Below are 461373 nucleotides of genomic sequence, written 5' to 3'. Positions count from 1 at the left end.
GGAAATCGTGTTCTGGTTGATGGGATCGCTGGCTGATCGCAGTATGAACCATGTCTGGCTGGCGGCACCGCCGATCCTGATCGGGCTGGCGATGCTGGTTCGCACAGGCCGGGCGCTCGAAGCCCTGACCCTGGGCGAAGACACCGCCCGCAGCCTGGGCTTCGACATCACCCGCACCCGGCTGGCGGCGATCATCGGCACCGCGCTGGCGGTGGGGCCCGGGGTCGCCGTCGCCGGTGCGGTCGGCTTCGTGGGGCTGATCGTGCCGCATCTGATGCGGCCGCTGGTCAACCACCGGCCGGCGGCCCTGGTCTGGGTGTCCGGCCCGGCCGGTGCCGCCTTCACGCTCGCAGCCGACATCCTGCTGCGCCTGCTGCCGACCCGGCCCGAGCTGAAGCTGGGTGTGGTGATGGCGCTGATCGGTGCCCCGTTCCTCGCCTCCCTGATCCTGTCCGTTGCCCGAAAGGATCCCCGATGACCGCCACCGCCATGGCAGAGCGTCCGGTTCTGGAGGCCGTGAGCATCACCGTTGCCGGGCCGGCGCGCCCCATCCTGGATGCGGTCGGCCTGCAATTCGCGCCCGGCCGGCTGGTCGGGCTGATCGGGCCCAATGGCGCCGGCAAGACCACCCTGCTCCGCCTGCTGGCGGGGTTGTCGCGGCCCGATCGCGGCATGGTGCGTCTGGGCGGGTGCCCGATCCACGACCTGCCCGCCATGCGGCGCGCGCGCTGCCTGTCCTATCTGGCGCAGGGCGGTCAGGCACATTGGCCGCTGGGCGCCGACGCGGTCGTCGCTCTTGGACGCCTGCCCCATGGCGACGGCACGACGCCGGCCGACAGGGCGGCAATCGCCCGCGCCATGGCCCTGACCGGCACCACAGGCTTCGCCGGCCGCCGCATCGACCGGCTGTCGGGCGGTGAAACCGTGCGTGTGCTGCTGGCGCGCGCGCTGGCGGTCGAGGCGCCGGTGCTGCTGGTCGACGAGCCGGTGGCGGCGCTGGACCCCGCCCACCAGCTCGATGTCATGACTGTGCTGGCCGATCAGGCGCGCCAGGGTGCCGTGGTTATCGCGGTGCTGCACGATCTGTCGCTGGCGGCGCGGTTCTGCGACCGGCTGGTGCTGCTGACGCAAGGCCGGGTCCTGGCCGATGGCGACGCAACCGAGGTGCTGGCTGCGCGCCATCTGGCCACCGCCTATGGCATTCATGCCTGGCGTGGCGAGGCATGCGGCCGGCCGCTGATCATTCCCTGGGCACGGATCGGCCGCGCCGACGATGCCGCATCCATCCCCCCATCACACCAACCCGATGATGACGAGGTGGCACCATGCCCGCGAGCTTCCGCGCCACAGACCGCCGCACGATACAAGACGACGACACCCGTCGGCTCATCGCCGACCTGATCGCCGATCCGGCCCAGGGCTGGAGCACCGGCAGTTTCGGGGCCATCGCCGAGTTCATCCGTGATGCCGACGAAGCAATCATGGGCACCGCAGACGTTCCCGCGCGGCTGGCCATGGCCACGGCGCGGGGCGCGCTGGCGGTGGACACTGGAACGGCGTGCCGGCCGCTCGCCTATCACACGCCATCCGCCGACGGCATCGGCTGGTCGTCGGCCATCGCCTTCTGCCAGCCGGCGACGGCCGCAACCTGCGCCGCGCACAGCGTGGTGACCGAGCTGGGGCCGGATGACCACGCGGTGCGCGATCAGGACCGGCCGGCGATCCTGTTCGATCTGGGCCTCGCCATCCCCCATGTCGATGCCTGTATCCGGCTGTCCGATCCGGCCGCGATCGCGGTTCTGCGCGGTCTGGCCGGCCGGCCGCTGCTTGGCCCCGATCCGGGACCGCGCCGCGCCGCCGCCGCCACCGGCGGCCATCGCGTCTTCATGACCAGATTGTCACGAATCGAGGTTTATCAGCCAGTTCCGACAGCTGGTCAAACCTCGCCCGAAGGCCCGCACACCCATCTTCTGCCCAAACTGCTGGCGGCCGGGCTGGCGCATTCGGCGCCCACCCCGATTGCCGAGGGCGAGGTTGCCGGACTGACAATGCACGCGGCCAACCCGCTGCGGGACATGACGGGCCGCCCGCGCCCCTTCGACCTTGCCGCACATCTGTCATTCGCAGCCCTGTTCGCCCGCCATGGCGACCCGCGCGCCGCCATGATCATGCAGCGGGTGTTCGATGCGGTGGATAGCGGCCTGCCGCCACGCCACGGCGCCGCGCTGACCGCCGGCTGTGAAGACCTTGATGGCCGATGGATCAGGGCGGCGGTGAAGGTGGCCTTGCGGCAGGCCCGCCAGATGGGTATCGGCGACCCGGCACTGATCGCCGACTGGCAGCATGTCCACGATCCGGCCGGCGGCGATGCGGCCAGATGACAGGTGCCGAGCTGCGGCAGATCAGTCTTGTTTCGAGCCGGTCGCTGCGGCCCTGGCGGCGGCACGGCGCTCGCGCTCGATCCGCCGCCATTTGGCGACGTTGCGATTGTGCTCGGCCAGTGTGGTCGCGAACACATGCCCGCCAGTGCCGTCGGCCACGAAATACAGCGCATCGGTCTCGGCCGGCTGGGCCACGGCCATCAGGCTGGCGCGGCCCGGGAGCGCGATCGGCGTTGCCGGCAGACCGTCAATCTCATAGGTGTTCCAGTCATGGGCGGTGCCAAGATCGCTGCGGGTGATGCCACGGGTGATCCGGCCGGTGCCGTCGCTCAGGCCATAGATCACGGTGGGGTCCGATTGCAGGCGCATGCCGCGCTTCAACCGGTTGATGAACACCCCGGCGACCAGCGGCCGCTCATCGGCCACCCCGGTCTCGCGCTCGACCACCGAGGCCAGGATCAGCATCTCCTCGGGCGATGACAACGGCAGATCCGGCCGGCGCGCGGCCCATGCCTCGTCGAGCGCCCGGTCCATCGCGGCCTTCATGCGCTCGATGACACCCGCGCGGCTATCACCACGGGTGAAGGTATAGGTCTCGGGCATCAGACCGCCCTCTGCCAGGCTGTCCAGCGGCGGCATCTCGCCCGACAGCCGGTCATCCTCGGCAACCATGGTCCAGGCGCTGCGCAGGGTAATCCCCTCGGCCACGGTCAGGCGATGCAGCACAACCCGGCCCTCGACCAGCATATCGATGATGTCGGACGGGCTCTGGCCGGGCTCGATACGGTACTCACCCGCTTTCAGACCGGCCTGAACATCCATCAGCGTCACCGCGGCCCGGAACGCCAGCGGCTGGTCGATCGCGCCGGCATCGGCCAGGCGCCGGGCGATGCCGATCACACCGGTGCCACGCGGCAGCATGACGGTGCGGGTCTCGGTCAATGCCGCGGGCGTCTCCAGCCACACGGAGCCCCACCAGACCAAAGCCCCCGCCCCCGCGACGACCAGGGTCATCACGGAAACGAGGGCGATGGCAATATACTTCAGGATGCGCACGGCAGCCCCTGCGTCAGACGATCCGAAAGACGTCGGACCGACGGGCGGTCATTCCGGTCGCGCGAAGACGACCGAGGCATTGGTGCCGCCAAAGCCGAACGAGTTCGACAGGGCATAGCGCACCGGCCGCTCCTTCGCCTGATGCGGCACCAGATCGATATCGCAGCCGTCATCAGGGTCATCGAGGTTCAGCGTCGGCGGGACGACACTGTCGCGGATGGCGAGGATCGAGAAGATCGCCTCCACCGCGCCGGCAGCACCCAGAAGATGACCGATCGACGATTTGGTCGACGACATCGACAGCTTGTAGGCGGCATCGCCGAACAGCCGCTTCACCGCCGCCAGTTCGATCACGTCACCGCGCGGCGTGGAGGTGCCATGGGCGTTGATGTAGTCGACCTGATCCGGCGTGATGCCGGCACGCTTCAGTGCCGCCTGCATGGCCCTGAAGCCGCCATTGCCGTCTTCCGACGGGGCCGTGATGTGATAGGCGTCGCCCGACATGCCATAGCCGATGACCTCGGCATAGATATGCGCGCCGCGGGCCTTGGCGTGCTCAAGCTCTTCAAGCACGACCACGCCGGCACCCTCGCCCATGACAAAGCCGTCACGGCCCTTGTCCCAGGGTCGGGAACCACGCTCAGGCGTGTCGTTATAGCCAGAGGACAGCGCCTTGGCGGCCGCGAAGCCGGCAATGCCCATCCGGCAGACCGCTGCTTCCGAGCCGCCTGCGATCATCACGTCGGCATCGTCCCACATGATCAGCCGGGCCGCATCGCCGATGGCATGCGCGCCGGTCGAGCAGGCGGTGACGACGGCGTGATTGGGGCCGCGGAAGCCGTATTTGATCGACACCTGGCCCGAGGCCAGATTGATCAGCGCCGAGGGAATGAAGAACGGCGACACGCGGCGCGGGCCGCGCTGCTCCATCGCGATCGCGCCCTCGGCGATCGTCGGCAGACCGCCGATGCCGGAACCGATCATCACCCCGGTCCGGTCAAGATCCTCTTCCGCCTCAGGCTTCCAGCCCGCATCGCGGATCGCCTCGTCGGCGGCGCCCAGGGCATAATGGATGAACTCGTCCATCTTCTTCACGTCCTTGACCGGAATATAGTCTTCCGGACGGAAGGCATCCTCGCCGGCGCCCTTGGGCACCATGGCGGCGATGCGGACGGTGAGGTCGGACACATCGAAGCTGTCGATGCTGCGGATTCCGGACTTGCTGGCGAGCAGACGCTCCCAGCTCGTCTTCACCCCGACCGCGAGCGGAGTGACAAGACCCAGCCCGGTGACGACGACACGTCTCATCTCGGTCAGCGCGTCCTTTCTGCCTGAATGGGCCGCGTGCCGGCGGCCCGAACGGGGCCGCCACAACGGCAGAAGCGGGCGTTGTCGCCCATCCGTCAGCGATCGGATCGGCGGACGACGCCCGTTTCGCGGCGGAACCCATGGCCGCACGACAGATGTCGGTGCGGCGACGGGCCCTTCGATCAGCTCACCCGCGCCGTAGCGGGTGCGGCCGCACCGGCGGCTGGCGCCGGCACGTCGCCCGGAGCGTCAGGGCTGAACAATCAGCCCTGCTGCTCCTGGATGAACGTGATGGCGTTCTGGACGGTCAGGATCTTCTCCGCGGCGTCATCCGGGATCTCGATCCCGAACTCTTCCTCGAAGGCCATCACGAGTTCGACGGTATCAAGGCTGTCGGCACCGAGGTCGTCGATGAAGCTGGCCGTCTCGGTGACCTTGTCTTCGTCGACACCGAGATGTTCGACCACGATCTTCTTCACGCGCTCAGCAATGTCGCTCATCAGTCGTCGTCCCTCAAGCTCACGGGCAAGTGGCGTTCGTTCGGGCGTTGCGCCGTACTGCCGATTGGTCGTGCAGGGCAGCCCCGTCGAAATCGAGAAGGGCTGTAGCACACTTTCCGGACCTTTGTCAGCAGCACTTCCGCATGCCACGGCAAAGATCGCGGGGCTCGTCCGGTTCGCGTCCCCGGCCCGGCGGTCAGATCATGACCATGCCGCCGTTGACGTGGAGCGTCTGACCGGTCACATAGGCCGCCTCGGTGCTCGCCAGATAGACGATGGCCGCGGCGACATCTTCCGGTGAGCCAAGACGGCCCACTGGTACCTTTTCGAGCAGACCGGTCTTCTGCTCGTCGGTGAGCACGTCGGTCATCGGCGTCGCGATGTATCCGGGTGCCACACAATTCGCTGTGATCCCGCGGGAGGACACCTCCTGCGCGATCGCCTTGATCATGGCGGTGAGCCCCCCCTTGGACGCGGCATAATTCGCCTGCCCGGGATTGCCCATATGCCCGACCACCGAGGTGACGGCGATGATGCGGCCATAGCGACGCTTCATCATGCCCTTCATCACCGCCCGGGTCAGGCGGAAACCCGCCTTCAGATTGACGTCGATCACCTGATCGAAATCGGCGTCCTTCATCCGCATCAGCAGCGTGTCGCGGGTGAGGCCGGCATTGCTGACCAGAATGTCGAGCCCGCCCATGGCCGCCTCGGCCTCTTTGACCAGGGTCTCGGCGGCGCCGTCGACGGCGAGATCGGCCGGCACCACATGAACCCGTTCCCCCAGCTCCGCCGCCAGCGCCTCCAGCGCATCCGCGCGCCGGCCATGCAGTGCCACGATGGCACCCTGGGCGTGGAGCGCGCGGGCGATGGCGGCACCGATACCGCCGGTGGCGCCGGTCACGAGCGCGGTACGCTGCGTCAGATCGAACATGGGATCGGTCAACCTCGGTATTCAGAGAGCCAGGATCAATTCAGAGAGCCGGGATCGGGCCGGCAGCCGGTCGGCAACCCAAAAGCCCGACCGGACAACCCGGACAGGTGGCACGGCTCAGAGCGATGTCAGGAACGCCTCGATCTCGGCTGGGGTTCCGACCGACCGGGCCGCGACCGCGCGGTCGATCCGCTTGGTCAGCCCCGACAGCACCTTGCCGGCGCCCAGTTCGACGGTTTCTTCCACACCGGCCGACTTCATGAACAGGACGCTTTCACGCCAGCGCACGACGCCGGTCACCTGATCGACCAGCAGACCACGGATCCGGTCGGGATCCGAGACCGGCTCGGCCAGAACGTTGGCGATCAGCGGCAGGCGGGGTGCATCGATCTCGACCTGAGCCAGCGCGTCGGCCATGCGGTCGGCGGCCGGCTTCATCAGCGGGCAATGGAACGGCGCGCTCACCTCCAGCGGAATGGTGCGCTTGCCGCGGGCCTTGCCGATCTCGACCGCACGGTCGATGGCCGATTTATGGCCCGACAGCACCACCTGCCCCGGTGCGTTGTCGTTGGCGACCACGCAGACTTCGCCGGAGGCCGAGGCCTCATCGGCGATGGCGCGGGCCTCGTCCGGGTCGACGCCCATCAGCGCCAGCATGGCCCCCACGCCGACCGGAACCGCCAGCTGCATCGCCTGTCCGCGGATCTTCAGCAACCGGGCCGTGTCGCCGATGTCGAGGGCACCGGCCGCGCACAGCGCCGAATACTCGCCCAGCGAATGACCGGCCACGAAGGCCGCCTGTGCGGCGATGTCCAGGCCACCCTGCTGTTCCAGCACCCGGACCACGGCCATCGAACAGGCCATGATCGCCGGCTGGGCGTTTTCGGTCAGGACCAGCGTTTCCGCCGGTCCATCGAACATCAGGCGCGTCAGCGGCTGCTTCAGCGCCTCATCGACTTCTTCGAACACCTCTCGCGCAGCCGCGAAGGCCACCGCAAGATCCTGTCCCATGCCCACCTTCTGCGAGCCCTGCCCTGGAAAGACGAACGCACGTGCCATGGAGCCTCGCTTCAGTCTTGGCTTGACGACCCGATCGCCGCGCCGCAGGTCTGCAATCCCGGGCCGGTCGTGGGCCAAGTCATGACCGCGACCGCGACCGATTGTCAAGAACCGCATCGCGTGGCCATGCGGCCCGACGATCGGCCCAGGCCGGCAAACCCGCCGTTTCCATGATTTTTTTCCAGGACACGGCATTGAGCCCGCGGCACAGTTTATCCGAACCCGGCTGCGTTTCCAGAGATTAATTCAACCCGAAGTATATGGCCCGACCGGTCCCCCGTCGATCTTGCCGCAACAGGCCGCGCCGCCGCCCGGGCCGGCGCCGGCGCGGCTATCCGCCATGTCCGGTTCGCCGGGCGCCGATTGGCCTTGCGCGCCCCCGGACTTGGCGTATAGTGCGCAACCTCCGCGCCGGGCCGTCTGAAAGCCGGTGCGCGGAGGGTTTGTCATGTCCGGATGCCGGATGGCTGCGGATGCCCATGACGACCAGCTCCTTGCCGGCACCGGGTGGTGTCGGCTGAGCCCGTACCGCCCGAAGACACCCCCGGCGCCCGGCCACAAGCCGGCGAGCGGGATGGCAGGGCGGCGGGCAGGAAAAAGCCGTAAGGAGTCTTTAACAATGCCCTTCTACGAGACGACGATCATCGTCCGTCAGGACGCGTCGACCCAGCAGGTCGAGAAGCTGGGCGAGGATATCAAGAAGATCCTCGAAGAGAACGAAGGCCGCCTGACCAAGCAGGAGAACTGGGGCCTTCGCCAGCTCGCCTACCGGGTCAAGAAGTACCGCAAGGCGCATTACCTCTACCTGAACATGGAAGCATCGCCGACTGCGCTGACGCAGATCGAGTACATGCTCCGCTATCAGGAAGACGTGCTGCGTTATCTGACCGTCCGCGTCGACAGCCTCTCCGACGAGCCGTCGGCGATGATGCAGAGCCGCGGTCGTGGCGAACGTGGTGACCGCGGCGATCGTGGTGACCGCGGCGAGCGTCGCGGTGGCGACCGTTTCGGTGACCGCGGCGATCGCGGTGATCGTGGCGACCGCTTCGAGCGTCGCGAGCGCCCCGAGCGCGTCGAGCGCTGATCCCAAGGTCCAGTCTTGCGAGGATAGATCGTCATGGCTTCCAACAAGTCACAGAGCGCCGTCACGATTCCGGCGGCACAGGGCCAGCGTCGCCCCTTCTTCCGTCGGAAGAAGACCTGCCCGTTCTCCGGCGCCAACGCGCCGGTGATCGACTACAAGGACGTGAAGCTGCTCAGCCGCTACATCTCGGAGCGGGGCAAGATCGTGCCGAGCCGGATCACGGCCGTGTCCGCGAAGAAGCAGCGTGAGCTTGCCCGCGCCATCAAGCGCGCCCGCATTCTCGCCCTCCTGCCCTTCGTGTTGCAGTAACCCCGACGACGCCGTCCGTTAGAGGATGGCGATCGGTGGGATCAGCAGACCCGGGCCCCTGATCTTCCAGGCCCGGACACAGAAACACGACCTTGTCACCGATGCCGAGCCAGTCGTCTGGCCAGCGGTGGCGGGAACGGAGTGCCCCCAGGCCCCATGCGTATCTCGCGCGACATCACCATCACCCTTGCAGCCGGCGCCCTCAGCGGCGTTGGCAGCCTGCTGGTCGTGACCGGTGCGCTCGGCGTGATCGCGGCATATCTGGCGCCGGCTCCGCTTTTCGCCGCGGCGTTCCGCTTCGGTCTCGCCAACGGCCTGCTGTCGGCGGTTGCCGGCACGATCGCCGGTGCATTGACCGCGGCGGCGCTCGCCGGACCCGAACAGGTGCTCTATGGCATCGGATATGCGGTGGCAACCGCGCTTCCCGTGCTGGTGATCGCCCGGTTCGCCCTGCTCTCGCGCCCCGATGGCGCGGGCGGCACGGAATGGTATCCGGGCGGGCGGCTGATGACGGTGGCGATCACGCTGGCGGCCATTCTGGTGGCCGGCGGCTGGTTGTTCACCCTGGGCGCCGAAGGCGGCCTGCGCGGCGAAGTCGCGCGGACGCTGGAACCGCTGATCGCGCTGATGGCGGCTGATGCCGCAACAGCCGACGCGGCGGCACTGGCCGAAGGGTTGGCGGGGCGTTTCGTCGCCTTCGCCGCGTGTTTCTGGGTGGTGCAGATGGTGTTGTCGGGACTGCTCGGCCGTTTTGCGGCTGAGCGGCTTCTGGGCGGCGCCATGCGGCCGCTTCCGTCGATCTCGACCTTCGATCCGCCAGAGGTGGTTCGCTGGGTTCTGATGGCGGGACTTGCCCTCACCCTCGTCGTCGGTGGCGACGGCGATCTCGGCCTTCTGGCCGGGGTGGCCGCCGTCCTGGCGTCGATGCCGTATCTGGTTCTCGGTCTGGGCGTGGCGCACGGGCTTGCCCGGCGCACACGCGGCGGCGGGTTCATTCTCGCCGCGGTCTACATGCTGGCGCTGATGCTGCGCTGGCCGATCCTGCTGATCGTCATTCTCGGCTTCGTCGAACGTTGGGCCGGGCTGCGCCGCCGCTCCGGCGCCGCCTGACACCGCCTTAGGAGTACATCCGATGGAAGTGATCCTGCTTGAGCGCATCCAGAACCTGGGCCAGATTGGCGACCGCGTTAAGGTCCGCCCCGGTTATGCGCGCAACTTCCTCCTGCCGCAGCGCAAGGCCTTGCGCGCGACCAAGGAGAATCTCGGCTATTTCGAGACCCAGCGTAAGGCGCTCGTCGCGCTGAACGACACCCGCCGGTCCGAAGCCGAAATCCTTGCCGAAAAGCTGCTCGGCCAGGTGCTGCCCGTCGTCCGCCAGGCGGCCGACAACGGTCAGCTCTATGGTTCGGTCACCGCCCGCGACGTGTCGCTGGCGGTCGAGAGCTTCGGCCTCGAGGTCAGCGGCCGTCAGGTCCAGCTGCGCGAGCCGATCAAGACGCTGGGCACCCAGACCGTCTCGATCTCGCTGCATCCCGACGTGGTCGTCGATGTCACCATCTGCGTCGTGCGCAGCATGGACGACTTCGCCAACCAGCAGCGCCGCGCGACCGAGACCGAAGACCAGCTCGACGCCGCCTATGAGGTGGCCGAGGGCTCGGCCTATGAAGACGACGACGACACCGCCTATGAAGGCGATGCCGGGGATCTGGCGGTGGAGGAAGAGGAGGTCTGAGGACCGCCCTTCCGTCATCGGACTGTCCATGACATGCGGCCGCGTTTCGGAGACATCCGGGACGCGGCCGTTGTCATTTTTGCACAACGCAACAAACCACGGCGTCTGCGGTTGTGCGGAAACATGCCCCGGACAACCGGCTCCCGACCTGTTGCATGAATTCAACACTGGACGACAGACGGCGGCCGGCGTTTGACGCGCCGCTTTCCAGGGGCATAAGATTGGAACGTATCTAAACAACGCCGGCCCGGACCGGCGACGACGTCGGACCTCCTCCCCCCGCGTCGGCTGCATCATGCGGCGCGTTGGTGCCGCATGATGCGACCTCGATGAAGGCCCGGATCATCGCTGTTGTCCGGTCGCGGCTCCTGCTGGAGGCGATTGACCGTGATTCCTGGTTTGTCCTTCCTCGGCGGATTGATCCGGTCGGGTACGCTGGTCGTCAACGACGACCAGGGCCGCAGCCACCGCTTCGGCGACGGCGCGGAACCGCGTGTCCGGCTCCAGATCCACGACGCGGCTTTCCTGCGCCGGCTTCCGGTCAATCCGTCGATGGCCCTGGGAGAGGGCTATATGAACGGACAGTTCGACATCATCGAAGGAGACGTCCGTGCGCTGCTCGATCTAGGTGTGAAGAATTACGCCCGCAGCACCAGCCACAGCCACCGGTGGCCCATCTGGACGCTGAAGCTGCTGAATTTCTTCTACCAGCATAACCCGCGCAACCGGGCGCGCCGCAATGTCGCCCATCACTACGACCTGTCCGACGAACTCTACCGGCTGTTCCTGGATACCGACCGCCAGTACTCCTGCGCCTATTTCCAGAACCCCAACGACGATATCGACACCGCCCAATTGCAGAAGAAGCGTCATCTCGCCGCCAAGCTGCTGCTGGAACCGGGTCAACGGGTTCTCGACATCGGCTGCGGCTGGGGTGGACTTGGCCTGTATCTGTCGGGGCATGCCGATGTCGATGTGGTTGGCGTGACCCTGTCGGAAGAACAGCACAAGGTCGCAAGATCGCGCGCCGAACAGGCCGGCCTGGCGGCGAAAGCCGATTTCCGGCTCACCGATTATCGCGACCTCAACGACCGCTTCGACCGCATCGTCTCGGTCGGCATGTTCGAACATGTCGGCTTGAAACACTATGACGAATACTTCCGTAAGGTCTTCGACCTGCTAACCGATGACGGGGTGGCCCTCGTCCACACCATCGGACGCACCGATGGCCCTGGAACCACCAATGCCTGGATCCGGAAATACATCTTCCCCGGCGGTTATGTTCCGGCGCTTTCCGAAATGATGCCGGCGATCGAGCGCGCCGGGCTGGTCGTGACCGATATCGAGATCCTGCGGCTGCACTATGCCGAGACCCTGCGCCACTGGTATCAGCGGTTCATGGTGGAACGCGACAAGGTCAAAGCCCTCTACGACGAACGCTTCTGCAGGATGTGGGAGTTCTATCTGGCCGGCTGCGAGGCATCCTTCCGTCATTGGGGCCAGGCGGTGTTCCAGGTTCAACTGGCCCGCCGGCAGGACGCTGTGCCGCTGACCCGCGATTACATCACCGATATCGAACGGGAATGGGCCGCGCGCGAACGGCGACGGGAGATGCATGTGGCCTGACGGGGATGCGGCGGCGGCCCCTGTCGTCGGCGTGTTGCCCCTTTAATCCCTGCCACGGGCAGTGCATGATCGCCTCCGTCGGGGCGGCGCCGGGGCGCGCCATCCCGACGGAGCCTTCCTCATCCTGCACGAATTCCCGAGGCCCATGACCGATACCGATCTCGACGCCGCCGGCCTGCCCGCCCCTGCCGGTTCTGACGATGGTCGCGGCCAGACCGCCGGCGGCATGCTGCCGGCTGTCGGCACCGCGTTGCCGGCACGTCACCGCCCCAACAATGCCGAGGTCGAGCAGGCGCTGCTGGGCGCGCTGCTGATCAACAATGAAGCCACCCACAGGGTCAGCAGCTTCCTGAGGCCGGAGCATTTCCACGAACCGGTCCATCAGCGGATCTATGGCCAGATCCTGCGGTTCATGGAACGTGGCCAGATCGCCAACCCCGCGACCCTCAAACCGCTCTTCGACAGCGACCCGGCCCTGAACGCGGTCGGCGGTGCGTCTTATCTGGCCCGTCTGGTGGGTTCCGCGATCTCGATCATCAATGTCGAGGACTACGCCAAGATCATCCACGACTTCGCCCTGCGCCGGGCGTTGATCGACATCGGCGAGGATGTGGTCAACGAAGCCTATGACGGGCAGGCCGAGCGCCGGGCGATCGAACAGATCGAACATGCCGAGCACCGCCTGTACACCCTGGCCGAACAGGGCGAGATCGAGGGCGGATTCGTGTCGTTCGATCGCGCGCTGGGCGTGGCGCTCGACCAGATCGAAGCGGCCTATAAGCGCGACGGCAATCTGGTGGGTGTCGCCACCGACCTGATCGACCTCGACAACCTGATGGGCGGGTTGCAGCCATCGGATCTGCTGATCCTGGCGGGACGCCCGTCGATGGGCAAGACCGCGCTTGCCACCACCATCGCCTTCAACGCCGCCCGCGCCTATCGCGCCGAGCCCGACACCGCCGGGCGCGCCAAGGGCGTGGACGGCGCCGTGGTCGGATTCTTCTCGCTGGAAATGTCGTCGGAACAGCTTGCGGCCCGCCTGCTGGCCGGCGCCGCCGGCGTGCCGTCCGACCGGCTGCGCCGCGGCACCATGAGCGCCGAGGACTTCGAACGGGTGGTGATGGCGGCCCGCGATCTGTCGCGGATCCCGCTGTTTATCGACGACACCCCGGCAATCACCGTGCCCGCCATGCGGGCCCGCGCCCGGCGGCTGAAGCGCCAGCACGGGCTGTCGATGATCGTGGTCGATTATCTTCAGCTCATGCGGGCGGTGCGTGCCACCGACAATCGCGTGCAGGAGGTGTCCGAGATCACCCAGGGCCTGAAGGCGGTGGCCAAGGAACTGAACGTGCCGGTGATCGCGCTGTCGCAGTTGTCGCGCGCCGTGGAACAGCGCGAGGACAAGCGCCCCCAGCTATCGGATCTGCGTGAAAGCGGATCGATCGAACAGGACGCCGACGTGGTGATGTTCGTGTTCCGAGAAGAATACTATCTGGCCCGTGCCGAGCCCAAACAGCGTCCGGACGAGAAGCCCGACAAGTTCGCCGAGCGCTACAGCCACTGGCAGAGCCGGTTCGAGATATCGCGCAGTGTCGCCGAAGTGATCGTGGCCAAGCAACGCCATGGACCGATCGGCACGGTGCGCCTGCATTTCGACCTCAACACCACCCGCTTCGGCAATCTGGATCGCGACCATGCGGCGCTGCTTGCCGCCAACGCCCCGGAGGAATGACCCGACGGTGTCCAGCTCTCCTTCCAGTTCCGCGGGCCCTTCCCGTTCCGTACCGCCAGCCATGCCGTCGGCGCCGCCCCCCGCCTGGATCGAGGTCGATCTGGACGCGGTTGCCGCCAATCATGCGCTGCTGACCGGATTGATGCGGCAGCACAATCCGGCAGCCGTCGTCGGCGGGGTGATCAAGGCCGACGGTTATGGGCTGGGCGCCGCCGGATTGGCGCCGGCGCTGGCGGCAGCCGGGGCGCCGGCGCTGTTCGTGGCCCATCTGGCGGAAGGGGCTGCGGTGCGCCACGCGCTGACCGCCGCCGGCCATATCACGCCGGTTTATATCCTGAACGGCATCACCGCCGGCGAGGTGGCGGATGCCCTGGCCTTCGATCTCCGGCCGGTGCTGAACAGCTCCGCCGACCTCGCCTGCTGGACCAGACAGAGCGCGGCGGCGGGCCGACCGCTGCCGGCGGCGCTGCACATCGACACCGGCATGAACCGGCTGGGCTTCGACGAGCACGACCTGACCCGGCTGATCGATGATCCGTCGGTGCTCGACGGTGTCGACATCCGGCTGACCATGAGCCATCTCGCCTGCGCCGACCAGCCGGATCACCCCCTGAACCGGGCGCAGCGCGACCGGTTCAGGGCGGCGGCGGCGATTGTCGGCCGGGGGCGGCTCAGCCTCGCCAATTCCAGCGGCCTGTTTCTGGGGCCGGGCTGGGGCTTCGATCTTGGCCGCCCCGGACTGGCGCTTTACGGCGCCAATCCCGTGCCGGGGCGGCCGAACCCGATGCGACCGGTGGTCACACTGAAGGCGCGGCTGTTGCAGGTGCGAACCGTCGACAGCTTCGAGAGTGTCGGCTATGGTGCGGCAGCCCGCGCGCGGCCAGGCATGCGGGTGGCGACACTCGCTGCCGGCTATGCGGATGGCTGGCCGTGGTCGACCGGCGGCCGTGGCCATGTGGTCATCGCCGGCCACGCGGCGCCGATTGTCGGCCGGGTGTCGATGGACCTGTTGACTGTGGATGTGACCGCCCTGCCCGATACCCTTGCCCATGCCGGCGCGGTCGCCGAGCTGATCGGCGCCCATCGCGACATCGATCAACTGGCGGACGAGGCCGGTACGATCAGCTATGACGTGCTGACCCGCCTGGGCCGCCGCTATGCCCGGCGGCTGACCGGATCTGCTGCCGGCATGTCCGCCGATGCGGCCGCACCACTGACGGAGGTTGACCGCACCCCATGAACCCGCTCGCCGCCATCGGCCGGGCTCTGCTCGGCCTGTTCGAGACAGTGGGCCGCGTCGCGCTGTTCATCCTGACGGTGCTGCGCCATGTCGTGACGCCACCCTTCCATCTGCGCGTCCTGGGGCGCCAGATGATGGAGATCGGCTATTACAGCCTGCCGGTGGTGGGCATGACCGCCCTGTTCAGCGGCATGGTGCTGGCGCTGCAATCCTATACCGGCTTCGCGCGGTTCTCGGCCGAAAGCGCGGTCGCCGGTGTTGTTGTGCTGTCGATCACCCGGGAACTCGGGCCGGTGCTGGCCGGGCTGATGGTCGCCGGCCGGGTTGGTGCCGCCATCGCCGCCGAGATCGGCACCATGCGGGTGACCGAGCAGATCGACGCGCTGAGCACGCTGCGCACCAACCCGTACAAGTATCTGATCGCGCCCCGGGTTCTGGCCGCGACCCTGATGCTGCCGGTGCTGGTGCTGATCGCCGATATCATCGGCGTGATGGGCGGCTGGCTGGTCGGGGTCTACAAGCTGGGCTTCATCTCCACCACCTATCTGGTCACCACGTTCAATTTCGTCGAGCCGATGGACGTGATCTCCGGGCTGGTGAAGGCGGCGGTGTTCGGTTTTCTGATCGCGACCATGGGCTGCTATCACGGCTTCAACAGCCGCGGCGGCGCACAAGGGGTCGGCAGCGCCACCACCAATGCGGTGGTGTCGAGTTCGATCCTGCTGCTGATCTTCAACTACATCATCACCGAGCTGTTCTTTGCCCGCTGAGCCTGCCGCTTGGCCCACCACGGAGCTTGACGTGACATGACCGACGGCGGCATCCCTTCCGACATGGCTGTCCAGACCCCCAAGATCGCGATGAACGACGTCCATAAGTCGTTCGGACCCAAGCACGTGCTGCGCGGCATCGATCTCACCGTCGATGCCGGCTCGTCGCTGGTGGTGATCGGCGGGTCGGGCACCGGGAAATCGGTGCTGATCAAGTCGATCCTGGGCATCGTGCACCCGGACAAGGGCTCGATCCGGGTCGATGGCCGCGAGACCCAGGGGATGTCGGCCCGCGACCGCGAGGACGTGATGGCCGGCATGGGCATGCTGTTTCAGGGCGGCGCCCTGTTCGACAGTCTGCCGGTCTGGGAGAATGTCGCCTTCGGCCTGATCCAGGGCAAGCGCATGGCCCGCCGCAAGGCGCGCGAAATCGCGGTTGAAAAGCTGGCGCTGGTGGGGCTTGGCGCCGATGTCGCGGCCCTGGCGCCGTCGGAATTGTCGGGCGGCATGCAGAAGCGTGTCGGTCTGGCACGGGCGATCGCAACCGATCCCGACATCCTGTTCTTCGACGAACCGACCACCGGCCTCGATCCGATCATGGCCGACGTGATCAACGATCTGATCCGCGATCAGGTGCAACGGCTGGGTGCCACCGCGATCACCATCACCCACGACATGGCCAGCGCCCGCAAGATCGCCGACCATGTGGCGATGATCCATCAGGGCCGGATCATCTGGACCGGCGCGGTCGAGAGGATCGACCACAGCGACAACCCCTATGTCGACCAGTTCATCCACGGCCGCGCCGACGGACCGATCCAGATGGAAATCCGGCGTCCCTGACGCGACCTGTTCCGGAGACCGGACCACCCATGGCGAAAGCCACCAGCCACTATGTCTGTCAGGCTTGTGGCGCCACCGCATCCAAATGGGCGGGGCGCTGCGAGACCTGCGGCGAATGGAACACCATGGTCGAGGAAGCCCTGCCCCAGCCGGTGGCCGGCGGCCGCGGCTCGGCCCTGGCGTCGGCGCGGCGCGGGCTGAATTTCGTCACCCTGGACGGGCCGGTCGAGGTGGTGGCGCGGCGGACCTGCGGCATCGGCGAACTCGATCGCGTGCTGGGCGGCGGGCTGGTGCCGGGTGCCGCGATCCTGATCAGCGGCGATCCGGGCATCGGCAAATCGACCCTGCTGATCCAGGCACTGGCGGCACTGGCCGGCCATGGGGTCGATGCCTATTACGTGTCGGGTGAGGAATCGGTCGATCAGGTGAGGCTGCGTGCCCACCGCCTGGGGCTCGACGGCAGTTCGGTGCGGCTTGCGGCCGATACCAGCGTCCGCGACATCATCGCCACGCTTGAGAAACTGCCGACGGACCGGCCGGCGGTGGCGGTGATCGACAGTATCCAGACCATGCGTCATGACGGGCTGGACGGGGCGCCGGGCACCGTGTCGCAGGTCCGCGCCTGTGGACAGGAGCTGATCCAACTGGCCAAGCGCCGCGGCATCGCCATGATCATCGTCGGCCACGTCACCAAAGAGGGTCAGATCGCCGGTCCGCGCCTGCTGGAACACATGGTCGACACGGTGCTGCATTTCGAAGGCGAGCGCGGCCATGCCTATCGCATCCTGCGCGCGGTCAAGAACCGCTTCGGCGCCACCGACGAGATCGGCGTGTTCTCCATGACCGATCTGGGGCTGGTCGAGGTGGAGAACCCCTCGGCGATTTTTCTGGGCGACCGCGACGAAAAGGTATCGGGCAGCGCCGTGTTCGCCGGTCTGGAAGGCACCCGGCCGGTGCTGGTGGAAATTCAGGCCCTGGTGGCGGCATCGGCGCTGGGCACGCCGCGCCGGACGGTGGTCGGGCTCGACAGCGGCCGGCTGTCGATGATCCTGGCGGTGCTGGACGCGCGCTGCGGGCTGTCGCTGGGATCGAACGACGTCTACTTGAACGTCGCCGGCGGGTTGCGCATCCTTGAACCCGCAGCCGATCTGGCGATTGCCGCCGCCCTGCTGTCGTCGCTGACCGACCGGGCGCTGCCCAAGGAGACGGTGGTGCTGGGCGAGGTCGGGCTGTCGGGCGAGGTCCGGGCCGTGTCACAGATGGAAGCACGGCTGAAAGAGGCGGCAAAGCTTGGCTTCACCCGCGCCTTCGTGCCTGCCAGCGGCACCGGCCGGCAGATGCCGGTCGATATCCGCCCGTTGAAACGACTGGCAGAGCTGGTTGAACTGTTCGTGGGCGTGAACGGCGAATATGCTCCGAAACCTGCAGACGCAGCCGCCCGCGACGGCGGCGGACGGGCTGACCCGAAATCCGGCGATGGCGCCCGCGCCCGCCGCGGGCAGCCGCGCGGAACGATCGAATGACGGTATGGTTTCACGACTGGCGCCATGCCGCCACTGTTGAAGGAAGACCCGGATGTCTCTGACGCTTGCCGACGTGGTGGTTCTTGCCATCGTGGCACTTTCGACCCTGGTGGCGCTGATCCGCGGCTTCGTGCGCGAGGCTTTGTCGATCCTTGCCTGGGCGGGCGCCGCCCTGATCACCGCCTATCTGTTCGATCCGCTGCGGCCGCTGGCCGATGACATGATCGCCAGCGAAACCGCCGGCGACATTGCCACGATCGCCGTCATCTTCCTGGTGTCGCTGCTGATCCTGTCGGTCATCACCCGCGCCATCGGCGATATCGTCTCTGGCAGCCCCTTCACCTTTCTCGACCGCATCCTGGGCGCCGGCTTCGGCATCGCGCGCGGCCTGGGCGTCATGGCGGTCGTCTATATGGGCCTGCTGTGGGTCTGGGGGCCGAATGGCGAGCCGGACTGGGTGCGCCGGTCCGAGACCCGGCCGATGGTGGTCGGCGCCGCCCAGGTCATCCAGAGCGTCGTGCCGGAGCGGATGCGCAACCAGTTCCTGGAGCGCGCCGATCAGGCCGCCAACGCCACGGCCGGCGCCGCGGCCGACGCGGCACGGGGCACATTGGGCGGTGCGATGCCCGGCATGTCCCGCGACAACGCCGCCCAGGCACCGGCCGCGGGCGGGCGTCCGTCGGGCAATGCCGCAGGCGCAACCCCCTCCGGCGGTGAAATCGGTTACGGGGATGGGGCGAGGCATGATATGAACCGGCTTCTCGATGCGATCGAACCCGGACCGGCGGCGCCGTCCGGTGGTGACCAGACCTCTGGTGCGGGTGCCAATTGATCGTGATCGGGCGACGGAGCGACCGCGGCATCACGACGGTCGTCGAAAGCGGTGCGAGGCGATGATCATTACCCATCCCTTCCAACCCCAGCCCGCCGGCCGGGACCAGTTCCTAGAAGACGACGACCATCTGCGCGAAGAGTGCGGAATCTTCGGTATCCATGGCCATCAGGAAGCGGCACGTCACGTGGCGCTCGGGCTGCATGCGCTTCAGCATCGCGGCCAGGAAGCCTGTGGCATCGTCACCTATGACGGCGACCAGTTCCATCCGCATCGCGCGGTCGGCCTGGTTGGCGACGCCTTTGCCGACGAGCGCCTGATGGTGCAGATGATCGGCAATATGGGCATCGGCCATGTCCGTTACGCAACCACCGGCGGTGCCGGCCTGCGTAACATCCAGCCGCTCTATGCCGACTTCGCCTTCGGCGGCCTGGCGATCGCGCATAACGGCAATCTGACCAACGCCCTGACCCTGCGCAGCCAGTTGGTCAATCGCGGCTGCATCTTCCAGTCCACCTCCGACAGCGAAGTGATCGTGCATCTGATCGCGATCAGCCTGTACACGGACGTGGTCGACAAGATCATCGACGCGCTCCGGCAGGTGCATGGAGCCTATTCGATCGTGGCATTGACCCGCGACACGCTGATCGGCATGCGCGATCCGTGGGGCGTGCGGCCGCTGGTGATCGGCAAGCTGGACGGCGCGATGATGCTGGCGTCCGAGACCTGCGCCCTCGACATCATCGGTGCCGAGTTCGTGCGTGACGTCGAGCCGGGCGAAATCGTGGTGATCGACTATGACGGCCTGCGCTCGATCAAGCCGTTCCCCAAGGTCTCCAGCCGGTTCTGCATCTTCGAGCACATCTATTTCGCCCGCCCCGACAGCGTGCTCGAAAATGTCAGCGTCTATGAGGCGCGCAAGCGCATCGGTCGCGAACTGGCACGCGAAAGCCTGGTCGATGCCGATGTGATCGTGCCGGTGCCCGACAGCGGCGTGCCGGCGGCGCTGGGCTTCTCGGAAGAGAGCGGCATCCCCTTCGACTATGGCATCATCCGCAACCACTATGTCGGCCGGACCTTCATCGAGCCCACCGACCAGATCCGGCATCTGGGCGTGAAGCTGAAGCACAACGCCAATGTGCCGATGATCAAGGGTCGACGGGTGATCCTGGTCGATGACAGCATCGTGCGCGGCACCACCTCGACCAAGATCGTCAACATGGTGCGCGAGGCCGGCGCGACCGAGGTGCATATGCGCATCGCATCGCCGCCCACCACCAATCCATGCTTCTATGGCGTCGATACCCCCAGCCGCGAAAAGCTGCTGGCCGCCCGGATGAGCATCGACGAGATGGCGCGGTTCATGAATGCCGACAGCCTGGCCTTCATCTCGATGGACGGCCTGTATCGCGCGATGGGCGAGCCCGGCCGCAACGCCGCACAGCCGCAATATTGCGACGCCTGCTTCACCGGCGACTATGCCCTGCCGCTGACCGACGGCCAGACCGAGGGCGGCGACGCCAAGTTCCGTCTGCGCAGCGACTTCGCCTGATCCCGCTCGCAATCTGCCCCTGCCCGCAAGCCAGAAGGCCGGACCCAAAGCCATGACCGACACGCCAGATGCCCCCGCCCCATCCGAACCCGTGGACGGCGACCGCCCTCTGGACGGCAAGATCGCCCTGATCACCGGCGCCTCGCGGGGGCTTGGGGCTGCGGTTGCCGAGCGCTATGCCAGGGCGGGGGCCCATGTCATCCTTCTGGCCCGCACCGTCGGCGGGCTGGAGGAGACCGACGACCGGGTCAAGGCGGTCGGTGGCACAGCCACCCTGGTTCCGGCCGATCTGACCGAGCTGGACAAGCTCGACAGTCTTGGCAAGCAGATCTATGAGCGGTTCGGCCGGCTCGACATCCTGGTCGGCAATGCCGGACTGCTCGGCAACATCGCGCCCATGTCGCAGCAGCGGCCCAAGGAGTGGGACCGGGTGATGACGGTCAATGTCTCGGCCAATCAGCGCCTGATCCGCAATTGCGAGCCGTTGTTGAAGCTGTCGCCGGCCGGACGCGCGATTTTCGTCACCTCGCGCGCCGCCCGCAAGATCCGCGGCTATTGGGGGGCCTACGCCACCTCGAAGGCGGCGTTGGAAGCCATGGTCAAGACCTGGGCCATGGAGATCGAGAATTCCCGCATCCGTGCCAATCTGATCGACCCGGGGGCGTTGCGCACCCGCATGCGAGGTCAGGCCTATCCCGGCGAGGACAAGGCGATGCAGACCCCGCCCGAGGCGATCGCCGAGCTGTTCCTGGATCTGGCCTCCCCCGGGCTGACCGCCAATGGCGAGATCTTCGTGGCCCAGCCGGCACCGCAGGCACAGGCTGGCGGCGACCATGGCGGCCATCAGCATGGTCCGGGCTGCGGGCATGTTCATTGATCGGACGACGATGATCGGCCGGCACTGACCGGCAGGCAGCCGATGATTGCACCGGCTGCCGCGGGGTCGACCGGACCGAGCAGAATACCGAGGCCTCAGGCTGCGCATCAACGCGGCCTGGGGCCTTTTCTGCATGGCCGGCGCGCTCAGGCACGGTCATCGCCTGCGGCGCGCTCAGGCACGGTCATCGCCTGCGGCGCGCTCAGGCACGGTCATCGCCTGCGGCGCGCTCAGGCTCGATCCGGGTTGATCGGTATGTCGTCGATGATCACTTTCAGCAGGCTTTCGGCCAGATGGACATGGCCATCGGGGGCCCGATGGGGGCTGTCGACGCTATCCGCCTTCACGACACCGCCGCGGGCACCGTCGCCATCGAGCACACCACGGGTCAGCGCCAGCCCGATCAGCAGTGCCAGCACCAGCCGCCCCTTCTCCCGCGCGTGGCTGCCGCCGATCCGCTCGACGAGATGGTAGAGCAGATCGGATTCCAGTCGTGCCCGGATCAGCGGTGCCGCCATACGGCTGTTGATCGAACAGATCAGCATACGGCACACTCTGTAGCAGGCTGCGATATCCTGTGCATCCATGCCATCGTCGGCAGACGGCATCGTTTCGTCGGATGGATGGCGATGAAGTGCGAAGCGGCCGAGCACTTCCGCCAGACGTTCCCGCGGGACGTCACGAAGCAGCGCATCGAATGCCGCTTCCTCAAGGCAGACAGAAAACAGCCGCTCCTTCGAGCCGAAATAGCGAATGACCAATGACACGTTGACCTCCGCTACCCGCGCGATTTCGCGAAGGCCAACGACATCATAGCTGTTCTCTGCGAATGCGGTGCGCGCTGCATCCAGAATCGCCGCTTTTGTGACCTCGCTGTTACGGGGCCTTTTGTCGTTTTCGCTCATTATTCCTTCACAGAAATCAATCTAAAGTTATGCAAACACCTGTTGACATGCCCTGTCATGGACATCTAAGGTTTCGGTCGGCGGGCAGTGCTGCCGTGAACCGACTTCGACCGTTGCGTTCCAGCAGGATTCGACCGTTCTCCTCCCCAATCGCGTTCCGACGGCGGCACATGCCGGGCGAGACGGCCCGTTTCTCGCACGTGCATGTGGCGTTGCGAACGTGTGTGCAACGGATACAGACGGTGATGCCGGAACAGGACGTGCAGCATCGCGACACCACAGGCAATGAACGCCCGTCCAGGCTGAACACGCGTGAGATCCTTGAACTGGTGGCAATGCTGATGGCGGCCGCGAGTGCCGATGATAAATTTGTCGAGAGTCGGCTTGGCTCCCTTCACGAGGAGATAGTGAACACGATCATGTCTCTGGCTCCGGTCACGCCGCAGAGAATGGCCAGCTTCCGGTTTCTGGACATCGAACAGGCCCATGAAACCGTCACGATTCTGGTCCGCCCGAACGATCGCAACCGCATCTGAAGGCGCGTCCGGACACAACCATGGCGCAAACACATGCTGATACATGACCGCACCCGGAGGGGTATGGCCATGGTCTGTGCCATGTTATGTGAAATTGCCGTGATCTGCGCGTATAGACCGAGGTCCCGATTCCGGCATTCCGCGAGACTTGAGCCTGAATCGCGAACTTACATTGAAAATGCTCGTAATAGTGGTCGCCGCAGCCGCTCGTGGCGCAGTTGTGGCGACGGGTCGGTTTGTGGTCAGAAAAGCAAGGTGATGTCACCCGAAGGCGCGGGGGTGTGGCCCAAAGGCGCAGGTCCGCGGATCAGGCCGGCGGTGTCACGGCCATACGGACAGGTGGTCAGGCGGCGACCAGCGCTGCAAACCGGTCCAGATCGATATTGCCGCCCGACAGAATCACGCCGACGCGCTTGCCGGCCACATCGAGCTGACCGGAAAAGGCACCAGCCGCAGCCAGACAGCCGGTCGGCTCGACGACCAGCTTCATCCGGCCGGCAAAGAAGCGCATCGCCGCCACCAGCGCGTCATCAGGCACGGTGATAACCTCGTCGACCAGCGCCTGAATGATCGGGAAGGTCAGATGGCCCGGCGCCGTGGTCTGGGCACCATCGGCAATCGTGCGGGGCGGATCGATCCGGACGATGTGCCCGGCGGACAAGCTGCGACGGACATCGTCGCCGGCCTCGGGTTCGACGCCGATCACCCGGCAGGCAGGATTAAGCGCCTTGGCGGCCACGGCCGCGCCTGAAATCAGCCCGCCGCCGCCGACGCAGACGAACAGCATGTCAAGGGCGCCGCCATCGGGCAGTGCGGCAACATCCTGGATCAGTTCCAATGTGGCGGTGCCCTGCCCGGCCATCACATCCGGATGATCAAATGGCGGGATCAAAACCAGTCCGCGGCGTGTGGCTATGTCGCGGCCGATCGCTTCGCGATCTTGCGTATAGCGGTCATAGGCAACGATCTCGCCGCCATAGCCGCGGGTCGCCTCACGCTTGATCGCCGGCGCATCCGACGGCATGACGATCACGGTCTCAAGGCCGAGCAGACGGCCGGCCAGCGCCACCGCCTGGGCATGATTGCCCGACGAGAAGGCAACCACGCCCGGCGGCACAGCATCCGCGTCCTTCAGCCGCGCCAGCGCGTTATAGGCGCCGCGGAACTTGAAGGCGCCCATCCGTTGCAGGTTCTCGGGCTTGAAGTACAGTCGCGCACCCGTCATGGCATCGGCCGTGGCCGATGTCAGGACCGGTGTGTGGTGCGCAACACCATGCAGCCGCACCGCGGCCGCGCGGACATCGTCAAGACCGATCGCCAGCCCGGACATGGATCACCACTTTTTCTTGCGGTTCGCGAACGGGTTCTCGCTGGTCCGCAGCACCACACGCACCGGCACGCCCGGCAGATCGAATTCGTCCCGCAAGCCGTTGACCACATAGCGGACATAGCTGTCCGGCAGTTCCTTGGGCTGGCTGACGAACACGGCGAATGCCGGCGGCCGGGTCTTGATCTGGGTGGCATAGCGCAGCCGCAGCCGCCGGCCATGAGCCATCGGCGGCGGATAGTTCTCGGTCATCCGCTCCAGCCAGCGGTTCAGCTTGCCGGTCGATACCCGCCGGTTCCAGATCCGGTAGATGTCGAAGCAGGCATCGACCAGCTTATCGGTGTTATGGCCGGCCAGCGCCGAGATGGTCACCACCGGCACGCCCTTGACCTGCGGCATCACATGGCTCATCCGCCGGCGCAGTTCGGTCATGAATTCATCGGCATTGGTGACGGTGTCCCACTTGTTCACCGCCACGACCAGGGCGCGGCCTTCGTCGACCACCAGACGGGCGATGGTCATATCCTGCTTCTCAAGCCCGCGCTCGGCATCGATCATCATGATCACGACATGGGCGAAGCGGATCGCGCGCAGGGTCTCGTCGACCGACATCTTCTCGACCCGGTCGTCGATCCGGGCCTTGCGGCGCATGCCGGCGGTATCGATCAACCGGATGCGCCGGCCGGCATGCAGCCAGTCGACGGCGATGGCATCGCGGGTGATGCCGGCCTCCGGCCCGGTCAGCACCCGGTCCTCGCCCAGCAGATGGTTCATCAGGGTCGACTTGCCGGCATTGGGGCGACCGACGATCGCGATCTGAAGCGCCTTCTGGTTGCCGATTTCAGCCATGGCGCGCTCTTCGGCGGCGGCCAGGGTCTCATCATCGGCATCCTCGTCGACATCGATATCCGATCCGTCGTCGTCGAAGGCATCCAGACCCACCTCACGCGGGCCTTCGGCGGCAAGTTCCGCCGCCTCGCCCACGGCACCGGCGACCGCCGCGGCACGCCGGCGGGCCGCACGGGCCTCGGCTTCAGCGGCAGCGGCATCCTCCAGCGCCTCGGCATGGGCGGCGCCATGGCTCGACAGCACGTCGTACAGATCGCTGGTGTGGTCGCCATGGGCGGCAGACAGGGGCAGTGGCTCGCCCAGCCCAAGCGCCCAGGCTTCCGCGAGGCCGCTATCGCCGGCCCGGCCCTCGCACTTGTTCACCACCACCACAACCGGGGTCTCCACCCGGCGCAGCAGATCGGCGAAATATTCGTCGGTGGGCGTTACACCGGCGCGACCGTCGATCATGAACAGCACCAGATCGGCGTCGTCGATCGCGGTGCGGGTCTGCGCCTGCATGCGCGCATTCAGGTCTGACGGGTTCCCGATTTCCTCAAGACCCGCCGTATCGACCACGTTGAAGCGCAGATTGCCGAGGCGGGCATCACCGATGCGCCGGTCGCGGGTGACACCCGGCATGTCGTCGACGATGGCGATGCGTCGCCCGACCAGACGATTGAACAGGGTCGACTTGCCGACATTCGGCCGGCCGACCAGCGCCACGGTCAGCATGGACGCGACCTCCGGTATGGACGTATCAGGTGATCACGACGCACAGGCCCTGAGGTCTGCGGCATCGCAGGTGAAGCTTCAAGCGGCCGCGACCCCGCAGGCGCGGGGCCTGCGGGGTCCGGACAGCATCAATGAACGCCAAAACGTCCCACGTCAAGCGCCGAGCTGGGGCGTCGGCACCCGGGCCGGCGCAGCTTCCGCTCAGCGATAGGCGACCAGCGTGGCGTCGTCGCGCAAGACATACAGCATGCCGCCGGCCACCACCGGCGAAATCATCACCGGTCCACCGACGTCGATCTCGCCGGTGCGGGCACCATCGGCAGGATCCAGAGACATCAGTTGGCCCGAGGTCGACACCAGATGCAACCGGCCGCCAGCCATCACCGGTCCGGTCCAGCGGATCGGATCTTCGCGGTCTTCCGGATCCTCGAAAGCCGGAAGGTCCGACACCCAGCGCACCCGGCCATCGGCGCGACGCAGCGCCACCACCCGTGTGCCATCCACAACCGCATAGATCGTGGTGTCGGCAACCCACGGGGTCTGGTTCACCTTGAAGGGCTGTTCCCAGATCCGCAGACCGCTGCGGGCATCGAAGGCCGCCAGCCGACCGCCGACCGTACCGGCGATGACCATCTCCCGGTCGATGATCGGATCCGACAGAATGTCGGTGAGCGCGCTCAACGACGACCCGGCCGCCGTGAAGCCGGCCAGGGTTTCGGCCCAGCCGACCCGGCCGCTGTCGCCGCGCAGCGCCACCAGATCGCCGCTGGAATAAGCGGCGACGACCAGATTGCCCAGCACGCCGGGGGCCGCCCCGCCCAGCACCATCTGGGTCGCGGGCACACCGCCATGGCGCCACAATTCGCGGCCGTCCTCGGCATTGAAGGCGATCAACTGGTTGTCGAAGGTCTGTGCGTACAGCCGGCCATCACCGGCTGCCGGCGGCGCGCGGAATGGCGTGCGCAGGCTGGTGCGCCACAGCTCCACCCCGTCCGACGGTTGAAGCGCCACGATATCGCCGAAGCCCGTGGCCGCGAACAGCTTGCCGCCCGACAGAACCACGCCGCCACCATAGGCGCCTTCCAGCAGATCGTCATCCGGCGCCAGTTCAACGGTCCACAGCCGGTTGCCGGTCGCGGCATCGATGGCCGTGATCTCACTATCGGCATCCAGCGTGAAGATCCGGCCATCGGCCATCACCGGCTGCGCCATCAGGCGTTTGGCGCCGCCCGAGCCCTCGCCCGCATCGCCGCGCCAGGCTTCGACCGGCGTGGCCGGGCCGATGAGGGCATGCATGGCATGGTTGCCATAGCCGCCGGTCTGCGGCCATTCGCCATTCTGATAGGCCGGCGGCAGGCTGACCGGCTCGGCCGCGACCGCCGGATCGACGCGGATCTCCGCCCGTTCGGGCATCACCGCAATCCGCTCGCCACCCAGCTTGGGCGTCTCGTCCGATCCCCACCAGCTACCGCAACCGCCAAGCAGCAGCGCGGCCAAGATGGCGATGCCGGCCGACCGCGCCGGCCTGTGGCCGCTCACGCTCGACCGCAGCGGAATCAGCTGCGCGGTGGTCATTTCGCAGGCTCCTGATCGGCAGCGGCGGGCTCGTCCGGGGTGGCGGGCTGGTCTTCCGGGGCGGCAGGCTGGGCGGCCGTATCGGGGCCGAGCGGCACACCCAGCACACGGGCATAGGATGCGGCCCGGTTGCGCAGATCCTGTGATGCCGCCTGATCATCGGCCAGACGCGCATAGATTTCGCCGGCACGGGCAGTATCCCCGGCCTTGAAGGCCGCCAGCGCCACCAGTTCCTCGGCCAGCGGCCGCCAGGCGTCGTCACCGTCGATCAGCGCCGAGACCCGGGCCCGGATCTGGTCGGGCGATTCGCTGTCGATGGCGAGCGTGGCGGCCTTCAGGGTCGCCACGGCCTTCACTGCGGGGTCCAGATCGCCACGGGCCGATGCGGCCTCGAATTCGGCCTGTGCTGCAGCGCGATCACCAGCCAGAAGCCGAGCTTCGGCGGCACGCATCAGCGCCAGGCCGGCATAGCCGCTCTCGGCCTCGCTGGCCAGCGCCTCGAAGGCGCCGGCGGCCTGCTCATGACGGCCGGCAGCCGACAGGGCATCGGCGGCGGCGAAGCTTTCAGCCTGTGCATTGCGCCGGCTTTCCTGCCACGCCGTCCAGCCAACATCGGCTGCCACCGCCACAACCACCAGCACGGCGGCGCCGATCACGAACGGGCCGAACCGCTTCCACAGCTTCAAGGCCTTCTCGCGACGCAGATCCTCGTCGATCTCGCGGATGAACTGTTCCGACACGCGCCCCGAACCTCCTTGGCAGCCTATCTGATGGCTATCAGCCGGGCGTTACCATAGTCGTTCATCCAGCGCATGGCAAATGGCCCTGAGCGGCTGCGTCACCCATCCCCCTTCTCGCTGCCGGGAATGAAGCGTTCCAGCACCCGGACCAGGGTGACGATGACCACGCCGAAGCCCACGCCCACCGTCACCAGCACCATCTGCCCGGCCCCGGCGGCAATGCCGATCGCGGCCGCGAGCCAGATATTGGCCGCCGACGTCAGGTTATGGACCGCGGTCTTCGACACCACGATGGCGCCTGCCGCCACGAAACCGATCGCCTGGGCCAGCCCCTGGATCACGCGCAGCGGGTCGACATCGGCCCGGCCGTCGGTGCGCATGTCGTTGTACAGCATCAGCGCCGAGACCGTGATCAGGGCTGAACTCATCGCCACCAGCGCATGGGTGCGGATGCCCGCCGACACGCCACGCAATTCGCGGTCCAGGCCCAGAAGCAGGCCGGCGCCGGTCGCGACGCCCAGGCGGATCACAATCTCCATGGTCTCCATGAGGCGGTTACTCCCCGGTCTTGCGATCGGACGCCCGGGCCATGCGGGCATGTTCCCAGCCGATCATCAGCACGCTGGCGAAAACGATCGCAAAACCCACCAGATGGATGACGCGGAACGGCTCTCCCAGCAGCACATAGGACAGGATCAGCGCCGATGCCGGCATCAGCCCCATGAAACCGGCCGCCACCGCCCCCGGCGCCCGGGCCACGCCCGCATACCAGAGCCGGCTGCCAAGCGCGAGCGTGCCGGCCCCGTACCACAGCACGGCCAGCCACGCGCCGGTCGAGACGTCGCCCGGCCGGAAGTCCGGCCATTGCCACACAGCCAGTGCCACGAAGGCCGGCAGCGAGATCAGCGCCGCCAGGGCCGCGACCAGCACCGGGTCGACCCGGCTGGAGGCGCGTTTGCCCAGCAGGGTATAGGCGGCTTCGCAGCACACCGCCGCGAAGATCAGGCCGGCGCCCAGCCATTGACCACCAGCGCCCGACTGGCCACCAGCGCCCGACGCTGCGCCACCCGCACCACTGTCGCCGGCGCCGCCGCCATCGGCCGATCCCAGTTGCAGCACCAGCACGCCGGCCACCGCCAATGCGATGCCGCCAAGAATGCGCCAGCCGGCGCGTTCGCGCAGAAACAGGATCGATGCAACGGCCGTGACGGCGGGCGTGGTGCTCATCACCACCGCGCCGACCACGCCTGAGACGATTTTCATGCCATAGAGCATGAAGGCGGTGAAACCGAACATGCCGAACAGCGCGATCAGGCCGATCAGAACCCAGCTCCGCCGGTCGATGGACGCGATGTCTTGCCGATGGCGCCACACCGCCGGCATCAGCACCAGCGCCCCGATCGCCACCCTCAGCGCGCCGCCCACGAAGACCGGCATCGCGCCGGTGACGATCTTCGAGACCGGCGTCGCCGAGCCGAACAGCGTCATGCCCAAAGCGAGCTTCGCCAGGGTCGCGGCTTCGGCCCGCCCGGCATGGCCGGGCGCTTCGTGGTCGGGCCGCTCGTGATCTGGCATCGGCCTGACGCCCGCCATGGCCGGACCCTCCGTGATTGATGATCGCTCGACGGATCAACAGGCCGGCGGGCCGGTGGTTCCATGCTTTGTCATGATGCCGTTATGTCAGGCCGGTGCCAGGAAATCGGCCAGCACGGCGTTGAAAACCGACGGCGCCTCGATGAACGGGAAATGCGCACCGCCGTCATGTTCTTCGAACACGACCAGCGTGGCATTGGGGAGCTGGGTGCAGATCCATTCCTGCGACCGGACGCCGACATGGCTGACCCGGCCGGCGATCACCAGCACCGGCCGGTCGATGCGGGGAAACAGGTCGCGCCAGTCGATCGAGCAATGATCGACGAACAGCGACGCGATGCTGCGGGCATCCGGCCGGCAGTTTTCGTCCAGCAGAAAGCGGCGCAGATCCGAGGCGATGCCCTCGGTGATCATGCCGTCGAGAAAGGCTTCACGAGCGATGTGGCTTTCAGGTCCGGCAAGCTGGGCGGCAATGGTGACCATGGTCGCCGCATCGAACAGGGCGCCGGCATCGGTCATATCATCATCGGTCATATCGGGCTGGCGCATCACCGATGCCGGCTCATCCACAAAGATGCAGCGGTCGATCGCGGCGGTGCCGTGGATGTCGATATAGGCCCACAGCACCGATGCGCCCATCGACCAGCCCAGCATCGTCGCCCGGTCGATCCGCTCCTGCGCCATCAGTTCGGCGATATCGGCGGCGAAGCGATAGATGCGATGACCATGCGCCGCATCCGGCGACGTGCCATGCCCCCGGAAATCCGGCGCGATCACCCGCCGGGTCCGGCTGAATTCGGCGATCTGGTGACGGAACATGGCGGCAGACTGCGACCAGCCATGCAGAAGAATCAGAACCTCGCCGGCACCGTCGTCGACATAGCTGATCCGGGCGCCGTCTGATGTCAGCAGCGTCTTGTTCATGAAGGCTTCCCCCCTTTTGTCGCCAACAAGGCGCCCGTTAATCCTACGGGCGCCTTGTGTCGGCAGACAAGCGGGGCAGGCCGGCGGTGCGGGCCTTTATCGCGCGGCGTCGCCGTCGATGCCTTCGCCCTCGATGTCCTCGCCCTCGATGTCCTCGCCGCCGATATCGTCGTCGTCGATGTCATCGTCGCCATCGAGGTCGATCCCGGTGTCGAAGTCGTCGGCATCGTCGCGGCGACGACGCGGCGGCTCGGTGCCCTCAGGATCGGCGATACGTTCAAAGGCAACGGCGAAGAAGCCGTCGGTGCCATGTGCGGCAGGGTCCAGCGCCATTTCGGGACCGGTGAGATGAAGCCCGGCCGCCAGATCGGCCGGCAGGATCTCGCGCGCGTCGAGCTGGCGGAATTCCGTGGCGTGGCTGTCGAGGAAGCGGGCGAGCTGGGCCTCGTTCTCTTCGGGCAGCAGCGAACAGGTGGCATAGACCAGCCGGCCGCCGGTCTTCACCAGCCGGGCGGCGCTGTCCAGGATGCGGGCCTGAAGGTCGACCAGTTCGGTGATGGTCTGCTCGGTCAGCTTCCACTTCGCATCGGGCGAGCGGCGCCAGGTGCCGGAACCGGTGCAGGGGGCATCGACCAGCACCCGGTCGAATTTCAGCTTGTGGCGGCGCACCCAGGCATCGCGCTCATGCTTCAGCGTGCGACGCTCGATGTTATGGGCACCGGCCCGACGCATGCGGTCGGACATCCGCTCAAGCCGGGCCTCCGACACGTCGAGCGCCATGATCCGGCCCTTATTGGCCATGGTGGCGGCCATGGCCAGCGTCTTGCCGCCGGCGCCGGCGCAGAAATCCGCCACCTGATCGCCGGGCTTGGCATCGACCAGCAGCGCCACCAGCTGCGAGCCCTCATCCTGCACTTCCGCGAGCCCGTTGCTGAAGGCGCGGGTATGGAAGATCGGCATCCGCCGTTCCAGCCGCAGGCCCATGGGCGAGAATGGCGTGGGTTCGGCGATCACGCCTTCCTTGGCCAGCATGGTGCGCACGGTCTCGCGGTCGACCTTCAGCAGATTGGCGCGCAGGTCAACCGGCGCCGGCGCGTTCATCGCCTCGCCCACCACATCCAGCCGGTCGCCGAACCGCGCGATCAGCCGGTCCAGCGCCATACCGGGCAGATTGAGGCGCACGGCACGGGGCTGGATATCGGATTCCAGGGCCTGACCATGCAGCGCCTGCACCGCCATCCGCTCGATATCCGACAGCCGCGAGGGGCCATGGGTCGAGCCGTCGAACAGCTCGGGCATCTCGTTGCCGGTGCGATGGTCGATCAGCATCAGGCAGACGATGACCAGGCTGCGCGGCTTCGCCGGCAGGCCGGCGCGCGACGCCCACCATTCCAGGCGCTGCTTCTCGCGCAGGCAGGCATAGACCGCCTCGACGATCCAGCCGCGATCCTTCGAGCCGACATAGCGGCGGCCACGCAGCCAATGGGCGATCACCTGATCGGCCGGGCGGGTTTCACGCAGGATCACGTCCAGAAGCTCGATCGCGGCATCGACGCGGGCAGCGGGTGTCATGGGCGGTCAGGCTCCTGAACGGGTCCGACAGGCGGACAGATAGGATGGGGGGCAGAGGAATAACATGGCGACAGCCGGTTCGGTAACAAGTCAGGGCGGGCGCCCGGCCAGGCACCCGCCCCGTCAGTCCGGATCAGGCCGCGTGAACGCGTCGTCAGGCCTGACGATAATTCGGCGCCTCACGGGTGACGGTCACGTCGTGGACATGGCTTTCGCGCAAGCCGGCGCCGCTGATCCGCACGAATTCGGCGCGGTCCTGAAGGTCGGCGATGGTGCGGCCACCGGTATAGCCCATGGCCGCGCGCAGGCCGCCGACCAGTTGATGGACCACGCCGGCCACCGGGCCCTTGTAGGGCACCATGCCTTCAACACCTTCCGGCACCAGCTTCAGCGTGTCCTTGATTTCCTGCTGGAAATAGCGATCGGCCGAACCGCGGGCCATGGCGCCAACCGAGCCCATGCCGCGATACGACTTGTAGGACCGGCCCTGATACAGCACCACCTCGCCCGGTGCCTCGTCGGTGCCGGCGAGCAGCGAGCCCATCATCGCGGCATTGGCGCCGGCGGCCAGCGCCTTGGCCAGATCGCCCGAAAACTTGATACCGCCATCTGCGATCAGCGGCACGCCATGCTTCCGCGCCACCGCCGCGCAATCCATGATCGCGGTCAACTGCGGCACGCCCACACCGGCCACAACGCGGGTGGTGCAGATCGAGCCCGGGCCGATGCCGACCTTCACCGCATCGGCACCGGCGGCGATCAGCGCTTCCGCGGCCGCACCGGTCGCGATATTGCCCGCCACCACGTCGAAGCTGCCCGGCATCTGGCGCACGCGGCGGACCGCATCGACCACGCCACGGCTGTGGCCATGGGCGGTGTCGACCACCAGCAGATCGACGCCGGCGGCAATCAGCGCCTCGGCACGCGCGGCACCGTCGGCGCCGACACCGATCGCGGCACCGACCCGCAGCCGGCCCTGATCATCCTTGCAGGCATTCGGAAAGGCCTGCGCCTTCTCGATATCCTTCACCGTCATCAGACCGACGCAGCGGTACTGGTCGTCGACGACGATCAGCTTCTCGATCCGATACCGGTGCAGCAGGCGCTTTGCCTCTTCGCGGCTGACGCCCTCGGTCACCGTGATCAGGTTCTCGCGGGTCATCAATTCGTGGATCGGCTGGCGCGGGTCGGTCGCGAAGCGGACATCGCGGTTGGTGAGGATACCAACCAGCTTGCCCGACGCCTCGGTGACCGGAATGCCGCTGATCTTGTGGCGGATCATCAGCTCATGGGCGTCGGCCAGGCGCGCATCCGGCCGGATGGTCACCGGGTTGACGACGATGCCGGCCTCGAACTTCTTCACCTTGGCCACTTCGCCGGCCTGGGCGTCGATGTCGAGGTTCTTGTGCACCACGCCAAGCCCGCCAAGCTGCGCCATGGCGATGGCGAGGCCGCTTTCCGTCACCGTGTCCATGGCGGCGGAGACCAGGGGAATGCCGAGTTCGATGTTGCGGGTGAGCCGGGTCGTGGTCTGCACCTGGGCGGGCAGGACATCCGACTCGCCGGGCACGAGCAGGACATCGTCGAAGGTCAGGGCTTCGCGGATCGTCATCGGTCTGGGCCTCACGTTCTCGGGCCTTGGACGCCGGGCCGGTACCTGGAGTGGCAACCGGCCTGACGGGTACGCGGAAAACCCGGACCGAAGAGGATCGGGCCGAGTGCGGCGGGTGAACAGCGCGTACCGTGTATGGGCGCGCAATATACACCGATGCGCCCGCGCATGAAGCCGGTTTCTGCGGGCATGAACGCAGGGCCGCCCCTCGCCGGCTGCATGCGGGCCAGGGCGACGCCCGGATGCCGCCCGCCGGCCATGGGGTCAGTCGGTCGCGTCGGGTCTCATGCGGTGTTCTTCACCGCTCTGCACGCGCGCCCGCTCGGCGGCAGCAGCTTCGGTCCGGAAGCCCTGAGCGACGACATACATTTCAGAACTTTCCGCCCGGCTGGATGGCGGCTTCATATGGCGCACGGTGCGGAACAGGCGCTGCATGCGCTTCACAAGCTCGCCTTCCGCACCGCCACGGAACACCTTGGCGACGAAGGCGCCATCCTCGCTCAACACTTCGGTCGCGAAATCGAGGCCGATTTCCAGAAGATGCATGATCCGCAGATGGTCGACCTGCTGATGGCCGCTGGTCGGTGGGGCCATGTCGGAGAGCACGACATCGGCGGGCCCACCCAGCGCCTGCTTCAGCACATCCGGCGCCGTGGGATCGAGGAAATCGAGTTCGATCAGCGTCGCATGCTCGATCGGCTCGACCGGCAGGATATCGATGCCGACCACGCGGCCACCGCCGGCACGCCCGGCGCGGGTGCGGTCGACGGCGATCTGCGTCCAGCCACCGGGGGCGGCGCCCAGATCGACCACCCGCTGGCCGGGGCGCAGCAGGCCGTATTTCTCGTCGAGCTGAATGATCTTGAACGCGGCGCGGGACCGGTAGCCCTCGCGCTTCGCCGCCGCCACGTAAGGGTCGTTCAACTGCCGTTCCAGCCAGCGCGCCGATGAGGCGGTGCGTTTGCTGTTGGTCCGCACCCGCTGCTTGACGATGCGCTGGCCCGCGATCGGGTCGCCACCGCGCCCGCCGCCCCGGCCGGCACCACCGCCCGCACCGCTGCGGCCACCGCGTCCGCTCTTGCCCGTGGTCATCGCGTCATCTCTCCAATTCCGGCGGTCACGTCCGCCGACCGCCGCCGCCACGCCGGTCGGGCCTGCGACGGCTGGACCGGTGAGCCGCGATCATCTCGTACAACATGCCTTCGCGCAGGCCGCGATCGGCGACGGTCAATCCGGTGACCGGAAAGGCATCGCACACCCCTTCCATGATCGCCGCCCCCGGCACCACCAGATCGGCCCGCGACCGCCCGACACAAGGATGGCGCCCACGATCGGCCAGATCCATGGCCCGCAGGCGTTCCGCCGTCTCGCGGATGCCGGCCACCGTCACCTGCCGGCCATCGACCCGGCCACGATCATAGCTCGCCAGATCGAAATGCACCCCGGCCAGCGTGGTCAGGGTGCCGCTGGTGCCGACCAGTTGCACGGCGCCCGCCGCGATATGGTCGTCAACCGCCACCCGCGCCGCCAGATCGACCAACCGCCCCGACACCTCGGCCCGCATCGCACGATAGGTCGCGGGCGGCACATCGCCGCCACCGAAGCGGTCGGCCATGGTCACCACGCCCAGCGGCAGCGACACCCAGTCGATCCGGCGCAGGCCATCGGCCAGACTGTCATCGGGCTCGATCACGGTCAGTTCGGTCGACCCGCCGCCGATATCGACCACGATCACCCGCCGTGCCTGCCGGTCGATCAGCGGCGCGCAACCGATCACCGCCAGCCGGGCCTCCTCGTCCGCCGGGATGATCTCAAGCTCCAGCCCGGCTTCGCTGGCAACGCGGGCGCGGAAGACGTCGGCATTGCCGGCGCGACGGCAGGCCTCGGTCGCCACCAGCCGCACGCCGGCCAGCGGCCAGCGGCGCAGCTTGGCGCCGCAGACCTTCAGCGCCCGCACGGTGCGGTCGATGGCTGTATCCAGCAGCATGCCGCTTGCCTCGACACCTTCCCCCAGGCGGGTGATGCGCGAAAAGCTGTCGAGCACGACGAAATCGTCGCCGGATGGCCGGGCGATCAGCAGGCGGCAGTTGTTGGTGCCAAGATCCAGCGCCGCGAAGGGCGGCGACGGGTTGTGATGGGGCACGGGAACCTGTGCCACCGGTGGAACCGGCGAGGTCACCGGCGCCGGTATCGCCGCGGCGGGCCGTGCCGGCACCGATGCATGCGGGCGCGCCACAGCCGCCGGCACAGCGGCTGCGCTGTCCGGATCGACGGGCGCGCCGGCGCCGGGCAGCGCCGATGACGGCCGGCTCTGGTCGGCAGCCGTCACCGCGGCTGCGGCAGCACCTGCCGGCTTTCGGCGGCCGCGACGCGCTCGCCGCCGCCGCCGCGAGCGCGTCGCGGCACGGTCCTCTGGATCTTGCGTCACTGGTCATCCCGTCCGCGGGCACCGGAAACCTCCCGCACCCACGCCGTTCAACTGAAAACTCATCACCGTCACCCCGAATGGGGAGACTGTCTCAAGTCTGGTTCTAACGCCTTTCCCCCGGCTTTGAAAGCGTTGCGGCGGCGATTGTCCCGAACGGCCACGGCGCCAGCCGGACCTGCCGGCCCATCGGTGGGGGGCACCGTGGAACGGCCCCACCATCGCCGTCGCGGCCCCGATTGTGGGGCGTCGTGAAAATGCCGAAAGGCGCCTTGACATCCCCAAACAGTCTTATTAGTTTCCGCCACACGACGCCGGGCACTGAACATTGCCCGGCGCCACCGCAACACCGGGCACGGCCGCAACACTCGGCATAACCAGTGTTTCGATGGCGCAGTCCTGATGGGGGATCGTCTAGCGGTAGGACTACGGACTCTGACTCCGTCAACCTAGGTTCGAATCCTAGTCCCCCAGCCAGTTCGTGAAAGGCCCGGCTCTTCGGAACCGGGCCTTTTGCATGTCAGGCGATGTTTGCGGCCGCTGGGCTTATTTTGTCGCCCAGTCCTCTATCCGTAGCCCCTCGACGCGCGCGAACTCGCGGGTGTTGTTCGTCACCAGCACGCATTCTAAGGCCAGCGCATGGCCCGCAATCATAATGTCATTGCCGCCAATGGGCGCGCCCTTCGCGGCAAGGTTCTGCTTGACGAGCGTGGCGTGTTCCGCAGCCGCCGCGTCCCATGGCAGGATAGCGGAGAGACGGGCAACGAAAGCTTCAACCAGCCGCGCATGGCGAGGCGACGCGTTGCGGCCGACCGTGCCGAGCAACATTTCATAGTAGGTGATGACCGAAATGACGATCTGATGCTGGCTTGCTGCCACCTCTTGCAAACGTTCAAGAACCGAGACCCGACGCTCGCGCATGATGAACGAGCAGATATTGGTGTCGAGCATATAGATGGCAGACATCAATGCTCTCCATTGTCATCAAGAGAGAAACGCCCCTCTTCGATGAGGTCGGGCCGCTCGCTGAGGAAATCCGCATCCACAGACGGTTCCTGGGCGAGCGAAAGCCAGTCCGGCCGGACTGGACGCAGCAGGATCGTGTCGCCCTCTCGTTCGATGGTCAGCTCCGTCACCCCTTGGAACTCAAGATCCTTGGGCAAGCGGATTGCCTGGTTGCGGTTGTTGCGAAAGATGGACACGGTCCGGGCCATGGGGCGCCTCCATAGTGAAGAGATTATAATAACATATGCTAGGCATATGTCTATTTCCATCTTGACGCCCGTAACATGTTCAAGCGCCTCTGCTTCTCCGTGAGCACCTTCATTTTCGCCGGATGCGCGATGCGCAAAGCTCTAAAAGCGCCCAGGACATCCCGCCAGTTCATGAAAGGCCCGGTTCTTCGGCACCGGGCCTTTTGCATGTCGGCCGGCATTTGCGGCATCATGAATGCCGTCGGCAGCAGGCCGGCCGCGCTTCGCCAAGGTATTCGCAGATGATCTCACTCCGTCCGCCGCGCAATACCTGGTCCCGGATCGATCCCGCGGGGTGGCTGGTCGGTCCTGCCCCTCAGGCACCTGCCGATGATGCGAGGCCAGGCTTCCGTCTGATCTGCTGCGCCCATGCGGGCGGCAGCACCGCCGCCTTCCGCCCCTGGCAGGTGGTGGTGGGCGATACCACGGCACTGGCGGTGCTGCAGATGCCGGGCCGGGATCAGCGAGCGACCGAGGCGCCGACGGTCTCGATCGCGGCGGTTGCCGATGCCGTGGCGTCGGTCCTGACCGATCCCGATGCCGGCGGGCCTGATGCCGGCGGGGCGACGCCGCCCGTCGTGCTCTATGGCCACAGCATGGGCACCCTGGTGGCGCTGGAGGTGGCGCACCGGCTGGTGGCGGCGGGGCAACCGCCGCTGCTTCTGGTTCTGGGCGCACGGGTGCCGCCGCATCTGTCCACCCCCGCCGCGCGCATGCTGGATCTGGACGACGACGCGTTCTTCGACGGCCTCGACCGCGCCTATGGCGGCACGCCGGTGGCGGTGCGCAACGACCCGTCGATGCGCCGGCACTATATCCGGATCATGCGTGGCGATTTCCGCCTGAGCGCCGATTATATCGCAGGCTTTGCCGCCACCGGCGCCGGACGCCCGCCCCTGCCCTGCCCGCTGCTCGCGTTCTCAGGCGATACCGACCGCGCGGCGCCGGCCGCCGCCATGGCGGAATGGCGTGGCTACGGCACCGCCGGCTTCAATCAGGTCACCCTGCCCGGCGGCCACTTTTTCGCGATCGAGCGGCCACGCCCGGTGGTCAGCCGGATCATCGCCGCCGCCACGCGGCTGATCGGCTGACAGCCCGGTTTCATCGTCAAGCCCGGATGTCGCGGTCAAGCCCGGATGTCCGTCAAGCCTGGATGTCCGTCAAGCGCTGGCGCGCTGCTCGGCCGCCGCCTGCGTCGCCGCCCATTTGGCGCGCTCCTCGGCGACCAGTTCCTTCTTCGACAGCTTGCCGACCGGCGTCTTGGGCAGGTCGTCGCGATATTCCACCGCCGCCGGCAACTCATGGCGGCCGATCTTGTCGGTCAGGAAGTCCCTCAGCGCATCGAGCGAGAGTTCGTCGGCGCCGTCCTTCAGCTTGATGAAGGCCTTGGCCGCCTGGCCGCGATAGCTGTCGGGCACGCCGATCACGATCACCTCGGCAACCGACGGATGCTCGTAGATCGCCTCCTCGATCACGCGGGGATAGACGTTGAACCCGCCCGACAGGATCATGTCCTTCTTGCGGTCGACCAGGAACAGATAGCCCTTCTCGTCCATATAGCCGACATCGCCGGTGTGGAACCGGCCGCCGGCAAAGGCGTCCTCGGTCGCCTCTGGCCGCTTCCAATAGCCCTTCATCACATTCGGGCCACGGATGCACAACTCGCCGGTCTCGCCCGGCGGCAACAGCTTCAGCGGGTCGTTGAGATCGACGATTTCGAGGATCAGCCCGGGCAGCGGCAGACCGCAGGATCCACGCGGCGCGCGATATCCTTCGATCATCGGGCTGCCGGTGCCGGCGGGCGAGGTCTCGGTCATACCCCAGCCTTCCAGCACCGGGATGCCGGTCGCGCGCTCGAACGCCTCCCGCACCTCGACCGGCAGCGGCGCGCCGCCAGATGCACAACTGCGCAGACAGGACAGATCGGCGTCCTTGAACTGCGGCAGACCCATCAGGGCGGTGTACATGGTGGGCACGCCGGGGAAGATCGTCACCTTGCGGTCGACCAGATCCTTCAGCACGGTTGCCGCGTCGAAGCGCGGATGCAGCACCACATGCCAGCCGCAATCGACCGAGCGCAGGAAGCAGGGCGACAGCGCATAGATGTGGAACAGCGGCAGGACCAGCAACATGGTTTCGTCGCCGACCTTCAGGATCGGCTCGTCGCCCATCATGGTCCAGGCGTTCTGCATCTCGGTGGAGATGACCAGATTGCTGTGGGTCAGCATCGCCGCCTTCGGCACACCGGTGGTGCCGCCGGTATATTGCAGCACCGCGACCTCGTTCACCGGGTCGGCGACATCGACCGGGGTGATCGGATCGGCGCAGGCCAGCAGATCCTGAAGCTCGTGGATATGAGGATCGTCACCGCCCGGCCAAGGCAGCGGGCCCTCACCCGGCAGGGCATCGGCCCGGCGCGCCATGACAAGATCGGCGACATCGGTCTCGGCCAGCAGCTTCAGCGCCGTGTCGGCGAAGGGCGGCAGGGCCAGCGTCACCAGCACCGACACCTCGCCATCCTCGATCTTGTGACGCAGTTCGCGCGCGGCATCGAGCGGGCTCATATTCACCACCCGCGCGCCCAGCTTCAAGGCACCGAAGAACATGATCGGGTAGACCGGCGTGTTGGGCAGATACAGGCCGACCTGCCGGCCGGGGCCCACCCCCAGCCGCCGGAGTCCGGCGGCGGCACGATCCGACAGCCGATCGATATCGTCATAGGTGAAGGTGGCATCGCCGAACGACACCAGCGGCTGCGGGCCGTATTTCGCCACCGCGCCGGCCAGCAGACCGGTCACCGAGCGCGGCTTCAGCGGCAGCCGCCAGGTCACGCCCGGCGGATAGGACCCGGCCCAATAGGGCTCGGCATCATGTTCGACGGTCGTGTTGGCGCTGATGGCCTCACGCGGGCTGGATGACTGCGGCATACGGCATTTCCTCAAACGCGGGAATGCCCCCGGCCCTGCCCTCTGCCGGCACGGCCCGCAGCCTCCCGCATGACCGGCACGGCATCGTTCCAGTGATCATCACAGACCAGGGCCGCGCAAAGCCGCCCTTGCCTGCCGTGGATCACCGTCGGCCGTCGCCATTGTTCGTGCAAAACAGTGTTACCGTCCGATGCCGCACGCGCAATGGTCTTTTGATACAGCACCGTTTCGTGGAATATGAAACCGACGTCTCTACCGCAAATGCGAAGAGAAACGTCGCAGTGCACCAGAAACAATCGGCATCGACCAGAAACACCCTGCACTGAAAAGACGCCCGGCCCGTCGCCATCAGACAATGAGAGGATCTTGTGACCGACCGCCATTCAACCGTTCTGCTGGTGGTGGACGTGCAGGAGACGTTTGCCCCGCCCGCCAGCCTTGTCGCCTGTCTGACCGGCCTTGCCCGGCGCTATCCGTCCGTGGCGACCCTGGAACTGCATGACGAGGACAAGGTGCCGTTCGCGGCCCAGATCGGCTGGACGCCACGGCGCGCGGATCGCTGTCTGGTGCCGGTGAACCAGGTGTTCGTGAAGCATGGCTATCTGCCGCCGGAGGCGCTGATCAGCCATCTTCAGGCGCTGGCGCCGGCGCGGGTTCTGGTCGGCGGCATCCAGGCCGATACCTGCGTGATGGCGGCCGGCTTCCGCCTGTTCGATGCCGGCCTCCACCCCACCCTGCTCGGCTTCGCCATCCAGGGGTCCTCGGTCGACCGCGACGCCGCCATCGCCCGGCGGCTGTGGGCGCATCATTTCCATGCGGTCATCGACGACCCCGCCGATCTGCCCTGACAGCCGCGCCCCGCCCGGTCATGGCCGCGGGCGGCGAATGCCATGACGGTGAAGCTTTTCATACAGCGTGCTCTTGGCAATGCCGAGCCGCCGCGCCGCCCGGGTCAGATTCCAGCCCGACCGGGTCACCGCCGTCAGAATCGCCGCGGCTTCGGTCTGATCCAGACGACAGACGGCTTCAGCGGGATTGGCCGATGACAACACAGCGCCGCCACGCGCATCCGCGCCGCCATTCAGCGCCCGGATCGCCGGCGGCAGATCGGCCAGGTCGATCCGGTCGCCCAGGGTGAGGATCGTCGCCTGCTCGATCACATTGCGCAATTCCCGCACATTGCCCGGCCAGTCGTGACGGGTCAGCATATCGAGCGCCTCATCGGATGGCTGGCGGCGGACCAGACCATGACGATGCGCGGCGGCGGCCGCGAAATGGCAGGCAAGCCGGGCGATGTCGGCGCCGCGCGCGCCAAGCGGCGGCAGATCGATGCTGGTAACCGCGATCCTGAAATAGAGATCGCCCCGGAACCGGCCGGCGGTGACGTCGGCTGCGAGATCGCGATGGGTGGCCGCAACCAGCCGCACCCGCACCGGCCGCTCGCGCACCTCGCCCACCCGCACGACGCTTGCCTGTTCCAGAACCCGCAGCAGATGGGCCTGGAGTTCCAGCGGCATCTCGCCGATTTCATCCAGAAACAGCGTGCCGCCATCGGCCGCCTCGAACTTGCCGGGCATGCCGCCACGGCGGGCACCGGTGAAGGCGCCCTCGCCATAGCCGAACAGTTCGGACGCCAGCAGATCGCGGGCCAATGCCCCGCAATTGACCGCGATGAACGGCCCGCGCGCCGCCGGGCTCGCCCCATGGATCGCACGGGCGAAAACCTCCTTGCCGGTGCCGGTCGGCCCGGTCAGCAGCACCGGAACGTCGACCCCCGCCAGCCGGCGCGCGGTGGCTTTGGCTTTCAGAAGCGGCGGGCTGTCGCCGATGACACCGGCAAAGGGATCGGTATCGGCAGCACCCCCCTCCCGGGTGCCGGCCGCCCCGCCGGCCGCGCCGATCTCGCGCTTGCGCAGGGTGCCGTCCAGATGCGGCCGTCCCTGCGGCACCACGCAGATCGACCCGATCCGCCGCACGCCGTCGAAGACCGGCTCCACCCGCTCGGCGCGCAGCCAGTCCGGCAGCCGGTTGCCGGCCTGATCGGTGAGCACGGGCGCCCGGTTGCCGGCGCCGTCTGAACGATCCTTCAACAGCAGCCGCGCCCGATCGCCGATCCGCACCGGCCGGCCGCGATGATCGAAGACGACGATGCTGTCCATCGGCCAGCGGCTGTCGCCGAGCACCGCTTCGATCAGCCGCGCCCGGATATCGAGTTCACGCCGGGCCAGCCGGCTTTCGATCTGGCCGGCAGCGGTGACCGCGAGCGCCAGGCAATGGGCGTTGTGCGACCCCGACAGCCCCGAGATATCGAGTACGCCCAGCGGGCTGCGGTCGACCGGATCGTGAATGACGGCGGCGGAACAGGTCCATTGCTTGATGCCGGCGCAGAAATGTTCCACCGCATGGATCTGCACCGGCGCGCCCAGCGCCAGTGCCGTGCCGATCGCATTGGTGCCGCTTGCGGCCTCCGTCCAGTCGGCGCCGGGCATCAGCCGGATCACCTCGCCATGGTCACGGGTCCGGGTGTCGCCCTGCACGTCGAGCACCACGCCCTGCGGATCGCCCAGCACCATCATCGTGCCGGTTTCGGCCAGAAAGGCGCGGGCATCGCCCATCACCGGCGCGGCCGCCCGGCGCAGATCCTCGGCCCGGTCGCGCAGCATGCCCAGCCGGTCGTCGCTGCACACCATCGGCGCCTCGCGCCCGGCCGGATCGACCCCGGTTTCGAGGCAGCGTCGCCAACTGCTGCCGATCACATCACGCACGGCGACCAGCGCCGGGTCGTGGCCGGTCACCAGCCCTTCCCAGGCCTCGAACACGGCGGGTAACGGCGGCGCCCCCCCGGGGGGTTGTGCCTCCCCTTGCATGTGACGTCCTCCCCAACACGGCTTTTTATCGTTGGATCAGCAGTTTGCACCACAAGCCGGCGACACGTCCACCCACCATGGCGGCGCCGTTCGGGCGCGCCTGGCCCCACCTCCGGTCGGATGCGTCCGGAATTCGGACGGTCGACCGACATCCGGACGTGACCCTCCGTCCGGTGCGGCTGCAATGCTGCATCGCAATCATTTTCAAAAAGCCAATGGGGGCAACCTGTTCCGTTCATTGCGACGCGTTGGCACGGCGCTTGCCATTCCTGTCGTGTCGGCCGCTGAAAAAAATGGCCGGAGAACCAGAACACCCTAAGGGAGGCAACATGGAACAGGCAGGCGTTCCCGTGCAGGTCATGGGCATCGATGCCGGCGGCACGATGACCGACACGTTCTTCGTGCGTGCCGACGGCCGTTTCGTCGTCGGCAAGGCGCAGAGCAATCCTGACAATGAGGCGCAGGCGGTGATGGAAAGCTCCGCCGATGCGCTGGAGCAATGGAACCGCAGTGTGGGCGCGGTCTATGACGAGCTTGTCACCTGCGTCTATTCCGGCACGGCGATGTTGAACCGGGTGGTTCAGCGCAAGGGGCTGGATGTCGGCCTGATCGTCAATCGCGGGCTGGAAGATCATCACCGCATGGGCCGGGCGATCCAGAGCTATCTGGGCTATGGCTTCGAAGACCGCATTCATCTGAACACCCACCGCTATGATCAGCCGCTGGTGCCGGCATCCCGCACCCGCGGTGTCACCGAGCGCTGCGACAGCCAGGGCCAGATCGTCATTCCGCTGCGGGAAGACGAGGTCAGGGTCGCCGCCCGCGAGCTGATCGAGGCCGGCGCGCGGGCGATCGTGATCAGCCTGCTGCATTCCTACAAGAACGGCGCCCCGGAACGGCGCGTCCGCGACATCTGCCTTGAGGTGGTGGCAGAGCTTGGCGCCGACATCCCGGTCTTCGCGTCCGTCGATTACTACCCTGTGCGCAAAGAGAGCCACCGCACCAACACCACCATCCTTGAGGCTTATGCCGCCGAGCCGTCGCGCCGGACCCTGACCCGGATCAGCGACAGCATGCGCGAGGTCGGCGGGCGCTTCGATCTTCGGGTGATGGCGAGCCATGGCGGCACGATCAGCTGGAAGGCCAAGGAACTGGCCCGCACGCTGGTATCGGGGCCGATCGGCGGCGTGATCGGGTCGCGCTTCCTGGGCCAGATGCTGGGCTATGACAACATCGCCTGTTCCGATATCGGTGGCACCAGTTTCGATATGGCCCTGATCACCAAGGGCAATTTCGCGATCGCGTCCGACCCCGACATGGCGCGGCTTGTGCTGTCGCTGCCCCTGGTCGCGATGGACAGCGTCGGCGCCGGCGCCGGCAGCTTCGTCCGTCTCGACCCCCATACCGGTGCCATCAAGCTCGGTCCCGACAGCGCCGGCTATCGCGTCGGCGTGTGCTGGGCCGAGAGCGGCATCGACACGGTCAGCGTCTCGGACTGCCATGTGGTGCTGGGTTATCTCAACCCCGACAACTTCCTGGGCGGGGCGGTGAAGCTGGATGTCGAACGGGCCCGCAAGGCGATCGCCGACCAGATCGCGGGGCCCCTGGGCCTGAGCGTCGAGGCGGCGGCCGCCGGCGTGATCGAACTGCTCGACCTGTCGCTGCGCGACCATCTGCGGGCGACGATCAGCGCCAAAGGCTACAGCCCCGGCGACTTCGTCTGCTTCTCGTATGGTGGCGCCGGGCCGGTGCATACCTATGGCTACACGCAAGGGCTTGGCTTCCGCGACGTGATCGTGCCGGCCTGGGCGGCCGGTTTCTCGGCCTTCGGCTGCGCCACCGCCGATTTCGAATACCGCTATGACAAGAGCGTCGATGTGGCGATCCCGGCCGATGCCGGCGACGACGCCAAGGCACGCGCCTGTGCGACGCTTCAGCAGGCCTGGCTGGAATTGTCGGACCGGGTGATCGAGGAATTCGCCATCAACGGCTTCAAGCCCGAAGACGTGCTGCTGAGCCCCGGCTATCGCATGCAGTATCTGGGGCAGTTGAACGATCTGGAGATCATCAGCCCGATCACCACCGCCCAGACCCCGGCCGACTGGGACAAGCTGGTCGACGCCTTCGATGAAACCTATGCCCGGGTCTATGCCAGTGCCGCCCGCTCGCCTGAGCTGGGCTTCAGCGTCACCGGCGCGATCATGCGCGGCAGCGTCGCCACCACCAAGCCGGTGCTGCCGGAAGAAGCCGATGCCGGCCCGGTCCCGCCCGAGACCGCACGCCTGGGCACCCGGCGCTTCTATCGCAACGGCGCCTGGGAAGATGCGGTGATCTGGCGGATGGAAGATCTGAAGGCGGGCAATCGCATCGACGGCCCGGCGATCGTGGAAAGCCCGGCCACGACCTTCGTGCTGCCGCGCGGCTTCGCCACCCGTCTCGACAGCCACCGGCTGTTCCATCTGATCGAGACCGGCGCCGACTGACCATTCGGCATCTCTTCCCTTTCATTCAAAGACATCAAAGGAATACCCGAGATGAACGTGATGTCATCCGAACGGCGTGAGGGCCTGGTCCGCGGCGGGCTGACGCTGAAGGAAAACCGGGCGCGGATCCTGGATCTGACGGCAAAGACCGGCTATTACGCCGGCCTCGAGACCCTCGCCCTGAAGCAGAGCGACCCGATCGGCTATGAGAAGATGTTCTCGAAGCTGCGCGGCGGTCTGGTTCATGCCCGCGAAACCGCCAAGAAGATCGCCGCCTCGCCGATCGTGGAACAGGAGGGCGAGCTGTGCTTCACCCTCTATAACGCCGCCGGCGACTGCGTGCTGACCTCGACCGGCATCATCATCCATGTCGGCACCATGGGTGCCGCGATCAAATACATGATCGAAAACGGTTGGGAGTCCAATCCCGGCATCTCGCCCGGTGACATGTTCACCAACAACGACTGCTCGATCGGCAATGTCCACCCCTGCGATATCGCCACCATCGTGCCGATCTTCTGGCAGGACAAGCTGGTCGGCTGGGTGGGTGGCGTCACCCATGTGATCGATACCGGCTCGGTCGGCCCCGGCTCGATGTCGACCGGCCAGATCCAGCGTTTCGGCGACGGCTATCAGGTCACCTGCCGCAAGACCGGCATCAATGACGTGCCGCTGCGCGACTGGCTGCATGAAAGCCAGCGCTCGGTCCGCACCACCAAATACTGGATCCTGGACGAACGCACCCGCATCGCCGGCTGCCACATGATCCGCGATCTGGTCGAAGAGGTTCTGGCCGAACAGGGGGTCGACCACTGGGAGAGCTTTGCCTACGAAGTCATTGAGGAAGGCCGCCGTGGCCTGCAAAGCCGGGTCAAGGCGATGACCATTCCCGGCACCTATCGCAAGGTCGCCTTCGTCGACGTGCCCTATGCCCACGAAGATATCGGCTGCCCCTCGGCCTTCGCCAAGATCGACAGCATCATGCATGCGCCGGTCGAGATGACGATCAATGCCGATGCCACCTGGAGGCTCGATTTCGAGGGCGCCAGCCGCTGGGGCTGGCACACCTACAACGCCAATCAGGTCGCCTTCACCAGCGGCATCTGGGTGATGATGACCCAGACCCTGGTGCCGACCGAGCGGATCAATGACGGCGCCTATTACGGCACCAGGTTCCGGCTGCCCAAGGGCACCTGGATGAACCCCGACGACCGGCGCACGGGGCATGCCTATGCCTGGCATTTCCTGGTGTCGAGCTGGAGCGCGCTGTGGCGCGGCGTCTCCACCGCCTATTACGGTCGCGGCTATCTGGAAGAGGTCAATGCCGGCAACGGCAACACCTCGAACTGGCTGCAGGGCGGCGGCATCAATCAGGACGGCGAGGTGCACGCGGTCAACAGCTTCGAGACCGCCGCCACCGGCACCGGCGCCTCGGCGATCAAGGACGGGCTCGACCACGCCGCCGCGATCTGGAACCCCGAAGGCGACATGGGCGACATGGAGATCTGGGAGCTGGCGGAGCCCCTGATCTATCTGGGTCGCAACGTGAAGGCCAATTCCGGCGGCTATGGCCAGTATCGCGGCGGCTGCGGCTTCGAGACCCTGCGCATGGTCTGGAAGGCCGAGGACTGGACCATGTATTTCATGGGCAATGGCTACATGGTCAGCGACTGGGGCCTGATGGGCGGCTATCCATCGGCGACCGGCTATCGCTTCGAAGCCCATGACACCGGCCTTGCCCGCCGGATCGCCAATGGCGAGCCCCTGCCCTTCGGCGCCGATGCCGACCCCGACAATCCGGATTACGAGAACCGGATCGATGCCGGCGCGCGGGTGAAGCGCGACCATCAGGCGATGACCACCGAGGCGGTGTTCGAGAACCACGACCTGTATCTGAACTATATCCGCGGCGGCCCCGGCTTCGGTGACCCGCTGGACCGCGACCCGGCCTCGATCGAGAAAGACCTGAACGAACGCGCCCTGCTGCCGCGCTATGCGACCTCGGTGCATGGCGCCGTGGCCATGAAGGTGGGCAACGGCCGCTGGGAAGTCGATGCCGCGGCCACGGCCGAGCGCCGCGCCCAGATGCGCCGTGACCGCATCGCCCGCAGCCGCCCGACCCGGGACTGGATGGCCGATGAACGCCGCCGGATCCTGGACAAGCAGGCCTCGCTGCCGGTGCGGCACATGTTTGCCACCAGCTTCGGGTTGTCGGACAAGTTCCTGAATGATTTCCGCCGGTTCTGGGATCTTCCCGACGATTGGACGATCGTCGAGAGCGAGCTTGGCATCCCGTCCTTCGGGTCGAAGCATCGCATGGATCTGTCGGCCCTGCCCGATGTGACGACCATCCGGCTGGTCGAGGAATGAGCGGCGCCGCACCCCTCATTCCCCTGTTCTGACACATGATCTTGTGAGGATGTCGCAATGTCGAACTACACCAAGAAGCAGGTCGCGGATCTGGTCGACGGACGGCTGGACTGGGATGTCGTCCACCGCATGCTGTCGAGCCCCAAGGACGCCGACCGGTTCGTGAAATTCATCGCCGTGCTTCAGGAGCGCGCCGCATGGCCCGACCGCATCCTGCTGCCGCTGGGCCCGCATCTGTTCATCGTTCAGGATCAGGACAAGGCCTGGAAGATCAAATGCGGCTGCGGTCATGTGTTCTGCGATCATGACCGCAACTGGAAGCTCGAAGCCCTGGTCCATGTCCGCGAAACCGTCGAGGCGATGAACGAGGTCTATCCGAAGCTGATGGCCCCGGACCCGTCCTGGCAGGTCTATCGCGAATATTGCTGCCCCAGTTGCGGCGTGCTGCTCGACGTCGAAGCACCGACGCCGTGGTATCCCGTCCTGCATGATTTCGAGCCGGACATCCCCACCTTCTACAAAGATTGGCTGGGGCTGGACGTGCCGGAACGCGCCGGGGCATAGGCGCCGGTCGCCCGGAACGCCATGACGGCAGATCAGCCTGGCGGCGGTCGGATCAATCCGGCCGCCGCCATCGTCGTTGTCGGCATCCGTCAGCCCGGCCGGTTGACCATCCAGATGCCGCCGGCAACCAGCACCATGGCCAGCGCAAAGGCGGGGGTGAGCGTATCGCCCAGGATCAGGGCGGCCGCGGCCACGCCGAACAGCGGGGTGAGGAAGCTGAAGGCCGAGAGCCTGGATGCCGGATAGCGCGAGATCAGCACGAACCAACCCAGATAGGACAGGCTGGCCACGATCACGATCTGGAAGCCCATCGACAACACAACCGTGGTGGTCAGCGGAATTGCCAGATCCGCGCCATGAGCCAGCGCCAGCAGCGGCAGGGCCACGGCCGACACCGCCAGTTGATAGAGCAAGGTCACCAGCGGCGCGGTCCGCGACAGCGTGCTGGCCTTGATCAGCAGCGTCGTCGCCCCCCAGGCGATGGCGGCACCGACCATCAGCAGGTCGCCGAGCAGCGAGCCGCCGCCTGCGAACAGCCCGTCGGCGAAGGCCGCGATGATGCCGGCAAAGGCCGAGATCAGCCCCAGCACCTGCCAGCGGCCCAGCCTTTCGCCCGGCAGCATCAGATGGCCGCCGATCGCGACCACGAAGGGGGCTACATACAAGAAGATGATGGCGCGCGAAGCTGTGGTCAGCGACACGCCGGTATAGAGCAGCGCGAATTCCAGCGCGAACAGCAGCCCGGCGCCGATGCCCGGCAGAACCGTGCCGGTGGGCACGAAACCGCGCCGCCGGCCCAGCCCCAGCACCACCACGCCCACGATGAGCGTGGCGCCGACCGAGCGCAGAGCCGCCTGGGACAAGGGTGCGGCACCATCGGCGACCGCCAGCTTCACGATCGCCTGTTGCAGGCCCCAGCAGGCGCACAGCACCACCATCATCGCCGCGGCGCCAGCATCCAGCCGGCCGCGCGGCGCCGGGCGCAAGGCGCCCTCGCTCGTGCTTGCCATTGGGTCGGGGGTCTCCTTCAGGCATTTCCTCAGGGTGGCGATTTCGTGCCGCAACACCCTTGTTCTATTGGTCATACGCGGTTTTCAACCCAGCGGCAAGGCGACCGACCCATGCATGCAGGACATGATTGACAGGCATGAATGGAGGGGCTTAAGCTTATTTGGAAACATGGTTTCCCAATAGGAAACATCTTGATGAAATCACTGACCTCCGCGCTGGCGATCTATGGCAGCTTTGCCACCACCCGCCAGCCGCTCGGCATCTCGGACATCTGCGAGCGCACCGGCCTTGCGAAAAGCCAGGTGTCGAAGGTGCTCAGCACCTTTCGCGACCAGGGCTTTCTTGAGCAGGATCCCGTCACCCGCAAATACCGGGTCGGGCCGATGAGCTTTCTGGTCGGCGTCGCCTATGCCCAGACCCATGGCCTGACCCGTCAGGCGCTGCCGATCATGCGCGAGATCGCCGACCGGTCGGGCCATTCGGCCGTGCTGACGGTGCGCGAGGCCGACACCGTGTTCCATCTGATGGCGGTCGAAGGGCAGTTCTTCGTCGACAGCCGCTGGCGGGTGGGCATGTCGGTGCCGTTCCACGCCACCGCCGCCGGCAAGATCCTGACCGCCTATGACGAACCGGAGGTGCTGGCACGGATGATCGCGGTGCACGGCCTGCCCCAGATCACGCCCAAGACCATCACCGACCCTGATGCCCTGGCCCTTCACCTTCGGGCCGTCCGTGCATGCGGCAGCGCCGTCACCGCCGGCGAGAGCGCGCCGGGGCTGGTGGCGCTGGCGGTGCCGGTGTTCGGCGAGACCGAGCAGATCCGGGCGGCGCTCAGCTTCATCATGCCGCAGCAGAGCTATGACCCGGCGGCGGCCGACATCCATGTGGCCGAGCTGCACAGCGCCGCCCGCAGCCTGTCGTTCCGTCTGGGCGCCGAAACCTATCCCTTCGGCGGCGCGCCGGCCGAATTCCGCCGCGCCGAGAGCGCCTGACATCGGTCGGCATGACCGACTGATCGACGGCCCCGAACCGGTCGGCCGACGCATGGGAGTGTGCGGCCGGTCGTCACCACCATCCGTCGGCCGCCATAGCAGCCGGCATCGCCGCGCACCCTGCCGGTGCCACGCCCCCGCAGGCACGGCCACCGCGCAAGACGCAGCCCATCAAGATAAAGAGATGTGAGGCTTCATGACCCGGACCTTCAATCGCCACCTGCTTGGCGCCGCCGCCGTCGCGGCCCTGGCCCTGACCGCGACCCCGATCCTGACCGCCGGCACGGCGCGTGCCGCCGATGAGGGTACCAAACCCAAATCGCTGACCATCCTGGCCGGTCCGACCGGCAGCTCGTTCTTCGCCACCGCCGCCGGTGTCGCCGCCATTCTGGGCGACGAGGGTGTGCGCGCCAATGCCGAGATGGGCGGCGGCACCTCGAACGTCGTCGGCGTGTCGCGTGGCATGGGCGAGCTGGGCCTGACCATGAGCATCGTGCCCAGCGTCGCCAAGGCCGGCAAGCCGCCCTTCCAGGAACCGATCGACAATGTCCGTGGCATCGCGTCGTTCACCTCGATGCTGGCGCATGTCGCGGTCGCCCGCGATGCCGGCGTCGGCTCGCTGGCCGAGCTGAAGGGCAAGCGCTTCGCGTCCCAGCCCGTGGGCCAGGCGACGGCGCTGATCTTCGACGATATGCTGGCCGCCAGCGACATCGATCCGGCCGGGATCGATCTGGTGCGCGGCGGGCTCAGCTTCCAGACCGACCAGATCAAGGACCGCCACGCGGTCGGCATGATCTCGGTCGCCAACTATCCCGCGAGCTTCTTCACCGAGCTTGCCAATTCGTCGGACATCACCTTCCTGACCATCGATGACGCGCTGGCCGAGAAGCTCCAGAGCCTCAACCCCGGCTATGTCCGCACCGAAATTCCCGCCGGCACCTATCCCGGCCAGGATGCGGCCGTGCCGACCGTCGGCACCTCGATGATGATGATCGCGTCCGAGGACATGTCCGACGACGAGGCCTATTGGCTGACCCGCACCCTGATCCAGAAGTTCAAGCGTCTTCAGGGTGCCCATGCCTCGCTGGCCCGGCTGGAGCCGGCCGACATGGCGCGCATGCCCGGCATCACCATTCATCCGGGCGCGCTGCGCGCCTATGAAGAGGCCGGCGTCGCCGCGAAGTGATCTAGCGGGCGACGGACCCGGTGCCCGATGAGGGCATCGGGTCCGCTTCCGCCCGATTTTTCAGATCATTGCGCGCGTTTCCCGATACGGAAGAAGACCTCAGGATGACCACCGCCAACGACACCGGCGGAGGGCCCGCCGCGCGCGGCGGCCTTCGGCCTGTGCTGCGCCACATGGCCCATGCCGTGGCGATCGGCATGTCACTGTTCCACATCTGGGCGGGTGTGTTCGGCGAGCCGCCGGCGCTCGCCTATCGCCCGGTCCATCTGCTGCTGGCCTTCGCGGTCATGCTGCTGCTCGCGGCCTCGATGCGCGCGCCTGAGGCCGGCGTCCGGCGCTGGCTGGGCCTGGGCTGGGATCTGCTGATGCTGCTGGCGATCATCGCCGCCACGCTGTTCCTGGTGATGGACAATGTCCGCATCTCGGAGCGGATGGAATACATGACCCGGCTGCTGACCAGCGAACGCGTGCTGGGCGCATTGCTGATCCTGGCGGTTCTGGATGCCGTGCGGCGCAGCATCGGCTGGCCGATGGTGGTGATTACCGCGGTGTTCCTGATCTATACCCAGGTGGGCGACCTGCTGCCCTATCCGTTCTGGCATCGCGGCTATTCGATCGACCGGGTGATCGAGCAGATGTATCTGACGGTCGACGGGATCTGGACCGTGCCGCTGGCGGTGACCGCCAGCTATATCTTCCTGTTCGTCCTGTTCGGTGCCCTGCTGGTCGCCTCGGGCGCCGGCGAGTTCTTCACCCAGCTCGCCCGCGCCCTGACCGGCCGGATCGTCGGCGGGCCGGCCAAGACCGCCGTGGTCTCGTCGGCCTTCTTCTCGATGCTGTCGGGCAGTTCCACCGCCAATGTCGTCACCACCGGCAGCTTCACCATCCCGGCCATGAAACGTGGCGGGTTCAGCGGCCCCTTCGCCGGCGGCGTGGAGGCCGTCGCCTCGACCGGCGGCCAGATCATGCCGCCGATCATGGGGGCCGCCGCCTTCATCATGATGGAAACCCTGGGTGTTCCCTATGGCGACATCATGATGGCGGCGATCCTGCCGGCGCTGTTCTATTTCGCCTCGGTCTTCATCATGGTCGACCTGGAAGCCCGGCGTCTGAACCTGCGCCCGGCGGCCGACGAGGAAATTCCCCGCGCCTGGCCGGTACTGAAGGCACAGGGCTATCTGCTGGTCCCGGTGATCTTCATGGTCTGGGCACTGGTCGCGGGCTATACCCCGGCCCGCGCGGGTGTCTGGGCGATCGGCATGCTGGCCGCGATGATCATTGTCTTCGACCGCCGCAAGGGCGTGCGCGGCCTGCTCGCCATCTTCGCCGATGCGCTGATCACGGCGCCCAAGCTGATCGCGCCGATCACCGCCGCCTGTGCGGTCGGCGGCATCATCGTCGGCGTGGTGTCGATGACCGGGCTGGGCTATCGCATGGCCACGATCATCATCGAGACATCGCATGGCATTCTGCCGCTGGCACTGGCGCTGACCATGGTGGTGGCGGTGATCATGGGCATGGGCATGCCGACCAGCGCCGTCTATATCGTGCTGGCGGTGATCCTGGCCCCGGCCTTCGTCGATTTCGGCGTGGTGCCGATCGCGGTGCACATGTTCATCTTCTATTATGCCGTGATTTCGAACATCACACCGCCGCTCGCCGTCGCCTCGTTCGCCGCCGCCGCCGTCGGCAATGCCGATCCGTGGCGCACCAGCATGAACGCGGTGCGCCTGGGCCTGCCGGTCTTCGCCATCCCCTATGTCTTCATCTATCACCCCGAATTTCTGGCGCAGGGCAGCCTTCCCGACATCGCCTATGTCTGCGTGCTGATGGCGCTGTCGGTGGTGGCGATCGCGATTGCCTCGATCGGCTGGTTCCGCGTGCCATTATCGGGGCGGACCCGCGCCGCCGCGTTGCTGTTCGCCGCGATCCTGCTGCCATCGGAGCACTTCGACCGCGTCATTCAGCTTGCGATCGTCGCCGCGACCTTCGGGCTGTTCTGGCTGCTGCTGACCATCGACATCCGCCGGAACGGCCCCCTCGCCGCCCCGGCCGCGACCCCCGACAGGAGAAAGACCCCATCGTGACCGCGATCACCGACCATCTTGCCCGGCTGGCCCCCGCCAGCCGCGACAAGGGCCGCCTGCCCGTCGGCAACACGGCCTCCGGCGCCGAGATTTCGCTGCCCTATCTGCTGGCCCGTGGCCGCCATGACGGCCCCGTGCTGTGGGTGACGGCCACCGTTCATGGCGACGAGGTCAACGGCACGCTGGCGGCGCTGGAATTCATCCGCACGCTGGACCTCGACCGGATGCGCGGTGCCTGTATCGTCATCCCCACCGCCAATCCGCTGGCCTTCGATGCCCGCACCAAGACGGCACCACAGGACGGGCTGGACATCGACCAGCAATTCCCCGGCGCGGCTCAAGGATTGACCACGCAGCGGGTCGCGGCCCGGCTGTTCGACGATGTCGCCCGCATTGGCGACTGCCTGATCAGCCTGCACACCCTGACCGCGCATTTCGAAGCCCTGCCTTATGGCGTCTACAAGCTGCATCCGGACGCGCCCGTGGCCGAAGACCTGCTGCTGCGGCATCTGTCGTTCTATGACCCCAGCGTCGTCTGCCTGATGCCGACGGTGAAGGCGGCGGGCGAACTGCCCGGCAATATCAGCGGCGCCATCGACTATCAGTTCCAGGCCCTGGGCAAGCCGGCCTTCATGGTGGAGCTTGGCGCCGGCAGCCGGATCGAATGGCCCTATGTCCATCAGGGCGTCATCGGCCTGCGACGGAGCGCCATCGAGCTTGGCATGTTCGACGGCACCGGCGACGACGCCGACGGCTGGTCGCGACCGGCGCCCGGCGGGCGGATCCGCAAGGTGCTGAAGCGCCGTCACATCACCGCCGACCGGGGCGGTCTGTTCCGCGCCGCCTGCACGCCCGGCGATATTCTGCCCGCCGGACAGGCATTGGGGGTGATCACCGACATTTTCGGCGATATCGTCGACACCGTGACCTTCGCCGAGCCGGTGCTGGTGATCGCCGCCCGCCGTGACCCGGTGGTCGCGACCGGCGATCGGATCGGCTTCGTCGCCACCGCCTGGGAGGAACGGCAGCTACCGGGCGCGTGAACCGGTCTGCCATGTCCGGCCCCCGCCGCCCCTCGTCTGCCCTGGCCTTGAGTGAGATGCCCGCTTCCATGTCCGATATCCGCCGCGTTCCGCATGCCGCCCATTGGGGCTCGTTCACCGCCATCGTCCGCGATGGCCGGCTGGTCGAGGCGATCCCGCGTGAGGGTGACCCCTATCCCTCGCCGATGGTCGCCACCACCCCGGATGCCGTGAACCATCGCATCCGGGTGGCCCGGCCGGCCGTGCGGCGCGGCTGGCTGGAGGGCGGCACCGATCGCGGCCGCGACCGGCGCGGCGCCGATGATTTCGTGGCCGTGCCATGGGACGAGGCGCTGGACATGGTGGCGGGCGAAGTGGCGCGCGTGCGTCGCGACCATGGCGGCGAGGCGATCTTCGGCGGCTCTTATGGCTGGTCGAGCGCCGGCCGCTTCCATCACGCCAAATCGCAGTTGCACCGGTTCCTGAACGCCGGCGGCGGCTTCACTGATCAGGTTCAGAATTACAGCTATGCCGCTGCGATCACGATTCTTCCCCATATCCTGGGAACGATCGAGGCGGTCCAGGGGCCGGTGTCGTCGCTGGACGGGCTGGCCGCACATTGCCGGCTGATGGTGTGCTTCGGCGGCCTGCCCAGGATCAATCTTCAGATCGAGGCCGGCGGCAATGGCGTGCACACCGGCGCACTCTGGCTGGAGCGGATGCGCGAGGCCGGCATCCGCATCGTCTGCATCACGCCGTCAAAGGCCGATGTGCCGCCCGGCGCCGAATGGCAGACCATCCGGCCCAACACCGATACCGCGGTCATGCTGGCCATGGCCGGGGTTCTGCTGGATCAGGGGCTGGCGGATCAGGATTTCCTGAACCGCTGCACCGTCGGCGCCGAGCGTGTCTTCGCCTATCTGCGCGGCGACGAGGACGGCACGCCCAAGACCCCTGAATGGGCCGAGGCCATTTCGGGCGTGCCGGCGGCGACCATCCGCGCGCTGGCGCTGGCGCTGAAGGCCGAGCGGTCGTTCGTCAACGTCTCGTGGTCGTTGCAGCGGGCCGATCGCGGCGAGCAGGCGCTGTGGGCGGCGATCGCGCTGGCCTGCATGGCCGGCCATGTCGGCCTGCCCGGCGGCGGCTTTGCGCTGGGACTGGCGTCGCTGGGCAATATGGGCGCGCCGCGCCAGCCGATGGCCTCGCCACGCATCGGCCTGGGCCGCAACCAGACCGGGCGGTATATCCCGGTGGCGCGGATCAGCGACATGATGCTCAACCCCGGCGGCGCCTATCGCTATAACGGCCAGGACATGACCTATCCCGATATCCGGATGGTCTATTGGTGCGGCGGCAATCCCTTCCATCACCATCAGGATCTGAACCGGCTGGTCACCGCCTTCCGGCGCCCGGAAACCGTGGTCGTGCATGAACAGTTCTGGACCGCGACCGCCCGTCATGCCGACATCGTGCTGCCGGCGACCACGACGCTGGAGCGCAACGACATCGGCGCCAGCGGCCGCGACCGATTTATCCTGGCCATGCACAAGGCGATCGAGCCGCTGGGCGAGGCCCGCAACGACTATGACATCTTCTCAGGCCTCGCCCGACGTCTGGGCATCGAGGACGCCTTCACCGAAGGCCGCGACGAGATGACCTGGCTGCGGGCGCTGTATGCCGAGGCCGCGACGGCCAACGCGGCGCGCGGCATCGATTTCCCTGATTTCGACAGCTTCTGGCAATCGGGCATGGTCGAAGTGCCCGAGCCTGAGACGCCCTATACCATGTTCGCCGATCTGCGCGCCGACCCGGCCGCCCATCCGCTGCACACCCCGTCGGGCCTGATCGAACTGCATTCCGAGCGTGTGGCGTCGTTCGGCGATGCCCATTGCCCCGGCCATCCGGTCTGGATCGCGCCCGATGAATGGCTGGGCGCCGATCTGGCCGGGCGCTATCCGCTGCACCTGATCAGCCATCAGCCGGCCACCCGCCTGCATGGCCAGCTCGATCCGGCGGGGTTGAGCACCGGTGCCAAGATCCAGGGTCGCGAGCCGGTGGTCATCCATCCCGACGATGCCGCACGCCGGGGCATCGGCGACGGCATGATCGTGCGGGTGTTCAACGATCGCGGCGCCACGCTCGCCGGTGCCGTGGTTTCGGCGGATGTCATGCCGGGCGTGGTCCGGCTGGCGACCGGTGCCTGGTATGACCCGGTCGACCCGTCCACCCCCGGCAGCCTGGACAAGCATGGCAATCCGAACGTGCTGACCGCCGACCGGCCGACATCCGCGGTCTCGCAGGCGCCGAGTGCCCATTCGACCCTGGTCGAGATCGAGGTCTTCGACGGCACGCCGCCGGCGGTGACCGCATTCGAACCGCCGGTCATGACCCCTCGCCGCCAGGAGGCCGCATCGTGAAGCGCAGCACACGCCTGATCCATCTGGGGCGGCCCCCAAGAACCGGCCACGGGCCGCGCACCGTCAACCACCCGGTGGTGCGCGCCTCGACCGTGCTGTTCGACAGCACCGCCCAGATGGCCGATGCCCGCCGCCGCCGCGACACCGAGCGGCTGTTCACCTATGGCGTGCGCGGCACCCCCACGGCCTTCGCGCTGGAAGACGTGATCGCCGATCTGGAAGGCGGCTTCGGCGCCAAGCTGTATCCGTCCGGACAAGCAGCGGTCGCCGGCGCGATGCTCGCCTTTCTGAAGCCCGGCGACCATGTGCTGGTGACCGACAGCGTCTACCAGCCGGTGCGGCGGCTGTTTGCCCGCCATCTGGAAGCGCGCGGCATCCAGGTGGATTACTACCGCCCCGACGGGTCGGACATCCTCGATCTGATCCGGCCGGAAACCCGGCTGATCCACGCCGAAAGCCCCGGTTCCTTCACCATGGAGATGCAGGATATCCGGGCGCTGGCCGATATCGCCCATGACGCCGGCGCGCTGCTGTCGGTCGACAACACCTGGGCCAGTGGCTGGGCGTTCCAACCGCTGGCTCATGGCGCCGATCTCTCGATCCTGGCCGCGACCAAATATGTCTGCGGCCATTCCGATGTGATGATGGGCACGGTCACCACCACCGAGGCCCATTACCAGACGCTGCACGATAGCTGGCTGACCCTGGGCACCGTGGTCTCAGCCGATGACTGCGCGCTGGCGCTGCGCGGCGTGCGGACCCTTCCGATCCGCTTCGATGCCCATGGCCGCCACGCAATGGCGGTGGCGAACCATCTGGCGGCACGGCCTGAGATTGCGGCCGTGCTGTATCCGCCGCGCGAAGGCGATGCCGGACATGCGCTGTTCACCCGCGATTTCACCGCCGCCGCCGGGTTGATGACGGTCGCCTTCCAGGCCGATATCCCTCGGGCGCGGGTGGAGGCAATGGTCGACGCGCTGGAGCTGTTCGGCATCGGCGCATCCTGGGGCGGATTCGAAAGTCTGGCGCTGATCTGCGACCTGTCGAACCGCAGGGCCGATGCCGATATCCGCCCCGGCATCCATTTGCGGCTGCATATCGGCCTGGAAGACCCGGATGACCTGATCGCTGATCTGGATGCCGCGATGCTAGCCCTTGGCGGCTGAACCCGACACGCGTGGATCGCGGGCGGCCGCCAGCAGCGCCCGGGTATAGGGGGCGGTGGCATGGCCGGCATGGATGTCGTCGCGGGTGAGCGTTTCCACCGCCTGCCCGCGATGCATCACCAGCGCCCGCGAACACAGATGCGCCACCACCGCCAGATCATGGCCCACCATCAGCACGGTCAGGCCACGGGCCGTCCGCAGGCCGTCGAGCAGGTTCAGCACCTCGGCCTGCACCGATACATCCAGCGCCGAGGTCGGTTCGTCGAGCAGCAGCACCCGTGGTTCCAGGATCAGCGCGCGGGCGATCGCCACCCGCTGGCGCTGCCCGCCCGACAATTGGTGCGGAAAGCGGAAACGCAGCGCCGCATCCAGCCCGACATCGGCCAGGGCTCCCAGAATCCGCGGCTCGGTATCGCCGATGCCGTGGATCGCCAGCGGCTCGGCCAGGATGCGATCGACGGTGTGGCGGGGATGCAGCGCGGTCGATGGATCCTGAAACACCATCTGCATCAGTCGCGCCCGCGCCCGCCGGGCGACGAGCCCGCGCGCGGCACCACCGCCATCCGCCACCACCACCGGCCGATCGTTCAGCAGCACCCGCCCCGCAGCGGGTGCCACCAGCCCGGCCACCGCCCGGAGCAGGGTCGACTTGCCGGAACCGCTTTCCCCGACCACGCCCACCGCGTCGCCCTCGCCCACCGTCAGCGACACATCGTCCACCGCGGCGAGGCCGCTGAAACGGACAGTCAGCGACTGAATGGCGATCATGACCCGCGCCCTTCGGACGAGGTCGCCTGCGGCCCGTCCCGCCAGCGCGGATCGCGCACCAGCACCGGCAATGGCGCCACGCGCGCATCCAGCCGCGGCCGGCAGCCGATCAACCCACGGGTATAGGGATGGCGGGCATGGCCAAGCCCGTCCGCCGGCAGTGTCTCCATGATCCGGCCGCCATACATCACCGCCACCCGGTCGGTGAAAGCCGCGACCAGATCCAGATCATGAGAGATCAGCACCAGCCCCATGGCCCGGTCGCGAACCAGCCCGTCGATCAGCGCCAGAATCTCGCCGCGCACCGACACATCCAGCGCCGAGGTCGGCTCGTCGGCGATCAGCAGTTCCGGTTCACCAGCCAGCATCATCGCGATCATCACCCGCTGCGCCATACCGCCCGACATCTGATGCGGATACAGATCATGCACCCGTGCCGGGCCGTCGATCCGCACCCGGTCGAGCAGATCCAGTGCCGCGGCCCTGGCGGCCCGGCCGCGCAGGCCGCGATGCAGGCGCAGGCCCTCGGCGATCTGGGCACCGGCGGTCATGACCGGGTCCAGCGCCGCCTTCGGATCCTGCAACACCATGGCGATGCGCCGGCCGCGCAGGCGCCGCATCGCGTGGCCGGCCAGAAGATCGATGCCGTCGAAAGCGAGACGGGTGGCCCGGACCCGTGCCTGATGCGGCAGCAAGCCCATCACCGCGCGCATCGAGATCGATTTGCCCGACCCGCTCTCTCCCACGATCGCCAGCCTTTCCCCCGCCGCCATCGACAGGCTGATGCCGCGCACCGCCTCAACCATGCCGTCGGGACCGGGAAAGGCCACCGACAGATCCTGAATGTCGAGCCAGTCCGGCCGGCCGGCCCGATCCACGCCATCACCGCCGATCATGAGCCGCTCCCCGTGCGGCCGCGCGGGTCCAGCACGTCGCGCAAGCCGTCGCCCAGCAGGTTGAACCCCATGCTGACGATGAAGATGGCAACGCCCGGCAGGGTCGCCACCCACCATTGATCGATGATGTAATCGCGCCCCGTCGCCACCATCGCTCCCCATTCCGGCGCCGGCGCCTGCACGCCCAGCCCCAGAAAACCAAGCCCCGCGAAGATCAGGATCACGCCCGCCATATCCAGGGTCAGCCGCACGATCACCGACGACAGGCAGAGCGGCGCCACATGCGATGCCAGAATCCGCAGATCGGAGGCCCCCGCCAGCCGCGCCGCCTGCACGAAATCGCGCCCCCGCACCAGCCGGGCCTCGGCTCGCGCCAGCCGCGCATAAGGTGGCCAGCCGGTGACCGCGATCGCCGCGATCGCGTTCTCGATCCCCGGTCCCAGAACCGCCGCCAGGGCCAGGGCCAGCACCAGCCGCGGAAAGGCCATGACGATATCGGTCAGCCCCATCAGCACGGTATCGATCCAGCCACCGAAATAGCCGGCGGCAATGCCGATCGCCAGCCCCACCGGCCCGACCAGAACCGCCACCGACAGCACCACGGCCAAGGTGAGCCTGGCGCCGTGCACGACCCGCGCGAAGATGTCGCGGCCAAGATGGTCGGTGCCCAGCCAGTGCATGGCATCGGGCGGCAGCAGCCGGGCGGTCAGATCCTGCGCCAGAGGATCGGTGGTTGCGATCACCGGCGCGGCCGCCGCCATCACCAGCAGCAGTGCCACGATCAATGCGCCGACAACCGTGGCCGGATTGCCGAGCGCGCGCGCCAGCAGGCCGAGCATGGCCAGACGGCGCGCTTCGGCCCGGCTGCGCGGGGTGCGGGCGGCATGGCGGGCCATACGGCCGACAGGCGACAGACGCCGGCGGGCTGCGACGTGATCAGGCATCATTGCGCGGCCTCGTTGCGCAACCGCGCATCCAGCCGGCGGTGGATCAGGTCGGCCGCCCGGTTCATCAGCACGAAGGCCACACCCACCACCAGAGTGCCGCCCAGCACCGCGTTCATATCGGCGGCGAACAGCGCCTGGGTGATGTACAGCCCGATACCGGGCCATGCGAAGACGGTTTCGGTCAGCACAGCACCTTCCAGAAGATGGGCAAAGGTCAGCGCCACCACGGTGACCAGCGGCACCAGGATATTGCGGAAGGCATGCCCCCACAGGATCAGCGCCTCGGGCACACCCTTGGCGCGGGCCGCCAGAATGTAATCCTGCCCAAGCTGTTCGATCATCAGAGACCGGGTCATCCGCGCCACATAGGCCATTGAAAAATAACCCAGGATCGCCGCCGGCAGGATCAGGTGACGAAAGCCGTCGAGCATTGCCGCCGGCTCGCCCGCAAGCAGGGTATCGATCAGCACGAAGCCGGTGACCTCGGGGATCGTATAGGCCCAGACCACGTCCAGCCGGCCGGGGCCGGCCACCCAGCCAAGCCGGGCATAGAACACCAGCAACCCTACCAGCCCCAGCCAGAACACCGGCACCGAATAGCCGACCAGCGCCACCGCCCGCACCAGATGATCGGCCAGCCGTCCGGCGCGGGCGGCAGCGATCACCCCCAGGGGCACGCCAAGCCCGACGCCGATGATCGTGCCGGCCATGGCCAGTTCCACCGTTGCCGGAAACACCCGCGCCACATCCTCGGCAACCGTCAATCCGGTCATCGTCGACCGGCCCAGATCGCCGTTCAGCACGTTCCACAGATAGAGCAGCAATTGTTCATAAAGCGGCAGATCGAGGCCAAGCGCCACGCGCGCCGCCTGATAAGCCGCGGGGCCGGCGCGGTCACCCGCCACCACCAGCGCCGGATCGATCGGCACCACCCGGCCGATCAGGAAGGTCACCACCACCAGCCCCAGCAGGGTGACCGCCAGACCGACCACCAGACCGGTCGCGGCCTTGAACGACGACCGGCCGGCAACAGGCGGTCCTGCCCTCACTTGGTGACCTGCCAGTAGATATAGGTGTCGAAGGCCGGGCCCGAAATCCAGCCGGTCACCGGCTTGCGCATGGCGGTGGGCTCGGTCTGCTGGAACATCACGATCACCGGCCCCTCCTCGCGCAGCCGCTGCTGGATATCCTGATACAGCGCCACCCGGGCCTCGGTGTCGCGCTCGCCGACCGCGGCTTCCGCAAGCCCGCCGATCTCGTCATTCTTCCAGGCGTTGCGCCATGCGATGGTCTTGGCCGTGCCGCCCTCGCTGTTGTCGGGATTGCGGGCGAAATAATCGACCGTGGAATTCGGGTCGCCATAATCGGGCGACCAGTACATCAGCAGGGCTTCATGCGCCCGTGCCCGGTATTTGGTCAGCACCTGACGGGTATCGGCGGTCACCAGCGTGACCCGGATGCCGATCTCGGCGAAATTGGCCTGCAGCGCCTGGGCAATGTCGCGATAGGGGGCCACGCCTGACACGTCGAGCTTCAGATCGAAGCCATCGGCATAGCCGGCCTCCGCCATCAGCGCCCGGGCCTTGTCGACATCGCGCGCATAGGGCCGGTCGGTCAGGGCGCCAAAGCTGCCGGCCCCCAGGATCGCCTGATGCGGCCGGTACAGCCCGTCGAGCAGGGTGGAGGCGATGCCGTCATAATCGATCGCCCAGCGCATCGCCGCACGCACCTTCGGGTCGGTCAGCGCCTCGACCTTCTGGTTCAGGGCCAGATAATAGATCGTGGCCTTGGGCTCGGTTTCGACCTTCAGGTCAAGATTGCCGGCAATACCCTTCAACTGCTCGGTGCCAAGCCGGCGGGCGATATCGACATCGCCTTTCTCCAGCAGCAGCCGCTGCGCGGTCGGCTCGGGCACATGGCGGATGATCACCCGCTTGAGTTTGGGTGCGCCGGCATAGAAATCCGGGTTGGCCTCCAGCACCACCGCTTCCTTGGGCCGCCACGTCACCAGCCGATAAGCGCCGCTGCCGGCACTGTTGGTCTTCAGCCAGCCATTGCCGAAATCGCCGTCGGTCTCGTGTGCCTGCGCCTCGACGTGATCCACCACAGCGCCGATGCTCGATGACAGGCTGTTGAGCACGAAACTTGGCGCGAAGACCTCGCCCATGGTCAACTCCAGCGTCGCATCGTCGCGCGCCACCACCATCTGGTCGACCGTCTCGGGCGTCCAGCCCAGCCGGGTCAGGATGAAGGATGGCGCCTTGTTCAGCTTCACCACCCGCTGCAATGAGAACGCGGCATCATGGGCGGTCAGTGGCCGGCCGCTCTGGAAGGTGATGCCGGGGCGCATGGTGAAGGTGAAGGTCCGCCCGTCGTCGGATATTTCCCAGCGCTCGGCAGCCCCGCCCTGGATCTTCGTGAAGTCCTGCGGGTCCGGCACGGTCAGGCGCAGATAGACGTTGTTGAGGATTTCGCCGGTCGCCAGTTCGAAGCTCTCGGCCGGATCGAAGGTCGCGATATCGTCGATGTAATGGGCCATCACCAGCGTGTCGGGCGGCGTCGCCGCCCGCGCCGGCGCCATGCCCGGCACCGCCAGGACCGTCACGACCGGCACCGCCAGGCCCATCACGACCGGCAGGGCCAGCGCCGCAGCGAACTGGCGCAGGCGCGACCAGACGCCGTCTCGCCCCGACACGCGGCTGGCGAGGCGCGTGCGGTCGGCAGTCATGAGATCGGTCACTGCTTCTGAACTCCCGACACAATCAAAATCCGTCGCCTGCATCATGAAGCATCGATGCCGTCTGCGCCAAGCCCGCGCACGACAGACCGGTCAACCGACCGCCGTCTCCTCGGCCGTGCCCGGCCCGTCATCGTCGGCGCCGGCCAGATTCCGGGCCACCACGATCGGCAGGCACAGCCGCACCGTGGTACCGAATCCATAGGTGCTGTCGATGTCGATGGTGCCGCCCTGAAGTTCTGTCAGGGCTTTGGCAACGGTCAAGCCCAGCCCGGCGCCCTCGAACCGTCGCGACAGCCCGTCATCGGCCTGAAAAAACGGCTCCGCGACGTGGGCCAGACTTTCCGGCGGAATGCCGATGCCGGTATCGCTGATGGTCAGGGCGGCGATGCCGTCGGGCCGGACCTCGACCAGAGCCACCACCTCTCCATCCGCTTCGGTGAACTTGATGGCGTTGTCGAATACATGGTCGAGCACCCGGGTGCAGCAGCGCGGATCGGCCAGCACATGAACCGGACCGTTGTCGACATGCTCCAGTCGGACACCAGCCCTGCGCGCCTTCTCGGCCGCGGTGCGCACCGCCAGACGCAGCATGCCCTGCGCCTCCACCCGGCGCAGTTCCACCACCTCCTCGCCGCCATCGATCCGGCCAAGGCCGATGATCGCGTCGACCATGGTGATCAGCCGTCGACCGGCGCGGCCGATCTCGTCGACATAGCCGTCATAGGCGGCGGCACCCAGCGGGCCGTGCATCCGGGCGCCGATCAGGTCGGCATAGCCCAGGATCGCCGCAAGCGGCGTGCGCAGCTCGTGGCTCATCATCGAAATGAAACGGGATTTCGCCCGGCTGGCGCTGTCGGCGATGTCCCGGGCCTCGGCCATGGCGGCCTGGACGGCGCTGCGCTCCTCGACGTCATGAAAGCTGATCACCAATCCGCCGACCGCACGATCATGGCGAAGATCGCGCACCAGCACGTCGCAGGCGCGCGCGCCCCGCCCGGCCAGGTCGATGCGGATCTCGTCCGTGGCCGAGGCGCAGGCGCCGCCGGCCACCAATGCCACCAGCCCGGCCAGCCGGACGCCGTCATCAGACGCCGCCAGATCGGCGATGTTGCGGCCGAGCGCGGCTTTTGCCAATTCATGAGGGCCCGCCGCCTCAAGCACCGTGGCTCCGTCATTCGTGACCACGATCAGGTCGGTGGCGTTCTCCAGCAGCGCGGCCATCCGCTGCTGGCCCAGCCGCAACGCCTCTGCCTCGCGGGCGGCGGAGATGGCGAAGCGCTTGTCCACCGCCGCCGAGGCGACGACGATCACCACGACCAGGATCGCACCCAGGGCCACGAACACCGCCATGACCTCGGGCCGGACCGCATGATAATTCGCCTCAAGAAACAGCAGCTTGCCAAGTGCTATGGTCGGCTGCGGCTCGAAGCGCGCCGCGGCCATGCCGACGTAATGCATGCCGGCAATCGCGACCGTCATCACCAGCGAGGCCGCAAGCTTGACGAACAGGCCGGTCCTGCGGCGCGCGATACCAAGGGCCGCAGTGGCGGCCACGAATGCGACAAGCAGGCTGAGCCCGAACATATAGGGTTCATAGAGCAGGCGTGCCGGCATCCGCATCGCCGCCATGCCCAGGTAATGCATGCCGGCCACGCCTGATGCCGTCAGCAGCCCGGCGCCGGGAAGCGTCAATGGCCCGATCTTCTCGCGACTGACCAGCACCAGCCCGACCGTGGTCAGGGCCACCGCCAGCAGCAGTGACAGCACGGTCAGGGTCAGATCATAGCTGACCGGAAACGGCAGTTCATGGGCCAGCATGCCGATGAAATGCATCGACCAGATGCCACCGCCCAGGACGACGCCGCCGGCGACGATCCACAGCATCCGCATCCGCCCGCGTGCCTCGCCGATCCGCGCCGCCGTCTGAAGCGCCGCACAGGAAGCCAGGAACGCGATCATCAGCGACAAGGCGACCAGCCATGGCTGCAGGCTGCCTGATACGAAATGGTCATGGGCCGCTTCGGTGAATTCGAACATCTGCGTCCAGACCCTCTGCGGCCGCCGTGCACTGATACCATCGGCCGGCAAGGCTCCCGATTCATGGGTTCCCGACCGCCGTCTCCCCACACACCATCGTCCGGACGTCCCCAGCCGACGATCGGTGCAGCCGCGTGTTGGCCAGCTATTGCCGCCGGCCTGCGCTGAAACAGCGCGGCCGATGACGTTTCATGGCATTCTGCCTGCTGAGAATAAAGGAATCATGGACAAGCGACATGACCAAAACCGAAAATCCCGACCGCATGACCGCCGCTATCGCCGCCGCAGCCGCACCCGTCGGCCAAGCGATGGCCGGCCGGCGCAGCACCCGCGCGTTCCGGCCCGATCCGGTGGCGCGCGAGACGATCGAGCAGATCCTGGCCCTGGCCGCGCGCGCGCCCAGCGGGTCGAACATTCAGCCGTGGAAAGTGCACGTTCTGGCCGGCGAGGCCCGCGCCCGCGCGGTCGCGGCCATGACCGCCGATCATGCGGCCGGTAGCCCGCGCGCCGGTTGGGGCTATACCTATTACCCGGTGAAGTGGCGCGCGCCCTATCAGGAGCGACGGCGGGCGCTGGGCTGGTCGCTCTATGGCCTGCTCGGTATCGGACGCGGCGATGTCGACCGCATGCAGGCGCAGGAACGGCGCAACTACGCCTTTTTCGACGCGCCGGTGGGGCTGCTGATCACCATTGATCGCGACATGGAACAGGGATCCTGGGTGGATGTCGGCATCTTCGTGGGCCAGGTGCTGATCGCCGCCGAGGCGATGGGGCTTCAGACCTGCCCGCAGGCCGCACTCGCCACCTATGACGACGTGCTGCGCGAGGTGGCGGGGCTGGACCCGGGCGAGCAGATCGTCTGCGGCATCGCCATCGGCCATGCCGACCCCTGCGACGTCACCGCCCGGCTTGAAACCCCGCGCGAACCGGTGGAAGGCTTCGCGCGGTTTCTGGGCTTTCCCGACTGACCATGCGACAGCCGACCTGCCGGAACCAGCAAGCGGTCGGAACCAGCAAGCGGTCGGGCCGGTGCCCCGCCGCTTGCTGGTCCCGTCCGGCAAAAGCCGGGTTGCGGTCAGGCCCGGTCCCATTCCGGCGCGAAGGACGGATTGATCATCCGGCCATTGCCGCGCAGGGCATCGATGCGGGCGCGATCCGCATCGCTGAGCGTGATGTCGAGCGCCGCCAGATTGGCACGGATATGGGCCTCGCTACCGGCCTTGGGGATGGCGCTGACCATAGGCTGATCGATCAGCCAGCGCAGCACGATCTGGGCCGGGCTCGCGCCATGCGCGTCAGCGATCTCGCGGATCACCGGATCGTCGGCAACCTTGCCACGGGCGAGCGGGCTGTAGGCGGTGACCATCATGCCATGGGCCCGGGCATAGTCGATCACAGGCGTCTGGTTCAGATAGGGATGGTACTCCACCTGATCGGCCGCGACGTCGACGCCCAGTTCCTCGACCACGCGACGCATCAACGCGACCGGGAAGTTGCTGAGCCCGATCAGACGGGCGCGACCGGCGGCCTTCACCGCCTCCAGCGCCCGCATGGTCTGAGCCAGATCGACCTTGGGATTGGGCCAGTGGATCAGCAGCAGGTCGACCTGATCGACCGCGAGCTTCTTGAGCGACTCGTCCACCGACGCCTCAAGGGTGCCGGCGGCAAGACGCTCATACCAGACCTTGGTGGTCAGGAAGACCTCGCTGCGGTCGACGGGCGACTCGGCCAGCGCCTCGCCAACCTCGGCCTCGTTATCATAGATCTGCGCGGTATCGATGTGGCGATAGCCCAGTTCCAGTGCCGTGCGCACGGCACGGACACAGGCGCGGCCGGTGATCTGCCAGGTGCCGAAGCCCAGCGCCGGCACGCGGGCACCCTTGACGTCGATGATGGTCTGCTGAGGCATGGATCTCTCCAGGTATGTCAGGTCGGTCGCCGCGGCGATCGGCAGGGCCGCGGCTGGATATCATGATGCGTGGCGGCGGGCCGCCATGGCTGCGGCCGGTCAGTCGAGGGCGACACCCAGCCGGGCAGCAACGAAGTCCAGCCGGTCCTGGCCCCAGAACAGCTCGTCGCCCACGACATAGGTCGGTGCGCCGAAGACGCCAGCGGCCAGCGCCTCGCGGCCGAAGGCGTCGCGGGTGCGGATATGCTCTTCCGCCGCCGCTTCGGCCCGGGCGGGAAGCCCGCTGTCGAAGCCGTTGCGGCGGGTGATATCCACCAGCGTCTCAGGATCGGTGATGTCGCGATCCTCGGCCCAGACCGCGGTCAGCACACCACCGATCAGGCCGGCAGGATTGCCGCCCTCGGCGATGGCCTGCAACACCATCCGCGCGGCCCGGCTCTCATCGGCGGGAAAGAAGCGGGGTTCGAGGTTCAGCGGCACGCCCAGACGGTCGGGCCAGCGCCGCAATTCCATCATGCGATAGGCCTGACGCTGGACCGAGCGCTGCTTCAGCGGCAGACCGCCGGTTTCAGGAAAGATACGGCCCAGATCGACCGGCTTCCAGGCGATCTGCGCCCCGGCCCGGTCGGCGATCGCGACCAGCCGGTCATGGCCGAGATAGGTCCAGGGCGAGATCAGCGACAGATAGTAATCGACGCGCAGCGACATGGCTCGAACGGTTCCCGACGAACGGCCGCGGCGCATCCCCGGGGATGGAGGCGCGCACCGGCCGGATACATGGCAATGCCGCCCGCCAGGGATGTCCCCGCGCGGGCGGCATCGGGTGCGCGCCTACGGTATACCGATCAGACCGGACGGACAACGTAACCGATGCGGGGGAAGTGCACGGCGACCTCGCCCACCTCCGGATCCTCGCGGCGGATGCTGATCCGCCGCCGGCTTGCGGCCATCACCTCGCCCTCGACCGGATCCCTGCCGAAATCGTCAGGGGTGACGGTGACCCGCGTGCCCGGCGCCGGCGCGTTCTCGTCCGGCTCGCCCATCGGATCGGCGGCGATCGGCGATGCCTCACGCGCGATGGCCAGCGCCTGTTCGGCCATCATATCCTCACGCGTGCCATGGCGGAACTCGCGCACCCGGCCGGTCCATGCCTGGGCATTCAGATATTCGGCCATCACACCACCGACCTTGCGGCCGTTGTTCTCAAGGAACCAGATCGGGTGATAGGCGGCGAAATCAGCCAGGCTCGGCTCGTCGCCGAACAGATACAGCGATCCCTGGCCAAGCGCATCGTCCAGCACCGCCAGCGCGTTGTGCAATTGTTCCTTGAACAGCGGAATCGCCGCCTTCATCTTGGCCACATCGCCGCGTGGCGCGCCGTTCATCCGCGCGCGGTCGTCGATCAACTCCTGCGGCATCTTCTCGGCGTTCCAGGCCATGGCATAGCGCACGGCCGGCCAGAACAGCATCCGTTCCGCCCACAGCGCATAGGCGACCAGCCCGCCCCAGCCACCGGACGCGGTACCGTTTTCAGGGAACAGGGTCGGCGACGGGTGCCGCCGCTCCAGTTCTTCGGCGATCAGATTGGTGTCGATATAGATGTCGGCGCCGATCTGCATCACCGGCGTGCGCCGATAGCCGCCGGTCAGCGGCGTCAACTGTGGCTTCGGCGCCCAGACCGGCTGGATCACCGACTGCCAGGTCAAGCCCTTGAAGCCCATCATCAGACGGGCCTTTTCGGCGAAGGGCGAATTATCATAGTGGTGGAGGATGATCTGCGTCATCGCTCTCTCCTGTCTGCGCGGCGATGCCGTCCGCCGCCGTGGTTCGGACCACTGGTGTCGCTCTGAAGGCGATATCCTGCGGAATTTTTATACCATGGGTTATTATCGCACGTCAGCACGCCACCCTCGGTGACAGGTCAGATATCCAGCGGCGGCAACGCGATCGGGCAGACCCGCTCATAGCCGCGGGCGGCGCGCAACACCAGGGCATCGGCGCCCACCGGCCCCACGATCTGCAGACCCACCGGCAATCCGTCGCGATCGAAGCCGCAGGGAATGGACGCGGCCGGCTGGCCGGTCAGGTTGAACGGATAGCTGAACGGGGTCCAGTCGTTCCATTCCGTGGAACCGGCCTGACCGGGCTGGTTCTGGCCTGTGGTGAAGGCGGTGACCGGCAGGGACGGCGTCAGGATCAGGTCATAGCGCTGGTGAAGCTCGGCCATCACCCGCGCCAGCGCCGCCCGCTTGAATTCGGCGGTGCCGAGGTCGATGGCGCTGAACCCCTGGCCGATCGCGATCGCCGCCCCCAGCGAGCGGTCGAAATGCCGGCGCTGATCCTCGCTCATACCAGCGGCCATCACCGCAGCGCCCGTCGTCCACAGGATCTGGAACATCCGGCGTGCGTCCGGCAGTGCCAGATCGATCTGCTCGATCACCGCACCCTCGGCCCTGAACACCGCCACTGCGGCCGCCACGGCCGCGGCCACGTCCTCATCCACCGGTTCGTCATTGATCGTCGGCGCATAGCCGATCCGCAGACCTTTGAGCCCGGCATTCAGATGGGTGGCGAAGTCCTGCGCCGGATAAGGCTGCGCGTACCAGTCGCGCCAGTCCGGCCGCGCGATCGCGTTCAGCATCAGTGCCGCGTCGGTGACCGTGCGGGTCATCGGCCCGACATGCGCCAGGCGGGCAAAAGGACTGGGCGGCCAGGATGGCACCCGCCCGAAACTGGGCTTCAAGCCGAAGATGCCGGTAAAGCTTGCCGGAATCCGGATCGACCCGCCGCCATCGGTGCCAAGGTTCAGCGCGGCGATGCCGGCTGCGGCCGCCACCGCCGCCCCGCCCGACGATCCGCCGGGCGTTACCTCCGGATACCATGGATTGCGGGTGATGCCGGCAAGCGGGCTTTCCGTCACGCCCTTATGGCCGAATTCCGGTGTGGTGGTCTTGGCGATGAAGACGGCGCCCGCCTCGCGCAGCCGCGCCACCGGCGGCGAGTCTTCGTCCCAGGGCTGATCCGGATCGATCGCCCGGCTGCCACGCAGGGTGGGCCAGCCGGCCGACAGCAGAAGATCCTTGATCGTCGCCGGCACGCCGTCCAGCGGCCCCAGCGCCGCCTGCCGCATCCAGCGCGCCTCGGACTGGCGGGCGGCGGCAAGGGTGGTTTCGTCGTCGATGAACGCGCAGGGGTTCAATGTCGGCTGAACCGCCCGCGCCCGGTCCAGACAGGCCTGTGCCACCTCCACCGGCGACAGGGCGCGGGCGGCATAAGCGGCGGCAAGGGTTGCCACATCGGCGGTACACAGATCGATCGGCGGGGTGCTGCTGCCAGCGGGATGCGTCATGGCGGAGACCTCTCCTGGTCGATGATCGACGGCCATGGCCGTCAGGGGGCGCGCGGATCGGGCGGGCCCGGCTCCGGGCCCGATGGTATGACATCGCCATCGGCATCCGCCGTGGCGGGTGTCGCAACCGATGCCGCATCGGGGGCAAGACCGGCTGCGCCGCGCCCCCAGTCGACAGCGGCGATATCGGCGGCGATCCGCCCGGCCAGCGCCCCGCTGGCGCCATCGCGCCTGGCGGCCGCCGGCAGCACGCGACCGCCACCGGCAATGCGGCGCACGGCTTCCGCAACCATGGCGAACAGTCCGACCAGATCGCCGCCATCATCCAGCACGCCGGCGGCGCCGGCCGACAGCAACTGAGCCACCGCCGCCGGGGTCGCGGCATCGCCATAGGCCAGCACGATCAGCAGCCGGCGCGGCGGCAGGCCGGCTGCAAGCCCGCAGAGCCGCTCCAGAGCATCGACCAGCGGCTGTTGAAGCACCAGCGCGACGACCGCATCGGGCACCGCGTCCATCCGGCGGCCGATATCCGCCGCGTCATCCGACACGTCGTCGACCGGCTCGATACCGGCCGAGGCAAGGCCGCTGCGCCAGGTCGCCAGACCCAGCGCGTCGTCACCGGTGCGGACCAGCAGCACCGCGGGCTTGGTGGGGCGCAACGCAGAGGTCATGAGCTGGACACGGCACCCAGACCCCGGGCAAGCTTGTGCGCCAGAGCGTCGATGGCGGTCCGCGCGTCGGCAAACCACGCGGTCATGTGCAGGAAGCCGTGGAACATGCTCTCGGCACAGACATGGCTGGCCGCCACGCCGGCCGCGTTGAGCGCCGCGGCATAAGCCTCGCCTTCACGCTGCAGCGGGTCGAATCGGGCGGTCAGGATATGGGCGGGCGGCAGGCCGGTCAGATCACCATGGGCCGGTGACAGGCGCGGGTCTTCAAGCGACACGCTCTCGGGCACATAGCAGCTGCGGAACCAGCGCAACAGCCGCTCGGTCAGGAACAGCCCCTCTGCCGACCGCTTGTCGCGCGTCTGGCCGGTGCCGAGATCGGTGGCCGGATAGATCAGCAACTGAAACGCCGGCCGGATGTCGTCGCGGCGCAGTTGCAAGGTCGCCGCCGCCGCGAGATTGCCGCCGGCGCTGTCGCCCCCGATCGCGATCCGCGCCGGATCGAGCCCCAGCGTGCCGGCACGCGCGACCAGATCGCGGAAGGCCGCGACGGTATCGTCCAGCCCGGCCGGAAACGGATGCTCCGGCGCCAGACGATAGTCGAGCGACACCACCACCACACCCGATGTGATGGCCAGACGCCGGCAGATATCGTCGTGGGTTTCAAGGTCGCCCAGCACCCAGCCGCCGCCATGCATGAACAGCAGGGCCGGCAAGGCGCCCTCGCCGGCCGCATCGGACCGGTAGATCCGGCCCGGCCGGTCGTCGGCCCCCCCCGCCAGCACCATCGACTTCACGGCAACGCCGGTTTGCACCGGCCCCCGGAAGCGCAGCATCGTATCGCGAAACAACGCCCTGGCTTCACCCAGCGCCATCTCGTCGTAAGGCGGCGGCGGGCTGGCCCGCAGCATGTCGATGAACAATTGCGCCTGGGGATGCAGTCCGTCGAAGGTGAACACTGCCTGGCGCGCTCCATGGTGTGGGGTGGGCCCCGGCAAAGTCGCGAGGCATCCGGTCCGGCATCCGCACAGGCCGCATGGATACATGACCCGGGAATGATCCGGCGATGTCGCCCCCGGCGTCAAGCCGTCTGTGTCAACGTCACATCCGCCATCATGCCCGCCGCCGTTCCACAACTCATGGTTATGAATGTCAATGGTTGTGCAATGCTGGCGCGCCACCGATCCGCCGGGGGTTCACACGCCTTCGAACAAGGGCGGCCGCTTGTCGGAAAAGGCGCGGCGGCCTTCGGCATAATCGGCGCTGGCGAAGCAATCGGATACGGCCTGATCGGCAAGCTCGACCGTTGGCGCGCCATTACCGCCGATCAGGTGTTCAAGCGACAGCTTGGCCGCCTTGATGGTCAGCGGCGCCAGGCCGGCGATCGCCGCCGCCCTCTCGGCAACCACATCGGCCAGTGCCACATGCGGCACCACATCGGACACCAACCCCCATGACAATGCCTCCGGAGCGGTCAGCCGCCGGGCGGTGAGCACCATCTCACGCGCGCGGGCAAGCCCCACCGCCGTGCCAAGCCTTGCCAGCGCGTCCCGGCCATAGCCGACCCCCAGCCGCGCCGCCGGAATGGCGAACACCGCCGCCTCATCCGCGATCCGGATATCGCAGGCCAACGCCAGATTGAGCCCGCCACCGACACAGGCACCATGGATCATCGCGATCACCGGCAGGCGGTGACGGGCCAACCGCCCGAGCACGGCACCGGTGGCCTGAGCATAGGCCGCCACCGCCTGCGGATCGGCCCGTTCCTGATCGAAGCGCGAGATATCGGCGCCCGAGGCAAAGGCGCGATGGCCCTCACCACGAACGACCAGCACCCGGACCGACGGTTCCGCCGCAAGTTCGTCGAGCGCCGCCGCCATGGCATGCCACATATGCAGACCGATGGCGTTGCGCCGTTCCGGGTTGTCGATGGTGAGCGTGGCGATGGCGCCGGCGGTGTCAACGCGGATACGGCCAGCATCGGGCATGGGAGACATGATCCGGGCTTTCGTACAAGAGGAACGGCATCTGCCAGATGGTCGATCTGATCAGATCACACCGCGATCGCGCAAGCCGGCGATGTCCGCGGCGGAGAGGCCAAGTGTCGCAAGCACCCGCTGGGTATCGGCCCCCAGCGCCGGCGGCGGGCCGGCGATGCCGCCGGGCGTGGCCGCGAGTGTCACCGGCAGTCGCAGCAACGCCGCCTCGCCGTCCCCCGCATCGGCGCCCGCATTGCCACCATCCGCCTCGGGCAGATCCACCGGCACCGCCAGCTTCAGATGACGGACCTGTTCATCGGCGAAAACCTGTTCCATGTCGTTGATCGGCCCTGCCGGCACACCCGCGTCGTTCAGCATGGCGATCCATTCGGCGGCGGGCCGGGTTTGGAAGCACTCGGCGATGATCGCGTTCAGCCGGTCGCGATTGGCCGACCGCGCGGCGGCACCGGTGAAATCGGGATCACCCAGCAAACCGTCGAGCCCGACGGTCTGACAGAACCGGCGCCAGATCACCTCGCCCGCGACCGCCAGATTGATCGGACGGTCGGCGGTGGGAAACACGCCGGTCGGAATCGCGGTGGGGTGGTTGTTGCCCGCCTGCCCCGGCACCTCGCCCTCGACCAGATAGCGGGCGGCCTGGAAATCCATCATGAACACCTGCGCTTCCAGCAGCGAGGTGTGCAGCCACTGGCCCTCGCCTGTGGCGCGCGCGTGGATCACGGCGGCCAGGATGCCCAGCGCGCAGAACATGCCCGCCGTCAGATCGGCTATGGGAATACCGGCGCGCACCGGCCCCTGACCGGGCAGGCCGGTCACCGACATGATGCCGCCCATGCCCTGGGCGATCTGGTCGAAGCCCGGCCGTCCGGCATAGGGGCCGTCCTGGCCGAAGCCGGAGATCGACGCCATCACCAGGGCCGGATTGGCCGGCCTCAGATCATCCCAGGCGATGCCGAGACGCTGCTTCACATCGGGGCGGAAGTTTTCGACCACGACATCGGCCCCGGCGACCATCCGCTGGAACAATGCCAGACCTTCGGGGGCCTTGAGATCGAGCGTGATTGAACGCTTGCCCCGATTGAGATTGGCGAAGTCGCTGCCGGTGCGACCAAGCATGCCATCGCCGCCCGACGCGGTCGCGGGTGGCTCGACACGGATGACCTCGGCGCCCCAGTCGGCGAGCAGACGGGTGGCGGCGGGGCCGGAACGGACACGGGTCAGGTCGAGCACCCGGAGGCCGGCAAGCGGCCCCCGGGGAATTGACGACCCTGACGCGGTCCCGGCGGATTGCGGGTCACGAGGCTCCGGCATAGCGCTTCCACAGCTCCATCAACTTGGCGCCGTCCTCGCCATTGTCGTCGACAAAGCCCTGATAGATCGGCTTCACCATCTCGTCGACCTTCGCGCGGTCCTCTGCCGACAGGGGCACGCTCACCTTCGCCTGCTTCTTGATCTCGGCATAGAGCTTGTCCTGCTCCGCCTTGAAGTTCTCGGTCGACCAGGCAATGGTCTCGGTCACGGCCTGCTCGATCGCCTTCTGCTGATCGGCGTCGAGCGATTGCCATTTGCGGCCGTTCATGATCAGCAGATAGGGCGACCGCACGAGATTGGCGTCAAGATGGGTCGGCGCGACGCTGGCGAGATTGTTGTTCACGTAGGATGACCAGGTGGTGGCGATGCCGTCGACCGTGCCGGTCTGCAATGCCAGGAACTGCTCGGCCGCGCTCATGAACACGACCGAACCGCCAAGCGCGCGCAGGGCCTCGTCGGACAGGCCGCCCGCGCCACGCAGCTTGCGGCCGTTCAGATCGCCGATATCGTTGACCGGCTCACGCAGGAAGATGCCGACATCGCCCGAGCTGTTGATCACGCCCAGCATGCGGACATTGAAGCGGCCGAGCGATCGGTCGATGACGTCACGCACGGCGGGATCGGCCGCGAACTTCGCCTGCGCCTCATCGGTATAGCCAGCCGGCGGGAACGGCAGGGTGAAGATGTTCAGAAGCTTGGCCTGGCCGGTGACATAGCCCGCATAGATCGAATACATGTCGACCGTGCCCTGCGCCGTCGCCTGAAGACCCTCTCGGCCTTTCACCAGGCTTTCGGCAGGAAACACCTCGACATCGATGCTGTCCGACAGCGCCTCGACCCGGTCGGCGAAGTGCTGCGCGGTGCGGCCGCGGAAGTCTTCGGTCGCGAAATAATGGCCGAGCCGGATGGTCACATCGGCCGCATTGGCGGCACCGGCGGCGGCGAGCGTGAGCGCCGCGGCGGCGGCACCGCCGAGGATGCGGGCGCGCAGGCCCGGCAGACGCTTGTGCATGGACGGGGACATGGTGGGGTTACCTCCCATTGAGCGTTTCTTCTAGCGGATGAAGTCGGTCACCAGTTCGGGCGCGACGCACAGGATGACGATGACCAGAACCAGCAGGGCCATGAACGGCACGGTGCCGCGCACTACCTGCCCGATGCTGGTTCCAGGCAGGCAGGACTTCGCGACATAGAGGCACAGGCCCACCGGCGGCGTGATCACGGCGAAGGACATGTTGACGATCAGCACCATCGCGAACCAGATCGGATCGAAGCCCAGTTGAACGATGGTCGGATACACGATCGGCATGGTGATCAGGATGATCGAGGTCACCTCAAGGAACATGCCCAGAATGAAATAGGCCAGCATCAGCAGGGCGAAGACCGCCCAGCGCGACAGGCCCATATGCAGCACCCATTCGCTGACCGATTGCGGCACCCGGAGAAGGCCCAGCAGATAGCCGAACAGCATGGCGCCGATCAGCACGAACATGACCATGCATGAGGTGCGCGTGGCATTGACAAGCGCGGTGCGGAAGCTGGGCCAGGTGAGCTTGCCCGAGAGCAGCGCAAGCAGCAGCGCGCCGATCACGCCCACCGCCGCCGCCTCGGTCGGCGTGGCGATGCCGGCATAGATGCTGCCGATCACGGCCACGATCAGCAGCAGGGTCGGCCCCGCCAGCTTCACTGAGGCCAGCCGCTCACCCCAGGTGAAGCTGGGCCGCGTGGCGCCGGGCTGGATGCCATGACCAAGGCTGACGGCCACACCGATATACAGACAGAACAGGGCGATGATCAGCAGCCCCGGCACCAGCCCGGCCAGAAACAGGTCGGCGATCGGGGTTTCGGTGACCACGCCATACAGGATCAGCGGCAGACTGGGCGGAATGATCATGCCGAGCGCGCTGGACGCGGCAACCGTGCCGGTCGACATCTCGCGGGTATAGCCGCGCCGGACCATTTCCGGGATCGCCACGCCGCCGATAACCGCCGCCACGCCGACACCGGTGCCACTGACCGCGCCAAAGGCGGCGCAGGCGAAAACCGCGGTCATCGCCAGCCCGCCGGGCAGGCGGCTGAGCCAGCGTTCAATCGCCAGGAACAGGTCGCGGCCGATACCGGTGAAGCTGATGATCTCGCTCATCAGAATGAACAGCGGCACCGCCGTCAGCACGAACTCGGCCGTGGCGCCCCAACTGATATTGGCCAGCGCCGACAGCGATCCGACATCACCAAAGGCCAGCAGCCCGGCCAGGGTCGCGCCCGACAACGCGAAGCCGATCGGCACCGCGAACAGCACGAACCCGAACAGCAGGATAAGGGCAACGATACCACCGGTCATCGGCCGCCCTCCCCAGGACGGCCATGCGGCTCGCCACCGGTCAGTTTGACCAGGGCCTCAAGCATGCCAGCCAGCGCCGACAGGCTCAGCACCAGCGCGCCCAGCGGGATCGCCGCCTGCGGCATCCAGAGCGGGGTGGCCAGGATGGTCGGCGACTCCCAGCCGAAATCCCAGCTATCATAGGCCATCAGGGCGCCGGTCCACACCAGGGCGATACCGACCAGGAAGGCAACCAGATTGCCGAACAGCGCCAACGCGGCGCGCCCAAGCGGGCCGGCCATTTCCTCAAGCATCTCCATACGGACATGGGCGCCCTGGCGCAGCACCCAGCCGCCGGCCAGGAAGGTCGCCGCCACCAGCAGGTAACCACTGACCTCGTTCACCCAGGTGGTCGGGCGGCCGACGGCATAGCGCGCCACCACCTCGTAGAACACGAACACGGCCAGACACATGACCAGCACTGCCGACAAGGCGAAGGCAGCACGGGCCAGGCGGTCGGCGCCGCCCAGGATCGCTTGCATGGATTCCTCCCGAGGATCGCCGCCGATTTCTCCGGCTGGCTTTGGCATGCATTGGAGTGTAGGCGGCAGCTCTCAAAGTGTATATACTTTTCTGAAATCAGGATGCATTGCAGCGCAAACAGGATACTATTGCGCCGCAATCCCGCCCGAAGGCCCACGGATCGGGCCAGGGGTGGGCGCGGGATCGTTCACGCCGACGATCGGCGCGCTATCCTTCACGCTGTTTCATCAGGCAACCACCCCGTCAACGGCAGCCCATGACCGATCAGCAGACCCATCGACGCCCGACCATCGCCGAACAGGTTCAGAAGCGTCTGGCCGATGACATCCTGTCGGGCGGCCTGCCGCCCGGATCGGTGATCGAGGAGACGACGCTGGCCGAGCGCTATGGCGTTTCACGCACGCCGGTGCGGGAAGCCGTGCGCCGGCTGGCCGAAAGCGGGCTGATCGACACCCGCCCCCGTCAACGGGCCGTGGTCGCGCGGCTGACCATGTCGTCGGTGCTCGAAATGTTCGAGGTGATGGCGGAACTGGAGGGACTGTGCGCCCGGCTGGCCGCGCGCCGGATCACGCCGGAGGGCCGCATGGCCCTGCAGGCCGCCTGTGCCGCTGCCCATACCCACGCCATGAACCGCGATATCGACGCCTATTACGTGGTGAACGAGCAATTTCACGAACTGATCTATCAGGCTGCCCACAACCAGTATCTGGAACAGGAAACCCGACGGCTGCGCGACCGGCTGCGACCCTATCGGCTGCATCAGGGCCGCAGCCCGGGTCGCATGGCCGGGTCCGACGGCGAGCATGCCGGGGTGATGGCCGCGATCCTGCGTGGCGATGCCGATGACGCCGCCGGCCTGATGCGTGCCCATGTGGTGATCCAGGGCGACGTGCTCCGCGACTTCATCCTGCGGCCGCCGCCGGGGCTGGCCGATGCCGGCTGACCCGGCGGCGCGCGCCGTCGCCACCACCCTTCCAAGTCCACCTCCCCTCTAGAAAGCACCCGACCGATGACCGATCAGACGCCCGCCGCCGAAACCCCGGGGGTCACCCTCTCCCTTGACCGCGGCGTCGCCGTGCTGGAAATCCGCAACCCGGCCAAGCGCAATGCCGTCAGCTATGGCATGTGGGTGGCGATGGCCGATCATCTGAGCGGGCTTGCGACGATGGCACCGGGCGAACTGCATGCCGTGGTGGTGCGCGGCCACGGCGAACGCGCCTTCGTGTCCGGCGCCGATCTCAGCGAATTCAATGCCGCCCGCACCGGATCGGATGGCCCCAAGCGCTATGACACCGCCGTCGAGGCCGCCTCGGTGGCGCTGGAGGCGTTGCCGGTGCCGACCATCGCCATGATCCATGGTGCCTGCATCGGCGCCGGTTTCGGGGTCGCCATGGCCTGTGACCTGCGCTATGCCGACGACCGCGCGGTGTTCGCGGTGCCGGCCGCGCGCCTCGGCATCGGCTATCACGCAACCGGCGTGCGCCGGATCGTCGATGCGATCGGGGCCGCCGCCGCCCGCGAACTGCTGATGACCGCCAAACGCTATGACGCCACCGAGGCCAAGGCGCTGGGCATGGTGAACGCCGTCCTGCCCTCCGACGGGTTGCAGGCGCATATCGATGGCCTTCTCGACACGCTGCGCGGCAATGCGCCGCTCAGCATCCGTGCCTCGAAGCAGACGGTGCGGGCCGCGATCCGCCCCGAGGACACAGCGGTCGCCACCGCCGCCCAGATCGCGATCGCCGCATGCAATGACAGCCGGGACTATGCCGAGGGCGTTCTCGCGCTCGGCGAGCGCCGCCCCCCGGTCTTCACCGGCAATTAAGCACGCACCGGCGTTTAACCGGCGGCGCTCCGGCGCCGCCGGTCCACAGAAGGAAGTGACCCCAGACAATGATCCCCGCCGCACCCGCAGATACCGCCGCCAACAGCCTGCACGCGATCATCCAGGCAGCGCTCGCCCGCAATCCCGACACCATCGTGATCGACTGGCATGGTGGCCCGGTGACGGCGGCGGCGCTGCGGGCCCGCGCGGCCGGGTTCGCAGCGGCGTTGGTGTCGCTGGGGGTAGCGCCGGGTGACCGGGTGGCGGCGCGGGTGGAAAAGAGCCCCGACGCGATCGCGCTGTTCCTGGGCACGCTGATGGCGGGCGCCGTGTTTCTGCCGCTGAACACAGCCTATACCGTGACCGAACTGGCCTGGCTGCTGGGCGATGCCGAACCGGCGGTGTTCATCACCGATCCTGCCGCCATCGAAAGCTGTCGTCCGGCCGTGCCGGCAGGGGTGGCGATGGCCTCGCTCGGCAGCGACGGATCGGGCGATCTGGCGGCACGAGCGTCGCAGGCATCCGCCCCGGCCCCGGTGGCCTGCGGGCCGGATGCGCCGGCAGCGATCCTCTATACCTCGGGCACCACCGGCCGTCCCAAGGGTGCAGTGCTCAGCCACCGCAACCTCACGGCCAATATTCAGGCACTGTGCCGGGCCTGGGCGATCACCGACCGGGATGTGCTGCTGCACGCCCTGCCGCTGTTTCATGCCCATGGCCTGTTCGTGGCCGCCGGCACCCTGCTGGTGGCTGGCGGCCGGATGATCCTGTTGCCGAAATTCGACGCGGCCATGGCCCGCGCCCACCTGCCCGAGGCCACCCTGTTCATGGGTGTGCCCACCTTCTATGCCCGGCTTCTGGACCTGCCGGGCTTCGGGGCCGATGACTGCCGGCACCTGCGGCTGGCCGTCGCGGGGTCGGCGCCGCTGGGCCCGGACCTGTTCCGCCGTTTCCACGCCGCCACCGGTCATGCCGTGCTGGAACGCTATGGCGCCACCGAAATGAGCATCGCGGTTGCCAATCCGCTCGATGGCGAGCGCCGTCCCGGCAGCATCGGCTATCCCCTGCCCGGCTGCGAGGCGCGCGTGGTCGCCCCCGACGACACGCCGCTCCCGGCCGGCACAGCCGGCGAGCTTCAGATCCGGGGGCCGAACGTGTTCACCGGCTATTGGCGCCGGCCGGACGCCACCACCGCCGCCTTCACGCCCGACGGCTTCTTCCGCACCGGTGATCTCGCCGTCGCCGAGGTCGATGGCCGGCTCGCCATTGTCGGCCGGTCGAAGGATCTGATCATTACCGGCGGCTATAACGTCTATCCACGTGAGGTGGAGATCGTGCTCGACGACCTGGACGGCGTCGGTGAAAGCGCGGTGATCGGCCTGCCGCATCCGGATTTCGGCGAGGCGGTCACCGCCGTGATCGAGGCCTCGGCCGGCGGCGCCGCCCCGGCCGAGGCCGAGGTGATCGGCCACCTGCGGTCGGAACTTGCCGCCTATAAGTGCCCGAAGCGGGTGATCGTGGTCGACCGGCTGCCGCGCAACACCATGGGCAAGGTCGAGAAGGCCCGGCTGCGTGTCGCCTATGCGGCCCTCTACGGGTGACGCCCGCCCGATTGCCGCCTGTCTGGGCGATGGCGATCTTTTCGCATCCGCAAAAAAAGTGACATGCACCGCATCCGGCCGGGCATTTCCCGTGTAACATCATTGGGACATGCCGTGGTGGCTTGGCGTTCGGGCCGCAAACCGACTAAGTTGGCGGCCTGAGGCCACAGCCGCCCACCAGCCGGGAGATCCGCATGCCGCCGACAGGCGCCGCGCCACCGCGCGCCACCGATAACCGCCGTGTCAGGGGCGCCGGTGCCGCCGATACCGATGCGCCCCAGGCCTCCTGGCGGGACGGCGATGGCGGACGGCTGCTCGTGGTGAGCGGCGCGTGGACCACCGCACGATTGAGCACGATCGAACGGCTGCGCCGTGGCAGGGAACCGGCGGCGACCGCGATCGACATCGGCGGCGTGACCGCGCTCGACGCCAATGGCGGGCTGATGCTGCTGGCGCTGGCCGGCGTGGACCAGACACCGGCCGACGGCCAGGGCGGCGACATCGCCGTTCATGGCGGCGACGATCGCAGGCGCGACCTGCTGCAGACCCTGATGACGGCGGCCGCGGCCGAATGCGGCCGCAAACCGCGGTCCGGCGGGTTTCTGGGCATGGTGGAAACCACCGGCCGGGCCACGATCAACGCGCTGAAGGAAGCGCGCGATCTGGTCGGCTTCATCGGCCTGGTCACCATCGCGATCGGTCGCACGATCCTTCAGCCACGACGGCTGCGCATGACCGCACTGGTCAGCCATATTGAACGCACCGGACTTGATGCCATGCCGATCGTGGGCCTGCTGGGCTTCCTGATCGGCGTGGTGCTGGCCTATCAGGGCGCCGATCAGCTCCGTCAGTTCGGCGCCGAGATCTTCACGGTCAATCTGGTCGGCGTCGGCGTGCTGCGCGAAATGGGTATCCTGCTGACCGCGATCATCGTCGCCGGCCGGTCGGGCAGCGCCTTCACCGCCGAGATCGGCGCCATGACCATCAACGAGGAAGTCGACGCGATCCGCACGCTCGGCCTCGATCCGGTGGACATGCTGGTGGTGCCGCGCATGCTGGCGCTGATGATCACCCTGCCGCTGCTGACCTTCTTCGCCAACATGATGGGCCTGACCGGTGGTGCTGTCATGGCGCTGCTGACCCTCGACATCTCGATCGACCAGTATATCCGTCAGCTTGAAAGCGCCGTGACCATCACGACCTTCCTGGTCGGCATGGTCAAGGCGCCGGTCTTCGCCGCCATGATCGCGATGATCGGCTGCTTCCAGGGCCTCAGGGTCGGCCGGTCGGCCGCCGCCGTCGGCCGCTCCACCACCACATCGGTGGTCGAGGGCGTGTTCGTGGTGATCCTGCTGGACGCGCTGTTCTCGGTCCTGTTCTCGATTCTGGGGGTGTGACGCCATGGTCGACGCCACAACCAAGCCGGCGGGCGAGCCGATCGTCGAGGTCGAGGGCCTGGTCACCCGCTTCGGCACCACCACCATCCATGACGGATTGAACTTCACCGTCGATCGCGGTGAGATCATGGGCGTGGTCGGCGGGTCCGGGTCGGGCAAATCGGTGCTGCTGCGGATTATCCTGGGGCTGATCCACCCGGCGGCCGGCCGCATCCGGCTGCTGGGCGAAGAGATCACCGGATCGGACGAGGCCGCGCGCAGCCGCCGCCAGCGGCGGATCGGCATGCTGTTCCAGGACGGCGCCCTGTTCAGCCAGTTGACCGTGGCCGAAAACGTGGCCATGCCGCTGATCGAACATGCCCGGGTCAGCACGCAGACAGCGCGCCAGTTGGCGATCGACAAGCTGGTGCTGGTGGGGCTGAAGCCGGCCGATGGCGACAAGCTGCCGTCGGAACTGTCCGGCGGCATGCGTAAGCGTGCGGGCCTCGCCCGCGCGCTCGCACTCGATCCGGAACTGCTGCTGCTGGACGAGCCCACCGCCGGGCTGGATCCGATATCGGCCGAAGGCTTCGACCAGTTGATCCTGGACCTGAACCATGCCCTGGGTGTGACCGTGATGCTGGTCACCCATGATCTGGACACGCTGCATGCGATCTGCGACCGGGTGGCGGCCCTGGTCGACAAGCAGATCCGTATCGCGCCGATCGCCGAGCTTGCACGCGACCCGCATCCATGGCTGCAATCCTATTTCGGCGGGCCGCGCGGCCGTGCCGCGTTGCGCGCGTCAGACGACGCCGCGATGCGGGACGCCCCGATGCCGGCCCGTTGACGACCAGGAAGAATCGATGGAAACCCGAGCCAATCATCTGATCGTCGGCAGCTTCGTGCTGGCCCTGCTCATCGGGCTGGTGGGCTTCGTGCTGTGGCTGGCCGGCAGCGGCAATGATCGCGCCGTCACCCGCTATGACATCTTCTTCGCCCAGGCCATCACCGGCCTCAGAACCGGCGACCCGGTCAGCTATCGCGGCATCCCGGTGGGCCAGATCAGCGAGATCCGGATCGCACCGGGAGATGCCGACCGGATTCTGGTGACCGCGGATATCGACCGGGGCACGCCGATCAGCCCGAACACGGTGGCGACGCTGGCCTTGCGCGGCATCACCGGCGGCGCCTATGTGCTGCTGGATACCGACGAGTCCGGCGCGCTCGCATCGACCTCCGTCACGGGCGAGAGCCCGGAGGGGCACCCTGTGATCCCGTCAAAGGCCTCGCGGATCGACCAGATCATTGCCGGTGCGCCCGATCTGATCACCCGCGCGATCACCCTGCTGGATCAGGCGAATGAGGTGTTCGGGCCGGAAAACCGGGCGATGATTTCGGCGACGCTGTCGGATCTGAAGACGGTCAGCGGCGCGATCGCGAAGAATCCCGAACGGCTCGACCAGATCATGGCCGATGCCCAGGCGACCATGGCGGAGGCGCGCGCCGCGGCGGAGCGCTTCGATGGCATGATGACCAGCCTGCAAGGCACGGCCGGCAATCTGGATACCGAATTGAAGGCGACGCTGACCGAACTGCGCAGCGCCGTCGGTGCCATCGACAAGGGCTCGGCCGCGCTGATGGACGAATTGCGCGGCACCAACCGCAACCTGAACAGCCTGATCGACGAGAACCGCACGCCGATCAACGACTTCACGTCGAACGGCCTGTATGAACTGACCTCGCTGCTGGCCGAGGCCCGCAGCCTGGTCACCACCTTGAACAGCCTTGCCGTCCAGATCGAGCGCGATCCGCAGCGCTTCCTGCTCGGCGGCCAGCAACAGGGATATCAGCCCGGTGAATGATGCCTCGCCGATGCCCGGCCACGCCACCACGCCCGCGCCGTCCGACGACATGGCCCGCATGATCAGCCGCCGTGGCGCCCTGCGCCTGGGCCTGCTTGCAACCGGCGGGCTGCTGCTTGCCGCCTGCTCGCCCGAGAAGCTGTTTCTGGGTGATCCGCCACAGCTCTATCGGCTGAGCGCGCCTGAAAACATCGCCGGCATCCCCACGACCGGGCGGCCCTGGCAATTGTCGGTCGAACGGCCGACCGCCTCGGCCGCGCTCGATACCTCACGCGTGGTTCTGCAGCGCGGGCGCTCGGAAATCGCCTATTTCGCCCGCGCGAACTGGACCGACCGCACCACCGGCATGATGCAGTCGCTGATGGTCGATGCCTTCCTGAACGCGCGCTCGCACGTCTCGGTGGCCCCGGCCTCGATCGGGCTCAGGCCCGATCTGACGCTTCAATCGGAACTGCTGAACTTCCAGGCACAATATCCCGACGGCGGCGGCGGCGCGCCGACCATCCGGATGGAGGTCAACGCCCGGCTGGTGACCATGCCCGAACGGCGGATCGTGGCCCAGCGACGCTTCGACGTCACCCAGCCGGCCGCGGCCGATGGCACCGACGAGGTCATCGCCGCCTTCGATGCGGCGTCGGACCGGTTCCTGCAGGATCTGGTGCTGTGGGCGATCGATACGGGGACCTCGGCCCTGCCAGCCGGCTGACCAGGGCGGGTCCGATGGAACGAAGGGCGGAGACAGGATGAGCGGCGTGATACCGGCGATCGGTCCCGCCCTGGCCGCCCTGTTTGGTGGTTGGGGGCTTGCCCGCTATGCCATCGCCGCCGCTCATGCCCGCGAGCGCGGCCGACCCGGCCCTGTCCGCAGCGCCGTCGACCGGCTGCATCTCCGCGTCACCCGCAGCCGGCAGGCCGCGATCGCCGCGGCCGATGCCGCCGCCTGGGCAGATGAGGCCGCACCCCCGGCCACGCCGCCCTTCCCGCCCGACCGGAGCGCCTGGGCCGCCGGCGCGCTCGCCAGCCTGGCGGTGATCGTGGGTGCGGCACTGGATCTGCCGGCACCACCGGCACAGGTGGCTGTGCTGGCGGCAGGTGCCGCCGCGCTTGCCGTGGCCGATCTGGCCTATGGCCGCCTGCCCGACGTAATCACCTTCGGCCTGCTGATCCTGGGCCTGCTCGCCTCTCCCGACGATGCCGCACTGGGTGAACGGGCGCTGGCGGCTGCGGCCGGTGGTGGCGGCATGTGGCTGGTGGCGATGGTCTATCGTGTCGGCCGGGGCCGCGACGGCATCGGCATGGGCGATGTAAAGCTGGCGGCGGCCGGTGGCGCTTGGCTTGGGGCGGCTCTGCCCTGGGGATTGGCATTGGGGGCGATGCTGACCGTGGCCCTGGCGGGGCTTCTGGCCCGGCGGATCAGCAGCGATCAGCGCCTGCCCTTCGGCCCCGGCCTCGCCGCCGGCATGGTCATTCTGTTTCTGGCGGCCCCGGCACTGGGTTGACCGGTCTGCAGGGATCAGGCAACCGTCTGGGAAGCAACCAGACCACAGACATCCTCCAGCCGGTCGATGACAAGGTCGGCCGCCGCCGCGACCATCGGGTCGATGCGGGCGCCGCCCTGCACCACCACGGCCAGCCCCGCACCACCGGCGCGGGCCAGCGCCACATCATGCAGGCTGTCCCCCACCACCGCCACCCGGTCGGGCGTGATCGCCAGACGGGCTACGAAGGCGGTCAGCATCCCCGGGCCGGGCTTGGCGCCATGGCCACTGTCATAGCCGGCGATAAAGTCCAGATGCGCCGCCAGATCGAACTGATCGACCAGGGCATGGGCGCCGGCGGCACTGTCATTGGTGGCGATGCCAAGGCGGAGACCCTGCGCCCGCAGCCGCGAAAACAGCGCCGCCAGGTCGCAGACCGGCTGTGCGGTAGCACTGCCCAGGCTCACGAACATCCGGTCGATGTCACGCGCCAGACGCTGAACGTCCGGCTGGCCGGGCAGCAATGGCGACCATTGCCGCGCCAGACTGCGGCTGTCGCCCATGGCCAGCACGGAACCGGGAGCGACGATATCGGTTGCCGGATCGTGGCCGCCGGCGGCCAGCAACCGCCCGGCCAACCGCCGGTCACCGCGGGCAAGCCGGTCGGCGACGGCGCGGTTCAGCGGCACCCAGCTCGCATCGTAATCGATCAGCGTCCCGTCCTTGTCGAACAGGATCGCCTCGATCCCGGCTCGTACCGCGCCATCGCTCATGCCCTGTCGTCCTCGTCCCGTGACCCCTTGCCGGAGGGTGCCCGACACCGGGCGCGGGATCAAGCCCGTCTCGCCGCCGACGCCGTCTGACGGAGCGCGGCGCGGATCTGCCCTGCGACTGATGATCTTGCTGCCGGTGGTGCGGGCGATCACACTCTCCACCCTGCCAGAGCGTGCATCCCGCCCCACCGATCCGGACCCCTCCCATGGCCATCCACCGCCTTCAGCCGCTTCGCCGGGCACTCGCAGCACCTGCCTATCGCCATTACACCATCGGCAACGCCACCTCGCTGATCGGCATGTGGGTGCAGCGGCTGGCCATCGGCTGGCTGGCGTGGCAGATCACCGGATCGGGCACCTGGCTGGGGCTGCTCGCTCTGTGCGAGTTGATCCCGACCGTGCTGCTCAGCCCGGCCGTGGGCGTGCTGGCCGATCGCGTGGATCGTCGGCGGCTGATCATCGCAACCCAGAGCCTGCTGCTGGTTCAATCCCTGACGGCCTTCGCCCTGGTGGTGACCGGATTGATCACGATCGGCTGGCTGCTGGCCCTGGCCCTGGTGCTGGGAACCGTCACCGCCTTCGGTCAGCCCGCCCGGCTGGCCCTGGTGCCGGAACTGGTGCCCCGGCCGGATGTGCCGGCCGCTGTGGCGCTGAATGCCAGCCTGTTCAATCTGGCCCGCTTCGCCGGGCCGGCGATCGCGGCACCGCTGCTGGCGACGGGCGACGGTTCCGCCGCATTCGCCGCCTATCCGCTGACCCTGATCCTGTTTCTGGTTCAACTGGTGCGGTTGAAGATCCCGCCCGTCGAGCCTGAACCCGATGCGATATCCGCCGCGACCGGCCGGGACGGCACCGCCGGCGGCACGGCCACCGTCAGGCCAGGCTTTATCGCCGCCTTCCGTGACGGCATCCGCTATGCCGCCCGCCATCCGGGGCTGGGGCCGCTGCTGGCCCTGTTGTGTTTCGCCTGCCTGGGTGCCCGCGCCCTGCCTGAATTGCTGCCGGCCCTGGCCGATGGCCATTTCGGTGCCGGCGCCGCCGGCTATGCGGCCTTTACCGCCGCCGTCGGTATCGGCGCGCTGACCGCGGGCTTATGGATGGCGACCGGTGCCGGCGAACGGCGGCTGGTGCGGATCGCGGCCGTGGCCACCCTGCTTGGCGCCGCCGGCACCGCGATCGCCGCCACCGCGCCGTCGGAACCGGTGGCGATCGCAGGCCTCGGCCTGCTCGGCTTCGCGATCACCGCCAATGGCGTGTCGATCCAGACCCTGATCCAGTTGCATGCCCGCCCCGACCGCCGGGGCCGGGTGATCGGCCTGTATCTGGTGATCATCCGGGGCGTGCCCGCATTGGGCGCCCTGGCCATGGGGGCGGCGGCAGATCTGGTCGGGATCACCTGGCCGCTGCTCATCGGCGCGGCGATCGCGGCCGCGGGCGCGGCCTTTGCCTGGACGCGGCTGCCGCGGATCGAAGCCGGGCTGGCGCGCGGGCCGGAGCGATGACCCCGGCCCCGGTGCACCCGATGGTCAGTGCGCGAACAGCACCGGCAGCGGCGAGCGGTGCAGCAGATCGTTGGTGACTCCGCCGAAGATCATCTGGCGGAAGCGGCTCTGGGTATAGGCGCCCTTGACGATCAGATCGGCCCCCATGACGCGGGCTTCGCCGATGATCACCTCGGCGACGCTGCGCTCGCCTTCGTCCAGCGTCTTCGCCCCGGCCGGCACGCCGTTGCGGGCCAGATGGCGGGCAAGATCCTCAGCACCAGGGCCCGGCACCATGCCACCGCGTACCGCCAGCACCAGCACCTCGTCGGCGGTGGTCAGCCAGGGCATGGCCATCGCCACGCATTGCGCGGTTTCGGTGCTGCCGTTCCAGGCAACCAGAACTTTGCGGCCCAGCTCGCTCTGCGGCGCCTGTGGCGTCACCAGCACCGGCCGGCCGCCATCGAACAGCACCGCCTCGGCGGTCACCCGCCACAGATCACGTGCCGGATCATCCGGCCGGGCAACCACGGTCAGGTCGAACAGCCGGGCCTGATGGCCAACCACTTCAGCCTCCTGGCCCGAGACCTCGCGCCATGATGCGGTGGGGCGCCCCAGTGCGGCGCCGGCCGCATCGATATCGGCCCGCTCTATCCCCAGGCGGGCGACGGTTGCGTCGTAAACCTTGCGCACCCGCTCGGCCATCGACTGCCAGCGATTGCCCATCTCGACCAGATAGTCCGAGGGTATGACCAGCCCGTCACCGGCCAGGATCTGCGGATCGTGGCGGATCAGCAGCGCCTCGATATGGCTCTTGAAGTGCTGTGCGACGGCGTAAGCCGTCTCCAGTGCCACGGCATCGCCGTCATCGCCGTGCATGGGCACCAGAATCGTCTTCATGGGGCCGGGCTCCTTGTCGCCAAGTCTTGGGTGCCGCGCCTGTGCGGTCGTGGCAGCATGTCGCCCTGTTGCGGGCATCGGGGGCCGTTCATGCCTTCGTACCTTCGGGCATGTTCCAGTGCCGAAGTGTACCGCCGCCCGGGCGGCCACGCCACGGCCCAGGCGCTTTATGTGAGCGCCGATCGCAGTTGATGGCCGGGCCGTCAAAAATATGCCACGGAACCAGACTATTGTTCCGCCAACCGCGATGGCATTCCCTCTGGCCACAAGACCGCAACCCATGGTCATGTGCGCCGTGCTTTACCATCGGGTCGATGACATGCAATGCTGCGCGACGCGGCTTGTGGCGCAGGTGACGAGCACGAACACGCCACGATCCCGATCGTGCCCCAGCGCGGGCTCCGGCCCGCTGTGGACTGATAATCACCCGCCCCCAGGCGGCGACGTGGCCGGCGATCGACCGGCACGTCCCCGGCGGCGGACGCCCGGCCGGTTGCGGCGGGGTTCGAGTGTGTTCAAGAGGAGCCGATACCGATGACCCGTAAGGTCGACGCCAAGACCGTCGCCGCCGGCACCGCCGCCGCGGCCCGTGCCTTCACCCGCCGCAGTCTGCTGAAGGCCTCGGCGATGGGCGGTGCCGCACTCGCCGTTGCCGGCCCCGCCATCCTGAACCCCGCCCGCGCGGCCGGTGGCGAGGTCCGGGTCTTCGCCTGGGCCGGCTATCTCACCGACGACATGTTGGCGGCGTTCCAGAACGCCACCGGCATCAAGGCGGTGCGCACCGAATATGGCACCAACGACGAATTGCTGAACCAGCTCCGCGCCAGCCAGGGCGGCGGCTTCGACATCATCTGGCCGACGGTCGACCGGGTGCCGAATTATGTCGAGTTCGAACTGGTCCAGCCGATCGACGAGAGCAAGGTCGCCTTCGACCGCCTGCTGCCCGCGACGATTTCGGGGTCCGCCGGCATGGGCGGCGTGATCGACGGCAAGCGCTATATCGTGCCGATCGACTGGGGCACCGAGGCCCTGACCTTCCACAAGGAACAGGCACCGCTGGTTTACGGCAAGGCGAGCTTCGGCGATCTGTGGCGGCCGGAACATGCCGGCAAGGTCACCGTCCGCGGCCACTCGGCCCTGGCCGGCCTTGGTCTGTATCTGGAAGGCGAAGGCAAGCTGCCGGCCCCTTACGCCGACAGCTTCAAGGACGAAGCGACGATGACGAAGAATTACGACGTCATCATCGCCGAGGCGATCCGCCACAAGAAGAATATCGGCCAGTTCTGGACCAACGAAAATGAAGCTCAGGGCGCTTTCCGCGCCAATGGCTGCGTGATCGGCCAGACCTGGGATTCCACCTCGCTGGCCCTGTCGAAGGAAGGCCTGCCCTTCGGCTATATCGCGCCGAAGGAAGGCGCGCTGGCCTGGATGGAAGGCGTGTGCATCACCTCGAAGGCGCCCAATCTCGACAACGCCTATGCCTTCATCAACTGGTCGCTGACGCCTGAAGCCGGCGCGATGCTTGCCAACCACATGGGCTACAACTCGACCGTCAAGGGTGCCGATGGGCTGCTGAACGCCCAGAACAAGGCGTTCTTCGCCGCCGCCTATCCGGAAGACGCCCTCGACAAGCTGTGGTGGTGGCCGGTGCAGGAAAGCTGGTTCGTGGCCAAGCGCACCGCCTATCAGGATCAGTTGCTGTCAGCCTGACCACGCGACGAACGATGATCCGGTGATGGCGGAGGATATGCGCCGCCATCACCGGCATGCCCGACGGACGACATTCATCCTGCAAGGTGACCCCAACTCATGAGCCACGGCGTCGCGCTCGATCACGTGACCATGCGCTTCGGTGCCGGCCCCGCCGCCGTCGACGATGTCGATCTTGGCATCGAGGCCGGCAGTTTCTTTTCCATCCTGGGGCCGTCGGGTTGTGGCAAGACCACCCTGCTGCGCATGATCGGCGGCTTCCTGGAGCCGAGCCGGGGCCGGATCGTGATCGGCGGACAGGACATGGCCGGCAAGCGCCCGGAACAGCGCCCGACGGCGATGATCTTCCAGAATCTGGCATTGTTCCCGCTGATGACGGTGGCCGAAAATATCGGGTTCGGGCTGGAGGTGCGCGGCATCAAGGCCGCAGACCGACGCAAGCGCGTCGCCCGGCTGCTGGACGTGATCGCCCTGCCCGGCATCGCTGACAAGAAGGTCACTGATCTGTCGGGCGGACAGCGCCAGCGTGTGGCCATCGCCCGCGCTCTGGCGGTGGAGCCGCAGGTTCTGCTGCTCGACGAACCGCTGTCGGCGCTGGACCTGAAACTGCGCCAGCATATGCGCGCCGAATTGCGCAGCCTTCAGAAGCGCACCGGCGTCACCTTCATCTACATCACCCATGATCAGGGCGAAGCCCTTGCGATGTCGGACAAGGTGGCGGTGATGAGTGCCGGCCGCGTCCAGCAGGTGGCAGCGCCGGCCGAGCTTTACGACCGCCCCCGAACCGCCTTCGTCGCCGGATTCGTCGGCGAGGCAAACCGCATTTCCGGCCGGATCATGACCTGCGACGCCGGCGAGGCGACGGTCGAAACCGGTTTCGGGCCGCTGGCCGGAGTGGCACCGCTGCCGCTGCCGGCCGGCACCCGTGCCAGCCTGTTCGTGCGCCCGGAACGCATGCGCCTGACCGCCGCCGAGGGCCTGGGTGCTATCGGCGCCATCCCGGTGATGGTCGAGGATCTGCGTTTCGAAGGGCCGTTCCTGCATCTGGTCACCCGCCCGATCGAAGCCGGTACCGCGGCAGGCATCACATCCGAGATCGTCGCCCAGTTGGTGAATGACGGCAATCTGCCACCTTTGGCCCGTGGCGTGCGCATCGGCCTGGCCTTCGGCCCGGCAGACGCGGTGGTGCTGGCCGATGAATGAGATGATCCGCCGGCGCGGCCCGGCCCTCGCCATCGCCATTCTGGGCATCAGCGCCGTCTGGGTGCTGATCCTGGTGGTGCTGCCGCAGATCTGGATGCTGGATTATTCGCTGCGCCCCAACCTGCCGCCATCGAAGGTCGGCGGCCCGGAGGATGTCCGCAATCTGACGAACTATGCATCGCTGTTCGGCAACAGCCTGCATTTCGCGATCTTCATCAAGACCATCTGGGCCAGCGCCCTGGTGACGCTGCTCACCCTGATCGCCTGCTATCCGATCGCCTATTATCTGGCGCAGGTGGCCAGCCGGCGGCGGGCGGCAACCGTGATGCTGGTGCTGATCATCCCGTTCTGGATCAACGAGGTGCTGCGCACCTTCGCCTGGTACATCATCCTGGCGCTGAACGGGCCATTGAACGGCCTGCTGCTGAGCCTGGGCATCATCGATCAGCCGGTGCGCTGGATCGACGGCAACGGCGCGGTTCTGGTCGGCATGGTCTATGCCTATGTGCTGTTCATGGTGTTTCCGATCTATAACGCGATCGAAAGCCTCGATCGGGCGCAGATCGATGCCGCGCGCGACCTGGGCGCCGGCTGGCCGCGGATCCATCGCCGCGTGGTCATTCCCCATGCCAAGCCCGGTATCGCAACCGGTTGCATCATGACCTTCATGCTGGCGGCCGGGTCGTATGCCGTGCCCGCCCTGCTGGGTTCGCCCGGCAGCCGCTGGTTCACCCAGATCATCTATGACTGGTTCTTCGAAGGCGGCAACTGGCACATGGGGGCGGCCTATGCCTTCGTGCTGCTGCTGATCTGCATGGGCTTCATCATGGTGATGATGCGGCTGTTCAAGGTGGGCGTCGGGGATATCGCGCGATGAGCACGACGACGAGCGCGTCCGGCGGCGACCGCCTGGGCCGGGCGATGATGCGGCTCTATCTGGGCCTGTTCCTGTTCTATCTGTTTCTGCCGCTGGTAGTGATGGGTGCCGCCACCTTCAACGACAGCCGGCTGCCGACCGTGACGCCCTGGACCGGCACCACCCTGAAATGGTTCGAGGCGCTGTACCACGACAGCCAGATGTGGGACGGGCTGGTGACCAGCCTGCTGGCAGGGGCCGGCGTGGTGGTGGTGGCGGTGCCGGTGGGCACGGCCGCCGCCCTGCTGCTCGACGGCCTGCGCGGCCGATCACGCAGCTTCGCCTTCGCGCTGATGGTCTCACCGCTGCTGACACCCGGCGTGATCATCGGCATCTCGACCCTGGTGTTCTGGCGCCAGTTGGCGGTGGGCGGCGGGCTGTTCCTGATCATCATTGCCCAATCCACCTATATCGCGGCCTATGTGATGCTGATGGTGCAGGCCCGGCTGCAACGCTTCGATCGTGGGCTGGAAGATGCCGCCCGCGACCTTGGCGCCAGCCCGTGGATGTCATTCCGGCGCATCACCCTGCCCTTCCTGGCGCCGACCATGGTGGCCGGCGCCTTCATCGCCTTCCTGCAGAGCTTCGAGAATTACAACACCACATTGTTCGTGCGCGGCTTCGACACGCCGCTGACCGTGTATATCGCAAGCAAGGTCCGCACCGGCGTGACCCCGGCGGTCAACGCCCTGGGGCTGATCCTGATCGCGCTGACCATCATCGGCGCGGCGGTCTATGAATTGCTGCGCCGGCGGGCGGCGCGCAGGATTCCGCCGGTGAGCTGACGCGGCACGGCCGAGATCACCCCGAAGATCACCGCCGCCGTCACCACCACCGCCGGCCCCGATGGCAGATCCCAGACCATCGAGGCGCCAAGGCCCAGGGTGACGGCGACCGCGCCCAGACCCGCGGCGGCGGCGGCCATCGCCTCGGGCGTGGCGGCAAGCCGGCGGGCGGCGGCGGCGGGAATGACCAGCAGCGAGGTCACCAGCAGCACGCCCACGATCTTCATCGCCAGCGCGATCACCAGCGCGATCAACCCCATGAAGGCCAGTTGCACGACCAGCACCGGCACGCCTTCCACCCGCGCCAGATCCTCGTCGACCGTGATCGCCAGCAGGCGGCGCCACAGCAGGGCCAGTGCCGCCAGCACACCGGCACCGCCCAGCCAGATCGACCACAGATCGCCGGTGTCGATCGCCAGGATGTCGCCGAACAGATAGGCCATCATGTCGACCCGCGGATTGCCCGCCAGCGCCATCGCCACCAGCCCCAGCGACAGCGCCGAATGCGCCAGAATGCCGAGCAGCGTGTCTTCCGCCAGCGGCTGGCGGCGCTTCAGCACCACCAGCAGGATGGCCACGGACAGGCAGGCCACGACGATGCCGGGGCCATAGCCCAAACCGGTGACGGTGCCGAGCGTGATGCCGAGCAGCGCCGAATGCGCCAGCGTGTCGCCGAAATAGGCCATGCGCCGCCAGACGACGAAACAGCCAAGCGGCCCCATCACCAGGGCCAGACCGATGCCGCCGGCAAGCGCCCGGAGCAGGAAAGCGTCGAAAATCATCGGATGCCGGTCATGAATGAGGATGGGTCGAGCCGGTCTGCCGGCAACCGGCGGTGCAGTCGTCGGCGGCGCCGGCCCCATGGATATGGACGTGGTCGTGAACATGGTCATGGGCGTGGTGATACGGCGCCAGCGCTTCGGCGCCCATCGGCCCGAACAGCGCCAGGAATGCCGGGTCGCGGCTGACATCGTCGGGATGGCCCGAACAGCAGACATGGCCGTTCAGGCACAGCACGTGATCGGTCGCCGACATCACCAGATGCAGATCATGGCTGACCAGCAGGATGCCGCAGCCGCGCCGGTCGCGGATCGTGCGCAAGGTGCGATAGAAGGCGATCTGGCCGGGCATGTCCAGATGGGCGGCGGCTTCGTCCAGCACCAGAAGATCGGGCGCCTGCAACAAGGCCCTGGCCAGCATCACCCGCTTGGCCTCGCCGCCCGACAGGCTGTGGAAGGACCGGTTCTCAAGCCCTTCGGCCCCCGCCTCGGCCAGCGCCTGGGCAATCTCGGCGGCCGTGGCCCGGCGGCCACGGATATCGGCCAGGGTCATGAAGCGGCGCGCGGTGAGCGGCAGGGTGCGGTCCACCGCCAGTGATTGCGGCACATAACCGATCCGCAGGCCCGGCCGCCGCCGCACCGTGCCCTCGTCGGGCGCGATCAGCCCCAGGGCCACTTTGACCAGGGTCGATTTGCCCGCGCCATTGGGGCCGATCAGACTGATGATCCGCCCCGGCGCGATGGCGAGATCGACGCCATCCAGCAGGCGGCGGCCGTCGCGCGCGATCACCAACCGGCGAATATCGACCAGCAGCGCCGGATCGACACCGTCTGCAACCGCTGCCACAGGACGATGGGCGGCCGCGGTCATGCCACACCTGCCTTCATATCCGCCGGCGTGGCGCAGCCGGCGCAGAGCCCGTGCAGTTCCACCATCTGTCGCTGGACAATGAAGCCGGCTTCCGCTGCCACGGCTGCCAGCCGGTCGGCGCTGTCGCGATCGTTCAGTTCCGCCACGCGGCCACACCGGTCGCAGATCAGGAACTGGCCGCTATGCACCCGCCCGGCCAGCCCGCAGCCGACAAAGGCATTCATCGACTCGATGCGGTGCACCAACCCCTGCTCCAGCAGGAAATCCAGCGCCCGATAAACCGTCGGCGGTGCCGCACCGCTGCGTTCGTCCTTCAGCCGGTCGAGCACGTCATAGGCGCGCACCGGTTCATGCCCCTGCAACACCAGTTCCAGAACCCGGCGGCGCAGATCGGTCAGCCGCGCGCCATTGGCGGCGCAGACCCGTTCCGCCAGATCCAGTGCCGTGGCGACACAGGCCCGGTGATCGTGGTCATTTCCGGGAAAGGCGTCGCCGTGCCGGCCGGGGTGATGGGGGGCCGGGTCATGATCGTGGGTCGTGGGGGTATCTGCCATCTTGCGCTACGCTATAACATTCCGTAATCTGTGGCCGTGAACTGTTATGTTATATCGATGCCGGGGGCATTGCCAGCCCTGTGGCCGATCTGGAGTGCATGTTGACCATGGCGAAGCGCAACCCGGTGCGCAGCACCGCAGCGGCCCTGTTGTTCTGCGGCACAGCATTGACGGGCATGGCACTGACGGGAGCTGGCGCGGCTGCTGCCGACGCACCCGTCGTCGTTGCCACCATCAAGCCGCTTCACGCCCTGGTCACAGGCGTGATGGCGGGTGTGGGGGAGCCCCGGCTGCTGGTGCAGGGCGCCGCCAGCCCGCATGATTTCGCGTTGAAGCCCTCGGATGCACGGGTTCTGGACCGCGCCTCGCTGGTGTTCTGGGCCGGCCCCGGTGTCGAGAGTTTCATGCCCAGGGTGATCGACACCCTGGCCAAAGATGCCCGGACGATCGCCATGGTCGATGCCCCGGGCGTGAAGACGCTGCCAGTGCGGGAAGGCGGCGTGTGGGAGCCGCATGAGCATGACCATGAAGGCCATGAGGGCGAGGATCACGAGCATGACGACCATGACCATGACGCTCATGCCGACGCACATGATGACCATGACGATCATGACCATGACGGGCATGACCATGACGGGCATGACGAGCACGAAGACGGCATGATCGACGGTCATGCATGGCTGTCGCCGGCCAATGCCCGCGCCATGGTCACCCGCATCGCCGCCGTGCTGGCCGAGGCGGACCCGGCACATGCCGACACCTATCGCCGCAACGCCACCGCCTATGATGCCCGGCTGGAGGCTCTTGATGCGCGGCTGGCGCAGCAACTGGCCGCGGTGAAGGACAAGCCCTATATTGTCTTCCACGATGCCTATCAGTATTTCGAATCCGCCTATGGTCTGGCGGGCGCCGGGTCGGTGACGCTGAACCCCGAGCAGCCGCCCGGCGCCCGACGGATTTCCGAACTGCGCGCGCGCATCACAGAGGGCGGCGTGGTCTGCGTGTTCGCCGAGCCGCAATTCGATCCACGGCTGGTGAAAACCCTGACCGAAGGCACCGCGGCCCGCAGTGCCGTGCTCGATCCGATCGGCACCGACATCACGGCCGGCGCCGACGCCTACCCTGCGTTGATGGAGCGGCTGGCCACGTCGCTCAGCGGGTGCCTGTCCGGCGCCGGCTGACCGGCTTTCTCATCCCTGCTCCGCCTGAGCAGTACCTCAAAGCCCCGGCGCCGGCGATGGCACCGGGGCTTTCTTTGTGGGACGGGTGCCCGAGACGGGCCGCAGCCATTGATGCCGGCGCGGATGTGGCCACCTGTAGCGCGGCGCGGTCGTTCCGGCGGCGCCGAACAAGGGGACATCGCCGGCCATGACCACCCGCATCACCCAGAGCACGGTGACCTTTCTTCATCCGGCGACCATTCCCGGCCTCGATCATCCACTGCCAGCCGGTGCCTACCGGATTGAGATTGAAGAAGAACTGGTCCCGTCGCTGTCATTTCCGGTCTATCGCCGGATATCGGCCCTGCTCGATCTGCCGTCGCGCCCCGGCCTCAGCCAGATGATCACCATCGACCCGCAGGAACTGGATGCCGCCATCGCGCGCGATCAGGCGCGATCACCCGCCGCAGAAAGCTGACGCGGCATCCCCTGGACCAGCCGGATCCCGTCACCCGGCCGCTTTGGCATCGCGATCGGGTTCAGCCTCTCGGCACGTCACCATCCGGCCCCGATCTTCATCCCACAGATTATAGCGCAGGCTGCGCATCGCGGCCCGGAACGACATCGGCGGAACCGCCGAAAGCGCCGCGATCCGGGCATGACAGGCCTCCAGCCGGTAATTCGGCACCCGCGGGTTCAGGTGATGGACGTGGTGAAAGCCGATATTGCCGGTGAACCACTGCAGAACCCGTGGCAGATCCAGCCAGGTCGAACTGCGCAGGGCGGCGGTGCCATGGCTCCACGCGGCATTGCGCGCCCAGATGACCGTCTCGCCGCGATGCTGAACCGCGAACAGCCAGACGCCGATGATCGCCGCCAGCGCCATCACCGGCAATTGCACCGCAACCGTCGCCCCCCACCCGACCGTCAGGCCAAGCGTGATCAGGATCGCCGCGACCCCGAGCGTCGTGGCGTGCACCATCCGCCGCTCGGCGCGCCAGGCAGGCGGCATGTCGAAGGGCAGACGATAGAGCAGGATGAAGATCAGCGGCGGCAGCAGCAGATTGGCCACCAGCGGATGCCGGGTCACCCGATACCAGCGCCGGGCGCGGGGTGACAGCGCCTGATATTCACCCACCGTCAGGCAGGACGAATAGATGTCGGCGCCGCTCTGGCGCCGGTCGAGATCGTTCCAGATGCCATGATGTCCGGCATGCTGGCGCCGCCACGACAGATAGGGTGTCAGGGTCAGCAGGCTGCAGGCGATGCCGCAGATGTCGTTCGCGATACGGTTGCGGAAAAAGGATTGATGGCCGCAATCATGCTGAATGATGAAGATGCGCACCAGGAACCCGGCGGCCAGGGGTGCCAGCAGCAGGCTCAGCCAGTATGACAGGTCAAGCAACAGATACATGGCGGCACAACTGGCAAAAAATCCGCCGAAGGACGTCGCGATCTGAAACAGGCTTCGCCCCGGAAGCGGCCCCTGAAAGCCGGCCACAATTCGGCGCAACTCGACGAATGAGGTGGCGTGTCCGGTCCCGGACATGCTGACGGTCATGGATGAGCCTCCTTGAACGGGCCTTTCAGTCTACCCGATCAACCGCTCAACCCCTGACACCAAAGAATGTTCCGGGACATCGATGACGGCGCACCACTGTCGTCGATGTCCCGGCATCATATCAGACGCCGCATCCCGCCTGTCTCAGCTGTGATGGCTGTTCTCCTCGGCGACCGTCTGCGTCACCTCGGCGCGCGGCACCCGGAACCACAGCGCATAGATCGCCGGCAGCGCCAGCAGCGTCAGCGCGGTCGCGACCAGCAGGCCGCCCATGATAGTCAGCGCCAGCGGCCCCCAGAACACGCTGCTCGACAGTGGAATCATGCCCAGAATGGCGGCGGCGGCCGTCAGCACCACGGGCCGCGCGCGCCGCACCGTGGCGTCGACGATGGCACGCGACCGGGCATGGCCGGCGCGGACATCGGTTTCGATCTGGTCGATCAGGATGACCGTGTTGCGCATGATCATGCCGGCCAGCGCGATCAGGCCCAGCAAGGCCACGAAGCCGAACGGCGCATTCATCACCAGCAGCGCGCCGACCGCCCCGATCAGGCCCAGCGGTGCCGTCAGGATCACCAGGAACAGCCGCGAGAACGACTGCACCTGCACCATCAGGATGGTGAGCATCACGATCAGCATCACCGGCATGACCGCGGCGATCGCCTTGTTGGCCTTGGCGCTTTCCTCGATCGCGCCGCCGGTGTCGATCCGATAGCCTTCCGGCAGCGATGCCTTCAGATCGGCCAGGGCCGGCAGCAGTTCATTGGTGACATCCGGCGGCTGCACGCCGTCGATCACGTCGCCGCGCACGGTCAGCACGATCTCGCGGTTGCGGCGCCACAGGATCGGTTCCTCGAACACATAGTCGATGCGCACCACCTGATCCAGCGGCACGGCCACGCCATTGCGGCTGGCGATGGTCAAGGCCGGCAGCCGGTCGAGGTCGAGCCGTTCATCGGGCACCGCGCGGGCCACCACGTCGATCAGGTCGTTACCCTCGCGGTACTGGGTGATGGTGCGGCCGTCGAGCAGGGTACGCAGGGTTTCCGAGATATCGGACGGCGTCATCCCCAGCGCCCGTGCCCGGTCCTGATCCACCTGCAGACGCAGGCTCTTCTGCTGTTCGTTCCAGTTCAGATGCGGATCGACCACCTTGTCGTTCTGCAACATGATGTCACGGACCTGATAGGCATAATCGCGTACCTTCAGCGGGTCGTCGCCGACCACGCGGAACTGGACCGGAAAGCCCACCGGCGGGCCGAACACGAACCGGTCGACACGTGCCCGCGCCTCTGGAACGGCCCCCGCTTCCAATGCCGTGTCCAGCCGCGCTTTCACCCGTTCACGCGCCTCGGTGTCGCGGGTCAGGATCACGATCTGGGCGAAGGCGGTGTTGGGCAGCACCGGGTTCAGCCCCAGCCAGAAGCGCGGCGAGCCCTGACCGACATAGGTGGTGTAATACTGGATATCGTCGTCACCGACCAGAAGCTGTTCGGCGGTCCGGGCGGCGGCATCGGTGACGCCGATGGCCGTGCCTTCCGGCATCCGCAGTTCCAGGAACAGCTCCGGACGGGTCGAGGTGGGGAAGAACTGCTGCGGCACCTTGCTGGTGCCGAAGACGGCGCCGGCGAACAGCGCCGCCGTGATCAGGATCACCAGGATGCGATGTCCCACGCACCATGCGATCATCCGGCGCAGGATGCGATAGACCCGGGTTTCGTACACGGCATCAGGGTTGTGATGCTTCTTCTTTGAGTAATCCGGCAGCAGTTTGAAGCCCAGATAGGGTGTGAAGATCACCGCCACGAACCACGATGCGATCAGCGCGATACCGACCACCCAGAAGATCGCGCCGGCATATTCGCCCGAGCTGGACTTGGCGAAACCGACGGGCAGAAAGCCTGCCGCGGTCACCAGGGTGCCGGTCAGCATCGGAAAGGCGGTGGATGTCCAGGCGAAGGTGGCGGCGCGCGCCCGGCTCCAGCCCTGCTCCATCTTCACCACCATCATTTCGATGGCGATGATGGCGTCGTCGACCAGCAGGCCCAGGGCGATGATCAGCGCGCCCAACGAAATGCGGTGCAGGTCCATGCCGATCGCGAACATCACCAGGAACACGATCGCGAGCACCAGCGGCACCGACAGCGCCACCACGATGCCGGTGCGCAGCCCCAGCGACAGGAAGCTCACCGCCAGCACGATCGCCAGCGCCTCCAGGAACACCTTCACGAATTCGGCGACCGAGTCTTCCACCACATGCGGCTGGTCGGCGATCTGCTCGACATCGATGCCCACCGGCAGCTCGGCGCGGATGGCGGCCATCGCGGCGGTCAGGTTCTCGCCCAGGGTCAGGATGTTGGCGCCATCCTCCATGGCGACGCCGACGCCCAGCGCCGGCTTGCCGCCCTGGCGAACCAGAAAGTCGCTCGGATCCTCGAAACCGCGCCGGACATCGGCCACATCGCCCAGCCTGAAAACCCGCCCATTGGCTTCGACCGGTGTGGCGGCGATCCGCTCCACGGCATCGAAGGCGCCGGTGACCCTGAGATGGATGCGGTCGGCGGTGGTATCGACCGATCCCGCAGGCGACACCGCATTCTGCCGACCGACGCTGTCGAAGATCGCCTCGGGCGTGATGCCCAGCGTCGCAAGCCGGGTGTGGCTGAATTCCACCCAGATCCGCTGATCCTGCACGCCGATGACATCGACCTTGGTAACGTCGGGCACCTTCAGCAGCCGCGAGCGCATATGCTCGGCCACTTTCTCAAGCGCTGCCGGATCCAGCCCGTCGGCGGTGATCATGTACAGCGCCGAATACACGTCGCCATATTCGTCGTTGTAGAACGGCCCCAGCACGCCGGAGGGCAGGCGGTTGCCGATATCGCCGACCTTCTTGCGGACCTGATACCACAGATCCTTGACGTCACCCGGTGGGGTGCTGTCGGACAGGGTCACCTGGATGAAGCTGGCGCCGGGCTGGGAATAGGTATCCAGCCGTTCCAGATGCGGCAGTTCCTGAAGCTTCTTCTCGATCTCGTCGGCGACCTGAGACTGCATCTCCAGCGTGGTGGCACCGGGCCAGCGCGCCGAGACCACCATGGTCTTGATGGTGAAGGACGGGTCTTCCGCGCGCCCCAACTGGGTATAGGACCACAAACCCCCGATGCCCAGGATCAGGATCAGGAACAGCACAAGAGCGCGATGATTGATCGCCCAGGCCGACAGGTTGAACCCGCCACCGTCGCGCGGTGATCCCTCGCCGGAGCGCTCTGGCGTCTCGCCGGTCTCCGGGCGCGAGCCGCCCGGTGTCTCTTCGGTCATCATGGCCTCGGATGGTGTCGCGGGCCGGAACGCCGCGGAATCTGTCTGGGAGCGGCCCGCCGCTTGGCGCCGGCCGGCATCGGGCTGATGCAGGGGCGGTCAGCCGCCGTCGAGGACGCGGACGGCCACGCCTTCGCGCAGCTGATGCACGCCCAGCGTCACCACCCGCTCGCCCGCATCGAGGCCGCTCTGCACCATGGCGACATCCTCGGTGAACCCCTTCAATGCGACCGGCCGCCGGTCGAGGGTCGAGGTGGCCGGATCGACCACGAACACCGCCGGGCCCTGGCCGTTGTTCATCACCGCCGCCAGCGGCAGGCGCGCCACCGGGCCCTCGCCCGGCAGCGCCAGGGTGACGGTCGCGGTCATGCCCAGCGCCGGTGCGGCATCGTCATCGGACAGAATTTCGAACCGCGCGGCATAGGTGCGGGTCGCCGGATCGGCCTGCGGCGCCAACTCGCGCAGTGTCGCCGCATAGCGATGATCGCCTTCGGCCCACAGGCTGACGGTCGCCTCGGCACGGCGCGCTTCGGCAAGCCAGGCTTCCGGCAGAGCGACCAGGGCCTCACGCGGGCCATCGCGGGCGATGGTCACCACGGTCTGGCCGGTGGCGACCACCTGCCCCGGCTCGGCGCCCACCGAGACCACCACGCCATCGGCATCGGCCTGAAGATCGCCATAATCCAGTTGGTTGCGGGCCAGATCGAGCGACCGGCGCGCCTGTTCCACCCGGCTGGCGGCAGCGTCGAGCGCCGATTTCTTGCGCTCATATTCCGCAACCGGCGCGAAGCCGCGACTGCGCAGGCTGGCATAGCGGGCTTCGTCGGATTTCGCCTGGGCATAGCTCGACCGCGCCGCCGACAGCTCGGCCTCGGCACTGGCGACCTGAAGGCCCAGATCGGTATGGTCGAGCTTTGCCACCACCTGACCGGCCGTGACCCGGTCGCCGACGTCGACCGGCCGCTCAACCAGCTTGCCGCCCACCCGGAAGCCCAGCGCGCTTTCGGTCCGCGCCCGCACCACCCCCACGAAATCGCGGGTCTCGGCGGCGTTGGTATAGGCGACCGTCGCCACCCGCACCGGCCGTTCGGGCGGCGGGGCATCGGCACGGGTCGGCTCCTTGCAGCCGCCAAGGGCCAGAGCCGCGGCCAGCAGCGTCGCGGCCATTGCCGGACGCCGGATATGCAATGCCAGGCGGATGGTCGGGTGACTGGAGGGGCGGAAGCGCGTCATGATCGTCTCGGGCTCCTTGGCTGCCGGAACCGGTCCGGCGGGCCATCAGGCGTTTTGCGGATGCGGGGACGTCGAGGGGGGCGAGAACGCCCCGACGCCGGCCCGAAAACCGGCAAACATGTAGCGCAGCATGCGCCGCGCCTCGGTATCGAGGTCGTCATCCAGACCATCGGCGATCATCACCGGATGGCAGAAGCGGTTGCCGGCATTCATCAGCGCGGTTGCGGCATCATCGGCGTCCAGACCGGGAAACTCGCCGTTCGCGGCGCCGTCGGCCAGAATGCGCGCCATGATGGCCCGGATGTCTTCCTTATGCGCCATGATCGCATCCCAGTTCTCGCGGATGCCGACCAGAACCACGTCGTGTATGCGCTGTTCCCTCAGCACGATCCGGCGGTGATAGCCCAGAATGTCGAGCACCATGGCCTCGATCCGCACCGATGCCGGCTCGGGCCGGCCGGCGATCGCATCGCATCGCTCGCGCACCTCGTCGAGAAAGCGGCAGCAGATGTTCTGAACGATCGCGCTCTTCGACGGGAAGAAGCGATAGACATTGGCCGGCGACATGCCGAGTTCCGATGCGATATCGGCGACTGTGGTCTTGGCATAACCGAGCCGGCGGAACAGCTCTTCCGCGACATCGGCGATGCGGGCCCGGGTTTCGTCGTGATCCGTGCGAAGGGACATTGGGGGTACTGCCTCGTGATCGTCATGCCCCAGCCTTGTGAGGCGGGATAAAGACTGATCCCTGACGAAAGAGATAAATCGTCAGTCATCAGGCGTCAATGGCGGGGCACAAAAATGCCGCGCCGGCCCGTCGGGCGATGACGGACCTAACCCTTTGTGGCGCAAAAAGCTCCACATATGCGGGGGTCGGTAGAGGACAAGGTGGATCGGTAGAGATAAGGACAGGCAGGGCTCGCGCCGGCCGATACTTCAGGCACGTTCGCGCGATGCTTCAGGCGCGTTCGCGCGCCGCACCTGGTGCCATGGGCTCGTGAAGCCGCTGCGGCGCGCCCAGCTTGCCGGCACCCAGCATGTCGAGCACCCGGCCCCGGGCGATCTTGCCGCTGGTCGCCAGCGGCCAGTCGCCGATCCGCCACAACAGGCGCGGCTGCTTGTGCCGGGCCAGCCGGCCGTCGAGTGCTGCGCGCAGGACATGGAGATCGGCCGCGGCCTCACCCTCGCCCCGCAACACCACCGCCACCTGCTGGCCCCAATGCGGGTCCGGATCGCCGAACACCAACGCCTCGGCGATGCCGGGCACCGACAGCACCGCCGCCTCCACTTCACCCGGATAGACGTTCAGGCCACCGCTGATGATCATGCCGCCGGCGCGGCCCAGAATGTACAACCGGCCCTGATCGTCCAGCCGGCCCAGATCGCCGACCGTATACCATCCGCCGTCGAGCGCCAGGAAACCGCTGCCATCCTCGCCACCCAGTATATAGCCGGACGACACCATGCGGCTGCGCACATCGATCCGGCCGACCTCGCCCGCCGACAGCGGCCGGCCATCGGGGTCGACGATGCGCAAGGACACACCATGAAAGGCCCGACCGACCGATTCCGGCGGATCGCCCCGGCTGCTGCGCGCCAGGGTGACGAAGCTGAGTTCCGACGCGCCGTAATATTCCTGGATCTCGGCCCGTGGCAGCGCCGCGCGCAGGATCGCGGCCATGGCCGGCGGCAGCTTGGCGCCGGCCGACACGATGGCCCGGACACTGGAAATCCGGCTGCCGGCCGCCTCAAGCCCCTGGGCCAGCGTGTCGAACATGGTGGGCACCCCCACCATCACATCGGCTCGCTCCGCCGACGCGACCTCGGCGGCGCGCACCGCATCGAAACGCTGCATCAGCACCGCCGTCGCCCCCGCGGCCAGCGCCTCCATGGTGGCATAGAGCGACAGGCCATGGACCAGCGGCCCCAGCGCCAGCACCCGTTCACCCGGCATCACGCCGAATTCGGCGATGCTGTTGCGGAAGCTTTCGGCCCAGGACGCATGATCGCGGATAAAGGCCTTGGGTGCCGACGAGGTGCCGGAGGTGGTGGCGATCAGGAACGGGGTCGATGGATCGATACGCGCCGGCCCGTCCCCGGGGCCCAGCCGTGCCGTCGCCCGGTCGCGCCAGCGCCGATAGGCGCAGTCGGCGCCACCGGTGACGACCAGAACACCGCCGGCTGCGGCACCGGCATCATGGCTCCCCGACCAGGGGGCCACCGCAGGATCGTGGATCAACAGATCCGGACGCAGAGTGTCGAGCAGGCCCTGCCCCTGTTCCGGCGTCAGCTTGGGATCGATGACCAGCACCACCGCGCCGGCCATCACCGTGCCGATGAAGGCTTCGACGAATTCCAGCCGGTTGTCCAGAATCAGCGCCACGACCTTCAGCGGTCGCAGACGCGCCGGCCGGATGGCCCGGGCCGCCGCACCGGGTGGCGGCAGCGCCGCAACCGCCTGCGCGATCGCAAGCCCCCGGGTGCGCAGCCGCGCATAGTCGATGCGGGCCGCCCCCAGCACCACGGCCTCGGCCGAGGGTCTCAGGCGCGCCTGCGCCAGAAAGCCGGCGAACATGGTGTTCATCGCCGGGTCATCATGCGCCGGCACATCCGGCATCGGTCCGTCACCGGGCATCGACGGGCACTCCGCTTGGGTCAGCTCAGCCACCTGACAGCAGCACCTTGCCCTGGCGGTCACGACGCGCGGCCGCGACAAGCGCCGCCTGCCAGTCATCCAGGCCAAACGCCTCGGCGACCGACAGGGTCAGCCGGCGGCGCGCCAGGGCATCGAAGGTCCAGGCGAAGCCCTCGGACCAGCGGTCCACCGTTACCTGATCCTGCCAGTGACGCAACCAGAACGGTCTTACTGTTACCCCGCCCGCCACCTGTCCGGCAAGGGCTGCCGGAAGTGGCAGGCCCGAAAGCAGACCATAGACACGAAATGCCCCGCCCGGCGAGACAGACAACGCCACCGCCGTGCCGATCATGCCGCCGACCGCGTCGAGCCCGGCATCGATCGCGCCCCCCGCGGCCCGGCGGATGCGCGCAGCCAGATCCGCCGCAGTATCGTCTGGCGCAACCACAACGACAGCGGCGGCGCCAGACGTCAGAAGGCCGGCCGTGCGCTGCGGCGCCGTCGTCACGGCCACCACCGACCAGCCATGATCGGCCGCCAGGGCCAGGACCACCGCCGTGAACGCCGATCCGGCCGCATCGATCGCGATCACCGCACCTCGTGGCAAAGCCAGATCATCGACCAGCAGCGCCCAGGCCGTCAGCGGATTGATATAGGCCTGTGCGGCGGCCTCATCGTCGATCGACGCCGGAACCGGAACGCAGTATCGCGCCGGCGCCACCACGAAACTGGCCCAGGTGCCGCCACCGCGCAGTGGCAGAACGCGGTCTCCCACGGCGAGACCACAGCCGGCAGGCGCCTGATCGACCAGCCCGATGCCCTCATATCCCGCAATGCGCGGCGGCATCACCCGATGGGCATAGGCGCCGGTGATCGGGATCAGGTCCGACGGGTTGACCGGCCGGCACGACATGCGGATCACCGCGGCATCCGCGTCGACAGCGCCCGCAACCGGCATCGCCTGCGGCTCCAGCGCCAGAACCGATGCCGGGTCGCCGAACTGGCGGAAGACCAGCGCCCGGCCGGTTGACCGGCCGGTCATGCGCCGCCGGATGCGGGGCCCGCGTCCTGCGGCAGCAGGGCCGGGGCCAGCTTGTCGCGCAGGCTGGCCGGCAGTTCGGCGCTGCGGCCGGTGGCACGGTCGACGGCCACCCAGACGATCTCGCCGCGCGCGCGGGGCGCATCCTCGCCCTCGCCATGAACCTCAAGCGCGAAGGACAGCGATGACCGGCCCATGCGGGCAATACCCACCCCCACCTCAACCCGCTGGCGGAAGCGCACAGGGGCCAGAAACTCGACACCTGCGCGCCGCACGAAATAGACCGGCGCCGCGGCATCCGCCGTCCCCGTCCCATTCCCGGCACCGTCGACCGACAGGATCTCGTCGCAGCCGCGCGCGATCAGAAAGCCGGTCACGGCGGTGTCGAAGAAATCCAGATAGCGGCCGTTGAAGACATGGCCATGCATGTCGACCTCGGAAAACCGGATCTCGAAGGGGTGAAAATAGCTGTAATGCGCGCGGGCCATGTATCGGAACCTCGGGCTCGTGTGCCGGGCGGCGAGATTAACCCAGGGTAAAGCCGCCGTCCACGGCCAGCACCGCGCCGGTCATGAAGCTGGAGGCATCCGATGCCAGCAGCAGCAGTGCGCCGTCCAGCTCCGATGCGGCACCAAGGCGCCGCTGGGCCACCTTGCGCAGCAGCCGCTTGCCGCCCTCGGTCTCGAAGAAATCGGCATTGATGTCGGTCTCGATATAGCCCGGCGCGATGGCGTTGACCCGCACGCCCGATTTGGCGAGTTCCAGCCCCATGGCCTTGGTCATGTGGATCATGCCGGCCTTCGACGCGCAATACGGCACCAGATTGCCGATCACCGACAGGCCGAGCACGGATGCGATGTTGACGATGCTGCCGCCAGTGCCGGCCGCCATCCGCTTCGCAGCCGCCTGCGCCACCAGGAAGGCGCCCTTCAGATTGGTGTCGACGGTGCGGTCCCAATCATCCTCGGTCAGTTGCAGCACCGGTTTCGACACCGCGACGCCGGCATTGTTGACCAGCACGTCCAGCCGGCCGCCCAGCTTCTGCGTCGCCTCTTCGACGGCCGCATCGATCGCGGCCGATCCGGCGGTGACATCCAGCGCCACCGACGCGGCCTCGCCGCCGGCCGCGGTGATTTCGGCTTCCAGCGCCGCCAGCTTCTCGACCTGACGGGCGGCAAGCACCAAGCGCGCGCCATGGGCCGCCAGCGTGCGGGCGAAGCTGGCGCCAAGGCCCTGGCTGGCACCGGTGATCAGGATGGCACGGCCGGTGATATCGAACGGATTGGTGGTCGTGGTGGTGGTCATGGGTGTGGTCTTGTCCCTGGAGTGACAGATGAGAAGTGGCAGACGAGCCCGTCCTGGCGCGTCAGCCGCGGGTGCGGATCAGCGCATGCCCGACATCGGCGACCAGCCGGGCCTTGCGGCCGCGTTCCAGCGCATAGGGCGACGACGCATTGCCCTGCAGCGCGCGGGCATAGACGCCCTGAAGAATGCCGACCGACCGGAACAGCGCGAAGGCGACATGAAAGGTCCAGTCGTTGATCGCCGGCCGGCCGGTCAGCCGGGCATAGAGATCCAGCAGCTCCGCCTCGTCCGGCAGACCAAGCGCCGCCGTATCGACGCCGACATAGCCGCCGAATTCCGAGGCCGGCATGTAATGATGCATCAGGTGATAGCCCAGATCGGCCAGCGGCTCGCCCAGCGTCGACAACTCCCAGTCGAGCACGGCGCGGATGGCCGATCCGTCCTCGGCGGCGATGCAGTTCTCCAGCCGGAAATCGCCATGCACCAGGGTGGTGCGTTCAGGGTCTTTCGGCATATTGGCCGGCAGCCACGCGATCAGCGCCTCCATGCCCTCGATCCGATCGGTCTCGGCGGCACGATACTGCCGCGTCCAGACCGCGATCTGGCGTTCATAAAAGCCGCCGGGCCGGCCGTAATCTCCCAGCCCGACGGCCTTCACATTCACGCTGTGCAGGGCGGCCAGGGTCTCGATCAGCCGGATCATCACCATGCGGCGCTGCCCGGGCGACAGCGCCGGCAGCATCAGATCGCCGAAGGTCGCGCCCTGAACATGCCCCATCAGATAGAACGGCGTGCCGACGATGCCCGGATCCGCGCAGTAATGCACGGCCGCGGGCACCGGCACAGGGGTATCGGCCAGCGCCGACAGCACCCGGAATTCACGGTCGATCTGGTGTGCCTTGGGCAGCAGGGTGCCCGGCGGCTGCTTGCGCAGCACATAAGACCCGCCATCGGTATCGATCCGGAAGGTCGGGTTCGACTGGCCGTTGGTGAACCGGTGCAGGCGGATCGGGCCACGGAAGCCGGGCACCGCCCGTTCCAGATACACGGTCAGGCGATCCAGCACCTCTGTCCGGGCCAGATCGAAGGGTTCGGCGGTCATCGACGGATATTCCTCCGCTGGGCGGCCGCCTCGGCCCGCCCGACGAACGCCTGGGTGCCCTGCCGGAACCCGGGTGCCCAGCCGGAAGATGCGCGGCGGCTCTATCGTTCAGACGTTCGTTCAAAACGCCCGTCCGCGCATAGTGCCCGAGCGGAAAGCCGACGTCGACCAATCAAGAAGCCGGCACCGCCCCACCGATCGTGTCGACGACATCGCGGAGCAACCGGTCGAGCACCGGGCCGATCGCGGGATCGCCATAGGCGCCCCCCGTGGTCACGACGGCGAGGTCCAGGTCGGGCACCAGAAACAGCCTCTGCCCGCCATTGCCGATCGCGGCCACCACCGGCAACGCCCTGCCCTGCCACGTGACCTGCTGCCGCCACCATTGATAGCCATAATCCAGCCGCACCCCCACCTCGATGCGGGGCGTGATCATCTCGTCGATCCAGGCGGATGGGATGATGGAACGCCCCTGCCAGCGCCCATGATCCAGCATCATCAGGCCGATCTTCATCAGATCACGCGGCCGCAGGCGCAGCCCGGCGGCGGCCAGTGGCATGCCATGCAGGTTCTCGACCCAGGCCCAATCCACAATACCGAGCGGCCGGAACAACGTCTCGTCCACCAGATCGGTGAGGGATCGCCCAGTCGCCCGGGTCATGATCTCGGCCAGCACGGCGGTGGCGCCGCCGCTATAGACAAAACGGGCGCCGGGCGCTGCCACCACCTCATGGGCAAAGACGGTCCTGAACGCGGATGCACTCCAGATCAGTGCCGTCTCGTCATTATGCGCGGCCCGACGCACCGGCGACGGCTCGTCCCAGTCGAGCCCGGTCGACATGGTCAGCAGGTCGCGGAGGCGGATCGCCCGGCGGCCGGGGTCGGCGAAGTCCGGCTCATCCGGAAAGGATGCAACCCCCCTTGCCGACGGGTCTGGCACCTCGCCGCGGGCAAGCAGGCTGCCATAAACCAATGCCACCACGCTCTTGCTGATCGACCGCATGTCGTGGCGATCGGTGGGGCCGAAATCGGCGCAGGATGACCAGAGATCATAGAGCGAGCGGTCGTCGCCCCGACGGTACAGCTCGGCGATCAGGCGCCCTCCGCGGGCGACCAGAACCGCGTGCACCGCCGCCGGGCCATCTTGGATGGCATCGAGAACCCGGCACAATCCGTCAGTCTGCCCGAAGGCGCCTGCCTCCCCGAGAGCACCTGCCTCCCCGAGAGCAACCGGCAGCCCGTCGGCCATCTGCGCCGGAGGATGACACGCCGCGCCGTCCTGCGCCGGCATGGCCGCATGTCCGGCACCTGCCGGGGATACCAGCCAGACAACCATGCCAACGGCGATCCGCCACATCGTCCCCTCCCCCTGCCGCAAGACCTTCCGCTATGATAGAGGCCGGTACTGACGGCCGGATACTCGGGTTCAGACGAGGGGCAGGCAGGGATGACCAGACGATCGCGACCCGCCGTGGAGGTCCGGAAATCACCCCGTCAGTCGCGCGCCGTCGATCTGGTGGAGGCGATTCTCGAAGCCGCAACTCGGATCATTCGCGAAGACGGGCTCGCGGGGTTGACCACCAATCGCGTCGCCGAATTGGCCGGGGTCGGGATCGGCTCGCTTTATGAGTACTTCCCCGGCAAGGAGGCAATCGTGGTGGCGCTGGCACGGCGGCGTCTGGCAGCCGACACCGCCCATGTCGCGGCCGTGATCGAGGCAGCGCTCGCCGACCGCACGACATCGCCGGTCCGGCCGGTGGTGCGGGCGTTGATCGCGCTGCACCGGCAGGATCCCGCGCTGCGCCGGGTGGTGATGGGGCTGCATGTCGCGTCGGGTCTGGCCGGTGAACACACAGGCCCGGCCGCGGAGATCGACCGGCAACTGGCCGCACGACCCGACCCGCGCCTCGGCGGCGGCCTCACCTCCATCGCCGGTTTCACCCTGACCCGGGCGGTGCTGGGCGCGGTCCGCGCGGCCTTTCTGGAACGGCCGGAGCTGCTGTCGGACCCGGCGTTTGAGGACGAGCTGGTCCGACTGGCCGCGGCATGTCTCGACCGCCCGGCCGGTTGAGCCGGCAGGCCCGGTCAGGCCGCCGCCGCCTCGGTCCACGCCATGCAATGGTCGAGGAAATCGTCATAGTCCTCGAATTTCTTGGGCAGCGTCAGCCCGCCATCGGCATAGACCCGGCCGATGCCGTCGATCATCTCCGCCTCGCGGGCAAGCGCGCCGCGCACCTTCACCAGTGCCTGGTCGATTGCCGGCGCGTCGACCGTCGAGAGCCTGGGCAACCGGTCGGCGAAGCCGGTCATTTCGTCTTCCGACAGGAACAGTCGCGCCACATAGGGAAACAGGCTGGTCGCCGGATGCGACCAATGACGTTCGCACAGCACCTCGGACAGGGTGTAGATGCCATCCACCGCCTTGCGGCTGAGCGGCGCCCAGCGCTCCGCCCAGCTATTGCAGGCGGCGCATTTCGGCCGGCCCTGCTTCATCACCATCGCCGATGCGTCAAGCTCGGTGCGGCACCGCCGGCACCACCAGCTTTGCGTATACTGGAACGGGATGTTGATGAACAGATCCCAATCCGCTTCCGGCATCACCTCGATGCCCTCAGGCGGGCTGTGGATCAGCGGCGCGCGCCGCGCCAGTTGAAACCGGGTCGGCTTCACCGTCAGCACATCGCGCCCGCGGTCGGTGAGAAAGCGGAACAGCGGCAGCACATGGTGGATCGGCTCGCCTGGATAGCCGACGATGAAGAAGACATGGTTCCAGATACCCGCCGCCGTGGTGTTGGCCAGGCTGCGGGCATAGTCGTCGGGCGTGTTGCCCTTCTTCATCGCCTTGATGGTCGCGGGGGCGATGCTCTCCAGCCCGAATTGCAGGAACCGGCCGCCAGCCTCGCGCACCTGAACGCAGGTGTCGGCATCCAGATAGGCGCGCTCGAACCGGGCATAGGCCTCCCAGTGAATATCGCTCAGGCCCCGCGCCGCCAGATGCTCGCCCAGTTCCAGCATTTCCGATACCCGGAACCATTCATCGGTGAAGCTGAACGTGCGGCGCCCGGTCTCGCCATGCCAGACCGCCAGATCCTCGGCAACCTGAGCCATCGGGCGCAGGCGCTTGCGGAACTTCACTTTCACCTGCCCGTCGGCCTGGCGTTCATGAACGACGGTGTCATAGCCTTCATTGATATCGCAGAAACTGCAGATGCCGGAATAATAGCAGCCGCGATAGATGTTCAGCGCCGTCACCGGCTCGGGCGTCCAGGGCCGATAGGCCTCAGGGTCGGGACGCGGCAGTTGGTCGAGTTGAACCGGCACCGAAGGCGGCCCCGATACCGGCCGCGCGCCATCGAAGCGGATCACCTGCGGCACCGGCCGGTTCGCAACCCGCCCATGCACCAGTTCCTCCAGCAGGGCCGCCAGCGGCTGTTCACCCTCATGATGGATGAAGCTGTCGACCACGGTATAGAAGGCAGCCGTCAGGGGATCGTCCGCTTCCAGCGTCGTCTTCAATCGCGCGATCAGATTGCCGCCGATGGTGATGTGGGTATCGGGCAGCGCCTCGCGCAGCATCGATGCCAGAACCATCGACGGGATCAACTGATGGTGATCGTTGACCGACAATCCCACCAGGCGCGGCTTCAGGGCCGCGATCGCCGGTACCTCAATGTCCCGGTAATAGTCGTGAAACAGGTGGTTCTCGCGATCGGCGACCGCCGCCATCACCGCCTCGCGGCGCCGGGCATCGTAAGCCGAGATGTATTTCAAGGTGTTGCGGAAGATCAGGAAAGTGTCCGGCACCGCGGCGTCGATGATCGTGGACGCCTCCTCGATCAGGCGCTTCGCCGCCAGATAGGGCTCAAGCGCATGATGCGCCGCCTCGTCGCGCATGGTCGCCAGGGCCGGGCCGATACCGGCCAGAATATGGTCGGGCGCGCCAGCCGCCGCCAGTGCCTCGGGGCGCAAGACATGCTCGATGGCCGGAATGTTGGCATCACGCTGCGCCACCACCCATCCCTTCGCCTTCAGCCACGCCGTCAGATGCGACAGGCCGGGGGCGACGAACCAGGGGTAATAGGATGGCGGAAAGACCAGGACGGCATCGGTCATCGGGCACGCTCCCCATCCGCAAAGGGGGGAGGCGCGCGCCCCGCGCTCGGGCATGTCCGGCAGCGCCAGAACAGCACATGGCCGCAGTTCTGGCGCATCGTCATCGGTCTTATGGGGCGCGCAGGAAAATTGGTGCCGGAGGCAGGACTTGAACCTGCAAGAACGCGAACGTCCTGTCAGACAATCGGCAAGCCGAAAATCCGGTGTCTACCAGTTTCACCACTCCGGCAGATACAGAGCCGGGACATCTGATCTTCAGACCATCATGGCCAATGCCCCGGTATCACTAGAAGAATGGTATTTTGACTCGACGGCATCGATCAACTGAAAATTGATTGCCTGGCGAGAAAAATGTCATATCCGCTCACAGGCTCACCAGCCCCACCACGGCGCCGGTCATGCATGTGGCAATTGTGCCCGAGACCAGGCTGAGCGGCGCCAGACGTGCAAACTGACCTGTTCCCCTCATTGTATTCGCTCAGAGGTGGAGTCCGATCTTTTGGTGATGCCCGAAGCGCCTGAATGACCTGGCGGCGGCCTCTGCCAGGGTGGCGCCGTCGAGGGCGGTGTAGGGTCGCACGTGGTTATAATCGTCGCGCCAAATGGCCAGGACAGCCCGGGCGTGGTTCACCGAGGTGAACAACGTCTCGTTGAGGCACTCATCCCTGAGCTTGCCATTGAAGTTCTCCACGAAAGCGTTCTGGGTTGGCTTGCCCGGGTCAATGTAGTGCCACTGCATGCAATGGTTCCGGCACCAGCGCAGGATGGCGGCGCTGGTGAACGCGGTACCGTTATCCGACACCAGCGTGCCCGGTCTGCCACGTTGGATGATCAGGGCGTCCAGCTCGCGTGCCACCCGGGCGCCGGACAGCGAGGTGTCGGCGACCAGTGCCAGACATTCGCGGCTGAGGTCATCGACCACGGTGAGGATACGGAATCGTCGGCCATCGGTAAGGGTATCTGAGACAAGATCCAGCGACCAACGCTGATCGGGACCAGACAGGATCGCCATCGGCGCCCATGTCCCCAGTGCCCGCTGACGGCCGGTCCGACGCCGGACCGCCAGTTTCTCCTCGCGGTACAGCCGCGGCAGCTTCTTGCGATTCATCACCATGCCCTCGCGGGCCAGTTGGATGCCCAGCCGCCGGAAGCCGAACCGGCGACGCTCGGCCGCCAGTTCACGCAACCGCACCCGGACCGGTGTATCGTCAGGGCGGCGCGAGCCATACCGAACGACGACACGCCGACAATCAGGCACGCCCGGCGCTCGCTCAGCCCGAACAATGCCCGGGCATGGGCGACGGCACGTTGCCTGGCGGTGGGCGTTATCATTTTTTTTGAGGGCAGTTCCTTCAGCACGGCGTTGTCGAGCGTCGCATCCGCCAGCAACGTCTCCAGCCGGACGTTCTCCTGCTCCAAGGCCCTTAGACGCCTGGCCTCCGACACCTCCAATCCGCCATATCTGGCTTTCCACTTGTAGGAGGTCGCGCTCGAAATCCCATGACGGCGGCACACATCTGCCGCCGACCCGCCGGCCTCCTGCTCCTTCAGGATGCCGATGATCTGCTCTTCGTTGAACCGGCTGCGTTTCATGTCGGTCCGTCTCCTTCCTGAGACGGTTTCTACCGCAAACTGGGTGCAGTCGCGGAGAACAGGTCAAAACCAGCAGCCAGCCGACGACCATCTGCTCCTGCCTACGGATGCGGCACTGTCAGTGGGAATACCCTCTCTGTACAAATAACGCCAACAACCGAGGCGACACTACCTTAAGATGAAAATTCACCCGACAAAATTCGCCCGAACGATCTAGCGCATATTGTGTCAGTATATCTATTCGCTGGCGCGTTGCATGGTCCGAACTCCCCATGGAGTTTCAAATGTGATGTCTGTAATGGATATTGATCTGCGCGATCCCGCCGCTCCGCCAACTCCCCGCAATATCTGAGGCTTCATCATGGCTAGCACGCTGATATCGGAAGACGGCCGCTTCGTCATCCATAACGATGGCACGACATTGACGTCCCACAATTTAGATTCTGATACAATATCCATTCATGATAATGCCGCCTTTGATGGCATGGAATTTGTTTCAGTGTCAAAGTTCGGCGACGTGTTTTTTGCTAACGATTCGATTTTATATAAATACGATATCTCAGATGAGACTATTTCAAGTATAGTAGATTTATCAGTGACATCTCCGACGCTTCTGAGCGCTCAGGATCTGAGCGTGTCATCTGACGGCAATTTCATTTCAATTCCACTAGATTTACGGTCAGTGGAAGGCTATTCTGGTGATGTTTACATCGGCTATCGTGATATACTGATTCTAGATATTGAGACAGGCACGACGAGCCATGTCCCGACCAATCCATATCTAACAGAAAGAACAGGCTTCACCGACATCAAGTTTATTGATGGTAGTGACAGATTAAGCATCATCAGCCACACATTGCATAGTTATGATCATCAAGACTCTGTCACCCATTATGTCGGATTCATAGACACTATCGGGAAGAAAAGATACGAGGGCCTGCTTTATATTGAGATACAGGAAAATGTGGACAATGCTGCATTTTCAACCGACTCTTCAATTTTTGTTACCTCAGGTCAATTTGGAAACAAGATCCAGCTATATGCCGTAAATCTGGATGACGACAACAGAGCACATTATAGGTTTATCATCGCCGATTCGGGCCCTCAGAGTCTCGAAAAGATTATCGATACATCTCCCGATGGGCAGCGCCTTCTGGTGAGACATCACTACGAACCTGATGGTGCATCGTCCCCGGAAATACGGTTCGCAATCATCGACGTTGAAAACGGGGCGATCTATCGCTTCAGCCCGGACCAGGATGCCGTTCTGGCTCAGGACGGCACGTCGATGGAGCTCGGGAGTGGTGCGAAAGAGGTTGTCGTCCTCCCCGCAAACGCGACCGATGCCGTCATTTTTGAAGCGACGGATGCAGTACTCGCTACCACCGGTGTCACACTCACCGGCTCGGACGACGCTGACTTCATGGTGGGGGGAGAGGGCGACGACGTCTTGCTCGCTGGCCAGAGGAATGACGTTCTGCGCGGGGGAAAGGGCGCCGACGTGCTCGATGGTGGTGACGGTGTCGACACGGCTGACTATGCGGCAGCGCCATCTTCCATCGCCGTCAACCTCGCAACCGGGCAAGGCCTGCGCGGCGAAGCTCTGGGAGATACGCTGACCTCGATTGAGGTTGTTGTCGGCTCCGCTGATGGCGACTGGTTTGGTGCCGGTGCCGGCGCACACCATATCAATGGAGGCACCGGCACGGATCTCGTCTCCTTTGCCGAAGCCCCAACTGCTGTCATCGTCGATCTTGCCACCGGCATTGGCTCATCCGGTTGGGCCGACGGCGATACGTTCACGTCCATAGAAAGCGTATCTGGCAGCAACGATGCCTCAACCGGCGACGTCCTTCGAGGTAACGGCGCGGCCAACCGTCTCTACGGCAATGATGGCAACGACGAGCTTAACGGCCAGGCTGGTAACGACCAGTTGTTCGGTGGCAACGGCGACGATCTTCTTCTCGGTGGTCAGGGTGTTGACATCCTGAACGGCGGAGATGGCAATGACACCGCGTCTTTTGCCGCGGCATCGGCATCGGTCGCCGTCGACCTTGCAACCGGCAGAGGGGAACGTGGCGAAGCGCTGGACGACATCCTGGTGTCGATCGAGAACGTCATCGGTACCAATTTCAACGACTGGCTCGGCGCCAACGCCGATGCCAACCAGTTCGACGGTCGCGCTGGTAGCGATCTCGTCTCCTATGCCTATACGACAGGCAGAGTTGTCCTCGACCTTGGCGCGGGTACCGGCACAGGCGGCTGGGCAGCCGGCGATGTCTTCGTCTCCATCGAGAACATCTCTGGCTCAAACGATACGACCAACGGCGACTCCATTCGGGGTAGCACGGCAGCGAACCGCCTCTATGGCAACGACGGCGACGATACCCTCTTCGGCCTGGGCGAAAACGACCAGCTCTTCGGCGGCAACGGCGCAGACCACCTGCGTGGCGGAGATGGCAACGATGTCGTGACGGGCGGGGCTGGCAGCGACCTCCTCTATGGCGGACGCGGCGCCGACCGCTTCGTCTATCTCTCGATCGTCGACAGCCCTCGCGGCATGGTCGCCCAGGGCGATAACCTCGAAGACACCATCGCCGATTTTACCCTGGGTCAGGATCTGATCGACTTCAGCGCTATTCAGCCATCATCCGGGCCGCACCTCACCTATCTGGGTGGTGGCGCTTTCGATGGAACCGCGGGCGCTGTGCGTGTCATTTCAACCGCAACCGGTGCAACCATCCTCCTCGATATCGACGGAGACAAAGGCTCAGACCTTCGCCTCAACATCGACTTCACAGCTCCGGGGGCCCTCTCCGCGTCGGATTTCCTGCTATAACAGTTGAGGCGACACCTGCAGGCGATCATCACATCACGAGCCCGACCACAGCGCCGGTCATGCATGTGGCGATCGTGCCAGAAACGAGGCTGAGCGGCGCCAGACGCACGATGTCTGCGCGCCGTTCCGGCACCATCGCGATCATGCCGCCGATCATGATGCCCAGGCTGCCGATATTGGCGAAGCTCGACAGGGCATAGGTCAGGATCAGCCGCGATCTGGGGCTGAAGGCCGAGGGGTCGGCGGCAAAATTCAGGAACGCGACCAGTTCGTTGACCACCACCTTGGTGCCAAGCAGGGGGGCCGCGGCCAGCGCCTCGGTCCAGCTCATGCCCATGGCCCAGGCGATGGGCGCCATGATCCAGCCCAGCATGCGTTCCAGGGTCAGCGGCGCGCCGCCGATATCGCCGCCCAGGCCCAGCACCATATTGGCGAGCGCCGCCAGCGCGATGCCGGCGATCAGCATCGCCACCACGTTGATCAGAAGATTAACCCCGTTCAGCACCCCCACCACCGCGGCCTCCAGGCTGCTCGACGCCTCGGAAGGCGGCGCATCCACGTCCTCCGCAAGAACACCGTCCGGTGTCGCGACAGGCATGGCCGGCATCATCACCATCGCCACCACCAGCGCGGCCGGGGCAGAAATCAGCGATGCGGTCAGCAACTGACCGATCGGGTCGTCGATCACGCCGGTCAGAAACACCGCATAGAGCACCATCATATTGCCGGCCAATGTCGACAGCCCCGCCGTCATCACCATGAACAGTTCGGGGTTGGTCAGACGGGCCAGATAGGGGCGCACGAACAGCGGTGCTTCCACCATGCCCACGAAGACATTGGCGGCCGTCGACACGCCCACCGCGCCGCCGACGCCGAAGCTGCGCCGCAGCAGCCGGGCAAACAGCCGCACGAACAGCGGGATCACCCGCCAGTGATACAGCAACCCGGCAATCGCCCCGATCACCAGAATCAGCGGCAGGCCCTGGAAGGCCAGGACGAAGCTGTTGGCCGGCGTGACCGCATCGAAGGGCGGCGCACCACCGCCCAGATAGCCGAACACCACCGATGTGCCGGCGCGGGTGGCGGCTTCCAGCGCCGACACCCCCCGATTGGCCCAGACGAAGGCCAGTTGCACCGGTGGCAGTTTCAACAGCACCAGCGCGATGACCACCTGCACCACCAGCCCGATGCCCACCGCCCGCCAGGGCACGCCACGTGGCATCCGGCCGATGATCCAGGCCAGCGCCACCAGCAGCAGCAGCCCAAGCCCGCTCTGTGCGACGCCCGCCAGGGCGCCACCGGTCATTCCGTCCATCATCAGCCCCGCCCCTTGGCCCCGTCCGTCGATGCCGCCCGCCGCCTCAACCCCGGCGGGAAATGCTCCCCGGCACCGATATTAGGCCGCCGAACCGGTCGTGACCAGACAAGGGGTCGCGTCATGCGGAGGTGGCCGTCGCCGTCGACGCATTGGCATCGATCCGGTCCAGCGACCGGCCGATCAGCAGATCGTGGTCGCGCTTGACCAGATCGCGGAGGTACTCGGCGACCATGCGCACCCGCACGATGTCGCGCAGATCGGCATGGGTCACCAGCCAGAAGCTGCGGGTGATGCTGCTCTCCTTCGGGATCACCGGCACCAGCCCCGGTGCCGTCGCCGCCACGAAACAGGGCAGGATGCACAAGCCCAGTCCGTCGACGGCGGCATCGCGCTGCACGATCAGGCTGGTGGAGCGCATCACCACCTGCGGTGTGCGCACCAGCTTGTCGAGATAGCGCAGTTCCGGCGCGAAGATCAGATCGTCGACATAGCCGATGAAATCATGGGTCTCCAGATCCTTCAGGCTGCGCGGCGTGCCCATGCGTTCCAGATAGGCGGGGGACGCATAAAGGCACAGCCGGTAATCGGTCAGCTTGCGTGCCACCAGCCGGCCCGAGGTCGGACGCGCCAGCCCGATCGCCAGATCGGCTTCCCGCTTCGACAGGCTGAGATAGCGCGGCGCCGCGACCAGATCGATCTGGATGCCCGGATGGGCCGCAAAGAAACGATGCAGCCGCGCGCCCAGAAACGCCGACGCGAAGCCTTCGGGCGCCCCCAGCCTGACCGTGCCCGACAGATGCAGATCCTGGCCGGCGATGCTCTCCTGAATGGCGAAGGCGGTCGTCTCCATCGCCTCGGCATATTCCACAAGCTGGGCACCGGCGGGGGTGAGGCTGTATCCGGCCGGCGTGCGGTCGAACAGCTTGGTGTTCATCCGCTCTTCCAGGGCCTGGATGCGCCGGCTGACGGTGGTATGATCAACCGCGAGGTGTCGTGCCGCGGTGACCAGACGCCCGCGTCGGCTGACTTCCAGGAAGAAACGCAGGTCGTTCCAGTCGAACATCGGGGCCTCGCGGAGTGTGTGCATCCGCGCAGACAGCCTCTGCGCGTTTTGGGCTGGTCGTGCAGTTTTACATCGTTATCGTAGCGTCACCAAGCTGTCCGGCGGGTCGTGACGCACGACCCGCCTGCTGCACATGATACCAAGGCACAAGACAAGGGCGGTGCGGACGCGCCGCCGCCTGATCTGGCGGCAGGGTGGCGCGGTCCTACACCCTCGCAAAAAGTTGGGGAAACGCGGGATGGTCAAGCAGATCCATCACTTTATCGGCGGCAAGATCGTCGAAGGCACCAGCGGCAATTTCGGCGACGTGTACAACCCGTCGACCGGCGAGCTGTCGGCAAAGGTGGCGCTGGCCACCAAGGCGGAAGTGGAAGCGGGCATCGCCGATGCCGCTGCCGCCTTCCCCGGCTGGTCGAACACCTCGGCCATGGCACGCGCCAAGGTGATGTTCAAGTTCAAGCAGCTCGTCGAAGAGAACATGGACAGCCTTGCCGAGCTGCTGTCGAGCGAGCATGGCAAGACCTTCACCGATGCCAAGGGCGACGTGACCCGCGGTCTCGACGTGGTCGATTTCTCCTGCGGCATTCCGCATCTGCTGAAGGGTGAGTATTCCGAGAATGTCGCGCGCGGCATCGACGTCTACTCGATGCGTCAGGCCCTGGGCGTCTGCGCCGGCATCACGCCGTTCAACTTCCCGGCCATGGTGCCGATGTGGATGTTCGCGGTCTCCATCGCCTGCGGCAACACCTTCGTTCTGAAGCCGTCTGAGAAGGATCCCTCGGTCCCGATGCGTCTGGCCGAGCTGATGATGGAAGCCGGCGCGCCGGCCGGCGTGCTGAACGTCGTCAACGGCGGCAAGGACGCGGTCGACACGCTTCTGACCGATCCGCGCGTGCCGGCGATCAGCTTCGTGGGCTCGACCCCGATCGCGAAATACGTCTATGCGACCGGTGCCGCGCATGGCAAGCGCGTCCAGGCCATGGGCGGCGCCAAGAACCACATGATCATCATGCCGGATGCCGATCTCGATCAGGCCGCCGACGCGCTGATGGGTGCGGGCTTCGGCTCGGCCGGCGAGCGTTGCATGGCGATCTCGGTGGCGGTGCCGGTTGGTGAGGACACCGCCGAGGCCCTGCGCGAGCGCCTGATCCCCCGGGTTCAGAACCTGAAGTTCGGCCCCTCGATGGCCGACGGCGATTTCGGGCCGCTGGTGACCGCCGACCATCTGCGTAAGGTGCGCGGCTATGTCGATCTGGGCACCCAGGAAGGCGCCGAGCTGATCGTGGACGGCCGCGAGGTCAACATCCAGGGTTACGAGAACGGCTACTACATGGGTGGCTGCCTGTTCGACCGCGTGACCCCGGACATGCGGATCTACAAGGAAGAGATCTTCGGCCCGGTGCTCAGCATCGTGCGTGCGAAGACCTATGACGAGGCCGTGGCCCTGCCGACCGAGCATGAATTCGGCAATGGCGTGTCGATCTATACCCGCGATGGCGACACCGCGCGCGAATTTGCCCGCAACGTCCAGGTCGGCATGGTTGGCGTGAACGTGCCGATCCCGGTGCCGGTGGCCTTCCACACCTTCGGTGGCTGGAAGAACTCGGCCTTCGGCGACACCAACCAGCATGGCCCCGAAGGCGTGCGCTTCTACACCAAGGTCAAGACCATGACCAGCCGCTGGCCGACGGGTATCCGTTCGGGCGCCGACTTCCACATCCCGACCATGGGCTGATCCACCGGCTCTTCGCGTCGATTGAACCGTCACGTCCCCCGCCCGCCGATCTCAGCCGACCGGCGGGCGGGGTGCGGACGCATACGGTGCTGGAGGTGGCCCCATGGATTTTTCCCTGACCGAAGACCAGCGCGCGTTCCAGGACATGGCACGCGGCTTCGCAACCGACCGTCTGGCGCCGGGCGCGCCGGAATGGGATGCAAAGAAGATCTTCCCCGAGGCCGAACTGCGTGAAGCGGCGGCCCTGGGTTTCGGCGGCATCTATGTCAGCGACGATGTCGGCGGATCGGGCCTGTCCAGGCTCGATGCGGCGATCATCTTCGAAGAACTGGCCGCCGGCTGCACCTCGACCGCGGCCTATATCTCCATCCACAACATGGCGTCGTGGATGATCGACCGCTTCGGGTCGGACGAACAGCGCAACCGCTTCCTGCCCAGGCTGTGCTCGATGGAGCATTTCGCCAGCTACTGCCTGACCGAACCGGGCGCCGGATCGGATGCGGCGGCGCTGCGCACCCGTGCCACGCGCGACGGTGATCACTATGTGCTGAACGGGTCCAAAGCCTTCATTTCCGGCGGCGGCCGCTCCGACATCTATGTCGTGATGGTCCGCACCGGCCAGGACGGTCCCAAGGGCATCTCGACCCTGGTGATCGAGAAGGACACCCCCGGTCTGTCGTTCGGCGCCAACGAACGCAAGCTGGGCTGGAACAGCCAGCCGACCGCGGCGGTGATCTTTGAAGACTGCCGGGTGCCGGTCGCCAACCGTCTTGGCGAAGAAGGCGACGGCTTCAAGATCGCGATGATGGGCCTGGATGGCGGGCGGATCAATATCGGCGCCTGCTCGATCGGCGCCGCGCGGGCCTCGCTTGAGATCTCGCGTGACTACGTCATCGGCCGTCAGCAGTTCGGCAAGGCGCTGGCCGAGTTCCAGGCCACCCAGTTCCGGCTCGCCGACATGATGACCGAACTGGATGCCGCCCGGCTGATGATTCGCCGCGCTGCATGGGCGCTGGACAATCAGCATCCTGAGAAGACCGCGATCTGTGCCAGCGCCAAGCGCTTCGCCACCGATGCCGGCTTCCGGATCTGCAACGAGGCGCTGCAACTCCATGGCGGCTATGGCTATCTGATGGATTACCCGATCGAGCGCTATCTGCGCGACGCCCGGGTCCACCAGATCCTGGAAGGCACCAACGAGATCATGCGGGTGATCATCGCCCGCCGCCTGCTTCAAGGCATGGCGGTCGACTGAGCCCCCGTCACAAAAACTGAGCCCCCATCACAAAGACTGACCGTCCGTCACAAAGACAGAAGACTTCAGGGAGACGTTTCGAAGATGGCGACCATCGGTTTCATCGGCCTCGGCAATATGGGCGGGCCCATGGCCCTCAACCTGCTCAAGGCCGGCCATGCCCTCAAGGGCTTCGATCTTTCCGACGAGGCGGTGCAGCGCATCGTCGATGCCGGCGGCAGCAAGGCCGCCAGCGCCAACGAGGCCGCGACCGATGTCGACGTGGTGGTGTCGATGCTGCCCGCCGGCCGGCACGTCAAGGGTGTCTATCTGGGCGATGACGGCATCCTCGCCGCCTCGCGCCCGGGCACGCTGTTCATCGACTGCTCGACCATCGACGTCGACAGCGCGCGTGAGGTGATCGCCGCCGCCGAGGCCGCCGGCCGGCCGATGGTCGATGCGCCGGTCTCGGGCGGTGTCGGTGGTGCCGCCGCCGGCACGCTTACCTTCATGGTCGGTGGCACGGCCGATGCCTTCGCCAAGGCCCAGCCCTTCCTTGAGAAGATGGGCAAGAAGATCGTCCATGCCGGCGGTGCCGGCAATGGTCAGGCGGCGAAGATCTGCAACAACATGCTGCTCGGCATTTCGATGATCGGTGTCTGCGAGGCCTTTGCCCTGGCCGAGAAGCTGGGCGTCGAGCATCAGACCCTGTTCGACATCTCGTCGACCGCCTCGGGCCAGTGCTGGTCGCTGACCACCTATTGCCCGGTGCCGGGCCCGGTGCCGACCTCGCCGGCCAATAACGACTACAAGCCGGGCTTCGCGGTCGACATGATGCTGAAGGATCTGAAGCTGGCGCAAGATGCCGCCGGCTCGTCGGGCGCCGCCACGCCGCTGGGCGCCGCCGCGGCAGCGCTTTATCAGCAATATGCCGATGCCGGTCAGGGCGGCGCCGACTTCTCAGGCATCGTGCGCATGCTGCGCGAGATGGCCGGCAAGGCCTGATCCCGCCTTTCCGCCATCATACGCCTGACAGATGACCACCCTGCGGCCTTCTCCTGACGGAGCGGGCCGCATTTTTTTCACAGCTCGATCAGGGCGCATCATCATACAACTCAGCCTGCGGCGCCATCGTCGTCCATGGCGGTATCCGCATCACCCAGTCCTGATCCTGTCCGGAGTTCCTGCCGTGGCCGCGCCCGCCGACATCACCATCCTGCTCGACATGGATGGCACGCTGATCGATTCCCATGACGCCGTGGTGCGCTGCACGCACATGACCCTGCGCGAGATGGGTTACGAGCCAGACCTGTCGGAAGACCTGGGCTGGACGATCGGCCCGCCACTGACCGACACCATGGCCCTGTTGATGTCCCGCCATGGCGATGACCGCGTGGCCGAAGCGGTGGCGGTCTTCCAGCGCCATCACGACGAGGTCGTGCTGAAGGACAGCCCGCTCTTCCCCGGCATCCCCGAAGTGCTGGCACAATTCGGCCGCGAGGGGCGCCGTCTGGTGCTGACCACGTCGAAGGCCCTGCCCGCCGCCCGCCATATCCTGAAGCGCCACGGCCTGATGCCGCTGTTCACCGGCACCTATGGCGCCAATGCCGACGACAGCGGTGGCGAGAAGCCCGAGGTAATCGGTCGCGCCCTTCGCGGCGAACATATCGATCCCGCCCGCGCGATCATGGTCGGCGACCGCCGCTATGACATTTCCGGCGCCCACGCCCACAACATCCGCGCCCTCGGTGTGTTGTGGGGCTATGGTGGCCGCGACGAACTGGAGATGGCCGGCGCCGATGGCCTTGTCGCCGATCCGACAGACCTGCCCGATGCGATCGACCGGATGGCCCACGCGTTGTGACGTCACTGTCTGGTGCCGCATTGCCGCATTGCCGCATTGCCGCATTATGGCTGCCGGGCAAGACATCAGCAGGCCGTCAATAAAACGCCGATGTAAACAGTGAAAGATCGGCAAGTCGAGCAATCGATCGCGCCAGGACCGGCATTGCTGTAACTTGACCGGCGATGCCGCCCCATGAAGGCGGCCCGACGATAACGACAACCGGAGGACGCTCCCCTATGACCCCCAATCTGGTCATCACCGCGATCATCACCGCCGAGCCCGGCCATGCCGACACCGTGCGCGAGGCGCTCGCCGCCTGCACCGGCCCCAGCCGGGCGGAAGATGGCTGCCACCGCTATGACCTGCATGTCGATGTCACCAACGATCATCGTTTCGTGATGCTGGAGGAATGGACCGACGAGGCGGCCACCATCGCCCACGGCAAGTCCGACCACTTCCGCACCCTCGGCCGGACGCTGAAGGGGATCGCGCAGTTCGAGGTGATCCGCCTGAAGCAGATCGGCTGATCCGGATCGGTGCCGGGCGGACCGGCCACGGTCCTGCCCGGGACCGGCCCTGCCCCCGATGCCCCAGATCCCCCCGGTGCCCCTGATCCCCCCGGTGCCCGCGGTCCCCGCGGTCAGAGCGGGATCATATGATTGTCGAAGGCCAGGGCATGGCGTGCGCGCAGCGTCATCTTAAGCCCACCTTCCGCCACCGGATCGGGCAGCAGGGCCAGCACCCGGCCGCGACCATCGGTGGCCAGGAAGCCGTCGCTGTCGGGATCGGCCGCCAGGCCGCAGACATCGGCCGCCACCAGACTGGCGCGGAATCCGCCGGTCTCAACCTCGAACACCTGGATGCGGCCACCGACCGGTGAGGTCATCGCCACCAGATCGCCGGCGCGGTTGAAGGCGGTGCTGCCGGCATAATTGCGCATCGCGGCATGCGCGGGCTCCGGGGCCGTCAGCAATCGTGGCGCCGTGCCGGCCTTGTGCAGCATCATCAGTGGCGGGCGCTCATGAGCGTCGCCCTGCCACTGCATCACCGCCGCCGCCAGCCCGTCGGGGCGGGTCGACAGATGTCGGATGCTGTTGAGCCTCAGTGCCGGCTCATTCTGCACGGCATCGACGATCCGGCCGTCATCGACCGCGATCCGAACCAGATTGGGCTGCATGGTGCCGGGGTTCAGCACCTCGCGTCCGGTGTCGGGATGGGTGGCATTGCCGCCATTGGCGACCAGCAGGGTGGCACCACCGCTCTCCAGGCGGATCTCGTGCGGCCCGACACCGCCCGAGGCGATCTCGTCGATCCGCTTGTAGCCGTCCGCCACGTCCCAGATGCCGATACGTCCGGCTGTCGCCTCGTACTCGTTCTCGGGCGTGAACAGCAGCCGGCCATCGTTCGAGAACGCGCCATGGCCATAGAAGACCCGGCCCTTGGGCGGTGTCAGCCGCAAGCCCTCACTGCCGGTCGCGCAATCGACGACCAGCGCCTCACGCCCCGGCCGGCGCGCCACCGCCACCGCTTCAGACCGCAGCGGATGAACCACGCCGCCATGACCACGGGCCGGCAGAGGCAGCGTGAAGCGGATGCCGCCATCCCGCATCAGGCCGACCAACGCATAGTCGCCGCTGTCGTGGCGTGCCGCGATCAGAAAATCCGGCGCGCCCGGCGCCGGGCCGGCCGAAGATGCCCACAGGGTTCGCGGACGGGCCATCGCGACGCCGGCCATAGCCGCGCCGAGCCCCCCCAACACCCGCCGCCGGGTAACACTCGTCTCGCCATCGCTCATTGTCCGGCCCTCTCCATCCATCGCCATCAGTCGCCGTCGAACGAGTTGAAGCCCACCCGCACACCCAGCGCCGGCGCGAGACGCGACACCGCGAGGCCACGGGCATCGGCGAGGGCCGATTTCAGCGCGGCAATACCAGCGATATCGGCCGGCCCCGCCGCGATGGCGGCGTCGGCCGCGCGCGCCGCCTCGGCAAGCGATGCCGCCATCGCCGCCTGCGCCATCTGGTCGATGGCGGCCGGCGCGAACACGATCCGCTCGAAATCGATCAGACCGCCAATGCCGGCGCGGATGTTTTCAAGCGATGCCCCTGCCCGCTCATGGGCGGCGCGGGGCGATGTCGATGCCTGATCGGCGGCCACAGCCCCCAGCCGCAACTCCTCCAGTTCCTGAAGCGCGCCGTGAAAGGCGTTGAACAGCGCGAAGGTCGCCTCATCCGGGGTGAAATAGGTCATGTTTTCTTCCGCCCCGGCGGTCATCAGCAGGAAGGCGGCACCGCCCTCCTCGTCCCATCCGGCCCGCGCCGCCGCGGCTTCGCGGGCAAGGTTGCGTGCCATCGCCCGGATCAGCCGATGGCGATACCCGGCACCATCCGTACCGGCGGCCGGCACCGCGTCACGCGGGCGCAGCAGCCGTTCCATGGCAACCAGGTTCTGCGCACCCGCCGACGCGCCGGCGAACGCATCGGGATCGTCGACGATCGGGTTGCGGGCCCGGACCAGCGCGCTGATCGCCCGATAGGCGATGCCGCTGCGTTCCGGCCAGAACTCCAGCCGGAAGCGTCGGCCTTCGGCTTCCAGGGGGCCGAAGCGGAAGAACCAGACGCGCATCCAGGCGTCATAGGCGGCATCATAGAGCGGCAGCAAGGTCTCCGGCGACTGATCATCCTCGGCGGCGGCGGCCAGACGGGCGGCAGCCGTCTCGAAACCGTCGAATTCGGGCCGGATATAGCCGTCGAGCGCGCGCGCGGCCAAAGCCTTGTGGTCAACCGCCTGGGCGGCGGCGGTCTCCGCCGTCTGCTCTGCTGCCGTGGATGTCGCGGCACCGGCAGGCGCCGTCATGGCGATGGTCAGGCTGGCCAGAACGGCCAGCGGCACGAGACGACGATGGTTCAGGCAACGCATCACAGCGACTCCAGAAAACGAATCAAGGCGTCCCGATCGGGCTTGGGCATGGTCATCACGGCCTGCTTCTGGGCTTCAGCCTCGCCGCCATGCCAGAGCACGGCTTCAAGCAGGCTGCGGGCCCGACCGTCATGCAGGAAATGCGCGGGTTCGTCCACCGTCGCGGTGAGGCCGATGCCCCACAGCGGCGCCGTGCGCCACTCGAAGCCGGTGGCCGCCCCCTCCGGCCGGTCATCGGCCAGCCCCGGCCCCATATCGTGCAGCAACAGGTCGGAATAGGGCCAGATCAGTTGAAAGCTCTGCTCCGGGCGGTCGGTCAGGCGCGCGGTGACGAATTTTGGCGTATGGCAGGCGATGCAGCCGGTATCATTGAACACCTGCTTGCCACGCAGCACCTGCGGATCATCGACGTCACGCCGTGCCGGCACCGCCAGATTGCGGGAATAGAACGTCACCAGATCCAGGCCCGGCCCGTCGATCTCGAACCCGTCCCTGTCATCGGCATCCGCGCCGTCCGGGGCATCGCGGCAGGCCATCTGCGCCTCGGTGCATTCGCCGTAACCGGCCGGGTGCAGATCGTTGGATATCCCCATATCACCGGCAAAGGCGTCGGCGGATTGCTGGCGGATGGTGGGTGTGCCCGCCTTCCAGCCGAAGCGGCCCAGCATGACCCGCTGGAATTCCGGACTGAAGGCGAAGTTGGGCCGGCCGGAAATGCCATCGGCATCGGCATCGTCGGGATCGGCATTGGCCAGGATATCGCGCGCCGGCACGGCTTCCAGCAGCCCAAGCCCGATCATCGGCGGCGCCACCCGTGGCGATAGCATCACCTCAGGGTCGAGCGGCCCATAGCCCGGATCGCCGATGCTGTATGTGGGCACACGCAGGCTGGCCGTCTCGCCATCCGATAAGGTGACCGGCATCTCGCGATAGCTGATCTCCATCCGCCCCTCGGACGGCACGCCCTGGACCGCCAGATCCTGAAGCTGACCGCCATAGCTGGGCTCGGGCACCACGGTCAGCAGATGGGCGGCGATCGCGGCCTTCAGTTCATCGGTTCGTGGCGGCACCGACAGGCGCAGGAAGATCGAGACGCGATCGTCATCCTCTCCGGCCGGCGGATGGCCGCGTCCGTCCTTGATATGGCAGCTCTGGCAGGATCGGGCATTGAACAGCGGCCCCAGCCCGTCGGATGCCCTGGTCGATGATGGCGACGACACCCAGATCTTGCGGAACAGGCCGTTGCCGACCTTGAAGTCCAACTCGCTCTCGAACGGCATATTGGCCGAGGATTGCGAGAAGATGTCGCGATTGACCTGCTTCATCGTGGTCGCGGCACCACCGGGCCGGACCTCGTATTCCTCAGCCCGGGTGAAATCGGTGGTGGGCCGGATGACGGCGGCGATCCGCGCCCGCTCGGCCTTGGTGCGCGGCACCGCCCAAAGATGCGGATCAGGCTGTTCTGCAACCTCGGCAGGGATATCGACCGTTGCGATCGGCGGCGGTGATGATGCGGCCTGCTGCACTCCCAGCACCGCAATCATTCCCGCCGCATAGCCGGCCGACCTGATCCATCTGCCCCTGGTCGTCGCGATCGTCACGCCTGGTGCTCCAAATGCATGACGGTCGGCCGGACGCCACGTCCCCGGCTGACGCCGGGGCCCGTGATATCCAGACCGACCGTGAAGATGCGCCGGCGGCTTGCATGCCGCCGACTTTATGGGTGTAGGCTTTCCAAAGCTCCGCCGCGCGCGCGTGGGCTTACTTGAACACGGCGTTCGGATCGTCGAGGCTGTCGGAGCCCTCGATCGCCACCGGCTCCAGCTTCAGCGCGGTCACCGCGCGCTCGATGGCGCGGGTCTGCTGCACCAGACCATCGATGGCGGTATTGATCAGCGCCGCCCCGGCCTCGTTGCCCGGTGCCAGAAGCTGGTCGTAATGAGTGCCGGCCTCGGCGGTGGCCTTGATCGCGCCAAGCGAGGCCAGCGTCACCGCCATCCGCGCCTTGACGTCAGCATCAACCTTGGGGTCGGCCTCGGCGACCAGGCCCGACAGCGACGGCCCGTCGACCGCCGAGCCGTCGATGCGGACATAGCGGCCGCTATAGACGTTCCACATGCCCACGGCATCGTAATAATGCGAGTTGTGGGTGTTGTCCGAGAAGCAGTCATGCTCCTCTTCCGGGTCGTTGAGCAGCAGGCCCAGCTTGATGCGCTCGCCAGCCAGTTCGCCATAGGACAGGCTGCCAAGGCCGGTGAGCATGGTGCTCAGCCCGGCATCGGGCGTGGTGTCGGACAGCGCCTTGCGCGCCTCGCCACCATCCTGCCACTGCGCCGCCATCCAGGCCAGATCGTCGACCAGCAGATCGGTCGCGGCCTTCAGATAGGCGGCCCGGCGGTCGCAATTACCGCCGGTGCAGTTGGCGGTGTCGTAATCGGTCCAGGGCCGGTTGCCGGCGCCGGCGCCCGTGCCGTTCAGATCCTGGCCCCAGAGCAGGAACTCGATCGCGTGATAGCCGGTCGCGACATTGGCCTCGACGCCTTCCGCCTCTTGCAGCGACTCGATCAGCGCGGGCGTGATGGTGGTGGCATCAATGGTCTTGCCGGCCACGGTCAGGCTCTTGTTGGCGATGACGTTCAATGCCGCCGCCGCATTGCCCTCGGCGCCGACATACGAGCTGTCGACATAGTCGATCAGGCCTTCGTCGAGCGGCCAGGCATTCACCCGGCCCTCCCAGTCGTCGACGATGGCATTGCCGAACCGGAAGGCCTCGGTCTGCTTATAGGGGACATTGGCGGCGATCCAGGCGGCACGGGCTGCTGCCATGGTCTCGGGCCCCGGCTTGGCGATCAGCGCCTCAACGGCGGCCTGCAGGGTCTTCGCGGCCGTCAGGCTGTCGCCATAGGCGGCCTGGGCGATGTTGGCGTAATTGGTGACCACCGCACGCTTCTGGTCGTCGGTGGCGGCCAGCGCCGATGCCGATGCCAGCAGCGCACCACCCAGAACCAGGCACCCGATCCTACCCGTCTTCATCGCCATGTCGTCTCCTCCGCCCTGAGGTCATCTGCGCCCTGAGATCATCTTCGCAAGTGCGAATGACTTGCATTCCTACACCCTGAGCGGCAGGACGTCCAGCGGCGGCGGCGCGCAACCCACCATTTCACGGCGCTGTGCCGTCAAAGCGGCGGGCGGCGGTCGCGCACCGGGCTCAAGGCTTCCAGCCGCGCCCCGGCATCGAGCACAACGCGCTCAGCGAACCAGCGGCCGACGATCTGCACGCCGATCGGCAGCCCGCCTGCCGTCATCCCGAAGGGCAGTGACAGCGCCGGCAGCCCGGTCAGATTGAAGGGAACCGTCGCGCGCATCACATGGCGTGCCGATACCCGCTCGCCATCCACCAGATGATGCGTCTGGCCATGCAAAGGCGCCGGGATCGGCAGCACCGGGCACAGCAACAGGTCATGGCGGGTGAAGACATCCGCGAAGGCGTCTCTCAGCGCCTCCACCGCCCGCATTGCCGCCGCGTGATCGGCCAGCGCAACCGGCTCGCGGGTCACCACGTGCCGGATCAGCGGGTGCACGGCATCCAGGCGCCCGCCGACCACCGCACGAAAACCGGGCTCGACCTCCGGCGCATGCAGGATGGCGCTGATCGCGGTCCAGTCGGTTTCCAGGGCCGGTATCGCGACCGGCTCGACCACGCAACCCGCCGCCGCAAGCGCATCCGCCGCCGCGGCAACGGTCGCCACCATCTCAGGATCGACTGGCCCGAGCCCTTCGGCCGCCATCCATCCGATCCGCAGCGGTCGGCCATCGGCCGCATCCGCCCCGACACCGGCCGGCAGAACTGCATAACCATCCCGGCCGTCGGGGCCGGCCAGAAGATCCAGCGCCAGCGCCAGATCGCGCACGCTGCGTGCCATCGGCCCGACATGCCACCATCGGCGCAACATGTCGGGCCAATGGCCGGTGAACGGGATGCGGCCATGGGTGGCCTTCAGTGCCGCGATGCCGCACATCGCAGCCGGGCCGCGCACGGAGATCGCGACATCGCTGCCAAGACCCAGCGGCGACAGGCCGGCGGCGATCGCCGCCGCCTCGCCGCCGCTCGATCCACCAGGCGTGCGCGCCAGATCCCACGGATTGTTACTGCGGCCCGAAAGCGGATTGTCGGACTCAATTCCGTATGAGAACTCCGGCAGGTTGGTCTTGATCAGCGGGATACCGCCCGCCGCGCGAAGCCGTGCCACGGCGGTCGCATCATGCGCCGGCAGATGATCGGCGAACAGGCGCGAGCCGCGCCGGGTGGGAATGCCGGCGGTATCGATGCAGTCCTTGACCGAGAACGGCACACCGAACAGCGGGCCCGTGGCCGCACCGGCCATGACCGCCGCCTCGGCCGCCCGCGCGGCCGCACGGGCGCCGTCGGCCATCACCGTGACGGCCGCATTCAGCATCGGATCGATCCGGGCGATGCGATCGAGATGGGCATCGATCACCTCGACCGGCGACAGCGCCCGGGTCTGGATCAGGGCTGCCTGTGCGGTGGCGTCGAGATAGCAGAGTGTCGTGGCATCCATGGTCGGCGCGGCCTCGCTGGTGGTCGATCGACCGACTGTCGGCGCGGAAAGCACACGCGACAATTCGGTTCTGCGACCGCAGCCTTCAGGAAACCGCAAGGCGGGCGGCATTGCCGTCACGCCGCGCTTCCGCCCGCAGCCAGTCGCTGACGACGCGGACCGGGGCGCGGGGCACGGCGCCGGCCGGCGTCACCAGATGAAACCCACGCAACGACACAACCTTGCCCGCGATCGGCCGGACCAGCCGGCCGGCGGTGATCCAGGGCTGCACCAGCCGGTCGAGGCCGATCGCCACCCCCAGCCCCTGGGCCGCCGCCTCATACAGCATCTGCAGGCTGTCGAAGGTGCGGACCGGCGGCAATGCGTCGGCGTCGAGCCCCTGGGCCCACGCCCATTCCGGCCAGAATTCCGGCCGGTGGCCCGGGCCGAGCAGCGCCGCGCGGTACAGATCGCGCGGCTCGTTCAACCCGGCCGGATGATCCGCAAGCCATGCCGGGCTGCACACCGGCTGCAGATCAAGCGCCATCAGGGGCAGCGCGTCGGTACCCCGCCATCGGCCCTGCCCCAGCCGGATCGCCAGATCGGCATGGCCGGCCGCGAGGTCGACACAGGTGGCCGAACCGTCCAGATCGATCGCGATCTCAGGGTTGGCGGCATGGAACGCCGCCATCCGCGGCAGCAGCCAGGTGACCGCCAGCGTCGGGATCAGGCTGATCCGCACCGTCTGCCGGTCGGGGCGGCCACGGGCGGCGGCGCGGGCCGCATCGGTCGCACGGTGCAACGCCATCACCGTCGGCGCCAGATCCGCCGCATAGGCCGCACCCAGCGCCGTCGGCTCGACCCCACGCGGCAACCGCACCAGCAGGGGGCTGCCGATATGCGCCTCCAGAACGCCGATCCGCCGGCTGAGCGCCGGCAGCGACAGGCCCAGCTCGTCGGCCGCCGCCGTCAGGCTGCGCCGCCGTGCCGCGACCACGAAGGCTTCTATCGACCGGAACGGGGGAAGCTGCGTCATCACTGGGGCATCCGGGCTGTCGTTTCTTCGACACTGGACCTCAGTCTGTCGAATGCCAACCATGACGGAAAGCCCTAAGCTCACAGGCGACCAGTACACAACGCCCATGCAAGGACCACCCCATGCCCCTGAAGAGAACCGTGAAAGACCTGGTGATGGAAGCCAGCGCCCGCATCCGCACCATCCCGATGGATGACGCGGAAACCCTGCTCGACGATCCCGAAACCCTGTTCGTCGACATCCGCGACGTGCGCGAACTGGACCGCGAAGGCATGATCCCGGGTGCCTATCATGCGCCGCGCGGCATGCTGGAATTCTGGGTCGATCCTGAAAGCCCCTATCACAAGCCGGTCTTCGCCTCGGGCAAAAGCTTCGTGCTGTATTGCGGCGGGGCGTGGCGATCCGCACTGGCGACGGCGGCCCTGCAGGATATGGGGCTTGAGCCCGTGGCCCATATGGAGGGCGGGTTCGTGGCCTGGAAGGCCGCCGGCAAGCCGGTGGTTCCACGGCCGACCAAGGACTGAGGTCTCAACCCGGCGACCGTCCGGTCGGCTCAACTGCCGCGCGGCTTGGCGCGGTGGGTGGCCACCGCGCCGGTCGGATCGTCCGGCCAGGGATGTTTGGGATAGCGGCCGCGCAGCTCGCCCCGCACCTGGGCATAGCTGCCGGTCCAGAATCCGGCGAGGTCGGCCGTCACCTGCACCGGCCGGCCGGCCGGCGACAGCAGATGGACCAGCAGCGCCACCCGGCCATCGGCGACGCGCGGCCCTTCGGCGGCACCGAACATTTCCTGCAGCTTCACCGCCAGCACCGGCGGGTCGGTCGCATAATCGACGGCATGCGACCGCCCGGACGGCACGGCCACCCGTTCCGGTGCCGCCTGATCCAGCCGGCTGCGCTGGCGCCAGTCCAGCAGACGCAGCAGTGCTGCCCTGACATCGATCCGGGCCAGATCGTCAAGCCGGCGAACCCGCCCCAGATCGGGGCCGAGCCAGTCTTCCAATGTCGCCGTCAGCCCGGCATCCGACACATCCGGCCAGCCCGCATCGGGACCGTCGATACGGGCCAGGAAGGCGATGCGATGGCGAAGCGACAAGGCCGCGTCGCGCCAGTCCAGCCGATCGAGGCCGAGCGACCGCACGCCTTCGGCAATCGCACGGCCATGATCTTCGGGCGCCAGCTTCGACAGCGGCTTTGTCCCGATCAGCAACTGACCCAGCCGGCGTTCGCGCAGCGCCACCAGCCCGCCCGATTTCAGATCGAATTCCACCCGGTCGACCGTGCGGATATCGGCCCTGAAACTGGCCTCGATCTCGTCGAGCGTGATGCGGGCCGCCAGGAAGGCGCGGGCATCGCCACCCTGGCCGCTGCCACCGGTGGTGGCCACCGCAAGCCAGGGTTCCGCCGCCAGCGGGTCGAGCGGATCGAGCGCCACGCCGCCACCGCCCATCAGCCGGTACACCGCGTCCCGGCCGCGCGCCTGGGCCAACCGCTCAGGATAGGCCAGCGCCACCAGTTGGCCGAGAGACGGGCGCGGGTCACGGCCGTCGCGCCGCGCCGCCGGCAGGCGCCGTTCCAGCGATCGCGCGCCCTCGCGCACCCGGGCCAGCGTGCCACGGTCGATGACGGCGCCATCGCCGCCGCGCAAGGGGTCGCGGCCTTCCGCCACCAGGATCATCCGCCGGGCGAGGTCGATATCGGTTCGCGCGTTCCTGAACAGGTCGCGTTCCGACAGGATCTGGGCCAGAGCGGCCGCATCCCGTGCCGCGCCGCGCCGCGCGCCCTCGATCGCCAGATGGGCGAGGCGTGGATGCATCCCAAGCCCGGCCATCGCGCGGCCATGGGCGGTCACCCGGCCTTCGGCGTCGAGGGCACCCAGCCGTCGCAGCAGGTCACGGGCCTGCGCCCAGGCGGCCGCGGGCGGATGATCGGCAAAGGCCAGGGCGGTGGTCTGCTCCACGCCCCAGACCGCCAGTTCCAGTGCCAGCGGCGCCGGGTCGTCGACGGTGATCTGCGGCGCGGCGAAAGCGGCCAGCGCCCGGGTCTCGGCCTCGGGCCACAGCCTGAGACAGATCCCCTCGCCGACACGCCCGGCACGGCCGCGGCGCTGTTCGGCCTCGGCGCGCGACACCCGCAGCGTCTCAAGCCGGCTCATGCCGCTTGCCGGGTCGAAGCGCGGCCGCCGGGTGTAGCCACCATCGATCACCACCCGCACGCCGTCGATGGTCAGGCTGGTCTCGGCGATCGCGGTCGCCAGCACCACCTTGCGCCGGCCGGGCACCGACGGGCGGATCGCCAGATCCTGGGCCTCGGCGGTCAGCTCGCCGGCAAGCGGCATGATATCGACCAAAGGGCCACCCGCGCCGGCCAGCAGCTCGGCCGTGCGCGCGATCTCCCCCGTGCCGGGCAGAAACGCCAGAATGTCGCCGGTCTCGGCCGCCAGCATGCGGCGGACCGCGCCGGCCATGGCGGCGGCAAGCTCGCGCGGCTCGGGTCGGCGGTCGTCGTTCAGCACCACCACCGGAAACATCCGGCCATCGGCGCGCAGCCGGGTTGCGTCCCCGATCAGCGCCGCGACCCGGCCGGCATCGAGCGTCGCCGACATGGCGATGATCCGCAGATCCGGCCGCAGCGCCTGTTTGACCTCGATCGCCAGCGCCAGCCCCAGATCGCCATCCAGGCTGCGTTCATGGATCTCGTCGAAGATCACCGCGGCCACACCGTCGAGTTCGGGATCGCTCTGGATACGGCGGGTGAAGATGCCCTCGGTCACCACCTCGATCCGGGTGGCGGCGCTCACCCGGGCATCCAGACGCACCCGATAGCCCACGGTCTGGCCCAGCGGTTCACCCAGCATCGCAGCCATGCGGGCAGCCGAGGCCCGCGCGGCCAGCCGTCGGGGTTCCAGCATCAGAATGCGGCCATTGGCGGCCCAAGGGGCATCCAGCAGCATCAGCGGCACGGCCGTGGTCTTGCCGGCGCCGGGCGGGGCCTCGATGACGAGGTCGCGGCCCGCCGCGAGTTCCGACCGGATGGCGGGCGCAAGCCCGGCCACCGGCAATGCCGCGATCGCATGGGCGATCCGCGCCGGCAGGGGCAGGTCGGTATCAGGCGCCGTCACTGTATGGTCAGTCTTCCAGGAAGAAATCGATGGTGCTCACCACCCGCACCGTCTTGGTGATCTGGCGGCTTTCGGGCATGTTCGGAATGTCGGTCGCCGGCAGGATCTGGAACAGTCCCTGCGAGGCATTGCGGATCGCGCCCACCCGACTGCCACTGTCGGTGGCGAACTGGGCGGCACCATCACGCGCGTTGGCGGTCGCCTCGGCGATCATCTCGGGTTTCAGATCGTTCAGCCTGGTGAAGACGTAAGACGGGCCGCTGCCGAAGGCGCCCATCTCGTTCGACAACACCACCCCCGCCTCGACCAGCGTCCCCACCTTCTGCGACGCGGCTTCCACCTTGTCGACCTCGGTGGTGCGCACGGCCACTGTCTGCGCCACGATATAGCGCACCTCGACCGGGCCGGAGCGATAAAGCTGCGCATTCTGATCGGTGACGTCCAGGCTCAACATCTCGATGTTCCCGGCCGGCAGGCCGGCATCGGTGAAAAAGCTGGTGACCGTTTCGGTTGCGCCGCGCAGTTCACGCAGAACCTCGGTCAGGTCATTGCCCGACGCCACATAGCGCAGCGACCACACCGCCAGATCGGCCTTCACCTCGCGCTCGGACAGGCCCTTGACCGAGACGGTGCGGTTACCCAGCCGCGCTTCGACCACGCCCTGGCCCACCAGCCAGCCACCGGCAGCGATGCCGACCGCGATCACGGCGGCACCGGCCAGGCCAAGAATGTCCATACGCATGTGGCAGATCTCCTCACCACGTGGGAACCAGACGGGCCACGGCCGGGTTTGAACCTGTGCGGCTGCCGTCGTTACGTCTGACGCGGAGCCTGCGCCGGGCACCGGTCGCCGTCAAGCGCCGCTGCGACATGCGGACGACACAGGGTGTCGTCCGAGGTAACCGCTGTGGCCGTAACCACCTCTATCTTTCATGCCAGGACATCATAGCGACACAACTTGAGACATGTCGCAATATTCACTGGCGAAATGCCTCATGATTATGCCACAGCCTTTTCTATTCACAATCATAACGAAAGAACTTAAGTCTTAGGGGAAGGCAAGAGAGCTTGCCGGATCGCTGAACACAGGAGACCCCCCATGCTGAAGTCCATGCGCAGCACCACCTCGGCTCTCGCGATCATTCTTGGCCTTGGCGCCGTTCCGCTTGCCGCAGGCAGCGCACTGGCCCAGGCGACCACCCCCGGTGCCGGCACCACCACCGAAGCGCCGGCGGGCGGTTCGACCGGCACGATGAACGAGGCTCCGGCCGCCGGCACCGCCGCACCCTCGGCCACCACGCCGCCCGCGGATACCGAGGACAGCGCCGAGGCGCCGCCGGAGCCGCAGCCGGCCAATACCCTGCTGTCGAGCGATACGGTCGTCCGCACTCCGGATGGCGACGAGGTGGCGACGCTGGAAGGACTGGTCTTCAGTCCGGATGGCAAGATCACCCACGCGATCCTGGGATATGGCGGTGTTCTGGGCTTCGGCACCAAGGAAGTGATGGTGTCGTGGGATCAACTGACCGCGGAGCCGGGTGACCAGGTTCTTGTCGCCTCGATGACGCCGGAGCAGCTTGAGCAGATGCCGGCCTTCAAATCGGCCGAAGCGGTCAAGAGCGACGCCGATGCCGGTGCCGCACAGCCGATGACCACCACCGCCCCGGCCCCCGCCGGCTGATACCCCGTCTCCAGCCTGAACGACCCGCGTTTCCCTGGAATACCCACTCTCTATCCCTGAGACCTGCTCTCTCCCTGAGACTTGGGCCCTGAAGGCCTGGCGTCGCATCCCGATGGTGCGACGCCATTTTTTTGGCCGCTGCCGATGCTGCGTTCCACCGGCCGATGGATGGCCCCTTGTCGGCGGTGGATGCGGTGTCTATGGTGCGCGGCGACGGTTTCGCGCCCAGGTTCTGTCTGTGCGCGGATGAAGAGGGAATGCGGTGCGGCAGGGCCAGCCCCTGCCAATGCCGCGGCTGTACCCGCAACTGTAGGCGGAGAGCACCACCCGATCATGCCACTGGTAACCATGGGTTGCCGGGAAGGCCGGGCGGTGCATGGACCCGCAAGCCAGGAGACCTGCCGTCAGCCACCCGTGTATCGAGGCAACCACCGGACGGGTCTGACCGGTGGAGCGGCGGCATCTTTTCTCTGCAAAGAGCCGCCAGCCGCGTCGATGCGCTTTGGCCATCGTCATTGCGGGACCGCTCGATGCACACCTCCCGGCGCTATCGCCGTATCAATATCCCTACCCGCCCATCGACCGCAGCCCGACTCGTCGCCGGTGGCGCGCTTGTCATTCTTCAGGGCCAGCTTGCCATCGCACCGGCCCGGGCCGACGAGGCGTTGTCGCCGCTGGTGGTCAGCGCCACCCGGACGGCCGTGGATCCGGATCGCATCGGCAGCGCCGTGACCGTCATCGAGGGCGACAGCTTGCGGCAGGCCGGCACGGTGTTCGTGGTCGATGCCCTGCGCCGGGCGCCGGGGGTGAGCTTCAGCCGCACCGGCGGCCCCGGCTCCGCCACCAATCTCAGGCTGCGCGGCACCGATGACAGCCAGACCAAGATCCTGATCGACGGTGTGGAAGTGAACGACCCCGCCAGCGCCAGTGGCGGGTTCGATCTGGGCCGGCTGCTCGCCGACGATGTCGACCGTATCGAGGTGCTGCGCGGCCCGCAAAGTGCGCTTTATGGCGCGGATGCCATTGGTGGCGTGGTCAATATCATCACCCGCCGCGGCCTGAGGGATGGCGGGCACGGGGTGGAGGGCGATGCCTCGGTCGAGGCCGGCGCCTATCGCAGCCAGCGGGTCAGCGCCGCCCTGCGCGCGGCTGGCGCCGGCTGGGACGCGGCGATATCCGCGGTCGATTTCCGGACCGAGGGTTTTTCGCGGCTGGAAGGCGGCCGCGAGGATGACGGCTTCACCGGCACCCAGATCGGCCTGTCCGGGGGCGTGACGCTCAGCGACATGCTGGCGCTGGAAGCCACGGGCACGGCGGCGCGGACCAGCGCCGATTTCGATCCGTCGAGCAATCCCGAAGCGCCGGGCACCAATGATGCCCTGAGCTATAGCGGACGGCTGACGGCGATCGCCACTCTGGCCGACGGTCGGGTGGAGAACCGGACGACGCTGTCGGGCGCGCGGCTCGATCGGGAGTCGAACAACCCCCTGTCGCGTTTTCAGGCCCGTACCGAATTCGATGGCGTGCGCCAGGGCATCGAGACCCAGACCGATATTATGGTCGACGATCACGACGACATCCTGACGCTCGGCCTTGGCACCGAGACCGAGCGCGCCACCATCCGCGACGCCCGCGCATTGGGCGATCCGGTCACCACCACGCTGAAGGCCGATGCCACGACCACCGCGATCTTCGGCCAGTATCAGGCCGGCTTATGGGATCAGGTGTATCTGACCGCCGGCCTCAGGCGCGACGATCACGACGCCTTCGGCGCCAGCACCACCTGGCGGTTCACCGGCGCCTGGGTGATTCCAGGCACCGGCATCACCCTGCGAGGCAGCCTGGGCACCGGCACCAAGGCACCGTCGCTGTACCAGCTTTATCACCCGACCTATGGCGACGCCTCGCTGGATGTCGAGAAGAGCTGCGGCTATGACCTTGGCATCGAACAGAGTTTCCTGGAGGAACGTCTGACCCTGGGCGCCACCTGGTTCCGCAACGACATCCGCAACATGCTGAGCTTCGACAGCGCCGCCAGCCGTTATCGCAACACCGCCCGCGCCCGCACCGAAGGCGTCGAGCTGTCGGCCAGGGCCACACCGGCCGACCTGCTGTCGCTTCAGGCCGCCTATACCTATCTGGAGACGACCGATCTCGATACCGGCGGGCCGCTGCCGCGCCGGCCACGCCACAGCCTGTTCGCCGCCGCCGATCTCTATCCATGGGATGGCAGCCGGATCGGGGCCGAGGTGACCCATGTCGGCGCACAGCAGAATTCCGCCAGCCGGCCCACCAAGATCCGTCGCTATACGGTGCTGGGGCTGAATGGCGACCAGCGGTTGACCGACAGCCTCACGGCCTTCGCGCGGCTCGACAATGTCTTCGACGTCGACTATCAGGAAGTGGATGGCTATGCCACCCCTGGTCGCAGCGTCTATCTGGGCCTGCGGGCCACGTTCTGAGACCGCCGATCAGGAGAGCTGCAATCATGACCACCGCGCGCTGCCTGATGGTGATGGGCACCGGGTCCGATGTCGGCAAATCGCTGCTGGTTGCGGGCCTTGCCCGCATCGCCCGCCGGCGCGGGCTGACGGTGCGGCCGTTCAAGCCACAGAACATGTCCAACAATGCCGCCGTCACCGCCGATGGCGGGGAAATCGGCCGGGCGCAGGCACTTCAGGCCCGCGCCTGCGGTGCTGTGTTGAGCGTGCACATGAACCCGGTGCTGCTGAAACCGCAGACCGATATCGGCGCGCAGGTCGTGGTTCAGGGCCGGATGGCCGGCACGGCGCGCGCCGCCGAATACCGCGGCTGGCGCGACCGTCTGATGCCCAGGGTTCTGGAGAGCTTCCATATCCTGGCCGATCAGGCCGATCTGGTGCTGATCGAGGGTGCGGGATCGGTTTCGGAGGTCAATCTGCGTGCCGGCGATATCGCCAATATGGGCTTCGCCACCGCCGTGCAGGCGCCCGTGGTTCTGGCCGGCGATATCGACCGCGGCGGGGTGATCGCCCAGATGGTCGGCAGCCACATGCTGTTGCCGCCCGATGAGCGCGCGCTGATCAAAGGCTTTATCATCAACCGGTTCCGGGGCGATGTTCGCCTGTTCGATGGCGGGCTCGACGAGATCCGGCACCGCACCGGCTGGACGGCTTTCGGTGTCGTCCCCTGGCTGCCGGCGGCGGCGCGGCTGCCGGCCGAGGATGCGGTCGCCCTGGACACCCCGGGCGATCCCGGCCCCGGGGGCCTGAAGATCGCCGTGCCGATGCTGTCGCGCATCGCCAATTTCGATGATCTTGACCCGCTGAAGCTGGAGCCGCAGGTGGCCCTGACCATGGTGCCGCCCGGCCAGCCGCTGCCGGTCGCCGATCTGATCATCCTGCCGGGCAGCAAAGCGACGATCGGCGATCTGGCCTTCTTCCGCGCCCAGGGCTGGGATATCGATCTGGCCGCCCATGTCCGGCGCGGCGGACGGGTGATCGGCATCTGCGGCGGCTATCAGATGCTGGGGCGCAGCATATCCGACCCTGAGGGCATCGAGGGCGAGCCCGGCAGCGTCGCCGGGCTGGGCCTGCTCGACATCCACACCCGGCTGGGTGGCGATAAATCGCTGATCGAGGCGGCCGGCACCGACAGGATCACGGGGGCCGCGGTCCAGGGTTATGAGATGCATATCGGCGTCACCACCGGCCCCGATTGCGCGCGCCCGATGCTGGCGCTGATCGGTCAACGGGAAGGACCGGCGCGCGACGACGGCGCCGTGGGCCATGACGGACGGGTGACCGGCTGCTATCTGCACGGCCTGTTCGGCGCCGATGGCTATCGGGCCGCGCTCATCGAGGCGATGACCGGCCGAAGGCCGGCGCCGGTCGATTACCAGCACTCGGTCGAACAGGCGCTGGATGCCCTGGCCGATCACCTTGAGGCCAGCCTGGACATCGAGGCGCTGTTCGCCGCCGCCGCCCGGCCGGTGCTGCCATGACCGGGACGGCACCGGCGGGGCGGGATCATGGCGGCGGGCTGACCCGGATGATGGCCCGCTATCCGCATGCACCACGGCCCTGGATCGACCTCAGCACCGGCATCAACCGGAACCCCTACCCGATTGATATTGCCAATGATCTGGCGGATGCCTGGACCCGGCTTCCCGATGACGACCTGATCCGGCCCTGCATTGCCGCCGCCCGCCGCTTCTATGGCGCCGCATCGGATGATCACCTGTGCCTGGGCCCCGGATCGCAGGCGCTGATCCAGGCCCTGCCCTTCGCCGTGCCGCGCGGCCGGGTCGCCGTGCTGGGGCCCACCTATAACGAGCATGGCCCCGCCTGGCAGCGCTCCGGACACACGGTCTGCGTGGTCACCGACCCCGCAGACCTCACAGCCTCCGGTATCGATACCGCGCTGGTCGTGAACCCGAACAATCCCGACGGCCGGCTGCACGCGCCCGACATGTTGATGGATCTTGCCCAGGTGATGGCGCGGCGCGGCGGCCGGCTGGTGGTCGACGAGGCCTTTGGCGAGACCGCCCCTGCGGCATCGGTCGCCGCATCGGCCGGGCCGGCGCTGATCGTGCTGAGATCGTTCGGAAAATTCTTTGGTCTGGCGGGGTTGCGGCTGGGTGTTGCGATCGCCGATCCAGCCGTCGCCGCGGCCATGGCCGATCATCTGGGGCCATGGGCGGTGTCGGGCCCGGCCCTGGCCGTCGCGGCGCAGGCCTATGGCGATGCCGGCTGGGCCGCACGAACCCGAGACCGGCTGGCGTCGGATGCCCGCCGCCTCGACCGGCTGCTGGCGGGGGCCGGGCTTAAGGCCGTTGGCGGCACCGATCTGTTCCGCACCGTCGATGCCGGCAGCCGCGCCCGGGCGGCCACCATTCTGGCGCATCTGGCGGCGCGGCATGGTATCCTGATCCGCGACTGGCCGGCGGCCGTCACCATCCCTGAACAGGCCGGCTGGCTGCGCTTCGGCATCCCCGCCCATCATGTCGCCGACGCTATCGGCACGGGCGGCCTGGACGAATGGCAACGCCTCGCCGCCGCCCTCGCGGATGCGGCAATGCACACGGACGGCTGACAAGACACGCGGTTTCCGCTAACGATGATCGGCCGGAGTGCAGCGGACGAGGGGGTCGTCTGCGTCCGGTGCCCGCCCCCGGCCCGGCTCGCGCCCCGTCCGGACGGGCCGAGCTTGGCCAGGGAGAGCCCTTGAGCGATGTCGTCGCGCCTGATCGGACTGGTCGCCTTTCTTGTCACCGCCGCGATCGCCTGGGGCCTGTGGTCCTGGACGAATGCGCCGGTGGCCCTGCCCGATGTGCCGAATGCCCATGTGGCCTGCACATCCTATGCCCCGTTCCGCGGCCGCCAGACGCCCCACAATGTCGATTTCGTCGCCCCGCCCGCCCAGATCGCCGAGGATATGGCGATTCTGAAATCGGTCACCGACTGCGTGCGGCTGTATTCGGCACGCCAGGGGCTGGAAGAGGTGTCGATCCAGGCGGCCCAGTTGGGCATGAAGGTGCTTCAGGGCATCTGGATCGGTGCCGATCCTGCGAACAACCAGCTTGAGATCGATGCGGCGCTGGACGTGGTGGACCGCAACCCGGATGCGATCCGGGCCGTGATCGTGGGCAATGAGGTGCTGCTGCGGCGCGAACAGTCGCCGGAGCGTCTGCGAGAACTGATCCGCAGCGTGAAGGCGCGCACCGACAAGCCCGTCACCTATGCCGATGTCTGGGAATTCTGGCTGCAGAACCGGGAGCTGGCCGACGAGGTCGATTTCGTCACCGTCCATATCCTGCCCTACTGGGAGGACGAGCCGGTCTCGGTGGACGACTCCATGGCTCACCTGCGCCGGATCATCGCCGAGGTGAAGGAGGCCTTCCCCGGCAAGCCGATCATGATCGGCGAGACCGGCTGGCCCAGCGAGGGCCGCACCCGCGGCCCCGCATCCCCCGGTCTGGTCAATCAGGCCAGGTTCATCCGTGAATTCATTCCGCTCGCCCGCAGCATGGGGGTCGATTACAACCTGATCGAAGCCTTCGACCAGCCCTGGAAACGGGTGCAGGAAGGCACCGTCGGCGGCCATTGGGGTCTGGTGGATGAATTCCGCGACCAGAAATTCCCCCTGACCGGGCCGGTGGTCGAGATGCCGCACTGGTACTGGCTGGCGGCCGGCGGCATCTTCGTTGCCGCCATGCTGATGCTGATGGCAGGGCGCCGCCGTCCTGACCGCTCGATCGAGGAACATGTCGGTCGCGAGATCCTGGGCTGGACCGCGGCGGTCAGCGCCGCACAGCTTGCCGGGGCGACATTGCTGCTGTCGGTCGACCACCTGTCGCTGGTCAATCGGGGCCCGGTGGAATGGACCTTCGGCATCGGTCTGTGGCTGCTGTCGGCGGTGACGGCCGTGGTGCTGGCCCGGCGCTGGGCGGGGCGTGCCGAGATGCGCATTCAGCCCGCCCCGGTTCATACGGTGCTGAGCGCCCTGCGCATGCCCCATAAGGCCCGTTGGCTGGGAACAGACGACGAGGCACGCGCCTTGCGCCATGGCCTGCTGCGCGGGCTGGCGGCGGTATCCGTCGCCATCGCGATGATCGGGCTGGCGCTGGATCCGCGCTACCGCGACTTCCCGATCGCCACGTTCCTGATACCGGCGCTGGGCTGGGCCGTGGACGCCCTGATGCCCGTCGCCGGCCGGGCCCGCACCCCGCGCCTGACGCTGCCGGTCGAAGAAGCCCTGCTGGCCCTGATGGTCGGTGGCGGCGCGGTCGCGGTCGCCGTGGCCGAGGGTGCCGAGAACGGCGAAGCGCATGTCTGGGCGGTCATCGGCCTGCTGTTCGCGACCGGCCTGGCGATCGCGCCCCGACGCGGTCCGGCCGGCGAAGACTGATCCCGGCCCGGCAGCGGCGGCCATATGAGCACCCCACGCCGGAGGCGATCTTTCACCTGCTGATGAAGGATCATTGGTCCATCCGGGGCTGCGGACTGGAAAGCTGCGCGCGGTTGCGCAACACTGTCCTCATGACGTTACATGCCCGTTGGCCCGGAGTTCCAAATGACCCCATTGTCGCCCGCGGAGAGATCCCGTGAACGCGCCGTTGCCATCGCGGTTCTGGCCGATCTGGCCTTGTGCGGCCCTTTCGTGGCCGTCGCCATATGGTCGGGCTCGCTGACCATGATGGCCGATGGCGTTCGCGGCACATTGCTGATCTGTGTCGGGCTGGTGTCCTATACCACGCTGCGCAACATCAACCGCCGCCGCACGGGCAATTTCGAATACGGCACCGCCAAGCTGGAACAGGCGGTCTCGATCCTGATCGCGATGATACTGGTGATCGCCGCCTGTTTCATCCTCTACAAACTGGCAACCAAGGTGCCGGCACCGTCGGAGACCGGCACCGCTGCCTATCTGGCGACATTCTTCGTGACCTTCAATCTGTTCCTGAACACCGGGCAGCTACTGTCGTTGCGCCGGGCGGCCCGCGATGGCGCCTCGATCATCGTGCGGTCGCAATACCGGGCACGCTGGGCCAAGACCATCGGATCGGTGGTGGTGGTGGGCTGTGTGGCCATCGATCAGCTGGGCGGCGACATGATGCTGTCCTACTGGGCCGATATGGTCGGCTCCACGGCGGTTGCGATCATCATGCTGGCCACCACCTTCGGCATGCTGAAGGAAGCCATGCCCGATCTGCTCGACCGGTCGCTGGCCGAACCGATGCAGATGGAGATCAACAAGGTTCTGGCGCAGTTCTTTAACGACTACGACGATCTGGTGCGGGTGCGCAGCCGCCGGCTGGGCAACGGCGCCGAAATCGAGATCACCCTGACCTTCGAAGGCGATCGCAGCTTCGCGGCTGTCGCCGAGGTCATGAACCGGATGCGCGCGGCGCTGGCCGCGGCCCTGCCCGATGCCCAGATCGTGCTGGTCCCGCTGGCCAGCCGCCATGGCGGCAGCCAGCCGGCTCCATCCGTCGCGGCGCCCGCCTGATGATCATGGGGCATCGTCCCGACCGTCCACCGGTGGACGGTCGGCGGTTGGCGGATGCCCGAAAACGGCGCGATAGGCCCGGCTGAACGCCGTCTGACTATCAAAACCCGCAAGGGATGCGACATCGACCAGGGCATGGCGGCCACCGCGGATCAACCGTCGCGCCTCCTGCATCCGATGCATCTTTCCATAAGCATGGGGGCTGCACCCGAAGCGATCGATGAACCCCTTCGCCAACCGGTTGTGGCTGATGCCCACCCGTTGCGCCAGGGTGCGAAAGCCGGGTGGTTCCGCCAGTTCCCGGCGCAGGATATCGGCCGCGCGTTCGATCTGCATCTCGTGGCGCAGCGACGACGGCACGGCCACACCAGCGCCACGCGGCTGAGCCGCGGCGGCAAGCAGCCGGCTTCCTTCCAGCACCAGTTCCTGAAGCTTCAACACCTCATAGGCGTCACGCAACGCCCCCGATGGGAAACTGGCGCCCAGCAGCGCGTCCATGACCCCATGCACGGCAGGGGTCATGGGGGCGCTGAGCCCGAAGGGCGCCGCCTGTTCCCCCGCCACCAGCCGCTGAAGGGCCGGCGGCCGGGTTGTCGGATCGGCAAACAGCATCGACACGGCATGAGCGGGCGGGATCCAGAACCCCGCATAACGCAAGGGGCGCCCGGCGCGCCAGCGCCGTACCTGCCGGCTGCCGGCGGGAAAGATCCCGGCATAGAGATTGCCACCGCCATGCGCCTCGGGGCCATGAGCGGTGATCCGCCGCCGTCCGCCACCAGCCTGAACGAACTGCAGGCCCAGCGTATTATCCATCACCACCCGCAGGATGACGTCACTGGTCAACCGGCCGTTCAGAAACCACGCGATGATGTCGCCCGGCAGCACCACGAAACGGCCATGGCCGGTGAACGGCGCCTGCGCCATTTCCAACGCGCCGCTCTGCACAAGCTGGGTGATCGCGCTCTGCCGCCACCAGCCACCATCAGCCGCCAACGTCATCGTCGTTATGCCGGTCGAACCAGCCATGACCATGTCCCCCCTGCACCTCGTTGCATTCTGTCAGAGATCTGGGCATGACGAGGGACGATTTGCAATCGATTGCGGACAAGGCGGACAGACCGGCCACACGACCGCCCGCTAACCTGATGCCCGACCCTCGCACCACACCAATCGACAGAACACACGATCAGGGGCGGCTTCATGACCACACCAATCGGGGCACCCGCCGCGGGCACCCCCTCGGCGCCCGTCGCCACAGGCGCGGGCCTGGCCCTGCTCATGCTGGGCATCATCAATCTTTTCAACTATATGGATCGGGTTCTTTTCTCGGTTCTGCTAGAGCCGATCAAGCACGAGATGGGGTTCAGCGATGCGCGGATGGGGCTGCTCGGCGGCTTCGCCTTCGCGCTGTTCTATGCGGTGTTCGGTCTGGCCATGGGCCGGCTGGCCGACCGGTCGAACCGGGTTCGGATCATCGCCGTATCGCTGGCTCTGTGGAGCCTTGCCACCGCCGCCTGCGGGCTGGCGCGCGGCTTTCCCAGCCTGTTCGCCGCCAGAATGAGTGTCGGCATCGGTGAGGCCGGCTGTGTGCCCTCGGCCCATGCTCTGATCGGCGATCTGTTTCCACCGGAACGGCGCGCCTGGGCGGTGTCGGTGTTCACCGGCATCGGCTCGCTGGGCAGCATGATCGGTCTGGTGCTGGCAGCGGCACTGGTCGCGGATCATGGCTGGCGCCAGGTGTTCTTCTATTTCGGCATCCCGGGCCTGATCCTGGCGATCGTGGTGCCGCTGGTGATGCGCGAACCGCCGCGGGGCCGCTTCGACAGCACTTCCGCAAACGTCGCCGCGCCCGGCCTCAAGACCGCGCTCAGTCAACTGTTCGCCAACGCGGCCGTGCCGCATCTGCTCATCGCCATCCCGTTTTTCTATGTCACCGTTGGGTTGTCGACCTGGATTCCGGCCTTCTTCCAGCGCGCCCATGGGGTGACGATCGCCGAATTCGGCCGCAGCGGCGGCGTGGCGCTGGGGCTGGGCGTGCTGATCGGCACCTTCGCCGGCGGCTGGCTGGTCAACCGGCTGATGCGGCGCCACAGGGCCTGGGAGTTCCGCCTGCCCGCCCTCAGTGCCCTGGCTTCGGTGCCGCTCTTCGCCGCGACCTTCCTGATCGACGACACCAACTTCGCCTATGGCCTGTTGTTCCTGGGCTTTCTGGTCTCCGGGCTGGGTATGGGGCCGGCGATGTCGTGCATGCAGGTGGCGGCCGGCCCGCATGTCCGGGCAACTGCCGTCGCGTTGATGGTCTTTGCCACGGCAATCGTCAGCTATGGCGGCGGCCCGGCGCTTATCGGCCTGATCAGCGATCTGGCACTGGCCTATGGCCTGGCCGGCGATGCGGCGACGGCGCTGCGCATCGCCCTGATCCTGGGGCTGATCCCGCCGCTGGCGAGCGGCCTGTTCTTTCAGGCCGCCCTCGTCCGTCAACGTCGCACCACCCCAGCCCTGAGAGCCCGGCCCTGAGAGCCCGCCCCTGAGAGGATGACAGCCATGGCCCTGCCCGACGCCATCACCACCCCGCCATCCACGGCCGAGCTTCTGAACCGGATCACCGCCCTGCGGGGCGGGCTCGATACCGGCCGGTTCGATGCCATGGTGCTGACCAGTCCCGACAGCATCTACTACCTGACCAATTTCGCCAGTTTCGTCCATGAGCGTCCGTTCATCCTGGTGGTGACGGCAGCCGGCTCCCTGCACTTCGTGATCCCGAAGCTGGAGGCGCCGCATGTGCTGATCAGAAGCATCGGTGCCATCGACCCGGTGATCTATGACGAGTATCCGGCCCCGGCCGGCCGGGGTTGGGATGACCGCCTGCTATCGTTGCTGCCCGGCGCGGCGCGGCTGGCGGTGGAGCCAGACTGCCCGCTCTTCGTCGCCGAGCGCCTGCGGACAGCCGGCATGCAGGTGGCATCATCGCCACTGGTCGAGGATCTGCGCATGGTGAAATCCGCCTATGAAATCGGTCGGTTGCGCCATGCAGCCGATCTGGTTTCCGATGCTCATGCGCGCCTGCTCGCCATGGCGCGGCCAGGGCTGCCGATGATCGAGATCCACGCGACCCTGTCGCGCGCGATGACCGCCGCGGCCATCGCCGGCAATCCGCATCTCAACCTGCTGGCCTGCGACTTCGCGGCCGTGGCCCAGCCCCCCCGGCTGTCACACGACCCCCACAACTTCACCGACCTGTTCATGACCCTGGAAACGGGTGGACCGCATGTTAGCGTCATCGCCTGCCGGGCCGATGGCTATGCCGCCGAGTTGGAGCGCTGCTTCTTTCTGGGCGACGTTCCCCCGGCCGCGCAGGCGCCCTTCGCGGCGATGATGGCCGCGCGCGAGACGGCGTTCAGCCTGTTGAAGCCCGGCGCCTCAATGGCGGCCATCGACCATGCGGTGAATGCCGTGATCACCGACGCCGGCTATGGCGACCGGCGGCTGCATCGGACCGGCCATAGTTTCGGCGTCACCGGCCACGAGGCACCGTTCCTGGCGGACGGTTATGATCGCACCGTCGTGGCCGGACAGGTGTTCAGCATCGAGCCCGGCATCTATATCGACGGCATTGGCGGCTTTCGCCATTCCGACACGGTGCTGGTGACCGAGACCGGCTGCCTCTCGCTGACCCGTGCGCCTGACCAGTTGGAGGCGCTGGTCGTCGCGATCTGATCGTTTCCAATGCGTGCACTGATCGTTGCGTCAGTACCCCCTACGGAAACAGTGGCGGGGCGCCTATCTTCCGTTCTGAGCATGATGCCGGGCCGAGCGCGATACACCGGCATCACGATTTTCGGACCAGAGGAAAGGCGACCCGCCATGACCGCCACCATGCCCAACACGACCACCACCGCCATCGGTCGCCGGGTGACCAAGGTCATCGTCGGCCGTCCGGCATCGGATGGCGACGGCGTCAAGCTGACGCGGGTGATCGGCCAGCCGGCGCTCGACATGCTCGATCCGTTCCTGATGCTCGACGAATTCGGCTCCGACGACCCCGGTGCCTATATCGGCGGCTTTCCGGCCCATCCCCATCGCGGCTTCGAGACCGTGACGTACATGCTGGCCGGCCGCATGCGCCATGCCGACAATGCCGGCCATGCTGGGGTTCTGGTGCCGGGCGGCGTGCAGTGGATGTCGGCCGGCCGCGGCATCGTTCATGAGGAAATGCCCGAGCAGACCGAGGGTCTGATGCGCGGCTTTCAGTTGTGGGTGAACCTGCCCGCGTCGGAGAAGATGAAGGCGCCGGCCTATCGCGAATTCGGCCCCGACAGCATTCCGGATGTGCCGCTGCCGGATGGTGCCGGCCGGGTGAAGGTCATTGCCGGCACGGTTTTCGGCACCAGCGGCCCGGTGGCCGGGGTTGCAAGCGATCCCTTGTATCTGGATGTGGCCGTCACCGCCGGCGGCAGCGTCGACCTGCCGGTGACGGCCGGCCATGCCGCTTTCATCTATGTCTATGAAGGCGCGCTCAGCGTGGGCGCCGGGACGGAGGCCAGCCCGCTCGCCACGCGCCGGCTGGGCGTGCTGTCGGGCGATGGCGATGTCCGGCTGCGCAATGACGACGCGGCCACCGCCCGCGCCATCCTGGTCGCGGGCCGGCCGATCGGCGAGCCGGTGGCCCGCTATGGTCCGTTCGTGATGAACACCCAGGCCGAGATCATGCGGGCGATCGACGATTATCAGCGCGGCCGGTTCTAACCGGCGCCAACGGCCCGATCACGGTCGCTCAGGCCGCACCGGGCCGGCGTCGCGCCGGCACCTGCTGGGTGATGCAATGGATATTGCCGCCACCCAGCAGGATCTCGCGCCCCGGCACACCCACCACCTCCCATCCCGGACAGGCGGCGGCGATCGCATCGGCCGCCGCCTGATCGCGGGCATGGTCGAGCAGCGGCATCACGATCCGCCGCCGCCCGGCGCCATTGGCCCCGCCATTGGCCATGTAGAAATTACAGTAGGATCCGGCCATGCGGTCGCCCGCGCGGCGCGGCTGGCTGCCGGCCACGATGTCGACGCCCGCCGCCTCGTCGGCGGTGATGGTGAGCGGGCCGGGCTGATGGATGCGGTGGATGGCCAGGCGGCGGCCGCGGGCATCGCGCGCCTCGGCCAGCATCGCCTCGGCCTCTTCCGAAACCGCCCGCTGCGGGTCGGCCATGTCATCGGTCCAGGTCAGGCAGATCACGCCGGGTGCCGGCACATGCAGCAGATTGTCGACATGGCCGGTGGTTTCGTCCAGATGCACCCCGCGCGGCAGCCAGATCACCAGATCCACCCCCAGCGCCGCCTTCAGCGCCGTCTCGGTCGCATCCCGGCCCAGCGCGGCATTGCGGCCCGGCGAGAGCAGGCATTCGGCGGTGACAAAGGCTGTTCCCTCGCCATCGACATGAACGGCGCCGCCTTCCATCACGATCGGTGCCCGCCAGACAGCGGATGCCTCGATGCCGGCAATCTTGGCCGCCACCTGATCATCGCGATCCCACGGAAAATACAGTCCGTCGATCAGGCCACCCCAGGCATTGAACCGCCAGTCGACCGCCATCCGGCCGCCCCGGTCGTCGATCACAAAGCTGGGGCCGGTGTCGCGCACCCAGGCGTCATTCGTGGTCATCTCCACCACCCGAACGTGGCCGGGCAGCCGGGCGCGGGCATTGGCCCATTGCCCGGCCGAGGCCGCGACCGTCACCGGCTCCACGGCCGCGATCGCGGTCGCCACCGCCGTGAACGCCGCCTGCGCCGGCTTGGCGCCCAGCCGCCAGTTGTCGGGCCGCTCGGGCCAGATCAGCCAGCAGCCGTCATGCGGGCCGAACTCGCCCGGCATGCGGCAGCCGGCCGCGGCTGGCGAGGGCATATCCTGCGCTGTCATGGTCATCGGCCTCCGCGGGCGTGGGACGATTCAGGGTCAGTCGAAAACCGGGCCGGCGGGACGTGCCGCCCGGATATCGGCGATACGGGCCAGGCCGATCAGGGCCAGATCATCTCCCGCTGGGGCCAGATCAAGCGGAACATCAGCAAGATAGCTGGAAAACCGCCCCTTGCTTCTGAACCGTGCGGCAACGACATCGCGGTCGAACAGCCGGCCCAGACCGTGGAGCAGATCGCCGGCCAGCACCACGCCGCCACGGGCGCCCGTGGCAATGGCAAGGTCACCGGCCGCCGCCCCCACCCAGCCCGAGAACAAGGCGAAGCCCGCCTGCGCCGCGTCGTCGCCGGCCAGGGCCGCCGCCGCCAGTGCCGGCGGATCCATCGTCAACGCAGCGCCGCCGATGCCCGGCCCCGACAGATCGCGTGCGGCAGCCACGGCCGCCACCAGCCGCCCCAGCCCGTGCCCCGACACAAGATCCTCCAGTGAGACATGCGACATCACCCCGGCAACGCCCGGCAGGGCGCGCGCGGCATCGATCACCGCCCATTCGTCGGCGGTCTCTGCCGCCAGGGCGATATGGCCGCCTTCCGCCGGCACCACCTGCGGCAAGGCATGATGGCCGGGCAACAGCAGCGCGGTCCCGAAGCCGGTGCCGATGCCGATCAGCAGGCGCGGTGCCGCGGCATCGCCGGCGCCGGCGAGCAGATGTTCGAAACGGTCATCCGGCCGGTGGTCGCCGGCGCCATCCCCGGGTTCGGTCATCACGCCAAGCCCGGTCGCCTGCGCCATCAGGTCGTTGACCACCGCCACGGATGGCAGGCCCAGCCCGGCGCCCAATATGCGCGCCTCGATGGCAAGCCCGGGCCGGTTGGTCAGCACGGCGGCGCCACGCGCGCCATCGACCGGGCCGGCGACACAGATCGCCGCCGCCTGCGGCACGGTGCCCACGGCCTTCAACCAGGTGCCGCGCAGGGTGGCCGCGAGATCGGTGATATCGGCGGTGGCAGCACGGCCGATCATGGTCAGGCGCCCGCGGCGATCGCGGCGGGCAATACGCAGATTGGTGCCGCCAAGATCCGCCACCAGCACGTCGGCCGGTTCTGGCCGACGCAAGTCCCCGGCTCCATCGGCGGGGCGGACGGCCGCAGGCAGCGGGCCGGACCGGAAGCGCGGGGTCTGCGGCATGAAAGGGCGTTCCTCAGGATGATGATGCCGGAAGATCTCGATCGGGTTCATTGATAGCGTCCGGGGACGGTGCTGCAAAGTCCGGGCGTTCGGAAAGCGCCCGCCGGGCCGCGCGCGCCACCACCTCCATCACCGCCCGCACCGCCGGCATGCGCGCCATATCGGGGCGCGCCACCAGCCATACCGGCCGGTCGGGCGGTACCGGCGCCTCGGGCAGCGGCACCAGCCCGCTGCCCGGTCCGCACATGTAATCCGGCAGCACCGCAATGCCCAGACCGGCGGCCGCAGCGGCGCGCTGCACCTCGATGCTGTCGGATTTCATCCCGACCGGCATATGGCCCAGAGCCTCGGCCATCCAACGTGCCAGAGCCAGGCCTTGAAAGCCACGATCCCAGCCGATCAGCGGCACACGGCCACCGGCCCGGATCGTCTCCAGCCGGTCGGGGCGCAGATACAGGTGATAGCGGATGCGCCCCACGCGTCGCATCAGCAGGCCCTGCGCTTCGGGCCGGACCAGCCTGAGGGCCAGATCCGCCTCGTGCTTCAGCAGATCGAGCCGCAGCGCGCTGGCCAGCAGTTCCACGGTGATCTCGGGACGACGGGCCGCAAGCTCGGCCAATGCCGGTGCCACCAGATAGACCGCCAGGGTATCGGCGGTGGCCAGACGGACATGCCCCGACAATGCCGCCGCCTCGCGCTCCAGCCCCGAAAGGGCCTCGGCGACCGGGGTCAGACGGCGGGCGAGCGCGGTGCCGGCCGCGGTCGGCAGATAGCCGCCGGCGCCGCGGGCGAACAACACCACATTCATCGCCGCCTCGATCGCCGCCACCCGCCGGCCGATGGTCGCCGGGCTGCTGGCCAGCCGGATGGCGGCGCCGGACAGGGTGCCGGCCTCGAACACCGCCTGCACCACCTGCAGATCGTCCCAACTGATCCGCGCCATCATCGGCCCCCACGCTGCATCGGCCCCCACGCCGCAACCGATTTTCAAAAATGAAAAACCGATCATTCATATCTGTGGTACCAGCCCGATACCGCCGAGGGCAAGATCCGGGCGACCGGCGGCCACGAGCCTGCGGCCGCCGCCAACCGGAGATCCGCCACATGCCTGTTCAAGCCGGATTGCTGCTCACCGCCCTGCTCTGGGGCGCCACATTGATCGCCGCGCGCATCCTGGTGCCGGATACAGGCATCTATGGGCTGGGCTTCTGGCGCTTTCTGATCGCCGCCGCCGTGCTGCTGCCGCCGCTGCTGATCCACCGCCGCCTGCACATCCGATCCCTGCTCCGCGACGGCGTGCCATTGGCGCTGATGGGGGTGATCGGCGTGTTCGGGTTCTCGTGGTGCCTGTTCACCGGCCTGCCGATGACCTCGCCGGTCAACGCCGCGCTGATCATGACCCTGAACCCTGCGCTTGCGGCCTTGTTCGGCGGGCTGATGGGTGCCGGGCTGCCCGGCCGCCGACTGGTTGCCGGGCTGATGCTGGGCATGGCCGGCGTGGCATTGGTGTCGGTGCCCGACCTGGCCCATCTGGCGGCGCTGCGCGTCAACCCCGGCGACGGGCTGATCCTGGCCGGCAATGCCGGTTGGGCACTCTATGGCGTGCTGGCGCGCCTGCGCCTGAAGGCGACACCGCCCGACATCGCCACCGCCGTGACCATGAGCCTGGGCGCGTTGTGCTTCGCCATTGCGGCGCTGGTCGCGGGCCATGGCGCCGAAATCCTGCCGCCGGCGCCAGGGCTGTGGCCGCTGATCGGATTCCTGGCCATCGGCGGCACGGTCCTCACCTATGTCTGGTGGACGCGCGGCGTGATGGCGCTGGGGGCCGCGCGGGCGGCGCTGGCCTATAATCTGGTGCCGGTGGCGGCAATGGGCTTCACCTGGGTGCTGTATGGCACGGCGCCGCTGCCGGCCCAGATCGCCGGCGCGATCCTGGCAGGTGCGGGCCTCATGATCGCGACCGGATTGTTCAGCCGCGCGCGCGCATCAGCCTGAGCGACGCAAAGACGGCCGCCGGGGCCGCGGCCCCGGCATTATAGAGCGCGAAGGCGAAGATCGAGAGCACAAGCCCGGCCAGCGCCAGGTTGCGGCCCAGCGGATGCGTCACCAGCAGCGCCGCCACCGACACGATCAGAGCCAGCCCGCCGAAGATCCCCAGGTTGAACGCCTCAAGCAGCAACTGGCGTGGGCCGCACCACAAGGGGCGGCCATCGGCGAGGCAGGCCCACGTCAATGTCTCCGGTTGGACCACCTCCACCCTCAACCACAGGGCCGTCAGCACGGCTGCGGCGATGAGAAGGCCGGCAAGGGGCATAAACAGGGCCGAGGGATGTTCCCGGTACATATCTTGACACATGGCTATGCGTGATCCGCCGTTGCGTGCCTTGGCACTGAGCATATATAACTCGTAACCGACGCAGGGCTGCGTCGCCTAGAAAAAAAGAACGGTTAGACGAGGACGTGTCGGGTGTGGCGACGCCCGGTTCTCTGAGGCAAAGCTGGAAGTAAAGAAACGGTTACGACACCTTTAAAAGGGTGTGATCCGTTGGCCCGATGACCAGAAAATCGTTGGGCACAGCCTTTAAGTCCACTTGAACATCGACTGGTTGGCTCATGGCGTCCTCCATTCCGGGGTACGCCGTTTTTCTGTGGCATCACTTGGGACGCTGGATCGTGCCGAACGACATGCCTGCTGAACCGACCATGAAGACGCGTGGCAAGACGCGCGGCTGGATCGGCGCTGTTGCCGTAACGGCCGTCATTGCGCTTGGAAACGTCGCCTTCTGGGCTCTTCCGAACCAGCACGAGCGGGAACTCCCGGCGGTCACCGAACCGCTGCTCGGTGCTGCCTATTCCCCTTTTCGTCCAGAGAACGACCCCAAGGCCGGCGAGGAACCGACACTTGATCAGGTCCGCGAGGATCTGTCGCTGGTGGCCACCACGTTCCGCGAGATCCGGACCTATTCCAGCCTCGGCATTCAGGGCCAGGTGCCCGCGATCGCGCGTGAGCGCGGCCTGAAGGTGACGATGGGGTCGTGGCTCGACAAGGACGAGGCCAAGAACGACCGCGAGATCGAAAGCCTGGTTCAGGGCGCCCGCCGCAATCCAAACGTCACCCGCGTGCTTGTGGGCAACGAGTCGGTCCTGCGCGCCGACCAGACGGTCGATCAGGTCATCGCCCGGATCCGTCAGGTGAAAAGCCAGGTCCGCCAGCCGGTGTCGACCGCCGAGCCGTGGCATGTCTGGCTGGAGCATCCGGAACTTGGCCGTGCCGTCGATTTTCTGGCGATCCACATCCTGCCCTATTGGGAAGGCCTGACCGTCGATCAGTCGATCGAGCATACGGTGGCCATGCACAACCGTCTGAAGCGGATGTTCCCGGGCAAGCCGATCCTGATCGCCGAGGCCGGCTGGCCGTCGGATGGCCGCGCCTTCAATGCCGCCCAGCCGTCGCTGGCGCAGGAGGCGAAGTTCATCCGCAAGCTGAACGCCCGCGCCAAGGCCGAAGGGATCAGCTTCTATCTGATGGAAGCCTTCGATCAGCCGTGGAAGCGGTATGACGAAGGCGGCGTCGGTGCCTATTGGGGTTACTGGAACGCCGACCGGCAGCCGAAATTCGACCTGACCGGTCCGGTGGCGCCGCTGCCGGCCTGGCCGGCGATCGCGCTGGCCGCCGCCCTGATCGCCCTGCCGCTCAACCTCTATTTCCTGGGGCGTCGCCGCGACGTGTCGTGGACGGGCCGGATCGCCTTCGTGGCGCTGGTGCAGGCCTCGGCCGGACTGGTCGCCTGGGTGGGCTATCGCTTCGCGGTCCAGTATATGGACATCTCGGGCGCGGTCGCCGGCGGCGTGCTGGCGGTGATGATGGCCATGCTGGTCATCCTGCTGCTGTCGCAGACGCTGGAATTCGTCGAGGTGCTGTTCGCGCGTGGCCGCAAGCGGCCGAGCGAGCCTGTCGAGACGGCGCCGGACGGCTTCAAGCTGCCCAAGGTGTCGATCCATGTCCCGGCCTATAACGAGCCGGCCGACATGATGCGCGAAACCCTGGCCGCCCTCGCCCGTCTGGATTATCCGGATTTCGAGGTGCTGGTCATCGACAACAACACCAAGGACGAGGCCGTCTGGCGCCCGCTTGAGCGAATCTGCGAAGAGCTGGGCCCCCGGTTCCGCTTCTTCCATGTCTCGCCGCTGGCGGGCTTCAAGGCCGGCGCCCTGAATTATGCGCTGCGCAACATGGCGGATGATGCAGAAGTCGTGGCCGTCATCGACGCCGACTATGTCGTCTCGCCCGACTGGCTGCGGAAGATGACCCCGCATTTCGCCGACGAGACCGTGGGTTTCGTTCAGTCGCCGCAGGATCATCGCGACTGGCAGGATCACCCGTTCAAGGCGGCGACCAACTGGGAATATGCCGGCTTCTTCGATATCGGCATGGTTCAGCGCAACGACCACAACGCCATCGTCCAGCATGGCACCATGACCATGATCCGCCGCGCGGCGCTGGAAAGCGTCGGTGGCTGGTCGGAATGGTGCATCTGCGAGGACACCGAGCTTGGCCTGCGCCTGATGGAGAACGGCTGGAGTTCGGTCTATTCGAACCACCGCTTCGGCTGGGGTGTCACGCCCGACAGCTTCATGGCCTATAAGAAGCAGCGCTTCCGCTGGGCCTATGGCGGCATGCAGATCATGCGCGCCCATATGGGCCGGATTATCGGCCGGACGCCATCGGCGCTGAAGCCGATGCAGAAATATCACTTCCTGTCCGGCTGGGCAGGCTGGGCCGCCGATGCGATCGGGCTGATCATCGCGGTCATGTCGGTGATCTGGGGCGCACTCGCCATCGCTTTCCCGGCGATCGTGGAACTGCCGTCCTCGCTGTTTGTGGTGCCGGCGCTGGCGGGCTTCGCGATCCGCACCATCCACATCATCGGGCTCTATCAGGGTCGGGTGAACTGCTCCATCGGCAACCGTCTGGCCGCCTGCCTGGCGGGTCTCAGCCTCAGCTTCACCATCGGCACCGCCGTGCTCTATGGTCTGATCACGCGCCATCTGCCGTTCTTCCGCACGCCCAAGGCCGAAAACCAGCCGGCGCTGATGCAGGCCTTCCAGATGGCCCGCAACGAAACCATCCTCGCCGTCTCGCTGATCGGCGTGGCGATCGGTATCTCGATCGTCTATGCACCCTTCGTCGAAAGCCGGTTCTGGGTCACCCTGATGCTGCTGCAGGCTGCCAATTATGGCTCAAGCCTGGTGATGGCCCTGGTGGCCGCCCTGCCCGCCCGCAAGGCACGCAAGGCCGCCGCTGCCGCGACGATCATCCCCAATCCGGCCGACAGCACCCAGCATTCGGCCGCCTGAATCGGGCAGCCACTGCCGGCTCTCCCCGGCGGCAGCTCGAACAAGACCTCCGGCATCCCGTGATGCCGGGGGTCTTTTTTCGTCGTGCAGTTCCTGCAGCCGGCTCAGTTCAGCCGGAAGACGATCGGGATCACGAAGGACTTCCGTCCCTGCTCCAGAATCTCGGGCGGCGGCGGCGGGAATGGCGACGCGGCCTCGATCATCCGTTCGGTTTCCCGATCGAGCGCGCTGATCCCCGACGGCCTGACGATGCGCCACGACACCACCTGGCCTTCGCCATCCAGCGAGAATTCCAGCTGCACCGTGCCCTGCTGGTTGCGCAGTTGCGCGGAGCGCGGATAGCGGCGATGGCGCTCCAGCCAGCCCATGACACGCGCGTTATAAAGATCGACCAGCTTCGGATCAGCCGCACCAGCGGCACCTGCCTGCCCGCCACCCGGAAGGCCGGGTGCACCGGCAGCCCCGGCGGCGCCGGCAAGCTTGCCGGGCTGACCGGCAGCCTGCAGGCCGGTGGCGCCCTCCGCCTCATCCGGTTCCGCCGCGGCGCCGGCACGGGGGGCCGGTGCGGGCTTCGGGGCCTCGACGCGCGGTGCCGGTTTGGGCCGCACGGGCGCCGGCGGTGGCGTCGGCTTGGCGCGCGGCAACACCGCCGCCATCTGCCGCACCTCTTTCGGCGTCGGCTCGGGTTCTGGCTCCGGCTCGGGTTCCGGTTCCGGCTCGGGTTCCGGTTCCGGTTCGGGCTCAGGCTCGGGTTCCGGCTCCGGTTCGGGCTCAGGCTCGGGTTCTGGCTCCGGTTCGGGTTCTGGCTCCGGTTCGGGTTCCGGCTCCGGTTCGGGTTCTGGCTCCGGTTCGGGTTCCGGCTCCGGTTCAGGTTCGGGAACCGGTTCTGGAAGCGGCTGAGGTGCCGGCTCCGGCTCGTCGGGCGGCGGCAGTTCTTCGGGAATCGGTGGTGCTTCCGGTGCCGCGGGGGCCGCCGGCGTCACTTCCGGTGCGGTATCGGCTGCGGCATCGACGCTGCCACCGCCCTCGCCGCCCTGGCCGCCATCGCCACCGGCACCGCCAAAGCCGATCACGATTGCGACTTCGCCCGGCAGGCCGGCGGGCTCTGCCGGCTGGTTCAACAGCCACAGCGCGCCGGCACCATGCAGTGCCACGGCCGTCACCATTGCCACCGTCATAGCACCACGCCCTGGCGCGTCGGTCGGATTGCGCCGGGTCTTGTTGCGTGGATCACTCATTCCGGCACCCGCTGAACCAGAAGCACCACGCCGGGAAAGCCGGCGGCCCGTGCCGCCTCCGTGGCCGCGATCACTGTGCCGGCTGGCGCACCGGCATCGGTTTTCACCGCCAGCGGCTGCAGGGGCAGGCCGCGATCCGCAGCGCCCTGAACCGTCAGCGCCAGCCGCTCGCTCAACGCGTCGATGGTGACGGTCTCACCATCATAAGCCATGCGACCATCGGCACCGACCAGCAGCACCCGCCGGCCATCGGCCGCATCCTTGCGAGCCTCGGCGGCGATGCGGGCCGGCTGGATACGGAAGGCATCGCCCGCGGTGATGGTGCCGGCGACCATGAAGAACACAAGCAGCAGGAAGACGACATTGATCAGCGGAATCAGCGCATCGTCTGAATTCCGCGCACGGGAGGTCTGCCGCAGTCTCATCGGGCCCGCACCTCGACCGAGGCCGCACCGGCCGCACCGGCCGCTTCCAAGGCCGAGACCACCGCCTGCATCGGCGCCGCCTCGACCGGGCGGACATATACCTTCAGAGCCGGGTTGGCCGCCGCACGGGTCGACAACCGCGTGCCCAGCGCATCGGCGGCAATTGGGGCGCCGTCGAGCTGCAACTGGCCATCCGCGGCCACCGCGATGACGGCGATGTCACTGCGGCTGGCGGTCTGCGCCGGCGGCGAGGCCACAGGTTCGGGCATGACGATCTCCAGCACCCGCCAGTCGGCAAGTGAAGATGCCAGCATGAAGAACAGCAGAAGAATGAACACGACGTCGATCAACGGCGTCAGTCCGATGGCGAGCCCCGAACGACGATGCTTCCGGCTGAGGCGCATGATGTCAGGCCCCGGTCATCAGGCCGAGGGGCCGGCCGCGCGCGCGGTCCGCAATTCGGGCGCAAGGCCTCCGGCCATCGGGCGATGGCTCATGGCCATGGGTGCCACCGGCCGTGCCAGATCGCGGGCAACGAACAGCCGGGTTGCCGCATCCTCGACCACATGCGCCGTGCGATCCACCCGCCGCTCAAGCCAGGCGTGGGCGAGCACGCAGGGAATGGCCACGATCAGGCCGACGGCCGTGGTCAGCAGCGCTTCCCAGATACCGCCCGACAATTGCGACGGATCGACCGCCGAGCCTGCGGTTTCCAGGGTTTGAAACACCGTGATCATACCAAGGACGGTGCCGAGCAGGCCCAGCAGCGGCGCGATGCCGCCTACAAGTTCCAATGCGCGGAGATGGCTGCGCAGGGTCTCGACCCGCGCAAGACCGATGCGCTCCGCCTCTTCCCGCAGTGCCGCTTCGGGCACGCCCGAGACGCGGCCGTCGAGAATGGTCCGGATCACGTCGACGCCCGGATGGGTCACGCCATCGAGGGCGGCCCGGCCCTGGTCGGGGCCCTCGCGAACCGCGCGGTCGACCGCGCGGTTCAAACGACGCCCGGACCCGACGCCGGCGCGGGCGAAATGCCAGATCTTGAGCAGGATGATCGCGGCCCCGATCACCGACAGCACGCCCAGAACACCAACCACCGGCCCGCCCGCAATCAGCAGATCCAGTGTGGAGGAGCCTGTACCGCCATCGGCTTCGGTGGTGGCGACCGTGTCGCCCGGTTGCGTGAAACCGGTCAGGTCGGTGGCGCCGGCCGTCATGCCGGCCTCTGGCGAGCCGGTTCCCTGCCCCTGTGGCAAGCCCTCGGCGCCGGTCGTGGGGCCGGCGCTTGCGGGTGCCGGACCGGCGGCAGCCGGCATCGGGGCGGAAGCTGGCGACGGGGCGGAGGCTGGCGTCGGGGCGGAAGCTGGCGATGGGGCACTGGCAGGCGCGGCGGTCAGCGGCGGCGTGGTCGCGGAGGTCTGGGTTTCCGTGCTCATTCGTCAGATGTCTCCGGGACTTGATCGGCTGGACGTCGCGTCGGACGCTACACCCAAGTTTACGCGATTGCAAATCATTCGCGACGACAGCGCGCGCGCCATCTGCGGGCGCCGTGACCGCGGCCCGAAGTGGTTGAGATATAGAGTATCATGAAGATTGCGACGCATGTGCAACAAGACCGTGGCATCATGCATGATGTCACGGCAGGTTGCGGCAAAATGACGCGGTGCGGCATCGGCTCCGGCGAGTGGGGCCGAGCCGATCAGTCCACCCGGGGCCGACGCAGGCCGGGCGCGATGGCCTGGGTAATCTGGCGGGCGTCATAGGCATCGGGCTGATCCGGCTTGCGGCCGGCATAGACCAGGATTTCGAGCCAGGCGGTATAGCGGGTATCCGCCTCTGCCGACCCGGTCGACATGCCGATCCCATATCCGGCGCCGCGCCCGCTACCCCACCCCCAGCCCCAGGCCGGCGGCGGGTTATAACTGTAGCGGCGGTCCGGTTCGACATCGCGGCTGACGACGATGAAAAAGTCATGGCCGGTCTGGAGCGTGATCTCGGCCGCACGATACAGCAGATAATCTTCCACCGTCGCCCGGTCGGTGGCGGCGTTGCCGGCGAAGCTGACGCGGAAACGATTGTCTTCAAGCCGCTGATTGGCATAGCCCTCGCCATGCAGCAAAGGCTGATACGGTGTCGGCCCGCTGCATGCCGCGACCAGAGCGCCAAGGCTCGCGACCAGAAACAGTGCCGCGCGCCGACCCTGCCGCCGCGACGGCGCCACTTGCCGGAAAGTCGTCCGGAACATCATTTTTCGTCTTCCGCTGAAGGGCTGCCCGGATACGGTCCGGGCATGCGCCGGGCGGTGTCGCGCTGGGCGGCCATGCACGGGGATCCCGCACATCGGCCGCCATCTCCGCCAATGCCACTCTATATGGCCCCGATGCCGCGAGGCGCCAGTGGCAGAGATATGTCACGACCACCGGCGCCAGCCCGCCAGCCGCGCCTATACCCAATCGCGTGTATACAACGACAATGGCCGCCGGTGCAGAACACCGGCGGCCATTGTTCAGGTCGACGCTGAAGCGTCAGGGATCAGAAGTTGATCCGCAGACCCACCATCACGTTGTGCGACCCATAGGTGTCGCTGCTGCTGACCGAGCCATCGGCCGCACCGCTGGTGACTTCCACAGCCTGCGTGCCGAAATAGCGGTATTCACCAACCAGCGACATGGCAGGGCTGAGAGCATAGGAGGCGCCCAGGATGCCCTGATAGGCCAGCACGGTGTCGTCGTCGCTCATCGCACCGGGGGCACCGGCTGCCGAGAAGCTGTCATATTCGACATAGGCCGCACCGATGCCCAGACCGATATAGGGGGTCAGGCGCGACGCCGGCAGGTACAGGTCGTGATAGACGTTGACCATACCCGACCAGACGGTGGCATCGCCATCGCTGTTGGCGAGGTTGGTGCCGCCGATCGACAGGCTGTCGACATCATTCTGGCGATAGCCGATTTCGAGTTCGGTGCGGAACCCGCCCCACTGCGCGACGCGGCCGAAATCATAGCCGATCGCGCCGACGACGCCGTAGCCGGTGTCGAACTCGGCGGCGACCTTACCGCCGGCGAGGCCCGAGCTGAAGCTCGAGTCGGACTGCATGTTCACGCCACCAAGAATTGAGCCATACCAGCCGGGCTCGCCGCCGCGCAGAAGCGCGATTTCGCTGGCCACATCCTGCGCATGCGCAAAAGCAGGGAGGGCGCAGAATGCTGCGGCCACTGCGGCCACTGTCAGCTTGCGATTCATCGCTCGAGGGTCTCCTGGTAACAGGGTCGTTGTCAGCGCCAGTGCAGGTGTTCCTGGCCATGCCAGCTTCGTTCGGCGCCAGATCTCGCGTGCGCTGAGCCGAGTGTGCCGGCAGATCCGCCCGCCATAACGTCTGTCTCTCCCAGACTATGGGGGTTGACGCGGCTTTTGTCAGCCCCTTGCGTTGGGGCAGCAGCAAGACTGCCACAGTCGCGTCATTTTAACCACATACCATGTTGATACGTCAAACGGTCATCAAAGCGGAAACCACCGGCATCGATGCATGTCTGACGGATATTCCGGCGGGTTGCCTTGAGCTTCAAATCCCTGGCCTGCCGCAGGACGAGCTTGTTTCCGATCGGTAACGCCATAACGTCCAGGGCGGTTGCCGTGGCGGCCCATCGGACACGCCGACGATCCGGCAGATCAGCCGTCAAGACTGCGGGCGTCCCGTCGCCGGCGAGGGATCTGTGCCCGGCCCGCCCGCCTGATCCCGGGCCAGCAGATCGCGGATCTGTTCCAGAACCACCAGTTCCGGCGCAGGTGGTGGCGGCGCTGCGGGCGGCGGCGGCACCTGAGCGGCTTCTTCCCGCCGCTTCATCTGATTCATCTGCCGCACCATCAGGAACAGCACCCAGGCCACGATCAGGAAGCTGATCAGCCGGTTGATGAACACGCCGATGTTGATCGTTGCCGCCCCGGCCTCTTTGGCGGCGGCAAGGCTGGTGTATTCGACGTCGGTCAGGTTGATGAAGATGTCGGAAAAATCGATGCCGCCGGTGATAAATCCGATCGGCGGCATGATGATATCATTGACCAGCGACGTCACGATGCTGCCGAAAGCGGCGCCGATGATCACGCCGACGGCGAGATCGAATGCGTTGCCCTTTACGGCGAACTCTCTGAATTCATTGATGATCTTCATGATCACGATCCGTATGGGACACCTGCATGCGCCAAGTGGCACCGGTGTCTGTTGATACCTGTCCCATGATGATTAGGCCGCTGATCGGCCGCCGCGGCAAGTGCCGCGACATCGAGCCCGCCGTCGCCCATACCGGGAACGGGCTGGCACAGCCGCCAGCCGCCCCTATATCAGCCTGACCGGCGGCCGCGCGTGGCAATGCCGCAGTGCCAACCATGTTGCAGTGCGAGGCTTCATGGTATCGTTCACAACAGACAGAACCCCTGACCGGCCCCACCGGCCCCTGACCGGATCCACCGGCAGGCGTGCCATGACGATGTCGCGGAGAGCCCCGATGACCTATAGCGGATACGGCAGCGACGACGCGCCCGCCCCCGCGGCGGCGAACGGGCAGGACGAGCCGGTCGATTTCGGCTCGGCCGGCTTTCGCGCCGATCCGTGGCCGGCCTATGCCGTCGCCCGCCGGACCCGCCCGGTCTGGTGGTCTGAACGCCTGGGCCAGCTATGCGTGGTGCGGCATGCCGACGTGATGCGGGTGCTGACCGATCCGGTCTTCACGGTGGAATATCCGTTCAAACGCACCCGTCAGGCCTTTGGCGAAACCCTGCTCGATATCGATGGCGATCGCCATCTGGCGCAGCGTCGGGCCGCACAGCATCTTCTGGGGTTCGAAGGGGTGGCAGCGGCCGTCGCCGGTCTGGCCCCGGGGCTGATCGGCGCCACGCTGGCCGACCTGCCCGCAGATGAACCGGTCGATGCCATCCAGGCTCTGGCCGAGCCGATCGCACGCGGGGTGATCCGCGGGCTATTCGGTATCGATGCCGCGACCGGCGATCGTCTTGCCCATCACCTGTCGCGCGTCAGCCGCTATATAGAACAGAGTGACGGCGGCGTCGGCGGCATCGCCGATGAACGCCGCGCGCTGGAAGCCCTGATCGGGCGGCTGATCGATCAGGGGCTATCGCCACGACCGGCGGCTCTGGCGCTGAGGGTCCAGCGGATGGCGGCCGACCTGGAACGCACCCAGTTGATGCGCCTGATCCTTCTGATGATGGCCGCCGGGGTGGAAACGCCGCTGTCGGCGATCGCCAACGCGCTGGCGGTGCTGTTGCGGCACCGCCATCTGATCGACCGGCTGGCCGTGGAGCCGAGCCTTGCCGACAGCTTCGCCCTGGAGGTCATGCGGTTTCAGCCGCCCCAGCACGACACCACCCGCTTCGTGCGCGGCCAGACCGAGATCGGCGGCGTGACCGTGCCACGGGGTGCGTCGGTCCGGGTGTTCCTGGCCAGCGCCAATCGCGACGAGACCGTGTTTCCCGCAGCGGATCAGTTCGATCCCGAGCGCTTCATGCCCGGCCGGCCACCAGTGCCGGTGCTGTCGTTCGGCGCCGGTCGCCATGCCTGCCCCGGCCGACCTTTGGCCTCGGCGATTATCGCCGAAGCCCTGCGGCGTCTGGCTGAACGCTTCGCCGACATCGCGCCCGCAGATGACTGCGATCCCACCATCGCCGGTGACAGTTTCCGCCGGCCGCGGCGCCTGACACTGGTCCTTCAGCCCCGACAGGCCACCGTGCCCGGCTATATGGCCGGCGCCGCCGTCGCCTGAGGTGCCGGCGCCGCGCCGGCCCCTACTGTCAGAGGCCCTCACCGTCAGAGGCCTCAACCGTCAGAGCCAGGCAAAACCGATCTTCGGGCGCCCGGTCGCAGCATCGATCATCACCTCGGCGGTGACGTCATACACCGCGTCGATCGCGGCCGAGGTCAGCACCCGCGCCGGTGCGCCGCGATCGAGAATCCGGCCCGCCCGCATCAACACCACCTCATCGGCGACCGCGGCCGCCAGATCGGGATCGTGAAGCACGGCCGCCACCGCGAGGCCACCCTCGGCCGCGCGCCGCATCACCCGTGCCAGATCGCGCTGACGGGCGATGTCGAGCGCGGCATTGGGTTCATCGAGCAGCAATGCCCGGGTGCCGGGTTCCGCAGCACAACCCGCCGCCTGCGCCAGCGTGCGGGCCAGTTGCACCCGCCGGCGCTCGCCGCCCGACAGCCGGGTGACGACGCGCCCGGCCAGGGGCTCGATGCCGGTTTCGGTCATCGCGGCTCGGATGGCGGCATGGTCCTCGTCGGGTGTGGCGACACCGCGAAAGGGTGACCGGCCCAGCGCCACCACCTCGGCGGCGGTAAAGCCGAAGCCCAGCATATCGGCCTGGCTCATCACCGCCCGACGGCGGGCCAGCCGCTCGGCCGGTATCCGCTCCAGCGACACGTCGTCGAGCGCGACCCGCCCGCCATCGGGCCGGATGGCGCCGGTGGCGAGGCCGAGCAACGTTGATTTGCCGGCACCATTGCAGCCCAGGATCGCGACCAGATGACCGGGCCGGATGTCCAGGCTGGCCTCGTCGACCAGAACCCTGCCGCCACGACGGCAGGTGACACGGGTGAGGCTGAGCATGGGCGAAGGCTCCAGAAAACAGGACGGGCGGGAAGCGGTCAACCGCCGCCGCGGATACGCGCCCGCAGCAGGTGGATGAAATACGGCCCGCCGATCAGGGCGGTGACGATGCCGATCGGCAGTTCGGCCGGCGCCACGATCAGTCGCGCCGGCAGATCGGCGCCCACCAGCAGCACCGCGCCCGCCAGCATCGACAGCGGCAGCACGCCGCGATGGCCGGGTCCGACGATCAACCGCACCAGATGCGGCACCACCAGACCGACGAAGCCGATCGTGCCCGACACCGCCACGGCGGCACCCACGCCCAGTGCCGCGCCGATCACCGCCCGGCGCCGGAGCCGCTTGCCGTCGACACCCAGATGGTAGGCATCCTGGTCGCCCAGCGCATGGGCGTCCAGCCCGCGCGCCAGCGGCAGCAGCAGCCAGGCCGCGACCGAGATCGCCAGCAGTGGCGCCCAGAGCAGGCCCCAGCGTGCGCCGCCAAGACCGCCCATCGACCAGAAGGTCAGCTCGCGCAATTGCTGATCATCGCCGATAAAGGCGAACAGACCGACGCCGGCGCTGGCGATTGCTGTAATGGCGACGCCGGCCAGCAGCAGCAGCGACATGTCGTGCCCCCCACCCTTGCCACCCCCACCCTCGCCGCCATCGGCGGCAGCACCGCCGGCCAGTCGCCAGACCAGCATGGTGGCCGAAATGGCGCCGACGAAAGCCGCGGCCGGCACCAGTGCCGATGCCGCCCAGGCCGGCAGATCCGGCAGCAGCGCATGCCCCAGCACGATGGTCGCGACCGCCGCCAGTGCAGCGCCGGCCGAAATGCCGATCAGGGCCGGGTCGGCCAGCGGATTGCGGAACAGGCCCTGCAGCACCGCCCCGGCCAATCCCAGAACCCCACCCACCATGATGCCCAGAATCAGGCGCGGCAGACGGATATCCAGCAGCACCGCCGCCTTGATCTGGTCGGCCCGCGCCTGATCCGCCCACGCCTGATCGGCCGCAACGGCGATCGCGGCCGGATCGAGCAGGCCGGCACGCACCAGCAACGCCCGCGCCACCGCCGGATAATCGGCCGGCATGATCGCGAGCGGCCCCACGGCCAGGGCCAGCACCGAAACCGCGATCAGCGCCACGATCAGAACCACACCCAGACGCCGTCGGGCGCGGTGGCGCTGGTCATGCATCGGCAAGGCCCGACCGGCGGTCACGGCCGTATCATCCAGCGTCGCCGCCATCCGGTCCTACCCCATCACCTGCGCCAGATCGGCCGCGAACGCGGTCGCGACATCGGCGGTGGACGGCCCCAGCCCCGAGAGGGCGCGGCTGTCGATGGCGATCAGCCGGCCGGCCATCGCCGCCGGGGTCAGGCGCAACTGCGGCAAGGCCAGCACCGCCTCGCGCCCGCCCAGGCGGGCGATCGCGTGGGTCGGCATCGCCAGAACCTCGGGCGCCATCGCCGCCGCCGCCTCGGCCGAGATCGGGGCATAGTCGGCGCTCAACTCGAAGGCATTGCGACCACCGGCCAGACGGATCACGGCCGCGGCGGCCGTGTCGCGCCCGGCCGCCATCAGCCCGGCATTGCCGACGCCGATCAGGCACATCACCGATGGATGCACCGGCAGCGCTAAGGCCGCTTCCGCAACCTCGGTCAGCGCCGCCGTGACCTGAAGGCCCAGCGCCACCGCCGGATCATGCAGATCGATGGCGTCACCCACCGCCACGATCGCCGCTTCGACCTGATCGATGCGGGTGGCCGACGTCACCATCCGCAGATCTATGCCGGCAGCCCGGATCTGGTCGAGCGTCGAGGCCGGACCCGCACCGTCATCGGCGATCACCCGGGTGGCACCGGTCGCGATCACGCCTTCCGCCGCCAGGGTGCGCATATAGCCGACCTTGGGCAGACGCTGCGCCTCGGCCGGACTCATGCTGGTGGTGTCGACCGCGACGATGCGGTCGCCGGCCCCCAGCGCCCAGACGGTTTCGGTGACGGCGGCACCGATGGTGACCATGCGGGCGGGCACGGCCAGCGCAGGCCGTGCCCAGCCAGCGAACAGGCCCCCCGCCGCAACCGCGCCCAGGGCGGCGGTTACCCCAAGGAACCGCCGCCGGCCGCTGTCGATCGCCGCCGTCACGCCGCGCTGCCCGGCAGGGCATGCACCAGCGCCCGCCATTCCGGCAGTTCAGGCACACCCGTCTCGCGCACGCCCACCATGATCAGGAACAGCTCACCCCGGTCGTCATACAGCTCGACCGCCGTCACGGTGCCGTCGACGGTGGGCTTGTCGACCTGCCAGGCGGCCGCGATGTGGTCTTCGCGGACATGCAGGTTGAAGCCCGGATCCAGAATGTTGATCCAGGGGCCGCGCGGTTCCACCCGGTTGATGGTGCCGCCCGAGATCTGGATGCAGCCCGGATTGGGCACGAAGATCATGATCTTCACCTGATCGCGCGCCGCCGCTTCCAGGGCCGCACGGAACGCGCCGTCACCCAGCTTGCGGGCGAAGCGGCCATCGGCCAGGGCCAGCGCCGCCGGACGCGACAGGTTGTGACGGTTCAGCAGCGGCAGGAAATCATGGGTGTCGGCCAGATGCGACCAGTCGGTCAGGAAGGCGTCGGCATCGAACCCCTCAGGCGCCGTCGCCGCAACCGGCTCAGGCGTCGGGGCGGGCTCGAAGGCCGGCGCCTGCTGAACGGCACCACGATTGGCGGCGATCAGCGCGTCATAAGCGGCACGGTCGCTGTCGGGGCGCAGATAGATCTTGTGCATGGCGAGGCCATGGATGTCGAAGAACTGCAGGCTGCGCAGCACGGTGTCGCCGCGCGCTTCCTCGACCGCCAGCGCCGCATGCCAGCGCTTCAGGAACAGGCGCAGATCGATCGGCTTGTTGATCACCAGGCCGGCATGGGCGCCCAGCTTGACATTGCCATAGGTGCCGACGATCTCGTGCACCGCATGGTCGTTGCGGGTCAGCGCCATCACCGGGCCCAGGGTCTCGATCGCGCGGATCAGATCGCCGATATCGGCGTCCAGCCATACCACGCGGGCGCCATCGGCCCCGTCACGGCCGACGGCCGATGCCACCAGCTCACCTTCGGACACGCCCAGCCGCCCGGCCTGATCGCGGACGCGCAGGCCCGGTTCGGCAGCGGCCAGGGCCGCGCGGCGGCCGACAAGATCGTCGCCGGCCGCACCGGCCGACTGGGTGGCATTCTGGTCTGTGGACATCCGGGTCATCTCGTCTCGGTCCTCATATCGGGGCTGACCTTACTTGGTCAGGATCAGCTTGTTCTGTCTTGTGCGGCGCAGACGATAGGTCTCGCCGCAATGTGCGATCAGAACCTCGCCCGCGGCGCCCAGCAGCGCCATGCTGTCCAGGCTCGGCGGCGGCGTGCCACCACCCCGCTTGTGCCCGACATGATCGGCACCGGCACACCCTGCGCCGGCACCGTCGGTTTCGCGGCTGTTGCCCGCGGGCGCGGTCTGACTCATGCTCGTATCCTTAGATGGAGATGGTGAGCGGTCAATCGACGGCGGTGCCGCCTCAGAAGCGATAGGCGGCGGTCAGCTTCACGGTCCGTCCCGGATCGTCGAGTTCCGACAGGGCCTGGCGATAGGTCTTGTCGAAGACGTTGTCGACGCCAAGGTCGAAGCGGGCGCCACGCAGACCGCCATCCGACGGCTGGAAGCTGACCCAGGCGTCATGGACGGCATAGCCCGGCGTCACGGCCTCGCCAGTGGCCACACGATCCTGCTTGTCATGGGCGACCATGCGCCAGCCGGTCACCACGTCGCCGCCCATGAACTTCAGGCCGCCACCAAGCGAGACCTTGTCGCCGGGCAGGCCGCCCAGCGCGTCGCCCTCGGTGCGGTCGTCACCGCGAATACGCGCGGCCCCGAAGCTCGCGAACCACAGCGGCGCGTCATAGGCCAGCTCGAACTCCACACCATCCAGGCGCGCATCCTGAACGTTGTTGCGGGTGGTCGTTCCAGGATACCCCAGGAACTGCACCTGCATCTCGATGAAGTCTTCGACGTCGTTGCGGAAGGCCGCGACCCGGCCGGTGATCCGGTCGCCGCTGGTGAGCACGTCGCTCTCCGACAGGGTCAGGCCGATTTCCTTGTTCTTCGCCGTCTCGGGCCGCAGATCCGGATTGGGCTTGAAGTTGTTGCCCGGGAAGTGCTCGCCCGAGGCGTAAAGCTCGGTCAGCGATGGCGCGCGGAACGCCTCGGCATAGCTCGCATAGGCATTCAGCCAGGGCGTGACCGCATAGGCGACCGAGATCGACGGGCTGACGGCATCGTCGGACGCGCTGTTCTGGTTGTTGGCCTCGCGGTCGAACCGGTCGAAGCGGACGCCAGGCGTGAAGGTCAGCCGGTCGAAGAACACGATCTCGTCCTGAACGAACAGGCCGAGAATGTCCTGCCGCGCGTCCGGATAGGGGTCGCGATCACCGCCGTCCCGCTGGCCATCCTGATCATCACGATAGGCTTCGACGCCATAGGTCAGCGCATGGTTGCCGAAGCCGCCGAGCTGGAAACGGCTGGTATTGGCGATGTCGATGCCGGTGGTGGCGAGATCGGTTTCGTCGAACCGACCGGTATCGATCCGGCGCTCGTCCAGGCTGGTCTCGGTCCGGTAGATCCGGGCGTCGAGGTCGAACCACGGATTGCCGTTGCCGTCGAACCGCCAGCCCAGCGTCATGGTCTTCTGGTCGGTCTTGCGATCGACGATGATGCTGTTGGTGTTGGTATTCGCGGCCGACGGGATGATGTGCTCGTCGCGGAACTGCATGTAAGACGCGGTCAGTTGATGCCCTTCCGCCGGGCGCAGGACCAGTTTGACAAGGCCGCTGCGGACATCGTCGGCGGTGAAGGGAATGGTGTCGCCCGCGCCGTTCTCCAGATCGTCGGCGTCGAAACCGGTAAAGCCGACCAGGGCCTCGGCATTGTCGCCCAGCCGGGTGGCGCCGATCGCATGGCCGCCGAAGCCGTCGCCATTGCTCTCCCAACTGACGCCGACCTCGCCGCCCCAGGGCTCGCCGTCCTCAAGGAAGGTGCCCGGATTGATGGTTTCGACCTCCATCACGCCGCCGATGGCGCCGCTGCCATAGAGCGAGGAGGCGGGCCCACGCCGCACCTCGACCCGTTCCAGCAGCGAGGGATCGATGAAGATCCGGCCGCGATGGCCGCTTTCGAAATTCTGACGGGCGCCATCGACCCGCAGCACCACCCGCTCGCCGGTCAGGCCGCGGATCACCGGCTGCATGGCGGTGCGGCGCGGGCCACCCGACATTTCGACACCGGGAATGTCGTCGAGCAGATCGCCCAGATCATCGGGCTGGCGCTGGCGGATTTCCTCGGCACCGACCACCGTCACCGAGGCCGGAACCTCGCTCACGGTTTTTTCGGTGCGGGTGCCAAGCACCGTCACCGGGTCGAGCTGAACCGGCGCGCGGCCGGCGGCAAGCTGAACCTCACCGGCGCTGGTTCCGGCATCGGCGGCCAGTGCCATCATCGGCACGGTGCCGGCGGCCAGCGCGGTGCCGGCGCCCAGCAGCAGGCCGAACGCCCGCAGGCGCCGGCTCAGCGACCGGTGGCCAGCCATAGGCGGGGAATGAAACAGGGATTGTCTGGGCAGCGACGACACGGGCCAAGCCTCTCAGGACGGTTCTTTGCGACCGGACGGGCACGGCGGTTCTCCCCTGGGGCGGAGAGGCGCCGCGCCCGAGAGTGGGCACTGGCTGCCTGACGCATCCGACGACGCTCAACGCACCCCGCAGCGCGACCAGACGGGGCAGATGAGCGCGGGGACGCGCTGGGTGGCTGGCTTGTCGAGCCGGACGCGGATGTGAGGTTGCGACCGGCTCGCAATGCGGACTTTAAGCGGAGGTGTCCGCAATTGCAACTCATTCTCATGTAAGGCGTCACAAATCGCGCGCATGGACGGATGCCGTCCTGAGTTTTCCATCAAATCCGAACATATTCTTCTGGTCTGGCATATTTCAGGATGATATTCATATAATGATCAATAAACAGGATACCTTCCCATGCTCGACCATGCCGACCGGATCATCATCGCCCGGCTTCAAGCCGATGGCCGCACGCCGATGGCAGAGCTGGGCCAGGCCGCCGGTCTCTCCACGTCGGCGGCACATGATCGTGTGCGCCGGCTGACGGAACGCGGCGTGATCGAGGGCGTGACCATCCGCGTGGATCCGGTGGCCATCGGTCGGGGCGTGGTGGGCTTCATATTCGTGGCGCTGGACCGTCCCGCTGCCGAGCCCGGCTTCATCGCAGCGACCGCCGCCGATGGTGCTGTGCTCGACTGCCACCACGTCACCGGTGACTGGTCCTATCTGCTGAAGGTGCGGGTGGCCGATATCGGCGGACTCGAAGCCCTGCTCGGCCGCCTGAAGCGGATCGACGGGCTGGTGCGCAGCCACAGCCTGATCGCGCTGTCCTCGCCGAAGGACAGCGCCGCACCGCCACCCTTCCCCGATCCGCCCTTCCCCGATCCGCCCTTCCACGACCTGGCATCGGCCACCGGAACGAAGGCCGGATCATGACGCCGCTCGATGCGCTGCTGCGCGGCATGGCGCTGGGACTGGCGGTGGCGGCACCGGTCGGGCCGATCGGGTTGATGTGCCTGCGCCGCGCCGTCGCCGGCGGCTTCGGCGCCGGCATGGCCTGCGGCCTGGGCGTGGCGCTGGCCGATCTGGTCTATGCGCTGATTGCCGCATTCGGGCTCGGCGCCGTCCTGGGGGTGGCGGCACTCGATCCGCTATGGCCGCAACTGGCCGGCGCGGCGCTGATCGCCTGGATCGGCATCGGTGCCGTCCGGCGTGGGCGCGCGGTTCTGCGCCACCGCGATGCCGGGCCGGCGGCGGCGGCACCGGGCCGGGGGCGCGATACCGTCACCGCATTTCTGCTGACCCTGTCGAACCCGATGACCATTGCCAGCTTCGCCGGCCTGTTCGCCGGCCTGGGGCTTGGGGCCGCCGGCGGCGATGCCGGCGCCATGAATGGCGGCGCGGTCGGAACCGCCACGCCGGCCGCACTGGCGCTGGGTGTGTTTCTGGGATCGCTGGGCTGGTGGGCGATGCTGGCCGGCGCGGGCCATCGATTCGGACGGCGGCTGACCGCGGCCGCCCTCGCCCGCATCGATATCGCCGCCGGCCTGCTGCTGGTCGCCGGTGCCGCATGGCTGGCGATGGAAGCGGTGAACCGCGCATCGGCATGACGGCCGGTCAGGATGTGCCCGAACCGGCGATCGGCGGCGGGTCGGCGGATGGTGCATCCATCATCACGCCCCCGCGCACCAGCGCCAGCACAAGCGCCGCCGCCAGCGGCACCACCACGGCGGCAATGGCAAGCCAGGGGCGTGGTCGCGGCCGTCGGCGGGGACGGACCGGTGCCTCTGGCGTCGTGCGTCGCTTGCTCATGACCCCGGCCCGCGCCCCGCCGCGCTCAGAACGTGTCGAGCTGCTGGCGCAGGTTCACGACCAGCGCCTGCACCTCGGCCACGGTCAGCGCCGGCTGCTCGGGTGGCAGCAGGCTGGGCCATGCATGGGCAAGGCGGGTCAGGTCGCGGGCGACGATCGTCCAGCGTTCAGGATCGGCATCCTTGAAACGAGGTGCTGCCTGCCGCAGCACACCGGCTGTCACCTGCATATAGCCCAGGCTGGCCTGATAATCGGTCGCATCGGCTATCCGGCCATCGACCACCGCGGCACCATAGGTGTCGGCGATCGTCCCCAGCAGCAGGCTTGCCACCTTCAGCCCGGTGTGGATATCGCGCCGTTCGGCAACCGGCACACTGGCGGTCGCGGCCCTCAACTTGACCAGAACCGCGTCAATCCGCCGGGAAATCTCGGCCGCGGGCTGCCCCGCCCTGGCGGCCTGCAGCAGTGCCTCCAGCTCCGGCTTGAAATCCGGCACATCCCGGGCAGCGATCGACGGCTTCAAGCCGGCATACAACACCTCCAGCGGGCGGCGGAAATGGACCAGGGCATCAGTGACCTTGCCGTCCGCATAGAGCGCGCCGCCGACCCGCAGATGGCCTTCGACAGCACCAAGCCCGGCCACGAATTCGGCGGTGGGCAGCGGTTCGGCCTGGCTTGCGGCTGCGATCACCGGCACGCCACCGGCCGCACCCGAAGCACCCGCCACCGATGATGCCGCCAGAGACGGCGCGCCGGCCACGGCACCGGCGATCAGTATAGCGGCGCCGAGGCCCGTCCGAAGCCTGATGCGGATGTCGGTCATGGGATGCTCCTGAAGGCTGGTGCTGACACGCACTGGCAGCGCCGGGGGATGGTGGCGCCAGTTCCACAGACAATACGCCGGGAACGGCTGCCGCGTCGATGCCCGGGCGGCGCCGGTCGCCATCATGACGCAGCCGATGCTATGCTTCGGTCGACCGTCAGGCACGGCCGAACAGGCGATATGCGCGAGCGGGCTTGGAGAACCGGCCGCACCATGCCATATCCGCAGCCTGTGGCCATGGTGCCATCCGAGATTTGGTGCCATCCGAGATTTCCGCTTCCCGTCCCGAGGACCGATATGGACAAGATCCCCGTCACCGTGCTTACCGGCTATCTTGGTGCCGGCAAGACCACGCTGTTGAACCGCATCCTGACCGAACAGCACGGCCGCAAATATGCCGTGGTGGTGAACGAGTTCGGCGAGATCGGCATCGACGGCGACCTTGTCGTGGACGCCGACGAGGAAGTGTTCACGATGAACAATGGCTGCCTGTGCTGCACCGTGCGCGGCGATCTGATCCGGATCGTCGGCGCCCTGCTGAAGCGCGCGGGCAATCTCGACGGTATCCTGATCGAGACCACGGGCCTCGCCGAGCCGGCGCCGGTGGCGCAGACCTTCTTCCTGGACCGCGACATCGCCGCCCGCACCCAGCTCGACGGCGTGGTCACGGTCGCCGATGCGCTGAACCTGGAACAGCGGCTGATCGATGCCCCCGAAGCCGCCCAGCAGGTCGCCTTCGCCGATATCGTGCTGCTGAACAAGGCCGATCTGGTCGATGCCGACACCCTGGCACGGGTGGAGGCCACCATCCGCCGGCTGAACCCGCTGGCGCGCATCCATCGTACCGTGCGCAGCGACGTGCCGCTGACCGAGGTGCTGGGCCGCGGCGCCTTCGACCTGAAGCGCGCCCTGTCGCTGGAACCCGACTTCCTGGCCGGCGGCGATCACGGGCACGACCATGCCCATGATCACCATGATCACGACCATGGGCATGACCATGCCCCCGCCGCCGGCGTGCTGGCCCATGATCACGACCTCAGCATCGCCAGCCTGTCGCTTTCGACCGACCAGCCGCTGGACAAGACGCTGTTCGAAAGCTGGCTCAGCATGCTGCTGATGACCAAGGGCCAGGACATCCTGCGCTTCAAGGGCATCCTGAACTTCGCCGGCCAGAACCGGCGCTATGTCCTGCAGGGCGTGCACATGATTTCCGAAGGCACGCTCGACCGGCCATGGGGCGCGGATGAAGCGCGCCGCAGCCGCATGGTGGTGATCGGCCGTGATCTGGATCCGGCCGAGCTGAAGCGGGGCTTCGATGGCAACATTGCTTGACCCCGGGCCGAGGCCCGAGACCTTCTTCACCCGCGTGGCCGAGCGCCGGCGGATGGAGGATCTTGAAACGCCGGCGGTGTCGCTGGCCTTCGATCGCGGCGGCAACAGTCTGGCCGTGGCGCTGGGCGATGGCAGCCTGCGGCTGTTCAGCCGCACCGACGGCTTCCGTCTGGGCAGATCGGTCACCGCCCATAAGGGCCAGGTGCTGTCGATGGTTCCGGATATCGGCGCCGGCGCCTTCCTGACCGGTGGCGATGACGGCCGAGTGATGTCGGTATCCGCCGACGGCACCGCAAGCGTGCTGGCCGAGTTGGGGCGGCGCTGGGTCGAGGCTGTGGCCTGCACGCCAACCGGCGGCCTGCGGGCGGCGGCGGCGGGCAAGCGCGTGGTGCTGATCGACCGCAAGGGCGCCATTACCGGCGACGGCGACGACCATCCGCGCAGCGTGACCGGGCTGGATTTCCACCCCAAGGGCAAGCGGCTGGCGGTGATCCATGGCGACGGCGCCACCCTGTGGTGGGCGGCATCCTTCGGCAAGGCGCCGAAGCGGCTGGCGGCCGAAGGCCAGTTGATCGGCGGCCGCATGTCGCCCGATGGCGACTGGCTGGTGGCGGCCACCGGCGACAGCACGCTGAATGCGTGGCGGCTGGCCGATGGCCATAAGCTGCGCATGGCCGGTTACGACGCCAAGGTGCGCAGCCTGGACTTCACGCCCAATGGCCGGATGCTGGCGACCAGCGGATCGGGCAACGCGATCATCTGGTCGTTCGCCGGCCGCAACGGCCCTGAAGGCAAGGCGCCGACCGAGCTTCCCCAGCCCTATGGCACGGGGGTGACGGCGGTTGCCTGGCACCCGAAATCGCCGACGCTGATGATCGGCTATGACCACGGCATGCTGATCGCGGTTCCGGGCGCCGGCACCGGCGCGCCGGTCACCGACCCCTGCGGCAGCCCGCTGATCTCGATCGGCATTTCGCCCGATGGCGACTTCATGGCCGGGGTGACGGAATCCGGGCGACTGGCGGTGATCGACATGCGCGCCCGCGCCGGCTGATCCGCCGGAGCGCATGCGCACGCGGTCGAACGGCCCCGACGGTGATCCATCGGGGCCGTTCCGCCGATCACCAGGTGATACGCACGCCGACCGTGCCGGCATTGTCGGCAACGCCGTCGCCGAAGCGGCCACGCCAGGATGCGAAGGCCGAGGTCGAGGCATCGATGCCCAGGGCGACTTCCACCGCCGGATCGAAGGTCAGTTCGTTGTCCCGCGCCATATCGAGGGCGAAGGCACCGGCGCTGCCACCGCCAAGGCTGCCCGACATGGTGTCGTCGCCGGTGGGGCTGCGATAGCCCATACCCAGCGTCACCGCCGGCATCAGCACCGGGCCGCCCAGATCGAACTGGCGGCCGACGGTCAGCCCCAGACCGGTGCCGATCTCGCCCAGCCACAGATCATCGACCGTGGCGTTCAGGCTGCCGGCGCCGGTTTCGGTATAGCCCTTCTGGGCGATGCCGGCATAACCCAGCCAAAGCTCGGGGCCGACGACCCAGCCGGCAACGTCATAGGTGGCACCCATGGCAACGCGGCTCTGCACCGCCAGACCATCGGTCTCGGCGGTGGCGGTGCGCAGCAGGCCCGGCAGGGCGATAGTGCGATCGGTCTCACCCCAGCCATAGCCCACCGACAGCGACCCGTCGAGGTGATAGCGGCCCTGGCTGTAGCCGCCATAGGCGCCAAGGCTGGCCAGATCGACCGTGCCCTCGCCCAGGCCGCCATCCGTGCGGGTGTTGGACCGGCCATAGGCCATGAAGCCACCAAGCCGCCAGCCGTCGCCGGCGGCCATGTCGATACCGGCGACCACGCCGCCGCCGCTGGCGCGGAAACTGTCGCGCTCGGCCGTGCCGTCACGGTCGAGCCACTGACCGAAACCACGCACCCAGGCACCGGTTTCAGCCCCCTCCATTCCGGGCAGGCGGGCAAGCGCGCCAATCCCGCCGCTGCCTGAGGTGGCATCCGACATGACCGTGGCGGCGGCCGCGAACTGGCGCTGAATGTCCAGGCCGGCGGTGCCGGCGGTACCGGCGCGCAGCCCCCCAAGCCGCCCTGAGACCGTGCGACCGATTTCGCTCAACAGCGCAAGGCTGGCCTCGGCGGTGGCAAGGTTGCGGTCGGGCCCCAACTGGGCCAGCGCCGCGTCGATATTGGCGCGGCCGACCACGTCGAGCGCGCGATAGGCGGCAAGCGGGTCGGCGGCATAGCCGTCGGCCAGCAGATTGCCGAAGCTGCGCGCCATCTCGGTGGCGCGCGCGCTATCTGCGGCCGTCCCCATGGCGCCGGTGCGGGCCGACACCAGCAGATAGGCTGCCTTGTCGACCTGGATCAGCTTGAAGATCAGCTTCTGCGGCACCGGCTGGCCCTGCTCGTCGATGCGGGTCGACAGCGTGGCGTCGTCATAGGTGACGTCGGTGCCGGTCAGTTGCAGTGCCGACAGGATCTCGCCCAGCGAGGCACCGGGCGAGGCCGAGGCCAGCAACGCCACGGCGCCGGCAACATGGGGGGCCGCCATCGACGTGCCGGAGAACGGCGCATAGCCACCGTTATAGACCGACGACACCACGTCGACGCCCGGCGCCATCAATTCGACCAGGTCCGACTGGTTGGAGAAGTCGGCGATAATGAGGTTGTTGTCGACCGCGCCGACCGGAACGGCGCCAGTCAGGCAGGCAGGCGTCGATACGGTGGTGGTGTGATACTCATTGCCCGACGACACGATGCTGGCGATGTTCGCGGCCGCAGCACCCTGGAACGCCGCCGACGTCTCGGCACCACCAGGCGTGGTCTCATCGCAGATACCCGAATACTCACCGGCACCCAGGCTCATATTGACCGCGACCACCCGATATTGCGCCGCAAGTGCCGCGACATGGTCATAGGCGCGGGTGATCACGCCGTTGAGGGCGACCGCGCAATCGGGATCGTCGCTGCCGCAGCCGGCCTCCTCGTCCAGTCCTTCAGGCGAGGCCATGCGGATCGCCGCGATCATCGCGTCGGGCGCCACGCCGAAAGCCTCGCCATTATTGCCGGCGACGGTGCCGGCGACATGGGTGCCGTGGGCCGCATCTTCGTCATCATAGTCGGGCGATGCGGTGCCGGCGCCGGTCGCGAAGGCGGTGCCGTTGCCGCAATCGGCCGACACACCGCCGACCGACATGCCGACACAGGCTTCCTCGACCACGTTCTTCCGAAGGAAGGGATGGCTGGCCTCGACGCCGCTGTCGATCACCACGACCATCGTGCCCTGGCCGGTGATGCCGCGTTCCCACAAGGCGCGCGCACCGATCAGGTCGACGGAAGTCATCACCCCGCCCGGCTGGTCGGCCCGGGCCGGGCTCACCCCGGCCGCCAGACCGGCAAGCGCCCCTGCCAGGGCGGTGGTGACGGCAAGGCTCGCGGCGATCCGGGCACGGCCGCTGCGACCATGTCGAACGGTGCGGGACAGGCAAAGATCATCGGGCCGCCCGGCGATGCCGGTGGAGGGCTGAGCGGTGGTCATCGGTGACGGAACTCTCGTACAGGGCTAACAAGGGAGGTTGCCTGCCCCGGTTAATCAATGCCCCACAATCACCAGCCGACAAAAGAACGTCAAGATTATGTAAAACCGGGTCAACCAAGGTTTACCCGCCGCGATCAAGACACCGCATAATGATCGATCAAGGAAGGCCGAACGGTCACAACGAAACGCGCGTCACGCCAAACGCTTCTCCAGGCGGAGCTTCTCGATCATCATGTGAAGATCACGGTCACGTGTGGTGAACCGTTCCACCAGCCGATATCCACGCCGCCGAAAGAAGGCGACCGCCCGATCGTTTCCGATCAGGGTTTCAAGCGTGACGCGTTTGCAGCCCCTGGCCGCTGCCGCCTGTTCAAACGCGGTCAGCAACTGGCTGCCAAGCCCCCGGCCCCAGGCACGCGGCTCCACCCACAGATCAGTCAACTGTTCGTCGCCGCTCTCGCTGGCCACCACGCCCAGCACATGGCCGCCGACATCGGCCACCAGCATCCGTTCGGGCGCATCCCGCAGGATTGCCGCGATCGGCGCGCCATCGGCCATCGGTGCGCGCGCCGATGCCGGCAGCAGGCCGCCGGGCCCCTTTTCCCAGGCGGCGATACACACCCGGAGCGCCGCCGCCGCGTCGCCGGCACGGATCTCGCGGACCGTCACCGGCAGATTGGCCGCCGCCGGCTTTGCCGCCGCAGCATCGCCCGTAGAACCGGTGCGTCTGTCCATTGCCTTGATGCCCTACCTGTCGCGCCTGCCGTCCCGTTCAACAGGCACGGGATGAGCCCTTCGGCCTGCGGGGAGGACGCTGTGTCATTGTGCAGCACCCCACCGGGCCGATCAAATGAAGCTTCTAGCCGAAATCAACCGTGGTGGGCCAGCAGCGAATGCGCAGGGGGCGTTCTGTTCGGATGAAAATCTCATATCGCGCGAACGAACGGATTATCGTCGTCAATCCGTCATCAAATGAAAACCGAAGCTTCTTTTGAACGGCCGGGCCGATGGGCTCACGATGCTGCACATGAACGCAACACGCCGCCGATCAGAAATTCTGGCCATGATCCGCGATGCCGGTTATGTCGGCATCGACGCCCTGGCCGCGCGCTTCGATGTGACGCCCCAGACCATCCGACGCGACGTGAACGTGCTGTCGGATGATGGCCGGCTGCGGCGCATGCATGGCGGCGCCGCCTGGCCCGACCGCAACATCGCCTATGGCACGCGCCAGGTGCTTAACCTGGCCGCCAAGCAGTCGATCGCGCGGGCCACGGCCGCACTGATCCCCGACGGCGCCTCGCTGTCGCTGGGCATCGGCACCACGCCCGAACAGGTGGCCCGGGTTCTGGCCGAACGCGGCGCCGCCTTCACCGTCATCACCAACAACGTCGCCATCGCCAATCTGCTGTCGGATGCGGGCCAGATCGACATCACCATTGCCGGCGGGCGGTTGAGCGACCGGGGCGTGGTGGGTGAGGCGGCGGAGCGGGTGTTCAGCGCCTATCGGGTCGATTTCGGCATCGCGGGGGTGGGGGGCATCGATCCCGACGGCACCCTGCTGGACTTCACCCCCGACGAAGTGCGCGCAAGGCTGGCGATCAGCCGTCATTGCCGGCATCGGCTACTGATCGCCGATGCATCGAAATTCGGCCGCACGGCCAGTGCCAGCGGCGGCCGGATCGACGACACCGACACCCTGATCACCGATCTGCCGCCCCCGGAGCCGATCGCGGCCCATCTCGACCGGGCGGGCACGCGCGTGATCGTCGCCGGCGAACAGGACCGGGTATGGCAACAGGAGACCGGCCGATGACCGGGATTGCGCCGCCGCCGATACCGGATCCCGCCGTCGGCGTCGGTCTGAGCCTGCATCATGTGTCGCGGCGCTGGGGCGATTTCAACGCACTGGACGATGTCTCGCTGGAGGCTCGCCCCGGCGAACTTCTGGTGCTGCTTGGGCCATCGGGCTGCGGCAAATCGACCACATTGCGGATCATTGCCGGGCTCGACACCGCCGATGCCGGCCGGGTGGTCATCGCCGGCCGCGACGTCACCCGGGTGCCCGCGGGCAATCGCGATCTGGCGATGGTCTTCCAGTCCTATGCGCTGTTTCCGCATCTGTCGGTCGCCCGCAACATCCTGTTCGGGCTGGAGGTGCGCGGCCTGCCCGTGACCGAACGCCAGCAGCGGCTTGCCGAGGTCGCCGGACTTCTGGGGCTGGACGGGCTGCTCGACCGGCGACCGGCACAGCTATCGGGGGGGCAGCAGCAGCGGGTGGCCCTGGGCCGGGCCCTGGTCGCCCGCGCGCCGCTGTGCCTGATGGACGAACCGCTGTCGAACCTGGATGCGCGGCTGCGGGCCGAGATGCGGCGCGAGATCCGCGCCCTGCAGCAGCGCCTGGGCCTGACCATGATCTATGTCACCCACGATCAGGCCGAAGCGATGAGCATGGCCGATCAGGTGGTGCTGATGAACGGTGGGCGCGTCGAACAGGCGGCGGCCCCCGACCGTCTGTATGAGCGGCCTGAGACGGTATTCGCCGCCCGCTTCATCGGCCAGCCACCGATCAGTCTGGTGCGGCCACCGCGCATGACCGGCCGGCTGGCAGGTGCGCGTGCCGAGGATATCACCTTGACGCCGCTGGCCGATCCGATGCGCCCGCGCCCACCCCGCCCCGCCCATCCCCTGACCGGCATGGTGGTCGACCGCGAATATCTGGGCGCCGACTGCCTTGTGGGCGTGCAACTGGATGGTTTCGCGCCCGCAGACGGACGGCTGACCGCACGGTTGCCCGGCCATCATCCCGCAAGCCCGGGCATGGTGGTCTCTGTGTCGATCGCCCATGGGCGCCTGCATGTCTTCGATGCCGCAACCGGCCGCCGCGTGGCAGATCCCGGCGCTAATGCCGGATCGTTGCTCGGCGCCTGAACCCTATCCGTTCCGCCCCCAACCGCCCTGCCCTCAAGCCCTGCTGGCTGACCCCGTCCACGCACCCCTCCGGAGGACATGTTAGATGATGCCCCGCATCCTGACCCAGACGGCACGCGCCGCCCTTGCCGGCGCCGCGACCATCGGCTTCGCCGCCGCGGCCATAGGCTTCGCCACCGCCGCCCACGCAGCCGACAAGACCAGCATCGATTTCTATTATCCGGTCGCGGTCGGCGGCCCGATCACCAAACTGATCGACGATTATGTCGCGCGCTTCGAGGCCGAGAACCCCGCCATCGACGTGAACCCGATCTATGCCGGCAGCTATCAGGACACGGTCACCAAGGCGCTGACCGCGTTCAAGGGCGGCGACGCCCCGGAACTGGCGGTGATGCTGTCGACCGACATGTACACGCTGATCGACGAAGGCGCGATCGTGCCCTTCGACGACATCGCCACCACCCCGGAACAGAAGGCCCTGCCCGACGCGTTCTATCCGGCGTTCATGGCCAACAGCCAGGCCGGCGGCAAGACCTGGGGCATTCCGTTCCAGCGGTCCACCATCGTCGCCTTCTGGAACAAGGATGCCTTCCGCGAGGCCGGACTCGACCCCGAGAAGGGGCCGGATAGCTGGGCCGAGTATGTCGACTATGGCCATAAGCTCACCAAACGCGACGACGCCGGCAACGTCACCCGCTGGGGCGTGCAGATCCCGTCCTCGGGCTTCCCCTACTGGCTGTTCCAGGCGCTGACCACCCAGAACGACATCGAACTGGCCAGCGATGACGGCACGGTCACTCATTTCGACGATCCGAAGGTGATCGAGGCGCTGAGCTTCTGGCGCAGCCTGTCGGCCGACGAGAAGATCCATGCCCCCGGCATCGTGGAATGGGGCACCACGCCGCGCGACTTCTTCGAAGGCAAGGCGGCGATGATCTGGACCACCACCGGCAACCTGACCAATATCCGCAAGAATGCGCCGTTCGACTTCGGCGTCGGCATGCTGCCGGCCAAGGCCCGGCGCGGATCGCCCACCGGCGGCGGCAATTTCTATGTGCTGTCGCAGGCGACCGATGCCCAGAAGCAGGCGGCGATGACCTTCGTCACCTGGATGACCACACCGGAGCGCGCGGCCCAGTGGGGCATCGATACCGGCTATGTGGCGGTGCGCCCCGATGCCTGGCAGACCCCGGCAATGCAGGCCTATGTGAAGGATTTCCCGCCCGCGGCCGTCGCCCGCGACCAGTTGGAGCATTCGGTGGCCGAGCTGTCGACGCATGAGAACCAGCGTGTCACCCAGGCGCTGAACAACGCGTTGCAGGCCGTGCTGACCGGTACCAAGGAACCCGCCCCGGCGCTGGCCGAGGCCCAGTCGGAAGCCCAGCGCATCCTGCGCAGCTATCGCTGAGCCGCGACACCGCGACCGTCATCGCCCCTGGATACCGGGTCGCCCCGCCCGACATCCAGGGGCGGTCTCGCCGTTTTCACGCCGAAAGCCACATCCGATGCGCCATCCGCCCGCGCTCCGCCATCTTCTGCCCGCGAGCCTGATGCTGCTGCCGGCGGTGGTGCTGCTTGGCGCCTTCACGCATCTGCCGGCGGTGCAGACGGTGATCTCGGCGCTCTATACCACCCCCAAGGCCAACCGGCCGGCCCGCTTCATCGGGCTCGATCATTACCGCTATCTGCTCGACGACCCGGTGTTCCTGAAGGCCGCCTGGAACAATCTGATCTTCGCGGCCGCCACCGTGCCGGCCACCATCCTGATCTCGCTGGGCATGGCGATGCTGGTGTCGTCGAAGATCCGTGGCCGCGGCCTGGCCCGGCTCGCCTTCTTCACGCCCACCGTGCTGCCGATGATCGCGGTCGGCAATATCTGGCTGTTCTTCTACACCCCCGGCTATGGCCTGCTCGACCAGATCGCCGGCCTGTTCGGCTTCGGCGCCACCAACTGGCTGGGCTCGCAGGAAACCGCGCTCGGCGCCATCATCGTGGTGGCGATCTGGAAGGAAGCCGGATTTTTCATGATCTTCTATCTGGCGGCCCTCACCCAGATTCCGCCGCAGTTGATCGAGGCGGCGACCCTGGAAGGCGCCGGGCCCTGGGCACGGTTCCGACGGGTGATCTGGCCCCTGGTGGCGCCGACCACCCTGTTCGTGCTGGTGAACGCCATCATCAATGCGTGCCGGATGGTCGATCACGTGATCGTCATGACCCGCGGCGGGCCCGACAACGCAACCACCCTGCTGCTGCTCTATGTCTATGAAACCGGCTTCCGGTTCTGGGATACCGGCTATGCGGCGGCGATCTCGGTGGTGCTGCTGGTCATCCTGGCGCTGGCCGGCATCGGCCAGTTCATCCTGCTGGATCGCAAGGTGCACTATCGATGAGCCGGACACGCCCATTCACGCGGCCTGATCGCGCCCTGCCCGGCCTGATCGATCTGGGCGCCTGGCTGCTGGCGGTGCTGTGGGCGCTGCCGGTGCTGTATGCGATCTGGACGGCGTTTCATCCCGGCGCCTATGCCACCCGGTTCAGCCTGTCGGCGCCCCTGACGCTCGACAATTTCCGCGCCGCCTGGGAGGCGGCGCCCTTCCCGCGCTATATGCTGAACACGGTGATGCTGGTCACCGGCATTCTGGCCGGACAACTGGTCATCGGCACTCTGGCCGCCTTCGCCTTCGCGCGGCTGCATTTTCCCGGCCGCGACCTGCTGTTCATCCTGGTGCTGATCCAGTTGACCATCATGCCCGACGTGCTGATCGTGCAGAATTACCGCACGCTCGAAGGGTTGGGGCTGGTGGATACCATCACCGGCGTCGGCCTGCCCTATATCGCCTCGGCCTTCGGCATCTTCCTGATGCGTCAGACCTTCCTGGGCATCCCCAAGGAACTCGACGACGCCGCCCGCCTGGAAGGCTGCGGGTTGTGGGGGCTGATGTGGCGGGTATATGTGCCCCTGGCCAGACCGGTCTATGTCGCCTATGGCCTGGTGTCGATCAGCCACCACTGGAACAATTTCCTCTGGCCGCTGGTGGTGACGCAGTCGGTGGAGACCCGGCCGCTGACCGTGGGCCTCGCCGTCTTCGCCTCGACCGATCAGGGCATCGACTGGTCGATCATCACCGCCGCCACCCTGCTGTCGGCGGCACCCTTGCTGATCGCCTTCCTGATCTTCCAGAGGGCCTTCGTCCAGTCGTTCATGCGGGCGGGGATCAAGTGACCAGACGCCCGCTCCACCGTCCCACCGTCGGGACTCGCGGCGACCAACGCATAAAGTGCGTTAAGATATTTTTAAGGATGAGACCCTAAGGCTGTTGAACATACAGGCGAATTCCTCAATCCACGGTACTTTCATAAAAGAGTCTTGATGTGCAATGGTTGACGGACAGCCGCGCCACATATCACCATGCGTCATCATGTGACCCCCCAGGCAAGGGAACCGCGGCATGGCGACGTATACCGGCACCGATGCGAATAATGTGATCAATGGCAGCTCCGGCGACGACACCATACTGGGCCTTGGCGGAGCGGATACGCTGCGTGGTCGCACGGGCAACGACATCATCGACGGTGGTGCCGGTTCGGATCAGATCGAGGGCGGCGACGGTGACGACGTCATCGATGGCGGCGACGGTGACGACGCAATAGAGGGCGGCGACGGCAACGACATCATTGATGGTGGCGAGGGTGACGACGGCATTCTCGGCGATGACGGCAATGACACGATCAGCGGCGGGACCGGTGCCGATGTTCTCGACGGCGGCCTTGGCAGCGATGTTCTCACCGGCGGGGCCGGCGCGGATCTGATTGCCGGCGGCGAACTGACGCTGCCTGCGGATATCGCCGAGCTCTACGATCCCGCCGAGGATGCCGACACCGCGTCCTATGCCGGCTCGGCTTCGGCCGTGAGCATCGATCTTTCCGTCCGCCAGACGGTGGCGGGCGCCTGGGCCGGCTTTGCGGGCGGCGCCCCCGTCACGATCACCAATGCCGTGATCGGCGCGGGCGGCGACGCCGAAGGCGACGTGCTGGTGGGGATCGAGAACCTGGAAGGTTCCGCCCATAACGACGTGCTGGGCGGCGATGACGGCATCAACACGCTGTCGGGCGGCGCCGGCGACGACCTGCTCCGCGGCGGCCTGGGCGCCGACACCCTCGACGGCGGCGATGGCACCGACACCGCCAGCTATGCCGGACGCATCACGGCCGTGGCCGCCGATCTCGCCACCGGCGCCAACTCCGATGGCGACATCTTCATCGGCATCGAGAACCTGACCGGCGGCACCGGCAACGACGACCTCGGCGGCGATGACGGCGCCAACACGCTCGCCGGCGGCGCCGGCGACGACGTTCTCCGAGGCGGGCTCGGCGCCGACACGCTCGATGGTGGCGACGGCACCGACACCGCCAGCTATGCCGACACCACCACCGGCATCACCGCCGATCTCGCCCTGGGGACCGCCAGTGATGGCGACACCCTCAACGGCATCGAGAACCTGACCGGCGGCACCGGCAACGACGATCTCGGCGGTGATGACGGCGCCAACACGCTCGCCGGCGGCGCCGGCGACGACGTTCTCCGAGGCGGGCTCGGCGCCGACGCGCTCGATGGGGGCGACGGCACCGACACCGCCAGCTATGCCGACACCACCGCCGGCATCACCGCCGATCTCGACCAGGGAACCGCCAGCGATGGCGACACCCTCGCCGGCATCGAGAACCTGACCGGCGGCAGCGGCGCCGATACCCTGATCGGCGATGACGGCGTCAACCTGCTCTCGGGCGGCGACGGCGACGACGTGCTCCGCGGCGGCCTGGGGGCCGACACGCTCGATGGCGGCGACGGCATCGACATCGCGAGCTATGCCGACCGCAGTGACGGGTTCGAGGCAGCCCTTGGCGGCACCGGCCCCGATGGCGATACGCTGATCTCGATCGAGGGTCTGGAAGGTGGCGACGGCGATGACCGGCTGACCGGCACCAATGGCACCGACATTCTGATCGGCGGTGCCGGCGACGATGTGCTCGACGGTGGCCTTGGCGCCGACCGGCTGGAGGGCGGCGCCGGCTTCGACATGGTCAGCTACGACAGCCGCATCGACGATCTGACCGTCGAACTCGACGGCGAAAACCCCGACGGCGATCTGTTGACCGGCATCGAGGGCGTCATTGGCGGATCGGGCGCAGACACCCTGATCGGCAATGCCGGAAACAACCGTCTCGAAGGGCGCGACGGGGACGATTATCTCAGCGGCGCTGGCGGCGATGACGAGCTGGCCGGTGGAGACGGGGATGACATTCTCGTCGGCGGAGCCGGCGCCGATGCCCTGATCGGTGGCAGTGGCTTCGACACGGCGGATTACGGAACGGCGGCAAGCGGCGTGCATGTCGACCTGATCACCGGCGGTTCTGCGGGCGACGCGGCCGGCGACCAGTATGACGGTATCGAGGCCGTCATCGGTTCCGCTCATGCCGATATCATCGCCGGCAGCGACACTGCCGACACCATCGATGGCGGCGTCGGCAACGACACGCTGGAAGGACACGATGGCGACGACCTTCTCCGCGGCGGCGCGGGCTCGGATACCCTCTCCGGCGGCCGCGGTGCCGACCGGCTGGAGGGTGGCGCCGGCTCCGACACCGCGAGCTATGCCGATGCGGCCGCCGGCGTCGCGGTCAGCCTGGTGTCCGGCGGCATCGGCACCGCGCCCGACGACGAGGCGACCGGCGATGTGCTGGTCGGCATCGAGCACCTCACCGGCAGCGCCCATGACGATCAGTTGATCGGCACCGCCGGCAACAACCGCCTGACCGGCGGCGCTGGCGACGATCTGCTCCAGGGCGGCCTCGGGCTCGACACCCTCGACGGCGGCGATGGGATCGATCTGGCCGATTATGCCGATCGCACCGGGCCGGTGACGGTGAACCTCACAACCGGCGTCAATCCGGATGACGATGTCTTCATCTCGATCGAGGGCGCCCGGGGCGGCAGCGGCAATGACATGCTCACCGGCAATGCCGGCGACAACCGGCTCGACGGCGGTGATGGCGACGACATCCTCGCGGGTGGCGACGGCAACGACACCCTGACAGGTGGCGCGGGCGCCGATACGATCGATGGCGGCGCAGGGTTCGACATCGCCGATTATGGCACCGATACCGGCGGGGTCACGGTCGATCTCGGCACCGGCACCAGTTCGGATGGCGACACGCTGACCGGCATCGAAGCCGTCAGCGGTGGCAGCGGCAACGACACCCTCACTGGCGACGCCCAGGCCAACACCCTCAGCGGTGGTGCCGGTGACGACACCCTCGACGGCGGCGCCGGGGCCGACAGTCTCGATGGCGGCGATGGCACCGACACCGTCAGCTATGCCAACCACGGCGCCGGTGTCACGGTCGATCTCGAAACCGGCGCCAACCCCGATGGCGACAGCTTCATCTCCATCGAGAACCTGACCGGCACCGCGTTCGACGACGTCCTGACCGGCGCGGCCGGTGCCAATGTCATCCGCGGCCTTGGCGGCAACGACCTGCTTGCCGGCGGCCTTGGCGACGACACCCTCGATGGCGGCGATGGCACCGACACCGTCAGCTATGCCGCGGCAACGGCGGCGGTTTCCGTGAATCTCGGCACAGGCCTGGCCGCAGGCGGCGATGGCACCGATACCCTGATCGCGATCGAGAATGTCACCGGCTCGGCTTTCGATGATGTGATCGCCGGCTCGGAGGGTGCGAATGCCATCGATGGCGGCGACGGCATCGATACGGTGACCTATGCAGACGCCGGCGCCGGGATGCGCATCGATCTCGCCACCGGCGAAGCGGGTCTTGGCAACTTCCTGGGCTTCGCGGACGGCGCACCGATCGATCAGATCGCGAACGTCGAAGCGGTGATCGGCAGCGCCTATAACGACGTCATCCTGTCGGTCGCCGGCGCCAGCATCGATGGTGCTGCCGGCAACGACATCCTGGTGAGTTCGGCCGGCAGCGAGGCCATGGCCGGCGGCGACGGGATCGACGGGGTCTATTATGGTGATGCCGCAGGCGGCGTGACGGTCGATCTCGCCCTTGGCAGTGGCACGGAAGGTGAAGCGGCCGGCGACACCTACGACACCATCGAGAACGTCTATGGCAGCCAGTTCGACGACATCCTGACCGGCAATGACGACGCCAACATCCTGGTCGGCTATGCCGGCGACGACACCCTCAGCGGCGGCCTTGGCGACGACACCCTCTATGGCGGCGCCGGCGCCGACCATATCGATGGCGGCGACGGCATCGACACGGTCTCGGCAAGCGATGCCCAGACCGGGATGACGATCGACCTCGCCACCGGCACCACCTCGGACCAGGATGTTCTGATCTCGATCGAGAACGCCACCGGCAGCAGCCATGACGACACGATCATTGGCGATGACGGCGATAACCGCCTGAGCGGCAGTTCCGGCAACGACCGGCTGATCGGCGGGCTGGGCGCCGACCAGCTTATCGGCGGCGAGGGCTTCGACTATGCCAGCTATGAGGACCGCACCACCGGCATCACGGTCAATCTGGGCGCGACGGAAGGCAATGAGGACCAGTTCTCATCCATCGAAGGCCTGATCGGCGGCAGCGGTGACGACACCCTGAACGGCACCGGCATCGCCAACATCCTGGACGGCGGCGATGGCGACGACCGCCTGGCCGGCGGCGATGGCGACGACATCCTGCGCGGCGGCACCGGCGACGACATCCTGCGCGGCGGCAATGGTGCCGATCGCCTGGAGGGCGGCAGCGGCAGCGACACCACGAGCTATGTCGAGCAGGGCGGCAGCCTGATCATCGACCTCGTGGCCGGCACCAGCAGCCAGGGCGACCAGTTGATCGACATCGAGAATGTGACCGGCGGCCAGTCGGGCGACATGATCATCAGTGCGATCGGCGCCAATGTCATCGACGGCCATACCGGCAGCGACACGGTCAGCTATGAAGCCTTCACCACAGACGTCACCGTCGATATCGGCGGTGCGAACTCCGACGGCGATACCCTGATCTCGATCGAGAACCTGATCGGCGGCAGTGGCAACGACACGCTCAGCGGCGATGGCGGCGCCAACACGCTCGACGGCCGCGACGGCAACGACGTGCTCGCCGGCGGTGAAGGCATCGATACGCTGAGCGGCGGCACCGGCGACGACGTGCTTCGCGGCGGCCACGGGGCCGACAGGCTCGACGGCGGCGACGGTTTCGACATCGCCAGCTATCTGGAACAGTGGACCGGCCAGACCATCGACCTCGCCACCGGCGCCAACACCCATGGCGACACGCTGATCTCGATCGAAGGCGTGATCGGCGGCAATGGCGGCGACACCATCACCGGCGATGCCGGCGACAACCTGCTGAGCGGCGCCGCCGGCAACGACCTGCTGGCCGGCGGCCTGGGCAACGACACCCTCGACGGCGGCGACGGCACCGACACGGTCAGCTATGCCGCGGCGGCGGCAGCGGTCACCGTGAACCTCGGCGCCGGCACGGCCAGCGGTGACGGCAGTGACGCGCTCGTGGCGATCGAGAATGTCATCGGGTCGGCGTTTGACGATACGGTCACCGGCAGTGATGGCGTCAACGTCATCGGCGGCGGCGCTGGTGACGACACCATCCTTCGCAGCGATGGCGCGGATGTCATTGATGGCGGGGATGGGTTCGATACGCTGAGTTATGCGGATGCGACGGACAGTGTCGTGTTCGACATGATAAACGGAACAGCCGGCTATGGCATTCCATCGACAGGTGAATACACGACAACGGACATAGATCAGTTTTCCGGAATCGAACAGGTTATCGGTGGTGATTTTGATGATAAGGTTATAGCATCAGATCAAGGAATTACTTTTATCGGTGGCACTGGCCGAAATAGCCTAATCGCTGGCACTGGTGTCGATATTTTCTACGGTGGCACAGATAATGATATTGTTAATTATATTCACACTGAGGTTTCAATCCAGGTAGACCTTATGACTGGAACTGGCAGCGGAGGCTATGCTGAGGGCGACCGATACTTTGACGTCGACACTATTATCGGAAGTCAAGCTGGCGATCATCTGAAAGGAAGTTCTGGCAACGACGTCCTGAACGGCTGGGAAGGTGACGACGTCGTCGAAGGCGGTGACGGCGACGACACCTTGAGTGGCTATCTTGGCATCGATATCGTCGATGGCGGCGACGGGAACGACACTCTCTGGTCGGGAGATTCGCCTATTGCCCTCGTCGCAGACCTAGCCGCCGGCACCACGGGGGACGGCGACACGCTGATCTCCATCGAAAATCTCCTGGGCTCCAACATCGCAGACACGCTCCTTGGCGACGCCGGCGTCAACACCCTCACCGGCAACGCCGGCAACGACCTCCTCAACGGCCGCGGCGGCGCCGATACGCTCGATGGCGGCACCGGCACCGACACCGCCAGCTATGAGGATGCAACAGGCGCCATCACGGTCGATCTGGCCCTGGGGACGGCATCCGATGGCGATACCCTGATCTCGATCGAGAACCTGATCGGCGGCAGTGCCGGCGATACCCTGACCGGCAGCACCGCCGCCAACCAGATCGAGGGCCGGGACGGCAACGACGTGATCGATGGCGGCAGCGGCAACGATATCCTGCTTGGCGGGGCCGGCGACGACGTGCTGATCGGCAATGCCAACCGCGACATCATGACCGGTGGCGACGGTGCCGACCGGTTCGTGTTCCAGTCGCTGTCGGATAGCAGCATCGGCGGCGCCACCCGCGACCGGATCATGGATCTGGACATCGCCGCGGGCGACCGGATCGATTTCTCCACCCTCGATATCGATCCCGCGACCACCGCACGCGAGGCGCTGACCTATATCGGCACCGGCGCCTATAGCGGCACCGCCGGTGAAGTCCGCATCGCCGACTCGTCCAATGCCGGCTTCACCGCCATCGCCATGGACAGCGACGGCGACGGCACCAGCGACTTCATCATCGAGGTCGCCATGCCGCTCGCCAACCTCACCGCCGACGCCTTCCTGTTCTGAGCGGCCGGCGAGCGGACACGACAATGGCGGCGGAGGGCTTCCTCCGCCGCCATCTGCGTTCACTCGCTGGCCTGCCCTTGGCTCAGAACTTCAGCGAGGCGAAGGCCCGCACCCCGCGCCCCGGCGCCAGCACCTCGTCCTTCTTGAACGACACCGCGTTGCGGATGTCCTCGTCCAGAAGATTGGTGCCCTTCACGCCGAAGGTGACCAGGGTCGGCACGCCGCCGCTGGTGAAGGCGGTGGTATAAGACAGTTCCGCCTCCAGCATGTCATAGCCATCGGTGCTGGTCTCGTTGACCGACATACGGGTCTGGTCGAAGGCATGCAGAATGCCGACGCGTGCCCACCAGGCGTCGTCCGCCCACCAGATGCCGCCACCCAGGCGCTGCGGCGGGATGCGCGGAACATTGTCGCCGCCGTCGAATTCGGCATGCACCAGATCGTACCGCCCATCAAGGCCGACCACGCCCCCGGCCAGATCCGCCAGATCGAGGCGCGCCTTCAACTCGGTGCCATAGAACACCGCGTCCTGCTGGCTATAGGCGACCTGATCGAATTCGCCATCGCCGCCGCCGCAGGATGCGAAATCCTCGTCGCAGGTCACACCGGTCAGGCGCTTGTAGATGAAGCCGTCGAAACGGGTATAGAAGGCCGCGGCGTCGAAACGCAGCCGGCCGGTGTCGCGGGCCAGCCCGATTTCCAGCGTGGTCGCGGCCTCGGTATCCAGACCAGGATTGCCGATCTCGAAGGTGCCGGAGGCGTGATGCGAGCCCTTTGAGAACAGTTCCGCCGCCGAGGGCGCCCGCTCGACATATTGCGCGGTGGCCCGCGCCACCAGCCCGTGCGGCAGATCCTGAAGCACGCCGATGCTGCCGCTGCCGGCCAGGAAGTCCTTGCGGGCGCTGCTCAGCGCCGGATCATCCGCGCCCGGCAGCAGATCGGCCGGGAAATCCGCCGCCTGACCGGTCACGCGCGTCCGCTCCAGCCGGCCCGCCGCCTGAAGCCGCAAGCCGCCGCCCAGCGCCAGTTCCTCGAACACATAACCGGCGACCGCCAGCGTCTCGGCCGGCGCCAGCAATTCATCGGCCTCACCGGTGGTGGTGAGCTTCTGGTGGGTCAGTTGCAGGCCCAGCGCGCCATCCAGCGGCCCGGCCGCGGTGGCAACCGGCACGTGCTGAAGCTCGATCCGGCCTTCCCAGTCGCGGCTGGCATAGCTGCCATGGACATGAGCGCCCTCGTCCGCCTCGTCGTGTTCGTCATGATCGTCGTCATGATCGTGGTCGTGATCATGGTCATGATCATGGTCATGGTCATGGTCGTGATCATGGTCGTCGTGATCGTCCTCATGCTCATGCTCATGCGCGAGGCCGATCTCGTCATGGTCATAGCGCGAATACCCCGCCCAGACCCGGACCGCGCTCAACCAGCCACGTTCGGGCCGGTATTCACCAAGGCCACGCCAGGTCACCTGCTCCATGTCGATCCGGGTCTGAAGCTCGGCTTCCTCGCCGCCCGGAATGTCATAGACGCTGCCATAGCGCGACAGCGACGTGCCGATATAGCCATTGTCGAAGATATAGCTGCCGCCGATCGACTGACCATCGGCCTTGACGCTGCTGTTCGCCTGGGTGCCGCCATCAGGCAGATCGTAATCGCCGGCCCTGCGGCCGAAGGCGTCGGCATGCAGCGCCACGCCGCCATGGCGGGTGGTCAGCGACACAGCACCGTCGAGATCCTCGGCGGTGGAGCCGAAGCCGCCCTGAATGCGGCCGCGCGACTGCCCCGGCGCGATGTCGACGGGGATCCGGTCATTCGACACATCGACCACGCCGCCGATCGCCTGCGAGCCCCAGCGCAGGGTGGCGGGGCCGCGGATCACCTCGACCCGCTCGGCGGCCAGCGGATCGATCGGCACGCCATGATCCTCGCCCAGCGCCGAGACGTCATGGGCGCCGATGCCGTTTTCCTGCACCCGCACCCGCTCGCTGTCCAGGCCGCGGATGACCGGCCGGCTGGCACCGGGCGCGAAGCTGCTGGCGGTGATGCCCGGCTCTGCGTCCAGCACGTCGCCCAGGGTCCGGCCGGCATCGAAATCGAGCTGATCGCGATCGACCAGGGTCACCGGCACGAAGCTGCCGGCGGTGACCGGCGACAATCCCGGCAGGCCGTCATCGGCCACCACGGCACCGTCCCGCGCGATCGGGCTGGCAGCTGTCACCACCAGTCCAGGCAGGGCCGCAGGTGCCGATCCCGCTTGCGGCTCCTCGGCCACGGCGACCGCACAGCCCATGGTGACGGCACTGATGGCTGTGGTGCAGAACAACGCCGTCCGGCGCGCGGTTCGAAGCATGGTGCCCCCGCTCAATTTTCAACAGTAATGTTATAACGTATCTCTTCTTAGCCGCAGCCTGCCGCTCATGCAACCCCGGATCAGCCAGCTTTCGATGAACCGCCGTCAAACATCCGACAGGCGATCGCCTCAAGCCCCGCCACCCAGTCGCCGATCTCAAGCCCGGTCGGCTCGACCAGCAGGACATAACGGCGGGTGCCAAGCACGGTGACGAACAGCGCCCGGATGCGCCGGGCATCGACACCCGGCGGCAGATCCGGCCAGGTCTGAATGATCCGCACCCAGGCCTCGGACAGTTCCTCATAGACCCGGCGGTGATGCTTGTCCTCGGCAATGGCATGCTCGATCGTCAGCATCGCGTGGTCGAAACAGGGGGCCGCGCCATCGGCGCCGCAGGTCATCCGCACCATCCGCGACAGCCGCTCGGGCCAGGGCAGAGCGCGGGCCGCCAGCGCGTCCTCGTCCAGCCGGCGCAGCAGATCGTCGATGCAATGCCGGACATAGCCTGAAAACAGCGCAGTCCGGTTGGGGAAATAATCATAAAGCGTGCCGACCGCGAAACCGGTCTCGGCGGCCACCGCCTTGGTGGTGACGGCGTCGGGGCCGTCGCGCAGCCATATCCGAACCATGCCGTCATAGATCGCCTGCACCGTGAACCGGGCGCGGGCCTGCGACGGCCGTTTCAGCGGCTTGTGGACGGCGGATTTCGGGGGCGGTGGCGGCATGGCAAATCCGAACCCCTGGTTTCGGGCAATCCGGTAGTCTCGATCAACAGCAACCGGAGGATACACCGATGACCCCGCTCACCACCACGGCCCGCCTGCTGACACCGAAATCCGATCTCGGCGGCGCGCTGATCGAGACCATCGACGAGGCACCGCCTGCCCCTGGCGACATCCGGCTCAAGCTCGACCGCTTCGCGCTGACCACCAACAACATCACCTATGCCGCCTTCGGCGACGCGATGCGCTATTGGGATTTCTTCCCCACCGGCCGCGACGGCCACGGCCATATGCCGGTCTGGGGCTTCGCCGATGTCGTGGCCTCGACGGTCGAGGGGATCGCTGCGGGTGAGCGGTTCTATGGTTATTTCCCGATCAGCGATCTGGTGCGGATGACGCCCGGCCGGATCACGCCGCGCGGCTTCTATGACGTCGCCCCGCATCGGCTGCCGCTGACCTCGGCCTATAACCAGTACACCCGGTGCAGCCAGGACGCCGCCTATGATCCGGCGCGTGAGAATGCCCAGATGCTGGTGCGGCCGCTGTTCATCACCTCCTTCGTGCTGGCCGATTATCTGGCCGATAATGGCTGGTTCGGCGCCAGCCGGCTGGTGGTGTCCAGCGCGTCGTCGAAGACCGCCTATGGCGCCGCCTTCTGCCTGGGCGCCGCCCGCGCGGCCGGCCGGATCGAGCTTGTCGGCCTGACCAGCGCCGGCAATCGCGGTTTCACCGAAGACCTCGGCCTGTATGACCGGGTCGTGACCTATGACCGGCTGGAGGATATCGCCGCCGACCGCCCGGTGCTCTATGTCGATTTCTCGGGCGATGACCGGCTGCGCGCGCGGATCCACGGGCATTTCGGGCCGGCCCTTGTCCATGACTGTCTGGTCGGCTCCGCCGCCAACACCGCACCTCTCGATCGGACACTGGCGCATGGCGCCACCCTGCCCGGCCCGGCGCCGGTGATGTTTTTCGCGCCGGTCCAGATCCGCAAGCGCAATACCGATTGGGGCGGGGCCGAATTCACCCGGCGCTTCAACATCGACCAGACCGCCTTCATCACCCACGCCACCACCGGCGACGCTCCCTGGATGACGATCAGCGAGACGCGGGGCATGGACGCGGCCGCGGCGCAGATCCGACAACTGCACGATGGCACCGCCGATCCGCGCGTGGGACATGTCATCGTTTTGGATCAGCCGGCTTCCCGCCTATAGTTGTCGCCGCAACAAGAAACCACACACGCCGGAGGAACTCCCCCCATGAAGTTGGACAACAAGGTCATCGTCGTTACCGGCGGCGGTGCCGGCATCGGCCGGGCGCTGTGCCAGCGTTTCACCGCGGAAGGCGCCAAGGCGGTGATCGCCGTCGACCTGAACGGCGATGCCGCAGCGGAAACCGCCACATCGGGCGCGGCCCAGGGTCATTATCAGGTCGATGTGTCGAATTTCGACCAGATGGCGGCCATGGTCGACGATGTCGAAGCCAAATTCGGTCCGATCGACCTGTTCTGCTCGAATGCCGGTATCGGTCTGGGCGATCCGGACTTCGACAACGCCGCCTCGTCATCCGAGGAACACTGGCAGCGGAGCTGGGGCGTCAATGTCATGGCGCATGTTCATGCGGCCAAGCTGCTGGTGCCGCGCATGAAAGCGCGCGGCCATGGCTATTTCCTGAACACGGTCTCGGCGGCCGGGCTGCTGTCGCAGATCGGCAGTGCCACCTATTCCACCACCAAGCATGCCGCCATCGGCTTTGCCGAAGCGCTGGCGATCGCGCACAAGGATGACGGTATCCGCGTTTCGGCGCTGTGCCCGCAGGGTGTGGAAACCGCCATGCTCCGCTCCATGGCCGGCAACCCCGCCTCGCTCGACGGCGTTCTCACCCCCGAAGACGTCGCCGGCATCGTGGTCGAGGCGATCGAGGCCGAACGCTTCCTGATCCTGCCGCACGAGATCGTGCTGAAATACATGCGCAACAAGACCAGCGATTACGAACGCTGGATCGGCGGCATGGTCAAGCTGCGCCGCAGCATCAAGGCCGCCCGCACCGACTGATCGGGCCAGACTGATCGGGCCAGACGAACCGGGTCGCGTCGGCTCATCGGCCGTGGCCGCCGTGGGGTCAGCCCTGAACCTCCGGCAGCCCGGCCAGATGGCCCAGGAACAGGTCGCGCAGGCTGGTGCCCAGCAGGCGCGCGAAGTCGAACCGGAATGGCGCCATGTCGTCGCGGTCATACAGCGCCGCCAGATGCGGCGGCGGGCTTGCCAGATGATGGCAGCCGATCAGGCAGGCGAAGATACCGGGCATCACCGACGCGGCATCCCGGGCCGACACCCCCAGCACCCGTGCCAGCGCGCGGGTGAAGCTGTCGAGCCGATCGAGCATGCCGCGTTTGCTGGCATAGAGCGCCTCAGGGTCGAGCCTGGGTTCGAGCGACCCGTGCAGCGCGGCATTCAGCCGGGCCATCAGCGGCACATCCATGCACGCCCCGACGATGGCAGCCGACGCAGCCCGTGCTGCATCGGCCTGATAGCCGGCCACCGCCGGATCGGCGGCAGGCTTGGCTGCGAACCGCGCGTCGATGCGGTCGAACCAGCGACGGTTGGTGCGATCATACAGCGCCAGGAACAGGGCTTCCTTCGACGGCGCATATAGATAGACCGTGCCCTTGGCGACGCCGGCCGCGCGGGCCACGTCCTCGATGCCCACCGCCTCGACGGTCGGTGCCGCTTCATACAAGGCACAGGCGGCGTCGAGAATGCTCTCGAACCGCGCGGCCTTGGCCTCGGTGCTGCGGGCGCGCCGGGTGCCCTGCCCGGTCGCGCTGGTGCTGGCGGTCAATCGCGGCATCCTTCGTCCTGCATCATGAGACAGGTCCGGCGCATCGTCCCACCTGTTCCCTCTGGCGCAGGATGGCCGCGAAGTCGCGGCGGGGCAAGCGCCACAGATCGATACAGGTCGCACTGTTTGTCTCGACCAGCCCGGTCCGGAAAGGCATCATCCGCTGCACAATCAAGCCTGCTTGTGAGGAAACAGCCGCCATGTCCATGCGCACCCGCCATCCGATGGGCCCCCGCTTTCACATCACCGGCATCGTCGATGTCGAGCGGATCGAGCGCGAGATGCCGTTGTCGGAGCGCATCGCCTTCACCAGCACCTATGACGTCCTGCGCTGGGCGGCCGATGCCTATGGCGATGCGCCGGCCCTGTCGCTGATCGCAGGCGGAACCGCGGACGAGTTCCCCCGCACCCTGGGCTATCAGGCCTTCTTCAAGGCCGTGACCCGCACCGCCAACGGCCTTGCATCGCTGGGTGTGGGCCGTGGCGACGGTGTGGCGCTGCTGATGCCCAATCTGCCTGAGACCCATCTGGCGATCTGGGGCGCCGAAGCGGTCGGCATCGCCGCCCCGATCAACCCCCTGCTCGGCATCGACCAGATCGCCGAGATCGCGGAGGCGGCCGATGCGCGGGTGATCGTGGCCCCGGGGCCGATGGCCGGCAGCGATCTGTGGGAAAAGGCGCTGGCTGCGGCGGAACGGCTGCCCGCGATCACCACGGTGCTGAAGGTGGGCGGCGGGCCGGTGGACATGGCCCGCCACCCCAAGGTGCGTGATTTCGCCGAGCTGCTGGCGTCCAGCCCCGATGACGCGCCGGTCGGGTGGACGGAGCCGCAGCCCGACGATGTCTGCGCCTATTTTCACACCGGCGGCACCACCGGCACGCCCAAGCTTGCCCGGCATCTGCACCGCAATCAGATCTATATGGGCTGGGTTCTGGCGCGCTTCGTCGACATGTCACCGGCCGACTGCACGCTGTCGGGGCTGCCGCTGTTCCATGTCAACGCGGTGCATGTCAGCGGCCTGGCGCCGTTCATGGCCGGCGCGCATGTGGTGCTGGCCTCCCCCGCCGGCTATCGCAATCCGGCGGTGATCCAGAATTTCTGGCGGCTGGTGGAACGCTTCCGGGTCACCATGTTCTCGACCGTGCCGACGGTGTGCACGGCGCTGATGCAGGTGCCGGTGGCCGGCGCCGATCTGTCGAGCCTGCGCTTCGCCGTGGTCGGCGCCGCCCCCCTGCCGGTCGAGGTGATCCGCAATTTCGAGGCGCTGACCGGCATCCGCATCCTGGAAGGCTATGGCCTGACCGAAGGCACCTGCGCATCGGCGGTGAACCCCGCCTTCGGCCAGCCCGTTGCCGGATCGGTCGGCATCCGCTTCCCCTATCAGGACATGAAGGCGGTGATCGTCGACAGCGACGGCGCTTATCTTCGCGATGCGGCGGTCGATGAAATCGGCGTGCTGTGCCTGAAGGGGCCGAACGCGATCGGCGGCTATAAGCAGGAGCGGTTCAACAAGGGCCTGTTCGTGGCCGATGGCTGGGTGTCCACCGGCGATCTGGCGCGGATCGATGCCCAGGGCCGGATCTTCCTGGCCGGGCGTGCCAAGGATCTGATCATCCGCGGCGGCCACAACATCGACCCGCAATCGATCGAAGACGTGCTGCATGCCCATCCCGCCGTGGCGCTGGCCGGCGCGGTCGGCCGCCCCGACGCCTATGCGGGCGAAATCCCGATCGCCTATGTGACGCTGAAGCCCGGCACCACGGTAACCGCCGAAGCGCTGAAGGACTGGGCGCGAGAGCGCGTCTCGGAGCGCCCGGCCGCCCCGGCCGAGGTGATCATCCTGGACGAGATGCCGGTGACCGCCATCGGCAAGATCTTCAAGCCGACCCTGCGCTATATGGCGACCGACCGGGTCTATGCGGGCGAACTGGCCGGCCTTGCGCATGAACACGGGCTGAGTGCCACGGTCGTCACCGGCCAGGACGGCAGCCATGGCACCGCCGCCATCGTCACCTTGCGCCGGGCCGATGGCAGCGCGGTGCCCGAGGTTCAGCGGCCGGCATTGACCGAAGCGGTCGGCCATGTGCTGGGCCGGTTCCCGGTGTCACACCGGGTCGCCTTCGGCTGATCGGCCCCAACTGCCGAATGACGCTTGATATGCATCATCATCGATGCATATACTTCGACGTCGATGTATAGCGCCGGAGTGCCCATGCCCGCATCAAAGCCGCCACGGCTGATCCATTTGCTCGCCGCCGCCAACCGGCGGGTGATGGCCATAGCCGAAGCCGGGCTGGCCGATCTGTCGTTGACGCCATCGCAATCGGCGGCGCTGTTCGTGCTGGGGGAGCGCGGACGGATATCGGTGACTGAGCTTGGCCAGGTGCTGGATCTCAGCCAGTCCTCGGCCTCGACCCTGGTTCAGAAACTGGAAGCCGCGGGGCTGGTCTCGCGGTCGGCCGATCCGGCCGACCGGCGGGCCGTGACCCTGATGCTGACCTTCGAGGGCGACGAGATGCGGCGCGTCACGGCCCGACGCGCCAACGACCTCAACCGCCGCATGGCTGCCGGGCTGTCCGCCGAGGCACTGGCGGTGATCGCGCAATGGCTGGCCACGGTGGCAACCGATCCCGTGGACCCAGAGCAGGAGACCACACGCCCATGACCGGCACAGCAGCAGCCCCCGCCAGAACCGTCACCGATGATATCCGGGTGGTGACCGATGGCGGGATCACCGAAATCATCTTCGCCCGCCCGGCCAAGAAGAACGCCATCACCAACGATATGTACGGCGCCATCGCCGACGCGCTGGAGGCAGCGGAAGCCGATGACAGCATCCGCGCCGTGCTGATCCATGGCGAGGGCGGCGATTTCACCGCCGGCAATGATCTGGGCGATTTCGCGCAGGTCGCGCGCGGCGACGTGCCCGCCGAGCGCCATGTGGTGCGGGTGTTGAAGGCGCTGGCCCGTTTCCAGAAGCCGGTGATCGCGGCGGTCGAAGGCGCCGCCGTCGGCATCGGCACCACCATGCTGCTGCATTGCGATCTGGTCTATGTGGCCGATGACGCCCGGTTGTCGGTGCCCTTCGTGAGCCTGGCGCTGGTGCCGGAAGCCGCATCCAGCCTGCTGCTGCCGCTGGCGATCGGCCATCGCCGCGCCTATGAGATGTTCGCGCTGGGCGAGGTGTTGAGCGGCACGGACGCCGCATCGATCCAACTGGTCAACAAGGCCCTGCCGGCCGCCGAGGTGCTGCCCGCCGCCCGCGCCGCCGCCGCCCGCATCATCCGCCAGCCGATCGGCGCGCTGAAGGCGACCAAGGCGCTGATGCGCAATGCCGCTCTGATCGGCGTGGTGATGGACAGCGAAAGCCGGGTCTTCGCCGAGCGTCTGCGCTCCCCCGAAGCGGCCGAGGCCTTCACCGCCTTCGCCCAGCGCCGCGCGCCGGATTTCACGCGGGTGGGATGACAACGGCGCCACGCATAGCCAACAGGATGTGATCCATGCCTCCTGACAGAATGCTGTCAGGAGGCATGGGCTATTCATGGGCCATCGACAACGCCAGAACGAGGCTGCACACCATGGATCATCCGGTTCTCGAAATCGTCCGCTTCACAACCCGGCCCGGCACCGCGGTTTCGGATTTCCTGGCCGACGCCGCCCGCATGGACGGGTGGCTTGAGGGGCAGCCCGGCTTCATCCGCCGCCGCCTGGGCCATGCCGACACAGGCGTGTGGATCGACTGCATCGAATGGCGGAGCATGGCCGAGGCCCGCGCTGCGGCCGACGGTCTGATGGCGGAGCCCAGCGCCCGGCCGTTCCTGTCGGCGATCGACGGCGGCAGCGTGGTCATGACCCATCTCGACATCCGCCACGCCGCCTGATGCGCCGCGCCGACCGCCTCTTCGCCATTCTTCAGGCCTTGAGGGGCGGTCGGCTGCGCACCGCCGACCAGTTGGCCGGCATGCTGGAGGTCTCCACCCGCACCATCTATCGCGATCTGGCCGATCTTCAGGGCCAGGGCGTGCCGATCGATGGCGAACGCGGGGTCGGCTATCTGTTGCGCGACGGCTTCTTTCTGCCGCCGCTGGCCCTGTCGGCCCTGGAACTTGAAGCGCTGACCTGGGGCGTCGCCCTGGTCCGCGCCCATGCCGATGAAAGCCTTGCTGCGGCAGCACGCGAGCTGGAGGTGAAGCTGAAGGCGGCGGTCAGCACCGCGGGGTCACTGCCGCCGGCCACTGTCGCCGCCTATGGGTTCAGGGTATCGGCTGCCGATCGTGACCGGCTGCGCATGGCACGCGAAGCCATCGCCGGGCGCCGGGTTCTGGCGCTGACCTATGCCGATGCCGCCGACCGACCGTCGGTGCGCCAGATCCGCCCCCTGGAACTGCAGCATTGGGGCGCGGTCTGGACCCTGACCGGATGGTGCGAACTGCGCGGGGATTTCCGCGTGTTCCGCATCGATCGCATCCGGAGCATGACCGACACCGGCACCCGCTTCCGCGACGAGCCGGGCAAGCGGCTGGCCGACTATCTTCGCAGCCTGAAGCCGCCGCCCGACGGGTGTTGAGGGATCGGGTGTTGAGATATCCGGCCCGACCTCTGGTCAGAGCTGAACGATGCCGCGGGCATATTGATCGGGCCAGGGCAGATCGGCGCCCAGCGCCTTGGCGGCACGCAGCGGCCAGTGCGGATCGCCCAGCATCACCCGCGCCAGGGCCACCAGATCGGCGCGGCCATTGGCGATGATCTCTTCGGCATGTTCCGGCTGGGTGATCAGGCCGACGGCGGCGGTGGGGATGCCGGCCGCCCGGCGGATCGCCTCGGCGAACGGCACCTGATAGCCGGCATAGGCCTTCAGCTTCTGGCGCGGATCGCCGCCGCCCGACGAACAGTCGATCAGGTCGACATCGCCGCGCGCCTTCAGCCGTGCCGCGATCGCGACGCTGTCGGCAATATCGAGGCCGCCTTCAACCCAGTCACTGCACGACAGCCGCACGAACAGCGGCAGATCCGCCGGCCATTCCGACCGCACGGCATCCAGCACCAGCATCAGCGCCGCCATGCGCCGGTCGGCATCGCCGCCGAAGGCATCATCGCGGGTGTTCGACAACGGGCTGAGGAAGGAATGCAGCAGATAGCCATGGGCGCCATGCACTTCGATGATCCGGAAGCCGGCGCGGCGGGCACGGGCAGCCGAGGCCGCGAAGGCATCGGCGACACGACGGATGCCGTCTTCGTCCAGCGCCCGCGGCACCGCATGGGCGGGCGAGAACGCCGCATCCGTGGGCCCCACCGGCTGCCAGCCGCCCTGATCGGGCCCAAGCAGCGTGCCGCCGCGCCAGGGCGCATCGGTGGACGCCTTGCGCCCGGCATGGGCCAACTGAATGGCCGGCACCGCGCCCTGCGCCTCGATGAAGCCGGTGATGCGGGCGAAGGCCGCTTCCTGACCATCGGTCCACAGACCCGGGCACCAGGGGGTGATGCGGCCTTCGGGCAGGACGGCGGTCGCCTCGGCGAACACGATCCCGGCACCGCCCTTGGCGAAGCCGCCCAGATGCGCCAGATGCCAGTCGCCGGCAATCCCGTCGCGGGCACTGTACTGGCACATCGGCGCGATCATGATCCGGTTGCGGGCGGTCACCGACCGGAAGCTGACCGGATGGAACAGCGCAGGGTCCCGACCCGGGGCCGGAATGGCGCTGGGAATGGCGGCAGGCTTGGCGGCATCGGCCATCGGGCGATCTCTTTCAGCAGACGACATGCAATAGGCTTCGGTGTGGCAGGATGACCCGGCCGGCGGCCCTTGCCAAGCCCACACCCCGCCTGTATCGCCGGCCGGAATATCAGCCCGCTGTCCGCCCGCGCCGCAGATGGCGGACCGCCAGCCCCGACGGCGGCAGCAGCGATGCCGCCAGCGACAGCATCCAGGCCTGGAACGGCGACATCGCCGTCACCGCCAGAGCCATGACGGTGGTGAAGACAGCCAGACTGCTCATGCCGCCCATCGCCGCCAGCATGGTCTGGCGGGCGGTTTCGGGGCCATAGCGCTGGTGGACGGTCAGCGAGATCGCAATCATGCCGATCGGAAACCCCATCAGCAGCCCGGCCCAGATCGGGCCGGCAAGTGCGGCCACGATCGTGACGCTGGCCACCAGCACCCCTGCCAGACAGCCGCGGATCGCCAGATCCAGCAGCCGGCGGGCGCCACGCGGTGCCGGGCCATCGCCGGCGGCATGGCGGCAGAACCGCAAGGCCACGATCGCCGCCGCCACATAGAGCGGCAACGCCACCACCAGATCCAGCGGCAGCGCCGCCGTCGCGGCCGCCACCACCACCCAGACCAGGATAGAACAGCCGACGGCCGCAAAGGCGCCCATGCGGTTAGCGACCAGAATGAAGGTGGCGACGAAGATCAACGTGGCCGTCAGCGCCATCAGCGTCGCCACCGCCGCATCGTGCAGAAAGGCCGGCGGGTGCTGATCGAGCAGAAAGAAGAAGCCCGGTCCCATCACGATCGGCAGGCCGGCGGCAATGCCGCCCAGCGCCGGCCCGGCATGCTGGACCAGCAGCGAGACGCCCATCACCACGATGGCGGTCGCGATGACGCGCGCCATGACCGGCAGCAACTGGGCGGTGATATCTGCAAGCAGCATATCCATGGGTCGGGGGCCCCTCTGGATATCCGCTCAGGCGCCGTGTCGGCGCACGACCAGCGCCTCGATGCCGGCCGCGGCATTCAACAGCGCATGATCGGTGCCGTTGCGCCCCAGAACCATCAGCCCGGCCGGCAGCGTGCCCGGCTCGGCGATCGGCAGAGTGACGCCGCAGAAATCGAGGACATTGCCGAAAGTGGGGTTGCGCAGCACCATCAGGTTCAGGCGGGTGTAATCGGCATCGGCGGCCAGATCTTCGATCTTCGGCGGCACGATCGGGATGGTCGGCATCAGCAGCGCATCGAAGGGGCGGAGCGCCCGGTCGGCCGCCGCGATCATCCGCCGGCGGCGGTTGAGCAGGTCGATGTAGTCCGCCGCCGACATCTCGGCGCCGCGCCGGATGCGGGTCATCACCCGCTGATCATAGCCGGCGCCGGACCGCTCGATCAGCGCCCGATGCCAGGCCCAGCTTTCGGCGGCGGTGAAGCCGCCGGCGGCATTCAGTTGCGGCACCTCGGCGATTTCCGGCAGCTCCAGCTCGATCAACCGGGCGCCGGCATCGCGCAGCCGCTTCAGCGCCGCGTCATAGGCGCCGGCGACGTGATCGTCGACACCCTCCATCGGCAGGCCACGGGCAACCGCGAAGGTCATGTGCGACGGATCGCGCGGCACCAGAACCCGCGGCGCCTCTCCCGCCAGCACGGCGTCGACCGTGGCGCAGCAGGCGACCGTGGGCGCCAGCGGCCCGATCGAATCCAGCGCCGGCGACAGCGGCAGCGCCCCGTCCAGCGGCACCCGCGCCTGTGACGGCTTGAAGCCGACGATGCCGGCGAAGCAGGCCGGAATCCGGATCGAGCCGCCGGTATCGGTGCCGATCGCGGTCACGGCCATGCCCTTGACCACCGAAATGCCGGCACCGGCCGACGAGCCGCCGGGAATGCGGCTGGCATCGATGGCGTTGCCCGGCGTGCCGTAATGCGGGTTCAACCCCACGCCGGAAAAGGCGAACTCCGTCATATTGGTCTTGCCGGTGATCACAGCCCCGGCGGCACGCAGCCGGGCGACAATGACCGCATCGGCGGATGCAGGGGCCGCGTCCTTCAACACCACCGACCCGGCCGTGGTGGTCTCGCCGGCGACGTCGAACAGATCCTTGATCGAGATCGGCATGCCGGCAAGCGGCCCCTGCGCGATGCCAGCCGCGCGCAGGTGATCGGCCGACAGCGCCGCCGCGCGCGCGGCGGCGTCATAGACCCGGGTGAAGATCTGCGCCCCCGGCGTGAACCCCTCGTCATGGATGCGGACAAGCGCCGTCTCGGCAAGCTTGCGCGCCGACACCGTGCCGTTATGAAAACCGGCTGCGACATCGGCGAGAGGGGTCGGGTAGGTCATCTCCGGCGCGTCCTTCGTTATGAGGGAGGGCATGGTGGGGTTATGAAGGCGAAGCGTGGCAGCGCCCCCTGATCGTCACGCAACGATGGGCAGCACCTTCGTGGTATAGCGGTGAACGATCCGGCGGCCAAGCACCGGGTCGTCCAAATGGACCTCGAAAGCCTCGGCCGGCCGGATGCCGCCGATCACCGCCAGCGTGCCGCACAGCATGGCCTGCCCTGCCGCCAGCCGGCTGTCGCCGCCGGTGTAATCGGCGATCAGCGTCCGCGGGTCGAGCAATCCGGCCACGGTGCCCGCCTGATAGGGCACCGCCTCGCCCCCGATGATCGCGAAGGACTGCAAGGTCAGACGGTCCCAATGGCCCACGACCTCGTCGAACCGCCAGGCCTCGCGCGCCACCGGCTTCGGCGCCATCTGCTTCGACACCGCCACCGAATAGGCCTCGACCCGCCGGTCGGTATGGTCGGACCCGACGGTGACCCACATGCCGTCATCGGTGCCGATCAGCACCGCCTCCGCCTCTCCGGAACTGTCGGGGCCCAGCACTTCGATCTCGTCGGCCTGGGTCAGCATCTGCGCAGACAGGCGGTAGAATAACGGCACGCTCGACGGCCGGGGCACGCCGATCGCCTCCAGCTCGCGGATATGCTCCTCGACATGATGGCGGTCGCGGCCGGCCCAGCCGGCAATGATCAGGCTGGTGACCGCGACCTGCAGCCGGTGGTTTTCGGGAGTCTTCAGAATGAGCGTGGACATGAGGGTGGCATCTCCTCGATACGGGCGGCAGCCCGGAGGGTGGTGGCCAAGAACGGCGCAAAACGTGACGGGGGGTGGTCAGCCGGCCATGGCGGTCGGCAGATACAGCGCGATGCCCGGAAACAGCACCAGCAGCAGCGCCATCACCAGCATGGCGCCGACAAAGGGCAAGGCGCCGACCATCACCTGGTTCAGCGACACGCCGCCGCCGACACCCTGCACGACATAGAGGTTGAGCCCGACCGGCGGCGTGATCAGCGCCATTTCCACCATCAGGATCAGCAGCACGCCGAACCAGATCGGATCGAAGCCGAGCGCTGTGATCACCGGCGCCACGATCGGGATGGTGATCACCATCAGCGACAGGGTTTCGATGAAGAAGCCCAGGATCACATACATCAGAACGATGCAGGCGAGCATGCCATAGGGGCCGAAGCCCAGCCCGTCGATCAGCGCCTGCAGATCGCGGGTGACGCCGGCGCCGGCGAGCACGAAGTTCAGGAAATAGGCCGAGATGATGATCAGCATGATCATCGCCGTGGTCTTGATCGAGGCCTCGACCGCGGCCTTCAGCATGCGCAGGTTGAAGCTCCGGTTGGCGATGGAGAGCCCCAGGGCCGCGACCACGCCCAGCGCCGCCGCCTCGGTCGGCGTCGCCCATCCGGCATAGATCGAACCCACGATCACCGCGAACAGCCCCAGCACCGGCAGCAGATCGGGCAGCACCCGCAGCCGCTCGCCCCAGCCGGCCGGGCGCCGTGGCCCGCCCAGCGACGGCTTCAGCACGCAGGCGCCGGCGGCGGTGGCCATGAACAGGGCCGCCAGCAGCAGGCCGGGGATCAAGCCGGCCAGAAACAGGCGCGGGATCGAGGTTTCGGTCAGGAAGCCATAGACGATGAGGTTGATCGAAGGCGGGATCATGATGCCGAGCGTGCCGCCGGCCGCGATCGAGCCCGCGAACAGCCGGTTGTCATAGCCGAGCGCCCTGGCCTGCGGCATGGCGACCGCGCCCACCGTCGCCGCGGTCGCGACCGACGAGCCCGAGGTGGCGGAAAACAGGGTTGCGGTGCCGATATTGGCATGCAGCAGGCCGCCCGGCATCCAGGACAGCCATTTGTCGAGGGCGGCATAGGTGCGCCCGGCGATACCGGCGCGGACCAGAATTTCCCCCAGCAGCACGAACAGCGGCACCGCGATCAGCAGAAAGCTGTTGCTGGTGCTCCAGAACACCTCGCCCATCGCCTTGTAGAGCGGAAAGAACGAGAAGCTCTGATCGATGAACAGGCCGAGTGCGACCAGGGTCGCCGCGATCGGCACGCTCAACAACAGCAGAACCAGCAGAACGACAAGGGCGGCTCCGAGCACGGGCGGCGCTCCCGACAGGCGTGAATGGAATGGGGCTGTGATGGTGCATCAGGCAAGGTGGATCGAGGATCAGCGCGGACGGGAGTGGTCGTTCCCGGCAATCTCGTCTTCCAGGCTGCGATTGCCCCAGACCCGCGCCACGGCGTCATGCTCGCCGCTGACGGCACCAAGCACGGTCCGCGCCGCGATGACGAAGACCGTAAAGGCGAACCACACCAGCCCGGCCATCCACAGCATCTGCGGAATCCACAAGGGCGTCTGAAGCGGCGTGTTGGCGGTGGACCCGCGGCGCAGCGTGCCGGCCAGCAATTCCTGCACCTGCGACAGCAGCACGATCACGAACAGCGCCATCACCAGAATGGAAATCACATCCAGCACCACCCGCAACCGCGGCGACAGGCGCATATAGATGACATCGATCCGGATATGCGCCTTCTCGATCAGCGCGTAGGCAAGACCCCAACTGGTCACGATCGCCAGCACATAGCCCGACAGCTCATGAGCGCCGTGCAGCGAGGATCCGAACAGCCGCAGCACGATTTCGGCCACGATCATCGCGACCGCCGCGAACAGCAGCACGCCGCAGGCCCAGACCCCTGCCCGGCTGATCGTGGCCGCGACGTTAAGCACACGGTCGAGGAACCGGCCGGCGGCGGTTCCGGAAACCGGCATGGTCATGGCGTGGGCGCTCCTGCGGCCAGAAGAGGACGAACCGTGTCGATGGCCCGTCCGGCGATCATCATCCACCGGACGGGCAATGGCGTCAGGCAGCCGCTTACTTGGCGACGGCGGTCAGGCCCGATGCCGCACCGGCGGTCTCGTTCCAGGCGGTGACCACCTCCGGATCGACCCGGCTGGCCCAGCCCGGCAGGATGATGTCGGTCAGGATGCCGCGCGCCAGTTCCCGGTCGGCATCCGTCACCTGAACCAGCGTCATCTTGCCGGCCGGACCACGGCCGCACGTCCCCTTGCCGGTCAGGCAGGCGATGCCCTCGACCGTCTCACCCATGGCCGCGTCCCAGACCGGCGCCTCGAACTTGGTCGCCAGTTCCCGTTTCACGAAGGCCTGGGCCACGGGATCGATCTCGGCCCATTTGTCCTTGTTAGCGGCGGTCACGACATAGTCCCAGCCGCCCAGCGGCATCGGCAGCAGATGGGTCGAGACCTCATGCCAGCCCGAGCTGTAGCCCGACAGCGAGCCGGTGACGGCGCAATCCACAACCTTGCGCTGAAGTGCTGCCGGCACTTCCGAGAAGGCGAGCGTGATGCCCTCGGCGCCCAGCGCGTTCAGAAATTCGGCGGTGGTCCGGCCGCTGGCACGGACCTTCTTGCCCTTCAGATCCGACAGGCCGGAAATCGGCGCGTTGCAGAACACGATCTGGCTGGGATAGGGCACGATCGCCAGGATCTCGGCGTTGAAGCGCTTGCCGAAGGCCTCGTTCAGCACCGGGCGATAGGCCTCGACCAGCTTCCTGGCATCGGGCACGCCCGGCGCGATCATCGGCATGTCCAGGCCCTCGATCTCGGGCGCATCCTCGATCGAGTAATCGGCGACCGTTGCACCGATGGTGAACACGCCCCGCGACAGCAGGCGATAGACTTCCGCCCCCGCCAGGCCCATCTGGTCGAAGGTCGTGACCTGGGTCTCGACCGCGCCATTGCTGTCCTTGGACAGCGTCTCGCCCCAGAACGGCTTCTCGAAATTCTTGTGCAGGCTGAGGCCGCTCCAACTGCCGACGAAGCTGAGCTGGGTGGCCGGCACATCGGCGGCACCGGCCGTGGCCGGCAGGGCAAGGGCGGCAGCGGCAACGCCGGCAAGGGCGAGACGGCGCAAGCTGGGGCGCAAGGCGACAGGCTTGATGGTGCTGGTCATCTGATCCTGAACTCCGTGTCGGTGGGGTCGCCGCCCGATGCACGGCCGGGCGATCTGCATCTTATGGGTCAAGCTGTCACGGCACCGGCGGTGGCCGGTGCGACGTCGTCAGATCACCGCCAGGCGCGCATTGCGCAGGTCGGTGATCAGCATATGGCCGGGCACATGGGCGATCGCGATCGGCGGCTTCGCCGCCTCCACCGCCACCTGAGGGGTGACGCCGCAAGCCCAGAACACCGGAATTTCCCCCGGACCGATCACCGGATCATCCCCGAAATCGGCCCGCATCAGATCATTGATGCCGATCGCCGCCGGATCGGTCAGATGCACCGGCGCGCCATGAACCGCCGGAAACCGGCTGGTGACCTGAACGGCGCGGATGGCATCGGCCGGCTTGAACGGGCGCATCGACACCACCATGCCACCACCGAACCGCCCGGCCGGCACCAGGGGAATGGTGCTGCGATACATCGGGACATTGCGGCCCAGGCTGACATGGCGGACATCCAGCCCGTCCTGGATCAGCGCCTCTTCGAAGGAAAACGAACACCCGATGACGAAGGTCACCAGATCATCCCGCCAGATGTCGCCGATTTCCAGCGGATCATCGGCGTCGGCAATCCCGTCGCGAAACACGCGATAGCGCGGCAGATCGGTGCGGATGTCGATATCGGCGCCCAGCGACGGCAGATGCGGATTACCCGGTTCGCCCACCGCCAGCAACGGGCATGGCTTGGGATTGGCCTGGGCGAAACGCAGGAAGTCGCCGGCATGGCTGTCGGGCAGGATGATGACATTACCCTGCACGAAGCCGGGCGCCAGCCCCGCGGTCTGGCCGGTAAAGGCACCGGCCCGGATCTGCGCCCGGCATGAAGCCGGCACCTCCGCGCGCACCTCTCCTGCCGCTGCATGCACCATGCCCGCTGCCATCCCGCATCCCGTTCCTGAAAGCGTCCCCGAAGGCCAGAGCCACCATCCCCCGGCGTCTCTGTGACAGCAAGGCTACGCCCGTATGACTGAGCGGGTCCAATGATTCGTTTGGATGGTCATTGATCGAAAAACCTGATCAGTCGCGGGGGCTGCCTGGTATTCAGGCGGCGCCTCGCTGGCGGCCACAGGGGCTCGACACATCTATAGAGAGTAATACGGCAGGCAATATGTGATTATGATTGCGCATTATAGAAAGGAGAGTTTAGCATTATCCTATACACGCATAGCTTATGGTCACGCTGATGCCATCCCCGCCAACCGACCGCCAGATACCGGACTTCATCGTCGAGCCAGAACGGCTGCTGAAGCTGAGCCGTGCTGCCTACCCGGTTGAAGCCATTCTTCATGTCGCCTATGAACTGGCATCCGAGGCTGTCATCTGGCTGGCACCGGCGTCAGAAGCTTCCGACGCATCCGTTCATCTGATCGCGTTCGCCGCCCGTCCTGACGGGCTGGGCGCTCCGATAGACGACAGGCTGAGCGCCCGTTTTCTCGACAAGCTGACCGATCAGACACTTCGCGTGGTGCTGCGTGACAGTACGGCACCGATACGCAACGCAGTCTTTGACGCCGCGATGGCGGCCGTAAGGGCACGATGACCGTCGTGGGTCTGGAACCATCACTCAGGCTGATGCCGTTCCGCTTCGAGCGTCTGGCGGAGCCGCCCGGGCAGGTGCTGTTGACGCAGGATGGCGGCGATTTCATCATGCTTGACACCCTTGCCTTCACACAGGTGATCACCAGCCCTGACGGGTTGGAGAGCGGCTTGCGGGACGATCTTCTGGCCCGCGGCTTTCTGTGCCATGACGGGGATCAGACTGCGGCCCGGATCACTGCGGCCCAACTCGCCACCCGCAAGCGCTTCATAGGGGAAGGTCCATCACTGCACATCTGTGTTGTGACGCTGCGATGCGACCATGCCTGTACCTATTGTCAGGTATCTCGGCGCGGCCCGTCCGCAGCCGGGTTCGACATGTCGGAGATAACGGCGCGTGCGGCTGTCCGGCGGATATTCGAAAGTCGGGCACCGGCGCTGACCATTGAATTCCAGGGCGGCGAACCGGCGCTGGCCTTCGACCGCGTGCGGCAGATCACCAGCGATGCGCGCGCACGCGCCAAGGCGGATGGACGTATCGTCCAGTTCTCGATGGTCTCGACCCTGCAACGGCTCGACGACGACATGCTCGGGTTCTGTCGCGATCACGAGATTGCGCTATCGACATCGATCGATGGTCCCGCCGCTCTGCATGATCGCCATCGCCAGCGCCCGGCTGGCGGCGCCTTTGAAGCCACGCTGCAGGCGCTCGACCGTGCCCGCAAGTTTGTGGGCGCCGATGGCATTGCCGCGATCGCAACGATCACCGGCGACAGCATCAATCACCCCGAAGAGGTCGTCGACACCTATGTCGAGGCCGGATTCCGGTCGATCTTTGTCAGGCCGGTTGCACCATATGGCTTTGCGCGCCGTCACGCCGGACTGGCGCCGTCAACACAGGATTTCATCGCCTTCTATCGTCGGGCGCTCGATCGGTGCATCGCGCATTCCCTTGCCGGACGGCCGATTGAGGAAGCTTACGCAGCAATCCTCCTGACACATATCCTCACGCCCTTTGGCGGAAACTATGTCGATCTGCGTTCACCGGCGGGCGCCGGACTAGGCGTGCTGGTCTATGACCACGACGGCGGAGTCTATGTCTCGGATGAAGCCCGGATGCTGGCAGCCACCGGCGACCGGCGATTGAGGATCGGCGATGTCGGGATGTGCATGGATCAGCTGATGGAGAGCCAGACCATTCCGGCCCTTCTGGCATCGGGGCTGGCCGAAAGCCTCCCCGGCTGCTGGAGCTGCGCCTTTCAGCCATATTGCGGCAATGATCCCGTACATCATCTTGCCACCTGCGGAGACCCGGTTGGCCATCGGGCTTTCAGCGACCACTGCGCCCGTCACAAAGCCTTGTTCAAAATGCTCTTCGCTCACATTGCGGCTGGCGATCCGGCCATAAACCGCGTCTTTTCCTCTTGGATCGGGCGCCAGACTCTTGCCGACATCTCCGGCACCGTTCGGCTTGATTGAGGAGAAGGCGTCTTCATGGCCCTGCCGCTTCACCAACGTCTTACCTATGCGGGCCCCCCGACCACGATAGACGTTGCAAAGATTGCGGACTTCGACGTGCTCGCCACTGGACGAGTGCCACTGGAACGCTGCGTTCTCTGGCAGGATGACGTGATCGCAGGTCTTTTACCCGCCTCGGCACTGGCAGTTGCCGCGGGTGTTTTCGGGGCCGGCCATCCCGCCCCGCCTCAGGGCTACACCGGCCCCTGGTGGGGTGCCGGAGGTCGTCGAGATCTGGTGGCGCCGGGAGATGTGGTCGGGTTGTCGCCGGATAATGGCCTTGCCACAGTGCTGTGGCGGCGTGGATCACACGCCAACACATTGCTGGCCACTGAACGTTGCAACAGCCTGTGCCTGATGTGCTCTCAGCCACCACGCGCAAGTGCCGACGATCATCGGCCCGCGCATCTGATCCAGATCATCGAACTGATCGATCCGGATGAACCTCAACTTGGCATTTCAGGCGGTGAACCCACCCTGCTTGGCGAGGGGCTGGCTGCCGTGATCACGGCAGCCCGACACCACCTTCCCAACACCGCCTTGCATGTCTTGAGCAATGGCCGGCGCTTCGCCGACCGGGACATCGCCATGTCATTGGCCGGCATTGCCCCGGATGCGGTGACATGGGGTATTCCCGTCTATGGCGATGTTGCGGCACTGCATGATTATGTCGTGCAGGCACCTGGCGCGTTCAGCGAAACGATCGAGGGCCTTTATAACCTGGCATCGATCGGTGCCGTCGCCGAAATCAGGATCGTCCTCACCCGGCCGACCGTCGAGCGGCTGGAAGCACTTTCCCGCTTCATTTACCGCGCCCTGCCCTTCGCCGCGCATGTTGCCTTCATGGGGCTGGAACCCATGGGCTTCGCCCGTCGAAACCGCGATGCGATCTGGATCGACCCGGCTGACTTTGCAACGCCACTGGGCCGCGCGGTTCATCGTCTCGCAGCTCATGGCATGACCGTGTCACTGTACAACCTGCCACTGTGTGTGCTGCCGGCCGATCTCCATCGGTTTGCCAGAGCCTCGATCTCGGACTGGAAGAATGATTTTGCACCGGTCTGTGCGCCATGCCCGGCCCGCGCTGCCTGTGCCGGATTCTTCGTCTCGGCAGATGCCCGCTGGATCGGCCGCGACGTCCGCCCCCTTACTGACTGGCCAGCGCCTCGCGATGGAGCAGATATCTCATGTCCCGCTTGATCAGAAAGACCATGGCTGCGTTGGCGAGCCTGTCGCTGCCAGCCCTGTTATCCGGCCTTATGCCTCAACCGGCACTGGCCTCGCAAGGTGGCACGCCTGCAATCGGACCAGACGGGCGCCTGAGCGTGCCTGTATTCGCCAATCCCTTCGATATTGCCGGAAATGGCCTCGACCGCTTCGCGGGGCATCGCAGCCATTCAAGCCATCGCAGCCACTCAAGCCACCGATCTCACTATTCCTCAAGCAGTTATCGCAGCACACCCAGTTACACCGCGCCCACCTATACCCCGCCGCGCTATGCACCGCCAAGCAGTGCTGCGCCAAGCCAGGCATCACCTCGAACATCATCATCTGGAACCACGCCGGGCCTTTCCGGTTCAGGGCAGAGTGCCGCCGTCGCCGCGACCCGCGCGGAGGTGAGGGATATGGTGCTCCGTGCGCAGATCGCACTCAACGCCCGAGGCTATGATGCTGGTCCGGCCGATGGCGTCCTCGGCAACCGTACCCGCAATGCTATACGCTTGTTTCAGGGCGACAATCAGGTGCCGGTCACCGGGCGCCTGGATGGCGACACCCTCGTGAAGCTCGGCATCACGGGCATGTGACGGGTGCGGTATCCGTCTCTGCGACCTGCACCCTATCCGCCCCCGCCGTCACCGCTGGATCGAGGGCCTGCATCGCCGCGTGCTGACTGAGGAAGACGCGGCCGGTCAGCGTGTCGAGGAAATGGCTGTGGCCGAGGCGGTCCATGACCGGGCCCTTCACTTCCGACAGATGGAAATCGATGCCGGCTTCGGCGAGGCGGCGGTTGATCGCCTCCAGGCTCTCCAGCGCCGACAGGTCGATCAGATTGACCGCCGGGCACATCAGCACGACATGGCGGAGCGCCGGACGGCAGGCGACCAGAGACGCGATGCGGTCTTCGAGCGCCCGGGCATTGGCGAAATAGAGGCTCTCATCGATCCGCACCGACAGCACCTGCGGCGAGGTCGCGACCGCGTGCCGGTCGACGTTGCGGAAATGCTGGCTGCCGGGCACCTGGCCGACCACCGCCATATGCGGCCGGGCGCTGTGGCGCAGGAACAGCGCCAGCGACAGCACCACGCCGGTCAGAATGCCGACCTCGACGCCTGCCAGCAGCACCCCCAGAATGGTCGCCACCATCGCCAGGCCATCGGCGCGCGCATAGGCCCAGGCGCGCAGCGGTGCCTTCAGATCGACCAGCGACAGCACCGCCACGATGATCGTCGCCGCCAGAACCGCTTGTGGCAGATCGCGGAACAAGGGTGTCAGGAACAGGGCGGCCGCGGCAATGCCGACGGCCGTGAACACCCCCGCCATCGGGGTCTGGGCGCCGGCGTCGAAATTGACCACCGACCGCGCGAAGCCGCCGGTGACCGGATAACCGCCCGAAACCGCGGCGGCAATGTTGGCCGCGCCCAGACCGACCAGTTCGGCATCGGCCGAGATCCGCTGCCGGCGCTTGGCGGCGAGGGTCTGGGCGACCGACACGCTTTCAACGAAGCCGATCAGCGAGATCAGCGCCGCCGGCCCGGCCAGCGCCATCACCGCGTCCAGGCCGAGCGGCGGCAGGGTCAGCGGCGGCAGACCGGCCGGCAGCACCCCCACCACCCGGACCCCCATCGCCGCGAGATCCAGCCGGTCGACGACCAGGATCGAGGCCAGAACAGCGACCGCCGGCGCCGCCTTGGCGGCGGCCTCCGCCGTGCGCGGCCCAAGGCCGGCGCGCCGGAACAGCGGCTTCAATCCTGTGCGGCCCCAGCCCAGAAAGGCCAGAGCCGCGCCGCCGACCGCCAAGGTCGGCCAGTTGACACCTCGGGTGATCAGCCCGTCATAAAGGAATGTCAGAATTGCCGGCAGGGTGTCGCCGCGCGCCGAAACACCCAGAAGATGCCCGGCCTGCCCGGCCGCGATCAGCAATCCGGATGCCGTGATGAAGCCGCCGATGACCGGGTGGCTGAGAAAATTGGCGACGAAGCCCAGCCGGAGCGCCGCCATCGCCAGCAGCATGACACCCGACAGCCCGGCCAGAAGCAGCGCCGCCGCCGCCGGGTCGATGCCGGTGCGGGCTGCCGCCTCGGCGGTCGCGGCGGCGGTCATCAGCGACACCACCGCCACCGGCCCGACCGCCAGGGTCCGGCTGCTGCCGAACGCCGCATAGGCGATCAGCGGCAGGATCGAGGCATAGAGCCCCGCCGCCGGCGGCAGCCCCGCCAGCATGGCATAGGCCAGGCTCTGCGGAACCAGCATGATGGTGACGATGATCGCCGCAAGGCCGTCGGCGCCGGCCGTCTGGCCATCATAGCGCCGCAACCAGTCGATCGCGGCCGGACGGAACATGGCCATGAGATGGCAGATCCTCGGGGACGGAAGCCGGCACGTCGAAACCGCACATCCGGAATGGTGCCGGGCAGGCTGCAACGCGGCCTGCCCGGAAGACCGATCAGCGTTGCCGCATCGGACAGGTGCGGACGCCGAGCAGCGTGTAAGCCGGGCACCAGCGCAGCAGGCCGGTCGCCAGCGGCACGATCCCGATCAGGCCATACCAGCGCCAGGACGGGTCACCCCAGACGACCACGGAAAGCAGGGCGAGCCCGGCCACAATGCGCAACACGCGGTCGAGACCGCCGACATTCGCCATCATCTCGTTCATCTTTCTACGACTGAAGATCTGCGTTGAGAGACCGGACCGAAGAGTTCTTGTCAGTGGACCATGCGTTGACGGTCAGAACAGATTGACCGGGATCTTGAGATAGGAGACCCCGTTATCTTCCGGCTCCGGCATCCGGCCGGCGCGCATGTTCACCTGCACCGAGGGCAGGATCAGCCGCGGCATGCCCAGCGTCGCGTCGCGTGCCTGACGCATCGCCACGAAGTCATCCTCGCTGATGCCGTCACGGACATGGATGTTGCCCGCCCGCTCGGCACCGACCGTGGTCTGCCAGACATAATCGCTGCGCCCCTCGGGCAGATAGTCGTGGCACATGAACAACCGGGTCGCGTCGGGCAGATCGAACAGCCGCCGGATCGAGCGATAGAGCTGCCGGGCATCACCACCGGGAAAGTCGCAGCGCGCGGTGCCGTAATCGGGCATGAACAGCGTGTCGCCGACGAAGCCGGCATCGCCGATCAGATAGGTCATGCAGGCCGGGGTATGGCCGGGGGTGTGGATCGCCCGCGCCTGGATGCCCCCCACCGCAAACGCCTCGCCATCGGCGAACAGATGGTCGAACTGGCTGCCGTCGCGGGCGAAATCGACGCCGGCATTGAAGGCCTTGCCGAACACGGTCTGAACCGTGCGGATGCCATCCCCGATGCCGATCCGCCCGCCCAGCGCCGCCCGCACATAGGGTGCGGCCGACAGATGATCGGCATGAACATGGGTTTCCAGAATCCAGTCGACCGTCAGCCCCCGATCCCGCACCCGGCCGATCAGCGCATCCGCCGAGGTGGTCGCCGTCCGGCCCGCGGCCGGGTCGTAATCCAGAACCGGATCGACCACCGCGGCATGACCTGATGCCGGATCGATCACGATATGCGACACGGTGTTGGTGGCAGGGTCGAACAGGCTGTCGACCTGGGGTTGCAGGCTGGTTCCGGTCGAGGCGAGAATCATCGACATCACCTTGAAAATTCGGGAAAAGACGGGCCGGACCGCGTGGCGGAAGCGGCAATCAGCCGCTGCGGGCGATGCGGGCGCCGACCTGGCGGCCACGGGCGATCATCCGCATCAGCACCATGCCGAACAGCATCGCCACCACGAAGGCCACCACCCCCGGCGCGCCCGACCCCAGCGAGGCGACGGCCGGGCCCGGACAATAGCCGGCCAGCCCCCAGCCGATGCCGAACAGGGCAGCACCACCGATCAGGCGGCGGTCGATCTGCGTGGCCGTGGGCCACGAGAAACTGGCGGCAAGGACCGGCCGGCCACGGCGGCGCACCAGCCGATAGCCCGCGAAGGTCACGATCACCGCCCCGCCCATGACAAAGGCCAGAGCCGGATTCCACGCGCCGGCAACATCCAGGAAACCCAGAACCACCGCCGGATCGGTCATGCCGGCAAGTGCCAGGCCGGCACCGAAGATCAGGCCGGATATCAACCCGGAGATGAGAGAGCGCATATCAGTCTCCTGCTGTCGCGGCGCGGGCCAGGGAATAGGTCAGGTGGGCGCAAGTGGGGATCAGGTGGGCATCGGTTCAGATCAGATGCCGGACGACGAAAACCGTTGCGGCACCGGTCGCCATGAAGGTGAGCGTGGCCGCCAGAGAGCGCAGCGACAGCCGCGACAGGCCGCAGACACCATGGCCGCTGGTGCAGCCCGATCCCAACACCGTGCCCATGCCGACCAGCAGCCCGGCCAGGATCAGCATCGGCGGCGACACCACCGGCGCCCCCACCGGATTGCCACCGGTAACGGCCGCAACCACGACCGGTCCCAGCACCAGCCCGACCAGGAAGGCCACGCGCCAGCCGCGATCGCCAGCCCCGGCCGGTGCCGGCGGCAACAGCGCCGCCAGGATGCCGCTGATGCCCATGATGCGGCCCTGAAACAGCATCAGCCACACGGCGGCCAGACCGATCAGCGCGCCACCGGCCAGCGCGATCAGCCAGATCTGGATCATGTCGGGTGTCATCGGCGCGGCTCCTTGGTGGACAGCCTCAATTGTTCAACGGTCGGATTCGCCGGTCACGCCGGCGGGTCGGCGCAATAGGTCGCGTACAGGAACCCCAGCAGCGACGCCACATCCGGCCGGTCGAGGCGATACAGGATGCTCTGCGCCTCGCGCCGAGTGGCGACCAGCCCCTCCCGGCGCAGCAGGGCCAGTTGCTGCGATACCGCGGTTTCACGCATCGCCGTCAGCCGGGCGAGGTCGCCGACCGATCGTTCGCCTTCGACCAGATTGCACAGGATCAGCAGACGCTTCGGATGCGACAGCGTCTTCATCAGCAGGGCGACCCGCTCGGCGGTCTCTGTCATCGCTTCTATCTTCATACCTTTGAATATATGAAGATATGAAGGAAGTGCAAGCCCGGCGATGTCGCAGGGCTGTCGCATGCGCCGGTTGCCGCCGGCGGTACGGGCTTGACGGGCAGATCGCGGCGCGCAATGCTGATGCCATGATCATCGTCATGCCTGCCGCAGCCTTGCGGCCCGCCAGCTTCAGCCGTCATTGGTGGCGCCCCGTCTGATCGGGGCCGCCCAGCACACACGTGATCATCCGAACTGATCGCTAAGGCCGCCCCGGAGAGATACGGGCGCGGCCGTTCTGCCGTCTGGACCGGATCGACCGGTCCGCCCGCCTCGCTCCTCCGCCCGCCATCGCCGTCAGCCATCGCCGATCCGGACCCTTGAGGAGAGACGCCAGACCATGCCCGCCACCACCCCGACCACCGCCCCGGATCTGCACAGCTGGCGCACGGCCGGCGGCATCACCGTCCGCCGCCAGATCGAGCCGCTGCCGCATGAGACCGCGATCGAGCCCCTGATCGACGCGCTCGACACCCGGCCCGGCGTGCTGCTGGCATCGTCCTATGATTATCCCGGCCGCTATGTCTGCTATGACATCGGTTTCACCGATCCGCCGCTGGTGTTCACCGCCCGCATGAGCGGGCTGAGCGGCGCCGAGGTGGAAATGCGGGCGCTGAACGCGCGCGGACAGGTGCTGCTGCCGGCGATCACCCGGGCGCTGGCCGACCATCCGGACGTCACCGGCATCGTCGTCGACGACATCCAGGTGACCGCGCGGATCATGGACAGCCCGGCCGATTTTCCGGAAGAGGCCCGCAGCCGCCAGCCTTCGGCGTTCTCGGCGATCCGGGCGATCACCGCCCTGTTCGACAGCCGCGAGGACGGCCATCTGGGGTTGTATGGCGCCTTCGGCTATGACATCGCCCTGGCGTTCGAGCGGATCCCGCTGCACCAGAAGCGGATGTCGGACCATCGCGACATCGTGCTCTATCTGCCCGACCGGCTGATCTCGGTCGATCACGCCGCCCGCCGGGCGTCGCTGATCAGCTATGAGTTCACCGTCGACGGCGTGACGACCGACGGCCTGCCCCGCACGGTGCCCGAGGACGCCCCCGCCCCGCCCCCGGCCAATGCCGCCGCCGACGACATGGCACCGGGCGCCTATGCAACCCTGGTCGAACGGGCGCTGCCGGAATTCGCCGCCGGCAATCTGTTCGAGGTGGTGCCGGGGCGGGTGTTCCGCCGGCCGGCGGCCACGCCGCCGTCGGAACTGTTCCGCCGCCTGCGCCGCCGCAACCCGGCACCCTATGGCTTTCTGATCAATCTGGGCCGGTCGGAGCATCTGGTCGGTGCCAGCCCGGAAATGTATGTCCGGGTCACCGGCCGGCGGATCGAGACCTGTCCGATTTCCGGCACCATCGCCCGCGGCCGCGATGCCATGGAAGATGCCGACCGCATCCGCACCCTGCTCGCCTCGGCCAAGGAAGAGGCCGAGCTGACCATGTGCACCGATGTCGACCGCAACGACAAGTCGCGGGTTTCGGTGCCCGGCAGCGTGCGGATCGTCGGCCGCCGCCAGATCGAGATGTATTCGCGCCTGATCCACACGGTCGACCATGTCGAGGGCATGCTGGCGGAGGGCTACGACGCCATCGACGCCTTTCTCAGCCATTGCTGGGCGGTCACCGTGACCGGCGCGCCCAAGCGTGCGGCGATGAGCTGGATCGAGGCGCATGAGCACAGCCCGCGCGCCTGGTATGGCGGCGCCATCGGCCGCATCGGCTTCGACGGCGACATGAACACCGGGCTGACCCTGCGCACGATCCGCGTCAGGGGCGGCATCGCCGAGGTCCGCGCCGGCGCCACCTTGCTGTTCGACAGCGAACCCGCCGCCGAAGAGGCCGAAACGGTGCTGAAGGCCTCGGCGATGATCGATGTGCTGGAACGGCCCGACCAGGATCATCGGCCGGTGGTGCCGGCTTATCCCGGGCGCGGCCTGAAAATCCTGCTGGTCGACCATGAAGACAGCTTCGTGCATACCCTGTCGGGCTATCTGCGCGGCACCGGCGCCGACACCATCACCTTTCGCAGCCCGATCGATGCCGACCTGCCCCGGCGGATGAAGCCCGATCTGGCGGTGCTGTCGCCGGGTCCGCGCCGGCCGGCCGATTTCGCGATGAGCCGGACACTGGAACTGCTGCTTCAGGCAGGCGTTCCAGTGTTCGGCGTCTGCCTGGGCCTGCAGGGGATCGTGGAGTATTTCGGCGGCGAACTGGGCCGGCTGGCGGTGCCGATGCATGGCAAGCCCTCCCGGATCCGACGACTGATGCCCGACCTGCTGTTCGACGGCCTGCCCGACGACATCACCGTCGGCCGGTATCATTCGCTCTATGCGGCCCGCCTGCCCGCCTGCCTGGAAGCAACGGCCGTGGACGATGCCGGCATCGTGATGGCCCTGCGCCACAGGAGTCTGCCGATCCGCGCGGTGCAGTTCCACCCGGAAAGCCTGCTCAGCCTGCATGACGGCGCGGGGCCCGCGATGATCGCCAATCTGTGCCGCCTGTCGGGCTGGACAGGCGGCACGGCCGGGCATCCGCACAACCCCGGCGCGGGCACCGGCGCCGCCATGATGACCGGGTCGGCACCGAACATGCACGTGCCACACCGGATCGCTTGACGACGGGCTGTTGCACCCGCTCTGATGGGAAGCTATCCAAGATAGTCTGGATGTCCCCCGCTCCGATCGGCTCCTGAATGAAACTCTTCGCCTGCCAGAACTGCAGCCAGACGCTGTTCTTCGAAAACATCACCTGTGTGCGCTGCGGTCATCGGCTGGGCTACCTGCCGGACAGCACCACCATGAGTTCCCTTGAAGACGAGGGCGACGGGCGGTGGCGTCCGCTGGCCGCCCCCGACCAGATGTTCCGCTTCTGCGCCAATGCCGCCCATGATGCCTGCAACTGGATGGTACCGCTCAGCAGCCCGCATCCCTATTGCAAGGCCTGCCGGCTGAACCGCACCGTGCCCGATCTGTCCGTTCCGGCAAATGTCGAGGCGTGGCGGAAGCTTGAAGCGGCGAAACACCGGCTGGTGTACGGGCTGCTGCGGCTGGGGCTGCCGGTCGCGGCGAAGTGGGAAGATGCCGCCATCGGCCTCGCCTTCGATTTCCTGGCCGATGCCCCGCATCACGGCCCCGAGGCGCCAAAGGTGATGACCGGCCATGCCGACGGCCTGATCACCATCAACGTCGCCGAAGCCGACGATGCCCAGCGGGAACGCGTCAGGCGGACGATGGGCGAGCCCTATCGCACCCTGCTCGGCCATTTCCGCCACGAGATCGGCCACTTCTATTGGGACCGGCTGGTGCGGGACGGGATGGGCAATGGCGGCGGCCGGCTCGACACCTTCCGCGAGATGTTCGGCGACGAACGCGAGGATTATGGCGAGGCACTCGCCCGCAACTACAATGAAGGCCCGCCGACCGATTGGCAGACGACCTTTGTCAGCACCTATGCCGCCTCTCACCCCTGGGAGGATTTCGCCGAAACCTGGGCGCATTACCTGCACATCGTCGACACGCTGGAAACCGCCCATGTCCATGGCCTGCATCTGAAGCCGCGCAACATTCTGGACCCGACCGCCCCGGCCGATGTGGCCATCGATTTCGACGCCTATCGCCAGCGCGATTTCGACAGCCTGATCGACGCCTGGCTGCCGTTGACCTATGCGGTCAACAGCTTGAACCGAAGCATGGGCCAGCCCGACCTGTATCCCTTCGTTCTGGCACCGCGGGTGATCGACAAGCTGCGCTTCGTCCACGACCTGATCCGGCAGGCGGCTTAGATGTTCAGTCCCGTAGTGTCAACGAAACCTCTACGTCATCACACTGCGGGACTGAACACCTAGGGTTAAAACCCAACCAACATCTTGATAATGAGATCAATATGTGATTCCAGTGGCCTATAGCCACGAGGAACACGATGTCTCAGCTTTTCTGGTTGTCGGACGAACAGTGGGCGCGGCTCGAACCGCATCTGCCCGGTTCCGGTGATCCCGGGGCGGACAAACCGAAAACGCAAAGTGCCGTATGACCGGAAGCGCTATCGCAATCGCCATCTCGTCGAGAACGCTTTCTGCCGCCTCAAGGACTTCAGGCGTGTCGCAACCCGCTACGACAAGCTTGCGGCCAACTTCCTCTCGGCCGTGGCTCTTGCAGCCGTCATCGCCTTCTGGGTGTGATTGAGTCTGGTACCTAGCCCGAATCGCCTATGAGGGTAACGCCTATCTCTTCCATGCCGACGAGGCGATTGCAGAGGACGCGAAGAAGGTCGCCGCGAACATCTTTGACTTCCTGCGCGACCTCGGTGACCTCGGCGACGATGGCTCTTTCTCCGACAGGCTGGGCTTTCAGCGCTCGCTTGGCGAACTGCTGGAGGGAGTTGGAAGCATTGGGCACCGCCTGTTACAGCTCTTTCCGGTCGACAAAAATGGTCGGTGCGAACTGGGTGACGAAGACGCCCATTCCTCTGACAATCGGCTATTTGACGGTCGTGCCCATCGAGAAGGTGTTGACGGAAATTATGGTCCCGCGTCGGCTATGGTGAAGCAGCAACATCCAAGCCGGCATGCCGCCTCAGATTGCTATGACAGCAACCAGCCAGCGGACTGCTGAAGAGGCAAAGGCGCGAAACTGCGGCAGCAGGCGACCCGCGCGTTCGATCGGCCCGGCGACACGCTGGGGGAAATAGGCGACATAGAACGCGAAATAGCCAAGATGGGGTTCCGTCCGGAATCGGCGGCGATAGACATCGATGGTATAGCCGATGGTCAGCAGCGTGTAGAACGACAAGCCGGCCGGTAGGATGACGTCCGCCACCTCACTGATGCCGCCCCCGGCGACCGGCGCCACGACGCCGAGTGCCTCGCCGAAGAACAGGCGATACTTGATCCCTATCAGAATCGACAGATTGCCGGTCCGGCTCAACCCCAACACGGCCCGTCGACGCTGCCAGAAACGCCAGAAAATCGATCCGCCAATGCCATGGAACACATCGCTCGCGACCAGAAGGACCGGCCAGCATCCGCAGGGCGGCATCCGACGGAACACATACAAGGAGCCAAAGCTATGGCAGCACAAGGCTGAACATCCGGCCCGGCTAGAGGAATATCTGTCAAGCGGTGAGAACGGCGTCGGATCCCATGCTCAAGACGCGCCGGTTCATGCCCGTGTGGCACCGGCCTCGCTGGTCGATGGCTGATACACCGCCACCCGGTTGCGGCCCGCGGACTTGGCGGCATACAGCGCCTCGTCGGCCTGCGCGATCAGACTGTCGCGGTCGCGGCGCGATCCCTGGCCGGTGGGCCGCAGGCTGGCCACACCCAGGCTGATGGTCAGATGACCGGACGGTTCGCCCTGATGGGGGATGGCCAGCGCCTCGACCGCCGCACGGATCAATTCGGCGACATGTGCCGCCGCGGCCCCGGCCGTATCGGGCAGGATGGCCAGGAACTCCTCGCCGCCATAGCGGCACACCTCGTCCGCCCCCCGCCTGACGGCCACGGCCGCGGCCTGGGCCACCTGCCTCAGGCACACATCGCCGGCCGGATGGCCATAGAGATCGTTGAATGACTTGAAGTGGTCGATGTCGAGCATCGCCACCGACAGCGGCCGGCCATCGCGGGCGCTGCGCCGCACCTCGCGGGTCAGCGCCGCATCAAGATAACGCCGACTCGGCACGCCGGTCAGGTGATCTTCCCAGGCATAGGCCTTCAGCCGGCGGTTGGCCTCCGACAGCCGGCGCTCGGTCCGTTTCTGCAAGGTGATGTCGGTCAGCGTCGCCAGCAGCCCGATAAGCCCTCCCGCTTCATTGCGCACGGCCCGGACCGAGACCTGATAGGTGACGTCGTGTATCACGAGTTCATGGTCGGGAACCGGCAGGCCCGCTTCGGTCAGCCACAGATTGCGCAGCACATGACGACCGGCCTCGGCATGAATGTCACTGATCCGTTGGCCGAGCACGTCGTCGATCGACTTGCCCTCGATGTCTGCCGCCGCCTGGTTGGCCGCGGCGATACGCCCTTCGGGATCGACGAACACCGCCGCAACGGGCAGTGCTTCGAACAGCGCCGCCAGTGAAAAATGCGTGCGGCGCCACGCGATATCGGGGCTGTTCATGATCAGGGCCCTCGGCAACATTGTGCGGGTCCATATGGCCGCGGCATGACCATGCCTGCCATTGACGATGTTTCATTCTGTCTTGAATAGATTGACGAAAGCTGAAGCGATCGCATCCATCAAGGACAGGCGGCCTGCCGGCAGCGCCGCCCTGTGGCTGAACCTGTGGCTGACACGCCGATCAGCGATCGGCATCCCCGGCCGCAATCTCGATCGCGGCCTCGGCAATGGCACGGGCCAGGGGCGTGTCGGCCTGGGCCTGATAAGACACGGTGAAGTCCATGCCCGGCAGCATCGCCACCGCATCGGTCTTCACCACATGCAGCGCGCCGGAGGCCAGTTCATCGCGCACGATGCGCGGCGGAATGGCGCTGATCCCGATGCCGTCCAGGGTCATCCGCACGATGGTTGCAAGCGAGCTGGAGCCATAGATCCGTGGCCGCCGACCCGGCAGACCGTTCATCAGCTCCTGGATCGCGATATAGGGCCGGCTGAGCCGCGGATAGGTGATGATCGGCCAGGTCGACAGGGTCTCGATCGACACCGCGGCACTCTGCGGCAGACCCAGCCGGGGGCTGGCCACCCAGGCCAGCGGATAGGAACACAGCGGCCGGTTCTGGATCGTCGGCTGGCTGACCGGCCCCAGCAGGAAGGCGATGTCCAGGCCGCGATTGACCAGCCCGTCACGCAGGTTCAGCGAGGTATCGACCTCAAGCTCCAGGGTCACCCCCGGAAACCGCTTGTGGATCCGCTCGATCAGCTTCGGCAGCCAGGTATGAACGATGGTCTCGGCCGCTCCCATCCGCACGGTGCCCCCCAGCACCGAGATATCGGCCACCGCCGACAGCATCGATGCCCTGAGGCCCAGCAGCCGCTCGGCATAATCCAGCAACACCCGCCCCTTGGGAGTCAGAGCGACATTGCGGGCGCTGCGATCGAACAGTTGCACGCCCAGTTCCAGCTCAAGCTTGGCGATCCGCGCCGAGACCGAGGGCTGGGCCGCATTCAGCTTGTCCGCCGCGGCACGGAAACTGCCAAGGCGGGCGATCCAGACAAAGCTCTCAAGGCTGCGGAAATCGACCATGGCCGCCGAGTGTAAGGTGCCGGCGCCGCGGCGCAAGCGGCATCATCGCTCCATGCGGCAGACCTCATGTATACACCTTGCCAATCGAAAGCCTTGATTCTCATCCATAATAGGTAATTATGCGGGGACATAATCAAAGGATGAACAATGCCGCATGGCTGGTCACATTCAGTGAAGGGGTTCATTGCGGCGGGTTTGATGGGGCTGGGGCTTGCCGGCTGCACTGGCGTATATGTGCCGAATATCCAGCAGATACCTGAGACTCCCCAGCCATTGGCCACCGCGTCATACGAAGTGTCGGATCTGATCTGGTCGGCAAGGAAGACCGCGACCACCTGGAACGCGAATTACACCGAGTCCGCCATTGTCTCCGACCGCTATACAGCGGCGCTGATCGGTCTTGCCGGCGGAACAGTCGCGACGCTCGCCTTCGGCGCACCAGCCGACCTGAGCATCGCGACGGGCCTGACCGCAGGTCTTCTGACAACGACACGTGACTTCCTGGCCCCGCCAGGACTGCCGCTGATCTATATTTCCGGCGTCGCCGCCCTCAATTGCTTCACGACGGAAGCGCTGCACTTCCCACCCTACTCCAGCACAGCACTTGGCGACGAGCTTGCCCGATCGGCGTCAGATATGGCCGCGCGCGCCGCAGGGACGCCCGAGGCCGCCAAGGCTCGGGACCGCGCGCGCGCCTATGAGGCAACGCAGGTCATCAACAGCCAGGCCCATGCCGCGTGGACTGCCTTCAACAACGCGGCCGGCACGTTGAGCGACGCGACGGCCTTTGCACGCCACGTTTATGACACCGCGCCGGATGCAGGCACGGTTCGGGTTCTGGCAAGCGTTCTGGAACGGGCCGACGCACTGAACATGATCGTCATTGACGAGCGCAAGGCATGGGCAAACCATCGATCCCGCCTGACCGCAGCCTTGCAGCAGATCTATGTCGACATACCCAAAAGGGTCCGCGCCGGCCGCGACATCGACTATCAGTCACTGCTTGCGGGCCTCCAGAGATCGGCAACGCAGACGGCCGCCGCGGCGGGCGATGCCGCCGGCACGCCGGCAGCCACAGTGGCGGCGGCCAGCGGAGCGACGGACGCGGCGGCGAAAGCGGTGGCGGCAACCAACGACAAAAGCACCGGGCAGAGTCTCCTGATCACCGCATTGACCAGTCTGGCGCGAGCCGTCAACGCGGTCGAGGCAAGCTATCTGGCACTGGCGCCGGCCCTTGACCGAAGCGAGGCCTGTGCCTCACGGAACGCAGGCTGATCGTCCCGGCCGGCCGGCATCCGTCTGATACGGAAAGCCCGCCGACCGGGGCGTTGATGTCGGCCGGATCGGCTCAGGCGGCGGCCTCGTCCGCCTCGCGGATGCGGCGGCGGACCTCCTCGGCATAGTCGACGAAGAAGTCGAGGCTGTGCGGGTTGCGCATCGCGCCCGGATTGGCGGCCTTCTCGATCGCCATGCCCATCAGGATACGCCTGACCGGCACCTCGATCTTCTTGCCGGTCAGGGTGTAGGGCACCTCCGGGATCGCCACGATCACGTCCGGCACATGGCGCGGCGAGCAGGCCTCGCGGATCTCGCGGCGGATGCGGTCGCGCAGGGCATCGTTTAGAACCGCGCCATCCTTCAGCGCCACGAACAGCGGCATGAAGAACCGGCCATGGGGCAGATCCAGATTGATGATCAGGCTGTCCTGCACCCCCGGCAGGGTATCGACCACCCGATAGACCTCGGCCGTGCCGATGCGGATGCCGTGGCGGTTCAGCGTGCTGTCGGACCGGCCATAGATCACCGCCGTGCCGCGCGGCGTGATCTTCAGGAAGTCGCCATGGCGCCACCAGCCGGGATACATCTCGAAATAGCTCTCGCGATAGCGGGTGCCGTCGGGATCGTTCCAGAACATGATCGGCATCGACGGCATCGGCTTGCGGATCACCAGTTCGCCGACCGCGTCGATCATCTCGCGGCCCTCATCGTCCAGCGCGCCGACATCGCAGGCGAGGCACCGGGCCTGCATCTCGCCGGCATTCACCGGCAGGATCGGCGCGCCGCCGACAAAGGCCGCACAGGTATCGGTGCCGCCGCTGATCGCGTTCAACCACAGATCACGCTTCACCTTGTCATAGACGAAGGCATAGCCTTCCGGCGGCAGGGGAGAACCGGTGGAGCCGATCGAGCGCAGCGCACTCAGATCGAACATCCGCCCCGGCTCCGAGCCCGATGCCGCCTGCGCGGTCAGCCAGGCGGCCGAGGTGCCGAACACCTGAAGCTTCGTCTTCTCGGCCAGCCGCCACAGCGGGTTCGGGTCGGGCCAGAGCGGGTTGCCGTCGTAAACCACCAGCGTCGCCCCGACCAGCAGGCCGGAAAGCTGGCTGTTCCACATGGTCCAGCCGGTGGTGGTGAACCACATGAAACGGGTGCCGGGCTTGATATCGGCCGCGAGACCATGGCTCTTCACATGCTCCAGCACGATACCGCCATGGCTGTGGACGATGCCCTTGGGCAGACCTGTGGTGCCGCTGGAATACTGGATCCACAAGGGATGCTCGAACGGCACCTCCTCGAAGTCCTGGGCCGCGGCCAGCGCCATCGCATCGGGGCCTTCGACCAGATCCGACCAGAGATGGGCGCCCTCCACCGGCAGGCTGTGATCCTGCGGGTTCAGATAGGGCAGGAAGACCAGATGCTCGGCATCGGGCAGGTCGTCGAAGATCTGCTTCACCACCGCGCGGCGGTCGAAGCGCTTGCCGCCATAGGCATAGCCATCGACCGCGAACACTACCTTCGGCCGAATCTGCCCGAAGCGATCGAGCACCGACCGGGTGCCGAAATCAGGCGAGCAGCTCGACCAGATCGCACCGACACCGGTGGCGGCAAGGCAGGCGATGGCAGCTTCCGGCGTGTTGGGCAGATAGGCGGCGACCCGGTCGCCCGGCTTCACGCCCATGGCGCGCAGATGGCCCATCAGCGCCCGGACCTTGACCTCGAACTCATCCCAGGTCAGCGCCGACAGCGGCCGGATCTCGGATTGGTGGAAGATCGCCACCTCGCCCGGCCGTGCCTGATCGAAGGCGACGCGGGCATAATTGATCCGTGCACCGGGGAACCAGCGGGCACCCGGCATCTCCTCGCTGACCAGCGGCGTTTCGGCGGGGCTTGAAAACCGGATGCCGAAATAGTCGGCCAATGCCTGCCAGAATGTCCCGACGGCATCGACCGACCAGCGTCGGAGGCTTTCGTAATCCGACACCTCGACGCCGCGCTCGCGCCCCAGCCAGCGCATGAAATCGGTGATGCGCGCGGCCTCGATATCCTCGGCCGAAGGACGCCAGAGTTCGGCCCCCTCTTCGATACGCATGGGCATGTGTTCCTCCTGGGTGGCCGTCTGTCGGGACACGCGTCCCCCTGCTCCGCAGCGGCCTTGTCATGATCAACTGTTAGCGATAGCGGCACGATGACGCAAGGTTGTTGTACTATTCGTTTCCGGTTGCGACCAATCCGATGATCGGGCTCCGACGCGAGACACCCGCCCCCGCAGACGCTATACTGTAATGGTGCGGCCGGCGCCCCCCAAGAGCTCGTTGGCTGCGTGATCATCCCGGCTGCAGCGCGGCGCCGCGGCCCATGACCGATGAAGATCCGGATGACGCCACCAGATGACGGCACCGTGCTCGACGATGCGGCCATGGCCGGGGCCGTGGAGCATCTGGCCCGCCCCGGCCAGCACGGCGTGACCCGCGAGATGCTTGAGGCGGATACTATCCGCCGCCGGTTCGCGACACTCTATCCGCATGTCCGGGTGCTCGACGATGCGGCACTCGCCGCCTCGCTTGAGGAGACCTTGTCGATGGCGCCGGAAGGCGCCTTTCAGGGCGGCGCGCCCTGGTTGTTCGGCTATGGCTCGCTGATGTGGAACCCCTGTGTCGCCATTGCCGCCCGGCGACCGGCGCGGCTCGTGGGCTATCACCGCCGGTTCTGCCTGTGGATGCCCTTCGGCCGCGGCACCCCCGAAGATCCGGGTCTGATGCTGGCACTCGATCGCGGCGGATCGTGCAATGCCATGACGATGCAACTCGATCCGGCCGATTGGCAGGCCGAGCTGGCGCTGATCTGGCGACGGGAAATGCTGACGGCATCCTATGTGCCGCGCTGGGTGCAGACCCGCACCGCAGACGGGATGACACCGGCCCTGGCCTTCGTCATCAACCCGGTTCATGAACGGTATGCGGGCCGGCTTCCAGACATCGAAACCGCCCGGATCATCGCCCGGGCGCGTGGCGAGCTGGGGTCGTCGGCCGATTATCTGCGGTCATGTGTCGCAGCACTGGACGACGCCGGGATCAGAGATCAGCGCATGACAAGCCTGCTTCTGACGGTGAATTCACTGGCAGGGTCGCCACCGCCGGCTATACGTGAGCCCGCCGTACCTGAGACCGGTATCGCGACACCGTCGACCGTGGCACTGGCGGCCTCGCTGCCGGAGCCATCCACCGGCTGACGGATAGATCGTGTCACAGGAAAACATGATGCCCGATCTGCCGTCCGACCGTCGCAAACGCGATGCACTCAGGCAGTACAGGGCTGTCGGATCGGAAACCCGACCGGCGCTTGATGGCCTGCTCGGGGCCACGGCTGAAACGCTGGATGGGGCGGACTGCCTGCTGGTCCTGTTCGACGACCGGGGACCACGTCCGCTGGCATCGACAACGATGGACACGGCAGTGAGGGGCCGCCTGCAGGCGCTTGCGGCAGCGCTGCCACCGGTGGCCGACGGCGGATGCATCCAGCTCAATCTGCCGCCCGCATCCAGCGACGAGGCTGCACACACGCCGGTTCTGGCAGCGCCTCTGCTGACGGAGGACGGCATCACCATCGGCGTCCTGCTGGTCCAGGGCCACCGGCGCTGGAGCGCCCGCGACCGGCGCCGGATCGCCACCTCGGCCACGGCGGCACGGACCGTGATCGATCTTGGTCGCACGGCCGCCAATGCGCTTGAAGCCGTGGACCAGTTGGCGGCCCACGACGCCGAACTGACCCACCAGAGCAGTATTCTGGAACACCAGGCCGAAGAACTGGTGCGACTGGCCGAAGACAATTACGTCCAGCGTCTGTCGGCCGAAGGCGCGTTCCAACAGAAATCGCTGTTCCTGGCGACGATGACCCACGAGTTGCGCACGCCGCTGACCGCCATCATCGGCTTTGCCGAGGTCATGGAGCAGCAGATGCTGGGACCGGTGGGGAACGATACCTATCTGGGCTATCTCAACGCGATCCACGGCAGCGGCCGCCACCTGTTGTCGATCATCAACGATCTGCTCGACATGGCGAAGATCGAGGCCGGCAAATATGATGTGACACCAGAGGCGATGGACGCGAACCCGGTGCTGTCACAGACCATCCGCGTGGTGGGCGGCCTCGCGATCGAAAAGCAGGTGCGGGTGACGTGGGAACCGGTGCGGCCCTCGCCGCAGGTGATTGCCGATGATCGCGCGCTGAAACAGGTGATGCTGAACCTGCTGTCGAATGCCATCAAATATGCGACGAAGGGTGGCACGGTCCGGGTGGGCAATCATGTGGCGGATGGCCGGTTCGTGGTTGCCGTCCGCGATGACGGGCCCGGGATTTCACCCGAAGATCTGCGCCGGCTGATGCGCCCCTATGAGCAGGCCCACAGCCGGCCCGCGACCGACACCGCGCCGCGGGGCACCGGGTTGGGCCTGACCATCAGCCGGCTGCTGGTCGAGTTGCAGGGCGGCAGCCTGTCGCTGGACAGCCAGCCCGGCCAGGGAACCACCGCCCGCTTCGACCTGCCCCTGGCCGGCAGTTGAGCATCCCGATCACCCGGCACGATTTGCCGGGCTGGCAGATCCTGCCGGGCGCAAGGTCTTCCATCCGCTGACGCAAGGCCAGAGCATCAGTCTTTTGTCTTTCCAGATCAATACCCTGACACGGTCCATATCATTGGCATGGGACTTGCTGACCTGAAGGCGTCGCCCCCCCCGGTCGAAAGCTGCCTTCATGTCCGCTGTCGCGCCTGCCCTGATGACCGAACGCCTGCCCGGGCAGCCCCCCCGCGCGGGTGCCCCGTCCGACCTCGCGGGCGGATTCGCGGCTCTGTTGGCATCGAGCGTCGATATGGCGAGCGCGGCGCCCCTGATGACCGGACGCCACAAACTGTCGGCCCCGACGAGCGACAGCGGTCCAGCCCTGCAGACGGTGGCCCCCGGCCAGCCCGTCGAGACGCCCGATCTGCCCATGGACATGTCCGACGCCCCCGCAGAAATGCCCGGCCGGCCCGTCGACATCAACGCCGCCGGGGCACCGGTCGACAAGCCGGTGGTCATGGCCATGTCGACGCCGGCCAGGGGCGACCGGCCTTCAGATGCACCCGCCATGCCGGCCCCGCAGATCATGCAGGCCGCATCTCAGGCAACGTCATGGTCGGCTGCCGCGACCGCAACGATGCCGGTCGATGGCGCCGAGGTGGCACCCGCTGTGGCCGCGACTGCGGTTGCGACCCCGGTGACCGCCGCGCCGATCGATGTTTCCCCGCTGTCGGTCAACGCGGCGCCTGTCAACGTCCCGTCTGTCATCCCCCTGTCTGTCGGTCCCTTCTCCGTCACATCCGGCATCGCGGCCCCTATCATCACGGCACCCGCGATTGCCGCACCCGTCGTCATAGCCATACTCGGCACGGCGCAGCCCAAGGTTTCTGCCGTCGATGGCTCTGTTGTCGATGCCCGTGCCGGCCATGATGCGCAGCCCGGCCCCCGAGCGGCATCGCTGTCCGGCGATGATGGCGCACGGCCATCGATGCCCCGGCCGCCGGCCGGTGCCGCAGACGGGCAGATGACCGATGCACCCGCAGGTCGCTCGAATGACCGGCTGACAGAACGTCATGACATCGCGTCGGCAGCGCCACGCGGTGCAGACGGTGTCACGGGACAAGCTGCCACCGAACAGCCGGAAGCAGCACAGGCCGATACGGTGCTGGCAGAGCCGGTCCGGTTCACCATGTCCGCAGACATCACGGCGAATGGGGGCGCCGATGGGGCTGACGATGCACCGATACCGGGCCTGGATACCGATATGGCTGCCCACGCCGCCGTCGGGGCCTCGGTGGTGATCGACACCGCCAAGACCGCCATCGACAGCAGCCTGCCGGAAGCCCGCCAACCGGCTGAAGACCCAGTGCCCGATGCAACCGTGGTCAATGCGGCCACAGCCGCGCCCGTGGTGCCGCCGGCGATGGCCGGTCTGACCGAAACCGCCATCGCCTGGACCAACATCGCCTGGACGGGTATCGCGCGCAGCGTGGATACCGCCGCCCGCACGGTACAGGATCTGGGCGACCGGACCGGCCGCATGGTCGGGCGCCTGGTCGCCGGCGGCACGCCGGCCTTCGAAGCCACGACCATGCCGTCCGACGGCGACCTGGCCGTTGCACCCGATACCGAAGCCGCCATGACCGCGACCGGCACAGACGCATTCAGGACAGCCGCTCCCGCTGCCAATCGGGCTCCATCGCCCATGGGCACCGACAAGGGCATGGCGCCGGACAGCGCATCGATGCCCGAAAGCGTATTGATCCCCGAAAGCGCATTGATGCCCGAAAGGGTCGTGATGCCGGAAGGGGCCGTGACATCCGAGACGGCCGTGGCACCGTCAACCGGCCCGGGCTCCGACATCGGGGCCTTGTCCGGCAGCGTGGCCAGCCGGGAGACGCGCGCCGGCGCAGAGCCAGAGACGGCGGCCGAAACCACCATGCCGGTCACGACGCCAGACATGCAGATCGCCGCGTCACTGCTGGCCCCGCGCCCGCAGGCCGCCGCCGCGATCACGGTCCCGGCCGGCCGGCGTGCCGGCGTGGAGCCCGCCTCGATTGCAGGCGATGGCATGACATCCGACAGCGCCCGCCCGACAGTCGGCACATCATCTGCCGACGGCGGCGGCACCGAACCCCGGTCAACCGATGACCAGCGGCAGGGCGCCGCACATGCCGGACCGGCACCCGCGCGCGCAGGCGCCGACGGTCGGGGCGCCGACAGTCTGGCTCCCGGCGGTGCGCCGACGGACCGGCCGACGGCGTCATCCCCTGCCGGGCCGGCCGGCCGCGCCGCACCGGGCGTCCCCGCGGCAGGTGGGATTCCAACCGTCGCCCCAGCCGGCGCCCCAGCCGCCGATCGTGGCGCCAGCCTGATGGCGGGTGGCGCGGCGGCGGCGACAGCCCCTGTGCTCGGGAAGGATGGCGTGCCCAGGCAGAGTAATGTGCATGCGCGGTCGCAGGGTCCGAGCGGTGCGCCGTCAGCGGCCCCCGCACAGGCACCGGCCGGCGTGACAATGGTGGCTACCGGCATGGCATCCAACGCCGATATCCCGGCGCCCGCCAGCCGGCCTGTTCCGGCCGATGCCCCCCGTCCAACCGCCAACGCCGGACAGATCATCAGTGATCGCCCGATCAGCAACGCAGGCCCAGTGGCGGTTGACGGCCCGGTGAACCTTACCGGCCGGTTCCAGATGACCGGCGGGTTCGACACCGCCGATCCGGCTGAGAATGCAGGCCCGGTTGAGAAGCCTGGCCCGGCCGACAATGGCGGCCGGATGGAGACCACCGGCAGGATCAACGCGCCGACCGAAACCGTGCGGCCGATGTCGGCAGGCCTCGCCGCCCTGTCGGCCATGACCGGCTTCGACGACAGCATGACGGCTGACACCGCGGCCCTGTCCGGCAATGCCGGGCCGGCCGTGGACAACCGCGTCGTCACCGACGGCGATGCGGCCGCCGGCCGTCGTGGCGACCGGTCGACCACCACCGCGACGATGCCGGCAAGCGACGGTAGCGCATCTGCCGGGTCCGCGAACGACGGAACCGGCACGGCATTTGCATCGCCCTTTGCGTCGACCTCGTCGTCGACGACATCGGTATCCGCCATCAACTCCGCCACCTCCAACCCCGCAGCCGGCCTGCCGCAGACCGCGAGCCAGCCGGCCGGAACGGCCGCCATCCTTCAGCAATCCCTGTCCGGCCAGCCCCGGCCTGCCGCCCAGGTCACCGCCCATATGGATGCGGCACGAACCCGGATGGCCTCGGCCGGCGGTGAAACGCATTTCGTGATGACCCTGATGCCGGCTGAACTGGGCCGCGTCCGGGTGGAGATGAAAATCGACGCGCAGGGCCGGCTGAGTGCCCGGTTCTCGGCAGAAAATGCCGGGGCGATAGAGGCACTTACTGCCGACCAGGCAGAATTGGAACGCAGCCTGTCGAAGGCGGGGTTCAAGGTCGAGACCGGGGCACTGCGCTATGACGTGGACCGCTCGCTCACCCAGGGCTTCAACCAGGCTCAGGGCACCAGTCAGGGGTCGTCGGCACAGGCAGCCGGTGGCCAGCCCGGCTTCGGCCAGGACACCGGACAGAACCAGCAGCAACAGGCTTTCGCGGGCCTGGCCGGTGACGGCAACCGCCGCGGCAACGACAACGGCCAAGCCCGGCGCGGCCGCGATATGACCAACGATCGTGACCTGACGGGTCAGATCGACGCCCGCATAGACAGTGCGGCCGCAGATCAGCGCCTTGGCGACAGCCGGCGCGTCGACATGCGGATCTGAGGCTCAGGGAGTTCGAGGGACATGGCCACCGACGCAATCTCCGGAAACACCACGTCGCTTCCGACCACGTCGAAGGCGAGCCTGTCGGGCAACAAGCTGGCGGATGATTTCGACCAGTTCCTGACGCTGCTGACCACGCAGTTGAAGAACCAGGATCCGACCAATCCGCTGGATACGAATGAATTCACCAATCAGCTGGTGCTGTTCACGCAGACCGAGCAGCTTGTGCAGTCGAACAGCAATCTGGAAGACCTGATCACGCTGTCCGAAGGCGCCCAGATGGCCAATGCCGCCTCCTATATCGGCAAGGTCGTCGACGCCCAGGGCGACACCATCCAGCTCAAGGATGGCGAGTCGATCTACAACTACCGCCTGCCGCAGACCGCCGACAAGGTGACCATCAACATCATCGACGAAAGCGGCAAGGTGGTTCGCACCGAGACCGGCGAGGTCGATGCCGGCGTCCACACCTTTGTCTGGGACGGCAAGGACACCGACGGCAACCTTATGGCCGACGGCCCCTACAAGATGAGCGTCACAGCGCTCGACAGCGCCGGCAAGTCCATGGGGGTCACGACATCGGTCACCGGCACGGTGGATGGTGTCAGCGTCAACAGCGGCAAGATCGTGCTGTCGATCAACGGCGTCGAGATCCCCATCGAACAGGTGACCGGCATCCGCGAAGGCGGGGCGGCGGCGACCACCACGGAGCAGGTCTTGCAGCAGCTCTACAGCTCGGGGCTGATCGACCAGGCCACCCTGCTCGCCGCTCAGGAAGCCGCGGCATAACAGATTTCAAGTTCGGGAGGGGGCGCCAGGATGGCGCCGGTTCCTCACCGGGTTTTGCGGGCCGGCGGCAATGCCGGGCGCAGCAGCAACCAGCCGGCGGCATGCAGCCTCGACGGCTTCAGGACATGACAGCGGGCCCGTGACGCCCGCGCGTGAGAGGAGTGATCCAGATGAGCTTCGGTCTTTACGGCTCGCTCTATTCCGGCGTTTCGGGCCTTGGCGCCCAGAGCACCGCGATGGGCGTCATCTCGGACAATATCGCCAACGTCAACACGGTGGGCTACAAGGCCAAGAACACCAATTTTCTGTCGATGGTCACCGATAGCGGCTCGACCTCGGTCTATGCGCCGGGCGGTGTGCGCGCCAGCGTGCAGCAGTTGATCGATCGTCAGGGTCTGGTGCAGGCCACGGCGTCGCCGCTCGACATCGCCGTGTCGGGCAACGGCTTCTTCGTGGTCCAGCCCAAGGTCGCAGGCAGCGACGAGGTGCTGTATACCCGCGCCGGTTCGTTCGTGCCGGATGATCAGGGCAATCTGCGCAACGCGGCCGGCTTCTATCTGCAGGGCTGGCGGCTCGATCCCGCGGGCCGGCTGCCCGGTGAACCCGGCAACGTGATCAACACCACCTCGTCGGCGGATATTTCGAGCCTCGAGACGGTGAACGTGTCGCAGATCAGCGGCACCGCCGCCGCGACCACCGAGATGAACGTCGCGGTCAATCTGGACGCCGACGGCGATGTGTACACCGGTGCCACCAGCACCAGCACCGCCACCACCGGCATCGCCGCCGCCAGCGACCTGATCGCCGGCGGCGTGATCGCCGCGGGTGAGACGGTCACCCTGTCCGACGGCATCAACACCGTGACCTTCACCGCCGGCACCGGCGCCGGCGAATTCTCGACCCTCGACCAATTGGCCGATCTGGTGAACGCCAACGGCAATTTCACCGCCACGGTCGGCGGCACCGCCAGCTCCGCCAACATCTCGATCGCCGCCTTCGATCCACGCCGCAGCCTGACCGTGACCGGCACCGCCGGCGACGGTCCATCTGACCTGAGGCTGAACGGGGGCGCCGCCACCTCCACCAGCGCCGCGACTACCGGCATCTCCGCCTCCAGCGATCTGATGGCGGGTGGTGTGATCGCCGGCGGTGAGACCGTTACCCTCTCCGACGGTGTCAACACCGCCACCTTCACCGCCGGTACGGGCGCGGGCCAATTTTCGACGCTCGACCAGTTGGCCGACTTGGTAAATGCCGACGGTAACTTCACGGCAACGATCGGCGGCACCACAACCGCTGCCACGATCTCAATCGCGGCCTCCGATCCCAGCCTTAACCTGACCGTTAGTGGTACGGCCGGTGATGGCGCACCTGACCTGAGGCTGAACGGCGCCTTCGCCAGCACCGCCTTCGCCAGCACCTATGACGCGTCCAGCGCCACGCAGAACATGTCCTCAGGCACCGTTCCCGCCGATTTCAGCCGGTCGGTGCGGCTCTATGACGCCCAGGGCCGCGGCCATGACGTCATGGTCAACTTCCTGATGGTCGGCAACAATGAATGGGCGGTCGAGATCAACGCGATCGACCAGAACGATGTGGTGACCACCGCGCCGACGCCTGCCGGCCAGATCGCCGCCGGTGTCGTCACCTTCAATCCGGACGGTACGCTGAACACGATCTCCACCTCGTTGAGCGATCCGCTGGAGATCGACTGGGCGAATGGCGCCGGTTCCTCGGAGGTGACGGTCGACTGGGGCACCGCAGGCCCGGTCGGTGTCGGGCTGGCCGATGGCCTGCGCGCCTATTCCGGCGATTTCGAGGTGCGGTCGCTGACCCAGAACGGCGCCTCCTCGGGCGAATTGTCGGGCATCACCATCGACGAGGACGGCTTCGTCATCGCCTCGTTCAGCAACGGCCAGCAGAAGCAGCTCTACAAGGTGCCGGTGGCGACCTTCGCGAGCCCGCAGAACCTGGAAGAGAAGAACGGTAACGTCTTTGCCAAGACCGACAAGTCGGGCGACTTCAACCTGCGCGAATCGGGCAGCAGCGGCGCCGGCCTGATCGCCCCCAGCTCGCTGGAGGCCTCCAACGTCGATCTGGCGAGCGAGTTCACCGACATGATCATCACCCAGCGCGCCTATTCGGCCAGCTCGAAGATCATCACGACCGTGGACGAGATGCTCCAGGAACTGCTCAGCTCGAAGCGCTGACCGCCCGGGTGGCGGAGGGTTCGCCCGCCCCGCCCGCCCGGCCATCGACCGCGATCATCGACAACCGACCGCCACGCAGACGCTCAACCGGCGTTTTGCGTGGCGTTTCGTCGTTTTCAGCTTTTGTTAAGCACCTGCGGATAGCATCGGATGTAGCTGAAGCGCGAGGACAGGCATCGTTGCTGTCCCACCCACCGCGAGTTACCGGTTCCGATGACCACCCCAAAACTCAGACTTGTCGGCGCAACAGCGCCCGTGATGCCCGACGCGACCCGCGACGGCGGCATCCGGGTGGACAGCACGGCGCGGTCGCGGCGCACCATGCTGGCATTCGATCTGCCGCCGGGCAACGGCGTGCGCTGGGTCGCGCGCCGCAAGATCGAGGTTGTGGCGGCGGTGATGGCCGGGGCGATCGCGCTTGAAGACGTGTGCCAGCGTTATGCCCTGTCGCTGGAAGAATTTGAAAGCTGGCGCCAGATTCATGGTGCCGACGCCAACCAACTGGTCAGCCGGCGGATGAAGCGCGGCCGGCGGATCTGACCCGACGCGGCCATGCGGCGGCGGCCCGCCACCCGCCGACCGGCCCGATCAATGACCGGTGCCACATGGGCGGCATTTTTTGCCGCCTACCCGGCAGTTTTTGCCGGGCATTAACCATCTCTTCACTTAAACTGCCGTAGAACAACCGGGTGAGGCACCGAACGGTGCCCGCAGTCGATGGTGCGCGCCCCGCAAGGGCGCCACTCCTTGGTTCGGCCCACGACAGACGGAGCGGGACGGGTCGCATGGCGGATACGCTGAAGGCCTGGATGCAGGCACTGAAGGGATTGGGACCGGCCAGGCTGGCGGCGATCGGCGCTGTCGCCGGCGGTCTGCTGATCTTTGGCGTGTTTCTGATTTCGCGGGTCGGCGCCCCGGCGATGGGCCTGCTGTACGGCGATCTGGACACGGCCGATGCCGCCAGTGTGGTGGCAGAGCTGGAACAGGCGGGCGTTCCCTATACCCTCAGCCCCGATGGCCGCCGGGTCATGGTCCCGCAGGACCAGATTCCACGTCTGCGCCTGAGCCTGGCCGAAAGCGGCGTGCCCAAGGGCGGCTCGGTCGGCTATGAGATCTTCGACCGTTCCGAAGGGCTGGGCACCACCGATTTCGCCCAGAACGTCAATCTGGTGCGCGCCCTGGAAGGCGAGCTTCAGCGCACGATCATGGCGCTGGATGCCGTGGCGAATGCGCGGGTGCACATCGTGCTGCCGCGCCGCGAGCTGTTTTCACGCAGTCAGGCTGAACCCACCGCATCGATCGTGGTCAGCCCGCGCGGCGGCCGCAGCCTGACACAGGGTCAGGTGCGGGCGATCCAGCAACTGATCGCCGCCGCCGTGCCCGGTCTGCGGCCGGAACGGGTGGCGATCGCCGACGATCGCGGCACCCTGCTGGCCCGCGGCGACGGTGGCGCCGATGGCGGTGTCGGCGCCGCGTTGAGCGCCGCCGACGAGATGCGCCAGGGCATCGAGGCGCGGTTGCGCGCCCAGGTGACGCGGCTGATCGAGGAGTCGGTCGGCCCCGGCCGGGTGCAGGTCGAGGTCAATGCCGAGATCGACCGCGACCGCGTCACGATTTCACAGGAAACCTATGATCCCGATGGTCAGGTGATCCGCTCGCGGCAGGTGAACCGCGAGAATGAGACCGCCGTCGACGGCGATCCCGACGCGGTCACAGCCGCCAACAACATTCCCGATGCCGCGCAGGCCCAGGGGCAGTCCGGCAATCGCAGCCAGTCGTCACGCGACGGTCAGACGGTCAATTACGAAATCTCGCGCACCGTGCGCAACGAGGTCCGCGAAGCCGGCGCCGTCCGCCGCCTGTCGGTCGCGGTCCTGGTCGACGGCAGCTATGTCACCGATGCCGATGGCGCCCAGACCTATCAGCCGCGCAGCGCCGAGGAACTGGAACGGCTGACCCAGTTGGTGCGCAGCGCTGTCGGCGCCAACGACGAGCGTGGAGACAGCATCGAGGTCGTCAATCTGCCCTTCGCCCGCAATCAGGAGATCCTTCCCGACGAGGGCCTGCTGGGGCTGGGCGCCAGCGAATACATGCGCATCGCTGAAATGGTCGTGCTGGCGATTGTCGCCCTGCTGGTCATTCTGCTGGTGCTGCGGCCACTGGTCGGCCGGCTGGGGCCGCAGGCCGCGGGGGCCGCCGGCGGCATGGGCGGGGTGGCCATGGTCACCGGCCCCGACGGCATGCCGATGGCGGCACTGTCCGGGCCGGACGGCATGACCCCGGCCCTGCCCGGGCCGACCGCCGAACGTGCGCTGGCAGCGGCCATGGAAAGCAACGACGCCATGATCGATATCAGCCAGGTCGAAGGACGGGTTCGCCAGTCCTCGGTCCGCAAGATCGCCGAGATCGTCGATCGGCACCCGGAAGAAGCATTGGCCGTGATCCGCTCGTGGATCCGGGAAGAGGACTGAGCAGACAATGGCGCGTGGCAAGAGCGAACTGCGTGGAATGGGCGGACCGGTCAAGGCCGCGATCCTGCTTCTGGCGCTGGGTGACGAATACGCCGCCAAGCTGTTCCGGATGATGGAGGACGACGAGATCCGCGAGATCTCGCAGGTCATGGCCTCTCTCGGCAAGGTCTCGTCGGACATGGTCGAGGGATTGCTGGTCGATTTCGCCGAGCAGATCTCGTCGACCTCCACTCTGGTCGGCACCTTCGAGACCACGGAACGCCTGCTGCTGGCCTCGGGGCTTGAGCGTGAGCGGATCGAGTCGATCATGGAGGAGATCCGCGGTCCCGCGGGCCGCACCATGTGGGACAAGCTCGGCAATGTGAACGAGCAGATCCTGGCCAACTATCTGAAGAATGAATATCCGCAGACCGTGGCGGTGGTGCTGTCGAAGGTCCGGCCCGAACACAGCGCCCGGATTCTGGCCGCCCTGCCCGATGATTTCGCGATGGAAGTCGTGATGCGCATGCTGCGCATGGAGCCGGTGCAGAAAGAGGTGCTCGACGGCGTGGAGCGCACGCTCAGGGCCGAGTTCATGAGCAACCTGGCCCGTACCAGCCGTCGCGACGCCCACGAGATGATGGCCGAGATCTTCAACAACCTCGATCGCCAGGCCGAAGCCCGCTTCCTGGACGCGCTGGAAGGCCGCAACAAGGACTCGGCCGAGAAGATCCGCTCGCTGATGTTCACCTTCGAAGATCTGGGCAATCTGGCGCCGACCGGTGTGCAGACGGTGCTGCGGGTGGTCGACAAGGACAAGCTGGCCCTGGCACTGAAGGGGTCGTCGGAAAAGATCCGCGAGCTGTTCCTGTCCAACATGTCGGAACGCGCGGCCAAGATGCTGCGCGAGGACATGGCGGCGATGGGGCCGGTGCGGCTGCGCGACGTCGACGAAGCCCAGGCCTATATGGTGCTGGCCGCCAAGGACCTGGCCGACAAGGGCGAAATCGTCATTGCCGACGGCAAGGGCGACGACGTTCTGGTCTATTGACGCCACGCAACGCGGGGACGACAGGCATGGCCGGCTACAAGAAATTCACCTTTGACGTCAGCTTCGACGACGACATCGACATCGATCGGCCGAAGCGCGCGAAGGCGACCGAGCCGCATGCCACGCCGGCAGCGCCCGAACCGCCGCCACCGCCCCCGCCGCCGAGCTTTTCGGAAGCGGAGCTGGCAGCGGCACGCAGTGCCGCCTTCGACGAAGGCCGGCGCGCCGGGGTGGCCCAGGCGCTGGCCGCGATCGAACAGCAGACCCTGCAGGCGATCCAGCGACTGGAACGCCAGACGGCGGAGGCGATCGCAGGCTGGCACACCGCTCTCGACAGCCACACCGGCGATCTGGTGATGCTGGCGCGGGCGATCGCGGTCAAGATCGGCTGCACCGACGCGGTCAGGCTGGACCGGATCGAGACCATGCTGCGCGACTGCATCGCCGGCATCGCCGAAACCGGCGACGCGGTGTTGCAGGTGCATCCGTCGATGGAAGCACCGATGGCCGAACGTGTGGTGCCGATTCTGGCCGCCGAAGGTGTGCTGGGCCAATGCCGGGTGGTCGCAGATGCCGGGCTGGCCTCAGGCGATGCGCGGCTGATCTGGCCGGGCGGAATGGCGATGCTGTCACGCGACGAGATCGTGGGGCGGATCGACGACGCCATCGCCGAACAGACCGCGACGCCGACCGCCGGTACGGGCTTCGGCACACAGGACTTGACGCCGGGCCATCACCCGGCCGAATGATCGGATGACGGTACCATCGGATGACGGCAGCCGCCGTCACCCGCCCTGACATCACCGCGCGGGCCGTTTCACGGCCGGCGCCTGCGGAGACCAGAGATGGCCGATGACAAGGACAATCTGAGCCTGGAGGAGTTCGAGGGCAGCGATCGCCGGCGCGACCAGATCCGCGACCGCGAGCGTGAGCGCGAAGAACCCGACCAGCAGGTGCCCGACGTGCCGCGCAGCGCCGCCGATCTGGAAGCCGTGTATCAGGTCCCGGTTCAGGTATCGGCCGTGCTGGGCAAAGCGACCATGCAGGTCAACCAGTTGCTGAAGCTGGGCCGCGGCGCGGTGGTGGAATTGGACCGCAAGGTCGGTGAAGCCGTCGATATCTATGTGAACGATCGCCTTGTCGCCCGCGGCGAGGTGGTTGTGGTGGAAGACCGCCTTGGGGTCACCATGACCGAGATCATCAAGACCGACCGCGGCTGAGCCTGCCTGATCATCCGGACGGCCGTCGCACTGCCCTATCCGCCCTCCGCGCCCAGACCTGAGCCCCAAGGACCACATGGATCTTGCAACCATCCTCGGCCTGATCGTCGGCTTCGTGCTGATCGTGGTGGCCATCATCCTGGGCGGCTCGGTCGGTGCCTTCATCGACATTCCGTCCATCCTGATCGTCGTTTGCGGCACCTTCTTCATCACTATGGTGAACTTTTCCCTGACCGAGGTGATCCGGGCACAGGCGGTGATGATGAAGACCATGATCTCGCGGCCGGCCGATCCGGCCCGGGCCGCCCTGCAGGTGCTGGAACTGGCCGATCAGGCCCGGCGCAAGGGGGTTCTGGGGTTGCAGGAGAGCCTGAACCGGCTTCAGGACAATCCGTTCCTGTTCCGGGCGCTGGGCATGGTGGTCGACGGCATCCCGGTCGAGGACGTGGAGCGGATCTTGAAGCGCGACATCTCGCAGATGGCGCAACGACACATGCAGTCGAGCCAGATCCTGAAGAAGTCGGCCGAAGTGGCGCCGGCCATGGGACTGATCGGCACCCTGGTGGGTCTGGTCCAGATGCTGGGCAATCTGGAAGACCCGAGCACGATCGGGCCGGCGATGGCGGTGGCGCTGCTGACCACTTTCTATGGCGCGGTTCTGGCAAATATGGTCTTCAACCCGCTGGCCGGGAAACTGGAGCGCAACTCGATGGAGGAGCAGATGTTCAAGCAGATCTATCTGGCCGGCGCCACGTCGATCGGCCGCCAGGAGAACCCCCGCAGGCTGGAACTGACCTTGAACGCCATGCTGCCGCCGAACAAGCGCATCCAGTTCTACGACTGAGGCGGCGACGACGGGTCCGGTTCACAGCCGGCCCGGGCGGGTGACCTTCACCTGCCAGACCCCAAGACGTCCAACCGCCGGTCAAGGGCCGCCAAGCGCCCGGCAGGTGGTTTTCCGAGCTTTTCAGACGATCGACGGCGCGGGCGGCGCCCGGCGCAGGAGTGACCAGACAATGCGACTTCTGATCATCGGTTCCCTGGGCGGCCAGATCGGCGCGGCGACGCGGATCGCAGTGTCGCGTGGCGCCAAGGTGTCGCAGGTTCCGGATGTGGACGCGGCAATGGACCATCTGCGCGCCGGTCACGGGGCGGAACTGGTGATGGTGGATGTCGGCCTGGATATCGGCCGACTGGTCCGCAACCTGGAACAGGAGCGCATCCACGTGTCGGTCGTTGCCTGTGGCGTGGGCGCAGATGCCCAGGCCGCGGTGCGCGCCATCAAGGCGGGCGCCAAGGAATACATCCCCCTGCCGCCCGATCCGGAACTGATCGCGGCGGTGCTGGAAGCGGTTGCCGCCGAAGATCATGCACTGATCGTGCGCGACACCGCCATGGAACGGGTGGTGTCGCTGGCCGAGCAGATAGCACCTGCCGACGCAACCGTGCTGATCACCGGCGAGAGCGGCACCGGCAAGGAGGTCATGGCGCGGTTCCTGCACCGCAAGAGCCGCCGGGCCGATCAGCGCTTCGTGTCGGTCAACTGCGCGGCCATTCCTGAAAACCTGCTGGAAAGCGAGCTGTTCGGCCATGAAAAGGGCGCCTTCACCGGTGCCGTGGCCCGCCGCGTCGGCAAGTTCGAGGAAGCCGATGGCGGCACGCTGCTGCTGGACGAGATCAGCGAGATGGACCCGCGCCTGCAGGCCAAGCTGCTGCGCGTGATTCAGGAGCGCGAGGTCGACCGTGTCGGCGGCACCCGGCCGGTGAAGGTCGATATCCGCCTGATCGCCACGTCGAACCGCAATCTTGAAGACGAGGTCCGCCGCGGCGGGTTCCGTGAAGACCTGTATTTCCGCCTGAATGTGGTGAACCTGCGGCTGCCGGCGCTGCGTGAACGGCCGGGCGATATCGCCGCCCTCGCCGATCATTTCGTGCAGCGTTATGCCGCCGCCAACGCCCTGCCCGACCGGCCGCTGTCGCCCGACGCGCGGGGATTGCTGCTGGCCTATGACTGGCCCGGCAATGTCCGCGAGCTTGAAAACACCATGCATCGGGCGGTACTGCTGGCCCGGGGGCCGGAGATCGGCGTCGATGCGGTGATGCTGGCCGACGGATCCAGCCTGGCCGTTGCTGCCGCCGGCAGGCGGTCCGAGGCGGCGGCCCGCATGGCACCGGCCAGCCAGCACCAGCCGCAGGCTCCGATGCAGAACGCCTATGGCAACGGTTATGCCAGCACCGGCCCCTATGGCGGCGGCTATGGCAGCTATGGCAACAGCGGCGGCGGCTATGGCCTGTCGTCGCAGCCGCCCGCGGCGCCGGCGCCGGCACCGGTGTCGCCCCAGTCCTTCGGCCCCCAGTCCTTCGGCCATGGCGGCGGGCATGCGGTGGCACCCGGCAGCGACGATGACGGCGCCACCCGCGCCCTGGTCGGCCGCACGGTGGCCGATGTGGAACGCGACCTGATCATCAACACCATCCAACATTGCCTTGGCAACCGCACCCATGCGGCCAACATCCTGGGAATATCGATCCGCACCCTGCGCAACAAGCTGAAGCTGTATGCCGAGGAAGGGGTGGCCGTGCCGCCGCCTGCCGGTGGCGATGTCGAACGCTCCGGCGCCTTTGGCGACCGGTGATGCGGTGCCTGACCGCAGCCCGCGGTTCAGACCGGGCCGCGGTCCAGACCGGGATGATGCTTGATGGCTGAACGCGGCGGCCTGCCAACACCGATCAGCAACCCGCAGGGCAAGGGCGCGGGCGGCGGCCCCGGCGCGCCGGGTGGCGATGGCGGCGTGATCGGCCGGTTCGGCACCATGCTGGGCAGCGCCGATCTGGTCGTCGCCTTCGGGATGCTGTTCATCCTGGTCGTGATGATCTTCCCGATCCCGACCTGGACGCTCGACCTGCTTCTGTCGATGTCGATCAGCCTGTCGCTGGTCATCCTGCTGATCACCCTGTTCATCCAGCGCCCGCTGGATTTCAGCTCGTTTCCGACCATCCTGCTGGTGTCGACGATGTTCCGGCTGGCGCTGAACATCGCCTCGACCCGGCTGATCCTCAGCCATGGCCACGAGGGCACTTCCGCCGCGGGCCAGGTGATCGAGGCCTTCGGCCAGTTCGTGATGGGCGGCAATTTCATGATCGGGGTGATCGTTTTCATCATCCTGGTCCTGATCAATTTCATCGTCATCACCAAGGGTTCCGGCCGCATCGCCGAGGTCTCCGCCCGGTTCAGCCTGGATGCGATGCCCGGCAAGCAGATGGCGATCGACGCCGATCTGTCGGCCGGGTTGATCGACGAGACCACCGCCCGCCGGCGACGCAAGGATCTGGAAGACGAAAGCACCTTCTTCGGCGCCATGGACGGTGCCGCGAAGTTCGTGCGCGGCGATGCCATCGCCGGGCTGCTGATCACCGTGATCAACGTGGTCGGCGGCATCATCATCGGCACGGTGCAGCAGGGCATCACCTTCAACGAGGCACTGCGCAGCTATACCCTGCTGACGGTCGGCGACGGCCTGGTGTCGCAGATCCCGGCACTGCTGATCTCAACCGGTGCCGGCCTGCTGGTGACAAAATCCGGCGTGATCGGCACCGCCGATCAGGCGATCATCGGCCAGTTGCGCAAGCATCCCAAGGCGGTCGGCATCACCGCCGCCATGCTGGTCTTCATGGGGATGCTGCCCGGCATCCCGACCCTGCCCTTCTGGGGTTTCGCCGCGGTTCTGGGGTTCATGACCTGGCGGTTGACCCGCGCATCCAAGCGCGCGGCAGTGGAAGCGGCCGCGGCAGCGGTGGAGCCGCCGGCCGTGCCGATGGACGAGCCGATCTCGTCGGCGCTGCATATCGATCTGCTGCGTATCGAACTGGGTTACGGTCTGCTGCCGTTGATCTCGGAAGAACGCGGCCATCGGCTGACCGAGCAGATCAAGGCGCTGCGTCGCCAGATCGCCGGCGATCTGGGCTTCGTGATGCCGGCGGTGCGCATCCAGGACAACATGCAGCTGCCGGCCAACACCTATGTGCTGCGGGTCAAGGAAATCGAGGCCGGCCGCGGCGAGCTGCGCCCGGCCATGCTGCTGGTGATGGATCCGCGTGGCGAGACGATCAGCCTGCCGGGCGAGGAGACCACCGAGCCCACCTTCGGCCTGCCGGCCAAATGGGTCGAGGAGAGCCGGCGCGAGGAGGCGCATTTCCGTGGCCTGACCGTGGTCGATCCGGCCACGGTGCTGACCACCCATCTGACCGAGATGGTCAAGGAATACATGCCCGAGCTGCTGTCGCGGATCGAGACCCAGAAGCTGCTCGACGATCTGGGCCCCGACCACCAGAAGACCGTGGCCGAGATGATCCCCAGCCAGATCACGGTCGGCGGGCTGCAGCGGGTGCTGCAGAACCTGCTGCGCGAGCGGATCTCGGTCCGCGATCTGCCGACGATTCTGGAAGGGGTTTCGGAAGCCTGCGGCTATACCCAGTCGGCGATGCTGATCACCGAACATGTGCGGGCGCGGCTGGCACGGCAGATCTGCGCCTCGGTCACCTCCGACCAGGGCTATGTGCCGATCATCACCCTGTCGCCGGATTGGGAACAGGCTTTCGCCGAAGCCCTGGTCGGCCCGGGAGAGGAAAAGCAGTTGGCCATGGCGCCGACACGGCTTCAGGAGTTCATTTCCCGGGTCCGGCAGGCCTTCGAACGCCAGGCCATGCTGGGCGAGACCCCGGTGCTGTTGACGAGCCCGGTGATCCGGCCTTATGTGCGATCGATCATCGAACGGTTCCGGCCGATGACGGTGGTCATGTCGCAGAACGAAATCGACAGCCGCGCACGCATCAGAACGGTGGCCCAGATCTGATGACTTTAATTGACCGTTTTCCCGCCATCACCCGCAGGTCTGTCCCGCCTCTCACGAGGGCCGTGGCATGCGGCTGAAAACCTTTCAGGCGGCGGATATGGCGCAGGCACTGGCCGAGGTCCGCAGGGTTCTGGGCGATGACGCGATCATCGTCTCGACCGTGCCGGCGGAAAGCGGACGGGGCGTGGTGGTGACGGCTGCGATCGACGGTCCGCCACGACCGCAGCCAGCCGAGGCGGCCGGTGGCACTGCTTCGGACAAGACCGATGATCCGCGCCGGCGGCCTGCCCCCCGCGGCAGTTCGGTCGCCGCCAGTGCCCGGACGGTGCTGGAGGAGCGCGCCGCCCTGCAGCGCCGCAGTGGTGGCGGCGCCCGTCCGGCCGGCATGGCCACGGGCACGCCGCCGCCGGCTGTCGCCGAACGCGCAGCCCGTATGCCCCTGCTGCGCAGCCCCGCCGATGACGACGAGATCGAACTGGAGTTCGAACAGGAAGAAGCCGCAGCACTGGCGCCGGCTGCCGCATCGAGTGCCGCACGTCAGGCGGCGCGCGGCAATCGCGAGGACGGCGAGGCTGAGGACCGGCCCAGGCTGTCACCGGATCTGGCGCAGGTGGAACGGGCGCTCGCCTTCCACGGCATCGCCGGCCAGACCGGCCGGCGCCTGCTGGTCGCCGCCCGCGACCGCCTGCGCTGCCAGGAGCCGCCGGAACGTGCCCTGGCCCAGGCCCTGGACCGGGTGGTGGGTTTCGACCCGCTGGGCCGTGGTGGCCACCGGCCCCAGGCCTTCGCGCTGGTCGGTCCCAGCGGCGCCGGCAAGACCGTGACCGTGGCCAAGCTTGCCGCCCGTGCCATCACTCAGGGCCGGCGGCTGACCGTGGTGACCGCCGATACCATCCGTGCCGGCGGTATCGAACAGCTTGCCGCCTATACCGGCATGCTCGGCATCGACCTGCTGGTCGCCGGAAGTTCGCGTGAACTGGCGCGGGTGGCGGCACGGGCGCGGTCGGATGCCGCAGGCGAACCGATGACCCTTCTGGTCGACACCGCCGGGGTGAACCCGTTTTTCGCGGAAGAGACCGAGGAACTGGCGGCATTGATCGATGCCGCCGAACTTGAACCGATACTGGTGCTGCCGGCCGGCCTCGACCCGTTCGAGGCGGCCGATCAGGGAGCCGCCTTCGCATCCCTGCACCCGCGACGGGCGATCTGCACGCGGCTCGACGGTGCGCGCCGGCTGGGGGCTGTCATCGCCGCCGCCGCCGCCGCCCATGTCCGCCTGTCCGAAGCGAGCGTCACCGCCCATGTCTCCGAAGGACTGAACCCGTTGAGTGCTGCGGGGTTGGCGCAACTCTTGCTTAGAGATCCGCTCAACCTTCGCCCCGCAAAACTTGACCGAGACGCCGAGATCCGCCAATGAACGTCGACCGTTCGGTTCATATCCATCCCGCTGCGAAGTTGCGTGCGCGCAACATCATCGCCATCGCGTCCGGCAAAGGCGGGGTCGGCAAGACCTGGCTCTCGATCACCCTTGCCGGGGCACTTGCCCGGCGGGGCCGCCGGGTGCTGCTGTTCGACGGCGACCTTGGCCTGGCCAATGTCGACGTCCAGCTCGGCCTGACCCCCGCCGCCGATCTGGCGGGTGTGGTCACCGGCCGCGTCGGCTTTTCCGAGGCGATCTGCAGCTATCAGGCCGGCGGCTTCGACATCCTTCCCGGCCGGTCCGGCTCGGGCTCGCTCGGTCGCCTGCCAAGCGACCGCCTGGGTATGCTCAGGCTGGGCCTGGTGCAGGCAGCACGAAGCTATGATACTGTCTTGATTGACTTGGCCGCCGGGCTTGATCAGTCGGTGCGGGCGCTTGCCGCCACAGCCGGCACCGGGCTGGTGGTCACCAATGACGAGCCGACCTCGATCACCGACGCCTATGCCTTCGTGAAGGCGATGCTGCGCGACAACCCCGAAGCCGATCAGCGGATCGTGGTCAACATGGCCGAAACCCAGAGCGGCGGCCTGCGGACCTATGAAACCCTGCGCAATGCCGCCCATAATTTTCTGGGCGTCGAGCCGAAGCTGGCCGGCATCATCCGCAGGGACAAGATGGTGCGAGAGGCGATCCGCCGCCAGACGCCGTTGACCGTCCGTCATCCCAACGCCCCCGCCGCCATGGATGTCGACAAGATCGCCGCCCATCTGATGCTCTGACGGACCGGGTTCAACGGACCGGGTTCAACGGCGCCTGACGGCAGGGCGCGACATCCGGGGGGCCGCCCCGGCAGAAATTGCCGACCACCCGGCAGACTCTGCCGGGTAGGTTCTGATCCTTGCCCCGGAGCCGGCACTCAATGGTCGATGCCATACCGCCATCTGCCGCAGGATCACTGATCCGCACCGCGATCGACGCGCGGACGGCGGGTCAGCGCGATGCGCGGCCGCGCCCTGACGGCCAGGCCCGCCCTGATGGCCAGGCCCGCCCCGATGGCCAGGCCCGCCCCGATGGTCAGGCCCGTCCCGATGGTCAGGCCCGCCCCGATGCCGGGCAGCATCACGAGCCGTCTGGCCCGCGCACCGGTGGCGATGGTGGCGCCAGCGCCGGTGGTGCCGGCAACAGGGGGCCGGGTGCCGCCGCACCGGCGCAACGCCCCCCCGACCAGATCATCAACACCCAGCAGCCTGCCCCGCAACAGACCGACGATCCGGCACAAGGCGATCCGCGCCAGCGGGCCCCGGTTGGTGGCGGCGAGACTGAGGCCACAGGCGGCAGGTCGGTCCGCGGGGACGTGTTGTCCCGCTCCGGCCCGGCGGGCGCCGCGGATGTGGCGAGCCGCACCGCCATCGCGCGTGGCATGGCTGAAACCCAGCGCCTGCCGACCGACGGCACCGTGGGGCGGATCGCCCTGCCGGTGGTTCTGCGCGGCCGCGACGAGGCCGGCCGGCCGCTGGTGCGCACACCTATGGGGCGGTTGGCGCTGATCCCGGTCCCGCCGCTGTCGGCGGCCGCGCCAGCGGCATCAGCATCGCCGCCCACCTCCTCGACCGCCCCGACATCGCCGGTACCGGCAGATGGCGCGCCTGCGGGCGCCGCCTCTGGCGGGCCGCCATCCGCCGGGGCAGCCGCTGCCGGAACCATCGACAGGGCCGAAGCCCCGGCGATGTCGGCAACATCGCTGGGCGACGACCGCGACCTGGCGCGGGTGACATCGGCCAGCGTCGGCCGGCTGCCCGATATGCTGGGCCGGGTTCCGGTCACACTGCTGGACAAAGCCGGGCGGCTGGTCGTCGAGGCCCACGGCATTCCCGCCCCCGAAGCGGAACCGGATGCCGGCGACGACATGGGCGCCATGACGGCAGAAGCCCGGCGCCGTGCCTCCGCCGTTGATCACCATGCGCCGCCACGCCCGGCACGGGCGCTGCTGGCCCTGCGCTTCGCCCCCCCTGCACCGGCCGCCTCCGTGCCGGCGGGCCCGGCTTCGGCCAGCCTCACCAATGCCAGCCCTACGACAGCCGGCCCCATGCGGGCCAGCCCCACATCGGCGGGTCAGATGCCGACAGGCATACCCCCACGCGGCATGGCAGCCGGTCCTGCGGAGGCCGCCGCCGCCGAAACGTCATCGCGCCTGCCGCGACCGGCTGCCCGGCCGGCACCGGTTGGTGTCGATCCGGTGTCGCAGCTCATCGAATGGGCGGCCCGGGCGCCGGCCGGCACCGCCCTGCGGGTGATGTCGGTCGACCGCGTTCCAACGCCGGCGCCGGCACCCGGCATCCAGCCACGCCAGACAACCGGCGCTGCCGCGCCGGCAATGGCCTCGGCACCCTGGCAGACGGGCGCCCCGCCGCCAACGGTCCCGCCCCCGACGGTCCTGCCGCCAACGATCCCATCATCGCCAACCCCATCAACCACGCCCCCATCATTGGCGACCAACCCGCCACCGCCGCTGCCGCGCATGGCGGCATCCGCCCACGGCCCGACCGTCGGCCAGGTACCGGATCGCGTTCTGATGGCGCCCGATGCATCGCCGCCTGTCCGACATGCCCCGGCTCTTCCTGGTGTTGCCGACGCCCCGAACGCAGGCGGGCCGTCTGCCATGCCCCAGGAGCACGGGACGGATGGCCGCTTCAGCCGCCCGGCCGGCGCCAACCGGTCAGGACAGGCCGGTTTGCCGACCAATGCGCTGCCGGCAACGCCCCCGGCCTCCACGCACCTCCGGTCCACTTCCGGGCCGCTGCCCTCAGCCGCGCCCGTCATCCCGTCATCCGGACCAGTCCCATCACCCTGGCTCACGCCGTCGCCTTGGCCGGCGGGCGCCTCCTGGCAGGCACCCATGGCCCCCGGCGCGTCACCGGCACCGCCGGTGTCGCCGCTGCCCGCGGCCGGGATGCCTGCGCATGCTGGCGAAACGCCGCCGTCCGGGGCCGCAGCGGCCGGCCCCACCGCCAACCGACCCGCCCGACCAGAGCCGGGGCCGCAGACACCGGCAGCACCCGGCCCGCGCGCGCCCACGGCAACATCCGATCTGCCGGGCCAGCCCGACGGCATGGCCCGCGAGGCCGCGGTCCGGCAGGGCCCGGCGCCGACTGTTCCGCCGGCTGTTATTCCGCCCGCGGCGCCATCCGCCGCAGCCCCCGCCACACCATCCGACGGGCCGCCGATTGTGCCCGGCAGCAACCAGGCCGTGCGGGCCCCCGCGCCGGCGCCGGCCGAGGCGCCGGCACATACTCCACAATCCGGCACGGCCTGGACGGCACGGGCCGACGTCCCGGCCCTCACCCGTCCGCCCGCTGCGGATATCGCCGGCCATGGCCGCGAGATGCGGCCCGAGGTCGACAACGACATGTCCCGCCATCCGCCCTCGGCCGGGCCGGCTTCCGTGTCCGCCCTTGCCACCGGCGACGAGCCATCGGCACCGGTGCCGCCACAGCGGCTGTACATCCCGCCATCGGCAGGTGCTGCAACCGCTGGCATGGCGGGCCCGGCCAGCCTCTGGCGGGCCGATGCCATCCCGCCGCCCCCGAGCTCCGCTCCGATCTCCGCCCCGGCCGCGATACCTGCGCCGGCGATCGTCGCTTCGCTGCCCGGTATCGCCGCGCCACAGGCCGCGGCCGTGCCGATCGCGCCCGATCGCCCCTTGCCACCGGCGGGCGACGATCTGGCATCGCTGGACGACGCCACCCGCCTGGTCGATCGCACCCGGCAGTTGATCATGGCCGAGGCCGAGGGAACCGATGTCGCCGCGGGCACCGGTGACGACGCACCGGCGCGTGCAGCTCCCGGTCACGGCCCGCAAGCGGCACGGCTGTCGGCGATCGTCGTCGGCAAGGATGCTGCCGGCCGGATGATGGTCAGCACGTCGATCGGGTTGTTGTCGCTGGACCATGTCGATGTCTCAGGGCCGCCCCTGGCGCCGGGGACGCAGCTCAGCCTGGTGGTGACGCCCGAGACGGCGCCACGGCCGGGTGCGGCCATGGCCATGGCCACGGCCGGCGCCGCGCCACCGGTCACGATACCCGGCGATCCGCTCGCCCCTGCCGACTGGCGCTCGCTCGCACAGGCGGCACAACTGGTGGCCGCCCTGCATCCGGCGGCGGCCGAACGTCTGCTGTCGCCCGTGGCGCCCACCCCCGGCCGTGACTTCGCGGCACATCTGATGGTGCTGATGAAGCAGGTGCTGTCCGGCACCCGCCCCGACGCGGTCGACGATCTGGCCGACAATCTGGAACGGCTGGGCGCCGCCGAGACGGCACGCGGCGTGGTCTCGGAATTCGATACCGCCGGACATGGTGCCGCCCCGGTGGTGGCGGGTGAATGGCGCAGCATTCAGGTGCCAAGCTGGGCCAATGCCGCCGTGATCCCGGTTCATCTGCATGTCCAGCAATCGAGCCGCGATGGCGGCAACCGCGAGGACGACACCGGCGGCGGCACCGGCGACATCTGCCGCTTCATCGTCGAAACCCGGCTGAGCCGTCTGGGCGACCTGCAACTCGACGGTCTGGCAGCCCCCGGCCGGGTCGACATGGTCCTGCGCAGTACCCGGCCGCTGCCGGCCGGCACGGCCGAAGCGCTGGCCGGAGTGATGGGCGATGTGCTGGCGGTGGCCGGTCTTCAGGGCGGGCTGGTGGTGCGGACCGAACCGCCGGCGCCGGTGCCACAGCGCCGCGCGCCGCGGCGGGACGTCGGCGGCGTGGTCGCATGAGGCGCCCGCGAGGTCTATGATCAACGGCCTGTGCATCCGCCGCGCGCGCCTGCTTCAACGACCAGCCCTGACCTGCCAGCCCCAATGAGCGACCCGCACCAGATGTCGATCGACGCCCCAGACCGCACTTCACGCGACCGCGATTCAAGGGATCGTTCCGCCCCGTCCACATCCCGTCACGGGCCGCTCGACCGCCGCTGGCAGGCGGTCGAGGATCGGCGCGAGCATCTGCGGCCGGCGCCGAATCCGGCCTTCGGCCATGATTATCTGGTGGAACACAGCGGCCGCAGCGCGATCCGGCTGTCAGAGGATGGCACACCGGTCGAGGTCATCTGGCGCCTGCGCTATGTGCCCGACCGCCACATCCTGCCGCGCGCGGCACTGGATGCCTATCTGGCCCGGCTGATCGCCCGCCCGTGGTCGGGGCCGGAAGAGGTGGCGGCCGCCATCGTCGCCGATATCGGCAGCGAAGTGATGCCGCGCTTCCAGCAGGTGGTGCTGGTTCTGGATGCCAGCGCCGGCGGCATCCGCGTCACCTTCGAAGAGAAACGGCCGACCTGGTCGAACGGCGCCCTGATGGCGCGGCTGGCCCTGCTTTAGACTCAGCCGCCCTCGCCATCCTCGATCCGGCGACGGCGAAAGCCGTTCATGCCGATTTCGTCCAACTGGTCGGTCTCGCGCACCGCCGCCTCATGGGCCTGACGGGCCAGCCGCGCCTCGCGCGCCAGTTCATAGCGTTTCACAGTTCGGAATGCTTCGGCCAGATCGTCCAGCGCCCGATCCCGCGCCCGGTGCAGCAGCGACAGATGTTCGCCGATCTCGGCGCGGCGTTTCGCGACCCGCCCGGCATAGCCGACATAGCCACCGATCATCGCAGGGTCAGTGCCGGCGGCGGCCTTTTCGGCCGCCAGATCGCGCAGCAGCCGCGCATCGTCGGCCTCGATCGCCGTGATCTGTTCCTCGACCGCATTCAGATTGCGGCGGGCGGAATCGATGGCATTGCGGCTCAGCTTGATCAGGCCGTCGAGGGCTTTGACAGGATCTGCCATGGGCGGATGTCATCCCGGGTCAGGGTTGCGGCATGCCCAGCACCTGGGCCAGTTGCGCATAGCCTTCGGGCAGGGTCGATCGTTCGGTCTTGCCCTGCGACAGAAACGCCTCCAGAGCGGCATGATGGCGGATGGCCTCGTCCACCGCCGGATCGGCGCCGGCGCGATAGGCACCAAGCCGGATCATCTCGGCCATGTCCTCATAGGTCGAGAGCAGGCGCCGGGCACGGGCGACCACGACGTTCTCGGCCTGGGTGTTGCAGTCGGGCATGGTCCGCGACACGCTGCGCAGCACGTTCACCGCCGGATAGCGGCCGCGCTCGCCGATCGACCGCTCCAGCACGATATGGCCATCCAGAATACCACGGGTGGCATCGGCGACCGGTTCGTCGTGGTTGTCACCTTCCACCAGCACGGTGAACAGACCGGTGATCGAGCCGCGGCCCGTGCCCGGCCCCGCCCGCTCCAGCAGGCGCGGCAATTCGGCGAACACCGAGGGGGTGAACCCCTTGCTGGCCGGCGGTTCCCCCGCCGCCAGCCCGATCTCGCGCTGGGCCTGGGCAAAGCGGGTGATGCTGTCGATCATGCACAGGACGTCCGCGCCCCGGTCGCGGAAATGTTCGGCCACCGCCAGGGTGGTGTAGGCCGCCTGTCGGCGCATCAGCGCCGGCTCGTCCGACGTTGCCACCACCACGACGCTGCGGGCGAGGCCATCGGGGCCAAGGGCGCCTTCGATAAACTCCTGAACCTCGCGCCCGCGTTCGCCGATCAGCCCCACGACCGACACGTCGGCCGCGGTATAGCGCGCGATCATGCCCATCAGCACCGATTTGCCGACCCCGGAGGCCGCGAAGATGCCAAGCCGCTGCCCGCGGCAGCAGGTCACGAAGGTGTTCAGCACCCGGATGCCCAGGTCGATCTTGCCACCGACGCGGGTCCGGGCATGGGCAGGCGGCGGCGGCGCGCGCATCGGCCGTGCCACCGGCCCGGGCACGATCGGTCCCTTGCCGTCGATCGGCCGGCCGAAACCGTCGATCACCCGCCCCAGCCAGCCATCGGATGGCCGGATCGTCGCCTCGCCGCCGCTCGCCTCGACCTCGGCGCCCAGGGCAACGCCATCGAGCGGACCGAACGGCATCAGCAAGGCGCGGCCATCGCGGAACCCCACGACTTCGGCCGCGAGGCGCGCGCCGTCGCGCAGGCGGATGCGGACATGGTCGCCCAGCGCCGTGCGCGCGGCCACGCCGCTGGCTTCAGCCATCAAACCGCGCACGGCAACCACACGGCCACGCACGACATAGGCGTCCAGGGCCTGAATGCTGCCGGTCAGCGAGCGGATCACATCCTGCATCATGGGCTCCGGTTGGTGATGGCGGTCTGGGCCGGAACAGCCGGCCAGGGCCGCGCCTCAGGACTCAACTGTCGATATGGGGGCCCGGATGCCGCAATCCGATGCGGTGTCGCACCCAGAACATGCATATCAGGTGTTGCTGATCGATTTTATTCGAAACTGCGACGTGATACCGTTGGTGGACAAAAGAATGGCCATTCCCGGAAACCGTATGACTGCCAAAAGGCACAGACGGCTGTCCAAGGGTTCGCCACCGATCGGAAAGAGGTTGCTGGCCCATGCGTATTCTGCTTGTCGAAGACGATCCATCGACTGCGCGTACCATTGAACTCGCTTTGAAGAAAGAGGGGTTCGTCTGCGACACCACCGATCTCGGCGAAGAGGGGCTTGAGATCGGGCGGCTGTATGATTACGACCTGATGATCCTGGATCTGATGCTGCCCGATATGGACGGCTACGAGGTCGTGCGCCGCCTGCGGGCGTCACGGGTCCAGACACCGGTGCTGATCCTGTCGGGGCTGACGGATACCGACAAGAAGATCAAGGGGTTGGGCGTCGGCGCCGATGATTACGTCACCAAGCCGTTCGACATGGCCGAACTGATCGCCCGCATCCAGGCGGTGGTGCGCCGGTCGCGCGGCCATGCCCAATCGGTGATCGGCACCGGCCGGCTGACGGTCGATCTGGACAAGCAGGCGGTTACGGTCGACGACCGCCCGGTTCATCTGACCGCCAAGGAATACGCGATCCTTGAGCTGCTGTCGCTGCGCAAGGGCACGACACTGACCAAAGAGATGTTTCTCAACCATCTCTATGGCGGCATCGACGAACCCGAATTGAAGATCATCGACGTCTTCGTGTGCAAGCTGCGCAAGAAGCTGACCACGGCCACCCATGGTGACAACTATATCCACACCGTCTGGGGTCGCGGCTATGTGCTGAAAGATCCTGAGGCATCGGCCGTCAGCGATGGTGGCGACCGCCCCGGCCGGCGCCGCACGGATGCCGCCTGACCTTGGGCTCGCCCTGACCTTCGGCCGCCTGAGCTTTGGTCCGGATGCCGGACCCGCTGCTGAAAAAGCCGCCCGCGGATGAACCGCCGGCGGCTTTTTCATTGAACGGTCCGGTCGTCAAGCCGGTGCGTAAACACCACGGTGATCGGGCAGCGGCCTGAACTTGTCGGTGATGCCAAGCACGGTTTCGGCACCACCGAGGAACAGATATCCATCCGGCGCCAGCACCTTGCGCAGGTCTTCAAGAACCTTGCGCTTGGTCTCCTGGTCGAAATAGATCAGCACGTTGCGGCAGAAGATCACGTCGAAGGTGCCAAGACTGGACGATCCGTTCAGCAGATTGTGCTGGCGGAAGTTCACCATCGAGCGGATCGGCTGCTTCAGCCGCCAATGCTCGCCATCCTGCTCGAAATACTTGACGAGCAGGGTGATCGGCAGGCCGCGCTGCACCTCGAACTGCGAATAGGTCGCGGCACGCGCCTTGTCCAGCACCTCATTCGACAGATCGGTACCGATGATCTCCAGCCGCCAGCCATCCAGCTTGGCGCCCATTTCCTTGAACAACATGGCCAAGGTATAGGCTTCCTGCCCGGTCGACGCCGCCGCCGACCAGATCCGCAACTGCCGGCGATCCGCCCGCTTGGCCAGAAGATCCGGCAACGCGAAGGTGCGCATCTCCTCGAACGGCTTGATATCGCGGAAGAACGACGTCTCGTTGGTCGTCATCGCATCGGTGACGTCCCGACGCAGCTCTTCCGCCGAGGGTTTGCGCATCTCGGCAATCAGTTCAGTCAGGCCGGGCAGGCCGCGCCGTCGCGCCAATGGCGACAGGCGACTTTCCAGCAGGTACAGCTTGTCGGGGCCGATAATCAGCCCGGACCGCTGCTTCAGCATGCCGCTGATGAAGGCGAAATCCTCCGGCGCCATCACGGACCTCCGTCGACCAGCCGGCGGACGTCGCCAGCGATACGCTCCAGCGGCAGCACCGCGCTGCACAGCCCGGCCTGCGCGGCAGCACCCGGCATGCCCCAGACGACGCTCGACGCCTCGTCCTGAGCCAGCATGACACCGCCCGCCTGCACCACATGTTCGCCGCCCCGCTGCCCGTCGGACCCCATACCGGTGAGGATGACAGTCAACAGGTTCCGGCCATAGATCCGCGCCAGACCACGCAGCATCGGATCGACTGCCGGACGGCAGAAATTCTCGGGCGGATCCTGATTGATCCGGATAACCGCCCCGCCACCAGGCGCCTCGGTCGGGACCATGTGCCAGTCGCCACGGGCCACGTGGATGCGCCCCGCCTGAACCGGCATGCCGTCCTCGGCTTCGACACAGGGTAGCCCGCTGGCCCGGCCCAGATGTTCGGCCAGAATGGTCGTGAACGTGGCCGGCATGTGCTGGGTGATGAACACCGGAATCCGCTGAAGCGACGGTCCAAGCGCGCCAAACAGCGTGAACAGCGCCTGCGGCCCGCCGGTGGAACTGCCCACCGCCAGCGCCCGTGCCCGGAATGCCGGTGGCATCGGGCGCAGAACCACGGGCTTGCGCTGCAGACCCAGACGCTGCGGCAGATCGGTGACAGGGCTTGCTGCCGCAGCCGTCGCCCGTGGGGCCACGGCCGGATCGGCCGGCCTCGGCCGCGGCGTGTAAGTCGGCGCCGGCGCCGCCGCCGCCGCCCCCCCGGCACCACTGCCCGTGCCAAGATCGGGGCCCGTGCCGTCGCGGCGGCCGCGCTCGGCATGCGCCTTCACCTTGGCCAGCAATTCCCGCGAGAACCCCTCGTTGGAATAGACCTCGCTGGTGGCGCTGGGCTTGGGGATGTAGTCGACAGCGCCTTTGGCCAGGGCTTCCATGCTGACGGCCGCATTCTTGCGCGTCAGCGTCGATGCCATGATGACTTTCAACCCGGGCTGGGATTTCACCAGTTCCGGCAACGCCGTCAGCCCGTCCATCTCGGGCATCTCGATATCGAGCACGACCACCTCGACCGGCTGACGCTTCAGCTGGTTGAGAGCGATCCGGCCATTGGCCGCAGAGGCCACGACCCTGATCTCGGGATCCGCTTCAAGGACGCGGATGAACAGACCGCGAATGACCGCGCTGTCGTCGACCACCATCACACGATAGGGTTCGACGCTTCCGCCCCCTGCTATGTGTGATGTCACGACAGCAAACCCACCTGTGTGAACTTGGTTTCGATGATTTCGCTGTCGAACGGCTTCATGATGTATTCATTCGCACCGGCCATGATCGCCTCCTGGATATGGGCAAGATCATTTTCGGTGGTGCAGAACACGACGATCGGCTGGTCGCCGCCGGGCATCCGGCGCAGCGCCTTGAGGAATTCGAGCCCGTTCATGACCGGCATATTCCAGTCGAGAAGCACGGCGTCGGGCATCTGCTCGCGGCAGCGCTCCACGGCTTCCTGACCGTCGGCGGCTTCCCTGGTGGCAAAGGACAGGCCTTCCAGGATGCGCCGCGCGACCATGCGGATGACCTTGGAGTCGTCAACGATCAGGCAGGTCTTCATATCAGATCGGATCCTTGAACGCGCCGCCCGGCATGAGGGCTCGGTGGGACGGGACGGCTTGGACGGACGCAGCCTGGCCGGAGCGGTTTCCCGCACAGCCCGCTTTCCGGATTTGGATCGATGCCGGAGGCGGGCCGATGTTCAGCCGAAATCGAACAGACGCTCGACATCGAGCACCAGCAGCAGCTTGTCGTTCAGTCGGTATACCCCGAGAGAGACGTCACGCCAATGCTGAGCAAGGTTGGCGGGGTTGCGTTCGAAGCGGGCATCATCGAGGCTGAGCACCTCGCCCACGCCATCGACCATCAGGCTGTACAGCTCGCCGTCATGCTCGACAACGACATTCATGCCCTTCAGTTCGGCCGGACGCTGTGCCAGGCCCAGCCTGCGGCGGACATTGATCGCGGTCACGATCCTGCCACGCAGGTTCAGCGCGCCCGCCACCTCGGCCGGTGCCAGCGGCACCCGGGTGATCTTCTGCGGCCCCAGAATGTCCTGTACCACCAGCACCGGAATGCCGAAGGTCTGCCGGTCGATCACCACCGTCACGAACTGCCGCTGAGCACCGGCAAGTGCGTCGTCACCGGACCGGACCAGGGCGTTGCCGCCGCCGGCATAGCGGACGATATCCCCACTCATGCCACGCTCCCCTTCGCCATGTTCATCACCTGACCGATGGCCGCGATCAGGCCTTCCCGGTCGAATTTGGCCACATAATCGTCGTATCCGCTATCGCGGCCACGATCGAAATCTTCAGGCGCCGTATGCGAGGACAACGCGATCATCGGAACCTGGGTCCAGGGACCGTCCTCACGAATGGCCCGGGCGAAGGCGAAGCCGTCCATGCCCGGCATTTCGATATCGCTGACGATGATATCGAACTCCACGCCCTGGTCGCGCAGTTTCATCGCGGCCTCGGCACTTTCCACGCCCGCGACCTCATAGCCCGACACCCTCAGAACAGGCGCGATCAGGCTGCGGAAGAAGGCGCTGTCGTCGACCAGCAGAACCCGGCGATGCGCGGCCTTGCCCAGCTTCGGCTTGTCGGCCTGGTACCAGTCGCCGGTCGCCTTCAGCAGATAATAGCCGACATCGATGATATCCGTGGTCCGCCCGGCGATCACCGCGGTGCCGATCAGTCCGTCGCGGCGGCTGCGCAGTTCGACATTGAAGCTGTCTTCCACGATGTCGACGATCTCGTCGACCACCAGACCCATCGTGCGGTTGCGTTCGGTGAACACCACCACCGGCTGGCGGCCTTCGCGGGCCAGTTGCATGGTCTCGTTGACCAGCACCAGCGGCATGATCTGGCCGCGATACTGCACCACCGGCCGCCCATCCGACCGCTCGATGGTCGCAAGATCGATCTCTTCCAGCCGCGCCACCAACGACAGCGGCACCGCCTTCGGATCCTCGCCGCCGGCACGGAACACCAGCAGGGACAGCTTGTCTTCCATGTTGGCCTCCGCGGCTTCGGCCGCGGCCTCGGCCCGGCGGTCACCGCCGGTCTGGATCTGGCCGACCGACGTCGCGAGCCCGTTCGGGTCCAGGATCATGACCACGCTGCCATCGCCCAGGATCGTGTTGCCCGAGAACATTGTGATGTCGCGCAGGATCGGCGCCACCGGCTTGACCACGATCTCCTCGGTGTCGAAGACCTGGTCGACGATGATGCCGAACGAGAATGTGCCGACCTTGCACACGATCACGAACAGGCCGTCGTCATCGGTCTCGACGCCCGGCTCCTCGTCGTCGATCAGCGCCAGCGCATGGCCAAGGCTGACCAGCGGCAGAAGATGATCGCGCAGGCGCAGCACCGGCCGGCTGTTCAGCCGCTCGATCCGATGTTCCGAGGTATTCGATGCGCGGACCAGCTCGACCACGCTGATCTGGGGCAGCGCGAAGCGGTCGCCGGCAGCCTCGACGATCAGCGCCGCCACGATCGCCAGGGTCAGCGGGATCTTGATGACGAAGGTCGAGCCCTTGCCGCTGACCGTCCTGAGTTCGATCGTGCCGCCGATCTTCTCGATATTGGTACGGACCACGTCCATGCCGACGCCCCGGCCCGACACGCTGGTCACTTTCTCGGCGGTCGAGAAACCGGGTCGGAAAATGAACTGGGCGATCTGGGTCTCGGTCATGCCGTCGAGTTCGTTCTCGGTGGCGAGCCCCACCTTCACGATCTTCTGACGCACCTTCGACAGGTCGATGCCTCGGCCATCATCGGCGATCTCGATGATGATATGACCGCCTTCATGATAGGCGTTCAGGGTGATGGTGCCGGTTTCGGGCTTGCCGGCGGCGCGGCGCTCATCGGGCCGCTCCAGGCCGTGATCCGCCGAATTGCGGACCATATGGGTCAGCGGATCCTTGATCAGCTCCAGCACCTGACGGTCCAGCTCGGTTTCCGAGCCATACATCTTCAGGTCCAGCTTCTTCGACAGTTCCTGACCCAGGTCGCGAACGACCCGCGGCAGCTTCGCCCAGGCGTTGCCGATCGGCTGCATGCGGGTCTTCATGACCCCTTCCTGCAATTCCGACGTCACGTGGCTGAGCCGCTGCAGGGGCACGGTGAACTCGCTGTCGCCACGACCGCGCACCATCTGCAACAGCTGATTGCGGGTCAGCACCAATTCGCTGACCATGGTCATCAGATGTTCCAGCAGGTCGACGCTGACCCGGATGTTCTGGCCGGCCAGATGGCTTTCACGCGGCGCGGCCGTATCATGGTGCTCGCCGCCATCGGCCTTCTGGCCGCTGGCAGACTGGTTTGCGGCCGACTGGGTGGCCACCGCGCCGGCACCGGCGGCGACCAGCGCCTGCGGCTGTGCCGTGCCAACCGGCATGCCGGCTGCGTCATCGCCATCGTCGGCATCGTCATCAGGCAGCGGGTCGCCCGCCATCTCGGCCGCCATCATCTGGCGCACCGCATCGAAATCGGGCGCACCATCGGCCCCGACCGGAGCCGCGGCACGCTTCGGCGGCTGAACGTCGCCACCATCGGCCGCGATGTTCAGCCGTTCGATCAGGCCGGCATCATTGCCCGCCGGCTCGGACTGGCTGCGCTCCAGCTCGGCCAGGATCTCCTTGATCCGGTCCAGGCTTTCAAGGATCAGGGTCACGATGGTCGGCGTGACCTCAAGTTCGCGATCGCGGACCCGGCCCAGCACGTTCTCGGCCGCATGGGCCACCTTCTCAAGGCGCGGCAGGCCAAGGAAGCCGCAGGTTCCCTTGATCGTGTGCACCAGACGGAAGATGTTCTGCAGCAGTTCCGGATCGTCCGGATTGCGCTCCAGACGTACCAGTTCGACGTCGAGCGTCGACAGGCTCTCCATCGTCTCGGTCAGGAACTCGCTGAGCAGCTCGTCCATGGCGTTCTCATCCCTGCTGCCGTGATTGTGCGGTGCGCCTCCGCACCAAGTGCCGGTGCTTGCGCACCAAGTGAATAGTCGATGTCATCAGACCCGTGGAGCTTCCGCTCCAGGCCTATCGCCCGGTATTGCCGGTCTGTTCGAAGGCTGCCATGGCGCCGTGCTGGCCGCCAAAGGCGATACCGGGAAGATCAGCCGTCACGGCGAACCGCTTCAGATCCGTGCCGGACCAGTCGCTCGCGATGCGCAACCGGCCGCCGCAGGCCGCCGTCATCTCGGCGACCACGAACGGCAGCACCGTGCGCGCATCCAGCAGGTTCGGATCCATACGCCCTTCCACCGACTGAACCAGCGTCTCGGGCATCCGCACCGTGGTGCCGTCGGCCGATACCGTCAGGGTGCTGCCCGTCGGGCCGGTCTGCCAGTCCAGGCCGACCATACCGCCCCGCGGCATCGCCTGGCTCGCGACCGCGGCCAGGCAAAGGGCGATGCCGCCATGGGCGCGGAGAACATTGCCGTCGGCCGGCCAGCCCTGCACATCCAGCCGGGCGCGTTCGTCGGCGAAGTAGCCGGTCAGCGCCGAGCGCAGATCGCCGGCCGCCACCCGTTCGTCGATATTGCCGCTGGCGCCCAGCGCCATCCTGAAAAAACTGAGCCGGCGAGCCGCACGCCCGGCGCTGTCGGCAACGAGTTGAAGCGCATCGTCGCCCATACCGTCTTCCGACAGGAACTCGATACCGTTCACGACCCCGCCGATCGGCCCGACCAGGTCGTGGCAGATGCGCGCGCAAATCAGACCGGAGAGCCTTACCCAATCGCCCTGCGCCACGTCGCCTCGCTCCCCGTCTGCATGTCTGGCCAGATCTCCACACGGCAGAGACCCTGTTCGGTCGCCCGCCGGGCGTCTGTCGCCACAAGCCGGACCTCACTGCTTCTTTGTAGACCGCAAGCGTTAAATTTGTCTTAGGCTGCGGACCATCCTGATCAACTTCACAGTCTTCCGCACAATGGCCACGCGCCACGCTCTGGTGGCGGGCGTCCTGCGGCACCATCTGTTGTCGGGAAGATGGCGCCCCCTCCCCGCAACGGAGCCCCCTCCCCGCAACGGAGCCGCTCCCCGCAACGGAGCCGCTCCCCGCAACGGAGCCGCTCCCCGCAACGGAGACCGACCGATGACCGCGTCAGCACCTTACGGCATGCTGTACCCACCCGGAAGCCTTGTCCGCCTGCCCGGCCAGCCGGATTGGGGCATGGGCCAGGTCCAGAGTGTGGTCGCTCACCGGGTGACGGTGAATTTCGAACATGGCGGCAAGCGCATGGTCCATGCCGATGTGGTCGACCTTGAACTGATAGCACCCCCACAGAGCTTCGACGACGACGACTGATGTCCGAGGTTAAGGTGGTCGACCTTCTTACAGCCTCTGGCAATGCTCACGAGCTCGCATGCCGCGACGGATTGCGTCACCATTGTGTCGCAGATCCGCTGCATATTGCGACAAGGCCCTATCGCCCTCCCGGATCTGCCTCTCGTCCTTCGCAACTTTTGCAGTTGCGGCGATCCCCACGTCTCCGTAAATACAGGATGTGATCCGCTTCATGCCGCGGCGGATGCGTCAAACCCGGGACAGGTCGGTCGGTGCAAGCCGTCCACCGGCACACACGCAACCGGCAGCCACGGACTCTGAATGATCATTGCCCCCGACGCATCACCGCCATCTCCGGCCGGGCCACCGCTCCACAACGTGGACCCCGCTGCCCGATGGCCCGCCGTGGGGCACGTTTTCGGAAAAGGCAGGTGCAGGTGGTGGGCGGAGGGATCGTGATCGAACGCGAGGTGGAAGCACTTGCGCGGGCGGCTCTCCAGAAGCCTCCGCAGCAACGGCAGGCCATTGCCGGCACCATTGCAACCATGCTGATCGACCGCGACCGTAAGTTGACGGAGAAGGTCCGGGGCGTGGTCGCACATGTGATCCAGCCGCTGGTCGCCGATATCGAAAGCACGCTGCGCCGCGAACTTGCCGAGGAACTGGCCGGTCTGCCCGATGCCGGTACCCTGCCTGCCAGCCTGTTCGTGATGCTGGCGAACGATACGATCGAAGTTGCCCATCCGCTGCTGTCCCGGTCTCCGATCCTGAGGGATCCGGATCTGATCGCGGTCGTGCGGGAGCGGTCGAGCGCCCATCGCGTTGCCATCGCACAACGACCGGATCTCAGCGACGCGGTCACCGGTGCGCTGCTCGACGCGGCCGAGGCCGAGGTCGTATCCGCCCGGCTCGCCAACCGTAAAGCTGTCTTGTCGCCGAGGATGATCGAGCGGATCGTGATGCTGTCACAGCGCATGGAGGTGATCCAGCCGCCGCTGCTTCAGCGCCGTGAACTGCCGGCCGGTCTGGCCTATCGGATGTTCTGGTGGGTGGGCGGCGCCCTGCGGCGTCATATCCTGCAGCGTTTCGACGTCTCGCCCGACATGATCGACCGGGCCGTCACCCGCGTGGTCGACCGCAGGCTTGCCGAAAATGGTCGTCTGGCCGAGGAACAGCGCCGCGCGGAACAGCGCATCGCACAGTTGTCGCGCAGTGGCGGGCTGACCGAGATGCTGCTGCTGCAGAGTTATCGCCAGGGCGAAATCGCGATGTTCGAAGCGGCCCTCGCACGCATGACGGAAATCCGTGCAATCACCGCCCGCCGGATCGCCTTCGAAACCACGGGTCAGGCCCTGGCCATCGCCTGCAAGGCGGCCGATGTCACACGGCCGGGCTTTTCGACCCTGTTCATGCTGACCCGCAAGATGAGCCGCGGCACCCGGGTGTCGGACCCCAAGGATCTTCTGGAGGCCGTGGCCTTCTTCGACATGGTCGACCGGCGGCGCGCGCTCGCCATTCTGGCACTCTGGGACGGCGACGCCATCTGATCGACGGTGCGCCCCCCGGCTGCCGGCACCGGCCCCGGAACCGCCGGCTCTCACCCGACTTGATCCGCCGGCAGGACGCCCCCACAATGAATGGCTAAGACATGCCCGGCCAACGGGCCCTCCGGATGTGAGCGAGCAGTCCAGGTGACATCATTCCAGCCGACAAGCCAGGCGGCCACGCCGTCGTCGTCCACACAGCCGCTTTCGACGCCGGCTTCATCGACGCCGGCGTCATCAGCGCTGGCATCAGCGTCGCTGGTCGACCCGTTCGGCCGCCATGTGCATTATATGCGCCTGTCGGTGACGGACCGTTGCGATCTGCGCTGTGTGTACTGCATGGCCGAGAGCATGACTTTTCTGCCCAAGGCCGACCTGCTGACGCTGGAGGAACTGGCGCGGCTGTCGCGGGCCTTCATGGGGCTGGGCGTGCGCAAGCTGCGGCTGACCGGCGGTGAGCCGCTGGTGCGCCGCGGCATCATGGACCTGATCGCCGATCTGGGCCGGGACGTCGTGGCCGGCAGGCTGGAAGAACTGACGCTCACCACCAATGCCACTCTGCTCGACCGCCATGCCGAAGGGCTGGCACGCGCTGGCGTGCGACGGGTGAATGTGTCGCTGGACAGTCGCGACCCGGCGCGCTTTCAGCGCATCACCCGCTGGGGCGCGATCGACCGGGTGATGGGCGGCATCGCTGCCGCCAAGGCCGCCGGCCTTCAGGTCAAGATCAACATGGTGGCGTTGCGCGGCGAGAACGAGCATGAAATCGAAGACATGATCCGGTGGTGCGGCGAAAACCGTTTCGACCTGACGCTGATCGAGACCATGCCGCTCGGCGACATCGACGAAGACCGGGTCGACCAGTATCTGTCGCTGACCACCCTGCGCCGGCACCTGGAGACGCGCTTCACCCTGACCGATCTGCCCGACCGGACCGGCGGCCCCGCGCGCTATGTCCGCATCGAGGAAACCGGCGCAAGGCTGGGCTTCATCACCCCACTCAGCCACAATTTCTGCGAAAGCTGCAACCGCGTGCGGGTGACCTGTACGGGCCAACTGTATATGTGCCTGGGTCAGGATGATCAGGTGGACCTGCGGGCCCCTTTGCGTGCATCGCCCAAGGACGACGCACCGCTGATCGCCGCCATCCGCCGGGGCATCGACGCCAAACCCAAGGGTCATGATTTCGTCATCGAAAGGCGGGGTGCCGCACCGGCCTTGACCCGTCACATGAGCATGACCGGCGGCTGAGCCCCCGATGACACAGCCAATCATGTCCGGGACGACACCGATGACACAGGTGCGGACCGGGATCACGCCGCCCTTTGCGGTCGTCGCCGCCGACAGCGACGAGGCGATTGCCGCTCAGGCGTTGATCGAGGGCATGTACGAGACGGTCGAGCCCGACAAGGCGGCGGTCGTCGTGGCACTGGGCGGCGACGGGCTCATGCTGGAGACGCTGCACCGCTTCATCGACCGCGGCATCCCGATCTATGGCATGAATTGTGGCACGGTCGGCTTCCTGATGAACGAATTCCGGGTCGAGGAACTGGACGTCCGGCTGACGGAAGCGGTGCCGGCGGTGATCTACCCGCTGCTGATGCGCGCCTACACCATGGACGGCACCCGGCACGAAGCGCTGGCGATCAACGAGGTGTCGCTGCTGCGCGAAACCCGTCAGGCCGCCAAGCTCAGAATTTCTGTGGACGGTATCGAGCGCCAATCGATGCTGATCTGCGACGGCGCGCTGGTCTCGACACCGGCCGGCAGCACGGCATACAATCTTTCCGCGCATGGCCCAATCCTGCCTCTCGGCGCCGGCGTGCTTGCCCTGACGCCGATCAGTGCCTTCCGGCCGCGCCGCTGGCGCGGTGCGCTGCTGGCCGACACAGCGACCATCAGCTTCGACGTGCTGGAAGCGGTGAAGCGGCCGGTGAGTGCTGTTGCCGACTATACCGAAGTGCGTGACGTCCGGCGCGTGGATGTGGCACGCGATCCGACGCGGCAACTGACCTTGCTGTTCGACCGCGGGCACAGCCTTGAAGAGCGGATCCTGCGCGAACAGTTCGAGCCATGATCACATCGCGTTTTAGCCCTGCCCCCTTAAGCCGGAGCCAGATCCGACCCATGAGCGTCGCATCCCCTTGCGTGAATGTCTGTCGCATGAGCACGATCACCGGCTGGTGTGAGGGCTGTTACCGCACCATCGATGAAATCCGTGCCTGGCGGCGGCTCGACGACGACGGCAAGCAAACCATCCTTGAGGTGATCGAGGACCGGCGCCGCGAGATCGCGAGCGGTCGCTTCGCCCCGGCGGGCGGCCCCGCCTGAGCAACCGCCACGGCCGCTCAGGCGCCAAGGCCGCTCAGGCGCCAAGGCCTCTCAGGCGCCAGGGCCTCTCAGGCGGTGTTCTTCATGACGTCGGCGCCGGGACAGACATCGCCGCCGTCGATCATCACCCGGTTGCGGCCGGTCTGCTTGGCCCGATAGAGCGCTGCATCGGCTGCGGCAATCAGGCGGCCTTCCTCGGCAACCGTTTCCGGAAAGCAGGCGATCCCCATCGAGATGGTGACGGGCCCATATGGCTGGACCTCCTCGCCATGGGGAAGCCCCGCCAGCACCCGGCGCACGGCATCCGCGCGCCTGAAGGCGCCCACGGCATCGCAGCCTGGCAGAACGATCAGAAATTCCTCGCCGCCGTAACGACACACGACATCGCTTTCACGGAACTGTTCCAGCATCGTGCGGGCAACCAGCCGGATCACCCGATCCCCGGCCTCATGGCCGAAGGTATCGTTGAACCGTTTGAAGTGGTCGATATCGCCCATCACCACCGATATCGGCAGGGTCTCACGCCGGGACACCGCCAGCTCACGCGCCAGCATTTCATCGGCGAAGCGGCGATTGAACAATCCGGTCAAAGGATCGCGGATCGACATGCCGCGCAGCGTTTCCCGCAGCTTCACATTGGCGATCGACAGCGCCAGACGATCCAGAGCGGCGAAATCGTCATCCGACCATGCCGGCATATCCGCGGCGGCCCCGCCGGCAGCGATGCCCCCGGCTGCGACAGGCGCGCGCTCCAGCGTCACCATGCCCAGCATTTCACCATGGGCGATCAGCGGCACACAGACATGCCGCCCCGGCACACCCGCCAGATGGCCGCAGACCGGTGCCTGCCCCTCTCCCCGCCGGACCTCTCCCCGCCGGCCCTCGCCGCCTCGGCCGCCATATTCCGGCCCCCTATTGTCGCCAGGGCTGTCGCCGTCACTGACATAGGGACGTCCCAGTCGCAATGACCAGCAATCATCCTGCACCATGCTTCTGGCGGGCAGCGCCGGCCGGCCCCAGGCTGCCGCCGCCTCCAGCAGATTGCGGCTGGCCTTGTGCAGAAACAGCCGGCCGCTATCCTCGGGCAGAAGCGCCGGCATCATCCGCTCCGTCACGCCCACCGCCTCGTCGACAGACGCACAGGACTGGATCAGATCGGTCATCCGCCCCGCGATCCGGTCCCGGTTCCGGGCCCGCTCAAGGTCCTGGGCGCGCTGACGAACCGCTTCATGTGCCTCGGCCAGCTCGCGCGTCCGGGTCTCGACGGTCTGCTCAAGGCCCGCCAGCGTTTCCTGAAGCGCCGCCTCCGCTGCCTTGCGCTGTGTCTCGCGGTCGTCCAGCGCCGACACCAGCAGGTTCAGTGACGACGACAGGTGGGTGATCTCACGCGCGCCCGATACCGGCGGGAACCGACGGTCGGACCGGCCATCGACCATGCCACGGGCGAAACCCGACAAGCGCTGAAGCGGCCTGATCAGCAACCGGTGCGACAGACCGACCGAAAGCAGCCCCAGACCGGCCGCAAGCACCACCGCGGCGATCAGATTGTTCAGTGTCAGCCTCTGTGAGGGCCCGAACAGCCGCGCATCCGGCATGCTGACGCCGATCACCAGCCTGACCGGCTCCAGATCGACCGGTTCAACCGTCAGAACCCGGGGGGCATCGTCCGCCAGCCCCGAGGTCTGCGCGATGGTGGCCGGATGGTCGCCGCCTCTGACCGTCGCATCGCCGCTCGCCAGATGGAAACGGGGCCGTCCCGCACGGCGCACGATGTCGGCAACATCCTGCGACATGGTCGTCTCCGGCCCCTCATGTGCCAGAATCTCGCCCGATGGCAGCCAGACCGACAGCGCCGTGTCCTGCGGCAACAAAGCACCCATGCCCTGCAGATAGATGCCCAGATCCAGCGCGACGCCCACGATGCCCACCGGCCGGCCAGCCTCGTCACGCACCGACGCGACGACCGGCAGAATGGTGCGGCCGTTGCTCAAGGCACTGACCGCCTCGGCAACGACAGGCTCGGTACTGTGCAGCGCCTGCTCGAAATAAGGGCGTTGTGCCAGGCTGGCAGCCGTGCCATTGGCGGGCTTCACCGGCATGGCCGCGCAGCGGACCACACCATCCGCATCCGTGATGAACAGATTGTTGTAGATCGGCCGCAGGCGGGCCAGTTCGGCAAAGCGCTGGACGCAGGCATCACCGGTGAACGGCAGCGCCCCGTTGACCGCCAGTGCCGCGACCAACTGGCGCGCAGCGTCGACACGCTGGTGAAGATCGGTCGCGGCACCATGGGCCGCCAGTTGCAACTGTTCACCCGCGCGCTGCCGGTCCAGATCGCCGATGGTCAGCACGGTCCATGCCAGCACCGTCGCCAGCGGCAGAATGGTCAACGCGGTCAGGGCCAGCGCCAGCTGCTTGATGGTATAGCCACGCATGGCAAGAACACCTGAACCTATTATATGTCATGATGCACAGACAGGAAACAGGGGTGGGCCACCGTCCCCGGTCATTCGTACCGCATCGTGACCGCGCATCACCATCTGACGCGCGATATCATCATATTTTAGGCATTTTTACCATAAAAAGACGTCCTTCAGGCCCTGTCTAGCAACTACATCTTTTGGCGTGGTGCAGGAAACCAATGCGCTATCCGTCCTGTCAACTTGTAGGCGACAAGACCAATCCATTCACGCGCAGCCAAATTTATCAGAAGAAGCCGGTCGACGAATCTGTACTCATTCCATCCCCACCGTGCTTCCAGAAAATTATAGTCCACCGGGTAGGCGACGACATTCCAGTCGAGAGCGGTGAAAATTCCATACGACCGCGGCATATGGGCGGCGCTCGTCACCAGGATCCAGGGCTTGTCGCTGACGGAATTGACCAGCGGCTTTGACAACAGGGCGTTCTGATAGGTGTTCCGGCTTTCGCTTTCGATGATCAGGCGATCTTCGACGACCCCCAGATCGGTCAGGATCCGCTGCGCCACCGGCCCACCCCGCGCCTCCGGGCTTCCATAGAAGCCGCTGCCGCCGGTGAAGACGACCGGAAGATCCGGCCGCAACCTGGCGAGCACGGCGGTTTCGGTGAAACGTTCGCCGGCCATCCCGAAGGATACCTGTCCATGCTTTTGGGTCAGCCTGCCGTCCTCTGGCCCGCCCAGCACGATGATGCCCGCATAGTCACCCCGCGCGACCATTGGGCGGTCCATCTGCGGGAACCGGCTCTCAAGTGGCCTGAGCAGCCAGGTGTCGAGCGGTGTGAACAACATGACCGCCAGCAGCACGCCCGCGATGCAGAACAGAACCGTCGACAGCCGGTTCAGACCGAACAGCCGCAGCAGGGCCGCCAAGGGCACCAGTATCAGCGTCAGATTGACCGGTAGAATCAGATTGCCCACCAGTTTCGACAGCGCGAAGAACATAAGGCGATCCTGTGTCAGTGGTGTCACAATCGAGGAAGGCCCGCCACGGTCTTCGGCAACGGCCGGATCAACATGCGCGGCGAAGGCCGGTTTGTCATGCCATGGCCGCTGCCTGGATGCAAACTGCGCCTGCGCTCTGTGCCGACCCGATTGGCTCTGTGCCGCGCGAAAATGCCCAATGATGAACGGGCCGGCGTAATCATTTATCAACGCTCTTCCGAATATGCTGCATATTTGGTGCATTCTGCAGTTCGGGCCCCGGCCCGGGCCAAAGGATGTTTTGTCATATAATCCGAATGGATGGTCCGCATTGTCATGACGTCGCCCGTAACCACCTCTGTGCTCGACACCGACCGTCTGCGTTTTCTGGGGCTCGACGCCCGGACCGTCGCCGACCTGGCTCTGGTCCGGCCAGTTCTGGAGGCCGAGATCGAGGGATTGCTGGATCTGTTCTACAAGACCCTGGCAACGTTCCCGCCGATGCGCGCCCTGATCGACAAGCCGGGCATGGTCGATCATCTGAAGCAGGCGCAGAAGGCCCATTGGACGGCCCTGGTTTCGGGCCGGTTCGATGCCGATTATGCCGCCAGGGCGGCCCGGATCGGCAATGCCCATGTCCGCATCGGTCTTGAGCCCCGCTGGTATATCGGCGGCTATCAACTGGTGCTGCACAAGCTGCTCGCGGCGCTGTCGCACAGCTATCGCTGGTCGCAGGACAAGCGCGACCGCGCCCAGGCTGCCATCACCCGGGTGGTGTTCCTGGACATGGATATGGCGATCGATCAGTACATCCACGGCATCATGGGCCAGGTTCATGACGCCCGCATCCAGGCGGCATCGGACCTCGACAGCTCGATCCGCTCTGTCGTTCACGACCTGACCGAGACGGTCGGCCGGCTGGGCGGCGCGTCGCACGGGCTGACCAGCGCCGCCGACATGGCGCGCAACGAAGCCGGCAGCGTCGCGGGCGCGGCCGAACAGGCGGCTGTCAATGTCGATGCCGTCGCCGCCGCCTCTGAAGAGCTCTCGCGGTCGATCAGCGGCATCGCCGATCAGGTTTCGCGGTCGTCCGGTATCGCCCGACAGGCCGTCACCGACGCTGAACAGACCACCAGCACCGTGTCGGGCATGCTGGGGGCTGCCGAGAAGGTCGGCGAGATCGTGCAGCTGATCAGCGACATCGCCGAACAGACCAATCTTCTGGCGCTGAACGCCACCATCGAGGCAGCCCGTGCCGGATCGGCCGGCAAGGGCTTCGCCGTGGTCGCGGGCGAGGTGAAGAACCTCGCGGCTCAGACCGCGCGCGCGACCGAGGATATCAGCTCGCAGGTCGGCAACATGCGCGAGGTCGCCGCCGCGACCGCCCAGTCGATCGGCAAGATCGCCGAAACCATTCAGCAGATGAACGAGATCGCGACCGGCATCGCCGCCGCCGTGGAGCAACAGAGTGCCGCAACCCGCGACATCGCGCTGAACATCCAGCAGGTCTCGTCGGGCACCCGCGAGGTCACCCGCGGTGTCGCCGGCATCGAACGGGTCAACAGTGAAACCAAGACCGCGGCCGACGATGTCGCCGAAACCGCGACGGCGCTGAACCAGCGCGCGAAACATCTGGCCGCCGAGATGGACGGCTTCATGCAGCGCCTGCGCAAAGGCACGGGCAACTAACCACCCGACAGCCGGCCAATGGTGGCGGCCCCCGCATGGCATCGGGCAGACAGAAGCCCATGCCGTGCGGTGCCGGGTTATCACGCCCGTGTCTCTGACGGCTACGCGCCGAACCGGTCCCGATAACTGCGCGCGAACTCGCCCAGATTGATATAACCCAAAGCATTGGCGATTGCTGATACCGTCGCGCCGGGCGCTGCCGCCCGCGCCGACCATTCCGTGCGGCCGCAATCGGCCACGAAACTTTCATCAATGCCGGTATCCTCGTGATGCCGCGCGGTCACGGCATGACGAGCCGCACCACCGATGGTGGCCAACACGACCGGTCCTGAGCCCGACCACCGCAACCAGGATACCGCCAACCCGACAGGCTGACGGGAGCCGGTGGCTCTCCTCCGTTTCAGGCGCCGGAAAATCTGCCGATACCCGAGAATTCATGCCGATGCCAGACAGAACCCGATACCGGAATGCGATACGATCAGGGGGGATATCGACAACCGGGCGCGCCGCCGAATAGCCGGACAACAGGATGACAGGCCGCGCATCGCCCAAGGGAGGACCATCATGACCAACAGCCTGACCAGCAGTGCCGATGCGGTGCTGCGCCATGCCGTCGATGCCACACCGGGTGTGCCGGGCGTGGTCGCCGTCGCCACCGATCGTGACGGCACGATCTATGAGGGTGCAGCCGGAACGAGGGGCCTTGGCTCCGACGCGCCGATGACCACCGACACCGTCTTCGCCATCTTCTCGACCACCAAGGCCATCACCGGCACCGCCGCCCTGCAACTGGTCGAAGATGGCCGGCTCGACCTCGACGCGCCGGCCAGCACCTATGTGCCCGAGATCGCGGCCCTTCAGGTGATCGAAGGCTTCGACGACGATGGCACCCCGCGCCTGCGGGCGCCCAGTCGCGACATCACGACCCGGATGCTGCTGCTGCACACGGCCGGCCTCGGTTATGACTTCTTCAACGAGACCTATGCCAGACTGGCCGAAGCCGGCCGGCAGCCCAGCGTTATCACCGCCACGCACGAAGCCCTGCGCACACCGCTGCTGTTCGACCCCGGCACGCAGTGGGAATATGGCTCCAACATCGACTGGGTTGGCCAGATCATCGAACGGATCACCGGCCAGCGGCTGGGTGCGGTGATGCAGGATCGCATCCTGGACCCGCTCGGCATGACCGACACCGCGTTCACGATGACGCCGTCCATGCATGAGCGGATGGCGATCATGCATCAGCGCGACGACGCCGGCAGCCTGTCGGCCGTGCCCGATTTCACGCTGCCGCAGGATCCGGAGATCCACATGGGCGGCCATGGGCTTCATTCCACCGCCCCCGACTATGCCCGCTTCATCCGCATGTGGCTGAATGACGGCAGGGGACCGGATGGTCGTGCAGTGCTGAAGCCTGAAACCGTGCGGATGGCGGAGCAGAATGGCCTGGACGAGATGAAGATCAAGGCGCTGCCCGGCGTGATCCCCAGCCTGTCCAACGAAGCCGAATTCTTTCCCGGCATGCCGAAATCCTGGGGCCTGACCTTCATGATCAATGACGAGCCCGCCCCCACCGGCCGGCCGGCCGGATCGCTGGCCTGGGCGGGTCTTGCCAACCTGTATTACTGGATCGATCGCCGCAACGGCATCGGCGGATTCTGGGCGACCCAGATCCTGCCCTTCGCCGATCCGGCATCGGTCGGCGGCTATCTCGACTTCGAGACGGCGGTCTACCGCCACGCCGGCATCACCGGCTGACGGCCTTGTGCCGCACGGCGCCGACGCTCGGCGCCGTGCGGTCGGCCGGTCAGGTCATGCCAGGGCCCGCTCAGATCATGCCAGAGACTTGGTCACCATCTCATACACATCGCGCGACAGACTCTTGCGCGACATGATCCGCTCCAGCGCCGCGCGCATCATGCCCTGGCGGCGGTCGTCATAGCGCCGCCAGCGCTTGAACGGACCCACCAGACGGGCGGCGATCTGCGGGTTCATGGCATCCAGCGCCACGATCTGATCGGCGAGGAATTCGTAACCACGGCCGTCTGCGGCATGGAAACCCTGCGGGTTGCTGGCGGCGAAGGCGCCGATCAGCGACCGGACCCGGTTCGGGTTGCGCATCGAGAAGGCGGGATGTTCCATCAGCGTCAGCACGTGATCCAGCGCATCCGGGCGCGAGGCCGTCGCCTGGACCATGAACCATTTGTCGACCACCAGCGGCTCGTCTTTCCAGCGGTCATAGAACGCATCGAATGCCGGCTGCGACAGCTCGCCCGGCTGATCGGCCAGCACCAGCAGGCCGCCCAGAGCATCGGTCATGTTGGTGGCGGTGGCGAAACGCCGTTCGGCCCGCTCAAGCCCGGCGGCACCGCCCGCCGCACCCAGATAGGCCAGGCACAGATTGGCCAGCGATCGCCGGCCGACCGCCGCGGTCTCGAAGGCATAGGGCTGGCCGGCCTCGGCCGCTTCCAGCCGGTCGAACAGCGCGATCAACTGCGGCTCCAGGCTGCGGCCGATCTCGCGCCGCACGAACTGGCGCGCGGTGGTGATGCCCTCGACATCGATCCGCGACATCGTCTCGGCCAGATAGCTCTCACCCGGCAGGGTCAGCGCCTCGGCAACCAGCGCCGGGTCCAGCGCGTCATCGGTGATGGTACGGGTGAAGGCCTCGCGGAACTCAAGGGGCAGCACCAGCGGACGGCCGGCGCCGATATCGGCGATCAGCCGGTGGATGACCCGGATGGCATAGGTCTGCGCCGCCTCCCACCGATTGAACGGGTCGTCGTCATGACCCATCAGAAAGGCCAGATCGGCATCCTCGGCCCTGGTGTCCAGCTTCACCGGCGCCGAGAATCCGCGCAGCAGCGACGGCACCGGCCGTTCGGGTAGCTGCATGAAGGTGAAGCGGGTGACGCGGTCCGACAGCACCAGCACCCGCTCCAGGGCGCCGGCCTGCGGTGCATCGGCGGGTTCATTGGCCAGCATCATCGGCAGCGGCGCGCCGTCGGGGCCGATCAGCGCCGCGCGCACGGGCACGACCATGGGCTGCTTCACCGGCTGGCCGGGGGTCGGCGCCAGGGTCTGGGTGAAGGTGACGTCGAAGGTGCCGGCATCGGGGTCATGACGGGTGTCGACAGATACCTCGGGCGTGCCCGCCTGAACATACCAGCGGAAGAAATCGCCGAGGTCGAGGTCATTGGCGTCGGCATGGGCGCGGATGAAATCCTCGCAGGTCACCGCCTGGCCGTCATGGCGCTGAAAGTACAGATCCATGCCACGGCGATAGGCGTCTTCGCCGATCAGGGTATGGAGCATGCGGATGACTTCGGCGCCCTTGTTATAGACCGTGCTGGTATAGAAATTGCTGATTTCGATATAGCTGTCGGGCCGTACCGGATGGGCCGTCGGGCCGGCATCCTCAGGGAACTGCGCCGCGCGCAGCACCCGCACGTCATGGATGCGCGATACCGCCGCCGACTGGTGATCGGCCACGAACTGCTGTTCGCGGAACACCGTCAGCCCTTCCTTCAGGCTCAGTTGAAACCAGTCGCGGCAGGTGATGCGATTGCCGGTCCAGTTGTGGAAGTATTCATGGGCGACCACCGCCTCGATCCCGGCATAATCGGCATCGGTGGCGGTATCGGGACGGGCCAGAATATACTTCGAATTGAAGACATTCAGGCCCTTGTTCTCCATGGCGCCCATGTTGAAGTCATCGACCGCGACGATCATGTAGATGTCCAGATCGTATTCGCGACCATAGGCGGTCTCGTCCCAGGCAAGCGCCTTTTTCAGCGAGGCCATGGCATGGGCGCATTTGTCGGCGTTGCGCGGCTCCACATACAGCCGCAGCGCCACGCTCCGGCCGCTGATCGTGGTGAAGCTGTCCTCGTGAAGTGCCAGATCCCCGGCCACAAGCGCGAACAGATAGCTGGGCTTGGGGAACGGGTCTTCCCACACGATCCGGCGCAGGCCGTCCGGCCCGGTCTCGTCCGCGACAGGGTTGCCATTGGACAGCATCACCGGCAGGACCACCGGATCGCCGATGATCGTGGTGCGATAGCGCGCCATCACATCCGGCCGATCGGGGAAATAGGTGATCTTGCGAAAGCCCTCGGCCTCGCACTGGGTGCAGAATATGCCGTTCGACTGGTACAGCCCTTCCAACGCGGTGTTGCCGGCCGGATCGATCTCGGTGATGACCGTCAGCACGAAACCGGCCGGAACCCCGCGAATGACCAGACGTTCTTCCTGCTGGTCATAGCGGTCGGGGCCCACGGGCGCACCGTCGATCATGATCGAGACCAACCGCAGCCCGGCACCGTCCAGCACCAGCGGCGCGTCGGCGGCGGCCCCGGCCATGCGGTCGAAGCGGCTGGTGGCGGTCACCCGCGTCGCATGCGGATCGAGCCTGAATTCCAGGTCGATCGTCGACACCTGATAGGCAGGCGGCGCATATTCGGCGAGCAGGATGGTCTTCGGCAGATCGGTTTTCATGCGCGTCCCGGTTGATCGAAGGCAGAGGCCGGCCAGAGAGACCGGGCTGATCCCCTGATCCTGCACCCGCCAGCCGCCGGGAGCAAGCCGGCTGGCCCGCCGCCGCCCGCGGACCGGCAATGCCGTGACCGGCCAGGCCATCAGCCGGCTATGCCATCAGCCGGCTATGCCATCAGATAGGCAATGGCGACACCGATCGCCACCGTGATCGCCAGCGGCGCACGGGCAAAGGCCGCGACCGCGGCGCCGGCAACCACCGCGGCACCCGCCATGATGCCGCCCTCGATCTGGAACACGCCGGGAATGATCAGCGCCCCCAGCGCCGCAAACGGCACCGCATCCAGGAAGGCCTGCGCGCGCCGCCCCGGCCGCCAGCCGGTCGGCAGCAATGCCGGCAGCACGCGCGGCACCAGAGTGACCACCATCATGCCCAATACGGTGATCAGCAGCATCGGATCGAACATCACCGCTGCATCCCCCCCGATCCCCGCCGCCCCGATCCCCGCCGCCCCGATCCCCGCCGTCCGTCACCGGCAGATGCCGTCGCGTCAGGGCCACGGCCACCGGCGATCAGCGCATAGCCGCCGGCCACGCACAGGATGGACAGCAGCAGCGCCACCCCGGCGGGCATGAACGGGCTGAGCGCCGCGTTCACGATCGCGGCAGCACTCACCACCCATGCCATGGCGGGACGCGCCTTCAGCCCCGGCACCAGCAGCGCCACGAACAGCGCGTATAAACCGGCCGCCATCGCCGCCCGCAGATCGGCCGGCACAAGCGCGCCGGCGGCGATACCGGCTGCCGTGCCCACGATCCACGACAGATAGATCGTAAAGACCAGCGTACCCAACGCCGCCGGCCGGCCGGCGGCGGGCGCGGTGGCGAAGCTTGCGGCCGCGAAAGCCTCGTCGGTCATCCCGGCATAGAGCGCCATGCGGGCGGGCCAGCCAAGGCGCCCCACGGCCGGCCGGATGCCGGGCAAGGCCAGGGTCATCACCATATGGCGCAGGTTCAGCACGCCCACGGCCAGCACCACCGCCGGCATGGCGGTGCCGGCGGCGATCAGCGCCACGGCCATGAACTGCGCGGCGCCGGCATAGACCAGCACCGACATGGCGACGGCAGCCCAGGGCGGCAATCCGCTTTCGATCGCCAGCAACCCGAACGAGAACGCAACCGAGAGATAGGCCACCATGATCAGCAGCGCGAGTTTGACGCCGGCAAGCCAGGCGGTTTTCAAGGGGATGGGCGCAACACCGGGGGATGGCGCGTCATCGGGCGTCACGTGGTCGGACATAGGCGGGGGCGTATCCGTCAGTGGCGTGCGGTATGGGTGGTCAGCGAGGCCGGGACACCGTCGGCGCCATGATCACATGACCACGTTCGCCAGCGATCCGCTGCAGGGTTTTCAGGCCCCGCACCAGATCGAACAGCCGCGGCATGTCGTCGGCGGCACGGGCGGTGCGCGCGGCGGCAAGTGTCCGCGCATGCAGCGCCAGAAGATCATCGAGCGCCACCGTGGCAAGCCGACGCTCGATCGCGTCGCGGCGCGGATCAGCCTCGGCGATGGCCAGTACCTGGATGCCGGCACGGCTGGCGGGTGCCCCCATGCCGGGGGTGCCGGTGCCAGCCGTCCCCGGCAAGGACGAAGAGGCGGACATGAAAGACCTCAAGGTCGTGATGCGATGGCGCAGCTCGCCACCCAACCTTCAAGGTTGGCCACCTTGACCTGAAGGTCAAGGTGATGTTTCCAATCAATTGTCCTTACCCTTAAATCTTCCTCAATCTATCTTTCCAGTGGGTGTCGCGAATCTGACGCTTCAGCACTTTGCCAACCGGGCTGCGCGGCAGTTCGGGCCAAATCTCGATCGCCTTGGGTGCCTTCACGCCTCCGAGTTCCGCTCGAAGCTGTGCCGACAGCGCGTCAAGGTCGACACCGGTACCCGATACCGGTTCTATGATCGCGGTGACCGCCTCGCCCCAGATGTCGTGCGGGACGCCGATCACCGCGCAATCCCGGATGCCCGGATGGGCCAGGATTGCGCGTTCGACCTCGGCCGAATAGACGTTGAAGCCGCCACTGATGATCATGTCGCGGGCGCGATCGACGATCGAGACATAACCCTCGGCATCGATGAAGCCCAGATCGCCGGTGCGGTGCCAGTCGCCGAAGCGGTGTTCGGCCGTGAGGTCCGGGCGTCCGTCATAGCCCGGGGTGACGAGGCTGCCGCGAAAACAGATCTCGCCGGTTTCGCCCACCGGCACCGGCCGGCCGGCATCGTCGCGGATCGACACGGCGGAGGCGAGGCCCGGCCGGCCGGCCGACATCAGCCGGGCGCGGTTGCCGGATGCCAGTGCCGCCGCATGCTCGGCGGCGCCCATGAACGTGCCCATCAGTGGAATTTCGGCCTGGCCATAGCCCTGCACCAGCACCGGACCGAACAGCGCCATGGCGTCGGCAAGTTTGTCGGGGGCCATCGGGGCCGCCGAATAGATCAGATAGCGCAAGGACGACGTGTCGTGACGGCGTGCCTCGGCATCGGCCAGGATCATGTAGATCACGGTCGGCGGCAGGAACAGATGGGTGACCCGGTGGCGCGCGATCGCCGCCATGATCGCCTGCGGATCGGCCCGCGGCAGGATGACGGTGGTGGCGCCACCCGCCAGCAGCGGAACGGCGATCACCCCCGCCGCATGGGTCATCGGCGCCGCCACCAGATGGACCGGCGGCGCACCATCGGTCATCGGCATATGCGCCCAGATCGACAGGGTCAGCGCTTCCCACATCCGATCGGTCCACACCACCCCCTTCGGCCGGCCCGTGGTGCCGCCGGTCGACAGCACCGACGATACCCGATCAGGATCATCCACCGGGTCCGGTGCCGGCGGCGGCGGATCGGCCAGCACGCCCTCGGCCACCGCCACCACCAGCCCGCCCTCGCCGGCCGGCGGCGGTGCATGGCCCAGCATCAGCACCGCGGTGATCCCGGGCACGGCCGCAAGAATGCGCGGCAGATCGAAGGCGAAGGCATCGGCAACCGCCAGCACCGACACCTTCGCCTGGTTCATGATGAACAGGTTCTCGTCCAGCGCATTGCGGGCGTTGATCGGCACCCAGGTGACGCCGGCGCGCAGGCAGGCCAGCACCACGGCGAAGGCACCTGCCGCATTGGGCGACAACACCGCCACACGTCCTGGCGCTCCGCCGCCTCCGGCCATGGCGACCCCTGCCAGCCATCCGGCCAGGGCCTCGACCATGTCGGCCAGCGCCGCATAGCTGACCGGCTGGTCCGGCGCCTGTGCGTCGATCAGCGCCGGCCGGTCCGGCGCCAGCGACAGGCCACGGAAAAACGGATCGATCGCGCGCATGTCACCTCATCCCATAGTCGATGGCAGCCACAGCACGATGCCGGGCAGCAGACAGATCAGGATCAGCCGGACCAGGTCGACACAGACGAAGGGCGCCACGCCGCGATAGATGTCGATCAGCCCCACATCGCGCGCGATCGTGTTCAGGACCAGCACATTCAGCCCGTAGGGCGGCGTGATCAGGCCGATCTCGACAGTCATGGTCACCACCACGCCGAACCAGATCGGATCGAACCCCAGCGCCATGGCCACCGGATAGGTGATCGGCACGGTCAGCACGATCATCGCCAGGGTGTCGAGCACGCAGCCGAGCAGCAGATATCCGGCCAGCATCGCCGCCATCACCCCCCAGGGCGGCAGGCCGGTATCGGCCAGCATCGCCACCAGCATCTGCGGCGCGCGGGTCAGCGCCAGGAAATAGCCGAAGACCAGCGCCCCGATCAGCACCACCATCACCGATGCGGCGGTCCGCGCGGCTTCCGTCAACCCCGCGCGCACAGCCCGGGCATCCAGCCGGCCCCGAACCACCCCGACGACGGCGACACCCAGCGCGCCCATGGCACCGGCCTCGCTGGGCGCGAACACCCCCAGATACAGGCCGCCGATGATGCCCGTGAAGATCAGGAGCACCGCCCACAAGCCGCGCAGCGATGCCAGCCGCCCGCGCCAGGGCGTTCGCGGCGCCCGGGGGGCGGCCCCGGGATCGCGGCGCGCCACCCACGACACCGCCAGCCCGTACAGCACCACCGCGAGAAGACCCGGCAGCAGGCCGGCGATGAACAGCTTGCCGATGTCCTGTTCGGTCAGCAGGCCATACAAGGCCAGCACCAGGGATGGCGGGATCAGGATACCCAGCGTGCCGCCGGCGGCAACCGTGCCGGCCGCCAGCCTTGGCGCATAGCCATGAGCGCGCATTTCCGGCAGCGCCACCCGCGCCATCGCGGCCGTGGAGGCCACCGACGATCCGCAGATGCCGGCAAAGCCGGCGCTGGCCAGAATGGTGGCAAGCCCCAGCCCGCCGCGGCGATGGCCGGCCCAGGCCTGCCCGGCGCCATACAGTTCCCGACCCAGCCCGGTGTGGTTGGCAAGCGCGCTCATCGCGATGAACATCGGGATCAGCAGCATGTCATGCGCGGTCAGGGTGCGCAGCGGCGATTGCAGGGCGATGGCAGCCGCCGGCCCGATGCCGACCGTGGCGGCGATGCCGCCAAGCCCTGCCAGCAGCATGGCAAAGCCCACCGGCACCCGCAGAACCGCCAGCACGAACAGCGCCACGAAGCCGCCGATCGCCGCAAGCCCGCCATCGATCATGGCGCACCCCCGTCGGCCGGCTCCGGCGGCAGCACCGCCATCAGCATCCGGCACAGGCCGGCCAGCGCCGCCACCACCAACCCCGCCGCCATAACCAGATGCGCGGGCCAGAGCGGCATCTGCAGATCGGCCGTGGTCTCGCCGCTATAGGTCAGCAGCATGGCGCCCAGCACGCCGGATCGCGCCAGCAGCAGGCCGCCGGCCGCCAGCCCGATGGCGCCGGTGAACGCGGTGAGCCGGGCAGCCCGCCGCCCCAGGCCGGCCGCCAGATCGATCCGGATCAGGTCGTCGGCGGCGATCGCCGCGGCAATGCCCCAGCAGGCGGCGATGCCGCCGGTCAGCCGCACGATGTCGAAGCCATCCGGCACGGCGATGCCCGCGATATAGCGCAGCAACGCGGCCCCGGCCCCGGCCAGCACCGCAACGCCCAGCGCCATCGCCGCGGTCGTGGCCGCAGCCGTCTCGACCATCGCGGTCAGTCGCCGCAAGGCACGCTGCATCGATCGCCACCCCATCCGGCCATCGTCAATCCGCCGGCACCGGCGGCGCGGCGGCAATCGCCGCTTCCAGATCGCGCAATGCCGTCTCGCCATCGATGCCTTTGGCCGTGGCATCCACGATCCACTGGGCCCGGAACGGTGCGCCGGTCGCCTCCCACAAGGCGCGCTCGGCCGCATCGGGGCTGGTGAAGACCTGCCCCGGCAGGGTGGCCAGGGTCTTGGCGCCGGCGCGTTCCCAGTCGGCCCAGCCGGTCGATTGCCTGACACTCCATGCGGTCGAGCAATGCGCGTCGACCGCCGCCTTCGCATCGCCGGCAAGCCCCTGATACCAGGCGGCGTTGGCAAGATAGAGCACCGGCACGCTGTAGAGCGGCAGGTCGAGGTGATGGTTCAGAACCTTGTCGAGCCCGAACGACACCAGCGTGCCATAGGCGAGGGTCGCCGCATCGATCACGCCGCGCGCGGCCGCCTCACGCGCTTCCGGCGCGCTGATCGACACGGCCGAGGCGCCCATCGACGCGAACAGCCGCCCGACCAGAGCCGAGCCCGGGCGCAGCTTCATGCCGTCGACGTCATCGGGTCGCGCCACCGGCACCTTTGTATGCAGAATGCCGGGTTCCTGAACGATGCCCAGGCAATAGGTCACCGCGGGCATCTCCAGCGATGCCATCGGCCGATACCAGGTGTCGAAGGGTGCGGCGGCCTGTGCGGCCCCCGGCACCAGGAATGGCAGTTCCAGCACCGACACGATCGGAAAACGGCCGGGGGTATAGCCCGGCACCACCAGCGCCAGATCGGCGATGCCGCTTGCGACCATGTCGTAATGATCACGCGCCTTGCCAAGCTGTTCGGCCGGAAACACCTGGACGTCCAGCGTCCCCTTCGATGCCTCGGTCACCGAACGGCTCCAGGCCTCGACCCCGCGATGCAGTTCATGCGTCGTCGGCACCCAATGGGCAAAGCGTACCGTATCGGCGGCGATGGCCACCGCCGGCAGACCGGCGCCCATGACCAGAGCCGTCATTGCAACAGTCGCGCCGCATCCCGCGCGGACCCGCCCTCTCCAGCCGCTCATGTCTACCCCGCCCCCTTGATCATCCCCGTGCCCCCGATGCGGGCCCCGACCCGCATCGGCACATGAACAGTTATAATTGATTTAAGTTCATATCATTTACATCTGATGGATATCCGAGCGCGTGTCATTTTTCAACCGTGTTCATCAGTCGTCTGAGGTGGCAGGCGGTCGCACAAAAAAATCCCGCCAGTCGAAACTGGCGGGATGGTTTGATCCAGGGTTCGAGCGGGGCGCCGGTTCAGGCGGCGGCCCCGGCGACCGTCGTCGGCATCAGGCACTGCGCCGATCGCGCACGGCATCGCGCCGCACCGACAGCCGCTGCGCCAACTGGCGCCGGGCGGTATCGAGCGCATCACGCACCACCTGCACCACATCCTCAGGCCCCGACACCCGCGGCCGGATCCGTGTCACCACGATATCCGGACCCGGCACCGCCATCTCGACGCGCACCGTGAGCCCCTGAATGCGATCATTCGTCCGGTTCGCGGCCTCTATCACCACCTGAAGCTGCTCGATCCGCGCACCCATGCGATAGATCAACGCGGCCCGATCGCGTATCGCGCTCTCGATCGCAAGCGACCGATCGAGATTGCGGAAGGTAATGGTCGGCGAACCTTTGGTCATGATGGCTCTCCATTCGGATGTGGGGAACGGCTGAGACGCCGTGCCCTGTACCAATCCACTTGGGCCTGATTCTTGCGCAGTTCACGGCTTGACAAACCGATCTTCGACATGAATCCGCAACAATCGACACAGCCGTGCCTGCGACCTGCGGTCGCAGGCACGGCAAAGGCTCAATGCGCCGACAGAATCTTGAGGCCGGCGATGCCGGCCACGATCAGCACGATGCAGCCCAGACGGGCCGCCGTCGCGGGTTCCCCCAGCACCAGAACCCCGAAGATGACCGTGCCGACGATGCCGATGCCGGTCCAGACCGCATAGGCGGTGCCGAGCGGCAACTGCTTCAGCGCGACACCCAGCAGAACCACCGATGCCAGCATGCTGGCCGCGGTGAACATCGACGGCCACAGCCGGCTGAAGCCGTGGGTGTATTTGAGCCCGATCGCCCAGCCGATCTCGAACAGCCCGGCCAGAAACAGAATGATCCACGCCATGGGAGCAACCTCGCATCACACATGAAGCGCAGGGTCGTCCCCGCTGAACATGGCCGGTCGCCCGTCCCGGGTCACCCGCCCTCGATCATCTGTCGGCAGAGCGGATGACAACAGGATACACGGCAAGGGGTCGTCCCCTCACGGCCGCCGACACTCTCGTACCACAGTTGCAGTCGTCGCGAAATCGGGCGCGACTGCTGATTTCAGACCGCCGCATAGAAGACAAGGCGCAGGTGTTTCTCCTCATCCACAATGAAGGATGAATGATCGAACGCAACCGGCCCCTGACCTTCAATCATGAAGCTCCGGCGGCCTTCGCAGCGGCCATGCACGTCGTGCCGATTCCACAGATCTCTGAACGACGGGGACATCCGCTCCAGAGCGTCAACGAGGGCGACCATGCTGTCGTCTTCAGGGGCCTGCGCAAAATCCCGCCGGAAGCTCGCCAGAACCTGCGGAGCCTGGACCGACCATTCCACGATCCGGCTGCTCAGCCGATCATCTGCGAACAGCATCCAGAGCATGTTCCGCTCAGCAGCATCACGCTGCTCGAACCCGAACAGGCGCTCGGCCGCCTCGTTCCAGCCGATCACATCCCATCGCAGGTTCAGCACATAGGATGGCCGCAGCGTCAGATCGTCGAGCAATCGCCGCACCAGCGGCGGCAACGCGCACCATGCCTGTCCGGCCATGGCCGGCGGTCGCTGATGGGCAAGAAGAAACAGATGCCGCCGCTCGATCTCATCCAGTTTCAGGACACGCGACACGTTGTCGAGAAAGGCCGTGGAGACCTTGATGGCGCGGCCCTGTTCCAGCCAGGTGTACCAGGTGATGCCCACGCCGGCGAGTGCCGCCACCTCCTCGCGGCGCAGCCCCGGCGTTCGCCGCCGCTTGCCGACCGGCAGACCGACGTCGAGCGGCGTCAGACTTTCCCGCCGTCGCCGGAGAAAATCCGCCAGTTCGGAGCGTGTGCGATCCAGCCTGTTGTTCAGCATATCGTTCATAGTAATACTATAATTTGTTCCATAGTAATATGATTAGCGCATGTGGCATGCAGCTTCAACGACATTGGAGGTGCCATGACCATCGATCATCCCCCAGCCGAATCCCCCTTCCCGCAGGCTGTCGCGAAACCGCGTCCACCGGCGCTTGCATTGGCCATCCTGTTGCTCGGCGGGTTCATCACCGTTTTCGACCTGTTCGTGGTCAACGTCGCCATACCGTCGATGCAGGCCGACCTCGGCGCGCGCTTCGCCGACATCGGCTTTGTCATCGCCGGATACGAGCTGGCCTTCGGTGTGCTGTTGATCGCCGGCGGGCGGCTCGGCGATCGCCATGGACGCCGCCGTCTGTTCGCGCTCGGCATGGCCGGATTCGCGATCACATCGTTCCTCTGCGGTATCGCGCCCGACGCCACGAGCCTGATTGTCGCCCGTCTTCTGCAAGGCGCGACCGCAGCCATCCTGTTTCCGCAGATCTATGCGCTGCTGCGCGTCCTCTTTGACGACGCGGGCCGCCGCCGCGCCTTCGGTCTTCTGGGCATGACATTGGGACTGGCGGCCATCGCCGGACAGGTCCTGGGCGGCATCATCGTCGAAAGCGATCTGTTCGGCCTGGGCTGGCGGATCATCTTTCTGATCAATCTGCCGATCGGTGTCATCGCGCTGCTATCGGCGCGGATCATCCCGGAATCGCGGTCTGCCGACGCCATGGGCGTCGATTGGCCGGGGATCGGACTGGCGACAGCGGGGCTGCTGCTCCTGCTTCTGCCGCTGCTCGAAGGCCCGACGATCGGCTGGCCGCTCTGGACCTGGGCCAGCATGGCAGCCTCGGTCGTGCTGCTGGCGGCGTTTATCGCCTGGGAGCATCGGGTCGCCGAGCGTGGCGGCGATCCCGCCATTGACCTGGCCCTGTTCCACAATGTCGCGTTCTGGGCGGGATCTCTGGTGGTGCTGCTGATCTATTCAACATCGACATCGCTGTTCCTGTGCTTCGCTTTGCTGGTGCAGTCCGGCCTCGGCCTGACGCCGTTCGCGGCCGGTACGCTGTTCGCGCCGGCAAGCGTCGGTTTCGTCGTCGCGTCGCTGGTGGCACCGAAGCTGGTGGCGCGTTTCGGAAACATGGCGATCGCCGGCGGCGCGCTGGTCTATGCCGCCGGGATCGGCTGGCTGATCGCAACCACCGCCGGCCTTGGTGATGGAACTGAAACAGTCGCGCTTCTGCCGCCGCTGGTGTTGTTCGGCTTCGGTCAGGGCCTGTCGATGACACCGCTGCTCAATCTGGTCATCGGCTATGTTGCTGAAAAACATGCTGGAATGGCAGCCGGCTTCATATCCACCATGCAGCAGGTCGGCGGAGCCTTCGGCGTTTCCGTCGTCGGTATCGTCTTCGTGGGTATCCTTGGCAGGCCTGCCGGCGACGGCATCTCCAATGCGGGGCGCTATGCCCACGCCTTCGCCGGCGCCATGATCTACAATCTCGCTGCCGTCATCGTGGCCGCCGCGCTCATGACTTTCATGGTGCGCAAGAGACCCGCCGGCCGGTAGAGAGGCTGCGGATATGCCTCGGCGGCCCGACCCCTGGCCCCGAAAAGCCGGCTCCGGACAGGGTGATAAATCCCCTCCGGAGCCGGATATTCAGGCCCATGTCACGCGTGTTGCCCGTGTCACGCGTGTTGCCCGTGTCACGCGTGTTGAACGAGTTCGATCCGATAGCCGTCGGGATCCTCGATGAAGGCGATCATCTCGGCATCGCCACGCTGGGGGGAGATATGCATCATCGGCCCCGGGCGGCGGACGACCCTGGCACCCTTTGCCTCGAACCGCCCGCAGGCGCGGACGACATCCCCGACGGCAAGCGCCAGATGCCCCCAGCCCGTGCCCTTGTCATAGAGCTGGGCGTCCCAGTTCCAGGTGAGTTCGATGGTGGCGCCGGACAGCTCCGCGCCATAGCCGAGAAAGGCCAGGGTGAAGCGCCCCGTGGGATAATCCTCCCGTCGGAACAGGGTCATGCCGAGTGTGTCGACATAGAAGGCGATCGACCGCTCGATATCGGCGACGCGGATCATCGTATAGGCGATGCGCATGGGGTCAGCCGCCCGCGATCGCATCGCCCAGTTCGGCGTTCGTCAGCGCCTTGCCGCCGATATTCCACGTCCCGTCGACGGCATGCACACCGTCTGACCAGATCCGGTCTCTGGACAGGGTGCCGCCCGACAACACGTGCAGGATCTCGGTCGCCTCGCCGAAAAACGCGGCCTGGATCGCGCGGTCGGCGAGCGCGAAAGACGGCGTCCTGGTCTCGATCCAGGCCCCCTCCACCGGCTTTCCGCCGGCATAGGTCCGGCCCCTGGGCAGCACGCTGACATGAGCGGTCACGTTGGGCGTCATGACCGTGTTTCCGGCAAGGCCGTGGTGACGGAGGAAGGCGTCGACGATGCGCGCGACGGCGGCACCTTCCTGGTCGGCCGGAATAACCCCTTCGGTGAGGGTAAGGACGATCGGCATGTCTGGTTCTCCTTCGGGTGCGGCCATCAGCCCGTTGCATAACGACCGTTATGTGATTAATGAATAGCGATCGTTATGCAGTCAAGTTAAAAATAACGATCGTGATTTCAGGATGGCGCGATGCGATACACCGACCGTCAGAAGCAAGAAGCCCGCACCCGCCTGCTCGCTGCCGCCGGCCGCGCCTTCCGGCGCCAGGGCTATGGCGGCATCGGCGTCGACGGCCTCGCCAAAGAGGCCGGCGTAACCTCAGGGGCGTTCTATGGCCATTTCCCGTCAAAGGACGGTGCCTTCGCCGAGGTGGCGGTGGCCGGGCTCGCACAACTCGATGACAGCATCGCAGCACTCCAGGCGGCACATCCCGCCGACTGGCCGGAGCGGTTCATCGATGTATATCTCGGCGACCGGCTCGCCTGCGCGCTCGACGAGAGCTGCGCTCTTCAGAGCCTGACCCCCGATGTCATGCGCGCCGGCCCAGAGACGCGGGCCGGTTTCGAAGCGGCCCTCGGCACGGTCATCGCGCGGATCGCCGGCGGCCTCACCTGGCTTGCGCCCGAGCTGCGGACCGACCGCGCCGTCGCCTTGCTCGCCCTTCTGTCAGGCGGTGTGACCATGGCGCGCTCGATGGCCGGCGAGCCCCGGCGGCAGGCGATCGCGGCAGGCGTCGGCGCCGCTGCGATCGCCCTTCTGGAACGGCCGGCATGACACCACGGCCACGTCGTCGTGGCGCCGGCCGGCGCCGACGGTTAGTGTGGGGGATGACGCATCCGGATGCCTCTTCCACGGGAGCCCCATCACCATGGCGCAGACCGAGATCGCCGGGCTTATCCTGAACGGCGGCCGCGCGACCCGCATGGGCGGGGTCGACAAGGGCGCCATGGATCTGGCGGGACGGCCGATGCTGGCCCATGTCATCGATCGCATACGGCCACAAGTCGGGCGCCTGGCGATCAGCATCCGGCTTGGTGCCACGCTGCCGCGGCTGACAGGGTCCGACGCGCGCCCGGCCGGCCGGGATCCCCGCCTGGGTGATCTGGCGGCGTTGATCGATCAGCCGGGGCCGTCGATCGGCCCGATCGCCGGCATCGAGGCCGGGCTTGCCTGGGCGGCGACCCTGGAGCCACAGCCTGTGGCGCTGCTGGTGGTGCCGAACGACGCCCCGGTGCTGCCACTGGATCTGGTCGAGGGGCTGGTCCGGGCCATGCCGGCAGGCGGGCTGATCCGCCCGGCGGTGGCGGCCAGTTTCGGCCGCATCCATCCGGTTGTCTCGCTGTGGCCGCTGGCATTGGCACCGGCCGTGCGGGCGCTGGCCGAAACCGCCCGCGCCTGCGCCGGCAATGGCGGCCGGGCCGGGTCGCTGGGCGGAGCACTGGCGGCGCTGGGTGCCGTCGCCGCCGATTTTCCGCCGGCCCCCGGCGGCGCCGATCCGTTCCTGAACATCAACACCCCGGCGGCGCTGGCGGTGGCGGATGCGGCGGCCCGGCGCGGATGATCCGGCCGCCATGTTCCGACTGACATCAAACCGTCATCAACTATGGGCATGATCGCGGCCACGCGATGCATCCAGGAGTCCGCATATCATGCGCCACAGCATTCAGAAGCTCGACGACGGCCTGACCCTGATCGAATTGAGCGGCCGGCTCGACGTGGCGGGCAGCGCTGCGGTGGAACTGCCGGTCAGCAGCGCCTGCGGCGGTGCCCGCAACGTGATCGTCGACATGAGCGGCGTGGAATTCCTGGCATCGATCGGCATCAGGCTGCTGCTGTCGGGCGCCAAGCTGGTCAAGCGCCGCGGCGGGTTGCTGGTGCTGGTGGCACCGCATGAACAGGTGGCCCAGACCATCGAGATGTCGGGCCTGGCCGGCGTGCTGCCGATGGCCGACGACATGGCCCAGGCCCATGAGATGATCGACGGCGCCGCCGCCTGAGGCGACGCCCCCGGAGCCATGGCGCCGGCTATGCCGCCTGGCCCTTGTCCAGCCATGCCCGCCAGCCGCCATGGCCGGTGATGTCGCGGGCGGCGGCCACCGCCGCCGCTTCGCACAGAAAGCCTGCGACGGTGTCGCCTGAGGCAAGCTCCACCTGCCCCAGCCCCAGCGGCGCCCGCAAGCCCGCCACGAAACGGCCCAGCCGGTCGGTCGGCACCGACCACACCTCCAGCGCGATCGCGGCGCCGCCATCGGCCACCCGCACCAGCCCCGGCCGGGGCGGCTGCAGGCCGTCCAGCGCATACAGCCGATAGACCGGCGCGGTGCAGGTGCGCGCCACCAGCCGTGCGCCCATCGCCAGCAGCTCACCGTTCAGCGGCAGCCCCTCCATATGGGCGCCGACCACGGCAAGATCGCAGCGCTGGCCCGGCTCCACGGCACCGCGCGCCGATGCCGGCGCAAGATCCAGCCCGGTGGCCCCGGCGGTGAGGCCGGCCGCCCGATGCAGCCGGTCGCCCAGCGACAGCAGCCGCCGGTCGGCCATGGCCGGCGCGAACAGGGTGACGCCAAAGGGCAGCCCGTCGGCGCGGAAACCGGCCGGCACCGCCACGGCGGCATAGTCGAGCAGGTTCATGAAATTGGTGTAATACCCCAGCGTACTGTTCAGCCGCACCGGATCGGCCTCGACCGCGGCCACGGTATAGGTGGTGCCGGCGGTGGGGGTGACGACCAGATCGACATCGGCCCAGACCGCGTCACAAACCCGGCGCAGCGCTTCCAGCCGATACTGCGCGCGGAACGCGGCCACGCCGCTGACGGCATGGCCGCCCTCGATGATGCCACGCACCACCGGATGACCGGCATCCGGATGGGCCGCCAGAAAATCGCCGACGGCGGCGGTGCGCTCTGCCACCCACGGCCCCTCATAGAGCAGACGTGCCACGTCGAGAAACGGCGCGAGGTCGATCTCGACCGCCGTGCCGCCCAGCGCTTCCAGCCGTGCGACCGCCGCCTGAAACATGGCCGGGTTCAGATCGTCGCCGAAAAAGGCGAGCCCATCCGCCGCCGGCACGCCGAAGCGGAATTGCGCCGGAGCCCGGGGCAGCGGCACCAACCCCGCCCAGGGCGCCCGGCGGCTGTAGCTGTCGCCGGCATCCTCGACGGCCGCCACATCCAGAACCGTCGCCGCATCGTCGGCGGTCTGGGCGAAGATGGTGACGCAGTCCAGCGACCGGCAGGCCGGCACCACGCCGCGCGCGCTGATCAGGCCGATCGAGGGCTTCAGCCCGACGGTGTTGGTGAAGGCGGCCGGCACCCGGCCGGAGCCGGCCGTGTCGGTGCCCAGCGCGAAGCTGACCAGCCCGGCCGAGGTCGCGACCGCCGAGCCCGAACTGGACCCGCCCGAGACATAATCGGCATTGAACGGGCTGCGCGGGGCGCCCCAGGGGGAGCGGACGCCGACCAGCCCGGTCGCGAACTGGTCCAGATTGGTCTTGCCGATCAGCAGCGCGCCCGCCGCCCGCAGCACATCCACCACCGTCGCCGACACCTCTGGCGTATAGGTGAATTCGGGGCAGGCTGCGGTGGTGGGCAGGCCGGCGACATCGATATTGTCCTTCACCGCGAAAGGGATGCCATAAAGCCGCAGGCCGGCCGGACCACGCGCGACCAGCGCCTGTGCCTCGGCCTCCAATGCCGCCGCGTCCCGCAGCAGAATGAACACGGCCGGATCGGGCCAGGCGGCAATCCGCGCCAGCACCATCCGGACCACCGCCAGGGGATCGGTCTGCCCGGCCTGATAGGCCGCTTGCAGCCGCGCGATGTCGATGGGGGCAGGCATGGCTTCGGTCATCGGATGCTATCCTTGATGGGCATGGTGCCAGGGGGGGTGATGTCGACCGTGTATGAGGCGGTGGGGTTGTGTTGCGGCGCGCGATCCGCGTCGGCCCCGCGCGCGCCGACATAGGCGACCGAAGCGGCGCTGACCGTCAGCACATGGGCGCGGGTGGCCTCGGCCGCCGCCTCGGCATCGGCGCGCAGGATCGCCTGCACCATCCGGTCGTGCTCGGCACAGGACGACGCCAGCCGGCCGAGCACGTTGAACTGGGCACGGCGGAACGGCGCCAGCCGCTTGCGGGTCAGCCCGACCAGTTCCTCCAGATAGGCATTGTGGCTGCCGGCATAGATCAGCATGTGAAATCGGGTGTTCCAGGCGGCATAGTCCTCCACCGCGCCGGCACGCACGGCGGCGGCGCTGTCCAGATGCAGCGTCTCCAACTGGTGTCGTTCAGTGCCGGTCATGTTCAGCGCCGCCAGCCGGGCCGCCGACGCCTCCAATTCGGCCATGGCCACGAACATCTCGTGCAGCCGCGCCTCGGACATCACCGTCACCACCACGCCGCGATGCGGTCGGCGGCCGGCCAACCCCATGGCGCAGACCTGGCCCAGCGCTTCCCGGACGGGGGTGCGGGAGACCGCGAACCGGCCGGCAAGCTCGGCTTCGTCCAGCCGGATGCCGGGCGGCAGCCGGCCTTCGATGATGTCATCGGCAATCCTGCGGGCAAGGGTGTCGGCCAGGCTGCGGCGCACGCCACCCGGCTGGCCGGGCGGTTCAGGCGTGTCGGTCGGCTGTGTCAGGGGCATCGGGGGCTCACTGCTGCGGGGGCGACGGATGAACTTGCATACGTCTTTGCATGCAGGATGCCAGCCGCACAACATAGGGCCATGTCGATTTTTTTATCATTGATTTCAAAGGAATAATCGAAAGTCGCCTGAAGCCCCCTGCCGCAACGCATCGCTGGTCTTTCACAATTGACTATAATTTAGTCATTGCATGCACATTGCGCACAATTCTGATGCAGATGCGTGCCGCGAGCCGCCACCCCACCGTCGCGGAAGACAAATTCCTGTTTCAGATCAATTGGTTGAATGACGTAACCATGGCTGGCACGGCGCTTGCTGATGCTGATCGACAGGTTTCGCCCCACGATCAGCCTCCGTCTTCGCACGACCAGCGCCACACCGTCGGCGCCCGCATGTGCACGGTCGCCACCAAGGATGCACCCGACATGGCAAATGACCTCGTTTTCTCCCGCCGCACACTGCTGAAGGGTGCCGGTGCGCTGGGCCTTCTCGGCGCCGCATCGACACTGCCGATCCGCCATGCCCTGGCGGCGGGCAAACTGACGGTGGGCTTCATCTATGTCGGCCCGCGCGATGACTATGGCTACAATCAGGCCCACGCCCAGGGTGCCGCCGCGGTGAAAGCCGCCTTCCCCGGCGTGACGGTTCTGGAAGAAGAGAACGTGCCCGAGACGATCGAGGTGCAGAAGACCATCGAGAGCATGATCAACCTGGATGGCGCGCAACTGATCTTCCCGACCTCGTTCGGCTATTACGACCCGCATGTCATGAAGATGGCCGCGAAGTATCCGGAGGTGACCTTCCTGCATTGCGGCGGCCTGTGGGCCGAGGGCCACCCCGCCAACGCTCACAGCTATTTCGGCTATATCGACGAGGCCCAGTACCTGTCGGGCGTGGTGGCGGGGCATGCGACACAGACGAAGAAGCTGGGCTTCATCGCCGCCAAGCCGATCCCCCAGGTGCTGCGCAACATCAATGCCTTCACCCTTGGCGCCCGGTCGGTCGACCCCGTCATCACCACCCAGGTCATCTTCACCGGCGACTGGTCGATGCCGGTCAAGGAAGCCGAGGCCACCAACAGCCTGGCCGATCAGGGCGCCGATGTCGTGACCTGCCATGTCGACAGCCCGAAAGTGATCGTCGAGACCGCCGAGCGCCGGGGCATGTTCACCTGCGGCTATCACGCCAGTCAGGCGGCGCTCGCCCCCAAGGGCTATCTGACCGGCGCCGAATGGAACTGGGAAGTCCTGTATCCACGCTTCGTGGCCGATATCCAGGCCGGCACGCCGATCCCCTCGCTGGTACGCGGCGGCCTGAAGGAGATGGTGGTGAAGACCTCGGCCTATGGCGCGGCGGCACCCGATGCCGGCCGCCAACAGGCGGACGCCGTGAAGGCCGCGTTCATGGCCGGTGATTTCGCGATCTTCAAGGGCCCTGTCACAGACAACAAGGGCGGCATCGCCATCCCCGCCGGCACGACCCTTGGTCAGACCGATATCCTGCTGGAAAAGATGGATTATCTGGTCGAGGGCGTGATCGGCGCCACCGCCTGAGCCACGCCGCCATCACACGCCATCCCCCGCCATCAAAGCCGCCATCGCGACCCGAAAGCGAGCCGCCTCCGATGTCAGAGGACACACGTCTGAAATATGGCCGGGCAGCCGAGGCCATCGCCATCCCGCTGATGGCGGTGCTGGTCAGCATGGCGCTGTTCGGCGGCTTCATCGCGGCGGTCGGGGTCGACCCGGTCGAGTTGTACCAGTTGATGTATCGCGGCGCCTTCGGCACCTGGTTTTCGTGGCAGAACACGCTTCAGCGCGCGGCACCGCTGCTGCTGGTGGCGCTGTGCACCGCCCTGCCCGCACAACTCGGCATGGTGGTGATCGGGGCCGAGGGCGCGCTGGTGCTGGGCGGGCTGGCGGCGATGGCGGCAGGGCTGCCGCTGGCCGGTGCCGGCGCCCCGGTGATCGTGACCCAGGTGGTGATGGCGGCGGCGGGCATGCTGGCCGGCGGGCTGTGGATCGGCGCCACCGGCGCGCTCCGCCACCGGCGCGGGGTCAGTGAAACCATTTCCAGCCTGCTGATGGTCTATATCGCCATCGCGATCCTGAACCACATGGTCGAGGGGCCGATGCGCGACCCGGCCAGCCTGAACAAGCCATCGACCCCGGCGATCGGCGAGGCTTATATGATCGGCGACATTCCCGGCATGGACGTGCATTGGGGCTTCGTGCTGGGGGTGGTGTTCTGCATCGCCGCCTATGTGCTGATGTTCCACACCACCTTCGGCTTCGCGGCCCGCATGGTCGGCGGCAATGTCCGCGCCGGCCGCGCGGCCGGGCTGCCGGTCGGCCGGCTGGTGGTGCTGGTGACGATGCTGGGCGGTGCCGCGGCCGGCCTTGCCGGTATGATCGAGGTGGCGGCCGTCCACGGCCGCGCCAATGCCACGCTGGCCGCCGGCTATGGTTTCACCGGCATTCTGGTGGCCTTCCTGGCCCGCCAGAACCCGCTGGCGGTGATCCCGGTCGCGATTCTGATGGGCGGCATCGGCGCCAGCGGCGGCCTGCTTCAGCGCCGGCTGGACCTGCCCGACGCCACCGTGATGGTGCTGCAAGGCATCCTGTTCGTGGTGCTGCTGGCCAGCGAGACCCTGTATGGCCGGTGGCGCCTGCCGGTCTTCAGCCTGAAGGCGCTGCTCCCCACCGCCAGCGGAAAGGCTTAAGACCATGGAAGATGCAGCTCTGGGCTGGTGGGGCGTGCCGCTGGCGGTGATCGCCGGTGCCATCCGCATCTCGACCCCGTTCCTGTTCGTCAGCCTGGGCGAATGCCTGACCGAGAAGAGCGGCCGGATCAATCTGGGCCTGGAAGGCACGCTGGTGATGGGGGCCATGGGCGGCTATGGCACCGCCTATCTCACCGGCTCGCCCTGGGCCGGGGTTCTGGTGGCCGGGTTCCTCGGCATGGTCTTCGGTCTGCTGCATGCAACGATCTGCGCCTTGCCCAAGGTCAACGACATCGCGGTCGGCATCGCGCTGATGCTGCTGGGCACCGGCCTTGCCTTCTTTCTGGGCAAGCCCTTCATCCAGCCGACGGCCCCGCATCTGCCGGCCATCGATTTCGGCTTCTGGTCGGATGTGCCGCAGATCCGGTCGGCCTTGCAGATCAACGTCCTGTTCGTGATCGGCGCGCTTCTGGCGGTGGCGATGCTGTGGGGTTTCCGCTCCACCCGCGCCGGCCTGATCGTGCGGATGGTGGGCGACAGCGCCGACGCCGCCCGCGCCATGGGCTATGCCCCCGATCGGGTGCGGATGTGGTCGACCATGGCGGGCGGCTTTCTGGCCGGGGTGGGTGGATCGTTCCTGTCGCTCTATTACCCGGGCAGTTGGAACGAGGGATTGTCCAGCGGCCAGGGCATCACCGCGGTTGCCCTGGTGATCTTCGCACGCTGGAACCCGCTCTACTGCTTCTATGCATCCCTGCTGTTCGGCGGCGCCAGCGCGCTGGGCCCGGCCCTGCAGGCCGTGGGTGTCACACAGGGCTATTACCTGTTCAACGCCGCCCCTTACGCGCTGACCCTGCTGATCATGGTTCTGGCGTCGTCGTCACGCCGCAAGCTGGCGGGCGCGCCGGGGGAACTCAGCGTCACCCGTTGACCGCCCCCGCTCCCTTCCCGCCCCCGCAATCGCCCCCCCCGTCCCCCTCCCCCTCCCCCGTCGCCCTCCCCCCATCGTCTGATCCCATGGCCCCGAACAAGGATGCCGCCGCATGACCGCGACCGATCTCCGCACCATCCCGGGCGACCCTTACGACTGGCCGTTCGATGGCAGGCTGACACCGGCCAACACCGCTTTGATCATCATCGACATGCAGACCGATTTCTGCGGCGTCGGCGGCTATGTCGACGCGATGGGTTATGACCTCAGCCTCACCCGCGCGCCGATCGGGCCGATCGCGCGGGTGCTGGCGGCCATGCGGGCGCGGGGCTATCACATCATCCACACCCGCGAGGGCCACCGCCCGGATCTGTCCGATCTGCCGGCCAACAAGCTGTGGCGGTCGCAGCGGATCGGCGCCGGCATCGGCGACCCCGGCCCCTGCGGCCGCATTCTGGTGCGGGGCGAGCCCGGCTGGGACATCATCCCGGAACTGGCGCCGCTGGCGGGGGAGCCGATCATCGACAAGCCGGGCAAGGGGTCGTTCTGCGCCACCGATCTTGAGCTGATCCTGCATGTCCGTGGCATCCGCAACATCGTGCTGACCGGCATCACCACCGATGTCTGCGTGCACACCACGATGCGCGAAGCCAATGACCGCGGCTTCGAATGCCTGCTGCTCGACGACTGCTGCGGCGCCACCGACCGGGCCAATCACGACCATGCCATCCGGATGATCAAGATGCAGGGCGGCGTGTTCGGATCGGTGGCGAGCGCCGATGCCTTCATTGAGGCCCTGCCATGAGCGGCCCCCTGCCCGATCTGGCAACCACAGCCGCGCCCGCCGGCGCCGAGGCACCGGCACTGCGCGCGCTGGGCCTGGAAGCGGTGGCGATGACCAAGCGCTTCGGCAGCTTCACGGCCCTCGACGGCGTCAACCTGAAGGTCCGGCCGGGCAGCGTGCATGCCCTGCTGGGCGAGAACGGCGCCGGCAAATCGACGCTGGTGAAATGCATCATGGGCTATTACCGGCCCGAGGAAGGTGCTGTCATCGTCGGCGCGCGGGAACAGCCGATCACCAATCCACGTCAGGCCCATGCGCTGGGCATCGGCATGGTCTATCAGCATTTCACCCTGGTTCCCGGCATGACCGTGCTTGAGAATCTGGTGATGGCGCAGGCCACGCTGCCGGCGGTGATCGATTGGCGGGCGGAACGGGCGCGGCTTGCCGGCTTCATGGCCCGGATGCCGTTCCAGGTGCCGCTGGATGCGCCGGTCGCGAGCCTTGCCGCCGGCGAGAAGCAGAAGGTCGAGATCCTGAAACAGATCTGGCTGGACTGCCGCTTTCTGATTCTGGACGAGCCGACATCGGTGCTGACGCCCGACGAGGCCGACGACATTCTGGGTCTGCTGGCGCGGATGGCCCGGGCGGGCGACCTGACCATCCTGATCATCACCCATAAATTCCGCGAGGTTCTGGCCTTCGCCGATGACGTGTCGGTGCTGCGCCGGGGACGTCTGGTCGGTGGCGGCGCCGTGGCCGAGCTGACGGTCGACGCGATGGCCGGGATGATGATCGGCGGCGCCACCGTCACGACGCCCGCGGCGCGCACCGATCAGCCGCCCGGCGCGGTGGCCCTGACCGTCGATGCGCTGGAAGCCCTGGATGATGCCGGCGAGGCCGCGCTGCGCGGGGTGACGCTGGCGGTGCGGCGCGGCGAGATCGTCGGCATCGCCGGCGTCTCGGGCAATGGCCAGGGGGCGCTGGTCGAGGTGCTGGCGGGGCAGCGCCCGCCGAGCGCCGGCCGGATGATGGTCGACGGCGCGCCTTATGCCGCGCGGCGGTCCGACATGCTGCGCCACAAGGTGTGCCTGCTGCCGGAAGAGCCGTTGAAGAATGCCTGCGTCGGCCGGATGAGTGTGGCCGAGAACATGGCCTTCCGCCGCTTCGACCAGCCGCCCTATGCCCGCGCCCGCTGGTTCCTGTCGAAAGGCCGGATGAGGGCCGCCGCGCGCGATTTGATCGCCCGCTATAATGTGCGCACGCCCTCGCCCGACACGCCGATCGCCGCCCTGTCCGGGGGCAATGTCCAGCGCGCGGTGCTGGCACGGGAGATCGGCGGCGATGTCGAGGTGCTGGTGGCGGCCAACCCGGTGTTCGGCCTGGATTTCCAGGCGGTCGCCGATATCCATGGACAGATCGTCGAGGCGCGCAATCGCGGCGCCGCCGTGCTGCTGGTCAGCGAGGATCTGGACGAGCTTCTGGAACTGGCCGACCGCATTCTGGTGATGTCGGATGGCCGGATCGTGCACGAGACCAGCGGCGCCACGGCCGATCGTCTGGCGATCGGCCGCCACATGGCCGGCCACTGACCGGGAAGGACCACGACCCCATGACCGCAGCGGCCACGCTGACCATTCCGGCCGAGCCCTATGATTATGTCGCGGCGCGCGCCGGCCTCGCGCTGATCATCATCGACATGCAGCGCGATTTCCTTGAACCCGGTGGCTTCGGCGCCGCCCTTGGCAACGACGTGTCGCTGCTGCGCGCGTCGATCGCGCCGACGATCCGGCTGCTGGCGGGTTTCCGCGCCGCCGGCCTGCCGGTTGTCCATACCCGCGAATGCCATCTGCCCGACCTGTCCGATTGCCCGCCCGCCAAACACGGGCGCGGCCCCGGGCCCTTGCGGATCGGCGATACCGGGCCGATGGGCCGGATCCTGATCCGGGGCGAGCCGGGTGCGGCGATCATTCCCGAACTGGCGCCGGTGGATGGTGAAGTGGTGATCGACAAGCCCGGCAAGGGTGCCTTTCACGCCACGCCGCTGATGGCCGAATTGCAGGCGCGCGGCGTCACCCATCTGGTCTTTGCCGGCGTCACCACCGAGGTCTGCGTTCAGACGACGATGCGCGAGGCCAATGATCGCGGCTTCGACTGCCTGCTGGCAACCGATGCCACCGACAGCTATTTCCCCGCCTTCAAGGCCGCGACCATCGCCATGATCACCGCCCAGGCCGGCATCGTCGGATGGGCCGCTCCGGTCGATGCCATCCTGACCGCGCTGGAGGCCAGCCGCCCATGACGACGATCACCAACCTGCCCGCCGTGCTGCGCGCCGGCCTGCTGAATGCCGCCGCGCGCGACGCCCTCGACTGGGTGCCGTTCCGGCCGGGTGTCGAGGCCCATTGGCTGCATCGCGCGCCCGATGGCGGTGCGGCAGCCGCCCTGCTGCGCTATGCCCCCGGCAGTGACGTGCCCCGCCACGCGCATACCGGCCGCGAAACCATCCTGATCCTGGCCGGCCGCCAGAGCGACGACACCGGCACCTATGACGCCGGAACCCTGGTGGTCAACGAACCCGGCACCGAACACAAGGTGCGGAGCGATATCGGCTGCACCGCGCTGCTGATCTGGGAGCAGGCCCCCCGGTTGTTCGAGGGGACATGACGGTCAGGGAAAGATGGTCCGCCACGACACCGGGCCTGATGCGAACGGGGAGCCCGGCGCCTGGAACAGCGCCCGCAGATGCCGGCTGACCGCACGAACCGGTGCCGCATCCTTCATGTCGGCATGCATCGCCAGCCAGATGTCGCGGCGGAGCGGCTGGATCGTGGCCGCAACCGGCACCAGCCCGGATGACGGGGTCACCATGAAGTCGGGCAGGCAGGCGATGCCGCCGCCGGCGCGCGCCGCCTCGTGCTGGATATCGAGATTGCCGGCATGGATCGAGAACGGCCGGCCGGCGGCGAAATCGACCAGCGCCGCCTGTTGTGCCGCAAGCCCCGCCGTCATCTCATAGCCAACGAAACACCAGTCCGGCTCGGCAACCGCCGCCAGATAATCGGGGCTGGCATAGAAGCGGAACGCCATCTCCCCCAGCTTGACGATGACGAGGTCGCCGTCGTCAGGGCGGCTGATCCGCACCACCAGATCGGCTTCGCGCCGATCGAGCGAGGCACTGCGCGCCTCGCCGATGATGCGGATCGCAAGGCCCGGATGCTGGCGTTGCAGTGCCACCAGCGGCGCTGTCAGACACCGCACCGCCAGGGCCGGCGGCGCGCTGAGCGTGACGGTGCCGGTCAATGTGGTACGCGCGCCCGCCGCCACCCGCGCGACCGACCGGGCATCGTCATCCATGCGCGCCGCGACCAGCGCGATCCGCTCGCCATCCGTCGTCAACGTGAAGCGGCGGCCCCGGCGATCGACCAGCGCCACACCCAGCGCCCGTTCCAGCGCCGCCACGCGCCGGGCCACGGTGGCATGTTCCACCCCCAGCCTGCGGGCGGCGGCCGACAATGTGCCTTCGGCGGCAAGCGCGCCGAAATGGCGCAGGTCTTCCCAGTTCATCGGGCTATTTTCTCACAAGTGATGTCAATTCATGGGGAATTTTCCACCAGATCCGATCGTGCCACAACAGCGGCATCATAACGGAGGCATGATCATGGATATCCAGATTGAACTCACCGCCATCGGCGGAACCGACGGCCTGCGGGTCGCGCCCTGTGCGCCGGGCGACCCCGGCGCCGGTCAGATCCGGGTCCGCCACGACGGAATCGGCGTCAACTTCATCGACATCTACCAGCGGACCGGGCTCTATCGCCTGCCGCTGCCGGCGGTGCTGGGCGTCGAGGGCGCCGGCGTGGTCGAGGCGGTCGGCCCCGATGCCGACGGCCTGAGGATCGGTGATCGTATCGTCTATGCCGGCCTGACCGGTGGCTATGCGGCAAGCCGTCTGCTTCCCGCATGGCGCGCCGTCCCCTTGCCCGATGCGATCGACAGCGACATCGCCGCCGCGTCGTTTCTGCGGGGCCTGACCGCCCATATGCTGTTGACCCGCACCCACACCGTCGGGGCCGGCAGCACGATCCTTGTCCATGCCGCCGCCGGTGGTCTTGGTGCCACGCTCACCGCCTGGGCGAAGCAGCGCGGCGCCACGGTCATCGGCACCGCCGGCACGCCGCAGAAGGCGCAGACCGCCCGCGAGGCCGGCATCGATCATGTGATCATCGGCCGTGATGCCGACATCGTGGCCGAGGTCCGCGCGCTGACCGATGGCCGGGGCGTCGATTTCGCGATCGACGGCATCGGCGGCACGATGCTGGCCCGAACCCTTGGCTGCGTGCGCCGCTTCGGCACGGTCGCCAGCATTGGTCAGGCCGCCGGACCGATCCCGCCGCTCGACGTCGAGGATCTGGGACCGTTGCGGTCCCTGACGCTGGCCCGGCCCAGTGTCATGGCCTATGCGGCGGACCCGGATACCTATCGGGCGGCGGCCCTGGATGTGATCCGGGCGATGGAAGGCGGTATCGCTCCCACAATCGGCCGCCGCTATGGCCTGGCCGATGCCGCCCGCGCGCAGGCCGATCTGGAGGCCGGCGCCACCACCGGCAGCCTCCTGCTGGTGCCGTGACCAAACCGATACGGGTGGAGCGGCGGTCGCGATCATGCGCGCGAGTGCCGTTCGCCCGTCACGCGCTATCAGAAAACCCGATACGGCCCGTCGATTAATTCTATTTTACAATGCCCCCTCCTTGGGCAAGCCTGATTTTAAGGCACGCAAGCCACACCTCGCATCATCCCGGACCCACAGGCGTTCCGGATGCCCAAGCGCATCCGGCATGGGGAGACGCCTGCGCCATCATGGCGGGACAGCGGCGGCGCGGGCGGCGGCGCATCATCAGGGAGATGGTCATGAGCTGGGTTGGTAAGCCCCTGCGGCGGAAAGAGGATTACCGCTTCCTCACCGGTGCCGGCCAATATGTCGCCGATGCCGCGGCAGCGATGAACGCGGCTCATATGTATATCCTGCGCTCGCCCCATGGTGCCGCCGGGCTCAGGCGGATCGACATCGCCGCCGCCCGCGCGCTGCCCGGCGTGCTCGACATCATCACCGGTGCCGACCTTGAAGCCAGCGGCATCGGCGGTCTGCCCTGCGCCTGGCCGGTGGTCAGCCGCGATGGCAGCCCGATGGTCCATCCGGTGCATCCGGTGATCCCGGTCGACCGGGTGCTGCATGTCGGCGACCCGGTGGCGGCGGTGGTCGCCGTCACCGCCGAACAGGCCGAGACCGCCGCCGAGGCGATCCTGGTCGATTACGAGGTGTGGCCCTGTCATACCGATCTGGCCACCGTGCTCACGCCCGGTGCGGCGAGGGTGCGCGCGGAGCTGCCCGACAATCTGTGCTTCGACTGGGATCTGGGCAACGCGGCCGCCGTCGATGCGCAACTGGCGGCCAGCGCTCATGTGGTGACGCTGGATCTGGTGCAGAACCGGGTCAATGCCAGCCCGATGGAAACCCGCGGCACGCTCGGCATCTATGACCGCGGCCGCGACGACTACACGCTCTATACCTCCAGCCAGAACCCGCATTCGATCCGGGTCACCCTGTCGGCCAGCACGCTGAAGGTGCCGGAGGAGAAGATCCGGGTCATCTCGCCCGATGTCGGCGGTGGCTTCGGCATGAAGATCTATCACTATGCCGAAGAGGTGCTGGTGCTGGTGGCCGCGCGGCGGATCAACCGGCCGGTGCGCTGGATCGCCAGCCGCCTGGAAGCCTTTCAGGCCGATACCTATGCCCGCGATCATGTGACCCGCGTGTCGCTGGGCCTGGATCGCGACGGCACCTTCCAGGCAATGAAGGTGCATACCATCGCCAATATGGGCGCCTATCTTTCCACCTTCGCGCCGTCGATCCCGACCTTCTTCTATGCCAATCCCTTCCCCGGCCCCTATGCCCTGCGCGATGTGTATGTCCATGTCCAGGGGGTGTTCACCAACACCACGCCGGTCGATGCCTATCGCGGCGCCGGCCGGCCCGAAGCCACCTATGTGATGGAGCGGATCGTCGAGGCGGCGGCGCGCGCGTTGGGCATGGACCCGTTCGAGATCCGCCGCCGCAACGCGATCCCGGCCGATGCCATTCCCTACAAGACGCCCTTCCTGTGGACCTATGATTCCGGCGACCTGCCGGCATTGATGGATCTGGCCCGCGCCGCCGCCGATATCGACGGCTATGCCGCCCGCAAGGCCGCGACTGAAGCCCGGGGCTGCCTGCGCGGCATGGGCGTCGCCTTCTATATGGAGGCCTGCGGCATGGGGCCGTCGAAGCTGCTGATCGAAGCCGGGCTTGGCGGCGGGCAGTTCGAGGTGGCGACCGTCAGGGTCAGCCCCACCGGCGGCATCGTGGTGCTGACCGGCAGCCATTCCCACGGACAGGGCCACGAGACCGCCTTCGCCCAGATCGTCGCCGACAAGACCGGCATCGATCCGGCGCTGATCGAGATCGTTCATGGCGACACCGCCAAGGTGCCCTATGGCGTCGGCACCTATGGCTCACGCTCGCTGTCGGTGGGCGGATCGGCGCTGGCGGTGACCACCGACAAGGTCGTCACCAAGATGAAGCGGATCGCGGCCCATATGCTGGGCACCGATGCCGCCGATATCGACCTCACCGACGGCATCTTCCGGGCGAGGCCCGGCAATCGCAGCCTGCATTTCACCGAGGTGGCACGGCGCGCCTATGCCCCGGTCGACTATCCGGCCGGCATGGAACCGGGTATCGACGAGACGACCTATTACGACCCGGAGGCCTTCACCTTCCCCTATGGCTGCCACATCGTCGAGGTCGAGATTGACCCGGAGACCGGCACGACCACGGTCGATCGCTATCTGGCGGTGGATGATTTCGGGCGGATCGTGAACCCGTTGATCGTCGAGGGCCAGATCCATGGCGGTGCCGCCCAGGCGATCGGCCAGGCCTGTATGGAACTCTGCCGTTACGACCCCGAGACCGGGCAGTTGCTGACCGGATCGTTCATGGATTACGCCATGCCGCGCGCCACCGACGTGCCGGCGGTGGAGCTTGTGTCGATGGAAACCATCTGCACCACCAATCCGGTCGGTGCCAAGGGTTGCGGCGAGGCATCGGCCATCGCCGGGCCGGCGGCGGTGATCAACGCCATCTGCGACGCCCTGCATGACCATGGCGTGCGCCATCTCGACATGCCGGCAACGCCTGAAAAAGTGTGGACAGCCATTCAGGCCGCCAACCTGCGCGCAGAGGACACGGCCGATGCATGACATCACCCTCACCCTGAACGGTGCCGCAGTGACCGCCCGGGTCGCACCCGGCACGACCCTGGTGGCCCTGATCCGCGACCAGTTGGCACTGACCGGCACCCATATCGGCTGCGACACCGCGCAATGCGGCGCCTGCATGGTTCATGTCGACGGCGTGCCGGTGAAATCCTGCGCGATGCTGGCGGTCCAGGCCGATGGCCGACGGATCGGCACCATTGAGGGCATGGCCGAGGACGGCCGGATGAGCGCGCTTCAAGCGGCGTTCCGCGAGCACCATGCCCTGCAATGCGGTTTCTGCACCCCCGGCATGGTGATGAGCGCCGCCGGGATCATCGACCGCCATGGCGCCGATGTCGACGACGCCACCATCCGCCGCGCGCTTGAGGGCAATATCTGCCGCTGCACCGGCTATCACAACATCGTCAAGGCGATCCGCTCCGCGGCCGCCGCGACCGCCTGAGCGGAGGCAGACCCCATGCAGATCGGCGCCTATCACGCCCCCGCCAGCCTTGCCGACGCCGTGCGCCTGCTGGCGGAACTGCCCGATGCCGTGCCGCTCGCGGGCGGCATGACCCTGCTGCCGGTGATCCGCCAGCGGCTGGCGGCTCCTGACGCGGTGATCGATCTGGGCCGGATCGCCGGGCTCGACACGATCCGGATCGAGGACGGCCATGTTCACGAGGGCACCCGACAGCCCGACCGCCTCGTCATCGGTGCCGGCACCACCCATGACGCGGTCGCACGGTCGGACCTCGTCGCCACGGTCCTGCCGGCCCTGGCACGGCTGGCGGGGGATATCGGCGACCCGGCGGTGCGTGCCCGCGGCACCATCGGCGGATCGCTGGCGAATAATGACCCGGCGGCGGATTATCCCGCCGCCGCCCTGGCGCTGGACGCATGGATCGTCACCGATCGCCGGGTGATCGCGGCTCCGGATTTCTTCCAGGGCTTCTTTCAAACCGCGCTGATGCCAGGCGAGATCGTCACCGCCGTATCGCTGGCGATACCGGTCTGCGCCGGCTATGCCAAGCTGCGCGGCCAGGCATCACGGTTTCCGGTCTGCGGGGTGTTCGTCAGCCGTTTTGCCGACGGGCCACGGGTCGCGGTGACCGGTGCCGGCAGCCAGGGCGTGTTCCGCGCGACGGTGCTTGAACAGGCATTGGCCGCCGACTGGTCGCCGGCCGCGGCCAGGGCGGTCCGGCTGCCTGAAGCCGGGCTGCTGGGCGACGCCAATGCCAGCCCGCGCTATCGCGCGCATCTGGTCTCGGTGCTGGCCGCGCGCGCGATCGCTGGCATAATAGAGCCAGCCCCCGCTGCCTGATATGACGGCCCACAGAAAGACCATGGCATGACCGAGACCACCACGACCCCCACCCGCCCCCAGGCCGTCCCCACCGTGCAGGTGGACAATGACCGGGTCTGCGTCACCCTGTGGAGCTTCGCCCCCGGCGCCGAAACCGGCCCGCATTGCCACGGGCTGGATTATGTGGTGGTGCCGCTGACCACCGGGCAATTGCTGATCGAGATGCCAGACGGCACCAGCCGGCTGGTCGACCGCAGCGCCGGCGCCTCATATGCCGGCACCGCCGGCACCGATCACAATGTGGTCAATCCGTCGGCAACCGCCCCCTTCGCCTTCGTCGAGATCGAACTGCGCTGACCGCATACACCGCCACGCGTGAGGCCGGCCCGCATCACCCGTCGATGAAGCCGATCGCGGGCCGGCTGATCATCAGCCAGAAAATGGCCGTGACGGCGGCGAAGGCCGGAAAGCCGAAGGCGAACCAGGTGCGGTACAGCCGGTGATACGTGGCGGGCAGTGGTGCGCCCGCCGCCGCCGCCCCGGCGGCCAGCCGGCGCATCTTCATCTGCATCCACACGACCGGCAGCCAGAAGGCGCCGGTGACCAGATAGAGCGCGATCGACAGCACGATCCAGCCCTGGCTCAGCGGATAGCCGACATGCATGGCCAGCGCCACACCGGTGACCGGCTGGGCGATCACCGCCGTGGCAGTGAACAGGAAATCCGCGATCACCACGATCCGCGCCACCTCGGCCACCTTCGCGGCATCACCGGTGCGGTTGGCCATGACCAGGAAGAAGGCGATGCCGGCGCCGGTGCCCATCAGCACGGCGGCGCCGATCAGATGCAGGAATTTCAGCCCGAAATACAGCATCACCGGTCCTCCAGGATCGCCAGCAACACCAGATTCAGGCCCAGGATCGGCCAGATCTTCAGCATCGGCCCCAGCGGTTCGATCCACAATGCCGGCAGGATGGTGGTGCCTGCGATGGCATAGAACACCGATATCGCGATGGCCGCATAAAGCGCCAGCCGGGTGGTTCGTCTGAAGGCGATGCCGATGCCGATCAGCAGATCGGCCAACCCGCCCGCGATCACCGATGGCCCGGCCAGGGCCCCCGCCCCGCCCAGCAGCATCAGATCCCGGCCGATGCCATAGCCGGGACCGATCGACACGATCCCGGTGCCGATCCAGAACAGCGCGAACACCGTGAACAGCACCGGCTTCAGGATATAGAGTCCGGCGAACCAGCGTTCCTGAACCGAGGCCGGGTGCGCGGCGAGCGCATCGGGCAGCGCGGTGGGCAGGATGCCCGTGGCGGTGATCCAGGGCGCCGGGTCACCGACCGCACCGCGGCCGATCTCGACGCGGGCGGTTGAGCGCAAGGGCGGCCGCCAGCCCAGCCAGCCGGCAAAATCGCCCAGACGGTAGAGCAGCGCCGCCACCGGGCGCGAGAATGTCAGTGTCCGGGCATCGGGGAAGCCCAGCCAGCGGCGGTGAAGATTGACCACCTCGGCAAAGCTGTGACGCGTGGGGCCGGCCAGATCCAGCGCCACCCGCCCCGGCACGTCCGGCGCCAGGACATGCACCACCGTCGCCACCACGTCATCGAGCTGGACCACCTGCAACGGCCCGGTATCGGGCATCACCGGCAGGATCGGCAGCGCCGCCAGGCCCCGGAACATCGCGCTGCCGCCATAGGCGGCCGGTCCGATCACCACCGAGGGCCGCAGGATCACCCAATCCAGATCGCGGGCCATCAAGGCCTGTTCGCCGGCAAGCTTGGTGCGCGAAAAGGCCGTGGGGGTCGCCCGATCCACCCCCATCGCCGAAATATGGATCACCCGCCTTATGCCTGCCTGTTCGGCGGCGGCATAAAGGGCGTCGATGCCGCTTGTATGCACGCCCTCCAGATCGTCACCGCCGCCATGCTGAAGGGCGCCGGCGCAATTGACCACCGCATCGACCCCGGCAAGCGCCGGCGCCCAGCCGGCCGCCGTGCGGGTCCGGGCGATGTCGACGGCCCGCCAGCGGACCTGCGGCATGCGACGCGCGGCCTCGCCCACGCCGCGCGCCACGCCGGTCACCTGATGGCCAAGGGCCAGCAGTCGCGCGGTCACCGCCGATCCGATCAACCCGGTCGCCCCTGTCACCAAGATATGCACGATACGCCCTCTCCGCTGCCGAACCGTATGCCGGCTTCATTGACATCCAAACCCCGACCGGCTGCCCCGGGTTCCGGCCCGGGAACCGCAGCGCCCCGCCGGGGTTGAGCCCTGGAGCATCTCCCCCGAGCCATCAGCGGAGCCCGTATCATGCGACAGGCACGACACCAGACCGGCGACCAGCAGCGCCCCGATCGTCCGCAGCCGGTGGTGGTCATCACCGGCGGTTCGTCGGGCATCGGCCGCTGCACGGCGGCGCTGTTCGCCGAACGTGGCTGGCGGGTCGGGTTGATCGCGCGGGGTGAAGAGGGGCTGGAAGCGGCCGCCGCGGATGTCGTCGCGGCCGGCGGTGAGGTCGAAACCGCATCGGCGGATGTGGCCGATGCCCGCGAGGTGGATGCCGCCGCCTCCCGCATCGAAGGCCGTTTCGGGCAGATCGATGCGTGGATCAATGGCGCCGGCGTCAGCTTTTATGCCCGCTTCGAGGATATTTCCGAAGAGGAATTCCGGCGGGTCACCGATGTGAGCTATATGGGTGCGGTGAACGGCACGCGCGCGGCCCTGACCCGGATGCGCCGCCGCGACCAGGGGGTCATCGTCAATATCGGATCGGTGGTGGCGCTGCGCGGTGTGCCCCTGCAGGCCCCCTATACCGCCGCCAAATTCGCCGTCACCGGCTTCACCGAGGCGCTGCGCACCGAGCTGATCCACGCCCGCAGCCGCATCCATCTGGCGATCGTCCATCCGCCGGCAACCAATACGCCGTTCTTCGCCCATGCCGGCAGCCGTATGGAGGGTGGCGTCCCCCGGCCGATGCCGCCGATCTATGAACCCGAAATGGTCGCCGCCGCCATCTATGACACGGTGACCATGCGGCGCCGATCGGTGCGGGTCGGCGCCGCCACGGTTCAGTTCGGCATTCTGAACCGGCTGATGCCGGGGCTGGCCGACCGGCTGATGGGCCGCTTCGGCTGGCGCAGTCAGGCGACCCATGCCCGCGAGGCACAGGATCTGCGCGATCCTGCCGTGTTCGGGGCGGCACGCCGCAATCACGCGGTGCACGGGCCCTGGCACCAGCCGGGCCGCGACCGCCTGCCCCGGCTGGGGGCGGCCGGCAGCCTCGCCTTCGCGGCCGGCGGTCTGGCTCTGGGTCTGTGGATCGCCCGCAGCCACCGCAACGGGTCGGAGTGACCGCCATGCGCAATGCCATGCTGGGGGCCATCGCCGGTGTCATGGCCACGGTCGCCATGACCTCGGCGATGCGGCGGATGCAGCCGCTGCTGCCGGACCGCGACCGGTATCCCCTGCCGCCGCGCCAGATCATGGAACAGGTGGGGGAGGCCACGGAAACGGGTCAGGCGATGCCTGAGCCCGCGCGCCGTACCACCACTCTGCTGTCTCATTTCGCCTTCGGCGCCGCCGCCGGCAGCCTGTTCGCGGCCTGGCGCCCGCGTGGCGGCGTGCGGGCCGGTGCCGGCTATGGCGCGCTGGTCTGGGCGGTCAGTTATCTGGGCTGGATTCCGGCCGCCCGCATCCTGCGCCCGGCCACCGACCACCCGATGCGCCGGAACCTGCTGATGCTGGCGGCCCATCTGGTCTGGGGCACCGCGCTGGCCCACAGCCTGCACGATCTGGACCGTGCGGAGGCCGACATCTTTCGCGATGGTCCCCGGCTGGACGCCCGTTCAAAGCCGCCACTGCAACGATGCTGACCTCGGTGACCGCAGGTCTCAGGCCGCGGTGGCGGCACGCAGCAGTTCATCGAACCGGCTGCGCTCGCCGAAGCCCATCGGCTGCTTGCCGCCGGTACCACCCTGGGCGTCATCGCCCGAGACCGCGTTCATGGCAGCATCCTGCATGCCGGCCGCCAGATCGGCGGCGGCGGCATCAGGGCTCACGCCTTCCGACATCTGGTCTTTCATCGCCATCTCGATCCGCTCTTGAATGCGGGCCTCGATCTTGGCGCGGTCCTCGGGCGACATCGCCGCCAGCTCTTCCTCGGTCAGCCCCTCTTCACCCAGGAACATGGCGCGATAGCGTTCCGCGGGCGTCATGGCCATGAATTCAAGGAAGGCTGTCTCCGCCGCCGAGGGGCCATCTTCATCCGCCGAGGCGTCCTCCGCCCCGGTCACCGGGGCGTCGGCCGTGCCCGACGATACAGCCATCTCGCCCTCCTGGCCCAGAAGCTGGGCCATGAACAGGGTCTGACTGGTCGCGCCCGACTGGCCGACGGCCGCGGCCGGCATGCCTGCCGACACCGGTGCGGCAGGTGTTACACCGGAAGAGTTTGCCGCCCCGCCAGCAGCCCCGGCAAAATCTGCCGCCCCGCCAACAGGTGCCGCCCCGCCATCCTGACGCCGCAAAGCCCTGAAATCGAAAGCGGAAATCCCGCCGGCACCGCTTGCCTGAACCGTCATGCCCGAAGCTCCATGAACCGGATGCGCGTTATGCGACCTGGGTGAAGCAAATTGCACGCCAGCCCGACAGGCTGTCTCGGCGGATCTTCAGAAAGCTGGTGCGGACGGCGGGACTTGAACCCGCACTCCAGAGGAAGCGGATTTTAAGTCCGCTGCGTCTACCGATTTCGCCACGTCCGCGCCACAGGCCACGCGCCGGTGGAATCGCGGCGCTGACCGGCCAAGCAATATCGGCCGCGCCCGGATCTGTCCAGATCGAGTTTCACGAGAGTTCCGAGCATGCGCCGCAGCTATGATGCTTCACGGCCGATCACCGCCACCGCCATCACCGACAGCACCGCAAGCAGATCGCGTTCGGCCACATCCAGCGCCGTGGTGTCGGTGCCGCGCAGCACCAGGCTGACTGATGGCTTGCCGCCACGGAATGCCGGATAGGAGCCGATTTCAACCTGCGGGTGACGGGCCTGCACCTCGCCCAGCGGTTGGGCGATCTCTCCCTCGGCGCCGTCGATCGCGATGGTGACCGCGCGGGTAACCGCGCCGCCGGTCAGGGTGGGCACGATATTGTCCATCATCGCCGCCGCGATCTGGGGCACGCCCGCCATCACATGGACCTTGCCGATCCGGAACCCCGGTGCGATCGATACCGGATTGTCGATCAGCGTCGCCCCTTCGGCGACGTTCGCCATCCGCAGCCGCGCGGGCGTCAGCTTCTCGGGCGGGTAATAGGCGGTCAGGCGGCGCGCGGCCTCAGGGTCGCGGATCAGCGCCACCCCCATCGCCCGCGCCACGGCGGCGGCGGTGATGTCGTCATGGGTGGGGCCGATGCCGCCGGTGGTGAACAGATAATCGGCCTTGGCGGTCAGCGCATGAATGGCCCCGACGATCTCGTCCTCGATATCGGGCACCACCCGCACCTCGACCACCCGGATGCCGGCCGGCGCCAGCTTGGTGGCGATCATGCGGACATTCACGTCCTGGGTACGGCCGGACAGAATTTCATTGCCGATCACCAGGATCGCGGCGGTGCGCGGTGCGCCGGCATCGCCCGCAGTCATGGCGGTCTCAAGGGTCTCGGTCATCGGGTCATCACTCATCAGCCAGAGATTGATCAGCCAGAAATTGCCGGGCGCGGCGATGCGTCGATCAGGCCGGCCAGGATCAGCCAGTCGATCGTCTCGCGCAGCATGTCGTCGAGGGCGGCCGGCGCATAGCCCAGATCGCGCCGCGCCCGATCGCTGTCGATCGCGACCGAATGGCACGACACGATCGCCGCATCGACCGTGATCGACGGCCGGCTGCCGGTCAGGCGCGCCAGTCGCTCGATCAGCCGTGCGGCTGCGATCAGCGCCCAGGCAGGGGCGACACGGCTGGTCAGCGGCCGGTCGAGGATGGCGGCGCTGCGGCCGATCAGCTCGCGAAAACTCGCCACCGGCCCGCCCAGCAGATAATTCTCGCCGATCATCGCCCGGTCGATGGCGGCGACGACGGCATCGGCGACGGCGGCTGCCGCCGCGAAGCTGCCACCGCCGGGCGGCAGCGCCGGCAGCCGCCCGGCCGCCGCCAGCCGGATCATCATCGCCCAGTTGTTCAGGTCATAGGCCCCCAGCATGTGGCCGGGATTGAGGATCACGGCATCCAGCCCGCGGGCGATGGCGGCCCGCACCACCTCTTCGGCGGCGGCCTTGCTGGCGACATAGGCGACCGGATGGTCGCTGCCCACCTGCGGTGCATGTTCGTCGATGCGATGGCGATCGAAACCATAGACCGAGGCCGAGGAGACATGGACGAGCCGGCGCACGCGGGTCAGCAGCACGGCTTCGGCAACCGCGCGCGTGCCCTCGACATTTGTCTGCCACTGGCGCGCACGATCGCGCGGGTCGGTCGAGGTATCGGCCGCAAGATGCAGCACGACATCGGTGTCGTCAGGGGTGCGCGCCGCCATCTGATGGGCATCGAGCAGGCTGGCCTCGATCAGATCCACACCATGCGCAGTCAACCAGTCGCGCACCGGCGCCGTGGTCTCGGGCCGGACAAAGGCGGTCATCGCCCACAGCGCCGGATCTCGCGCCAGCCGCGCCACCACATGACGGCCCAGCATACCGCCGGCACCGGTCAGCACTGCCCGCCGCCGGCTTGCGGATGTCGCGTCGCGCCTGATCATGAAGGCTCCCGTCCTGGCCATCGGTTCCGAACTCCCGGATTATGCGACCTCGCGGCGGCGGCGGCCAGCCTCTGCGATACAGCCCGGCCGCGATGATGGCAGCGCCGTTGCGCGCAAGCCGCCGGTGGCCGTAGTCTTGACGCCATGCCCGATCAGACAGCACCCGCAGGTACCGCCACCGACCGCGCACGCCCCGCATCACCGCCGGGCGCCGGTCATGATCTCGTCTTCACGCCGATGCTGACCCCGGCACGGCTGGTGCGGCGCTATAAGCGCTTCCTGGCCGATGTCGTGCTGCCGGACGGCACTGAAACCACCGTCCATGTCGCCAATCCCGGCAGCATGCTGGGTCTGGCCGATGCCGCCGCCCGGATCTGGCTGCAGCGATCGGCCGACCCGAAACGCAAACTGCCGCTGTCATGGGTTCTGGTCGAGGCAGCGGGCGGCGCACTGGTCGTGGTCGATACCGGGCGCGCGAACGGTCTGGTCGCCGAAGCCATCGCCGCCGGCCGGGTGCCGGCACTGGCCCCGGCCGGGGTGGCCCTGCGGCGTGAAGTCCGCTATGGCACCGGCTCGCGGGTGGATATCGTGCTCGATCCGGCCGCCGCACCGACAGATACCGATGCCGGCATGTATCGGCCGCAACCGGTCTATGTCGAGGTGAAATCGGTCACCCTGTCGCGCCAGCCGGGGCTGGGCGCCTTCCCCGATGCCCGCACCCAGCGCGGCGCCCGGCATCTGGCCGAACTGGCGGCACTGGCGACGGCCGGCACCGCGCGGGCCGTGCTGGTCTATGCGGTGATGCGCGGCGATGTCGAGCGGGTCGACGTCGCGGCCGATATCGATCCGGCCTATGCCGCGGCACTGGCCGCGGCGCGGGCCGCGGGGGTCGAGGTGATGGCGCTGGGCTTCACCGCCGATGCGGCCGGAATCCGCCTGACCGGCCCCCTGCCCGTGGCCGGCCAGGGCACATCTGCCGCCATCGGATGACCGATGTCACGAAAACGCGCATGTCGCGCGATTGCCGTTGGCCCCTCAGTGTAATATCTATGCAGATAAATCTGCCAACGCACAGAACGCCCGGTCCGGAACGGCGACAGCCGTCGGGGGAAAGCAGGAAGCAATGATCAAGATTCACACCACCGAAGATTTCGAGGGCATGCGTCGCGCCGGTCGTCTGGCCGCGGAAGTTCTGGACTTCATCACCCCGCACGTGCAACCGGGAGTAACAACTGAGGATCTCGACCGGTTGTGCCATGCTTTCATCCTGGAGCACGACGCGATTCCGGCACCGCTGAACTATCGCGGCTTCCCGAAATCGATCTGCACCTCGATCAACCATGTGGTCTGCCATGGCATCCCGACCGATCAGAAGGCGCTGATCGAGGGCGATATCCTCAACATCGACATCACCGTCATCCTCGACGGCTGGTTCGGCGATACCAGCCGGATGTTCCCGGTGGGCCGGATCTCGCGTAAGGCGGAACGGCTGATCGACATCACCTATGAGGCGATGATGCTGGGCATCGCCACGGTCAAGCCGGGCGCCACCTTCGGCGATATCGGCCATGCGATCCAGAGCTTCGTCGAGAAGCAGAAATGCTCGGTGGTCAGGGATTTCTGCGGCCATGGCATCGGCCGGGTGTTCCACGACCAGCCCAATGTGCTGCATTACGGCCGTCGCGGCGACGGCGAGGAACTGAAGCCGGGGATGTTCTTCACCATCGAGCCGATGGTCAATCTGGGGCGTCCCGACGTGAAGATCCTGTCCGATGGCTGGACCGCCGTCACCCGCGACCGCCAGTTGTCGGCGCAGTTCGAACACAGCGTCGCCGTGACCGATGACGGGTTCGAGATCTTCACCAATTCGCCCCTCGGCCTCGACCGTCCGCCCTATCGCCGCGATATCGCCGCCTGACCACAACCGCCCGCCCGCCCTTGACCGGAGGCCATGCCCATGACGGACGTGACGCGATGACCGGACCACGCGGCCCCGAAGCGCCGCCGGCAAGAGGGCCAGGCGCAAGGGGCCCGAGCGGATTTGCGCGTGCCGCCGGGTTGATCGCGCGCGCCACGGGCAACGGAACCGCCGGCATGCCCGCATCCGAGCCGGCGCCCGCCCCGCCGCCGGACACCGCACAGGTCGACACGGCACCCCCCCCCGCGGCGTCGGCACTCACAACACCGGCCGATGTGGCGGCGACCGCGCCGGATGTGGAGCAGATGCCGTGGTGGCAACCGCCGCCGGCGGCAGCGGCCAGCCCTGCCTTGAACGAGGCATCGGCCGGACGGACGCCGGCTGCCGGCAATGACGAGACGGCACAGAACGACGACGCGGCACGGGCGGGGGCCGCGCGGCCGCATTATCATGGCCATCGTCAACGCCTGCGCGACCGGTTGCTCGATCGTGGCGCCGAGGCGCTGGCCGATTACGAAATGCTGGAACTGCTGATCGCCGGCGCCATCCCGCGCGGCGACGTCAAGCCGATCGCCAAGCGCCTGCTGGCGGCTTTCGGCGGGCTGGGCGGTGTTCTACACGCCGAACCGGCACGGCTGAAGGCGATCGAGGGCGTCGGTCCGTCAGTGATCGCCCAGATCAAGCTGACCGAGGCACTGATGATCCGGTCGCTGCGCGAAGAGGTGATCGACCGCCCGCTGTTCTCGTCATGGCAGGCCTTGATGGATTATCTGATGGCCGATCTGGGCCATCTGCGGGTGGAACAGTTCCGGGTTCTGTTTCTGGACCGCAAGAACCGGCTGATCGCCGACGAGATCCAGCAGCAGGGAACCGTCGATCACACGCCGGTCTATGCCCGCGAAGTGATGAAGCGGGCGCTGGAGCATGCCGCCTCCTCGATTATTCTTGTCCACAATCATCCATCCGGCGATCCGGCCCCCTCGCCCGCCGATATCGACCTGACCCGCAAGCTGGTTGAAGCGGCCCGGCACCTGAATATTTCGGTGCACGACCATATCATCATCGGCCGGCGCAGTTATAAGAGCTTCAAGGCGCTGGGTATCCTGTAGCGCCCAGCGCCGTGGCCGGCCCGCCAGCCGGGACTGGCTGGGCGGGATCACCCGCCGCCGCCCGCAGGCCCGCCACCCGATGCAGGCCATGAACGCCGATCACTTCCGCCCGCCCGCGCAGGCTGTGCGAGCCCAGCGATTTGGCAACCACACCATCCGGCAATGGCGCCAGACCGAGCACGGCATCCGATGCCAGAACCGGTTCCTTCAGCGACTTGGCCAGCGCCTCCAGCCGGGCGGCGGTGTTGATGGTATCGCCGATGAAGGCGATTTCATGCTTGGCATCGCCCAGTTCCGCCACCACCACCGGCCCTGCATGCAGCACCGCCCGCACCCGTGGCGCCTCGCCGAACCGGCGCAGGAAATCCGGGGCCGTGCGGTCCAGCCGCTCAAGAATATCGAAGGCGCAGGTGATCGCGCGGTCGGTCTGCCGCCGGGCATGGTCGTCGCCGCAGACGATCTTCCACGAGATGATCGCCTGATCACCGACATAGCGATCGATGGTGCCCCGGTTGTGCCGCACCGGAGCGCCGATCGTGTAGAGAACCCGGGCCAGATAATCCGTGGCGGCAATTTCGCCCAGCCGCTCGGCGGTGCCGGTCCAGCCGACGACATCGACCAGCAGAAACACCCGTTCCTCGCGTGTCGGGCGATGATACCGCCCCAGAAGCAGGCTGAGGAAGACCTGGGTGCCGATCAGATCACGCACCCGCGCCATCAATCCCAGCAGACCTGATGCCGCGATCGCAAAGACCAGCACATCGGCGCGCAACACGATCCAATCGCCCGCCATGCCCTGATGGTCCATGATCGATCCGTTGGCGCGTTCGTACATCTGGAATCCCAGGCCCACGACGGCATAGCCGACCATCGCCAGCACTGTCCACACGGCCATCGTGCCAAGGATATAGACCGGGGCCGCCTGCCGGCGCAGCCAGGCCGACAGCCGGGGGAACAGGGCGCCACGGGCGAAGGCGATCATTGCCCCGCCGATCACCGTGCCGTAGATGACCGGAACGAAGATCGGTTCCTCGCCATCGATCCACGCAAAGGCCAGGCCGAAGAGGGCGCCGGCCAGCATGTAGGACAGCCCGAATGCGCATTGCCGGGGCGTGTTCGTCTTCCGGCCCATTCCCACAAGACCTCCCTGCGCCGCCGATTGCTGGCGGGCCGATTTCAGAATGGCATATCGTGTCTCCCACATCCGATTTCGACGGGTAACGTAAACGGAAGACCGCATTTTTTCACGACCTGCCGCGCCTGAGCGGCTGTGCTGACAGGTGCGGCCGGCCGTATCCAGGCTTTGCCCCCGGGCGCCCCACAGGCTATAACCCAGACCGAAGCGGCCGGACGGAACCGGCGGCATGATGTTTTCTGTTTGCGAGAGAAGCCCTTAGAGATGATCCCGCGCTATTCCCGCCCCGAGATGGTCCGGATTTGGGAACCGGAGAACAAGTTCCGCATCTGGTTCGAGATCGAGGCCCATGCCTGCGATGCCCAGGCCGAGCTTGGCGTGATCCCGAAAGAGGCCGCCAAGGCGGTGTGGGAGCGCGGCGCCTTCGACATTCCGCGCATCGACGAGATCGAGCGGGAGGTGAAGCACGACGTCATCGCCTTCCTGACCAGCCTGGCCGAGCATGTCGGCGACGAAGCCCGCTTCGTCCATCAGGGCATGACCTCGTCGGACGTGCTCGATACCTGCCTTGCGGTTCAGTTGAAGCAGGCGTCCGACCTGCTGATCGAGGGGGTGGACAAGCTTCTGGCGGCGATCGAACGGCGCGCCTTCGAGCACAAGAACACCCCCACCATCGGCCGCAGCCACGGCATTCACGCCGAACCGGTGACCTTCGGTCTGAAGCTTGCCGGCTATCATGCCGAATTCCAGCGCGCCCGCGCCCGGATGGTGGCGGCACGCGACGAGATCGCGACCTGCGCCATCTCGGGCGCCGTCGGCACCTTCGCCAATATCGACCCGCGGGTCGAGGAACATGTGGCGGCGAAGCTGGGGCTGAAGCCCGAGCCGGTCTCCACCCAGGTCATCCCACGCGACCGTCATGCGATGTTCTTTGCGGTGCTGGGGGTGGTCGCAAGCTCGGTGGAACGCCTGGCGGTGGAAATCCGCCACCTTCAGCGCTCGGAAGTCTATGAGGCGGAAGAGTATTTCTCGCCGGGACAGAAGGGCTCATCGGCGATGCCGCACAAGCGCAACCCGGTGCTGACCGAAAACCTGACCGGCCTTGCCCGGGTCGTGCGCGGCTATGTCACCCCGGCGATGGAGAATGTGGCGCTGTGGCATGAGCGCGACATCTCGCATTCCTCGGTGGAACGCATGATCGGCCCGGATGCCACCATCGTGCTCGATTTCGCCCTCAACCGGCTGGCCGGCGTGGTCGACAAGCTGGTGATCTATCCTGAGCGCATGCTGGCCAATCTGAATGCGCTGGGCGGGCTGGTCCATTCGCAGCGCGTGCTGCTGGCCCTGACCCAGAAGGGCGTCAGCCGCGAGGATGCCTATCGGCTGGTGCAGCGCAATGCGATGCCGGTCTGGCGCGGTGAAGGCCAGTTCATCGATCTGCTGAAGGCCGATCCCGAGGTCTCCAGCCGCATGACCGATGCCGAGATCGAAGGCCTGTTCGATCTTGGCTATCACATGGCCCAGGTCGATACCATCTTCCGGCGGGTCTTCGGCCGCGCCTGACCGGGCAGCCGAACCGGTCGCAGCCATCACGAAAACCGGGCATCTTCCAATGTGGAGATGCCCGGTTTTCGTTTGGAACCGCGACCGGGGCCCGCCATGTTTAACCCGTCGCCCCCCAACCGGAGCCAGCCTCATGACCACGCTGCGTATCGCCCTGCTGTCGGACCTGCATCTGGATGTGCGGCGGCGGCGCCTGGAACGTGGCGGACTGAGTGCCGAAGCCGCACAGGCCGGCATCGATGCCCTGGGGCGCGAGGCCGCCGACACCGCCCGCGCCGGCGGTGCCGATCTGGTGATCCTGGCCGGCGACATCGCCAATGGCACGACGGGCATGGACTGGGCGGCACGCAGCTTCGGTGCGCTGCCGGTGCTGTACGTGGCCGGCAATCACGAATTCTATGGCCACGACCAGGCGACGCTGGTCCGGCATCTGCGTGCGACCGCCGAGGCCACCGAAAGCGTGCGCTTCCTGGAATGCGATGCGACCGACATCACCGCGCATGGCCGGACGATCCGGGTTCTGGGCTGCACCGCCTGGACCGATTACCAGCTCTATGGCGCGGATGCGGCGGCGGATGCGATGACCGCGGCCGAAGCGGTGCTCTATGACCACAGCCGCATCCACCATGGCGAGCAGTTGTTCAAACCGGCGGATGCCCGCGCGCTGAACCGGACCGCGACCCGCTGGCTTCAGGCCCAGCTCGGCGCCGCGCGGCCGGATGACACCATTGTCGTCACTCATCATGCCCCGGCCCCGGCATCGGTGGAGCCGCGGTTCGAGGGCAGCCCGCTTTCCCCCGCTTTCGTGTCGGACATGACCGCCATGATGCTGGCCCACGGGCCGACCCTGTGGATCCATGGCCATACCCACCACAATGTCGATTATCGGGTGGGGCAGACCCGGGTGGTCAGCCACCAATGGGGCTATCCCGACGAGAACCTGCCGATGGGGGTTGGTATCCTCTCGATCTGACCAGGGCCGCGCACAAAAGACCCCGCGCAGCACAGGGCTGTACGCGGGGCTTTGCTTTGCGCGGGGCTTCTGTCTGTGGACCGGCGGTTCCGGCGGTCAGAAGGTTCCGGCGGTCAGGACTGGGCGCGAACCTCGGCCTTCGCCTGTTCGCCCAGGCGCTGAAGCTGCACCTCGACCGTGTGGCGTGACAGCTCGACGCCTGCCGCCTTGAAGTCGGCGAACAGCCTGGCGATGATGTCCTCGTCGCCCGGCTCCTGCATGTCGGCGTCGACCAGCTCGTCGCCATAGGCGGCGATGTCGGTGCGGCCGATCTGGGGGCCGGCCCAGGCCGCAAGCAGCCGGGCACGCTTCACACGGGCCTTGAAGGCCACCTCCTGGTCGTGGGCAAAGCGGTTCTCTTCGGCGCGCTCGCGGTTGTCGAAAGTGCTCATCGCGGGACTACTCCTGCAAAACCTCGGTCGGTGGGTCCGGACCCCGGCATCGGCCGCTCCCGGTTCGGGCGCCATGTGGTCCTGGCGTCCCCGCCGGAATTGACGGCCGTGTCGCCTTTCTCATACCAGCAGCGGCGGTCGATGCCTAGCGTAACCGGCACAGGCCCCGACCCGACGGGCCGCGGTCAATCGATAATGTGGTAACCGCCATCCACGAACAGGGTCTGGCCGGTCATCAGCTTTGCCGCATCGGTCGCCAGCATCGCCGTCGCCGCACCGACATCGTCGATCGACAGCAGGCTGGAAATCGGCGCCTTCTCGTGGGCCTTGGCCAGCAACGCATCGAAGCCGGTCAATCCCGAGGCGGCGCGGGTGGCAAGCGGTCCGGGCGAGACCGCATGCACCCGGATCCCCTGCGGCCCCAGCTCCGACGCCAGATACCGCACCGAGCATTCCAGCGCCGCCTTGACCGGCCCCATCACGTCGTAATGTTCCACGACCATCTGGGCACCGAAATAGCTCATGCAGATCAGTGTACCACCCTTCGCCATCAATGGCTCGGCCAGCTTGGCCATGCGGATGAACGACCAGCACGACACGTCCATCGCCTGAAGGAAGCCCGCTTGCGAACAATCGGTCAGCCGGCCGTGCAGATCCTCGATCGGCGCGAAGGCGATCGAGTGCACCAGGAAGTCGAGCGAACCCCATTCGGCGGTGATCCGGTCGAACACGGCATCGAGGGCCGCCGGATCACGCAGATCCAGCGGCAGCAGCATCCGGGCATCGACCGCGCGTGCCAGCGGCTCGACATGCGGCCGCGCCTTGTCGTTGAGATAGGTGATGGCCAGGTCGGCACCCAGCGCCCGGAACGCCTTGGCGCAGCCCCAGGCGATGGAATGCTCGTTGGCGATGCCGGCAATCAGGCCCCGACGGCCGGCGAGCGGGCCGGACAGGGGGCCGGTGCGGGCTGTACCGGCGGTGGGTGATGCGGTCATAAGGGTCACGGGCTCCATTCTGGTGCAATTGCACAATCCATTGTGCACTTGCGGTATGACAAGCGCGAGACCAAAGCCCTGCCGGCCGCAAAGCGCAACGCATCTGCGGATCGCGTTCAGGCTGCTCGCGCGGTCCGCGAATGTGCGGGGCACGCGCATGACGGAACCCGTTGTCTTGCCGTCATCAATTGTCTATGTTTCGCGCGCGCCGGGCCGACATCTCTGTCTGCCCGGGCAGACCGATTTCCTCAGGGACCGGAGCCCTTATCGTCCCGGCGGGGACCACCCCGCCCGCTCCGGTCGTTCGAACTCCCCGGAGGACGCCCATGTCCCGCCGCAGGCGCATCTACGAAGGCAAGGCCAAGATCCTTTTCGAGGGTCCGGAGCCCGGCACCGTGATCCAGTATTTCAAGGACGACGCGACCGCCTTCAACAACAAGAAGAAGGGTGTCATCACGGGCAAGGGGGTGCTGAACAACCGCATCTCCGAATACCTGATGACCCGGCTCGGCGAAATCGGCGTGCCGACCCACTTCATCAAGCGCCTCAACATGCGCGAACAGCTCGTGCGTCAGGTCGAGATCATCCCGATCGAGGTGGTGATCCGCAATATTGCCGCCGGCTCTCTCGCCACGCGTCTTGGTCTGGAAGAAGGCGAGCGTCTGCCGCGCGCGATCGTCGAATATTACTACAAGGCCGATCAGCTGAACGACCCGATGGTGACCGAAGAGCACATCACCGCCTTCGGCTGGGCCACCATCCCCGAAATCGACGAGATGCTCAATCTGTCGATCCGGGTGAACGACTTCCTGACCGGGCTGTTCCTGGGCGTCGGCCTGAAGCTGGTCGACTTCAAGCTGGAATTCGGCCGGGTGTTCGACGAAGACCAGGACATGATCATCCTGGCCGACGAGATCAGCCCCGACAATTGCCGGCTCTGGGACGTCAAGACCAACGAGAAGCTCGACAAGGACCGGTTCCGTCGCGACATGGGCCGGGTCGAGGAAGCTTATCAGGAGGTCGCGCGCCGGCTGGGCATCCTGCCGGAAGATCCCGCCCGCGACCTGACCCCCGACGTTCCCACCGAGGAGGAAGCGTGATGAAGGCGCGCGTGCATGTGACGCTGAAGCCCGGCGTCCTGGACCCGCAGGGCAAGGCGATCGCGAATGCGCTGCACGGGCTCGGCTATGCCGAACTCGGCGATGTCCGTCTCGGCAAGTATATCGAGCTGGACGTGGCGGCATCCGACGCCGCCGAGGCACGCGCCCGCGTCGCCGAGATGTGCGAACGCCTGCTGGCCAACACCGTGGTCGAGAACTACGCGATCGAGATCGCCGACTGACACCGGTGGCCGGCCCCGGCCTCCCCGCTCAAGGCGCGGCGGCAAGGGTCGGCATCGCCCGTGCAGCCTGGCGCACCGTTCCGTCATCATCAGGGAATCCAAGCCCGTGGATGCCGCCGTCATCGTCTTTCCCGGCTCGAACTGCGATCGCGACGTGGCCGTCGCCGTCGAGGCGGCGCTGGGTCGTGCGCCGCACATGGTCTGGCATCGTGCCGACAGCCTGCCAAAGGTGGATCTGATCGTCCTGCCCGGCGGGTTTTCCTATGGCGATTACCTGCGCTCGGGCGCCATTGCCGCCAACTCGCCGATCATGGGCCAGATCAAGGCCGCGGCCGCGGCCGGCACCCGGGTTCTTGCCATCTGCAACGGCTTTCAGATCGCGATCGAGGCCGGCCTGCTGCCCGGCGCGCTGATGACCAATGCCGGGCTGAAATTCGTCTGCCGCGACGTGTTCCTGAAGGTGGAGCGCAATGACACGCCCTTCACCAGCGGCTACAGCCAGGGCCAGGTGGTGCGGTTCCCCGTGGCCCATCATCAGGGCAATTACGCCGCCGACGCAGAAACGCTGAAGCGGCTGGACGGCGACGGACTGGTCGCCTTCCGCTATGTCGATGCGGCCGGCAATGCCACTGACGCGGCCAACCCCAACGGATCGGCCGGCAACATCGCCGGCGTGTTCAACGACGCGCGCAATGTGATGGGGCTGATGCCGCATCCGGAACGGCTGGCCGAAGCGGCGCTGGGCGGCACCGATGGTGCGGCCATGTTCCGCACCCTGCTGTCGAAGATCGCCTGAGGCGCAGAACCGCCCGGCACCTGACCGTCAGGCCCTGATGCCACCGCCGCCGGTCATACCGCCGCGCCATGACATCCGGGCCTGAACCTCTTTACGGGAACCGCGACCGATGACGGCCGAGACCAAGATCACCCCTGAGATCGTCGCCGAACACGGGCTGACCCGCGACGAATACAAGCGGCTGCGCCAGATCATGGGCCGCGAGCCCAATCTGGTCGAGCTTGGCATCTTCTCGGCGATGTGGAGCGAGCATTGCTCGTACAAATCGTCGAAGAAGTGGCTGAAGACCCTGCCCACCACGGCGCCATGGGTGATCTGCGGCCCCGGCGAGAATGCCGGCGTGGTCGATATCGGCGATGGTCAGGCGATCATCTTCAAGATGGAAAGCCACAACCACCCGTCTTATATCGAGCCCTATCAGGGGGCGGCGACCGGTGTCGGCGGCATTCTGCGCGACGTGTTCACCATGGGCGCGCGGCCGATCGCGATGATGAACGCGCTGCGCTTCGGCGACCCGTCGCACCCCAAGATGAAGCATCTGATTTCGGGTGTCGTCTCGGGCATCGGCGGCTATGGCAATTGTGTCGGCGTGCCGACCGTGGGTGGTGAGACCAATTTCCACCCGGCCTATAACGGCAATATCCTGGTCAACGCCATGTGCGTGGGCCTGGCCGATACCAACAAGATCTTCTATTCCGCCGCCGCCGGCATCGGCAATCCGGTGGTCTATGTCGGATCGAAGACCGGCCGCGACGGCATCCACGGCGCCTCGATGGCCTCGGCCGAATTCGGCGAGGATGCCGAGCAGAAGCGCCCGACGGTGCAGGTGGGCGACCCCTTCACTGAAAAGCTGTTGATCGAGGCCTGCCTTGAGCTGATGCAGTCGGACGCCATCGTCGCCATTCAGGACATGGGCGCCGCCGGCCTGACCTCGTCGTCTTTCGAAATGGCCGACAAGGGCGATGCCGGCATCGAGTTGTGGCTGGACAAGGTGCCGACCCGCGAGATCGGCATGACGCCCTATGAGCTGATGCTGTCGGAAAGCCAGGAGCGCATGCTCATGGTGCTGAAGCCCGGCCGCGAGGACGAGGCCCGCCGCGTCTTCGAGAAGTGGGAGCTGGATTTCGCGGTGATCGGCAAGGTCACCGACACCGGCCGCATGGTGCTGATGTTCAACGGCGCGGTGGCGGGCGATCTGCCGATCAAGCCGCTGGCCAATGGCAGCCCCGAATATGACCGCCCCTGGACGCCCACGCCCCAGCGCCGCCCGATCGTGCTGCCGCGCGGCCGCGACGATCTGGATGCGGTGCTGCCGGCGCTGGAGAAGCTGATCGGCTCTCCCGATCTCGCCTCCCGCCGCTGGATCTGGGAGCAATACGACCACATGGTGATGGGCGATACCGTCGGCCGGCCGGGTGGCGACGCGGCCGTGGTGCGCATTCATGGCACCAAAAAAGCGGTGGCGATCACCACCGACGTCACCCCGCGCTATTGCTTCGCCGATCCCTATCAGGGCGGGCGTCAGGCAATCGCCGAGGTGTGGCGCAACCTCACCGCCACCGGCGCCCGGCCGCTGGCGATCACCGACTGCCTGAATTTCGGCAACCCCGAGAAGCCCGAGATCATGGGTCAGCTCGTCGGCTGCATTCAGGGCATGGCCGAAGCCTGCCGCGGGCTGAACTTCCCGGTCGTGTCGGGCAATGTGTCGCTCTACAACGAAACCCAGGGCACCGGCATCCTGCCGACGCCGGCGATCGGCGGCATCGGCCTGATCGCCGACAGCGCGCGTCGCGCCGACATCGCCTTCAAGGCCGCCGATCATGCGATCATCCTGATCGGCGAAACCCGCGGCCATATCGGCCAGTCGCTGTATCTGCGCACCATTCTGGGCCGCGAGGATGGCGAAACCCCGCCAGTCGATCTGTCGGTCGAGCGTCGCAATGGCGATTTCGTCCGCGGCCTGATCACCGAAGGCCTGATCGACACCGTGCATGACGCATCCGATGGCGGCCTGCTGGTCGCGATCGCCGAAATGGCCCTGGCATCGGGCATCGGCGCGCAGATCGACCCGCCGGCCTTCCAGGCGCCGCTGATCTGGGCCTTCGGCGAGGATCAGGCCCGCTATGTCATCGCGGCCCCGGCCCCGGCGGCGGATGCGGTGATCGCGCAGGCCTGGGTGCTGGGGGTTCCGGCGGCCCAGATCGGCATCACCGGCGGCACCGAATTGACACTGACCGGTGGCGGCACGATATCCTTGGAAACCCTGCGCCGGGCCCATGAAGACTGGCTGCCGGGATTGATGTCGACGCCGGCCTGACCGACGCCGACGAAACGAGCGTGATTGACGGGGAGAGACGCCGATGCCGATGGATCAGAATGAGATCGAACGCCTGATCAGGGCCGCCCTGCCCGATGCCGAGGTGTTGGTCGAGGATCTGGCCGGCGATGGCGACCATTATGCGGCGCGGGTCGTGTCGTCGGCCTTCAAGGGCAAGACCCGCGTGCAGCAGCATCAGATGGTCTATCAGGCGCTGCAGGGGCGCATGGGCGGCGTGCTGCATGCGCTTGCCCTGCAAACCTCGGCGCCGGCCGACTGATACCGGCGGACAGCGGTATTCCGATCGCCGCTGAGCCCTGCATCACGCATGCCCCGATCGCAATCAAGGCGGTTGCAATGCGCGGTGGGCAGGCTTAAATCAGACCAGGACGGTACGGATTAAACAGGGCAACCGCCCTTCCCGACCGCACAGACAGCCGCCAGAAGCCCCAAGGTCCGAGGATGATCATGAGCGCAGAGCAGTCGAACCCGGCCTTCGCCGAAATCCAGTCCCATATCGATGCCGAACCCGTCGTGCTGTTCATGAAGGGCACGCCGATGCAGCCGATGTGCGGTTTTTCCGCCAAGGTGGTGCAGGTTCTGAATTACATGGGTGTGCCGTTCCGTGGCGTGAACGTGCTGGCCGATGCCGGCGTCCGCCAGGGGATCAAGGACTTCTCCAACTGGCCGACCATTCCCCAGCTTTATGTGAAGGGTGAATTCGTCGGCGGTTGCGACATCATCAGCGAGATGTTCGAAACCGGCGAACTCAGCGAATACCTGTCGAACCACGGCATCGACGCCCGTCAGGTCGGCGTGCGCTGATCCGGCACCGATGACGAGATGACGCGCGGCGGCCCGCCTCCTGAGCCAGGAAGGCGGGCCGTTTCGTTATCCCGACCCGGCGGCGGTCAGGCACAGCCACGCCCCGGCAAGCGGCCAGCCAAGCCCGGCCACCCGCCGCGCCCAGCCGGGAGCCCATGCAAACAGCGCCGCGGCCAACGGCCCGGCAAGACCTGCCGTGCCCGCAACCCAGACCAGCCCCCGCCCCCAGCCTTCGGCCGATATGATAAGGCCGGCGGCGAGCAGAGCCAGGATGCCGCCTTCGAGGCGCCGCCTGACCGGCTGGTGCACAGCCCTGGCGCCGCGGCCGTGGCCCTGATCGTGATGACGGGGCATGGCGAGGGCGAGTGTCACCGCCGCCGACACCCCGACCGCCAGGGTCAGCAGCGGGATCATGGCCTGCCTCGCCGTGCCTGGATGATCATGGCCAGCCGCCCGAGACCAAGCGCCATGCACAGGGCTGTAAGCTGCATCCCCCAGAACACCCGATCACCGGCCAGAACCGCGCGCCACGGATCGCGCCCGGTGACCAGGACATCCACCAACGGCACCGCCGCCCAGAGCAGGGCCGCCACGGCCAGCGCCCGCGCCCAGCCGGCCCCATCCGACCGCAGCGCCCCCAGCCCCAGCATCGCCAGCCAGACCAGATAGAAGGCCGCCGCCTCCAGTGCCGCCCGCCCGTCCAGCGCCGCCGGCAGCAGGCGGTTGGCCAGGAACTGCCCGGCGATCGCGGCCGGCAGCCCGACCAGACAGCCGATATTCAGCGCATCGACCAGCCGGTGCCCCCGGTCCCGTCCCGGCGCGCCGGATGTCGACCGGTGCTTCACCGACCACAGCACCAGCCCAGTCGCGATCATCGCCGTGCCGGCAAGGCCTGACAGGAAGAACAGCCAGCGCAGCGGCAGCCCGGCGAAACGGGCAAGATGCAGGCCATAGAGCGTGTGATAGGTGGCGGCAGCGGCTCCGCCCTGCCCGCGCCCATCGGCGATCAGCCGGCCGGTGACGCCATCGAAAGCCAGCGTCTCGGGCCGGCGGGCAAGCTGATCGGCATCCTGTGGTGTCAGGGTCAGGCGTGCGGCGGTGGTTCCCGGCCGGTCGACGGCGATCCGCCCGACGCCGATCCTGCCAACACCGTCTGGCCGATCCGGCGCCGACCACATGGCCACGGCCTGTCCGATCACCGGCCCCAGATCGGTGAGCGGGGCCGCCTGTATGGTGGTCGCTGCAACCGCCACTGGCCGAACGCCGTCGAGATCCGCCGCATAGCCGGCCCGCCCCGCCGGATAAGCGGCATCCACCGCCCAGGGCATATAGAGCAGCATCAGGGTGATCAGGCCGCTCCAGGTGATCATCAGATGGAAAGGCAGCGACATCACGCCCAGCAGATTATGGCCGTCGAGCCAGGCGCGCTGCGCGGCGGCGCGGGGCCGGAAGGTGAAGGCGTCCTTGAAGATCCGCTTGTGGACGATCACCCCGGTGACGATCGCCACGCCCATGATCATCGCGCAGATGCCGGTCAGATAGCGGCCGAGGATCCGCCCCCAATCGGACATGATCAGGGTGAAGTGGATATAGAACAGAAAATCGCCGCCAACGGTGTCGGGGCCGGTCTCCGGCGCGCCGGTCTCCGGGTCCAGGCGGCTGGCCACGAAGCCATGGGGCCGGCCCGCCGCCACCTTCAACACCGGCTCGCGCCCATCGGGCAGGTCGATCAGCCAGCGCGCCGCATCGGGCGCCTCGGCGTTGAGCCAGGACGCAGCCATACCCGCCTGCGTCGCCTGATCAGGCAGGTCGACCGGACGGAGCTGGTGCATCCAGGTGGAGATGTCGGGCCGGAAATAGCTGGCCGTGCCGGTCAGGAAGATCGCGAACAGCAACCAGCCGACCACCAGCCCGGCCCAGGTATGGAGCCAGGACATGGTCTGGCGGAGACTCATCGCCACCCCCCCGCCAGAGCGAGCAGACAGGCAAGCGCCACCACCTCGGCAAGCGCCCGGACAGGCGCGGCCACGGCGAAGACCCTGATCACGACCCCTGTCCAGATCAGAAAGCTGGCCATAGTGCCGGCCAGCACCGCCTCGACCGCGGGGCCGGGCAGCAGGCGGACACAGAGCGTTGCCGCCAGCGCCGCCACCACATAGCCGCCCGGCCCCGCCGCCAGCAGGCGCAGTGGCACGCCCCGCATGGCCGTCACCACTTGTACTTCACGGTGCCCAGAACCGACCGGCCCTGGCCCCAATAGCACTGGCGGCCGACTTCGCAGCCCGAGACATAGGTCTCGTCGAACAGGTTCGAGGCATTGACCGCAAGCTCGACGCCGGCGAACGATGGCGCCGCCCGGCCGAGATCATAGGTCACCGCCGCGTCATACAGCGTATAGGACGGCACCTCAATGGTGTTCTTCTCGTCGCCATAGGTGCTGCCGACATAGCGCACACCCGCGCCCAGCCCCAGCCCTTCGGCGAACCCCGCCTGAAAGGTGTAGCGGCCCCACAGCGCCGCCGTCACCTCAGGCACCATGGTCGGGCGGTTGTGCAGATCCTTTTCGGTGCTCTCGGTCACCTCGCTGTCGAGCCAGGTGAAGCTCGCCTGCACGTCCCAGCCCGACCCCAGGCTTGCCACCGCTTCCAGTTCGATGCCCTGATTGGTCACCTCGCCGATCTGGCGCTGAACATTGGTCGCTGTGTCGGTCTTCGGCACGTTGGTCTGGGTCAGATGGAACACGGCGGCTGTGACCATCGTGTTCCAGCCAGACGGCTGGTACTTCAGGCCGGCCTCATACTGGGTGCCCCGGGTCGGCTTCATGTCGCCACCACCTGCGACGGTCCCCGCGTGCGGTTCGAAACTCTCGGCATAGCTGACATAGGGGGTCAGTCCGGTATCGAAGGCATAGCCAAGACCGACGCGGGTGGTGAAAGCCTCATCATCCTGCGACGTCTCTTGGGAAGTGAGACGGTTCTTCACCCGGCTGTCGGCCCGGTCATAGCGCCCGCCGAGATTGACGATCCAGCCGCCTATCCGGACCTGATCCTGAACATAGATGCCCCACTGATCGCGCCGGGTCTCCAGGTTCTGATAGATCGCGGGCTCGCTGACGAGGCCGGCATCTTTGTTGGCGCCCCCGGGCAGCACGATTGTCCCCGCCTGCGCGAAGCGACGGATGGTGTCGCTGTCATGGTGACGATATTCCAGACCGGCAAGCAGCGTGTGATCCAGCGGCCCGGTGGTGCCGTCAATCTGGATCTGGTTGTCGACGACATAGACGTTCGAGGACTCGCGGGCCGCGAAGGCATTGCGGTCGAGCGTCACGCCATCCGTCTTAAGCTCCTTGATATAGACGGTCGCGAAGTCCAACCGGTTGGCGATATAGCGCGCGTTCTGCCGGAAGGTCACCGCATCGTCGAAGCGATGCTCGAACTGATAGCCAAGGGTATAGAGGTCACGGTCCCAATGGCCGTAATCGGTATCGCCGGCATAGAAATCCCGTGGCAGCCGGCCATAGGGCGCCTCGTAGAGCGTGCCCACGATCGGCAGCATGTTCGAAAAGCCGCCATCGATGTCGTCACGCTGCCAGGCGCCAAGCAGGGTCAGGGTGGTGTCGTCACCGGCGCGCCAGGTCAGCGAGGGGGCAATGGCGGTGCGCTCCTGATCGATGCCGTCGACCTGATTGTCGCTCTCCATCACCAGCCCGGCGACCCGGAAGGCCAGCCGGCCATCCGCGACCAGCCGGCCGCCGATATCCGCCCCCGCCTCATGCCGGCCGAAGCTGCCGCCGCGCAGCATCACCTCGTTCACCGCCTGCTCCGACGCCGTCTTGCTCACCCGGTTGACGATGCCGCCGGGGGTGTTCTGGCCATAGAGCACCGAAGCCGGACCTTTCAGCACCTCGATCCGCTCGAACAGATAGGGCTCGAAACCACCGACGCCGAAATTGGTGCCGCCGACCTTGATCCCGTCGAGATATTCGTTCGACGAGGCACCATAGGTGCCGTCGCCGCCGAAGCCCCGCACCTGGATGTTGTCGCCGCCGGGCATCACGCCACCGGCGCGACCGCCGACACGGACACCGGCGGTATAGGCCAGCGCCTCGCCCTCGGTGGTCACGGCGCGCGCGGCCATCTGGTCGCGGGTGACGACCGACACCGATTGGGGCGTTTCCAGCAACGGCGTGTCGGTCTTGGTGGCGGTGGCGGTGCGGGTCGCGACATAGCCCGCAACCGGCCCTGTCGCCCGTTCCACCACCCGCGCCGCCGCCACCTGGAGCGGATCGAGCACGGTGGCGCCGTCGCCGGTCAGGCGCTGCAACACCACCACACCATCGGCGGTGATCGATCCGGCAACCGGTGTGCCGGCCAGAAGCTGCGTCAGTCCGGCTTCGGCCGTCATCCGGCCGTGCAGGCCGCGGCTTTCCACGCCGCGGGTGACGGCGGTATCGGCCGAGACCTGCAAGCCCGCCTGTCGGCCGAAGGCGCCGAGCGCACCGGCCAGCGGCTGGGCCGGAATGTCGAACGACACCTCCGCCGCCGCATCGGCCGCTCGTGCTGCACCGGCCGCCGTCATCGCCATGCCGGCGACCAGGCCCGCAACCCCGATGGCGCCCGGACCGGTCGCCATCGATGCGGCAACCATCGCCGCAACCCCTGGCGACACCCTCTGGCGGCGCTGCTGGCCCTGCCTCATGCCCGTCTCCTCCGTCATCTGCCCGATGGTCATGCGAATAACTCGCATTTTCAGGATCAACAGACGCGGAGCCCGGCGGGATTTTCCGCACGGACCGGCATTTTTCCGAGAAAAAGATGCGGTTTCTACTACAAGGAGATGCAGATGCGGCGTCAGGCGCCGTCGAGGATGGTCAGCAGCGGACCGATCCGCCGGACCCGCCCGCCATGGGCACGCATCAGGGCCGAGAGTGCGGCCGCCGGGTCGCCCAGATCATAGAGGCCGGTCACCTGCCGGGCGCCGAGCGCATCATCGGCAACGATGATCAGCCCGGGCGTATAGGCGCGCAGCCGGTCGACCACCTCGGCCACCGTCGCCCCATCGACGAACAGCCGCCCGTCCTGCCAGAGCGCCACCGCATCGGTGGCGATGCGGCCGTGCTTCGGCGCTGTGCCGTCGGTGGCCATATCCACGGTCTCGCCCTGGCCGAGCGCCGTGGTCACGGCACCCGGACCATCGACCCGCACCCGGCCGCTGCGCACCGACACCGTCACCCGCGCCGCATCCCGATCGACCTCGAAGGCCGTGCCCAGAACCGTCACCCGCACGGCACCGGCCTCGACCACGAAGGGCCGGCCCATATCGGGCACGACCTCGAAGAAGGCATCGCCGCGTCGCAACACCACACGACGCCGGTCGCCATCGAACCGCAGATCGGCGGCGGACAGCGGCGCCAGCCGCATCAGGCTGCCATCGGCCAGGGTGACGAGGCGCACCTCGCCAATCCCGGTCGCGGCATCCGCCGTCATGCGCACCGCCAGACCGGGGATCAGGGCCAACACCAGACCGGCGGCAACCGCCATGCCGGCCAATCCCCAGGCCAGACGACGACGCCCCTGGCGGGGCCGCGCCTCGACGCTCGCCAGAGCTTGCGGCACCGCCAGCCAGCTTCGCCGCACTTCTTCGAATGCCATAGCGTGGGCCGGTTCTGCCACCAGCCAGATCCTGAACGCCTGATCCAGCGCCGGATCGTCGGGTGCTGCCTGCCGACGGATCAGCCAGTCTGCCGCCTCGGCGATCAGGGCGGCCGAGGGTCTGGGCGCGGAACCCACGGTCATGCCCCGTCCTCGTCGCGCAGCGCCAGGGTCAGGCGCACCACCGCCCCCTGCACCAGCCGGTGCGCCGATGTCACCGAAATCTCCAGATGATCGGCGATCCGTTGCAGGCTCTGGCCCTCCAGCCGGTGCAGTTCCAGTGCCCGCCGCTCCCGCTCGGGCAGTGAGGCGAGCGCCGCCGCCATGCGCCGGGTCTCGTCGCGGTCCAGCAGTCCCTGATCGGGCGCCGGAAGATCGGCAGGCTTCAACCAGTCGGGCCGGTGCCGCAGCCGGTTGCGATCCTCGGTCTGCCGCCTGCGGGTCATGTCGAGGGCGAGGTTGCGGACGATGCGGTACAGATAGCCCACCGGCTGCGCCACCCGCCCGGTCTCCGCCCCCGGCGCGAAGCGGATATAGGCTTCCTGGACGACATCCTCGGCGCGCATGCGATCGCCCACGATCGGCGTCGCATAATCGACGAGCATCGCGCGGTGATCGAGGAATATCCTGAGCCTGGCCTTGAGCCTGGTGTCGTCGTCGCGCACAGCGGCCTGTATGCCTTCCAGGGCGGGAACCGAATACCGCCGGCATCCTAGTCAGAATGCGAACCAGTCGCAATACGCGGAGCCAGAATCGCCGCGGCCCGGGCGATGCGGGCGAACAGCGCCGCGCGCCGGTCGGCGGGCACATAGCCGGTCAGCGAGGTCGCGGTGCCAAGCTCGACCGCCGCCGCGAACTGGTCGTCGGCGATCTCGCCGCCCGCCCACAAGGCCGCCGCGCCGCGAAACATGATCGCCAGTTGTTCCGGCAGCGCCGCTTCCGCCAGCGGCCGCATCGCCGGGTCGATGCCGTCATAGGCGCCAAGCGCCAGGATCCACAGGGCGCGGGATCGCGTGCGCATCTCTTCCGGATCGCCGTTCAAAGATCCGGCCACGGCCGGCCCATCCGCCACCATCGACCCGATCAGGAAACGGTGCACGGCCGGACGCTCCAGCCAGACCGCGCACCCCGCCTCGCCCATGGCGAAGGCCCGGTCGATCGCATCGCCGCCCGCGGTCGGGGCGGCGGCCATGTCGGCCGAATAGCGATCAACGATCCCATCGAACATGCGCTGCGCCAGACCGCGCAGGATGCCGGCCTTGCTGCCGAAATAGTTGAACGGTGTGGCGAAACTGACCCCGGCTTCCTCACACAGCGCCCGCATCGAGAAATCGGGCGCGTCTCCGGTCCGCAGCAGCCGTTCGGCCGCGTTCAGGATTTCCTCGCGGGCGAAGGCACGCTTGCGCTCCATCAGCCGCAGCCTGCCCGATGTCGCCGTCACCATGCCCTCCACCATTGCCGGCCCATCCGACCTGCACCCGCTATGCCCGATGACGCCGCGTCTCGCAAGCGCGTTCAAAAATATATATCATGATATAAGATTCATGTTGTGATCAGGCCTGCGCCGCGCGAGCATGCGCCATTGTCCTGACCGGCCCCGCAGAGAGGGCCGGCGGCACCGTCCAGGGAGGACCGAGACATGGCACATCCAAGACCCTTGCTGATCCGCAATGCCCGGCTGCTGACGATGGTCGATGGCGTCGACGAAACACGCGGCGACGTGCTGGTCGCCGATGGCGTGATCCGCGCGGTTGGCGGCCGGATCGATCATGCCGATGCCGATATCGTCGATGCCGCCGATGGCATCCTGATGCCCGGCTTCGTCGACACCCATCGTCATGTCTGGCAGACACAATTGCGGTCGGTGGCGGGCGACTGGTCGCTGTTCGACTATTTCGTCCGCATGCGCATGATCTATTCGGCCTTCTATGGCGCCGAGGATGTCTGGCTGGGCAACCATATCGGCGCGCTTGAGGCGCTGAATGCCGGCGTGACGACCATGGTCGATCATTGCCACATCATCAACAGCCCCGATCATGCCGATGCGGCCCTTCAGGGCCTGATCGATGCCGGCGGGCGCGGCGTGTTCTGCTATGGGCTGTTCGGCAATCCGCGCGGCCATGATCCGCTGGTGATGGATGCCGAGCCGGGCTGGCTGGCCGCCGATGCCCGGCGCCTGGCGGCAAGCCGGGCCTTCTCGGATCAGGACCGGATCCTGTTCGGCCTGGCACCGGCCGAAGCCGAGGCCATGCCCATGGCCGATCTTCTGCGCGAGCTGCGTCTGGCACGTGAACTGGGCGCGCACAGCATCTCGCTGCATGTCGCGATGGGCGCCTATGATCAACGTCACCGGGTGGTGCAGCATCTGGCCGAGGCCGGGCAGTTGGGCCCCGATCTGCTGTTCGTTCATGGCGCCACCTTGACGGCAGCCGAACAGGCGGCGATGGCCGAGGCCGGCGCCGGCCTGTCGGTGACGCCCGAAACCGAGATGCAGATGGGCATGGGCCATCCGCTGGCCTTCACCGCCCGGGCCGCGGGCGTGCGCACCGGGCTCGGCATCGACATCGTGTCGAATTACTCAGGCGACATGTTCAGGCAGATGCGGATGATGCTTCAGTCGGCGCGGGCCCGGGCCAATGCCGCCATCGAGGCGCGCGGCGCGGCGCCACGGCGGATCGCCCCCACAGCGCGCGAGGTGCTGCGTCTGGCGACACTCGGTGGTGCCGAGGCCCTGCATCTGGAGAACCGCATTGGCTCGATCGAGCCCGGCAAGCGCGCCGATCTGATCCTGGTGCGGACCGATACCCTGTCGATGTGCCCGACCATCGATGCGGTGGCCGCCATCGTGTTGAATGCCGCGGCAGCCGATGTCGACATGGTCATGGTCGACGGCCGGATGATCAAACGCCATGGCGCGCTGGTCGATGTGGCGTGGCCGGATCTCGCGGCCCGTCTGCAGGCATCCTCGGCACGGATCACCACCGCCGCCGCCGCCGTCGATCCCGGACCGATCGAGGCCATGGCCGCCAGCGTGTTCGACAACCTGACCTGACCAGCCGACAGACCGACGGCCCGCTCCCTGGCGGGACGCGGGCCGTCGACATATCCGGACCGGGCGGGGGCCGGTCCGGCATGGTTCAGCCGGGGCGTCAGCCGATCGCGGCAAGCCCGCGGCTGAGATCGGCTTCCAGATCCGCCGGATCCTCCAGCCCGATATGCAGGCGCACGGCGATACCAGGATGGGTCCAGCCGCGCACCGTATCGGGCGCCTGCGGCAGCGCCAGGCTTTCGAACCCGCCCCAGGACGAGCCGATCCCGAACAGGCCGAGCGTATCGACGAAGCGGTCGACGGTGGCCATGTCCAGATCGGCGCGCATGGCCAGGGTCAGCAGGCCGTTGGCGCCGGTGAAGTCGCGGCGCCACAGCTCGTGGCGCGGGTGGCTTTCCAGCGCCGGATGCAGCACGGCGGCAATCAGCGGATGGCCTTCCAGATGGCGTGCGATCCTGAGCGCGCCGGCCGCATGCATCGGCAGCCGGGCGGCGATGGTCCTGAGGCCGCGCAGGGTCAGATAGGCATCGTCGGGGCTGACGGTCTGGCCCATCACCACCTGCATCCGCCACAGATCGCGGCCCAGATCGCCATTGGCGACCACGGCTCCGATCATGACGTCGGAATGGCCGACGACATATTTGGTGCCGGCGATCACCGAGATATCGGCGCCATGGGCCAGCGGCTTGTGCAGCAGACCCGAGGCCCAGGTGTTGTCGACCACCAGCAGCGCGCCGTGGTCGTGGGCCAGTGTCGCCAATGCCGCCACATCGATCAGGTCATAGACCCACGAGCCCGGATTCTCGCCATAGATCATCCGGGTGGCCGGGGTGATCTTCGCGGCGGCATCCTGAACCGTGCCGTCGAAATAGCTGGTGGCGATGCCGCGCCGTTCCAGATAGGCGCTGCGGATGTTGTGGACCTGTGGATAGACCGTGTTCTGAATCAGCACATGGTCGCCCGGTGCCAGGCAGGTGATCATCACATGGGCGATGGCCGCAAGCCCCGTCGGGAACAGCAGCGCCCGTTCGCCACCTTCCAGCGCCGCCCAGGCATCTTCCAGGGCATGGGCGGTGGGGGTGCCGCGGGCGCCATAGCTGAACACCCGGCTGCCATCGTCGCGCCGTGCCTTGTTGGCGCGCATGGTCGCGATATCGGGGGCGAGCACCGTGGAAGTGCGCACCACCGGCGGGTTCACCGGCCGCACACCTTCGATCGGCGCGCTGCGGCCAAGATGGATCAGGCGGGTGCGTTCGGACTGGCGGCTCCGATCGGCGGTCACTGGCCGTTCTCCATGCCCGTAACGGCGTGAGGCTGGCCCGCGACCGCGAAGCCCGCGCGCTCGCGGTCATCCAACTGCGCCAGCAGCCCGGTTTCCCACGCCAGATAGCGCCGCGCCGCCTCAAGATTGCCGTCATGGCGATCGTGAACGAAGAACAGATAATCGATGCAGTCGGCTTCCGACGGCTCGTCGGGGGTTGCCACCACCGCAAAACCGCCCGCCCGCCAGTCGCGGGGATCGGCCGGCAGCATGCCCGCCACCTTGCGACCCCGCGCCGCCAGATCCACCGCCACGCAGCGCGCGATCCGCGCGTCATCGGCAATCAGCACGATGCGGGCATCCGGCGCGGCATCGGCCAACGCGGCGGCGATGCGCGGACGGATCGCCCAGCGGGCGCCGTCGATATGGCCGGCGCGATAGGCCATGCCGGCGCGAATATCCAGCATCAGCACCGGCGCGCTGGCATCGGCGCGCATGGCGGCCACTTCGGCGGCGCGCAGCAGCACCAGTGCCGGCAGGCGGCTGACGGCTTCCTCATGGCCAAGGCCGGCGGGTGCGATACGGCCCCAGGCCGTGCTGCCGCCATCCAGAACCGCGACGTCCCAGCCCATCCGGCGCAGCCAGTTGGCCACGACCACCGCCCGCAGGCCGGTGTCGTCGACCAGTACCACCCGGGCATGGCGCACGCCCAGCCACTGATCCGAGGCCTGGATCAACTGGCCGCCCGGCGCATGCAGGGCTCCCGGCGCATGGCCGGCGGCATATTCCTCGGGCGTGCGGACATCCAGCAGATAGGTCGTGCGGCTGGTGTCGCGCAACCAGGCGCCGACGGTCTCGGGGCTGACCGTCGCGACACCGTTCGCCTGGGCGAAAGCCGCGGCGCGTGCGGCCAGTTCGGCGCGGTCGGTCTCGGGCGCCTGCGGATACAGCCGCGCGCCGCCATGATCCAGGTCGAAGCCGGCCAGCCGCCAGCCCTGGGTGCCGTTGCGCAGCGCCACCACCGGGTTGGGCACGCCGACATCGCGCAGGGTCTGCGCCCCGATGATGCTGCGGGTGCGGCCGGCGCAGTTGATCACGATCCGGGTCGCCGGGTCGGGCGCAATCGCCTGGATGCGCAGGGCCAGTTCGCCATTCGGGCAGCACACGGCGCCCGGAATGCTCATCTTGCGGTATTCCTCGACCGGGCGACCGTCGATCACCACCATGTCGTCGCCACGCGCCTGCGCCGCCTGCAGATCCTCGGCCGAAATCGATGGCGTGCCCAGTTCGTGCTCGACGATCTCGCCGAAGGTCTTGCTGACCACGTTCACGCCGGCGAACAGCCGGTAACCCGCCGCCGCCCAGGCCGGGGCGCCGCCATCCAGCACCTGGACATGGCGGTAACCCAGCAGCCGCGCCCGCGCCGCGGCACGCATCGCCACATCACCCAGACCGTCGTCATAGACCACGACCCGTGCGGTCTTGTTCGGCACCAGCCGCTCGATATCCAGCTCCAGCCGGCTATAGGGCAGCGGCACGGCATAGAACAGATGCGACCAGCCATACTGGCCATGCTCGCGCACATCCAGCAGCGCGATCTCGCCGCCGTCGTGCAGCGCGGTCTTCAGCGTCGGCGCGTCGATCAGGCCGTCATCGACCTTCGCCATATCGGCGGGCGCCTTCGGGGCCGGGACCGCCGGCGCGGCACCGGTCGCCGCCGCCCGTCCGGCGGGCCCCTGCCGGGTCGGCACACCCAGTCCCATGATCTTGCAGGTGCCGGCGGCGAGGTCATAGCCGGTGCGGCCGGTCAGGGTTTCGAGCCCGCGCCCATAGAAATGCAGGTGGCGGATCACCTGCTCGCCCTCGATCACCACGGAATGAATATCATCGGGCAGCAGGGCGACGCCACGGCCGGGGCCGACCTCGATCCGCGTCGTTTCCCGCAGGGTGGCAAAGCCCGGGCGGCTGCCATCGTCGGTGCGCTCATACAGCCGGTTGACCTCGGCGCCCTCGACCGCGGCGACACAGGCCCAGGTGGTGTGGTCGTGCGGCGGGATCAGCTTGCCCGGACGCATCACGTTCAGATACAGCGCGAAGCTCTGATCGTCATCGGCGCGGATCATATAGCGGGCCTGGCGCTCACCATCTTCCGGCGGCGGAAAATCGGCCTCGGCCCACAGCTCGGCACGGGCGGCCAGCGCCTTCAACCGGTCAAGCACCTGGGCCAGGGCCGCGCGGGTCACGCCCTCGGCCGCCAGGATCTGGCGGGCCTCGGCGACCATCCCTTCGGCCAGGGTCTGGCGACGATCATTCATGGCTTCGTCCTTCTCATTCCGTCAGCGCCATGGCGGCTCTGCGCCATTGCACCCTGAAACGGTACCGCTAAACTGTTGCCGGAAATAACGAGTAATCCGGCATGTTCGATTAGGAATGCTTATGATTAACTTCGATCTGGCCGCCCTGCGCACCCTGGTGGCCATCGCCGATCAGGAGACCTTCGCCCGTGCCGGCGATGCCGTGCACCGCACCCAGGCCGCGGTCAGCCAGCAGATGCGCCGGCTGGAGGATCAGCTTGGCCTGACCTTGTTCGAGCGCAGCGGCCGCACCAAGGAACTCACCCCCAGCGGCCGCAAGCTGGTCGATTACGGCCGCCGGATGCTGGCGCTTCAGGAAGAAACCCTGGCGGCGCTGCACGCGGTGAGCAGTTCGGGACCGGTGCGGCTCGGCTCGCCCGCCGACATCGCCGACACGGTGCTGCCGGAAATGCTGCGTCAGTTCGCCCGCGCCAACCCGGCGCTGTCGCTGGTGATCCATGTCGGCCGCAGCCCCGATCTGATGGAACTGCTGAAGAAGGGGGCCGTCGACCTGACCATCTCCACCCGGCTCGACGACAGCCGGCCGCATTTCCTGCTGCGCAGCTCGCCGATCGTGTGGATCGCCGCCAACGACTTCCGGGTCGAGCCGGGCAAGCCCCTGCCGCTGGTGCTGGCCGACGAGCCCAGCATCTTCCGCAAGATCGCGCTCGACGCTCTGGAGCGTATCGGCCAGCCCTGGCATGAGCGCTATACCGCACCGGGCCTCGCCGGCATCCGCGCGGCGGTGGCGGCCGGACTTGGCATCACCGCCCGCAGCATCGAGGCGCTGACCCCGGATCTCAGGGTCGTCGGCGAGGCCGACGGCCTGCCGCCACTGGGCAGCATCCGCTATTATCTGTATCAGCGCGACGAGGCGGTGCCCGAAGCCGCCAAGAACCTGTACAGATTGATGGCGGCCCGGGGATAGGCCAAGACCTGTCCGGTCAGGCGCGCCGCCGGCGCAGGCGGCCCGCCACCAGCGGCCAGACCACGAAGGCGATGGCCACCACCATCAGCACACCGGAAATCGGCCGCTGAAAGAAGATCCAGATCTCGCCCCCCGACAGCGACAGGCTCTGATACAGCGAACGCTCGATCACCGGTTCCAGCACCACGCCCAGGATCAGCGGCGACAGCGGCACGTTCAGCTTGTTCAGCAGATAGCCGGCCACACCGAAGCCCAGCGCCACCACCACGCCGAAGGTGCTGTTGGCGACCGAATAGGCGCCGGCGATGCACAGCAGCGCCACGGCCGCACCCAGCATGCCCTGCGGGATCCGCGCCACCATCCCCGGCACCGCGCGCGCCATCAGCAGGCCCAGCGGGAACATCAGGATATTGGCGACCACGAAGGCCACGACGATCAGATAGGCGATGTCGGGGCTGTCGGTGAACAGCGACGGACCGGGGCGCAGGCCCTGGATGAGCAGCGCGCCCAGGAACAGCGCCGAGGTGGAGTTGCCGGGAATGCCCAGCGACAGCAGCGGCACCATCGAGCTTGCGACCACCGCGTTGTTGGCCGCTTCCGGTGCGGCGACGCCTTCGGGCAGCCCCTGGCCGGCCTCGGCACCGAAACGGCGCGCCACCCGGCCATAGGCCATATAGATCGCCATCAGCATACCGGCGCCGGGCAGGATGCCGATGACATTGCCGATCGCCGACGACTGCACCCAGACCGGCAGCAGGCGGCGGATCATCGACATCGGCAGCAGCAGATCGCGGAAGCGGACGCTGGCGACAGCCTGGCGGGCCTCGGCGACACCGGGGCCGCGCCGGCGCAGCCATGCCTCTTCGGCCATCTCAAGCAGGCTCGCCACGCCGAACAGGCCGATCAGCATCGGCACCAGCGGCAGGCCGTCATAGAGCCAGGGCTCGTCGAAGGTGAAACGAGCATAGCCGCTCTGCGGGCTGAAGCCGATGGTCGCGATCAGCAGGCCCAGCGCGCAGGCGATGGTGCTGCGCACGGCGTTGCCCGTCGCCATGCCGATCACGGTCGACAGGCCCAGCAGCGCCAGCGCGAAATATTCGGGCGGGCCGAAGCGCAGCGCCTGTTCGGCCAGGAACGGCGCGCACAGCAGCAGCACCAGAGCGCTGGTGATGCCGCCAAAGACCGAGCTGTAGGTGGCGATGCCCAGCGCCTGTCCGGCAAGCCCCTTGCGGGCCATGGCATTGCCGTCGATCGCCGTCACCACCGACGACGCGGTGCCGGGGATCTTGAGCAGAATGGCCGGAAACGAGCCGCCGAAACAGGCCGCGCAATAGATGCCGACCAGCAGCGGAAAGGCGTAATCGCCAGGCATGGCGAAGGTGATCGGCACCAGCACCGCAAGCGTGATGCTGTCGTTCAGGCCCGGCATCGCGCCGACCACCAGGCCGATCAGCACGCCGAACACCAGGAAGCCGAAGACCGCGGGCTCTGCCAGATGCAGCAGGGCCGGAAGGATCTGGTCAATCATGAAACATCCCCGATGGCTGCGTCAGCCGGTGATCGATGGCAGCGGCACGCCCAGAAGCACGCCGAAGATCAGTCGGATCGCCCCCGTGAACAAGGCCGCCGTCACCACCAGCGACAGCGACAGCCGGTCGCCCAGCAGGCGGGCGATCACGATGAACAGCACGAAGGCCGGCAGTTCGAACCCCAGCGGCTCCACCGCCAGGATCACGACGCCGATGCCGGCCGCCACGGCCAGCGGCAACGCCTGCTGGCGCATCACGATCACGGCGGTCTTGCGCCCGGCGACCGGCACCAGCATCAGCAGGCCGCTGAGGCCAAGCACAGCCGCGAACAGCCGGGGCGCCAGCGCCGCCGTCTGGTCATAGCCGGCGGTTTCGATGAACACATACCCGGCAAGCGCCAGCATGGCGACGCCTAGGCAGATATCGGGCAGTCTTGCGCCGGATGCGCGGAGCATGGAACCCGTCCCCTGAAGCTGAATGGGCCGCGAATGGGATGCGCGACAACAGGCGTCCAAACGGAAAACGGCCGGTCCCCACCCGCGGATCGCGGGCATGGAACCGGCCGGTTCCAAAGCGCCTGAGCGCCAGTCTACCGGACAATCCGGATTATTCGGGCTTCTTCAGCGTCGGCAGAATCTCTTCCATGACCACCGAGACCTTGTCGACATAGGTCGAGAAGGCGTCGGGGCCGCGGAAGGCGATCGGATAGCCGCCCTTGTTCATGCCGTCCACGAAGCGCGGATCGGCGACCGTCTTCTCCAGCGCCGCCGCCAGCGTGTCGACCACGTCACGCGGGGTATCGGCCGGCACGGCAAGACCGCGGAAGGTCGCCAGATGATCCAGCGCCGGCAGGCCAACTTCGGCCAGGGTCGGCACGTCCGGCATCGCCGGGTTCCGCTCTTCCGACATCACGCCCAGAATACGGATGCGGCCGTCCTTGGCATTGCTCAGCGCTTCGCCCATCGAGACGAAGGCGGCGTCGACATGACCGCCCATCACCTGCTGGAACTGCATCGCCGCGCTCTCGTTGTGGATGTAGTTGAACTGGCCGCCGGCTTCCTTCGCCAGCACCAGCGCCGCGATGTGATGCGAGGTCGAATGACCGGGCGTCGCGATGCTGACCGGCGCCTTCTTCGCGGCATCGACCAGGTCGGCGACGTTCTTATAGGAAGACGACGACGGCGCGATCACGACTTCCGGATCGAGGCAGTACATCGCCAGGGTCTGAAACGACTTATAGGTGTAAGGGGTCTTCTTGACGATCGGGTTGTTGATCACCGACGAGGTATAGGCCAGCACGGTATAGCCATCGGCCTTGGCGCGGGCGACATAGCTCTGCCCGACCACGGCGCCGCCACCGGGCATGTTCTCGACGATGATCTTCTGGCCGCCCAGATAATCGGAGCCCACCTCGGCGATCAGCCGGCTGGTGAAATCGACGGCACCGCCGGGCGAGAACGGCACCACGATGCGCACGTTCTTCTCGGGGAATTCGGCATGAGCGGCGCCAATGCCACCCAGAGCCAGCACGCCGCCAAACACGGCGGTCGCCAGGAATTTCATCATCTGTCGGGGCCTTCCCTTGAGTGTCATCCGCCCGGGCCGAACACCGTCCTCGTTTCCCCCTCGGACACGGCCGGCGGTTCGAGGTGATCCTAAGGCCGGCTCTCTTTCAAAAAAAATTCAAAAAAACATCCGACTCATAAACTTAACTAATGTATTGACCGCCACATCAGCGGGGCAGCAGTGCTGACGCAAATCCGCCCTCGAAACCATGCGGCCCCGGACTCCGGGCCCTGGCCGCCGTGGCGCACGGCACCAGGGCCGGTATCGCTGTCATTGTCGTGCCACGATTATCCGTGGGCCAACGATCCGCCACCAGCATCCGACTGAGACAATGCCGGCTGACGGGTTGGTGCGCGCCGCCTGCGCACCAGCCGCTGGACTATTTCACCTGATGCACCGGGCAGGCCATGGCTGTATTTCTGCACAGCGGTAATTCGATAGAGCACCGGCCGATCGGGTCACCGCCGATGTGACACAGAATGCGACTGCTTCTTAGAATTATTCCTTTGTGATTGCTTGAACACAGAGTGCGTTCAGCCGGCCGTCGTGACGGATAACCCTCGCTTCCGGCCACACCAGCCAGGCATCGGCATACAATAAGATGCCAATCAGCCCAATGGTATTGGAATATCTGCGGATGTGAAAAGCCCCGATCTCCGCCCTATACAGTCGTTTGATACAACCATTAGTAAATTTTCTAAGCTTTTCACCATCCCTTACTTGACGCTCCGGACAACAGGCCGCATCCTCGGTCGGGACGGCAGGGAGGGATGACGACACGCCTTGTCCGTCGACTGGGTAACCGGCTTAAACTTCGCGGGCGCCGTTCATTGGACAGCGCCCGCTTTTTTTCGGCCCGGCTGCGCTGCCGCATCGTCCTCGGCCATGGCGCAGATGCCATGGCCGATGCAATTTCGCACAGCAGCATAAACCGTTCCGGATACCGGACCAGTTACCCCACGGTCAGGCCGGGCCGCCACCATGGGTGGCGGCGGCGGCGCTGCTTTCACGTCCCTCGATCACCGCCACGGTCGCACGTCCGGTGGCGACCAGCCGGGGGGCTCTGCCCTGGGCCAGAACGTGCACACGCGCTTCAACCGTGGTCAGGCGACGGCCGGCACGCACCACACGCGCATCGGCGACAAGCTGGCCACCGGTGGCGGCCGCCAGCAGCGACACGCCGTAATCGGCCGTCATCACGCCATGCCCCAGCGGCGCCATGGTGCCCGCCGCGGCGGCACAGGCATTATCGATCAGAAAGCCGATCACGCCGCCATGGAAGACGCCGTGGTTCTGCATCAGCTCAGGCCGCGCCGTCACCGACAACTGGCAGCGGCCGGCACCGATCGCGGTGATCGTGGCACCGACCAGGGCCATGAACCCCTGCGCTCCCAGGCCGGCGCGCACCCGCTTTTCCTGAACCGGATCCAGAACGGCGTCGGGCAGTGCCCCCCATGGATCGAAATCATCATGACTGTCGGCATTCCCGACCGGCGCGGCAGGGGCCGGCGCGGCAGGGATGGTGGGTGATGCATTCTGAGCCACGGCGGCGCTCTCCCCGGCAGGTTTCGCGTAAAGGGCCAGATGCCCTGGCCGAAGATTAACCCACCGGCGATCCCCAAGGCGAATCCTGGTGCCGGACTGTGCGACAGAATGACGCCGCGACAGTCTGGCAATTGCGGGGCCCACCCTGCTTCCGCAATAGTCCGGCCATGGCGCGATGCAGCAAAATAGCCCGAAACAGGGCGCACCGTCGGTTCGGTAACGCACCCATCATGGTTTCGGTCATGGTGGCTTCTGGTGTTGTCCACATGTCCGGCATCACCCAAAACATGGCTGCCGATCTGCCAGATGTCGTTCTATCTCAGGGACTTGTACCGGCTTCACGCCCGCCGCCCTGAACCCGACCACCCACCCTGCCGATCACGCAGATCCGGATGGCCGCATATCGATGCGGCCGGACAGGATTTTGTCATGTCCGTTGCATCGCAACATAACACGCCGCCGGCGCGCCCGGCGATCCGGTCCATCACAACACACACTCCTAAGCCGTGGGTCGCGGAACGACAGAAACCGGCACGCCACGACCAGAACAACGGCGGCCAGGATCATCAGTGGGGTCACGAGATGCGGTCTCCCGTCACCATGTCACGGACCATCCGTGAACATGTCGACATATGTTTCGCCAGGACAATCGTTCTTCAAGATAAACGGGCGCCGGCATCTCCGTCGTCAGTCTCTGACTGCCTCGCATTCCATCACCAGTCCGGATGCGCTGTACGGGAGATCATGGGATGACTGCAATCACCGCAACCGGCGCCATCGGAGCCACGGCATCAGCGCCGGCCAGCAGCGCCGCGATTGCCGGCTACAACGAAGCGATCGTGCGTCGCTTCACCATCGCCACGGTGTTCTGGGGCGTGTTCGGCTTTGCCGCCGGCACCTGGGTTGCCACCCTGCTGGCCTTCCCTGAACTCAATATCGGCCTGGAGGGCAGTTTCGGCCGGCTGCGGCCGGTGCACACCTCGGCCGTCATCCTGGGCTTTGCCGGCAACGCCCTGTTTGCGACCTCGTTCTATGTCGTGCAGCGCACCTGCCGCACAGGGTTGTGGGGTGGCCCCCGCCTGGCCAATGCGGTGTTCTGGGGCTATCAGGCCTTCCTGATCATAGCGCTCACCGGCTATGTCATGGGCATCACCCAGAGCCGGGAATATGCCGAGCCGGAATGGTATGCCGATATCTGGCTGACCGTGGTCTGGGTCGGCTATCTGGCGATCTTCGTGGGCACGCTGGCCACCCGCCGCGAGCCCCATATCTATGTCGCGAACTGGTTCTTCCTCGCCTACATCATCACCGTCGCGGTCCTGCACATCATCAACAACCTGGCGATGCCGGTGTCGTTCGTCGGCACCAAGAGCTATTCGGCGTTCTCAGGCGTTCAGGATGCGCTGATCCAGTGGTGGTACGGCCACAACATGGTCGGCTTCCTGCTCACCGCCGGTTTTATCGGCGTGATGTATTACTTCGTGCCCAAACAGGCCGAGCGGCCGATCTATTCCTATCGGCTGTCGATCGTCCATTTCTGGGCGCTGATCTTCCTCTATATCTGGGCCGGCCCCCATCATCTGCACTACACCGCCCTGCCCGACTGGGCGCAGACATTGGGTGCCGCGTTCTCGATCATGCTGTGGATGCCGTCGTGGGGCGGCATGATCAACGGCATCATGACGCTGTCGGGGGCCTGGGGCCGTCTGCGCACCGACCCGATCCTGCGCTTCCTGGTGGTCGCCGTCGCCTTCTATGGCATGGCCACCTTCGAAGGCCCGCTGATGGCGCTGAAGCCGGTCAACGCGCTCAGCCATTATACCGACTGGACTGTCGGCCACGTCCATTCAGGGGCGCTGGGCTGGGTGGCGTTCATGACCTTCGGCGCGCTTTATTACCTGGTGCCGCGACTGTGGAACCGGCCGCTGTGGTCGCTGCGGCTGGTGGAATGGCACTTCTGGATCGCCTCGCTCGCCATCGTGCTCTACATCACCGCGATGTGGGTTTCAGGCATCGCCCAGGGGCTGATGTGGCGCGCCTATGACGAATTCGGCTTCCTGCGCTACAGCTTCGCCGACAGCGTCGCGATGCTGCACCCCTATTACGTCACCCGCGCGCTGGGCGGCCTGTTCTATCTGATCGGCGGCCTGCTGTTCGCCTTCAACATCATCATGACCATCCGCCAGCCGGCGCCGGTTGCAGCCGCGGAGGGCGCCGCGATTGCGGGTGCCGCCTCGGCGCCACTGCGCCACCCTGCCGGTTCGTGACGCGGAGGACGCAAAGCCGATGCCCCGGTTCAATCACGCCCGCATCGAACGCAGCACCTCGCTGCTGTTCATCCTCACCTTCATGATCATCTCGATCGGCGGACTGGTCGAGATCGTGCCGCTGTTCAAGGTGGAAAGCACGGTCGCACCGGTTGACGGCGTGCGCCCCTATACGCCGCTGGAACAGCTTGGCCGCAACATCTATACCCGCGAAGGCTGCTATGCCTGCCACAGCCAGATGATCCGGCCGTTCCGCGACGAGGTGGAGCGCTATGGCCATTACTCGATCGCGGCCGAGAGCATGTACGACCATCCCTTCCTGTGGGGGTCGAAGCGCACCGGCCCCGATCTCGCCCGGGTCGGCCTGAAATACTCGAACGAGTGGCAGGTGGCGCATCTGGTCGATCCGCGCAGCGTGGTGCCGGTGTCGATCATGCCGGCTTATGGCGACCTGCTCGACCGCGACATCGACCCAACCGTCGCCGGCGACCATCTGAGCGCGCTGCGCAAGGTGGGCGTGCCCTATAGCCAGGAGATGATCGCCCGGGCCGAAGCGGATCTGCGCGCCCAGGCCACCGGCCAGGACGCCGACGCCCTGCGCGCCCGTTATCCCGGCGCCAGGATCGGCGATTATGACGGCCAGCCCGACCGGATCACCGAGATGGATGCGGTGGTCGCCTATCTTCAGGTTCTGGGCACGATGGTCGATTTCTCCGATGTCCGGCTGGAAACCGGGATCGGCGCCGGCATCGCCGGGTCGAGCGTGGAGGCCGGCAGATGATCGATGCCTTGAGCGCCCTGATCTATCAGTACTGGCTGGTCGCGGCCGTGTTGCTGTTCGCCGTGATCCTGGTCCGGACCTTCCGGCCGTCGGCGCGCGACCGGATGAAAGACCACGCCCGGATTCCGTTCGCCCTGAAGGATGACGACCATGGCCAGCCCTGATCATCACGAGCGGCCGGAACGCGACGACCTGACCGGACGCTATACCACCGGCCATGAATGGGACGGCATCAAGGAATTGTCGACGCCGATCCCCGGTTGGTGGGTGGGCGTGTTCCTGGTCTCGATCGCCGTGGCCCTGCTCTATATGTATCTCTACCCGTCCTTCGCCACGACCGAACGCTATTACGAAGGCGCGCTCGGCTATAGCAGCGCCGAGGAACTGGTCAAGGACGTCACCGCGGCGCGCGCCGCCCAGGCCGGCATGCGCAACGCCCTGGTCGCCGCACCGATCGAGAGCATCGAGGCCGACGACGCGCTCAGACGCTTTGCCACCGCCGGTGGTCAGGCCGCGTTCAACGAGAACTGCGCCGCCTGCCATGGCGTGGGGGCCGGCGGTCAGGCCGGCCAGTTTCCGGCCCTGGTCGATGACGACTGGATCTGGGGCGGCAAGATCACCGACATCCGCCAGACCATTCTCTATGGCATCCGCTCCGATCATCCCGACACCCGCCAGTCGATGATGCCGGGCTTCGGCGAGATCCTGCCGCCAGACCAGATCGATCAGGTGGCGGCCTATGTGAAGACCCTGGCCGATCCGGCGCAGGCCGGCAGCCGTGCGGCCATGCCGGGTGCCGCCGTCTTCGCGCGGAACTGCGCCGCCTGCCATGGCGAGACCGGCGGCGGCGGTCGCGATTTCGGCGCGCCGCGCCTGGATGACGCGATCTGGCTGTATGGCGGCAGCACCGATGCCATCCGTCGCCAGATCGCCCATCCCCGCATGGGGGTGATGCCGGCCTTCGGCGAGCGGCTGGACGAAGCGACGGTGCGGATGATCGCGGTCTATGTCCACACGCTGGGCGGGGGTGAGAAATGACCGCGACCTCGGATCACGGCGTCTCGCCCGGCATCGCCGGCACGCATGCCCCCAAGGCCGCGGCCCTGTCGCGCCGCAAACGCCGACGTCACCTGCCCCAGCCGGTGCGCGGCCATTTCCGCCGGTTGAAGACCCGGCTGATTCTGGGCTTTCTGGCGATCTTCTTCCTGGTGCCCTTTCTGCGCTGGGATCGGGGGCCGGGGCTGCCGGATCAGGCGGTGCTGGTCGACCTGCCCGGCCGGCGGCTGTTCGTCTTCGGCCTGGAATTCTGGCCGCAGGATCTGCCGATCGCGGTGGGGCTGATGGTGGCGGGCGCCTTCGGGCTGTTCTATGCCACCAGCCTGTCGGGCCGGGTATGGTGCGGCTTCGCCTGCCCGCAGACGGTGTGGACCGATATCTTCGGCGGCATCGGACGGTTGGCGCACCGGCTGGCCCGAGGCCATCAGGCGCGAATCCGGCCGATCACGCTCGTGCTGTCGGCGATTGTGGCGGTTGCCACCGGCATCGGCTTCACCGCCTGGTTCGTCGATGCCCCAGGCCTTGCCGGCCGGCTGCTGTCGGGCGATCTGCCGGGGGCCGCTTATGGCACCATTCTGGTCATCGCCGGCTTCACTTATGTTCTGGGTGCCCATGCCCAGGAACGGGTGTGCCTGCATATGTGCCCCTGGCCGCGCTTCCAGTCGGCCCTGCTCGACCGCGACAGTCTGGTGGTGACCTATCGTGCCGCCCGGGGTGAGCCACGGGCCCGCAAACGGGTGGCGCTACGCCCCGATCTGCTGGCCGCGGCGGCGGCGGCGACCGCGCCGATGGCACAGGTGACGGCCTTCGCCGTCGCCGCCGATGGCCGCGTCGGGCTGGCGCCGGATGCCGTGGCCGGCCGTGGTGACTGCGTCGATTGCGGCCGCTGCGTTCAGGTCTGCCCCACCGGCATCGACATCCGCGATGGCTTGCAGATGGGCTGCATCGGCTGCGGCCTGTGCATCGATGCCTGCGACGAGGTGATGACCCGCATCGAGCGGCCGACCGGGCTGATCCGCTTCGATGCCGAACAGGCCGATCCGGCACCGATGGCGCCACCGGCGCGCATCGGGCTGTTCCAGCCCAAGGCGATGGTGTTCGGCGCGGCCATGGTCGCGGCGCTGCTGGCGGTCGCCATCGGCGTCACCCGCATGACCGCGGTGCAGATCGATGTCGAACCGCAGAACACGCCCCGCTATGTGCTTCTGTCGGATGGCAGCGTGCGCAACGACTATGTCGTCCGGCTGTCGCATCGCCTGCCCCGGCTCAGCGCCGTCACCGCCTCGGTCGACGGCATGCCCACGGCCGAGTTGCGCTTCGCGGCCGGGGATGGCGCCGACGCCGCCCTGATGGCGGTCAGCGGTCAGCGCAGTGCCGCCAACCGGCTGCTGATCACCCGGCCACCGCTGCGCGGCCAGCCGGCACATGCCGGCGAACTGCACGAACAGCCGGCACATGCCGGCGAACTGCACGAACAGCCGGCACATGCCGGCGGGCCGCGACCGGTGACGCTGGTCTTCAACGACACGGAAACCGGCGCCGAGCTTGCCCGCGTCGACACCCGTTTCTGGGAGCCGGAGCCATGACCGCGCGGATCGGACCACCCCCGCCCGTTCGGATGCCGGGCGATCCAGCCCCGCGCCCGTCGGATCGCTGGATTCCGCGCGCGATCATCGGCTTCTTTCTGGTGCTGGGATCGGTGCAGGCGGGGTTCGTGACCATCGCCTATGACAGCTTCACAGGCCTGGTCACCGACGACGCCTATGCGACCGGCCTCAGCTATGACCGGGTGCTGAAGGAGCGGGCGGCCGAAGCGGCACTGGGCTGGCGGATCGATGCCCGCTATCTGCCCGATGCGGCGGATCCGCGGCGGGGCCGGCTGGTGGTCGGTGTCGCCGATGCCGGCGGCGTGCCGCTCGACGGCATTGTCGTGCAGGGCGAGGCCGAACATACCGGCCGGATTCCCCAGCTCCTGCCGATCACCTTCGCGCCACGGGCCGGAGACGGGGCCGCCATGGCCACGCTGGCCTTCCCCAATGGCGGGCACTGGTTCATCCGGCTGAAGCTGACCCGTGGCGCCGACGAGATGCGACATCTGGTCGAATTGCCGGTTGTCCGCTGACACGCCATTGTCCTGGCCACAGCGCCCCCAGCCTTGCCACTGCCCTCATCTGTCCGGATCTGTGCTCATGTCGATGACGACCTCTTCCGCCGGCGGTGCCGCCAGCCCCCGCCGTCAACGTTCCATCTGGCCGCTGGTGATGGCGGTCATCGCCGCGGCCGCGATCGGTGCCATGGTCGCCGGCCCCGAACTGGCGGTGGCCGCGGCCGGCGGCGCGCTGGTGGTGTCGCTGCTGCCACGGCTGATCCTGGTCGCGGGCCGTGGCGGGCTTGGCGCCGTCGGCCTTGCGGCACAGGCGCTGCGCATGGCCGGACGGCTGGGTGGCGTGCTGATCGCCCTGCCCGGCCTGTTCATCACCAGCCTGATCTGGCTGGCGATCGGCCTGCCGATGGCGCTGGTGGCGCGCGCCCATGCCCGCGCCGCGACCAGCGGCGTCGCACCCGCTGCCCTGCCGCGCCTGCCCGATCTCGGGGCCGTGGCGGCAATGGCCGGCCGGGCTCGCACGGGCATCCGTCATATCCTGGCCGATATGGTCTCGCCGCGCGGCCTGCCGCTGCTGCTGACCAATATTCTGCTGCTGCTGGCGATCGGCTGCGTCACGCTCGGCATCGGTGTCGCCCTCTATGCGGCCCTGCTGGCGGTGCCGGCGATGATCGCCACCATGATGCTGGTCGCGCTTGATGGCAGTGCGGAGCCCGAGGTTCCGGGCGACGATGCGGCCGGCCACCACTGATGGCCGCCGGCTACTCCTGAGATAAATAGGGCGGTCATGGCGGTTTCGGAACTCAGCTTCGCCGGTGGCTTTCTGATGGGCGCCGCCAGCAGCCTGCATTGTGCCGGCATGTGCGGCGGCATCGCCGCCGGGCTGATGTTCAGCTTCGATGGCGAGGGTGGCACACGCGGCCGGCTGAAGGCGCTGGCGGCGGCCCATGCCGGGCGCGTCGTCGCCTATGCCACCGCCGGACTGGTGGTCGGCGCGATCGGCACCTCGGTCTATGGCGGGCTCGACCGGGCCGGTGCCTATCAGATCGCCCGCCTGCTGGGTGCCGCCACCCTGGTCTGGGTGGGGCTGTCCGTCGCCGGGCTGGTGCCGTCGCTCGCCCGTCTCGACCGTCTGGCCATGCCGCTCACCGCCGGCATCGCCCGGGTTCTCCGCCCGGCCGGTATCGGCGGCATCGGCGTCGCCGCCGGTCCCGGCGGCGCCTTCGTCTCAGGGCTCGCCTGGGGCTGCGTGCCCTGCGGCATGGTTTATGGCGCACTGTTCTATGCCATGATGACCGGCAGCCCCGAAGGCGGCCTGTCGGTGATGGCGGGGTTTGGCCTCGGCACCGTGCCCGCCGTCGCCGCGACCGCGCTGGGCTTCGCTGGGCTGCGCCGCTCGGCCGCCCTGCCCGGCCTGCGCAAGGCGGCCGGCCTCGCCATCGCCGCGCTGGGCCTGCTCTCGGGCCTCGTCCCCTCGGTCGGTGCCGCGGTACTCTGCCTGCCCTGACCGCAGCGTCCAGCCGATCAGACCAGCCCGACCGGACCAGCCGGCACTGCCGACCACCGTCATCCCGGCCAGAACCAGCATCGCGCCGGTGACGAAACCCGGTTCCATCGGCTCATCAAGCAGCCAGACGCCGAACAACACCCCGAACAACGGGGTCATGAACGACAGCACCCCCAGGCGCGACGCGACATAGCGGCGCAGCAGCCCGAACCAGATCAGAAACGCCAGAAACGATACCACCACCGACTGAAAACCCAGATTGGCCAGGACCATGGCGGTCGGCCGGAAGGTCATCTGATCGAGCAGCGCGGCCGCCACCAGCAGCAGCAGGCAGGCCGCCGTCAACTGATACAGCAGCGTCTGTGTCGCCGGAACGCGCGACAGGCGCGAGCCCCGCACCACCACCGTCGTCAGGCCCCATGCGGCGCCGGCAAGCAGCGCCAGCAGATCGCCCGCCAGCATATCCGCCGCGGCGCGATCAGCCCCGGCGCGCTGCCCCAGAAACGCCGTGGCCACGCCCGCGAAGGCCATCAGGATACCGACCCATTGCCGGAGCGACATCCGCTCGGCGGGCACCGTTATGTGCAGGATCAGCGCGGCGAAGACCGGTGCCGTGTACAGAAACACCACCGCATGCGCCGCCGATGTCAGCCTCAGCGCCTCGCCAAGCAGCAGATATTCCAGCGTGAACAGGAAGCCGACCAGCAGCCCGGGCTTCCAGCCACCATCGGCGACCGGGTCGCCGCCGATGGCACCGGCCTTCCGGCGCAGGCCGGACCGCAAACGCGGCGCCAGCATATACAGCCCGACCAGCACGGCCGCGATGCCCGAGCGCATGGCGATCAGCAGCACCGGCGACACGTCACCCGCCGTGGCCTTCAGGGCGACCTGTTGCAGCCCCAGCGACGCGCAGACGATCAGCATCAGGCCGAATGCCTGAAGATCCAGGGGTTTGCGCATGCCATCCACCTTGTCCGAAGCGCTCTCGACGCGGTATGGCATTGTGGCTTTGTCGGCTTGAATGGATATAGTGAAGAACCGACAATCGATAGCGCCCCACCGACAGGCCCCACCGACAGGAGAGACCCCATGTTCGTCGATGGCCGCAGGCGCGGTGATGCGATGCATCTGCACCAGCCGCCCTTCGTCGACGCCCTGCCGGCACCTGTGGTCTTTCGGACCGCCGACATGCCGGCGGATGCCACCTACCCGCTGCACAGCCACCCCTGGGGCGAATTCGTCTATGCCTTCAGCGGCGTGATGGAGGTGCGGGTCGCGGGCCGCCACTATCTGGCGCCGTCGCAATACGGCCTGTGGCTGCCCCCTGGGATCGAGCATCGCGGGCTGAACCATCAGGCCGCCTGTCATTGCTCACTCTATGTCTCGACGCCGCTGGCCGATGCCCTGCCGGTGATGACCTGCGCCCTCAGCCTGACACCGATGGTGATGGCCATGCTCGATCATCTCCGCCACAGCAGGATCACGCCGCCCTATGACGAGGCCGGCAGCCGGCTGTTGCGGGTGCTGGTCGACCAGTTGGCCGTGGCGGGCTGCGCCGGCAGCTATCTGCCGACATCGGATGATCCGCAACTCGGCCGGGTTCTGGCGATGCTGGATGCCGATCCCGGCTGCACGCTGTCGCTGGCCGAACTGGCGCGGGCGGTCAACACCACGGAACGCACGCTGATGCGGCGATCCCAGCGCGACCTGAACATGTCGCTGGCCGAGTGGCGACAGCGGCTGCGCGTCCTGAAGGCCATGCCTCGGTTGACCGCCGGAGAGAAGGTCGAGGCCGTGGCCCTGGATCTGGGCTATGGCAGCGCCTCGGCATTCATCGCCATGTTCCGTCGCCTGACAGGCGTCACCCCTGATGATTATCGTCGCGGGGCCAGAAAGGCCGGCGGCTGAACGATGATCCTGCCCGCGACCGCCCCTTGAGACGCGAAACGCCCCGCCGGAGATCCGGCGGGGCGTTTCGTGGTCGGGAGCCTGATGAAGCCCCTTCAGCCGATCAACGCGAGTAGTACTCGATGATCTGCTTCGGGTCCATCTGCACCGGGTAGGGCACTTCGGCAAGCTGCGGCATGCGGTTGTAGCTCGCAGTCAGCTTGTCGTAGTCGACGTCGATGTAATCGGGCACTTCACGCTCACGGCGCTGGGTGGCCTCGAGAACGATCGTCAACTGGCGCGACTTCTCGCGCACGCTGACAACGTCGCCCGGCTTCAGGCGGTAGGACGGGATGGTCACGCGGCGGCCGTTGACCGCAACATGACCGTGATTGACGAACTGACGGGCAGCGAAGACGCTGGCGACGAAGTTCGAGCGATAGACAACCGCGTCGAGACGGCTTTCCAGCAGGCCGATCAGGTTCTCGGTCGACTCGCCCTTGCGGCGGGTCGCCTCGTCCACGACGCGGCGGAACTGCTTCTCGGTCAGGTTACCGTAGTAACCCTTCAACTGCTGCTTCGCAGCGAGCTGAAGACCGTAGTCCGACGGCTTACGGCGACGCTGGCCGTGCTGGCCGGGGCCATAGGCACGCGCGTTCACCGGGCTCTTGGCCGTGCCCCAAAGATTCACGCCGAGCCGCCGGCTGATCTTGTGCTTGGCCTGGATGCGCTTGGTCATCTTGTGTTTAAACCGTTCAGTAACGGGTAGGACCGCAGTAGAGGATCGGGTCTATTTATAGGCGGGAGCCGGTGTTGTCAAAGGGAATCACCCCCCTTGTTCGGCCGCTATGCCCCATCTGCCATCGCCTCCCCCGCCGGCCCCGGCGCCACCGCCACCGGCCAGGTGCCGGAGGGGGTCGCGACCGGCCTGAAGCTGAGACCGAAGGCGTCGTCGGCGGCCCCGGATGCCAGCACCGCACGCGGCGTCCCCACCGCCCGCAGCCGGCCGCCATCCAGCACCGCCACCCGGTCGGCATGGGCCAGCGCCAGCCCCAGATCATGCACCACCACCACCACGGTCATGGCGCCACGCAGGCTGGCCAGCAGCCGCATCACCGCCAGAGCATGGGCGATGTCCAGGCTGGCGGTGGGCTCATCGGCCAGCAGCAATCGCGCCGGTGCCGCCAGTGCCCAGGCAAGTGCCGCCCGCGCCCGCTCCCCCCCTGACAGATCATCCAGCCGCCGGGTGAGCAGCCGGTCGAGGTCGAGCGCCGCCGGCGGTGGCACCGGCCGCCCGCGGACACCGGCACCGGCACCGCCCGGCAGCCACCCCGCCCCGCGCTCGCGGCCAAGACGGATCAGCTCGGCCACGGTCAGGTTCCAGTGGCTGCGGAAGCCCTGCGGCAGATAGGCGACGTCCCGCGCCCGCATCCGCCGCGCGCGGTCGGCCAGAGGGGCGTCGTCGAGCAGAACCCGGCCGGTCGCCGGTTCCAGAGCACCGGCCATGACCCGCAAGGCGGTGGTCTTGCCGGACCCGTTCGGCCCGACCAGCGCCAGCATCTCGCCCGGCACCAGATCGAGCGACAGGTCGTGCAGCACCGGTCTTCCGCCCAGATGCACCGTCACATGCTCAAGGCCAAGCGCCGCCGCTTCCCTCATCCCGCGCGCCCTCATCTTACACCGCCACGGGCCTGACCCAGCACCAGCAGAAAGGCCGGCGCGCCGATCAGCGCCGTCAGCAGGCCAAGCGGCAGATCGGCCGGCGGCAGCAGCGACCGGGCGAGCCCGTCGAGCACCGCCACCAGCGCCCCGCCGGCCAGCGCCGAGGCCGGAATCAGAACGCGGTGGCCGGGGCCGACCAGCCGCCGCGCCATATGCGGCACCATCAGCCCCACGAAACCGACCAGCCCGCCCCAGCCCACGGCGACCGCCGTGATCGCGGCCCCGGCCAGCACCGCCAGTTCGGTGAAGCGCCGGACGTTCAGGCCCATGGCACCGGCGGCCTCATCACCCAGCCCCAGCCGGTCGAGCCCCGGCGCCAGAACCAGCGCCAGCGCGATGCCGGCAAGGCTGAGCCCCCACAGCAGAGCGAGCCCGCCGGCATCCGGCGTGTGAATGCCGCCCAGCGTCCAGCTCATCACCACCTGAAGGTTCACGGTATCGTCAGACAGGGCCAGCAGCAGCAGGCCGCGCACGGCACCCAGCGCCGCCGCCACCGCCACCCCCGCCAGCAGCACGCCGGTGACATCGGCGATCCGCGCGGCACGGGCGGCTGCAATCACGATCCAGGTCGCGCCCCAGGCACCGGCGATCGCCAGCACCGGCAGAGCCAGCGCCGGAGCCACCGGCAGCGGCACCAGCAGCGCCACGGCCGCACCCAGCGCGGCACCCGGCGCCGTGCCCAGCAGCCAGGGTTCCGCCAGCGGGTTGCGGAACACGCCCTGGAACACCGCGCCAGCAACGCCAAGACAGGCCCCAACAGCGAAGGCCGCCAGCACACGGGGCAGCCGCCAGTACAGCAGCAGACGCGCGAACGGGCCGTCGCTGCCGGCAATCAATCCGGCCAGATCGGCACGCGTCGCGGTTTCGGTGCCAAGCCACAGCCCGGCCAGAACCGCCGCCACCGCCGCGACGGTCAGCAGGGTGAACGCCAGGGTCCGGGTCATCCACCTGCCCCTTCCACAGATTGCGGCGCAGCGGCACAGGCGCCCCCGGCCGCGAAAGCCGCAGGATGCAGCAACCGGGCCAGCATCCAGGCGCCGTCCACCACCCGTGGCCCGGGGATCAGCAACAGCGCCCGCGACACCGCCGCCACGTCACCACGCGCCACGGCGTTGATGCCGCCCCAGCCGGGCCGTGTGGTCAGCGCCTGCGCCTGCGCCGGTGTTCCGGCAACCAGGATCATGTCGGGGTCCGCCTGCCACACCGCCTCTCCCGACACGCGGCCCAGCCGGTCCCGACCGGCAAAAACACTGACGCCGCCGGCGGCGCGCAGGATGTCGCCGGTATAGGTGTCGTCGCGCAGGGTGAACGCCGCACCGCGATCGTCGCTGCCGGTTTCAAGATACACCCGCACCGGCGGCCGGCCAGCCAGACAGCGGCGCAGATGATCGATCCGCGCCGCCATCGCCGCCGCCACGGCATCGCCATCCGCCTCATGGCCGGTGGCGCGGCCCAGCAGGCGGATATTGCCAAGGATGTCGTCGAGGCGCCGATGGGTCAGCACCAGCGCCGGAACGCCGATCCGACCCAGCGGATCGACCATGCCGGCCGCCGCCTGTCGTGCCGGGGTCATCACCACCAGATCGGCATCCATCCGGGCGATCGCCTCCACCGAAAACCCCAGCCGACCACCGACCCGCCCGGCCCGCGCCACAATCTCGGGCGGATAGCGGGTCCAGGCCTCGATCGCCACGATCTCGGGGCCGGCACCGATCGCGGCCAGCATCTCGACATTGCTTGAGAAGATGGCGACGATCCGCCGGGGCGCCGCCGGGATCACCACCGCGCGCCCCAGCGCGTCGGTGACCACGCGCGGCCATTCACTCTGGGCGGCCGCCGCGCCAGTGGCCGGCATGGCGGAGACCGCCAGCGCGGTCAGCGCCAGCAGCACAGCCACCTGCCGGCGCCACCGGCCGCGGTCAGAACCGCCAGGTCGCGCCGACATAGGCACTCCGCCCGGCCTGACTGTTGCCCAGGCCGCCATTGGACGACACCGGATCACCCCGATAGGGCACGCTGTCGGTGGCGATGAACAGCGGATGGTCGTTCACATCCCACAGATTGTCGATGCCGCCGAACACGGTCAGGGCATCGGTGACATACCAGTCGCCGCGCAGGTTCATCAGCCAGCTCGATCCCTTGCGATGCACATACCGGCTGTCGGGCTCGGCACCGGCCACCAGCGACTCCTCGGTGTCGTAATAGAGCGGGCCCCGGACGACAGCCGTCGTCGTCATCGACCAGATGCCGCGCGCGCCGAAGCTCACCCCCAGCGCCGCCTGGGTTTCATGCATCCGTTGCAGCCGGGTGCGGTCGGGGCCGGTCAACGCCGGATCGGCGCCCTCGTCGCGCATCTCGACATTCCACACCCCTGACCCCTGAACGGCCAGCGCCCAGTCCCGCCAGCCCATCAGGCGGGCAAGGTCATAGCGGGCCTGAAGTTCCAGCCCGCGGATGATGGCATCGCCGCCGGCATTGGCATAAGTCCGCTGATCGGTGCCGGTGGTCACCGTGGTGATGCGGTCGGTGATGGTGTTCTGGAACAGGGCCGCGTCCACGAATAGCGGCCCGTCGGCATGGGCGGCGCCCAGCTCGAATTGCAGGCTGCGTTCGGGGTCGAGATCGGGGTTGCCGAAGGTGCGGCCACCACCGACCGCGGTGAAATCCGAGGCAAGCTCGGTGCCGGTGGGCGCGCGGAAGCCGGTCGCCACGCCCGCCCGCAGCGTCACGGTCGGCCACGCGGCCCAGGCGGCACCGATGCTCCAGGTCACGTCGTCCCAGCTTTCGGTCCGCTCGACCAGCAGCGGCTGGTTCGGGGTCGCGCGGGTCGACACCCGGCCATAGCTCCAGCGCGCCCCGCCACGCAGGGTCAGGGCGTCGTCGAACGCCCGGTGCACGGCCTCGCCATAGACACCGAGGCTGTCGGTATCCTCGTTGATGTCATAGGGCGGCACCTGGGCGGTCGTCCCGCCGGTCATCGATTGCCGGACACGGTCGCTGCGCAGTTTCGCGGTTTCGGCATCGATGCCGAAGATCAGATCGGTGTCGTCGTCGACCGCCAGACGCGGCGCCAGCTTCAGCCCCATCACATCCAGTTGCCGGCGGTTGTCGTCGGACGAGAAGCCGTCGGCGCCGCTGCGCTGACGTTCGGACCCCCAATGAAAGCTGTCGACGTCGCGCACCACATAGGCTTGCGCGGCAACACCGATCCCGGCGCCGAATTCCCGGTCCCAGCCCAGATCGATCGAGGCATTGCGCCGGTCATCGGTGTTGTTGGTGTCCCATTGCGAGCCCCGGAAACCGGCATCATAGACACCATCGGTGCGCAGCGTCAGGTCCAGGCGCCCCAGCCGCTCGTTCTGGAAGCCGAAGGCGCCCAGCCCGCCGCCACGCCGCCAGCCGGTGTTGTCGAGCGTGCCTTCGGGCGTGTCGTAATCATCCTGCACGCCGCCGCTCAGCCCGACATAATGATCGATACCGCCGCTGGCGCCGGCGGTGGCGGCATGGCCGCGGGCCAGACCGAACGAGCCGGCGCGCGCGGTGATCTCGCTGCCGGCCTCTTCGGTCGCGCCTGAGCGGGTGATCAGATTGACCACGCCGCCGATCGCCTGGGCGCCATAGATCACCGAGGCCGGGCCCCGGATGATCTCGATCCGGTCCAGATCATCGGGCGACAGCTTCGACAGATTGGCGGTGCCGGCGCGACGGCCGTTCATCAGCACGGTCACCTGACTGCGCCAGTCGCGGCCCTGGCCGTCGGTGGCGCCGCCGCGGATGTTGAACGAGGTCTGGCCGGGGCTCCAGTCGCTGAAGAAGCCCACGGCATTCTCGGCCAGCAGATCGGTCACCGAGCGGGCCGAGGACCGGCGGATGGTCTCGGTATCGATCACCTGCACGGTGCCCGAGGCCCGTGCCCGGGGCTCCGGCCGGCCCTGGGCAGTGATGACCATCCGGTCGAGTTCCGCGGCCGCGATGTCATCGGCCAGCGCCGGCGCCGGAGACAGAAGAAGCGGTGCCGGTGCAGCCAGCAGGGTGCAGAGGGCGGACAACGCCGACGGCCGGCGCCGGCCAGAGAAACGGGTGCGCATGGTGGTGATGTCCGGTTTTCCTGATCTTGTGGTGAAGAGCAGCACGCGAGGGGTCAGGCTCAGCCATGCCAGAGCAGGATGGCGCTCACCTTCGGCGCCTCGGCAATGACGCCGCCGTCATCGGCCGGCATCAGAGCGTGGTCGAGATGCTGGTCCAGGCGGTGCGCCAGATCGTTGGAAACCCGCCCATGGCGCCGTGCCAGCCGGTCGATCATGTGGTCGCGGGCGACGGCGCGATCGGCAAACCGGGCACGGAAACGCCAGTCGACCAGATGCACCAGATCGGGGGCCTGGTCTGGTCCCAATTCGTCCAGGCACAGGCTGTGGCCGGGGGTCGTGTCCTCGCCATGCAGATCATCAGGCAGAAACCCCGACAGGCACCAGCTTCGCGGCCCCGCCTGCGCCGGCACGATCCAGGCCAGGCTGCGGCCACGGCCACGGGTGCGGGCATAAAGCGCCCGCGCCGCGCCGATCGGCCCCGGAATATTGGCGCAGAGCACCAGATCGGCCGGGTCGGCCATGGGGGCGGCATCGAGCGCCTGCCAGCCATCGGCGCGGATATCCAGGGTGAGATCGGCCCGGCCGGCCGCCACCGCCGCCAGCCGGCCGCGCATATGGGCATTGGGCTCGAATGCGGTCCAGTGGCCGCCGCGCGCGATCAGGCCAAGGCCGAGCACGCCCGACCCGGCGCCGATATCGATCAGCGACCGGGCCCGCCCGCCGATCAGCGCCCGCAAGGACTCGCCCAGATTGCGGGCATAATCGGACCGGTCCAGATGTCCGGCGAAGAAGGACGCATCGGCATCGCCCCAGGGCGCCGGGATCGGCACAGACGATACGGGATGAGATGGCGACGACGTGTCGCCGGCAGGGCCGGATTTCGCCGGCAGAGACAGTCCGGGCAGCATGATGCCTCACGATGCGTGGCACATCACCGCAAGCAGGACAGTCGGCACGAGGGCCGGCCATCGCCACCGGTACACCCCGACCGGCAGGCACGCGCGTGACCACGATAGACGGCAGGTCTCCTGGCTCACGGGTCTTCACCGGACCGTCGCCTTCCCGGCCGCATCATCGAATGCCGCGCCAGTGGCGAGTGGACGGCCGGCTCGCCGTCTACAGTTGCGGGGACAGCCGGGGCATGGCGCAGGCGCTGGCACAGCCAGACACACGCACGCACCCCGTTCCCTTTTGATCCCCGAAGGGAACCGTCTGAGCCGAGACTACAGGCGCGGTTCATGACCGGTCAAGCATCTCGGCGTTCGGAATATGTTATGTTATAACATTACAAGAATTGCAACGCGAAAACAGCCGGACATGGCAGGTGCCGTTCAGCCGGGGGCGGCGGCCGTCAGTTCGGTGCTGCCGACCAGCCGCACACCGGCCGCCTGCATCTGCTGGCGTGCCCGGTCGAGCGATCCGTCATTGTCGATGGCCCGGCAGGCATCCTCGACCACCACCGCCTCGAAACCGGCGGCGCGGGCGTCGAGGGCGGTCCAGGCCACGCAGAAATCGGTGGCAAGCCCGCAGATGAACACACGGGTGATGCGGCGGCTGCGCAGATAGCCCTCAAGCCCGGTCGGACTGGTGCGGTCGGCGGCAAGAAAGGCCGAATAGCTGTCGACCGCCGGATCGTCGCCCTTGCGGATCACCAGCCGCGCCTGCGGCAGATCCAGCCCGTCATGCAGATCGGCGCCACGGCTGCCCTGCACGCAATGGTCGGGCCACAGCACCTGGGCGCCATAGTCCAGATCCATGGTCTGGAAGGGTGCATGACCCGCATGGCTGCTGGCGAACGAGGTATGGCCCGCCGGGTGCCAGTCCTGGGTCAGCACCACCTCGGCGAACAACCGTCCCAACCGGTTGACCAGCGGCACCACCGCGTCGCCATCGGCCACCGCCAGCGCGCCGCCGGGCATGAAATCATATTGCAGGTCCACCACCAGCAGCGCGTCATGGCCGCCGATGGTGATCCGCCCGGCGGCGGCATCGGCGGCAGCCTGGCGGCGATCGGGGCCGCGGGCGCGGCCGGGCGCCTTTGGCGGAACGATGCCGGCCGCCGCTGCGGCAGCCGCCGCATCGGCCCGGTCCAGCGCCGCGCGCCGGCGCCGATAGGACGGGAAATCGGCCAGTTCGCCCTCGCGCGCACCGCGGATCATCAATCCGTGCAGGAAGCCGCGCATCGAGCGAACCTCCTGCCCGGTCAGATCGGCGCGCTGAAACATGGCCTGGACGTTGCGCAGCATGGTCGGCCGCATCTCAGGGTTCCGGATCACACCCGACCAGTCCAGCGCCTGCGCCAGATGATCGAAGAACGAGGCCACCTCTTTCTTCGAGGCCCGGCCATAGCGGCCCATCTCCATCTGCACCGGCACGGTCTCGTCGCGGGTGGTGAACCACTCATACGAGAACAGCGCCACCGCCTGCGCCAGATTGAGCGAGGCGAAGGCCGGGTTCAGCGGCACGGTCAGGATCAGATCGGCAAGGGCGATGTCTTCATTCTCAAGCCCGGTGCGCTCGGGCCCGAACAGGATGCCGATCCGGCCGCCGGCTTCGGCATGGCCGCGCATCCGCGCCGCCGCCGCCGCAGGCGTCGCCACCGGCTTCACCATGTCGCGCGGGCGGGCGGTCGACGCCACCAGAAAATCCAGATCGGCCACGGCATCGGCGACGGTCTCGAACACCCGCGCCCGTTCAAGCACCACGTCGGCGCCAGACGCCAGCACAGTGGCACGGTCATTGGGCCAGGGACAGCGCGGCGCCACCAGGCGCAGATCGGTCAGGCCGAAATTCAGCATCGACCGGGCGGCCGAGCCGATATTGTCACCGATCTGGGTGTTCACAAGGATCACGGCCGGCTGAACGCCGCCAAGCCCGTCGAGGCCACGGGTCGCAGCGGCCTTGGCCGGCCGCTGCTCGGACTGGTCGGTCATCGGTCGCTCAGGCTCCCATATCCAGGGCCGCCGCGGCATCGGCCGCCGCCGGCACCGACACGCCGGCCTGAAACAGCCGATAGGTGATGCCATCGGCCAGTGCCTCATAGGACGCATTGACCACATTGGCCGACACGCCCACCGTCGACCAGTGATGGCCGGCGGTATCGGCGCTTTCGATCACCACCCGGGTGACCGCATCGGTGCCGGTGCCGTCGGGCGCCGACATGATCCGCACCTTGTAGTCCACCAGCCGGACATCGCGCACCCCCTGATAGGTCTGGGCGATCGCCCGGCGCAGCGCCGTATCCAGCGCGTTGACCGGGCCGTTGCCCTCGGCCACCGCCATGATCGGCACGCCGCCCACGGTGATCTTGATCGTGGCTTCAGACAGGGTCACCAGCTCGCCACGGGCATTGTAGCGGCGTTCGTCGATCACCCGGAAGGATTGCAGGCGGAAATATTCCGGCACCTCGCCCAGCGCCCGGCGGGCCAGCAGCTCCAGGCTGGCCTCGGCGCCGTCATAGGCATAGCCGACATGCTCATTGGCCTTCACCTGCTCCAGCAGCCCCGGCAGGCGCCGGTCATCGGCCGCGACCTCGATGCCGATCTCGGCCAGCCGCACCAGAAGATTGGCCCGGCCCGACTGGTCCGATACCAGCACATGGCGCCGGTTGCCCACCTGTTCCGGCACCACATGCTCATAGGCGCGCGGATCCTTCAGCACGGCGCTGGCATGCAACCCGCCCTTATGGGCAAAGGCCGCCGCACCAACATAGGGTGCATGGATATTCGGCGCGCGGTTCATCCGCTCGTCGAAGGCGCGGCTGACGGTCGTCAGATGGGTCAAGCCCGCCTCGTCGAGGCCGGTGGTATAGCCCATCTTCAGCATCAGGGTCGGCAGCAGGGTCACCAGATCGGCATTGCCGCAGCGCTCCCCCAGCCCGTTCAGCGTGCCCTGGATCTGCCGCACCCCGGCGCGCACCGCCGCCAGACTGTTGGCCACCGCATTGCCGGTGTCGTTGTGGCAGTGAATGCCCAGGCGGTCACCGGGGATCAGGGTCGTGACATGGCGGACGATCTCGTCGATCTCGTGGGGCAGCGTGCCGCCATTGGTGTCGCACAGCACCACCCAGCGCGCGCCGGCGGCATAGGCCGCCCCGATCGCCGCCAACGCATAATCGGGATTGGCCTTATAGCCGTCGAAGAAATGCTCGGCATCGAACATCGCCTCGGACTTCACCCGCGCCGCATGGCCGATGCTGTCGCCGATCATCCGCAGGTTTTCGTCCAACTCCACGCCCAGCGCCACGGTGACCTGGAAATCCCAGCTCTTGCCGACCAGACAGGCGGCCGGCACATCGGCGCCCAGCACCGCGGCGAGCCCGGGATCGTTCTCGGCCGACCGGCCGAAACGCCGGGTCATCCCGAAGGCTGAAAACCGCGCCCGGGTCAGCCGCGGCAGATCGGCGAAGAACGCATCATCGGTCTGGTTCGCACCCGGCCAGCCGCCTTCGATATAATCGATGCCCAGCTTGTCCAGTTCGCGCGCAATACCCGCCTTGTCGGCTGCCGTGAAATCGACGCCACGGGTCTGCGCGCCGTCGCGCAGAGTGCTGTCATACAGATAGATGCGCTCACCGGACATTCCTGTGTGATCTCCGTCGCCGCTGACCAGTTTGTTGCGGATAGGAATACCATTCCGGTCGCGCCGACGCTAAACAGAAAGGGAGTATTCCGTGCACAAGGGTGGCGTTCTCCGGCACATTTCTCCCGCAATGCCTTTAGCCATCTGTCGTCGACGGCGGTGCGGGGCGTGGTAGGCCAGCCATCGGCTGAGGGCCATCCACACCCGCAAATTGGAACGCAGCCAAGTTGGTGGACATGCAAATAGCCAGTGGAGCCACCGCATACCTATGCGTTGGCCTGTTCCCCGCGACTATACTCAATTTGAGATAGGAATCGTCTCAGGAAGAAGACGGACGGCATGAAACGCAGCCGGTTCAGCGAAGAGCAGATCATCGGCATCCTGAAGGAGCAGGGAGGCCGGCGAGTCGACGGCGGATGTGTGCCGCCGTCATGGAATTTGGAGCGCGACCTTCTACAAGTGGAAAGCCAGATATGGCGGATTGGAGGTGCCGGAGGCCAGGACTAAGCAGCTAGTACCAACCGTGGAGAGAGCGCGCGATCTATAGGAACGGCTACGAATATAACGACGCAAATTGACGTCGAGCCATCGAACAAAGACGCCTCTCAGCTTCGGAAAAGCCCGTCGACAGCTTTGACCTTTTCGCTGCCCGGAAATGCCACCTCGCTAATCACCCTGTCCGGCACTCCCAGTTGTTCGCGGAGAACAGCCTTCATTAGAGCCCGTGTATCAGTCGTCGGAGCAAGGTCACGTTTTTCGTACAGAGCCGTCAACGATAACCCCGGCCAATCGGAAACAACACGGCCACCAGCCACCGTTCCTCCGGCCAGCATCGCAAGCCCGCCTGTGCCATGGTCTGTACCGGCACTGCCGTTCATTGCTACCGTCCGACCGAATTCACTGACCACGAGGATGGTCGTGCCCGCCCAGATATTATCTGACAACTGGCCACGCAGTGCCAGTAGGCCATCGCACAGGGCCAGGACCGCCTGCGAAAGCCGCCCGCTTTCAAGACCCTGGCCGTGGTGAGTATCCCAACCATCGGTTGATATGACTGCAATCGTCGGTCCGCCATCTGCCATCAGAAGCTGTCCCGCTGTACCGAATGCGCGTTGCGTTACAGAAGAGGCCCCACGCTGCGAACTCATGGCTCCGTCAATAAGACCTGCAGACCGTCGGATGTCGGGGCCAAATGCAGACAATCTGCTGTCGTGATCATAGATCATGGCAAGGCGCTCTAGAAGATTCTGATCAGGAACACGGGTCCGCCCAGGCGACCACGTCATGACATTTTTGCCGCCGGACAAAACTGCGGGAACACCACCGCCAATTGCCAGTGAGCGTGGTCCGCCTTCCATCGCATTCAGCGTGCGAGCCAGCCAGCCATCACTGACGCGCTTTGGATCGTCACGCCCGGATTCCAGAACAGCCTGAGCATCAAAATGAGAGCGCTCTCGATACTGCGACGCAACAGCATGCACAAATAAGAGTTCCTTGGCCCGATACCACGGCTCGAGGCTTGCTAGTGCCGGATTCATGGAGAATCGGTCATCAAGGGCAGTCAGGCGCTTTGGGTCAAATGCTAGGGCGTCACGCATCGTGGCATAATCTGGATCACCCACAGGTGGAATAATACCCAGTCCGTCAGCAGCGCCACGCAATATAATCAATACGAATCGCCGCTCGGGTTCTGGACCGCGCGCCGCGAATGTTAGCCGTGCAGTCAACGGTAGAGAGGCCATTGCTGCAATGCCGGAAAGAAATGCTCTTCGATTCGTCTCGAACATCGTTCTGTCCCAGATAACTGGTCAGCGAAAACTAAATTGCGGCGACGCCGCCAAGAGCGCAATTGCATCTGCCTGCGACGGCGCACCGGCTATTGCTCGCCCTGCCTCTTCATTCTCATTCATGCCCCACAGTGCTATCAGCACGCGCACGTCAGTATCCGCAGGCAGATCGGATGCGATCTTCCGTCCCCATGCGGCCCGCGCGATGACCGTCTCAGGGGTGAGCCATGCAGACGCGGCTTCCGGCCAGCCCTGAGGGGAGCGGGCTCCATAGATCTTTTGGCCAAGCTGAGTGATTGCAACCTGAAGACCAGGCGCCGCCGTTTCGCCGTCAACACCAATCAGTCGAGCGAGCGCAACCGCCCAGTCTTCAGGGGGAAGAGCTTTGGTACGCTGTGGTACCCAGGATCCGGGATGCTCGATAAGCGCCTGTGTAACGGCTCTCAGATCGCCATCCGTATCGATAAACCGCTGTTCAAGGGCATTGACCAGGTCATCAGGTGGGATATCCGACACGAAGTGCGTCACCAGTTTGCGCGCAATGTGACGAGCAGTTTTTGGCGATGCAGCGAGGATGTCGAGTGCGGCCCTCACCTCGTCTTCGCCACTCTCCACAATCTTGCGCCCCAGAAGCTCCTTGTCGCCAGGTTCATGCCAACCGGCCACAAAGCGAAACTCCATCGCATCATCCGCCGTAACGGAAGTGGTACTCCACCCGGTAAGTATCTTGGCAAGGCTAATAACGTCACGCTGGGTGTAGCCGCCTTCAACACCAAGAGTATGAAGTTCAAGAAGCTCGCGTGCTAAGTTTTCATTAAGTCCTTTACTCGATGTCTTGCCGGTGACGGAATTCGGACCGACCGAGACAGTGTTATCCAAATAAGTCAACATCATCGGGTCGCTGACAACCGCCCCCAGCATAGTGCGAAACCGTCCAAGTATATGGGGTCGGATTGAGCGATTTTCATAAATGTCCGCCACGCCAACCACGCCACCGACAAGCGTGGAAATCGTAAAGTGGCTGAACCAAAAATGAACTAATCTTTCTTGAAGAGGAAAAGAAGAATCAATCGCAGCAGATATTCTAGCCTGGGCAATCTTTTCATTAAATTGCCAACGCAGGACACGCCGCGCCTCCAGTTCATCGTCTGTTTTATTGTCTGGCCCGCGCTTACTGGAAAACAGATCAATGCGTTCTATAAAGGGTGGAAGACCAGCAAAGCTCGCCGGTGTCGAATTCACGGATACAAGCTGGCGATCAAGCCAGCCTCTGGGGTCCGCATCAACAGCGTCCGTCTGATCCGGCGTCACACCGCAGCCAAAACGAGTCATCGCGGTAATAGTGTCTTCTCTAGGCATCCGAGATCGCCTCCAGAGTGGTCAGACAACGCCGCCGGCGGCCACCCCCAAGCCAAGCGTCGCGTGAACACAGCCAGCTTACAACTGCCCTAGTGACGTCGTAATGTCGAAACGATGTCAAACGCCGAGCGGGATTAGCTCGGACGCGGTTCCGCGATCGGACAGCTCTGCCTCAGCCGCGCTTCCAGCGGGTGCCATCCGGCCCGTCCTCCAGCACCACGCCACGAGCTTTCAGGTCGTCGCGGATCTGGTCGGCGGCCTTGAAGTCGCGATTGCGGCGGGCATTGATCCGATCGGCGATCAGCCGCTCGATCTCGGCCGCGTCGACCTCGCTCGCGCCATCGCCGGCATTGCCGCCATGGAACCAGTCTTCGGGTTCGTGGCGCAGCAGGCCCAGCGCATGTCCGGCGCCCAGGATGCGGGCCTTCAGCATCGCGCGTTCCGACCGGTCGGTGCTGCGATTGGCCTGCCCCACCCATTCATGCAGATGCATCAGCGCCAGCGGCGTGTTCAGGTCGTCGTTCAGCGCGTCGAGCATGTCGTCGGGGATCGTGCGGCAATCGCCGTCCGGCTCGATATCCGCCACCATCCGCAGAGTGGTGTAGAACCGGTCCAGAGTCAGCTTGGCGTGTTCCATGCCGTATTGCGACCAGTCCAGCGGCCGGCGGTAATGGGTCTGCAGCATCAGCAGGCGCACCGCCTCGCCCGGCACATGGCCCAGCAGGTCGCGGACGGTGAAAAAGTTGCCGAGCGATTTCGACATCTTCTCGCCATCAACATTGATGAAGCCGTTATGCATCCAGTAGCGCACGAACAAGGCGCCGTCATGGGCGCACTGGCTCTGGGCGATCTCGTTCTCGTGATGCGGGAAAATCAGATCCTGCCCGCCGCCATGGATGTCGAAGGTCTCGCCCAGATGCGCCTCGGCCATTGCCGAGCATTCGATATGCCAGCCCGGACGACCGCGGCCCCAGGGGCTCATCCAGCCGGGCTGATCGTCGGCACTGGGCTTCCACAGCACGAAATCGGCGGCATCGCGCTTGTAGGGCGCCACCTCGACCCGGGCACCCGCCACCATCTCGTCGCGGTCGCGCCGCGACAATCCGCCGTAATCGGCCATCGAGGGCACGCTGAACAGCACATGCCCCTCGGCCTCATAGGCATGATCCCTGGCCATCAGCCGGCGGATCATGTCGATCATCTGCGGGATATGGTCGGTCGCGCGCGGCTCGATGGTGGGCGGCAGCGCGTTCAGGGCCGCCATGTCGTCGTGGAACATCTTTGCCGTCCGCGCGGTCAGCGTCTCGATCGCCTCGCCGCTGTCATGGGCGCGCTGGATGATCTTGTCGTCGACATCGGTGATGTTGCGGACATAGGTGACGCGCGGAAAGCTGGCCTTCAGCAGCCGGTACAGGGTGTCGAACACCACCACCGGGCGGGCGTTGCCGATATGCGCCCGGTCATAGACCGTGGGGCCGCAGACATACATCCGCACATGGGCGGGGTCCAGCGGCTCGAAATCTTCCTTGGCACGGGTGCGGGTGTTGTAGACGGCAAGCGCCATGGTGGCTCGTCCTCGGGGCAGGCGATCAAAGACCGGCGAACGGCGGAGGCGCCGGACGAATGAATGGGGTGGCGGGCGTTGGCGCCGGATGGGGATCGCCGGGGCGGATCCGCAGCCGTCAGGCCGTTCCGGACGGTCAGGCCATTCCGGGCACTCAGACCATTCCAGGCACTCAGGCAGCCTCGCCGCACAGCCGCGCCAGCACACGGGCGCGGCCGATCATCGGTAGCAGCTTTTTCAGTTCCGGTCCATGCTCCGAGGCGGTCAAAGCCAGTCTGAGCGGGCGGAAAAGCGCCTTGCCCTTCACCCCGGCGCGGATCTGCACCGCCTTGGTCCACGAGGCCCAGCTAGCCGCGCCCCAGGGCTCGTCGGGCAGAGTGTCGCGGGCGGCGGCCAGCACCGCGCGGCTGGTGTCGTCGTCCAGGATCACCGGATCCACCGGTCCCGCGACCACCCGCCACCAGGTGGCGGCATCGCCGAACCGTTCCAGATTGCCCGAAACCGCATCCCAGAAGGCCCGTGCCATGGCGTCCGGCACGCCGATCGCAGCCAGGCGGGGGGCTGCGGCAGCGGCATCGGCCAACCGTAGCTGGCGTGCGTTCAGCAGCAGCAGTTCCGCCGGGTCGAACCGCGCCGCGGCCCGGCCGAAGCGGGTGATGTCGAAGCCTGCCACCAGCGCCGCCAGATCCGGGGCCGGCTCCACCGCATCCGAGGTGCCGAGCCGGGCCAGAAATGCCGCCACCGCCATTGGCTCGATACCGTCATCGCGCAGATCGCCGACCGCCATCGACCCGATCCGTTTCGACAGCCCCGCCCCCGCCGGATCGAGCAGCCATGCCAGATGCCCGAAGCGCGGTTCGCCCGCGCCCAGCGCATGGAATAGCTGGATCTGCGCGGCCGTGTTGGTGATGTGGTCCTCGCCCCTGATGACATGCGTGACGCCGGTCTCGGCATCATCGACCACGGTGGCCAGCGTATAGGTGGGGGCGCCATCGGCGCGGATCAGCACCGGATCGGACAGCGAACCGGCATGAACCTCGATCCGGCCCCGGATCATGTCGTCCCAGGCGGTTTCGCGGTCATCCAGCCGGAAGCGCCAATGCGGGCGCCGGCCCTCCGCTTCCAGTGCCCGCCGGTCATCGGCGGTCAGCCGCAGGGCGGCACGGTCATAGACCGGCGGCCTGCCGGCGGCGAGTTGAGCCTTGCGGCGGATGCCCAGCTCCTCCGGCGTCTCAAAACAGGGATAGAGCCGGCCGCTCGCGACCAGACCATCAAAGGCCGCCGCATGGCGATCGGCCCGGCCGGTCTGACGGAAGCACTCATCCGCCGCAAGCCCCAGCCAGTCCAGATCGGTCAGAATACCCTCGACATGGATGTCCAGGCTGCGATCGCGATCGGTATCATCGATCCTGAGTTGCATCAGGCCGCCGGACTGGCGCGCATACAGCCAGTTGACCAGTGCCGTGCGCGCATTGCCGACATGGAGCCGGCCGGTGGGTGACGGCGCGAAGCGGGTCTTGACGGTCATCAGGTCGGGTACTCGATCATGCAGTCTGGGCATGCAGTCTGGGCTGCAGCCGGGGCGAGACGCGGAAGAACGGTCAGGCGCGGTCGCGGAATTGATTGGTGATCGGATAGCGCCGGTCGCGTCCGAAGGCCCGGGGCGTGATCTTCACACCCGGGGGTGCCTGGCGCCGCTTATATTCCGCCACATACAGCAACCGCGCGATCCGGTCGACCTCGTCGCGGTCGAAGCCCTGCTCGACCAGCACCCGGTGCGGCAGTTCCTTCTCGACCAGCCCTTCAAGGATCGCGTCCAGGCGCTCATAGGGCGGCAGGCTGTCCTCGTCCTTCTGGTCCTCGCGAAGTTCGGCCGATGGCGGCTTGCTGATCACCCGTTCCGGCATCACCGGCCCGTCGGGGCCAAGCGCGCCCTCGGGCCGGTTGCCGTTGCGCCAGCGCGACAGCTCGAACACCGTCAGCTTATAGACGTCCTTCAGCACCGAATAGCCGCCGCACATATCGCCATACAACGTCGCATAGCCGACCGACATCTCGGATTTGTTGCCGGTGGTCAGCACCATGTCGCCGAATTTGTTGCTCAGCGCCATCAGGGTCACGCCGCGGATGCGCGACTGGATGTTCTCTTCCGTCACGTCGGGGCCACGGTCGCCGAACACCGGCGCCAGCATGGTCGAAAACGCCTGCACCGCCGGCTCGATCGGAATTTCATCCAGGCGGACGCCGGTCAGGCGCGCGCATTCGGCCGCGTCGTCCAGGCTGTCACGGCTGGTATAGCGCGACGGCATCATCACCGTCCGCACCCGGTCCGGTCCCAGCGCATCGACCGCCACCGCCAGCGACAAGGCGCTGTCGATCCCGCCCGACAGGCCCAGAACCACGCCCGGAAACCCGTTCTTGTTGACGTAATCGGCCAGCCCCAGGGTCATGGCGGCATAGATCGCCTCCAGCACCTCGGGCTCGGGCGCGATCTCGCCGGCCTCGGCACAGACCTCGCCGGCTTCCGACCGCCGGATACGGGCCAGAATCGACCCGCTCACCCAGGCCGGCGCCTGCACCTTCAGCGACCCGTCGCGATCGAGCATGAAGGACGCGCCGTCGAATACCAGTTCGTCCTGTCCGCCGACCAGATTGACATAGGCCAGCGGCAGGCCGGTCTCGTGAATGCGGGCCACCGCGTGCGCCAGGCGCTGGTCGCGCTTGTCGACCTCATACGGGCTGCCATTGATCACCAGCAGGAATTCGGCGCCGCTTTCCGCCAGGCATTCGGCGCTGTCGGCGCGCCACATATCCTCGCAGACCATCAGCCCGACCCGCCAGCCGCGGATCATCACCGGCCCGGCCGGCGGGGCCAGATCGAACACCCGCACCTCGTCGAACACGCCGTAATTGGGCAGCGCATGCTTGCGCACCACCCCGGTGATCCGGCCATCGTCCAGCACGAAGGCGGCGTTGTACAGCCGGCCATCGTCATCGGCCAGCGGTGCCCCCACCACCATCGCCGGCCCACCATCGGTGGTCGCTGCCGCCAGCCGGTCCAGGTTCTGGCGCACGGCGCGCATGAAGGCGGGCTTGCGCACCAGATCTTCCGGCGGATAGCCGACCAGGGCCAGTTCCCCGGCCACACAGATATCGGCGCCCTGTTCCGCAGCACGCCGGCGTGCCTCCAGCAAGCGCTCGGCATTGCCGTCGACATCGCCGACCACGGGGTTGATCTGGGCCAGGGCCAGGGTCAGAAGCTGGGTCATGATCGGATACCGATATCAGATGTGTGTGCCGGCGGAACGGGCGATATCCGGGCGCGTCACCGACGCGGGCGACGCGAGGGCAGCAGGAATTCGCGGCCGACCTTCACGCTCTCGCGCCCGTCATAGGACACGATATCGGCAGTGGCATAGGTTTCGCTCCACTTCTCAGGCAGGAACGACCCGGTGCCGACCACGTCGATCGGGGCCTCGACGCTGCCCATCACCCGGCATTTCTCGGGGCCGAAGCCGCTTGAGGCCACGATCCGCACCTTGTCGAACCCGGCGTCGTCCAAAGCGTTCCGCATCTGGAAGATCGCCGCCGCCGAAACCCCCGGCCCCAGCAGCCATTTCAGTTCGGTCTCGCTGCGATAACGGCGGATCGCATCCGGACGGTTGCGCTCCAGCGCTTCATAAGACAGCGCCGGATCGAGCCCTTCGAGGAAGCGGCCGCCATGCGTGTCCAGGCGCACCGACAGCTTGCCCGCTGCCGCCATTTCGGGGAAACGCCGGCAGACGGTCAGCGCATCGGTGATTTCCGCGCCATAATAATCGACCAGCACGGTCAGCGCATCGCCGGGGAAGGTGTCGACGAACATTTCGGCCGCCCGCAGCGTCGATCCGGCATAGCCGATCAGGGCATGGGGCATGGTGCCGAAGCCATGGGCATTGCCGAAATGCACCGCGGTTGCGTCGGTCGCGTTGCCGACGAAGCCCACGGCCCCCTCGGCCTGGGCGGCGATCGACCCGACGCTGGCCGCATAGGCCATCATTTCGGCCATTTCGGCACCGGCGCAATGGCGGGCATCCATGGCCAGGAACGCGGCCCTGGGCAGTGCCACCGCCATGCTCCAGGCGTAATAGGCGGCAACGCAGGGTGCGCCGATCCGCTGAAGATACACCGTCTCCAGTTCCACCAGCGCCGACATCGGCCCGGTCAGATACATCAGCGGCTCGCCGGCGCCGACCCACGAGCCTTCTTCGTGGCATGGCTCGATATTGATCTCCACCCCGCGCAGCCGCGCCATCGCCTCGATCCAGTCGATGGCAAGCTTCAGCGTCGCCAGCACCGGGCGGCGCATGAACACGGCATAGGTCACGCTGCGGTCGCCGAAGCGTTCGACGATCCGACGCGTCCGCTTGAAGTAGACGTCGGTATAGGCGGCGACGAAGTCGTTGCTCGCGGGCATGCGAAGCCTCGGCGGTTCAGTGCCTTCTGCGGCAGGATCCTGAAAGGACGGGGCGGCCGCAGCGGTGTCGCTGGCGGCCGCTTCCGGCACAGGGCCGGGCCCGACCCGGTTGGTCACCGGACGCCACCGGCAGCGGCGACGGCCGCCTGCGGCAGCCCCAGACGTTCGCGACGCAGGGCATCGGCGATCTGGAAAGCCAGCTCCAGGCTTTGTTCGGCATTCAGGCGAGGATCACAATGGGTGTGATAGCGATCGGCCAGACCATACTGGTCCAGCGCGCGCAGGCCGCCGACGCATTCCGTGACGTCCTGACCGGTCATCTCGAAATGCACGCCGCCGGCATGGCTGCCCTCGGCCTGATGAACGGCGAAGAAGCTGCGGACTTCCGACAGCACCCGGTCGACCGACCGGGTCTTGTAACCGGTTTCGGTCTTCATGGTGTTGCCATGCATCGGATCGCAGGACCACACGACCTTGCGGCCCTCCCCCTCCACCTTGCGCACCAGCGCCGGCAGCTTGTCGCCAACCTTGTCGGCGCCCATGCGCACGATCACGGTCAGGCGCCCGGGCTCGTTTTCCGGGTTCAGCACGTCGATCAGCCGCAGCAATTCGTCCGGGTCCATCGACGGCCCGGCCTTCACGCCGATCGGATTGCTGATCCCGGCCAGGAACTGGACATGCGCCCCGCCGAGCTGCCGGGTGCGGTCGCCGATCCACAGCATATGGGCGGCACAGCCATACCAGTCGCCAGACGTGCTGTCGACGCGGGTCAGCGCCTGTTCATAACCCAGCAGCAGGGCTTCGTGGCTGGTGAAGAAATCGGTCTGGCGCAGTTGCGGCGCGGTCTCGGAATTGACCCCGCATGCCGCCATGAAATCGAGCGCATCGGAAATCCGCTCGGCGGTCGCCCGATAGCGTTCGGCCTGTTCGGATCCACCGACAAAGGCCAGGTTCCATTTGTGCACCAGATGCAGATCGGCGAAACCGCCCTGGGCAAAGGCCCTGAGCAGGTTCAATGTCGCCGCCGACTGGTTATAGACCTTCACCAGCCGGTCCGGATCGGGCCGGCGGGCGGCCTCGTCGAACTCGATGCCGTTGACCATGTCTCCGCGATAGGACGGCAGCGACACGCCATCGCGCACTTCCATGTCGTCGGAGCGCGGCTTGGCGAACTGCCCCGCCATCCGGCCCACCTTCACCACCGGCATGCCGGCGCCATAGGTCAGCACCACCGCCATCTGCAACAGCACCCGGAAGGTGTCGCGGATGTTGTTGGGGCTGAATTCGGCGAAGCTTTCGGCGCAGTCGCCGCCCTGCAGCAGAAAGGCGCGGCCCTCGGCGACACCGGCGAGCTGCGCCTTCAGCCGCCGGGCCTCACCGGCGAAGACCAGCGGCGGATAGCCTGCAAGCTCGGCCTCGACGCGGGCAAGATGCGCCGGATCGTCGTAGGTGGGCTGCTGCTTGATCGGCAGCGCGCGCCAGCTTTGCGGGGTCCAGTTGGCAGGCATCGGGTGCAGGTCCTCGCGGGCGTCGGGATCGGCGGACCGATCGGAAGAGACGACTTGTGGTGTAGGCAGGATGGGACGCACAGGTACCGGTGGATGACACGACCGTGCATGACGCGATCTGCCCGGCACGGGTACCGCCATGCCGGGTCAGGAACCTATACCGCCGCACCCCTTGCTTTTCAAACAAAAGGCGGGTGCGGCAGCCAAAACCGGCGGCAGATGATGTCGCAACAATCGGCGCCGCAAACCATCACCTCACAAAATATCCACCCCGCCATATTGTGCGGTGCGGAAAGATCAGTCCGTCGCCGGCGCGCGCATGGTGACGAATTCCTCCGCGGCACTGGGATGCAGCGCGATCGTCTCGTCGAACTGCTTCTTGGTGGCGCCGCAGGTGATCGCCACCGCCAGCGACTGGATGATCTCGGCGGCGTCGTCGCCCACCATATGGGCACCCAGAACCCGGTCGCTGGCCGCATCCACCACCAGCTTCATCAGAATCCGGGTCTCGCGGCCGGTCAGGGTGTGTTTCATCGGCCGGAACCGCGCCCGGAAGATCCGGATCGAGGCATACATCCGCCGCGCCGCCTCTTCGGTCAGCCCCACAGTGCCGATCTGCGGCGTGCAGAACACGGCCGTCGGCAGGGTGTCGTAGCGCAGCTTATAGCCATTGTCGTTGTACAGCCGCTCGGCCAGCGACCGCGCCTCGGCAATGGCGACCGGCGTCAACTGGAATCGGTCGGTGACGTCGCCGACCGCATGGATCGACCGGATATGGGTCTCGAACCTGTCATTGACCACGATCGCGCCGTTGTCGCGGGTGTGGATGCCGATCGCGTCCAGCCCCAGCGCGGCCGTATTCGGCACCCGGCCGGTCGCGAACATGACAAGGTCGGTCTCCAGCACCTCGCCCGAGGTCAGGGTGACCGCAAATCCCTCGGCCAGCCGGTCGATGCGCACCGGCTCGACATGGCGACGGAAATCGATGCCGCGCGCCGCCATCTCGCCGGCCACCGCCTCGCGGACATCGCCGTCGAAGCCGCGCAGGATCTGCTCCGAGCGCAGCACCAGCGTGGTCGCGGCCCCCAATGTCGACAGGATGGAGGCAAATTCCGTGGCGATATAACCACCGCCGATGATCACGATCCGCCCCGGCAGTGCCGGCAGGTCCAACGCCTCGTCCGAGGTGATGACATGCTCGATCCCGGGGATCTTGGGCAGATAGGGGTGGCTGCCGGTCGCGATCAGGATGTTCTCGGCCGTGACGGTCCGGCCGTCCACCTCGACCTCATGGGGGCCCGTCACACGGCCGCGGCCGCGCAGCACGGTCACGCCGGAATTGGCCAGCATCTGTTCATAGATGCCTTCCAGCCGCACCAGTTCGCGATTCTTGGTCTCGATCAGGCGCCCCCAGTCGTGGCGCGCGCCGTCGATCGTCCAGCCGAAGCCCCTGGCATCCTCGATCTCGTCGCGGAACCGCGCGCCATAGACCAGCAGCTTTTTCGGCACGCACCCTCTCAGCACGCAGGTGCCGCCCACCCGGCCCGCCTCGACGATGGCGACGCGTGCGCCATATTCCGCCGCGCGGCGGGACCCCGCGACGCCACCCGAACCGGCGCCGATGGTGAGCAGGTCATAATCGTACATAGGTTTGCGTCTCCTGGTGCGTCCGGTTGCGGGATGGCGGCGTTCAGGGCCCGCCCGCCGGCTGCATGTGCAGGCCGGCCGGCGGGGTTATGGACGTCACATCCCGGCTCAGGCGCCAATGCCGCCGATCAGGGCATATTTCACTTCAAGATAGTCTTCGATGCCATATTTCGAGCCTTCGCGGCCCATGCCGCTTTCCTTGACGCCGCCGAACGGGGCAACCTCGGTGGAAATCAGGCCCTCATTGATGCCGACGATGCCATATTCCAGGGCTTCCATCACCCGGAACACCCGGCCGACATCACGGGTATAGAAATACGAGGCCAGACCGAACTCGGTGTCGTTGGCATAGCCGACGGCTTCCTTCTCGTCGTCGAAGACGAAAATCGGAGCCACGGGGCCGAAGATCTCCTCGCGCGACAGCCGCATGTCCTGCGTGGCGCCAAGCAGGATGGTCGGCTTGTAGAACCGGCCGCCCAGTTCATGCCGGCCACCACCGATCACGACCTCGGCGCCCTTCGACGTGGCGTCCGCCATCAGCTCGTCGACCTTGTCGGCCGCGGCATCATCGATCAGCGGCCCCAGAACCACGCCGGCTTCCAGGCCGTCGCCCACCTTCATCTGCGCCACGCGCGCCGCCAGCTTGTCGGCGAAGGCCTTGGCCACGCCGCGCTGGACATAGAACCGGTTGGCGCAGACGCAGGTCTGACCGTTGTTGCGGTATTTCGACGCGATCGCGCCTTCAACCGCCGCATCCAGATCGGCATCGTCGAACACCAGGAACGGCGCGTTGCCACCCAGTTCCATCGACACTTTCTTCACCGTGGCGGCGCATTGTTCGATCAGCACCTTGCCCACCTCGGTGGACCCGGTGAAGGTCAGCTTGCGCACGATCGGGCTGGCGGTGATGGCGCCGCCGATCTCGCGGGCCGAACCGGTGACGATGTTGATCACGCCCCTGGGGATGCCGGCCTCTTCGGCCAGCACCACCAGGGCCAGGGCGGTGAACGGGGTCTGGGATGCCGGCTTGCAGACCAGGGTGCAGCCGGCGGCCAGCGCCGGCCCGGCCTTGCGGGTCAGCATCGCGGCCGGGAAGTTCCACGGCGTGATGGCGGCGACCACGCCCACCGGTTCCTTGGTGACGATGATGCGGCGGCCGGCGGCGAAGGTCGGGATCACGTCGCCATAGACGCGCTTGCCCTCTTCGGCGAACCACTCGATGAAGGATGCGGCATAGGCCACCTCGCCCTTGGCCTCGGCCAGCGGCTTGCCCTGTTCGGTGGTCATGATCCGGGCGATGTCGTCCTGATGCGCCATAATCAGGTCGAACCATTTGCGCAGCAGGCCGGCGCGTTCCTTGCCGGTCTTGGCGCGCCAGGCCGGCAGGGCCGCGTTCGCGGCATCGATCGCGCGCAGGGTTTCGGCCTCACCCATCTTCGGCACCCGGCCGATGGTGGCCCCCGTCGCCGGATTGTCGACCGAAAGCGTGGCACCGCTATCGGCGCCCACCCAGGCGCCGTCGATATAGCACGCCTCGCGCATCAGGTTTTTGTGCGAGAGCTGGATCACCTGTCGTCCTCCCTGGAGTACCATACATGCACGGTTGGCCGCCGGGCGCATGTCTCCCCGGCGTTCGTGCACGAAACTTCGCCGATATCCGGACCAGCGGCGCTTGAAGCGGCCCGGATGCGGCATCAGACTATATGGCGACCAGGGCTGCGGCAAGGAAGCCCCACATGCCGTGGACCCTGCCATGCAGGGACAGCATCCATCTTCAGGAAACAGGATCACATCACATGCCCAGGCACGACGACCGCTTGCTGGCCGCCCGCCCCCGGCGCATGACCATCCGTCTTCGGCGCCTCGCCGCGGGCGTGATACTGGCGGCCTCGGCGGTTCTGCCCCTCTCCCCCGCCGTTCGGGCGGCCGATACACCCCCCTCATCGGACGAACAGAGCCGCCTGTCACGGGAAGCCGACCGCCTGGGTCGCGCCGCCGATGACGCGGCCGAGGCCGCACGCGCCGCCGCCGAGGCCGCGGCCGACCGCATGCAGCGGCTGTGGAACGGCCTGCCCCGCTATTCAGCCCCCGAGATCGACGAAGACGGCAGCGTCATCATCCGCCGCCTGCCCGATCGTGACACGCCCCTGGAAGGCGACACACCCCTGGAAGGCGACACGCCCCCGGATGAGCGCGAGGGCGAGCGGCCCGATCGCGGCCCCGACGCCCCGTCGCCAAAGAAGGTGACGCCGCCGCTGACATCGGTCTGATCCCTGTCAGCCTGACCCTTCTGATCCCTGTAAGCCCGACCCGTGATCGTCGCTCGATATCATCGCCATGAAACTGTCCGCATCGATGTCCACAGGCGTCAGATCGAACAGGCGCAGCGTGATCCGGTCGAGCGACGGCCCGACCATGAGCCCCCCGGCCGGTGCCGCACGAAGACCCATCAGGCGCTGAGCCGACGGATCACGCAAGGCATGACCGGCCACCACCATCCAGCGGCCTCTGATGGACTGCGCCACACGCTCCCAGAACCAGGTGGCCCCGGCGGCGCGGCGGAGGTCGTCCTGCGTCAGCACCAGCGTCGATGGCGCGGTGACCGACCCGTCGATCTTGAAGATCACCGGCCCGTCGCCGCCCGGTCGCGCGGGCCACGTCTTGCCATACCCATCGTCCAATGGGGTCAGAATGATCGGGGTCAATCCCTGCTGGTCACAGGCACGCTCGAACAGGTCATCATAATTGGTGGTGAAAATGACCGGCGTGCGGCGCACGGCAATCAAATGCGCGAGGGTCGGCGACACCGACTGAGGGGGCGACATGGCCTGACACAGCCGCTCAACCACCGCGTCGCGTCCGAGATCATGCTCGGCCACCGTCAGAACATCGTGGAAGTCCCGGTGGGTGCCCATGACGGATCCACCATGTCGGGCAGCCAGAGCGTCCAGCAACAGGCGCCACAGAACCTGGATGCCTGGATAGCCCGCACGAAGCGACATGCCGGCGCCAGCCAGCAGCACCGCCTGTTGCGGATCAAAGCCGGCGGCGCGTGCCGTGTCGACCGCCGCGCGTGCCGCAGCAATCGATGACGGCGTGGGCACAGACCATCGCATGGCGTCCAGAATGCCGGCCACCGTGGTGCCGCCCGGAAGCATGGGCAGCAGCCCACGCGCCAGCCCCGCAAGCAGAGGCCACGCGGCCGCCGATAGTCGCGCTGCTCCATCTTCCGGCCCCGCGGAACGGGCCATCCCGACCGCAGCCCCGTGCGCTGCGGTCAGCGCCGTGTCGCGTTCCCTCGTCAGGGTGCGCAGAAAACTGCTCTCATACAGATCCATGATCGCATCGCGGACCGCGTCGCCCAGATCCTCCGCCAGATCGAATTGCCTGACGAATGCGCCCGTCTCCCAGGAGCCGACCGCCTCGCGAAACGCGTCACGTCGTCTGGCGTCATCCTCGCCGCGCACCGGCGCCAACGGCGGTCGCTTCTGGAATGGCAGGACAACCAGCCCCTTTTCGCGGGCGCGCTCATATTCCATATGGGTGACCGAAATGCCACGGCCGGCGCCAGGCCCCGTCTGGGGGATGTATCCGTATGACTCGCCCTGAAGAAGAATGAAGAGGTGGCAATCGTCGATCGCGGCACAGATCGTATCCCACGACCGGCCGCCATCCGGCGACATGGTCTCAGCATTGAGCGGCTGGATATTCGCCGCTTCAAGCGCGCGCACCACGCTTCTGCGCTCGTTGCGCAGGTCCGTCATCGTGCTGCTGATGAAGGCGCGCAACCGCCCCGCCATGACCCGACCCTCCACATCCATTGCGGAATGCCATCATAACGCAGGGCTCAGGCCTCCGACGACACGCAAGTCACCCCGCCTCCACCAGCGGCAGAGCCGGCGTGATCGCGCCGCGGCACGTGCCGAAGCCGATGCGATAGTCATCGAACTGCGCATGGCCTGAAAGGCTGATCGTGTCGCCATCCTCAAGGAAGGTCCGCAGGGTGCCGTCCGCCAGAGGCAACGGCGTCGCGCCGTTCCAGGTGAGTTCCAGCAGGCAGCCGCGATTCTCCGGCTCAGGGCCTGAAACCGTGCCCGATCCCAGAAGATCGCCGACCCGCATGGCGCAACCATTGATCGCATGGTGGCAAAGCTGCTGGGCCAGCGAGAAATACATGCGGCCATAATTGGTCCGGGTGATCTGTGTCAGGCTGCCGTCCGGCGTGATCAGGTGGGCCGCCAGATCGATGTCGAAATGGGTCGGGCCCCGATCGGCCAGATAGGGCAAGAGCGGCGCATGGCGCTCAGGCGCCGCACAGCGTGCCTCCGCCAGTGCCTCGCGCATCACGATCCACGGCCCGATCGTGGTCGCGAAGCCCTTGGCCTGGAACGGCCCCAGCGGCCGCGCCTCCCAGGCCTGAATGTCCCGCGCCGACCAGTCGTTAAGCAGGACATAGCCGAAGATCATCTGATCGGCCTGCGCCAGATCGACCGGCCTGCCATGCGGGTTGGCAATGCCGACCACCGCGCCGAGCTCCAGTTCGAAATCCATCCGACCCGACGCAGCGAAAACCGGCGCCTCCGCGCCGGCAGGCAGGATCTGGCCCCATGGCCGACGGATATCCGTGCCCGAGACCACCACCGTCGAGGCGCGGCCATTATAACCCACCGGCACATGCACCCAGTTCGGGGCCAGATCATCGGCGCCGCGCAGCGCCTTGCCGGCATTGCGGGCATGATCTTCGCTGGCGAAGAAATCGGTATATTCCGCCACCACCAGCGGCAGATGCAGGCACAACCCGGCCATGGCAACCAGCGCCGGCCTCACCTGCGCCTCGACCGGGGCGCCGTCGACAAGCAGCCCGGTCACGATCCTGCGGAACCGCGCCCAGACATCCGGCCCCAGGGCCATGAACGCATTCCACGACGGCTCGTGGAACACCGCCGGCAGACCGTCAAGCAGGCCCAGATCCTCCAGCATCGCCAGATCCAGCACCATGTCGCCGATCGCGACACAGCAGCGCGGTGCCTCGCTGCCCCGGCTGAACACGCCGCAGGGCAGATTGTTCAGCGGGAACGGCGTTTCAGGATCATTGGCTGAGGCAACCCAGCTCACCAGGCGTTTCGACATCTTTCTCAGTGTCCTTCCGGCGGTCCGAAGACCGGTTGTTCAGCAGCGTGCGCCCGCGATCCCGCGGGTGATGAAATCGACCAGATGCGCCCGCATGTCGGCCCGCGCGGATATCGAGCAGGCGCCATCCGAAAGGCGCTCGATCCGGCGTTGCTCGTCACGCTGGCTGACCGAGATCAGCACCGTGCCGACCATGAAGTTATAGAACCAGCAGACCTCGGCATGGCTCAACGCCGGCACCGATGCCTGGATGGCCGCGATATAACGCCGGGCCATGCCATCCAGCTCGGCCGCGATCAGATTCGATGTCCATTCGGTGGGCATCAGGCGGTTCTTCAGGATCAGATTGGCGAGCAGCCCGCCCTCGGCCGGCGTATCCTCGCGGAAATAGCCGCTGACGAAACTGTCGACGATCTCGCGGATCGCCACGCGCTCGCCGCGCGCCTGCGCCGCCGTCTCCAGCGCGGTCAACTGATCCAGGCGATACTGGGCGCTGCGCCGCGCCACCTGCTGGAAGACATCGACCGCCAGCTTGTCCTTGCTGCCGAAATGATAATTGACCGCCGCGACGTTCAGGCCGGCGCCGCGCGCGATATCGCGGGTCGTCACGCTGTCGACGCCCCGCTCGCTGATCAGCATGCGAGCCACCAGCCGGATCTTCTCCTTCGGTCCGTCGGCGGCCTTCAGCGCGTCGCTGTCCTTCAGCCCATCCACGTCCGGCAGGTCTTCGGGTCGATGCTGCATGTCGGTCATGATGCGGTTCCGGTCGCTCGTTTCATGACCTTGGAATATGCGCTCGACGACCCGGCCATGTCGTCGCGGGTTTTCTCCACCCGCTCGGCGATCTCGCGGAACGCGTCGTTCGACCGCTGCCGCAGGCCGTCATAATCCACCCCGACCAGCCTGCCATCGCGTTTCACCACCGCGCCATCGACCAGAACCGTGCCGGCATCGCCGGGCCGGGATTGCAGCAGCAGCATCGCGACCGGATCGCCCATCGGCATCATGTTCAGGCCCCGGGTCGAGAACAGCGCGATATCGGCACGCGCGCCCTTGCGCAAACGGCCGACCTCGCCGCCCAGCCGCATGGCATTGGCGCCACCCTCGGTGCCGAAGCGCAAGGCATCGCGCACCGTCAGCCGGATCCGGTCGGGCACCACGCCCCGGTCCAGCACCGTCTGGTTGTCGATCGCGCGGGCGGTCTGAAGCGCCAGCCGCATCTGCGTCAGCATGTCGCCGCCATTGTTCGAGGCGATATCGACACCGAAGCTCGGCATGCCGCCCACACTCAACAGCCGGTTCGTGACCGGAAATCCCATCCCCATCTGCATCTCGGTTTCCGGCGTGATCGACACGCCCCCGCCCGATGCCACCACCTGCGCCAGCTCGCCGTCATCGCACATATTGCCGTGGACATGCAGCATGTCCGGCCCCAGCCGGCCGCGCCGCGCCAGATCGGCGATGCCATGGGGCGACCCGAAGGTGCCGACATGCAGGGTGATCAGCGCGTCATGGCGCCGGGCGACATCGATCTCGGCATCGGTCAGATCGGCGGCGACCAGCCCGAATTCGGTCAATGCGATACCGAAATCCAGCAAGGACCCCGCTGTCGACCGGAAGCTGCGCGCGACCTCATCGGCATGGCGCAGCCGCTCGTCGTGACTGCCGAATCCGCGATCACGGGTCGGCACGTCATAGAAGCCATAGCAGAAAACGCCCCGGATGCCGGCATCGGTCAGGCCCTGGATGGCCGCTTCGGCATGGGCCGGGCTGTTCATCAGATGCGAGAAGTCGCACACCGTGGTCACGCCGGTATCCAGCGCCTCCAGCGCGCCGACCAGATTGGCCAGATAGATATGGTCGGGCGTATAGGACGTGGCATAGCCCACCCGGATCTCACGGACATAGTCGACCAGCGACCAGTCGGCCGCGACACCGCGGATCGCCGTCTGCCAGACATGGCGATGGGTATCGACCATGCCGGCGACCGCGATCGCGCCCTCGCCGTCGATCACCTCGGCGCCCGGGGCCTGAATGGCGGCCTCGACAGCCGCGATCCGGCCGTCACGCACCAGAATGTCGCGCGCCTCAGGCCAGGCCTGCGACGCCAGATCCGGATCGGCCACATAGACGTTCTTGATCAGAATTTCGTTCGGCAACGGATGGTCCCTCCTCGGAATGCCGGCTCAGGATATCGGCGCGCGAGCCATCAAGCAATAGCTTCAATCACATGATTCAAACAAGCGCTTTACATCGGCCCACAGGTCACTTACCAATTCCGTCAGGCATAACCGCCAAAGGCCGGGATACGCGTATCCGGCTGAAAAAGGCGAGAAACAGGGGGATATGACCCATGAAGCTTCCACGCATCGCAGCCACCCTTGCCGGGGTGCTCATGGCCGGGCAGGCCATGGCGCAGGACGTCATCGACCTGAAATTCGCGGTCTTCACGCCCGAGCAGGAGATCACCTATCAGGAAGCCATCAAGCCCTGGGTCAAGGCCGTGGAAGAGGCATCGGGGGGCGCGGTCAAAATCCAGCTCTATCCCGGCGGCATTCTGGGGCGTGACGGGTCGAAGCAGATCAAGCTGCTGAACGACGGGGTCGCCGACATCGCCTTCATCATCCCGGCCTATAACCCCGGCCTGTTCCCCGACAACTGGGTGGTCGAACTGCCCGATACCTCGCAGACCGCAACTGAAGGCTCGGTCGCGTTCTGGCGCATGGTCGACGGCGGAAAACTGCGCGGCTATCAGGATTTCGAGGTTCTGAGCATGGTCGCGACCTCGCCCTATTTCCTGCACGGCAACGAGCCGATGAACCAGATCGGGGATCTGAAGGGCCAGAAGATCCGGATCGCCGGCAAGCTTGAGCAGCAATGTGTCGAGGCGCTTGGTGGCGTGCCGGTCGGCATGCCGATCACCAAGATTCCGGAAAGCCTGAGCCGCGGCATCATCGACGCCACCCCGATGCACTATGCCGCGCTCTATGCCTTCGGCATGGCGAGCGCCACGACATATCACTATCAGAGCGCCCTGGGTTCGATGCCCTTCGGCTTCGTCATGCCCCGGCAGCGCTTCGACGCCTTGCCGGAGGTGGTCCGCAACGCCATGCGCGACGCCGGTGGCGAGAAGCTTGCCCGGATCTTCGGCGCGGCCATGGACGCCGAAAATCAGCGTCGGCTGGACGAGACCCTGGCCACGGCCGGTCAGACCGTCGTGGTGCCGTCCGATGACGACAAGGCCGCATGGTCGGCGGTGATGGCCGATTGCTCGGGCGACTTCGTGGCGGGCCAGGACAATGGCGCCGCGCTGGCCGACGCTTTCAAGGCGGAACTGGCACGGATCCGCGCCGAGTGACCCCAGGGATCGGAGCCTCAGAGATGACCATCCTCCGTCTGGGCGAGATCAACGTCACCTGCACCCGGATCATCGCCTTGTTCGGCCTCGCCGCCCTGCTGGTCATCGCGATCGCGACCCTGGCCGACGTGCTGTCGCGCTGGCTGGCGGATGCGCCGATCGCCGGCGTCTATGACCTGTCCACCCTGTTCATCGCCGTCGCGATGGCGGCCTGCTTCCCGGCCGCCATCGCCCAGCGGCAGAACATCACAGTCACCTTCCTGGCCGATCGGATGCCGCGCCGCATACAGCGCCTGTTCGACGTCTTCGCCGAAGTGATGACGCTCGCCTTCTTCGCGCTGCTGGCGTGGCAGTTGGTGGTCTACACGCAGGAACTGATCGACAGCGGCGAGACCTCGTTCATCCTGACGGTGCCGATCGCGCCCTGGTGGATGGCGGCAACGGCGCTCTTTGCCCTGTGCGTGCCGGTCCAGGCGGTCGTCGTCGCGGTCGCCATGCACGATCTTGCAACCGGTGCGGCAAAGCCGACCAGCTTCGATCAGGGGGGCGCCTGATGGATCCGTTGACCACGGGTGCGCTGGGGCTGGCGCTGATGTTCGCGCTGATCCTGGTGCGGGTGCCGATCGGCATCGCCATGGGCATGGCCGGTTTCATCGGTTATGCGGTGCTGGGGGGCGTGAAGCCGGCGCTGAGCATTCTGGTCTCGGAACCGGCCGGGATCATCGCCAATTACGAATTCGCGGTGATCCCGCTGTTCCTGCTGATGGGCAGTTTCGCCACCGCGGGCGGCCTGTCGGCCGAGATCTACCGGCTGGCCCATGCCTTTGTCGGTCATCGGCGCGGCGGCCTCGCCATCGCCACCATGGGCGGATGCGCCCTGTTCGGTGCGGTCTGCGGATCGTCGCCCGCAACCGCCGCCACCTTCGGCCGGGTGGCGCTACCGCAGATGCTCGACCGCGGCTATGCGCCCTCCTTCGCCACCGGCTGCATCGCCGCCGGCGGCACGCTCGGCGCGCTGGTTCCGCCATCGATCATCATGATCATCTATGCGGTGCTGGCCCAGGTGTCGATCCTCGACGTCTTCGTCGCGGCGGTCATCCCGGCCATCATCGCGGTCGTGTTTCATGCCATCGCCATCACGATCTACACCCGGCTGGCGCCCGGCGCCGGCCCGGCCGGCCCGCGCACCGGCTGGCCGGAGCGGTCGCGGGTTCTGCGCGATAGCTGGGCGGTCATCGTGCTTCTGGTCAGCGTGATCGGCGGCATCTATGGCGGCATTGTCACGGTGAACGAGGCGGCGGCGGTCGGTGCCTGCTTCACGCTCTTTCTCGCCATCCTGCGCCGGCGCCTGACCTGGCGGAGCTTCCTTCAGGCGTTGGGAGAGACCGCCGCCAACACCGCCGTGATCTATCTGATCATCTTCGGCGCCTCGATCTTCGCCTATTTCTTCACCATCAGTGGCGCACCGCAGGTTCTGGTGGCCACGATCGGCGGCCTCGATGTCCCGCCGCTGGTGATCATCTTCGCCCTGCTGGTGATGTATCTGGTGCTGGGATCGGTGTTCGAGACCGTGTCGGCGATGCTGATCACCCTGCCCTTCGTGCTGCCACTGGTGGTGTCGCTGGGCTACGACCCGGTCTGGTGGGCGATCGTGAACATCGTGGTGATCGAACTCGGCATGATCACGCCACCGATCGGGCTGAACGTCTTCGTCCTCAAAGGCGTGGCCGGAAACATCCCGCTGTCGACGATCTTCCGCGGTGTCTCGATCTTCGTGGCGTCCGACATCCTGCGGCTGATCCTGCTCGCCGTCTTCCCGGTCCTGTCACTCTACCTGCTGGGGCTCTGATCCGCCCGGCGTTCACACGCCCCGCACCCCTTCTTCAGATATGGATACACGGACATGCTCAAGACCATCCGCCGGATCGTCACGACCAACACCGCTGACGGGCGCTCGCGTATCCTGTCGGACGGCCCATCGCCGCATGTGCTTGAAAGCGCGCCGTCGCGTGGCCTGATCGACATGTGGGCGATGACGGCCCACGGCCCCGACACCGAAACCCCTGACGGCGCCGAGCGCCCGATCGTTCTGGCCCCGGCGGCAGGCGGCAACACCTTCCGCATCTTTCAGCTTCCACCGGCCGGCAGCGGCGATGGCGACCGGGTGCTGTCGGCCAGTGTCTTCGAGCGCATGGGGGCTGCCGATGCCCATGATGCCGGTGGCCGACACCCGAACATGCATTGCACGCGGTCGATCGACTACATCGTCCTGCTGTCGGGCCGGGTGAAGCTGATCCTCGACGAGGACGAAACGATCCTGGAGCCGTTCGACGTCGTCATCCAGCGTGAGACCAACCATGCGTGGGAAAATCTGTCGGACCATCCGGCGCAGCTCATCGCCGTCCTGATCGACACGTCGCGCACCGCATGAGCACCTGGCGGGGGGGGGGGGGGGGGGGGGGCGCCCCCCCCCCCCCCCCCCCCCCCCCCCCCCCCCCCCCCCCCCCCCCCCCCCCCCCCCCCCCCCCCCCCCCCCCCCCCCCCCCCCCCCCCCCCCCCCCCCCCCCCCCCCCCCCCCCCCCCCCCCCCCCCCCCCCCCCCCCCCCCCCCCCCCCCCCCCGGGGCGGGGGGGGGGGCGGCCCCCGCCCCCCCGCCCCCCTTCACGCCACAGCCACCGCCTCATTCAACCGTCACCGACTTCGCGAGGTTGCGCGGCTGGTCGACATCGGTGCCCTTCAGCACGGCGGTGTGATAGGCCAGCAGTTGCACCGGCAGCGCATACAGCAACGGCGCCACCACTGGATCGACCGTTGGCAGCACCACGATCTCGGCGACCAGATCCGCCAGCCTTGCGGCCCCCGCCTCGTCGGTGATCAGGATCACCCTGCCGCGACGGGCGACGATTTCCTCGATATTCGATGCGGTCTTGTCGAACAGCGGGCCTGACGGCGCCAGCGCCACGACCGGCAGGCCGTCATCGATCAGCGCGATCGGCCCGTGCTTCAACTCGCCGGCCGCATAGGCTTCGGCGTGGATATAGCTGATTTCCTTGAACTTCAGCGCGCCTTCCAGCGCGATCGGAAACGACGTGCCGCGCCCGACATACAGCACGCCGGTCACATGGACCAGGCTTTCGGCGATGCGGCGCATCTGGCTGTCATTGTTCAGCACGTCGGCGACCCGAGACGGCACCTCCGCCATTGCCCGGGTCAGTTTCTGATCGCGGGCATCATCGATGGTGCTGCGGGCACGGCCAAGACCAATGGCAAAACAGGCAAGCGTCACCAACTGACACGTGAAGGCCTTGGTCGAGGCGACGCCGATCTCGGGGCCGGCCTTCGTGCGCAGCACCAGATCGGCTTCACGCGCCATGCTGCTTTCCGGCACATTGACCACGGCAATGGTCACCAGCCCGGCCGCCTTGGCGTGGCGCATCGCCGCCAGGGTGTCGGCGGTCTCGCCCGATTGCGAGATGAACACCGCCACCTCGCCCGCCGTCAACGGCGTGTCGCGGTAACGGAACTCGGATGCCACATCCACATCAACCGGCAGCCGCGCCAGTTGCTCGATCCAGTATTTGGCGACCATGCCGGCATAGGCCGATGTTCCACAGGCAACGATCAGCATCCGGCTGAGAGCCTTGGGGTCGAAGGGCGCGTCCTGCATCTCGATCGTCCCGCGGGCCGGGTCGAGGAAAGTGCGCAGGCTGTCGCCGATCACGGCCGGCTGTTCATAGATTTCCTTCAGCATGAAATGGCGGTGTCCGCCCTTGCCGACGGCGCCGCTCGACAACTCTGTCTGGCGGCGCGGCCGCACCACCTCGGCGCCGGTCGCGTCATAGATGGTCATGGCGGCGCGGGTCAGCACCACCATGTCGCCTTCGTCCAGATAGGTGATTTCGCGCGTGAACGGCACCAGGGCCATAGCGTCCGATCCCAGATACATGCAGCCATCGCCATGGCCGACCGCCAGCGGGCTGCCCCGGCGGGCGCCGATCAGCAGATCCTGTTCACCGGCGAAGACCAGCCCCAGCGCGAAGGCGCCTTCGAACCGCACCAGCGCCGCCTTCACCGCATCGACCGGCGACAGGCCCTGCTCGATCAGCGCGGTGATCAGTTGCGGGATGACCTCGGTATCGGTCTGGCTGGCGAACACCCGGCCGGCGGCCTGAAGCTCGGCGCGCAACTCGCGATAATTCTCGATGATGCCGTTATGCACGGCGGCAACGCGCGCGGTCGCATGGGGATGGGCATTCGCCTCGGTCGGCGCGCCATGGGTGGCCCAGCGGGTATGGCCGATGCCGATATGACCGGTCATGGGCCGGTCCGTCAGCAAGGCGTCCAGCCGGGCGATCCGGCCCTCGGCCCGGCGCCGGCCGATGCCGCCGGCCTCATCCAGAACAGCGATGCCGGCGCTGTCATAGCCGCGATATTCCAGCCGGCGCAATCCCTCGACCAGAATGGCCGACGCATCCGCCGCCCCGACGACGCCCACAATACCGCACATGCCCTGTCACTCCATCGATCTGAACGCCGCAGCGCCCGGCGCCCGGCATATCCCCGGACATCCGTTATCGCCACCGGTCTGGCGTAACAGACCGCAGGCCCCGGCGCCAATCACTTCCCGTTACCGAATGTTGCAGGCCGATGCCCGATCATCAAACCGCAACATCCCTGCGATCACCCGCTTGACAGCCCCGGATCGCGGCCATATAAAGCGCCCACCTCAGGCGGACGGAGCGGCGGACACGGCCGGACCGGACGAACAGACCCTGCGGGCGCGTAGCTCAGCGGTAGAGCACACCCTTCACACGGGTGGGGTCACAGGTTCAATCCCTGTCGCGCCCACCAATTCATCAAAACCCCCGATGCTCCGGCATCGGGGGTTTTGTGTGTCCGCCTGCCGCCTGCCAACGATCACCGACGCCGCGCGCCCACCACCAGCCAGACGCCGGCCGCGGTCAGCGCCATGCCGCACAGGCCCAGAGCGCCCGGCGCCTCGTCGAACAGGATCCAGGCGATCACCGCCGCCGACAGCGGCACCAGATAGAACAGGCTGGCGGTTTCCGAGGCAGCCCCCCGGCGCAACAGCACATAAAGCAGGCTGACGGCACCCAGCGACAGCACCACCGTCAGCCAGACCAGCGCGCCGATGAATTCAGGCGCCCAGTCGACCGCGCGGGTCTCGAACAGCAAGGCCACCGGCAGCAGCACCAGAAACGATGCCACATACTGAATGATCGTGCCGGTGCGCAGATCCTGGCCCGAACAATGGCGCTTCTGAAACAGCGTGCCGACTGTGATCGCGACCAGCGATCCGACCGAAAACAACGGTGCCCAGGCGGGAAAGTCCTGAAACAGCAGGCCGCTTCCGGCGGGCGCGATCTTATCGGCCAGCACCAGCAGAACGCCGGCCAGCCCAAGCAGCAGCCCCGCCCATTGACGCGGTCGCGGCCGTTCGCCCAGCATCGGGATCGCCAGCAGCGCGGTCAGCAGCGGTTGCAGGCCAACGATCACCGCCGCCATAGCCGCCGGCACACCCTGATGGATCGAGATGAACACCCCGCCCAGATAGATGGCATGCATCAATACGCCGGCGATCGCGGCATTCAGCCAGGCACGTGGCCCATGGGGCCAGGGCGCGCGTGTCGCCAGCGCGAACGGCACCATCAAGGCCACCGCCGCGACCATCCGGATCGCCAGGAACGTCGCCGGCTCGGCATGGGGCAGGCCATAGCGGGCGCCGATGAACCCGGTGCTCCACAACAGAACGAACACCACCGGCACCAGCGCGCGCGCCGGGCTGCCGATGACACTGGTCGATGATGGCGCGGCCGCCCCGGAACTGGCCCCGGAACCCGCCTTGGTCGGGCTTTGTCTGGTCATGGCCGGACACTCCGCCCGCCCGGCTGCGCCGTCAAGCCGGATCAGCCGACACGCACCGCAAGTTCGCCGGTGCCATCACCCAGAAGCCGCCAGATCCGCCCCAGAATCCGGGCGTCATGGGCATCATCCAGCCGTTCGCCCGCCGCCAGACACCGGGCACGGATCGATCCTGCGGCATCGGCTTCGGCAATGGCGATCCGGCCGGGGATCACCGCACCCGCCAGCTTCAGCGGCACCCGGCCGGCAAAGGCAATACGGTCGACCATCGGGCGTGCCTCATCATCGCCACCCCAGGCATCCCCGCCAACCAGCGCAGGGGCCGTCGATTTGACCGCGAAGGCGATGGCATCGGCAAAACGGTCGGTGATCCGGCCCTGATCGTCGATGCCGACCACCGCCCCCTTGGCGACCGGGCCGCAGCCGGGCGCCTTGGTGACGTATTCGGCGAAGTCGGCGCCGCTGGCATTGATGGTGCCGGATGCGTTCAACGACCGGCCGGTCACGCTGTTGGCGCGCAGCGACATGGCACAGCCGGCCACACTTCCGCCCGTGCCGGCGACATTGAAGAAGCTGGCGCTGACACCGCCATGGCCGCCGATCATCGCAACCTCCGCCCCTTCCGCGTCGGTCACGCTGCGCAGCCGCAGCATCGCCACCCCCACCTCCACATCCATCATCTCAAGATGGCCGTCGGTGGTCTGGCCGATGTCCCAGCTACGGGCGCTGCCGCCGGTCAGTTGCAGGCGCAGTTTCGGCAGGGTGCTGGTCGACACATGCAGGGCCTGAGCCGGAGCATTGGTGCCGATGCCGATCGCCGGCCGGTCGGCCGGCACCGCCACCCTGTCGCTGCCTTGCGTCGCCAGCACCAGCGGCGCCGCGCCATCGGTCTGCAGTTTCAGCGTGCCCGCCTGCCAGCGCAGCGCCGCCCGTCTGGTGCCTGCCTCGCGCAGGCCCAGCAGGGCCTCACCACCACTATTCACATGCGCCGACATGGCGGCGGCAGTCGCGTGACGCGCCACCACCCCCTCGCCATCCGTGGCGGCGGTATCGCCCACGATCAGCTTCTGGGCCACATCCAGCCGGCCGGTGATGCTGTCGCCCGCTTTGGCCACCTTGCCGGCAAGGGCCGTATCCAGCCCGGTCACCTCGGCCGGAACATGGCTGTGCGCAACCACCGTGGCGGTGACCCAGGCACCGCCACGGCGGGCGATGAAGATCTGCTCGGCCTCGATGAACACGATCCAGCCATCACGCGGCGCGATGAACCGCCAGCCGCCACTGGTCCAGATCGCCAGTTGGCCATCACGCCAGGCCCACAGGCCATTGGCGCCGGTCGAGATCAGATGGGCATCGCCCTCGGCGGGGCTGGATGGCGGCGTGGTCAGGGTCCGGTTCTTCACGGTCATCTGGGCCGCCACATCCAGCAGCGCCAGGGCCTCGTTGTGCTGAACATGCTTCTGCGCCGCGGCGGCACTCAGGAATGGCAAGGTCAGGCGTGGGGTGGTATCGGCCATCGGTTGCGGCCCTCCTTGGGGAAACGGCTTAAGGGTTGACGATCGCCGCCAGCGTCGGGCCGGGGCCGGTGGCGGCGCCGATCTGCGCCACCCTCAGTCCCAGCGTCGCCGGCTGGGTGAAGAAATCGGCGTATTGCTGCGCCGCCGAATAGCTCCAGGCCGTGGCCGCCTCCACGATCACCACCCGCCGCGCGGTGGCGGTGACCGATGCGGTCGTCAGGATCTCAAGCTGATAGCGTTCGCTGGCCTCGCTCATCGGCTCGTCGGCACCATTGGTCCAGTTGGCATGGCGGTCGGCGCGCAGCCATTCGATCCGCACCGAGCCATCGCCCTGGCGCCTGGCGGTGATGCGCGCCGGCGCGAAGGGCCGCAACCCCAGCCCCTGGATGGTGACGGCGCGCGCAGGGCCGGTGCCGCCATCGCCGCTCACCGCCCGGAACCACAGCACCCGCCCGATATCGCCCGGCGCATAGGCCAGCACCGCCAGCCGCGCCGGATCGAGCAGGGTGACCGTCTCGCCGGCGCCATGGCCCGTGACGGCAGCCTCGGTACCGCGCAGACCTCGCCACAACCGGCTGATCCGCCATATCCCGGTACTCACCCGGGTGATGGCGCCATAGGCCATGATCTCGGCACCGACCAGCGCCAGACTGCGGCCACTTTCGGCATCGGCATCGGTGATGTCGGCCGCGATCCGCCCGTCATCAACGAAATCGACGGTCAGCGTGTTGATGTCGTCGCGAAGCCATGTACTGCCGCCGGCAAGGGTCTGTTGTGCGGCCCCCTGCGCCGCCGGCGCCAGTGCGGCCACCGTCGTCCACGGCCCCGCCGTGCTCGTCGACACCTCGACCCGTGCGGCGCGCAGGCCCCCGCCACCGCCGGTCGCCAGCACCACCAGCCCCGGATCCGGTGCCGGTTCCACAATCGGCGGCAGGTCCAGCACCGTCACATCGGCCAGTCCCTGCACCGGTGCCGGCGCCGCCGTCAGGCTGGCAATCGGTGCGGCCCCCGGTCGCGCTGCCTCATACAAGGCGCCATGATCGGCCACCGCCTCGATCTCGATCAGGCCGGGGGTGCCAAAGGCCATCCGCTCGATCCGCAGCCGGCCGGGAGCCGCTGATGCCGCATCGGGCGCAAGTGCGATCACATCGCCCGGCTCCAGGGCGATATCGCCCCAGCCCAGGCGCAGCCGCCAGCGGTCACGCTCGATCAGGGCGGTATCCGCCAGGGCGCGGGCAATGCCCGTGGCCTCGGCCGCCGTCAGCACCAGCGGCAGTTCCACCGAACGGCGATCCTCGGCCCCGCCCACGGTGCGCCGCGCGCGCGCCAGCCCCGGCCGGCCATCGGCCGCGCCATCGATGAACCCCACCGCAACCTCACGCGGCATCTCGGCCTGCTGGCTGCGGTTACGTTCAACCAGCGGCGGCCGCGTCGCGCCGTCCTCATGCGCCGCCAGCCGGTCGGCCGCCACCGTCGCCGCGATCTCACCACCACGCGGCACCAGTGCCAGGCGTCCGCCACGTTCCACCGCATCCACGAAACAGGCCATCAGCAAGGGTTCGATCGCACTGCGCGCCGATCCGTTGCGTGCCACGACATAGCCCCGCAACGCCATGCCGCTCACCGCGGCAAGGTCCAGCTCGTCGGCATCGACGCCCGCCGCCGCCGCCAGATCGGCCACGGTCGCCGCCAGCTCCGCGGTCTCATCGGGCCGGGTCAGCGCCACCCAGCGGTCGACATAGGCAAAACTGCTCACCGCCTCGATCCACGGCACCGCGATCAGCGACCCGGCGCCGGTGGCAAAGCCTGCCGCCGATGCCGGCTCACCCTCAAGCGCTGCGGTCAGAACCCGGCCGTCGCGGGCGATCAGCGCCAACTGGTTGGCAAACACCACCGCCACGCTGCCATCATCGGTCTGATGCAGCCCCAGCGGTCGCAGATCCGGCCAGGGGGCCAGGGTCACGTCGCGATCGGCCACCGCGGTCACCCCGGTCAGATGACGCAACCGGTTGGCGGTCAGCAGCAGCAAGCCGGTGGCATCGCCGCGCATCAGCATGCGTTGCGGCGGCAGACCGTCCAGGATCAGCGTGGCATCGGCGCCGCCGCTCGCCTCATCCAGCGCCCAGATGCCGTTCAGCCCACCCGGACGGCCGGCCATCACCCAGATCCGGCTGCCATGGGCGGTCACGCCCCGACAGTCGCCATTCAGGCTGCCGGGCAGGCCGATCAGCCGGTGCCGGCCGGTCTCGATCTCGACGAACACGCCGGCGGATTCTGTATCGCGCGCATATATCTGCACCGGTCGGTCGGCCGCCGCCCACAGGCAGCCACGGGCGGCGGCGTTCTGGGTGATGGTCTGGGTCCAGCGCTCCTCGGGCAGCCAGCGACCGGCCACCTTGCGCTGGCGCACCACCCGCCGCACCCGGGTGACCGGGTTGCTGGCGCTGACATAACGCGACACGCTGCCGTCGGCAGCCCCGCCATCGGTCCAGAAATAGCCGGTGTCGCCAGCCGCTCCGGCGGCCGGCCCACGCATCAGATCGGCCGGCATGCCGTCGATCAGCGATGGCAGGCTGCGGCGGTCGTCACGCAGCACCGGCGTGACATGGGCCAGCGCCAGCGGATCTTCGCCCACAGCCACCGGGCTGCCGCGCACGATCTCCACCTCGATCAGCGGCACCCGGTTGCCATAATCGGCCAGCGGCAGATCCTGGAACACGATATAGGCCAGATCGCGGAAGGCCGGTGTCCGGTCCGGCCCTTCGACACTCAGGATCAGCGGGTCGGGCGTCTGGCTGGCCGTGCCGCGATGCAGGCGGAAATAGCGGCCGGGGGCGGCGGATGCGGCGATGCCGTCCAGCCCCGCCGCCGGATCGGCCGACCAGATCAGGATCTCATCCGCCCAGATCCGCCGCACGCCCAGGATCGGTCCCTGTGCCAGACCGATGGCAAAGCTGGCGGTATAGTCGTATTCGACCCGCCCCGCCGACAGCAGCCGCCCGGCGCCCAGCAGACCCAGCAACCCGCCGCCGCTCGCGGTTTCCGATGCCACCACCCGCCGGGTTTCGGTGATCGGGCGTGCCCAGATGATGTTGCCGGCCAGGCGCACCGTGCCATAAACCCGCGGAATGGCGCGGCCATGGCCGGCGGTCTGCACCGCCAGATCCGACAGCCGTGGCCCCTCGCGCGGCTCGAAACCGCCGGTCGCGGCGCGCCGGATCAGCGTCGCCGCGGCATCGCCAAGGCCGCCCGCGGGCAGAAGCCCGCGGATCAGCGAGGTCAGGAAGAAACCGGTCATGATCAGGCGCCCTAGAGTGGTGACAACAAGACCCGGTCAGGTGCGGGTGACGGCGCCGGGGTCGGGAACGAAGGGAAAGCCGCGGAAATTCAGGGTGTTGCGAAACCGCCCGGCGCAGGTCTCGATCCGGCGGTCACAGCCGACCCGCAGGCGATAGGCCGTGCCCGGCGGCGGCGGCTCGGGCAGCGGCCGTGCCGGCACGATCATGCCGGCGCCACCCTGCGCCACATCGCCTTCAACCCCCGCCATCACGCCCGACAGGATGGTCAGCCGGCCGCCATCGAACCAGCCGGCCGGCTCGTCGCGCGACGGATCGGTCAGAAACAGCGCATCGCCGGTGGCGACCACGCCCTCGACCTCGTATGCCGGCCCGATCACCCAGGTCACGCTCCCATCGCCCAGACTGGCGCCCAGGATGGCGGTCCAGGCCGGCGCCACGGCACCGGTGGTGCCCGCCATCTGCGCCACGGCACGCCGGGCGGGTCCGCCCGCCGGCATCACCGCCACCGCATCGCCCGCGGCCTTTGCGGTCAGCGGTGCCCAGGCCGGACCATCAATCGCCACACCACAGCGGCGATCGGCGAAATCGGCATCGCAATCGGGGCCATAAGCGGTACCGATCCCCTGCATCAACCGCTGCGACAGCCCGCGCAACTCGGCGCGCCAGCGGCTGCCGGTGACCGTGATCTCACCCATCCGGCCCCGTGCCAGCAGCAGGCGCCCGGCCTCAGGCGCCGACCAGTCGGCCAGCGCCACCTCGACCACCGCGTCATCGAAACCGCCACGGGCAATGGCCGCCGCGGACAATGCCGTCTCGTCCAGATAGCCGCTCACATCCAGCCCGTCGACATCCAGGCCCAGCCGGGCGTCCACGGCGCCCGGCACCATGCCGCCGCGGGCCAGATAGGTGGTGCCCTCCACCACCAGATCGCGGTCGTGATCGGTCAGGCCGATCACCACGCCGTCCTGGCGTTCAACCCGCCACAACCGCGCGAATGTGGTCAGGGGCCGGGCGAGTGCGGCACCCAGCCCCGCAGGCAGGCTGCGCATGACAATGTCCTCCATGAAGGGCGTGGATCAGGGACCAGGCCGGGCGGAATGCCTACAACCGTATTTCGACCAGCGGCACGGATCGCACCGCACCGATGCCGTAATCCTCGATCGTCGCCGGCAGATGATCGGTGTCGAAGCGCACCGGCACGTCGAAGGCGAAGCCGGCGGTCAGCACCGCCCCCGCCAGCGGTGCCGCCGGGAAGCTCACCATGCCGGTGGTGGTATCCGCCGAAAACGCGCCGGCCTCGGCCTCGATACCGTCGATCGCCACCCGCACCGAGCCTGCGACCGGCTTCACGATCCGGCGATCGACATGCAGCGGCGGGGTTTCATAGCGCTTGATCAGCGCGAAGGTCGTCTGACTGCCGGTGCCTGTGCCGAGCGGCTGGTCCAGCGCCGTCGGCGCGGCATTACCGGCGGCACTGGTCCAGTCGGTCCAGTCCTTGAAGCGGAAACCGCAGGCGCGCCCGCGCCGGGCACGGAAGAAGGCGATCAGCCGCGACAACTGGTCCATGCCGCGCACGCCCATGGCGATGTCATAGCGGGCCCGCGCCTCGGCCCAGTCGGCATTGCGCCGTTCGTGGCCGGATGCCAGCACCACGACATCGGTCGAGAACACCGGCCCGCCCGTGGACCCGAAGGCGATATCATCGGGCAGGCGGATATCGTGAAACGCGTCGAGCATCGGTCAGGACTCTCTGGTCAGCCATTGCGCCGCCGGGCGCGTTCCACGGCATCGGCCGCATCGCGATCGGCCCAGGCCCTGCCGATCGGCAGCCCGCCCGATGTCGTCTGCGGCGCATGGCCATCATGGCCGGACCGCCCCGCCAGTGCGCTTGCCGCGCCGGCGGGCGGGGTCAGCGCCGGGCCCGACGGCATCAGGCGCCGCCTGTCCATCCGGTCGTCGCCGGCGTCGTTCAGACGCTCCTCCATTGTTCCGTCTCCTTTATCCTTGTATCGGGTGATGTGGCGGGTCAGGCGGCGTCGCGATGCACCACGATCGCGGGCGCCCCGGCTGTGGCACCGCAGGTCATCGTCAGCCGCAGGGCCGGCACGCCCGCGCCGCCATCGGCCGGCGCATGCAGCCGGCTGGCTGTGACCAGCGCACCGGCCAGGACGATCCGCCGGCTGGTGCCGGGCGCCGCCCCCTCCAGCGTCAGGGCCAGCCGCAGCGGCGCGCCGGGCGGCAGCCGGGCCGCCAGACCGGCGGCCTCCACCCCCAGATCGATCCGGGCACCGATGGCCAGACCGCCCGCGATCACACTGCCCGGTTCCAACGGATCGGGGCTCTGGTGCAGATACAGCCGCGCCTCGATATCGATCCGGCATGCCGTCACCCAGGCCAAGGGCTGGTCGTCGATCGACAGCCGGGCCGCAGCACCACGGAACCCGCCACCGGCGACGGCGATATCGGCGGCGATGCTGCCGGGCCCGGTTGCCGCACCGCGCAGCAACAAGTCCAGTACCGGCATGCGGTCGTGATCCACCACCACCGACAGCCGCGCGATGCGTGCGGCTGGAACCGCCGTGGCGGTGGTGCCGGATGCCGCCTGCACCACCACGTCATGGCGGCCGGCATCGGCGCCGGCCATCATCTGCCAGCCACCCCCGCCATCGGGCTGCCAGCCGCCGCCCAGCACCGATGCCATCAATGCATCGAACAGCCCGGCCTGTGCCCGCAGGCTCAGGCCGATCTCGGGCAGCGCCGGCCCGGCGGCCAACGCCATGCCATTGCGGTCTCCGGGGCGGCCGGTCAGTGCCGCCGCGCGGGCCAGCCCGAACCGCAGGCTGGTCACCTGTGGGGCCAGCACCGGTCCCGGGGCATCATGCGGGGCGATCTGCACCGTCATCGGTGCGACCGAGCGGATGATCATGGCGATGTCCTCTCGTGAATGACAGTCATGGTCTTTCCGGCAGGCCGTGGTTTTCCGGCACGTGATCAGGAACCGGTGACCTGCCATGGTACCGCCAGATCCAGCAGGGCCATCTCGCGCGCCACCACCAGGGCGGCGCGCTCGAACCCGGTCACTTCCACCAGCACGCCCGCGCCGGCATCGACGACCAGTCCGGGCGGAAATGCCTGCAACACCACATCGGCCGCGGCTTCGATCGCCGCCACGCCCGTGCCACCGGGCGCATGTGCCTCGATCACATACCGCCCGCGCAGCACCGCGCCGCCGCCAAGGCTGGCGATGGCCGCCACGGCCTCGCCGCTGTGCGGCACCAGCCAGGCGCCGGCAGCCGGCGGCGGGCCGCCTCGGGTGTTCGGCCAGCGCACCGGCACCGATGCGGCCTCGGCCATCAGGTTCAGCCGCGCGTCCAGCGCCGCGCGCAGCCGCGCCTGAACATCACCAGCAAGCGATGCCATCGTCCTTAAATCCTTCTTTTTGTCAGGTGTGGCCGTCTGTCGGTCTTAGGCGGCAGCGTTCAGGGTGCCCGCAGCAGCAGCCGCCACAGATCCAGCACCGGCACCGGGCGCAAGGCCTCGTCGATCCGCCAGTCGGCGGTATCGATCACCAGAATGTCCCCGGGTGCCGGCGTCACCCCCAGCCCCTCCACCATCGCCGGCCGCCGTGGCGGCCGGTCGGTGGCAAGGTCGGGCGCGATGCCGGCGGCAACCGGGTCGCGGCCCCAGATCAGCCGGCCGGTGGCCAGCGTCACGCGTGCCTCGCTGGTGATGCCGGTTTCGGGGTCGAAGGCCGCACTGGTGCGGTCCAGCCGGCAGGGCTGGGCCAGCCCGCCCGCCCCCGCCAGCCCCAGCAGATCACCCAGCATGCGCCCCAGCGTTCTGTCGAGGCCGCCGCTCATGTCCGCACCAGCGGGCGGCGGTGGCGCGGCGGCGCCAGCGGTGCCAGCAGCCGTGCGGCCAGCGCCAGGGCGCCGCCGGTGCCGGCGGGCGCCCCGGCGCCACCGGCCTCGCCATAGTCGATCGCCACATCGCCCAGGGTCAGCCGCCGGGCGGCGGGGCCGGCGGCCTGTTCGGCCAATGGCCGATCCAGCGCCGCCAGCGCCAGTTCAACGCAGGCCCGCGCCACCACCGGCGGCACCGCCACACCATCCAGGCACATGCGGGTATCGATGCGCGGCCAGGCCAGCGGCTGGCCGGCATCGGCTGGTCGCCCCACGAAATCATGGAAGGCGTCGATATGGCTGGTGGCCTCGATCAAGGCCGCCATACGGGCGGCTTCGGTCGCCGTGGCCCAGGCGGTGCGTCCGCGTGCCGCGTGATGGGCATCGGCAAAGGCCAGATCCGCATAGCTGTCGACACCGATGGTGATAGTCATGGCGACAGACCCTCCTCTCGCGTCAGGCCCCTCAGGCCACCGTCAGCCGCACGCCGGCCATCCCCTTCGGGTCGGCGGCGACGGCATCCCAGTTGGCGGCGGTGGCGATGGCGGCGTCGGTGGGGTTGATCCCGCCGCCCGCGACATCCCAGGCAAAGCCTCGCACACGGATGTTGAAGGCGTATTCGCCCTGGATGCGCATGACCAGATTCTCAAGACCGGTCACCACATCCGACACGATCGAGCGTTCCTCGCTCTCGGCCACCTCGACCGCGTCCTCCACCAGCCCCAGCACGCGATATTTGTTCGGGCTGCCGGCCACCATCAGCGCCGGGCTGTCGATCACCACGGTCGGCCGGCCGAAGGTGGCGACGGTGCCCTGATAGATCGTCACCCCCGCCACTTCGAACACCTTGTCGGCGATGCTCTGGGCCATCAGGTCGTAATAGGGTTTGGAGTGCATCACGAAGCACGACAGCCGACCGCCGGCATCGCCCAGCTTCGCCATCGCCCGCACCAGCGCGCCATGGGCAAGGCCGGGTTCGGTCTCGGCCGAGATGTCCAGCGTCAGCCCCGCCTGTCCGCCGATCGCGGTCGATGCGGCACGCAATGCCGTGTCGACATAATCCACCGCCACGGCCTTGCCGATCTGCCGTCCCAGCAGGAACGACATCTCGCCGGGGTCACGACCCAGCTTGCGCAGGCTGTCCAGCGTGTTGGCCACCGGCCCGATCCGGCGGTTGACCTTGATGCCGATGGTTTCGGCCTGGGTCAGCGGCGTATCGCCGACACCGGTCACGGCGTTGATGTCGCGGCGGGTGACCAGGGCCGCCACACGGGCGATGAAGCTTTCGGCCGCATAATGGCCACGGCGGCGTTCCGGCACCAGCCGGATGGCACCGGCCGATGCGGCGTTGAACGCCTCGGCATTCTGTTCCACCACTTCCACCATCCCGCCGAAGAATTCTTCGGGGGCGATGCGGAAATCCTGTTGGGTTCCGATGGTCATCGGATCTGTTCCTCATGCTTTGAAGGGGTGTCGTCACGGTCGGCGCCGTCACGGGGGACGGCCGCCGGCAGGCTTAAGGGTCGAGGTCCAGATAGGCGCCGCGGCCATGCTCACGGATGAAGCGGGCACGCTCGGCCGGCCCGCCCAGATCGGCGCGCCGGCGGCGGCGTGGTGCGCCGGTCATATCCGGCCGGGCGCCGCCGCCATGGCTGTCGGGGGCCGCCAGATAGGCGGCGCCATCGCCGGCGGCCCAGTCGGTGATGAAATCGGCCAGCGGCCGGTTGCTGCCATCGGGCAGCCGCGCGGTCAGGCCGCGCGCCGTGCCCTCGCCGGTCACGGCCATCATCGGCCGCAGCAGGGCGGCGGCACCGGCCACCAGCGCCGGTGCCACGCCTGCCCGCGACAGGGCGGAAGCCAGCCCCTGATCGATCAGCATCTGCGACAGACTGCCGCGTTCCCGCTCAAGTTCGGCGGTGATCGCCGCCAGTTCGGCACGGTGGCGGCGGTCCAGCCGGGCACGCAGGGCGGCCAGGGCCGCTGCATCCTCGCCCATGTCCTCGCCATTCTCGGCGGCAGGCGCCACAGATGCCGGTACCAGGGGTGTGGCAGGTGCCACGCCCGCAGATGCCACGGTCGCAGATGCCGTTGCGGCCGGCGGGCCATCGCCCGCGGGCCGGGTTTCGTCCGCTCGTGCGGTCATGTCGGTGTCCTCTTCATCTCGGTCAGTCGGCCGTTCCGGCCGGCAGGATTTCGCCGCGCATCAGCGACCGGCGCAGTTCGCCATGGCCGATCGCGCCCTTCTGCCAGGCTTCGACCAGGGCGTTCAGGTCTTCGGCCGCCATCGGCTGCGGCCAATAATCGGTGTTCAGGGTCACGCGCGTGGTGGGTATGGCGCGCGCCGGCAGGGCCGCATCGATGCCCAGCCAGATCGCCGCGAAATCCAGCGCCCGGCCCAGACCGTCGCCGGCGGCCTGCGCCAGCGCCGCCAGGGCGGAATTCTCGCCCTGGCGGTGGATGCCGGCGGTCAGCGCCGCTTCGGCGACCTTCTTCTCCGGCGCCAGCATCCGGGCGCCGAGGGCGGCCATCTGGGCTTCCTTGCGGTCCAGCAGCCGTTCCAGAACCCCCAGCCCCTCACCGCGGAATTCCAGAAAGAACGCTTTGGCTTCAGGGGCTTCCAGCACCCAGGCCTCTCCCGCCCCCACCGCCAGCGGCATCAGGTCGTCCAGCCGCTGGCCGGTGATCACGGCGGTCGGCAGGCCGGTGTAATGGGCGCCATGTTCCAGATCGGCACTGGTCCGGTAATGCGACAGGTTCACCTCCACCAGATCCAGCAGCGGTGGGCGGGCGACGTCGATGCCGGGGCCGCGCGGGCCGATGCACACGAACGGGATGCGGGTCATCGGCCGGCCATTGGCGCGCGGCTCGATTTCGGCCACCAGCGTGAAGCGGTCCGATGCGCCGCGCGCCCAGATCCGCTGGCGATAGATGCCGTCGGGGTCCAGGTCCAGGCTGCGCCGGCGCATCACCCCGGTTTCGTCCGCGCCCTCGTCCAGCAGCACATGTGCCAGAACCGGCCCGCCCCCCGACAGGCCCCCCCCCGACAGGGCCTCCACGCCGGCGCGCATCAGCCGCCAGTCCAGGATCACCTCTGCCGGATAGGCCGCCAGATACGGCAGCCTGCCGGCCTGAACGGCGGCGGCACGGGTGGCCGGCGCCACCTCGCCGGCGGGCGGATAATCGACCAGCAGGCCCACCCGGCCGGTGGTCAGCAGTTCCGCCACCACATGTTCGGCCAGCCGGCGAAAGCCGTCGCCCAGGCCGGTCGGGTCGGCGATCACCGGGCTCAGGCCCGGATGCGCCGCGATCTCAGGCGGTTTGCGGAACACCATGCCGCTCAGGCCGTCAATGGTGCGGGCGGTGGCGTTATAGAACAGCGCCCGGTCGCGATAGGCGCGATAGGCGGTGTCGCTCTGGCCGTCCAGCCGGGGCAGATAGCGTTCGGCGGCGGCATGCACCGCCTCCTGTCCCGCGGCGACATCGCGGCACCGCATCCAGCCGGCGGCGCGCGCGGCATGGCCTGGATGCACGCGATCGACCGCGCCCGGCGGTGCCGCCGGGTCGGGAATGCTCAGGGTCATGGGGTTGGGTATCCGTCTACAGACCGCCCAGCTTCAGTTTCGCGATGCGGCCACGCTCGGTGTCCAGCCACGACAGCAACTGGCTCAGGGCGTCGACCTGATCGTCATGGGCGGTGTTGGGGAAAATGGTCAGTTCGGCGACGAAATCGGCAACCCAGGGGGCGCCGGCGGCCAGCGTCACCTGGCCCGATTCCAGCCGTGGCGTCGTCACCGCCAGCCGCGTCAGTTTGTCCGCTGCGGGCCGCACCGCCACCACCGGCAGCCGCCGGCCCGCGCCGCGCAGATCCTGGATCAGCGACTGGCCCGATGCCCGGTCCTCGATCAGGACGACAGTCGGCCGCCACCGCTCCGCCAGCGCCAGGGCCTGCCGGCGCAGCTCGGGATATTCCACCCGCGCGCGCCAGACATCGGCCACATGCAGGCCATCATCATGTTCATACACCGTCAGGCAGACGCTGGGATCGTTCAGCGCATCCGCCTTATAAGCGGTGTCCCAGCTCTGCAGCACCCGCCGGATGCGGCGCTCCGTGGGCCAGGGCGCCACCGGCAGCCATGCGGCCTTCACCATCCCGCCGGCGGCGGGCGCCGGCCGTTGCTGGTATTGGGCCGCATAGCCCGCCTCGCCAAGGTCGCGGCGGGTGCGGGCCAGGTCGTCGCGATCCTCGCGGGCCGCGTGCAGCGGCTCGCCGGGCTGGCGGTGGATGATCAGGCTCTGCGTCACGAACCGTTCCGGCCGTTCGGCCTCGGCGGTCAGGCGCAGATGCGTCCAGCCGCCGCGGTCCAGCAGATGGCCGCTCAGATCCCGGTCGTGCAGGCGCTGCATCACCACGATGATCGCGCCGCGCCGCTTGTCGTTCAGGCGGGTGGACAGGGTCTGGTCGAACCAGGTCAGCGCCGCCTCGCGCAGCGCCGCCGACCCTGCCCGGCGCGGATCGTGCGGATCGTCGACGATCAGCAGGTCGCCGCCATCGCCGGTCAGTGATCCACCGATCGACGTGGCAAAGCGAAAGCCGTTGGCGGTGGTGGAAAACCGCAGCGCGCGATCGCGCCCCCGCATGATCCGGGTGCCCGGATACCGCGCCCGGTACCACGCGCTGCCCATCACCTGGCGGGTGTCCAGCGAATGCCGCCGCGCCAGTTCCAGGGCATAGGACGCGACGATGATCCGTCGCGTCGGATCCCGGGCCAGCAGCCAGGCCGGAAATGCCACCGACACCGTCAGCGACTTCATATAGCGGGGCGGCATGTTGATGATCAGGCGGGTGATCTCGCCCCGCTCGACCGCCTCCAGATGGTCGGCGATCAGATCGATATGCCAGTTGGGCAGAAAGCGCGCGCCGGGATCGACGGTCCCGAAACAGTCGGCAATGAAGCGGTACAGATCGTCGTCGAACACGAATCGGCCGGCATGGGATGCCGGCGGCTCGTGTCCGGTCACGCAGGCGCCTCCCGCGCCGGCGGGGCCGGATGGGTGGTGTCAACCATGATCAGTCCTCACAAGGGATCAATTGAGCAAGGACGGCGGGCTCCTGGGCCAATCGGCTGCGAAACTCGCCATCATGGATAAAAACCTACAGGATATTCGGCGAATGGTTGCATATATAAATGTTGCAACACCCATTCGGTCACTCAGCCACCGACAGCCCGTGCACGCGCTGGAAGATCAGGAAATCCAGCGGCGGCGGCGGCACCTCGGTCTGGGTCAGCATGTCATGGGCCTGGCCGCGATGATGGGTCTGGTGGTTGAACCAGTGGCCCAGGAACAGCCCAAGATCGTCGGCAAAGGCGTCGCCGCGGGTGGTGGTATATCGGAACGGCGTGGTGAAACGGGCTGCCGGCAGGGCCGCCACGGTGCCCAGGATCCGCTGATCCAGCCCCATGCGCACGCTGCGCAGTTCATTGAAATGGGGCCAGGGCTGGGCGCTCAGCGGCCGGTCCGGTGCCTGCGTCTGGTTGAGACGCGACAGAAACAGCTCGTCGACGACCACCATATGGTTCATCACCCCCATCAGGCTGCCGAAAAAGGCCGCGCGCGGGCGCTCGAACTCGGTGGACGACAGCCGCGCCACGGCATCATACAGCCGCAGATTGGCCCAGGCGTTATAGCGGGCGAGGATGCCGAAATAGGCGGGCATATCCATGAACAGGCAACTCCAAACAGTGGGATCACATGATCGCGATGCCGCCATCATGAACCCTGGACGGGTGCGGGGATATGGCGGGCTCGGTGAAAAATGCTGATGTCATGCCCGCGTAAAGATAAATCCACACAAAATTATATCGCAAAAATAGCATACCTGAGAAGGTATTTGCCTTATCGAGCGCATTCCGCATACTCAGGCCGTTCATGCAGGCACGGAGGCACGCGGATGTGGCGGGTGATCGACATCCTGATCCAGAGGTTCATCTGCCGATCCGGGCCATGCCTGCCCCGTGGTCGGCGGATGGCGCCGCACCGCGGCACCATCATCCTCGCGGGCATCGCCGCCGCCGCCGTACTCGCCGGCTGTATGGCCGCACCGCCCGCCATGCCGGCCGGCCCCAGCCCGCTGGTCGATCGTGCCGCCCAGTGGCAGGGCATTGCCGAGGATGCGGCGGGCGGCATCGTCCCGGGCCTGCCACCCGGCAGCCGGATCGTCATCGCAAGGCCGGCCCGGCGCAGCGCCTTCGCCAGCCGCTTCCCCGATCTGCTGGCGGCCGCCCTGATCCGCCGCGGCTTCGTCGTCTGGTCGGAAACCGCGGTCGAGGCGCGGATGACCGTCCTGCCGGCAAGGTCACAGACGGCTGGCGCGCCGGCGCTGGACATCATGACGTCACCCGATCTGCCCATCGCCACCCTCAGGCTCGAAACCGACATCGCGGCCATCGGCCACGATGCCGATCAGACCCGCAGCCTGCTGGAACAGGGCCACTACACCCTGCTCGCCAGCGGCGTCTATCTCATCGAGCGCGCGAACCGCAAGGGCATGAATCTGGCGGCCAGTCCCGGCTGGCTGATCGGCGCCGGCATCGCCGCCGACCTTGCCGCATGGATGGACCAGCCCACGCCGTCCACGGAACTCGTGCTGGGCCTGCGGGTGCTCGATGGCGCGCGCTATGTCACGGCCGCCGACCGGGTCTATCTGATCCGCGACGGCGATCGCGGGGTCTATGTCGGTGGCACGCGTCGCTCGCCCGACACCATCACCGTGCTCTATGACCCGCGCGGCGACGCGCTGGCCGATGCCCGCGATGCCGCCCGCCGCCATTGCGCCCAGACCGCGCGTCAGCCGATGCTGGCCGCGCGCTGGGCGCCCCAACCCGACCTGCCGGATGATCCGCTCGATCTGGCAACGGCGGTGCTGCTCGACGATGGCGGCAGCCAGCCCCGCCATGGTGCGCGCTTCGATTGCGTCTCGGGCGAGGACCGGTTCTGAGGCGCCAGCCCACAGATGATCAGATCGACGTCCGCCGGTGGTCAGATCGACGTCCGTCGGGGTGGTCAGACCGGCTCGTCCAGCGCCGCCTGCGCCACGGTCAGGGCGGCGGCGAAGGTCTCGGGGTCGACATTGCCACCGGTCAGCACCACCATCACCGACCGGCCGCGCACCGGCACCCGGCCCGACAGCACCGCCGCCAGCGCCGCCGCCCCGCCCGGTTCCACCACCAGCTTGAAGCGCGCGAAGGCATACAGCATGGCATGGGCGATATCGGCATCGGTCACCGCCACCGCCGCATCGACGACCTGGGCGTTGATCGCATAGGTCAGCGCGCCGGGAATCGGTGTGGCCAGGGCATCGCAGATCGTGCGGATGCCGGGCGGATTGGGCAGGCGGCGGCCTTCGGCGATCGATCTGGCGGTGTCGTCATGGCCAGCCGGCTCAACGATCACCAGCGCCGGCCGATCGGGCATGGCCTGCAGACACAGCCCCGTGCCGGCAGCCAGCCCGCCACCGCCACACGGCACCACAACCACATCGGGGCGCTGGCCGATGCTTTCGGCCTGATCCAGCATCTCGACCGCGATCGATCCCTGACCGGCGATCACGTCGCGATCGTCATAGGCCGACACCACCGTCATGCCGCGCTCGGCACCGATCCGGCGGGTGATCGCCACCCGGTCGTCGCGCGCCCGGTCATAGAACACGATCTCGCCACCATAGGCGGCGACACCCTCGATCTTGGTGCGCGGCGCATCCGCCGGCATCACGATCACCGCCGGCGCACCGAATTCCCGCGCCGCGGCCGCCAGCCCCTGGGCATGATTGCCTGACGAATAGCCAACCACGCCACGGGCGCGCAAGTCCGGCGACATCAGCTCCAGCCGATTATAGGCGCCGCGATATTTGAACGAGCCGGTGTGCTGCAACACCTCGGCCTTCACCAGCAGCCGCCCGCCCAACTCGTCATCCACACGGGCGGAGCGCAGCAACGGCGTCTCGATCATCGATGACCGCTGCCGGATCCAGGTCCGGCGCAGCACCGCCAATGTCGGCCAGTTCGATGCCTGGATCTGCTGCACCGTCGGTCGGGCACGGGGCGGCAACGCCACCGTGCCGGCGCGGCCGGCATCCACCGGCGGCAGGCTCGTCGCATCATCGGCGACCGTGGCCCAGCCATCGGCGCGCCGGGTCAACGGCATGCCGGCACCGGCGCGGGCGGCGGCGCTCAGCGGCCGGGCTGCCGGTTTCGGCCCCGGCGCATAGGCGGTCACAGGGTCGGCTGTCGGTGGCGTCGGACGATCGGGATCGAAGGGCATGATGCTGCAAGCCTGCCGGAATGAAGGCGGAAATCAAAGCCCGGCCGGGCCTGCTTCCGCGACCTGTCCGCCTGATATACCACCACTGTCGCCCAACTGGAAACGGCACCGGTGTGGCGCGGTACGCAAGGGTCCACCGAAAAAAGCTCACACCTCACGTTTTCCCCCGCCACTATAACCGATAAGAGCAGGTCGGGCCGCGCACGCCATCGCCGCCGTTCAGAAACGAGGGTTCGCACGACACCATGGATCTCGCCAACCAGCTGATATTCGTGGGCGCGGCCCTGGTTCTGATCAGCATCGGCGCCAGCCTGATCTCGTCGCGCTTCGGCATGCCGCTGCTGCTGGTGTTCCTGCTGCTGGGGCTGGCGGCGGGCCCTGAGGGCATCGGCGGCATCATTTTCGCCGACATCAATTCGGCGGCATTGATCGGTTCGCTGTCACTCGCCGTCATCCTGTTCGATGGCGGGCTGAAGACCAAGGGCGAGAATTTCCGCGTGGCGCTGTGGCCGGCCACGGCGCTGGCCACCGTCGGCGTGCTGATCACCGCCGGCCTCACCGGCCTGATCGGCTGGCTGCTGTTCGACCAGTTGGGTCTGATGGCCGGCCTGCTGCTGGGGGCCATTCTCAGCCCCACCGATGCCGCGGCCGTGTTCTTCCTGCTGGGCAATCGCGGTCTGGTGCTGAAGGAACGGGTCGGCGCGACGCTGGAAATCGAAAGCGGCAGCAACGACCCGATGGCGGTCTTCCTCACCATCGGACTGGTCGAGATCCTGACCGCGAACATGGCCGGCGGCAGCGGCCACAGCATCGGCACCGCGGAACTCGCCGGCATCTTCCTGTTGCAGATGGGCCTGGGCGCCGGCTTCGGGCTGGGTGCCGGCCATGTTCTGGCGCTGGCCATCAACCGCCTGCGTCTTGCAACCGGGCTCTACCCGCTGCTGGCGCTGGCCGGCGCCCTGTTCACTTTCGGCATCACCGCGGTGCTGGGCGGCAGCGGCTTCCTCGCGGTCTATCTGATGGGGCTGATGCTGGGCAACCGCAAGCTGCAGGGTTTCCACAACATCATGCGCTTCCACGACGGCCTCACCTGGCTGGCGCAGATCGTGATGTTCCTGATGCTGGGCCTGATGGTGCTGCCATCGGGATTGATCGCGATCGCGCCACTGGCTCTGGTTCTGGCGGCGCTGCTGATGCTGGTGGTGCGGCCGATCGCGGTCTGGGTGTCGCTGCTGCCCTTCGGCTTCTCCAAGGCGGAGCAGGCCTTCATTTCGTGGGTGGGCTTGCGCGGTGCGGTGCCGATGGTGCTGGCGCTGTTCCCGACGGCGGCGGGGCTTCAGGTCGGGCCGCTCTATTTCGGCATCGCCTTCTGGGTGGTGGTGGCGTCCCTCACCATTCAGGGCTGGACGATCACCCCGCTCGCCCGCTGGCTGAAGCTGGAGATCCCGTCGAAATCCGGCCCGATCGACCGTATCGAGATTTCCCTGCCCGAACTGCCCGATCACGAGATCGTCGGCTATGCCATCGACCATGACAGTGGCCTGGTCGATCGCAGCCCGCGCCTGCCGCCCTGGGCGCAGCCCCTGCTGCTGGTGCGCAACAAGGCGCTGGTCGCCCCGGCGCCGGGCTTCCGGCTGGCGGTGGGCGATACGCTCTATCTGCTGGCGCCGCCCTGGAAACTGCCCGATCTGGATGCGGTGTTCGGCGGCCGGCCGGCCGAGGACGCGGCCTTCTTCGGCGCCTTCACCCTGAATGGCGAGGCGCGGCTGGCGGGGCTGGGCGATGTTTACGGCGTACCGGTGCCGGCCGATGCGCTGAAGGATACCCTGGCGGGGTACATCGATCGCCAGTTCAATCGGTCGGCCGTGGTCGGCGACGTCGTGTTCCTCGGCAATGTCGCGCTGATTGTGCGGGAACGCGATGCCGAGGGCCATGTCACAAAGGTCGGCCTCGACCTCGACGGGTTGAAGCGGCGTGCGCCCAAGGTGCCGTTCCTGCCCGACCTGCAAACCCTGATCAGGACGGCGCGGCGCATCACCCGCCGCCGACGGCCGGGGGCGTCGACCGAAGGCCACGACGACGACGCCCCGTCTTGAAGGGTTCCGTGTTCTCAAACCACGTCGAAGGTCAATTCGCCCACATGCTCGATCCCCGCGCGGACCTTCTGCCCGCGGGCGATCGGCCCCACCCCGGCCGGCGTGCCGGTGAACACGACGTCGCCGGGTTTCAGCGCGATGAACCGCGACAGCTCGGCGATCACCTCGGCGGTGGTGCGGATCATCTGGCTCAGATCGGCCTGCTGGCGCATCTCGCCATCGACCTCCAGCCAGATCCGGCCCGCCTGCGGGTGGCCGAAGCTCTCGACCCGGGCCAGGGCGCCCACCGGCGCCGCCTGATCGAAGCTCTTGGCCATGTCCCAGGGGCCGCCGCGATCGCGCGCCGCAGTCTGAAGATCGCGCCGGGTCAGATCCACGCCCACCGCATAGCCGTAAACCAGCGACAAGGCGTCGTCGACCGCCACATTGCTGCCCTCGCGTCCGATCGCCGCAACCAGTTCCACCTCGTGATGCAGATTGCGGGTCATCGGCGGATAGGCGACACGGCTGCCATCGGCGACCACGCAATCGGCCGGTTTGATGAAGAACACCGCCGCCTCGGCACTGATGTCGGTGCCGCCCATTTCGCGGATATGGTCCGCATAATTCTTGCCGATGCAGAACACCCGCCGCACCGGAAACCGGATCGCCGAGCCGCGGATCGGCAGGGTCGGCGCCTCCCAGGGCACCACCGCCAGTCCATAGGTCATGATCCCTCCCCCTTCATGCATCATGCTGCCGGGGCGGGCACCGGGCCGCGGATCGCGGCCCCTCGCCACCGGGGCGAGAAACATACGGCCGACATGATCCTGTGTTAAGCGTTTGTGATGTATCCGGTGGAATTTTATGCACTTTGTTGCGCACGAGGCCGCATCGGCCGCGCGAAGCCGTCACGCCAGCCGGTCGCGCGGCACCCCACCGGCGAAGAAGGCATCCAGATTGTCCAGCGCCCTGAACCCCATCGCGGCGCGGGTCTCCACCGTCGACGTGCCCATATGCGGCAGCAGATAGGCATTGTCCAGATCGGCCCAGCGCGGATCGAAGGCCGGCTCGCCGGTGAACACGTCGAGCCCCGCCGCCTGCAGCCGGCCGCTGCGCAAGGCGGCGATTGCCGCGCCATCGTCGATCAGCGGCCCGCGGGCGGTGTTGACCAGGATCGCCCCCCTGGGCAGCCGCTCGATCCGCTCGGCATCGATCATGCCGATGGTGTCGGGGGTCGCCGGGCAATGCAGCGACAGCACGTCGGCAACCGCGACCAGATCGTCCAGACGGTCGTGATAGACCGCGTCCCGCAGCTCCGGCGCCAGCGATGCCGGGTCCAGATGGCGGCGCTGATGATAATGAATGGTCATGCCGAAGGCACGCGCCCGCCGCGCCGTCGCCTGGCCGATCCGGCCGAAGCCCACCAGCCCCAGCCGCTTGCCGGCCAGATCGGTGCCCAGCATGAAGGTCGGCGACCAGCCGCTCCAACCACCGCCGCGCAGCATGCGCTGGCCTTCATAGGCCCGCCGCGCCGCGCCCAGCATCACCAGCATCGCGATATCGGCCGTCGCCTCAGCGACCACATCGGGCGTGTTGAAGACGGCGAGCCCGCGCGCCCGCGCCGCCGCCAGATCGATATGATCATACCCGACCGAGAAGGTGGCAATGGCCCGCACCCCCGCCGGAAGTCCGTCGATCGCCGCCTTGTCCATCCGCTCGGTGGGGGTCAGCAGAATGCCGTCGGCACCGTGTGCCGCGGCCAGCGCCGCCAGTTCGGTCGCCGGCACCGGCCGGTCCTCGTCCAGCCGCACAACCTCGTAATCGGCCGCCGCACGCTCCTGCACGGGCAGCGGCAGATGGCGGGTCACGATCAGAACCGGACGACGGGAGGTGGCGGGCATAGGGCGGGCTCCTGAATGCGGGGACGGGTGAACGCGGCGATGGGCCGATAACGGGCGCGTCGGTGACGGGCATGTCGGTCCGGGCGGCAGCATACCGCCCGCGGCCACGGTCCGGCCACCCGCATTCGACATCATGGACCTGTTGATTCCGGAAACTACTCAAAAAATTTGTGTTGTTTATGAAACTCACGAGTCCTACATTCCATTTCACTGAGATATCCAGAATTAAACGATATTAATCTGTTTAATTCTGCCCCACCTTCGCTCGACAAGGCGCCCCGCTCATGAGCCATCTGCTGCCGCTGTCTCTGGATCTGCGCCGCCTCGCCGTGGCGGTGGCCGGCTCTGGCCCGAAGGCGCTGGCGCGGGTCACCATGATCACCGATGCCGGTGCCATCCGCCCCACAGTCTATGCGCCCGGTGCCGATACCGGCTTCCGTGCCGCGGTCGAGGCGCTGGGGGCCGTGCCGGTCGACCGGCTGCCGGATGACGACGATCTGGCGGCACTGCGACTGCTGTTCGTGGCCGATATCGACCCACCCGTCGCCCGTGCCCTGCACGACCGGGCCGAGGCGCTGAAAGTGCTGGTGAATGTCGAGGATGTGGTACCGCTCTGTGCAGCCCAGGTGCCGTCGATCCTGCGCCGGGGCGACCTGACCATTGCCGTCTCCACAGCCGGTGCCAGCCCCAGCCTGGCCATCGCGCTGAAGGCAGAGCTTGCCCGGCTGATCGGCCCGGAATGGGCGGCACGGACCGCTGCCATCCGCAAGCTGCGCATGGCCTTGCGCGGTCGCGGGCTGGCGCCGGCCGCGGTCAAGGCCGCCTCCGACGCCCTGATCCGCGACAATGGCTGGCTGCCGCTCGCCGCGGCGCCCGCTCCGGCCCGCCACGATACCGACACCGCATCAGTCGACCCTGTCGCCGCCGAGGATGGTCCCCGACGCGCGAAGGCCTGACTGGACAACGGGTGCAGCCGGCCCAGGCGCACCCGCCACCCGCCAGGCCCCCCGATCAAGCCAAGGCTCCGATCAAGCCAGAGCCAGGATCAAGACCGCGAAAGGTCCGGACCATCATGCGCCTGCTCGACACTGTGCCTGCCTCCCCCTCCGCCCCGGTCGCCACCAATCCGCTCTACGACGATCTCAGCTTCCGTCTCGGCCGTCTCGACGGGGTCGAGTTGATCGCGGCCGCGGCCTTCGGGCCGCTCGGCGGCAAGCTGGCGCTGGTATCGTCTTTCGGCACCGAGGCCGCCGTGCTGCTGCACATGATCTCGCGCGTCGACCGCGACCTGCCGGTGATCTTCCTTGAAACCGGCATGCTGTTCCCGGAAACCCTCGCCTATCGCGACCAGTTGATCGACCGTCTGGGCCTGCGCAATGTCCGCTCTGAAACCCCCGATCCGCTCGATCATGCCCGAGAAGACCCGACCGACGAATTGTGGATGACCGACACCGATCGATGCTGCGCCTTCCGCAAGGTGCGGCCGCTGGCCCGGGCGTTGTCGCAGGTCGATGGCTGGATTTCGGGGCTGAAACGCCATCATGGCGGCGGCCGCGCGGCGGTGATGCCGGTGGAACGCGACGGCCGCCGGGTAAAGCTGAACCCGCTCGCCTTCTGGGACCGCGACCAGGTGCTGGCTTATTTCGCCGCCAACGATCTGCCGCGCCATCCGCTGGAAGCACAGGGCTATGCCTCGATCGGCTGCATCCCCTGCACCAGCCGGTCGCGCCCGGGGGAAGGCTTGCGCAGCGGCCGCTGGGTCGGCCAGGGCAAAACCGAATGCGGTATCCACACCATGACCGGCGACGGCGCCGGCATCTGATCTCATCGACACGGCGGCCGGCATCGACGGTTGACCATGACCGCCATGCGTCCGAAGATCGGCCGCACACTTCACGCCTGCTGTCCACCGGAGCCGATGCCCGATGCCGATCGATGTCGCCACCCCCCGCATGCCCGATACTGGCCTGCGGGATGCAGCCTCACCGCCGATGCCGGCCCTGCCGGATCTGGCGGCGGTCGTGGCACTGACGCGTGCGGCCGGTCAGGCGATCATGGCGCTCTATGGGCCGGGCATCGATTGCTGGACCAAGGCCGATGACAGCCCGGTGACCGCGGCCGATATGGCCGCGCATCAGGTGCTGTCGGCCGGGCTTGCCGCCCTCACCCCCGACATTCCGGTGATCAGCGAAGAGGCGGTCACCGCCGCAGATCTCTCGCATGGGGCACCGGCCGCGACCTTCTGGCTGGTCGATCCGCTCGACGGCACCCGTGAATTTCTCAGCCGCAACGGTGAATTCACCGTCAATGCCGCGCTGATCCATGATGGCCGTCCGGTGATGGGCGTGGTCGGCATCCCCGCCACGGGCCGGATCTATGCCGGCGGCCCCGATGGCGCCGTGGTCATCGAGCCCTCGGGCACGACCATGGCGATCGCCGTGCGGCCGGTGCCCGATGACGGCGCCGTGGCCCTGGTCAGCCGCAGCCATGCCGACCGGCGCACCGGCGACTGGCTGGCGGCCCATGGCATCAGCCGCAGCCGCGCCGCCGGTTCAAGCCTGAAGCTGTGCCTGATCGCCGAGGGGCTGGCCGATGTCTATCCCCGGCTGGGCCGCACCATGGAATGGGATATTGCCGCCGGCCATGCCGTGCTCGCCGCCGCCGGCGGTCATGTCGACCGGCTGGCGGACGGGCTGCCGCTCGGCTATGGCAAACCCGGCCTCGACAATCCGGATTTCATCGCCCGCGGCTGCTGGCAGTCCGCAGCCGCCATATGACCGGCGCCGGTCACGGGGCCGATGACGGCAACCGGGGCGACGATGTCGCGCCCGATCTCACCGCCCACAGCCGGCTGCTCAATCGCCTCGTCGCCTCGATAACCGCCAGTGCCGGCCGCCATCCGGCCAGCCGCGCCGATCTGGAACGCCGCGCCCGCAACCGCCTCACCCGCTGGCCGGAAGCCGGCGACCTCGCACCGGATGTCGCAGCCACTCTGATCGCCCGCGCGCTCGACAAGGCCGCCACAGCCGGTCTGGTCGACGACGACGCCTATGCCCGGCTCAGGGCGCGCAGCCTGCGCAATCGCGGCCGGCCGCGCGCCGGCATCGCCCGCGATCTCAGCCTGCGCGGTCTGGCACCGGAGCGGATCGAAACCACGCTCTCCGACATGGCCGAGGATGAAGGCGGTGCCGATGATCGCCTGGGCGCCATCGCCTATGCCCGCCGTCGGCGGCTGGGCCCCTGGCGCCCTGAGGGTGCCCGCGACGCCATGCGCCAGCGCGACATTGCCGCCATGGCCCGCGCCGGCTATTTTCCCGATCTGGCCCGCCGCGTGATCGACGCCGTCGAGCCCGCCGAGCTCGATGCCTGGGCGGCCGATCCGGACGACCTGCCCGAACGCCGCCGTCCCGGCAGCGGCGACCGGGACTGATCCCGTATCACCACAGGCATGGCGGCAGCCGCGCCGTCCCGCCTGCGGATCAGACGGTGCTATCGGCTGACCGCCGCCTCGATCTCGGCGATCAGCGCCTCCACTTCGCGGGCGGCGGCGGACCGGGGCTCGGCTTCCACCACCGACAGCCCGTCGACCAGCGATGCGGCGAAACCGGTGCGGTTGGCAAACCGGGTATCCGCCACCGGCATGCCCAGGCCCATCACCGCATCGATCATGGTCTGCGCCAGTTTGGCCCGCGGCGCCACCCGGTTCAGAATCAGCAGGACCGGCCGCTTTTCGGCCCGGGCCAGATCCAGCGTCGGGCGGGTCGCCCCCACATCGAACGGGTTCGGCTGCACCGGCACCAGCACCAGATCGGCGGCGCGAACGGCGCGGCGGGCGTCGTTCTCGGCCTCGGGTGGGGTATCGACGATCACCACGTCGTGGTCGCGATCCAGCCCGGCCAGTTCGCCGTCCAGTCGCCAGCCCGACAGTGCCCGCGCCGTCACCGCCGGCCGTTCCGGGCTGCGTTCGGCCCGCCAGGCGGCCCAGCGGGCCAGACTGCCCTGATCGTCGATGTCGACCACCGCGACACGCCTGCCGCGTGCGGCCCAGCATCCGGCCAGTTGTGCCGCCAGCGTGGTCTTGCCGGCACCGCCCTTCTGCTGCGCGATGGTCAGGATCATCCTCGGATACCTCATGTCGTTGCCGCCGGCCGCGATGGCACACCGGAGACGTCACGATCTCGCGCCGACGGTACACTGTCAAAGCCCGACTGCGCCCGGATTGCGCATCCGCGCGAAAAACCGGCGTGACAGAGGCGCGCAGCCATCCGGGCGAGGTTGCGCCGCCCGCCCGGGACCGGCATAGTCTGCGAACGATAGTCATGCCATGCCGCGCCCGCGGCCTGCCTCGTGCGGAGAGACCGACATGCTCAGCGCCAATGAGAGCCTGACCTTCATCCGTGAGCGCATCGATGCTCTGGGCACCGGGCAGCGCCATCACGAGAAGGCGGCACACGACGCCCTGACCCTGCTGTCCCGCCGCTGGTCGGAAGAGGGTGGCGAGAGCATGGACAACGACCTGGCGGTCATCGAGATGATCGGCCAGGATCTGGCCGACCTTCAGCGCCACATCGCCGATCTCCAGCACGCCTATCTGAAGGCGCTGTTCGGCGAGAAGACCGACTGATCCATACCGTGACGGACCACACCCAGAATCCGGCATCCGCCGGCGCGCCCTCATCGACCACAGGCGATGCCGGCCACGGCCTTGCCGTCACCAGCCGGTTGCGCGTGACCGCCGACGATGGCGGCGGCGATGGCAATGACGCCGCGGCTCTCGATCAGGCGGCATCCCTGCTGCGGTCGGGGGCGCTGGTGGCGTTTCCGACCGAGACCGTCTATGGGCTGGGTGGCGATGCCACCTCGGATGCGGCTGTGGCCGCGGTCTATGCGGCCAAGGGGCGGCCATCGCGCAACCCGCTGATCGTTCATGCGGCCGATGCCGATAGCGCCCTGGCGCTGGTGCGGGCCGATGACCGTGCGGTCCGGCTTGCCGCGGCCTTCTGGCCTGGACCGCTGACCATGGTGATGCCACGCCGGCCAGATTGCCCGATTGCCGATGCCGCCACGGCCGGCGGACCGACGCTTGCCGTGCGTGTGCCGGCTCTGGCCGTGACCCGCCGCCTGATCCGCGCCGCCGGCCGGCCGCTTGTCGGGCCCAGCGCCAACCGCTCCGGTCATGTCAGCCCCACCACCGCCGATCATGTCCTGGCCGATCTCGATGGCCGGATCGCCGCCGTGCTCGACGCCGGCCCCTGCCGGGTCGGCGTCGAATCGACCGTCATCGACCTCAGCGGACCGCTGCTGCGGGTGCTGCGGCCCGGTGCGGTCACCGTCTCGATGCTGCGCCGGGCGATGGGGGCGGATGCGGTTGAAGGCGCCCCCCCCATCGGTGACGACCGCGACGACGGCCACACCGCCCTGCCATCGCCCGGCATGCTGGGCAGCCATTACGCGCCGCGCCGCCGGGTGCGGCTGAACGCTGTGGCACCGCTTCCCGGACATCGCGAGGTTCTGCTGGCCTTCGGCCCGCCGCCGGCCGGCTTTGCCGCCGTGCTGTCGCTGTCGGCGGGCGCCGATCCGGTGGAAGCCGCGCGCCGGCTCTATGCCCGGCTGCGTGAAGCCGATGCCCTCGACGACATCGATGGCATCGCGGTCGCACCGCTCGACCGGCGGCCGGCAGCCGGCGGCACTGCCGACGCGGCCGATCTGCTCGGCGCTCTCGGCGACCGGCTCGGCCGAGCCGCCGCACCGCGACCACAGACATCGATGCCGGCCGGCCCGCAGGCGGGCCCCGCCGGGGAAACGCCACGCGACCGTCATCACACCGACATCAAGCCGGCATAGTGTGGCGGACTCAATGATGGCCAAGGGCCCGGTATCGATGCGACATGCGCGGGAACAGGATCTCGACCGGCTGATCGAACGCGCGCTGGCCGCCCCGGCTGATGTCCGGGGCGGCCGCATGGCGGGTCTCGACGATCAGATCGTCTCGACCCACCGGCCGGACTGGCATGCCGGAGCCATTGCCATCCGGGCCGCCCCGATCGGTCCGGAGACGCATTGCCTGGATGTCGTCGACCGCTTCATCCGTGACCCGGCATTGCCGGCGCTGGCGGTGGTCGATCACCACATGATCCCGATCGGGCTGGTCGGCCGCACCCAACTGCTTTACGAATTCGCGCGGCCGTTCATCCGCGACCTTTATGCACGGCGCCCGATCCGCGAGCTGATGACCACTGCCCCCCTCACCATCGACGAGGGTCTGGGCATCGAAGGTCTGGGTGCCGAGATCACCGCCGCCGGCGGCGGCCCGTTCTCCGCCGGTTTCGTGGTCGTCAGCGCCGGCCGCTATCTGGGTGTGGGAACGGCGCTCGACGTGATGCGCCGGTTGGTCGCCCGCATGGCCGAGCGCAACCGCGCGCTCGATCTGGCGGTCGAGGAGGCGGAACGGGCCAATGCCGCGAAAAGCGCATTCCTCGCCAATATGAGCCACGAACTGCGCACGCCGCTGAATGCGGTTCTGGGGTTCTCGGAAATCATCATGACCCAGATGCTGGGCGCCATCGGGCATCCCCGCTATCTGGAATATGTCCACGACATCCATGGCTCGGCCGAACATCTGCTGTCGCTGATCAACGACCTGCTCGATATCGCCAAGGCCGACGCCACCGGCCTGCCGCTCGACCTGGAACCGCTGGACCCGCTGGTGCTGGTGCGAGAGGCCGCCCGGATGATCGCGCCGCGCGCCGATCAGGCCGGCGTCAATCTGGTGGTGGATCTGCCGGAGCATGCCGCCAGCATCCGCGGCGATCGCCGGCGGTTGCGCCAGATCCTGCTCAACCTGCTGTCGAACGCGGTCAAGTTCACCCCGGCAGGTGGCAGCGTGCAGTTGGGTTTTCGGGCCGATATGGTCGGCCGCAATGTCCGCTTCACCGTCACCGATACCGGCATCGGCATGAGCGCCGACGAAATCCCGGTCGCCCTCAGCCGTTTCGGTCAGATCGACAGCAGTCTGTCGCGCCGCCATGCCGGCACCGGGCTGGGGCTGCCGCTGTCGCGCACCTTCGCCGAGCTGCATGGCGGCCGGCTCGACATTCAAAGCGCCGTCGGCCAGGGCACCACGATCGCGGTCATCCTTCCGGCCATCACGACAGCCCGGTCGGCCGCGGATGACATGGACGACGCCGGACTCGACGAGATCGCCGGAATGGACGAGATCGACATCCTCGGCGCCTTTACAGCAGACCAAGCGCCCTGAGTTCGGCGGCAAGCGCGGGATCGCCGCCTTCCACGCTGCCGGCACGGCGGTCGGGTGGCGCGTCTTCCGGCTTCAGATAGCGCCAGCCCTGATGGGGTCTGCGCGCCACCGTCTCCACCTCGACCAGTTGCGGGTCCAGCACCAGGGCACAGCGGCGGATGCCGTCGCCGCCCTCCACCGGCTCGATGGCGGTCAGGCGCTGGCGCACCGCGATCAAGCCGCGGATCACCCAATAGATCGAGCCGCCATCCAGCAGCCCGGCGACATCGCGGGGCATCTGGCGGGTGACATGAACCAGAACCGGCGGCCGGCCGGCATCGCGGGCCTCGGCCAGCCGTGCGGTCTGCAGGGCGGCCAGATGCTCGATCGAGTTGACCCCGACGGCCAGTTTGACAAGATGCAGCGTCATGGCGCGCAATCTAATGCGTCCCGTGCGCCGCCGCCAGCCCCGCAATGCAGCGCCCATCCGCGTTTCGCGATACGGAAAGCCATCGCCCATGTCCCCCGCCGACCGCCCCGCCGCCACTGCCCGCCCCGCCCCCTCTCCCGATGTTCTGGAGCGGATGCGCGCGATCGTCGGCCCCAGGGGCTGGCGGGACGATCCCGCCATGATGGCGCCGCATCTGAAGGAGTGGCGGGGGTTGTGGACCGGTCATACCCCGGCCGTGGTCATGCCGGGTAGTACCGACGAGGTCGCCGCGGTGGTCGGGCTGGCGGCCGAGGCTGGTATTGCCATCATACCCCAGGGCGGTAATACCGGTCTGGTCGGCGGCGGCGTGCCCAGCGAGGACGGCACCGAGCTTCTGGTCAGTCTGGCCCGCATGAACCGCATCCGCGACATCGACCCCGCCGGCGGCAGCATGATCGCCGAAGCGGGCTGCATCCTGGCCGATGTCCAGACTGCCGCCGCCGAGGCCGGGCGGCTGTTCCCGCTCAGTCTGGCATCCGAAGGCAGCGCGCGGATCGGCGGGCTGATTTCGACCAATGCCGGCGGCGTGCATGTGCTGCGATACGGCAGCATGCGCGATCTGGTGCTGGGGCTGGAGGTGGTGCTGCCCGACGGGCGGATCTGGAACGGTCTGCGCCGGCTGCGCAAGGACAATACCGGTTATGCGCTCCGCCACCTGTTCGCCGGCGCCGAAGGCACGCTGGGCATCATCACCGCCGCCGCCCTGACCCTGGCACCGATGCCGCGCCATCGCGCCGCCGCCTTCGTGGCCCTTCCGTCCGCCGATGCGGCACTCGACCTGTTCGCCCGCGCCCGCGACCATGCCGGCGATCTGCTGGAAGCCTTCGAGCTGATCAACGCCACACCGCTCGGCTTCGCGCTCCGCCACCTGCCCGGCATGATGCATCCGCTGCCATCGGCCGAAGGGCCATGGTTCGTGCTGATCGAACTGGCTGGCCCCATCCCCCTCGACGACCTGCTGGAAGGCCTGCTGGCCGAGGCGCTGGAGGCCGGCATGGTGGAAGACGCCGCCCTCGCCCGCTCCGAGGCCCAGCGTCATGGCTTCTGGAGCCTGCGCGAAGGCCTGTCGGAAGCCCAGAAGCATGAAGGCGCCAGCATCAAGCACGACGTGTCGGTGCCGGTGTCCGACGTGCCGGCCCTGATCACCCGCGGCACGGCGCTGGTGCTGTCGATCGTGCCCGGCGCCCGGCTCTGCCCCTTCGGCCACATGGGCGACGGCAATATCCACTTCAATGTCAGCCGCCCGCTCGACATGTCCGATCAGGATTTCCTGGCGCGCTGGGACGAAATCGCCCATGCCGTCCACGATCTGGTGGCGGAACTGGGCGGCAGCTTTTCGGCCGAGCATGGCGTCGGCCGGCTGAAGACCGCCGATTTGCGCCGCTATCGATCGGCGGTCGAGGTCGGCCTGATGGAACGGCTGAAGCGGGTGATCGATCCCGCCGGCATCATGTCGCCCGGCCGGGTGCTCGACCGATCGTGAGCAGTGCCACCCATTTGCCGCACCGCAAAATAATTCCGCAAACGTCACTGCACTGACATCGGTCTGTCATCATCAGCCTATACGTCTGAAGAGATTGGTCGGTGCAATCTGCATCGGCCCCGCCCTGTGCTGCGGGCTCTTCACGCGTTAGCGGAGCATGTCGCCGATGACCATCCGTCGCAAGCTCATGATCGGCTTTGCCGTTCTGCTGGTTCTGGCCGTCGCCGGCTTCGGTGCCGCGGTCGTCGCACTGGACCGGGCCGGACAGGGATTGGCACTGTACAAGGACGACATCGCCGCAGCGCGCGCGATGGCCGCCGCCGAAGCCGAATTGAAGGCCGCCGGTGCCGCCGCCGACCTGCTGGTGGCCACCGGCGATCCCGCGCGACTGGATGCCTTCCGCGGCCACGTCCGGGCGGCCGAAGGCCATATCGACAGGCTGGGCAGTGCCACGGACGCGGTATCCACCGCAACCGCCGCCTTTGCGGCCGCGGTCGAGGATCTGGCAACGGTGGAACTGGCCCGCGCGGGGCTGTGGCGCGACCGGATGGAACCGGCTTTCAAGCAGTCGGAAGCCGGACTGACCGGCATCATTCGCGACAGCTATATCGATCAGGACATTCAATCGGCCTATCAGGCGGCGGTGATCCAGCGCTTCCTGCTGACCGCGCGCGAGGAAGCCGGGCTGTTCATCGCCTCGGGCGATGCCGCCCATGCCGATGCGATGGATGCGACCCTCGGCGAGACCCGCCGCGCGATCCTGTCGCTGGAACTGAAGATGATGCATCCGGGCCGGCTGGAGACGCTGTCGGCGATCGCCGCCGCCCGCAAGACCCTGGCCGATGACGCCAAGACCCTGCGCAGCCTGGGCGAACAGGTCGCGACCCGTCGGGCCGATGCCGTCGATCTGCTGGGCCCGCGTGCGGCCAGCCTGCTGGCGGCAAGCCGCCAGGATCTGACATCGGCCGCCGACAGCCGCGGCGCCGCCGAGGCCGCGGCCACCGAAGACACCCGGTTCATGATGATCGCGCTGGCGGTGGTGGCGGCGGTGGCCGCCCTGCTGGCCGGGCTGCTGATCGGCCGCGCCGTCACCCGCCCGATCGGCGGCATGCGCGCGGTTCTGGCCCGCGCCGCCGATGGCGATCTGGTCGCGGAACGCGCCGACGGCACCACCCATGCCAGCCGGCGCCGCGACGAGATCGGCGCGATGGCGCGGGATCTGGACCATATGCTGGCGCGGCTGCGCGGCGATCTGGGCCGGGTGCGTGGCGTGGGCGCATCTCTTGCCGTCCGGTCGCGCGATCTGGACCGGATGGGCGGCCGGCTGGGCATGGCCGCCGATGAAACCGATGCCCGCGCCGCCGGCGCGCGTGATGCCGCCGGTCAGGCGATGGGCGTGCTGTCGGGGCTGGGGTCGATTGCCGAGGAACTAAGCGCCAGCGCCGCCGCCGCATCCGATGCGGTCCAGCGGATCGTGGACGCCAACCGCAATCTCGACGGCCATGCCCGGGCGGTGACCGACGCCATGCAGGCGGCGGTCGCCGAGGGCCGCGCCGTGGGCCAGGTGGTCGCCGATGGAGCCGCCGCCGCCCGGAACGCCACCCGCTCGGTGGGACGGCTGGACGAATCCAGCCGCGGCATCGGATCGGTCAATCAACTCATTCTCGACATCGCCCAGCAGACCCACATGCTGGCGCTCAACGCCCAGATCGAAGCCGCCCGCGCCGGCGAGGCCGGCCGCGGCTTCGCCGTGGTGGCCGCAGAGGTCAAGCGGCTTGCCGCCCAGTCGGCCGACGCCGCCGAGAATATCGGCGCCAAGATCGTCGCCAGCCAATCGGTGGTCGGCGAGGTCGTCACCGCCATGACCGATCTGGAAACCCGCATCAGCCGCATCGAGGCCGGCATGGAGCGAATTGCCGAAGCCGTGCGCCGCGCCGATGGTGCCGCGGTCGCCATTGCCGGTGCCGTCTCGGATCAGGCCGGCGCCGCCAGCGAGATTGCCGGCAGCAGCGCCGAGGTGGCCCATGCCGCGGGCGAGGTCGCCCAGGCCGTGGCCGATGCACGCAATGCCGGCGATCTGATGACGCGGGAACTGGACGCGTTGCATGCGGCATCCGCCGCCAACCGCGCCGCCGCCCGCACCAGCGCCGAGGCCGCGGCCGAGTTGATCGGCGATGCCGACCAACTGGCCCGGATGGTCGAAGGCTTCCGAATCGACGCGGTCGACGCCGGAACTGGCGAGGCCACAGCCGTGCCGGCGACGCGCGACGCGGCTGCCCCGGCCGAGATTGCCGCACCGGCAGCGACCCTCGATCGGTCGGTCATCGGCCAGGCGGCTATCGACCAGGCCGCTATCGACCAGGCCGGCACCGACCAGGCGGGCACCATCGCCATGCCCCAGCCGGCGCGCGCGACCATGCCACACCGCCAGCCGGCCCGCGGCAGCGGTCGGCCGCTGCCGCTGAAGGCAGCGGCGATGGCCGATCGCGACTGAGTGACGCGGCGACTGAGTGACGCCCAGGTCCCGATGTGCGCCCCGGCACGGGTCAATGCAGGCGATAGCCCTGCAGCAAAGGCTGTGAGCACAACTGATCGAGGTCTTTTGCCTCCAGCGTCTTCGAGCGGAATTGCGAGGGCACCTCTCGCGGCACCCTGCGCACCACGCCTGGAATCTCCATCCCCTCGAAGACCAGTTGATTGGCGATCACCGCCTGCCAGCGGTTCTTCAGGCACAGCCGCCAGACCACGCCACCCGCCAGCCGCGCGAAGGCCACAGGGTCACTGGTATGGATCAGCCGGCCGAACGGTTCGAACCAGCGCCGGCGCACGGTCTTGAACAGGGCATAGACCGGCGGACCCATCGGGTCGTCGATCACAACATGCAGGCATCTGACGTCGCGGTGGTCGGCATAGGCCTTCAGCGAGGCGGCATCCAGCCGGTCGGGCACCCGCCAGTCGCCGGTGGCGATATCGGGCCGGCGCAGGGTCGCCGGGATCGGATAGAACGCCACCACCCCGGTTTCCAGATCCTTGAACCCGAACCGCGCGCTGATATCGTAAACCGTCTGGGTCGGTGTGTGATTGACGACGGTGCGCTTGCGCATGCCGATCACCGGCAGCAGCAGGTTCAGGCTTTCGTCGCGATGGCTGTCGCGGACATACCAGCTATGGATCTCGCAGAAATCGTCGCGGCGCCCGCCAATCTCACGGGTGGTGAACAGGGTGCCCAGAAAGCCGATCACCTCGCGCCCCTGGCCAGCCGCACCGCCATCTTCCATCAGATAGCCGTAATAGCCTTCATCGCCACCCCACAGCGGCTGAAACATCCGCCGCCGCGCATCCAGCGGCAGACCGCGGGCGTTCAGAGTCGATCCGCGCAGCAGTTTATAGACGCCGAACATGTCGCTTTCGACCGCACGTCTGATCTGTACTGCCATCATCACCTCCCGGGGCTGCGGCTTGAACAATCATAATGTGACACGGCTGGTTTCGTGTTTCACTTTTCTTCGTCAACCAGGAAGAGAAATACGCTAGGATTTCCCTCCAGGAAGCTGCCGCAGCGAATGCCCCTTCGGCCTGGAGTTGCACCATATGACCCTGATCGACCTGCCGGTCACAGCCGCCAAACCCCAACCGGACATGGCTCTGCACGACGACCGTATGGATGTGCATCATCATCCGGTCGAGGATCCGGACAGCATCGTGCCATTGCCGCCGGTGCATCATGTCGCGGCCCGGCTGGTGATCGGTGATCTGATCGTCGCCGGCCGCCTGCGGATCGCGCCGGCCAGCGCGGATGGCGGCGATCATCCGGTCTGGCATCCGGTCTGGATCTTCGAAGCGGCCCGCGCACCGCTCAGCGGCCCGGTCTTGAGCCGGCTGGCCGATCCGGCGACGGCCATCGGCCTGGTGCCACGGGTCGACGGGTCGGCGATCTGGCGACGGCGTCTCGACCCGTTGCGCATGGTGCTGGTCGATATCGACGGCGAGGCCGGCTTGATCCGGCTTGCGACCAGCGACTGCCAGCCGCTGATCGACCGGCTGCCACGGCTGGCCACAGCGCTGCCGGCGATGATCGATGGCCGCAGCCTGAACCGGCGCGCCTTCCCCGCCCATGTCACCGCGATCGGCCCCTACGAGGCCGTGGCCGATGTCGAAGGCCCCCCTGCCCTGCTGGTGCCCGGCACCTTGTTGACCCTGACCGTCACCCGCCCCTGGGCCACGCCGTTCCGGATGACCGCCCGGCTGGTCGCCGCCGGCCCGGTGCCGGCGGACGGTATCGCCGCCGCGACCACACGCATCGTGCTGCGCATGGCCGACCGGCAGGCCGTGGACCGTGCGGCGATCCTGGCCACCTGCACGGCGCCCGGTTTCGGCATCCATGGCTTGTGGACCTATGGCCTGCGGCCACGCGGGCTGATGCGGCATCTGCGGGTGGTGCCGGTGGCGTCGCGTGCCGATCTGGTCGCGGCCTGGAGCCTGCGCCGCGACGCCAATCGCTTTTTCGGCCGCAGGCCCGAGGCCCGCGATCCGGCCGACTGGGCCGATCATCTGGACGCATCATCGATCGTGTTCCTGGCGATCCTGGGCGACAAGCCGATCGCCACCGCACGTCTGGTGCTGAACGATGGCGACCGCAGCCGCAGCGAATTGCAGGCGCAGGTGCCGGTGCCCGATCAGTTCTGGGATGGCGGTTTCGTCGAGATTTCCCGGCTGGTCGTCCATCCGGATTTCCGCGGCAACCGCATCCGCTATGATCTGTTCCGCGAGGTGGAGCGCCTGTCGCTGTCGCTGGGCGCCCGCTATATGCTGTTCGACGCCATTCCCAAACTGGCACCGCTCTACGAGGCGGTGGGCGGGCGCCGCCTGCCCCTGACCAAGAAGCACCCCGACAGCGACGAAACCGTGCAGGTGATGTATGTAGACATGCGTCGCATCCTGGGCCGGCTCAACCGCTTTTCGGCCGTCTGGCTTGCGGGTTTCGGCAGCACGCTGGGCCGGCATCTGGCGATCGAGGGCCGCGGGCCGACCGATGCGATCCTGGGTCCGCGCCGTCGCACCGTCGCGGCGGCGGCGATCAGGGGCATGGGCCGGCTGCTGGCACGGCTGGCCGGCTGACGCCGGTCAGAATCCGGCCGCAAGCGGCATCGATCCGGGCCCGGCGCGGAACCGCGTGCCCAGACGATAGCGGCTGGCCGGATGGGTCATCACCGCCAGCGTCACCACACGGGCCTGCACCCAGGTGCGGCGGGTCAGCCGCAGGCATGGATCGCCCGCGGCAATACCCAGCAGGCGCGCGACCACACGGGACGACAGCGTCGCCTCGATGACATGTTCGACATCGGGCCCCGCATGCAGTGCCTGCAGATAGGCGGTGGGCGTGGTGATGGTGAAATCCTGCCGCAGATAATCCGGCGCCATGGCCGGATTGACCCAGCGTTCCTCGTGCTGGATCGGCACGTCGTTTTCAGTGTGCAGCACCACCGAATGCCACAGCCTGGCGCCTTCGGGCAGGTTCATCTGCCGCGCCAGCATGGCATCGGCCCGCACCTCGTCCAGGGCATGGACGGTGGCGGCGTGGCGATTGCCGCGTTCGGCGATGTCGTCGGCGATCGATCGCAATTCCACCACCGAGACACCCGGACTGCGGCCGGCAACGAAGGTGCCCACCCCCTGCACGCGGGTCAGCAGCCCGTCATCGGTGAGTTCCCGCAAGGCACGGTGCACGGTCATCCGGCTGACGCCGAATTCCTCCAGCAGCCGGTGTTCTGACGGCAGTTGGAAACCCTCGCCCCATTCCCCGGCCAGGATGCGGGCGCGGATCGCCTCCTTGATCCGGCGATAGAGTGCCTGGGTCATACGGCATCACTCCCGCCAGCCGATACCGGAAAGCCATGGCGGGGATCACGCGGCACGCCGGCCCGCACCACCCCGGTGCACGGGTTGAAGCCGGCCATATAAGACAGCGCCGCCGGCGCCTCGATCCGCCACAGCGCCAGATCGGCCCGCATGCCCTCGCGGATCTGGCCCCGATCGGCCAGCCCCAGCGCCCGGGCCGCAACCCTCGTCACACCGGCCAGCGCCTCTTCAGGCGTCAGGCGGAACAGCGTGCAGGCCATGTTCAGCATCAGCAGCAATGACGTCACCGGCGAGGTGCCGGGATTGCAGTCGGTGGAAATCGCGATCGGCACCCCGGCGGCGCGCAAGGCGGCGACCGGCGGCAATTGCGTTTCCCGCAGCATATAGAACGCGCCCGGCAGCAGCACCGCCACCGTCCCCGACGCCGCCATCGCGGCAATGCCGTCGTCGTCGACATATTCCAGATGATCGGCCGAGAGGGCGCCGAAGCCGGCGGCCAGCAGCGCGCCCTTCTGGTCGCTCAACTGTTCGGCATGCAGTTTCACCGGCAGGCCGTGGCGGCGGGCAGCCTCGAACACCCGCCGGGTCTGGTCGGCGGTGAAGCCGATCCGCTCGCAGAACGCATCCACCGCATCGGCGAGCCCCTCAGCCACCGCCGCCGGGATCATCTCGTCACAGACCAGATCGACATAGGCTTCGGCATCATCGGCGAATTCAGGCGGCAGCGCATGCGCGCCCAGCAGGGTGGTGCGCACATCCACCGGCCGCATCCAACCCAGTCGGCGCGCGGTGCGCAGCATCCTCAATTCGGTGTCGGTTTCAAGGCCATAGCCCGATTTGATTTCAATCGTGGTCACGCCCTCGGCCAGCAGCGCATCCAGACGCGGCAAGGCCATCGCCGCCAGCCGCTCCTCATCCGCACCGCGTGTGGCGGTAACGGTCGACAGGATGCCGCCGCCGGCACGGGCGATGTCTTCATAGGAGGCGCCGTTCAGCCGCGCCTCGAATTCCAGCGCCCGGCTGCCGCCATAAACCAGATGGGTATGACAATCGATCAGCCCAGGCGTCATCCAGGCGCCCCGACCGTCGATCACCTCCGCCGCCAGCCGTGCCGGCAGGTCGGGCAGATCGCACAAGGCGCCGACCCAGGCGATCCGGTCGCCCTTTACCGCCACGGCCGCATCGCCGATCGCCCCATAAGCGCCCCCTGCCGCCTCGTCGACCATGGTGGCCGCATGGATGTTGACCCAGATGCGGTCCCAGCGCGGGCTGTCGGTCATGATGCCTCTCCGTGGTGCGGACATATCGGAACGAGCGGGATTGTGGGAACAATCTTGCCAGCCTTGTCTAAGGTTGTATAGGCTTGTCTATGGCAAACCCGGAGCGAGGCCGATGCGCAGATTGTTCCTGAAACACGCCTTGCTGCCCGATGGCTGGGCGCATAACGTTTCCCTCACCATCGATGGCCGTGGCCGGATCGCCGCCATCGGCACCGGTGATGCCACGGCTGCGGCCGGCGCTGATCTGGTGCTGACCGGCCATGCCGTGCCGGGCATGCCTAACCTGCATGGCCATGCCCATCAACGCGCCATCGCCGGCTTCGGTGAACGCGCCGGCCGCGATGGAGGCGACAGTTTCTGGAGCTGGCGCAGCGCCATGTATGCGGCGCTCGACCGCATGACCCCGGATGATTTCCAGGCGGTGGCCAGTCAGCTTTATGTCGAGATGCTGAAGGCCGGGTTCACCGCGATCGGCGAGTTCCATTACCTGCATCACGACATCGACGGCCGGCCCTATGCCGATCCGTCGGAGATGAGCCTGCGGGCGGTTGCCGCCGCCCGTGAGGCCGGCATCGCCCTGACCATGCTGCCGGTGCTGTATGCGGCCGGTGGCTTTGCCGGCAAGCCCCCCGGTCATGGTCAGCGCCGCTTCATTCTCGACAGCGACCGGTTCCTGGCACTGGTGTCACGGCTCGACACCATGGCATCGGGCGATGACGATCTGGTCGTCGGCATCGCGCCGCATTCGCTGCGCGCGGTGCCGGCCGATCTGCTGGCGCGGGTGCTGGCGGCACGACCGCTGGGCCCAGTGCATATCCATATCGCCGAACAGCCGCAGGAGGTGGCGGATTGTCTGGCCGCGACCGGCCGGCGGCCGGTCGATGTCTTGTTCGATCAGGCCGAAGTCGACGAGCGCTGGTGCCTGGTTCACGCCACCCATATCTCCGATGCCGAACGCGGCCGGATCGTGGCCAGCGGCGCCGTTGCCGGGCTGTGCCCGACCACCGAGGCCAATCTGGGTGACGGCCTGTTCCCGGCCGAAGCCTTCATGGCCGAAGGCGGCCGGATCGGCATCGGATCGGACAGCCACATCTCGGTCAGCCCGGTTGAAGAACTCCGGCTGCTGGAATATGGCCAGCGCCTGATCAGCGGCCGGCGCACCGTTCTGGCCGGCGGCCCCGGCCGCGCCACCGGCCGGCACCTGCATACGGCCGCAGCCCAGGGCGGCGCGCAGGCGCTGGGGCTGGATGCGGGCGCCATCGCCATCGGCCTGCGCGCCGATATCGTGGTGCTCGACGCCGATGATCCGCTGATGGTCGCCCGCCGCGGCGACGGCATTCTCGATGGCTGGATCTTCGCCGGCAACCGGCCGCTGGTCCGCGATGTGCTGGTTGGTGGCCGGCAGGTTGTCGCCGGTGGCCGTCATGCCCATGAAGACCACATCGCCCGGCGCTTCCGGGCCACGCTGGAAAGGCTGCACGCATGACCGCCACTGCCGATGCCGACCGCCTGATGCTCGCCCCCGGCCGGATGACGCTCGACGACCTGCGCCGGATCTGGTCCGGACGCCCGGTGCTGACGCTGGATGACGGAGCCAGCGGCCGCATGACCGCCTCGGCCGATATCGTCGCCGCCATCGCCGCCGGCGACGAGGCGGTCTATGGCATCAACACCGGTTTCGGCAAGCTGGCACAGAAGCGGATCGCGGCCGGCGATCTTGCCCGGCTGCAGCGCAACCTGATCCTGTCACACGCAACCGGCGTCGGTGCGCCGCTGGCGGCACCGGTCGTGCGGCTGATCCTGGCGATCAAGGCCGCCAGCCTCGCGGTCGGCGCATCGGGCATCCGCCCGGCGCTGGTCGAGGCGCTGCTGCGGCTGCATGCCGCCGACGTGCTGCCGGTGATCCCGTCCAAGGGGTCTGTCGGCGCGTCGGGCGATCTGGCGCCGCTGGCCCATCTCTGCGGGGTGCTGCTCGGCATAGGCGAGGTGATGGTCGATGGCACGCGCATGGATGCCGCGGCGGGTCTGGCCCGGGCCGGGCTCGAACCCGTCGAACTTGGCGCCAAAGAAGGTCTGGCGCTGATCAACGGCACCCAGGTCTCCACCGCCCTCGCCCTGGACGGGCTGTTCCGTATTGAACGCTGCTACCGCTCGGCCCTGGTCTCGGGCGCGATCGCGGTCGAGGCGGTGATGGGCAGCCACAAGCCTTTCGACCCGCGCATTCATGCCCTGCGCGGCCAGACCGGCCAGATCGATGCCGCCGGCGCCTATCGCGCGCTGCTGGCCGGCAGCCCGCTGAACGCCGCCCATCAGGGCCCCGACTGTCACCGGGTCCAGGATCCGTATTCGCTGCGCTGTCAGCCGCAGGTGATGGGGGCGGTGCTCGATCAGATGCGCATGGCCGCGCGCACCCTGACCATCGAGGCGAACGGCGTCACCGACAACCCACTGGTCATGACCGATACGGCCGAGGTGATCTCGGGCGGCAATTTCCACGCCGAGCCGGTGGCGATGGCCGCCGACCAGTTGGCGATCGCCGCTTCGGAAATCGGTGCCCTGGCCGAGCGGCGGATCGCGATGCTGATCGATGCCTCGATCAGCGGCCTGCCGGCCTTTCTGGTCGCCGATGCCGGGCTGAATTCGGGGTTCATGATCGCCCATGTCACCGCGGCGGCGCTGGCGTCGGAGAATAAATCCCTCGCCCATCCGGCCAGCGTCGACAGCCTGCCGACCTCCGCCAATCAGGAAGACCATGTCAGCATGGCGACCTTCGCCGCCCGCCGGCTGGGCGATATCGCCGACAATGTCGCCGACATCGTCGGCATCGAATTGCTGGCGGCGGCACAGGGGTTGGAATTCCACCGTCCCTTGCGCGCGGCGGCAGCGGTCGAGGCGGCCATGACCCGCATCCGCGCCGAGGTGCCGCGCTATGACACCGACCGCTATTTCGCGCCCGACCTCGCCGCCGCCGGTTGCATGGTCCGTGACGGCCGGTTCTGCGACCTGACCAGCCTCACCCTCGATGCCAGCGGAGCCTGACCCGATGACCACCACACCCATTGACCCTGCCACAGCCCCGGACCCGGTGTTCACGCTCCATCGCGGCGGCTCGCCGCTGGTGATCAGCATGCCCCATTGCGGCACGGGCCTGTTGCCGGACATGGCGGCGCGGCTGACCGATGCGGCCCGCGCCCTGCCCGACACCGACTGGCACATCCCGCTGCTCTACGATTTCGCGCATCGCTTCGACGCCACGATCATCGCCGCCCGGCTGTCGCGCTATGTGATCGACCTCAACCGGCCGTCATCAGGGGAAAGCCTGTATCCGGGGCAGGCGACCACCGGGTTGTGTCCGACGACGCTGTTCGATGGCGCCCCGATCTATCTTGCCGGCGACGAACCGGATGATGCCGAAATCGCCGGCCGCGTCACCACCTGCTGGCAGCCCTATCATGATGCCCTTGCCGCCGAACTGGCACGGGTGCGCGAAACCCATGGTCGTGCCCTGCTGTGGGACGCGCATTCGATCCGCGGCACCGTGCCCCGGCTGTTCGATGGCCGGCTGCCCGACCTCAATCTCGGCACCGCCCGCGGCACCAGCCTGGATCCGGCGCGACGCAAGCGGGTCGCCGCCACGCTCGACGCCGCGGCCGGTGCCGCGGGCTTCACCGCCGTCACCGACGGCCGTTTCGTCGGCGGCCATATCACCCGCCATTACGGCCGCCCGGCCGAGGGCGTCGAGGCCGTGCAGATGGAACTGGTCCAGGCCACCTATATGGACGAAGATGGCCCACCCTTCGGCTTCCGCCCCGACCGTGCCGTCCGCATCCGGCCGGTGCTCGATGCGGTGATGGCGGCGTTTCAGGACTGACGAGCCGGCGGGTCATCGTCGTTGCCTCACGCCTCCATCGTCCAGGGCAGGGTCACCACCACCGTCAACCCGCCCTCCGGCCGGTTGCGGGCGGTGATGCTGCCGCCATGAGCCTCGATCGTGCGCCGCGCGATGGCAAGACCCAGGCCATAGCCCTGGCCCTGGCCCGATAGGCCGGGTCCGGCCCCCGCATTGCCATCAACGCCGCGCACGAACGGATCGAACATGGTGGCCAGCAGATCCGGCGCCACACCGGGGCCGCTGTCGGCCACGGTCAGAACATGGCGGCGGCCGGCATCGTCGACCCCCACGGTCACCAGCACGGTGCCACCCGGCGGCGAGAAGCGCAGGGCGTTGCGGATGACGTTCTCGATCGCCCGGCGCAGCAGTTCGGCGCTGCCCTTCACGATCATGCCGGTGGCCGACAGCGTGGCGGCCGGCGTGATCCGGCTGTCCACGGTCACGGCCAGCGGCCCGGCTTCGAAGCGCGCATCGCTGGTTACAGATGCGATCAGGCCATGCAGGTCGACATAATCCTCATGGCGCGGCACATCGCTCTCCACCCGTGACAGGGTGAGCAACTCGCCGACCATGGCATTCAGCCGGGCGGTTTCCAGATCCAGCCGGGCCAGCGTGCTCTCGATCCTGGCCGGGGATTGCCGCACCAGGCCCACCGCCATCTGAAGCCGGGCGAGTGGCGAGCGCAATTCATGAGACACATCGTGCAGCAGCCGGTCGCGCGCCGACACGGTCTGTTGAAGACGCGCCGCCATGACATCGAAATCGCGGGCCAGATCGGCCAGTTCATCACGCCGGCGACCCATGGATGCCCCCAGCCGCACACTCAGTTCGCCCCGCGCCAGCCGCTCGAACCCGTCGCGCAGGCGCAGGATCGGCCGGGTCAGATACCATGCCAGCACGGTGCTGAAGACCAATCCTCCGGCGGCGCCCATCAGCAGGATGTTGGGCGGGATATGCGCGAGCCCACGATCCGGCGGACGCGGCATAAGGTCGGTCATTCGACGCGACAGGCGCCAGACCCTGCCATCCGCTGTCACGACATCGCGTGTCAGCACCTCGTGCCCCACCTGTATCGATGTCTGCGGTGTGGTGCCGGGCTCCAATGGTGTCGCCGTCAGCGCGGCCCGGGTCGCCGCAGGCTGGGTTATCAGCCAGTCGTCGAAATCCGGTTTGCCGCCCCGGTTCAACATCACGGCCGCCGTGGCAAATTCGCTCGGGACGATCCGTGTCACATAAAGATCCAGCACCGGGCGCGGCGGCTCGCCATAGAGCATCAACAGAAGCCACAGCGTCTCGACCATCACGAAGAAGGTGATCGCGAAGCCCGACAGGATTTTCCAGAACAGACGCCCGCGCATTGCCGACAATCCCGCCGCAACCCTGTTCATGGCGGTCAATCCTGCCGCACGCGATAGCCGATGCCGCGCACGGTTTCGAACAGGGTGTCGTCGGCGCCATAATCCTGAAGCTTGCGGCGCAGATGGCTCATATGCACATCCAGGCTGCGGTCATAGGCCTCGTGCGGCCGTCCCAGAACCTCGCGCGACAATTCATCCTTCGATATCACCCGGGTGCCGGCGCGCAGCAGCCGTTCCAGCAGGTTGAACTCGGTCACCGTCAGCTCGGCGTCCTGGCCGTCGATGGTCACCCGGCGGCCATCGGGCTCCAGCCGGATGCCGGCCAGGACCAGCACCGACGGGCTGATCATCGATGCCGCATCCGTACGCCTGAGCACCGCGCGGAGTCGGGCCACCAGTTCCCGCGGATAGCAGGGCTTGGCCACATAGTCGTCGGCCCCCAGTTCCAGCCCGACCACCCGATCGACATTGTCGCCGCGCGCGGTCAGCATGATCACCGGCACCCGGCTGGCATGGCGGATCCGGCGCAGCACGTCGAGCCCGCCGATCCGTGGCAGCATGATATCCAGGATCACCGCCGCGAAACCGCCGCCCAGCGCCGCGGCCACCCCCGCCTCGCCGGTCAGCATCACGGTGGTCTCGAACCCCTCGGCGGCGAGGTATTCGGTCAGCATCGCGCCAAGCTCGGCATCGTCATCGATCATCAGGATAGGCACGGCCGGCATCTGGTCCTCGCATCAGGCATCTCGGCGGCCACGATATACACGGGCAGCCGGCCGCGTCACCGAGCACGCGTCGGGTTTACGCAGGTTTTACGTATCAGATGCACAGCCATTACCCCACACCTCCCGGACTATGGGTATGCTGTGCCGCCGATCAATGAAGCGAGCGCGTTCAACGTGTCGACATCCTCCCCTGGTTCCAGACCGGTTTCACGGCGCCTGCGCGCCCTCCGTCTTCCGGTCATCCTGCTTCTCCTTGCCCTCGCCGGCTATGGCGCCTGGATCTATGCCTTCCCCGAGGCGCCCCCCGCCCCGCCGCCGACGGTGCAGGTCCGGGTCGCCGATCTTGAAGACACGGTTCTGGCCAATGGCACGCTGGAAGCCGCCAACCTGGTCAGCGTCGGTGCCCAGGCCTCCGGCCAGATCAAGACGCTGGCCGTGGATGTCGGCGATCAGGTCACCGAAGGCCAGTTGATCGCCGAGATCGACTCGCTGACCCAGCAGAACGCCCTGCGCAATGCCGAAGCCGCCCTTGCCAATGTCCGTGCCCAGCACGTCGCCAAGCGCGCATCGCTGAAACAGGCGGAACTGGCGCTGAAACGCGAACGCGCGCTGATGGCCGGCAATGCCGGCGCCCGCGCCGATCTTGAGGTTGCCGAGGCAACCGTCGCCACCACCCGCGCCGAGCTCGCGGCATTGGAAGCCCAGATCGCGCAGGCGGAAATCACCGTCGACACCGCCAAGGTCGATCTGGGTTATACCCGGATCACCGCGCCGATCACCGGCACCGTCGTGGCGGTGATCGTGAAGGAAGGCCAGACCGTCAATGCCAACCAGACCACACCGACCATCGTGAAACTGGCGCAGCTCGACACCATGACCGTCACCGCCGAGGTGTCGGAGGCCGATGTCGTGCGGGTCAAGCCGGGCCAGCCGGTCTATTTCACCATTCTGGGCGAGCCCGACAACCGCTATGAGGCGGAACTGCGCACGGTCTATCCCGCCCCTCCATCGATCGAGACCGAGACCAGCAGCAGTTCATCGTCCAGCAGCAGTTCATCATCATCCAGCAGCAGCACCGCGATTTATTACGACGCCTTGTTCGATGTGCCCAACCCCGACCATAAGCTGCGCATCTCGATGACCGCCCAGGTCTCGATCGTGATCAGCCGGGCGCCGGCTTCGCTGGTCATCCCGTCATCGGCGCTTGGCACCCCGGCCGCGGATGGCAGCTATAACGTCCAGGTGGTCGACAGCGATGGCGGCATCGCGCTGCGCCGGGTGACGATCGGCATCGACAACAACGTTCAGGCTCAGGTGCTGACCGGATTGGAGGCCGGCGAGCGGATCGTTGCCGCCAACACCGCGACCCTCGGCACCAACATGCAGATGCGCCAGCGGCGCGGACCGATGGGGTTCTAAGCCGGTGACCAATCTCATGCCCCAGGGCGGACGCGGCGCCACGGCCGATCCGCAACCCCTGCTCTCCATTCAGGGCCTGCGCCGGGAATTTCCGGCCGGTGACCGCATGGTCGCCGTGCTTCAGGATATCGACCTGACCATTCAGGCCGGCGAGATGGTGGCGATCATCGGCGCCTCGGGGTCGGGCAAATCGACCCTGATGAACATTCTGGGCTGCCTGGACCGGCCCAGCGCCGGCGCCTATCGCATCGCCGGTCGCGACACCCGCGAGCTTGAGGCCGACGATCTGGCCGAACTGCGCCGCGAGCATTTCGGCTTCATCTTCCAGCGCTATCACCTGCTGTCGACCCTGACCGCGCTCGACAATGTCGAGATCCCGGCGGTCTATGCCGGCCGCGACCGCCGGTCGCGCCGCGAACGGGCGGCAGACCTGTTGACCCGGCTGGGGCTGGCCGATCGCATGAACCACAGGCCCGGCCAGTTGTCGGGCGGCCAGCAGCAGCGGGTCAGTGTCGCCCGCGCGCTGATGAATGGCGGCCGCGTGATCCTGGCCGACGAGCCCACCGGCGCGCTCGACAGCCGCAGCGGCGAAGAGATGCTGAAGCTGCTGGGCGAGTTGCACGAGCAGGGCCACACCATCATCATCGTCACCCACGATCCCAAGGTTGCCGCGGTGGCCGACCGGGTGATCGAGATCAGCGACGGCCGGATCATCGCCGATACCCGCAAGCCCGACCTTCCCCCGGCAACCGCGCGGCCGCTGCCGGCGGCGCAGCCGAAGGGGCTGGGCCTCGGGCGCCATGTCGAAGCCTTCCGCATGGCGGTCAGGGCGATGATCGCGCACAAGCTGCGCACCTTCCTGACCATGCTGGGCATCATCATCGGCATCGCCTCGGTGGTGTCGGTTGTGGCGCTGGGGGCCGGGTCGCAGCAGCAGATTCTGGAAAGCATCTCGTCGATCGGCACCAACACCATCGACGTCATGCCGGGGGAGAGCTTCGGCGACACCCGTGCCGGCCGTGTGCGGACATTGGTGCCATCCGATGCCGAGGCCCTGGCCGGCCAGCCCTATGTCGACAGCGTGACGCCGCAGGTGTCGAGCAGCGCCACGCTGCGCTATCGCAATATCTCGATCACCGCCCAGGTGGTGGGGGTGGGGCCGCAGTTCTTCCGGGTGCGCGGCCACACCATGGCCGCCGGTCAGCCCTTCGACGATGCCAGCATCGAACGCCGCAGCCAGGAGGTGGTGATCGACAGCAACACCCGCGATCAGTTGTTCCCCCATGGCGGCGATCCCGTCGGGCAGGTCATCTTTCTGGGCGACGTGCCGGCGCGGATCATCGGGGTCACCGAGCCGCAGGAAAATTCCTTCGGCGGCTCGGACTCGCTGAATGTCTGGATCCCCTATACCACGGCGATGAGCCGGGTGCTGGGCCAGTCCTGGCTGCAACGGATCACCGTGCGGGTGGCCGACGACTATGCAACCGACGTGGCCGAGCGCAACATCCAGGCCCTGCTGACCCGTCGCCACGGCGTCCGCGACTTCTTCATGATGAACACCGACACCATCCGCCAGACCATCGAGAGCACCACCCAGACCATGACCCTGCTGGTCTCGATGATCGCGCTGATTTCGCTGATCGTCGGCGGTATCGGGGTGATGAACATCATGCTGGTCTCGGTGACCGAACGGACCCGCGAGATCGGCGTGCGCATGGCGGTGGGCGCGCGCCAGGGCGACATCCTGCTGCAATTCCTGATCGAGGCCGTGCTGGTCTGCCTGCTGGGCGGCGCGCTGGGTGTGGGTCTGGCATACGGGATCGGCGTCATCCTGGCCGGCAGCGGTGTCTCGATGGTCTATTCCACCACCTCGATCATCGCCGCTTTCGCCTGTTCCACCCTGATCGGCGTCGCCTTCGGCTTTCTGCCGGCACGCAGCGCCGCACGCCTCGACCCGGTCGACGCGCTGGCGCGGGAATGACCATGGACAGAAACATGACCACGCTGCGCTTTCGCCCGCTTCTCGCGGTGCTGCTCGCCACCACGCTTGCCGGCTGCGGCGGGCTGATCGACACCGATTATGCCCGCCCCGCCGTCACCGTGCCGACGCACTGGACGCAGGGCCAGCCGGCCACCGGCGTCGCCCCCACGATCGATGCCGCCGCAGTCGGCGCCGATGGCTGGTGGCGGGTCTTCGACGATCCGGCGCTCGATGCCCTGGTCACTCAGGCGCTGGCCCGCAACAACGACCTTGCCGCCGCGGCGATCCGCGTGCGCCGGGCACAGTTGCAGGCAGGTCTGGCCGAGGACGATCTTCTGCCGCAATTCGGCTCCAGCAGCTCGGTCGCGCGCGACCGGCGGCTCGGCACCGACACCAGCGCCACCAGCTATTCGACCGACCTCACCGTCTCCTATGAACTCGACCTCTGGGGCCGCCTGGGCCGCACCTTCGACGCCGCACGGTTCGAGGCGCTGGCAACCGAACAGGACCGCGAGGCAACCGCGCTCACCCTCACCGGCACCACCGCCGATCTCTACTGGACCCATGTCTATCTGACCCAGCGTCTGGCGCTGGCCGATGCCAGCCTCGCCTATGCCCGCCGCATCGCCGACATCGTCGACGTGCGCTATCGCGCCGGTGCCGTGTCGGAACTGGATGTCTATGAAGCCCGCCAGACCATCGAGAGCCAGGAAGCGGCACGGCTGCTGATCCTCCAGCAGCAGGTCGAAACCGACAACGCCCTGTCGATTCTGTTTGATGGCCCGCCGGCGCCGGTCGATCTGGCCCGCGACCGGCTGCCAGACGACGCCCTGCCCGCGATTCCGGCCGGACTGCCGGCCGCGGTGCTGGCCCGCCGGCCCGATATCAAGGCCGCCGAACTGCGGCTGCGCAGCAACCTTGCCGATATCGACGCCACCCGCGCCAGCTATCTGCCGACCCTGTCGCTGACCGGCAGTGTCGGCGGCAGCAGCGTCGCCCTGCGCGACCTGCTGGCCAATCCGGTGGCCAGTCTGGGCCTGGGCCTCGCTCTGCCGTTCCTGAACTGGAACGAACGCGATCTCAACATCCGGGTGTCCGAGGCGGTCTTCGAGGAATCGGTCACCAATTTCCGCCAGACCCTGTATGCGGCCTTCGCCGACACGGAAAATGCACTCTCGTCACGCGAACAGCGTGCCGCGCGCGCCGTCCGCCTTCAGGCGGCTCTCGATGCCGCGCGTGCGGCGGAAGCGATCTATGAAACCCGCTATCGCACCGGCGCCGTAACGCTTCAGGTCTGGCTGGATGCCCAGGAAACCCGCCGCACAGCCGAACTCAACCTGCTTGAGAACCGGCTTGAGGAACTGCGCGCGATGATCACGCTGTATCAGGCGCTGGGCGGGTCGGCCGTGCCAACCACACCATAGCCTCAGATCGTATTTTTAAAGTCAAATACAATCAGGTTCCTTTATGATCAATTGGCCTCACTATCAGTCGAATGATGCGCATGCTCGCCTTCGACCACCCGCTCTTTCGCCCGTCAGATACGTGGCGAAGATGTGCTCTATTGTGATGGTCGACGAAATCGAGCGAGGTATTCTGGAACGACGAATCAGATGGGCGGCAATGGTGTCGATGAGCTTTTCGGCACGACAGGGAGCGACGTCATATGGGGTCTGGCCGGTGACGACAAACTCTTTGGCGGCAAAGGCAATGACACCCGGGAGGGCGGCAGCGGGAGAGACGTGGTTGACGCTGGCGCCGGCGATGACGTCATCCCGATCGCTGCCGCCGCTCAGTCTTCGTTGACGATCATCGGCGGCGGCGGCACCGACACCGTGCAATTGGTCGGCGGCGTTGTGTTCGACAGTTTTTCGATGACCGCCACAAGTGACGTAGAACTCCTGGATGTTACAAGTTCGGTATTGACGGCGCCGATATTGCCGATGATTTCGTTCTGATCGGCCTGAGCAGATATGGCGGCGACAAAATCGATCCAGTCGGCTTCAGCGGGCAGTCTCCTTTATCGGTGCATCCGGCTTCACTGGCGCTGTCATGCAGATTCACGCGATCGCCAGCGGTTCAGGTCTGCTGGTCGACGGCGATGTCAACGGAGACCGTACGGCTGACGTGGCCATCCTGATCGCAGGCGTAGACAGACTGACAGCCGCCGACTTTATTCTGTGATCAGCGTCTGCCCCTTTATCCTGCCTATGCTGAAGGACGGCAGTTGCTCTGCCCTGCCGGCTCCCGCAGGATGCGGAGCGGGCGCCTGAGCCCGATCCGATGAGATGGCGGCAGACGATGGCAACCCTTCGCGGCACATCCGGAAACGACAACCTGACCGGCACCTCCACGGCCGACAGCATCTTCGGCTATGCCGGCGATGACGTGCTGACCGGCGGTGGCGGCAATGACGTGCTCTATGGCGGTGCGGGCGATGACGTTTTCGCGGTGTCGGGGCTGATCGGTTTCAACAGCTTCCGCGGCGATGCCGGCGTTGACACCATCCGCGTCATCGGTGGCACCACCACCGCCACCTTCATTGTATCCACGGCAGCCAAGGTCGAGGTGCTGGCCTTCACCGGCAGCGATCTGACCGGAACGGCGGGCGCCGATCGCTTCGATATCAGCGGGATTTCCACGATCATCGCGGGCCGCATGATCTGGCTGAACGATGGTGACGACCGCTTCCTGGGATCGTCGGCTACCGATCAGGTTCATGGCGGATTGGGGGATGATGACCTTGACGGCGGCGGAGGTGATGACGTCATCGAGGGTGCGCAGGGCCATGATCGCCTGAGCGGAGGGGCCGGCAATGATCGCTTCATCCTGCGCGGTGATATTGGTATCGACACTATTCAGGGCGATGGCGGAACAGACCGGCTGGTCTTCACCGGCGGTGCCCAGACCAGCCGCTTCACGGTCACTGCCGCATCCTCGGTCGAGATCATGCGCTTCGACGGTGGGCGTCTCGACGGCACCAGTGGTATGGACACCTTCGACATCAGCGGCATCTCGACTTATGAAAACCGGCAGATTATCCGGCTTGTTGGCGGCGACGATGTTTTTATCGGCAGCAGGGCCGGCGATTTCGTCGAGGGCGGTGATGGCGATGACGTGCTGTCCGGCGGCGGTGGCAACGATCTGCTGGCCGGTGATGGCGGCAACGACATCATGGATGGTGGCAGCGGCAACGATGTCTTCCGGGTGGCAGACTGGTTCGGTGCCGATACCTATCGCGGCGGCAGCGGCACCGATACCATCCAGTTCACCGGCGGCGCGATCACCGCATCCTTCACGGCCGATGCTGCAAGCGAGGTCGAGGTGCTGCGCTTCGTCGGCCATGACCTGATCGGCACCGACGGCGACGATGAGTTCGATCTGAGCGGTATCATCACCATCCTGAATGGCCGGACCATCTGGCTGAACGATGGTGATGACAGTTTTATCGGCGCGCGCACCTCCGACGACATTCATGGCGGTGACGGCAACGACCGGCTGTACACGGGAACCGGCAACGACGTCATCGAGGGTGGCAACGGCAATGACGACCTCGATGGCGGCAGCGGCAATGACATCTTCCGAGTCCAGGGCGATTTCGGCATCGATACCATCCAGGGTGGCAGCGGTCAGGACAGCTTGCAGATTGTCGCAGCCGCCGGCACAAGCCGGCTGATGCTCAACACCGCCGCATCGGTCGAACAACTCGCCTTCGCCGACCAGGATCTGATCGGTACCGATGGCAATGATCTGTTCGATCTGAGCGGTGTTGCGACGATCACCGGTGGGCGGACGATCTGGCTGAACGCCGGCACCGACGTCTTCATCGGCAGCCGGGATGCGGATGATGTCCATGGCGGCACAGGTGATGACGCGCTCAAGGGTGGCACGGGTGCCGACATCCTGAATGGCGGCTCCGGCAGCGATCGGTTCATCTATCAGGCGATAGCCGACAGCACTCTGGCTGCCGGCGGCCGTGATCGCATCGATGGCTTTTCGCGTGTCGACGGTGACCGCATCGACCTCTCATTGATCGATGCCGACACCGGTCTTGCCGGTCACCAGCGTTTGACCTTTGTTGGTGCCGGCGGATATTCCAGCCACACGGGCGAGGTCCGCATTGCCGCCATCAGCACCGGCCTGATGATCTACGCCGATGTGAATGGCGACAATCGTACCGATATGAGCATCCTCGTAACCGGGATCTCAACTCTTCAGGCCGGCGACTTCATTTTGTGAGCGCAACGGCCCGTGCTCAGCATACCCCGGCACCATAGGCCGCATCATATTCCGCCGCATGCGGAATGACCTTGATCATGTCGATCAGGGTTCCAGCCGGGTCGCGCAGGATGAAATGACGCTGGCCGAAAGCCTCGTCGCGGATCGGCAGCAGGATTGCCACATCCGGCAGCGCCTGAAGCCTGGACCACTCGGCATCGACGTCCTCAACCTCGATATTGACCAGCACGCCACCCACCGGCCGGCCATATCCGGCGGGGACGGTCTGGTGGCTGTGATCCAGCACCGCGATATTCACCCCCGGATCGGTGCTGTGGCTGAGATGCACATACCAGTCGGCCTGGAACACCACGTGAAATCCCAGATGGGTCTGCCAGAAGGCAGCCGTCTCGGCCACGCGATCGGTCATGATCACCGGATAGCAGCTCTCGATCTTCATGATGCGTCTTGTCCCCCGGATGGCGGTGGTTTGCAGGGCCACATCCTCATTAAATATACAGGCAGCCTGTTTGTAAATATGTGGATTGCGGACACCAGCCGTCGGGCTTAGCGTGACAGTGCACGGAATGGGCAGCGGGCCGTTGAGCCGCGCGGGATCGGGGCCAGGCGAGGACACGGAGACATGACCGAATACGGCGATGATAGCGACGAGGATGGCGCTGCCGGCACGCGGCCGAGGCGCAGTAATCAGCAGCGGTCGGCCGATACCCGGCAGGCGCTGATCGGCGCCGCGCGCGCGCTGTTTGCCGTTCATGGCTATGCCGCCACCGGCACGCCCGAAATTCTGGCCCGCGCCGGCGTCAGCCGCGGCGCGCTGTATCACCAGTTCACCGACAAGGCGGCGCTGTTTCAGGCCGTGCTGGAAGATGCGCAGGCCGATATCGTGGCCGCGATCGACCGGGCAGCCCATGCCGCCCCCGATGCCCTGCACGCGCTGCGGGCCGGATCGCGCGCCTTCGTCACCACCGCGACCCGGCCCGACATCCGCCAGATCGTGCTGATCGACGGGCCGGCGGTGCTGGGTTGGAAAACCTGGCGCAAGGTCGATGCCGCCCACGGGCTGGGCACCCTGATTCTGGGACTGAATGCCCTGGCCGACGAGGGCCGGTTGCGCCCGGGCCTGTCGGTGCAGGCCCTGGCGCTGATGCTGTCGGGCGCCTTGAACGAAGCCGCCCTCGGCCTTGCCGCCGCCGATGGTGGCGTCACCGGGCCGGCTGTGACCATGGCGATCGATGCCCTGATCGATGGCATCGTGCTCCCGTCACTCTGATCCGGCGACAAAATCCACGGCAGCCGTGATCACCGCGGGTTCGGCCAGGATGCGGCCATGGCCCAACCCGTCATGTTCGATCATCCGCGCGCCAGCCCAGGCGGCGGCAGAGGCGCGCCCGGCCTCGATCGGCACCACGCGGTCATCGGTGGAATGGAAGAACAGAGCCGGCTGACGAAGCTCGCGCGCCTGGCGCAGCAGGTTCATGGCATGAAGCTCGGTGCCAAGAGCCAGCAATTCGGCCTCGAACACCGCCCATTCCATCGCATCATAGCCGAAGCGTGCCGCCACGGCCCGGGCCTCGTCGAGATAGCGGACCGGCGACGACACCAGCGCCACCCGTGCGACATCCGCACCGTCCAGCAATGCCACGGCGGTGGCGGCACAGCCGATCGAATGGGCGATGATGCCCTGCACCGGCCCGGCATGACGCGCCGCATGGGCCACTGTCGCCGCCACCGCCACCGCCAATTGCGGAATGGTCGCGGTGCTGCCACCCGATCCGCCATGGGCCGGCAGATCGGGGGCGAAAACCGTGTAGCCTTTGGCCCGCAACGGTGCCACGAAGCCCGCCATATCGGCGTGGCTGCCTTCCCAGCCATGGACCAGCACCGCGCTCGATCCGGTGGCCGCCGCGCCATCGGCCGGTGCCCATTGGCGGATCAGCATGCCGGTGCCCGCCACATCGATCTCGGTCAGGCTGTCGGGCATCGGCATCTGCCGCGCCGGACGTGCCCGGCGGCGGTCCGGGGTGATGAGCGCGTGCGCCAACTGGCGCGGGGTCGGGCGCCGGGCCGGCGTCGCGGAGGCATTGGGGTCTGCCAGGGTTGCGGGCTGGGTGGACATCGGCACGGGCGCCTCTTCTGATGGTCATTGACGTTATATATGATATTGATCATATAATCGGCCATGGCAACCACAAATGACGCATGCCGATGCGGCACCGCCCCTTCCTTGACGCCCCCCTCCCCTGACGCAAAGGACAGGTCTTCCCCATGACCAGCACCGTCATCGCCGGCTATGTCCGCACGCCGTTTCACTTTGCCCGCAAGGGGGCCCTGGCCGGGACCCGGCCGGATGATCTGGCCGCAACCGCCATCCGGGCGCTGATCGACCGCGCGCGGCTCGATCCGGCGCTGATCGAGGATGTGATCATGGGCTGCGCCTATCCTGAAGCCGAGCAGGGCGCCAACATCGCCCGCCTCGCCCTGCTGCTGGCCGGCCTGCCGCAATCGATCGGCGGCATGACCGTGAACCGGTTCTGCGGATCGTCGATGTCGGCCGTCCATATCGCCCATGGCCAGATCGCGACCGGTGCCGGCGAAGCCTTTATCTGCGCCGGGGTGGAATCGATGAGCCGCGTGCCCCAGGGCGGCTTCAATCACAGCCCCAATCCGCGCTTCCGCAGCCCGGCTCGGCCTGATACCAGCCTGCCCGATGCCGATCTGATGATCGACGCCCATATCACCATGGGTGAGACGGCGGAGAATGTCGCGGCGCAGTATCGTGTTCCCCGCGCCGAGCAGGAGAAGCTGGCGCTCGCCTCGCAACGGAAGGCCGCCGCCGCCCGCGCCGAAGGCCGGCTGGCCGACGAGATCGTGCCGGTGGCCACGCCTGATGGCGTGGTCGTCGACAGCGATGGCTGCCTCAGACCTCAGACGACGCTGGAGGCTCTGGCCGGATTGAAGCCTGCCTTCCGGCCCGACGGCACCGTCACCGCCGGCACCGCGTCGCCGCTGACCGACGGTGCCGCCGCCGTGCTGGTGACGTCGGAAGCCTTCGCCATCCGCCACAGCCTGCCGATCCTGGCGCGGGTGCGCGCCACCGCCATTGTCGGCTGCCCGCCGGAAATCATGGGCATCGGGCCGGTGCCGGCCACACGCAAGGCACTTGCCCGCGCGGGCCTGACCATCGCCGATATCGACGTGGTCGAAATCAACGAGGCCTTCGGCAGTCAGGCGCTGGCCTGCATCCGCGCGCTTGAGATCCCCGAGGCGATCGTGAACATCGATGGCGGCGCCATCGCCATCGGCCATCCGCTGGGCGCCACCGGCGCCCGCATCACCGGCAAGGCCGCGCAACTGCTGAAGCGCACCGGCGGTCGCTATGCCCTCGCCACCCAGTGCATCGGCGGCGGCCAGGGCATCGCGACCATTCTTGAAGCCGTCTGATCAGGCGCGTTCAGCGTCAGGTTGCCGAGCGGTGTTCTGCGGTCGAACTGCGCCCAGACACCGGCCGTGCCATCCCAGTCGCCCCGGCTGGCGGCCTTGGAATATTCGGTCGCGCGCTGCTCGAAGAAATTGGCGTGCTCAACGCCGTTCAGGATTTCGACCAGCCAGGGCAACGGATGCGGCACCAGCGGTCGTGCGCCATCCTCGACGTCGGAATAACAGCCATGAACCGGCCGCAGGCCAAGCTGGGTCAGCCGCCAGTCCGCGATATAGCGGATATAGGCTTTGATATCGGCCGGCGTCATGCCGCCCACCGGCCCCAGTTCGAAGGCCAGATCGATGAACCGGTCTTCCAGCGACACCATGGTGCGGGCCACGTCGGTGATGTCGTCGCGCACCGATGCGGTCACGGCGCCGGTCTCGCGATGCCATTCATGAAACAGGCGGATGATGCCGGCGCAATGCAGGCTTTCATCGCGCACCGACCAGCTCACGATCTGGCCCATGCCGTTCATCTTGTTGTGGCGGGGAAAATTCAGCAGCATCGCGAAGCTGGCGAACAGGGCCATGCCTTCGGTGAAGGCGCCGAACATCGCCAGCGTCCGCGCCACATCCGCAACCGTGCCGGTGCCGAAGCTGTGCATGTAATCGGCCTTGGCGCGCATGTCGCCATAGCCGCGGAAGGCCTCGAACTCGGCCTGGGGCATGCCCAAGGTCTTCAACAGCAGGGCATAGGCGTCGATATGCACGGTTTCCATGTTCGAGAACGCCGCCATCATCATCTGGATCTCTAGCGGCTGGAACAGCGGGATATAGCGTTTCAGATAGTTGTCGCCGACCTCGATATCCGACTGGGTGAAGAAGCGGAAGATCTGGGTGAGCAACTGGCGTTCGGCATCGCTGACCCGGTCGGAATGCCAATCCTTGATATCCCCGCCAAGCGGCACTTCCTCCCCCATCCAATGGGTTTGCTGCTGGCGCTTCCAGAAGCCATAGGCCCAAGGGTAGCGGTCGACGTCATAGCTGCCGGTCGTGGTCAGCAACCCGACACGGCCGGTACCGACCAGGGTCATCGGATCGAGGTTGCCCGCGATGAGACCGACATCCGCCGCCGTCATCCTCACTGACATGCAAGGCATTCCTCATAATCGGTCGGCGTGGCGGATGCCGCAGAGCTCGGTGCCGTGTCCGGCCCCGTATTCACCAAGGTGTCGGTGTCACCCGCGAAGCCCGCACGCTGCAACGACCGCGACCGGCAGTAATACAGGCTCTTCACCCCCCGCTCCCAGGCGGTCCAGTGCAGCATATGCAGATCCCATTTATCGATATCGGCCGGCAGATACAGGTTCAGTGACTGGCTCTGGCAGATGAATGGCGCGCGATCGGCGGCGAAATCGATGATCCAGCGCTGGTCGATCTCGAAGGCGGTGCGGAACACGGCCTTTTCATCGGCGGTCAGCGCGGCCAGATGCTGCACCGATCCTTCATGGCCAAGGATGGACTGCCAGACCGCCGGCCTATCCAGCCCCTTGGCGACCAGCAGCCGGACAAGATGCGGGTTGCGTACCGATATCGCGCCCGACAGGGTCTTGTGGGTGTAGATATTGGCCGGGATCGGCTCGATGCAGGCGCTGGTGCCACCACAGATGATGCTGATGGATGCCGTGGGCGCGATGGCGAGCTTGTGGCTGAACCGCGCCTGCGTGCCGGCTTCCGCCGCATCGGGACAGGGGCCGCGCTCACCGGCCAGAAACACCGATGCCCGGTCGGCCTCCCGCCGCAGCTTGCGGAAGATGGCGAGATTCCACGCCTTGGCCATGGCGCTTTCGAACGGGATACCCCGCGCCTGAAGAAAGGCGTGAAAGCCCATCACGCCCAGCCCGACCGAGCGTTCGCGCATCGCCGAATAGCGCGCCCGGGCCATGCTGTCGGGCGCGGTCTCGATGAAGCTGGTCAGCACATTGTCGAGGAAGCGCATCACATCCTCGATAAAGCCCGGCGCCTCGTTCCACGCATCCCAGGTCTCGATGTTCAACGAGGCAAGACAGCAGACCGCGGTGCGCTCCTGGTCGTGATGGTCAAGGCCGGTGGGCAGGGTGATCTCGCTGCACAGGTTCGAGGTCGACACGCCCAGCCCCAGCATCCGCTGGTGGCGCGGCAGCGCCCGGTTGACGGTATCGATGAACAACAGATAGGGCTCGCCGGTCTGAAGCCGGGTTTCAAGAATGCGCTGCCACAGCCGGCGGGCATCCACCCGCCGGATCTCGCTGCCGTCACGGGGGCTGCGCAGCGCGACGTCATCCCCGGCCTTCACTGCCGCCATGAAGTCGTCGGTGATATTGACCCCATGATGCAGGTTCAGGCCCTTGCGATTGAAATCGCCCGACGCCTTGCGGATCTCCAGGAATTCCTCGATCTCGGGATGATGAATGTCCAGATAGACCGCCGCCGATCCGCGGCGCAGCGACCCTTGCGAAATCGCCAGGGTCAGGCCGTCCATGACATGAATGAACGGAATGATGCCCGAAGTCTCGCCACAGCCCTTCACGGTTTCGCCGATCGACCGGACCTGACCCCAATAGGTGCCGATGCCGCCGCCATTCGAGGCCAGCGCCACATTCTCGTTCCAGGTCCGGACGATACCGTCCAGGCTGTCGGGCACGGCGTTCAGGAAGCACGAAATCGGCAAGCCCCGCGCGGTGCCGCCATTGGACAGGATGGGTGTCGCCGGCATGAACCACAGCCGTGACATCGCATCATAGATCCGCTGGGCATGGCCGATATCGTCGCCATAGGCACAGGCAACCCGCGCGAACAGATCCTGATACCGTTCCCCCGGCATCAGATAGCGGTCGCGCAAGGTCGCCTTGCCGAAATCGGTCAACAGGGCATCGCGGCCATGATCGATGACAAGGTCCGAGGCGCGTGGCGCCGGTGCCAGCGGGGCCGGCAGCGGCGCATGCCGTATCCGGCCGGCCCCGACCGGCGCGGTAACGGGAACCAGATGACCATGACGGTCGAAATCGAAGGCCGGCGATGACATGGTGCTCACCCATCTGCCCTGGCGGACCGGTTCCGGGTGAACGCAGGGCGATGAAGGCCCCTGCGACGGTCCGGAACACCCGGACAAAGGCATGACCTGCCGCCTGCGCCCGCCGGGACTCCCCGCCCAGGGACGTTTCAACAGGTTCGCGGCAGGTCTCCTGGCTCGCGGGTCGCCGCTGCCACACAGGCCTTCCCGGCATGTTGCCATGCCAGTGACACCAGATCGTGTGGCCGCTCGCCGCCTACAGTTGCGGGGACAGCTTCGGCCTTGGCGGGCGCAATTGTAACGCCCGCCGCACCGAATTCCCTCTTAGCCCCATATATAGTGGATACAGGGAACCGAGAACGCTGCATCTTGTACAGATCCCCGGCCCGTCGTCAAGCCTGCCATCCGGCCTGCGCTTATCCGGCAAGGCCGAGGCCCAGCCGGGCCAGCACGGCCTCGATCGCCCGCCATCGGTCGGGCGTCACCTCGCCGCCGATCGTGATGCGCTTTGCCGCCGGATCCTCGCAAGCGACCACCAGCCCGTCGCCGGTGTCGCCGAGGGCCGCCCGCACCCGATGTTCGGCCGCAAGCTGACGCAGGCGGAAGCGTGCGATCTTGCCAAGCGGGGTCAAGGGCAGGTCGGGCAGCACGAAGACATGGCGCGGCCGCGCCGGCGGCTCGGCGATGTGCGCGGCCATGAAGGCCGCGATGTCGTCTTCGGTGCAGGTCATGCCGGCGCGCGGCATCACATACAGCACCGGCAGTTCTCCGGCATAATCGTCGGGCATGGCAACCGCCGCCGCCTGGGCGACCGCCGGATGGGCATGCGCGACCTCCTCGATCGCCACGGGATCGATATTGTGGCCACTGCGGATGATCACGTCCTTGGCCCGGCCGATGATCCGGAGCTCGCCCGAAGGCAGCACCTCGCCCAGATCACCCGATCGCAGCCAGCCATCCTGCGGACGATCGACGGTACCGGCAGCGGTGCGATAGCCCTGAAAGACATGTGGACCCGACACCAGAACCTCGCCGCGCGCACCGGGGAGACAGGCCGCGTCGACCGCGCCCAGCGCCACGCGTGCCAGCGGCACCGGCGGGCCCACGGCATGATCGTGAAACCGGCCGTCAGCCGGCTGGACCGACACGATCCCGCCGGTCTCGGTCATGCCATAAAGCTGACAGACCGGGCGGGCCGCGATCTTTTCCACCCGTGCCGCCAGTTCGGGCGCCAGCGGCGAACCGCCGGTCAGGATGGCCCGCAGCCGGTCGAGGCGCGCGGATCCGCGCGGGCTGTCGGCGATGGCTGCCAGAATGGTCGGCACACTGCCGATCATGCTGGTGGCGGTCTCGTCGACGATCTGCCAGAATCGCCCGACCACCGCCGGGTTGCGCAAGGCGGTGGCGGTTGGAAAAATCACCGTGGCGCCTTGCGACAGCGCCGCCAGCAGCACATCCACCGCGCCGCCGACATGAAACAGCGGCAGGCCGGTGAGCACGCGATCCTCGGCGGCCATGCCACTGCCGGCCGCCGCCATCAGCGTCGCCGCTGCCAGATTGCGGGCCGACAACTGCGCCAGCCGCGGCGCACCGGTCGTGCCACCGGTGTGAATGAAGGCCGCCACCCGGTCGGGATCATCCGGATCGACCGCCCCATCCGCACCGGTACCCCCGTCCGCACCGGTACCAACGAAGTCGGCCCAGGTAACAGCCCCCGGCCTGGCGGCGCCCATCGGCACCTCGACCACCGTGGTCACCATCGGCACCGACGCCACCGCCGCCATTACCCGGGCATGCACATCCAGCGCCGGATGCGGCCCCATGGTCACCACCACCCGAACCCGCGCCAGGGTCATCTGGGCCGTCAGTGCCTCGGCCGACAGCAGCAGGTTCATCGGAAAGGCGATACCGGCCGCCGTGGCGGCGATCAGCGCCGTCACGGCCTGCGGCACGAAAGGCAGCAGGATGGCGATACCGTCCTCCGGCCCGACGCCCGCGGCGCGCAAGGCCGCGGTCATCTGCCGGATCTCGCGGACCAGGGCCGCATAGCTGGTCGTGATCGGGGGCGATCCGGCGGCATCCGGCAGATAATCCAGCGCCGGGTGATCCGGACGCTCTGCCGCGATCTGTGCCAGCAGATCATATGGTGTGGGTGTCGCGTCGAGGCGCGCGCGCAGCGCCGCCTCACGCCCGTCTGTGCCGGTCGGCATGGGCCGTATCTCCCTCCCTTTGGGGACGTGTATTCGTTTTATTATTCTTGTCGTTGGCGCCCGTTATCCGGCCGGGCGCCGGCCGTGCGCGGCCTCAGCCGTCGCCGTGGCCGCCCATCTCGCGGATCAGGGCCCGCGCCTCGTCGCCCTCGGGGATCGGCCGGCCGCTATCGCGCCAGGCAACCGCCGCCTTGAAGCCCTCGGCCTGGGCATAGCGGCGGAACCACAGGCCTTCGGGGTTGTGGCGGGTGATGCCGTCGAACACCGTCGCCATCATCTGCGACTGTTCCAGGCCCTGGGTCAGCATCACCTGATTGACCACCATCTTGTGCATGGCCAGATGCCCGCGCGGCACGCCGGCGATACGCCCGGCAAGCCGCAGGGTCGCCGCCTCCAGCTCCGCCGCCGGCACCGCCTCATTGGCCAGCCCCCAGGCGGCGGCGGTGCGGCCGTCGATCAGGTCACCGGTGAACATCATCTGCTTGGCCCGCGCCGGGCCCAGGCGATAGGTCCACATCGCCGTGGTCGGGCAACCCCAGACGCGGGTCGGCATATAGCCGATGCGGGCATCCTCGGCCATGATCAGCAGGTCGCAACACAGCGCGATATCGCTGCCCCCGGCCGCCGCCGCGCCATGAACCTTGGCGATGGTCGGCTTCGAACACCGCCACAGGCTCATGAAATCCTCGGTATTCCGCTTCATATAGGCGTAGTCGACCATCGGATCCCATGGAAAGCGCTCCTGCTGACAGGGATGCTCGACCATCTGTTCGGCGGTATCGGCAAGGTCATAGCCGCCGCAGAACCCCTTGCCCGCGCCCTCGACCACGATCACGTGAATATCATCCTGCGCCTCGGCCCACGCGACGGCGGCCCGGATATCGCGCGGGGTCTGATCGGTGATCGCGTTCAGCCGCTCAGGTCGGTTCAACAGCAGGCGGGCGATGCGCGGGGCCTTGGGGTCGGGCGCGATGATCAGTGTTTCGAATGCAGGCATGTCGGGCTCCATATCCGGGGCAGGCGGCTGGTACTATCTCACAGTCAAGTCTGACTGTATGGCGATGGAAATTGACAGTCAATCCTGACTGTCAGGCCACAAAGCCACCCACCTGTTGAAATGTCACCGCAGGCATGGTTGCAATCGCGGCACCTCACCGCCCGGCCCGGAGATCCACCCGCCATGACCGATGCCCACACAGCCGCCCAGAACGATGACCGGCCGATCCGGGAACAACAGCGTGATCAGACCCGCCGGCGCCTGCTCGACGCGGCCGTGACATCGCTGATCGAGCTTGGCGTGGCGCGCACGACCACCCTTGAGGTGCAGCGCCGCGCAGGTGCCAGCCGCGGCGCCCTGCTCCACCATTTTCCCAGCCATGCCGCGCTGCTCTCGGCAACCATCGAGGAACTGGTGCGCCGCAACGATGCGGCGGTGCGGGATGCGCGGTCATCGCCGGCTGTCGGAACCGGACCGGTGGAACGGGCCATCCGCACCCTGGCGGCAATGAGTGCGCAACCGGCCTTCATGGCCGAACTGGAGTTGTGGGCCGCGGCCCGCACCGTTCCGGATCTGCGCTCGGCGATCCAGGCGGCGGAACGGCAGGCGCGTGGCGCCCGCGAGCGGGTGCTCGCCGATCTGTTCAAACCGCTGGGTGACGCGCCCCAGCGTGATGCCGTCGTCGCGATGAGTGTCGAGTTTCTCCGCGGCCTCGCTCTGTCTAGCCTGCTCTCCGCCCGCCCGGATTATTACGAGCGGATGGTGACGCAATGGGTGCGGGCGGCGGAATTGCTGCTGGATGCGCCATCCCGGCCAGCCGACTGACCGGCCCGTCGACAACAGTTCGGCCACCGCCGAAGCATGCGGCCATGCGGACAGGCTAGGATCAGGGTCATCATGCCACTGCGCGGATGCCGCCGATGATGCCTCCAGATCTCGACCCCACGACCCTCGCCGCGATTGCCGGCGCTTTCCTGCTCGCCGGCACGGTCAAGGGCGTGGTCGGCTTCGGCATGCCCACCGTGTCGCTGGCGGTGCTGGCCGGCATCGTCGGGCTGCCGCAGGCCATGGCGCTGCTGCTGGTGCCGTCTCTGGTCACCAACGTTCAGCAGGCGCTGACCGGCGGCCAGTTCCGGCCGCTGATCCGGCGGCTCGGGCCGCTGCTGCTGGTCACCATCCCCTCTATCTGGCTGGGCGTGTGGTGCCTCTCGGTCAGCGACGCCGCCGGGCTCGCCCGGTTGCTGGGGCTGGTGGTCACAGCCTATGGCGTCAGCGGTCTGGCCGGGCTGGCGCTCAAGGCGCCGGCACGGATCGAGCCATGGGCATCACCGCTGATCGGTGCCGTCAACGGTCTGCTCACCGGACTGACCGGCTCTTTCGTGGTGCCGGGCGTCGCCTGGCTTCAGGCGCTGGGGCTCGATCGTATCGGCCTGGTTCAGGCCATGGGTATGCTGTTCAGCGTCTCGACCCTGGCGCTGGCCGTGGCCATGGGCAGCCGGTCGCTGCTGCCGGCCGAACTGGGGCTGGTCTCGGCCCTGGCTGTGGTTCCGGCGGTGGCGGGCATGGCGCTGGGCATGCGTCTGCGCCGGTACCTGCCGGAACGCCATTTCCGCCGGGTGTTCTTCGGAGCTCTGGTGCTTCTGGGGCTCAGGCTGATGCTGTCATAGCCGCCGCGTCGTCAGGCAGCCGACGCTGTCCGGTCCGGCAATATCCCTCGATCCAGGCTGTCCGATGGCCGGTTTGCGACCACAGCACAGGAAAGAAGCTCTCATCCAGCGTCGGATCGCCGGTACGCTGATAGCGACGATAGATATAGCCACCGGGCCGGTCGCTGAATTCCACCGCGTCGGGCAGCATATGGATGCCGATCGACCGGCGCATCAGATCGCCGGTCGGATTGGGGCCCGATCCATGCCAGATCTCGCCGGCATGAAACACCACCGATCCGGCCGGCACGACGATCGGCACCGGCGCCGGCGGCGTGATGCCGGCCGCATCCGCCGCCGCACGCATCATCGCGTGATGGTCGTCCTCGGCATGGAAGGTGTCGGGCAAGGGCGTCAGCGGCCACAGATGCGAGCCCGGCACATATTCCAGCGTGCCGGCACCGGCATGGGTGTCGTCGAGCGTCACCCAGCAGGTCAGCGTCCGGGGCGGACTCAGGAAATCCATGAACGACGAATCCTGATGCAGCGCGATCGACTTGGTCTTCGGCGCCTTCCACCAGATGGTGTCCTGGCCCAGCCGGCAGCCCGGCCATCCCCCCAACTGCGCCGCCGCGCGGCCGATATCGGCCGACAGCGCCAGCCGGGCCACCGCCAGATCGGCCTTCCAGGCATTGGCCATGTGGCGGGTGATATCGGGCAGGCTCATGCCCTCGCGCCAATGCCACTCATCGGGATAGACGCCGGTATCGAACCGGCCGGCGAACAGCTTCGGGAAGCTGTCGCGCAGATCCGCCACCTGATCGGCCGACAGCACCCGCTCGACGATCAGAAATCCGTCCCGGCGGAAATCCGCCACCGCCTCCGCATCGATATGGCGAAGCCGGGGCAGGTCGAAACTGTCCATACGCCGTTCCTTATCTGGAAGAAATCTCTCCATGCAGCATAATCTTCAGATGGCCCGTCCTTCCATCGAACGGATTACGAAATATGAGCCCTCCGCCGCCTCTCGACCGAACGGATATCGAGATTTTGCGCCTGTTGCAGAACGATGCCCGGATGTCGATGAAGGAGATCGCGGCCTGCGTCGATCTGGCGCCGTCATCGGTGCACAGCCGCATCCGGCATCTGCGCGACATCGGGGTGCTGCGCGGCGCCCATGCCGATGTCGATCCGCGCGCCATGGGTGTGGGGATCGAGGCGCTGTTCATGATCGGCCTGTCCAAGCACGAACGCGGCACCGTCGATCACATCCTCGACGATCTGGTCGCGGTGCCGGAAGTCCGATCGGTATTCCTGGTCACCGGCCGTTATGATCTGGTCGTGCATGTGGTGGTGCGCGACACGATGCATCTGAAGGATCTGGCGCTCGACCGGTTCACCAGCCGGCCGGGGGTCACCCGCATCGAGACGTCGATCATCTTCGATGCGCGCCGGCGCCATGATCTGCCGTCCTTCACCGACGACTGATCGGCCATATCAAGGGGGCTCCTGCCCATGACCACAAACGTCGCACCGCCGGGCAACATCGCATCGGGCCAGATCATCGCCGAGGTCGCGGCTCTGATCGGCGACGTCGCCCGCGCCAACATTCTGGCCGCACTGATGGATGGCCGCGCGCTCACCGCGGGCGAGCTTGCGGTCCATGCCGGCGTCACGCCGCAGACCACCAGCGGTCATCTGGGCAAACTGGACCGGGCGGGTCTGCTGGTCTGCCTGCGCCAGGGACGCCACCGCTATTACCGGCTGGCCTCCCCTGCCGTCGCCGAGGTGATCGAGGCGCTGATGGCCGTCGCCGCCGCCGGCCCGGTCCGCCACCGGCCGGTCGGTCCGCGCGACGATGCCCTGCGTGCCGCCCGCAGTTGTTACGATCACATCGCCGGCCGGCTGGGCGTGGGGCTGGCGGACGCGCTGGATGCCGGCGGGCTGGTTCAGGTCAGCGACGGCTCCGGTGCGCTCACCGACCGGGGCCGGATGTTCTTCGACCAGATCGGCCTGCCGCTGGACGATACCACCAGCCGCCGCCCCCTCTGCCGCACCTGTCTGGACTGGAGCGAACGCCGCCATCATCTGGGCGGGCGGATCGGAACCGCCCTGCTGACCCATGCCCTGGACCACGGCTGGCTGCGGCGCAGCGTCGAAGGCCGCATGCTGACCGTCACACCGGCTGGCCGGCTCGATTTCGCCCGCGTCTTCGGCGTTGATGACGCGGCACTCCACCCGCCACAGCGTCCCTGAACAAGCCATCATCCACCTGCCCTGCGCTTGGGGCTTCCGGACAAGGTGGCCTGATCGACACGATTGCCGGCACCGCCGCCCACGCCGTCGACCACCGCCACGGCAGCTTGCCTCGTGGCGCGCTGGCAGCGGCACGCGCCGGCCTGACCGGTCATCCGGCCCGACGGAGCACCGAGTTGGCCGCACCCCCGCTGTTCGACGTCGCGATGGCGTGACCCGCTCGATCCGCGATCATGTCGCCGCCTTTGTCGACAGCTATCGATTGGCCATGGAAACCGTATGGGCGCATCGTGACGCCTTTACGGCGCCGGGCGGTCCACTCGCAGCCTTCGATGGCAGCCTCTGTCGGCTGGTGGCGCTGCCGACGGAATCCTATCGTGGCCTGCTGGTGCGGATGGCCGAACCCGATCTGATCGCCGACCCGGCAGCCATTGACCGGCAGGCAGCGCGGATCGATCGCCCGGCGCCGACAGGGTTCGCGGCGGATGACTGGGCGCGCCTGCGCAGGGCAGAACGCGACGCCCTCGACCGCCGCGACGTGCAGGCATTCCTGTACCGCATCGATGGCCACCAGCTCACGAGGCCGACGGCCGCCCGATCGGCCGGCTTGGTGGCCACCCGCCGCTGGATCTCGTGACCGCGTCTGCGCGGGCATTGTCGCCGGTGGGGATCGCGCGCGACTGTGCAAAGCTGCGGCAGGTGTTCGACCCTCCGCCATCACCGCTCCGCGATGGCGGGCCGGTCTCCATCGAGCGTCTGGCCGATCATCTGGCGGCAACGGCTTTGCGGCGGCTGGCGGCCGATCCAGACGCTGGTCCGCTTCACCAGTGGCTGCTACTGCATCTTCACCAAACAGGCCGGTCAGCCCGGCCCACCCTTCTCTGTATGAAGCCCGCCCTTCTCCGTATAAAGCCGGTCCTTCTCGGCATGCAGGTGGGCGGCGATGCGATAGTCGATGCCTTCCTGGCCATAGAACGACACCTCCAGCATCTGCTGGAACTGCGCCGCCCGGCTGCACCGTTCCAATGCCGGCGACATCCGCCACAGCATCTGGTCGAAACGGTTCTTCATGCGCACGGCGCCCAGATAGCCGACACGACCCCGCGGCGGATAGCCCAGCGCATCGGCACGCGCATCGCCGATCAATCCGCGTGACACGCCATAGATCTTGCGCACCAGCTTGCGGCGCGCCCGTGGCTCGGTGATGCCGGCAACGATGGGGGCGGAATTGATCAGGCCATTGGCAAGAATCTGCGACTCGAAATCCGGCGGCGGCTCACACGTGCCACCAATCTCGCACAGGCGCAGCGCGCCGGCCTCATCCTCGAACAGCAGATCGGGTGCAACGCCCATCAGGTGGCCGGCATAGCGCCAGACCATCATGAATGATCGGCGTTCTTCCTCGGTCAGCGCGACCCCGAGCATGCCCACCCGCTTCAACAGCAGCCCCGAAAACACCGCCGTCGCATAGGCGATATGAGCCGAACTCAACGGCGTGCCCCACGCTGCCCTGTCCCATTCTTCCGAAACGTTCAGCAACTGGCGGATGCGGGCGTGCATCAGCCGGATGCGCACCGACAGCGCCCAACCGTCGCCATCACGCTCCAGGCCACCGGGCAGAAAGATTTCCACCACATGCCGGTTGTTCTGCTTCAGCCGCCTGACGCCCTGATCCACCATACGGCCGGTGATGCTGAAGGACTTGCTGATCAGGGTTGAAAATCCCTCGATCAGCACGGCCGCCACGAACGCCCCCAGAAACATCTGGGAATGGCGGTGAAACGCCCGGCAGCCGGGCAGCGTGGCACCAGCGTCGAACCAGGCCGGCACCGCCTCGCTGGTCGCGAAGAAGTCCCGCAACACCTCGGGGGCATCGACAAGACCCGCGGCCCCTGTCTCGATGCCGCGTCGGATCATGGCCTGCCCCTGATCGGGCGGCAGCGTCGACAAGAGGGCGATGACCTGATCGGCCAGGGGATCACCGATCATGGTATGCGCGACATAGCGCTGCGCCAAACCCTCATCAATGCGACAGGCAGCCACGAAGCCCGCCCGATAGTCGCTCGGAACGCCCTCCGGCTGCGTCGCCGCCAATGCGTCCGCCGCCACCTCACCGACCATCATGCGTCATCCCACTTCTCCGACGGAGGTATTCGCGGCCGGCCGGTTCGCAGCAGACCCCTCTGTTGTCCAACCGTGCCTTGCCGAACCGGGCAAGGCAAGCCATGAACGTCGGTTGTCATTCGCCCAGCCGCGACAGGATGAAGGCGATCAGAAATCCCGAGGCCGCGATCAGGCCGGAATACTCATGAGCCTGGTCCGTGGCTTCAGGGATCATGGTATCCACCAGCATCGCAAGGATGGCACCGGCGGCAATCGCCGTCACACCGGCCATCACCGACGGCGCTGCGCCAGCCAAGGCCAGGTTGCCGACGACCGCGGCGGCACCGGACGCCAGAGCGATGCCGCCCCAGACGCCGAAGATGTAAGCGGCGGAGCGTCCCGCGGCCTTCATGCCGGCCGCACTCGACAGCCCTTCCGGAATGTTCGACAGAAATACAGCCGCCACGGTGACCAGGCTCACCCCTGGCCCATCCAGCAGACTGATCCCAATCACCACCGATTCCGGCACACCGTCCAGCAATGCCCCGACCGCAATCGCCATTGCCGCGCCACCTGCCGCATCGGATTGACGCGCCGCCGGATTGGTTCCTGAGCGCTTGCGATGCCGGCCACCCCGACGCGAAATCACCACATTCGCGGCCGTATAGGCAACCGCTCCCGCCACGAAACCCAATGCCGTGGGCATTGCGCCGCCCTGACGGAACGCATCATCCATCAGATCGAACGCGACTGCCGAGATCAACACCCCCGACCCCGCCGCCATCACCGCTGCAACCAGCCGCTGCGGCAGCGATGTCGCATAGGCAACAACCGCACCCATCACCAGAGCCGATCCGCCCAGCAAGCCCCAGAAACCGGCCGTCAAGGCACCGGCGATCAATGCATCGGGCATAAGAGGTGGGCTCCGCTGGGCCTTTGTGGGGGGAAAGCTCTGGAAAGACGGAAGCGGCGAGGGGGCCGTGGGCCCCCTCGGACCCCCCTGCCCTTTGTGGGCGTGGCGGGGCTGTGGATGGCGGGGCGGATGGCGGGCCGCGTGTGGGGCTGTGGTGGGGCTTTCGGTGCCCCCTGCCCTGCTCCGGCCCCCCAGACCATGCCTGCCCCGCAGCCCCC

The 461373-nt window shown here is 67.5% G+C and carries 401 protein-coding genes, 4 tRNA genes, 5 pseudogenes and 3 riboswitches (1 of these 413 only partly in view); of the genes and pseudogenes, 190 read left to right on the top strand and 220 right to left on the bottom strand.

Annotated elements, in window-relative coordinates:
* The 3 genes in view from WG924_RS02050 to WG924_RS02040 are tightly spaced (each overlapping or abutting the next) and all read left to right on the top strand, a layout consistent with a single transcriptional unit that may run on beyond the window.
* Positions 1-478 carry the 3' end of a FecCD family ABC transporter permease gene (locus WG924_RS02050; RefSeq protein WP_372044747.1) on the top strand. 545 nt of this gene lie to the left of the window's left edge, so only the last 478 of its 1023 coding nucleotides appear in the window; its start codon lies off the left edge, out of view; it ends in the stop codon at positions 476-478.
* Positions 475-1401 carry an ABC transporter ATP-binding protein gene (locus tag WG924_RS02045; RefSeq protein ID WP_345931235.1) on the top strand — a complete coding sequence of 309 codons (927 nt, stop codon included), beginning with the start codon at positions 475-477 and terminating at the stop codon, positions 1399-1401. The genes WG924_RS02050 and WG924_RS02045 overlap by 4 nt, the downstream gene beginning before the upstream one ends.
* The gene (locus WG924_RS02040) at positions 1326-2381 is read left to right on the top strand and encodes a DUF6925 family protein (protein WP_345931233.1); all 1056 of its coding nucleotides are present in this window, start codon (positions 1326-1328) and stop codon (positions 2379-2381) included. Before WG924_RS02045 ends, WG924_RS02040 begins: the two co-directional genes overlap by 76 nt.
* A 21-nt stretch (positions 2382-2402) precedes the next feature.
* On the opposite strand, the gene mltG is transcribed toward WG924_RS02040, so the two are convergent.
* The 5 genes from mltG to fabD all read right to left on the bottom strand — a co-directional run bounded on the left by mltG (position 2403) and on the right by fabD (position 7238).
* Positions 2403-3437, bottom strand: coding sequence for an endolytic transglycosylase MltG (gene mltG, locus WG924_RS02035; RefSeq protein ID WP_345931231.1), 1035 nt, complete (start codon positions 3435-3437; stop codon positions 2403-2405).
* Between the two features lie 48 nt (positions 3438-3485).
* Entirely contained in the window at positions 3486-4745 is a 1260-nt protein-coding gene (fabF, locus tag WG924_RS02030) for a beta-ketoacyl-ACP synthase II (RefSeq protein ID WP_345931230.1), read from the bottom strand.
* A 263-nt stretch (positions 4746-5008) separates the two neighbouring features.
* Complete coding sequence (locus tag WG924_RS02025; RefSeq protein WP_188580114.1) at positions 5009-5245, bottom strand: acyl carrier protein; 237 nt, start codon at positions 5243-5245, stop codon at positions 5009-5011.
* A 196-nt stretch (positions 5246-5441) separates the two neighbouring features.
* Positions 5442-6179 carry a 3-oxoacyl-[acyl-carrier-protein] reductase gene (gene fabG / locus WG924_RS02020; protein WP_345931229.1) on the bottom strand — a complete coding sequence of 246 codons (738 nt, stop codon included), beginning with the start codon at positions 6177-6179 and terminating at the stop codon, positions 5442-5444.
* Positions 6180-6296: 117 nt separating this feature from the next.
* Entirely contained in the window at positions 6297-7238 is a 942-nt protein-coding gene (gene fabD, locus WG924_RS02015; RefSeq protein WP_345931226.1) for an ACP S-malonyltransferase, read from the bottom strand.
* Positions 7239-7857: 619 nt separating this feature from the next.
* Here fabD and rpsF point away from each other — a divergent pair.
* From rpsF to WG924_RS01950, 13 genes are all read left to right on the top strand, one after another.
* Positions 7858-8322 carry a 30S ribosomal protein S6 gene (rpsF, locus tag WG924_RS02010; RefSeq protein ID WP_188580108.1) on the top strand — a complete coding sequence of 155 codons (465 nt, stop codon included), beginning with the start codon at positions 7858-7860 and terminating at the stop codon, positions 8320-8322.
* 33 nt (positions 8323-8355) lie between these two features.
* The gene (rpsR, locus tag WG924_RS02005; RefSeq protein WP_188580106.1) at positions 8356-8631 is read left to right on the top strand and encodes a 30S ribosomal protein S18; all 276 of its coding nucleotides are present in this window, start codon (positions 8356-8358) and stop codon (positions 8629-8631) included.
* A 156-nt stretch (positions 8632-8787) separates the two neighbouring features.
* The gene (locus tag WG924_RS02000; protein WP_345931223.1) at positions 8788-9741 is read left to right on the top strand and encodes a YybS family protein; all 954 of its coding nucleotides are present in this window, start codon (positions 8788-8790) and stop codon (positions 9739-9741) included.
* A gap of 22 nt (positions 9742-9763) precedes the next feature.
* Complete coding sequence (gene rplI, locus WG924_RS01995) at positions 9764-10363, top strand: 50S ribosomal protein L9 (protein WP_345931222.1); 600 nt, start codon at positions 9764-9766, stop codon at positions 10361-10363.
* A gap of 387 nt (positions 10364-10750) precedes the next feature.
* Complete coding sequence (locus WG924_RS01990; RefSeq protein ID WP_345931220.1) at positions 10751-11989, top strand: cyclopropane fatty acid synthase; 1239 nt, start codon at positions 10751-10753, stop codon at positions 11987-11989.
* Between the two features lie 145 nt (positions 11990-12134).
* The gene (locus WG924_RS01985) at positions 12135-13721 is read left to right on the top strand and encodes a replicative DNA helicase (RefSeq protein ID WP_345931218.1); all 1587 of its coding nucleotides are present in this window, start codon (positions 12135-12137) and stop codon (positions 13719-13721) included.
* A 61-nt stretch (positions 13722-13782) separates the two neighbouring features.
* Positions 13783-14961, top strand: coding sequence for an alanine racemase (alr, locus tag WG924_RS01980; RefSeq protein ID WP_345931216.1), 1179 nt, complete (start codon positions 13783-13785; stop codon positions 14959-14961).
* Positions 14958-15731, top strand: coding sequence for an MlaE family ABC transporter permease (locus WG924_RS01975; protein ID WP_188580093.1), 774 nt, complete (start codon positions 14958-14960; stop codon positions 15729-15731). The genes alr and WG924_RS01975 overlap by 4 nt, the downstream gene beginning before the upstream one ends.
* A 36-nt stretch (positions 15732-15767) precedes the next feature.
* Entirely contained in the window at positions 15768-16574 is an 807-nt protein-coding gene (locus WG924_RS01970) for an ABC transporter ATP-binding protein (RefSeq protein WP_345931213.1), read from the top strand.
* A 29-nt stretch (positions 16575-16603) separates the two neighbouring features.
* On the top strand, positions 16604-18097 hold the full coding sequence (gene radA / locus WG924_RS01965; RefSeq protein ID WP_345931211.1) for a DNA repair protein RadA: 1494 nt from the start codon (positions 16604-16606) through the stop codon (positions 18095-18097).
* A 52-nt stretch (positions 18098-18149) separates the two neighbouring features.
* Positions 18150-18929, top strand: a complete 780-nt coding sequence (locus tag WG924_RS01960; protein WP_345931209.1) for a CvpA family protein — start codon at positions 18150-18152, stop codon at positions 18927-18929.
* 61 nt (positions 18930-18990) lie between these two features.
* A complete protein-coding gene (gene purF, locus WG924_RS01955) occupies positions 18991-20481 on the top strand; it encodes an amidophosphoribosyltransferase (RefSeq protein ID WP_345931207.1) in 1491 nt (496 codons plus the stop codon).
* A gap of 52 nt (positions 20482-20533) precedes the next feature.
* Positions 20534-21358, top strand: coding sequence for an SDR family NAD(P)-dependent oxidoreductase (locus tag WG924_RS01950; protein WP_345931206.1), 825 nt, complete (start codon positions 20534-20536; stop codon positions 21356-21358).
* Positions 21359-21588: 230 nt separating this feature from the next.
* Here WG924_RS01950 and WG924_RS01945 read toward each other — a convergent pair whose 3' ends face one another.
* Entirely contained in the window at positions 21589-22263 is a 675-nt protein-coding gene (locus tag WG924_RS01945; RefSeq protein ID WP_345931205.1) for a TetR/AcrR family transcriptional regulator, read from the bottom strand.
* 245 nt (positions 22264-22508) lie between these two features.
* On the opposite strand from WG924_RS01945, the gene WG924_RS01940 reads away from it, so the two are divergent.
* Positions 22509-22799 (top strand): hypothetical protein, encoded by a 291-nt coding sequence (locus WG924_RS01940; RefSeq protein ID WP_345931203.1) that lies wholly within the window; start codon positions 22509-22511, stop codon positions 22797-22799.
* A 343-nt stretch (positions 22800-23142) separates the two neighbouring features.
* On the opposite strand, the gene WG924_RS01935 is transcribed toward WG924_RS01940, so the two are convergent.
* The 11 genes from WG924_RS01935 to WG924_RS01885 form a co-directional block, all read right to left on the bottom strand.
* On the bottom strand, positions 23143-24129 hold the full coding sequence (locus WG924_RS01935; protein WP_345931201.1) for a threo-3-hydroxy-L-aspartate ammonia-lyase: 987 nt from the start codon (positions 24127-24129) through the stop codon (positions 23143-23145).
* Between the two features lie 3 nt (positions 24130-24132).
* The gene (gene der, locus WG924_RS01930; protein ID WP_188580076.1) at positions 24133-25689 is read right to left on the bottom strand and encodes a ribosome biogenesis GTPase Der; all 1557 of its coding nucleotides are present in this window, start codon (positions 25687-25689) and stop codon (positions 24133-24135) included.
* A 201-nt stretch (positions 25690-25890) separates the two neighbouring features.
* On the bottom strand, positions 25891-27264 hold the full coding sequence (locus WG924_RS01925) for an outer membrane protein assembly factor BamB family protein (RefSeq protein ID WP_345931197.1): 1374 nt from the start codon (positions 27262-27264) through the stop codon (positions 25891-25893).
* A complete protein-coding gene (locus WG924_RS01920; RefSeq protein WP_345931195.1) occupies positions 27261-28004 on the bottom strand; it encodes a tetratricopeptide repeat protein in 744 nt (247 codons plus the stop codon). The genes WG924_RS01925 and WG924_RS01920 overlap by 4 nt, the downstream gene beginning before the upstream one ends.
* A 98-nt stretch (positions 28005-28102) precedes the next feature.
* Positions 28103-28552, bottom strand: a complete 450-nt coding sequence (locus tag WG924_RS01915) for an MgtC/SapB family protein (RefSeq protein ID WP_345931193.1) — start codon at positions 28550-28552, stop codon at positions 28103-28105.
* 7 nt (positions 28553-28559) lie between these two features.
* On the bottom strand, positions 28560-29597 hold the full coding sequence (locus tag WG924_RS01910) for a DMT family transporter (RefSeq protein WP_345931191.1): 1038 nt from the start codon (positions 29595-29597) through the stop codon (positions 28560-28562).
* Between the two features lie 87 nt (positions 29598-29684).
* Positions 29685-30521 (bottom strand): alpha/beta fold hydrolase, encoded by an 837-nt coding sequence (locus tag WG924_RS01905; protein ID WP_345931188.1) that lies wholly within the window; start codon positions 30519-30521, stop codon positions 29685-29687.
* A 96-nt stretch (positions 30522-30617) separates the two neighbouring features.
* Complete coding sequence (locus tag WG924_RS01900) at positions 30618-32093, bottom strand: RsmB/NOP family class I SAM-dependent RNA methyltransferase (RefSeq protein ID WP_345931187.1); 1476 nt, start codon at positions 32091-32093, stop codon at positions 30618-30620.
* A 154-nt stretch (positions 32094-32247) separates the two neighbouring features.
* Complete coding sequence (gene guaB / locus WG924_RS01895) at positions 32248-33705, bottom strand: IMP dehydrogenase (RefSeq protein WP_345931185.1); 1458 nt, start codon at positions 33703-33705, stop codon at positions 32248-32250.
* Between the two features lie 264 nt (positions 33706-33969).
* Entirely contained in the window at positions 33970-34797 is an 828-nt protein-coding gene (locus WG924_RS01890) for an RlmE family RNA methyltransferase (protein ID WP_345931183.1), read from the bottom strand.
* A gap of 25 nt (positions 34798-34822) precedes the next feature.
* Positions 34823-36034, bottom strand: coding sequence for a Ppx/GppA phosphatase family protein (locus WG924_RS01885; RefSeq protein ID WP_345931181.1), 1212 nt, complete (start codon positions 36032-36034; stop codon positions 34823-34825).
* Between the two features lie 499 nt (positions 36035-36533).
* Between WG924_RS01885 and WG924_RS01880 the strand changes: the two genes are divergently transcribed.
* A tRNA-Gln gene (locus WG924_RS01880) sits at positions 36534-36607 on the top strand.
* Between the two features lie 69 nt (positions 36608-36676).
* Here the strand turns inward: WG924_RS01880 and WG924_RS01875 are convergent.
* Both WG924_RS01875 and vapB read right to left on the bottom strand, forming a co-directional pair.
* The gene (locus WG924_RS01875) at positions 36677-37096 is read right to left on the bottom strand and encodes a type II toxin-antitoxin system VapC family toxin (RefSeq protein ID WP_345931179.1); all 420 of its coding nucleotides are present in this window, start codon (positions 37094-37096) and stop codon (positions 36677-36679) included.
* Positions 37096-37344, bottom strand: coding sequence for a type II toxin-antitoxin system VapB family antitoxin (gene vapB, locus WG924_RS01870; protein WP_345931178.1), 249 nt, complete (start codon positions 37342-37344; stop codon positions 37096-37098). Before vapB ends, WG924_RS01875 begins: the two co-directional genes overlap by 1 nt.
* Positions 37345-37625: 281 nt before the next feature.
* Here vapB and WG924_RS01865 point away from each other — a divergent pair, with 281 nt between their 5' ends.
* Entirely contained in the window at positions 37626-38474 is an 849-nt protein-coding gene (locus tag WG924_RS01865; protein WP_345931176.1) for a thioesterase II family protein, read from the top strand.
* A gap of 69 nt (positions 38475-38543) precedes the next feature.
* On the opposite strand, the gene WG924_RS01860 is transcribed toward WG924_RS01865, so the two are convergent.
* Complete coding sequence (locus tag WG924_RS01860) at positions 38544-40310, bottom strand: AMP-binding protein (RefSeq protein WP_345931174.1); 1767 nt, start codon at positions 40308-40310, stop codon at positions 38544-38546.
* An 11-nt stretch (positions 40311-40321) separates the two neighbouring features.
* A complete protein-coding gene (locus WG924_RS01855; RefSeq protein WP_345931172.1) occupies positions 40322-40693 on the bottom strand; it encodes a hypothetical protein in 372 nt (123 codons plus the stop codon).
* Between WG924_RS01855 and WG924_RS01850 the strand changes: the two genes are divergently transcribed.
* Complete coding sequence (locus WG924_RS01850; protein WP_345931171.1) at positions 40679-41158, top strand: hydrolase; 480 nt, start codon at positions 40679-40681, stop codon at positions 41156-41158. The genes WG924_RS01855 and WG924_RS01850 overlap by 15 nt on opposite strands.
* An 18-nt stretch (positions 41159-41176) precedes the next feature.
* Here WG924_RS01850 and WG924_RS01845 read toward each other — a convergent pair whose 3' ends face one another.
* Positions 41177-43177, bottom strand: coding sequence for a sigma-54-dependent Fis family transcriptional regulator (locus tag WG924_RS01845; RefSeq protein WP_345931169.1), 2001 nt, complete (start codon positions 43175-43177; stop codon positions 41177-41179).
* A gap of 329 nt (positions 43178-43506) precedes the next feature.
* Between WG924_RS01845 and WG924_RS01840 the strand changes: the two genes are divergently transcribed.
* From WG924_RS01840 to WG924_RS01830, 3 genes are read left to right on the top strand one after another with little or no spacing between them, the layout of a single operon-like run.
* Positions 43507-45660, top strand: coding sequence for a hydantoinase/oxoprolinase family protein (locus WG924_RS01840; RefSeq protein ID WP_345931167.1), 2154 nt, complete (start codon positions 43507-43509; stop codon positions 45658-45660).
* A gap of 51 nt (positions 45661-45711) precedes the next feature.
* Positions 45712-48030 carry a hydantoinase B/oxoprolinase family protein gene (locus WG924_RS01835; protein WP_345931165.1) on the top strand — a complete coding sequence of 773 codons (2319 nt, stop codon included), beginning with the start codon at positions 45712-45714 and terminating at the stop codon, positions 48028-48030.
* A 57-nt stretch (positions 48031-48087) separates the two neighbouring features.
* Positions 48088-48594 (top strand): acetone carboxylase subunit gamma, encoded by a 507-nt coding sequence (locus WG924_RS01830; protein WP_345931163.1) that lies wholly within the window; start codon positions 48088-48090, stop codon positions 48592-48594.
* Between the two features lie 89 nt (positions 48595-48683).
* Here WG924_RS01830 and WG924_RS01825 read toward each other — a convergent pair whose 3' ends face one another.
* Entirely contained in the window at positions 48684-49604 is a 921-nt protein-coding gene (locus WG924_RS01825; RefSeq protein WP_345931161.1) for a DMT family transporter, read from the bottom strand.
* A 195-nt stretch (positions 49605-49799) separates the two neighbouring features.
* Between WG924_RS01825 and WG924_RS01820 the strand changes: the two genes are divergently transcribed.
* The 6 genes from WG924_RS01820 to metC (WG924_RS01795) all read left to right on the top strand — a co-directional run bounded on the left by WG924_RS01820 (position 49800) and on the right by metC (WG924_RS01795) (position 58475).
* Complete coding sequence (locus tag WG924_RS01820; protein ID WP_345931159.1) at positions 49800-50597, top strand: IclR family transcriptional regulator; 798 nt, start codon at positions 49800-49802, stop codon at positions 50595-50597.
* A gap of 196 nt (positions 50598-50793) precedes the next feature.
* Complete coding sequence (locus WG924_RS01815; RefSeq protein ID WP_345931157.1) at positions 50794-51783, top strand: TAXI family TRAP transporter solute-binding subunit; 990 nt, start codon at positions 50794-50796, stop codon at positions 51781-51783.
* A gap of 104 nt (positions 51784-51887) precedes the next feature.
* The gene (locus tag WG924_RS01810; RefSeq protein ID WP_345931155.1) at positions 51888-53870 is read left to right on the top strand and encodes a TRAP transporter permease; all 1983 of its coding nucleotides are present in this window, start codon (positions 51888-51890) and stop codon (positions 53868-53870) included.
* Positions 53867-54913: a M14 family metallopeptidase gene (locus WG924_RS01805; RefSeq protein WP_345931153.1), complete on the top strand. Its 1047-nt coding sequence runs from the start codon at positions 53867-53869 to the stop codon at positions 54911-54913. The genes WG924_RS01810 and WG924_RS01805 overlap by 4 nt, the downstream gene beginning before the upstream one ends.
* A 68-nt stretch (positions 54914-54981) precedes the next feature.
* Positions 54982-57309 carry a molybdopterin-dependent oxidoreductase gene (locus tag WG924_RS01800; RefSeq protein ID WP_345931151.1) on the top strand — a complete coding sequence of 776 codons (2328 nt, stop codon included), beginning with the start codon at positions 54982-54984 and terminating at the stop codon, positions 57307-57309.
* On the top strand, positions 57306-58475 hold the full coding sequence (metC, locus tag WG924_RS01795; RefSeq protein WP_345931149.1) for a cystathionine beta-lyase: 1170 nt from the start codon (positions 57306-57308) through the stop codon (positions 58473-58475). The genes WG924_RS01800 and metC (WG924_RS01795) overlap by 4 nt, the downstream gene beginning before the upstream one ends.
* On the opposite strand, the gene WG924_RS01790 is transcribed toward metC (WG924_RS01795), so the two are convergent.
* The 6 genes from WG924_RS01790 to WG924_RS01765 all read right to left on the bottom strand — a co-directional run bounded on the left by WG924_RS01790 (position 58458) and on the right by WG924_RS01765 (position 65863).
* Positions 58458-59243 (bottom strand): ABC transporter ATP-binding protein, encoded by a 786-nt coding sequence (locus tag WG924_RS01790; protein WP_345931147.1) that lies wholly within the window; start codon positions 59241-59243, stop codon positions 58458-58460. The genes metC (WG924_RS01795) and WG924_RS01790 overlap by 18 nt on opposite strands.
* Positions 59240-60139, bottom strand: coding sequence for an ABC transporter ATP-binding protein (locus WG924_RS01785; RefSeq protein WP_345931145.1), 900 nt, complete (start codon positions 60137-60139; stop codon positions 59240-59242). Before WG924_RS01785 ends, WG924_RS01790 begins: the two co-directional genes overlap by 4 nt.
* Entirely contained in the window at positions 60136-61083 is a 948-nt protein-coding gene (locus WG924_RS01780) for an ABC transporter permease (protein WP_372045147.1), read from the bottom strand. The genes WG924_RS01785 and WG924_RS01780 overlap by 4 nt, the downstream gene beginning before the upstream one ends.
* Positions 61083-62135, bottom strand: a complete 1053-nt coding sequence (locus tag WG924_RS01775) for an ABC transporter permease (protein WP_345931143.1) — start codon at positions 62133-62135, stop codon at positions 61083-61085. Before WG924_RS01775 ends, WG924_RS01780 begins: the two co-directional genes overlap by 1 nt.
* Positions 62132-63826 (bottom strand): ABC transporter substrate-binding protein, encoded by a 1695-nt coding sequence (locus WG924_RS01770; RefSeq protein WP_345931141.1) that lies wholly within the window; start codon positions 63824-63826, stop codon positions 62132-62134. The genes WG924_RS01775 and WG924_RS01770 overlap by 4 nt, the downstream gene beginning before the upstream one ends.
* Before the next feature lie 90 nt (positions 63827-63916).
* Entirely contained in the window at positions 63917-65863 is a 1947-nt protein-coding gene (locus WG924_RS01765) for a sensor histidine kinase (RefSeq protein WP_345931139.1), read from the bottom strand.
* Between the two features lie 308 nt (positions 65864-66171).
* Between WG924_RS01765 and WG924_RS01760 the strand changes: the two genes are divergently transcribed.
* Positions 66172-66831: a nitroreductase gene (locus tag WG924_RS01760; RefSeq protein ID WP_345931734.1), complete on the top strand. Its 660-nt coding sequence runs from the start codon at positions 66172-66174 to the stop codon at positions 66829-66831.
* A 107-nt stretch (positions 66832-66938) separates the two neighbouring features.
* On the opposite strand, the gene WG924_RS01755 is transcribed toward WG924_RS01760, so the two are convergent.
* The 11 genes from WG924_RS01755 to WG924_RS01705 all read right to left on the bottom strand — a co-directional run bounded on the left by WG924_RS01755 (position 66939) and on the right by WG924_RS01705 (position 77962).
* A complete protein-coding gene (locus WG924_RS01755) occupies positions 66939-67772 on the bottom strand; it encodes an aldo/keto reductase (protein WP_345931137.1) in 834 nt (277 codons plus the stop codon).
* Positions 67773-67871: 99 nt separating this feature from the next.
* Positions 67872-68480 (bottom strand): 2-hydroxychromene-2-carboxylate isomerase, encoded by a 609-nt coding sequence (locus WG924_RS01750; protein WP_345931135.1) that lies wholly within the window; start codon positions 68478-68480, stop codon positions 67872-67874.
* 137 nt (positions 68481-68617) lie between these two features.
* Positions 68618-69556 (bottom strand): glutathione S-transferase family protein, encoded by a 939-nt coding sequence (locus WG924_RS01745; RefSeq protein ID WP_345931133.1) that lies wholly within the window; start codon positions 69554-69556, stop codon positions 68618-68620.
* Between the two features lie 137 nt (positions 69557-69693).
* Complete coding sequence (locus WG924_RS01740; protein WP_345931131.1) at positions 69694-71121, bottom strand: amidase; 1428 nt, start codon at positions 71119-71121, stop codon at positions 69694-69696.
* Between the two features lie 41 nt (positions 71122-71162).
* Entirely contained in the window at positions 71163-71792 is a 630-nt protein-coding gene (locus WG924_RS01735) for a hypothetical protein (protein WP_345931129.1), read from the bottom strand.
* Complete coding sequence (locus tag WG924_RS01730) at positions 71789-72748, bottom strand: alpha/beta hydrolase (RefSeq protein WP_345931127.1); 960 nt, start codon at positions 72746-72748, stop codon at positions 71789-71791. The genes WG924_RS01735 and WG924_RS01730 overlap by 4 nt, the downstream gene beginning before the upstream one ends.
* A 237-nt stretch (positions 72749-72985) precedes the next feature.
* Entirely contained in the window at positions 72986-73777 is a 792-nt protein-coding gene (locus WG924_RS01725; RefSeq protein WP_345931125.1) for an enoyl-CoA hydratase, read from the bottom strand.
* Between the two features lie 60 nt (positions 73778-73837).
* Positions 73838-75100 (bottom strand): CaiB/BaiF CoA transferase family protein, encoded by a 1263-nt coding sequence (locus WG924_RS01720; RefSeq protein WP_345931123.1) that lies wholly within the window; start codon positions 75098-75100, stop codon positions 73838-73840.
* Positions 75084-76124: a TRAP transporter substrate-binding protein gene (locus tag WG924_RS01715; protein WP_345931121.1), complete on the bottom strand. Its 1041-nt coding sequence runs from the start codon at positions 76122-76124 to the stop codon at positions 75084-75086. Before WG924_RS01715 ends, WG924_RS01720 begins: the two co-directional genes overlap by 17 nt.
* A 30-nt stretch (positions 76125-76154) precedes the next feature.
* Entirely contained in the window at positions 76155-77441 is a 1287-nt protein-coding gene (locus tag WG924_RS01710; RefSeq protein ID WP_345931119.1) for a TRAP transporter large permease, read from the bottom strand.
* Complete coding sequence (locus tag WG924_RS01705; protein ID WP_345931116.1) at positions 77438-77962, bottom strand: TRAP transporter small permease subunit; 525 nt, start codon at positions 77960-77962, stop codon at positions 77438-77440. The genes WG924_RS01710 and WG924_RS01705 overlap by 4 nt, the downstream gene beginning before the upstream one ends.
* A gap of 257 nt (positions 77963-78219) precedes the next feature.
* Here WG924_RS01705 and WG924_RS01700 point away from each other — a divergent pair, with 257 nt between their 5' ends.
* The 8 genes from WG924_RS01700 (at position 78220) to WG924_RS01665 (ending at position 86129) form a co-directional block, all read left to right on the top strand.
* The gene (locus WG924_RS01700) at positions 78220-78906 is read left to right on the top strand and encodes a GntR family transcriptional regulator (RefSeq protein WP_345931114.1); all 687 of its coding nucleotides are present in this window, start codon (positions 78220-78222) and stop codon (positions 78904-78906) included.
* Between the two features lie 66 nt (positions 78907-78972).
* Positions 78973-79788 (top strand): enoyl-CoA hydratase-related protein, encoded by an 816-nt coding sequence (locus WG924_RS01695; protein ID WP_345931112.1) that lies wholly within the window; start codon positions 78973-78975, stop codon positions 79786-79788.
* 68 nt (positions 79789-79856) lie between these two features.
* A complete protein-coding gene (locus WG924_RS01690; protein WP_345931110.1) occupies positions 79857-81389 on the top strand; it encodes an AMP-binding protein in 1533 nt (510 codons plus the stop codon).
* Positions 81390-81583: 194 nt separating this feature from the next.
* Entirely contained in the window at positions 81584-82786 is a 1203-nt protein-coding gene (locus WG924_RS01685) for an MlaE family ABC transporter permease (protein ID WP_345931108.1), read from the top strand.
* A gap of 4 nt (positions 82787-82790) precedes the next feature.
* On the top strand, positions 82791-83615 hold the full coding sequence (locus WG924_RS01680; protein ID WP_345931106.1) for an ABC transporter ATP-binding protein: 825 nt from the start codon (positions 82791-82793) through the stop codon (positions 83613-83615).
* A gap of 16 nt (positions 83616-83631) precedes the next feature.
* A complete protein-coding gene (locus tag WG924_RS01675) occupies positions 83632-84630 on the top strand; it encodes an MlaD family protein (RefSeq protein ID WP_345931104.1) in 999 nt (332 codons plus the stop codon).
* The gene (locus tag WG924_RS01670) at positions 84623-85336 is read left to right on the top strand and encodes an ABC-type transport auxiliary lipoprotein family protein (RefSeq protein ID WP_345931102.1); all 714 of its coding nucleotides are present in this window, start codon (positions 84623-84625) and stop codon (positions 85334-85336) included. Before WG924_RS01675 ends, WG924_RS01670 begins: the two co-directional genes overlap by 8 nt.
* 37 nt (positions 85337-85373) lie before the next feature.
* A complete protein-coding gene (locus WG924_RS01665; protein WP_345931100.1) occupies positions 85374-86129 on the top strand; it encodes a prepilin peptidase in 756 nt (251 codons plus the stop codon).
* A 14-nt stretch (positions 86130-86143) separates the two neighbouring features.
* On the opposite strand, the gene WG924_RS01660 is transcribed toward WG924_RS01665, so the two are convergent.
* A complete protein-coding gene (locus tag WG924_RS01660) occupies positions 86144-86881 on the bottom strand; it encodes an HAD family hydrolase (protein WP_345931098.1) in 738 nt (245 codons plus the stop codon).
* Between the two features lie 206 nt (positions 86882-87087).
* Between WG924_RS01660 and WG924_RS01655 the strand changes: the two genes are divergently transcribed.
* The gene (locus WG924_RS01655) at positions 87088-88383 is read left to right on the top strand and encodes an MFS transporter (protein WP_345931096.1); all 1296 of its coding nucleotides are present in this window, start codon (positions 87088-87090) and stop codon (positions 88381-88383) included.
* Between the two features lie 24 nt (positions 88384-88407).
* On the opposite strand, the gene WG924_RS01650 is transcribed toward WG924_RS01655, so the two are convergent.
* Positions 88408-89262: a universal stress protein gene (locus WG924_RS01650; protein WP_345931094.1), complete on the bottom strand. Its 855-nt coding sequence runs from the start codon at positions 89260-89262 to the stop codon at positions 88408-88410.
* 534 nt (positions 89263-89796) lie between these two features.
* On the opposite strand from WG924_RS01650, the gene WG924_RS01645 reads away from it, so the two are divergent.
* The 4 genes from WG924_RS01645 (at position 89797) to WG924_RS01630 (ending at position 93876) form a co-directional block, all read left to right on the top strand.
* The gene (locus WG924_RS01645; RefSeq protein ID WP_345931092.1) at positions 89797-90972 is read left to right on the top strand and encodes an extracellular solute-binding protein; all 1176 of its coding nucleotides are present in this window, start codon (positions 89797-89799) and stop codon (positions 90970-90972) included.
* A gap of 99 nt (positions 90973-91071) precedes the next feature.
* Positions 91072-92175: an ABC transporter ATP-binding protein gene (locus WG924_RS01640; RefSeq protein WP_345931090.1), complete on the top strand. Its 1104-nt coding sequence runs from the start codon at positions 91072-91074 to the stop codon at positions 92173-92175.
* A complete protein-coding gene (locus WG924_RS01635; protein ID WP_345931088.1) occupies positions 92168-93052 on the top strand; it encodes an ABC transporter permease in 885 nt (294 codons plus the stop codon). Before WG924_RS01640 ends, WG924_RS01635 begins: the two co-directional genes overlap by 8 nt.
* The gene (locus WG924_RS01630; RefSeq protein ID WP_345931086.1) at positions 93049-93876 is read left to right on the top strand and encodes an ABC transporter permease; all 828 of its coding nucleotides are present in this window, start codon (positions 93049-93051) and stop codon (positions 93874-93876) included. Before WG924_RS01635 ends, WG924_RS01630 begins: the two co-directional genes overlap by 4 nt.
* On the opposite strand, the gene WG924_RS01625 is transcribed toward WG924_RS01630, so the two are convergent.
* Genes WG924_RS01625 through WG924_RS01615 form a run of 3 tightly spaced genes read right to left on the bottom strand, consistent with a single transcriptional unit; the run spans position 93825 to position 96080 of the window.
* Complete coding sequence (locus tag WG924_RS01625) at positions 93825-94658, bottom strand: metal ABC transporter permease (protein WP_345931084.1); 834 nt, start codon at positions 94656-94658, stop codon at positions 93825-93827. The genes WG924_RS01630 and WG924_RS01625 overlap by 52 nt on opposite strands.
* A 10-nt stretch (positions 94659-94668) precedes the next feature.
* Positions 94669-95526 (bottom strand): ATP-binding cassette domain-containing protein, encoded by an 858-nt coding sequence (locus tag WG924_RS01620; RefSeq protein ID WP_345931082.1) that lies wholly within the window; start codon positions 95524-95526, stop codon positions 94669-94671.
* A complete protein-coding gene (locus WG924_RS01615; protein WP_345931081.1) occupies positions 95523-96080 on the bottom strand; it encodes a transcriptional repressor in 558 nt (185 codons plus the stop codon). Before WG924_RS01615 ends, WG924_RS01620 begins: the two co-directional genes overlap by 4 nt.
* Before the next feature lie 107 nt (positions 96081-96187).
* Here WG924_RS01615 and znuA point away from each other — a divergent pair, with 107 nt between their 5' ends.
* Entirely contained in the window at positions 96188-97261 is a 1074-nt protein-coding gene (znuA, locus tag WG924_RS01610) for a zinc ABC transporter substrate-binding protein ZnuA (RefSeq protein ID WP_345931080.1), read from the top strand.
* Positions 97262-97448: 187 nt separating this feature from the next.
* Positions 97449-97718 carry a hypothetical protein gene (locus tag WG924_RS01605; RefSeq protein ID WP_345931078.1) on the top strand — a complete coding sequence of 90 codons (270 nt, stop codon included), beginning with the start codon at positions 97449-97451 and terminating at the stop codon, positions 97716-97718.
* Between the two features lie 30 nt (positions 97719-97748).
* On the opposite strand, the gene WG924_RS01600 is transcribed toward WG924_RS01605, so the two are convergent.
* The 10 genes from WG924_RS01600 to WG924_RS01555 all read right to left on the bottom strand — a co-directional run bounded on the left by WG924_RS01600 (position 97749) and on the right by WG924_RS01555 (position 110565).
* Positions 97749-98801: a fatty acid desaturase family protein gene (locus WG924_RS01600; protein ID WP_345931075.1), complete on the bottom strand. Its 1053-nt coding sequence runs from the start codon at positions 98799-98801 to the stop codon at positions 97749-97751.
* Between the two features lie 144 nt (positions 98802-98945).
* Positions 98946-102122, bottom strand: coding sequence for an efflux RND transporter permease subunit (locus WG924_RS01595; RefSeq protein WP_345931073.1), 3177 nt, complete (start codon positions 102120-102122; stop codon positions 98946-98948).
* 99 nt (positions 102123-102221) lie between these two features.
* Positions 102222-103355: an efflux RND transporter periplasmic adaptor subunit gene (locus WG924_RS01590; RefSeq protein WP_345931071.1), complete on the bottom strand. Its 1134-nt coding sequence runs from the start codon at positions 103353-103355 to the stop codon at positions 102222-102224.
* Positions 103356-103400: 45 nt separating this feature from the next.
* The gene (locus WG924_RS01585) at positions 103401-104042 is read right to left on the bottom strand and encodes a TetR/AcrR family transcriptional regulator (RefSeq protein WP_345931069.1); all 642 of its coding nucleotides are present in this window, start codon (positions 104040-104042) and stop codon (positions 103401-103403) included.
* Between the two features lie 271 nt (positions 104043-104313).
* A complete protein-coding gene (locus WG924_RS01580; RefSeq protein WP_345931067.1) occupies positions 104314-105990 on the bottom strand; it encodes a class I adenylate-forming enzyme family protein in 1677 nt (558 codons plus the stop codon).
* A gap of 25 nt (positions 105991-106015) precedes the next feature.
* Positions 106016-107032, bottom strand: a complete 1017-nt coding sequence (locus WG924_RS01575) for a zinc-dependent alcohol dehydrogenase family protein (protein WP_345931065.1) — start codon at positions 107030-107032, stop codon at positions 106016-106018.
* On the bottom strand, positions 107029-107517 hold the full coding sequence (locus tag WG924_RS01570; RefSeq protein WP_345931063.1) for an acyl-CoA thioesterase: 489 nt from the start codon (positions 107515-107517) through the stop codon (positions 107029-107031). Before WG924_RS01570 ends, WG924_RS01575 begins: the two co-directional genes overlap by 4 nt.
* Positions 107518-107554: 37 nt before the next feature.
* Positions 107555-108334, bottom strand: coding sequence for an SDR family NAD(P)-dependent oxidoreductase (locus WG924_RS01565; RefSeq protein ID WP_345931061.1), 780 nt, complete (start codon positions 108332-108334; stop codon positions 107555-107557).
* Between the two features lie 61 nt (positions 108335-108395).
* Positions 108396-109436: a phosphotransferase family protein gene (locus WG924_RS01560; protein ID WP_345931059.1), complete on the bottom strand. Its 1041-nt coding sequence runs from the start codon at positions 109434-109436 to the stop codon at positions 108396-108398.
* 172 nt (positions 109437-109608) lie between these two features.
* A complete protein-coding gene (locus WG924_RS01555) occupies positions 109609-110565 on the bottom strand; it encodes a serine hydrolase domain-containing protein (protein ID WP_345931058.1) in 957 nt (318 codons plus the stop codon).
* 318 nt (positions 110566-110883) lie between these two features.
* Between WG924_RS01555 and WG924_RS01550 the strand changes: the two genes are divergently transcribed.
* Positions 110884-111507 carry a TetR/AcrR family transcriptional regulator gene (locus tag WG924_RS01550; protein WP_345931056.1) on the top strand — a complete coding sequence of 208 codons (624 nt, stop codon included), beginning with the start codon at positions 110884-110886 and terminating at the stop codon, positions 111505-111507.
* A 14-nt stretch (positions 111508-111521) separates the two neighbouring features.
* On the opposite strand, the gene WG924_RS01545 is transcribed toward WG924_RS01550, so the two are convergent.
* The 3 genes and pseudogenes from WG924_RS01545 to WG924_RS01535 all read right to left on the bottom strand — a co-directional run bounded on the left by WG924_RS01545 (position 111522) and on the right by WG924_RS01535 (position 115142).
* Positions 111522-113549 (bottom strand): B12-binding domain-containing radical SAM protein, encoded by a 2028-nt coding sequence (locus WG924_RS01545; RefSeq protein WP_345931054.1) that lies wholly within the window; start codon positions 113547-113549, stop codon positions 111522-111524.
* 130 nt (positions 113550-113679) lie between these two features.
* Positions 113680-113778: transfer RNA gene (locus tag WG924_RS01540), tRNA-OTHER, on the bottom strand.
* Positions 113779-114027: 249 nt separating this feature from the next.
* Positions 114028-115142 (bottom strand): annotated as a pseudogene (locus WG924_RS01535) (IS3 family transposase).
* Positions 115143-115503: 361 nt separating this feature from the next.
* Between WG924_RS01535 and WG924_RS01530 the strand changes: the two are divergent.
* A complete protein-coding gene (locus WG924_RS01530; RefSeq protein WP_345931053.1) occupies positions 115504-117981 on the top strand; it encodes a calcium-binding protein in 2478 nt (825 codons plus the stop codon).
* Between the two features lie 28 nt (positions 117982-118009).
* Here the strand turns inward: WG924_RS01530 and WG924_RS01525 are convergent, their stop codons facing one another.
* On the bottom strand, positions 118010-119287 hold the full coding sequence (locus WG924_RS01525) for a NupC/NupG family nucleoside CNT transporter (RefSeq protein ID WP_345931052.1): 1278 nt from the start codon (positions 119285-119287) through the stop codon (positions 118010-118012).
* A gap of 130 nt (positions 119288-119417) precedes the next feature.
* Positions 119418-120386 carry a LysR family transcriptional regulator gene (locus WG924_RS01520; protein WP_345931050.1) on the bottom strand — a complete coding sequence of 323 codons (969 nt, stop codon included), beginning with the start codon at positions 120384-120386 and terminating at the stop codon, positions 119418-119420.
* Between the two features lie 214 nt (positions 120387-120600).
* Between WG924_RS01520 and WG924_RS01515 the strand changes: the two genes are divergently transcribed.
* The 5 genes from WG924_RS01515 (at position 120601) to WG924_RS01495 (ending at position 125704) form a co-directional block, all read left to right on the top strand.
* Complete coding sequence (locus tag WG924_RS01515; RefSeq protein WP_345931048.1) at positions 120601-122097, top strand: CoA-acylating methylmalonate-semialdehyde dehydrogenase; 1497 nt, start codon at positions 120601-120603, stop codon at positions 122095-122097.
* Between the two features lie 103 nt (positions 122098-122200).
* Entirely contained in the window at positions 122201-123352 is a 1152-nt protein-coding gene (locus WG924_RS01510) for an isobutyryl-CoA dehydrogenase (protein WP_345931047.1), read from the top strand.
* Positions 123353-123436: 84 nt separating this feature from the next.
* Positions 123437-124336, top strand: a complete 900-nt coding sequence (gene mmsB / locus WG924_RS01505; protein WP_188578478.1) for a 3-hydroxyisobutyrate dehydrogenase — start codon at positions 123437-123439, stop codon at positions 124334-124336.
* A 184-nt stretch (positions 124337-124520) separates the two neighbouring features.
* A complete protein-coding gene (locus tag WG924_RS01500) occupies positions 124521-125195 on the top strand; it encodes an HAD hydrolase-like protein (RefSeq protein WP_345931046.1) in 675 nt (224 codons plus the stop codon).
* A 218-nt stretch (positions 125196-125413) separates the two neighbouring features.
* The gene (locus WG924_RS01495; protein ID WP_345931045.1) at positions 125414-125704 is read left to right on the top strand and encodes a putative quinol monooxygenase; all 291 of its coding nucleotides are present in this window, start codon (positions 125414-125416) and stop codon (positions 125702-125704) included.
* A 113-nt stretch (positions 125705-125817) separates the two neighbouring features.
* Here WG924_RS01495 and WG924_RS01490 read toward each other — a convergent pair whose 3' ends face one another.
* The 6 genes from WG924_RS01490 to WG924_RS01465 form a co-directional block, all read right to left on the bottom strand.
* The gene (locus WG924_RS01490; RefSeq protein WP_345931044.1) at positions 125818-126972 is read right to left on the bottom strand and encodes a DUF1513 domain-containing protein; all 1155 of its coding nucleotides are present in this window, start codon (positions 126970-126972) and stop codon (positions 125818-125820) included.
* 26 nt (positions 126973-126998) lie between these two features.
* Positions 126999-128096 carry an imelysin family protein gene (locus WG924_RS01485; RefSeq protein WP_345931043.1) on the bottom strand — a complete coding sequence of 366 codons (1098 nt, stop codon included), beginning with the start codon at positions 128094-128096 and terminating at the stop codon, positions 126999-127001.
* Complete coding sequence (locus WG924_RS01480; protein WP_345931733.1) at positions 128096-129640, bottom strand: di-heme oxidoreductase family protein; 1545 nt, start codon at positions 129638-129640, stop codon at positions 128096-128098. The genes WG924_RS01485 and WG924_RS01480 overlap by 1 nt, the downstream gene beginning before the upstream one ends.
* Before the next feature lie 217 nt (positions 129641-129857).
* The gene (locus tag WG924_RS01475) at positions 129858-131129 is read right to left on the bottom strand and encodes an imelysin family protein (RefSeq protein ID WP_345931732.1); all 1272 of its coding nucleotides are present in this window, start codon (positions 131127-131129) and stop codon (positions 129858-129860) included.
* Positions 131130-131272: 143 nt separating this feature from the next.
* Positions 131273-132676, bottom strand: a complete 1404-nt coding sequence (locus WG924_RS01470) for an amidase (protein ID WP_345931731.1) — start codon at positions 132674-132676, stop codon at positions 131273-131275.
* 85 nt (positions 132677-132761) lie between these two features.
* Positions 132762-133691 (bottom strand): LysR substrate-binding domain-containing protein, encoded by a 930-nt coding sequence (locus WG924_RS01465; RefSeq protein WP_345931042.1) that lies wholly within the window; start codon positions 133689-133691, stop codon positions 132762-132764.
* Between the two features lie 122 nt (positions 133692-133813).
* Here WG924_RS01465 and WG924_RS01460 point away from each other — a divergent pair, with 122 nt between their 5' ends.
* Entirely contained in the window at positions 133814-134215 is a 402-nt protein-coding gene (locus tag WG924_RS01460) for a rhodanese-like domain-containing protein (protein WP_345931041.1), read from the top strand.
* A gap of 29 nt (positions 134216-134244) precedes the next feature.
* Here WG924_RS01460 and hrpB read toward each other — a convergent pair whose 3' ends face one another.
* Together hrpB and WG924_RS01450 are read right to left on the bottom strand one after the other, a co-directional pair.
* A complete protein-coding gene (gene hrpB, locus WG924_RS01455) occupies positions 134245-136812 on the bottom strand; it encodes an ATP-dependent helicase HrpB (protein WP_345931039.1) in 2568 nt (855 codons plus the stop codon).
* Between the two features lie 7 nt (positions 136813-136819).
* Positions 136820-137554, bottom strand: a complete 735-nt coding sequence (locus WG924_RS01450) for an SIMPL domain-containing protein (protein ID WP_345931038.1) — start codon at positions 137552-137554, stop codon at positions 136820-136822.
* A gap of 357 nt (positions 137555-137911) precedes the next feature.
* Between WG924_RS01450 and WG924_RS01445 the strand changes: the two genes are divergently transcribed.
* The 6 genes from WG924_RS01445 (at position 137912) to WG924_RS01420 (ending at position 146482) form a co-directional block, all read left to right on the top strand.
* A complete protein-coding gene (locus WG924_RS01445) occupies positions 137912-138493 on the top strand; it encodes a superantigen-like protein SSL4 (protein WP_345931037.1) in 582 nt (193 codons plus the stop codon).
* A gap of 197 nt (positions 138494-138690) precedes the next feature.
* A riboswitch (cobalamin riboswitch) is annotated at positions 138691-138913 on the top strand.
* 110 nt (positions 138914-139023) lie between these two features.
* Complete coding sequence (locus tag WG924_RS01440) at positions 139024-140955, top strand: TonB-dependent receptor plug domain-containing protein (protein WP_345931036.1); 1932 nt, start codon at positions 139024-139026, stop codon at positions 140953-140955.
* 26 nt (positions 140956-140981) lie between these two features.
* Positions 140982-142475, top strand: a complete 1494-nt coding sequence (locus tag WG924_RS01435) for a cobyric acid synthase (RefSeq protein WP_345931035.1) — start codon at positions 140982-140984, stop codon at positions 142473-142475.
* Positions 142472-143566 carry a threonine-phosphate decarboxylase CobD gene (cobD, locus tag WG924_RS01430; protein WP_345931033.1) on the top strand — a complete coding sequence of 365 codons (1095 nt, stop codon included), beginning with the start codon at positions 142472-142474 and terminating at the stop codon, positions 143564-143566. Before WG924_RS01435 ends, cobD begins: the two co-directional genes overlap by 4 nt.
* A 138-nt stretch (positions 143567-143704) precedes the next feature.
* Positions 143705-145381 carry a glycoside hydrolase family 17 protein gene (locus tag WG924_RS01425; protein WP_345931032.1) on the top strand — a complete coding sequence of 559 codons (1677 nt, stop codon included), beginning with the start codon at positions 143705-143707 and terminating at the stop codon, positions 145379-145381.
* 165 nt (positions 145382-145546) lie between these two features.
* Entirely contained in the window at positions 145547-146482 is a 936-nt protein-coding gene (locus tag WG924_RS01420) for a cation diffusion facilitator family transporter (RefSeq protein ID WP_345931031.1), read from the top strand.
* Between the two features lie 3 nt (positions 146483-146485).
* On the opposite strand, the gene WG924_RS01415 is transcribed toward WG924_RS01420, so the two are convergent.
* A complete protein-coding gene (locus WG924_RS01415) occupies positions 146486-147508 on the bottom strand; it encodes a helix-turn-helix domain-containing protein (RefSeq protein ID WP_345931030.1) in 1023 nt (340 codons plus the stop codon).
* Positions 147509-147682: 174 nt separating this feature from the next.
* Between WG924_RS01415 and WG924_RS01410 the strand changes: the two genes are divergently transcribed.
* From WG924_RS01410 to WG924_RS01400, 3 genes are all read left to right on the top strand, one after another.
* On the top strand, positions 147683-148999 hold the full coding sequence (locus WG924_RS01410; RefSeq protein WP_345931029.1) for a spinster family MFS transporter: 1317 nt from the start codon (positions 147683-147685) through the stop codon (positions 148997-148999).
* 27 nt (positions 149000-149026) lie between these two features.
* Positions 149027-150199 carry a M24 family metallopeptidase gene (locus WG924_RS01405; protein ID WP_345931028.1) on the top strand — a complete coding sequence of 391 codons (1173 nt, stop codon included), beginning with the start codon at positions 149027-149029 and terminating at the stop codon, positions 150197-150199.
* Positions 150200-150346: 147 nt separating this feature from the next.
* On the top strand, positions 150347-151228 hold the full coding sequence (locus WG924_RS01400; RefSeq protein ID WP_345931027.1) for a pirin family protein: 882 nt from the start codon (positions 150347-150349) through the stop codon (positions 151226-151228).
* A gap of 28 nt (positions 151229-151256) precedes the next feature.
* Here the strand turns inward: WG924_RS01400 and aguA are convergent, their stop codons facing one another.
* From aguA to WG924_RS01385, 3 genes are all read right to left on the bottom strand, one after another.
* The gene (gene aguA, locus WG924_RS01395; protein WP_345931026.1) at positions 151257-152393 is read right to left on the bottom strand and encodes an agmatine deiminase; all 1137 of its coding nucleotides are present in this window, start codon (positions 152391-152393) and stop codon (positions 151257-151259) included.
* Positions 152394-152429: 36 nt separating this feature from the next.
* The gene (locus WG924_RS01390) at positions 152430-153506 is read right to left on the bottom strand and encodes a glucokinase (RefSeq protein WP_345931025.1); all 1077 of its coding nucleotides are present in this window, start codon (positions 153504-153506) and stop codon (positions 152430-152432) included.
* 85 nt (positions 153507-153591) lie between these two features.
* The gene (locus tag WG924_RS01385) at positions 153592-154521 is read right to left on the bottom strand and encodes a LysR family transcriptional regulator (protein WP_345931024.1); all 930 of its coding nucleotides are present in this window, start codon (positions 154519-154521) and stop codon (positions 153592-153594) included.
* Positions 154522-154682: 161 nt separating this feature from the next.
* Between WG924_RS01385 and WG924_RS01380 the strand changes: the two genes are divergently transcribed.
* Positions 154683-155573, top strand: coding sequence for a DMT family transporter (locus WG924_RS01380; RefSeq protein WP_345931023.1), 891 nt, complete (start codon positions 154683-154685; stop codon positions 155571-155573).
* Here WG924_RS01380 and WG924_RS01375 read toward each other — a convergent pair.
* On the bottom strand, positions 155548-155811 hold the full coding sequence (locus WG924_RS01375; RefSeq protein ID WP_345931022.1) for a hypothetical protein: 264 nt from the start codon (positions 155809-155811) through the stop codon (positions 155548-155550). The two genes, WG924_RS01380 and WG924_RS01375, sit on opposite strands and share 26 nt — an antisense overlap.
* A gap of 452 nt (positions 155812-156263) precedes the next feature.
* On the opposite strand from WG924_RS01375, the gene WG924_RS01370 reads away from it, so the two are divergent.
* Positions 156264-158936 carry a glycosyltransferase gene (locus WG924_RS01370; RefSeq protein WP_345931021.1) on the top strand — a complete coding sequence of 891 codons (2673 nt, stop codon included), beginning with the start codon at positions 156264-156266 and terminating at the stop codon, positions 158934-158936.
* A 104-nt stretch (positions 158937-159040) separates the two neighbouring features.
* Here the strand turns inward: WG924_RS01370 and WG924_RS01365 are convergent, their stop codons facing one another.
* The 8 genes from WG924_RS01365 to mscL all read right to left on the bottom strand — a co-directional run bounded on the left by WG924_RS01365 (position 159041) and on the right by mscL (position 164761).
* Positions 159041-160174 carry an energy transducer TonB gene (locus WG924_RS01365; RefSeq protein WP_345931020.1) on the bottom strand — a complete coding sequence of 378 codons (1134 nt, stop codon included), beginning with the start codon at positions 160172-160174 and terminating at the stop codon, positions 159041-159043.
* The gene (locus tag WG924_RS01360; RefSeq protein WP_345931019.1) at positions 160171-160599 is read right to left on the bottom strand and encodes an ExbD/TolR family protein; all 429 of its coding nucleotides are present in this window, start codon (positions 160597-160599) and stop codon (positions 160171-160173) included. The genes WG924_RS01365 and WG924_RS01360 overlap by 4 nt, the downstream gene beginning before the upstream one ends.
* A complete protein-coding gene (locus WG924_RS01355) occupies positions 160596-161003 on the bottom strand; it encodes an ExbD/TolR family protein (protein ID WP_345931017.1) in 408 nt (135 codons plus the stop codon). The genes WG924_RS01360 and WG924_RS01355 overlap by 4 nt, the downstream gene beginning before the upstream one ends.
* Positions 161004-161021: 18 nt before the next feature.
* Positions 161022-162035, bottom strand: a complete 1014-nt coding sequence (locus WG924_RS01350; protein WP_345931016.1) for a MotA/TolQ/ExbB proton channel family protein — start codon at positions 162033-162035, stop codon at positions 161022-161024.
* Between the two features lie 263 nt (positions 162036-162298).
* Positions 162299-162844, bottom strand: coding sequence for a CC0125/CC1285 family lipoprotein (locus WG924_RS01345; protein ID WP_345931015.1), 546 nt, complete (start codon positions 162842-162844; stop codon positions 162299-162301).
* 287 nt (positions 162845-163131) lie between these two features.
* Positions 163132-163842 (bottom strand): outer membrane protein, encoded by a 711-nt coding sequence (locus tag WG924_RS01340; RefSeq protein ID WP_345931014.1) that lies wholly within the window; start codon positions 163840-163842, stop codon positions 163132-163134.
* A gap of 215 nt (positions 163843-164057) precedes the next feature.
* Positions 164058-164279, bottom strand: a complete 222-nt coding sequence (locus tag WG924_RS01335) for a hypothetical protein (RefSeq protein WP_345931013.1) — start codon at positions 164277-164279, stop codon at positions 164058-164060.
* Positions 164276-164761, bottom strand: a complete 486-nt coding sequence (mscL, locus tag WG924_RS01330; RefSeq protein ID WP_345931730.1) for a large conductance mechanosensitive channel protein MscL — start codon at positions 164759-164761, stop codon at positions 164276-164278. Before mscL ends, WG924_RS01335 begins: the two co-directional genes overlap by 4 nt.
* 340 nt (positions 164762-165101) lie before the next feature.
* Here mscL and WG924_RS01325 point away from each other — a divergent pair, with 340 nt between their 5' ends.
* Positions 165102-166373: a cytochrome P450 gene (locus WG924_RS01325; RefSeq protein WP_345931012.1), complete on the top strand. Its 1272-nt coding sequence runs from the start codon at positions 165102-165104 to the stop codon at positions 166371-166373.
* Positions 166374-166433: 60 nt separating this feature from the next.
* Here the strand turns inward: WG924_RS01325 and WG924_RS01320 are convergent, their stop codons facing one another.
* From WG924_RS01320 to WG924_RS01295, 6 genes are read right to left on the bottom strand one after another with little or no spacing between them, the layout of a single operon-like run.
* The gene (locus tag WG924_RS01320; protein WP_345931011.1) at positions 166434-167222 is read right to left on the bottom strand and encodes an ATP-binding cassette domain-containing protein; all 789 of its coding nucleotides are present in this window, start codon (positions 167220-167222) and stop codon (positions 166434-166436) included.
* A 38-nt stretch (positions 167223-167260) separates the two neighbouring features.
* Positions 167261-168427: a FecCD family ABC transporter permease gene (locus tag WG924_RS01315; RefSeq protein WP_345931010.1), complete on the bottom strand. Its 1167-nt coding sequence runs from the start codon at positions 168425-168427 to the stop codon at positions 167261-167263.
* 33 nt (positions 168428-168460) lie between these two features.
* A complete protein-coding gene (locus WG924_RS01310) occupies positions 168461-169393 on the bottom strand; it encodes a heme/hemin ABC transporter substrate-binding protein (RefSeq protein WP_345931009.1) in 933 nt (310 codons plus the stop codon).
* Positions 169351-170448, bottom strand: coding sequence for a hemin-degrading factor (locus WG924_RS01305; protein WP_345931008.1), 1098 nt, complete (start codon positions 170446-170448; stop codon positions 169351-169353). Before WG924_RS01305 ends, WG924_RS01310 begins: the two co-directional genes overlap by 43 nt.
* 39 nt (positions 170449-170487) lie before the next feature.
* Positions 170488-170712, bottom strand: a complete 225-nt coding sequence (gene hemP / locus WG924_RS01300; protein WP_345931007.1) for a hemin uptake protein HemP — start codon at positions 170710-170712, stop codon at positions 170488-170490.
* Between the two features lie 52 nt (positions 170713-170764).
* Complete coding sequence (locus WG924_RS01295) at positions 170765-172870, bottom strand: TonB-dependent hemoglobin/transferrin/lactoferrin family receptor (RefSeq protein ID WP_345931006.1); 2106 nt, start codon at positions 172868-172870, stop codon at positions 170765-170767.
* Between the two features lie 400 nt (positions 172871-173270).
* Here WG924_RS01295 and WG924_RS01290 point away from each other — a divergent pair, with 400 nt between their 5' ends.
* Together WG924_RS01290 and WG924_RS01285 are read left to right on the top strand one after the other, a co-directional pair.
* Entirely contained in the window at positions 173271-173789 is a 519-nt protein-coding gene (locus tag WG924_RS01290; protein WP_345931005.1) for an Lrp/AsnC family transcriptional regulator, read from the top strand.
* Positions 173786-174463 (top strand): LysE family translocator, encoded by a 678-nt coding sequence (locus WG924_RS01285; RefSeq protein ID WP_345931004.1) that lies wholly within the window; start codon positions 173786-173788, stop codon positions 174461-174463. Before WG924_RS01290 ends, WG924_RS01285 begins: the two co-directional genes overlap by 4 nt.
* 7 nt (positions 174464-174470) lie before the next feature.
* Here the strand turns inward: WG924_RS01285 and WG924_RS01280 are convergent, their stop codons facing one another.
* On the bottom strand, positions 174471-174665 hold the full coding sequence (locus tag WG924_RS01280; protein ID WP_345931003.1) for a hypothetical protein: 195 nt from the start codon (positions 174663-174665) through the stop codon (positions 174471-174473).
* A 25-nt stretch (positions 174666-174690) separates the two neighbouring features.
* The gene (locus WG924_RS01275) at positions 174691-175488 is read right to left on the bottom strand and encodes a 4-helix bundle domain-containing protein (RefSeq protein WP_345931002.1); all 798 of its coding nucleotides are present in this window, start codon (positions 175486-175488) and stop codon (positions 174691-174693) included.
* 297 nt (positions 175489-175785) lie between these two features.
* Between WG924_RS01275 and WG924_RS01270 the strand changes: the two genes are divergently transcribed.
* Together WG924_RS01270 and WG924_RS01265 are read left to right on the top strand one after the other, a co-directional pair.
* Positions 175786-176820 (top strand): CobW family GTP-binding protein, encoded by a 1035-nt coding sequence (locus WG924_RS01270; protein ID WP_345931001.1) that lies wholly within the window; start codon positions 175786-175788, stop codon positions 176818-176820.
* Entirely contained in the window at positions 176804-177874 is a 1071-nt protein-coding gene (locus tag WG924_RS01265; RefSeq protein ID WP_345931000.1) for a WD40 repeat domain-containing protein, read from the top strand. Before WG924_RS01270 ends, WG924_RS01265 begins: the two co-directional genes overlap by 17 nt.
* Positions 177875-177941: 67 nt before the next feature.
* Here the strand turns inward: WG924_RS01265 and WG924_RS01260 are convergent, their stop codons facing one another.
* On the bottom strand, positions 177942-180374 hold the full coding sequence (locus WG924_RS01260) for an autotransporter domain-containing protein (RefSeq protein WP_345930999.1): 2433 nt from the start codon (positions 180372-180374) through the stop codon (positions 177942-177944).
* A gap of 192 nt (positions 180375-180566) precedes the next feature.
* A complete protein-coding gene (locus WG924_RS01255; protein ID WP_345930998.1) occupies positions 180567-181109 on the bottom strand; it encodes a GNAT family N-acetyltransferase in 543 nt (180 codons plus the stop codon).
* A gap of 292 nt (positions 181110-181401) precedes the next feature.
* Between WG924_RS01255 and WG924_RS01250 the strand changes: the two genes are divergently transcribed.
* From WG924_RS01250 to WG924_RS01225, 6 genes are all read left to right on the top strand, one after another.
* On the top strand, positions 181402-182190 hold the full coding sequence (locus WG924_RS01250) for a DeoR/GlpR family DNA-binding transcription regulator (RefSeq protein ID WP_345930997.1): 789 nt from the start codon (positions 181402-181404) through the stop codon (positions 182188-182190).
* Positions 182187-183305 carry an ABC transporter ATP-binding protein gene (locus WG924_RS01245; protein WP_345930995.1) on the top strand — a complete coding sequence of 373 codons (1119 nt, stop codon included), beginning with the start codon at positions 182187-182189 and terminating at the stop codon, positions 183303-183305. The genes WG924_RS01250 and WG924_RS01245 overlap by 4 nt, the downstream gene beginning before the upstream one ends.
* Positions 183306-183393: 88 nt before the next feature.
* Positions 183394-184713, top strand: a complete 1320-nt coding sequence (locus WG924_RS01240) for an ABC transporter substrate-binding protein (RefSeq protein WP_345931729.1) — start codon at positions 183394-183396, stop codon at positions 184711-184713.
* Positions 184714-184810: 97 nt separating this feature from the next.
* Entirely contained in the window at positions 184811-185695 is an 885-nt protein-coding gene (locus WG924_RS01235) for a carbohydrate ABC transporter permease (protein WP_345930994.1), read from the top strand.
* A complete protein-coding gene (locus tag WG924_RS01230; RefSeq protein ID WP_345930993.1) occupies positions 185692-186528 on the top strand; it encodes a carbohydrate ABC transporter permease in 837 nt (278 codons plus the stop codon). The genes WG924_RS01235 and WG924_RS01230 overlap by 4 nt, the downstream gene beginning before the upstream one ends.
* Before the next feature lie 226 nt (positions 186529-186754).
* A complete protein-coding gene (locus WG924_RS01225; protein ID WP_345930992.1) occupies positions 186755-193348 on the top strand; it encodes a M10 family metallopeptidase C-terminal domain-containing protein in 6594 nt (2197 codons plus the stop codon).
* Positions 193349-193430: 82 nt separating this feature from the next.
* Here WG924_RS01225 and WG924_RS01220 read toward each other — a convergent pair whose 3' ends face one another.
* Both WG924_RS01220 and WG924_RS01215 read right to left on the bottom strand, forming a co-directional pair.
* Complete coding sequence (locus tag WG924_RS01220) at positions 193431-195698, bottom strand: TonB-dependent receptor (protein ID WP_345930991.1); 2268 nt, start codon at positions 195696-195698, stop codon at positions 193431-193433.
* Between the two features lie 80 nt (positions 195699-195778).
* Positions 195779-196423 (bottom strand): TetR/AcrR family transcriptional regulator, encoded by a 645-nt coding sequence (locus WG924_RS01215; protein WP_345930990.1) that lies wholly within the window; start codon positions 196421-196423, stop codon positions 195779-195781.
* Positions 196424-196491: 68 nt separating this feature from the next.
* Here WG924_RS01215 and WG924_RS01210 point away from each other — a divergent pair, with 68 nt between their 5' ends.
* Together WG924_RS01210 and WG924_RS01205 are read left to right on the top strand one after the other, a co-directional pair.
* Positions 196492-197637 carry a DUF2855 family protein gene (locus WG924_RS01210; RefSeq protein WP_345930989.1) on the top strand — a complete coding sequence of 382 codons (1146 nt, stop codon included), beginning with the start codon at positions 196492-196494 and terminating at the stop codon, positions 197635-197637.
* Positions 197638-197682: 45 nt separating this feature from the next.
* Positions 197683-198477, top strand: a complete 795-nt coding sequence (locus WG924_RS01205) for an SDR family oxidoreductase (RefSeq protein ID WP_345930988.1) — start codon at positions 197683-197685, stop codon at positions 198475-198477.
* Positions 198478-198544: 67 nt separating this feature from the next.
* Here the strand turns inward: WG924_RS01205 and WG924_RS01200 are convergent, their stop codons facing one another.
* Positions 198545-199264, bottom strand: coding sequence for a TetR/AcrR family transcriptional regulator (locus tag WG924_RS01200; protein WP_345930987.1), 720 nt, complete (start codon positions 199262-199264; stop codon positions 198545-198547).
* 224 nt (positions 199265-199488) lie between these two features.
* Here WG924_RS01200 and WG924_RS01195 point away from each other — a divergent pair, with 224 nt between their 5' ends.
* The 5 genes from WG924_RS01195 to WG924_RS01175 all read left to right on the top strand — a co-directional run bounded on the left by WG924_RS01195 (position 199489) and on the right by WG924_RS01175 (position 203832).
* On the top strand, positions 199489-201393 hold the full coding sequence (locus WG924_RS01195) for an acyl-CoA synthetase (RefSeq protein ID WP_372045148.1): 1905 nt from the start codon (positions 199489-199491) through the stop codon (positions 201391-201393).
* Positions 201394-201477: 84 nt separating this feature from the next.
* A complete protein-coding gene (locus WG924_RS01190; RefSeq protein ID WP_188577441.1) occupies positions 201478-201930 on the top strand; it encodes a MarR family winged helix-turn-helix transcriptional regulator in 453 nt (150 codons plus the stop codon).
* A complete protein-coding gene (locus WG924_RS01185; RefSeq protein WP_345930985.1) occupies positions 201927-202730 on the top strand; it encodes an enoyl-CoA hydratase-related protein in 804 nt (267 codons plus the stop codon). The genes WG924_RS01190 and WG924_RS01185 overlap by 4 nt, the downstream gene beginning before the upstream one ends.
* Before the next feature lie 35 nt (positions 202731-202765).
* The gene (locus tag WG924_RS01180) at positions 202766-203146 is read left to right on the top strand and encodes an antibiotic biosynthesis monooxygenase family protein (protein WP_345930984.1); all 381 of its coding nucleotides are present in this window, start codon (positions 202766-202768) and stop codon (positions 203144-203146) included.
* Positions 203146-203832, top strand: coding sequence for a helix-turn-helix transcriptional regulator (locus WG924_RS01175; protein ID WP_345930983.1), 687 nt, complete (start codon positions 203146-203148; stop codon positions 203830-203832). Before WG924_RS01180 ends, WG924_RS01175 begins: the two co-directional genes overlap by 1 nt.
* A 36-nt stretch (positions 203833-203868) precedes the next feature.
* Here WG924_RS01175 and WG924_RS01170 read toward each other — a convergent pair whose 3' ends face one another.
* The 8 genes from WG924_RS01170 to WG924_RS01135 all read right to left on the bottom strand — a co-directional run bounded on the left by WG924_RS01170 (position 203869) and on the right by WG924_RS01135 (position 212222).
* On the bottom strand, positions 203869-204999 hold the full coding sequence (locus WG924_RS01170; RefSeq protein ID WP_345930982.1) for an NADH:flavin oxidoreductase/NADH oxidase: 1131 nt from the start codon (positions 204997-204999) through the stop codon (positions 203869-203871).
* Between the two features lie 109 nt (positions 205000-205108).
* Positions 205109-205924, bottom strand: coding sequence for a hypothetical protein (locus WG924_RS01165; protein WP_345930981.1), 816 nt, complete (start codon positions 205922-205924; stop codon positions 205109-205111).
* Between the two features lie 27 nt (positions 205925-205951).
* Entirely contained in the window at positions 205952-207310 is a 1359-nt protein-coding gene (locus tag WG924_RS01160; protein WP_345930980.1) for an amidase, read from the bottom strand.
* A gap of 75 nt (positions 207311-207385) precedes the next feature.
* Positions 207386-208066, bottom strand: coding sequence for a DUF2848 domain-containing protein (locus WG924_RS01155; RefSeq protein WP_345930979.1), 681 nt, complete (start codon positions 208064-208066; stop codon positions 207386-207388).
* 78 nt (positions 208067-208144) lie between these two features.
* Positions 208145-209431, bottom strand: coding sequence for a TRAP transporter large permease (locus tag WG924_RS01150; protein ID WP_345930978.1), 1287 nt, complete (start codon positions 209429-209431; stop codon positions 208145-208147).
* Positions 209432-209500: 69 nt separating this feature from the next.
* Positions 209501-210109, bottom strand: coding sequence for a TRAP transporter small permease subunit (locus WG924_RS01145; RefSeq protein ID WP_345930977.1), 609 nt, complete (start codon positions 210107-210109; stop codon positions 209501-209503).
* A gap of 97 nt (positions 210110-210206) precedes the next feature.
* Complete coding sequence (locus WG924_RS01140) at positions 210207-211304, bottom strand: TRAP transporter substrate-binding protein (RefSeq protein ID WP_345930976.1); 1098 nt, start codon at positions 211302-211304, stop codon at positions 210207-210209.
* A gap of 108 nt (positions 211305-211412) precedes the next feature.
* A complete protein-coding gene (locus tag WG924_RS01135) occupies positions 211413-212222 on the bottom strand; it encodes a putative hydro-lyase (RefSeq protein ID WP_345930975.1) in 810 nt (269 codons plus the stop codon).
* 302 nt (positions 212223-212524) lie between these two features.
* Between WG924_RS01135 and WG924_RS01130 the strand changes: the two genes are divergently transcribed.
* The 4 genes from WG924_RS01130 to hxsA are packed head-to-tail and all read left to right on the top strand — an operon-like array spanning position 212525 to position 216212.
* A complete protein-coding gene (locus WG924_RS01130; protein ID WP_345930974.1) occupies positions 212525-212893 on the top strand; it encodes a hypothetical protein in 369 nt (122 codons plus the stop codon).
* Positions 212890-214368: a His-Xaa-Ser system radical SAM maturase HxsB gene (gene hxsB, locus WG924_RS01125; RefSeq protein ID WP_345930973.1), complete on the top strand. Its 1479-nt coding sequence runs from the start codon at positions 212890-212892 to the stop codon at positions 214366-214368. The genes WG924_RS01130 and hxsB overlap by 4 nt, the downstream gene beginning before the upstream one ends.
* A 15-nt stretch (positions 214369-214383) precedes the next feature.
* Positions 214384-215607, top strand: coding sequence for a His-Xaa-Ser system radical SAM maturase HxsC (gene hxsC, locus WG924_RS01120; protein ID WP_345930972.1), 1224 nt, complete (start codon positions 214384-214386; stop codon positions 215605-215607).
* Positions 215595-216212 carry a His-Xaa-Ser repeat protein HxsA gene (gene hxsA / locus WG924_RS01115; RefSeq protein ID WP_345930971.1) on the top strand — a complete coding sequence of 206 codons (618 nt, stop codon included), beginning with the start codon at positions 215595-215597 and terminating at the stop codon, positions 216210-216212. Before hxsC ends, hxsA begins: the two co-directional genes overlap by 13 nt.
* Here hxsA and WG924_RS01110 read toward each other — a convergent pair.
* The 6 genes from WG924_RS01110 to WG924_RS01085 form a co-directional block, all read right to left on the bottom strand.
* A complete protein-coding gene (locus WG924_RS01110) occupies positions 216199-217974 on the bottom strand; it encodes a SulP family inorganic anion transporter (RefSeq protein ID WP_345930970.1) in 1776 nt (591 codons plus the stop codon). The genes hxsA and WG924_RS01110 overlap by 14 nt on opposite strands.
* A 97-nt stretch (positions 217975-218071) precedes the next feature.
* Positions 218072-218272, bottom strand: a complete 201-nt coding sequence (locus WG924_RS01105; protein WP_188577542.1) for a YgaP family membrane protein — start codon at positions 218270-218272, stop codon at positions 218072-218074.
* 81 nt (positions 218273-218353) lie between these two features.
* On the bottom strand, positions 218354-219250 hold the full coding sequence (locus tag WG924_RS01100; protein ID WP_345930969.1) for an MBL fold metallo-hydrolase: 897 nt from the start codon (positions 219248-219250) through the stop codon (positions 218354-218356).
* Between the two features lie 52 nt (positions 219251-219302).
* Positions 219303-219749: a DUF6691 family protein gene (locus WG924_RS01095; protein WP_345930968.1), complete on the bottom strand. Its 447-nt coding sequence runs from the start codon at positions 219747-219749 to the stop codon at positions 219303-219305.
* 76 nt (positions 219750-219825) lie between these two features.
* Positions 219826-220263, bottom strand: a complete 438-nt coding sequence (locus WG924_RS01090; protein ID WP_188577471.1) for a YeeE/YedE family protein — start codon at positions 220261-220263, stop codon at positions 219826-219828.
* Positions 220264-220316: 53 nt separating this feature from the next.
* Positions 220317-220607, bottom strand: coding sequence for an ArsR/SmtB family transcription factor (locus tag WG924_RS01085; protein WP_229707986.1), 291 nt, complete (start codon positions 220605-220607; stop codon positions 220317-220319).
* Positions 220608-220998: 391 nt separating this feature from the next.
* Between WG924_RS01085 and WG924_RS01080 the strand changes: the two genes are divergently transcribed.
* The 3 genes and pseudogenes from WG924_RS01080 to WG924_RS01070 all read left to right on the top strand — a co-directional run.
* A complete protein-coding gene (locus tag WG924_RS01080; protein WP_345930967.1) occupies positions 220999-223275 on the top strand; it encodes an anthranilate synthase component I in 2277 nt (758 codons plus the stop codon).
* Between the two features lie 77 nt (positions 223276-223352).
* Entirely contained in the window at positions 223353-224441 is a 1089-nt protein-coding gene (locus tag WG924_RS01075; protein ID WP_345930966.1) for a zinc-binding metallopeptidase family protein, read from the top strand.
* A gap of 201 nt (positions 224442-224642) precedes the next feature.
* A pseudogene (locus WG924_RS01070) lies at positions 224643-224837 on the top strand (transposase); the annotation flags it as partial.
* 13 nt (positions 224838-224850) lie between these two features.
* On the opposite strand, the gene WG924_RS01065 reads toward WG924_RS01070, so the two are convergent.
* The 4 genes from WG924_RS01065 to WG924_RS01050 form a co-directional block, all read right to left on the bottom strand.
* Positions 224851-225054 (bottom strand): hypothetical protein, encoded by a 204-nt coding sequence (locus WG924_RS01065; RefSeq protein ID WP_345930965.1) that lies wholly within the window; start codon positions 225052-225054, stop codon positions 224851-224853.
* A 177-nt stretch (positions 225055-225231) separates the two neighbouring features.
* Complete coding sequence (locus WG924_RS01060) at positions 225232-225582, bottom strand: MBOAT family O-acyltransferase (RefSeq protein WP_345930964.1); 351 nt, start codon at positions 225580-225582, stop codon at positions 225232-225234.
* 234 nt (positions 225583-225816) lie between these two features.
* Positions 225817-226773, bottom strand: coding sequence for a GGDEF domain-containing protein (locus WG924_RS01055; protein WP_345930962.1), 957 nt, complete (start codon positions 226771-226773; stop codon positions 225817-225819).
* A 181-nt stretch (positions 226774-226954) separates the two neighbouring features.
* Positions 226955-227893 (bottom strand): LysR family transcriptional regulator, encoded by a 939-nt coding sequence (locus WG924_RS01050; protein WP_345930961.1) that lies wholly within the window; start codon positions 227891-227893, stop codon positions 226955-226957.
* Positions 227894-228004: 111 nt separating this feature from the next.
* Between WG924_RS01050 and WG924_RS01045 the strand changes: the two genes are divergently transcribed.
* A complete protein-coding gene (locus WG924_RS01045; protein ID WP_345930960.1) occupies positions 228005-229132 on the top strand; it encodes a hypothetical protein in 1128 nt (375 codons plus the stop codon).
* Between the two features lie 73 nt (positions 229133-229205).
* On the opposite strand, the gene WG924_RS01040 is transcribed toward WG924_RS01045, so the two are convergent.
* Positions 229206-231233, bottom strand: coding sequence for an acetoacetate--CoA ligase (locus WG924_RS01040; RefSeq protein WP_345930959.1), 2028 nt, complete (start codon positions 231231-231233; stop codon positions 229206-229208).
* 279 nt (positions 231234-231512) lie between these two features.
* Between WG924_RS01040 and WG924_RS01035 the strand changes: the two genes are divergently transcribed.
* The 17 genes from WG924_RS01035 to WG924_RS00955 all read left to right on the top strand — a co-directional run bounded on the left by WG924_RS01035 (position 231513) and on the right by WG924_RS00955 (position 256833).
* Positions 231513-232367 carry a gamma-glutamylcyclotransferase gene (locus WG924_RS01035; RefSeq protein WP_345930958.1) on the top strand — a complete coding sequence of 285 codons (855 nt, stop codon included), beginning with the start codon at positions 231513-231515 and terminating at the stop codon, positions 232365-232367.
* 28 nt (positions 232368-232395) lie between these two features.
* A complete protein-coding gene (locus WG924_RS01030) occupies positions 232396-233697 on the top strand; it encodes a sensor histidine kinase (protein ID WP_345930957.1) in 1302 nt (433 codons plus the stop codon).
* A 328-nt stretch (positions 233698-234025) separates the two neighbouring features.
* Entirely contained in the window at positions 234026-237475 is a 3450-nt protein-coding gene (locus tag WG924_RS01025) for a flagellar hook-length control protein FliK (protein ID WP_345930956.1), read from the top strand.
* A 21-nt stretch (positions 237476-237496) separates the two neighbouring features.
* Positions 237497-238264: a flagellar hook assembly protein FlgD gene (locus tag WG924_RS01020; RefSeq protein ID WP_345930955.1), complete on the top strand. Its 768-nt coding sequence runs from the start codon at positions 237497-237499 to the stop codon at positions 238262-238264.
* Between the two features lie 170 nt (positions 238265-238434).
* Positions 238435-240474, top strand: a complete 2040-nt coding sequence (locus WG924_RS01015; RefSeq protein WP_345930954.1) for a flagellar hook-basal body complex protein — start codon at positions 238435-238437, stop codon at positions 240472-240474.
* A 258-nt stretch (positions 240475-240732) separates the two neighbouring features.
* Positions 240733-241014: a DUF1153 domain-containing protein gene (locus WG924_RS01010; RefSeq protein WP_372044750.1), complete on the top strand. Its 282-nt coding sequence runs from the start codon at positions 240733-240735 to the stop codon at positions 241012-241014.
* 245 nt (positions 241015-241259) lie between these two features.
* On the top strand, positions 241260-242945 hold the full coding sequence (fliF, locus tag WG924_RS01005) for a flagellar basal-body MS-ring/collar protein FliF (RefSeq protein ID WP_345930953.1): 1686 nt from the start codon (positions 241260-241262) through the stop codon (positions 242943-242945).
* A gap of 7 nt (positions 242946-242952) precedes the next feature.
* Positions 242953-243975, top strand: coding sequence for a flagellar motor switch protein FliG (fliG, locus tag WG924_RS01000; RefSeq protein WP_188577491.1), 1023 nt, complete (start codon positions 242953-242955; stop codon positions 243973-243975).
* Between the two features lie 26 nt (positions 243976-244001).
* Positions 244002-244724: a FliH/SctL family protein gene (locus tag WG924_RS00995; protein WP_345930952.1), complete on the top strand. Its 723-nt coding sequence runs from the start codon at positions 244002-244004 to the stop codon at positions 244722-244724.
* Positions 244725-244820: 96 nt separating this feature from the next.
* Positions 244821-245195: a flagellar motor switch protein FliN gene (gene fliN, locus WG924_RS00990; protein ID WP_188577495.1), complete on the top strand. Its 375-nt coding sequence runs from the start codon at positions 244821-244823 to the stop codon at positions 245193-245195.
* Between the two features lie 76 nt (positions 245196-245271).
* Entirely contained in the window at positions 245272-246039 is a 768-nt protein-coding gene (locus tag WG924_RS00985) for a motility protein A (RefSeq protein ID WP_188577496.1), read from the top strand.
* A 172-nt stretch (positions 246040-246211) separates the two neighbouring features.
* Positions 246212-247831 (top strand): sigma-54-dependent transcriptional regulator, encoded by a 1620-nt coding sequence (locus WG924_RS00980; protein ID WP_345930951.1) that lies wholly within the window; start codon positions 246212-246214, stop codon positions 247829-247831.
* A gap of 63 nt (positions 247832-247894) precedes the next feature.
* Complete coding sequence (gene flhA / locus WG924_RS00975; RefSeq protein ID WP_372044751.1) at positions 247895-250048, top strand: flagellar biosynthesis protein FlhA; 2154 nt, start codon at positions 247895-247897, stop codon at positions 250046-250048.
* Positions 250049-250115: 67 nt separating this feature from the next.
* Complete coding sequence (locus WG924_RS00970; protein ID WP_345930949.1) at positions 250116-251465, top strand: flagellar biosynthesis protein FlhF; 1350 nt, start codon at positions 250116-250118, stop codon at positions 251463-251465.
* Positions 251462-252247, top strand: coding sequence for a MinD/ParA family protein (locus tag WG924_RS00965; protein WP_345930948.1), 786 nt, complete (start codon positions 251462-251464; stop codon positions 252245-252247). Before WG924_RS00970 ends, WG924_RS00965 begins: the two co-directional genes overlap by 4 nt.
* Positions 252248-252387: 140 nt before the next feature.
* Positions 252388-256233, top strand: a complete 3846-nt coding sequence (locus tag WG924_RS00960; protein WP_345930947.1) for a hypothetical protein — start codon at positions 252388-252390, stop codon at positions 256231-256233.
* A gap of 102 nt (positions 256234-256335) precedes the next feature.
* Entirely contained in the window at positions 256336-256833 is a 498-nt protein-coding gene (locus WG924_RS00955) for a hypothetical protein (RefSeq protein ID WP_345930946.1), read from the top strand.
* A 2-nt stretch (positions 256834-256835) separates the two neighbouring features.
* Here the strand turns inward: WG924_RS00955 and WG924_RS00950 are convergent, their stop codons facing one another.
* A complete protein-coding gene (locus WG924_RS00950; protein WP_345930944.1) occupies positions 256836-257282 on the bottom strand; it encodes a flagellar FliJ family protein in 447 nt (148 codons plus the stop codon).
* A 19-nt stretch (positions 257283-257301) separates the two neighbouring features.
* Positions 257302-258633, bottom strand: coding sequence for a flagellar protein export ATPase FliI (gene fliI / locus WG924_RS00945; RefSeq protein ID WP_188577511.1), 1332 nt, complete (start codon positions 258631-258633; stop codon positions 257302-257304).
* A 278-nt stretch (positions 258634-258911) separates the two neighbouring features.
* On the opposite strand from fliI, the gene ctrA reads away from it, so the two are divergent.
* On the top strand, positions 258912-259646 hold the full coding sequence (gene ctrA, locus WG924_RS00940) for a response regulator transcription factor CtrA (RefSeq protein ID WP_188577513.1): 735 nt from the start codon (positions 258912-258914) through the stop codon (positions 259644-259646).
* Between the two features lie 117 nt (positions 259647-259763).
* Here the strand turns inward: ctrA and WG924_RS00935 are convergent, their stop codons facing one another.
* The 6 genes from WG924_RS00935 to WG924_RS00910 form a co-directional block, all read right to left on the bottom strand.
* Complete coding sequence (locus WG924_RS00935; protein ID WP_345930943.1) at positions 259764-260573, bottom strand: CheR family methyltransferase; 810 nt, start codon at positions 260571-260573, stop codon at positions 259764-259766.
* Entirely contained in the window at positions 260573-261766 is a 1194-nt protein-coding gene (locus WG924_RS00930) for a protein-glutamate methylesterase/protein-glutamine glutaminase (RefSeq protein ID WP_345931726.1), read from the bottom strand. The genes WG924_RS00935 and WG924_RS00930 overlap by 1 nt, the downstream gene beginning before the upstream one ends.
* A gap of 44 nt (positions 261767-261810) precedes the next feature.
* Entirely contained in the window at positions 261811-262179 is a 369-nt protein-coding gene (locus tag WG924_RS00925; protein WP_188577517.1) for a response regulator, read from the bottom strand.
* A 141-nt stretch (positions 262180-262320) separates the two neighbouring features.
* The gene (locus WG924_RS00920) at positions 262321-262818 is read right to left on the bottom strand and encodes a chemotaxis protein CheW (protein WP_188577519.1); all 498 of its coding nucleotides are present in this window, start codon (positions 262816-262818) and stop codon (positions 262321-262323) included.
* Positions 262815-265550, bottom strand: a complete 2736-nt coding sequence (locus tag WG924_RS00915; RefSeq protein ID WP_345930941.1) for a hybrid sensor histidine kinase/response regulator — start codon at positions 265548-265550, stop codon at positions 262815-262817. The genes WG924_RS00920 and WG924_RS00915 overlap by 4 nt, the downstream gene beginning before the upstream one ends.
* A gap of 115 nt (positions 265551-265665) precedes the next feature.
* Positions 265666-266295, bottom strand: a complete 630-nt coding sequence (locus WG924_RS00910; RefSeq protein WP_345930940.1) for a histidine phosphotransferase family protein — start codon at positions 266293-266295, stop codon at positions 265666-265668.
* Positions 266296-266722: 427 nt separating this feature from the next.
* On the opposite strand from WG924_RS00910, the gene WG924_RS00905 reads away from it, so the two are divergent.
* The 5 genes from WG924_RS00905 to WG924_RS00885 all read left to right on the top strand — a co-directional run bounded on the left by WG924_RS00905 (position 266723) and on the right by WG924_RS00885 (position 270789).
* Complete coding sequence (locus tag WG924_RS00905; RefSeq protein WP_345930939.1) at positions 266723-266935, top strand: DUF3553 domain-containing protein; 213 nt, start codon at positions 266723-266725, stop codon at positions 266933-266935.
* Positions 266936-267369: 434 nt separating this feature from the next.
* Positions 267370-268461 (top strand): DUF2336 domain-containing protein, encoded by a 1092-nt coding sequence (locus WG924_RS00900; protein WP_345930938.1) that lies wholly within the window; start codon positions 267370-267372, stop codon positions 268459-268461.
* A gap of 288 nt (positions 268462-268749) precedes the next feature.
* The gene (moaA, locus tag WG924_RS00895; RefSeq protein ID WP_372045149.1) at positions 268750-269709 is read left to right on the top strand and encodes a GTP 3',8-cyclase MoaA; all 960 of its coding nucleotides are present in this window, start codon (positions 268750-268752) and stop codon (positions 269707-269709) included.
* 22 nt (positions 269710-269731) lie between these two features.
* Positions 269732-270535: an NAD kinase gene (locus WG924_RS00890; protein ID WP_345930937.1), complete on the top strand. Its 804-nt coding sequence runs from the start codon at positions 269732-269734 to the stop codon at positions 270533-270535.
* Positions 270536-270585: 50 nt separating this feature from the next.
* Positions 270586-270789, top strand: a complete 204-nt coding sequence (locus WG924_RS00885; RefSeq protein ID WP_345930936.1) for a DUF1289 domain-containing protein — start codon at positions 270586-270588, stop codon at positions 270787-270789.
* Positions 270790-270857: 68 nt separating this feature from the next.
* Here the strand turns inward: WG924_RS00885 and WG924_RS00880 are convergent, their stop codons facing one another.
* On the bottom strand, positions 270858-273224 hold the full coding sequence (locus WG924_RS00880; protein ID WP_345930935.1) for a sensor domain-containing diguanylate cyclase: 2367 nt from the start codon (positions 273222-273224) through the stop codon (positions 270858-270860).
* A gap of 176 nt (positions 273225-273400) precedes the next feature.
* Positions 273401-274213 (bottom strand): YdcF family protein, encoded by an 813-nt coding sequence (locus WG924_RS00875; RefSeq protein WP_345930934.1) that lies wholly within the window; start codon positions 274211-274213, stop codon positions 273401-273403.
* A 315-nt stretch (positions 274214-274528) separates the two neighbouring features.
* Here WG924_RS00875 and WG924_RS00870 point away from each other — a divergent pair, with 315 nt between their 5' ends.
* Positions 274529-275881 (top strand): protoglobin domain-containing protein, encoded by a 1353-nt coding sequence (locus tag WG924_RS00870; RefSeq protein ID WP_345930933.1) that lies wholly within the window; start codon positions 274529-274531, stop codon positions 275879-275881.
* A 101-nt stretch (positions 275882-275982) separates the two neighbouring features.
* Here the strand turns inward: WG924_RS00870 and WG924_RS00865 are convergent, their stop codons facing one another.
* Positions 275983-276198: a hypothetical protein gene (locus WG924_RS00865; protein ID WP_345930932.1), complete on the bottom strand. Its 216-nt coding sequence runs from the start codon at positions 276196-276198 to the stop codon at positions 275983-275985.
* Between the two features lie 247 nt (positions 276199-276445).
* Here WG924_RS00865 and acmB point away from each other — a divergent pair, with 247 nt between their 5' ends.
* Positions 276446-277639 (top strand): methyl acetate hydrolase AcmB, encoded by a 1194-nt coding sequence (gene acmB, locus WG924_RS00860; RefSeq protein ID WP_345930930.1) that lies wholly within the window; start codon positions 276446-276448, stop codon positions 277637-277639.
* 75 nt (positions 277640-277714) lie between these two features.
* Here acmB and pepN read toward each other — a convergent pair whose 3' ends face one another.
* From pepN to WG924_RS00805, 11 genes are all read right to left on the bottom strand, one after another.
* Positions 277715-280378: an aminopeptidase N gene (gene pepN, locus WG924_RS00855; RefSeq protein ID WP_345930929.1), complete on the bottom strand. Its 2664-nt coding sequence runs from the start codon at positions 280376-280378 to the stop codon at positions 277715-277717.
* A gap of 164 nt (positions 280379-280542) precedes the next feature.
* On the bottom strand, positions 280543-280842 hold the full coding sequence (locus WG924_RS00850) for an AzlD domain-containing protein (RefSeq protein ID WP_345930928.1): 300 nt from the start codon (positions 280840-280842) through the stop codon (positions 280543-280545).
* The gene (locus tag WG924_RS00845; RefSeq protein WP_345930927.1) at positions 280842-281675 is read right to left on the bottom strand and encodes an AzlC family ABC transporter permease; all 834 of its coding nucleotides are present in this window, start codon (positions 281673-281675) and stop codon (positions 280842-280844) included. The genes WG924_RS00850 and WG924_RS00845 overlap by 1 nt, the downstream gene beginning before the upstream one ends.
* 40 nt (positions 281676-281715) lie before the next feature.
* A complete protein-coding gene (locus WG924_RS00840) occupies positions 281716-282039 on the bottom strand; it encodes a hypothetical protein (protein WP_345930926.1) in 324 nt (107 codons plus the stop codon).
* A 109-nt stretch (positions 282040-282148) separates the two neighbouring features.
* Entirely contained in the window at positions 282149-283747 is a 1599-nt protein-coding gene (locus WG924_RS00835) for an AMP-binding protein (protein ID WP_345930925.1), read from the bottom strand.
* A gap of 6 nt (positions 283748-283753) precedes the next feature.
* Positions 283754-285058 carry a TRAP transporter large permease gene (locus tag WG924_RS00830; protein WP_345930924.1) on the bottom strand — a complete coding sequence of 435 codons (1305 nt, stop codon included), beginning with the start codon at positions 285056-285058 and terminating at the stop codon, positions 283754-283756.
* Positions 285055-285558, bottom strand: coding sequence for a TRAP transporter small permease subunit (locus tag WG924_RS00825; RefSeq protein ID WP_345930923.1), 504 nt, complete (start codon positions 285556-285558; stop codon positions 285055-285057). The genes WG924_RS00830 and WG924_RS00825 overlap by 4 nt, the downstream gene beginning before the upstream one ends.
* A 25-nt stretch (positions 285559-285583) precedes the next feature.
* A complete protein-coding gene (gene dctP / locus WG924_RS00820; RefSeq protein ID WP_345930922.1) occupies positions 285584-286582 on the bottom strand; it encodes a TRAP transporter substrate-binding protein DctP in 999 nt (332 codons plus the stop codon).
* A gap of 321 nt (positions 286583-286903) precedes the next feature.
* Positions 286904-287257 (bottom strand): HPF/RaiA family ribosome-associated protein, encoded by a 354-nt coding sequence (locus tag WG924_RS00815; protein WP_188578946.1) that lies wholly within the window; start codon positions 287255-287257, stop codon positions 286904-286906.
* A 170-nt stretch (positions 287258-287427) separates the two neighbouring features.
* Complete coding sequence (gene sugE / locus WG924_RS00810) at positions 287428-287748, bottom strand: quaternary ammonium compound efflux SMR transporter SugE (RefSeq protein ID WP_345930921.1); 321 nt, start codon at positions 287746-287748, stop codon at positions 287428-287430.
* A 203-nt stretch (positions 287749-287951) separates the two neighbouring features.
* The gene (locus WG924_RS00805; RefSeq protein WP_345930920.1) at positions 287952-288752 is read right to left on the bottom strand and encodes a helix-turn-helix transcriptional regulator; all 801 of its coding nucleotides are present in this window, start codon (positions 288750-288752) and stop codon (positions 287952-287954) included.
* Positions 288753-288827: 75 nt separating this feature from the next.
* On the opposite strand from WG924_RS00805, the gene WG924_RS00800 reads away from it, so the two are divergent.
* Entirely contained in the window at positions 288828-290294 is a 1467-nt protein-coding gene (locus tag WG924_RS00800; protein ID WP_345930919.1) for an MFS transporter, read from the top strand.
* A gap of 137 nt (positions 290295-290431) precedes the next feature.
* Here the strand turns inward: WG924_RS00800 and gloA are convergent, their stop codons facing one another.
* The gene (gloA, locus tag WG924_RS00795) at positions 290432-290833 is read right to left on the bottom strand and encodes a lactoylglutathione lyase (protein WP_345930918.1); all 402 of its coding nucleotides are present in this window, start codon (positions 290831-290833) and stop codon (positions 290432-290434) included.
* Between the two features lie 4 nt (positions 290834-290837).
* The gene (locus WG924_RS00790; protein ID WP_345930917.1) at positions 290838-291254 is read right to left on the bottom strand and encodes a 4-oxalocrotonate tautomerase; all 417 of its coding nucleotides are present in this window, start codon (positions 291252-291254) and stop codon (positions 290838-290840) included.
* 120 nt (positions 291255-291374) lie between these two features.
* Between WG924_RS00790 and WG924_RS00785 the strand changes: the two genes are divergently transcribed.
* The 3 genes from WG924_RS00785 (at position 291375) to WG924_RS00775 (ending at position 293182) form a co-directional block, all read left to right on the top strand.
* Positions 291375-291959, top strand: a complete 585-nt coding sequence (locus WG924_RS00785) for a TetR/AcrR family transcriptional regulator (RefSeq protein WP_345930916.1) — start codon at positions 291375-291377, stop codon at positions 291957-291959.
* Positions 291960-292053: 94 nt separating this feature from the next.
* Positions 292054-292746: an NTP transferase domain-containing protein gene (locus tag WG924_RS00780; RefSeq protein ID WP_345930915.1), complete on the top strand. Its 693-nt coding sequence runs from the start codon at positions 292054-292056 to the stop codon at positions 292744-292746.
* Between the two features lie 88 nt (positions 292747-292834).
* Positions 292835-293182, top strand: coding sequence for an STAS domain-containing protein (locus WG924_RS00775; protein WP_345930914.1), 348 nt, complete (start codon positions 292835-292837; stop codon positions 293180-293182).
* 28 nt (positions 293183-293210) lie between these two features.
* Here WG924_RS00775 and atzF read toward each other — a convergent pair whose 3' ends face one another.
* Both atzF and WG924_RS00765 read right to left on the bottom strand, forming a co-directional pair.
* Positions 293211-295034 (bottom strand): allophanate hydrolase, encoded by a 1824-nt coding sequence (gene atzF, locus WG924_RS00770; protein WP_345930913.1) that lies wholly within the window; start codon positions 295032-295034, stop codon positions 293211-293213.
* Entirely contained in the window at positions 295031-295825 is a 795-nt protein-coding gene (locus WG924_RS00765; RefSeq protein WP_345930912.1) for a GntR family transcriptional regulator, read from the bottom strand. Before WG924_RS00765 ends, atzF begins: the two co-directional genes overlap by 4 nt.
* A gap of 425 nt (positions 295826-296250) precedes the next feature.
* Between WG924_RS00765 and WG924_RS00760 the strand changes: the two genes are divergently transcribed.
* The 7 genes from WG924_RS00760 to WG924_RS00730 all read left to right on the top strand — a co-directional run bounded on the left by WG924_RS00760 (position 296251) and on the right by WG924_RS00730 (position 302926).
* Positions 296251-297378: a BMP family ABC transporter substrate-binding protein gene (locus WG924_RS00760; RefSeq protein WP_345930911.1), complete on the top strand. Its 1128-nt coding sequence runs from the start codon at positions 296251-296253 to the stop codon at positions 297376-297378.
* 71 nt (positions 297379-297449) lie between these two features.
* A complete protein-coding gene (locus tag WG924_RS00755) occupies positions 297450-298547 on the top strand; it encodes an ABC transporter permease (RefSeq protein ID WP_345930910.1) in 1098 nt (365 codons plus the stop codon).
* Positions 298548-298551: 4 nt separating this feature from the next.
* Complete coding sequence (locus tag WG924_RS00750) at positions 298552-299478, top strand: ABC transporter permease (RefSeq protein WP_345930909.1); 927 nt, start codon at positions 298552-298554, stop codon at positions 299476-299478.
* A gap of 112 nt (positions 299479-299590) precedes the next feature.
* A complete protein-coding gene (biuH, locus tag WG924_RS00745) occupies positions 299591-300283 on the top strand; it encodes a biuret amidohydrolase (RefSeq protein WP_345930908.1) in 693 nt (230 codons plus the stop codon).
* 89 nt (positions 300284-300372) lie between these two features.
* Positions 300373-301851: an ABC transporter ATP-binding protein gene (locus WG924_RS00740; protein ID WP_345931724.1), complete on the top strand. Its 1479-nt coding sequence runs from the start codon at positions 300373-300375 to the stop codon at positions 301849-301851.
* Positions 301852-301871: 20 nt separating this feature from the next.
* Entirely contained in the window at positions 301872-302561 is a 690-nt protein-coding gene (locus WG924_RS00735; RefSeq protein ID WP_345930907.1) for a cysteine hydrolase family protein, read from the top strand.
* Complete coding sequence (locus WG924_RS00730) at positions 302558-302926, top strand: cupin domain-containing protein (RefSeq protein WP_345930906.1); 369 nt, start codon at positions 302558-302560, stop codon at positions 302924-302926. The genes WG924_RS00735 and WG924_RS00730 overlap by 4 nt, the downstream gene beginning before the upstream one ends.
* A gap of 3 nt (positions 302927-302929) precedes the next feature.
* Here WG924_RS00730 and WG924_RS00725 read toward each other — a convergent pair whose 3' ends face one another.
* A complete protein-coding gene (locus WG924_RS00725; protein WP_345930905.1) occupies positions 302930-303826 on the bottom strand; it encodes a LysR family transcriptional regulator in 897 nt (298 codons plus the stop codon).
* 94 nt (positions 303827-303920) lie between these two features.
* On the opposite strand from WG924_RS00725, the gene WG924_RS00720 reads away from it, so the two are divergent.
* From WG924_RS00720 to WG924_RS00700, 5 genes are all read left to right on the top strand, one after another.
* A complete protein-coding gene (locus tag WG924_RS00720) occupies positions 303921-304889 on the top strand; it encodes a quinone oxidoreductase family protein (RefSeq protein WP_345930904.1) in 969 nt (322 codons plus the stop codon).
* A 281-nt stretch (positions 304890-305170) separates the two neighbouring features.
* Positions 305171-307558, top strand: coding sequence for a xanthine dehydrogenase family protein molybdopterin-binding subunit (locus WG924_RS00715; RefSeq protein WP_345930903.1), 2388 nt, complete (start codon positions 305171-305173; stop codon positions 307556-307558).
* Positions 307551-308018 carry a (2Fe-2S)-binding protein gene (locus WG924_RS00710; protein WP_345930902.1) on the top strand — a complete coding sequence of 156 codons (468 nt, stop codon included), beginning with the start codon at positions 307551-307553 and terminating at the stop codon, positions 308016-308018. Before WG924_RS00715 ends, WG924_RS00710 begins: the two co-directional genes overlap by 8 nt.
* Positions 308019-308033: 15 nt before the next feature.
* A complete protein-coding gene (locus tag WG924_RS00705; RefSeq protein ID WP_345930900.1) occupies positions 308034-308879 on the top strand; it encodes an FAD binding domain-containing protein in 846 nt (281 codons plus the stop codon).
* 27 nt (positions 308880-308906) lie between these two features.
* On the top strand, positions 308907-309218 hold the full coding sequence (locus WG924_RS00700) for a cupin domain-containing protein (RefSeq protein WP_345930899.1): 312 nt from the start codon (positions 308907-308909) through the stop codon (positions 309216-309218).
* 34 nt (positions 309219-309252) lie between these two features.
* Here the strand turns inward: WG924_RS00700 and WG924_RS00695 are convergent, their stop codons facing one another.
* Positions 309253-309735, bottom strand: a complete 483-nt coding sequence (locus WG924_RS00695; protein WP_345930898.1) for a DUF2269 family protein — start codon at positions 309733-309735, stop codon at positions 309253-309255.
* Positions 309735-311030 (bottom strand): SDR family oxidoreductase, encoded by a 1296-nt coding sequence (locus WG924_RS00690; RefSeq protein ID WP_345931723.1) that lies wholly within the window; start codon positions 311028-311030, stop codon positions 309735-309737. Before WG924_RS00690 ends, WG924_RS00695 begins: the two co-directional genes overlap by 1 nt.
* A 147-nt stretch (positions 311031-311177) precedes the next feature.
* Between WG924_RS00690 and WG924_RS00685 the strand changes: the two genes are divergently transcribed.
* Together WG924_RS00685 and WG924_RS00680 are read left to right on the top strand one after the other, a co-directional pair.
* Complete coding sequence (locus WG924_RS00685; protein ID WP_345930897.1) at positions 311178-312218, top strand: SDR family oxidoreductase; 1041 nt, start codon at positions 311178-311180, stop codon at positions 312216-312218.
* 5 nt (positions 312219-312223) lie between these two features.
* The gene (locus WG924_RS00680) at positions 312224-312739 is read left to right on the top strand and encodes a DUF1440 domain-containing protein (protein ID WP_345930896.1); all 516 of its coding nucleotides are present in this window, start codon (positions 312224-312226) and stop codon (positions 312737-312739) included.
* An 18-nt stretch (positions 312740-312757) separates the two neighbouring features.
* Here WG924_RS00680 and WG924_RS00675 read toward each other — a convergent pair whose 3' ends face one another.
* The 4 genes from WG924_RS00675 to WG924_RS00660 all read right to left on the bottom strand — a co-directional run bounded on the left by WG924_RS00675 (position 312758) and on the right by WG924_RS00660 (position 315608).
* On the bottom strand, positions 312758-313273 hold the full coding sequence (locus WG924_RS00675) for a hypothetical protein (RefSeq protein ID WP_345930895.1): 516 nt from the start codon (positions 313271-313273) through the stop codon (positions 312758-312760).
* A 267-nt stretch (positions 313274-313540) separates the two neighbouring features.
* Positions 313541-313624 (bottom strand) — tRNA-Leu (locus WG924_RS00670).
* A 110-nt stretch (positions 313625-313734) separates the two neighbouring features.
* The gene (locus WG924_RS00665; RefSeq protein ID WP_345930894.1) at positions 313735-314526 is read right to left on the bottom strand and encodes a competence/damage-inducible protein A; all 792 of its coding nucleotides are present in this window, start codon (positions 314524-314526) and stop codon (positions 313735-313737) included.
* A 29-nt stretch (positions 314527-314555) separates the two neighbouring features.
* On the bottom strand, positions 314556-315608 hold the full coding sequence (locus WG924_RS00660) for an NAD-dependent epimerase/dehydratase family protein (RefSeq protein WP_345930893.1): 1053 nt from the start codon (positions 315606-315608) through the stop codon (positions 314556-314558).
* Positions 315609-315752: 144 nt separating this feature from the next.
* Between WG924_RS00660 and sfsA the strand changes: the two genes are divergently transcribed.
* The 3 genes from sfsA (at position 315753) to radC (ending at position 318635) form a co-directional block, all read left to right on the top strand.
* Positions 315753-316598, top strand: coding sequence for a DNA/RNA nuclease SfsA (gene sfsA / locus WG924_RS00655; protein ID WP_345930892.1), 846 nt, complete (start codon positions 315753-315755; stop codon positions 316596-316598).
* Between the two features lie 133 nt (positions 316599-316731).
* Positions 316732-317526 carry a type I methionyl aminopeptidase gene (gene map / locus WG924_RS00650; RefSeq protein ID WP_345930891.1) on the top strand — a complete coding sequence of 265 codons (795 nt, stop codon included), beginning with the start codon at positions 316732-316734 and terminating at the stop codon, positions 317524-317526.
* Positions 317527-317702: 176 nt separating this feature from the next.
* A complete protein-coding gene (gene radC, locus WG924_RS00645) occupies positions 317703-318635 on the top strand; it encodes a RadC family protein (RefSeq protein WP_345930890.1) in 933 nt (310 codons plus the stop codon).
* On the opposite strand, the gene WG924_RS00640 is transcribed toward radC, so the two are convergent.
* Positions 318613-319767, bottom strand: a complete 1155-nt coding sequence (locus WG924_RS00640) for an adenylate/guanylate cyclase domain-containing protein (protein ID WP_345930889.1) — start codon at positions 319765-319767, stop codon at positions 318613-318615. The two genes, radC and WG924_RS00640, sit on opposite strands and share 23 nt — an antisense overlap.
* Before the next feature lie 267 nt (positions 319768-320034).
* Between WG924_RS00640 and purB the strand changes: the two genes are divergently transcribed.
* Positions 320035-321333: an adenylosuccinate lyase gene (purB, locus tag WG924_RS00635; RefSeq protein ID WP_345930888.1), complete on the top strand. Its 1299-nt coding sequence runs from the start codon at positions 320035-320037 to the stop codon at positions 321331-321333.
* Between the two features lie 133 nt (positions 321334-321466).
* Positions 321467-322306: a metallophosphoesterase gene (locus tag WG924_RS00630; protein WP_345930887.1), complete on the top strand. Its 840-nt coding sequence runs from the start codon at positions 321467-321469 to the stop codon at positions 322304-322306.
* A 113-nt stretch (positions 322307-322419) separates the two neighbouring features.
* On the opposite strand, the gene WG924_RS00625 is transcribed toward WG924_RS00630, so the two are convergent.
* Both WG924_RS00625 and fabI read right to left on the bottom strand, forming a co-directional pair.
* Positions 322420-322737, bottom strand: a complete 318-nt coding sequence (locus tag WG924_RS00625) for a DUF1476 domain-containing protein (protein ID WP_345930886.1) — start codon at positions 322735-322737, stop codon at positions 322420-322422.
* A 185-nt stretch (positions 322738-322922) separates the two neighbouring features.
* A complete protein-coding gene (gene fabI / locus WG924_RS00620; RefSeq protein WP_345930885.1) occupies positions 322923-323732 on the bottom strand; it encodes an enoyl-ACP reductase FabI in 810 nt (269 codons plus the stop codon).
* Between the two features lie 326 nt (positions 323733-324058).
* On the opposite strand from fabI, the gene purC reads away from it, so the two are divergent.
* The 6 genes from purC to grxD all read left to right on the top strand — a co-directional run bounded on the left by purC (position 324059) and on the right by grxD (position 329012).
* Positions 324059-324832, top strand: coding sequence for a phosphoribosylaminoimidazolesuccinocarboxamide synthase (purC, locus tag WG924_RS00615; protein ID WP_188578876.1), 774 nt, complete (start codon positions 324059-324061; stop codon positions 324830-324832).
* Positions 324832-325074: a phosphoribosylformylglycinamidine synthase subunit PurS gene (purS, locus tag WG924_RS00610; RefSeq protein ID WP_345930884.1), complete on the top strand. Its 243-nt coding sequence runs from the start codon at positions 324832-324834 to the stop codon at positions 325072-325074. Before purC ends, purS begins: the two co-directional genes overlap by 1 nt.
* A gap of 106 nt (positions 325075-325180) precedes the next feature.
* The gene (purQ, locus tag WG924_RS00605; RefSeq protein ID WP_345930883.1) at positions 325181-325870 is read left to right on the top strand and encodes a phosphoribosylformylglycinamidine synthase subunit PurQ; all 690 of its coding nucleotides are present in this window, start codon (positions 325181-325183) and stop codon (positions 325868-325870) included.
* Positions 325871-325979: 109 nt separating this feature from the next.
* The gene (gene purL, locus WG924_RS00600; RefSeq protein WP_345930881.1) at positions 325980-328187 is read left to right on the top strand and encodes a phosphoribosylformylglycinamidine synthase subunit PurL; all 2208 of its coding nucleotides are present in this window, start codon (positions 325980-325982) and stop codon (positions 328185-328187) included.
* 43 nt (positions 328188-328230) lie between these two features.
* Positions 328231-328467: a BolA family protein gene (locus tag WG924_RS00595; protein ID WP_188578869.1), complete on the top strand. Its 237-nt coding sequence runs from the start codon at positions 328231-328233 to the stop codon at positions 328465-328467.
* Between the two features lie 188 nt (positions 328468-328655).
* Positions 328656-329012 carry a Grx4 family monothiol glutaredoxin gene (gene grxD / locus WG924_RS00590; RefSeq protein ID WP_229708102.1) on the top strand — a complete coding sequence of 119 codons (357 nt, stop codon included), beginning with the start codon at positions 328656-328658 and terminating at the stop codon, positions 329010-329012.
* A gap of 66 nt (positions 329013-329078) precedes the next feature.
* Here grxD and WG924_RS00585 read toward each other — a convergent pair whose 3' ends face one another.
* The 7 genes from WG924_RS00585 to WG924_RS00555 all read right to left on the bottom strand — a co-directional run bounded on the left by WG924_RS00585 (position 329079) and on the right by WG924_RS00555 (position 336119).
* Positions 329079-329426 (bottom strand): DUF3325 domain-containing protein, encoded by a 348-nt coding sequence (locus WG924_RS00585; protein ID WP_345930880.1) that lies wholly within the window; start codon positions 329424-329426, stop codon positions 329079-329081.
* Entirely contained in the window at positions 329423-330949 is a 1527-nt protein-coding gene (locus WG924_RS00580; RefSeq protein ID WP_345930879.1) for a PepSY-associated TM helix domain-containing protein, read from the bottom strand. The genes WG924_RS00585 and WG924_RS00580 overlap by 4 nt, the downstream gene beginning before the upstream one ends.
* 14 nt (positions 330950-330963) lie before the next feature.
* Positions 330964-331224 (bottom strand): iron transporter, encoded by a 261-nt coding sequence (locus WG924_RS00575; RefSeq protein WP_372044754.1) that lies wholly within the window; start codon positions 331222-331224, stop codon positions 330964-330966.
* Positions 331221-333710: a TonB-dependent siderophore receptor gene (locus WG924_RS00570; RefSeq protein ID WP_345930878.1), complete on the bottom strand. Its 2490-nt coding sequence runs from the start codon at positions 333708-333710 to the stop codon at positions 331221-331223. Before WG924_RS00570 ends, WG924_RS00575 begins: the two co-directional genes overlap by 4 nt.
* A gap of 152 nt (positions 333711-333862) precedes the next feature.
* Positions 333863-334807, bottom strand: a complete 945-nt coding sequence (locus tag WG924_RS00565; protein ID WP_345930877.1) for a FecR family protein — start codon at positions 334805-334807, stop codon at positions 333863-333865.
* Positions 334804-335328, bottom strand: a complete 525-nt coding sequence (locus tag WG924_RS00560) for a sigma-70 family RNA polymerase sigma factor (protein ID WP_345930876.1) — start codon at positions 335326-335328, stop codon at positions 334804-334806. The genes WG924_RS00565 and WG924_RS00560 overlap by 4 nt, the downstream gene beginning before the upstream one ends.
* A 47-nt stretch (positions 335329-335375) precedes the next feature.
* On the bottom strand, positions 335376-336119 hold the full coding sequence (locus tag WG924_RS00555) for a TetR/AcrR family transcriptional regulator (protein ID WP_345930875.1): 744 nt from the start codon (positions 336117-336119) through the stop codon (positions 335376-335378).
* Between the two features lie 183 nt (positions 336120-336302).
* Here WG924_RS00555 and WG924_RS00550 point away from each other — a divergent pair, with 183 nt between their 5' ends.
* The gene (locus tag WG924_RS00550; protein WP_345930874.1) at positions 336303-337715 is read left to right on the top strand and encodes an amidohydrolase family protein; all 1413 of its coding nucleotides are present in this window, start codon (positions 336303-336305) and stop codon (positions 337713-337715) included.
* Positions 337716-337812: 97 nt separating this feature from the next.
* Here WG924_RS00550 and metC (WG924_RS00545) read toward each other — a convergent pair whose 3' ends face one another.
* Positions 337813-338994, bottom strand: a complete 1182-nt coding sequence (gene metC, locus WG924_RS00545; RefSeq protein ID WP_345930873.1) for a cystathionine beta-lyase — start codon at positions 338992-338994, stop codon at positions 337813-337815.
* Entirely contained in the window at positions 338991-340640 is a 1650-nt protein-coding gene (locus tag WG924_RS00540; RefSeq protein WP_345931721.1) for a rhodanese-like domain-containing protein, read from the bottom strand. Before WG924_RS00540 ends, metC (WG924_RS00545) begins: the two co-directional genes overlap by 4 nt.
* 763 nt (positions 340641-341403) lie before the next feature.
* Between WG924_RS00540 and WG924_RS00535 the strand changes: the two genes are divergently transcribed.
* A complete protein-coding gene (locus WG924_RS00535) occupies positions 341404-342255 on the top strand; it encodes a LysR substrate-binding domain-containing protein (RefSeq protein ID WP_345930872.1) in 852 nt (283 codons plus the stop codon).
* A gap of 16 nt (positions 342256-342271) precedes the next feature.
* Here the strand turns inward: WG924_RS00535 and WG924_RS00530 are convergent, their stop codons facing one another.
* The 4 genes from WG924_RS00530 to WG924_RS00515 all read right to left on the bottom strand — a co-directional run bounded on the left by WG924_RS00530 (position 342272) and on the right by WG924_RS00515 (position 346895).
* The gene (locus tag WG924_RS00530) at positions 342272-343783 is read right to left on the bottom strand and encodes a tripartite tricarboxylate transporter permease (protein ID WP_345930871.1); all 1512 of its coding nucleotides are present in this window, start codon (positions 343781-343783) and stop codon (positions 342272-342274) included.
* Between the two features lie 21 nt (positions 343784-343804).
* Positions 343805-344239, bottom strand: coding sequence for a tripartite tricarboxylate transporter TctB family protein (locus tag WG924_RS00525; protein ID WP_345930870.1), 435 nt, complete (start codon positions 344237-344239; stop codon positions 343805-343807).
* 151 nt (positions 344240-344390) lie between these two features.
* Positions 344391-345350, bottom strand: coding sequence for a Bug family tripartite tricarboxylate transporter substrate binding protein (locus tag WG924_RS00520; RefSeq protein ID WP_345930869.1), 960 nt, complete (start codon positions 345348-345350; stop codon positions 344391-344393).
* Between the two features lie 963 nt (positions 345351-346313).
* Positions 346314-346895: a PaaI family thioesterase gene (locus WG924_RS00515; RefSeq protein ID WP_345930868.1), complete on the bottom strand. Its 582-nt coding sequence runs from the start codon at positions 346893-346895 to the stop codon at positions 346314-346316.
* 749 nt (positions 346896-347644) lie between these two features.
* On the opposite strand from WG924_RS00515, the gene ccoN reads away from it, so the two are divergent.
* The 8 genes from ccoN (at position 347645) to WG924_RS00475 (ending at position 354610) form a co-directional block, all read left to right on the top strand.
* Complete coding sequence (gene ccoN / locus WG924_RS00510; protein WP_345930867.1) at positions 347645-349162, top strand: cytochrome-c oxidase, cbb3-type subunit I; 1518 nt, start codon at positions 347645-347647, stop codon at positions 349160-349162.
* A gap of 19 nt (positions 349163-349181) precedes the next feature.
* Complete coding sequence (gene ccoO / locus WG924_RS00505; protein WP_345930866.1) at positions 349182-349943, top strand: cytochrome-c oxidase, cbb3-type subunit II; 762 nt, start codon at positions 349182-349184, stop codon at positions 349941-349943.
* Entirely contained in the window at positions 349940-350107 is a 168-nt protein-coding gene (locus WG924_RS00500; RefSeq protein WP_188579764.1) for a cbb3-type cytochrome c oxidase subunit 3, read from the top strand. The genes ccoO and WG924_RS00500 overlap by 4 nt, the downstream gene beginning before the upstream one ends.
* Positions 350094-350981 carry a cytochrome-c oxidase, cbb3-type subunit III gene (gene ccoP / locus WG924_RS00495; protein WP_345930865.1) on the top strand — a complete coding sequence of 296 codons (888 nt, stop codon included), beginning with the start codon at positions 350094-350096 and terminating at the stop codon, positions 350979-350981. The genes WG924_RS00500 and ccoP overlap by 14 nt, the downstream gene beginning before the upstream one ends.
* Positions 350978-352585 (top strand): 4Fe-4S dicluster domain-containing protein, encoded by a 1608-nt coding sequence (locus WG924_RS00490; RefSeq protein ID WP_345930864.1) that lies wholly within the window; start codon positions 350978-350980, stop codon positions 352583-352585. The genes ccoP and WG924_RS00490 overlap by 4 nt, the downstream gene beginning before the upstream one ends.
* Positions 352582-353121, top strand: coding sequence for a FixH family protein (locus WG924_RS00485; protein WP_345930863.1), 540 nt, complete (start codon positions 352582-352584; stop codon positions 353119-353121). Before WG924_RS00490 ends, WG924_RS00485 begins: the two co-directional genes overlap by 4 nt.
* A 67-nt stretch (positions 353122-353188) precedes the next feature.
* Complete coding sequence (locus WG924_RS00480; protein WP_345930862.1) at positions 353189-353854, top strand: hypothetical protein; 666 nt, start codon at positions 353189-353191, stop codon at positions 353852-353854.
* Between the two features lie 36 nt (positions 353855-353890).
* On the top strand, positions 353891-354610 hold the full coding sequence (locus tag WG924_RS00475; RefSeq protein ID WP_345930861.1) for a sulfite exporter TauE/SafE family protein: 720 nt from the start codon (positions 353891-353893) through the stop codon (positions 354608-354610).
* A gap of 63 nt (positions 354611-354673) precedes the next feature.
* Here the strand turns inward: WG924_RS00475 and WG924_RS00470 are convergent.
* A pseudogene (locus WG924_RS00470) lies at positions 354674-355534 on the bottom strand (DMT family transporter); the annotation flags it as partial.
* A gap of 165 nt (positions 355535-355699) precedes the next feature.
* On the opposite strand from WG924_RS00470, the gene WG924_RS00465 reads away from it, so the two are divergent.
* Positions 355700-356518 (top strand): AraC family transcriptional regulator, encoded by an 819-nt coding sequence (locus tag WG924_RS00465; RefSeq protein WP_345930860.1) that lies wholly within the window; start codon positions 355700-355702, stop codon positions 356516-356518.
* 103 nt (positions 356519-356621) lie between these two features.
* On the opposite strand, the gene rpsD is transcribed toward WG924_RS00465, so the two are convergent.
* From rpsD to cimA, 9 genes and pseudogenes are all read right to left on the bottom strand, one after another.
* On the bottom strand, positions 356622-357236 hold the full coding sequence (rpsD, locus tag WG924_RS00460; RefSeq protein ID WP_188579779.1) for a 30S ribosomal protein S4: 615 nt from the start codon (positions 357234-357236) through the stop codon (positions 356622-356624).
* Between the two features lie 107 nt (positions 357237-357343).
* Positions 357344-358156: an ABC transporter ATP-binding protein gene (locus WG924_RS00455; RefSeq protein ID WP_345930859.1), complete on the bottom strand. Its 813-nt coding sequence runs from the start codon at positions 358154-358156 to the stop codon at positions 357344-357346.
* Positions 358157-358167: 11 nt separating this feature from the next.
* Entirely contained in the window at positions 358168-359163 is a 996-nt protein-coding gene (locus WG924_RS00450) for a FecCD family ABC transporter permease (protein WP_345930858.1), read from the bottom strand.
* Complete coding sequence (locus WG924_RS00445) at positions 359160-360116, bottom strand: ABC transporter substrate-binding protein (protein ID WP_345930857.1); 957 nt, start codon at positions 360114-360116, stop codon at positions 359160-359162. The genes WG924_RS00450 and WG924_RS00445 overlap by 4 nt, the downstream gene beginning before the upstream one ends.
* Before the next feature lie 22 nt (positions 360117-360138).
* Complete coding sequence (locus WG924_RS00440) at positions 360139-362307, bottom strand: TonB-dependent receptor (RefSeq protein WP_345930856.1); 2169 nt, start codon at positions 362305-362307, stop codon at positions 360139-360141.
* 59 nt (positions 362308-362366) lie between these two features.
* Complete coding sequence (locus WG924_RS00435) at positions 362367-363215, bottom strand: class I SAM-dependent methyltransferase (protein WP_345930855.1); 849 nt, start codon at positions 363213-363215, stop codon at positions 362367-362369.
* 93 nt (positions 363216-363308) lie between these two features.
* A riboswitch (cobalamin riboswitch) is annotated at positions 363309-363535 on the bottom strand.
* Between the two features lie 103 nt (positions 363536-363638).
* Entirely contained in the window at positions 363639-364280 is a 642-nt protein-coding gene (gene pncA, locus WG924_RS00430) for a bifunctional nicotinamidase/pyrazinamidase (RefSeq protein WP_372045151.1), read from the bottom strand.
* Between the two features lie 195 nt (positions 364281-364475).
* A pseudogene (locus tag WG924_RS00425) lies at positions 364476-365240 on the bottom strand (RNA methyltransferase); the annotation flags it as partial.
* 7 nt (positions 365241-365247) lie between these two features.
* On the bottom strand, positions 365248-366888 hold the full coding sequence (gene cimA / locus WG924_RS00420; protein ID WP_345930854.1) for a citramalate synthase: 1641 nt from the start codon (positions 366886-366888) through the stop codon (positions 365248-365250).
* Positions 366889-367227: 339 nt separating this feature from the next.
* Here cimA and WG924_RS00415 point away from each other — a divergent pair.
* Positions 367228-367390 (top strand): annotated as a pseudogene (locus WG924_RS00415) (transposase); the annotation flags it as partial.
* A 103-nt stretch (positions 367391-367493) separates the two neighbouring features.
* Here WG924_RS00415 and WG924_RS00410 read toward each other — a convergent pair.
* The 9 genes from WG924_RS00410 to WG924_RS00370 form a co-directional block, all read right to left on the bottom strand.
* A complete protein-coding gene (locus tag WG924_RS00410; protein WP_345930852.1) occupies positions 367494-368675 on the bottom strand; it encodes a DUF1501 domain-containing protein in 1182 nt (393 codons plus the stop codon).
* Positions 368676-368696: 21 nt separating this feature from the next.
* Positions 368697-370034 (bottom strand): DUF1800 domain-containing protein, encoded by a 1338-nt coding sequence (locus WG924_RS00405; protein WP_345930851.1) that lies wholly within the window; start codon positions 370032-370034, stop codon positions 368697-368699.
* 172 nt (positions 370035-370206) lie between these two features.
* Positions 370207-371598: a cysteine--tRNA ligase gene (gene cysS / locus WG924_RS00400; RefSeq protein ID WP_345930850.1), complete on the bottom strand. Its 1392-nt coding sequence runs from the start codon at positions 371596-371598 to the stop codon at positions 370207-370209.
* A 172-nt stretch (positions 371599-371770) separates the two neighbouring features.
* Complete coding sequence (gene gltX, locus WG924_RS00395; protein WP_345930849.1) at positions 371771-373126, bottom strand: glutamate--tRNA ligase; 1356 nt, start codon at positions 373124-373126, stop codon at positions 371771-371773.
* Between the two features lie 73 nt (positions 373127-373199).
* A complete protein-coding gene (locus WG924_RS00390) occupies positions 373200-374867 on the bottom strand; it encodes an NAD+ synthase (protein ID WP_345930848.1) in 1668 nt (555 codons plus the stop codon).
* Positions 374868-374923: 56 nt separating this feature from the next.
* The gene (locus WG924_RS00385; RefSeq protein ID WP_345930847.1) at positions 374924-376054 is read right to left on the bottom strand and encodes a nicotinate phosphoribosyltransferase; all 1131 of its coding nucleotides are present in this window, start codon (positions 376052-376054) and stop codon (positions 374924-374926) included.
* Between the two features lie 113 nt (positions 376055-376167).
* The gene (locus tag WG924_RS00380) at positions 376168-377562 is read right to left on the bottom strand and encodes a class II 3-deoxy-7-phosphoheptulonate synthase (RefSeq protein WP_345930846.1); all 1395 of its coding nucleotides are present in this window, start codon (positions 377560-377562) and stop codon (positions 376168-376170) included.
* 297 nt (positions 377563-377859) lie between these two features.
* Positions 377860-379209 (bottom strand): glutathione-disulfide reductase, encoded by a 1350-nt coding sequence (gor, locus tag WG924_RS00375; protein WP_345930845.1) that lies wholly within the window; start codon positions 379207-379209, stop codon positions 377860-377862.
* 108 nt (positions 379210-379317) lie between these two features.
* Positions 379318-380775: an NAD-dependent succinate-semialdehyde dehydrogenase gene (locus WG924_RS00370; RefSeq protein WP_372045152.1), complete on the bottom strand. Its 1458-nt coding sequence runs from the start codon at positions 380773-380775 to the stop codon at positions 379318-379320.
* A 230-nt stretch (positions 380776-381005) separates the two neighbouring features.
* Between WG924_RS00370 and WG924_RS00365 the strand changes: the two genes are divergently transcribed.
* Positions 381006-381479 carry a hypothetical protein gene (locus tag WG924_RS00365; protein WP_345930843.1) on the top strand — a complete coding sequence of 158 codons (474 nt, stop codon included), beginning with the start codon at positions 381006-381008 and terminating at the stop codon, positions 381477-381479.
* A gap of 6 nt (positions 381480-381485) precedes the next feature.
* Here the strand turns inward: WG924_RS00365 and WG924_RS00360 are convergent, their stop codons facing one another.
* The 4 genes from WG924_RS00360 to WG924_RS00345 all read right to left on the bottom strand — a co-directional run bounded on the left by WG924_RS00360 (position 381486) and on the right by WG924_RS00345 (position 386498).
* Positions 381486-383009, bottom strand: a complete 1524-nt coding sequence (locus WG924_RS00360; RefSeq protein WP_345930842.1) for a DUF4062 domain-containing protein — start codon at positions 383007-383009, stop codon at positions 381486-381488.
* A gap of 70 nt (positions 383010-383079) precedes the next feature.
* Positions 383080-384339 (bottom strand): fumarylacetoacetase, encoded by a 1260-nt coding sequence (gene fahA / locus WG924_RS00355; RefSeq protein ID WP_345930841.1) that lies wholly within the window; start codon positions 384337-384339, stop codon positions 383080-383082.
* 39 nt (positions 384340-384378) lie between these two features.
* The gene (locus tag WG924_RS00350; RefSeq protein WP_345930840.1) at positions 384379-385092 is read right to left on the bottom strand and encodes a TetR/AcrR family transcriptional regulator; all 714 of its coding nucleotides are present in this window, start codon (positions 385090-385092) and stop codon (positions 384379-384381) included.
* A complete protein-coding gene (locus WG924_RS00345) occupies positions 385089-386498 on the bottom strand; it encodes an amidohydrolase family protein (protein ID WP_345930839.1) in 1410 nt (469 codons plus the stop codon). Before WG924_RS00345 ends, WG924_RS00350 begins: the two co-directional genes overlap by 4 nt.
* Positions 386499-386692: 194 nt before the next feature.
* Here WG924_RS00345 and WG924_RS00340 point away from each other — a divergent pair, with 194 nt between their 5' ends.
* From WG924_RS00340 to WG924_RS00325, 4 genes are read left to right on the top strand one after another with little or no spacing between them, the layout of a single operon-like run.
* Entirely contained in the window at positions 386693-387697 is a 1005-nt protein-coding gene (locus WG924_RS00340; protein ID WP_345930838.1) for a TRAP transporter substrate-binding protein, read from the top strand.
* 23 nt (positions 387698-387720) lie between these two features.
* Positions 387721-388251 carry a TRAP transporter small permease gene (locus tag WG924_RS00335; RefSeq protein WP_345930837.1) on the top strand — a complete coding sequence of 177 codons (531 nt, stop codon included), beginning with the start codon at positions 387721-387723 and terminating at the stop codon, positions 388249-388251.
* Complete coding sequence (locus tag WG924_RS00330) at positions 388251-389546, top strand: TRAP transporter large permease (RefSeq protein WP_345930836.1); 1296 nt, start codon at positions 388251-388253, stop codon at positions 389544-389546. The genes WG924_RS00335 and WG924_RS00330 overlap by 1 nt, the downstream gene beginning before the upstream one ends.
* Before the next feature lie 54 nt (positions 389547-389600).
* Positions 389601-390128 (top strand): cupin domain-containing protein, encoded by a 528-nt coding sequence (locus WG924_RS00325; protein ID WP_345930835.1) that lies wholly within the window; start codon positions 389601-389603, stop codon positions 390126-390128.
* Positions 390129-390376: 248 nt separating this feature from the next.
* Here the strand turns inward: WG924_RS00325 and glmS are convergent, their stop codons facing one another.
* Entirely contained in the window at positions 390377-392203 is a 1827-nt protein-coding gene (glmS, locus tag WG924_RS00320; RefSeq protein WP_345930834.1) for a glutamine--fructose-6-phosphate transaminase (isomerizing), read from the bottom strand.
* Positions 392204-392472: 269 nt separating this feature from the next.
* On the opposite strand from glmS, the gene WG924_RS00315 reads away from it, so the two are divergent.
* Positions 392473-392547, top strand: a tRNA-Val gene (locus tag WG924_RS00315).
* Between the two features lie 66 nt (positions 392548-392613).
* Here the strand turns inward: WG924_RS00315 and WG924_RS00310 are convergent.
* The 15 genes from WG924_RS00310 to WG924_RS00240 all read right to left on the bottom strand — a co-directional run bounded on the left by WG924_RS00310 (position 392614) and on the right by WG924_RS00240 (position 408019).
* Positions 392614-393582, bottom strand: coding sequence for a DMT family transporter (locus tag WG924_RS00310; RefSeq protein WP_345930833.1), 969 nt, complete (start codon positions 393580-393582; stop codon positions 392614-392616).
* 41 nt (positions 393583-393623) lie between these two features.
* Positions 393624-395096: a DUF2793 domain-containing protein gene (locus WG924_RS00305; protein WP_345930832.1), complete on the bottom strand. Its 1473-nt coding sequence runs from the start codon at positions 395094-395096 to the stop codon at positions 393624-393626.
* 28 nt (positions 395097-395124) lie between these two features.
* A complete protein-coding gene (locus WG924_RS00300; protein ID WP_345930831.1) occupies positions 395125-398394 on the bottom strand; it encodes a phage tail protein in 3270 nt (1089 codons plus the stop codon).
* A gap of 36 nt (positions 398395-398430) precedes the next feature.
* Positions 398431-399444, bottom strand: a complete 1014-nt coding sequence (locus WG924_RS00295; RefSeq protein ID WP_345930830.1) for a phage/gene transfer agent baseplate hub protein — start codon at positions 399442-399444, stop codon at positions 398431-398433.
* Positions 399445-399496: 52 nt separating this feature from the next.
* A complete protein-coding gene (locus tag WG924_RS00290; RefSeq protein WP_345930829.1) occupies positions 399497-400132 on the bottom strand; it encodes a phage distal tail protein, Rcc01695 family in 636 nt (211 codons plus the stop codon).
* Between the two features lie 17 nt (positions 400133-400149).
* Positions 400150-400380: a hypothetical protein gene (locus WG924_RS00285; RefSeq protein WP_345930828.1), complete on the bottom strand. Its 231-nt coding sequence runs from the start codon at positions 400378-400380 to the stop codon at positions 400150-400152.
* Positions 400381-400421: 41 nt separating this feature from the next.
* Positions 400422-401321, bottom strand: coding sequence for a hypothetical protein (locus WG924_RS00280; protein WP_345930827.1), 900 nt, complete (start codon positions 401319-401321; stop codon positions 400422-400424).
* A 65-nt stretch (positions 401322-401386) separates the two neighbouring features.
* Positions 401387-401815, bottom strand: a complete 429-nt coding sequence (locus tag WG924_RS00275; RefSeq protein ID WP_345930826.1) for a phage tail terminator-like protein — start codon at positions 401813-401815, stop codon at positions 401387-401389.
* Positions 401816-401874: 59 nt separating this feature from the next.
* The gene (locus WG924_RS00270; protein WP_345930825.1) at positions 401875-402255 is read right to left on the bottom strand and encodes a hypothetical protein; all 381 of its coding nucleotides are present in this window, start codon (positions 402253-402255) and stop codon (positions 401875-401877) included.
* A complete protein-coding gene (locus WG924_RS00265; RefSeq protein ID WP_345930824.1) occupies positions 402252-402731 on the bottom strand; it encodes a DnaT-like ssDNA-binding protein in 480 nt (159 codons plus the stop codon). Before WG924_RS00265 ends, WG924_RS00270 begins: the two co-directional genes overlap by 4 nt.
* A 31-nt stretch (positions 402732-402762) precedes the next feature.
* A complete protein-coding gene (locus tag WG924_RS00260) occupies positions 402763-403740 on the bottom strand; it encodes a major capsid protein (protein WP_345930823.1) in 978 nt (325 codons plus the stop codon).
* A 73-nt stretch (positions 403741-403813) separates the two neighbouring features.
* Complete coding sequence (locus WG924_RS00255; RefSeq protein ID WP_345930822.1) at positions 403814-404440, bottom strand: hypothetical protein; 627 nt, start codon at positions 404438-404440, stop codon at positions 403814-403816.
* A gap of 22 nt (positions 404441-404462) precedes the next feature.
* Positions 404463-405878, bottom strand: a complete 1416-nt coding sequence (locus tag WG924_RS00250) for a DUF4055 domain-containing protein (protein WP_345930821.1) — start codon at positions 405876-405878, stop codon at positions 404463-404465.
* A 16-nt stretch (positions 405879-405894) separates the two neighbouring features.
* Positions 405895-407316 (bottom strand): phage terminase large subunit, encoded by a 1422-nt coding sequence (terL, locus tag WG924_RS00245; RefSeq protein WP_345930820.1) that lies wholly within the window; start codon positions 407314-407316, stop codon positions 405895-405897.
* Positions 407317-407503: 187 nt separating this feature from the next.
* On the bottom strand, positions 407504-408019 hold the full coding sequence (locus tag WG924_RS00240) for a DinB family protein (RefSeq protein ID WP_345930819.1): 516 nt from the start codon (positions 408017-408019) through the stop codon (positions 407504-407506).
* A 303-nt stretch (positions 408020-408322) separates the two neighbouring features.
* On the opposite strand from WG924_RS00240, the gene WG924_RS00235 reads away from it, so the two are divergent.
* On the top strand, positions 408323-409294 hold the full coding sequence (locus WG924_RS00235) for a hypothetical protein (protein WP_345930818.1): 972 nt from the start codon (positions 408323-408325) through the stop codon (positions 409292-409294).
* Positions 409295-409359: 65 nt separating this feature from the next.
* Here WG924_RS00235 and WG924_RS00230 read toward each other — a convergent pair whose 3' ends face one another.
* Positions 409360-410616, bottom strand: coding sequence for a threonine ammonia-lyase (locus WG924_RS00230; RefSeq protein ID WP_345930817.1), 1257 nt, complete (start codon positions 410614-410616; stop codon positions 409360-409362).
* A gap of 245 nt (positions 410617-410861) precedes the next feature.
* Here WG924_RS00230 and WG924_RS00225 point away from each other — a divergent pair, with 245 nt between their 5' ends.
* Complete coding sequence (locus WG924_RS00225; protein WP_345930816.1) at positions 410862-412712, top strand: potassium/proton antiporter; 1851 nt, start codon at positions 410862-410864, stop codon at positions 412710-412712.
* A gap of 14 nt (positions 412713-412726) precedes the next feature.
* Here the strand turns inward: WG924_RS00225 and WG924_RS00220 are convergent, their stop codons facing one another.
* The gene (locus WG924_RS00220) at positions 412727-413422 is read right to left on the bottom strand and encodes a fumarylacetoacetate hydrolase family protein (protein ID WP_345930815.1); all 696 of its coding nucleotides are present in this window, start codon (positions 413420-413422) and stop codon (positions 412727-412729) included.
* 180 nt (positions 413423-413602) lie between these two features.
* A complete protein-coding gene (locus WG924_RS00215; protein WP_345930814.1) occupies positions 413603-414595 on the bottom strand; it encodes a 2-hydroxyacid dehydrogenase in 993 nt (330 codons plus the stop codon).
* A gap of 284 nt (positions 414596-414879) precedes the next feature.
* On the opposite strand from WG924_RS00215, the gene WG924_RS00210 reads away from it, so the two are divergent.
* From WG924_RS00210 to WG924_RS00195, 4 genes are all read left to right on the top strand, one after another.
* Positions 414880-415551, top strand: a complete 672-nt coding sequence (locus WG924_RS00210) for a precorrin-2 dehydrogenase/sirohydrochlorin ferrochelatase family protein (protein WP_345930813.1) — start codon at positions 414880-414882, stop codon at positions 415549-415551.
* A 116-nt stretch (positions 415552-415667) separates the two neighbouring features.
* Positions 415668-416417, top strand: coding sequence for a phosphoadenylyl-sulfate reductase (locus WG924_RS00205; protein WP_345930812.1), 750 nt, complete (start codon positions 415668-415670; stop codon positions 416415-416417).
* Positions 416418-416520: 103 nt separating this feature from the next.
* Positions 416521-417372 (top strand): 3'(2'),5'-bisphosphate nucleotidase CysQ, encoded by an 852-nt coding sequence (gene cysQ / locus WG924_RS00200; RefSeq protein WP_372044758.1) that lies wholly within the window; start codon positions 416521-416523, stop codon positions 417370-417372.
* On the top strand, positions 417369-418025 hold the full coding sequence (locus tag WG924_RS00195) for a regulatory protein RecX (RefSeq protein ID WP_345930811.1): 657 nt from the start codon (positions 417369-417371) through the stop codon (positions 418023-418025). The genes cysQ and WG924_RS00195 overlap by 4 nt, the downstream gene beginning before the upstream one ends.
* Before the next feature lie 59 nt (positions 418026-418084).
* On the opposite strand, the gene parA is transcribed toward WG924_RS00195, so the two are convergent.
* On the bottom strand, positions 418085-418714 hold the full coding sequence (gene parA, locus WG924_RS00190) for a ParA family partition ATPase (RefSeq protein ID WP_345930810.1): 630 nt from the start codon (positions 418712-418714) through the stop codon (positions 418085-418087).
* Positions 418715-418958: 244 nt separating this feature from the next.
* Here parA and WG924_RS00185 point away from each other — a divergent pair, with 244 nt between their 5' ends.
* From WG924_RS00185 to WG924_RS00175, 3 genes are read left to right on the top strand one after another with little or no spacing between them, the layout of a single operon-like run.
* On the top strand, positions 418959-419219 hold the full coding sequence (locus WG924_RS00185; RefSeq protein ID WP_345930809.1) for a hypothetical protein: 261 nt from the start codon (positions 418959-418961) through the stop codon (positions 419217-419219).
* Positions 419220-419227: 8 nt separating this feature from the next.
* Complete coding sequence (locus WG924_RS00180; protein ID WP_345930808.1) at positions 419228-420439, top strand: L-threonylcarbamoyladenylate synthase; 1212 nt, start codon at positions 419228-419230, stop codon at positions 420437-420439.
* A 37-nt stretch (positions 420440-420476) separates the two neighbouring features.
* Positions 420477-421853, top strand: coding sequence for a sensor histidine kinase (locus WG924_RS00175; RefSeq protein WP_345930807.1), 1377 nt, complete (start codon positions 420477-420479; stop codon positions 421851-421853).
* Here WG924_RS00175 and WG924_RS00170 read toward each other — a convergent pair.
* Positions 421831-422262, bottom strand: a complete 432-nt coding sequence (locus WG924_RS00170) for a DUF1489 family protein (protein ID WP_345930806.1) — start codon at positions 422260-422262, stop codon at positions 421831-421833. The two genes, WG924_RS00175 and WG924_RS00170, sit on opposite strands and share 23 nt — an antisense overlap.
* 88 nt (positions 422263-422350) lie before the next feature.
* Between WG924_RS00170 and WG924_RS00165 the strand changes: the two genes are divergently transcribed.
* Both WG924_RS00165 and WG924_RS00160 read left to right on the top strand, forming a co-directional pair.
* Positions 422351-423805: an FAD-binding oxidoreductase gene (locus WG924_RS00165; RefSeq protein ID WP_345930805.1), complete on the top strand. Its 1455-nt coding sequence runs from the start codon at positions 422351-422353 to the stop codon at positions 423803-423805.
* Positions 423806-423971: 166 nt separating this feature from the next.
* Entirely contained in the window at positions 423972-426299 is a 2328-nt protein-coding gene (locus WG924_RS00160) for a methyl-accepting chemotaxis protein (RefSeq protein WP_345930804.1), read from the top strand.
* Positions 426300-426351: 52 nt separating this feature from the next.
* On the opposite strand, the gene WG924_RS00155 is transcribed toward WG924_RS00160, so the two are convergent.
* Complete coding sequence (locus WG924_RS00155; RefSeq protein WP_345930803.1) at positions 426352-427242, bottom strand: hypothetical protein; 891 nt, start codon at positions 427240-427242, stop codon at positions 426352-426354.
* Between the two features lie 154 nt (positions 427243-427396).
* Between WG924_RS00155 and WG924_RS00150 the strand changes: the two genes are divergently transcribed.
* Complete coding sequence (locus WG924_RS00150; protein ID WP_345930802.1) at positions 427397-428923, top strand: GNAT family N-acetyltransferase; 1527 nt, start codon at positions 427397-427399, stop codon at positions 428921-428923.
* 6 nt (positions 428924-428929) lie between these two features.
* Here WG924_RS00150 and hutC read toward each other — a convergent pair whose 3' ends face one another.
* Both hutC and hutI read right to left on the bottom strand, forming a co-directional pair.
* Positions 428930-429664, bottom strand: a complete 735-nt coding sequence (hutC, locus tag WG924_RS00145; RefSeq protein ID WP_345930801.1) for a histidine utilization transcriptional repressor HutC — start codon at positions 429662-429664, stop codon at positions 428930-428932.
* Positions 429661-430944 carry an imidazolonepropionase gene (gene hutI / locus WG924_RS00140; protein WP_345930800.1) on the bottom strand — a complete coding sequence of 428 codons (1284 nt, stop codon included), beginning with the start codon at positions 430942-430944 and terminating at the stop codon, positions 429661-429663. The genes hutC and hutI overlap by 4 nt, the downstream gene beginning before the upstream one ends.
* A 112-nt stretch (positions 430945-431056) precedes the next feature.
* On the opposite strand from hutI, the gene WG924_RS00135 reads away from it, so the two are divergent.
* From WG924_RS00135 to hutG, 3 genes are read left to right on the top strand one after another with little or no spacing between them, the layout of a single operon-like run.
* The gene (locus WG924_RS00135; protein ID WP_345930799.1) at positions 431057-432430 is read left to right on the top strand and encodes a formimidoylglutamate deiminase; all 1374 of its coding nucleotides are present in this window, start codon (positions 431057-431059) and stop codon (positions 432428-432430) included.
* Positions 432427-433983, top strand: coding sequence for a histidine ammonia-lyase (hutH, locus tag WG924_RS00130; protein WP_345930798.1), 1557 nt, complete (start codon positions 432427-432429; stop codon positions 433981-433983). The genes WG924_RS00135 and hutH overlap by 4 nt, the downstream gene beginning before the upstream one ends.
* Positions 433984-433987: 4 nt before the next feature.
* Complete coding sequence (gene hutG, locus WG924_RS00125) at positions 433988-434815, top strand: N-formylglutamate deformylase (RefSeq protein ID WP_345930796.1); 828 nt, start codon at positions 433988-433990, stop codon at positions 434813-434815.
* A gap of 26 nt (positions 434816-434841) precedes the next feature.
* On the opposite strand, the gene WG924_RS00120 is transcribed toward hutG, so the two are convergent.
* Together WG924_RS00120 and WG924_RS00115 are read right to left on the bottom strand one after the other, a co-directional pair.
* A complete protein-coding gene (locus WG924_RS00120) occupies positions 434842-436224 on the bottom strand; it encodes a HAMP domain-containing sensor histidine kinase (RefSeq protein WP_345930795.1) in 1383 nt (460 codons plus the stop codon).
* Between the two features lie 5 nt (positions 436225-436229).
* Positions 436230-436910 carry a response regulator gene (locus tag WG924_RS00115; RefSeq protein WP_345931718.1) on the bottom strand — a complete coding sequence of 227 codons (681 nt, stop codon included), beginning with the start codon at positions 436908-436910 and terminating at the stop codon, positions 436230-436232.
* Between the two features lie 183 nt (positions 436911-437093).
* Here WG924_RS00115 and WG924_RS00110 point away from each other — a divergent pair, with 183 nt between their 5' ends.
* The 6 genes from WG924_RS00110 to WG924_RS00085 all read left to right on the top strand — a co-directional run bounded on the left by WG924_RS00110 (position 437094) and on the right by WG924_RS00085 (position 444558).
* Entirely contained in the window at positions 437094-438338 is a 1245-nt protein-coding gene (locus tag WG924_RS00110; protein WP_345930794.1) for an efflux RND transporter periplasmic adaptor subunit, read from the top strand.
* A gap of 16 nt (positions 438339-438354) precedes the next feature.
* Complete coding sequence (locus WG924_RS00105; protein WP_372045153.1) at positions 438355-440319, top strand: MacB family efflux pump subunit; 1965 nt, start codon at positions 438355-438357, stop codon at positions 440317-440319.
* A 14-nt stretch (positions 440320-440333) separates the two neighbouring features.
* Positions 440334-441743: an efflux transporter outer membrane subunit gene (locus WG924_RS00100; RefSeq protein WP_345930793.1), complete on the top strand. Its 1410-nt coding sequence runs from the start codon at positions 440334-440336 to the stop codon at positions 441741-441743.
* A gap of 189 nt (positions 441744-441932) precedes the next feature.
* On the top strand, positions 441933-442277 hold the full coding sequence (locus WG924_RS00095; protein WP_345930792.1) for a calcium-binding protein: 345 nt from the start codon (positions 441933-441935) through the stop codon (positions 442275-442277).
* Between the two features lie 94 nt (positions 442278-442371).
* Complete coding sequence (locus tag WG924_RS00090; RefSeq protein ID WP_345930791.1) at positions 442372-442503, top strand: hypothetical protein; 132 nt, start codon at positions 442372-442374, stop codon at positions 442501-442503.
* Between the two features lie 117 nt (positions 442504-442620).
* Positions 442621-444558 carry a calcium-binding protein gene (locus tag WG924_RS00085; protein WP_345930790.1) on the top strand — a complete coding sequence of 646 codons (1938 nt, stop codon included), beginning with the start codon at positions 442621-442623 and terminating at the stop codon, positions 444556-444558.
* A 16-nt stretch (positions 444559-444574) separates the two neighbouring features.
* On the opposite strand, the gene WG924_RS00080 is transcribed toward WG924_RS00085, so the two are convergent.
* On the bottom strand, positions 444575-444997 hold the full coding sequence (locus WG924_RS00080) for a VOC family protein (RefSeq protein WP_345930789.1): 423 nt from the start codon (positions 444995-444997) through the stop codon (positions 444575-444577).
* Between the two features lie 183 nt (positions 444998-445180).
* On the opposite strand from WG924_RS00080, the gene WG924_RS00075 reads away from it, so the two are divergent.
* Positions 445181-445828 (top strand): TetR/AcrR family transcriptional regulator, encoded by a 648-nt coding sequence (locus WG924_RS00075; RefSeq protein WP_345930788.1) that lies wholly within the window; start codon positions 445181-445183, stop codon positions 445826-445828.
* On the opposite strand, the gene WG924_RS00070 is transcribed toward WG924_RS00075, so the two are convergent.
* Positions 445820-446674 (bottom strand): alpha/beta hydrolase, encoded by an 855-nt coding sequence (locus tag WG924_RS00070; RefSeq protein WP_345930787.1) that lies wholly within the window; start codon positions 446672-446674, stop codon positions 445820-445822. The genes WG924_RS00075 and WG924_RS00070 overlap by 9 nt on opposite strands.
* A gap of 149 nt (positions 446675-446823) precedes the next feature.
* On the opposite strand from WG924_RS00070, the gene WG924_RS00065 reads away from it, so the two are divergent.
* Entirely contained in the window at positions 446824-447999 is a 1176-nt protein-coding gene (locus WG924_RS00065) for a thiolase family protein (protein ID WP_345930786.1), read from the top strand.
* Here the strand turns inward: WG924_RS00065 and WG924_RS00060 are convergent.
* The 4 genes from WG924_RS00060 to WG924_RS00045 form a co-directional block, all read right to left on the bottom strand.
* On the bottom strand, positions 447933-449129 hold the full coding sequence (locus WG924_RS00060) for a ribonucleotide-diphosphate reductase subunit beta (protein ID WP_345930785.1): 1197 nt from the start codon (positions 449127-449129) through the stop codon (positions 447933-447935). The two genes, WG924_RS00065 and WG924_RS00060, sit on opposite strands and share 67 nt — an antisense overlap.
* Complete coding sequence (locus tag WG924_RS00055) at positions 449120-451042, bottom strand: ribonucleoside-diphosphate reductase subunit alpha (protein ID WP_345931716.1); 1923 nt, start codon at positions 451040-451042, stop codon at positions 449120-449122. Before WG924_RS00055 ends, WG924_RS00060 begins: the two co-directional genes overlap by 10 nt.
* A 134-nt stretch (positions 451043-451176) precedes the next feature.
* Positions 451177-451403, bottom strand: a riboswitch (cobalamin riboswitch).
* Positions 451404-451446: 43 nt separating this feature from the next.
* Entirely contained in the window at positions 451447-453240 is a 1794-nt protein-coding gene (locus WG924_RS00050; protein WP_345930784.1) for an AMP-binding protein, read from the bottom strand.
* Between the two features lie 94 nt (positions 453241-453334).
* Complete coding sequence (locus WG924_RS00045; RefSeq protein ID WP_345930783.1) at positions 453335-454237, bottom strand: crotonase/enoyl-CoA hydratase family protein; 903 nt, start codon at positions 454235-454237, stop codon at positions 453335-453337.
* Between the two features lie 183 nt (positions 454238-454420).
* Here WG924_RS00045 and WG924_RS00040 point away from each other — a divergent pair, with 183 nt between their 5' ends.
* A complete protein-coding gene (locus WG924_RS00040) occupies positions 454421-455062 on the top strand; it encodes a TetR/AcrR family transcriptional regulator (RefSeq protein ID WP_345930782.1) in 642 nt (213 codons plus the stop codon).
* Positions 455063-455157: 95 nt separating this feature from the next.
* On the top strand, positions 455158-455904 hold the full coding sequence (locus tag WG924_RS00035) for a sulfite exporter TauE/SafE family protein (protein ID WP_345930781.1): 747 nt from the start codon (positions 455158-455160) through the stop codon (positions 455902-455904).
* Here WG924_RS00035 and WG924_RS00030 read toward each other — a convergent pair.
* On the bottom strand, positions 455885-456808 hold the full coding sequence (locus WG924_RS00030; RefSeq protein WP_345930780.1) for a phytanoyl-CoA dioxygenase family protein: 924 nt from the start codon (positions 456806-456808) through the stop codon (positions 455885-455887). The genes WG924_RS00035 and WG924_RS00030 overlap by 20 nt on opposite strands.
* 83 nt (positions 456809-456891) lie before the next feature.
* Between WG924_RS00030 and WG924_RS00025 the strand changes: the two genes are divergently transcribed.
* From WG924_RS00025 to WG924_RS00015, 3 genes are read left to right on the top strand one after another with little or no spacing between them, the layout of a single operon-like run.
* Entirely contained in the window at positions 456892-457371 is a 480-nt protein-coding gene (locus tag WG924_RS00025) for an Lrp/AsnC family transcriptional regulator (protein ID WP_345930778.1), read from the top strand.
* Between the two features lie 27 nt (positions 457372-457398).
* Complete coding sequence (locus WG924_RS00020; protein WP_345930777.1) at positions 457399-458139, top strand: ArsR/SmtB family transcription factor; 741 nt, start codon at positions 457399-457401, stop codon at positions 458137-458139.
* Positions 458105-458776, top strand: coding sequence for a DUF4135 domain-containing protein (locus WG924_RS00015; protein WP_345930776.1), 672 nt, complete (start codon positions 458105-458107; stop codon positions 458774-458776). Before WG924_RS00020 ends, WG924_RS00015 begins: the two co-directional genes overlap by 35 nt.
* Before the next feature lie 224 nt (positions 458777-459000).
* Here WG924_RS00015 and WG924_RS00010 read toward each other — a convergent pair whose 3' ends face one another.
* The gene (locus tag WG924_RS00010; RefSeq protein ID WP_345930775.1) at positions 459001-460263 is read right to left on the bottom strand and encodes an oxygenase MpaB family protein; all 1263 of its coding nucleotides are present in this window, start codon (positions 460261-460263) and stop codon (positions 459001-459003) included.
* 115 nt (positions 460264-460378) lie between these two features.
* The gene (locus WG924_RS00005) at positions 460379-461155 is read right to left on the bottom strand and encodes a ZIP family metal transporter (RefSeq protein WP_345930774.1); all 777 of its coding nucleotides are present in this window, start codon (positions 461153-461155) and stop codon (positions 460379-460381) included.
* Positions 461156-461373: the final 218 nt, after the last annotated feature.

It is taken from the genome of Tistrella arctica, assembly GCF_039630945.1.
In the GTDB taxonomy this organism is placed as follows: domain Bacteria; phylum Pseudomonadota; class Alphaproteobacteria; order Tistrellales; family Tistrellaceae; genus Tistrella; species Tistrella bauzanensis.
This window is presented reverse-complemented; position numbering and strand designations above follow the sequence as displayed.

Excerpts from the sequence above, each read along its gene's own strand:
- WG924_RS02045 (WP_345931235.1), top strand. The coding sequence starts at position 475 with ATGACCGCCACCGCCATGGCAGAGCGTCCGGTTCTGGAGGCCGTGAGC.
- WG924_RS02040 (WP_345931233.1), top strand. The coding sequence starts at position 1,326 with ATGCCCGCGAGCTTCCGCGCCACAGACCGCCGCACGATACAAGACGAC.
- fabF (WP_345931230.1), bottom strand. The coding sequence starts at position 4,745 with ATGAGACGTGTCGTCGTCACCGGGCTGGGTCTTGTCACTCCGCTCGCG.
- WG924_RS02025 (WP_188580114.1), bottom strand. The coding sequence starts at position 5,245 with ATGAGCGACATTGCTGAGCGCGTGAAGAAGATCGTGGTCGAACATCTC.
- fabG (WP_345931229.1), bottom strand. The coding sequence starts at position 6,179 with ATGTTCGATCTGACGCAGCGTACCGCGCTCGTGACCGGCGCCACCGGC.
- fabD (WP_345931226.1), bottom strand. The coding sequence starts at position 7,238 with ATGGCACGTGCGTTCGTCTTTCCAGGGCAGGGCTCGCAGAAGGTGGGC.
- rpsF (WP_188580108.1), top strand. The coding sequence starts at position 7,858 with ATGCCCTTCTACGAGACGACGATCATCGTCCGTCAGGACGCGTCGACC.
- rpsR (WP_188580106.1), top strand. The coding sequence starts at position 8,356 with ATGGCTTCCAACAAGTCACAGAGCGCCGTCACGATTCCGGCGGCACAG.
- WG924_RS02000 (WP_345931223.1), top strand. The coding sequence starts at position 8,788 with ATGCGTATCTCGCGCGACATCACCATCACCCTTGCAGCCGGCGCCCTC.
- rplI (WP_345931222.1), top strand. The coding sequence starts at position 9,764 with ATGGAAGTGATCCTGCTTGAGCGCATCCAGAACCTGGGCCAGATTGGC.
- WG924_RS01985 (WP_345931218.1), top strand. The coding sequence starts at position 12,135 with ATGACCGATACCGATCTCGACGCCGCCGGCCTGCCCGCCCCTGCCGGT.
- alr (WP_345931216.1), top strand. The coding sequence starts at position 13,783 with ATGCCGTCGGCGCCGCCCCCCGCCTGGATCGAGGTCGATCTGGACGCG.
- WG924_RS01975 (WP_188580093.1), top strand. The coding sequence starts at position 14,958 with ATGAACCCGCTCGCCGCCATCGGCCGGGCTCTGCTCGGCCTGTTCGAG.
- WG924_RS01970 (WP_345931213.1), top strand. The coding sequence starts at position 15,768 with ATGACCGACGGCGGCATCCCTTCCGACATGGCTGTCCAGACCCCCAAG.
- radA (WP_345931211.1), top strand. The coding sequence starts at position 16,604 with ATGGCGAAAGCCACCAGCCACTATGTCTGTCAGGCTTGTGGCGCCACC.
- WG924_RS01960 (WP_345931209.1), top strand. The coding sequence starts at position 18,150 with ATGTCTCTGACGCTTGCCGACGTGGTGGTTCTTGCCATCGTGGCACTT.
- purF (WP_345931207.1), top strand. The coding sequence starts at position 18,991 with ATGATCATTACCCATCCCTTCCAACCCCAGCCCGCCGGCCGGGACCAG.
- WG924_RS01950 (WP_345931206.1), top strand. The coding sequence starts at position 20,534 with ATGACCGACACGCCAGATGCCCCCGCCCCATCCGAACCCGTGGACGGC.
- WG924_RS01945 (WP_345931205.1), bottom strand. The coding sequence starts at position 22,263 with ATGAGCGAAAACGACAAAAGGCCCCGTAACAGCGAGGTCACAAAAGCG.
- WG924_RS01940 (WP_345931203.1), top strand. The coding sequence starts at position 22,509 with ATGCCGGAACAGGACGTGCAGCATCGCGACACCACAGGCAATGAACGC.
- WG924_RS01935 (WP_345931201.1), bottom strand. The coding sequence starts at position 24,129 with ATGTCCGGGCTGGCGATCGGTCTTGACGATGTCCGCGCGGCCGCGGTG.
- der (WP_188580076.1), bottom strand. The coding sequence starts at position 25,689 with ATGCTGACCGTGGCGCTGGTCGGCCGGCCGAATGTCGGCAAGTCGACC.
- WG924_RS01925 (WP_345931197.1), bottom strand. The coding sequence starts at position 27,264 with ATGACCACCGCGCAGCTGATTCCGCTGCGGTCGAGCGTGAGCGGCCAC.
- WG924_RS01915 (WP_345931193.1), bottom strand. The coding sequence starts at position 28,552 with ATGGAGACCATGGAGATTGTGATCCGCCTGGGCGTCGCGACCGGCGCC.
- WG924_RS01910 (WP_345931191.1), bottom strand. The coding sequence starts at position 29,597 with ATGGCGGGCGTCAGGCCGATGCCAGATCACGAGCGGCCCGACCACGAA.
- WG924_RS01905 (WP_345931188.1), bottom strand. The coding sequence starts at position 30,521 with ATGAACAAGACGCTGCTGACATCAGACGGCGCCCGGATCAGCTATGTC.
- WG924_RS01900 (WP_345931187.1), bottom strand. The coding sequence starts at position 32,093 with ATGACACCCGCTGCCCGCGTCGATGCCGCGATCGAGCTTCTGGACGTG.
- guaB (WP_345931185.1), bottom strand. The coding sequence starts at position 33,705 with ATGACGATCCGCGAAGCCCTGACCTTCGACGATGTCCTGCTCGTGCCC.
- WG924_RS01890 (WP_345931183.1), bottom strand. The coding sequence starts at position 34,797 with ATGACCACGGGCAAGAGCGGACGCGGTGGCCGCAGCGGTGCGGGCGGT.
- WG924_RS01875 (WP_345931179.1), bottom strand. The coding sequence starts at position 37,096 with ATGTCTGCCATCTATATGCTCGACACCAATATCTGCTCGTTCATCATG.
- vapB (WP_345931178.1), bottom strand. The coding sequence starts at position 37,344 with ATGGCCCGGACCGTGTCCATCTTTCGCAACAACCGCAACCAGGCAATC.
- WG924_RS01865 (WP_345931176.1), top strand. The coding sequence starts at position 37,626 with ATGATCTCACTCCGTCCGCCGCGCAATACCTGGTCCCGGATCGATCCC.
- WG924_RS01860 (WP_345931174.1), bottom strand. The coding sequence starts at position 40,310 with ATGCCGCAGTCATCCAGCCCGCGTGAGGCCATCAGCGCCAACACGACC.
- WG924_RS01855 (WP_345931172.1), bottom strand. The coding sequence starts at position 40,693 with ATGGCGGTCGGTCACAAGATCCTCTCATTGTCTGATGGCGACGGGCCG.
- WG924_RS01845 (WP_345931169.1), bottom strand. The coding sequence starts at position 43,177 with ATGCAAGGGGAGGCACAACCCCCCGGGGGGGCGCCGCCGTTACCCGCC.
- WG924_RS01840 (WP_345931167.1), top strand. The coding sequence starts at position 43,507 with ATGGAACAGGCAGGCGTTCCCGTGCAGGTCATGGGCATCGATGCCGGC.
- WG924_RS01835 (WP_345931165.1), top strand. The coding sequence starts at position 45,712 with ATGAACGTGATGTCATCCGAACGGCGTGAGGGCCTGGTCCGCGGCGGG.
- WG924_RS01830 (WP_345931163.1), top strand. The coding sequence starts at position 48,088 with ATGTCGAACTACACCAAGAAGCAGGTCGCGGATCTGGTCGACGGACGG.
- WG924_RS01825 (WP_345931161.1), bottom strand. The coding sequence starts at position 49,604 with ATGGCAAGCACGAGCGAGGGCGCCTTGCGCCCGGCGCCGCGCGGCCGG.
- WG924_RS01820 (WP_345931159.1), top strand. The coding sequence starts at position 49,800 with ATGAAATCACTGACCTCCGCGCTGGCGATCTATGGCAGCTTTGCCACC.
- WG924_RS01815 (WP_345931157.1), top strand. The coding sequence starts at position 50,794 with ATGACCCGGACCTTCAATCGCCACCTGCTTGGCGCCGCCGCCGTCGCG.
- WG924_RS01810 (WP_345931155.1), top strand. The coding sequence starts at position 51,888 with ATGACCACCGCCAACGACACCGGCGGAGGGCCCGCCGCGCGCGGCGGC.
- WG924_RS01800 (WP_345931151.1), top strand. The coding sequence starts at position 54,982 with ATGTCCGATATCCGCCGCGTTCCGCATGCCGCCCATTGGGGCTCGTTC.
- WG924_RS01790 (WP_345931147.1), bottom strand. The coding sequence starts at position 59,243 with ATGATCGCCATTCAGTCGCTGACTGTCCGTTTCAGCGGCCTCGCCGCG.
- WG924_RS01785 (WP_345931145.1), bottom strand. The coding sequence starts at position 60,139 with ATGATCGGCGGTGATGGCGTGGATCGGGCCGGCCGGCCGGACTGGCTC.
- WG924_RS01780 (WP_372045147.1), bottom strand. The coding sequence starts at position 61,083 with ATGCCTGATCACGTCGCAGCCCGCCGGCGTCTGTCGCCTGTCGGCCGT.
- WG924_RS01765 (WP_345931139.1), bottom strand. The coding sequence starts at position 65,863 with ATGTTCGAATTCACCGAAGCGGCCCATGACCATTTCGTATCAGGCAGC.
- WG924_RS01760 (WP_345931734.1), top strand. The coding sequence starts at position 66,172 with ATGGCCGGCCGGCGCAGCACCCGCGCGTTCCGGCCCGATCCGGTGGCG.
- WG924_RS01755 (WP_345931137.1), bottom strand. The coding sequence starts at position 67,772 with ATGCCTCAGCAGACCATCATCGACGTCAAGGGTGCCCGCGTGCCGGCG.
- WG924_RS01750 (WP_345931135.1), bottom strand. The coding sequence starts at position 68,480 with ATGTCGCTGCGCGTCGATTACTATCTGTCGCTGATCTCGCCCTGGACC.
- WG924_RS01745 (WP_345931133.1), bottom strand. The coding sequence starts at position 69,556 with ATGACGCAGATCATCCTCCACCACTATGATAATTCGCCCTTCGCCGAA.
- WG924_RS01740 (WP_345931131.1), bottom strand. The coding sequence starts at position 71,121 with ATGACGCATCCCGCTGGCAGCAGCACCCCGCCGATCGATCTGTGTACC.
- WG924_RS01735 (WP_345931129.1), bottom strand. The coding sequence starts at position 71,792 with ATGACCTCTGCGTTGCGCCCCACCAAGCCCGCGGTGCTGCTGGTCCGC.
- WG924_RS01725 (WP_345931125.1), bottom strand. The coding sequence starts at position 73,777 with ATGCCCGATGCTGGCCGTATCCGCGTTGACACCGCCGGCGCCATCGCC.
- WG924_RS01720 (WP_345931123.1), bottom strand. The coding sequence starts at position 75,100 with ATGCCGGAGCCTCGTGACCCGCAATCCGCCGGGACCGCGTCAGGGTCG.
- WG924_RS01715 (WP_345931121.1), bottom strand. The coding sequence starts at position 76,124 with ATGTCCCCGTCCATGCACAAGCGTCTGCCGGGCCTGCGCGCCCGCATC.
- WG924_RS01710 (WP_345931119.1), bottom strand. The coding sequence starts at position 77,441 with ATGACCGGTGGTATCGTTGCCCTTATCCTGCTGTTCGGGTTCGTGCTG.
- WG924_RS01705 (WP_345931116.1), bottom strand. The coding sequence starts at position 77,962 with ATGCAAGCGATCCTGGGCGGCGCCGACCGCCTGGCCCGTGCTGCCTTC.
- WG924_RS01700 (WP_345931114.1), top strand. The coding sequence starts at position 78,220 with ATGACCGATCAGCAGACCCATCGACGCCCGACCATCGCCGAACAGGTT.
- WG924_RS01695 (WP_345931112.1), top strand. The coding sequence starts at position 78,973 with ATGACCGATCAGACGCCCGCCGCCGAAACCCCGGGGGTCACCCTCTCC.
- WG924_RS01690 (WP_345931110.1), top strand. The coding sequence starts at position 79,857 with ATGATCCCCGCCGCACCCGCAGATACCGCCGCCAACAGCCTGCACGCG.
- WG924_RS01685 (WP_345931108.1), top strand. The coding sequence starts at position 81,584 with ATGCCGCCGACAGGCGCCGCGCCACCGCGCGCCACCGATAACCGCCGT.
- WG924_RS01680 (WP_345931106.1), top strand. The coding sequence starts at position 82,791 with ATGGTCGACGCCACAACCAAGCCGGCGGGCGAGCCGATCGTCGAGGTC.
- WG924_RS01675 (WP_345931104.1), top strand. The coding sequence starts at position 83,632 with ATGGAAACCCGAGCCAATCATCTGATCGTCGGCAGCTTCGTGCTGGCC.
- WG924_RS01665 (WP_345931100.1), top strand. The coding sequence starts at position 85,374 with ATGAGCGGCGTGATACCGGCGATCGGTCCCGCCCTGGCCGCCCTGTTT.
- WG924_RS01660 (WP_345931098.1), bottom strand. The coding sequence starts at position 86,881 with ATGAGCGATGGCGCGGTACGAGCCGGGATCGAGGCGATCCTGTTCGAC.
- WG924_RS01655 (WP_345931096.1), top strand. The coding sequence starts at position 87,088 with ATGGCCATCCACCGCCTTCAGCCGCTTCGCCGGGCACTCGCAGCACCT.
- WG924_RS01650 (WP_345931094.1), bottom strand. The coding sequence starts at position 89,262 with ATGAAGACGATTCTGGTGCCCATGCACGGCGATGACGGCGATGCCGTG.
- WG924_RS01645 (WP_345931092.1), top strand. The coding sequence starts at position 89,797 with ATGACCCGTAAGGTCGACGCCAAGACCGTCGCCGCCGGCACCGCCGCC.
- WG924_RS01640 (WP_345931090.1), top strand. The coding sequence starts at position 91,072 with ATGAGCCACGGCGTCGCGCTCGATCACGTGACCATGCGCTTCGGTGCC.
- WG924_RS01635 (WP_345931088.1), top strand. The coding sequence starts at position 92,168 with ATGAATGAGATGATCCGCCGGCGCGGCCCGGCCCTCGCCATCGCCATT.
- WG924_RS01630 (WP_345931086.1), top strand. The coding sequence starts at position 93,049 with ATGAGCACGACGACGAGCGCGTCCGGCGGCGACCGCCTGGGCCGGGCG.
- WG924_RS01625 (WP_345931084.1), bottom strand. The coding sequence starts at position 94,658 with ATGATTTTCGACGCTTTCCTGCTCCGGGCGCTTGCCGGCGGCATCGGT.
- WG924_RS01620 (WP_345931082.1), bottom strand. The coding sequence starts at position 95,526 with ATGACCGCGGCCGCCCATCGTCCTGTGGCAGCGGTTGCAGACGGTGTC.
- WG924_RS01615 (WP_345931081.1), bottom strand. The coding sequence starts at position 96,080 with ATGGCAGATACCCCCACGACCCACGATCATGACCCGGCCCCCCATCAC.
- znuA (WP_345931080.1), top strand. The coding sequence starts at position 96,188 with ATGGCGAAGCGCAACCCGGTGCGCAGCACCGCAGCGGCCCTGTTGTTC.
- WG924_RS01605 (WP_345931078.1), top strand. The coding sequence starts at position 97,449 with ATGACCACCCGCATCACCCAGAGCACGGTGACCTTTCTTCATCCGGCG.
- WG924_RS01600 (WP_345931075.1), bottom strand. The coding sequence starts at position 98,801 with ATGACCGTCAGCATGTCCGGGACCGGACACGCCACCTCATTCGTCGAG.
- WG924_RS01595 (WP_345931073.1), bottom strand. The coding sequence starts at position 102,122 with ATGACCGAAGAGACACCGGGCGGCTCGCGCCCGGAGACCGGCGAGACG.
- WG924_RS01590 (WP_345931071.1), bottom strand. The coding sequence starts at position 103,355 with ATGACGCGCTTCCGCCCCTCCAGTCACCCGACCATCCGCCTGGCATTG.
- WG924_RS01585 (WP_345931069.1), bottom strand. The coding sequence starts at position 104,042 with ATGTCCCTTCGCACGGATCACGACGAAACCCGGGCCCGCATCGCCGAT.
- WG924_RS01580 (WP_345931067.1), bottom strand. The coding sequence starts at position 105,990 with ATGCCCGGTGACGGACCGATGCCGGATGTGCCGGCGCATGATGACCCG.
- WG924_RS01575 (WP_345931065.1), bottom strand. The coding sequence starts at position 107,032 with ATGACCGGCCGGTCAACCGGCCGGGCGCTGGTCTTCCGCCAGTTCGGC.
- WG924_RS01570 (WP_345931063.1), bottom strand. The coding sequence starts at position 107,517 with ATGGCCCGCGCGCATTACAGCTATTTTCACCCCTTCGAGATCCGGTTT.
- WG924_RS01565 (WP_345931061.1), bottom strand. The coding sequence starts at position 108,334 with ATGACCACCACCACGACCACCAATCCGTTCGATATCACCGGCCGTGCC.
- WG924_RS01560 (WP_345931059.1), bottom strand. The coding sequence starts at position 109,436 with ATGACCGCCGAACCCTTCGATCTGGCCCGGACAGAGGTGCTGGATCGC.
- WG924_RS01550 (WP_345931056.1), top strand. The coding sequence starts at position 110,884 with ATGACCAGACGATCGCGACCCGCCGTGGAGGTCCGGAAATCACCCCGT.
- WG924_RS01545 (WP_345931054.1), bottom strand. The coding sequence starts at position 113,549 with ATGACCGATGCCGTCCTGGTCTTTCCGCCATCCTATTACCCCTGGTTC.
- WG924_RS01530 (WP_345931053.1), top strand. The coding sequence starts at position 115,504 with ATGGCTAGCACGCTGATATCGGAAGACGGCCGCTTCGTCATCCATAAC.
- WG924_RS01525 (WP_345931052.1), bottom strand. The coding sequence starts at position 119,287 with ATGACCGGTGGCGCCCTGGCGGGCGTCGCACAGAGCGGGCTTGGGCTG.
- WG924_RS01520 (WP_345931050.1), bottom strand. The coding sequence starts at position 120,386 with ATGCACACACTCCGCGAGGCCCCGATGTTCGACTGGAACGACCTGCGT.
- WG924_RS01515 (WP_345931048.1), top strand. The coding sequence starts at position 120,601 with ATGGTCAAGCAGATCCATCACTTTATCGGCGGCAAGATCGTCGAAGGC.
- WG924_RS01510 (WP_345931047.1), top strand. The coding sequence starts at position 122,201 with ATGGATTTTTCCCTGACCGAAGACCAGCGCGCGTTCCAGGACATGGCA.
- mmsB (WP_188578478.1), top strand. The coding sequence starts at position 123,437 with ATGGCGACCATCGGTTTCATCGGCCTCGGCAATATGGGCGGGCCCATG.
- WG924_RS01495 (WP_345931045.1), top strand. The coding sequence starts at position 125,414 with ATGACCCCCAATCTGGTCATCACCGCGATCATCACCGCCGAGCCCGGC.
- WG924_RS01490 (WP_345931044.1), bottom strand. The coding sequence starts at position 126,972 with ATGAGCGATGGCGAGACGAGTGTTACCCGGCGGCGGGTGTTGGGGGGG.
- WG924_RS01485 (WP_345931043.1), bottom strand. The coding sequence starts at position 128,096 with ATGCGTTGCCTGAACCATCGTCGTCTCGTGCCGCTGGCCGTTCTGGCC.
- WG924_RS01480 (WP_345931733.1), bottom strand. The coding sequence starts at position 129,640 with ATGATTGCGGTGCTGGGAGTGCAGCAGGCCGCATCATCACCGCCGCCG.
- WG924_RS01475 (WP_345931732.1), bottom strand. The coding sequence starts at position 131,129 with ATGAAGACGGGTAGGATCGGGTGCCTGGTTCTGGGTGGTGCGCTGCTG.
- WG924_RS01470 (WP_345931731.1), bottom strand. The coding sequence starts at position 132,676 with ATGGATGCCACGACACTCTGCTATCTCGACGCCACCGCACAGGCAGCC.
- WG924_RS01465 (WP_345931042.1), bottom strand. The coding sequence starts at position 133,691 with ATGACGCAGCTTCCCCCGTTCCGGTCGATAGAAGCCTTCGTGGTCGCG.
- WG924_RS01460 (WP_345931041.1), top strand. The coding sequence starts at position 133,814 with ATGCCCCTGAAGAGAACCGTGAAAGACCTGGTGATGGAAGCCAGCGCC.
- WG924_RS01450 (WP_345931038.1), bottom strand. The coding sequence starts at position 137,554 with ATGCGTATGGACATTCTTGGCCTGGCCGGTGCCGCCGTGATCGCGGTC.
- WG924_RS01445 (WP_345931037.1), top strand. The coding sequence starts at position 137,912 with ATGCTGAAGTCCATGCGCAGCACCACCTCGGCTCTCGCGATCATTCTT.
- WG924_RS01440 (WP_345931036.1), top strand. The coding sequence starts at position 139,024 with ATGCACACCTCCCGGCGCTATCGCCGTATCAATATCCCTACCCGCCCA.
- WG924_RS01435 (WP_345931035.1), top strand. The coding sequence starts at position 140,982 with ATGACCACCGCGCGCTGCCTGATGGTGATGGGCACCGGGTCCGATGTC.
- cobD (WP_345931033.1), top strand. The coding sequence starts at position 142,472 with ATGACCGGGACGGCACCGGCGGGGCGGGATCATGGCGGCGGGCTGACC.
- WG924_RS01425 (WP_345931032.1), top strand. The coding sequence starts at position 143,705 with ATGTCGTCGCGCCTGATCGGACTGGTCGCCTTTCTTGTCACCGCCGCG.
- WG924_RS01420 (WP_345931031.1), top strand. The coding sequence starts at position 145,547 with ATGACCCCATTGTCGCCCGCGGAGAGATCCCGTGAACGCGCCGTTGCC.
- WG924_RS01415 (WP_345931030.1), bottom strand. The coding sequence starts at position 147,508 with ATGGCTGGTTCGACCGGCATAACGACGATGACGTTGGCGGCTGATGGT.
- WG924_RS01410 (WP_345931029.1), top strand. The coding sequence starts at position 147,683 with ATGACCACACCAATCGGGGCACCCGCCGCGGGCACCCCCTCGGCGCCC.
- WG924_RS01405 (WP_345931028.1), top strand. The coding sequence starts at position 149,027 with ATGGCCCTGCCCGACGCCATCACCACCCCGCCATCCACGGCCGAGCTT.
- WG924_RS01400 (WP_345931027.1), top strand. The coding sequence starts at position 150,347 with ATGACCGCCACCATGCCCAACACGACCACCACCGCCATCGGTCGCCGG.
- aguA (WP_345931026.1), bottom strand. The coding sequence starts at position 152,393 with ATGACAGCGCAGGATATGCCCTCGCCAGCCGCGGCCGGCTGCCGCATG.
- WG924_RS01385 (WP_345931024.1), bottom strand. The coding sequence starts at position 154,521 with ATGGCGCGGATCAGTTGGGACGATCTGCAGGTGGTGCAGGCGGTGTTC.
- WG924_RS01380 (WP_345931023.1), top strand. The coding sequence starts at position 154,683 with ATGCCTGTTCAAGCCGGATTGCTGCTCACCGCCCTGCTCTGGGGCGCC.
- WG924_RS01370 (WP_345931021.1), top strand. The coding sequence starts at position 156,264 with ATGCCTGCTGAACCGACCATGAAGACGCGTGGCAAGACGCGCGGCTGG.
- WG924_RS01365 (WP_345931020.1), bottom strand. The coding sequence starts at position 160,174 with ATGAGTGATCCACGCAACAAGACCCGGCGCAATCCGACCGACGCGCCA.
- WG924_RS01360 (WP_345931019.1), bottom strand. The coding sequence starts at position 160,599 with ATGAGACTGCGGCAGACCTCCCGTGCGCGGAATTCAGACGATGCGCTG.
- WG924_RS01355 (WP_345931017.1), bottom strand. The coding sequence starts at position 161,003 with ATGCGCCTCAGCCGGAAGCATCGTCGTTCGGGGCTCGCCATCGGACTG.
- WG924_RS01350 (WP_345931016.1), bottom strand. The coding sequence starts at position 162,035 with ATGAGCACGGAAACCCAGACCTCCGCGACCACGCCGCCGCTGACCGCC.
- WG924_RS01345 (WP_345931015.1), bottom strand. The coding sequence starts at position 162,844 with ATGTTCCGGACGACTTTCCGGCAAGTGGCGCCGTCGCGGCGGCAGGGT.
- WG924_RS01340 (WP_345931014.1), bottom strand. The coding sequence starts at position 163,842 with ATGAATCGCAAGCTGACAGTGGCCGCAGTGGCCGCAGCATTCTGCGCC.
- WG924_RS01325 (WP_345931012.1), top strand. The coding sequence starts at position 165,102 with ATGACCTATAGCGGATACGGCAGCGACGACGCGCCCGCCCCCGCGGCG.
- WG924_RS01320 (WP_345931011.1), bottom strand. The coding sequence starts at position 167,222 with ATGCTCAGCCTCACCCGTGTCACCTGCCGTCGTGGCGGCAGGGTTCTG.
- WG924_RS01310 (WP_345931009.1), bottom strand. The coding sequence starts at position 169,393 with ATGGCGGGCGCTGGTGCATGCCCTGCCGGGCAGCGCGGCGTGACGGCG.
- WG924_RS01305 (WP_345931008.1), bottom strand. The coding sequence starts at position 170,448 with ATGTCCACAGACCAGAATGCCACCCAGTCGGCCGGTGCGGCCGGCGAC.
- hemP (WP_345931007.1), bottom strand. The coding sequence starts at position 170,712 with ATGAGTCAGACCGCGCCCGCGGGCAACAGCCGCGAAACCGACGGTGCC.
- WG924_RS01290 (WP_345931005.1), top strand. The coding sequence starts at position 173,271 with ATGCTCGACCATGCCGACCGGATCATCATCGCCCGGCTTCAAGCCGAT.
- WG924_RS01285 (WP_345931004.1), top strand. The coding sequence starts at position 173,786 with ATGACGCCGCTCGATGCGCTGCTGCGCGGCATGGCGCTGGGACTGGCG.
- WG924_RS01280 (WP_345931003.1), bottom strand. The coding sequence starts at position 174,665 with ATGAGCAAGCGACGCACGACGCCAGAGGCACCGGTCCGTCCCCGCCGA.
- WG924_RS01275 (WP_345931002.1), bottom strand. The coding sequence starts at position 175,488 with ATGACCGACATCCGCATCAGGCTTCGGACGGGCCTCGGCGCCGCTATA.
- WG924_RS01270 (WP_345931001.1), top strand. The coding sequence starts at position 175,786 with ATGGACAAGATCCCCGTCACCGTGCTTACCGGCTATCTTGGTGCCGGC.
- WG924_RS01265 (WP_345931000.1), top strand. The coding sequence starts at position 176,804 with ATGGCAACATTGCTTGACCCCGGGCCGAGGCCCGAGACCTTCTTCACC.
- WG924_RS01260 (WP_345930999.1), bottom strand. The coding sequence starts at position 180,374 with ATGACCACCGCTCAGCCCTCCACCGGCATCGCCGGGCGGCCCGATGAT.
- WG924_RS01255 (WP_345930998.1), bottom strand. The coding sequence starts at position 181,109 with ATGGACAGACGCACCGGTTCTACGGGCGATGCTGCGGCGGCAAAGCCG.
- WG924_RS01250 (WP_345930997.1), top strand. The coding sequence starts at position 181,402 with ATGAACGCAACACGCCGCCGATCAGAAATTCTGGCCATGATCCGCGAT.
- WG924_RS01245 (WP_345930995.1), top strand. The coding sequence starts at position 182,187 with ATGACCGGGATTGCGCCGCCGCCGATACCGGATCCCGCCGTCGGCGTC.
- WG924_RS01240 (WP_345931729.1), top strand. The coding sequence starts at position 183,394 with ATGCCCCGCATCCTGACCCAGACGGCACGCGCCGCCCTTGCCGGCGCC.
- WG924_RS01235 (WP_345930994.1), top strand. The coding sequence starts at position 184,811 with ATGCGCCATCCGCCCGCGCTCCGCCATCTTCTGCCCGCGAGCCTGATG.
- WG924_RS01230 (WP_345930993.1), top strand. The coding sequence starts at position 185,692 with ATGAGCCGGACACGCCCATTCACGCGGCCTGATCGCGCCCTGCCCGGC.
- WG924_RS01225 (WP_345930992.1), top strand. The coding sequence starts at position 186,755 with ATGGCGACGTATACCGGCACCGATGCGAATAATGTGATCAATGGCAGC.
- WG924_RS01220 (WP_345930991.1), bottom strand. The coding sequence starts at position 195,698 with ATGCTTCGAACCGCGCGCCGGACGGCGTTGTTCTGCACCACAGCCATC.
- WG924_RS01215 (WP_345930990.1), bottom strand. The coding sequence starts at position 196,423 with ATGCCGCCACCGCCCCCGAAATCCGCCGTCCACAAGCCGCTGAAACGG.
- WG924_RS01210 (WP_345930989.1), top strand. The coding sequence starts at position 196,492 with ATGACCCCGCTCACCACCACGGCCCGCCTGCTGACACCGAAATCCGAT.
- WG924_RS01205 (WP_345930988.1), top strand. The coding sequence starts at position 197,683 with ATGAAGTTGGACAACAAGGTCATCGTCGTTACCGGCGGCGGTGCCGGC.
- WG924_RS01195 (WP_372045148.1), top strand. The coding sequence starts at position 199,489 with ATGGGCCCCCGCTTTCACATCACCGGCATCGTCGATGTCGAGCGGATC.
- WG924_RS01190 (WP_188577441.1), top strand. The coding sequence starts at position 201,478 with ATGCCCGCATCAAAGCCGCCACGGCTGATCCATTTGCTCGCCGCCGCC.
- WG924_RS01185 (WP_345930985.1), top strand. The coding sequence starts at position 201,927 with ATGACCGGCACAGCAGCAGCCCCCGCCAGAACCGTCACCGATGATATC.
- WG924_RS01180 (WP_345930984.1), top strand. The coding sequence starts at position 202,766 with ATGCCTCCTGACAGAATGCTGTCAGGAGGCATGGGCTATTCATGGGCC.
- WG924_RS01175 (WP_345930983.1), top strand. The coding sequence starts at position 203,146 with ATGCGCCGCGCCGACCGCCTCTTCGCCATTCTTCAGGCCTTGAGGGGC.
- WG924_RS01170 (WP_345930982.1), bottom strand. The coding sequence starts at position 204,999 with ATGGCCGATGCCGCCAAGCCTGCCGCCATTCCCAGCGCCATTCCGGCC.
- WG924_RS01165 (WP_345930981.1), bottom strand. The coding sequence starts at position 205,924 with ATGGATATGCTGCTTGCAGATATCACCGCCCAGTTGCTGCCGGTCATG.
- WG924_RS01160 (WP_345930980.1), bottom strand. The coding sequence starts at position 207,310 with ATGACCTACCCGACCCCTCTCGCCGATGTCGCAGCCGGTTTTCATAAC.
- WG924_RS01155 (WP_345930979.1), bottom strand. The coding sequence starts at position 208,066 with ATGTCCACGCTCATTCTGAAGACTCCCGAAAACCACCGGCTGCAGGTC.
- WG924_RS01145 (WP_345930977.1), bottom strand. The coding sequence starts at position 210,109 with ATGACCATGCCGGTTTCCGGAACCGCCGCCGGCCGGTTCCTCGACCGT.
- WG924_RS01140 (WP_345930976.1), bottom strand. The coding sequence starts at position 211,304 with ATGACCAGCACCATCAAGCCTGTCGCCTTGCGCCCCAGCTTGCGCCGT.
- WG924_RS01135 (WP_345930975.1), bottom strand. The coding sequence starts at position 212,222 with ATGGTGCATGCAGCGGCAGGAGAGGTGCGCGCGGAGGTGCCGGCTTCA.
- WG924_RS01130 (WP_345930974.1), top strand. The coding sequence starts at position 212,525 with ATGGTCACGCTGATGCCATCCCCGCCAACCGACCGCCAGATACCGGAC.
- hxsB (WP_345930973.1), top strand. The coding sequence starts at position 212,890 with ATGACCGTCGTGGGTCTGGAACCATCACTCAGGCTGATGCCGTTCCGC.
- hxsC (WP_345930972.1), top strand. The coding sequence starts at position 214,384 with ATGGCCCTGCCGCTTCACCAACGTCTTACCTATGCGGGCCCCCCGACC.
- hxsA (WP_345930971.1), top strand. The coding sequence starts at position 215,595 with ATGTCCCGCTTGATCAGAAAGACCATGGCTGCGTTGGCGAGCCTGTCG.
- WG924_RS01110 (WP_345930970.1), bottom strand. The coding sequence starts at position 217,974 with ATGGCCATGTTCCGTCCGGCCGCGATCGACTGGTTGCGGCGCTATGAT.
- WG924_RS01105 (WP_188577542.1), bottom strand. The coding sequence starts at position 218,272 with ATGATGGCGAATGTCGGCGGTCTCGACCGCGTGTTGCGCATTGTGGCC.
- WG924_RS01100 (WP_345930969.1), bottom strand. The coding sequence starts at position 219,250 with ATGTCGATGATTCTCGCCTCGACCGGAACCAGCCTGCAACCCCAGGTC.
- WG924_RS01095 (WP_345930968.1), bottom strand. The coding sequence starts at position 219,749 with ATGCGCTCTCTCATCTCCGGGTTGATATCCGGCCTGATCTTCGGTGCC.
- WG924_RS01090 (WP_188577471.1), bottom strand. The coding sequence starts at position 220,263 with ATGACACCCGACATGATCCAGATCTGGCTGATCGCGCTGGCCGGTGGC.
- WG924_RS01085 (WP_229707986.1), bottom strand. The coding sequence starts at position 220,607 with ATGACAGAGACCGCCGAGCGGGTCGCCCTGCTGATGAAGACGCTGTCG.
- WG924_RS01080 (WP_345930967.1), top strand. The coding sequence starts at position 220,999 with ATGCCCGCCACCACCCCGACCACCGCCCCGGATCTGCACAGCTGGCGC.
- WG924_RS01075 (WP_345930966.1), top strand. The coding sequence starts at position 223,353 with ATGAAACTCTTCGCCTGCCAGAACTGCAGCCAGACGCTGTTCTTCGAA.
- WG924_RS01055 (WP_345930962.1), bottom strand. The coding sequence starts at position 226,773 with ATGAACAGCCCCGATATCGCGTGGCGCCGCACGCATTTTTCACTGGCG.
- WG924_RS01045 (WP_345930960.1), top strand. The coding sequence starts at position 228,005 with ATGCCGCATGGCTGGTCACATTCAGTGAAGGGGTTCATTGCGGCGGGT.
- WG924_RS01040 (WP_345930959.1), bottom strand. The coding sequence starts at position 231,233 with ATGCCCATGCGTATCGAAGAGGGGGCCGAACTCTGGCGTCCTTCGGCC.
- WG924_RS01035 (WP_345930958.1), top strand. The coding sequence starts at position 231,513 with ATGACGCCACCAGATGACGGCACCGTGCTCGACGATGCGGCCATGGCC.
- WG924_RS01030 (WP_345930957.1), top strand. The coding sequence starts at position 232,396 with ATGCCCGATCTGCCGTCCGACCGTCGCAAACGCGATGCACTCAGGCAG.
- WG924_RS01025 (WP_345930956.1), top strand. The coding sequence starts at position 234,026 with ATGACCGGACGCCACAAACTGTCGGCCCCGACGAGCGACAGCGGTCCA.
- WG924_RS01020 (WP_345930955.1), top strand. The coding sequence starts at position 237,497 with ATGGCCACCGACGCAATCTCCGGAAACACCACGTCGCTTCCGACCACG.
- WG924_RS01015 (WP_345930954.1), top strand. The coding sequence starts at position 238,435 with ATGAGCTTCGGTCTTTACGGCTCGCTCTATTCCGGCGTTTCGGGCCTT.
- WG924_RS01010 (WP_372044750.1), top strand. The coding sequence starts at position 240,733 with ATGCCCGACGCGACCCGCGACGGCGGCATCCGGGTGGACAGCACGGCG.
- fliF (WP_345930953.1), top strand. The coding sequence starts at position 241,260 with ATGGCGGATACGCTGAAGGCCTGGATGCAGGCACTGAAGGGATTGGGA.
- fliG (WP_188577491.1), top strand. The coding sequence starts at position 242,953 with ATGGCGCGTGGCAAGAGCGAACTGCGTGGAATGGGCGGACCGGTCAAG.
- WG924_RS00995 (WP_345930952.1), top strand. The coding sequence starts at position 244,002 with ATGGCCGGCTACAAGAAATTCACCTTTGACGTCAGCTTCGACGACGAC.
- fliN (WP_188577495.1), top strand. The coding sequence starts at position 244,821 with ATGGCCGATGACAAGGACAATCTGAGCCTGGAGGAGTTCGAGGGCAGC.
- WG924_RS00985 (WP_188577496.1), top strand. The coding sequence starts at position 245,272 with ATGGATCTTGCAACCATCCTCGGCCTGATCGTCGGCTTCGTGCTGATC.
- WG924_RS00980 (WP_345930951.1), top strand. The coding sequence starts at position 246,212 with ATGCGACTTCTGATCATCGGTTCCCTGGGCGGCCAGATCGGCGCGGCG.
- flhA (WP_372044751.1), top strand. The coding sequence starts at position 247,895 with ATGGCTGAACGCGGCGGCCTGCCAACACCGATCAGCAACCCGCAGGGC.
- WG924_RS00970 (WP_345930949.1), top strand. The coding sequence starts at position 250,116 with ATGCGGCTGAAAACCTTTCAGGCGGCGGATATGGCGCAGGCACTGGCC.
- WG924_RS00965 (WP_345930948.1), top strand. The coding sequence starts at position 251,462 with ATGAACGTCGACCGTTCGGTTCATATCCATCCCGCTGCGAAGTTGCGT.
- WG924_RS00960 (WP_345930947.1), top strand. The coding sequence starts at position 252,388 with ATGGTCGATGCCATACCGCCATCTGCCGCAGGATCACTGATCCGCACC.
- WG924_RS00955 (WP_345930946.1), top strand. The coding sequence starts at position 256,336 with ATGTCGATCGACGCCCCAGACCGCACTTCACGCGACCGCGATTCAAGG.
- WG924_RS00950 (WP_345930944.1), bottom strand. The coding sequence starts at position 257,282 with ATGGCAGATCCTGTCAAAGCCCTCGACGGCCTGATCAAGCTGAGCCGC.
- fliI (WP_188577511.1), bottom strand. The coding sequence starts at position 258,633 with ATGCAGGATGTGATCCGCTCGCTGACCGGCAGCATTCAGGCCCTGGAC.
- ctrA (WP_188577513.1), top strand. The coding sequence starts at position 258,912 with ATGCGTATTCTGCTTGTCGAAGACGATCCATCGACTGCGCGTACCATT.
- WG924_RS00935 (WP_345930943.1), bottom strand. The coding sequence starts at position 260,573 with ATGGCGCCGGAGGATTTCGCCTTCATCAGCGGCATGCTGAAGCAGCGG.
- WG924_RS00930 (WP_345931726.1), bottom strand. The coding sequence starts at position 261,766 with ATGGTGGTCGACGACAGCGCGGTCATTCGCGGTCTGTTCATCCGCGTC.
- WG924_RS00925 (WP_188577517.1), bottom strand. The coding sequence starts at position 262,179 with ATGAAGACCTGCCTGATCGTTGACGACTCCAAGGTCATCCGCATGGTC.
- WG924_RS00920 (WP_188577519.1), bottom strand. The coding sequence starts at position 262,818 with ATGAGTGGGGATATCGTCCGCTATGCCGGCGGCGGCAACGCCCTGGTC.
- WG924_RS00915 (WP_345930941.1), bottom strand. The coding sequence starts at position 265,550 with ATGGACGAGCTGCTCAGCGAGTTCCTGACCGAGACGATGGAGAGCCTG.
- WG924_RS00905 (WP_345930939.1), top strand. The coding sequence starts at position 266,723 with ATGACCGCGTCAGCACCTTACGGCATGCTGTACCCACCCGGAAGCCTT.
- moaA (WP_372045149.1), top strand. The coding sequence starts at position 268,750 with ATGCGCCTGTCGGTGACGGACCGTTGCGATCTGCGCTGTGTGTACTGC.
- WG924_RS00890 (WP_345930937.1), top strand. The coding sequence starts at position 269,732 with ATGTCCGGGACGACACCGATGACACAGGTGCGGACCGGGATCACGCCG.
- WG924_RS00885 (WP_345930936.1), top strand. The coding sequence starts at position 270,586 with ATGAGCGTCGCATCCCCTTGCGTGAATGTCTGTCGCATGAGCACGATC.
- WG924_RS00880 (WP_345930935.1), bottom strand. The coding sequence starts at position 273,224 with ATGCGTGGCTATACCATCAAGCAGCTGGCGCTGGCCCTGACCGCGTTG.
- WG924_RS00875 (WP_345930934.1), bottom strand. The coding sequence starts at position 274,213 with ATGTTCTTCGCGCTGTCGAAACTGGTGGGCAATCTGATTCTACCGGTC.
- WG924_RS00870 (WP_345930933.1), top strand. The coding sequence starts at position 274,529 with ATGACGTCGCCCGTAACCACCTCTGTGCTCGACACCGACCGTCTGCGT.
- acmB (WP_345930930.1), top strand. The coding sequence starts at position 276,446 with ATGACCAACAGCCTGACCAGCAGTGCCGATGCGGTGCTGCGCCATGCC.
- pepN (WP_345930929.1), bottom strand. The coding sequence starts at position 280,378 with ATGAAAACCGATCTGCCGAAGACCATCCTGCTCGCCGAATATGCGCCG.
- WG924_RS00850 (WP_345930928.1), bottom strand. The coding sequence starts at position 280,842 with ATGTTCGATCCGATGCTGCTGATCACCGTATTGGGCATGATGGTGGTC.
- WG924_RS00845 (WP_345930927.1), bottom strand. The coding sequence starts at position 281,675 with ATGTCCGACCACGTGACGCCCGATGACGCGCCATCCCCCGGTGTTGCG.
- WG924_RS00840 (WP_345930926.1), bottom strand. The coding sequence starts at position 282,039 with ATGTCCGCCTCTTCGTCCTTGCCGGGGACGGCTGGCACCGGCACCCCC.
- WG924_RS00835 (WP_345930925.1), bottom strand. The coding sequence starts at position 283,747 with ATGCGCGCGATCGATCCGTTTTTCCGTGGCCTGTCGCTGGCGCCGGAC.
- WG924_RS00830 (WP_345930924.1), bottom strand. The coding sequence starts at position 285,058 with ATGATCGATGGCGGGCTTGCGGCGATCGGCGGCTTCGTGGCGCTGTTC.
- WG924_RS00825 (WP_345930923.1), bottom strand. The coding sequence starts at position 285,558 with ATGCAGCGTGCCTTGCGGCGACTGACCGCGATGGTCGAGACGGCTGCG.
- dctP (WP_345930922.1), bottom strand. The coding sequence starts at position 286,582 with ATGACGGCTCTGGTCATGGGCGCCGGTCTGCCGGCGGTGGCCATCGCC.
- WG924_RS00815 (WP_188578946.1), bottom strand. The coding sequence starts at position 287,257 with ATGACCAAAGGTTCGCCGACCATTACCTTCCGCAATCTCGATCGGTCG.
- sugE (WP_345930921.1), bottom strand. The coding sequence starts at position 287,748 with ATGGCGTGGATCATTCTGTTTCTGGCCGGGCTGTTCGAGATCGGCTGG.
- WG924_RS00805 (WP_345930920.1), bottom strand. The coding sequence starts at position 288,752 with ATGAACGATATGCTGAACAACAGGCTGGATCGCACACGCTCCGAACTG.
- WG924_RS00800 (WP_345930919.1), top strand. The coding sequence starts at position 288,828 with ATGACCATCGATCATCCCCCAGCCGAATCCCCCTTCCCGCAGGCTGTC.
- gloA (WP_345930918.1), bottom strand. The coding sequence starts at position 290,833 with ATGCGCATCGCCTATACGATGATCCGCGTCGCCGATATCGAGCGGTCG.
- WG924_RS00790 (WP_345930917.1), bottom strand. The coding sequence starts at position 291,254 with ATGCCGATCGTCCTTACCCTCACCGAAGGGGTTATTCCGGCCGACCAG.
- WG924_RS00785 (WP_345930916.1), top strand. The coding sequence starts at position 291,375 with ATGCGATACACCGACCGTCAGAAGCAAGAAGCCCGCACCCGCCTGCTC.
- WG924_RS00780 (WP_345930915.1), top strand. The coding sequence starts at position 292,054 with ATGGCGCAGACCGAGATCGCCGGGCTTATCCTGAACGGCGGCCGCGCG.
- WG924_RS00775 (WP_345930914.1), top strand. The coding sequence starts at position 292,835 with ATGCGCCACAGCATTCAGAAGCTCGACGACGGCCTGACCCTGATCGAA.
- atzF (WP_345930913.1), bottom strand. The coding sequence starts at position 295,034 with ATGACCGAAGCCATGCCTGCCCCCATCGACATCGCGCGGCTGCAAGCG.
- WG924_RS00765 (WP_345930912.1), bottom strand. The coding sequence starts at position 295,825 with ATGCCCCTGACACAGCCGACCGACACGCCTGAACCGCCCGGCCAGCCG.
- WG924_RS00760 (WP_345930911.1), top strand. The coding sequence starts at position 296,251 with ATGGCAAATGACCTCGTTTTCTCCCGCCGCACACTGCTGAAGGGTGCC.
- WG924_RS00755 (WP_345930910.1), top strand. The coding sequence starts at position 297,450 with ATGTCAGAGGACACACGTCTGAAATATGGCCGGGCAGCCGAGGCCATC.
- WG924_RS00750 (WP_345930909.1), top strand. The coding sequence starts at position 298,552 with ATGGAAGATGCAGCTCTGGGCTGGTGGGGCGTGCCGCTGGCGGTGATC.
- biuH (WP_345930908.1), top strand. The coding sequence starts at position 299,591 with ATGACCGCGACCGATCTCCGCACCATCCCGGGCGACCCTTACGACTGG.
- WG924_RS00740 (WP_345931724.1), top strand. The coding sequence starts at position 300,373 with ATGACCAAGCGCTTCGGCAGCTTCACGGCCCTCGACGGCGTCAACCTG.
- WG924_RS00735 (WP_345930907.1), top strand. The coding sequence starts at position 301,872 with ATGACCGCAGCGGCCACGCTGACCATTCCGGCCGAGCCCTATGATTAT.
- WG924_RS00730 (WP_345930906.1), top strand. The coding sequence starts at position 302,558 with ATGACGACGATCACCAACCTGCCCGCCGTGCTGCGCGCCGGCCTGCTG.
- WG924_RS00725 (WP_345930905.1), bottom strand. The coding sequence starts at position 303,826 with ATGAACTGGGAAGACCTGCGCCATTTCGGCGCGCTTGCCGCCGAAGGC.
- WG924_RS00720 (WP_345930904.1), top strand. The coding sequence starts at position 303,921 with ATGGATATCCAGATTGAACTCACCGCCATCGGCGGAACCGACGGCCTG.
- WG924_RS00715 (WP_345930903.1), top strand. The coding sequence starts at position 305,171 with ATGAGCTGGGTTGGTAAGCCCCTGCGGCGGAAAGAGGATTACCGCTTC.
- WG924_RS00710 (WP_345930902.1), top strand. The coding sequence starts at position 307,551 with ATGCATGACATCACCCTCACCCTGAACGGTGCCGCAGTGACCGCCCGG.
- WG924_RS00705 (WP_345930900.1), top strand. The coding sequence starts at position 308,034 with ATGCAGATCGGCGCCTATCACGCCCCCGCCAGCCTTGCCGACGCCGTG.
- WG924_RS00700 (WP_345930899.1), top strand. The coding sequence starts at position 308,907 with ATGACCGAGACCACCACGACCCCCACCCGCCCCCAGGCCGTCCCCACC.
- WG924_RS00695 (WP_345930898.1), bottom strand. The coding sequence starts at position 309,735 with ATGCTGTATTTCGGGCTGAAATTCCTGCATCTGATCGGCGCCGCCGTG.
- WG924_RS00685 (WP_345930897.1), top strand. The coding sequence starts at position 311,178 with ATGCGACAGGCACGACACCAGACCGGCGACCAGCAGCGCCCCGATCGT.
- WG924_RS00680 (WP_345930896.1), top strand. The coding sequence starts at position 312,224 with ATGCGCAATGCCATGCTGGGGGCCATCGCCGGTGTCATGGCCACGGTC.
- WG924_RS00675 (WP_345930895.1), bottom strand. The coding sequence starts at position 313,273 with ATGCCGGCCGCGGCCGTCGGCCAGTCGGGCGCGACCAGTCAGACCCTG.
- WG924_RS00665 (WP_345930894.1), bottom strand. The coding sequence starts at position 314,526 with ATGACCGAGACCCTTGAGACCGCCATGACTGCGGGCGATGCCGGCGCA.
- WG924_RS00660 (WP_345930893.1), bottom strand. The coding sequence starts at position 315,608 with ATGATCAGGCGCGACGCGACATCCGCAAGCCGGCGGCGGGCAGTGCTG.
- sfsA (WP_345930892.1), top strand. The coding sequence starts at position 315,753 with ATGCCCGATCAGACAGCACCCGCAGGTACCGCCACCGACCGCGCACGC.
- map (WP_345930891.1), top strand. The coding sequence starts at position 316,732 with ATGATCAAGATTCACACCACCGAAGATTTCGAGGGCATGCGTCGCGCC.
- radC (WP_345930890.1), top strand. The coding sequence starts at position 317,703 with ATGCCCGCATCCGAGCCGGCGCCCGCCCCGCCGCCGGACACCGCACAG.
- WG924_RS00640 (WP_345930889.1), bottom strand. The coding sequence starts at position 319,767 with ATGGGCCGGAAGACGAACACGCCCCGGCAATGCGCATTCGGGCTGTCC.
- purB (WP_345930888.1), top strand. The coding sequence starts at position 320,035 with ATGATCCCGCGCTATTCCCGCCCCGAGATGGTCCGGATTTGGGAACCG.
- WG924_RS00630 (WP_345930887.1), top strand. The coding sequence starts at position 321,467 with ATGACCACGCTGCGTATCGCCCTGCTGTCGGACCTGCATCTGGATGTG.
- WG924_RS00625 (WP_345930886.1), bottom strand. The coding sequence starts at position 322,737 with ATGAGCACTTTCGACAACCGCGAGCGCGCCGAAGAGAACCGCTTTGCC.
- fabI (WP_345930885.1), bottom strand. The coding sequence starts at position 323,732 with ATGACCGCATCACCCACCGCCGGTACAGCCCGCACCGGCCCCCTGTCC.
- purC (WP_188578876.1), top strand. The coding sequence starts at position 324,059 with ATGTCCCGCCGCAGGCGCATCTACGAAGGCAAGGCCAAGATCCTTTTC.
- purS (WP_345930884.1), top strand. The coding sequence starts at position 324,832 with ATGAAGGCGCGCGTGCATGTGACGCTGAAGCCCGGCGTCCTGGACCCG.
- purL (WP_345930881.1), top strand. The coding sequence starts at position 325,980 with ATGACGGCCGAGACCAAGATCACCCCTGAGATCGTCGCCGAACACGGG.
- WG924_RS00595 (WP_188578869.1), top strand. The coding sequence starts at position 328,231 with ATGCCGATGGATCAGAATGAGATCGAACGCCTGATCAGGGCCGCCCTG.
- grxD (WP_229708102.1), top strand. The coding sequence starts at position 328,656 with ATGAGCGCAGAGCAGTCGAACCCGGCCTTCGCCGAAATCCAGTCCCAT.
- WG924_RS00585 (WP_345930880.1), bottom strand. The coding sequence starts at position 329,426 with ATGATCCCGCTGCTGACCCTGGCGGTCGGGGTGTCGGCGGCGGTGACA.
- WG924_RS00580 (WP_345930879.1), bottom strand. The coding sequence starts at position 330,949 with ATGTCCTGGCTCCATACCTGGGCCGGGCTGGTGGTCGGCTGGTTGCTG.
- WG924_RS00570 (WP_345930878.1), bottom strand. The coding sequence starts at position 333,710 with ATGAGGCAGGGCCAGCAGCGCCGCCAGAGGGTGTCGCCAGGGGTTGCG.
- WG924_RS00565 (WP_345930877.1), bottom strand. The coding sequence starts at position 334,807 with ATGACCGTGGGTTCCGCGCCCAGACCCTCGGCCGCCCTGATCGCCGAG.
- WG924_RS00555 (WP_345930875.1), bottom strand. The coding sequence starts at position 336,119 with ATGGTGGAGGGCATGGTGACGGCGACATCGGGCAGGCTGCGGCTGATG.
- WG924_RS00550 (WP_345930874.1), top strand. The coding sequence starts at position 336,303 with ATGGCACATCCAAGACCCTTGCTGATCCGCAATGCCCGGCTGCTGACG.
- WG924_RS00540 (WP_345931721.1), bottom strand. The coding sequence starts at position 340,640 with ATGGCGAAGGTCGATGACGGCCTGATCGACGCGCCGACGCTGAAGACC.
- WG924_RS00535 (WP_345930872.1), top strand. The coding sequence starts at position 341,404 with ATGCTTATGATTAACTTCGATCTGGCCGCCCTGCGCACCCTGGTGGCC.
- WG924_RS00530 (WP_345930871.1), bottom strand. The coding sequence starts at position 343,783 with ATGATTGACCAGATCCTTCCGGCCCTGCTGCATCTGGCAGAGCCCGCG.
- WG924_RS00525 (WP_345930870.1), bottom strand. The coding sequence starts at position 344,239 with ATGCTCCGCGCATCCGGCGCAAGACTGCCCGATATCTGCCTAGGCGTC.
- WG924_RS00520 (WP_345930869.1), bottom strand. The coding sequence starts at position 345,350 with ATGATGAAATTCCTGGCGACCGCCGTGTTTGGCGGCGTGCTGGCTCTG.
- ccoN (WP_345930867.1), top strand. The coding sequence starts at position 347,645 with ATGACTGCAATCACCGCAACCGGCGCCATCGGAGCCACGGCATCAGCG.
- ccoO (WP_345930866.1), top strand. The coding sequence starts at position 349,182 with ATGCCCCGGTTCAATCACGCCCGCATCGAACGCAGCACCTCGCTGCTG.
- WG924_RS00500 (WP_188579764.1), top strand. The coding sequence starts at position 349,940 with ATGATCGATGCCTTGAGCGCCCTGATCTATCAGTACTGGCTGGTCGCG.
- ccoP (WP_345930865.1), top strand. The coding sequence starts at position 350,094 with ATGGCCAGCCCTGATCATCACGAGCGGCCGGAACGCGACGACCTGACC.
- WG924_RS00490 (WP_345930864.1), top strand. The coding sequence starts at position 350,978 with ATGACCGCGACCTCGGATCACGGCGTCTCGCCCGGCATCGCCGGCACG.
- WG924_RS00485 (WP_345930863.1), top strand. The coding sequence starts at position 352,582 with ATGACCGCGCGGATCGGACCACCCCCGCCCGTTCGGATGCCGGGCGAT.
- WG924_RS00480 (WP_345930862.1), top strand. The coding sequence starts at position 353,189 with ATGTCGATGACGACCTCTTCCGCCGGCGGTGCCGCCAGCCCCCGCCGT.
- WG924_RS00475 (WP_345930861.1), top strand. The coding sequence starts at position 353,891 with ATGGCGGTTTCGGAACTCAGCTTCGCCGGTGGCTTTCTGATGGGCGCC.
- WG924_RS00465 (WP_345930860.1), top strand. The coding sequence starts at position 355,700 with ATGTTCGTCGATGGCCGCAGGCGCGGTGATGCGATGCATCTGCACCAG.
- rpsD (WP_188579779.1), bottom strand. The coding sequence starts at position 357,236 with ATGACCAAGCGCATCCAGGCCAAGCACAAGATCAGCCGGCGGCTCGGC.
- WG924_RS00455 (WP_345930859.1), bottom strand. The coding sequence starts at position 358,156 with ATGAGGGAAGCGGCGGCGCTTGGCCTTGAGCATGTGACGGTGCATCTG.
- WG924_RS00450 (WP_345930858.1), bottom strand. The coding sequence starts at position 359,163 with ATGACCCGGACCCTGGCGTTCACCCTGCTGACCGTCGCGGCGGTGGCG.
- WG924_RS00440 (WP_345930856.1), bottom strand. The coding sequence starts at position 362,307 with ATGCGCACCCGTTTCTCTGGCCGGCGCCGGCCGTCGGCGTTGTCCGCC.
- WG924_RS00435 (WP_345930855.1), bottom strand. The coding sequence starts at position 363,215 with ATGCTGCCCGGACTGTCTCTGCCGGCGAAATCCGGCCCTGCCGGCGAC.
- cimA (WP_345930854.1), bottom strand. The coding sequence starts at position 366,888 with ATGTCCGGTGAGCGCATCTATCTGTATGACAGCACTCTGCGCGACGGC.
- WG924_RS00410 (WP_345930852.1), bottom strand. The coding sequence starts at position 368,675 with ATGTTCGAGACGAATCGAAGAGCATTTCTTTCCGGCATTGCAGCAATG.
- WG924_RS00405 (WP_345930851.1), bottom strand. The coding sequence starts at position 370,034 with ATGCCTAGAGAAGACACTATTACCGCGATGACTCGTTTTGGCTGCGGT.
- cysS (WP_345930850.1), bottom strand. The coding sequence starts at position 371,598 with ATGGCGCTTGCCGTCTACAACACCCGCACCCGTGCCAAGGAAGATTTC.
- gltX (WP_345930849.1), bottom strand. The coding sequence starts at position 373,126 with ATGACCGTCAAGACCCGCTTCGCGCCGTCACCCACCGGCCGGCTCCAT.
- WG924_RS00390 (WP_345930848.1), bottom strand. The coding sequence starts at position 374,867 with ATGACCCAGCTTCTGACCCTGGCCCTGGCCCAGATCAACCCCGTGGTC.
- WG924_RS00385 (WP_345930847.1), bottom strand. The coding sequence starts at position 376,054 with ATGCCCGCGAGCAACGACTTCGTCGCCGCCTATACCGACGTCTACTTC.
- WG924_RS00380 (WP_345930846.1), bottom strand. The coding sequence starts at position 377,562 with ATGCCTGCCAACTGGACCCCGCAAAGCTGGCGCGCGCTGCCGATCAAG.
- gor (WP_345930845.1), bottom strand. The coding sequence starts at position 379,209 with ATGTACGATTATGACCTGCTCACCATCGGCGCCGGTTCGGGTGGCGTC.
- WG924_RS00365 (WP_345930843.1), top strand. The coding sequence starts at position 381,006 with ATGCCCAGGCACGACGACCGCTTGCTGGCCGCCCGCCCCCGGCGCATG.
- WG924_RS00360 (WP_345930842.1), bottom strand. The coding sequence starts at position 383,009 with ATGGCGGGGCGGTTGCGCGCCTTCATCAGCAGCACGATGACGGACCTG.
- fahA (WP_345930841.1), bottom strand. The coding sequence starts at position 384,339 with ATGTCGAAACGCCTGGTGAGCTGGGTTGCCTCAGCCAATGATCCTGAA.
- WG924_RS00350 (WP_345930840.1), bottom strand. The coding sequence starts at position 385,092 with ATGACCGACATGCAGCATCGACCCGAAGACCTGCCGGACGTGGATGGG.
- WG924_RS00340 (WP_345930838.1), top strand. The coding sequence starts at position 386,693 with ATGAAGCTTCCACGCATCGCAGCCACCCTTGCCGGGGTGCTCATGGCC.
- WG924_RS00335 (WP_345930837.1), top strand. The coding sequence starts at position 387,721 with ATGACCATCCTCCGTCTGGGCGAGATCAACGTCACCTGCACCCGGATC.
- WG924_RS00330 (WP_345930836.1), top strand. The coding sequence starts at position 388,251 with ATGGATCCGTTGACCACGGGTGCGCTGGGGCTGGCGCTGATGTTCGCG.
- WG924_RS00325 (WP_345930835.1), top strand. The coding sequence starts at position 389,601 with ATGCTCAAGACCATCCGCCGGATCGTCACGACCAACACCGCTGACGGG.
- glmS (WP_345930834.1), bottom strand. The coding sequence starts at position 392,203 with ATGTGCGGTATTGTGGGCGTCGTCGGGGCGGCGGATGCGTCGGCCATT.
- WG924_RS00310 (WP_345930833.1), bottom strand. The coding sequence starts at position 393,582 with ATGACCAGACAAAGCCCGACCAAGGCGGGTTCCGGGGCCAGTTCCGGG.
- WG924_RS00305 (WP_345930832.1), bottom strand. The coding sequence starts at position 395,096 with ATGGCCGATACCACCCCACGCCTGACCTTGCCATTCCTGAGTGCCGCC.
- WG924_RS00300 (WP_345930831.1), bottom strand. The coding sequence starts at position 398,394 with ATGACCGGTTTCTTCCTGACCTCGCTGATCCGCGGGCTTCTGCCCGCG.
- WG924_RS00295 (WP_345930830.1), bottom strand. The coding sequence starts at position 399,444 with ATGCGCAGCCTGCCTGCGGGGCTGGGTGCCGCACTCGCCCGGCCCCTG.
- WG924_RS00290 (WP_345930829.1), bottom strand. The coding sequence starts at position 400,132 with ATGCTCGACGCGTTTCACGATATCCGCCTGCCCGATGATATCGCCTTC.
- WG924_RS00285 (WP_345930828.1), bottom strand. The coding sequence starts at position 400,380 with ATGGAGGAGCGTCTGAACGACGCCGGCGACGACCGGATGGACAGGCGG.
- WG924_RS00280 (WP_345930827.1), bottom strand. The coding sequence starts at position 401,321 with ATGATCATCCGCTCGGTCGCACCGATGACGGTGCAGATCGCCCCGCAT.
- WG924_RS00275 (WP_345930826.1), bottom strand. The coding sequence starts at position 401,815 with ATGGCATCGCTTGCTGGTGATGTTCAGGCGCGGCTGCGCGCGGCGCTG.
- WG924_RS00270 (WP_345930825.1), bottom strand. The coding sequence starts at position 402,255 with ATGAGCGGCGGCCTCGACAGAACGCTGGGGCGCATGCTGGGTGATCTG.
- WG924_RS00265 (WP_345930824.1), bottom strand. The coding sequence starts at position 402,731 with ATGACTATCACCATCGGTGTCGACAGCTATGCGGATCTGGCCTTTGCC.
- WG924_RS00260 (WP_345930823.1), bottom strand. The coding sequence starts at position 403,740 with ATGACCATCGGAACCCAACAGGATTTCCGCATCGCCCCCGAAGAATTC.
- WG924_RS00255 (WP_345930822.1), bottom strand. The coding sequence starts at position 404,440 with ATGACCGCACGAGCGGACGAAACCCGGCCCGCGGGCGATGGCCCGCCG.
- WG924_RS00250 (WP_345930821.1), bottom strand. The coding sequence starts at position 405,878 with ATGACCCTGAGCATTCCCGACCCGGCGGCACCGCCGGGCGCGGTCGAT.
- WG924_RS00240 (WP_345930819.1), bottom strand. The coding sequence starts at position 408,019 with ATGGATATGCCCGCCTATTTCGGCATCCTCGCCCGCTATAACGCCTGG.
- WG924_RS00235 (WP_345930818.1), top strand. The coding sequence starts at position 408,323 with ATGGCGCCGCACCGCGGCACCATCATCCTCGCGGGCATCGCCGCCGCC.
- WG924_RS00230 (WP_345930817.1), bottom strand. The coding sequence starts at position 410,616 with ATGCCCTTCGATCCCGATCGTCCGACGCCACCGACAGCCGACCCTGTG.
- WG924_RS00225 (WP_345930816.1), top strand. The coding sequence starts at position 410,862 with ATGGATCTCGCCAACCAGCTGATATTCGTGGGCGCGGCCCTGGTTCTG.
- WG924_RS00220 (WP_345930815.1), bottom strand. The coding sequence starts at position 413,422 with ATGACCTATGGACTGGCGGTGGTGCCCTGGGAGGCGCCGACCCTGCCG.
- WG924_RS00215 (WP_345930814.1), bottom strand. The coding sequence starts at position 414,595 with ATGCCCGCCACCTCCCGTCGTCCGGTTCTGATCGTGACCCGCCATCTG.
- WG924_RS00210 (WP_345930813.1), top strand. The coding sequence starts at position 414,880 with ATGAGCCATCTGCTGCCGCTGTCTCTGGATCTGCGCCGCCTCGCCGTG.
- WG924_RS00205 (WP_345930812.1), top strand. The coding sequence starts at position 415,668 with ATGCGCCTGCTCGACACTGTGCCTGCCTCCCCCTCCGCCCCGGTCGCC.
- cysQ (WP_372044758.1), top strand. The coding sequence starts at position 416,521 with ATGCCGATCGATGTCGCCACCCCCCGCATGCCCGATACTGGCCTGCGG.
- WG924_RS00195 (WP_345930811.1), top strand. The coding sequence starts at position 417,369 with ATGACCGGCGCCGGTCACGGGGCCGATGACGGCAACCGGGGCGACGAT.
- parA (WP_345930810.1), bottom strand. The coding sequence starts at position 418,714 with ATGATCCTGACCATCGCGCAGCAGAAGGGCGGTGCCGGCAAGACCACG.
- WG924_RS00185 (WP_345930809.1), top strand. The coding sequence starts at position 418,959 with ATGCTCAGCGCCAATGAGAGCCTGACCTTCATCCGTGAGCGCATCGAT.
- WG924_RS00175 (WP_345930807.1), top strand. The coding sequence starts at position 420,477 with ATGCGACATGCGCGGGAACAGGATCTCGACCGGCTGATCGAACGCGCG.
- WG924_RS00170 (WP_345930806.1), bottom strand. The coding sequence starts at position 422,262 with ATGACGCTGCATCTTGTCAAACTGGCCGTCGGGGTCAACTCGATCGAG.
- WG924_RS00165 (WP_345930805.1), top strand. The coding sequence starts at position 422,351 with ATGTCCCCCGCCGACCGCCCCGCCGCCACTGCCCGCCCCGCCCCCTCT.
- WG924_RS00160 (WP_345930804.1), top strand. The coding sequence starts at position 423,972 with ATGACCATCCGTCGCAAGCTCATGATCGGCTTTGCCGTTCTGCTGGTT.
- WG924_RS00155 (WP_345930803.1), bottom strand. The coding sequence starts at position 427,242 with ATGGCAGTACAGATCAGACGTGCGGTCGAAAGCGACATGTTCGGCGTC.
- WG924_RS00150 (WP_345930802.1), top strand. The coding sequence starts at position 427,397 with ATGACCCTGATCGACCTGCCGGTCACAGCCGCCAAACCCCAACCGGAC.
- hutC (WP_345930801.1), bottom strand. The coding sequence starts at position 429,664 with ATGACCCAGGCACTCTATCGCCGGATCAAGGAGGCGATCCGCGCCCGC.
- hutI (WP_345930800.1), bottom strand. The coding sequence starts at position 430,944 with ATGACCGACAGCCCGCGCTGGGACCGCATCTGGGTCAACATCCATGCG.
- WG924_RS00135 (WP_345930799.1), top strand. The coding sequence starts at position 431,057 with ATGCGCAGATTGTTCCTGAAACACGCCTTGCTGCCCGATGGCTGGGCG.
- hutH (WP_345930798.1), top strand. The coding sequence starts at position 432,427 with ATGACCGCCACTGCCGATGCCGACCGCCTGATGCTCGCCCCCGGCCGG.
- hutG (WP_345930796.1), top strand. The coding sequence starts at position 433,988 with ATGACCACCACACCCATTGACCCTGCCACAGCCCCGGACCCGGTGTTC.
- WG924_RS00120 (WP_345930795.1), bottom strand. The coding sequence starts at position 436,224 with ATGAACAGGGTTGCGGCGGGATTGTCGGCAATGCGCGGGCGTCTGTTC.
- WG924_RS00105 (WP_372045153.1), top strand. The coding sequence starts at position 438,355 with ATGCCCCAGGGCGGACGCGGCGCCACGGCCGATCCGCAACCCCTGCTC.
- WG924_RS00100 (WP_345930793.1), top strand. The coding sequence starts at position 440,334 with ATGACCACGCTGCGCTTTCGCCCGCTTCTCGCGGTGCTGCTCGCCACC.
- WG924_RS00095 (WP_345930792.1), top strand. The coding sequence starts at position 441,933 with ATGGGCGGCAATGGTGTCGATGAGCTTTTCGGCACGACAGGGAGCGAC.
- WG924_RS00090 (WP_345930791.1), top strand. The coding sequence starts at position 442,372 with ATGCAGATTCACGCGATCGCCAGCGGTTCAGGTCTGCTGGTCGACGGC.
- WG924_RS00085 (WP_345930790.1), top strand. The coding sequence starts at position 442,621 with ATGGCAACCCTTCGCGGCACATCCGGAAACGACAACCTGACCGGCACC.
- WG924_RS00080 (WP_345930789.1), bottom strand. The coding sequence starts at position 444,997 with ATGAAGATCGAGAGCTGCTATCCGGTGATCATGACCGATCGCGTGGCC.
- WG924_RS00075 (WP_345930788.1), top strand. The coding sequence starts at position 445,181 with ATGACCGAATACGGCGATGATAGCGACGAGGATGGCGCTGCCGGCACG.
- WG924_RS00070 (WP_345930787.1), bottom strand. The coding sequence starts at position 446,674 with ATGTCCACCCAGCCCGCAACCCTGGCAGACCCCAATGCCTCCGCGACG.
- WG924_RS00065 (WP_345930786.1), top strand. The coding sequence starts at position 446,824 with ATGACCAGCACCGTCATCGCCGGCTATGTCCGCACGCCGTTTCACTTT.
- WG924_RS00060 (WP_345930785.1), bottom strand. The coding sequence starts at position 449,129 with ATGTCAGTGAGGATGACGGCGGCGGATGTCGGTCTCATCGCGGGCAAC.
- WG924_RS00055 (WP_345931716.1), bottom strand. The coding sequence starts at position 451,042 with ATGTCATCGCCGGCCTTCGATTTCGACCGTCATGGTCATCTGGTTCCC.
- WG924_RS00050 (WP_345930784.1), bottom strand. The coding sequence starts at position 453,240 with ATGCCGACCGGCACAGACGGGCGTGAGGCGGCGCTGCGCGCGCGCCTC.
- WG924_RS00045 (WP_345930783.1), bottom strand. The coding sequence starts at position 454,237 with ATGCCTGCATTCGAAACACTGATCATCGCGCCCGACCCCAAGGCCCCG.
- WG924_RS00040 (WP_345930782.1), top strand. The coding sequence starts at position 454,421 with ATGACCGATGCCCACACAGCCGCCCAGAACGATGACCGGCCGATCCGG.
- WG924_RS00035 (WP_345930781.1), top strand. The coding sequence starts at position 455,158 with ATGATGCCTCCAGATCTCGACCCCACGACCCTCGCCGCGATTGCCGGC.
- WG924_RS00030 (WP_345930780.1), bottom strand. The coding sequence starts at position 456,808 with ATGGACAGTTTCGACCTGCCCCGGCTTCGCCATATCGATGCGGAGGCG.
- WG924_RS00025 (WP_345930778.1), top strand. The coding sequence starts at position 456,892 with ATGAGCCCTCCGCCGCCTCTCGACCGAACGGATATCGAGATTTTGCGC.
- WG924_RS00020 (WP_345930777.1), top strand. The coding sequence starts at position 457,399 with ATGACCACAAACGTCGCACCGCCGGGCAACATCGCATCGGGCCAGATC.
- WG924_RS00015 (WP_345930776.1), top strand. The coding sequence starts at position 458,105 with ATGACGCGGCACTCCACCCGCCACAGCGTCCCTGAACAAGCCATCATC.
- WG924_RS00010 (WP_345930775.1), bottom strand. The coding sequence starts at position 460,263 with ATGATGGTCGGTGAGGTGGCGGCGGACGCATTGGCGGCGACGCAGCCG.
- WG924_RS00005 (WP_345930774.1), bottom strand. The coding sequence starts at position 461,155 with ATGCCCGATGCATTGATCGCCGGTGCCTTGACGGCCGGTTTCTGGGGC.